This is a genomic window from Myroides profundi (assembly GCF_000833025.1).
GTDB classification, from domain to species: Bacteria; Bacteroidota; Bacteroidia; order Flavobacteriales; family Flavobacteriaceae; genus Flavobacterium; species Flavobacterium profundi_A.
This window is the reverse complement of sequence record NZ_CP010817.1, coordinates 1,672,469-2,133,841: the sequence shown is the minus strand read 5'-3', so window position 1 is coordinate 2,133,841 and position 461,373 is coordinate 1,672,469. Positions and strand designations below refer to the sequence as shown.

Genomic DNA, 461,373 nt, shown 5'->3' with positions numbered 1-461,373 from the left:
CTTTAAGTTTTATAGGGGCTAATTTGACTATTGATAAAGCATCATTGACAGTGACCGCTAATCCTCAGTCTAAGATATATGGAGCAGTTGATCCTAAACTAGATTATGCGGTATTTGGATTAATAGAAGGAGATTTATTATCAGGTAGCTTATCTCGTGTTGCAGGAGAGGATGTAGGAGTTTATGCTATTACTCAGGGAACGTTAATAGCTAATAGTAATTACTCTTGAAGTTTTATAGGGGCTAATTTGACTATTGATAAAGCATCATTGACAGTGACCGCTAATCCTCAGTCTAAGATATATGGAGCAGTTGATCCTAAACTAGATTATGCAGTATCAGGATTAATAAATAATGATAAAGAGACTACTGTATTATCAGGTAGCTTATCTCGTGCATTAGGAGAAGATGTTGGTACTTATGCTATTACTCAAGGTGATTTAAAAGCGACTGGTAATTACTCTTTAAGTTTTATAGGGGCTGATTTGGTTATTACTCCAGCACTATTAACTGTAAGTCCTACTACTCAGTCTAAAGTATATGGAGCAGCTGATCCTGCGCTTGATTACAAAGTATCAGGCCTAGTGAATAACGATAAAGAGACTGCTGTATTATCAGGTAGCTTATCTCGTGCATTAGGAGAAGATGTAGGAAGCTATGCTATTACTCAGGGTGATTTAAAAGCGAATGGTAATTACTCTTTAAGTTTTATAGGGGCTGATTTGGTTATTACTCCAGCACTATTAACTGTAAGTGCTACTACTCAGTCTAAAGTATATGGAGCAGTTGAACCTAAGCTTGATTATACAGTATCAGGATTAGTAAATAACGATAAAGAGACTGATGTATTATCAGGTAGCTTATCTCGTGCATTAGGAGAAGATGTAGGAAGTTATGCTATTACTCAGGGTGATTTAAAAGCGAATGGTAATTACTCTTTAAGTTTTATAGGGGCTAATTTGACTATAACTCCTGCCGTATTAACTGTAAGTACTAATCCTCAGTCTAAGGTATATGGAGCAGTTGAACCTAAGCTTGATTATGCAGTATCAGGATTAGTAAATAACGATAAAGAGACTGCTGTATTATCAGGTAGCTTATCTCGTAAGGTAGGAGAAGATGTTGGTACTTATGCTATAACCCAAGGAATGTTAATAGCTAATAGTAATTACGTTTTAAGTTTTATAGGGGCTGATTTGACTATTACTCCTGCTGTCTTAACAGTAACAGCTACCCTTCAGTCTAAAGTATATGGAGCAGTTGATTCTAAGCTTGATTACACAATATCAGGATTAGTAAATAATGATAAAGAGACTGCTGTCTTATCGGGTAGTTTATCTCGCGCAGTAGGAGAAGATGTTGGAAGTTATGCTATTACTCAGGGTGATTTAAAAGCGAATGGTAACTATACATTAGTCTTTAAAGGAGCTAATTTGACAATTGGAAAAGCCCCATTAACAGTAACAGCCAATGCTCAGTCTAAAGTATATGGAGCAGTTGATCCTAAGCTTGATTATACAGTATCAGGATTAGTAAATAACGATAAAGAGACTGATGTATTATCAGGTAGTTTATTTCGTAAGGTAGGAGAAGATGTTGGTACTTATGCTATAACCCAAGGAACGTTAATAGCTAATAGTAATTACGTTTTAAGTTTTACAGGAGCTGATTTGAATATTACTCCAGCTGTATTAATTGTAAGTGCTACTGCTCAGTCTAAGGTATATGGAGTAGTTGATCCGAAGTTAGGTTATACTGTATCTGGATTAATAGAAGGAGATTTATTATCAGGTAGCTTATCTCGTGCAGTAGGAGAAGATGTTGGTACTTATGCTATCAATCAAGGAGATTTAAAAGCGAATGGTAATTACGCCTTAAGTTTTGCAGGGGCTAATTTGACTATTGATAAAGCATCATTGACAGTGACCGTTAATCCTCAGTCTAAGATATATGGAGCAGTTGATCCTAGTCTAAACTATACGGTATCAGGATTAGTAAATAACGATAAAGAGACTGCTGTATTATCAGGTAGCTTATCTCGTGTTGCAGGAGAAGATGTTGGTACTTATTCTATAACTCAAGGAGATTTAAAAGCGAGTGGTAATTATACATTAGACTTTAAAGGAGCTAGCTTAGAAGTTACTCCTGCTGTATTAATTGTAACAGTCAATACTAAATCTAAAGTATATGGAGATGCTGATCCTAGTCTAAACTATACGGTATCAGGATTAGTAAATAACGATAAAGAGACTGATGTATTATCAGGTAGTTTATCTCGTGAGGTAGGAGAGAACGTTGATAATTATGCTATAACTCAAGGAACGTTAATAGCTAATAGTAATTACTCTTTAAGTTTTATAGGGGCTAATTTGACAATTGGAAAAGCCCCATTAACAGTAACAGCCAATGCTCAGTCTAAAGTATATGGAGCAGTTGATCCTAAGCTTGATTATACAGTATTAGGATTAGTAAATAACGATAAAGAGACTGATGTATTATCAGGTAGTTTATTTCGTAAGGTAGGAGAAGATGTTGGAAGTTATGCTATTACTCAAAGTGATTTAAAAGCGAATGGTAACTATACATTAGTCTTTAAAGGAGCTAATTTGACAATTGGAAAAGCCCCATTAACAGTAACAGCTAATCCTCAGTCTAAGGTATATGGAGCAGTTAATCCTAAGTTTGATTATACAGTATCAGGATTACAGTTTATAGATAAAGAGACTGCTGTATTATCTGGTAGTTTATCTCGTGCAGTAGGAGAGGATGTGGGAAGTTATGCTATAACTCAAGGTGATTTAAAAGCGAATGGTAATTATATACTTGACTTTAAAGGAGCTAGCTTAGAAATTACTCCTGCTGTATTAACAGTAACAGCTAATCCTCAGTCTAAAGTATATGGAGCAGCTGATCCTGCGCTTGATTATACAGTATCAGGATTACAGTTTATAGATAAAGAGACTGCTGTATTATCAGATAGTTTATCTCGTGCAGTAGGAGAGGATGTTGGTACTTATGCTATAACTCAAGGTGATTTAAAAGCGAGTGGTAATTATACATTAGACTTTAAAGGAGCTAGTTTAGAAATTACTCCTGCTGTATTAACTGTAACAGTCAATACTAAATCTAAAGTATATGGAGCAGCTGATCCTAAGCTTGATTACACAATATCAGGATTAGTAAATAACGATAAAGAGATTGATGTCTTATCAGGTAGTTTATCTCGTGCATTAGGAGAAGGTGTAGGAAGTTATGTTATTACTCAGGGTGATTTAAAAGCGAATGGTAATTATACAGTTGATTTTATAAGAGCTAATTTGACTATTGAAAAAGCACCTATCATAGGAATGGTATTAAAAGGAGGTACTTATGTTTATGACACTAAAGAGAAATCAGTTTTACTTAGTAGTACGCTACCTATTGGGACGAAAGTAACCTATAAGAATAATAAGCAAACAGAGGCAGGTGAATACGAAGTAACTGCTTTAATAGAAGGTGATAATTATATACCATTACTTCTAAAAACAAAACTAATTATCAATAAGGCTCCCCAACATATAGAGTTTAATGCTTTATCACCTGTGTTATATGATAATTTATTACAGCTTCAATTGATAGCAAACAGTAGTGTAGACTTGCCAATAAATTATACCTATATGAATGTTGGAACTACTGTAGCAGCGACAGTGACTTCCACTGGTTTAGTCAAAGTATTGCATCCAGGTAGCGTTATTATAACTGCTCATCAAGATGGGAATAATAATTATGAACCTGCTCAGAGTGTGAGCCAAATCTTAGTAATTAAAAGTGATAAAGCTGAGATAAATAGTTTGATTATTAATGGTAGAGATATAGGTGAATTATCTTCTAATAAATTATTTATGCTTCGTTGTGACGAGATAGATAAACAAGTAGAAGTAGAGTTGGTTACTAGTGAGGGAGCTTCAGTGAATATCGGAAATCATTTCTTTATTGATACCCCTAAAGCAGGTATTTATAACAGAGAGATAGTTGTAAAGTCTCATAGTGGAACAATAACGAATAGATACATTTTATCTATAGAAAGACCTTTTAATTTTGAGGATATAGTTATACAGAAATTCGATAATACTTTATTAGTAAACAACAATCCATTGACTAATGGAGGGTATCGTTTTGTGGGGTATAAATGGTTTAAAAATGGCAAGTTGATAGGTAATGAACAAGTGTACTCAGTAGGAAATCATAGAGATGATTTATTAGATATAGATGCTTTATACAGTCTAGAGTTGACTACTGATAAGGGAGAGATAATACACAGCTGTCCAGCTATGATAAAATACACACATACTAATAGTATTAAACTCTATCCAAACCCTGTAGTGAAAAATGGGGTAATGGAAATAGCACTAGATTATCCAGAGTCAAGTTTGAAAAATATTACAGGTTCAGTATATAGTTTGACAGGACAGTTTTTATTCAAAGTATCACTTGAAAATAAGATTTCAGAAGTGATATTACCAAATACTTTGGTAGAAGGTGTTTATCTTATGATTATTAAGATAGAAGGACAGAATAAAGTATTCAGATTTATGGTTAAACCTTAATTAAAAGTAAAGTGAAAAGAAAATATATATATGGATTTATGCTTGTTGTACTAAGTTGTACAACAAGCTTTGCACAAGAGGTAGACTTTTCTATAGGAGGATACTTTACAAATAGTTTAAAAACAGACAACGATTATGATACAAATACATCATTAGGGTATCAAATAGGAGTAGGGTATCGCTATTATTTAAATTCACAGTGGAGCTTGGGAGCAGAAATAAACTATAAGTATAGTAAACTTGATTTTATACAGCGAAACGTTAAAGAGAATTGGTCTGTTATAGATATAGAAAATCATGATTATGAATTTAGATACAATAGTAAATATAGAAAAGAAAGCGTGTCTTTTAATACCTTTCAAATCCCATTAACCATACAATATGAAACTAAAGGGATAGTGAAGTGGTATATACGTTCTGGAGTAAGTATAGGTATTATAACAGGGGATAGTAAGAGTAAAATAACAATGAATGATTTGCATACATCAGGGTATTATAAAGATTGGGATGCAGAACTTCACGGACCACATTATATGGGGTTTGGAGCATTTGGGAATCAGACTCGAAAGAGAAATTTAGACCTTTCTACAAGGTATTCGTGGCTGTTAGAAACAGGAGTGAAGCAAGAACTAGGAAATAAACAAAACTTATATGTAGGTGTCTTTCTAGATTTAGGATTAACTAATTTAGTTAAAGATAATAAGAGAATAGATACACCAATTAGCCATGTAAGCAATTATGATAATCCACTAGAATATCACAGTATATGGACACAAGAAAAGTATAAAGACACAAATTTAAAAGACTATTATATCGGTATTAAGTTAAGATATTCGTTTAGTCTATAATATAAGAGGTTTATAAAAAAATCTCTTATCTCATTTCACCTTATCCTCACAATTTAAAATATGAATAAACCAATTACCCCAGAAACACTAAAAGAAATTGCTTTTAATGTTACATTAGAACAATACAATGATATTATTGAGAAATTGCACCATAGCGCTAGTAAAGGTCAGAAATCATTGTTGATAGATAATCTTTCTGATACTGTTCAGAGTCGATTAATAGAAGAAGGTTATAGAATAAAGCCCTATGTTAAATATCAATACGATTATCTTCTGCGTAAAAAGAGAAAAAAATACTACGTAATTAGTTTTTAGATACTACTAAATATTAAAGGTTAGCTTGTAAGAGCTAACCTTTGATATTTAATTAAACGATATTAAAAAACCGAAGTAAAATAGGATTTATTCTTCTGATTTTTGTTGTTTTGCTTTTTGACGTAGAACATATAAGTAAAGGCTTTCGACTTTATCTCTTGCCCAAGGAGTTTTTCTTAAGAATTTTAAAGAAGAGTTAATGCTAGGATCATGAGTGAAGCATCTGATGTTAATCTGATTGCCTAACTCCTCGAATCCGTTATAGTATTCTACTAATTCTTCTAGAATATCGACTAATTTCTTTCCGTGTAATGGGTCTTTTGATACTTGCATATATCGTGTATTTTAAACAAAGATAATTGATTCTATATTGATGTTATTAAGGAAGTTATTATGTGCTTATTTATCAATAAACTCTTCTCCCCATTTTAAGAATGCTCGTAGAATAGGTTCTAGCATTTGCCCCTTATGTGTTAAGGTATAATTTACAGTAGGAGGAACAGTAGGGAGAGCATCTCTAGTGATGATATTTGTCTGTTGTAATTTTTTTAGTTCCTTGACTAACATTCGTGTATTAATATTGGGAATTTCTCTTTCTAATTCACTAAATCGTTTAGTCCCATCAAAGAGTGTAAATATGATAGGAATAGACCATTTTCCCCCAACTATTTCTAAAACATCGTGTAGGGTACATTTGTGTTCAACTTTTTCTATTTTATTTTTTGTCATAAGTGATTGGCTATGAGTAATACAGTAATTTATGGTATTACTATACAAAAGTGTTACTACTTGCAAAAGTAAAGTATTGCACTTAGGTTTACAATTAAATTTTAAATCAAAAACATGAGATTCCGATCTATTTGTAAGATGTTGCTTATCTTAAGTAGTTTGTTTTACAGTGTTTCAATTGTTGCTCAACAACAAGATGAAGAGGTTAATAAAGATAGTATAGTAGTTAATCCGCCTGTTAATGTAGAGACATTAATAGGAAGTAGAGGAGTCACCTTTAATATGCTCCTTAACAAGAGGTTTCAAAGTTTACCTAAAGTAGGTTTCTTTAGTGTCGTAAATTATGTAGGAGAGTGGGGAGAGCCAGATGTAAAGGATAGAATGATTCAAGGACAGCTAACCTATACCGTAATTAAAGGATTAGATGTAACTGCTGGGTTTCACTATGATCCAGAGTTTGGAGTTAAACCAGCTGCTGGTTTATTATATACTTGGGTTAAAAAGGATTGGGTTGTTGTTCTTAATGGAAGAGTAGATATTATGTCAAAGCCTGCTTATGAAGGAATGGCTTTAGTAGAATATACTCCTAAGCTTAATGATACTTTTAAACTTTATACAAGAGCACAGGGATTATATGGATATGCAACAGAGTGGAAAGGACATTCTCGAAGTTATATCCAAGGGCGAGTAGGATTGAGCTATAAAGAGTTTAGTTTTGGAGTTGCTGCTAATATAGATTTCTATGGTCCTTTAAAAGTGAATGAAAATAGTTTTGGAGGATTTGTAACAATGTTATTATTCTAACTTTTCCTGGTTAAAGTAAGATGTCTTCGTGATATCAGTTATTAGTCTTCTAGAAAATCCCAATTGTAATAATTGGGATTTTTGCTTTATTTATTATCCAATTTAAAAGAGTGTAAGTCATTAATTCGGTGATTATTTCTATTTGTTCACATTTTGTAGCTTGTTTAATGTTGTATTAAACAAGAAAATCAAAGAGTATTATCAATAATCACGATTAATATTTATAATTATTACAACTTTGTTGTTTTAATTTATAAACGCTGATATTTAGTTTGTTAGGTCTTATATTGAAAGTTTTCATTCAAATCAAAGAGAGATATTATTCAGCTATTATTTAAAAAATTATAAAAAAATGTTTGCACATTAAAATATAATCCTTTCATTTGTACAAGAATAAAAAATCAAAAAATGAGAATAAATAATTTAAATATGGTAATGTGTATGTGTAAATGCTTTTCAAAAGAGGAGTAGTCTATTCGTACGTTGTATTTAAATAAAATCAATATATAGAAGCTCCTTATTTAACGATAAGGGGCTTTTTTTATGCATTTATACTATGTTATCAAAACGATGTAAGTATGCCTTAAAAGCAATGGTGTGTCTAGCAAGAGTATATCAAAATGGGCACCTAACTATAGCTACTATAGCAGAAAAAGAAAATATACCGAAGAAGTTTCTAGAGCAAATATTGCTAGAGCTTAAGAGAGTAAAGTTAGTTAATAGTAAAAAAGGACTAGCAGGAGGGTATTATTTAATTAAAGACCCTAAGGAGGTATCAGTAGCTGATTTGTATAGAATATTTGATGGGCCTATTGCATTAACACCATGTGTATCTATAAACTACTATGAACCATGTGATGACTGTGAAGATGAAGTAAGTTGTTATCTGAGAAAACAGTTTATGGAGATTAGAGATAAGACAAGAAAGAGCATGTCAGAAGCTACGCTTCAACGCTTTATAGACGGAGATTAAAAAAATTTACACCTAAATACTACTAAAACGATAGAGATTATAGTTTATTAAAAAAAAGAATAATATGAGTTTAAAAAATCAATATAAAAAACTGCTTGAGAGTGGGTTAGAAGCCTTGTCCTTTAAAGAGCAGATGAAGTATTTAAAAGAACATTTTGAATCAATAACGTTTTCAACAAGTTTCAGTTATGAAGATCAAGTTATTACCCACCTTTTAAAAGATGAAGGAAAGGTTTCTTTTTTTACACTAGACACAGGGAGGCTATTCGACCAGACTTACGATACATGGAGTCTCACTTTAGCAAAGTATAAAATTAATATCACAGCTTATTTTCCAGAGAGTAGTCTTATAGCAGAGTTTGTCAATAAGAATGGGCCGGATAGTTTCTACAAATCTGTAGAGTTGAGAAAGGAGTGTTGTACTATTCGAAAGGTCTTGCCTTTGAAGAAAGCTTTAAAGAATCAACAAATATGGATTACAGGTTTAAGAGCAGAACATTCTCCAAATAGACAAAGCTTGACTCCTTTTGAATGGGATGAACACAACCAAATTATCAAGTTTCATCCTCTGCTATCTTGGTCTACAGAGGAAGTAACAGCTTTTATCGAGCAAAATCAGATTCCCTATAATCCACTACATAAGCAAGGTTATATCAGTATTGGATGTAGCCCATGTACAAGAGCGATAAGAGAAGGAGAAGATTTTAGGGCAGGTAGATGGTGGTGGGAAGATGCATCAAAAAAAGAATGTGGATTACACTTAAAACAATAGAATAAATAGTATTAACAGATATGATAGAAAACAATTATTTAGAAACTTTAGAACAAGAGGCAATTTATATTTTGAGAGAAACAGCTGCTCAATTTGAGAAACCAGCCTTGTTGTTCTCTGGAGGAAAAGACTCTATTGTCTTGGTTCACCTGGCATTAAAAGCATTTAGACCTGGTAAATTTCCTTTTCCATTAGTTCATATTGATACAGGGCATAATTTTCCTGAGGCTATTGCATTTAGGGATAAGTTAGTCGATCAAATAGGAGAAAAACTAATAGTAGGAAGTGTAGAAGATAGTATTCAAAAGTACAAATTAAAGGAAACACAAGGTCGTTTCCCTTCTAGAAATTCACTACAAGCTTATACTTTATTAGATACCATTCAAGAACATGAGTTTGATGCATGTATAGGTGGGGCGAGGAGAGATGAAGAAAAAGCAAGGGCAAAGGAAAGAATATTCTCTCTAAGAGATGATTTTGGTCAATGGGATCCTAAGCTTCAAAGACCAGAGCTTTGGGATATTGTCAATGGGAATATGCAAGCAGGACATAATACTAGAGTATTTCCTATTAGTAATTGGACAGAGTTGGATATTTGGAATTACATTAAAGCAAATGATATTGAATTACCTGAATTGTACTTTGCTCATGAACGTGAATGTATTGAGTACAATGATAAATTAATAGCTCTTTCTAGTTTTACTCCAGCTGTTGAAGGGGAGAAAGTTGTTAAATCATCTGTGCGTTATCGCACTGTAGGAGATATGACTTGTACAGCAGCAATAGCTTCTAATGCTATAACAGTAGACGATATTATTGAGGATATAAAAAACTCAAGAATAAGCGAGAGAGGACAGACTAGATTAGATGATTTATTATCTGAATCAGCTATGGAAGACAGAAAGAAGAAAGGATATTTTTAATTGTAGTAAATAAAGTAAAATGGAAACATTAAAATTTATAACAGCAGGGAATGTAGATGACGGTAAAAGTACTTTAATCGGTAGATTACTGTATGATTCTAATAGTATCTCAACAGATCATTTAGGCGTTTTAGCAAGTAAATCAGATATAGGAGAAGAAACGATTGACCTAGCTTTAATTACTGATGGATTAAGAGCAGAACGTGAACAAGGTATTACAATTGATGTAGCATATAAATACTTTTCTACAGTTAATAGAAAGTTTATTATAGCAGATTCTCCTGGACATCAGCAGTATACTAAAAATATGATTACTGCGGCATCTGTATCCGATTTGATTATTCTATTAATTGATATCAGAAAAGGAATTACAGAACAGACCAAACGTCATGCCTCAATCGCTTCTCTGATGGGAATTAAAAAAGTCGTTGTAGCAATAAATAAGATAGACTTAGTAGATTATAATGAAGGTATTTATGAAGAGATTAAGTCAGACTTTGAAACATTAAGAAGTCAATTAGCCTTTACAGAAGTTGTTTATATCCCTATTAGTGCTCTGCAAGGAGATAATATTGTAAAGTCTTCATCACTAACTCCTTGGTATACGGGTAAAACCTTGTTAGAGGTCTTAGAGACCATTCATATAGAAAATCAATTGAGAAATGAAGCTCGTTTTCAAGTTCAATTTATTATTAGACCTCAGACGAAAGAGTATTTAGATTATAGAGGGTATGCTGGCTTAGTGTTAAGTGGTCAATATAAAGTAGGAGATAAGGTAAGAATACTTCCAAGCAATATTTCTACAACTATTACAAAGTTAGAGAAGAACCTTAGAGAAGTATCTAATGTTATAGCAGGTGATAATGTTGTAATGCATTTTGATGCAGATCTGGATATTAGTAGAGGAGATACAATTTATTTAGAAGAACAAAAAGCACCTTTGGCAACGAATAAGCTTACTTCTTGGATAAGTTGGTTAGATACAGAAGATCTGCAATTAGGTAAAACGTATATTTTACAACATCGTTTTCACAGTGTTCGAGTTAAAATCAAATCGATAGATAGAAAGTGGGATATAAACACTCTTGAGTTTAACACAGGTGAGGAGGTGAGCTTAAACGATATCGCACAAGTTAGCCTACAAACCAATCAAGCATTAAACTATGATCCTTTTGTAGAAAATTCTAAAACAGGGAATGCTATTCTAGTAGACGAGACCTCTTATAATACTGTAGGGGCTTTAATGTTCTTGTAAACTACTTTTTACAAGTATGAGGGACTACATATATAACAAGACAATAAAGAATAGAGTACCTAATAAAGAGCTATTTGAAACTTGGTTAGATCGATTCTATAATTGGTTGTTTACCAATTATAACTATGAATCGTTTGCTTGTTTTTTAGCTGAAGAACAGACTTTGTGTCTTGAACTGGAAGTGGTATTACAAAGAGTTATTACTAAAGATAAAGCAGGTCTTAAAGCACATTTGTTTTTTAATCAAGTAGAAACGTTGTATAAATTATTAGAGTCTGATTTAGAGGGGTATATGAGTTATGATAAGTCTGTTCAGTCTAAATCAGAAATAATAGCTTTTAACTCAGGTTTTTTAGCGATGTATATCTATAGGGTCTCACAGGTATTTATTGATCTAGGGATAACTGTTTTGCCTCAGATAGCTAATCGATATGGATACCGTCTTACAGGAATAGATATTAGTCCATTTGCAAAAATAGGTAAGCAATTAATACTTATCAATGGTTTAGGAGTTGTGATAGGGAGTACAGTAGTTATAGGAAATAATGTAAGAATACACCAAGGAGTAATCTTAGGAGAGCATAGACAGATATTAGATTTGTGTTTAAAGGAATCTATTGTGATTGAAGATAATGTTGTAATACGAGAAAGAGTCTCTATTACAGGAAATGCCATAACGATTGGTAAAGGATCAAGGATAGGACCAAATCTTCATATACCAAGCTCTATTGAAGCTAATTCCAATGTAGAACTAGATAATCAATATCGTATAAGAATAAATGAAACAATAATAAAGTAATCAAATTAAAAACCAAAGAGAATATAAAATGAAAGTAGAAAGTATTTTAGGAACAATTGGAAATACTCCAATTATAGGATTAAATAGATTCTTTCCAGGATCAAAACAAACTTGGATAAAGCTTGAAAAAACAAATCCAGGAGGAAGTATTAAAGATCGTATTGCCTTGGCGATGATAGAGGACGCTGAGAAGCAAGGTTTGTTAAAACCAGGAGGTGTCATTATAGAGCCAACATCAGGAAATACGGGAATAGGACTTGCTCTGGTAGGGGCTGTTAAGGGATATGATGTTATTTTAGTTATGCCCGAGTCAATGAGTGTAGAGCGAAGAAAATTAATGGAAATATATGGAGCTAAATTTGAATTAACTCCACGAGAAAAAGGAATGAAAGGAGCTATTGAAAAAGCAGCAGAATTAGTTCAAGAAATTCCTAATGCATGGTCTCCAAGACAATTTAATAACCCTGTGAACGTAGATATTCACAGTAGAACAACTGCATTAGAAATTATTCAAGATTTTCCTGAAGGATTAGATTATTTAGTGACAGGAGTCGGAACAGGAGGGCATATTACTGGGGTATCTAAAGTATTAAAAGAGAAATATCCCAATCTGAAAGTAATTGCTGTAGAACCTGATACTTCTGCTGTATTAAGTGGAGAACCTTCTGGACCACATACGATACAGGGGATTGGGGCAGGATTTATTCCAGAAATATTAGATTTTAATTTAATAGATAAGGTTGTAAAGATTTCAAAAGAAGAAGCATTTGCAGTAGTAAAAGAAGTTGCTAAAAAAGAAGGTTTACTTGTAGGAATCTCTACAGGAGCATCATTGGCAGCTATTACAAAATTATTGCCATCTATAGAAGATGGTGCTAAGATATTGACATTTAACTATGATAATGGAGAACGCTACTTATCAGTAGAGGGGCTATTTTAATTCTTGATTGTGATGAATAGTGGAAAAGTTATACTAGCAGGTGCTGGTCCAGGAGATCCTGAATTAATAAGTCTGAAGGCACTTCGGTATTTAAAAACGGCAGATATAATTCTTATAGATCGATTAGTCTCTCCTGAGCTTATCGAATTGTATGTCAATAAGACAACAAAGGTTATTTACGTAGGTAAACAGTGTTCTAAAGGGATACATACACCACAGCAAGAGATTAATGAGTTAATGGTTTCGTATGCTAAATTAGGAATGACTGTACTTAGACTAAAGGGAGGAGACGTCTCTATATTTTCTAATATTCTTGATGAGTTGCGGGTATTAAAAGAAAATGGAATAAAATATGAGATTATCCCAGGCATTTCTGCAGCATTAGGTGCAGCAGCTTATAGTGCTATTCCTTTGACTAGTAGAGGATATAGTCGTGCAGTTCGTTTCTTGACTTTATTTGATACGTTTAGTATTGAACAAGATACTTGGAGAGATTGGGCAAAGACAGAGGATACATTAGTATTCTATATGAGTGGGCAAAAGCTGAAGTATTTAGTACAAGCCTTGCTATCACAAGGGATAGCGTCAGAGAAAGGAATTGCTATTATTCAACAGGCAAGTACTATCTATCAAAAGACAACAGTGTATTCTTTTAAAGATATTATGGAAAAAGAGCTGATTGCCTTTGAGTATGTACCAACTTTATTTATTGTGGGTAAAGTAGTTGAATTACATGAGCAATTTGCTTGGAAAGAAGAAATAAAAGAAGGAGAATACTATTCTTATTTTGATAATCATATAAAAGAGTTTCAATATGCAATTTGATCAAAAAATAACAAGTTTACAGAAGCAGGTTGAAAACTATTCGCGAGAAGAACTAATCTGGTTTAATGGTTACCTCTCGGGTTTGTTAGCCCAAAATGAGATACAGCCAAGTAATCCAATTGCTGTTAATCAAAGTTCAAAAGTATCAGTGAAGCCTCTTATTCTTTATGGAAGTGAAACAGGAAATAGTAAGAAAGTAGCACTAGAACTTCTAAAGCTTTGCAAACAGAATAAGTTACAAGCTAAGAGTTTAGACTTAGCTACATATAAAGTTGAAGATTTGAGTAAAGAAGATTTTATCATTCTTATTTGTAGTACACAAGGTGAAGGAGAACCACCTCTTTCTGCGCAGAAATTCTTTGATTCTTTATCTAAAGTAAAACTTGAATTGAGTGACGTAAGGTATTGTTTATTAGCGTTAGGAGATTCTTCTTACCCTCTTTTCTGTAAAGCAGGAGAAGATCTAGATAAATTATTACTTCAACAAGGAGCGCAATCTATTTTACCTCTAAAAAAGTTAGATGTAGATTATAAAGAATATACTGCTACGTGGTTTAAAACAGTCTTAGATACTATAGATAAATCTAGAGGGAGTATTGTAGAAGAAGGAAATCATAAAGACATTAATGCACAGATTACAGTAGAAAAACCTAATGTAAAAAAGGAGTATCAAGGGGTAGTTAGTCACAATGTATTATTGAACGATAGAGAGTCTAATAAACAAACCTATCACCTAGAAATTCGCAGTGATATAACTATAGACTATCAGCCAGGAGATGCCATAGGGGTTTACCCTCCCAATAAGCTAGGTACAATGATAAGTATAGCTAAGTTATTGGGTGAAGAGAGTAGATATGAAGAGTTAGAGGGATTGAGCATTACAGGGCTTACAAAAGGCGTACTAAATAAATTATCATCTTATTTAGGAGTAGATATTATTGAAGATAAGATTGACTTATTGGATCTTTTAGAAACCTATAGTAATAGAAAACCAATAGAACTAGATGGGATAAAAGCGATTCTACAGCCGATTGCGCCAAGGCTTTATTCTATTTCGTCTTCTAATTTAGCTCATGAGGATGAAGTACATTTAACTGTTGCCTTAGATCAGTTCTTGGTAGGAGAAGAAAAGAAACAAGGATTGTGTTCTTCTTATTTTTCTGAATTAGAGGTTGGGCAGGAACTCTCATTCTATATTCATAGGAATAGTGAGTTTTATTTACCTGATTCTGATAAGGATATTATTATGATAGGACCAGGAACTGGTATTGCACCATTCAGAGGTTTTATTGAACATAGAGATACAAGTGGAGCGGAAGGACGCAATTGGTTATTCTTTGGCGAACAGCACTTTGTATGTGATTTTTATTATCAGACAGAAATACAACAATGGTTAGAAAGTGGTGTTTTAACAAACCTAGATACTGCTTTCTCTAGAGATCAAAAGCATAAAATATATGTTCAGGATAGGCTAAGAGAAAGAGCTAGTGAAGTGTGGAACTGGATAGAATCAGGAGCTATAATTTATGTTTGTGGGCAGAAGTCTCCTATGAGTGAAGATGTTGAACGTGTACTTGTTGAAATCATTATGGAGCAACAAAACACTTCTTTTAAAGCGGCTGAAGAGTATTTAGAAGAAATGTTTTTAAGTGGACAATATAGAAAAGATGTGTATTAAAAAAAGACGAAATGAATCAAGATAAACTATCTCCTATAGAAGGAATAAAAGAAAAAAGCGACGGCTTACGAGGTACGTTAGCACAGAGCTTAAAAGATAATTATACAGGGAATGTAAGGCCTGATGATGAAGCTTTAATTAAGTTTCATGGAATGTATGTCCAAGACGATAGAGATAGACGACAAGAGAGAGCAGAAAAGAAATTAGATAAGTTGTATTCTTTCATGATTAGACTTCGTATACCTGGAGGAGTGATCTCTGCGAAGCAATGGCTGGCTATACATGAAATATCAGAACTATATGGTACAGGTGTATTAAAGATAACAACTAGACAAACTATACAGTTACATGGATTATTAAAGTACCAATTAAGTGATACAATACAAGGTTTTCTTCTTGCTAAACTAGATGCTATTGCTGCATGTGGTGATGTCAATAGAAATGTAATCTGTAGTTCTCATCCACAAGTTTCACCTGTTTTTGAGCAAATTCATAACTATGCAGATAAGATATCTAAAATGCTTTTACCTAAGACACAGTCTTATTATGAAGTATGGATAGATAACGAAAAAATTTATGATCGATCTATTGAAGCTGATCCTTTATATCAGGACAAGTACCTTCCAAGGAAATTTAAAATAGCCATTGCAATTCCACCAACGAATGATGTAGATGTATTTGCTAATGATATTGGGCTTATTGCTATCGTAGAAGAAGATAAACTGATCGGATTTAACATTGCTATAGGAGGTGGATTATCTACAACACATGGCAATGAGCAAACCTATTCAAGACTTGCTACTGTTATAGGCTTTTCCGACAATGAAGAAGATACGATGAAGTTGATTTATGAAGTATTGACTATACAACGAGATTATGGAAATCGTTCAGACAGAAAGCTTGCTCGTCTAAAATATACTCTTGACAGATTAGGAGTAGAGAACTTTGTCAAGGAACTAGAACATAGAGCAGGAGTACAGCTTCAACCAGCTAGAGCGTATGAATTTACAGAGCGAAATGATAGATATGGATGGCAGCAAGCTCATGATGGTAAATGGTATTACACCTTATTTGTTGAAAATGGTGTAGTACAAACTTATCAAAAGGAGTTCTTGTACAATTTATCTAAACTAGCTGTATCTGATTTTAAATTTACTTGTAATCAGAATTTAATACTTGGAGAAATCGAAGAAGAAGACAAATGGTTAGTAGAGAAGCTATTGGTGGAACACGCAATAGAATTGAGAAATTCAAAACTAAGAGAGAGTTCTATGTCATGTGTGGCATTGCCAACTTGTCCATTAGCTTTAGCTGAGGCACAGCGTTATTTACCTGAGTTAATCTCTAAAGTAGAACCATTACTAGCTAAACATAATCTAGGTGAAGAAGAGATTAGCATTCGAATGACAGGATGTCCCAATGGTTGTGGTCGTTCATATTTAGCAGAGATAGGCTTTGTAGGTACTGGTCCACAAGAGTATAATCTTATGCTAGGAGGAGACCGATATGGAACTCGATTAAATCAACTATACAAGAAAAAGATAAAAGAAGAAGAGATCTTATCGCATTTAGATAATTTATTCGGCCAATACAAAGAAGAAGCTTTAGCTAAAGAAACTTTTGGAGACTTTACGTATAGAAAATTCTTTGCTTAAAAAATAAACTAAAACTACCACCACAAAACAATTATTCAATGAAAGTCTGTTGCATTTTTATTACTTCTTTCCTGTTCTAAGGAACTATAAGAGCTACTTTATCTCAGAGTAGTTTAATCACTATTAAACATTGTAAAACAAATTGTAGATCAATCTGCCAGATTGGTCCTGAGGGACTTATATCTCTTTTTTTATTCTTTAAGTATATGATTTTATAGTTAAAGGGTTGTAATATAATAGATTATGAAAAACACATTATTCCCAATATTTCTAAAAACGACTCATTCCAATTTTTTAATTGTAGGAGGAGGTAATGTTGGTTTAGAGAAAACAAAAACATTGCTAAAACAAAATGAACTAACTCATATTACGGTTGTTTCTATTGATTTTAAACCTGAATTCTTTGAATTACAAAACACTCATGATAATCTGATATTGAAGCATAGAAGCTTTCTAATAGAAGATTTGTATCAAATGGACTTAGTAGTAATAGCGACAAATAATACTGTCTTAAATCAAGAAATAAAAGCTTTAGCGAATAGTAAGGGATTATTAGTCAATGCGGCTGATCAACCAGACTTATGTGATTTTTATCTTGGATCTATCGTAACCAAAGGACAACTAAAGATAGCCATATCTACTAATGGTCAATCACCGGTATTGGCTCGTAGAATGAGAGAGTATTTAGAAGAAGAAGTACCTGATAATGTAAGCGATAGTATAGAACATTTAAATCAGTATAGAGCACGTCACAAAGGAAATCTAAGAGAAAAGCTCAATAGTTTAAATCGAGTAACATCTGTTATGACCAATCGTAATTATGAGAGAAAACAACTTTTTTCTAAAATCTTTAGACTCACTACTCTTGTGTTAGTTTTTGTATTGGGATATGCTTTATCTAATGTTATTACCTTTCATGATATTCAAGCTGGCTTAGCGAGTATGCCTTCAGAGTTTTACTATGTTTTCATTATTGGATTTTTAGCACAGATGGTTGATGGGGCATTAGGATTGGGATATGGAATGACTTCAGCCTCAGCTATGATGGCTATGGGGCTAAGTCTTCCCACTATATCAGGGAGCATTCATACTGCAGAGATGTTTTCTAGTGCAGTATCTGGATACACACACTACAAGTTTAAAAATGTAAATAAGAAACTACTGCTCTGGCTGAGTATTCCTGGAGTAGTAGGGGCTATTTTAGGGTCGTTGTTTGTGATCTATATTGGTAGTGAGTATGAGTATATCGCTTATCCATTTGTAGCATTATACTTAATGATTATTGCTATTAGGTTAATTAGTTTAGCACTAAGAAACTCAGTAATCAGAAAGAAAGTGAAATATGTTGGTTTTCTAGGTTTTTCAGGAGGTTTCTTTGATGCTTTTGGAGGAGGAGGCTGGGGGCCTATAGTTACTTCTACGCTTCTAACTAAAGGAAGACCTACTAGATATGTCGTAGGGACAGTATCCTTAGCGGAGTTCTTTGTAACTTTTGCTGCCTCTATGGTTTTCTTTTCGAAGTTGGGATTTGGTTATTGGTATATCTTCTTAGGCTTAGCTTTAGGAGGGGTATTTGCAGCTCCTTTAGCAGCAAGGTTAGCTGGTAGAATGCCTAAACGCATCTCTTATATCTGTGTAGGATTATTGGTTTTTGTAGCTAGTTTAAGAATAGTCATTAAGTTTATATAGGATGAGTAAGAAAGAAAAATAGACTTGTCGGTTTTATACAATTTTACTTGTAACTCCTAGTCTAGTTTTGCACTAGAATATTAAATAATAAAACTATGCAAGACATTCAAAAAGTAGTTAGAATTACTCCAACAACGTTATCAAGACCAGTAGGGAATTATTCACATATCACTATTGTGCCTAAGAATGCGACTATTTATACTTTCTCTGGACAGATAGGTACTGACAGTAATGGTGTGATACCAATCGACTTTAATCAACAAGTAGACAATACGTTTAGCAATATTGCTGCCTTATTAGAAAGCCAAAACCTAACAGAGGTTGATATTATCAAAGTTAATATTTGGTCAACTAAAGAGATTGATTGGGATTATTTTGATAGCGTATGGAGGGAGTTCTTTAAAAGTGGAAATCCTTCTATGACTGTAGCTTATATCTCAGCTTTAGGACTTCCTGAGATTGATTTGGAGATCGAGATTTGGGCGGCTAAAGTGTAATCTATTAGAAAAAAAAGATAAAGTACTTCGAATAATCCATCTCTTTCTTTTGAATGTCCATTTTTCATTTGACCATAAAAGGAGTCCTTTACAAAAAATAAAATTTATGAGTCAATTAGATGCAAAGCAATTCCCTATAGTAAAAGTAATTATTCAATCTGTCAATGAAGGACATGATCAAGATCAGTATTTTAATGACTATGAAGCATTACTAAAAACAGGTAAAAAATTTGTTATGATTAATGAGGTGAGTGCACCTGATGTAAAGGACACTAAGAGTAACAAGGATCACATGAAGAAGATGAACCTGTGGATGAAAAAGAATAGAGAGGAACTACGCAATAATGTATTAGCCATGATACAGGTGGAACCTAATGAAGAAAAACGCCAAGTAGCAATAGACTTTAAAGAGATTTTCTTTAAGTATTGGGGGCATGAACTTTTTGTAGTTTCTACTGCAGAAGAGGCATTAGTATTAGCAAATGAAAAATTACTAATAGTAAATAAGTAACAATTAGATTTAATATCTAATAAGTCACTTGAGGTTGTTTTTATAGTCCATAAAAAATCCTACAGACAATAGCGTTTGTAGGATTTTTTGGTTTATAAAAGTGATAATAACCTTTAAAAAAGTTACTTAAAACTAGTTTCAAAAGTACTTTTAAAAACTTGAATTTCTTTCTTCGTAGTTACAGAAATAAGCTTGTATAAGTCCTCAGGTATAAACTTATTTTTCTCTATAATATCTTTGATAATGTACTCTTCATTCGTTTCTATATCGACTACTTTGTCTTTAACTTTCATGTGTTCTCTTTTAGTTTGAAAGCAAAATTAAGAAGAAAAGAAGAGTATTGCTCTTCTTTTTTTAGCTAATTAGACAATAAAAATCACCTCTAAAAGCAAGAAAACGACTATAAATTACTCTTGATAGACATATTGAGTCATCTTTTTTGACTACTCTTAAATCTCAATTTTATAGTATAATTATTGAGACAAACAGTCTTTTTAAGTTGTTATAGAACAGTCAGATACTCTTAAAATAAACTTAATTATTTGTAACGCTTTCTATTGTTTCAAATTCGCAAATTCTGAATAGTTAATTATATCTAGTCTAAATAAAGTAATATAAACCTTTGTTTATTTTGAAAAGTAACTAAATTTGCGATTCAATTTAGAATAGTTCTTAATAGTTACGTATGTCATTTTCAATAAAACAAACTATCACAATCTTAGTGATTAGTTTATTTTGTGCCAATCATCTTTTTGCACAAAATCCTGTTTATACAGGTAAGGTCCTAAACTTAGAGACAAGAAAAGGAATCGATACTGCGATTATCACAGTAATAACATCAGGTGAAGTTTATTTTACAAACTCGAAAGGAGAATTTAAAATCGAGGAATTAAACGATTCAACGGTATTAATTAGTCAAGAGGGATATGAAAGCTTAGAAGTAAGTCTTAAAAAGGGAAATCAGATTATCTATCTCCTTCCAACTTATAAGCAATTAGATGAAGTAATCATTCGCAAGTCTACTAATATCAATGATATAGATGTCCGAAATCTAACTGGATCTGTTGTGACAATTGATATGAACAAGTTATCAGAGCGTTCTGAACTTGATATGGCTAAGTTATTACAAGGGCAAGTACCTGGATTAACAGTGAATTACAGTGGTGAACTAGGGAAAAAGCCTGAAATCAGATTGAGAGGTAATTCATCTTTTAGCTATAAAGGCAGTGCTAATGAACCTCTTTTTGTGATGGATGGTATTGTTATTTCTACAGAAAACTTCTTGACTTTAAATCCTAGTGATTTCTCGTCTATCAAGGTTTTAAAAGATGCTCCAGCTACAGCATTATATGGGATTAAAGCAGCTAATGGTGTAATAGAATTGACTTCTAAAAGAGGGTTTGATGGAAAGCCTGTATTTAGTTACGCTATGAAGCAGGGGATTACCCTTAGAGGGGCAAGACCAGTAGAGATGATGGATACGAATGAGAAGTTAGCTTTTGAAGAGAGAATAGGGGCTAATGGAAGGCCAGGATATGACTATTCTGAACGAAATATTAGAAGATTATATCTTAATAATCCTGCTCTTCTAGAACAGAAGCTAATCGAAGGTCAAATGAAACTAGACTCTTTGAGACAGTATAATACCGACTGGTTTAAAGAATTAATAAAACCTAACCACTTTCAATCTCACAACCTTAGTGTACGTGGAGGAACGGCTAAGAATACTTATTTCTACTCTCTTAATTATAGTAAGCAAGGGGGGAGAATACCAGGTAATGATATCAACCATTTGACAGCTAGAGCTAATCTAGATTATACTATCACACCTACATTTCAACTATCACTTAACAACAGTTTTGGAGTATCCACATCTAATACAGAGAATGGAATGGATAATGACCCTACATCTTTAGCTTTTAATTTAAACCCTTATGAAACTAAAGATACGAAAAAATTAACAAGTTATTCAGGTAGATCTTATAGTGATTTGATTAACCAATTTAAACAAAAAAAGACAAGTAAGCGTTTTAGTTCTTCTCTTGTGATGTATTGGGATGTATTACCTGACTTTCAATTGTCTGGAGTTATTGGTGCAGATTATAGCCTAGAAGAAACTTATGATCGAATCTATAGTACAGCCTATAGCCAACAAACTAAGAACGAAAATGAGAAAGGATATATCAAAGAAACTGACTCTAAAAACTTTGATTACTCAGCCAATATCCGTGCTAATTATCAGAAACAATTTGGAGATCACGATTTGTTTGTAGGTATTAATGCAGATTATTATTTGACAGATATAAAGTCTTTATCAGGATCGGGACATGGTATTGATGATGATTTAAGCAGTTTATCAGGGATTAATACAGCTTTGACCAATAGCTATAAACCAGAGGTATTTGGGAATAAACATAGAACAAGTCAATTAGGATTCGGTGCAGCTCTTGGCTATACCTATCAAGGTACTTATGATGCCTATGCTAGTTTTAAACGAGATGGAGCTTCTCTATTACCAAGTAATAAAAGATGGAATAATGCATGGGCAATAGGGGCAGGGTGGACTCCTAGTCAATATGATTTTTTTAAAGCACAAGATATATTGACAAGCCTAAAACTTAAAGGATCTATAGGATATACAGCAAGTCTAGCAGGTATCGCTCCACGAGATGTGACGACTACTTATATGCTTTCTAATACGTTTAATGGAGATTATAGAGTACTAGAGTTAGGTGGACTACCTAATAAGAACCTACAGCCTCAACAAACTTATACCACCAATGTTTCAGTTGATTTCGGTTTTGTAAATCGATTTAATTTATTAGTAAACGTATACAACAATTTGACTAAAGAGGCTATACTAGCCTTGCCAATTGCTACAAGTAACGGATTCTCTACCTATACTAAGAATATAGGAGAACTTGAAAATAAAGGAGTAGAGTTTATACTGTCAGGGGATATACTTACTATTGATGAATTTAGATGGAATACCTCAGCATCGATATCTTATAATGCTAATAAGGTGCGTAAACTATATGGTACAGATCGTATTTATACTAGTGAAGAAGCTATAATTCCAGAATATGAAGTTGGCAAACCTTTAGGCGTTTTATATGGTCTAGTGAGTAATGGGATTCACTCTATAACAGGACTACCTGAGTATATAGATCAAGATGGCAATGTTATAGATACAACTAATGATCTTAGTGCTAATCATGTGAGTAGACTAGGATATACAATAGCCCCATATAATGGATTCTTTAATAATTATATCTCCTATAAGAATTGGTCTTTATCCGTGAATATAAATTATCAGTTAGGAGGGAAGGCTAAATACTCAGATTCTTTTGTAAGGGATGAAGGAAGTTCTGATAAGAATGCTTTAAAAGGACAATTAGATAATATGTGGTTTGAAATTGGAGATGAGAATAAAACTTATCCGATACAAGCTGGTCCTAGCTATATACATAATTATCTAGCCCAAGCTACTTCTAAGACGATCTATAAAACAGATTATATCAAGCTAAACTATGTACAGTTAAGTTATAATTTCACTAAGAATCCTTTTATCAATAGATATTTTAAATCACTTCAACTTAATGTTCAAGCAGATAATATCTATACCTATAGATTTGAAAAAGACCGAGGATCTTTAAATGACTTTATACAACCTATTGTTACTTTTTCATTAAACGCAACATTTTAATTATGAAAAGATTATTCGTATTTATATTATCTATTACTGCATTTACAGCATGTAGTCTAGAGGAAAAAAATCAAGAAGAGATATCAGGGGATGGAGTAATCAATAGTATATCTAAAGCCTATAATGTTCTTTCACAGGCTTATTTAAGTTTACCCGTGTCTGGTGAAGAGTTTACGATACTTTCTAACGATCTACAGCCTTCTTACTTAATTAACATGAAGCCTGATACGAAGTTACTTTACAGTTGGCAAGCGCAAGAGATAAGGAATAATTCAGGACATGTGTGGACATCTTATTACAAGGCTTTAGTACACATTAATGCATTATTAGCTACCGAACAGTATATAGCTAACAAAACAGAAGAGTGGGATTATATCAAAGGAAATGCTATGGTACTAAAAGCCTACATCTATTTCGATTTATTACAACTCTATAGCAAGCGATATGATCCATCAGCATTGGGAATTATAGCAAAAGATAATCTAGTAGTAGAGAATAATAAGCGATTGACACAACAGGAATCTATCACTGTAATTAAAAGTTTACTGGATCAAGGAATTGATCTGATGAAAAAACACACGCAACAGTATAATTATTTGATGACTAATGCTGCAGCAAAGAATCTAGAAGCACAAGTTTTTCTGTTTACAAAAGAGTTTGAGCTAGCAGAGAAAACAGCAAGAGCATTGACTGAAGAGTTTCCAGAATTACCTAATACAGAAACTAGTTATGGAAGTATGTGGAATACTGATTTTAGTCAAAATAAAACGAATGTATTCTGGATACGCACAAATCAAAAAAATCCAAATAATTACTTAAGCTATGATTTTACTAAAGGGGATTATTTATATATCAATCATTTAGTGGCTTTTACTAAAGGAGATATACGTGCTAATAAATCTCAATATGCTTATGAAATGTTAGCCTTAAATAATGAAGGTAAAATGGAGAATAGGAGCCTTTTAGGAAAGTATAAAACAGAGTATAAAGACTTTAGTCAAAGGAATATCGTCTTATCTCGTAATACGGAATCTTATTTCATTTTAATAGAGAGTTTAATAGAACAAGGTAAGTTAAGTGAAGCTACTCAATATTTAAACACATTTTTGACTGCTGTTAATTGCCCTCTTATAGAACAAGGACAGTCTAGAAGTTCTTTATACCTGATTATGCAGAGCGAGAAGCAAAAAGAGTTTATTGGAGAAAAGATCAATCTATTTGATTTAAAAAGATGGAATGTAGAGAGTATAAGATACCTCCCTGACTCTAATAATCGACTATCTACTGTAGCAAATACAGATTATAGATGGACTTGGCCTATACCAGATAGCGAACTAAGATATAATCCCAATGCTGTTCAGAATGAAAGATGGGAAACTATTAAATAATTAATTCTAAAACAAATGAAAAATAACTTTTTTAAAAAAATGATTGTAAGTGCAAGTGTACTTCTTGCCTCAATGTCTATTATATCTTGTTCTAGTGACGACAATTCTAAAAGTCAATTTACAGGAGAGAATAAGATCGTTTTAATGCCTGTGAGTACTTTGAGTTTACAAGATAATTCTACGGATAAGATTGATGTAAATGTACTATTAGTTAGTTCTATGAAAGAGAAGGTAGAACTAGAATTCAAGTTAACTAGTAATGTCGTGAATGGGCAGGTAATTGCCGAAATAGACAATCCTAAAATAGTACTAGAGCCTGGACAAAAAAAGGCTGTACTGACCATTAGTAGTAAAACGAGAAGAGCACTTAAAAACAATGCTTATATACAACTGGAAATAGCTAAAAACGATAGCCAGATCAAGCTAGAGAAATCACTTGAAATAGTAATAACACCGATAGCAGGGCTTCTTGATTTAACACCAGCACAGAAAGAATTAATAGAAGGATATAAGAAGCACGGCCTTGATCTATATACTATGATAGGAGAGCTAGAGGTGACAGGGTTAATTGATTTTAAAGGAAATGAGTATTTGACTCCTATCAATTCTCCTGCAAAAATACCTGTAAACGGTAAGACTTTTATTACTTTAAGTGAGAAGGCTACTGCTGACAGACCTATTCTTAAAATGGTAAGTAATGCTATGGGAATAGAGTCATACTGTTACTACCTATTTAGAGAGCTTACTGTTAACGATAAAGAATTCTGGACACAACAGCCAGCTCCTATGGCTATCATGGAACTAATCAATTTGAGTTCTTCTTCTGATGAGAGTTTTTCGATGTCTTTAGATGATATCGAGATAGACTTAAAAACTAAAGAAGTTAAAGTTATTGGGAAAGGAAAAGATACCTATGATAATCCAATCACTATTATTCCTTTTCAATATGAATATACAGCTTGGGATAGACTTCAAAAACTATTAAAAGAAGCTAATCCTATAGCGATAGAAAACTTTGAACAAGGTGGTTCTGTAAATCCTGTTCAATATATAAACTCAGGATCTATTCTAGAAAAAGACGATATGTATCAAAATAATACTTGGTATAAAACAGAAACTAAATTAACGGATGACAAGTTGGCATTTCAGTTTATCATAGACCATTATCAGGCATCTGGATTTATTAAAGTTAACGTAGAATACAAATTAATTAAATAATAACTATAACACTAAAATTAAATGAAGACAATGACACACTACTCTCGTGAAGTCGCTACTATTTTACTAACTTCTACTGTCGTATTAGCTTCTTGCTCTAGCGATGACAATTCAGTAAAAGAATTAGAAACACTACAAATAGTAGATCAAAATGGAAATGCTTTTGCAGACGGAAAGATAGAACTAACAGAAGGCGAGGTAGTTCCTTTTAGAATTATTGATAGTAAAGGAGCTCTTGTACAGGCAGCTAAACTTCAGGTAGTAGAAGGAAAAGATATTGTAACTGTAGATAGTGATAATACGATAACTGGAGTAAAAGAAGGGAATGCAGTATTAGCGGCTATAGCAGATAGTAACTATAAAATATCTACTAACTTATCTATCACTGTAAAGGCAAAAACGGAGATAGAATTATCAGAGAATTTTGCTAAAGCAATTACTGCTGTTTTAGGAGAGAAAGCACCTAAAGCCGTAAGTGGAAATATATTTAAAAAATCTGATTTAGAAAAAATCGAGATTTTATATATGAACCACGATGAGACTGGTTATAACGGAACTAAGTATGCACTTAAAAATGAAGATTTAAGTACGTTAAAATACTTTACTTCTTTAAGAGTATTAGAAATAAACTACCACACCCTAGCAGAGGATGTAGTACTAGAAGTACCAGCTAGTTTAGAAGACTTATCTATGGGTAGATATAATAATCAAAGTATTAAAACTATTTCTATCAAAGGGGCTAAAGAATTGAGAATGCTAGATTTCTTTAATAATAATGACCTTAAGTCTATTGATTTAAATGGAAGTTTAGTAGGTACATTAAATGTAAATCGTTGTTATGCTATCAAAGAGAATTTATTTGATATCGTTAGTAAGACACAACCAAAAGAACTATATGCTAATGTATTAGGAATGGAAGGTGACTTAACAATGAGTGCTAGCCGTTTAGAGTTATTAGAAATTCAAGATCACAAGTTTAAAAATGTAAATCTAAATGCTCCTAAACTGGTGCGAATTAATTTAAATTCTGAAGATGTTGTTGTTCAGGATATTAATTTATCAGGTAGTAAGAGCTTAAATAGAATGTCTGTTGATTATTTAGATATTCAAGGTAAACTAAGTCTTGCTGATAATTCATTAACAGGTTTTCAAGCGAATAACATAAAAGGATTAAAGGAATTAGATCTTACTAAACAGACTAACTTAGAGACTATCTTAGTGATACCAGCCTCATCACTTAAAGGAAAGTTAACATTAGACTTAAGATTCTGTTCTAAACTATTGACGATTACAGATATTTCAGGATGTAATGTGAAGTTAATAGAGCACGAAGGGAAGAAAGTATTAGATTATAGCCGTTTAGATAGTCTAGATGATGATTATGGAAAAATTGTATTATCTGATGTATATAACTATGGTGATATCGAAGAGCTTTGGGTTAATAAAAAATACGAAGGTCAATTAAATAAATACTATGCGATAGGAAGTAATAAAATAACAGTAAAATATATTACACCTGCCAAATAATTTACTTTTAAACCCAGATTATGCAATAGACATATAAACGAAAAGTAATTATACAAAATAGGTCTGAATTAGTGATAAAAGCATACTATAGTATGGTTTTAGAGCTAATGAAAGAACTACGAAGTAGAATTGCTTTGTAGTATTTGGCTAATGTGTAATGTGGGTTAAATATTCAATAAAGGAATAAGGGTTAGCTTGTTAGTTAAACAAGTTAGCCCTTATTTGTTTTTCCTATAATTAATACTACTCTGACTGTATCTAGTTGCGATTAGGTTCTTATTCTTTCTACATTAAGTCTGTAGTGACTCCGTTAAATATGCTATTTTAACGGAGTCACTACGGACTCATAACGGACTCACTACGGACTCACTGCTACCAAAAGTTGTCTCGTCTTATTATAACTGTATAGCTTTTAATAGACTATAAACTTTTAGTCATACAGTGCTGTGGGCCTTTAATGCCTTGATATGTTCTTCCAGAATCATCATAACCCGTTTTTAAGTATAGATTATAAGCGAGTGTATTCTCATAGCTAACCCCAAAGACTATTTTATTTACAGTAGGGTAATATTCTCTTACCAAGTCAGGTAATAGAAGCATAGTCGCTTTAGCTATTCCTTTGCCTTGTTGATTAGGCATGATAGATAACGCACGGAGTAGTATAGAATCTTTATTCTCTGTATATATCAAACGATCATCAGAAAGATCTAATGAGAATAGGCCTACTGGGGTGTCATGAGATAAGATACAATATTGGGTACGCATTGTATTCTCCATAATTTCAGGATTAGTTAGCATATTCTTTGGTACAAGAGCAAACGTAGCTTGTTGTTCATCTAATTCATAAGAAGTTAGTTCATCAAAGTATTTAGGGTCATAAGGTTGTATCGTTATCATATTCTTGTCAATTTAAGCCAAGCAATTTAGAATAATATTTCTGTTTTTTTCTATTGTTAGTTGTAGTATATTAAAAAGAGAAAATTAAAGGTGTAAAATATAGTATCTTTGATGTAATAATAAGATTTAGTTATGCACTATCGAGAGATCCTGCCAATATTGCCCTTACGAGATTATGTCCGTTATTTTTGGGTATTAGAGAACTCAAATGATAAGGCAGAAAAACAAACTTTTAAGATACTTCCTGATGGTATACCTACCTTAATCTATCAAGATAGGCCTAACTTATTTTTAGATCAATATCATCGAGTAGCTCCACAACTCTATGTCTATGGACAGTTTAGTCAGTTTACAGATCAGAGTGTAGAGGGGAGTTTCAGGATAATCGGAGCATATCTAGAACCTACAGCTTTAAAGGCGTTATTTAAATATGATGCTATTGAGTTTAGTAATAAGAATATAGCCTTAGAAGACATTGTCCCTAATACGCTTTTAGAACAACTAGTACACGCGGATACTATTGAGGAGAAGATAGGTTTATTATCTTCTTTTCTATTGGAGCAGATTCAGTTTAATAGGTTTGAGAATAAAAAGGTAGATTATATCTCTCTATTATTACAAAAGGGGAGATCATTAAAAGAAATACAAGATGAAATAAATACTTCTGAGAGAACATTAGAACGACTTGTAAAACAACATATAGGGATGTCTCCTAAGTTGTTTTCAAGAATTATGCGATTTCAGTCTAGCCTTGATTTGTTAAGAGAGAGTAGGTTTAAGAACTTAACGACACTTTCTTATCAGAGTGATTATTATGATCAATCTCATTATATAAGGGAGTTTAAAGAGTTTACAGGGGTTAGCCCAAAGGAATTTATAAAATCCTCTGATGAACAGTTGATTAACTTCCCTCTATTTAAATCAGAAGAATAAATGCATTAAAAAGACTTGCATTCGTCTTAGCATTAGATATGGAGGGGTATCTTATAATAATCCATTAAATTCTGTTTAATATCCATTTTATAATTGGTTAAAAATACAGTACTTTACTTTTACATAATTCCAATTATTAAAACTACTTAGAGATATAAGTTGAAGTAATTTATAGTGAATATTCACAGTGTCATTTATAAGAATGACGCCTTATATCTAACCTATAAAGATATATCTATCTTACTTCTAAGGTTAATTTTTGTTTTTCAAAAAAGACTTTTTATATTACCTTTAGGGGAGTTCACTTGGAATAATTTACTTAAAAGAAAACATGATGAATAAAATAAAACTTAATGATGGAAATCTAATTCCGTCAATCGGATTTGGAACTTACAAAGCAACTAAAGCAGAAGGGATTTTAGCAGTAAAAAATGCTTTAAGTAAAGGGTATCGCTTACTAGATACAGCTGCTATATATCAGAATGAAGAAGAAGTAGGGCAAGGTATAAAAGAGAGTGGTGTTCCTAGAGAAGATATCTTTGTGACTACAAAAGTATGGAGAGAAAATATGGGATATGAAGAGACTAAAAAGGCACTCGATATTTCGTTAGAGAAACTAGGTCTTGATTATATCGATCTTTATTTAATTCACTGGCCAGCTAATTATAAAAACTTCGGTGATAATTGGAAAAAAGTGAATGCAGATACTTGGCGTGCTATGGAAGAATTACAAGCTGCAGGTAAAATAAAATCAATAGGAGTAAGTAACTTTTGGGAAGAGCACTTAGAGGCTTTATTAGAAACGGCTAAAGTTATCCCTGCTATTAATCAGTTAGAATTTCATCCAGGGTATTGGCAGCCAGAATTAAAAGCATATTGTGAAAAGAAAAATATTGTCATAGAAGCCTGGTCACCATTAGCTAGAGGTAAAGTGTTTGACAATGAGGTGTTAATCAGTATTGCAAAGAAACATAATAAGTCAATCTCTCAGGTATGTTTAAGATGGTGTTTACAACATAATACAATAGCAATACCGAAGTCTAACACTCTAGAAAGAATTATTGATAATATGAACATTTTTGATTTTGAACTAAGTGATCAAGATATGGATCAAATCAATAATTTACCTAAAATGGGATTCAGTGGTGAAGTGCCTAATGAATGGCCTGACTATGTAGTTTAATATCAAAACGAATCAAGTATTTTAAACAAAGCCTACACTACATAAAGGTTTTCTATTATTGTCATCAAGTAAAATCCAAAGTATGATTGAGTATTTCTACTTCATAGCTTTTTCATTAGTTCTAAAGCTACATTACTCTTAGTTAAAAATATTACAGTATACAATATATTTTCTGTATTTTAGGGGATTATAATCTAATCTATATGAAATTAGAATTAGTTAAGAAAATAACTATTGGGCATCCTATTTTAACAGCAAAGACAGTGGATGATTGTACAGCTATCTTTTTATCTTATAATGAAGAGAGTATGTACTATCAAATGATTTATATATCTTCTGAAGAATTTAAGATTATTGAATTAGATTATAGAGAGAAGTATTACAGTGTAAAGCAACACCCTGTTCTTTTCTCTATTGATAATCAATTTGGATTTATTAAAAATCAAAAAGAATTATTCCTGTATTCATTTGAAAATAAGCAATTTGAAACGATAGGGATTCATGATTCGGATGTATTGCCTCAATGTTTTAAGTTACAATGGAGAGTACCTATAAGTGATTGTTCTTTATTACCTATTTGTTTTGATAATGATGGGATTGGAATGGATACTAGATATATCGCTTTTCTTCAATTTAATATTAATAATAAATGGGCTAAGTGGGAGAGCTGCACCACTTTGCAAACGAAGAATTTAAAACATCATAATGAAAATACTTATCCACCTAAATTAGATACAGCTATGTTAAAAGACAATGCATTATATACTTTTACATCAGGTGCTAAAGTTACTTCTATCAATAAGTGGGGAATGGATTATTATGCTTGTTGCAAAGGAAATATTAATGGTCGTATAGAAGAGTTATTATTAGACAGTGGTAACTTAGAGGGGAAAGATGGTAAGAAAAGAGGTGTTAATGGATTATTTAGTAGTTCTCAAAGATATTTAATGCTTACTCCCGTTTTTCAAAGTGATGAATGGAAAGGTAAACAAAAGATATTCTCTTTAGAGTCAAATGTGTTAGAAGATATTACATTTCCTAGAGGTTTTGGCAAATATCCTCAGATAATAGAACATTTAGAAGATTGTTTTTGGGTGTATCTAAGGGATAGTAAAGAAATTGCTATTTGTAAAGAGGTTTGATTAAGTAATAGGTTATTTAGTTAAGTTTTATAGAAATAAAAAGCAGGTTCTACCTAGTCTTGGTCGGAAGATTAATCTTCCGACTTTTTTTGTTTAAAAAGTAAGGTAATCTCTACATTTGATTACAGAAAGTAAAGTATATGAATACATTTAAAGATCATAAAATAAGTGTTAGTCAGATTTTACAAACATGCTAATAACTTAGGCTATAAAACTGCTAAGAGAAGATTTAATATGGAACTTAAAAACTTGATTATTGCTCTTATTGTAGCTTTAACTGGGGAAGATCCTAACAAAGTATCTATTATATAAAAAAGAGTGGTCAGAATTTCTTCCGACCACTCCTAGGCCTAAGCCTCTTTTTTTAAATATATGTTTTAACTGTATTTAGCAATTCAGTTTTGTAGTTATAAATTTCCTCTAAAGAATTTATAAGCATTTTTTCACCACTATCTTTACCATTATGAAATAACTCTATATATTTATTAGAAGAATTAAAATGAAGTCTACATAAAGGCTTTCTATTATTATCGTCAAGTAATATTCCAAAATAAGATTGAGTATCTCTATAAGCAATTCTATCTGCTGGTAATACTTCTCTTAAAATAGCTTTCACTATTTGGAAGCCATCAAGTTCTTCTTCTGTAGTAACTATTTTATCTACCTCTGTATTTTGATCTATTGGGGTAACTTGTTCTATTTCTTTAGAAGGTAATGTTTCACTTATATTTAATGCATTTTTCAAGCGTAAATTGATAGAATCATTAATTGAATTAGATAATGCTTTTTTTGTATATTCTTTAAAAGATACAAGTCTAGAAGCAGTAATAGGTCTATCAAAGAATCGACTTACTAGAAGTTTTATAAGTTCATCAGATGGAGATTGTATTTCTTTTTCAAATTCTTTTCTAATAGCTTCTATATATTTAAGAGCTTCAGCAGAATCTAAAATACTCTCTAAATTAAAACTCTTTTTAGTAAAATTATTAAGTATACTAATATTTGTTTCTTTCAGATTATTTAAGTCAAGTGTAAAGAATGGTTTTTCATCCATTATATTTGGCTTTTCTAAGTCTGTATAAAAGTTATAAGTAAGACCATTAGTTAATACACCAAATTTAGCTTTAGAGACATGATAATACCTATGTAGTTGTGAATTATGCGCATCTGCATTAATGTTCCAATGTTTACATTCAATTATTAGTATAGGGTCGTTATCTTTCATAATAACATAATCTACTTTTTCTCCTTTTTTTGTTCCTATATCGCATGTGAATTCTGGAATTACTTCAGTAGGATTAAAAACGTCATATCCAAGTATTTGAATAAAAGGCATAATAAAAGCATTTTTAGTTGCTTCTTCTGTTTGAATTTGATCTTTTAAAACATCTACTCTTTTGTGGAGTTGTTCTAATTTTAGTTTTAATTCAGTTTCCATAATTAAATTTGATTGAGTGTTATATGTGTTTTTAATTTATTAATAGTTTTACCTTTATAGTAAGCCAATTAATAAAATACCAAAATAGTACGATTTGAGATGTTTGTTTTACGGTTTTCCGTAAAAGAATTGATTATATTATACTATTTGTAATTATGACTTTTTTCACGATAGTTTATTATTTCTGCATTGATACAATTTATTTTTGTATTATAGTAGTATTAAAAGCAGTTAATATATATCACGATGAACTATAAATTAATTATTCCAATATCGTTTTTGTTTATTTCTTCTTCAGGAATGGCATATGATGTATATAAAGATAGAAATGGAGAATACTGTAATACTCAACAGCTATCACAAGAAAAGGGAGTAGATAAATCTTTTAAAGAACTATGTCTGATCATAGATCAATATGCTGAGAGTACTCTTCAGAAAGGTAATGTCAACTCATTAGCGATTGCTATTTATAGAGATGGAGAAGTTTATCAGCAGTATTATGGAGAATTAGATAAAGAGTCCAAACAACGACCTAGTGACAGTACACTGTATGAAATTGCTTCTATCTCTAAAGTTTTTGCAGGCTCTTTAGTAGCTAAAGCTGTCTTAGAGCAAAAGATTACACTAAATGATGATATTAGAATTTATTTAAAAGGAGATTATCCAAATTTGCAGTTTGAAGGAACTCCTATTACCATTCAGAATTTAGTAACACATACTTTGGGACTTCAAGATAGAGCTCCTAAAGAGTTAGATAAAATATATAAGAAGACGAGAGAGGGATATTATGAAAATAGACCGTTTAGTTATACGATGTCTGATCTATTAGAAGAATTAAAAACAGTCAAATTAGATAAGAAACCTGGTACATTCTACGACTATAACTCAGTAGGTCCAGAATTAGTTACTTATATTTTAGAGCAGGTATATCACAAGCCTTATAAAGAGCTATTACAGGAGTTACTAGATGAGCTTAACTTGAAGCAGACTTCTTTAAATGAGTATGATAGGTATAAGAAACAATTAGCCATAAGTTATAACGAAAATGGGGAAGTAGCTCCTTTACTAAGAAATCCTCTATTAGGTGGATCGTATGGCATGATAAGTAGTTTACCTGACTTAACTAAGTTTATGAAGTTTCAGTTAGAAAGCAATCAACCTTTTATAAAGGAAGCCTCTCGATTATTATTTAAAGAAGAAGAAGACGGCGATGATAAAGGGTATTTCTGGGATGTGGGATACGGTCTGAAGGAAGGTGCGTATTATGGAAAGACAGGAACGTCAATAGGGGTACAAAGTGGTATTCTTGTTTGTCCAGATTCACGTTATGGAATGATAATAGTGATGAATAATACTTCGGATGCTGCGCAAGATGATTGGTTAGAATTATATAATAAAATAGAAACAGCATTAATTACTTATCCTAAGATAAACCTAGTGTCCCTGCTAGAAAAAGAGTTTAAAAATAACTTTACTGTAGCTTTAGAGAAGTACAGAACGTTAGAAGCAGATAAAGAACATTATCTCTCAGGGTCATTCTATTTAAATAATTTGGGATATAACTTTCTGAATAGAAAAGAGATTGATAAGGCAATAAAAGTATTTGAATTAGCGATTCAGTATGATACTAATAACGCTAATTTATACGATAGCTTAGGAGAAGCTTACTTTCTCATGAAGGATTATAAAATGTCTTTATTAAGTTATAAGAAATCACTAGAGCTAGATTATACTAATGAAAATGCTAAAACTGTTATTAGAGAGATTGAAAGTATGATTAAGTAAAGTGATTGTATTGCTCTTAGTCATAAATGAGATATCAAAAGTTGGTACCAAAAATAGGGTAGTACCAAAGCAACTAAAATCCCCTTCCCAAAAGCTTTTATAAGTGGGAAGGGAAGTTTTATTACTTTACTTTTTTCTCTATATCCTCTAAATAATCATAAATTTTCTTAAAGTCCGTTTGATAATTATTTTCTATTTTAAGTACCTTTTTTTCTTTAAGCTTATTGTTTTCAAATGTGAATTCTGTAGTTATTATATAATCATTTAGTTTTTCAGAATAGTATAATATTTCTTTATTTTCAGAAACACCAGTATTTAAAGGATTTCCATATTTTTCAATTAGCTGTTGTTTACTAACACCTAATGTCATGAAATCTGAAAATTTACTTTCATTTCTATTTTTATTTGGAGTACTTAAACTTGAACATGATGCCATTAAAAAAGGGACAATCAAATAATATAATTTCATTGGATTCATTGTTTTTCGTATAATATTCTATCAATATTAATGCTTGATTCTGTAACTTAATTCAAGTTAAATTTTTAAATTTAAAAAACAGCATTAAACATCTTCAACTATCTTAATATATTACTTTTTATAGCTTTCCAACTTTTAGCTGAGCCTTGTTAAGGAGTAAGATAATCTATACTATTATTTGGTCTAGTAGTATTGTTAGTATTTATTATTTTATATGGTACTATATTTTGGAGTATAATGGAAATACATTACACTTAAAATATTAATGTAAAATGGAATTTTACAGACAAATTATATTTAAATAAAAAGAGGATGCTAAGGCATCCTCCTATATTATTCTTTACCATCTACAAAGTCTTGTAGGTAATTGAATCTATCTGTTAGTTTACCACCTTTAGTAATAGTAGCTCTTTCTAGTATTTTATCTTTATCTCCATTAAAGAAGGCAGGTAATACTTGTTCTACAAATACTTCACCAAATCCTTCACTAGCATCTTTTGGTAATTCACAAGGCAAATTATCAATAGCCATCACTGTTATTGCAGCAGGATGGTCAAATTCTACTTCTGTACCTTTTCCTGGATGATATCCATAGAATGGCTCAGCTATAGTAGATGCTTTTAATGTAGAGGCTATAGGGCCATGATCTACATCGCATGAGATATCACCAATTACTTTAATTTGATTAAAAGGAGAATTTAGCATTTCTTTTGTCAAGATAACAGGAGCTCCTTTTTTAAAGAAGTGCCCAGTCATCAGGATATCTGCTACACGAGTAAATCTCTCGAAGTCACTAGTGTATAGTTCAGGATGGTCATAAAAATCTTGTTTGTTTCCTTCAGTCCCATCTATTCTTTTGTAATAGTCTTCAACACCTATCTGTGTGTATACAGGTCTATCATATTTTTGGGTTAAGAAGTGTTCTTTAGAAACCTTTTTCATTTTCATTCCGTCTAGTATTTCTATAATACCATGTGCTACCTTTCCAGTTCCAGTTACGACTATCTTAATAGGAGGGAAGTACTGTTTTTTTAATCGATAGATTAAATCTTCTTTGTGAAGTAAGGTTTCAGCCTTGGCTAATTCGAATAATTCATATTTTAACCCAAAGCCTCTTAGCGTATTGTATGCACCTACTATACCTGCATATCTACCAAAGCCAATAATTCTAGTGTTTTTTCCGTCTACAAATGTCTCGTGATCCATTAATGTAATGTTCTTGTCTAAACAAGCTTGTAAGAGCTTGCGATTATGTTCTTGTTTTTTTATTGTGTGCGAAAAAAAGACATAAGTTTTATTTGGTATAAGGTAATCAACAGGAATTTCTTTTACCCCAAGGAGAAGATCACAGTCTGTCATATCACTTGATAGTTCTAATCCTTCAGAAGCATAGTTTTCATCTTTAAAAATTCTAATGTCTGAATGTTCTATCTTAATAGACAGCTCGTTATATTTGTCTAAAGCTTTTTTTACCTGCTTAGGACAAAGCACAACTCTCCTATCAGGAGGCGATTTACGCTCCTTAATAATTCCTAATTTCATAATTTGTTTGTTTGTTTTTTGGTTGGTTTTTCAAATATAGAATTATTTCGGACTCACACAACTATTTTGAGTCATAATTTTAGAATTATATACAGTTTTTAATAAGTATTCACGAATAAAATACAGTATGTGAATATTCTAAGAGGAAGAAATAGTATTTGTTTGATTTTTTAAAAATAAATTGTACTTTTGCATTTCATTGCTAACTAAGGCAATCATTGGGGTCGATCGGTATTGACAGCGAGTGGAATTAGTTAGTAAGCACGTCGAGCGTTGTTAGATTGCTCGTAAATATCATCTAACGAACTTTTTAAACGGCGAAAATAACTACGCTTTAGCTGCTTAATCTGAATTATAGTAAGATTGCCTTTAGTTTCCACCAGGTGGAAGAGCTGAATTCTCCTAAAGAGCCTTGGTTTATGGCGCTTTGTTAAGGGGAACCGTAAAGTAAACCTAGAGATGTCTATTGTTTCGCTAGCATTTCGAAATCTTAGAAACTAAGCTTTTGGTGGCTGTTTTTTGCCAAGCCAACGGTCGAAAATCTAATAAAAAACTAAGCGTGTAGAAAGCTTCCTGATTGCTTGTTTGGACCCGAGTTCGATTCTCGGCGACTCCACAGAAAAAAAGCCTAACTATTTACTTTTAAATAGTTAGGCTTTTTTGTATTCAATATATACTAAAAACTATTTTCTGAATCATAATGATGAAATGTTTAAACTAGCACCTAAAGACTATGCAATCCTATGTTATAAGATGTGAAATTAGATTGAGCTTATTTTTTTTACAGAATTAGTATAATTAAAGTTCAGTAAAAAGTATGTATGATTTTATATTCTAGTAAAGTATGTATCATTATTATGAATTATAATTTTTATAACTATCATACTTGATACATCATCTTTTTTTAGTTATGGATTATTTTTAGTTAATAGATGTTGTATATAGTCATTTTTAGTAGATTCTACAATGTTTCAATTTATTAGGATCATCTGATTGTGTAGTTACAAGTAGATGGAGATATGTTAAAAAATAAAATTAACATTATTTACACTTTTACAGTTTTTTCCTAATTTCAATGTGGTTTTATTTTAGGGATTTATTCTATTAAATATATAATGTTTTTTTTAATCTATTTTTTTTAAGATATTTATGAAGAAAAATATGTGTATATAAAATATTTAATTCATTAAATGCGATTATTCTTAATGTTTTTTGTGTAAAATTCACATACTTTGTAGTGCTATTAAAAAGAGATTTTATGAAAAACGAACTTGTATTTTTTAAGACTAGATTTAGTTTGATTTTTATAAATTTAGTTTATTCACTAGCTGCTTTATCTATTGGTTTATTTAAGCTTATAAGACAAGACAGCAAGTTTAGTTTCTTACCTTTTATTTCTCTATTCATTATACTAAATGTCTATGCTAAGAAAAATAACAATGTGTTTGGACATGAAGTTAAAATGCTCTTATTATTAAATGCACTTGTTTGTTGTACTTTTTTTTTAAACTTCCAACCATGGTTAGAATTTACTGTTTTTATATTTTATACAGTAATCTTTAGTTTATTTATTTGGATTAATAAGACTAAGATTCTTAATCTTTTTATTGGTTTTAGAGAGTTATTAAATGTTGTTTCCTTCTTGTTTATTCTTAAAGTAATTTTTTTAGTTTCTGAAGTCTTTATACTTAAATATCATATTGAAGGCTTAGAAATATTTGCTACTAAATCATCAATTTTAATTGAGATTATAGCTTGTACAGTATTTATTATTAGCATTTTAATCTATTTTATTTCGTATAAAAAAGAAAATAATTCAACAAGAGTATTTTAATGTAGGTTATCTATTAAAAAATAAGATTAGTTACAATAATTTATTATATGTTTTATTTTGTATTCCTTGTTATAGCTGTTGTTTATATTGTTTTGATAAAGAGAATTAAACTCTTTGTCCAATATGAAAAAAGATTAGTAGAAGTTAGCATTTTATTGTCTATTAACTTCTTGGTTGGACTACTTTACAATTATCTTTCTACAGCTGAATTCTTTTGTATATCCATTTTATTAAATTTATTTAATGGACCTATTTTTTTCTATGTACTATTTGATCGATCAAAGTACTTGTTTTATTTACAATACATTGTCAGCTTATTATCATTTATCTATATTATTGGTTATTCCTATTATATAAGTGAAGAGATAGAACAGATAAAGATATTTAATTATTACAGTGCTATTGTTAGTGTTATTCTTGGAATTGTATATGTTTTAGTATATTACTATCTTCTTGTACAGACTTCTGTACGTATCAGAAATGAGAGTATTATAGTTGTTTTTCTCATAGTTTTCTTTTTTGAATCTATTATGATGTTACCAGATTTTAAAGAAAGAGGTTTTGATATTAATCCTTTGTTTATTTATCTAGGTAGTACTTTAATTCTTATTATATCTAGTTGTATATATTTAATAGGTAAACTATTAAACGTAAAAGTAATGAATACCAATAAACTACTAAGTTTACAGCCTACTACTATTGACTTAAAAATTAGTGTGATGGAAGTAGAATATGAATGTGTTGATATTGATGAGGAAAAAGAGGGAATTCTAGAAACTGTGGACGAGGAAGATGTGACTGAGGAGAATAAAGAAGATGATTTTCAAAATATAAGTTTAATGTTAAATGAAAAATTGATTGAGAATCGTTTGTTTTTAGATCCTAATTTAAGTTTACATAGGTTATCTAAGGTTACTAATATCTCTAAGACTAGACTATCTTCTTTCTTTAAAAGTAGTGAGGCCTCTAATTTTAATCAGTATATCAATCGTATTAGAATTGAATATGCTGTTATTACTTTACATGATTATAATCATGAGGAATTGAGTATAGAGAAATGGGCTTTGCTATCAGGTTTTAACTCAAGAGTAACATTTTATAGGTCTTTTGTAAATGTTTATGGTTTTCCTCCTTCAGAGTTATTGAAGAAATAAATTACAATTTAGAATAGTTTGAAGTTTAATCTTTATTTTTTTGATAAAATAGTACTTGAGTTTTGTTTCAAATTCTAATAAAATTGTTTCAAAATGAAATATCATTAAATAATAATTATTTTATATCGATTTGATAATACCTATTATGCCCTTTTTTACCTAGGTATTTTGTGTTGCCGATTTTGTTTTGATTATATATCTTAATATACTCTAAGCCCTATTTTATCTGATTTCAACTTATTAATTTTATAATATTAATAAAAGTAACATAAAAAATTGGTGTGTTAAATATGCGATACAACTCTTTGTTAGTCACGTATTGCGATTATTATATACCGTATTTAACGTTGAGTAACAGTAGTTTTGACTATGTTTTTTTAAAAATGATATTTAATAAAATATCTATAATCAATATTAAAATATATGAAAAAGAGATTACTCCCTGTTGCACTTTTATTAGGAACTTTTGCTACTAATGCCCAAGTAGGAATTGGTACAGCAACTCCTAATAAATCTGCAGAATTATTAATTGAATCAAAAGACCGTGGTTTATTAATTCCTAATGTTGCATTAGAAAGCACAAAGGATAAGGTTACAATTAGAAACGGCAACGTGCAAAGTTTATTAGTCTATGCGACAAAAAAACAAGGTGATATTACTCCTGGTTATTACTATTGGGATATTGATAAATGGTCACGCTTAACAGCTGATAAAGATATTCCACAAATTGTAGTAAACAATTTTGAAGAAATTGTAAATATGGATGGTGATAAGGTTAAAAATATCATCAAAAATATTGTAAAAAACACTGAAGGGAATGTTATCTATGAAGGAGATAAGTTTTATACCTATGTAAAAGATGGAGATAAAATTATCAAACAAGAAATCAAAGAGAAATTAACTACAATAGTACATGACGAAAAGACTGGAGATTATATTTATTATAATGAAAATTCAGTAGATCGCAATGGAAATATTATTGGAGAAGGAGTTCGTATTAAAATAAAAGAAACAGTTATTAATAAGTTTGGTGATATTATTAATAATAAAACTGTTCAAGAACATATCACAAATTATTTAGATGGAACGTATGTAGGAGGAAATGTTTATTATGATGGTGATAAACTTACATATGTAACTAAAGAAGGAGAAAGGAAAGAAGTTTCTATTAAAGAAGTAATTACTGCAAATGAGAGTAAAACTGCGATTATTACTGTAGCTAATAAGCAATATTATGTTTCAGAAGAATACTTGATTGCTAATAATGATATAATTCCTTCTAATGTTGATCCTTTAAATTTATCTAAAGGAATTTATGCTATTGATGTTGTTGGGGGCGTAATTAATAATTTTGAAGAGATAGTTACTAAAGGACCTATTACAGTAGATGGTCGTACCTTTAATACAATCAATGATTATATCAAGTATATCACAGAGAGTAAAGGAGGGTTTACTAAGATTGTTTATGATCAAACAACAGGCGATGTTATTTTCCAAGAGTGGAATGAAGTAACTCAGAAGTTTGAGAATGTTGATAATTCAAAGTTCAGCACTATTGTTAAGGGGAATGAAACCATCACTACTTTAGTGGACAATCAAGATGGAACTTACACTTACACAAGTGAAGACGGAACCACTACACTTGTAGATATTCCATCAAGTGTTGTAAATCAATTTGAAACAATTGTAAAACAACCAGTAGAAGTAGATGGCCGTACCTTTAATACAATCAATGATTATATCAAGTATGTCACAGAGAGTAAAGGAGGGTTTACAAAGATTGTTTACGATCAAACAACAGGTGATGTTATTTTCCAAGAGTGGAATGAAGTAACTCAGAAGTTTGAGAATGTTGATAATTCAAAGTTCAGTACTATTGTTAAGGGTAATGAGACTATAACTTTATTAGTTCCAAATACCAATGGAACCTTTACTTATTATAACGAGAGTCAAATCGGTGCTGATGGTCATCCAAAATTAGGAGAGACAGGAGTAACAATTGATCCAAAAGAAGTATCTGTATCTTTAAATACAACTACAAATAAATATGAGTTTAAAAACTCACAAGGAGATGTCATAGGAGAGATTGACACCAATGCTAAGGCTATTGCTTTTGATAATAGCACTAACGGTTTTACATCAACAAATGTACAAGAGGCATTAGAAGAGTTGAAAACTAAGTTAGATGGGACAAGTGATACATTAGTAAATAATAACGACGGAACATATACGCATACTACAGTAGCAGGAGATATTGTTATCATTGATGCCAATACAACAAAAGTAGAAGTATTAGACGGAGTGTATACTTTTAAAAATGCTAAAGGAGATACAATCACTTCTATTGATACCAATGCAAAAGCAATTGCCTTTGACGATAGTAAATCTAATTTAGGAGCAGATAATGTACAAGATGCAATTGATAATCTATTAAGTAAAGTAGGATCAGGTGCAGGAGTTACTCTGGTTGATAATAATGATGGAACTATTACCTTAAAATCAGATGACAATACAGTATTAGGAACAGTTTCTAAAGGAAGCTTGACCAATAATAACGATGGTACTTATACTTATGACAATGGCGATGGCACACCAGTAACGTTTGATACCAAAGCAAAAGCTATTGCCTTTGATAACAGCACTAATGGTTTTATATCAACAAATGTACAAGAAGCATTAGAAGAGTTAAAAACTAAGTTAGACGGGACAAGTGATACATTAGTAAATAATAACGACGGTACCTATACCCATACTACAGTAGCAGGAGATGTTGTTATCATTGATGCTAATACAACAAAAGTAGAAGTATTAGACGGAGTGTATACTTTTAAAAATGCTAAAGGAGATACAATCACTTCTATTGACACCAATGCTAAGGCTATTGCCTTTGATGATAGTAAATCTAAGTTAGGAGCAGATAATGTACAAGATGCAATTGATAATCTATTAAGTAAAGTAGGATCAGGTGCAGGTGTAACATTAGTTGATAATAATGATGGAACTATTACCTTAAAATCAGATGACAATACAGTATTAGGAACAGTTTCTAAAGGAAGCTTAACCAATAATAACGATGGTACTTATACTTATGACAATGGCGATGGCACACCAGTAACGTTTGACACCAATGCTAAGGCTATTGCTTTTGATAATAGCACTAACGGTTTTACATCAACAAATGTACAAGAAGCATTAGAAGAGTTAAAAACTAAGTTAGATGGGACAAGTGATACATTAGTAAATAATAACGACGGTACCTATACCCATACTACAGTAGCAGGAGATGTTGTTATCATTGATGCTAATACAACAAAAGTAGAAGTATTAGACGGAGTGTATACTTTTAAAAATGCTAAAGGAGATACAATCACTTCTATTGACACCAATGCTAAGGCTATTGCCTTTGATGATAGTAAATCTAAGTTAGGAGCAGATAATGTACAAGATGCAATTGATAATCTATTAAGTAAAGTAGGATCAGGTGCAGGTGTAACATTAGTTGATAATAATGATGGAACTATTACCTTAAAATCAGATGACAATACAGTATTAGGAACAGTTTCTAAAGGAAGCTTAACCAATAATAACGATGGTACTTATACTTATGACAATGGCGATGGCACACCAGTAACGTTTGATACTAATGCAAAAGCAATTGCCTTTGATAACAGCACTAATGGCTTTACATCAACAAATGTACAAGAGGCATTAGAAGAGTTAAAAACTAAGTTAGACGGTACAAGTGATACATTAGTAAACAATAACGACGGAACCTATACGCATACTACAGTAGCTGGAGAGGTTGTTATCATTGATGCTAATACAACAAAAGTAGAAGTATTAGACGGAGTGTATACTTTTAAAAATGGCAAAGGAGATACAATCACTTCTATTGATACCAATGCAAAAGCTATTGCCTTTGACGATAGTAAATCTAATTTAGGAGCAGATAATGTACAAGATGCAATTGATAATCTATTAAGTAAAGTAGGATCAGGTGCAGGAGTTACTCTGGTTGATAATAATGATGGAACTATTACTTTAAAATCGGATGACAATACAGTATTAGGAACAGTTTCTAAAGGAAGCTTAACCAATAATAACGATGGTACTTATACTTATGACAATGGCGATGGCACGCAGATAATGTACAAGATGCAATTGATAATCTATTAAGTAAAGTAGGATCAGGTGCAGGTGTAACATTAGTTGATAATAATGATGGAACTATTACCTTAAAATCAGATGACAATACAGTATTAGGAACAGTTTCTAAAGGAAGCTTAACCAATAATAACGATGGTACTTATACTTATGACAATGGCGATGGCACGCAGATAATGTACAAGATGCAATTGATAATCTATTAAGTAAAGTAGGATCAGGTGCAGGTGTAACATTAGTTGATAATAATGATGGAACTATTACCTTAAAATCAGATGACAATACAGTATTAGGAACAGTTTCTAAAGGAAGCTTAACCAATAATAACGATGGTACTTATACTTATGACAATGGCGATGGCACGCAGATAATGTACAAGATGCAATTGATAATCTATTAAGTAAAGTAGGATCAGGTGCAGGTGTAACATTAGTTGATAATAATGATGGAACTATTACCTTAAAATCAGATGACAATACAGTATTAGGAACAGTTTCTAAAGGAAGCTTAACCAATAATAACGATGGTACTTATACTTATGACAATGGCGATGGCACGCAGATAATGTACAAGATGCAATTGATAATCTATTAAGTAAAGTAGGATCAGGTGCAGGTGTAACATTAGTTGATAATAATGATGGAACTATTACCTTAAAATCAGATGACAATACAGTATTAGGAACAGTTTCTAAAGGAAGCTTAACCAATAATAACGATGGTACTTATACTTATGACAATGGCGATGGATACTTTTAAAAATGCTAAAGGAGATACAATCACTTCTATTGATACCAATGCAAAAGCTATTGCCTTTGACGATAGTAAATCTAATTTAGGAGCAGATAATGTACAAGATGCAATTGATATAACGATGGTACTTATACTTATGACAATGGCGATGTATACTTTTAAAAATGCTAAAGGAGATACAATCACTTCTATTGATACCAATGCTAAGGCTATTGCCTTTGACAACGGCACTAATGGTTTTACATCAACAAATGTACAAGAGGCATTAGAAGAGTTAAAAACTAAGTTAGACGGTACAAGTGATACATTAGTAAACAATAACGATGGAACATATACGCATACTACAGTAGCTGGAGAGGTTGTTATCATTGATGCCAATACAACAAAAGTAGAAGTATTAGACGGAGTGTATACTTTTAAAAATGCTAAAGGAGATACAATCACTTCTATTGATACCAATGCTAAGGCTATTGCTTTTGACAACAGCACTAATGGTTTTACATCAACAAATGTACAAGAGGCATTAGAAGAGTTAAAAACTACAGTAGATAATACAAAAGGTGATTTATCGTTAGCAGGAGGACTTGAGTTTATAACAGGAGTAAATGGAAGTGATAAGTTATTAGCTGATGCTGGTATCCAAATTGCAGATAAAGGAATTACCACTGATAAAATTAAACCAGGAACTGATGGACAAATTTTAGTAACAGAAGGAACAGGAGATACAGCTACAACTAAGTGGATTAATAAAAAAGCTGCTACATCTAATACCCTTGTGACTAGGGAAACAGCTATAGTAAGTTCTGTTAATGGAGTAGAGGCAGAGTTAATTTTAGAAGGTGATGCTGTACTAAAAGAAGGTAAAACAGTAGTACAAGCTATCCAAGGTACGCCAGTTAGTAATACTCAACCTTCTAATGCACAAACCTTAATTTATGACCAAACAACAAAAGCTTGGATTCCTGGCACACCAGATGTAACAGTTGATAAGGTAGTTGATGCTAAAACATTAACAACAGATGGTGTAATTGTTATAGGTACTGATAGTAATGCAATAGCAACAACAGCTACTAAATCATTATTAACAGATGTTAAACTAAATATTGCTAATAATAAAATTACAACAGATCATATCCAAAATGGAACGATAAAACCAGAAGACATAGCTAATGCAGGTAATAATCAAGTATTGGTTACAGATAATACAGGAGTTCCTACTTGGAAAAACCAGACTGATGTAGGTGAGATAGTTACAGCTAATAATGGACTTACTAAAGCAGATACTAATATCCAATTAGGAGGTTTACTAACTAAAAAAACAGCAATTAATACTACTACTGATAATACGCTTGCTTTAACGGGGCTTAACAAGAAAAAAACACAAGCAGTTAATGAAAGTGAGGGGATTACTCAGCATTTATTAGCAGTAGATAAAAATGGAGAGATTATAAAAGCTTTAAAAGCAGCGATGCCTAAGTTCTTCTATATGCCTTCAGTAATGGTTCCTACAGCAGAGAGTCAAGCCCAACAAGAAGGCGTTACATATAATAATGCAACTCGTACAGGTACAATAGATATGTATGCTATTTATAAGAAACAATTTGGAAGCCCTGTAATGAGTAGTGCTGGAGCATCAGCTCTACCAGTTTTACCTGCATCAGAGCTAGGTTTTCATGTGACTTATGCAACAGAAGGAGTATTTACTATTGTAAGTATTAATGCAGTAGGGTTAATGACATATAAAGTAAGTGATACAGCTAATGTAAATATGGGGAGCTTTATAAACATTGTATTCTCTGTTAATGAAGATAATTAATTATGAAAAATAATATTTTATATATAATAATAGCTTTTGTCTTGTGCTTTGGAATCAAAGCACAAGCACAAAGTGCTATTTTAGAATACAATCAGAAACTTATTAAATTAACTGATTCACAAGCTAATGATCTTAATTACCTAGCTAATGGTGCACCAACCTCAATGTTTATAGCATTTGATAAGCAAGCTAAAATTCACCAAGGAAACTCTAAAGAGATAGTTGAAATGTCTATTGAAGACACTAGCGACTTTATTGGTTTGAGCAATGTTTATGAAGATAAATTAAAAGAGATTATTTTAATAAATATTAAATGGGATGGAAAGCAGCAAATCGTTGTTCCTAAAGATTTAATTATTCAATTAAAAAGTCTTAAATACATCTACATTAGATCATATCGAGAATTAGATAAAGAGTTAATTCAAACAGAGTTTATTGATTTATTACAAAAGTTAAACGAAAAACAAGATGTTGAAATTCTGTATTCAACAATGGATCAACCAAGTTAATAGAAAAGCTATGAAAAAATATTCAAAAAAAATAAGTGCTTATCTATCAACTCTCTTATTATTAATTTTTTTAATACTAGGAAGTAACTCGGGTTTTGCACAAGTTATAAAAGATTTTAAACCACGTGAATCAGCAAAAGCCCCCAAACCATATACTAATGTAAAGAATTATAATCTGCAAGGAGATTTTACCATGATTGGTAATACTAACCTTACTTTAAAAAATTATGCAAATAGTGGAAAGCAAGGGGGAAATAATAATGAGATGATCTATGTAGACATTGACAATGATCGAAATACGATAAATTCATCTTCTGCAGAACTAATTCTACCAGGTGGTGAATGTACTGAAATTGTATATGCAGGCTTATATTGGACGGGACGTGCTCATGATATAGATGTTAGGAATACAAATAGTCCATTGACTTTCGACGGATTGGATAAACGTAAAGTTAAGTTAAAAGCTAAAAACCAATCATATATACAAATAACAGCAAAAGATACTGATATATATTATCCCTCTACATCAGAAGGAGCTATGTATGCGGCTTATGCTGATGTAACTGATTATGTTCGTGAACATGGGGCTTCAAATTATTTTGTGGCTGACATTGCCTTAAAAGAAGGGAAAGGAGGAGGAACTGGATTCTATGGAGGATGGGGAATGGTTGTTATTTATAAAAACACTTCGATGAAGTGGAGAGATATTACTGTTTTTGATGGTTATGGTTATATGGTTAAAAGAACAGGTGCAGCTATTTTACCAGTGAGTGGTTTTAGAGCTACCCAAAATGGAGATGTAAATGTAAAAATTGGAATGATGGCGGGTGAAGGAGATGAGGATATCTCTGGGGACTATTTTAAGATTCAAAAAAGAAATTCTAATAGCTATCAAGACTTAAGCCATGGAGGTAACTCTACTAATAACTTTTTTAATTCTTCAATTCATACAGGAGGAAACCCAAGAAATCCAAACTTAATCAATAATACAGGAATGGATATTTCTATGTTTGAGTTAAATAATACTAGTAATCAAATCATAGGAAATAATCAGTCATCAACTTCATTTTCATATGGATCAAATCAAGATACATACATCATATTTAATATAGTGTTTGCTGTAGATGCTTATGTTCCTGATGTAGTAGGAGAGAATAAAGCAACTAATTATGGAGGTGTAAAACCATTAAATAATGGAACAATCACTCCTGGGCAAGAGTTTGAATTTGAGCTAGATGTTTATAACAAAGGAACAGAAGCAGTTAATAATTCTAAAATTGAAATACCTGTACCTTTTAATCTACATTTCTTAGATGCGGAGATCGTGCCAGGTCTAGATGCATCAGGAAGTGTTACTTGGGCACCACCTACTGGAGGTACAAATGATCCAAGTGTTACAGCTGGAGGTAAAATTGTTTGGGATATTGGAAATTTACCTTTAGATACAACAAAAGAAAAGCTATTAGCTCAATTAAAATATAGATTTAGAGTATCTGATAATTGTGTATTGTTATCTACCAATGTGTGTGGATTAGAGGTAAAGATTAATGGTAAAATATCAGGAGAAGGGGCTACGTCAAAATCAAAGGTAAACTCAGACTTAGTGAGAGATTATGGAAACGGAATGTGTGCTGGTCCTGTTTATGATGATTTTATTTCTACGATAAGTGTTACAACAGACTTCTTGCAAAACTGTAACCCTCCTGTAGAAGATGGAATTATGCAATTTAAGGCTTTTTGTTCTGTACCAACAACAGGATTTGATAGAAGTGAAATTATAAATATGTATCCTCCTGGAGCTAAATTTTATAGTAAAGTACCAACAACTTATACATCTAATGATGGTTTAGTAACTGGAGATTTTTCAGTTAACAGTGATGGCAGTAGAAAAATGTATTATGTGATGATGCCAGGTATGGAGGATGGTTGTTATGCTAGGTTAGAAATCAGTATTGAAAAAGTAACTACTTCACCTATTGCTAAGAATACAGAGTTATGCTTTGGAGAGCCTTTAGTATTAGAAAATGAGTTGTCTGCTATAGGAAAAGATAAAGATTATGAATTGGTTTATTTTGATAGTAATCAAATTGAATTATCAGATGTTCCTAGCCCAACTGCTGTAGGTACTTATAAATATTTTGTTGCAGAGGGAAAAGATGAATGTATAGGTCCTAAAAAAGAATTTACTATTGTGATTAATGCCTTACCAGAAGTAAGCAAGGATATTGACAATATTGTGATTTGTGAAAACTTTGACTCTGCTAAAGTATCTATAACTACAAATGTTTCAAATTATAAATGGGAATACACTACAACTGGAACAACAAATTGGAAAGTATTAGATAATACTACTTTTTCAAATAGAATTATTCTTGAGGGAAAAACAATTAAAGTTAGTCATGCTAGTAAAGAATTAAATGGTTTACGCATTCGATTAAATGTAACTAACAATCAATGTTCAGACACATCAAATGAGTTTGAGATTAAAGTAAATGATTGTTCTGCTGTTACTAATCCGATGTTGTTAAATCAAGCAGTAGCTAATTAATTATAAAATAAAAACTATGAAGTCAAGAAAATTGTATAAATCAGTTGCCTTATTAGGTTTAGCATTGCCAGCTACGGTAGTAGCACAGCAAGCTAAGAAAGACCAAGTAATGGTAAACCAAGGAAAGATTTCGATAGCCGAAGGAGGAGTCATGTCTACTATCTATGATTTTGACAATACAAAAGAAGGGTATGTAAAGAATGATGGAACGGTTTATTACTACAGCAACTTTAACAATGACAATATTTACGATCACAGCACTAACGCCAAAGGTTCTAAAGCTGTGTTCACTCCTTTTGAAGAAGCGAAAGGAACTCAACATATCACAGGAAGCCAACCTTCTAATTTCTTTAATGTAGTTCTAGACAATCCAACTAAAGACATGGCTTTTGACTTAAAGAATGAGGCTAACGTAAGAGGTAGTGTAGACTTTAAAGATGGTATCATTAAGGTAGACTCATTAGTAGGGATGCTAACCTTCCACCAAGGAGCGAAAGCACTTAAGCCTACAGATAAGAGTCATGCTGAAGGCTATGTAGAGAAGATAGGTAATGAGGAATTCCAATATCCTAAAGGAGATAAAGGACTATACCGTTATGCTAGAATCACTGCTCCAGATCATGTAAAAGATGCGTATGAAGGAAAGTATAACTTAGATGATAAGAACTTCTTTAGAGCGCGTAGTGCAAAGTCAGGAGTGATTAACTTACTAGATGAGCGCGAGTACTGGACAGTAGATAAAGGAAGTGATAATAGTAAAGGAGACATCATGCTGACACTGAGTTGGGATGAGCGTACTACACCTAAAGAATTATTGGTTAATCCAGAGAAAGAATTACACATTGTAAGATGGGATGCTAAGCAACAGCTTTGGGTAGACGAAGGAGGTGTGGTAGATCTAGAGAAAAAAGAGATCACTACACCTACTAGTGTGAAGGGGTACGGATTCTTTACATTAGCTACTGTGAATACAGATTTAATCTTAGACGGAGATATCGTTATTTATAACCTTGTTTCTCCTGATGGAGACGGTAAGAATGATTACTTCATCATAGATAATATCAACAGATTCCCTAATAACACAGTAGAGATTTACAACCGTTGGGGAGTGAAGGTATTCGACACGAAGAGTTATGACAGTGCAGGTAATGTGTTTAGAGGATACTCTGATGGACGTGTTACTATAAATAAAGGTGAGAAATTACCTACAGGTACTTATTTCTACATCGTGAGTTATGAGTATAAAGACGTTAGTGGCTCTCGTATGATTAAGAAATCGGGTTATCTACATTTAGAAAGTAATAAGTAAGAAGAGTTATGAGTATTCAGAAAAATATAAAGAAAATTGGAATCAGTCTATTGTTAATAGGCTGCTTCCAAACTATGCAAGCTCAGCAAGATCCGCAGTATACCCAGTATATGTATAATACTAATATGATCAACCCTGCTTATGCAGGTAGTAGAGGAACACTGAACGTGTTTGGGATGTATAGAACACAATGGGTAGGGCTAGATGGAGCACCTAAGACAGCGAATGTATCTGTGTCTACACCTCTTGGAGAAAGTGGATTAGGACTAGGAGTGAACTTTACCAATGATCGCATTGGGGCAATGGATGAGAATAATATCTCTGTAGATTTAGCTTATGCTATTGACTTAAATGCTGATTATAAATTAGCTTTTGGTTTGAAGGGAACAGCTAATTTATTAAATGTAGATTATACAAAGCTTAATATCCACAATCCTACTGATCCTGTAAGCCAAGAGAATCTAAACAACAAGTTTAATCCAAATATTGGAGCAGGGGTTTATTTATACTCTGACAAAGCTTATGTAGGGTTATCAGTTCCGAACTTCTTAACTACGGATCGCTATGATGATAATGATATCACGACGATGCGTCAGAAGATGCACTTCTACTTAATGGGAGGATATGTATTCGATGTGAGTGAGAACTTATTAATTAAGCCAGCCGCTTTAGTTAAGGCAGTAAGTGGAGCACCATTACAAGTTGATTTAACAGCTAACTTTTTGATGTATGACAAGTTTACTTTAGGAGGAGCTTATCGATGGGATGCTTCAGTGAGCGCCTTGGCAGGATTTCAGGTCAATGAAAATCTATTTGTAGGATATTCTTATGACTTTGAGACTACTGCGCTTCAACGTTATAACTCAGGATCACACGAAATCTTCTTAAGATTCGAATTATTTAACCGTCGTAGTACAATTAATGCACCGCGATTTTTCTAAGGAAAACTAGCTATAAAGAAAGAGAAACTATGAAAAAAAAGCTACTGAAAATAAGCTTATTGACAATGTTGCTTTTCGTAGGTATTAGTACTTATGGACAGAAAGTAGCAGAAAAGAAAGCAAATAAAGAATATCAAACTCAGGCTTATGTAGATGCAATCAAAATCTACGAGCGCATTGCAAACAAGGGGTATACTAACGCAGATATGCTAAAGAAGCTAGCGGATGCATATTATTTTAATGGAAAGTTACCTGAGGCTAATAAGTGGTATGAAACACTATTCGATGGAGAGTATGAGGATAAAGGAAAAGAACCAATTCCATCAGAATATTACTATCGTTATGCACAGACGCTTAAATCTGTTGAGAGTTATGACAAGTCTAAGCAAAAGATGGAAGAGTTTTCCAGATTGGAAGCTAATGATTCTCGAGCACAATTGTTTCAAGAGAATAAAGACTATTTACAAAAGATAGAGGATAAGAAGGATGTATATGATCTTAAAGCTTTGAGTATTAATACAGAATTCTCGGATTATGGAGCTACTATATTAGGCAATGAATTAATTTTTACATCAGCTCGTAATCAAGAAGTAGATAAGGCTATCCATGAGTGGACTAATGAGAGTTTTACAGCCTTGTACAGTAGTACGATTAACGTTGATGGGACTTTCTCAGAACCTAAGCAGTTCGCTAAAGAGATAAGCTCTAGAGTAAATGATGCAACAGCTGTTTTTACAAAGGATGGTAATACGATGTACTTTACTAGAAATAACTCTAGTGAAAAGGGAAAGAGAAGAAACAATAAGGACAAATCATCTTTATTAAAAATATATAAAGCCACTAAAGGCGAGGATGGCTTGTGGGGACAAGTATTGGAGCTTCCGTTTAACTCGGATTATTTCAATACAGCCCATCCTAGTTTGACACCGGATGGTAAGTGGCTTTATTTTTCTTCAGACAGAAAAGGAACATTGGGACAATCAGATATCTTTAGAGTAGCTATTTATCCTACGGGTGAATATGGCAATGTAGAGAATATCGGTGCTAAAGTAAATACAGCAGGTAGAGAAACCTTTCCATTTATATCAGAGGACTACTTCTTGTTTTTTGCATCAGATGGTCATCCTGGATTAGGAGGATTGGATATGTTTGTAGCTAAGATTAATGTAGATGGAAGCATTGGTCAGGTTGCTAATATGGGAACGCCAATTAACAGCCCATTTGACGATTTTGGTTTGTATATGGACAGCAAATCTCACAAGGGCTTTGTAAGTTCAAATAGACCAGGGGCTAGTGGAGGAGATGATATCTATTTCTTTAAAGAAAAACCTTGTAAGCAAGCTTTAGAAGGGATAGTGTATGACAAGGTGACTAAAGAACCATTAGTTAATGCTAGAGTGATTCTATCAGATGCTCTTTATCAGCAGACGGATACGATAATCACAGATGCAAAAGGATATTATCTGTCTAATTTATTAGATTGTGGAGGGAAATATCGTATTAAAGCTGAGAAAGAAGAGTATAATACAGTGGAAGTTGTATTTATCGTAGAACGTCAGCAAGGAGTAAAACGAGTAGATATCGGACTAGAGAAGACTTTAGAACCTGTGACAGTAAACGACGACTTATTTAAGAAACTTAAGCTAAATCCTATTTACTTCGACTTTGACAAATCTAATATTCGCCCAGATGCAGCAGCAGAACTAATCAAAGTAGTAGAGGTATTAAAAGAATACCCAACGATGAAGATAGATGTTCGCTCACATACTGACAGTAGAGGAAATGATGACTACAATCTTAAGTTATCAGATCGCAGAGCGAAGTCTACAGTAGAGTGGATGGTGAATCAAGGCATTGAGAGAAGTAGAATTACAGGAGAAGGATATGGGGAGACACAGCTACAGAATAAATGTAGTAATGGAGTACCATGCAGCGTAGAGGAACATCAGTTAAATAGACGTAGCGAGTTTATAATTATCGAACTCTAGACTTTTTAAAATATTAATTTTTGAATACGTAGTTTAATAAAACAACAAATCAATTTTTTTTTCGACCGATCCCCACTGTTGGATCTAAAACAACAGTATTAGCCTAAAAGCTCCCTTCACAGGGAGCTTTTTATTTAAAATAGATTATTAAAATCTATAAGCTGAATTTGCTGGTCAAAATAAAAGACCTAAGCAGTTTAATAAAGTCTTAGGATATTAGTTATAGCTTTTAGACTTAGTTAAATGCAATTGAAGAAACTCATTTTTTACTTTATGAGTTACAATATCAAACTTTGTACTTAAGTTATTTTGCATTCCTAAAATGTCACTACCTCCAATAAACAAGGGATTGATATTAAAATAAAGATCAGTCACGAGTTCTTTATCGATAAAAGCGTTGAAGATACCAGTTCCACCACCAATAGCTAATTCTGTAATTCCTTTTGTAGCCATATAGGTTATCGCATCTTCAGGACTATTAACAAAGGTGTAACCTTCTATAGGGTGATGTGTATTATTAGAGAGTACAATTATTTCTATTCCTTTGAAGAGATCTTTAACCTCTTGAGGAGAATTTTGAAAGTTTTCAAAGGTGTTGAAGCCTATTACTAAATTTCCTATTTGATGTGCTAAATCAAGATAGAAAGTTAAGGCTTCTTTAGGTAGTTGATACGTTGGGTTATCTGATACTAATACCTTACCATTGATTGAAATGTTTGCGATTAAGGATACTTTCATTTTATTGTTTTTTTAGAATTTCAACAAATCTATGAAGCGCTTATTTTATATTTGCTATGACTTACCTCAAGGATAGTAACTAATACAATGGCAATAACAAACAACAATAGAGTATCCAAAGAAACAATTTTAGCATTAAGAGATGCTATTGAATTACTTAGTGGCAAGTGGAAATTTTGTATTCTTAATAATCTACGTACTAATGGAGTAATGAGATTTAAAGATTTGCAAGAACACGCGAAGGGAATTTCTCCAAAGGTATTGTCTAAAGAGCTGCAGGAGTTGGAGGATAATTTATTAATTACTAGAACAGTTAATTCCACTAAACCAATTACGGTGTCTTATAGTCTTACTGAACACGCTATAGAGAGTTATCCCGTTTTAGAATCTTTAATAGAGTTTGGCCAAAAACATAGAGATAAAATTAAAGATAAATAGAGGTAAGAACTCTTATCTGTGGCTTAATTAAAAGTGAGGTTCTTTACTACTTCATCCCTAATGAAAAAGATATTAGATCAATAGATATTTTAGTATATTTATAGTTCATTCATTCGAAAAGCAAGTAATTGAGTGTATGTTGTTGATATATGTATTTAAGATGGAATTATACACGGAAATTTAAAAGGGAATATTAAGTTATAAAATGACTTTCTAAGAATAGGATGACTCCCCATTATTTTTTTGGAGTGACAATATAATTACAGGGTAATGTAAAACATAGAGGAGTAGTATATAATTTATGGAAAGCTAATTGTACTCACAGTAATAGATAATATGGAAAAAATATTTAAGAAATTAGGAGGTTTAGAAGATATTGATGACGGTAGGAATACTACTTTTTCGAACAAAGATGTTATGAAATTAGAAAACTTATTAGAATCTAAACTCCCTGTAGAATACATACAGTATTTAGAATTCTATGGTATTAAGATGTTCTCAGAAATGGTATTATTTAAACCGCTTAATACTACTTTACCAGAGTATATTGATAAGGATAAAGAAACGAACTATGACAAGGTTTTTTATGGTTCGTATATTAGAGTTTTTTATGGTTTGTATAATGATGATGTGTATGATATTTTTTATAATTTAAAAACATATAATGGTAGAATTCCTCCAAGATGTTTGCCAATAGCTTATGAGGCTTCAGGAGGTCTAATCATATTAGATTTGAATCAGGATAATTATGGTAAATTTTTTTTTTGGGATCATGAGAATGAATGGGATTATGAATACTATGAGGAAGAAACAGGAAAGGAATTTACTGTAGAAATGACCTATCAAAATATGTATTTAATAGGTAATAACTTTATTGATTTTCTACAGAGAATGGAAATAGTAGAAGAGTAACTTTTTTAGATCAAGTAATTCAGGTGTTAAAGACCTTCTTGAAGAGTATGAAAATATCGATAAAGATTATTTAATATTCATTAATGAAATAGGAGTTGGAAATATTGATAATAGATTAGATATTAAAGAATACTTATTTAATTTTCAAGACATAGGCTTAGAAGATATATATAGTATTCTAGACTATATAATGTTTTTTGCAGATAATTTTTCAGGGGATTTTATTGGTTTTGATCTTACTAATAATCAAGTAACTGAGTTTTGGCATGATTCTCAAGAAGTATATCATACAGGTAAAAGCTTTTGTGAGTATATTAAGTATATGATTCTAGTTTAATTTTATAAGTTATATTTATTTGTAGGCTACTTCATTTAATACTGAATTTTATAAATTAGAGTTCTTTCATTTTTTATAAAGTTGATCAAGTATTAAACTCGTCTATAACCAGAATAGAAAATAGTATTATACAATAAATATTAATATCACTCTTGCTGTTAAAATCAAATGTAAAAGATGATTTAAAAACTTTTAAATCATTATTAAAATCCCCAATAAATTCATTATTTACAATAAAATCTCCTTCAAATTTCCATGCCCTCATTTTTTTATTTATTGAGATAATATCATTTTTTACTTTCAAATATAATTTCTTCTTTAGTTTAAATAAATAAATTTGTTGATTCAATTTCTGTGCTACTATCAAATATCTTTTGTTAAATCCAAAGAAATGCTTGATTTCTAGTTCTAATAATTTTACACCATTGATATCTTCTATATAGAAGATATCCTTAAGTAAGTATCTATAAGAGATACATCTATATAACAATTCATTACCAAAGTAAATATCTGTATCTCCGTTGAGAGTTGTTGCCTTATAATTCATCTTTTTATTCTTTTTATTTCAATCTTTAAAGATCTATTCTAAATATAGTTTTTAAACAACTAGTTTGTATCTAAAACATGATAATTAGATTCTAGAGGAACCCCTACTTTATTGCCTATTGACTCCTGCTAAAGATACCTTATTAGTAAATTGAGACATTTTAGTCATCTTCACACTCAATTATACGACTTACATCCAATTTATATTCTAAATTACCATCAATAAAACTTCATATATAAATGAATATCAGTTAAAGCTAAATATAGAAGAAGAAAAATTACCAACAATATTCTATTATTGTTTTTTGAATGGTTATTTATACTCAGAAAGTGATTATGGTGTAACATATATTCAAAAGATCGAGGATTATCTGTAAGAATCAAACATCTTTTTTATTTCACATTTTTATAAATAGATATATTCCCTTTTTAAAATTAAAAGGAGATCTAAAATTATGACTTGTTTTTAATTCTGTTTTAAGTTTTTCTTTAAAATATTACTAACCAATAAATAATGGATTTATCTTTTGTATTAATCCCTATTCCTTTTGAATACCCATTTTTCCATTTGTCTGGCATTTGCCTATTAGGTGATAAATCATATCCTGGGATATTTCCTGCTTTTGCTTCTAAAACATAAAAGTTAAAATTATCGGGAAGAAGTAGTTCTTGTGTTTTTTTTGTTTTTTCGGGATTAGAAATGTTCTTGGTATATTTAAAAAAAATAGGAATAGGAAGTGAATTTTGATCACATGTGTCGTTTAGATTTATTGTATCTGGTATAATGATTTTTTCAGGATACAAGTACGTCTCATCTGTGTCAAATTTATTAATTATTAATAAACAATCTGAATTTGAATTATAAATAGAAAATCCTCTTTGAATAAGAGAACTTTCTATTTTGTATAAACTATCTATATTCATCTTATATTCGTATAGCAGCAGACCTATGAAACCTCTTTCTACATTATTAGGGTTTAATAATGTATAGGAAGAACTAATTATAGAATCAGGAAAATGATTTATAAGATTATTATCAAATTGATTGAGGTATTTAGTCTTGTATTCTTTATTTATAATATTAATATTTGAAGTTGGTCTCCAACATTGTGTAAACAAGCTTAGTATTAATAAATAAAATAGATGTTTTATTTTCATTTTTGATTGTTTTTAAGAACTGTAAATATTTCAAGTAATGTTTTACTAGAAGCTACTATTCGTCTTTTTCTATTGGATTTTATAAAATTTAGCTCTGTCTTTTTTTGTGATTTTTACGCTGAAGGGCCAGAATTAAATTCATCAATTACTAGTATGGATAGTAAAATTAAAAAATAAACATTAAGTTCTTCCTCATTTTGAAAGCTAAAAGTAAAAGAAGATTCAAACATGGTCAAATGATTATTAAATTGCCCATATTTTTACTCATTTAAAATAAAATCTCCTTGAAATTTTATGAGGTGTCTTTTTTGATAAAGAGATAGATTATCATTGTTTAATTTCAGTACTAAATCACCTTTAATCTTTTTCAACTCTACAAATTGATTAAGGCTTTGTTTCTTAATAGAATATTTTTTAAAAAAGCCAAAAAAGCTCCTAACAGAAATCTCTAATAACTTTGTGTTATTAACATCTTCAATATAAAATTTGTAATAACAAAAATATTTTGATGTTATAGCTTTAAGTATTAATTGCTCATTACAGTAAAAAAATGTATTACCATTTCTAGTTATAGCTTTGTACATTATATTTTTTAATTTTTCTTGTAAAACCTGCCTTGACAGAGAATTCTATCCCTATTAAAGTTTTTGCTCTAATAACTAGATTTAAAAATTATTATTATTTCTAGCTGATTGTTCACCTAGCAAGTAAAGCATTATAATTCTTATATCTAAATTACCTATGTTAGTGGTAAAGATATCACCTTTTATGCTAATAGATATTCACTAATAAATACCATTTTCTTTATACTTATCGATTGCTATGAATCCAACAGTATTGATAAGATAAAGAGGGATGTTTTTCAATTGTAAAATATTCTAGTTCTGTTTTTGAAGTAGTTTGAGCAAATGCCTCAATAGGTCTAATCATATTAGATTTGAATCAGAATAATTATGGTAAAATATTTTTTGGGATCATGAGAATGAATGGGATTATGAATACTATGAGGAAGAACCAGGAAAGGAATTTACTGTAGAAATGGCATATCAAATATGTATTTAATAGGTAATAACTTTATTGACTTTCTACAGAGAATGGAAATTGTAGAAGAGTAACTTTCTTAGATTAAACAAATAAAAACTAAATTAAAATAGATTTTTATCTGCTTAATTTTTTTAAAATATTAAACTAGAAAAAGCCAATAATAGTCTTCTATCATTGGCTTTTAAAGTAATAAGCGATTTTCTTTTTTTAATTAAATCTTAATTCTGCTGTATATAGAATAATAACTTCTGTTAGATTATAGTCCTCATCGTAAATAGGGGAATAAAAATACACGTATACAGAATCTTTAAATTTCGTTAGGGGAATTGTCTCATAGCTAGACAAATTATTAAGTACTTTTATTGTTCTATTTCCAACCCAGTGTTCTGCATTTCCTTTTGGATTTTTATCAAATCGATGGTCTTTAGTATTTGTGTAATACCAATAGGTCGGTACTTCATCCGAAATAATTAGTTCTTTATTAGGGTTAAAGACTTCATCTGCGATAGCAGTACTGTTAAACCATTCTACTTCTAAATCAGCTTCACCTATAGCAGAGCGATAGATATCGTTATCAAAGGTAGCTCCTAATAGAAAACCATCTACGTTATTTGAAGTAACTTCGAATACAAATTCATTGCTTTTAAGTGTGACAACTCCATCCTGCATAGGAACGATATTACCATTTTGTTTCACTTCTACTTGAACAGTTCCTTCTTGTGCCCAGCTGCTTATTTGTATTGTTATGAATAGTAATAAGCTAAGACCGATTTTTTTCATCTTTAATTTCTGTTTTATGATCGTTTGTGAAGCAAAGGTAAGCTATATATACTGTACGAATATTCGCTGTAAATGGGGATATTTATGAAATGAGAATAGTATGATCTTTGAAATAATATAAAGAGTATAATAAAGATGTATATAGGTACAACAACTCCTGGACGTAAAGAAAGATTCATTATAGTAGAAAAAGGGGATTCTGCTCAATCTCTCTTAATCTTTAGTCAAGAAGAACGAATAACTAATTTAATTATATCAGGACAGGAAAGTGGCTTAGAAATATTATTAGATGAATCCTTTGCTCCTTTGTTTAAAAAGATACATATTCTTCATTTAAAAGATATAAGTATTGATAAGAATTGGTTATATCAGTTTGTAAACTTAAAGCGCTTAGAGATTAAAGGTTGTCAGTATAAAGGGAAAGAACCATTAGATTGGTTGAAATTTATAGCATTGGAAGAATTATTTACTCCCTATTCTAGACTATTTGAGAATTTGTTTATACATCCTATTCTAAGAACAGTCTTTATAGAAAACTTTGATAAGGAAGGTTTTGTTTTTCCCTTAAACGCTGTAATAGAATCTTTATCAATAGAAAAAAGTAAAGAGTGTACATGGAGTAGTTTAGCTAACTTAAGTGCCTTAAAAGCACTTTATTTAGTGAACATACCTACGTTGATAGATCTTAATTGGTTAAGTACACTTACACAGTTAGAAGATATAGAGTTGAGCGCTTGTAAAAAGATAAATAATGTGATAACGTCTATTGCAGAGGTAAGTACGTTAAAGACTGTTTATTTAGCAGCTATGGGAGATATTGAATCATTAAAACCATTTGAGAAGCTTCAAAATTTAAAAGAGTTAACCATCGAAGATGGAGGAAGGCTTATCGATAAGAAAAGTAGTACCATCCTTAATAGACTAAATAATCTTGACTATAGTATAGAGATGAAAAATTATGTAGATAGTAGTGAAGAGTAGAACTACATACTAATAATAAATTAAAGGAGGGATGTACATAACATCCCCCCTTTAATTTATGGTATAATCTTTTTTCTTAATGAACTTAGCATTGAAGAATCCTCTAGTTCTTCTTGTTTTTTTAATGCAGCTATACTTGCAGTAATTTTGAATATCTTTTCTGAAAGTGAGGATAACCACATCAGTTGCTCAATAACTAATACAGATTCTTCCATCAGACTCTGTATTTGCTTGTCATCAGAGTAAGTCTTTTTTAATTCATACTCACGGATGCCTTTTAGGTATGACATACTTAGGTTAAAGTTCTCACTGCGTTCTATGATCGTTATTTCATTGTTATTATGGTCTTCTAATAGAGCGATAGTTTGCTTTAAATTGCCTATTGTGTAATCCATAACTACATTAAATGCTTCAGAAGCTTTGGTAGTTGTATGGGACTGTACATATATTCCTATAGAGGCAGCTGTCGAAAGGAAGGTGTGATTTAACACAGCTAATTCGTAGAGTTCTGTTCTATATTTCTGTTTAGATTTAGGCTCTTGGATCATACGTTGAAAAGAAGCCATAAGGTTACCTATCTCAATAAAAGCATATTTTCTAGCTAACTTATAAGGCAGAGTTACTTCTCCTTTTTCGTTGTAGTAAAGCGTAATTTCCTTTACATATTCTTTATTCGCTTCTATAGACTTTTTAAGATGTGTGTTTAGATTTAAGAACTCCCATGAAGGCCATAAAAGATAATTCGCTCCAAAGGCTAATAATGCTCCTATAATTGTATCAATAATTCTGTAGATCATTACATCCATAAAATCAGGTGTAAGTAATCCGTATATCAACACTACATACATCGTGATAAAAGTTACTCCAACTTTATAATCTGTATGAGAGAACCAATAGCCTATAATCATGGTCAGTACTGTAATATATGAAATAACTGTAGCACTAGGAATAATATATAACAATCCTATAGCTACTAAACCTCCAATAACAGTACCGATAACGCGCTCAAAAGATCGCTGCTTAGTCAATCCAAATCCAGGACGCATAATAACAACGATAGTTAGTAATATCCAATACCCGTTTAATACACCTGATATTTTACTAACGATAAGCCCAGCTAATATGGTTAAGGTAAGTCTTAGAGCATGTCTAAATATGGTAGAGGTAAAGTTTAAGTTCTCTTTTAGAGTTTCTAATCGATAATGTACGGGGGTTAAAAACTTCTCTAGATCTTTAAAACGTTCTTCTACATCTGCACTAAATGCTTTTTCTGTAAGTGATTTTTCTAAATCATGAATTTTGTTTACCTGATTCTCAGCATAGTGAATAACGTTTGAGAACATGACTACAGCTTCTACCATATTGGTAGATTCTCCATTCTTAACAAAATCGTTAAGCATTGCTTGAATCTCAGCTAACTCTTTAGATAGGTCATATTTAGATTTGTATTTACTTCCCAGGTTTATAGAGTAAGCAATATCGTCAATTGTCTCGGCAAAGTGATAAGCTAACTTCTGATAACGTTCTATGATGTCAGGTCTTTTGCTAAATAAATCATGTAATTTACTGTGTTCAAAGGAAGTAGATACTGCTACTTCAAGTATTTCTACTAGAGTAGAGAAAGCTACTAATAATCTACGGTTGTTCGAAGAGTTACCCGTATTAGCTTTATTTCTAACTAAATATTCTCTTAGATTCTCATGAACCTCATTTAGACTTACTTGTATATTTAATTGTTCTTCTGTGATCTTTTCTACATTCGCATTCTTATCCCACAGTTGCCCTCTGTGTTTTAGATAATCTGCTGTAAGCTCCATACACTCGGATGTCTGTAATACGGCATATCGCTTTGGTCTAAGTAGATTAAAAGTAACAGATACCAATAAGTAAAGTAATCCTCCTAATAGAAGCATTAAACAGTGCATAAATAAGGCATGCCCTTCATAACTATGTGCTAACCCTAAACTAGCCGCTAATAGTCCTGTAAATGAAAGCATATTTGCACGATGACCATATACAGATATCATGCTTAAAGAGAAGAATATAAAGACAAATATCGGATAGAAATACCAGTTGCCATCAGTGATGGATAGAGTAAAGGTGACTGCAGGCACTGTAAAGGCACCAACTAATAGTCCTATTATTTTGTCTTTTTTATTACTAGGAATATCAACAGGAGCAGTCAACATGGCACCAATAGCTGCGGCAAAAGCCCAATCAAAAGCCTCATAAGGCATTAGTAGTAAAAAAGGTACAACAGCTGATATAGTGATTTTTAACGAATCTGCAAGATGCGTATTATCTGTGAATTTTCTAGCTTTTCCTAGCATAGGTTACTTAATCTTTGGCTTTAATTAGAGAATAGTACTTTTTATCAAGCAATATAATACAAATAAGACATCAAAAATAATTTGTAGTATTATTTATTCATTTATTTTTGAGTATTTTTGCACCTTTAGAATAAAATAAGAAGACATGATATTATCAATAGTTGGATACGGTGATGCTGTTCTACGTAAAGTAGGAGAGGATATTACTAAAGACTATCCAAACTTACAAGAGCTAATAGCTAATATGTACGACACAATGTACGGAGCACATGGAGTAGGATTGGCAGCACCTCAGGTAGGATTACCTATTAGATTATTCGTTGTAGATACAGCTCCTTTTGCAGAAATGGACGGGAATACAGAAGAAGAAATAGCTTTTTTAACTACTTTTAAAAGAACATTTATAAATGCTAAGATTTTAAAAGAAGAAGGAGAAGAGTGGTCTTTTAATGAAGGATGTTTGAGTATTCCAGACGTTCACGAACCAGTTAAAAGAAAATCTAAGATACAAATAGAATATTTTGACGAAAACTTCGTTAAACATGTAGAAGAATTTGATGGTCTTGCTGCACGTGTTATCCAACATGAGTACGATCACATTGAAGGTGTGCTGTTTACAGATAAAATATCTATCTTAAAAAAGAAGTTAATTTCTAAAAAGTTAAATAATATCCTTGAAGGAAAAATATTTACAGATTATAAAATGAAATTAACTAAGAAAAAAGGTAGATAAATAACTTGATTATTAATAACAATTTAAGATATTTGCGACTCTTAAAGTAAAATTTAGACAAAAATGAGTTTAGAAAAAGTTTTAGCTATTTCGGGAAAACCAGGTTTATATGAGTTACTAGTACAAACTCGTACAGGATTTATCGCTGAATCATTGGCTGATGGGAAAAAAAGTACAGTAGGATTAAGAAACAACGTTAGTTTACTATCAGAAATTTCTATCTATACTTACAATGAAGAAGTAAAGTTATTTGAAGTTTTCAGAAACATTGCTACAAAAGAAAACAATGGTGAAGCTATTTCTCATAAAGAAGATAATCCTACATTAGTAGCATACTTCAGAGAAGTATTACCAGAATTTGATGAAGAAAGAGTATACGTTTCTGATATCAAGAAAGTATTAAACTGGTACAATATCCTTCAAAGAAGAGGATTAATTGCTGAAGCTTTTACTCAAGCTGCTGCAGAAACTGAAGCAAAATAATTTAATATAAATTATATGTATCAAGCCCGCTTTGTAATAAGCGGGCTTTTTTTTATTTTTAGCTAAAAAGGTAGAGTTATGCATACAAGAGAAGAACAATTGCAAGCTGTAGATCGCTTATTGACAATATTAGATGAATTGAGAGTAAAATGCCCTTGGGATAAAAAACAAACTTTCGAGAGTTTAAAAAACCTTACAGTAGAAGAGGTTTATGAGTTAGTAGATGCTATTACTGAAGAAGATACTAATGAAATGAAGAAAGAGTTAGGCGACTTATTGATGCATATTATCTTTTATGCAAAGATAGGTAGTGAACAATCGTTGTTTGATATTAAAGATATAGCAGATAGTATTTCTGAGAAATTAATCTTTAGACACCCACATATTTATGGGGACACAAAGGCAGAATCAGAGAAAGAAGTACTCGCTAATTGGGAAAAGCTAAAATTAAAAGAAGGCAATAGAACAGTGTTATCAGGTGTACCTAAGGCATTACCTGCATTAATAAAAGCGTATAGAATCCAACAAAAAGCAAGTGGAGTAGGATTTGATTGGGATGATGCTAGTGATGTTTGGAACAAAGTAGAGGAGGAGATAGAAGAATTTAAAGTAGAAGTAAAGGCAGACAATCAAGACTTAATGGAGGAGGAGTTTGGAGATATCTTATTTACACTAATTAACTATGCTCGTCATAAAGGAATCGATCCAGAAAAAGCTTTAGCTAGGTCTAATAGTAAATTTATTTCTCGTTTTAATATTGTTGAGGAATTAGTTAATCAGGAAAAAGGAGGATTTGAAGATGTAACTCTTCAAGAATTAGATCAATATTGGAATAAAGCCAAAGAATAACTCTTATATAATATTCAATTTATACAAATCATACAGCAATTCAAATATTATATAAGAGTTACTGTATGAATTGAAACAATTAACATTGTAAGGCATAAGCTTTGGGCTCTTCATGGTGACAATAAAACGAAACGCCATGAAAAAATTAATTACTTTATCCTTATTGTGTTTTTATAGTATTTCATTTGCGCAAAATGATTCGATTACTAAAGACATTATTATTGCTAGAAGTATGTTCACTGAGCGTGAACTGTTAGCAGATTTAAAATATCAACATATTCTTCGTCAAGAAAGAATAACCAAGTTGATAAACGAGAAGCAAATAGCATATAGTTATTTTTCTAAAGAGGGAGACTATAATGAATTGGTAGATGTTTATCCTGATCAGACACCTATATATTATCAAACTTTTAATGCGAGAGCAGGGCAGTTAGCTAATATAGCTAGTGTCCAAAAAGGGGGAAAACACAATCTTAACCTTACAGGTAAGAATGTGATTATTGGGGTCTTTGATGCAACGCCTGTTTTTAAAAAGCACGATGAGTTTAGAGATAGACATTATAAGATTTATATACAGTCAGATGTTGTACCTGATGATGCGCCATTAAAAGAAAGACGTATATTTCAGCTAGCTCAGGAGCATTCTACGCATGTTACAGGAACTATTTTTTCTAAAGGAATAGAATCTGAAGCTAAAGGATTGGCTCCTAATGTTAGTCTTTACTCTTATAATTGGCGAAGTGATGATGTAAATATGGTAGAACTAGCTAAATATGGAGCTCTTACGAGCAATCACTCTTATGGTACAGTAGCAGTAGGGATTAGTGGTCAGTTGGTTGTAGATCCTCGTTTAATCGGTGTCTATGATTGGAAGGCAGAAGGCTTTGATCGTGTTACTTCTTTTTATAAAAGCTATCTTCCTGTTATTGCTGCAGGAAATAATCATCTCTATGCATCTGTTTTAAATCCCAATGGATCAGAATACAATAATCTAATAGGGATAGCTATGGCTAAAAATGCTTTATTAGTAGGTTCTTTAGAACAATTAGGAGATGATAATGTACTAAATAATGTAAATATAGCTGCTAGTAGTAGTTATGGACCAACTAAAGATTTTAGAATAAAACCTGATTTGGTAGCAAAAGGAGAAGGTCTATACTCTACTATAAATGATTATTCTAAAACAGATAATCATATTATAAGAACCAATAGATACAATTATTTATCAGGAACCTCTATGGCCTCACCAGTGGTCACTTCATTAGTTGCACTACTGCAGGAATGGAGTAAAGAGACTTTTAAAGCCCCTCTAAAATCTGCCTCTATAAAAGCAATTCTTATCCATACAGCTTACTCCTTAACCAATGTGTATGATAAGAAAACAGGTAAAACAAAATATTTAGGCGAAGGCCCAAATCCTATTTATGGATGGGGAGCAGTGGATATAGATAAGGCTATAACCTTATTAGAAAACACTACTAAGCAAAAGAGCTTTTTTATAGAACATAAATTAGAGACAAAAAAGGGGAAGAAATATATTATTAATAATGATTATACTGATAATGAAATCGAAGCTACGCTAGTATGGACAGATGAGGCGTTCCCTTTTGATTATAGTCATCTGTCTAGTGCTAGTTATAAATCTGTATTAGTTAATGATTTAGATTTGAGAATTAAGACAGCAGAGAAAGAATACTACCCTTGGGCATTAAAGAAAGATATGAGTAACCCTGTGGCTGTAGAAAAAGATAATGATGTGGATAATGTAGAGCGTATCACTAGAAAGAAACTTCCTAAAGGAGAAAGTACTGTCATGATTAGTAATAAGAATTACCTTATGCCAAGAGGGGTTCAAGAGTATTCTTTAATTATATCTTCTAAAAATCCGATATCTATCAACGAGGTTAAATCAGACACTTATGAAACTCTGAATCGTCAAGAAATAGTAAATCAAAATATAGAGAGTATTGATATTGTTGTATGGCCTAATCCTGTAGAGAAGAACCTTTATCTCAATTATGATTCTGAGAAGATAACGCTTTATGATGCTTATGTCTATGATCTAAATGGTAGATTAATCAAATCTTTTCTTAAACTCAAGGAGTCATCAATATCTTTTGATTTTATTAATAGAGGAACATATATACTTAAGCTTATTACTAATACTGGTATAGTTACTAAATATATAGTAAAAAAATAAGTAGCACTAATCCCTATGCAATGATTCGCATAGGGATTAGTGCTACTTAGTAAGATATCTAATGATATATTATTACTTATTAATTGACTCTTTAGGATCCGATTTCTCTTTTGTATTTGCTTCTTCATGTTCACGTAGCAAATTAAGGAACAGGTCTTGTTGAGCTTTCATATCCTCTTGTATACCTTTCATTAATTGCATAAAATCTTGCGCAAAGAATTCTTCGTATTCTTTATCTAACTCATCGGAATATAACGCTCTACCAGCATGAGGGTCTTTGGCAATATTTAATACTGAATTTGAACGATTGCCTAACTCTAAATAACGTTCACCTGATTCGTTTTGATGTATTTTAACTGTGAAATCCGCTATTCCATTAGAGTTATATTCTGACTTTTGTTGAGAAGATCCTCTTCCATCTTTAAAGCTTGTTTTAAGAGAAATAAGTTCTCCTTTAGCATTCCTCTTTATATTTGAGAAAGTAAGGTTCGCTATCTTTTCATTATTAACTTCTTTTTTAATCTCATCTAATTCACTATCTTTAGTATTCTTGCTGATATGGTATTCTATTGTAGTACTCTTAATATTCAAACCCTCTTTATCTTGTGCGTTTATTGTACTACTTGAAAAGAATAACACAGCGGCTAAAACTAGAACTGTAAAAGTTTTAGGTAAAAGAATTAACTTTTTAAATACATTCATAATAATAGATTTTAGGTAATAATATTTTTTAAGTTTAAAGACGAATTTAAGTCTTTAAATTTTAAACTTTTTTTAAAATTAGTATTATGAGTGTTAAAAAACAAAAAAAGATATGACTAAAGACTTAATAAAAGAAGAAGTATTAATAGAAGGAACTGTCCGTCCTTTTCTTTCAGACAGTAGCTATCCTAGATTAGGTAGTTCATTACCACTGGTAATTTTCTGTCACGGATATAAGGGGTTTAAAGATTGGGGGGCATGGAATAAAGCCATGGATTATATTGCAGAGACAGGATGTTATGTGGTTAAATTTAATTTCTCATTAAATGGTACAACCATAGATAAGCCTTCTGAATTTGATGATCTAGAAGCTTTTGGGGACAATACTTACTCTCAAGAACAACGCGATCTGACAAGTGTGATAGAATATTATAAAACAAAGCCGGAAGTAGATAAAGAGAATATTTATCTAATAGGACATAGTAGAGGAGGAGGAACTGTTATTCTGCAAGGTTATTATAATCCAGATGTAAAAGGGGTTATTACCTGGGCAGGAGTATCAGATTACAGAAAGAGATTTCCTAAAGGAGATCGATTTGAAGAATGGAAAGCAAAAGGAGTCTTTTATAGTGAAAACGGTAGAACAAAACAGCAAATGCCACACTACTTTACTTTTTGGGAAGATTATGAACAAAATGAAACAGTCTTAAACGTACAGAAAGCTGCTCAAAATTTAAAGAAACCTACTTTAATAGTACAGGGGACTAATGATCCTGCAGTACCGTTAAAAGAAGCTCAATTACTACATCAATGGATATCTAATTCTCTTTTGGATGTAGTAGACGAGGCAGATCATGTATTTGGTTCTAGACACCCTTATACAGAAGAAACATTGCCTAATCATTTAGAGCATGTCGCTAAAGTTACAAGTCAATTTATTCAACGAAATAGTTATTGATCTTAAATAAAAAAGGGAGAGGTAAAATGATATCATTTTACCTCTCCCTTTTTATTATATGACTATATCTTTTAGTCTAGATTACTTTTACCACAGTGATAACATCTTCTTGCTTCTAAAATTAATTGGAATTGAACTCCAAAAAGGATAGACGCTAATACTAGGTGAGCTGCTTGAGTTCCGAATGGGAAATGAACGTAATACATCATAATACCAGTGAATATCTCTAGAATTAATAGTACCATTACCCATTTCATCTTATCGAAACCTAAATTAGATCTTCTGTTAATATAAAACAGATACATATTCAAAAACATTACTATGAAAGAGAAACTACGGTGGATATAGAATTCTACAGTAGGATTATTTAACCATAAATATTCATTCCCTATACCTGCTTGTACCTGTTCGTCAATAAATTCACGTACCTGTGTTCCTAAAACTACTTGTACAAGCGTGAAAATAAGAGAAACTACCAATAAACTTCTAAATGTACCGTTGTACTTTTTAATTTCAGTTTCTTTTTTAGCACTTTTAATGATTCCGATAATAATAGCAACAATAACTAAAGCCATTACCATGTGTACTGTAATCTTGATAGGGTTTAGTACTGAGTATACTACAGTAGCACCTAACCAAGCTTGGAATCCCATTAAGAATACAACTAACCAAGACGCTAATACTAAACCTTTGCGGTCTCTCCAGAAAGAAAATGAAGCTATAGCCATTGCTAGACAAGCTAATCCTGCTAATGCACCACAAAGTCTATTTACATATTCGGTCCAAGTGTGTTTAGCATTAAACTCAGCATAATCATGACGAGTATATTTATCCCAATGACTTTCATTATAGGTATCTGTGGTTGTAAAAGTTTCTTTTGCTCTCCACAGACTTTGATCATGTATGATCATTTGTCCTTTTTCGTATTCTCTATTCGGTTCCCACGTGATAGTTTGTTCTTCTGTAGGAGGGATGTAATATCCAAAACACTTTGGCCAATCCGGACATCCCATTCCTGAGCCTGTCATTCTTACTGCTGCACCTGCAAAGATTACTAGATAAACTAGTACAAGAGATACTTTAGCTAATGGCAAAAAATAGTTTCTCATTATTTTTATTATTTATTTACAATTTCAAGTCCCATTTTAGACGCTTTAGCTTTCATGAATTCAAAAGCCGCATCGTATTCATTAGGAATAACACCTTCTAAAATAGCCTCTTTGATAGCTTCTTTAATCATACCGATTTCTCGACATGGTTTAAGGTCATAAATCGCCATAATCTCTTCTCCAGTAATAGGAGGTTGAAAGTTACGTACGTGATCGCGTTCTTCCACTTCAACTATTTTATCTCTAACTATTTTAAAGTTGTTGTGATATTTCTTAAACTTAGAAGGGTTTTTAGTAGTAATATCAGCTTCACATAGAATCATTAAATCTTCTACATTTTCCCCTGCATCGAATACTAATCTTCTTACAGCTGAGTCAGTTACTTCTTTTTGAGCAAGAACAATAGGTCTTGAACTCATGATGACCATTTTCTGTACGAATTTCATCTTCTGGTTTAATGGCATATGTAATCTCATAAAGATCTTTTTTACCATTTTACCACCAAGGAATTCATGTCCATGGAATGTCCATCCCTGTTTTTTAGAAAAGCGCTTAGTAGGAGCTTTTCCAATATCGTGAAGTAAGGCAGACCATCTAAGCCATAAGTCATCTGTATTAGGGCAGATATTATCTACTACTTCTAGAGAGTGATAAAAGTTATTTTTATGTGTATGTCCTTCTATTTCTTCTACTTGGTTAAGAGCAGTAAGCTCAGGTAAAATTAAATCAAGTAAACCTGTTTTATAAAGTAATAAGAATCCTTTAGAAGGCTTTTTAGACATTAATATCTTATTTAGCTCATCTACGATACGCTCTCCAGAGATAATCTCTAATCTCTTGTGATTAGCAGTGATAGAATCAAGAGAATTTTGTTCTATCATAAAATCTAGTTGAGTTGCAAAGCGAATGGCTCTCATCATACGCAATGGATCATCAGAATACGTAATATCTGGATCTAGAGGAGTGCGAATAATTTTATTAGCTAAATCAGCAACCCCATTAAAAGGGTCTACTAACTCTCCATAAGTTTCTTTCTTAAGAGATATTGCTAAGGCATTGATAGTAAAGTCACGTCTATTCTGGTCGTCTTCTAATGTACCATCTTCTACAACAGGCTTTCTACTGTCGAAGTGATATGACTCTTTTCTTGCTCCAACAAACTCAATATCAATGTCATCATAACGCAACATTGCCGTCCCGTAGTTTTTAAAAACTTGTACTTTAGGTTTGTTAGGAAGTAATTCAGATACTTTTAAAGCTAATTCGATACCACTACCTACAGCAACGATATCAATATCTTTTTTAGAATCTCTTTTTAATAAAAAATCTCTTACAAATCCACCAATTACATAGCTATCTACATTTAAACTTTCTGCTGCTTTAGAGATATAGTCAAATATAGGATGTGTAATGGCTTCTTTATATATTGGGGTTTCAGTCATAATATATTCAATAGGAGATACTATTTTCTAATGATAGTAACTAGGCTATTATCTTTTAATTTAATAATTGTAGAAGGTTTTGCAGGCTTTGTATCCTTTTGACGTAGGTTAACTACATAATCAACTCCCTCGATAATCTCTTTACTAATTTCGCTAAAGTTAGCAGGAGAAGGTTCTCCACTAATATTAGCTGAAGTAGAAACCAAAGGTGATTTCATTTTTTCAATTAATCTAAAGCAAAAAGGTTCTTCTACAATACGAACTCCTAAAGAGTTATCAGCTGATACTACTTCTTTAGCTACATACTTAGGGTTGTCTAAGATTAAAGTAGTAGGTTTCTCACTGCAGTCTAAGATATCCCACGTCACAGCTGGTGGAGAATTGAATACTCTGTGGAATATTCTCTCATTTACTAAGACAATCATACTTTTTGATTCTGCACGTTTCTTAAGTGCATATATTTTTTTGATAGCTTCAGGGTTATTTGCATCACATCCTATTCCCCATACAGTATCAGTAGGGTATAATATAATTCCGCCATTTTTGATGACTTCGTATGCATTGAAAACTTCTTGTTGGATATCTTCCATTATTTTGTTGTAAATAGTATCGTTATAATCAAGGAGGTAAAATTACTAAAAAAATAGGATAGAACTAACTGATAGAAGTCATTAAAAATGCTGACTAAGCCAAATTCAAAACAATTATAATATTTTTAAGAAATCAAGAGTTATTTTCTTTTAATTTTAATCCCACTAGATGAACCTCATATGATAAATAATAGGGATTAGAGCTATTATTTCAATAGTTTTAGTTATTAATCTATAATTTTGGAGGAGTATATTTAAACAGCGATTTTTTAAACTCAATTCTTCTAGTTAAACTATCGCTTGACCTATGTTTTTAAACTTCTAACAAACAATGAGCAAAAAGAATATGAAAGACTTTAATAAAGAAGAGTTATTAGCCATGTATGCTAAGGTGTGTAAGAATACACTGATGGAAACATTAGAAATAGAATATATAGATGCAGGACCTGACTTCTTAGTAGCAAAAATGCCTGTTAATCCAAGGGTACACCAACCTATGGGACTCTTACATGGAGGGGCCTCTGTAGCTTTAGCAGAAAGTTTAGGTAGCGGAGCTTCTTTAATGTTAATCGATCCTAGTAAGCAAGAGATAAGAGGGATTGAGATTTCTGCTAATCACGTTAAGAGTAAGCGTTCTGGCTATGTAATCGGAACAGCTAGATTATTACACAGAGGACGCACACTGCACTTATGGGAAATAAGAATAACAGATGAGAATGATGTATTGGTATCTATCTGTAAGATTACAAATATCGTTATCGATAAATAATTAAAGTGATTTTGTTATTTTGGTCTTTTGTGATGAGGATGATGTAAATTTAAGAGTGTAATTCGTGGAGCAAAAACAAAGTAACAAAAGCACAGAAAAACAAATCAACATAAAAGATGTATTTATTTAAATGCTTAGCAAAGCAGTACGCTGATCAAAAGCCTTTTGCTGTCTATCGCAAACCAAATTCTAAAACAATAGTAGGGTTATTTCAAAAAACGTATGCTCTTCATAAGGTAGAAACATTTGAAGAACAAGGTTTTGTATTTGCACCTTTTGCTGAAGGAACACGATTTTATATTCCATTAGCAGAGTCTGCTATTATAAAAGAAGCACAACAAGATATTGCTTTTGACCTTCCTGAAGTTGTACTTAATTATGATGATCAGAAAGCTAAAGAGGACTTTGAAGATCTTGTAAAGCGTTGTGTAAATGCTATTAAAGATAAACAATTCGGAAAAGTAGTTCCATCTCGAAAGGAAAATGTTCCTTATCAAGTAGAGGATTTAGGGCAGTTATTCAATAAATTGTGTAATATTTATCCAACTGCATTTTGTTCTTTAGTATATCATCCGGAAATAGGATTGTGGATGGGAGCAACGCCAGAAACACTACTATCTATAAAGGACAATACTTTAAAAACAATGGCTCTAGCAGGTACACAAGTAAATCATGGGCAAGAAGTAGTAGAGTGGGGGATGAAGGAACAGGAAGAACAATTGTTTGTAACTGATTTTATTACAGAAACTTTAAAGCCCTTCGTACAAAATATTTCAACTTCGGAACCTTACTCTAAACGTGCGGCTAAAGTGATGCATATTTGTACAGATATTACAGCTACATTAAATGATGATAGTCTTAAACCAATAGTTGAAGCACTTCATCCTACTCCTGCTGTTTGTGGGATGCCCAAGGATGTTGCACGAGACTTTTTGGTTAGAGAAGAAGGATATTATAGAGCGTATTATGCTGGTTATTTAGGAGAATTAAATTGCAATGTAGAACAAGAAAATACTGATGAAACGAATCTATTTGTAAATTTGCGTTGTATGAATATAGAAGAGGATAGTGTTAATCTATATATTGGTTGTGGAGTAACTATAGATAGTGATCCATCAAGTGAATTTATAGAAACAGTAAATAAGTCTTCTACCATGAAGCAAGTATTTATATAAGAATTTCAAATTATAGAATAATAAAAGACAACAAATGAAATTAGATATATTAGCGTTTGGAGCTCATCCAGACGATGTAGAATTAGGATGTGGTGCAACTATAGCAAAAGAAGTTTCTCTAGGGAAAAAAGTAGGAATTATTGATCTTACTCAAGGAGAATTAGGAACTAGAGGTTCTGCAGAGATTAGAAAAGTAGAAGCTACTAATGCTGCTGCTATATTAGGGGTGTCTGCAAGAGAGAATTTAAAGTTTAGAGATGGATTCTTTATCAATGATGAAAAGCATCAATTAGAGATCATTAAAATGATTCGTAAGTATCGTCCAGAGATAGTATTGTGTAATGCTATTGACGATAGACATATCGATCATGGAAAAGGGAGTAAACTAGTATCTGATGCTTGTTTCCTTTCAGGATTGAGAAAGATTGAAACTAGCTTAGACGGAGAAGAACAAGAGGCATGGAGACCTAAGGTTGTGTATCATTATATTCAATGGAAAAACATAGAGCCAGACTTTGTTGTAGATGTAACTGGCTTCATGGATCAGAAAGTTGATTCTGTAATGGCATATAGCACGCAATTCTTTGATCAAAATTCTAAAGAACCGAGTACTCCAATCACGTCAAAAAACTTCTTAGATAGCATAACTTATCGTGCGCAGGACCTAGGAAGACTAATAAATAAAGATTTTGCTGAAGGTTTTACAGTTGAAAGGTATTTAGCAGTCAATACTTTAGAAGATTTGATATAAATTTAGTGTAAAAAATAAGCGAAAAAGCTTGCGAAGTATAGAATAATCGCTAAATTTGCACTCGTTAAACAGAAACATGGTAGCTATAGCTCAGCTGGTTAGAGCGTCGGATTGTGGTTCCGAAGGTCGTGGGTTCGAAACCCATTAGTTACCCTAGTATTTTAATACAGTTTAACATGGTAGCTATAGCTCAGCTGGTTAGAGCGCCGGATTGTGGTTCCGGAGGTCGTGGGTTCGAACCCCATTAGTTACCCTAAGTACTTATACATCATTAAATGGTGACTATAGCTCAGTTGGTTAGAGCGCCGGATTGTGGTTCCGGAGGTCGTGGGTTCGAACCCCATTAGTCACCCTAAGTACTTTACATCATTAAATGGTAGCTATAGCTCAGCTGGTTAGAGCGTCGGATTGTGGTTCCGAAGGTCGTGGGTTCGAAACCCATTAGTTACCCTAGTATTTTAATACAGTTTAACATGGTAGCTATAGCTCAGCTGGTTAGAGCGTCGGATTGTGGTTCCGAAGGTCGTGGGTTCGAAACCCATTAGTTACCCTAACAAAAAAGGCATTCAAGTAATTGAATGCCTTTTTTAGTTTATACTTAAAGCTATTTATACAGTTATAGGATTTGTTTAGAACTTTTTAAAAGAAAAGGTTGAATCCTTCTAATTTTAGTATTTTTGTTCTACAACAGAATTAGATAAATCTAGATATGAAAGCATTATTAGTAGTAGACTTACAATATGATTTTTTGCCAGGAGGTAGTTTAGCAGTAAAGGATGGTGATAAAATTATTCCGATTATTAATACAATTCAAGAGCAATTTGATTTAATTATAGCAACTCAAGACTGGCATCCAAGTAACCATAAGAGCTTTGCTAGCCAACATCTAGCCAACGATTTATTTGATTTAATCAATCTAAACGGAATACCACAGGTACTTTGGCCAGATCACTGTGTACAAGGAACGAAAGGAGCCGAGTTTACTGCTGAATGGGATACTACTAAAGTAGCTGCTATTTTTAGAAAAGGAATGAATGTAGAAGTCGATTCATACAGTGGCTTTTATGACAATGATCACCAATATAGCACAGGTCTTTTAGGCTTCTTAAAAGATAAGCAAGTAACAGAGTTATACGTATGTGGATTAGCTGCTGAATTTTGCGTTTATTTTAGCGCCAAAGATGCACAAGAAGCAGGTATCAAAACATTCTTTCTGAATTTTGCTACTAAACCTATTACTGAAGACGGTTTGTCTCAAGCAATAAAAGAAATGGAATCCTTGGGAATTACTATCCTAAATAATCAACTAGCGCTTAATTAAAACAATGAAAAAATACAGTAGATTCAATTTTTTTAAACACACTTATTGCGAATGGCAAGAAATACCAATGTCATTTATTGAAGGGAGAAAACCTGACTATAAAAGCAAGACAGGCAGTATGTATTATTACGATGAGAAAGGTGTGGCAAGATATGCAAATCACTGGGGTAGAGCAGCTAACTGTCGTTGGAAGATTACATCAGACGAATATAAGAATAGTGTATACACACTTGCTTATGCCACTTGGGATAGCTTCTTTCCTAACAATGAACAAGAACCTTTGTATGCTATAATTCTAGATCTAGAAAAAAAATATGTGACTTTTAAGCATAAAGGTTGTCTTAATGATACAAACCATGTGTTGAGAAGTGCTTCTGAGACTGCGAAAAGAATTACTAAAGTCAAAGAAATACTAGAAACAGATGGATGGTATAAGTATCTAGACTTTATTGAAATTGAAGAAGCTAGAACGTTCTTAATAAATGGTTTAATGAGTTCAAATATAGAATTCCTTAAACTAAAACAAGAATTATTGAAAAAACAGTAATAAATACGTTTAAATTTATTAATTTAGCTTTTATTAAAACAAATACTAATTAGTCTAGTAAAAGGATTACAAATTAAACAGTAAAAATTATGAAAAAGATTACTTTATTGGCAGCATTATTAGTAGCTGGAATTACAACTGCTAACGCTCAAATCAACGTGGAAACTCCAAAATTATCTGAAAAAGTAGGTACTACACCTATTAAAAAAGGAAACTGGATGGTAGGAGCTACTATAGGTAATATTGGATATAACTTTGAGGCAGAAAGCTTTAGTTTTGAAGTAAAACCAACAGCTGCATACTTTATTTCTGATGGTTTCGCAGTAGGAGCTGAAATTGGTGGTGGTCTTCAGACTGTAAAAGATGGTAAAAACATTTGGAGTTATGTAGTTATGCCTTATGGACGTTACTACTTCCCAGAAGGAGCTAGTGCTACAGGTAGATTCTTTGGACAAGGTGGTGTCGGAATTAAAGGCGCATCTCAAGATGGAGATACTAAAAACTCATTTGCATTTGATATTAAAGGAGGTTACTCTCACTTCGTATCTCGTAATGTTGCTTTAGAATTAACTGCAGGATATAGCTATAGTAAAGCTAACTTTACTGGAGGAGAGAAATTCTCTGGTTTAGGAGTTGGATTAGGATTCCAAATTTTCTTAGGAAAAAACTAATCATTTAAGGTGATTAAAATGAATAAAGAAAGCCTGAGCATTGCTCAGGCTTTTTTGTATCTATTATTTCCATCGTTTATGAGACCATAACCATAATGATGGATCTTTTCGAATACTTGTTTCTAATTCTTCAGTAAAGTGAGTAGAGATAAAACCTTCTTTTGTTTCTCTAGCTTCTTGACAAATGGTACTTATAGATAGTTGCCATTTTTTATTGCCAAAAGGTGATATTTCACCATAGATTACATAGGCATTAAGCTTTCTGGCTATTTGTTCTGCACCAGTGTACACATGAGTTTTTTGATTTAGAAATTGGACTTCTATGCCTTTATTCTTTCCAGGAAACTGATCTGAAATAAAGACAGTCATATTTATTGTATCTTTCTCTTTAAGTAATATACGCAAAGCATTTTGTGATGGAATAAGACGAATGCCATTCTTTTCTCTTCTATTTTTTATTCTATGATTCCAGTATTTGCTTTTAAGAGGTTTATAGAGCGCTTGGATTGGTATATCAGTAGATAGAGGTAATTGTCTTATCAATTCCCAATTCCCATAATGACCAAGGAGTAATATTATATTTCTATTTTCTTTTTTGATTTCTTCTAAATCCTCTTTAGTTCCTTGTGTTAGATATAGTAATTGTCTTTTAGAAAATAGCGTTTCAACTAGTACACGACTGAGATTTCTATAAAAGTATTTATGATAATATGCAATCTCTTGATAAGAAGCACAGGGAAAAGCTCTAGCTATATTCTGAAGTGAAACACTGAATCTATAATGGAATACTTTACTTAAGAGAAATCCAATAGAATTATAAATGTATTGCATAACTGTTTTTTAGAAGAGCAAATATAATTGCTCTCTTTTATGCCATTAAAAGTCTTTGACCATCGGTGATACTGATGTGATTAATGGTTATTATTCCATAGTACTACTTTAAGTATAGAAGTAGTAAAGGTTAATTCTGATTGCTATATAAAGAAATTTAAATCCAAAGACTATCATATAAGTATACTATTTTATTGTTGTTGCCTAATGTAATTCACTTCGTGAAGTATCTATTAAAACACTTGGTTTATCAGGAAAAATCAAAGAATTCCAATACAATCATATTTATTTTCCTGATTACATGGCAAAACTACGATCGAAAAGAACAAGTTTTTAGAATAGTTTCCACTTCCTTCCAAAAACTTCCATTCTTTTCCAAAAACTTCTCTTTATTTCCAAAAAGTTCCACTTTTTTCCTATATTTAATTTTTAATTAGCTGATTTTCAGTAACAAAATATATTAGCGCTATGCGTTTATTCGGAACCTCTTCGGAATAATTCAGTGTTTGTTCGGAAGGAAGGCCAGTTTTCCGAAGAACTCTAAAAGACTCTCTAATCAACGCCCGAAGAAAACCTTGTTTAATGTTTAGTTTGAGTAGTGCTAATCAGTTTCTTCTGTACAAAAATTAAAAGATAAAACAAGCCTCTTTGTTTTGACAGCCTTTTTAGGTTTAGTATGAAATAAAAAAGTATTAGCGGACAAGAACGTAACTTATAAATATTGGAATTATCTACCTCGTCATAGAGAAGGTAAAAGTTATAATGATACTTTTATAACAATGACTGATACTGACTTTTTTCCATCAAAAGATGATGCTAAGTATGGTGATTTTCCAGGAGGTCTTTTAAGTATTAATATTAATAAACCTGAGCCAGGACTATATACAGTAGTAAGGCCTAGAACTTTTGTTTTAGCCAATGGTAAATTTCCTATTGGTCATGATAGATTAGCTACCATAGCAATTAGAATAGGAGCTAATAAGAAAAACTACCAAGATGCTAAATATGAGTACATCGGTGATGATTATCTTGTTGACGCTGTAGAAGTAACCCAAGATGAAAAAGGAGTGTTACATTATACAATTAAAAAAGCTATTCCAGTTTCATTTATAGGAGGTGAGCACGGTGAAGGAAATATCGCTGCTCCAAAAGTAGTGACTATCACAGTTGATAATGGGCATTATAAAAAATAAATAGTTTAGTTATACAAAAGGATATTAGATAATATCCTTTTGTGTTTTATATAAATATTTCTTAGCAAATCAGATATTTTAATATATTCGTTTCTAAACACCTATAACTATAAATATGAAACGAAAACTAATCGCGTTCTCACTTTTTTTACTTACCCAAAGTATCTTTAGTCAGAATGAACAGAGTATGTTAGAACAAGCGAATGTTTATTTTGATGAATTTAAAAATGCTGCAGAACAACACAAATCTCTATGGGACATTGACTTGTATGGACCTATCTTATTAATAGATTCTGAGACAAGAGCTATTTATGCTAATGAGGGGGATAAAGAAAATAAATTAAAGCCTCAAGAAGGGGTATATATTGGTACATTACCTAAAAATATTAATATAGCCAATACAGCTATTGAATGGAAAGGCAAGCGATGGGCGATGATTATGCTTCCACTATCTGATAATGTACAAAATAGAATTAACCTATTGGGGCATGAGTCTTTTCATCGTGTTCAACCAACATTAGGTTTTAAGTTAAATAACACAGATAATAACCATTTAGATCAAAAAGAGGGGAGAGTATATCTTCGTTTAGAATTAGAGGCTTTAAAACAAGCTATTCAAGCTCATTCTCTAAAAGAAAGAAACAAACACCTTACAGCAGCTCTGTCTTTTAGAAAATATAGACAGAGTCTTTACAATGAGTCGTATACAACAGAAAATAATCTAGAATTAAACGAGGGAATTGCGGAGTTTACAGGGTTAATGGTAAGTAATCGTACAAAAAAAGAAACAGCTGACCATGTTTCAAAAGAGATAGATGATTTCTTTAAGAATGCGACTTATATAAGGTCATTCGCCTATCACACTATTCCTGTCTATGGCTACCTGCTTTCACAAGAAGATAAAGAGTGGAATAAGAATATTAATACAACTACTAATCTTACTGATTACTTTATCAAGGCTTGGAATATCCAAATTCCCAACAATTTAGAAAGCACTGTTAATCAATTAAAAAGTAAATATAATGGAGCTTTCATTATAGAACAAGAAGTAGAAAGAGATGTTAATATTAAAAAGATAATAGCAACATATAAAGCTCAATTCGTCGAAAACCCACATTTTGAAATCAAATTTGAAAAGATGAATGTTTCTTTTAATCCCTCAAATCTTGTAGCATTAGAAGATAAGGGGACGGTGTATCCAACGATGAGAATAAGTGATGTATGGGGCGTTTTAACTGTAGAACAAGGAGCTCTGATGAGTCCTAATTGGGATAGACTATCTATAACTAACCCTACTAAGGTAGAGGTAAATAAAGTATTCGGAGATGGCTGGGTATTAGAATTAACCGAAAACTATAAAGTAGAACAGAATAAAGAGAATTTAAACTATCGATTAGTAAAAGAATAGTATGTAAAAAGCTCCTAAGGGAGCTTTTATTATTTTATCTTCTCTATAAATTGATTGACCATCTCTTCATCAGTAGCCCATGACGTAATCAGTCTAATAGCAGCATATTCTTGATCTATTGCTTTCCAAATATAGAAGTCATAATCTTTATTCAGCTCTTCTATCAGTGCTAAAGGAAGAATAGGAAATAACTGATTCGTAGTAGAATCTCCTAAGAAATGATATCCTTTTGCTTTAAATGCTTCTGTTAGTTTTGTAGCCATTCTATTGGCATGACTGGCTAAGTCAAAATAGAGATTATCTGTAAACAAAGTTTCAAATTGTAATCCTAATAATCTTCCCTTGGCTAGTAAAGCACCTTTCTGCTTTAAATTATAATCAAAATAAGTAGCTAATTCAGTATTATTAAACACAATAGCCTCACCTAATAATCCACCATTTTTAGTTGCTCCTATATAGAATACATCAGTTAAATCAGCAATATCTTTTAAGGTAAGGTCGTTATTATCAGCTGTCAATGCGTGTCCTAATCTAGCTCCATCTATAAAAAGGTATAACCCTAACTGCTTACAAGTAGAAGAGATGGCTGTTAGTTCTTCCTTAGTATAGATAGTCCCCAGCTCTGTAGAGTTAGAAATATACACCATTTTAGGCTCTACTACATGAGGTCTTAATCCATATTCACCTGCCATACGTTCTATATCTTGAGCGGTTAGTTTACCATTAGTAGTCGCTACAGGGATTACTTTATGCCCTGTCGCTTCTATGGCTCCTGTCTCATTTGCAAAGATATGCCCTGTCTGAGGCGCAATAACTGCCTGATGTGTACGTAGGATAGAAGAAATAACTAATAAGTTAGCTTGAGTTCCTCCAGATACGAAGTAGATCTGTGCTTGAGGATTCTCTATTTTAGCTTGGATTAGTTCTTTTGCTCTTAGCGTATATTCATCATCACCATATCCAGCTTGTTGGATTAGATTAGTTTCTATTATTCTATTTAGTATATTAGGATGCATGCCTTCTGCATAATCATTTTTAAAACTGTACATAGTCACTTAGTATTAATTGCTACACAAAAATACAGTAGAAATAAATATAAAAATAGAATGTTCTAAACCTAATAGAATATACTTAACCTCTGTGTTGATTTTTAAACACAGCAGGAGTCACACCATATTTTAATTTAAAGATGCGTATAAAATGACTCTCATCAGAGAAGCCACATTGATAAGCGACTTCAGCTTGACTAATAGGGTGGTATAACAATAAATCAATTGCTTTTTTTAGTTTTTGCTCTCTTAAATATTCCCCAAAACTCATTTTAAAATAAATAGGAAACTTCCTCGATAAATAAACAGGGTGTAATTCTAATTCAGTAGCGAGGTAATTTAAACTTAGTACCTCCCATCGCTCTTCATTGACTAGTTCTATCAATTTATTTACCCATAGCGGTTTATGAGTATCTAAATCCTGAGCTTGAAGACGTGTAATCTGCCCAAAAGTCTGTAATAATAAACCATCTATAGCAAGATTAGTAGCCTGATCAGCTAATTGAGATTCTATATGTATTTTATGAAATAGCGTTTGAAGACTAGGATCTTTTAAGAGTAAGTCTCCTTCTATAAGACTAGGAGACAAATCGTATTTTAAAAACCAAGCTGAAGGTAATTCTACATGTAAGAAATCAAACTCTTTCTGGATATCTTTATTGTAATGAGGTTCTTGACTATGGTGGTATAATAAGGTGTTGGGTTGTAACTCTAAAGTTCCCTTTTTAGTTACCTCATTTAAGTAGCCATTTATATTGTATAAGAAATAAGCATGCTTGTGATAATGCCATGGAATATGATCAGTAGGAGAGGCATTTGCCTTGCTTAGAATAACATCTTTCACAACAAGTTGTTGTTTCTTTTCTCCAAAGTGTTCTCCTTCTTTTAAATAGTCCATATATCTTTGCTTAAGGTCTTAAACAAAGATAATAATACTTCTTAAACCTAGATTATATCCTAGGCATATAAATGAAAAGTAATTAAGTATCACTAATCATGACATTCCATCATCAATAGATTCCCTTTTAGATAATCTATTGTCACTAGTCCATCTTCAGCTACTGTATTGCTACTTCCTGTGCGCTCACCTAGTAGGAGAGATTCATTATTTAGAGGGTAGAGGAGATTCGTTGTTGTAATATTAGTCACTTCACCTACAGGGATAAGAGAGATAATTGTATCCTTTTCGTACCACTTTTTGAAGTGATTAGGTAGAGGGTAGATACGTGAGTAGTCATCATACATCGTTATCTTCAGTCTATCTTTATATTTACAGATATTCGTAATATTGGTGATAGTGTGATCTGCACGTTTACCAGTAGCCCAGATTACATTGGCAGCAGGTATACCACGTTTTATAAGGTAGTCAAATGCCTTTTCTAAGTCAGTTGAGTTCTGATCAGCGATATGTACAATCTCTATAGGATACTGCTTTTCTCTATAAGCATCTGCATCGAAGTCCCTATCAAAATCACCAAGTAGTACATCCACTTTCACACCTAAATCTATAACCCTCTCGATAGCTGAGTCAAGTACAACAACTAGGGGAGACCATTCAAGTAATTGTCCCATAAGTTCTTGACTACAGGCAGCACCATTAGCAATGATTAAAGCAGGTTCTTGGTCATCTCTGACAATGTGATGTGAAGACATATTAGTGAGTTTTGATAAGGCAAATTAAGGTATAATGTAGGATATAGACTCAATTTATTTTAAAAAAATTTCATTTGAAATAGAATAACTTTATATTTGACCCAATTACTAAAAGAACAAACAATGACAAATTTATCACAAGAACAATGGTGGGAAAAAGCGCAAGCTGATTCTAATGCTATTATACTAGACGTACGTACAGAAGAAGAAGTAGAAGAGAAGGCTATCCCAGGTTCTATCAATATAGATATCTATAAAGGACAAGGTTTTTTAGATGAAATAGCTAATCTAGACAAAACTAAAGCTTACTATATCTATTGTAAATCAGGTGGAAGAAGTAGCCAAGCATGTCATGTAATGGAGTCTTTAGGTTTTGAAGAGACGCATAACCTTTTAGGAGGGATTACAGAATGGGAAGGTCCTATTAAATAAAGTATATTAAAGCCAATTCTTTAGAATTGGCTTTTTTGTATCTATATGTATCCATTTTACTTTATTTCTAATTCTTTGATAGACGAATATACTTGCACTATGCTAGGGGTATTCTTGCACATTCCTTCGAGAAAGAGGTGCTCTGGGCAAGGAAACTGCAAGAAAACTGCAAGTAATCCCCTAGAATCAGCAAGCGAGAAGCTATATCTATCATGTTTACTATAGCTATAAAAGGATACTGTAACCTAAATTTTAATGATATCATAAGTATTATACAATATCATTATTAGAATAGCTTTGTATATTTGTATGCGCATAGTGTACATAATGTACAGGCTATGATATATTCAAATCTTATTATGAAAAAAATCTTTTTTATCGTTAATCCAATTTCTGGAAAAGGAAAGCACAATATTACCGCAGATTATATTAAAAAATTCTTTGATGAAAAAGCATTTGATATACATGTACTATATTCTACTTATAAAAGACATGCTATCGAATTAACACAGCAGGCACTATCAGCAGGTGCAGATATTATCGTAGCTTGTGGAGGGGATGGGACCATTCATGAAGTAGCGACACAAGTAGTGGGCAAGGATGTTATATTCGGAGTAGTACCTGTAGGATCAGGTAATGGATTAGCTTCTAATCTATCTATTCCTAAAGATATAGAGCAGGCGATAATACGTGTACGCGATGGAAAAGTAATGAATATGGATGTTGGTAGTATTAATGGAGAATATTTCTTTAGTAATATGGGATTCGGTATAGATGCTACTATTATAGATAACTATGAGAAATCAGGTAAGCGCAAATTAGGTGCTTATATCAAAGCGGCATTAAACTCTGCTCAACAGTATAAAGCTAAGCGAATGCTAGTTACTTATAAAGGGCAAACCAAAGAAGTAAACCCGTTGCTATTATTTATCTCTAACTCTAATGAGATGGGATATAATATGTCTCTAACTCCGAAAGCAAGTCTGACAGATGGACTATTAGATTATCTAATGGTGCCAAAAATTAATTTATTGAAACAATTAACTTTTGGACTCTATGTGATCTTAAAGAAAACAGAGAAATTCAGAAAGACAGATTATGTTCAGTCAGATCATATTACAGTAGAGATCATAGGACAAGAAAGAAATGGTTTTCAGATGGATGGAGAATATTATGAGTATGATACTAATCAGTTTGAGATCCGAGTTATTAAAGGAGGACTAAGAGTATTGTGCTAGTAGTGATTATTATTGATAAAATTAAGAAACTTTAAAGTTCTCTTTTTAGACTAAATTATATAAAAAGTGTAACTTTGTAAGATATATAAAAACAACAAATAAGATAATATATTATGAATTCATTTGACGTAGTTGTAATTGGTTCAGGACCTGGAGGATATGTAGCAGCAATTCGTTGTGCTCAATTAGGATTTAAAACTGCTATAGTAGAGAAATACTCTAACTTAGGAGGAACTTGTCTTAATGTAGGGTGTATTCCTTCTAAGGCATTGTTAGCATCATCTCATCACATGGAAGAGATTGCTCATTTTGCTGATCACGGAATAGAAATCACTGGAGAAGTAAAGTTCGATTTATCAAAAATGATCGAAAGAAAACAAGCAGTAGTTGATCAAACATCTTCAGGTGTTAAATATCTAATGGACAAGAACAAGATTACTGTTTTTGAAGGAGTTGGATCATTTGAGAACGCAACTACTATCAATGTAACTAAAGCAGACGGAAGTGTAGAAACATTCGAAGCTAAACATAGTATTATTGCTACAGGATCTAAACCATCTACTTTACCATTCATTACTTTAGATAAAGAAAGAGTAATTACTTCAACAGAAGCTTTAAAACTTCCTGAGGTACCTAAACACTTAATCGTAATCGGTGGTGGTGTTATCGGTCTTGAATTAGGTCAAGTATACATGAGATTAGGATCTAAAGTATCTGTAGTAGAGTATGCTGATAGAGTATTACCTACAATGGATAGCGCTGTATCTAAAGAATTAACTAAAGTGCTTAAAAAAGCAGGTATGAAGTTCTATACTTCTCACAAAGTACAAGGAGTAGTGCGTGAAGGAGATGTAGTAACAGTAACTGCAGAAGATAAAAAAGGAGAATTAGTGACTCTAGAAGGAGATTACACTTTAGTAGCTGTAGGTCGTCGTCCATATACTGATGGATTAAACGCTGACAAAGCTGGAGTTAAATTAACAGATAGAGGACAAGTAGAGGTAAATGATCATTTACAAACTTCTGCTTCTAATATCTACGCTATCGGTGACGTAGTACGTGGTGCTATGTTAGCTCATAAAGCTGAAGAAGAAGGAGTAATGGTAGCTGAGTTCTTAGCAGGACAAAGACCTCATATTGACTATAACTTAATTCCTGGTGTAGTTTACACTTGGCCAGAAGTTGCAGCTGTTGGAAAAACAGAAGAGCAATTAAAAGCTGAAGGAATTGATTACAAAGCTGGTAGCTTCCCATTCAAAGCTTTAGGACGTGCAAGAGCAAGTGCTGAAACAGATGGATTAGTTAAAATCTTAGCTGATAAAAATACTGACGAAGTATTAGGAATACACATGGTAGGAGCTCGTGCTGCAGACTTAATCGCTGAAGCAGTAGTAGCTATGGAGTACAGAGCATCTGCAGAGGATATCTCTAGAATGTCTCACGCTCACCCTACTTTCGCAGAAGCTATTAAAGAAGCTGCGTTAGCTGCAACTGATAACAGAGCATTACACGTATAATCTAATTATACTGAAATACATAGAAAAGCCTAGATATATTCTAGGCTTTTTTTATTTCTCATTATAAATGAAAAAATTGGATTGTAGTTTATTTACATTTTTTATAGTAAGTGATGGTATATTTGAATTTAAAAAAAGCCTTATTAGCTACTTCTGTTATCTATTGCTGTTCCTCTAATGTTCTATTTTTAGATTTTAAAACATTCTTTTGTGTCTTAAAAGTTTTTGCTAATAACATAAAATCCATATAACACTTCTAGCTTGTACACAAGCATCAACAATTACTACTTTGTCTATTATGTTTAATTGACATAAAAAAATATAACAAAATATTATTTTATTGTACTATGTTTGATTTAACAAAAAATGAAAAAATGAAAAAATGAAAAAAAACATTTACCTATTAATTCTAATACTTCTAGGAAGTATACAAGGATTTAGTCAAGACATGACTAAAATGTCTGATGAAGAAATAATTAAAAAAAGTAAAGAAATTGCTTTTAATTATATTAACACAGATTCTTTTTTCAATAATAGTAGAGTTGACAATGATATGATTGTTAAGACTAAAGTTTTTTTAATAAAAAAAGAGGATGAGATCTTAAAAGGAAACTCCAATTATAAGGAGGGAGATAAACTCATTTATATTGCTTACTATAGAATAGATATTACGCAGATTCCTCAAGCAGTTATATATATTAGATTAAAAGACTCAAAATTAGTCAGTAAAATGAGAGGTACTGATGGTATGGGATTAGATTTATAAAGAAAATAAAGTCCTATATAATTATAAAAAACTTAGGGAATTGCATAGCTCATAGTTTTTTTTATTTTATCTAAAGTAGACTAAATATTCAATATAATAACTCTCACTTAGAAGTAAAAAATCCATTTTTTATAAATAATATCAGTTCCTTCTGCGTGTTTAAACTTTCGGATCTTATCTCCAGATTTAACGTATTCTACTTTACTTCCAATTGCAACAACATCGTAATCATCTTCTTGATTATAATTAGTTGGTAGTAAAAGTTCCGAAATTAATTTAGCTTCTGTATTACTAATATTTCAAATCAAAGTGGAGGTGTTCAAAAGTAGCCCTAACATGGTATATGATTATGTTGGGAATAAACCTTTTAGCAACATTGATCAATCAACAATTAGAAAAGGTCATAACTTAGATGCACCTTCTAAAATATATGTATATTACACAATAAATTAAAATGAAAAAATGAAAAAACACATTTATCTATTAATTCTAATACTTCTAGGAAGTATACAAGGATTTAGTCAAGATATGACTAAAATGACTGATGAAGAAATAATTAAAAAAAGCAAAGAAATTGTTTTTAATTATATTAATACAGATTCTTTTTTCACTAATAATAGAGTTGACAATAATACACCTGTATATATTGATTTTTTCAATGTTACAAAAGAATACCTATCTCTCCATCCACTTCAACAATGTAGTGAAGGAGATAGGATGATTGCTGTTAAGTACTATAGATATGTTAAAGAATCCCCTCGAGCAGTTATATTTATTACGTTAAAAAATTCAAAAGTAGTGAGTAAAATGAGAGGTACTGATGGTATGGGATTAGATATAACAGAAAAATAAGTCATATATAATTATAAAAATAACCTATGAGAATTTTATGGCTCACAGGTTTTATTCTGAACGTATCTTGACTTTTTAGTATTCTAAAATTTCTTTAATTCTATGACAATAAAAGCAATGAAGCTCTACGATATCTAACTAGAAAATGTGGTATCAAATTTAGTGATTAAAGAACTAACGCTATCTAACCAAACATTCGTTCTTTCAATAGCATAACTTTCTTTCTATAGTTGTTCATCCAAGTAGCTTTCTTCATTACCTTGGCCATTTCGTTTATTAGGACAGATGTTAGCTATTATTTCTTTATCACTCAATATTTTTCTAAGTTTTTGTGAATCAAATCCTGCATCAACATTAATAAATAATCCAACAGTTGGGATTTTGTTTGTTTAGCGTTATAAAATTTTATACTCTTTTTTATTCTACAAAAGTCAAGACGACCTCATAATACTAACATTATATTGGCTTTTAGATTTATTTTTTATTAGTAGATTTGTTACTATAAATACTTGAAATAAATGATCAAATTCAATAAAGAAACTAAAAAGCTTGAAATAACAGATAATCAAAAAGGACGTTTAACATCTTCTAGGATTATGTCTTCTGCTATCCTAATCTTAGGAGTGGCTAGGCTATATACTGCTAATTGGCAACAGCCTAAAGAGATGGACTATGTGTTTTGTATTATTGTAGCTACCTTCTTATATATTACAGTAAAGAACTTCTTAATGCAGACTGCTGTTGACTCTATCGATAAATATGATATTAAGTATGTGAAAATGCCCAAAGCATTAGGTACTAAAGCTGTGATAAAACTGAATAATAGAAAGACTAGAGATGTGTTTGGACTTAAAACTCCTGATGCTAAGAATGCATTCAGAAAGGTCTTAAACGATGCTAAAATAAAAGTGATTAATTAATGGCTGTTGTTAAAAAGCATTACTGTGATTTCTGTAATGAGCTACCTTTAGATTCTGATAATCCTAATAAGTACTATCACGATTATGAATATGGATTCGAATTAACGGATGACAATGCGTTGTTCGAACGATTTGTTTTAGAAATAAACCAAGCAGGACTGAGCTGGAATACTATTCTTCAAAAAAGAAAAAACTTCCAAAAAGCTTATGTAGGGTTTGATATAGACAAGGTCGCTAATTTTACGCAGGCTGATATTGATCGATTATTACAAGACAGCGGGATTATTCGCAATAAACTAAAGGTTAATGCTGCGATATATAACGCTAATCAAATCATCGTGTTACAAAAAGAATTTGGAAGCTTTAAAAGTTGGCTAGACCTACATAAAGAGTATACACTAGAAGAATGGGTAAAGTTGTTTAAAAAACACTTTAAGTTCGTAGGAGGAGAGATCGTAAATGAGTTTTTAATGAGTACAGCTTATTTACCTGGGTCACATCGAGTAGACTGTCCTATCCATAAAAATACAAGATTTTATTTAGACAAGTAAAATAGATAAACAATCACTGGAATGCAGTAGTTTAAAATTTAACTCTCAAAGTAAGTTACTTTGGGGGTTTTTTGGTTAATATTGCATGATCATTTCATTATAAAATAGCCAAATGGAGAATCAATTGGGGTTAAGAACAGTTACTGTTACTAGGTATATTATGCCACTGCGAGAAGGAGGTTCACTTCCTGCACTTGCGGATGCTGATGACGACTTTAAATATGTATTAAAATTTAGAGGAGCTGGTCATGGTATCAAAGCATTAATTGCTGAATTATTAGGTGGTTTAATCGCTAAGAAATTAGGATTGAATGTGCCTGAATTAGTCTTTGCTGAGCTAGATGAGGCTTTTGGTAGAACAGAAGCAGATGAAGAAATACAAGACCTATTACAGTTTAGTAAAGGTTTAAATCTAGGTCTTCACTTCTTATCTGGAGCTTTAACGTATGACCCTTCTGCTTTAGAAATAGAAAGTAAATTAGCTTCTCAAATCGTGTGGCTAGATGCTTTTATCACCAATGTAGATCGTACTTTTAGAAATACGAATATGCTAATCTGGCATAAAGAGTTATGGTTAATAGATCATGGCGCTTCTTTTTATTTCCATCATTCTTTTACAAATTGGGAAAAAAGTGCGTTGACTCCTTTCTCATTTATAAAGGATCACGTATTACTACCTGTGGCAAAAGAGCTAGATATAGTGGATAAAGAGTTTAAAGCATTACTTCAAGAAGAAGACCTTAAATATATTACAAATCAGATACCTACTGATTGGTTAGAATGGGAGGAAAGCGACTTGACTCCTGAAGAGATAAGAAGTATTTATTTCTCTTTTTTAAAGAACAGATTAGCGAATTCTGATCTATTTGTTAACGAAGCAAAAAAACATCAAGATGCAGGTATATGAGTATGCAATAATAAGATACACTCCTAAAGTAGAACGAGAAGAGTTTATCAATATTGGGGTATTAGTATTCTGTAAGGCTAAGCGTACGTTAGTATCTTCATTTTACTTAGATAAGCGCAAGATAGATTGTTTTGAGAGCGAGTTAGACTTTGATACTTTAAAAGACCATGTAGATGCTTTTGAGCGCATCGCAAAGGGACAGTGCAAAATATCACCTATAGGAGCTTTAGATGCAGCAGAACGCTTTAGATGGCTAACCGCCGTAAAGAGCTCTTGTATACAATCTTCTCGTCCACATCCTGGTATGTCAGAGGATATAGAAGAAGTATTAACCACGCTTTTTAAAGAATTAGTATTATAAGATGCCACTGTACTACCTTAAAGATAAAATAATAAAGCAAACTACGTTCATCCTTAAAAGATTGCCTTTTTGGGTTAGTTTCATAGCGCTGTTTTTAATGATATACGATTTAGGTTTTAATACACTTAACGATTATCATTACCACTTAAATGTTTTTTACAATATTTGTTTGAGTATCGGGATGCTTGCTATCGTTAGACGTTATTTTAATAAAGATAACCACGAGACTTTAGGAGTGAAGATATTTGACTGTTTTAGTATTGTATTGTTTTTAATCTTGATTATAGCCAGATGGCAGCCTGAGCATACTATAAGGTTCTTTGACAGCAATGCTGTTATTTCGTTTGGTCTATTCCTAATGTTAGTAAGGGAGTTTTCTGTCTTACAGTTAAACTTAAAACAGACTAGAATGAACCCTGCTCAGTTATTTGTTGTCAGTTTTCTATTAATCATTTTTATAGGAGCATTCATGCTTTCTTTCCCTAAAGCGACGAATACACCAGGTAGTATGCGTTATATAGATGCTCTATTTACAGCTACGAGCGCTGTGTGTGTAACGGGTTTATCTACAGTAGATATCGGTGCGCAGTTCACTATATTTGGAAAGACTGTGATGATCTTCTTAATGGAATGTGGGGGACTTGGGATCATGACCTTAGCTAGCTACTTTAGTTTTTTCTTTAGAGGAAAAGCCTCTTATGGAAATCAATTAGTACTTAAGGATATGTCTTATATCGATAAACTAGGAGACGTATTCGCTACGCTAAAACGAATCATTATTATATCTGGTATTATACAGTTTATAGGGATGATCGCGATATTTATCAGTATACGTCATCAGCATTTTGAATCTTTGTTTGACAGAGTGTTTTTCTCTATTTTTCATGCTGTATCAGCCTTCTGTAATGCTGGATTCTCTACTTTACCTGAGAACCTATACACTTTTGAATACCGCTTTAATTATCCATTGCATTTAATTATAGCAGGGTTATTCATTATGGGAGGATTAGGGTTCCCGATTGTATTCAATGTATATAAGTATGTAAAGCACTTGATTATCAATAAGCTTCTTCCTTTTAGCATGAAGGAAGCGAAGATTCATATTCCTCGTGTTATTAATCTAAGTACTCGAATTATCTTAATCACTACAGCTGTATTAATCGTAGGAGGTACTGCAGTAGTCTATATCTCAGAATATAATAATACGCTAGCAGAACACAGTGGTTTCGGAAAGTTAGTCACAGCATTCTTTACAGCTACTTCACCACGTACTGCAGGTTTTGCGACAGTAGATAATAATCTATTTACTACTTCTACATTCTTAGTCGTGATTCTCTTAATGTGGATCGGGGCATCACCAGTATCAACAGGAGGAGGTATTAAAACAAGTACTTTTGCTATCGCTGTCTTAAATATCTGGGCCTTAATGAAAGGTAGATCTAGAATAGAAGTATACAGAAGAGAGGTGGATCAACTGTCTGTACAACGTGCTTTTGCGATTATATTCTTATCTTTATTTGTGATAGGAATAGCTATTTTTGCGCTCTCGTTTTTTGAGCCCAAGACAGATTTATTAAGATTAGCATATGAGGCATTCTCTGCTTATAGTACATCAGGATTAAGTACAGGGATTACAGCTCAGCTGACAGATCCTAGTAAAGTAACTCTGATTATGCTTATGTTTATTGGACGAGTGAGTATGCTTACCATTCTAATAGCAATAAGCAAAAAAGAAAAATTAACGAATTATAGATATCCAACAGAAGAGATTCTGATTAACTAGTATAGGACATGAAATATATTATTATTGGTTTAGGAAATTTTGGTGCGTCATTAGCACAAAAACTTACAGAACAAGGAAACGAAGTAATAGGTGTAGACAAAAGTATGGCTAGGGTAGATGCTTATAAGGATATGATATCCCATACTATCTGTCTAGACTCTACTGATCAATATATGATGTCTGGACTACCTCTAGCGAATACAGATATCGTTATCGTAGCAATAGGTGAAGATCAAGGAGCTAATATTATGACTACTGCTGTTCTAAAAAATCTAAATGTAAAAAGGCTTATCAGTAGAGCTATTAGTCCTGTACATGAGAATGTCTTACAAGCCATAGGAGTAGATGAAATCGTACACCCTGAAGAAGAAACAGCAGAGAGATGGGCTAAGAAATTATGTATAAAAGGTGTAGTAGACTCTTATGAGATTAATGGACGATACAGTATCGTAGAAATCACAGTGTCTGACCGTTTTGCAGGTAGAACATTAGGAGAGATCGGTTTTAGAACTAATTATAACTTAGTTGTTCTTACAACACTGAAGATAAAAGAAGAAAAGAGCTTTATCGGGATGCATAAGAAAATACACGAAGTACAAGGTATTGCCTCTTATGAAACAGTATTGAATAAAGGTGATATCATGGTTATCTATGGTGATAACAGAGATATTAAAAAAATATTAGCAGAATAATCTAAAATCATAAAGAAATGGGAGAGCAAGTTTTAAACGATCTGTTTTGGTTAAAAGATAGAGCAGAGGAGATGCCTGTACTATTTGTGGGGCATGGCTCTCCTATGAACGCTATAGAGGACAATGAGTTCTCTCAATATTGGAAGAACTTAGGAAGACAATTACCTAAGCCAGAAGCGATCTTAGTAGTCTCTGCCCATTGGCTAACAAAAGGAACTTTAGTTACTGCTAATTCTACATTAGAAACAATTCACGATTTTAGAGGTTTTCCAAAAGCGTTATTTGATGTTGAATACAATGTAAAAGGTAATCCTATTCTAGCGAATGAGATCACTCTTCTAAACGAACATCAAGATATACACGAAGATTTAACTTGGGGATTAGATCACGGGGCATGGTCTATACTGTGTCATTTATTTCCTGAAGCGAATATTCCTGTATTGCAATTAAGCATAGATTATTACAAAAGCCCTGAATATCACCTAGAAATAGGAAAACAATTAAAAGCCCTTAGAAAAAAAGGAGTATTGATCATAGGAAGTGGTAATATCGTACACAATCTATCTGCTCTAGACTGGCATAATATGAATAAAGACAATTATGCATTTGATTGGGCGATAGAGAGTAATGAATTAGTAAAGCAGGCAATACTCAATAGGTCTTTTACAGACCTATTAGATTATAAAAATAAAGGTGTAAGTATGCAATATGCAGTACCTACACCTGATCATTATTATCCGTTATTATATATTCTAGGATTGACAAATAGTAGTGATAACATCCACATCTTTAATGATAAATATGTAGGTGGATCTTTAAGTATGACTTCTTACTTGTTTGGGTAATTTTAGTATAAGTACATTTCCATTTCTACCTGTTCTAGATAAGGTTCTCCACCTATAGATTTAAAGAAAGAATGGATACCGAAGTTTTGTCCATCTATATTTGTAATATAGAAGTTTCTATCATTACCTATTAATTCTTTAATAAGATAAGAAGCTATTCCCTTACGTCTATATCCCTCTTTTACCCATACCTGAAGCACCTTATTAATGCGTTGGTCATAGATTAAGTATCCTACAGTAGTAGTGCCATTAATAGTTGCTTTGCGCATAATTAGGGTAGTCTCGAAGTTGTGTACACAGAATTCGTTATTCTCCCATGTAGGAATAATATCTTTCTCTGCAAAATAGATAAGATACTCATAATAGGGTAAATTATTGATTTGCAAACCTTCTATTTCTTCAAACTTAGAGCTCTTAACATTAGTGATTCCCTTAATAGAATTAACTACTCTCCATTTTTTAAAACCAATCTTGCGATATGACTTACAAGCGGTCTCATTAGAACTGATTACTTCTAAGTTGATTTTACGCATATTAAAGCTCTTAAATAAAGGAATAGCATAATCATACATCTTAGTAGTAAGATTATTACCTCTAAAAGAAGGCAATACTCCTGTACCAGCATTATATAGATAGTCATTATTCTTACCGTGAAGAATAAATCCTACTAATTCTTTATTACAAAAAGCCCCTACAGAAATTGTTAAATCAATACCCTCTGCTTTAATTTTGTCTTTTAATTGCTCCAATGTTAATTTCATCGGAACAGTATAATCTGAAAAAGACTTGTTAAAAACAGATAAAAGCTCCTCTAAGTTTATATTCTTTAAAAAACGATATTGAAAACTATAAGTCATACACTTCCTTAATCAATTTATTTATAATTTTTGACGTTGAATCTCTTTTGGCATAATGGGCATTAGTTCCGCACCAAAGAGAATTAAAATTATGAATTTTTTTTTGTTTAGCAAAACTTCTTAATTTTTGTGTTAAAATATTTTGAATAGGATACAAAGGTATGTTTTTATTATCATAATCTATCATTTTCACAAAATTATTAAGAATACCTCTAGCAAATTTACCAGAAAAAGATTTCGTTAAAACAGTTTCTACAGCTTCTCCTTTGTGTAAAAGGTCTTTTTGGTAGTCCATAGCTGTACTTTCGTCAGCTGTAATAAATAGAGAGCCATAACATACCATAGCAGCTCCCTTATCTAAATAATCTCTACCCATTACCCCATCGTATAAACCACCTGCTACAAATAAAGGCTTCTGTACGATAGGTAATACGCTATTAAACAATTCTTCTAATGGGAGGTTATCTTCTAAAGAGTCTTTCAGAAAAGTGCCTCTATGACCTCCTGCTTCGATCCCCTGAAGAATAATAGCATCGATGCCTTTGTCGTCTAAATAAATAGCTTCTTCTACTGTAGTAGCTGTACCTATTAAATATATATCTAGGTCGTGTAGTTCTTTTATCTCTTGATCTGTAAAACAGCCAAAAGTAAAAGCAAGATAGGGAAGGCCTAGTTCTTTTACTACTTCTAGATTACCCTGATATGTCTCTTGATCAAAGTCGGTAATTGTAGTATGAGAATATCCTATTTCCTTGCCTATCTCACTTAATGTATGTTGCATATCATCAATCTCTCTTTGATCAATATCAACTATAGGATTAAGGAACATATTAACGATAAAAGGCTTGTCTGTTAAAGACTGCGTCTTTCTGATTAACTCTCTGCTTAAGCCAGGAGGGAAGCCACCTAATGGAAGTGTACCTATACAACCTGAGTTACTTACTGCTGCTACCATCTCTGGTGTAGCTACTCCTAACATAGGAGCTTGGCAAATAGCATAATCTGTACCGAAAATAATGTTCGCTTTTTTCATAATCTATATTTTTAGAGTTCCATATCTCCTACGGGATAATCTCCAAAATGATGAGATAAATGAATAGTCTTATAAGTCAATGTAGAATACTTATTAGAGAACAAGATGATACATACATTATCTTTAGCTAGTCTTATATATGAAGAAGTATTTCCTCTCCACCAGCCATTGTGATACGTATACATATCGCCATTGTCCATCTCTAATAATCTTATTCCTAACCCATAATTTCTATTTCCTTTTTTCTCAAAGCTATATCCTTTAAACATTTCTTGTTTAAGATCAGCACTTAGGAAATTATCAGAATATAAAGCAGTATCAAACTTCAGAAAATCTCTAGGAGTGGTATAGATGTTTTTATCTCCATAAGTTCCATCCATATAGTCCCATCTCATTAGTTTCTTCCCACCAGAGAAAGATTGTGTTACCTCATTCTTCTTGGTTAAATCATCGAAAACAAAACTGTGGTTCATCTCTAACGGATCAAAGATTAACTCTCTTACAGCTTCTCTAAATGTCTTCTGAGTGATTCTCTCTACAATAGACGCTAATAATACATAGTTAGTATTACTATACGTAAATTTAGTATTAGGAGTGAAGTCTAGTGATACTCTTTTTTTATTAATGACTTTTATTACATCTTCATTTGTAACAGTGGTTTTATTATCCCAGATATTCTTATAATATCCATAATACCCCAAACCACTTCTGTGACTTAATAAGGTTCTTACCGTTATCTCAGGATAAGGAAATCCTTCTATAATCTCAGATACGCTCTGGTTAAGGTCTAATCTACCACTGTCTACTAATCTTAGAATAGTAACGGCTGTGATAACCTTACCAACAGAAGCAACATGCATAGAGGTCTCGCTTCCTATAGAGTCGTTTCCGCTTCTATCTGATACTCCAGAATAGTTCTCATAAATAATCTGACCATTCTTAGCCACTAAGAAACTACCTGTATATCCGTTTTTATTAATATTATCGTTATAAAAATTCTCTATAATATGAGCCTTCTCTAAAATATAATCTGTAGTAACTTCTGGAAACTCCACCTTATAAGGGTTATCCACACGTACATTATGTTCTTTTATGATAGGAATATTTGTAGCTAATTCTTTATTCTCTTGGCAAGCATATAATGATAATGCTGCTATTAATGTTACTGCAAAATATCTTTTATTAATCATTCGTTCTTCTAAGTAAAAGACCAGTTAGAGTGATTTTATAACTGGCCTTATTTTAATATCTTATAACTACTGTATTCTCAATTGTTCTTTCGTTTTTTTAAGTAATCCATCTTTGTGTAAAAGCACTGAAATAGACTTTAACTTCATGTATGGAATACTCATGTAAATATAACCATCATTTCCTACACGATCACTATTTGGTCCCCATGAATTTTTAACTTTATAGTAAATATTTCCTTTTTGATCTTTTACTTTTCCTACGATATGCATTAGGTGATCATCTTGGGTATTAAAGTTATAAAACTCTTGTAATCTGTAATCAGCAGTAATGTCTTTCTCTTTAATAATCTCTGTTAAACCTTTTTCTGTATCAGCATTGTCATTTGGAATAAAAGCAATTCCATATTTACCAGAGAACGTTTTTTCTGAAACATCACAATCTAAAGAGAGCGTATAGCCATTATCCAAAGCATAATCAATATTAGCAATATACTCTTCTAGTGGAAGATTATACATACTACCATTAGAGAAATTATCTGGAATATTAAGAATAAACGAAGAATAATTCTTTTTATTTTGGAAAGAAGAAATTGTTACATAATCATCAGGATTAAGGGTAGTCATTTTCAAGAAACTCTCAGGAGTATATTTTTTGCCTTGATAAGTAAACTCTTTAATATTACTTCCCATATACATATCTAGTACGTGTTCAGTTAGTTCTTTCCAATTACTAGAAATAGGAGCGTCACTCTTAGCAAAAGCATCTATTAGACTCTTTAATACTTTAAACAACTCTTTATGATCATAGGCTTCTTGTCCTACTAGTCCAGAATATGCTTCTACAGGAACTAATCCATAATCTCTCATACTGTTAATCACATCGTGAGCTAAACCACCTTCACCGAATTGAGTCTTTCCTTGTCTAAGAATATAGTTTTCTATTTTTTTAGGGTATGTATTTCTGACATTATACATCTCAGAAAGGTCAATATGCTTGTTGGTTTTTCTAATTATTTCAGATTCTAAGAATGAAGAAGTACTAAAGCTCCAGCAAGTTCCTGTTTTTCCTTGACTGATAACAGGTGTACCTTGAATATCTACAATGTTTTGAAAATCATACTTTTGAGCGTATGCGCCTAGTCCAAGAAATAGGACAGATAGGGATAATAGTGTTTTTTTCATGGATTATAATGTTTTGGAATGGCAATATAATGCAAAAAATAGGTTATTTTTACCCTAAATTAAAAAACATTATGAGTAAGATTCAATGGGAAACAGCTATCGAGTTTGAGGATATTACATACAAAAAGTGTGATGGAGTAGCTCGTATTGCTTTTAATAGACCAGAGGTTCGCAATGCTTTTAGACCAAAAACAACTAGTGAACTATATCGTGCATTCTATGATGCACAAGAAGATACATCTATCGGAGTAGTATTATTATCTGCAGAAGGGCCATCACCTAAAGATGGAGTTTATTCATTCTGTAGTGGAGGAGATCAAAAGGCTAGAGGACATCAAGGATATGTAGGAGATGATGGTATGCATCGTCTAAATATCTTAGAAGTACAACGTCTTATCAGATTTATGCCTAAGGTAGTAATCGCTGTAGTTCCAGGATGGGCTGTAGGAGGAGGGCATAGCTTACACGTAGTATGTGATATGACTCTAGCGAGTAAAGAACACGCTATCTTTAAACAAACTGATGCTGATGTAACAAGTTTTGATGGTGGATATGGTTCTGCATATTTAGCTAAAATGGTGGGTCAGAAAAAAGCAAGAGAGATCTTCTTCTTAGGTAGAAACTATTCTGCTCAAGAAGCTTTCGAAATGGGAATGGTAAATGCTGTTATTCCTCATACAGAATTAGAAGATACCGCTTATGAATGGGCACAAGAGGTATTAGCTAAATCACCTACTTCTATCAAGATGCTTAAGTTCGCGATGAACTTAACAGACGATGGAATGGTAGGTCAACAGGTATTCGCAGGTGAGGCAACTCGTCTGGCTTATATGACTGATGAAGCTATAGAAGGAAGAAATGCATTCTTAGAAAAGAGAAAGCCTAACTTCCCTAAAAAATGGATTCCATAGTAGTTTATATTTAATAAACTCTAGAGATATAGAAGCCATCCAAAAATTGGATGGCTTTTTTATATAAGCTAAGGAGGGAAGTATACTAAAATTTAATTATAGGTGAAGTCTAGATGGAATATTTTGGCATTATTTTCCTAAAAAGTCCAAAAACTTCCACTTTTTTACAAAAAAAGGCAATTTAAAAGATGTAACTCATTGGTTTTTAGTAATGTAATATATTTCAATATCCTCTTTGTTCGGAAGGTATTCGGTAAAGTTCAGTGTTTCTTCGGAACAGAGGCCCTTTTTCCGAAGAACATCCAAAGAGTGCCCAATGACTCTCCGAAGAAACTTTATTTAGATAGTTATTAAATCAGTGTCTATTAGTATCTAACTGAATTGTAATAAAGCTAATTTTTTTTTCAAAATAACCTTATTCTTAATTTAAAAAAGAAGTGTTTATTAGCTAATTCTACTCCCTTATCTGGTTCAAATCCTCTATATTGGTAATCTTATAGATTAGATTTTAAGCTTCTTATTTACTTAAATTATTACTTTACATAATATGTAATATATGCTGATAATAAACAAGTTATAATAATTAATAAGTGATTATAACTTATTATTATAGGATGAAATATAGGGATTTAAAAGAGAATAAACAGAGTAGAATACTACTCTAAAAAGTTTTTAAATAACTTCTGACTTTATACCCTTAATTCTTGAATAACTTTTTAACTTTACTACAAACCAGGAGACAGTAGAAAATGGCAAAATTAATATTAAGAAGAAAAAAGGCATTTGTAGAACGATTTAGAAATTATACTATTTTCTTAGATGGAGAGAAAATAGGGTCTATAGCTAATGGAACAGAAATGACTTTTGATATTTCAGAAGGTAAACATATTCTTAGTACTAAAATAGATTGGAACACCTCTAATGCTATTATTTTTGAAATAGCAGAAGATCAAACTTTGACTTTCTCTGTAAAAGGAGCGAATCCACTTTATGCTTTATATTATACCTTCGCCAAACCACATAAATATCTTAAGCTAAAACTTATTGGCTAAGCGATAGTATAAATATTAGTAGATAGACTCGTACAAACGTTATCGTATCTCATAAATTCTATTTAATTTTGGCTTCTAATACCTTTCTAAATGCAATAAGCTTTTAGTATTACTTAAATATATAGATGATAAAAATTAAAGCATGGGTAGGTGCTGCAAGATTGCGTACTTTACCTCTTTCTGTTTCTGGAATAATCGTTGGTAGTGCATGTGCATATCCTTATTTTTCTACAAATACTTCTTTTCTAAGTATCTTTTCCTTTGCAATATTGACAACTTTATTACTTCAGATTCTTTCAAATTTTGCAAATGATTATGGAGATGGAGTAAAAGGAACAGATAATGAAACTCGTATAGGCCCACAGAGAGCTTTACAGAGTGGTTTAATCACTCCTAAGGAAATGAAGCAAGGAGTAATCATTACTTCATTGTTATCGCTTATTTCTGCTTTAGTTCTAATTTATATTTCCTTTGGTAAGGATAATTTTTTCACTTCTATCTTTTTCTTTGTTTTAGGAGTAGCTTGTGTTGCAGCAGCTATTAAATATACGGTAGGATCAGGAGCATACGGCTATAAAGGATTAGGAGATTTATTTGTATTTATCTTCTTTGGTTTAGTGAGTGTGTTGGGATCTTTCTATCTATACGGTCAAGTATTTGATTATTGGGTAATCTTACCTGCTATAGCTGTAGGAAATCTAAGTATAGCTGTATTAAATATTAATAATATGCGAGATTTAGAATCTGACAAATTAGTTGGTAAAAACACATTAGCTGTAAAGTTAGGTAGACAGGGCGCTAAACAGTATCATTATTTTATTGTTCTATTTGCTTTAATAGCTTTCATCGTTTATGGAATACATGCTAATTTCTCAATAGTAAAATATTTCTTTATAATCGCTTATATTCCTTTATTAAAACACTTGAGTTTTGTAAAGAAAAACAGAGAACCTAGAGAATTAGATTCACAAATGAAAATAGTTGCATTAAGTACTTTTTTACTTTCTGTATTATTTTCAATAGCTTTAGTACTTTAAAAATTAGAATTATGGATATTACATATTATGGACATGCCTGCTTAGGTATTAAGATCGAAGACATTAATATTATAGTGGATCCTTTTATATCAGGAAACCCACTACCTGCTGCTAAAGGAATAGATGTAGATGCTATAAAAGTAGACTATATTCTTATCACTCATGCTCATGGAGATCACATAGCTGATGTAGAACGTATAGCTAAGAATAATCCAGAGGCAGTTATAGTATCTAATGCAGAAATAGCAGGACATTATGAAGCAAAAGGTTTTCAGGCTCACCCTATGAACCACGGAGGATCATGGATGTTTGACTTTGGAAAATTAAAATATACTCCAGCTATCCACTCTAGTTCTTTTCCTGATGGAAGTTATGGAGGACAACCTGGTGGGTTCGTAATAGAAAGTAAAAATAAGAATATCTATATAGCTGGTGATACATCCCTTACTATGGATATGAAGTTAATACCTATGTTTACTAATCTAGACTTAGCTATTTTGCCAATAGGAAGTAACTTCACTATGGATATAGATGAGGCTGTTGTAGCTTCAGACTTTGTTAAATGTGATAAAGTCTTAGGATACCACTTTGATACATTTGGATATATAGAGATAGATCATGAAGAAGCTAAACGTAAGTTCTTTGAGAAAGGAAAAGATCTTATGCTTCTAAATATTGGAGAAAGCTTAACTTTATAGTTATGACTGCTAGATATAAAAAATATAATTTAATATTCAAAAGACCTTCTGGTACCTCTAGAGGAATTCTTACAGAGAAAGAGACTTGGTATATTGTATTAGAAGAAAATAATAAGATAGGAATAGGAGAGTGCGGTATACTGCGCTCTCTTAGTTTTGATGATAGACCTGATTATGAAGAAAAACTACAGTGGACAGTAGAGAATATTCATTTAGGTCAAGAAAAACTTTGGGAAGAACTAAGAGATTGGCCGTCTATACAGTTTGGTCTAGAACAAGCTTTTCTTTCTTTAGAAAGTGAGAATCCCTTTATCTTATTTCCTTCTAACTTTACTGACAATAAGGATGCTATAGCCATTAATGGTTTAGTATGGATGGGAGAGGAGGCCTTCATGAAAGAACAGATAGATGAAAAGCTAAAAGAAGGCTTTAATTGTGTTAAGTTAAAGATTGGCGCTATTGATTTCGATAAAGAGCTTGGTTTACTTAAATACATAAGAAAACATTTTTCTGCAGAACAAATAGAACTTAGAGTAGATGCTAATGGAGGCTTTCATCCTGAAGAGGCTATGTTTAAACTAGAGCTCTTAAGTTTATTAAATTTACATAGTATAGAACAACCTATAAAACAACATCAAGAAGCTAAAATGGAGGAATTATGTAAAATAACTCCACTTCCTATAGCTTTAGATGAAGAATTAATAGGTGTTACTAGCTATACTGATAAGGCAGCTCTTTTAGATAACATTATGCCTCAATACATTATCTTAAAGCCAAGTCTAATAGGAGGATTTAAAGGTAGTCTTGAATGGATAAAATTAGCTAAAGAAAGAAATATTGGTTGGTGGATAACTTCTGCATTAGAAAGTAATATTGGCCTTAATGCTATAGCGCAATGGACTTATACACTTAAGTCTAATATGCCACAAGGATTAGGAACAGGAGCACTTTATACCAATAATATAAACGCTCCATTAGTAGTTAAGAATGGGGCATTATGGTATGATGATCAACTTCAATGGGATGATTCAATCTTAGATAATTAAGAAATAAAAAAATAGCAACAAATGTATTTGTTGCTATTTTTTTTGTTCATTTTTACGCTATTAAAAGCAATTATGATTTTCTATATTCATCAGGTGATACTCCTACATATTTTTTAAAAAATCTTGAGAAATAGGAGTTGTCCTTAAAGCTTAATTTATAAGCTATTTCACCTGCTGATAGATTAGTATTGACTAGTAGTCTTTTACTTTCTAATAAAATACGACTTCTTATAATTTCGCCTGCAGACTGTCCCTTAATCTTTTGACATATAGCATTTAAGTAATTTGGCGTTACATATAATAGTTTAGCATATTCTTTTGGAAACCTTAATTCATAGAAGTTTTTCTCAACTAAGTGTTCAAATTGTTTGATAAGATTAGTTGGCTGTAACTGTGTATATGAAAAATTGTATTCTTCGTTTACTTGCTTTTTGATAAGAAGTAATAATTCTAGTATATATATACGAATCAGATTAAGATCTGTAGTTTCTTTTATTTGAAATTCAAAAGTTATTTTGTCAAATATATTAACTATCGTAGAATACTGTTTAAATATATTAAGCTTAGTATATTCTGAATTATACTCAAAAAAAGGGAGTAACTGAATGAAGTCTTTATTTAAAAGAAAAGAAGAGAAAAAATCAGCAGTAAAGTTTATTATAAAACCTTGTGTGGTTTCATTAAAATCCCATCTATGAACTTGACCTGGAGCTAAAAAGAAAATATCTCCTTTAGTTACTGAATAGATACGATTATCTATATGATGAATCCCTGTACCATTAATTATAAGTAATATTTGATAAAAAGAATGTTGATGTGCAACTGAAACAACATTATTACGCATTTGAATAATTCTATGCAAATCAAAAATGACGCAATCCTTTAAAACATTATTTTGATCCAATAAGTCACAACTGTTATATCGAGGTATCTTTTTCATATTAATTATAAAACTTAAAATATTAAATATACTATAATATTTTGTACAAAATTAGTAAATTTTATTAATATAAGAACTAGTTAATTCAGTTAGTGATTAGTTATATCTATATTAGATACTGTATATTTATAATACATATTATGTAAAATAGATTATTTTATTGTTAAATCTACTTCCTATTCTAAGTTATTATAAAGTATATTTGTATCAATTATAAAGTATATTTGTATCAATTATAAATTAAATCTAATGCTCTATCTTATACTTAGTATTTTAAGTAGTATTTCTGTTGGAGTTCTGTTTAAGCTTTTAAAAAAAGAAAAAACTAATATATTTCAGATTATTATCTTAAACTATATTACTACAGTACTTTTATCATTCTTAATTTTTAAACCTTCAGCTGTATCTATTACAGACTTTCCTTTATTTCTAATTATTGGTTTAGGTCTTTTATTACCTACTATATTTTTAGTTCAATATCTAAGTATTAAAAATACAGGAATTATAAAAACTGATATTGCCCAAAGAATGTCTTTGTTTATTCCAATATTAGCATCTGTGTTTATTTTTAAAGAAAATATTTCTAATTTAAAATATACTGCTTTATTGATAGGTTTTGTCTCTATAGGTTTAATCTTAAACAAAAACGATAGTAATGAAATGAAGAGTAAAAACAATTATTTATACTTACTTTTTGTTTTTATTGGTTTTGGAGTAATTGACGTATGTTTTAAGCAAGTAGCGTTACATAGTTCAATCCCCTACACTTCTACTCTATTTTACATATTTACTTGTTCTTTAATACTTTCTTTAATTTCTTATAGCACTTACTTAATTATTAAAAGGATTAATTTTAGAGTAAATAAAAGAACTTTACTATTTGGAGGTTTAGTAGGTTTGCTAAACTTTATGAATATATACTTCTACTTAAATGCACATAAAGCTTTTTCGGATAATCCGACTGTAGTCTTTGCAGGAATGAATTATGGAGTTATTCTTTTAGGTACGCTTATAGGATATTTTGCTTTTAAAGAAAAACTATCTAAGCTAAATATTATTGGTTTATCATTAGCTGTTGTGTCAATAGCATTACTCATCTATAGTCAGCTTAATTAAAAAAGGAGGAAAACAGTTTATGTTTTCCTCCTTTTTTAGTTTTATAACCACTCCATTAATGATATCCCTACTCCTATATTTGTTTGTTTCCAATTATAATCAATCATACTTTCACCATATCCATGATTTACAACAAGGAAAGCTTTTAAGTTATTCTTTATAGGATATGTCCAAGTAAACTCTGCATATCCTCTATGACTTTTATTAAATCTTAAATTATTTCTAAGTAATAAAGTAAATAACTGCCCCTTTTTAGTTTGATATCCTATAATTGTCTCCCCTCTACCAACATAATCTTCTATCCTTGGGTTATCGTCTGCCTTAGCTTCTTCTTGAAGTCTAAACCATGGTCTAACTAAGAAAGTCCAATTGTGATATTCCATTCCTAAATGCATCGTTATTCTATTCCAACTTCTAGAATATGGCAAACTCTTTCCATTAGATTGATGGTTGAAGCCAATTCCTGCCATCGTAAATTTAAAATCATTAATAGAATAATCTAAAGGATAATTAAAGATCACTTCTGGCTCATAATTTAATTCTCTAAATGGTCTAGATTCTGATTCATTATACGCTTGCCAATTAGCAGTTTGCGTAAAGGCTAACCAAATATCTCCTTTTCCCCATAGCAATCCTGTTGCAACCTTTGTTTTAAAACTAATCTGAAATCTAATTTCAGTTCTATTATAATCAATAGGTTCAGTAGCACTGTTAGCATCATGTAGACTAGTAGGCATCTCATTAGGTCTACTAGACCAGCGTGCAGGAAGTAAGTATATTGGTTTATATGGAGTGATAGCAAAGGTTTTTCCTTTGCTATCTGGATTAAGATCCCATCTATCTTTTAAACTTTTAATGCCACGATTACTATCAAATAGCTTATCATCTAACTCTTGTGCAAACAAAGAACTAGTTAATAGCAATGCAGTTAATAAGTATCTATATTTCATCTAATTAATTTAAAACAATAGAGTTTGCTGACCGTCATCGTCTATTTCAATATTAGGAGCTTCTCCTAATATAATTTCTTCTTCCTCCTCCTCTTCTTCCTCTTCTTCTACATAAGGTAAAGATTCTAAGATATTAACTTGTTTTATCTTATCTATAGACACTTGATTACCTAAAGCTTTTATTCCTTTAACAGAGATAAACTGCTCTACATCAATAGTTAAATTTTCTTTTTGAACTCCTTTTATCTTTGGGAACACAATTTCAAACAAAGGTCTAAAATCAGTAGATATAATTTCTAATCTTGAATTAGGATGTTCTGTAATAAACACTTCTTCTCTATTTTCGTTTTCAATAATAAAGCGTTTTAAATAGTAACGAGCTTTCTCTCCATCGAAGTACAATGCAGAAATAGGCTTATTCGCTTTCCATTTTTCAAGAACGATCATATCTTCCTCAAAGTGAGTTGTTAATTCAGGAATAATAGTCTTAACCTTACCACTTTGACTTACAATCAATAAACGATCTTCTGGTTTAAACTCTCCTAATAACTCTCCTCTACCATCTACATTTAGTCGTTTAACAGTTTCATCAAACCATATTTTGCGAGGACGTAATGTAGAAATACCTTTCTCTTTTAATTCTATCTTTTTGATTGCGTATTTAGTAACTACATTACCTTTAGCAACTCTACCTTTTATCAGTAACTCAGCAAAGTCTAAATCAAACTTCAGTTTCTTAACATTACTCAACTGTCTCAATAAGATAGTTACTACTTCTGCCTCACCATTTGGATTTGCTGAGAAGTATAAGATTTGTGATCCTGGTTTATCCTGAGTTAGAGGATATATCTTGTCACGAGTTACTCCTGTAACATTAAAACGTTTAATATATGAAGAACCTGATTTACCATCTCTATATATCAAATTATAGATAGTACGCTTATCATTCTTATCCCATACAGCAATATGAATAATATCCTTTCCGACGAATTTCTTTTCGTCTACTCGAGATACCATCATAGAACCATCGCGTAAGAAGACGATAACGTCATCTATATCAGAACAGTCACATACATACTCATCTTTTCTAAGTCCTGTACCAAAGAAACCTTCTTCTCTATTGACATAAAGTTTAGTATTTCTTAGAACTACCTTAGTTGCCTCAATGGTATCAAAGCTTCTTAATTCCGTAAGACGCTCTTTACCTTTACCATATTTCTCTTTAAGAGTAGTAAAGTATTTTATAGCGAAATCTATTAAGTGTTCTAAATTGTATTTTACAGCTTCTATTTCACCTTCAAGAGCTTCGATATTTTGATTTGCTTTATCAATATCAAAACGAGAAATACGCTTAATACGTATCTCTGTTAACCTAATGATATCTTCTTGAGTGATAGCACGCTTAAGGTTAACAACAAAAGGCTTTAATCCTTCATCAATAGCTGTTAATACTCCTTCCCAAGTTTCTTCTTCTTCTATCGCACGGTAAATACGATTCTCTATAAAGATTCTTTCAAGAGAAAGGAAGTGCCACTTCTCTTCTAATTCATTAAGCTCTATTTCTAATTCTCTTCTCAATAGCTCTACTGTCTGATGAGTAGAATTCTTAAGCATCTCTGATACTCCTGTAAATAGAGGCTTATTATTTTGGATAACACAACCTAATGGTGCTATAGATGTCTCACATGCTGTAAAAGCATATAATGCATCTATTGTTTTATCTGGAGAAGTTCCTGCAGGTAAGTGAATTAATATTTCAACTTGAGCCGCAGTATTATCTTCTATTTTCTTAATCTTAATTTTACCCTTCTCATTTGCTTTTAATATACTATCTATTAAGCTGGTAGTAGTAGTAGAGAAAGGAATCTCTGTGATAATTAAAGTATTTTTATCTAGCGGTGCAATTTTAGCACGTACACGAACACGCCCTCCACGAGCCCCATCATTATAATTAGACACATCTGCTATCCCTTCTGTTGGGAAGTCTGGGTAAATAGTAAAAGGTTTTCCTTTTAAGATTTTAATAGATGCATCAATTAACTCATTAAAGTTATGTGGAAGTATCTTGGTAGATAGACCTACTGCAATACCTTCACCTCCTTGAGCCAATAATAAAGGGAATTTAACAGGTAGATTGATAGGTTCATTCTTTCTACCATCATAAGATGCCTGCCAGTTTGTTATTTTAGGAGAATATAATACCTCTAAAGCAAATTTACTTAGACGAGCCTCGATATAACGAGAAGCTGCCGCACCATCCCCAGTTAGGATATTACCCCAGTTCCCCTGCATATCAATAAGAAGATCCTTCTGTCCTATTTGAACCAAGGCATCACCAATACTCGCGTCTCCATGAGGGTGATACTGCATAGTATGCCCTACAATATTAGCCACCTTGTTATAACGACCATCATCCAACTCTTTCATAGAGTGCATAATACGTCTCTGAACAGGTTTAAAACCATCCTCTATAGCAGGTACAGCACGCTCTAAGATAACATAAGAAGCATAGTCAAGGAACCAATCCTTGTACATACCTGTCACCTTAGTAATAGTCTCCGTTACTTCTTCTTGAACATCAGAAAAATCTTCTATTGGATGCTCATTATTTATATTGTTTAACTCTTGATCTAAATTCTCTTCTTGGCTCATAATATTATTCTACAACATCAAGTTCTACTTTAAGATTATCTATGATAAATTCTTGTCTATCTGGAGTATTCTTACCCATATAGAACTCTAACATTTTATCGATAGACATTGACTTATCTAACATTACAGGATCTAATCGTATATCTTCCCCTATAAAATACTGGAATTCATCAGGAGAAATCTCTCCTAACCCTTTGAATCGAGTGATCTCTGGTTTAGGTTTTAATTTCTCAATAGCGTTTATGCGTTCTTCTTCACTATAACAGTAAATAGTTTCTTTCTTATTTCTCACCCTAAATAAAGGTGTCTGTAAGATGTATAAATGCCCTTCTTTAATTAATTCTGGGAAGAACTGTAAAAAGAATGTAATTAATAACAATCGAATATGCATACCATCCACATCGGCATCAGTAGCAATAACGATATTGTTATATCTTAAGTTCTCAAAGTCATCTTCTATATCTAATGCTGCCTGTAGTAAGTTAAACTCTTCATTTTCATATACGATTTTCTTCGTCATTCCATAAGAGTTCAGAGGCTTTCCTCTTAAACTAAATACAGCCTGTGTATTAACATTTCTTGATTTGGTAATAGAACCAGAAGCAGAGTCTCCCTCTGTAATAAACAAAGTACTGTCTAAATACAACGGATTCTTTATATCTGTTAAGTGAACTCTACAATCTCTTAGTTTTCTATTGTGTAAACTAGCTTTTTTAGCACGCTCTTTAGCTATCTTTCTAATTCCAGATAACTCTTTGCGTTCTTTTTCTGCTTGTAATATCTTCTTTAATAGCGCATCAGCGATATCAGGATTCTTGTGTAAATAGTTATCTAACTGTGTCTTCACAAAATCATTGACAAAAGTACGTACCGTAGGCAGATCTGGTCCCATATCAGTAGATCCTAATTTTGTCTTAGTTTGAGATTCAAATACAGGCTCTTCTACTTTTACAGCTACAGCTGCTACGATAGACTTTCTAATATCTGAAGCATCGAAGTTTTTATTATAGAACTCTTTAAGTGTTCTTACTAAAGCTTCTCTAAATGCAGCTAAGTGAGTTCCTCCTTGAGTAGTGTTCTGCCCGTTTACAAAAGAGTAATATTCCTCAGAATATTGACTTTTACTATGCGTTAATGCTACCTCGATATCATCACCTGATAAGTGAATGATCGGATACACTTGATCTTCTTCTGTAATATTCTCTAAAAGAAGATCCTTAAGCCCATTTTCAGAAAAGAACTTTTCTCCATTAAACATTACTGTCAATCCTTTATTAAGATAACAGTAATTCTTTAGCATACGCTCTATATACTCCTTACGGTATTTATAGTTTTTGAAGATTGCCTCATCAGCTACGAAAGAAACTTTAGTTCCTTTACGTCTAGTAGTTTCTACTAATTCTTCTTCTGTTACTAAATCTCCAGCAGAGAATTCAGCTCCTTTTAGTTGTCCATCACGTACAGACTCTACGCGGAAGTAGTTAGATAAAGCATTTACAGCTTTAGTACCCACCCCGTTTAGACCTACTGATTTCTTGAATGCCTTAGAATCGTATTTACCCCCAGTGTTCATTTTAGACACTACGTCTACTACTTTACCTAAGGGAATACCACGTCCGTAATCACGTACAGTGACAAGCTTATCTTTGAGTGTAACCTCAATAGTCTTACCTGTCCCCATCACGAATTCATCTATACTGTTGTCTATAACCTCTTTAATTAGAATGTAGATACCATCATCAGGAGAAGAACCATCTCCTAATTTTCCGATATACATACCAGGACGCATACGAATATGTTCCTTCCAGTCTAACGAACGAATATTATCTTCGGTATATTGATTTTGATCTTGCATAAAAACGTAGGAATTTGCGCTAATTTACTACTAATTAGCTTAAAATAAAAATTGTGAAATAACAGTTTTTTAGGATTTAATCCTCTGATGACTTTTTGATAACATTCTTCTCTATCTCAATGGAATAAGGCCCTGGTACTATTTTTCTGCCATATAAGATAGCATAATTTTTTGTAAACTCAGCACCAAAATAGAGGATCATCGCCGAATAGTATACCCATATCAACATAACTGTCACAGAACCAGCTGCTCCATAAAGTGATGATGAAGCCGTATTACCTAAATACCAACCTATTCCGAACTTCCCTATCATAAATAATACAGCTGTAAAACCTGCTCCTATAAAGGCATCTTTCCATCTCAACTTACCATTAGGTAAAGTCATGAAGATTAGAACAAATAGAATAGTTATGATTAAAAAGACCACCGCATTGTTAAGTAATTTTACTAAACTAAGTGTTTCTTCTCCAAAGAAATTCCCTAAATAACTATATAAAAGGCTCACAATTGAATTAATCATTAGACTCACTAATAAGACAAATCCTACTGAACCTATCATAGCGAAAGAAAGCAGCCTGTTTTTAACCAATCTAGCAATACTTTTATCAGGTTTAGCTGCTAGGCCCCAAATATAGTTTATAGAGCTCTGTATCTCTGCAAAAACCCCTGAAGCACTAAATAGTAAAATACCTACCCCAATAATAGTAGTGATATAGCCACTTTTTCTATTTAACTGGACATTGCTCATGGCGTTTTGTATCTCAGTAGTTGTATTTGGCCCTACCATATCTTTTAGTTGATCGTAGAAGAAATTAGCTACTTCTTGTTCCTCAAAAATAAATCCACTTGCAGATATAATTAATAACATTAAGGGAGGTAAAGCAAAAATGGTATAATAGGACAATGCTGCGCTAAACTTCATTGCATTGTCATCTAAGAAATCAAACACAGATTGCTTAAATAATAAGATTATTTTTTTAAAACCACTATTCTGCATAGTCAGACTATAATTAAAAGAATTAAGATACTAATATTTTTAAACTTAAAGATTATTTAACCCCTAAACCATTGATTTTAAAGTCAAATATAATAATAAGACAAATTGCCTAATCACTACTACAAAATTCTATAAAATTTTAACAATTCCTAATTTACTTTTACTAAAAATATTAGCAAAAAAAAAGAGAAGCTAATTAGCTTCTCTTTTGTCTTTTCTATTTGATAGATTACACGTTAAAACGGAAGTGCATTACATCTCCATCTTTTACGATATATTCTTTCCCTTCTACTCTTAGCTTTCCAGCTTCTTTTACTTTAGCTTCAGAACCAAAAGTTACATAATCATCATATCCTATTACTTCTGCACGGATAAATCCTTTTTCGAAGTCACTGTGAATTACTCCAGCTGCTTTAGGAGCAGTATCTCCAACTTTAATAGTCCAAGCTCTTACTTCTTTTACTCCAGCTGTGAAGTACGTTTGTAAGTTTAATAATTTATAAGCTGAACGAATTAATTTAGACACACCTGGCTCGTCTAATCCTAAGTCTTCTAAGAACATTTGTCTTTCTTCGAAAGTCTCTAGTTCCATAATGTCAGCCTCAGTTCCTACAGCTAATACGATTACTTCTGCGTTTTCGTCTTTTACTAGCTCTTTTACTTTAACTACATAATCATTTCCTGATACAGCAGCTCCCTCATCTACGTTACATACGTATAATACAGGTTTTGTAGTGATTAATTGGAAGTCTTCTAATAACTCTTCCTCATCTGCATTTTTAGGCTCTACTACACGAGCAGATTTACCCTCTAATAGCGTTACTCTAATTCTTTCTAATAAATCAGCTTCTACTTGAGCTTCTTTATTTCCAGTCTTAGCAGCTTTTTTTACTTTCTCTAATCTCTTTTCTACAGTTTCAAGATCTTTTAACTGTAATTCGATATCGATAGTTTCTTTATCTCTGATAGGATTTACATTCCCATCTACGTGAATGATATTATCATTGTCAAAACAACGTAAAACGTGAATAATAGCATTACACTCTCTAATATTTCCTAAGAATTGGTTTCCTAAACCTTCTCCTTTACTTGCTCCTTTTACTAACCCAGCAATATCTACAATCTCAACAGTAGCAGGTAATACACGCTCTGGTACTACTAACTCTTCTAATTTAGACAATCTTGGATCTGGTACATTCACAACCCCAATATTCGGTTCTATTGTACAAAATGGGAAGTTAGCACTCTGCGCCTTTGCATTAGATAAACAATTGAATAATGTTGATTTACCTACATTTGGCAATCCTACTATACCTGCTTTCATATTTTAAAATATATTGTGAATTTTTAATCGTTTGCAAATATATTGAAAATTATAGAAGTTCATAGTCTTTAAGGAAGTTTACATAAAATTAAAAGCCAAATACAGTATATCTAGAATAATAAAAGTTATAAGAATAGAAAGCTTTAGATAATCATAAACAAAAACACCTTTTAGATCATCTATTTTTTATGTTTATTAAGCTAGATTGAAAAGTCGATATGCTACAATAAAAAAGCCACTCGCTAGGAGTGGCTTTTCTATATTTAGATTATTTTGTTAATCTTCATCGTCAGCAATTTCTAAGTCTTTTAGTGCATCTAATGAATCTTCTGGAGCTTCTACGAAATCCTCTTCATCCTCATCGAAGTTTTCAATTCTATCTGCTAACTTAGTACTTACTTTTACCAGGTATATAGTATCCTCAGTTCTAACTTCCACTGCTTCTACAGTTTCGTTCTTTACGTTTTTAAAACGTATAATGTCTGCATCATCATACCCGTCAGGAAATTTTTCAACCAATAATGTCAAAATTTCGTTCGTTAACTTTGCGTAATCAACAATTACTCTTTTCATTCTTTGTTCTTGCTTTATTTCAGTTTCAAATGTAATAGCTAAATTGTAAACTACAAATAAAATATCACATTTATTTACTGTGAAAAATTAAAAATTAATTACCAAGAATATATGCAAAAATTAATGGAGCAACAATCGTAGCATCTGACTCAACAATGAACTTAGGTGTGTCGATATCTAATTTACCCCATGTAATTTTTTCGTTAGGAACTGCTCCTGAATATGATCCGTAAGATGTAGTAGAATCAGAGATTTGGCAGAAGTATGACCAGAAAGGTACATCTTCCCACTCTAAGTCTTGGTACATCATTGGAACCACACAGATAGGGAAATCTCCAGAGATACCTCCTCCGATTTGGAAGAATCCTACTCCGTGTCCTCCTGAGTTAGCTCTATACCACTCTGTTAAGTAGATCATGTACTCGATACCTGTTTTTACAGTGTGTACATTTAATTTTCCTTTGATTACGTTTGAAGTAAAGATATTACCACAAGTTGAATCTTCCCATCCTGGACATACGATTGGAATATTCTTCTCTGCTGCAGCAACAATCCAAGAATCTTTAGGATCGATTTCGTAGTATTGCTCTAATACACCTGAGTTAACGATTTGGTATAAGAATTCGTGTGGGAAATAACGTTTTCCTTCAGCTTCAGCTGCATGCCATACGTCTTCTAAGTGTTTTTGTAAACGACGGAATGCTTCCTCTTCTGGAATACAAGTGTCAGTTACACGGTTATAGTGGTTATCTAATAACTCTCTCTCTTGCTCTGGAGTCAAATCTCTATAATTTGGTACTCTTTTGTAGTGAGAGTGAGCAACCAAGTTCATCACGTCCTCTTCTAAGTTAGCTCCTGTACAAGAAATGATTTGTACTTTATCTTGACGAATCATCTCTGCTAAAGAAATTCCTAACTCAGCAGTACTCATCGCACCACCCATAGAAATTAACATTTTTCCTCCAGCGTCTAAGTGTGCTTCATATCCTTTTGCAGCATCCACTAACGCAGCAGCGTTAAAGTGTCTATAGTTATGCTCAATAAACTGACTAATTGGTCCTTTACTCATTTTATTTTTACTTTTTATATTAATAATTTCTTTTAATTCTTATTTGTTATATCCTAAGATATCTAATACTTGCTCTGCAGTCTGTTGTTCAGAGAATAACTCTGTAGCAATAATTCCATTCTCATCCTTATCTATTAAGATATGTTTTGGTTGTGGAATTAAGCAGTGGTGAATACCTCCAAATCCTCCGATCTGATCTTGATAAGCACCTGTATTAAAGAACCCAATATACAAAGGTTTTTCTTTATTAAACTTAGGCAAATAGATTGCGTTTAAGTTTTGCTCTGAGTTATAGTAATCATCACTATCACAAGTCAATCCTCCTAACAATATACGCTCATAAGTATCATTCCATCTATTGATAGGCAACATGATAAAACGTTTATTGATAGCCCATGAGTCTGGTAAAGTAGTAATGAATGATGAATCGATCATATTCCATTTCTCTCTATCATTTTGTTGCTTTTGGTATAAGATTTCATAGATAGCTCCTCCACTCTCACCTACAGTATAGGAACCAAATTCTGTAAAGATATTAGGCACATCCACTTCAGCTTCCTCACATACTATCTTGATTTGATTGATGATTTCGTCTACCATATATTGGTAATCAAATTCAAAAGCTAATGAATCTTTAATAGGAAATCCTCCTCCGATATTTAAACTATCTAATGTAGGACATTCTTTCTTTAAAGTGATATAAACTTTCAAACATTTTACTAATTCATTCCAGTAATACGCAGTATCTCTAATACCTGTATTGATGAAGAAGTGAAGCATCTTAAGCTCTACATTAGGATTCTCAGCGATTTGCTTTCTGTAGAAAGGCAAGATACTCTTGTATCCTATTCCTAAACGTGAAGTATAGAATTCAAACTTTGGAGATTCTTCAGAAGCTATACGAATACCGATTTTAAACTTCTTGTTGATTTGTTCTTGTAATAGATCAAGCTCCTCATAGTTATCAATAATAGGAATAGTATTCTCGTGTTTATTATTGATTAGATTTGCGATATTATCAATGTATTGCGCACGTTTAAATCCGTTACATAATACGAATGTATCTTTGTTGATCTTACCAGTCTCTAATAAATTCTCTACAATGTTTACGTCAAAAGCAGAAGATGTCTCTACATGGATATCATTCTTGAATGCCTCATTCAGTACATAAGAGAAGTGAGAACTTTTAGTACAGTAGCAGTAGTAATAGTTTGCTTTGTACTTATTCTTTTCCATAGCTTTTCTAAAGATAGTCTTTACATTGCTAATGTTCTCAGAGATTTTAGGTAAGTAAGTGAATTTTAATGGTGTTCCGTATTTTTCAACTAACCCCATTAAATCAATATTGTGAAATTGAAGATTATCTTTGTTTAATTTGAATTCTTCTTGAGGAAAATAAAAAGTTTGGTTGATTAAGTCAACATATTTTGTGTTCATGTCTTTTTCTTTTAATAATGGTTAAAAAAATTCTTTCTCAATTAACTTGATTGTATTGCAACTAAATTAGTCAATTATTATCGGACTAGATAGTTATGTCTTCATAAAAACAATCAAGATTTAACTATATTGATTTTCAAACTCGAATATTGGCAAATACTATTGGCAACTTATCTCTGAATCTAAACGAATTAAGAGCCTCCTTAGAATACTTGATAATGCCATATACATAATTAGCCTTTTGTCTGATGACAAAACGCCTTACTTTGTGCCTTGCAGACACACAGAATCTAATATATAAAACATCTATTTTCACGACCGCAAATGTAACAAAATATTGGAATGAAAAAGGAAAAACTAATTGTTTTTGAACCTTAATTCAAATAAGCCTCTAACCCCTTTACTACTAACTCTTTGCTTACTTCTATATCATAGATAGCAGAGCCTATTTTATCTAATAATACACAACGTATATTACCACCGTAGTTCTTTTTATCAAACTTCAACCACTCTAACGAGTTTTCGATGTCTTCATTTGATAGTTCTACAACGCCATATATAGTATGTATTGTTTCTTTTATATCTAAATATTCTTCCTGAGTTAAATATCCTAATTCTTTGGAAATATAAGCCTCCGCGACCATACCTAATGCAACAGCTTCTCCATGTAGCAAAGTTTCTTTAGACTCATTCATTAGATAGTAACTCTCTACAGCATGACCTACCGTATGTCCAAAGTTTAAAATCTTGCGAACACCATGTTCTTTTGGATCCTGTGTTACCACAGTATTCTTAATGGTTACTGAATGATGAATAAGCGTTTCTAAATCATTAAAATCAACATTCGCGATATCCTTAAGATACGCATAATATTTGGCGTCAAATATCAAGCCGTGTTTTAACATTTCTGCATATCCAGCCTTAATTTGTCTAGCCTCTAAAGTTTCTAAGTAATTTACATCGATGATTAGCATCTTAGGCATAGCGAATGCACCTATACAGTTCTTGATACCATTTAAATCAACTCCTGTCTTTCCTCCCACAGAAGCATCTACCATGGCTAATAATGAAGTAGGAATATTGATAAAGTCTATTCCACGCATAAATATAGAAGCGATAAAACCTCCCATATCTGTAATCACCCCACCTCCTACAGTGATAATGATACTCTTGCGATCTCCTCCTTGTTCTAACATAGTCTGAATCACACCAGCACAAGTGTCTAATACTTTATTCTCCTCACCTGCTTCTACCTCTATGATTTCGAAAGGTACATCTGTAGGCAAGTTACTTAAGAAATAAGGCAAACAGTGTTCATAACAATTAGAATCCGTCAAGATAAAAAGCTTACTATAGCCATTGTTATTTAAATATGAACCTAAATGTTCGTATGCTTCTTGTCCGAATAAAATATCGTAATGCTCTGTTGTTATGTTTTCCATTTTATATTATTTATGCTATACAAAATAAAGTATAAATATTTGAAATATGCGTGCTAATATGTTTTTTTAACGATTTAATAGTAGAGCAAGAAAATGCTTGTGTTTTAAAGCTATTCTAAATACCAAATATTTTAAATCACTTAAAATGTATAGTATTTATTTCTAGATATTAATAAGGATAGAGGCAAATGATAAATTAGCTTTTTTACAGCCAAATTTGTAATTTTGTCTGTATATTTAATAATATAAATTTGATTTTTTACTATAAAAATAGTTGAGTTAAAATTAAAGATCCGTTAGTGACTTTTCTTCTTAAAAGAATTCACATAAATAACTAATAGTACAATTTTTAAAACATTAAGCCATGATAACTAATGATGTATATATCGTAGAGCCTTCTACACCTGAAGAAGCTAAAGCTCTTAAGGCTTTTGCTAAGGCTTTAAAAATAAAAATTACAAAACAAAATACTGAGGACACAGATTCAAAAGAAGATATTAAAACAAATTTAAAACAAGCTGTAACAGAACTTAATTTAATAAAAGAGGGAAAACTTAAAGGGATCTCTGCAAAAGATTTATTGGATGAGTTATAATATTATTGCAACTCCTAAGTTTCTAAAAGAAGCTAAAAAGCTTGGAAAGAAATACCATTCATTGAAAGAAGATCTTTCTCTTTTAATTGAAGAATTACAACAAAATCCCATGCTCGGAACTGCATTAGCTAATAATTGTTATAAAGTACGCATAGCTATAAAATCTAAAGGTAAAGGTAAAAGTGGCGGAGCTAGAGTTATTACACATCTTGTAATCGAAAATGATACTATCTATTTGCTTTCTATTTATGACAAAAGTGAATACGACTCAATAAGTGATAGTGAGATTAAAGAGTTGCTTAAACTAATAAAATAACAAGCCCCCCTTTCTTAAAGAGACGTTTCTATAATATCTTTTACATTTTCAATAAACTCTTTAGTATAAACACCTAAAGGATCTAAGTCTGGATCTAGTATTGCGATCTCCAATCCCACACATCTCTTATCTTTAACTAAAGGTGTAAGTATTTCTTTTAACTCCTTATAATTCAATCCATCTTCTTGCCTACAGTCTACCGCAGGCATTATCTTATCATTTAGTACATCCACATCTAAATGAATAAAGTACCCCTCTAAATCATACTCTTCGACGCGCATCAAAAAATCTGATACAACTCTCTTTATACCATAATTTCTTAATTTAGACAAAGGATAATAAACAACTTTAGAGTCTTTTATAGGCCTCTCATATTCTTCATCATACTCTCTATTCCCTACACAAAACACGTATTCTTCTTCAATATAAGGCTTGTTGTTTTGAATATTAGTAAGACGTTCATGACCAGCACCACATACTATAGCCAAATCCATACCTGCTGCCCCATGTACCCCCAATTGTCCTGGTAATACATAATCTGTATGCCCATCTAGAAAGAACAGCCCATAACGCCCTTTTCTCTTTAAGGCAAGCGCACTACCGATAAGAATACTACAATCTCCACCTAATACAATCAAAAAAGAATTTTATTTAACTCCTCTTCAACAATATTCGCTTGCTTTATAGCATACTCTATGATTTCATCAGCATTTCTAACCTGTGTATTTTCATCAAGGTTCATCGAATACGCTGGTGCTTCTATACGATATATTTTATCTGGATTTATAATACTATATAATCCGTATTTCTCTAGCCAAGTAGGCAAAAACCTAACACCTGGTTCTTTAGCATAAGTACTCTTTGCAAGCCCTAAATTAGTAGGACATTCTATTATTACCTTTCTCTTCACTTTTAATCAAAATTATTTTAAGGATAAACTATAAATATAATACTAATTCTACCTCCTACACCCTCTTTTGTCCTATCTATTTTTTTACTACCTTTGCCTACAGTAAAGGCTTTGACTCAATGGCTATTATTGAGAATATTCTTCTTTTCAAAGTCTGGTACATCTCACCAAAAAGAAAGCACAAATCACAGCTTTCAAAATCTCAATTTTAAAATTTTAACAAGTTTTTTAACGCTGTAAATTCACTACAAACCGAGTATTCATGCGGTATACGTTGTGGTTTGTTCGGAAGGTGTTCGGAAAACACCCCCTTTTTCCGAACACTTTGCAAAGAACTTCCGAACAACGCTAAAGCAACCTTCCTCAAAGCCATGATACCACTGGCTTTATCGCGTGCTGTAAAATCACTAAAAACGCCTATGTGTTAATATTTTTAACAGCTGTGATTTGTCCTGTTTTTAGAATTTACAGCAGTTGTATTTTTCTCATTGTGAGATAATTACAAACAATATAACTGATTACTTATACCTACTTCCTTCTAAGTATTCTAGCTCTTATCTCGCCCTTCTTCCCTTGAGCTTTACATAAATTTAATATGAGATAATCTCCTAACATGATATTTATCACTTAATTACTCAGAATATTTGAAGAATTTCCCTCCCTTATAAAATATAACAAACAAACCAAAATGAAATTAAAACCAATACATTCATTTCACATTCCCGTGATGGGATTGGCCTATACGATTGATAGTCCAGTGAGAGTGGCTCAGTATGGTTTCTCCTCTACTATCTCTGTGATGGATGATGAATTAATAGAACGCATGAACAAGTTCTATTGTGAGAAATTCGAATTGCCTTATCAAGAGATAACGAAGAAGATAGAGGACTTTAGAGCCAAGCGTATTACAGCTTATCTAAATACATTAGATACCATCGTAAAAGGGAAATTCGAAAACCTAAAAGCATCTTTCTTAGAAAGTAAAAAAGAGGTTGAGGATTATATCGATATGTTACCATCTGTATCAGAGATTAGAAAGAATCTACAGCAACACTTAGATGACAAGCTATCTATAGACCATCTGAAGGGACTTCTAGAGCACTATCTTACCCCTGGAGATATAGATGTCAATATCATGACTAAGGTAGATAGAGAGAACTTTACTAAAAAAGAAGCCTTACCGGTAGAGTATAATGATGCACATGCTGCCCTAAGAGGCTTTGTGAACAGTACTTTAAACTCATCCGTAGTCTTATCTGCGGGTATGAATCCAAGATTGTTTAGCTATTTTGAGGAGTTTGACGCTTTTTATCCAACTGCTGATTGTACTTTACAGAAAAAGATCATCTTAAAAGTAAGTGATTTTAGATCTGCCTTGATACAAGGGAATTTCCTAGCTAAAAAAGGATTATGGGTATCTGAGTATCGCATAGAGTCAGGACTTAACTGTGGTGGGCATGCCTTCGCTACAGATGGTTATCTAATGGGGGTAATATTAGAAGAGTTTAAAGCTAGAAAAGCAGAGTTAATAAGTTCTACCCATGACTTACTAGTGAAAGCTCTAGAACAAAAGAATAGATTTGTTCCTTCTACTCCTCTTGATTTAAAGGTTACAGCTCAGGGCGGCGTAGGTACAGCCGCAGAACATCAGTTCCTGTTAGAGCATTACGAGGTAGACTCTGTAGGCTGGGGCTCACCATTCTTATTAGTGCCAGAAGCTACTTCTGTAGATCAGTCCACTAGAGAATTATTAGCTAAGGCAAAAGAAGAGGATCTATACTTGAGTAATATCTCTCCTTTAGGAGTGCCATTTAATAGTATTAAAGGAACTTCTAACGACTTCTTTAAGTCAGAGAGAATCAATAAGAACAAAGCAGGTAGCTCTTGTCCTAGAAAGTACCTAGCCTTGAATAAGAATTACTCAAATGAAGGTCTGTGTACTGCTTCTAGAAAGTACCAAACTATTGAAATAGAAAAGCTAGAGCAAGAGAAAAATAGTATCAGCCAAGAAGAATACAATAAGAAGTATCAACAGATAACAGAGAAAGCATGTCTATGTATAGGATTAGCCAATGCGTCTTATATGGAGCTTAACTTGCCTATCAAAGGAGAAGCACAAGGGGTAGCGATCTGTCCTGGGCCTAATATTGCTTACTTCACGAAGGAAGTGTCTCTTAAGAAAATGGTCAATCATATCTATGGACGAGATAATGTAATCGATACGAAGGAACGTCCTCATTTCTTTATTAAAGAATTAAGAATGTACTTAGATCATTATAGACAAGAAAAGTTAGCTTTAGAATTAGAACAATCAGCTCCAAAACTGAAAAAGCTAATGAAGACAAAAGAGAACTTACTAGAAGGAATCTCTTACTATAAAAATCTCTTTAAGGAAGACAATACTTACTTTATACAAGAACGAGAAAGTATACTTAAAGATTTACTTCAAGTAGAAACAGAGCTCTTAAACTAAATAAGAAAAATCCAGCTGTCAACAGACAAGCTGGATTTTCTTTTTGCCTTTATTTATACTTGTAAAAATTATTACTACTCAGAAATCAAAAAAGCACTCAATCAAAAAATGATTAAGTGCTTCAGAATAGACAAACGAAATGTATCTTTTGCGTCAATTTTGTCTAAGGTCTTTATAACCTGTGGGGACTTTTGGACACTTACTCTTTTCGTCAATACATAAAGGAGTAAGTGCATAAGGATAGTTTTTTAGTAATAAAGACAATTCAAAAATAGTATCTTTTACTAGAAATTTAACTATCCTTTTTAATAGTTATAGAGCTAAAGTACTACTATTTCTTAAATATATCCGTATAAAAAAACGACCCTAACCACAAAACAACATATTGGTTATCAGTAAAATAAACTACACCCCTAGTTAAAGCTATACTTTTTTAACATTTACCTACACAGATTTAAGAAAGTACTGCACTGATATTTTAGTTAATTTTACATCTTGATCAGCAGAGAGGTTCTCTAAAAAATAGGTCTAATTAAACATTTATTACCACTCTATATTAACAATTAAAATAGAGCATTATAAACCTTATATGATTTCATTACCATTATTTAATCAATTTCCTTTTTTTGCAACAGATACACCTAAATATATTATTATCGGGCTATACTATGGGATATCATTTCTCTCTCTAGTTATACTTCTTGCACTTTATATTATTTTTAAGTACAAAAAACTAAGCTTTAGTTTTTTCTTACAATTAAGTATATTCTCTAGTTTCTTAGTCAAGGATATTATTTACTTCTATATGCCTGATCATCATGCTACTATCGGTTATTTATTAGCCTGGAATATCGGTACATCACTAGTGCTCTTAATACTTCTGCCCTACCCTTTTTTAAGATTTAAACACAAACAACAATTCTATAAAACGGGGATTGTCGTACTCTTTGCTTTGGTAGCGATAGAGTTATTATCTAATTTATTTATCGTGCCGAGTCATGGCAATAGTTTTATTCACCCTATTACTACTATATTGACCATCCTAGCATTGTACTTATTCTTCATTCTGAACCATACGTATAATTATAAAAACTATATCTCTTTCGTAATTATTTGTATTACAGCCAGTACCATTATTCTAGCCCCTTCTATTAATGATACACTTTATGAGTTATTCATCGTATGGCCTACACTGCGCTTAATGGGTATTCCTATTCTTATTTGTTCTAGTTGTATAACACTATTAGAAGTAAAGAAAATACACGAGCGAAATTCTATTTATAAAAGGTATTTATATCAATATATGTATATGGTAAAAGACTACCATAAACAACTAGAATATGAAAAGAGCCAAAATGCTGATAAAACAAATAAAGTAGAACAAGAAAAAACAATAATACAAGATCAGCCTTTATATCAACTAAAGAATAAGTACAACCTTACTGATCGAGAGTTGGAAGTGCTAAGTCTACTGTGGGAAGGCGCTACGAATAAAGAGATAGCTGATGAGTTATTTATCTCTATTAATACCTGTAAATATCATATCAGTAAAATTTATTTTAAACTAAATATTAATTCTAGAGCACAGATTTATGCTTTTAAGGATAAACTAGAATAACGGTTCTACTCTTATGTATTCAACTATTTTTTAGTTCTAAAAAGGTCTTTTCTTCTTATCAGAGGATTCTTTATAAAGTCAATGATATTTTCTGAGAATTTTAATGATAAAATTAGTTCATACTACTATATACAAGTAAAAAATGCTAGTTGTCTCTACAATTTTATAACTTTTAGAAGAAACTAAAATAAGATGTATCAAAGAATTTAAGAGATTAATTCTTGTTTGGTAAGGATTAAAAGTATTTAACACTTTATAATCACTAAGCCATTAAAAAATATCACATATTTTAAATAAGAAGATAAATACCAAAAACTATTAAATTATTACTAAAAGAGTAATTATATTTGCCTAACGAATTTACTTTTTATAATGAAAAATTTATTTAATAATACTGAAGTAGCTTTTGCTCTTAAAAATAATAAAGAATTAAAAAGAGCACATTTTTTATTCAAAATGATCAGCAAACCAACTTTAGTAAAACTTGGTTCTTCCCTTGCAAATTTTGCAATTAAAACTCATTTGCCTGTTACTGGTTTAATCCGTTCAACTGTATTCGATCACTTCTGTGGTGGTATTAGTGAAGATGACTGCTTAACTGTAGTAGATAATATGTACGCTAAAGGTGGTGTGGCATCAGTTTTAGATTATTCTGTAGAAGGTAAAGAAACTGAAAAGCAATTCGACGCTGCTCTAAACATGACGATTAAGACAATCGAGTATGCTAAACAACGTCCAGACTCTATTCCTTTTGCTGTATTTAAACCTACTGGATTTGGTAGATTTGATATGTTTGTGAAAAAAGGAGAGAAAGTAGCTTTCACTGCTGAAGAAGAAAAAGAATGGGAACGTATCGTTTACCGTTTTAACATGGCTTGTAAGTATGCTTATGATCATGGTGTACTTTTATTAATCGATGCTGAACACAGCTGGATGCAAGATGCTGCTGATGATATCGCATTAGACATGATGAGAAAGTATAACAAAGAGAAAGCATTAATCTATAATACTGCTCAGATGTATCGTTGGGATAGATTACAGTATTTAAAAGATCTACACGCTATCGCTAAAGCTGAAGGATTCCATGTAGGGATGAAAGTAGTACGTGGTGCTTATATGGAGGTAGAACGCGAAAGAGCTACTGAGAGAGGATATAAATCTCCTATCTGTGTAGACAAAGCTGCTACTGATGTAAACTATGATGCTGGGGTAACGTATATGTTAGAGAACATAGACTCTATGGCTATCTTCGCTGGTACTCATAACGAGAAGAGTTCTTACCTAATCATGGATTTAATGGAGAAACACAATATCTCTCATACAGATCGTAGATTATACTTCGGACAGCTGTACGGAATGAGTGATAATATTAGCTTTAACTTAGCGAAAGAGAAGTTTAATGTAGCTAAATACTTACCATTCGGACCTGTACGTGATGTAATTCCTTACTTAATCAGACGTGCAGAAGAAAATACTTCTGTTGCTGGTCAAACAAATAGAGAGTTAGATCTTATCGAAACTGAACTAAAAAGAAGAAAACTGTAATTAATTACGGATTTAGAATTATAGTTACCCGTCTAAGGTAATTCATCATAAAAAAACGGAAGCTGATAAGGCTTCCGTTTTTTTTATACTCTTATTAGGCTAGAACTTATAGCCTACTCCTACCATAAATGCAAAGTTTTTATTACTAGCAGGAACATCCTTAAAGACATCGATTACTCCAAAACTAGTTCTCATATCAATAAACAGATCATTTCCAAAATCATAACCTAGACCTGCATTAAGCCCTAAGTCAAACTTATTTACAGCACTTCCTATATCTCCTGTCTTTCCATTCATTTCGGCTTCTGTTTTAACTGCAAAGTTAAATTGTGGTCCGACTTGAATATTGAAACCTTTGGTTACAAAAACCTTAGCCATTACTGGCACAGCGATATAGTTTAATTTTACTTTCCCATCATAAGAGGCAGTAGATATCCAAGGAATATCAAGACTCTCTAACTTACCTCCCATTGTAGTGTATAAAAGCTCTCCTTGCAATGCAAATCGCTTAGAAAATTTAGCTTCTACCACACCTCCAATATGAAAACCTGATTTACCAACGATGTCATCTATATTGGTAACCATAGTTTGATTAAATCCAGCTTTAACCCCAAAGCTTACTTTGGTCTTTCCTTCTTCATGATGCTGAGCTACCGCAGCTGTAGATATAGCCATAAAAGCTAATGTAGTAAGTAGTAATTTTTTCATATTTAATAATTTTAGTGTTTGTATATTTTCTTTAAAAATCACCTAGTACTAATAAGTTTGTTTCCATGTCTGTATCTTTAGGAACTAGTAGTGATACATTGTATTGGTTTTGAACATATTTTAAATGGTCAATATTTAAATAATTGCCAATTAATTCAGTGCATTCTTTTGCACTTCTCTTTCCGCAGAGTATACCAAAGAATTGAACCTCTGTTTCTACTTCAAGGGATAATTGTTCATCAAAATCTTCATCTGCATAAATGTCAATAGTAGCAGACATTTTCACTATTATTTTGCTATCAACTTTTCTAAAGTTAACTTTTGCATTATACACCCCTGTATGTTCATAAACATAAAAAAGAGCTCTAGGCTTCCCCTCCTCTTCTTGATAATCTTCCCATTCTATATCATATCCTGCAATATCTTGCCATTGATTCAGTTCATTAGGATTGATAAATAATAATAGCTCTGAATTAAAATACAGGCCCCTTCTATTTAATCTACCCTTAGTGTCTTCAGCCTTTATTTGTAATCCAAAGACTAACTGTTTTATTGAACTATCCATAAAAGCATCTAAATAAGCATACTTTACCTCAAACTCTTGGTTTTTTATTTTAAACATATCAAAACAAACTAAGTTAATTACATTTTTTACTTAAAAGATGGAAGATACTGCTACGCGAAGTCTCCCGACTTCGTGTTATTAGACAATATTACCTTATATACAGTCCTGCACAAGGCTCTGTCACCGCTGCGCGAAGTCTCCCGACTTCGTGTTATTAGATAATATTACTTTGTATACAGTCCTTCACAAGGTTCTGTGTCTACATTATCTATCCATTAAGAAGGGATTCTTCCTTTAGAATCGCCCACACAAGAGAATAGTGCTATAGACAAAAATTCTTAATTAAATCTTCCAATCAATTGATTTGATTCCTTTAGACTCCAAGTAAGCATTGGTTTGAGAAAAAGGTTTACTACCATAAAAACCTCTATAAACAGATAAAGGAGATGGATGTACTGTTTCTATTACAAAATGTTTAGAACGATCGATATTCTTTCCTTTCTTTTGAGCATAGCTCCCCCATAGAATAAATACAATATTCTCTCTATGTTTGCTTAGTTGTTCTATTACAGCATCTGTGAATTTCTCCCAACCTAACTTCTGATGTGAGCCAGCTTTCTTCTCCTCTACAGTTAATGTGGCATTTAATAGAAATACTCCTTGTTCTGCCCACTTCGTCAAATCACCATTTATATTTCTAATTCCTAAATCATCTTCTAGCTCTTTATAAATATTCTGTAAACTAGGTGGTAACTTTACACCTTTACTTACACTAAAAGAAAGACCATTGGCCTGAAAGGCACCGTGATAAGGATCTTGTCCTATGATAACCACTTTAACATCCTCGAAGTCTACTAATTCGAATGCTGTATAAACCTCTTCTTTAGGAGGATACACCATAGTAGTTTCATATAAACAATCAATATTCTCTATTAGTGTTTTAAAATAAGGAGAAGTCATTTCTGCTGCTAAATGCTTATTCCAACCTTTTGCTTTTAGTTTCATTCTTTTTTTCTTCAAATATAAGCTTTCAACTAAAATATTAAACTAGTTTTACAGTGAAAAACTAAAAGAAAAGAGTAGTTAATTACTATTATTTAACTACTCTTTTCGCTTAGTATCTCTCATTGATTATATCTCAGATATTCCTTTCATTTGTGGTAAAAAAGCACCTCTAATACAGAAGAGTTCTTTTACATCATCTATTTTTACTTGTATATTCTCAAATGTAGGATTATCGCTAATCAATAACAGTGTATTATCATCTACCATTCTCTTGAATCGATAGATTACAATCCCTTTTCCTTTAAGCACAAATAGATAGACATGCCATAACTGTAACTCTTCTATCTGAATACGCTTAGTAATCACATAAGAAGTCATTTTAATAGTAGGATACATATTATCTACTGATACCTGAAAAGCTGTATCTACCTCTTCTACTGTTGGAAAAACATAGCTCGGTGCTGTTGCCAAAGTCTTCTCTGGATCTAAGAAATACTCGAAGTGATGATCTATAGAAATCATTTTCACCTTTCTCTTGTGATAACTACTGTTATAAACAGCTGTAGAATCTGAGAAGAATAATTCATTTAGATCTATTTTGTGTTCTTTACACAAAGCTATTAATCCTTCATATTGTAAACTATCTCTCTTTTTCCACGAAGAAATAGTATTGGGTTTAACATCAAGAATATCTGCTAGCTGTAAATCTGTCTTTATTCCTAGCATTCTCTTTAGTTTCTTAATTACTCCTGTTGCATTTTGCATAGCTTTTAATTTTTAGTGTTTGTTTTAATTCTATTTACTTTTTGTCTTTTTTCTTATGAGTAAGGCACTTTGCAAGGCTTAAATGATAATATTCAAATATTTTAGCGAGTGGCCTTTTGTACAGTTCTTCTAGTATAGTAGTCTAAAGTGCCACATTATGAATTCAATCTAAAACCACGTTATAAAGCCCATATGAGGCTATTATTGATTTTTAAACAAATCATTAAACCTTTATTCTATCATTACTCATATAGTACAAAATACAAAATATAAATACTAATAAATCATAATATTCAAACAATACACCTTATTAGATGTGTAATAATTCGCAATAATATATCTATAAATGTGTTTTACAATTATTTTGCCAATTATTTTTCTTTTTTAAGAAATTACATTTGGTCAACTATTTACAATAAAGCACTGATTACAAAGTAGATTGACATATTTCAACATCACAATACGCAGTGTGGCATTGAAGTAAATCTGATTAATTGTATATTTTTTTGGTTAAAAGTCGTTTTTGGCTTCTTTTTTGTAATACTCGTTTTGTAAAGAATTTAGGTTTGATGAAAAAAGAGTATCTGTTAAACTTTTTAGTTAAATAGAATAAGCATTCTAAGTAGAAAAAATAGAGGATTAAAATAACCTAACATCAATAAAGAGATTGAATATTGCGATTCTTAAAAAGAATTATCACTGTGGTTCTAATCATTTTCTAATGTTGTTTTAATCTCTCTCTAATGCAACTCAAAGTTCTCTATAAGTCCTAAGTAATAATTTTGACCTTAAAATAAAAGACAATGTTTAAAAACACTTTATTAACCATTCTATCGGCTTTTGTACTAAGTACTTATGCACAAGATAACTCAGTTAAAGCACTGAAATTATCTAAAGAAGAAGCAGAAGCGCTCTTCTTAGAGCAGAACTTAGAGCTTATCGCAAAGAACTTAGAAATATCTCAAGCAGAAGCACAATTATTACAAGCAAAGTTATGGCCTAACCCTACTTTTGAAGTTTCAGAGATTAACTTCTGGAAGACTACAGATATAGAAGAACAGCCTAAACTTATTGGCAATTGGGGTGAAGCACAACAATACGCTTTTAGAGTAGAGCAATTGATTCAAACTGGAGGTAAACGCAGAAAGACCATCGACCTACAGAAATTAACAATAGAAGAAAAACAACAGGAGTTCGAAAGTATTATACGTGAGCTTAAGTTAGAACTAAGAGGTAATCTGTCTGACTTACAAATACTTCAAGAACAACAAAAGATATACGAAAAACAAATAGAAAGTACTAAATCCCTAATTAGTGCATACAAGAACCAATTAGATCAAGGGAATATTAGTCAAGCACAATACATTCGCTTAAAAGCAGCAGAGCTTCAGTTTAAAAAAGAATTGGTCAACATCAATAAAGAACTTGAAGAAGCTGTAAAAGACTTTAAAAACTTTATCAATATTGGGAGTAACACCCTGGTCGTTATTACTGATAAACTAGTAGCTCCTGAGAAAGAGATATCTGAACTAGAATTAGAAAATTGGATTATCACTGCTCAGGAACAACGCCCAGATGCATTAAAAAGCAGAACATTAGAAAAGCAATCTGAAAAGCGATTAGAAATAGAGAAAGCACAGCGAGTTCCTGATATTACACTAGGAGTTGATTATGATAGAGGTGGTAATATTATGCGTGATTTTGTTGGTTTTGGAATCTCTTTTGACTTACCCATCTTTGATAGAAATAAAGGAGGAATTAAAGAGGCTAAAATAGATATAGAGTTAGCCAAACTCGACACACAAAGTAAGCTAAACGAGATTGCTAATGATATAGTTGAAGCCTTTAGAAATTATTATCACGCTGAACAACTCTATAAAGATATAGATAGCGAATATGAGCAACAATTAGATCAACTACTAGACGCATATTTAAAGAACTTTCAAAAGAGAAATGTGAGTTTAATCGAATATTTAGACTTTGTAGAAGCTTATATAGAGAATAAAACAATTCTATTAGAAACTAAGAAAGATCTAAATGATCATTTTGAAAAACTACAATACGCAGTAGGACAAGATTTATAAAAACTAAACTAATTGACAATGACAAAATATTCTATACTTACATTAGCCTTACTAAACATGGTTCTGATGAGCTGTAATAAGGGAGAACAAAATAATGAAGAGATAACTAAAGAACAAGAGTGCCTATCTGAAGCGATGAAAAGCACGCTCAATATGGAGAAAGTCACACTGAGACCTATAGAGCGAAGTCTAACACTTAATGGTTATATCGATTATAACCAAGATAAAACAGTTCCTTACAATAGTCTAGTAGATGGATTAGTTACTAATACTTATTTCTCTCTAGGAGATTATGTTACGAAAGGGCAATTATTAGCTGAAATAAAAAGTACTGATACGAATGAAATATACAGTGAATTAAAAGCTAGTGAAGCAGAATTAAAAGTAGCTAAGCGCGAGTTAGAATCAGTAGAATCAATGTATAAAGATGGTATTGCTTCTCAAAAAGAGTTAATCGAAGCTCAAGAGGATGTCAGAACACTGAATAGTAAAGTAGTTGCTGTGAGAAGTAGTCTAGCGATATTCAATAGTCGTGGTGAATCTGGAGTAGTAAATGTAGTAGCTCCTCAGTCGGGTTATATCGTTACTAAAAGCGTTAGTACTGGAATGACTGTAAATGCTGGTGATGAACCTTTGTTTACGATAGCTGATTTATCTGATGTATGGATCATGGCTAATGTATATGCTGCAAATATGCGCAATGTACAGCCAAATCAAGAAGTAAAAGTATCTACCCTAGCTTATCCTGATGAATATTTTGCTGGAAAAGTAACTAAAGTATCTCAAGTATTTGATGCTGAAGAGAGAGTCCTAAAAGCTCGTATTTCAATGGAGAATAAAGAGATGAAACTAAAGCCTGGAATGTCTGCTGATATCATTATTCAGTTAGAAACAAACGAAGGTAAATCTCTTGCTATCCCTAATACTGCTATCATATTTGATAACAACCAAAACTATGTAGTAGTTTATAAAAATGATTGTGAACAAGAAGTTAGAAAGATCACTCCTGTCTCTAAAAACAATATTTATACCTATGTAGCAGATGGTGTAAAAGAGAATGAAATGGTCGTAACTACTAATGAATTACTTATTTATGAGCAATTAACTAATAAATTGTAATTCGTAAAAGCCTTTATTTATGCAAAAATTCGTAAAAAATATAGTATCCTTTTCACTTAAAAATACATTCATCGTCATCTTCGGTGTATTGTTATTATTGTTTGGAGGGATTTATAGTTATATACACACACCTATTGAAGCCTTTCCTGATGTGACGAATACCCGTGCACGTATTATCACACAGTGGCCTGGTCGTAGTGCAGAAGAAGTAGAAAAATTTATTACCCTTCCTATTTCAAAGGAGGTTAACACCATTCCTAATAAAGCAGAGGTAAGATCTATCTCTTTATTTGGACTATCTGTTGTAACAGTATTGTTTAATGATGAAGTAGATGACTTCTTCGCTCAACAATATGCTTCTAACAGAATGGGGAATGTAAATCTGCCTGAAGGAGCTGATTTTGAAATAGAACCACCTTCTGGAGCAACAGGAGAAATCTTTAGGTACATCATTAAGAGTGACCTTCCTATCAAAGAAGTTACTGCTATTCAAGATTGGGTAATAGAACGAGAATTATTATCTGTACCTGGAGTGGCTGATGTAGTAAGCTTTGGAGGTGAAGAAAAAATATTTGAAATACAGATTAACCCTACTGAATTAATTAATTACGACTTATCTCCTTTAGATGTATATGAAGCTGTAGAAAAAAGTAATATTAATGTAGGTGGAGATGTTATCCAACGTGGTGATCAAGCTTATGTAGTAAGAGGTGTAGGATTACTAGACAATGTTGAAGATATCGAGAACATCCTTATCGAGGTAAAAGGAAGTACACCAATTCTAGTAAAACACGTAGCTAATGTCGTGGTATCAGCCAAACCACGCTTAGGACAAGTTGCTTTTCAAGACGATGATGATGTCGTACAAGGAATCGTAGTAATGCTTAGAGGTGAAAACCCTAGTGCAGTTATCGAAGGGCTAAAAGATAAAATAGCAGACTTAAACGAGCGTATTTTACCTAAAAATGTTCAAATAGAAACAGTCGTAGATAGAACTAACCTTGTAAATACAACAGTACACACCGTATCTAAGAACTTAGTAGAAGGAGTTATTTTAGTATCCATTATTGTATTTATTTTCTTGTATAATTGGCGTACTACATTTATCGTTGCTTCTGTTATTCCACTGGCTTTCTTATTTGCTATCATCATGCTGAAGATACAAGGGTTACCTGCCAACCTAATTTCAATGGGAGCATTAGACTTTGGGTTGTTGTTAGAAGGAACTTTAGTTATTGTCGAACATGTCTTTGTAGGTCTAGAGAAACGAGCTGAACAGGTAGGAATGGCGAGATTCAATAGAATGTCTAAATTAGGTACTATTAAGAAAAGTGCAAGTAGTGTAGCCAGCTATATTTTCTTTGCATTATTAATTCTAATCGTCGCTTTAATGCCTATCTTCTCTTTCCAAAAAGTAGAAGGTAAGATGTTCTCTCCCCTAGCCTTTACATTAGGTTATGCTCTATTAGGATCGCTAATATTGAGTTTGACTTATGTACCTGCTATGTGTAAAATCTTATTAACTAAAGATATCAAAGAACGTGAGAATGTTATTTCTCGTTTCTTTAAGAACAATATCTATAAGATGTTTAATTGGAGTTTTACCCATAAGAAGTTAACTCTTTCGATGTTTATAGGTTTACTTGTTATCTGTGGAGTTAGATTCCATTATTATGGTTCAGAATTCTTGCCTAAGTTAAACGAGGGGGCTTTATATATTAGAGCTACATTACCTAGTAGTATTAACTTAGATGAATCTGTAAGATTAGCTAAAGAAATGAAAGCTAAGATTAGAGAGTTTGATGAAGTTAAATTTGTATTGACACAGACAGGTCGTCCTAATGATGGTACTGACCCTACAGGATTCTTTAATATCGAATTTCACACTGAACTAAAACCAGAAAGTGAATGGACGCGTAAGATAACAAAAGACAAACTTCTAGAAGAGATTCGTCTGAAATTAGAGAACTACCCTGGTGTTAATTTTGGATTCAGTCAACCAATACAAGATAACGTAGAAGAATATGTAGCTGGTGTTAAGAGTTCTCTTGTAATCAAGATATTCGGAGATGATTTATTCGAATTAGAGAAATATGCTAACCAAGTAGCCAAAAGCATCAAAGATGTCGAAGGGGTTACAGACTTAAATGTATTTAAAAATATTGGTCAGCCTGAACTCAGAATTAAGCTTCACGATCATAAAATGGCTAAGTATGCTGTAACAACAGCAGATGCTCAGGCTGTAATCGCTATGACTATCGGTGGACAAGCAGCTACTACCCTGTATGAGAATGAGAGAATGTTTGACGTTGTCCTTCGTTTCAACAAAGAATATAGAGATTCAGATGATAAAATTGGTGATATCTTAATTCCTTCACTTGATGGTAAACAAGTGCCATTAAAAGAGATTGCTACGATAGATTATCACACTGGCCCTGCCTTTATTTATAGAGAAGGTGGTAGTAGATATATTGGTATAGGATTTAGTATTGAAGGAAGAGACTTAGGAAGTACTATTGCTGAAGCAAGAGCTAAAGTAGATAAAGAAGTAAAATTGCCTGCTATCAATAAAATGGAATGGGCAGGAGAATTTGAAAGTAAAGAGCGTGCTGCAAATCAATTAATGCTTGTTGTACCTGTTTCTTTGATTCTAATTCTTGTATTACTTTACTTCAACTTTGGTAATGTAAAAGATACTGCTATTGCAGCCTTAACTATTCCTTTTGCTTTTATCGGTGGTTTTGTATCACTTTGGGCAACTGGCACGATATTTGGAATATCAGCAGGGATAGGATTTATTATTCTTTTTGGAGTAGCTACTATTGATGGTATTGTACTTATTGGAGTTATGAGAGAAAACTTACAACATCGCATGCCATTAAAAGAAGCAATAAAAGAAGGAGTAAAAAGCCGAATAAGACCGGTAGTAATGATTGCATTGATGGGGTCTATGGGATTACTTCCTGCAGCTTTATCAAATGGAATGGGATCAGAAATACAGAAACCATTAGCTATTATGATTGTAGGAGGACTAATCATCTGTATGATTTTATCCTTTACTATCTTACCACAAGTATTCTATTGGGCTTATAGAAATAAGAAGTAGATTTTTTCATATATTTTTTTTTGGAGGGACACTTTGTCAAAAGATAAAGTGTCCCTTTTTTATTTCTTTATTTTTCTCTTTTAAACTGTAAAGGAGTTAGCGCAGTGTGTTTCACAAAATATTTAGTAAAATGACTCGCATCTGTAAAACCAAACTCTAAGGCTATTGCTGATAAATTATGATCACTGTGCTTAATTCTTTTCTTGATCATTTCTATTTTTAAGCCATTTGTATACTGTGTCAAACTCATTCCCATATTAGTTGAAAAATAGTTTCTAAATCCTGATTCTGATAGTCCAAAATAATCACTCAACCTTTTGAGTACTAACTTCTCTGGAGCATGAATATTAGCATGAATATAATTCTGTATTCTCTCTATTTTAGAAGTATCATACTGATCTATTATATGCGTATTATCAGCCGTATATTTATCCATTAATAACAATACACTTCTTAGTAGATTAGTATGTAATTCTGACACTTGTTTATTATTAACCTCCCACTCTATAATCATTAAATCAATAATTGATATAATCTTATTAATCAGCTCTATTTCAATACCATTCCCTTTACTAACCTCCCATCTTCTACCTAAGTTAATCAGTAGGTTATCCCAATAATCTGTTATACTAGCATTGACTCCATCTTTAACTGCGCTAGGCAAAAACTTGATGACTCTAAACCTTGTTTTTTCTTCTATATAAAAATGATGACTATCTTCTGGTGAGAGAAAGAATATCGTATTTCCTTGATAAGTAGATTGCTCTTTATTTAAATCGTGTATACCACTCCCCTCACTGATCAGCATTAATTCATAATGATTGTGATTATGGTAAGTAAATGGCCACTCTTCTGTGCGAAAATGCCTTAAAAACAAAGGTTCGAACTGTACTAACTTCATCTTACAAACATAGCGAAATATACTATTAATATAACATAATATACAAAAGTGTATTTGATAACTCTACTACATTTGCCTGCTTAACGAACTAAACAATATGTCAATCAAAAACAAAGAAAAATATGCCATCCCTATTATGGCATTTACTGCAGGAACTATTGTAGCCAATGTCTACTATAGCCAACCCATTTTAAAAAACATTGCTGAAACACTAGGAGAGCCTGAAGCTGCAGTAGGCAAAGTATCTATGCTAGCTCAAATAGGTTATGGTATAGGTATGTTTTTCCTACTTCCTTTAGGAGATAAAATTAATAGAAAGCGATTAATCATTGCGATATCTATTGTACAGATATTTGTATTAATGTGTATTGCTAATACCACTCATTTAAACTTCTTATTGATCTTGAGCTTTTTAGCTGGTGTATGCTCTACTCCTGCCCAAATTATTTTACCCATGGCAGCTCTATTAAACAAAGAGAATAGAGGGAAAAGCGTAGGGATTGTTTTTAGTGGAATATTATGTGGTATTCTTGGTTCACGTCTAGTTAGTGGATGGTTAACAGATTTATGGGGATGGCAGAGTGTCTTTACCTTTTCAGGGATCATGATCTTTATTAGTATTATACTGATGTGGCAATTTCTACCTAATGCGCCTATTAAGTTTAAGGGTAGTTATATACAGTTATTGCAATCTACATTTCGCTTAGTCAAAGAACACAAAACACTACGTCAAGCTGCTTTGTTAGGTTCCTTGACCTTTGGGATATTCTGCTCTTTCTGGACTACACTTACTTTTCACTTAAGTGGAGCTCCCTTTAATTATACACCATCTATGATAGGTATGTTTGCGATAGTCGCTATCGGAGGAGCCTTAGTAGCTCCTTATTTTGGCAAATTAGCAGATAAAGGACAAGTCTTTCAAAACTTATTCCTAACGATTTCATTAATAATTATTAGCCTTGTAGGAATGCTTATTTTCCCGAATTCTATTCTAATTTTAATTATTGCTATATTCTTATTAGACATTGGAGTTCAGGCAACGCAAATTACTAATTTCACTCGTATCTACGCTCTTAGTGAAGAAGCTCATAGTAGATTAAACACAGTCTATATGACTGCTTATTTCATAGGAGCTGGTATAGGAACTTTCTTTGGTCTGATTAGCTGGAGTATCAATGGATGGCTAGGATCCTTGACCCAAATGTTGTTGTGGAGTTTCTTAGCATTAGGTATAGTCTTTCTATCTAAGAAAGGAAAATTATAGTCCCCACTTTATTAGTTTAACCTATAGCACTCTAGAGTTAAAAGATGTAACTTTTAATTCTAGAGTGCTATTTTAATATAATGACTACTCCTAGTATATTTATAGATTGTAGAATCAAAAAAATAGTTTATATTGAACTCACTATTAACTAACTAAACGATTATACAATGGGGATTTTTGATATTTTTAAAAGAAAACCACCTGCTGTTGAACCAACAGATACTTGTGATTACACTCAAATATGTAGTCATAAGGAAGCAGAAAGACATTTTAATAAAGGTCATTTAGATAAGCTACATCTTATTGGTTTAGCTTTTGGTGGAGATGACTCCCCTTTTAATATTTTATATGTTTCACCAGAAGCTGCTCTTCAAAAAAGAGAAATAGATAATTATATTGTTGACTTACTTCAACAAGGTTCTAAAGTGCAATACAAGGCCTTTCCTGAGTATAAAGGCAATAGTTTTATCCCTTCTAAGGTTATTATAGAAGTAGACGACGATCAGACATTTACGAAAGAAATTGAAATATGGTAAATAAAGATATGGAGAATCATAAGATATACAGTACCTCTTTTGCTAGTGTATATCCTCATTATATTGCTAAAGCAGAGAAAAAAGGCAGAACAAAAGAAGAGGTAGATACTATTATAGAGTGGCTTACAGGATATGATCAATGCTCTTTAGTTCAAATAATAGATACTAAAGTAGACTTTGAGACCTTCTTTGCTAAAGCTCCTCTGATTAATCCTAATATCAATCAAATAAAAGGAGTTATCTGTGGATATCGTGTAGAGGATATTGAACACCCACTTATGCAAAAAATACGTTATCTAGATAAACTCATTGATGAGCTAGCTAAAGGAAAAGCAATGGATAAAATACTAAGAAAATAAATAACTACGAAAGTTTGAGGTTATACAGCTTTAGAAAATGAAGACAGACATATTATCTAAAAGATTAGAACAAGTATTATAAATAAAAGCCTCTAAAGTTAGAGGCTTTTATTTATAATACTATTTTCCCTTTTATAATCCTTAATTTATTACTATTCTTTAATCTTTTAATACTTCGTATCACTGTTTCTATTCTTAAACCAGTCATATCTGCTATTTCTTTTCTAGTCAAATCAACAATGTACAAATCTTGTTTAATTAAAGGATGTTGCCAATTTGCCTTGCCATAATTTAATAAAGTTAGTACTCTTTTTTCTGCATCTTGAGCAGATATTTTAGGTGCCATTACTCCTTGAAAATATAACTTCCTAGATAAGTTAGAACTAATTAATAAAGAGAAATCATGGTTCTCTTTAATAAGAGACAAAAAGATTTCCTGCTTTAATTTTAATATTTCTGTTGGTTCAACAGCAATAGCATTACAAATATAAGTAGTCTTTAGAAAGATTGTTGTTTCTCCAAAGTTTTGCCCTTGAGAATAGAAACTATAGATAAATTCTTTTCTTTCATCTTCATCATCATATGTATTTAATTTTATTTCCCCTTTTACTATATAGTAAAAATAGTCAGGAGCCATTCCTTGTTCAAAAATTATATCGTCCTTCTCATAGAAAACTGTCTGTGCGCCATATTTTTTCAATAATTTTATATTCATCATAAGGATAAAATATTAATTCTATACTAAAGATATCACATTATATGCCAATATGAGAACTTAAACTGTTAATAATTAAACTAAAAAACACAATAGCCAATAATATATGATGAATATCACCTATATAATTCAATTCTATGTTAAAAAGCACTCTTATTAACTAGAATAAAACGATCTAAATTCTGTTATTAATTAAAAATTGTATCTTTTCTTTAGCTTTTTCCCATTCGTCGTCTAATATACTATAGTAAGCAGCACTCCTAGTTGTTCCATCATTCTGTATTTTATCCTTTCTTAGAATACCTTCAAAGACTCCTCCTATCTTCTCTATGGCTTTTCTAGAGCGAATATTAGTGTCTTTTGTTTTCAGTTGTACACGATTTGTTTTTAGTACTTCAAAGCAATAAGTCAAGAGTAGTAATTTACATTCCAGATTCACTACACTCCCCCAGTATTCTTGTGTTATCCAAGTCCATCCAATTTCTAATTTCTTGTCTGCTTCATATATTTCAAAGAATCGTGTAGAACCTATAATCTTCTGTGTTCTTTTATCAATAATAACGAATGGATATTGTATTCCTTTTTCTCTTGCAGCTAAAGCATTTTGATAGTTATCATAAAAAGTATCTCTATCAGAACAATCTGTAGGCACTAATCTCCAAAGCTCTTTATCCGCACTAGCCTGATATAGCTCTTCTAAATGCTCTTTCTCTAAAGGGATAAGATTTACTGTTGTCCCTTCTAATACTGTTGGATATGGAATCCAGTGTGTGTTGTTATTTTTAGCCATAATTATTTATATAACTCCTTTATTTAAGAGCATAATTAGTAAGGAGTAAATGTATAAAAAACGAGTATTCTCTTTGGGTTTATCAATATTAGAAGACACCAAGCAACATAATCAATACACCAGCTTACTGTTTTATAGAATGAAACTACAAAAAACGATGCCTTAATATCGTTTAAATCATTTAGAGAGGCAATGGACTTAAATACTTACTTTTGTACTCTTATTAAAACCTAATCATGAATTGTACGCTGTGTTATACACCTTTAAGCACTAAGGTAGATGAAGAGTATTATATCTGCCATACGTGTAATGCATACCTAAAGGATGAGATGCTTTACTTTGATCAAGACAAAGAAAAAAGCCACTATGAATGTCATAATAATGATGTGAATGATATCGGTTATCAACATTTTACAGCTCCTGTAACGAATACTGTATTAGCACATTGTACACCAGATATGCTAGGTCTAGATTATGGATGTGGAAAAGGCCCTGTAATTACAAAACAACTAGTAGAACAAGGTTATACTGTCGATCTTTATGATCCTTTCTTTCATCCAGACCTTACTTATCTAGATAAAGTATATGATTATATCTTTAGCTGTGAAGTATTTGAGCATTTTTATACCCCTTATAAAGAAATTGATAAACTAACGAAGATTTTAAAACAAGGAGGCTTGCTCATCATTAAAACACATTTGTTTACAGAACAAGCTAATTTTAAAAATTGGTATTATAGAAAAGATCAAACCCATGTTTTTATTTATACCTTCAAAACTATTGAATATATAGCAAAACAGTTTGATTATCAAATCGAGACGCTTACAGAGAAGTTAGTTGTCTTGCGAAAAAAATAAGAGGCTATGTATTAGATACTAGCCTCTTTTATTAATTTATCACAATGCTCTTTCCAGTTGTCCTCTCCTATCCAAATTCCCTTTATATCAGAATACCTATTAATATCGTTTAGAACGTTTAAATCATCGTCTAAATGCCAAATAAGACCACTACCTCCTATAGTGTAGCTCTTATCTGCTCTATTGGTAAATATAATATGCTTAAGCGCGATACCTATTTTATCTGCTAGTAAGAATAATTCTTCATTACTCTTCCCACCATTCATAGTACAAAGCAATTCATTATACCTCCCTGTTACGATAAAGACATCTATTCCTTTATGAATTAACTCTTCTGCATATTGGGCGACTTCCTTTTCTGTCAATGTTCCATCAAAATCAAATGATACTCTCATTCTATTGTTTTTTTGTGATGTTGTGGAATTGTGATCTCATGCGATGTTCTGTTCTTTTTGTATTTAGGTTTATAAAATAACTATACCCATATCCCTTTTTTCCCTTTATAAAAGCGAATAGTTCCAGGACCTATAAAGGCTATAGCTAAAGCTGCTAATAGATATAATAAGTTCAGTTCAGCATTTAACCCTCCAGTACTAGGATCTAACCCAAAGCTTCCCATTCCCTTTACTAGAAATAGAGACATAAACATCGTAAACGCAACAATAGAAGCTGAAATACGTGTAGCAAACCCTACAAGTAAAAATATAGGTGCCACTATCTCTCCAATAGGAACTCCTATCCATAGCAGCTCTGGTAGATTATGTGCTTTCAATTGGTTTATAATAAAATCATGTCCATGTATTAATTTATGGATCCCGTGGAAGATCATTAGTCCTCCAACACCTAATCTCAATAGGAATTTTCCAAAATCTGCATTCATACTTTTATTGTTTTTTTTGTGATTTTGTGATTTTGTTATTTCGTGATTCTGTTATTTCGGTATTTCGGCATTTTGCAATACAAAATGCCGAAATAATACCTTACATTAATTAATCTTTCCTAAGACTCTACAAAGTCTCTTGACTTTGTGGTATATTATATATTAACTTGTCTTAGTAGGTCTTACTTCTATTTTACTAGGAAGTACACGAGGATTCATCGCTAAGATGTCTACTACCAACTGCCCCATATCTTCTGGTTGTATTTTCCAATGATCTGCATCAGACGGCTGGTGGTTATTAAAATTAGAAGTCACAGAACCAGGTAAGATTGTTGTCACCTTTACATCTGCATTTCTAAGATCTAACATGGCTGCTTGAGTAAAACCTACTACACCAAACTTACTAGCATTATAACCACTTCCATTAGCGAAGAAGTTGATCCCTGCTAAGCTCGCAATACTGATATAGTATCCCTTATTCTGTTTTAATTGCTTTACAGATGCTTTTAATGTGTGAAATACCCCTGTTAGATTCGTATCTATCATCGTATTCCAATCCTCTAGACTCATATCTTCTATAGATGAGAAGATACCTACTCCCGCATTGGCAATTACAATATCTAATTTTCCGAATTTCTGAACGATATGTTCCACAGCCTTTTCTTCATCTTCGTACTTTCTCACATCAGACTGAATCGCTAATACATTATCTGTATGGCCTAACTCACTGATGGCTTCATTTACTGTATCTATATTTCTACCAGATATTGCTACTTTATATCCTTGTTCTAAAAGGGCTTGAGCTATTCCTTTTCCTATACCTTTAGTACCTCCTGTGATGTACACTACTTTTTGCATATACTATTCTTTATGGGTTATTTTAACCCAGATTCCGCATTAGCTATATACTACAAAGCAATTCTACTTCCTATCTCTTTCATTAGTTCTAAAACTATAGTATGCTTTACTCACTAATTCAGAGCTATTTTGTATAATTACTTTTCGTCTATATGTCTATCTCGGAATCTGGTTTTTAAAAAAATAAAGATATAAAATAAAGAACAATTCTATCTTGTCATAAAGACTGATACATTGTTTTTTTTTATACTCTAATTTGGCTAGTGACATATTTGGATTTAAATTAGCCAACGATAAAAACAACTATAGTAATTATGAAGAACAAATCAGTATTATTCTTTTTGCTAGCTGGAAACATCATGTTTGCACAACGCAACTTTGATATGACAGAGGCTACACTAGGACAAGGTAGACAGTTTGCTACAGAAAGAATCCTTCAACCATCTTGGAAGAATGACAATACCCTGAGTTTTGTAACTAAAAATAGAGATAGTCTTTTAATAAAGAGTCAAGCTAACAAATGGGAATCTCAAACAGCTCTTACTGCTAAACAATTAGAAGAAATAATCAATAATACAGTTAAAGGGATTACATTTAACCTTAGAATTATCCCGACTAACTTAACTTGGTTAAATGACAATGAAATAGAGTTTTATACAAACGACTCAGCTAATAAATTAAAGTATTACTTTAAGGTTAATCTCGCTGATAAAAAGGTAGTGAATTCATTTAAATTTGATCTTAATGGTAGCCAACAAATCATCTCCCGAAATGGAGATCATATCGCTTGGTTACAAGATAATAATATTGTGGTAACTACTAATAAAGGTGGTGATATTAAAGTGACTAATGATCCTGCTCTAGATATCATTAACGGAAGTAGTGATACTCACCGTAATGAGTTTGGTATTAATAAAGGAATGTGGTGGAGTCCAAAACAAGACCAACTTTTATACTATAGAAAAGATCAAAGTATGGTGACTTCATACCCTATCATTCAATGGAGTGAGCGTGTAGCTGAAGTAAAAAACATCAAATATCCTATGGCTGGTATGGCTAATGAACAAGTATCATTAGTAATCTATGACGTATATACTGGTAAAAAGGTAACTCTACAAACAGGTGACGCTGACCAATTCTTAACCATGGTTACTTGGGATCCGTCTGGAAACTATGTTTATGTAGGAGTTCTTAATAGAGAACAAAATCACTTAAAAGTAAATCAATACAACGCTGCTACAGGTGCCTTTGAAAAAACGTTATTCGAAGAGAAATCTAAAACGTATACAGAGCCTTCTAATAGCCTAGTATTTGTACCTGGTGCGCCGGATCAATTCTTATACTTCTCTGAAGCAGATGGGTATAGACAATTATTCTTATATGATACAAATGGCAAGTTAATCAAGAAATTAGGGCATGAAAATGTGATAGTAAATGAATTCTTAGGTTTCGATGAAGACGCTAAAAATCTTTACTATATAGGAGTTACAAATCAAGGATTAGATAGACAGTTATTCAAAACAAACCTTAAAAAAGGTAAAACAGAACAGATTACTACGTTATCAGGAACGCATAGTGTTGTATTAAATAAGAGTAAGTCATTGTTCTTAGATCAGTTTAACAACTTAGAGACTCCTAATAAGGTTACTATTGTCAATGCTGATTCTAAAAAAGAGCAACAAGTATTAGAGTCTAAAAATCCTTTTGATGGTGTTGTGACAATGCCTAAGACAGAGATTAAGACAATTACAGCTGCAGATGGAAAAACTCCTTTAAATGCACGTATCATCTACCCTACTAACTTTGATGCGAACAAACAATACCCAGTGATGGTATACGTATATGGAGGTCCTCATGCACAGTTAGTAACGAACACATGGTTAGGTGGAGCGAACCTATTCTTTAACTATATGGCACAGCATGGATACATCGTATTTACAGTAGATAGTAGAGGTAGTTTTAATAGAGGACGTGACTTCGAACAAGTAATCCACAGACAATTAGGTCAAGCTGAGATGGCAGATCAAATGAAAGGGGTAGATTATTTAAAATCACTTCCTTATGTAAACCAAGATAAAATAGGTGTATATGGATGGAGTTTTGGAGGGTTTATGACTACAACTTTATCTGTTAACCACCCAGAAGTATTTAAAGTAGGTGTAGCAGGCGGCCCTGTAATGGATTGGAAAATGTACGAAATCATGTATGGAGAACGCTATATGGATATGCCTAGCGAAAATCCTGATGGATACGAAAAAACAAGCTTACTTAACAAAGCAGATAAAATAAACAACAAGCTTTTAATTATTCATGGAGCTCAAGACCCTGTAGTGGTTCAGCAGCATTCTATGGAGTTTATAGAAGCTGCTATTAAAGCAAAAAAACAAGTAGATTACTTCTTATACCCTTCTCATGAACACAATGTTATGGGAGTAGATAGAGTTCACTTAAATGACAAGATAGCACAGTATTTCTTCGATTACCTAGAGAAACCAAATACAAAATAGTATTATCATAAACAGTAAAGCCGAGACATAGTTCTCGGCTTTACTGTTTATGATAATAACTCTAGCTCTTTAATAATATTAGCTCTAGCTTGCACCTCAAGCTTATTATAGAAGTATTCTGTCTTAAATATTTTATCCATCAAAATAATATGTTTTAAAACCTTCAATCTACCAGGATTATAAACATCATCAGGATAAATAGAGTACTCCTTTCTTACCTCTTTAAAATAGGCTATATATAGGTCAAAAGACTGTCCTAGTATAGATAAGTCTGCATCCAAGAAATAGTTTGTATCCCTATCTTCTGTCAATACATGTGACTTTGTTGCAATAATTTGCTTTGTAACTATTTCACATATTTCTTCTTTTATCCCTACTCTACTCATTTGCTTTAATGCTATATTAGCACTTCGTTCTTCATTATCTCCTTTTAAAGCATCATATACTATATCGTGATAAAAAAGAGTAAATAACACAGCGTCCCAATTATTAATCTGGTCTTTAACTTCTATTAATTGTTCTAAAATATTCTCTAAATGTATTAGTGTATGATAGCATCTTTCTATACTTGAGTAACTACTCTCTACTTCTTCCCATAATTCTTGGATAAGTATTTGGTTAGAAGAATATTTACTCAATAGAGATAGATAAGTCTGTTTTAAAGTTGTTGACATAGATAAATCTTAATTATAACGTAAATAACTTAGTAGCTAATAGAGGTAGATCTGCTGTATCAGTATTACATAGAATAATCATGACCTTATTAAAGTTCTTATCAATAATCATTTCTGTGTTAAAACCATCAATACTTCCTCCCCTTCTGTAAAACCCTTTGGCTTCATTAAAGAAGAAACCATAAGTAGGTTTACCTAGAAGCCAATCGATATTATCATTCGTTTGAGCAGTGAGTAAATACTTTGATGTAGATGCTTGATTAATGAGTTTATTATCTCTTAATGCAATAACAAACTTATACAAATCATCTATAGTAGAATACATACCTCCTGCACCATAGTAGTTGGAGATAAATCTCCTATCATTGTACAAAGGCATTTCTTTCTTCCCTTCTCCAAATGAGTAATTATGATAACCATAAGCAAGGTCTGATATCACTTCTTCTTCTTTTACAAATCCAGAATTTACTAAACTTAAGGGTTTTAAAATCAAATCTTCTATAGCTACTGAAAAAGGTTTCTTTGTACTGTTTTCGATAACTTTAGACAAGAGTACATAATCTACATTATTATAATTAAATTCGCTCCTATCCTTATCTGCTATTTTTACAAAGTTACTTATATATTCATCTAACGTATAAGGATTTACTACTGCTTTTATTGGTTCATTTTTCAAACCTGATTGGTGAAGAAGCAATTCTTTAATTAAGATATCCTGACAGCCCACAGGAAGTTCTTGTATATACTTTCCTACTTTATCTTCTAAATGAATTAATCCTTTTTCCTGTAATTGTAATATACATACAGTAGTAAACAACTTCGTCATTGAAGCTATAGGAAAGCGTGTATCATTATTTATTTTTACCTGAAACTGAAAATTCGCGTAGCCTTTATTTATCTTAATAGAATCATTTTTATCAATATAGAGTATAGAACCATTAAAATGCCCTGCTTCATACTCTCTATGAACGGACTCAGCAATCTTATCCTGACCAAAGGTCATCGTAGAAAAAATGGAGAAAAAAGAAAGAATTGTTAATCTCATAACTAAAAATTAAAACATTTTATTTCTGTGAATCCCTCCTTTTATACTTAACTTAAGAATAACAGAGTAATAAATAACTCCCAAAAATAGCGATATGAATACAGTATAATTCATTGCTTTGTACAACAATACAATATACTTTATTTATTCAAAGTATCCCACTCTTGGTAATAAATTTATATTTACTCCATGCTCCGCTTGCTGATTCTAGGAGTTTGCTAGGGGTTTTCTTCGAGTTTTCTAGCCTAGAAGGCCGTTTTGTCGAAGAAAGGTGCAAGCATACCTCTAGCAATCCCCAAGCATATCCTATCAATACATATAAAAGAACCACAAACGATTCAATTATAAATAGGTATTGAAACCCACATTCCGCATTAGCCAAATACTGCAAAGCAATTCTACTTCATATCTCTTTCATTAGCTCTAAAACCATACTATAGTATGCTTTTATCACTAATTCAGAGTTATTTTGTATAATTACTTTTCGTTTATATGTCTATCGCGGAATGTGGGTTAAAATAATAAGTTCAACAGCATAAATTTAGCTAAACAAAAAAAGCTCAACTACTGAGCGGAATTGTATTAACCATACATCGATTAGAATATATATTTCACTATTTCTGTATCAGGTTATACTCTATTGCCATTTTAATAGCAGTACTCAGATTAGAAGTTTGGAACTTCTCGATTAAGTTTTTGCGGTGACTCTCTACTGTATGATGGCTGATAAACAGTTTCTCTGCTATCTGGTTTGTGGTTAGACCTGAAGCTGCCTCTATTAAGATCTCTTTCTCACGACGAGTCAATTTTGGGATTTGCTTTAAGCCTACTTCCTCTTTTTTGTCCAAGACTATTTTAGACTGTGAACAAAGGTATTTTTCTCCTGCAAATACAGTCTTGATTCCTGAGATAATCTCTTCTACTGAAGCATTCTTTTGAATATACCCCTTCGCTCCTTCCGCTAAGCTACTATTGATAACAGCATATTCATTGTGTACACTCAACATGATAATCTCTAACTGTGGAAATTTCTGTCTAAGTGGTTTAATTAATTCTAAGGTATTGATATCTGCTAAATTGATATCTAATAGTATAATATCCGTGTCTATAGTTAAGAGCCCTTGCATCATGCTTTCTTTATCCGAAAAACAAGCAACTACTTCTATTTCTGATTGATACCCTAATATATTTTTTAATCCTTCTAATAACAAAGGATGATCGTCTGTAATGGCAACTTTTATCATAATTACTTTTTAGGAAATTTAAATTCCACACTTGTTCCTATATTTTCTTCAGAGTGTACAGCTAGTGTCCCTTTCATAAACTGTATACGCGATTGTATATTGTGAAAGCCTGCTGACTTCTTTAAGTCTAATTTATTAATATCAAAACCTCTTCCATCATCTTCTACTGTGACAATAATCTCGTGTTCTTCTTCTACCAACTGAATAATAATCTGAGAGGCAGCAGCGTGCTTTATAGCGTTGTTTACTAACTCCTGTATAATGCGATAGACTAACAATTGTTGATCTTGCGATAGAGAATTCGTATAGCTCAAAAATTCGATATGAATATCTAAAGTATCATTAGACATACGAATTCCAAACTCGTCTAAAGCTTCTTTTAAACCATAATTAACCAATAAATCAGGCATTAAATTATGTGCTACCTTACGAAGTTCTGTGACTGCCGCATCTATCTGATTAATGGATTTATCTAATCCCTGCTTAGCCTGACCTTCTACTTTATCATTTAACTGTGTAAGATGTAATTTGGTACCTGATAACAGACCACCTAAACCATCGTGTAAATCACGAGCCAAACGCCCTCTCTCCTGTTCTTGTCCTTCTAACAGAGCTGTTAAAGTAGATATTTTTGAGTTTTGTTTTTCTTGTTCTATGGCTAAGTTATGTAGCGTATCTCTCTGTTTCATTGTCTTTAAACGTTGTCTATAGGCATATAACAATAGGAACACGACTAAGATAAAAAATATCATAGAAGCAACGTAGAAGGTATTGAGTTTATCCTTATAAGCCACAATACTCTTATAAGTCAATAAGTCCTTATTCTTCTGTTCTGTTTCTAACTGTGATAGACGTAATTGCTGTGCATTCTTCTGTGCTTCAAGCTCGGAGAACTTTAATCTGCTACGTTGATTCTCTTCTGTCAATTTTAGATTGCTCAACAGTTGTTCTCTTTGCTGAGCTAAAGCGCTCATTAGTTGAATCTTTTGTGTGTTTTGATCCGATTGAAACTGAAGTTTGATCAGCTTCTGTTGTTGTCTTTCTTTATCAAACTCAGCTTCTAATTTCTTTACAATTTGTAGTTTATCTTGGTTATAAAGCTTTTTGAATAGAGCTAAATACTCTTGTTGATAGTAAAAAGCTTCTTTATAATTCCCTTGTTCTACATAAATCTCTACTAAGGATTCGTAAATATTCAATTCTATATTGTGATCAACAATACTTGACTTTTGGATAGCCTGTTGTGCTTCTAATAAGTATAATATAGCCGCATCACTATCACCATTAGCCAAATGGATAGTAGAAATAATACCATACGAGGAAGCTATATGATCTGCTTGGTCTATTTTCAGAGCGATCTGATTAGCTTTTTTAGCGTATTCTAAAGCTTTCGCACGGTAACTATCTGGGAAAGAATATAGGTATAAACTCGCTAAATTATTATTGGCAAAAGATAAATCGGATAAGTTATACATCACGTCCTTATTCTGATTAAAGATGTCTATCGATTGCAAAAAATATCGCTCCGCTAAATCTCTATAATTAATATCTGAAGAATGACTCTCATATAGACGATTATACAGATTCCCCATTTGCATAAAGGTTGTAAACTTTACTTGAGGATCTGACTGTGATAACGCATATTTAAGTGCTGTTTTAGTATATTTCTCGTGTAACTCTTTCTCTCCTAACTGTCCATAAATAACACCTAACTCACTATTAGCAAATGCTTTTCTCTTATTCAATGTTGGCGAACTACTAGCAGCTTCATAAAGCTTAATAGCTGATATAATACTGTGTACAGCCTTATCCTGCTTGCCATCTCTACTGTATAACCATCCCTCACAATAAGCAACATAGCCCTTAGTCTCGGTATCGTTTAGCTTTAGGCTATACTGTTTGGCTAATTCAAGGCTTTTTACTGCACCCGAATTATTCTCTCTAATACGTCTATTTACAGCTTCTATACAATATAATATACTTACACTATTATAATCTCCTTTTTTTAAGGCTGTATTGAGATTCTGGGTGAATACCTGCTCAGCTTTATCATATTGTTTATTCGCATAAAGAGCAGAAATATAAGACACTACCACAGTATTCTGAACTGTACCAGTACTTGCTTCTGCTTTATACTTTTGTTCCCAACTTTCTAAAGATTGAGCAAGCATGGGCTCTATGGCAGTAGCCAATAACACAAGTGTCAAAAGAGAAACTCTCTTCATGCTCAACTTTAAATGCGATAAGGTATATAAAGATTTCTTCAAAAAATACAAGATATTAGGTATTACGCTCAATACAAATATATTTATTCTGTTTCTTATTGAAATAAATATCTATAAAAGGCTCATATTGTAGCCCTATTTGATATTTAAACTCTAAGTTTTCATCCCATTGCATCGGAGTATCTTCTTCGGGCCAAATCATAGCCCAACCTCCTGCATATCCATATATTCCCTCATTATGATACATCGGATGGCTCTGCATCCATAAGTCTATATAATCATCATTATAGATAGATTGTAAATCAGATAGATCATCACTATCACAGTCATTATCTTTAACCCACTGTTGAACTTCAACATCACCAAAATGCATCAAATGCTCGAAGTTTGGGTATACTTGTTGAGTTTTAGTTGTTAGAGCTGTGTATTTCTTTAAATCTATTGATTGGATATCAATGGGTTCAAACGAAAATATTTCATCCTTCTCTATTAAAGCCATCCATTGATTTAGGTATTTGATTATAAAGCTGATACTTTCTTCTTCATTGACATAAGCGACTTGCTCATCACCTGCTATTGCTTTTACAAAAAGGTATGATTCTCTAATCAAAGTCTGCGCTTTCTCTTTTAATTGTTCTAAGTACATTTATTATTAATTTAGCACTACATCTGATTGCCTTAGTTTCCCTATTAGGTATATTCTAAGCAAATCACGGCTTTATTTATAGTTTGGTCATAGAATAAGAATAACATATCGGCGGCACTCTGTTGAAAGTCATATCCTTCTATCGTAGCGATATGAGGCAATACTTCTCCATTGTGATAAGGTTTTTCTATTATGTTTTCTCCACCGTATTTACAATCTTCTAAAGGGAGTCCTTCTATATTTAGCTCTTCGAATATACCATGTATCTTCTGTTCTAAACGCTCCATCAAATAGTCTGAATGTTGCCCTTTATCCATATCTTCTACTGTAAGTTGGCGCAACCTTTCTAAACTACGGATACCTTCTACGTGTAAGCCTGGGCGGTCATAGTCCTTATCACATAACTTACCATACTTTTGATAATATGCCTTTCGGAGTTGATACACGGTCTCATTCTTGTTGTACTCTATCTCTAATCCTGAATAGTCTTTAGTATAATCTTCTTCTGTTATTACAGTATCTACTGAAAAGTAGTTCCAATCAGCATCAAACTTATATTTCCCATCTATGATATCAAAACCAAACATATCTGCTTTAGTAAACGTAGTGTGATAATCTGTTGTATCTTCTCCTACACAACCGTCATAAATCTCCTTGACAGACACGATGTGTAACCAGGTATCATTATTAGGATCAATCAACTTTAAGTTAAAAGAACAGATAGGCAAGAAAAACTTCTTATGGTTCTCAATATCATCATAGAATACATCTTCGTATTCAGGGAATAGCTTTATTAAGGCGTTCATTTATATACTCTTTTATTTACTCATTATTCTATTTGCGCCAAGTTTTCATCCAATCCAAGTATTCCTGTTGATAAGGATTGTTATTTAAAGTAATGATCATCTCCTCTAATGCTTGACGATCATACTCATAATCTGTTACAGAGAACATCAGAAAGATGTCTTTTCCAACTATCTGCTTAAAGAAGTCTTCTTGTTTTAATTTGACCAAAACAGCAATACAAGTCTGATACAACGTCTGTTGAAATACTTCAAACTCTTCATCACCTATTTCTTCATATTCTTCTTCTTTAAACTCTCCATCTTCTGTCCAGAAGTCTCCTTCAAGAGCATTGTAAAGTGTATTACAGATAGCAGAGAAGTCTTCATCTGCTCCATCCCCTTCATAGCACCACTCAGCAGGTTCATACTTATAGTACACATAATCTTGCTTCGGTTTAGTCTCTAAGTACACTTGTGTATTCGTAGAAGGACAAACCGTCATGGCTCCTTCATCACTATATAGTGCAAAACTGTAAATATCTTCACTCCCATGAGCTGCTACCATTTCTTGAAAAGCTTTACGGGTAGCTGCTTCTATCTCAACTGCTAATGCATTAAAATCTATATTCATTTATTGTTATTTTTAAGCTTATATTTTAGCAAAGAAGTCAAACTTTTTCTCTGCTATTAACTTAGGTTCTTTATTTGGATGTTCTTCATATACTTCTACATGGACTACTTTCACATGAGTAGGTATCCTATACTCTTTTTCCTGACTGTAGTTATACCCTGCTATAGAAGCTCCTTCTTTACCAGCTATATGCTTAATATTTACATAGTACTTAAGCGTTATACTATTGCCAAACTGCTCTCCTTGTTCAAAGCGTATCTTAGAAACTTTGCGAATCTGTAACCCTCTAGAACTAATATTCCCTTGTATATTAAATCTCAATAAATTGCCCTCTTTAGATACTAAAGATACAGCAGGTACGAATCTCTCTGTAACCTCCTGATAAGTGGTATAAGTATGTTGTTTACCTGTTTCAGGCACTTCTCTTGTCTCTTGTTTAGGTGCGGTATATATCGTTGAGACTTGCAATGTTTGAGCCTTAGTCTGACAACCAAATACGCTAAATATAGATGCTAAAATCATAAGATATTTCATTACTGCATTTTTAAACATATTCACTGGTTAAAAGTAATACTTCTTACCCTATAATAATCTCACTGATAATAGTGGTTTTCTTATTATACTACTATGTGCATGAAGTAACAAGACCTCTCTATTCGTGATAAAGAGGTCTTATATATACCTTAAATAGCGGTCAATCTGTTTTATAAACTACTCATTTTCTTCATAATAATAAGAGTAATCTATTCCTTTCATAAACATTTCTCTACTGTGTATTTCTTCTGTCAAAGCTTCTTTTAATAAACCTTTCAACATTTGACAATCTCTTACACTTTGTATCATCGCTAAATGATAGTCGTTCTTAGCTATTTTACTCCAATCTACACATCTTTTTAATTCTTTTTTTAGAATAAGGTCTAGCCATATCCTTGTACTTCTTCCATTCCCTTCCATAAATGGATGTGCAATGTTCATTTCAACATACTTGCTAACTATCTCATCAAATGTGTCTGAAGACATAGCTTCTATCTGTTGAAGAGTATTAGGAAGAAATGAAGCCATAGCAAACTGAAACCCTCCTTTAGAAATATTCTTCTGTCTTATCTGTCCTGCAAAATCATACAATCCTCCAAAGAGATAACCGTGTATCTGTTGTAACCCTTTTACAGTACCTATTTCTATATTATCTATAAAAGAACTTTCAAATAAAGCATAAGCTTTAGTCTTACTCTTCCCATCAATAGTTTCATCACTATACGTAAACCACTCTATAAAACGATTAGCTTTAGTACCTGGAAAAGTTTTACCTAAATCAATTATACCTTGATAATCAAGCACATCAGTTTTATATTTTTTACCATCCGCAGCTATTAATTTCAGTTGGGTAGTAACACTAACCAACTGACTATTCTCTTTCTTTAGTTTAGCTTTAAGATACTTCCAATAGTTACGCGTTTTAGTATAATCATCTTGATCAGTTAGCACCGCAATTATATCCAGAACTGAAAACCACCACTTATTGTTATCTTCGTTCCATATCGCACGTACTTCACGATCATCAAAAAAACGTATTGAAACTTTATCCATAAAACTTCCTTATTACTTTTAATTAAATCTGTATCACAAATTTAAGCATTAATTCTATCTCTTCATTCTTCTAAATACGCTCTACCCGTATAAATATCTATATAATAACTTACTATTTTATCTTCAAGTTTTACTTGAACTAAACCGTATGAATAGATGTATTTATAAGCCTTCGCACCTATATTCTCCTTCTTTATCTGATTGTAAAGTGTATAATTCTCATCCTTCTCTTTCTGCAAGGCATAGATACCTTTAGCAATATCTAAAACAAGTATAGAAGTGTACTCAGGCTCTATACTCCATAGTTGAGCTTTTTTATCCCAAACCCCATACTTACTATCACTTTCTTTACCTTCTATATTGACAAGATATAGTTCATCACTACCAGTATAGTACTTTACTGAAGCGACCTTCTGATGAGGTATAACCATTTCTTTAGCAGGCCATACAAGCCTACCGATTTGATCTGACACCTTAAAACTATCCAAATCAAGCTGTTCTAGTATTTGCCCATTTATATCTAAATACAGCCAATCATAAGCCCAAATATCGTCATCATAATTAAAAACACCTATTAAAAAATAAGGAGAATTGTGAATAGAATACACAAGGGAGGCATTCTTTATAAAGGTTACTTGTTCTGTTGTAGCCTTTGTAATTTCTTTTGGAAAGGCTTTATCATATTGCGGATACGAGTAGACACTTCCAGTATTTCTATCTTTTAATAACTTAGGAACAATTGGTTCAAAGCGTTCTTGCATCAATTTATCAAGTATAAACTCTTCATTACCACGCTTTATAGTAAGTGTATTAACACCTTCTAAGCCCTGATGTATTGCTTTCTTCTGCTGTACATCATAAATAGAAAAAGAGCCATTAGAACCTTTTATAAAGCGCTTATCAGCTAAGGTTGTGATGATATCAGACTCCTTTTTCTTTAGATATTGATTCTTAATTGCATAAAGTGTCTCATTCCAATAAATATGCTCACCATCTACTGCTTCAGGATTTAGAGTGTAACTATCTTCTAAATAAGGGACTTCTTTTTGCAGTAAGACCTGTTTGGTTTCAATCACCCCAATCTCTATACTATGATAGGTTTGTTCTTTTTTAATAGCTCCACCTAAGATATTCCACTCCCAATTCCAGATAGGCATCTTTCTCTCGTATTCCCTCTGTTTCTTATAGAATGTCAGTCCATTCACCACTTCTATCTCTATTTCACTCTCTCCTACTTCAAGCACTTCTTTTCCAGTGGTATCTATAACAACAGAAGCTCCCTTATTATTTATAACCATCGCATAACCTGTCGAAGTATAAGCAGATGCGCTTTTATACTTTATTCCGTTAAAAGGCTTTAAATTATCCTTATTTACATAGATAAAGTCATTCTGTTTAGTTAAAAACGGAATAAGTTGAGTAGGTTCTACTTGAGGCATATTTAAAGAGGATTTGTCTTTTCTCAATTGAGCATAAGTTATGATAGATATCAATATCAAAAGGGTACTTAATACAGCTACTTTCATACTTTTCATTTTTGTATTGGATAAGTAACAATATTAAAGAGATAAGCAAAAGAAGTCAATCCCTATTAGTGGGGATGTTTTTAATATTTATTAGCTCTATTTTTTTTAAAACAAAAACACCTTTTTTATTAAACTAAGATACATATAGTCAGTAGATATAGTAAAAAAAGCTTAATAAAAATGTAAATATTTAAACTAATTTTAAGCTTTAAACTACTGCATATAACTAAACAAAAATAGTCTTTTTGATAAATTAATGTATTTTTGCAAATATTATTAGCAAATATATCATGGAGAAAGCAGTAAAACCTGAAGAACCTCTTTTCTATATAGGACTATTAATAGTCTTAATTTATTTCATCTATTTATACTTTTTAGATACTAAACAAAAAAGAAATAGTACTAAGAAAATAGAATCTTTAGAAAATAAAATACTCAAAGCAAAACAGAATTACTTAAGCAATAATCAATTACTAAAAGATGAATTGACTAAATACTATTCTGTTGATTGGGTTGAAAGTGCATTCAACGGACATATTTATAAAGATATGCCTTTAGTACTACTTAAAGTTGCTTTAGGAACACCGAATGATATCGTTTTTAATGGATCACAAGGGCAAGTTTGGAAATATGATTTAAAACAAGGATATAAGTTACTTATCAATATATGGGATGAGCAGATCACTACTTGGCAACAAATAAATTAAAAGCAAATGAATAAAAAAGAATCATATACTATATTAGGCCTTGAAGAAAATGCTTCTCTTGATGAAATTAAGCTAGCTTATAGAAAATTAGCAAAACAATACCATCCTGATAGAACTGGTGGTGATGAGTTTTTTACTAATATGTTCAGAAAAATTAATCAAGCATATGAAAATCTTCTCTCTGCTAATGATTTCGATAACAACTATACAACACACTCTACTAAAGAAAACAATAAACATAAAAGAGTAATTGTCAATCCAAATGTTGAGAAATGGATTGAGAAACGTCATCAACTATTTGATTTTATAGGCTACTCAAAAGAGCAATTAGACTATTTAAAAAATAGAAAAACAAAAAGAGCTTTATCATTAAGTAATATCTTAAAACTAGCAGGAATTGCCTTACTAATTGCCATTGTCTTCAACCCTTACGGAATAGAAAAAGTAACAGCTAAACCGAAAGATATATTAACTACAAAATGGAAAACAACTTCTAAAACTAGCTTATATCCTTCTCCTGATAGTCAAACACATCCTATAAGTGAATTAGCAGAAGGACAACCTTTAGATAGTATAGGCGCTACTAAGTATTTCTTTAAGGTTCAGGTTCTGAATGGAGATAATATACAAACTGGCTATGTCTTAAAACGCAAAATAAGTAAATAAAAAGACTATGAATGCAAATTATTACAATCTTTTAGATAAAAAAGAAAGTCTAAAAAAGGATAATAGAGATATGTTAATCGCTGGAATAATTGGTGTTCTATTAGCATATTTTATGATAACAAGACCATCCTACCCTTCAAAAGACTCTTTTACATGGAGCAATCTATTATCACTTTATGCTATGGCTTTTTATATTGGCTTTTCTTTTGTAGCTGGTTGGAAAGTACTACATAATTTTACTGGTAAATTCTTTTTATTTTTACCTCTTATAGGCTGGGTTATTTATTTATTTTTAAAAATAGCCTTATCCTTAATTATTGGTTCTTATTTATATGGTATATTTCGTTTTTTCAATAACTTATATCAAACTTATCTAATTGATAAACAAATATCGGATTATTAAAATATTATTCATACTTAAAACACCATAAGTCATGGTAAGCTTAAAGGATATTGGAACATTTAAAACAGTTCCGCCTATTGTCAATGCAATTATAACAGGAGATATTCCCTTCTTAGATCAGTATTATACTGAAGGTTGGGATATTGAGAAGAAGATTTCATTAAGCAAATATATTGATGAGTCTCCTTTAGATTTAGCTTTGATCATGGAGAACTTTGATACTGTCAAATGGCTTATTAGTAAAGGAGTGAACTTAAATGTAAAAGGTAGTCCTAGTTTTTTAAATGCTGTACGTTATTGCAAGGCGGATATTATTAATTATCTCTTAACTCATGGTGCTAAAATAAACGAAATAAATCACCTTAAATCCGAAGCTTTTGAACAAGCGCTATATGGCAAATCTTATGATAACTTACCTATTATCCACAATTTAGGACATACCGTAGAGAAGTACGGTGGTCTAGCATTTCGTCAAGCAGTTAGCGATCGCAACTATAAAGTATTAGACTTCTTTATTTCTCACAACGTTGACATCAATTATAATAAAGCCGATATGGTGTATCCTTTTAAGCCTACTCCACTATGTGTAGCTGCAAGATATGTAGACTTACAGATGTGTAAATATCTTGTCAAACACGGTGCAGATGTAACGCTCGCTGAAAAAGATGGTATGCGTCCATACAGTATTGCTTTAGAGAAAGGAGATTGTGAAATGGCGGAGTACTTTAAGTCTATAGAACCTACAGATTTTCATAATCTAAGCAATAAACTCCCTGAACTTAAACCTTTTAAATTACCTAAAGTACTTTTGGAGTTCTTACAAGGAGATAATTTACGCATTGACTTACCTGATTCAGACTTTGAGTATATTGAGTTCTTTACCTTACTAGAGACAGTTCCGTTCAAGTTTGGAAGGCAGAAACTACTTCGCCTTTCTAAACAAACTGGTGATTATAGTCATATAAATATCGTTTGGAATCCAAAGACTAAGAAAATAGCTTGTTATGATATAGAACACCAAGAGCTTATAGATATATGTACTTTCGAAGAGTTTATTACAAGTCCAGTAGCTCAGTTAGATAAGTGTTTTTGTTAGGAAAAGGAAATATTCTTCTTATTTTAGCCTCATAGTTTTCTTCTTATTTCATCTATGCTTAAAGTGATTTCTTTTAGCAGTTCTTCATTAGTAAATACTTCTGATCCTCCAGTAATATAGATATTAATAAGCTTCTCGACTTGTCCTTTTCGCCATTCTATCTCTCCTTTTATGTCTTTATCTTTGACTGCTCTACTTATTTCTTTATGGTATAAAAGAGAGCCATTAACCACTCTTTGTTTAGTACGTAAGTACCCCTCTACCCTGTCTTCATCTATGGCCAATAAAGGAGACTTCACCTTCTGTACATAAAACTCTCTTTCTTCTTTATTATCTAATTGCTCATTGATAAAAGCCCCTAATTGACTTAGGTTCTCTATCCATACCCATTTATTAAAATTATGAGCAAAGACAACCTCTTTTATTTGATCACATACACTTAATGACATTTTCAAATCATTTGGTACAATATATAACCAATAGGCCAAATCAGATAAGTTAGATAGAGACACTGTAGAGTTAAAATTAACTCCTTTTCTTGCTCTATTAATACATGTTTTTATCTGCCTGATGTTACCATAGGCTTCGTACATTTGATCTAAATCCATAAGTTTTCTGTTTTACACCATTAAATAACAATATTAAAGAGATTAATAAGAATACACAATCCCTATTAGTAGGGATGTTTATAATATTTTTTTTATGACTCAATAAAGACTATCTTTAATGCAATTAAAAAAACAAAACATACCAAATATGAAAAAACTTTTTTCAATAATAGTATTACTAAACTCTACAACATTTTTTGCTCAAACTGCCGATTATGGTAAAATACGAAAGGGAAAAGAAACATTTACTGAATATATTTCTAAAAATGGTGACCTTATTAAAGTTGGTGATACACTGATTATAGGAAGATCTCTTGATGCGGATGGTTTTAGGTTTATAAATCAAAATGGAGAAAAAATGTATGTAGGTTATGAAGGTAAAAAATATATTCCTACTAAAATACAATCACATGGAAAAGAAAAGACGGGTATTTCTATTTGGTTAAGATCTAAAAGTTTTGGACAATATTCTATTGATATAGACTATGAAAATGCATTAAGTACAGGAGAAATCATAAACCCTAAAGGGCGACTAACAAAAGAACAAGCTATAAATAAACTTAAAGAAAAGAAAGAGTTGCTGGACTTACAAATCATTACTCAAGAAGAATACGATAGAATCAAAGAAGAAATGGTTAAATATATTAATTAAATAACTTAAACATAAGTTATTCTATTACGTAGTTGAGAGACAGTTCCGTTTAAATTTGGAAGGCAGAAACTACTTCGGCTTTCTAAACAAACTGGTGATTATACTGATGTAAATATCGTTTGGAATCCAAAGACTAAGAAAATAGCTTATTATGATATGGAACACCAAGAGCTTACAGACATATGTACTTTCGAAGAGTTTATTACAAGTCCAGTGGCTCAGTTAGATAAGTATTTTAATTGACATAATTAGCACCCTTATACCAATCAAAAAAAGCCACCTTACGGTAGCCTTTTTCTTTGTTTGTAGTTTGTAATATGTGTATAAGAATTTTCTTCTTATTTATTTCCTTTAGCGTAGTCAGCTAAGAACTGAGCTAATCCATTATCAGTTAATGGGTGTTTTAAAAGACCTGTGATAGCACTTAAAGGTCCTGTCATTACATCCGCACCTAACTTAGCACAGTTTACGATGTGCATAGTATGGCGTACAGACGCAGCTAAGATTTGTGTTTCAAATCCGTAGTTATCATAGATAAGACGAATATCTTCGATTAATATTAGACCATCAGTAGAGATATCATCTAATCTTCCAATGAATGGAGACACATAAGTAGCACCTGCTTTAGCCGCTAATAAAGCTTGCCCTGCAGAGAATACTAATGTTACATTAGTTTTGATTCCTTTAGAAGAAAAGTACTTACATGCTTTTACTCCTTCTTTAGTCATTGGTAATTTTACTACGATCTGAGGATTAAGTGCAGCTAGTTGCTCACCTTCTTTAATCATCCCTTCGTAATCTACAGAAATAACCTCTGCACTTACATCACCTTCTACTATCTCACAGATAGCTTTGTAATGATTTAAAATGTTTTCAGCTCCTGTGATTCCTTCTTTAGCCATTAAAGAAGGGTTAGTGGTAACACCATCTAATACCCCCAGTGCCTCAGCTTCTCTAATTTGATCCAAATTAGCTGTGTCAATAAAAAACTTCATAATCTATATTATTATATTATGTTATGTTGTAACCCAAAAGTACGATATATATTCATCACTAGAGCGATTCTTAGAGAGTTTTTCTAACAATACTTATACCTCTAATCCCTATTCACTGAGTCCCAAATAGTAATGATTTTCCCTTTATTAGCCTTTAATCTTGTAGTGATTCATCAGCATCTTCTCATACACCTTCCCAGGTAATATTTTTTTGAGGATTAATGAGAATTTCTGCAAAGGCTCCCCTACTTTATACCTCACTTTTGGCTTAGATGTATTGATCACTTTGTGAATAGCTTTAGCCATCTCTATTGGATCTCCACCACTGTCTACATGCTCATCCATCATATCTAATGACATTTGGTAAACTTCTTTATAAGCCGAATTGTCTAATACAGGAGCATGATAGCGCCCTGCCGCAATATTAGTTGCAAAATCACCTGGTGCTACATTAGTCACTTCTACATTAAATGGCTTTAACTCCATTCGCATAGCTTCTGTAATTAACTCTAAAGCTCCTTTAGAAGAAGAATAGATCCCTCTAAATGGCAATCCCATATATCCTGCTATCGAAGTAACATTAATGATTAAACCTTCTTTTCTAGCGCGCATATGAGGCAATACAGCTTTCATGACTTCAATCGGTCCGAATACATTCGTTTGGAAGTTATTTAAGATTTGATCAGCAGGGATTTCTTCTATTGGTCCCGTGATTCCTACACCAGCATTATTGATTAATACATCTATTTTTCCTTCTATCGCAATGACTTCTTCTATAGCAGATTGAATACTAGCCGTATCGCGTACATCTAAGCGTACTAAAGGAATTTTTGAATCTACTACTCTCTCAGGATTTCTACTTGTTCCATATACTTTACACCCATGTTGGGTCAAATATTCTCCTACACTCCTACCTATACCAGAAGATCCTCCTGTAATAAAAACGATTTTACTCATTGTATTTCTTGATTTAGAACAAAGATAAAAATATTCAATGAAGAATGCTTACTGTCGCTTTGTTGTTTTCTTTTTCTATTCCCCAAAGAACCACCACACCTCCCGTCAACTGTAAACCATCAACTGTAAACCATCAACTGTAAACCATCAACTGTAAACCATCAACTGTAAACCATCAACTGTAAACCATCAACTGTAAACCAAGCAAAACATGCTAATTCTTCTTATCTTTACCCCAAACACTTTAAGACTCACTCATGAATAAAATTATATTAGCTGCTAGCCTATTAGCACTTAGTATCTCAATGACTAGCTGTAAAACAACTAGTTCTATTTCAAACAACCAAACAGTTTCTTCTACTTATTGGCAAGAAATATCTGCTGACTCTATGGCTGTAAACCTAAAAGTATTAGCCTCAGAAGATTTTGAAGGAAGAAGAACAGGAGAACCTGGACAAAAAAAAGCAACTGAATTTATTACCAACTTTTATAAGAAGAGAAATATAGCGTATCCTAAACAAGCAGATGGTTACCTACAGCCTGTTCCTAGTGCTTTTATGAGAAATAGCATGATGAGATTAAAGGATAGCGAGAATATTATGGCTTTTATAGAAGGAAGTGAAAAACCTGAAGAAGTACTAGTCATCTCAGCTCACTTTGACCATATGGGAATATTACTTGACAAAATCTACTATGGTGCTGATGACAATGGCTCAGGTACAGTAGCTGTAATGGAGTTAGCTCGTGTATTTAAAGACCTTGAAAGCAAAGGAATAAAACCTAAAAGATCTATTCTATTCTTACATGTAACAGGAGAAGAATTTGGACTATTTGGGTCTGAGTACTATGTTCAAAACCCTATTATACCATTAGAAAATATCGTAGCTAATATTAATATCGATATGATCGGGCGAACAAGTAATAAATATAAAAAAGATGGGGACTATATTTATGTAGTAGGCGCTGATAGGTTGAGTAAAGAATTACATCAAATGTCTGAGCAATCAAATGCAAACTCAGTCAATATCGATCTTGATTATACTTATAATGATGTCAATCATCCTGAACAAATTTACTATCGTTCTGACCATTACAGTTTCGCAAAGCACAATATCCCTGCTATGTTCTACTTTAACGGAACACATGCTGACTATCATCAACCGACGGATACCTATGACAAAATAGAGTTTGAATTAATGAAAAAACGCACACAATTAGCTTTTGCCACAGCGTGGACTATTCTAAATGCAGAGCACAAACCTCGTTTAGACTAAATATAATGCTAAACCTCTTTTAGATATGAAAATGATTTGGATCAAAACTATAGATATAAGTTTATTTCTATTGTGCACCATTAATCTGATTCTATGGATCATGCGTAGCTTATACGTTATCGGAACGAATACTTCTGAGACCTTTCAATGGATCTATGAAGAAGCATATACCCCGATGCTATATGCCTTATTTATCCTACCTGTCTTAGTAGTAGCGACCATGATTAATAGAAAGTTCTCAATACAATCCTTTACCTTTTTATCCTTAAAATGTTTAGTGATTAACTTCTTTTTGATCTTTGTGTTAAGGTAACTAATTATATATAACAACGCCTATTCCTCGATGAATAGGCATTGTTGTATATTTATACTTCTACTTCCATAAAAAATGATCGTTTATTCTTAATTTATTTCATTTGTATAATATACTATGTCCCCCCCTCAACCCTACAAGAGGAAACCCGTAAAGGATGCGGTAGGGGCGAATTGCAATTCGCCCACACAACGAATGCCCGCATAGTGAATTGTTTGTCCCAAACATTATACGGCATATTGTTTGTCCATTATAAACAGGCGAATTGCAATTCGCCCCTACCTGTGAAATTTATCATCGTGCCATCGTTCAGGGTTGGTGATGATATAATTCGATATATACTGATAACTTCTCTCGTCTCTTATAATATGCTCATAGTAATTTCTCTGCCAGATGGTACGGGCGGTTGGGGGCGTTGGGGCGAATTGCAATTCGCCCACACAAAACGAATTGCAATTCGTCCCTGCTTTTATTCTTTTTATTGTGGCTATTTTATAACCTCTGACGATAGCCCCGATCGTTTGAGACGGAGATTTAAATCCTTTATTATCACCTGTCTTTGTTTTATTCTTCACAATCTCGATTATCGCATGCATATGATTAGGCATAATGATAAACTCATGCAAAATCACATTATCTCTCACATTTGCTGTATTCAGCCATTCATCCCTTGCGATCTCACCTATCTCATTCAATGTTAATACCCCATCTTTGATAGATCCGAAGATATTCTCCCTATCCTGTACACATAGCGTGATAAAGTATAATCCCTCAGATGCATAATCATACCCTTTTAAGCGTATAGATTCTCGTTGTTGATAGTTCATCTTATAGTTATTCATAGCCAGATAGTTATTTTACCTACATCACCTAATACATTGATTTTAAATATACCACTTTTCTTACTACCCTCAAAAACAAGAAAAAGCCCATCTTCACAGACGGGCTTTTCTATTAAACACTTCGAATACCTCAAAGTCAAGAGACTTCATCGAACTAAGAATAAGAGTCTGATCTTAGTATTTAATTACTTAGGATAAGTATTCATTATATATTTTGGCATATTCAACAAATCTTTCTAGTTTCTCTTGGTTAACCAATTCATCTAAGATATCTAGGGCTAACCGAATAGGATCTTTCTCAATACAGAATAGGTTACTATCGCATTCTATTCCTGCATAATTAGAATCTCTTTTCATACCTATCGCCCAATTCTTTAAGAATAAATCTAATGGTATTTCGACTATTTCATGATTAGCCCACCCTTCTTGTCTACATGCATTTGCATAAGCATTCGCTGACCAAAAGCATAATAGTAAAGCCTCTTCCCCCTCTTCGTCTTCAAAATCATTAGAATATAAGAAAGCAAAACCACGAGGTTCTTTTAAAGCATAGATTATTTCGGTCTCACAGATTCTCTTTATAAATCTCTTATACTTTACTTCTAATGTAGCAGTGTCTTTTAACATGTTTTATTTTTTATAATATCTTAACTCTAAAAAGTCATGAACTCTTCTTCTAGTATAGAATAAATATTAAATAACTTCAAATAAAGAAGCTTTAAGATACCTCTCTTGATTAATACCTCTTGATTTCTCCGTCTATTACTCCATTCTTATAATTTGCCTCACCTTTTAATCTTCCATTCTCATAATATCCTTTCATCATTCCGTCTAAGACACCATCCTTATAACTTGTTTCGCCTTGTAATTGTCCGTTTTTATAATACTCTTTACTCACCCCATCTAGTTCCCCATTCTTATAACTCGCCTCTACTTTTACTTGACCATGCTCATAGTATCCTTTGGTAATACCGTGTTCTACCCCATTCTTATACGTCATTTCTATCTCTAGTTGCCCATCTTCATAATACTTCTTAGTCATTCCTTCTAGTTCGCCATGCTTATACGTCATCTCAATTGCAGCTTGTCCATCCTCAAAATAGCTTTTCTTACTTCCCTCTAACTTTCCAGCCTTATACGTTTTCTCTAGCTCTAGCTTTCCATTCTTATAATATTCTTTAAAACTGCCATCTAATACCCCATTCTTATAGTTTGCCTCCGCTTTTACTTGTCCATCTTCATAATAACGTTTTGTTATTCCATCTAACTTTCCTTTCGTATAGTTTTCTTCTAAATCTACTTTTCCATTGGCATAATAACTCTTTGCACTTCCTGTAAATACCTCTTTTGAATTCACTTCATACATCAGGCCATTACGCTCTTGAAGATCATTGATATGAACTTCTTTTTTAGCACAGTTTATGAATAAAACTGAAACAAATAAAATACATAAAACTCTTTTCATACTTACTTTCTTAAAAATCACATCGGAGAATCTATTGTTCTCAATAACAAAAATAGCCTTATTATTATAAATAAATCACAAATTGTCTCAATCTATTTATAACCTCCCTAAACTAAAAAAAGCCCACGAATTAACGTGAGCTTTTATATTTAAAAAAGAGATATACTATTTCTCGAATTCTTTTAATGTTTTAGTAATGATGTTTACACAGTCTAATAACTGCTCTTCGTTCATTACTAATGGTGGAGCGAAACGGATGATGTTACCATGCGTTGGTTTTGCTAATAACCCGTTGTCTCTTAATTTAAGACAGATGTTCCAAGCTGTATCACTTTCTTCAGTATCGTTAATGATAATAGCATTTAATAAACCTTTACCACGTACTAAAGTACAGATATTACTAGTAGCAATATACTTGTTAAGCTCTGCTCTGAATAATTGTCCAAGTTTCTCAGCGTTATCTGCTAATTTCTCGTCTAATACTACATCTAGAGCAGCCATAGCTACAGCAGCAGCTGTAGGGTTACCTCCAAAAGTAGAACCGTGTTGACCAGGTTTGATTACATTCATAATCTCATCATTTGCTAACACAGCAGAGATAGGGTATGCTCCTCCTGATAATGCTTTACCTAATACGATGATATCAGCTTTGATATTTTCGTGGTCGATAGCTAACATTTTACCTGTACGAGCGATACCTGTTTGTACTTCATCTGCAATGAATAAAGCATTGTGCTCTTCACATAACGCTTTAGCAGCAGTTAAATAACCTGCGTCTGGTACATAAACTCCAGCCTCACCTTGAATAGGCTCAACTAAGAAACCAGCAATCATTCCTTTATTAGCTTCCATAGCAGCTTTTAAAGCCTCTACATCATTATAAGCTACACGGATAAATCCGTCTGTGTAAGGTCCGTAGTTTTTACGAGCATCAGGATCGTTAGAGAAAGAAATAATCGTAGTCGTTCTTCCGTGGAAGTTGTTCTCACATACGATGATTTTCGCTTGATTCTCAGCAATACCTTTTACTTCATAAGCCCATTTTCTACATAGCTTTAAAGCAGTCTCTACAGCTTCTGCCCCAGAGTTCATCGGAAGAACTTTATCAAAACCAAAAAGCTTCGTAATTTTCTCTTCGTATAACCCTAATTTATCATTGTAGAATGCTCTAGAAGTCAATGCTAGTGTACCCGCTTGATCAGCGATCGCTTTAACGATAGCTGGGTGGCAGTGTCCTTGGTTTACAGCAGAATATGCTGATAAAAAATCATAATATTTCTTACCTTCTACGTCCCATACATATACTCCTTCTCCTTTAGATAATACTACTGGTAGTGGGTGGTAATTATGTGCTCCGTATTTATTTTCTAGCTCAATAGCATGAGCTGAAGTCATTTTGTTCGACATTATAATTGTTTTTGTATTGTTTTTGTTCTCGCAATTTAAATCTTTTTTAGTGAAATCTAAAATTAATATTTGTTAGAATTAAGTCAAAAACAAGCTTTACTTTTGACTTAATTTAAATTTATCACGTCTACTATTCCCAATTCCTTAATAAAACTCTCATCATGGCTAACAACTACTAAGGTTCCATTAAACTCACTTAAAGCTTTAGTTAAACTCTCAATACTAATAATATCTAAGTTATTCGTAGGTTCATCTAATAGTAACACATCTATCTCTGAAGCTAAAATGGTCAGATAACACAACACTAGCTTCAGTTTTTCTCCTCCACTAAATGTACTTATCTTATTCGTCCATAAGGCTACTCCTATTCCATACTGAAATAATAGATTGCGAAGATCCGCCAGAGAGTGTTTCCCTTTATTAGCCAGTTCTAACTGATCTATCGGCGTTAAGCTATGATCTAGTAAAGAGTAAAATTGATCCAAATAGACCACCTTAGCATCTGCACGGTATAATTCTCCTGTAGTAGGTAGATAAATTCCTTGTAACAGTTTAAACAACGTAGACTTACCAGAACCATTCTTTCCTTTGAGCAAAATTCTATCTCCGCTCATAATTTTAAAGTCAACATTCGTCTTAAATATTGGGGCAAATGCAGGAGAATAACAATAGTTCATTTCTTTAGCTTCCCATAACAACTTCCCTTTATGCAAAGTAGATTGGGGAAAACGAATAGCAAACAGTTTATCTCGTTCTAATTGAGTTCTTAATTCTAATAATTCAGATTGTATACCCTCTTTCTTTTGCTGATGAACATCCTGTAGCTTAGCTACACTATTCTCTGTTTTATTGCGCATCGCATTAATAACAATCTTTGGAAGACCTGCTTTTTTCTCTGCTTTTTTGTTCTGAGCCTTATCTTTACTTATTTGCTCTGTACGTTTAATATCCGCTTTTTTAGCATCTTTCATTTCTTTAGACAGATGATCTACTTTACTCTGGATACCTTGTAGACGCAGTTCTTTTTGTTCTTTGTATAGGCTGTAATTCCCTCCATACTTAAATACACCATTAGGTGTTAGCTCAAAAGTAATAGGCATTAACTCAAGTAATACCCTATCATGACTGACAATAACGATAGTACCTTTAAACTCTTGTATATACTTATAGAATAATTCCTTGGTTTCTAAATCTAAGTGGTTAGTAGGTTCATCTAATAACAGTGTATCTGCCTGACTTAGCATCATCTTCGCAAAGAGAACCTTGGTCTGTTGCCCTCCACTCAGACAATCCATTGTCGTATCTGGTGAGATTGTCTCTAATTCCCAATACGCTAATACTTTAGCAATCTGCTCTTCTATATCCCATTGATCATTAAGTACTTCGTAGTCCCTTTCTTCTACAGAACCCGCTAGTATAGCACGGAGCGCCCTAACCTTATCAGCTACACCTACTGCTTCATAAATAGTGTGAGATTCAACTAATTGTTTATTTTGGGGCAAGTAGAATACTGTCCCATTAATATGAATGGCAGGTTCCGCTAACTCTAATTCTCTAGCGATTAGTTTAAGTAATGTTGTTTTGCCAGTACCATTTTGACCGATGATACTAACCTTCTCTCCAGCATTAATAGATAAACTAATATTCGTAAATAAAGGTGTCTTATCTGCGTGATAATAAGATAAATTTGATATAACTATGCTCATAGTCTTTTAAAATTTAACCCAGAATAAGTAATAGACCAATAAACGAAAAGTAAGTATACAAAATAGGTCTGAATTAGCGATACAATCATAATGTCGTATGGTTTTAGAACTAATGAAAGAGCTATGAAGTAGAACTGCTTTATAGTATTTGGCTGAGGCTGATTCTTGGTTTACTGATGTGAATAATCCATACGTGGCCCGTACACCACTCCTCACGGTCAAAAAATATGTATTTACACGATACTAAGTATTATGACAACACAAGACTGTTGTCAATTTATAAAGATGATAACCACTCGTTGGACTGAAGTTTGTCCTTTTATCTATTGGTTATATATAACCAATCTTTACTTAGCTGTGTACATTTAGACTATTATTCGTTAATACTGATGCAAATGTATATCTACTTTTAGTTTTAAACAATTATTTGAACGATATTTTTATTAAAAACAGCTCTTTGATTAAAAAGACTTTATACAAGATTATACACTGATATTGTTTTAACCCAGATTAAAGCTTGCACTTTCTAGGGGATTCCTTGCAGTTTTCTAGGACTTTGCTTGCCTAGAAGGTGGTTTTCTCGAAGAAAGGTGCAAGAACCCCTCAAGCAATCCTCTAGAAAGTCAGAACAAAACTATCTTTTATTTAATCAAAATCAGATTAAAAGACTTTTTTATTCTATGTTTACAGTCCTATAATCAAAAAAATATGAGTACTAAAGAATTAACAAATAGATATGGATCACTAGCCTCATGGGTATATCATATCGATAAACTTATTGGAAGATCCTTTGGAGATGTTGAATACTATAGTGAAAGATTAAAAAACACAGAAGGAGTAATCCTAGAGCCTGCATGTGGTAATGGGAGAATACTAATCCCTCTATTAGAAAAAGGGTTAAAAATAGAAGGATTTGACGCTTCTGCAGAAATGCTTTCTTACTGTGAGCAAGAATGTAAACAAAGAAGTCTCGATGGTGCCTTTAGACAAGAAATGTTTAATACCTTCACCTCTACTACCCCTTATGAAGCAATTATAATCCCTGCAGGGTCATTTCAGCTTATTACGGATACTGATGAGGCTATTGAGGTATTAAAACACTTTAAATCAGCTCTAAAAGAAGGTGGCCGATTAATAATAGACTTGTCTCCATTATCTTCGCTATCAGAAGCTCCTATGCTAGCTAGACAGTGGAATGTAGATAATGGAATGCTTACACTGACAGAATCTAGAGTAGAAACATCTTATCTTAAGCAGACTACTATATCTCAATTAAGATATGAGCATTGGGATAATGAGAAAGGGTTAGTTAACTCTGAGATAGATCTGTTCTCTCTACGCTTCTGGGGAGTAAAAGAATTTGAACTAGCCTTAACAGCTGTTGGTTTTACAGAGATTACCATCAGTAGTAATTATAATTATTTAGAAGAAATTTCAGAAGAAACACATACGCTAACTTTCGAAGCAAAATAATAAACAAACAGGGAGTTTATCTTTAGGATAAACTCCCTGTTTGTTATAAATGCCATAGGCAAATAATTCTTAATTTTAAATTCCTAATTAATTAGCTTGCGGTCTTGATCATACATCCCTACCAAAACGCTATTTCCTTCTTCATCTACGCGTAGTCCGCCATATTTAGCTTGTTCATACTTCTCTGCATCCCCCTCTTGAAAGAAGAAACTCTCTGCCCCGATATTAAATCTCCATCCTTCATAGTTAAAGTATTTGATGTAAACTTGATTAGCTTTCTTCTCTCCCATTTCATTGACCATCTTCACCAGACTCCCTACATTATCCTTATCTAAAGACAGTAAGACATATCCACGCTTATTCAATTTGCTCTTTTCTACAGCCTCCTCAATATCATCCACAGCTCTAGCTGATAATTCTTCTTCTGTAGTTGTAAGAATCTCATTCTCAACAACAGGCGTTATTGAATCTAGGATACTTTGATCAAAAGTACTTGTTCTAGTTGATATCGCATAGTTAAGACTCATATAATCTCCTTGCATTAAGGATCTAGGATCTACAGGAGCTAATTCTAACAATACGAATTGTCCTTCTTTTATTGTTTTTTCCTTTTGTAATACTGCTTTTACAAAGAATATCCCAATAAGTACAAATACAACTATAATAATTATGTTCTTCTTATTTTTCATTTGTCTGTCCCTCTCCTTTTTGAATTAAATAATAAACACCTAAGAATAACACTCCTATTGTCATCATAGATAGTGATTTCTCTAATAAAGAGATGCCTAAGTCATAATAAAACATGCCCATTGCCCAAATTAGAGTTGCAATACTTAAAGCAAAACCTACTTTATATTGTCTCATAAAACTCCAAAGCATATATAAGAATGTGATACCAAAGACAACATAATTTAAAGTGATTAAAACATTAAATAATATCACAATTAGATAAATCGCTACCTTAACAGTGGAATTAGTAATCTTCATCTTCTGTATGATTAAATAGACGGTCGCTATAATCAAAGCCAAGACTGTTATCACAAAAACAAATCTCATACTGCTAAACAATTCGATACTGTGATAACTAAAAGCTTGATTTCGCAACAAACTAGCTGTAGTTATGGTATAAAGAAAACAAGCTGTAAATATTGGAAGATACTTCTTACTGATCCATGTTATTGTTGTCCTTACCTTTTGTTCTTGCCAAAAAAGATAAGTCGTTAAAACTACGACTAGGGCTAAATAAATATAATAGAATGGTGTTATATCAAATTTATATAAAACATACTGTAAGGCAATTAGCGTCCCCACAGAACTAATGAAAGATACAATCTGATTATTGAATAAAAATAAAGTGAGTAATGAAAAGAACAATCCTACTAACTCCATTTGATTAAACATATCTCCGAAACCATAAGTCATAAAAGCGTATCCTATAATATAGAATGACACAACTAAACTGTCTGTTATAGCACTATCTTTACTTCTATTCAATGCATAGGCTCCTCCTAAAAACAACAATCCCATAATGATAAAGGCTGTGTTGTTATTAAAAAAGTCAGACGCTACCATAGCGATAAAACCAATAAACAAGGCTAGACCTAATAAACTTCCCATCACTGAGATCACTCTTATGATAATAGATTTTAGTGCTACCTTATCTTTTGCTATTGATAATGCTTGTTGATCTATTTCTACCCCTTCTTGTAGCAAAGTAGAAACTAAATTCTTAAATACACTATTACTCATGGCTCCACACTTTTTTCTGGTTCATAATCAACTTCACTATCGCAAAAGTTCCTCCTACACTATATATAGCATATAGTAGTAAAGCTCCGTCATTAAAATCAGCTATTCTAATTAGAATGCTAAATACAATAGAAAATATTGCAATTAAAAAATAGCTAAATATCAATAAATCCTTTGTCTTTAGACATCTCATAAAACTACCTATAAGCCATACAGATCCTGCTGCTAAGAGTAAATACAATCCTTTTAAATCAGCTCTTGAATAACGATCGTAGTTGACAAAGATAAAAGTGATAATGCCCATAGTAGAAATAGCCGAACAAACAAAAGTCATAATCCCTGTATAATAGCTCTCTATACGATATGTATACACCTTCCCTAGAATAAGTGGTACGATATATAATACTACATTCAATAGTAAAAGAAATAATCCACTATAGAACAATAGATCATCACTCGTTACTTGTAAGAAATAAAGAATCAAAGTTGTGTTAGCTAGTACAGCATAAAATAACCACTGAGGAGAGAATCTGCTCAATACAGTCCATGGAGTTACTGCTAATACCCACATAAAGAATAGATCATAAGCATTAGCTCCTGTCTGATACACTTGACCATAAACAGCAAATAACACCCCCACTAATATACTCGCGCTTAACAAACTAACTTGTCTTACCACAGTATTCAATTTAGGGTACACAGCTCCTATAACACTGACAGTTAAAAGAGTGAATACAAGTAAAAACTTGATGTTCTTATGTAGGTCTGCCCAATTGTATGCAAAGAAAAATACTATACCTGATAGTAAGAAACCTGCTCCTAAGACAAGTGTCAAATACTTGACAAACTTCTGCCAATCTGTGATATTGGCATAACTCTTCTGCTCCAACAATTCTCCTAACTGAGAATCTGAGAGTGAGCTATGCTCTTTTAGAAGATATAAATCTCCCTTATCAATCTTTTCTTTCATGCTTCTTTTTTATTTCCTCAAACGTAGTGAAAAATATCGTAATATGAGATTTTATTGAAAAATCACATATAATTTAATTACACTTAGTTTAATATAGTAGTTTTGTTATTATTTTTGTATTTTTATAATCAAATCACACAATGAAATCATTTATCCTAACAGTAGCCTCTTTGATATCAACTATTAGTTTTGGTCAACATCAAGAGTTAAACAATCAGATCAACAAAGTAATTAATACAAAAAATGCTACTGTGGGTGTAGCGATCATTTATGATGCAAAGGATACATTAACTGTGAACAATAATCATAAATACCCTACGATGAGTGTTTATAAATTCTTTCAAGCCCTAAATATTCTTGATTATATGGATAAACACAATATATCACTAGATACTGAGATATTCATTAAAAAAGAAGATTTACAAGAAGGTACATATAGTCCTTTAAGGGATAAAAGACCAATGGGAGATTTTAATATATCTCTTGGAGAATTAATACAGTACGCTGCTTCACACAGTGATAATAATGTATCTAACTTATTCTTTAAAAGTTTAATAGGTCCAAAAATGACTGATTTATATTTTAGAACTTTGGGTATTAAAGAATTTGAAATTGTATCAAGTGAAGAAGAGATGAGTTTAGATTTTAATAATCAGTACCAAAATTGGATTACTCCACTTGAAGCTACCAGGATATTAGAAATGTTCCGCAAAGAAGAACTATTGTCACCTAAGTATAATAACTTCTTAAGACAAGCAATGATAGATACTAAATCTGGACAAGACAAAGTAAAGGCTCTATTACCAAAAAACACATTGGTTGTTCATAAAACAGGTATGTCATTTAGAAATAAAGAAGGACTAAGAGCTGCTGATAATGATCTTGCTATTGTCTACTTGCCTAATGGTAAACAGTTTTCAATTGCTGTATTAGTCATGGACTCAAAAGAAAGTGATCAAACTAATGCCGCAATTATAGCAGAAATAGCAAAGCTGACTTATGACTATTTTAGTAAAAGGTAATTGATATAAACAAAAAACGCAATCAATATGATTGCGTTTTTTTATATCTTGTTTTATACTGTCTCTAGAATCTGAGCGGCATGGTCTTTAGTCTTTACTTTACTAATCACATCAGATATAACTCCCTCTTCATTAATCACAAACGTCATTCTATGAATACCGTCATACGTACGTCCCATGAATTTCTTAGGCCCCCATACACCGAAAGCATTTAATACTTCTTTCTCTTCATCGGCCAGTAATGGAAATGGTAAGTTATTCTTCTCAATAAATTTCTGTTGTTTAGTAGCTGAGTCAGCACTAACTCCAAGTAATTCAAATCCCTTTGCTTTTAACTCTGCGTAATTATCACGCAAGTTACAAGCTTCCCAAGTACATCCTGGAGTACTTGCCTTTGGGTAGAAGAATACTACTAGTTTTTTTCCTTTATAATCACTTAACTGATGTACTTTTCCTGATTGGTCTAATGCTTTAAACGCTGGAGCCTTTTGCCCTACTTCTAATGTCTTCATCTTCTTCCTAATTTAATTGATTACGTAAAAATAGGAGAATTTATAAGAACTATCAAGGCATATCTATAAACTCTTTCTATCGTGTGATTATTCTTTTAGAATGATTTTACCAAATTGATTAATAATCTTGTCTTCTACGATCATCTTCTGAATCACATGTTGGATCACTAAGTCCATCTGACTTCCTAATTTACTAAAGTCAAAAACCTTCCCTATTGCTTTGGTTAAGTCATCATGAGGAACACTAAAATTAGCCATTAATAACTCTATAACTGCTAGCTCTATCTCCTCTGGACAGATGTCTTCTATATTTCTCTTTTCTACAGAATTATCTCTATAATGAGTCAACCCTACTTTATATAAATTTGAATTCCAATAGAACTCTTGGTAAGAATTCACACTAGTACAGTTAGGTATAGTATTAACTAATTCTGTCAGATAAACTTGGAGTTTCGTACTAGTTCTAGAAATATTCCAAATACTCATCACTTTTTTAAATAGATAACTTTGACTAATAGGCCCTTCTACTTCAATGATATCATACATTTGATTCTGTATCAAATTCTTATTAGCTTGAGTATAGATATCCTCTCCATCTTCAGAAACCACTTTAGTAACTACAGCTGCCTGATAAGGCTTTTGCTTAGATTCAATATTTTTATCACTAACTTCTATTAAGTGTTTATGAATAAAATCACTTGGATTAATTCCTTTTTCTTCTCTCTTGACGTTATTATAAATGTCTTCTACCCTCTTCTTTAGATCTTCTAGAATCTGTTCTTTATTTTTAAACCAATCTAATGTCCATATACGATAAATCTCCCATCCTAAGCCTTTTAATACGTTAGGAATTAACAGTTCGCGATCATTAGTAGTCTTTACATTATAGTAATTCACTCCGTCGATTAAAATCCCTAATACATATTCATTCGGATTATTCTTATCTACAACACCTATGTCTAAGCGATAACTTGACGTTCCGATATTCGTTTTAACATCAAACCCATTTTCGTTTAAATATTGTGCTATAGATTCTATTAGTCTATCATTCTTTCTAACATCTTCATTGTCCACTATATTCACATATCCCTTCTCTGCAAAATCTAAGAAACCTTTTAAGCCCTTAACCCCTTCAGAATTAGTACGCCTTAAGTCAATCTGATCACCTTTTATAGAAGAGAATATTTTCATTTCATACCTCGCTCTTGTTACAGCTACATTAAGGCGTCTCCATCCTCCATCTCTATTTAAAGGACCGAAATTCATAGATACTTTACCTTCTTCATCAGGCCCATAACCTATAGAGAATAGTATGATATCTCGTTCATCTCCTTGTACATTCTCTAGATTCTTAATAAACAACTGTTCTGAAGCACCTAGCATCTTCTCCTCTACCATTGGATTACTAACTAGCATCTTAGCTAACATATCCTCTATTAAGGTCTGTTGAGTCTGACTGAATGTAACTACTCCTAGTGTTTTAGGATTGGCCTGCTCATAGTGTAATTCTATGTATTGAATGATCGCTTCAGCTTCTTTCTTATTCGTTCTAGATTTTCCTTTTTCATACACTCCATTGGCAATATACTCAAACGTAACTTTCTTATCCAAGTCGTCTCTAGATGGGAAAGTCAGTAATTTGTTATCATAGAAATTAGCATTACTGAATGATATCAAACTCTCGTGCTTACTTCTATAATGTCTCAACAAATACTTAGATGGTAATGATAGTGCTAAACAATCATCTAGGATACTCTCTAGGTCTTCTAACTCTAAGTTATCCTCATCTATCTTATTAGCACTAAAGAAGCTGGTAGGTGGCATCTGCTTAGGGTCTCCTACGATAATAGCCTGCTTAGCTCTAGCTAAGGCACTAATAGCCTCTGCTGTAGGCAACTGAGAAGCTTCGTCAAAAATAACTAAATCAAAATGCTCTGTACTAACATTAAAATACTGTGCTACCGAAATAGGACTCATCAACATGCAGGGCTTTAGGCGGGGCAACAGATTAGGCATCTGATCAAACAGCTTCCTAAGGCTCATCCCTCTCCCTCTACTGCGAATAGCGCGTTTAAGCATTCCCAATTCAGAACTTTGTATAAACTCTGTTGAAGATCTAGGTATACGTGTACTCAACTTTAGAATCAATTGGCTCTTATTTAGTTCAGTATACTCGTTATGAATATCTTGATATTGCTTAATTAAAGTTTCATAAACCTTCGCATCAAAGCCACTAAGCGCAAATGAACCACTAACTACTTTGACAAACAGATTAATATGTAATATCCTTTCTAAATCACCATCAAGGTTATTCTTGTTTATTCTCCCTCCTTCAATAAGGTCAATAAACCAAATTAGCCCAAGCTTTATTCCTTCCTCTTTATATACATTGTAATTAATCCAATCTCCAAGTTTGTCCAAGTTAGCTAAAATACCTTCTATTTCATCACTAGACGGTACTAGTGTAGAGAATGCTTGTACACTGTGATATTTTACTATAAACGTCTTTAAGAAAGTTGTAATCTCAGCAATTCCTCTTCTTGTATTTTGATTTCTATAAAATCCTAATAACCATCTATCTATTCCAGACAAACCATGCTGTTGAGCGAGTTTAGAAATACCACTTAAGTTCTCTATCTCTGTATAAATAGCGTCAATATCTAAACGGTCATTTGTATAATAAACAGAGTTCAGTCTATTAATATCCTTATAATTGGCGTTTTCACATTGCTGCTTAACTGTTTTAAAGTCTTCTACTAATCCGAATAGCTGATCAACTTCTACTTCAGACTTTACTTTCGTTTTTGCATATCCATTAAGGAAGGATTTGACTTTTCTTTGTTTAAACCATTTCGGTAAGAACCAAAGATGCTTAGCTTTATTCCATTCTTGCTCATAAATAGACAAATCAACATCCAATATCTTTTTATTGAAATGCTGACTAACACTATCTTCTATGCGATCCTTTTTCTGTTGTAATTCAATCCACTTATGTAATAGAGAAAACTGATTAGCATCAAAATATAAATCTATTAATTCATAAGATAAATTACTTTTAGCTAATAACTCAAATAGGATCTGTAAACCATTAACATCTATTTTGTTATCTGATAACAGCTTAAAGTTATACTCTGCACTGAGCTGTTCATATTCTCTAGCGACATACTTATAATCCGATAGAACCTCCTTAACAGTAGTGTGAATATCGTACTTATGCTCTGTGATATTTAAAGAACGAAGAGGATGCTCAATAGGATTATCTATACGCTGACACAATGAAGCTATCTGAATAACCCAATCTTTCCACTTCAAATAAGTAGAATGAGATATTTCATTTATGTCTATATCTACCAGTAAATCATTGTCTAAAGTCACCTGATTTAACTCTAGATAAGCAATACTATCATAGAGTGTCCATCCAATATTAAAACGTTGATGTAGTTGAGTTACATATTTTCTAATCTCTGCTTTACGTTCATCTATTCGATTAGAGGCCTCCTTATAATCATAATTACTTTGATAATTCGGAACGTCTAATGTAGCTTCAAATTGAGCTAATACATCAGATTTACGTGTTTTATTGGAATGTAATTCTAGACAGAATGGTCCTAACCCTATCTTTTCTAATCGATGATGTACTACATCTAGTGCTGCCTTCTTAGCAGCTACAAATAATACTTTCTTCCCGTTTGCTAATGCATCTGCGATAATATTAGTAATTGTCTGAGACTTACCCGTTCCTGGAGGACCGTGTAACACAAAACTATTATTCGCATGAGCATTTCTCACTGCTTCTAACTGAGAATTATCAGTCGAAATAGGCAATGTCAATTCTGTCGCAGAAAGCTGTTCTAATTCTTCGTCATTACTACTCAGACTACCAAAAGGTTCTGTAAGAGCACCTGTAAGCAAACTCTTTACAATAGTACTCTTTTGTAATTCATCTGCATACTTCGAAATGTCTTGCCATAGAATCAGTTTATTAAATGAGAAAGTTCCTAAAATCACCTGATCCAATACATCCCATCCTTTCAGATCTAATATCGTCTTTCTAACTAAAGCCAACACCTTTGGTACATCTACGCCTGCGTCATCCATAGGTAGGTCTTCTAAAGCGGACATATCTAACTTAAACTCTTGTCTTAAGTATTCTAACAGAGTAATATTAATCATTGTCTCCTCATCCCTACCTCTTAGTACAAACTTTGAGTTAATCGATCTTCTATTTAATTCTACAGGAACTAATAGAATAGGTGCATATCTAACAGTATCATCTGATTTTGACTCATACCATTTTAGTAATCCTAATCCTAGATACAGCGTACTCTTTCCATTCTCTTCTTCAGCTAACTTCGCATTTCGATGTAAATGAACCAGTACATTATCTAGATCATATTCATTGTAATAACTATATAATCTATTATTTTTAAACTCTTCTTGTACTAACTCAAATAAGTGTTGAGATGGGTGTAATGGTGGAAAATACAGGTTGTATCTACTTAATATTTCTTGTTCTTTACTCCCTTGTATTGTATAAGTTTTACCTTCTGCTAATAAATCTTCTAATGAACTAACATTGACATCTATAAGCTGTAGTATACTCTTGGTAAATCTAGTATTCAATAGATTATTACGAAGAGATAGATCAAGTAGCTTTCTCTCCCAGATACGTTGTTTAGACAACTCTTGTCCCACACCTAATTCTAAGTCATTAAAAACACGTGTTTGTTCAAACGTCTTATCTATACTGTCTTTAATCTTACTTACTTCAAATTTAGCATCTATCTCAATCTCTCCATCTTTTTTACGATATATCGGTAATGGTAGTACATTATTAATACGAGATGTTTTAACATCAATAGACAGTAAGAAATCAGAACTTTGCAACAATTGCATCTCAGCAGATGCCATTGCTTCCTTCAGTGTATAGGTTCCTCCTTTACACATCATAGTAGATTCTATAACGATTAATTCACTAATATTAGCTGCAGTACGTTTCGTAATAGCTGTTTGGTCATAATTAACCATACTGTCAAACCTATCCTCCACTAACCACACTCCAACAAAAATATGTCCTCGTGTAAGCACTAAGATAGGATGTAAGTCTATAGCTTCTAGGCAAGCCGCAAACAGTAAGGTAATATCCATGCAATTACCAAACTTGGTATCGATAACTTGATCTAATAATCGAATACGCTGTCCCGTCTGTTCATAACTAGGGGGCAATGCACTATAGACTAAGTCCATACTCTGTATAGATCTATACATCGCAGACACCATCTGTAGTACACGCTCACGATTACCAGACTGATACCCTTCAAAAGAAGGTTTAAGATTGTTACTTTCTAGAATACGAATCGCATTCGTCTTAATAGGATATATCACATCGTGATTAGAGAGTATATATGAAGTCAATAATTGTGGAAAGACACTAGTTCCTCCAAAATAATCTATAGGCAATACTTCTATTGTAAACGAAGTTTCTGTGATTACGCCTTCCTCAGATAATAGAGTTATCTGAATAGTATCTATATCTTTCTCTACTACATTTCGTATAAAATGTAAATTGTACTTAAAGTCAAATTTAGTAATAGTATAAGCACTATTACTTTCTAATCTATCTATATTGGTTATATTATCTTCAAAAAAGCCTAGTTGTGAAGAAATAACCAATCTAACACCTTCGTAACTTTCTTGTTGATTATCAATCAAGATACGCTGTATGAAATGATATTTTTGAATACAAAAAGTATAATTAAAATAATCATACTTCTGTATTGAGAGTTTAATACTTTTATTTTGTTCCATAGCATCACAATTATGTTGTCCTAAATAAAGAATATCAATCTTATTTTTCACAACAACTGTCAATTTCGTTATCCGTAAGAATTTTCTAAAGTAATATATTTTTACATACTAATTAACAAAATAAACAAAATATACTTTAATCATGAAAAATACAATAAACACCATCTTTAAATAGTGGTAATACTATATATACCAACAAAAAGACGACTTAGCTAAGAAGCATAAGTCGTCTTTTTTTCAATTTATCACTATTTTTAGTTCGTAAATAATAATTCTCTGTACTTCGTTAATGTCCAAAGTTCGTTATCTACCATTAACTCTAATTTATCACTGTGGTAACGGATAATATCAAAATAAGGTTTCACAGTATCACAATATGCATGAGCTTGTTGTTCAACATCCTCGATTAGATTAGCTTTTTTACGCTCATTCGTCATCTCAGTTACTTTAGCATTAATTTGCTCTATATGATGAGATATCTTTTTAATCATTTGTAATTGTTCTGCTGCAATTGTTCCGAAATCTTCAGCACCGAATATCTCTTTAAGACCTTTCACATTATCAATTACTAAGTTTTGATATTTGATAGCTGTTGGTATTACATGATTTCTTGCAATATCTCCTAATACACGTCCTTCTATCTGAATACGTTTTACATATTCTTCTAGTTCGATCTCGTATCTAGCATGCATCTCTATACTAGTCATCACTCCCATCTCTTCAAAGATTGAAATCACTTTAGGGTCTTTCTTAATTCTTAAAGCAGAAGGAGTTGTCTTATTATTACTCAATCCTCTTTTTACAGCTTCTTTTTCCCACTCATCACCGTATCCATCCCCTTCAAAAAGGATTCTCTCACTATCTTTAATATACTCTCTTAATACATTGAAGATTGCTTCATCTCTTTTTAATCCGTCTTTTTCTACTAGTGCGTCCACTTCATTTTTAAAGTCTCTTAACTGTTTAGCTACTATCGTATTTAATACAGTCATAGGTCCAGCACAGTTAGCTGTAGATCCTACTGCTCTGAATTCCCATTTATTACCTGTAAAAGCAAATGGAGAAGTTCTATTTCTATCTGTATTATCTAATAATACATCTGGAATTTTTCCAACTACATTTAATTTAAGATCTGTTTTTTCTTCTGGTGACAACTTTCCATCTGTTACCTCTTTCAATTCATTAAGAACCTTAGTCAATTGCTGTCCAATAAATACAGACATAATTGCTGGTGGTGCTTCGTTCGCTCCAAGACGGTGATCATTACTTGCAGAAGCAATAGCTGATCTTAAAAGCTCTTCATTATCATTTACAGCTTTAATTGTATTGATAAAGAAGGTTAAGAACTGCAAGTTGCTCTTAGGTGTTTTACTAGGACTCAACAAGTTCACACCAGTATCAGTAGCTAATGACCAGTTATTGTGTTTACCTGAACCATTAACTCCTTTAAATGGTTTCTCATGGAATAATACTTTAAAGTGATGCTTCTCAGCTACCTTTTTCATTACATCCATTAATAAAGAGTTGTGATCCACTGCTAAATTAGCCTCTTCAAATATAGGTGCTAATTCAAATTGATTAGGTGCCACTTCATTATGTCTAGTCTTAACAGGAATACCTAATAGAATACAATGATTCTCTAAATCATGCATATAATTCAGTACTCTAGTTGGAATAGAACCAAAGTAGTGGTCATCTAATTGTTGTCCTTTAGCAGCTGTATGCCCTAATAATGTTCTTCCCGTAGTAAGAATATCAGGTCTAGAAGCAGCTAAAGCACTATCTACTAAAAAGTACTCTTGCTCCCACCCTAAAGTAGTCGTTACTTTCTTTACGTTCTTATCAAAGAATTTAGCTACTTCAGTTGCAGCATCATCTATTGCATTAAGTGCCTTTAATAAAGGAGTTTTATTATCTAAAGCCTCACCAGTATAAGAGATAAATACAGTAGGAATACATAATGTAGAACCAAAGATGAATGCAGGAGATGTAGGATCCCAAGCTGTATACCCTCTTGCTTCAAATGTATTTCTAATTCCTCCGTTAGGGAAACTTGATGCATCAGACTCTTGTTGTACTAATTGACTACCATTAAATTTTTCAACAGGATCACCATCAAAAGACGTTTCGAAGAAAGCATCATGCTTCTCTGCTGTCGTTCCTGTCAATGGCTGAAACCAGTGAGTATAATGACTTACTCCTTTAGATAGAGCCCATTCTTTCATTCCTAATGCAATGTACTCAGCTAATCGACGGTCTATTTTAATTCCTAGTTGTGCATTCTTAACAGCCTGATAAGCTTCTGGAGTTAAAAATTGTCGCATTGACTTGTCATTAAATACGTGATCACCAAAGATCAATGATTTTCTACCCAGTTCTTCTACCTTTACAGCTTCTCTAGATGCTGCTTTTTCAATTGCTCGAAAACGAAATGTTGACATAATTAATAGTTTTTGAAGGGACACCCCCTGTTTTGTGAGTACAAATTTAAATAAAAGTCTTCAAAAACAACACACCCCCCCTACATTTTTGTAATATTTTTTTTAAAACAGTATTTCAAGACACCAAGCCCCCTATATTTTACTTATAGAAATAAAAAAAAGGTAGAAACTTAGCGCCTCTACCTTTTAAATATTATTTTCTAGTACTTCTTAACTACTTTTACATCTTCTAAGTTATATTTGCGTACAACTTCTTCGTATGATAAAGTAGTTTTCTCACTTTCTTTACTATTATTAGACTTAGTACCTATTACAGGTGTACTTCCAGGAATGTATACTATTCTAAAAATCATATTCTTTATAAAGCCTTCATGTTTACCTCCATCTCCATTAAAAAATCCTAGAGGAGCATTAGCTCTTGCAACGATTTCTGTATCATATGGAGAATAATTATAACTATACTCCAGTTCTTTTTCTACTTTATCTACGTCTACAAAGTATCTAGTAGGTAATGGTGAAAAAAGAGGCTTACCATCATTACTAAATTTATCAGCTATAAAAACGAACACCAAGTCACCATCAACAAATCCATTTGGATGTTTAATAAGTTGCCCTTGAATAGTACTAGTCAAGTCTTTCGTAAAACTTAATTTAAATTCTTCTACATAAGGATACATAGTTGGCCCAGGAGGTCCTTGTGGTCCAGTAGACCCTTCACACCCAACTAATAGTGAAGTTGCTACAAAAGCAAATAGCATTGCAATTTTTTTCATAATCTAATCTTATTTATTACTTGCAAAATATGGATTTTTTACAACACCCAATAAACTTTATCAAATAATTATATTTATTTGTCATGTAATCTTTTACGAACTTCTTCTTGAATTCTCTCATATTGCTCTAGAAGCTCTTTATCTACATTACCTGCATATTTTTTAATTCTTCTCAAGAAGAAACCAAATAATAAGCTATACACTCCTAGAAGTATAAATGAAAACGCTGTCCAATATACTATCGTAAAAGCTCCAAATTCAAGATTCCACAACATACAGAAAGAAAACACCAAACCTAATAAAGCGAAGACAAACAAAGTAGTCCATGATTTTACTCCGTAATTTTTAAGATCAAAAGCTGTCCCCATTCCTCTTATAGACCTGAACATTAAACCAAAACCTACATAAATAGGAAGAACTACAGCTGATAACGTAGGCGTTCCAATCAAAATAACACCTAATACTACATCTATAATTCCTGAGAAAAGCAACCATCCCCAACCATCAAGTTGATCATGATTAGAAAAAGCAAATATAATCTCAGATATACCAGCAATTAAAAACATACAACTAAATATGATAGTTAATGAAGCGTATGCTGTAATAGGAGTACTAAACATATACATTCCTCCTATTATAAAAAGCATTCCAATGATTACAGGTATATACCAGTTCTTAATTCGATCTTTTACAGTTTTTACAAATGAATTAGCCATATCTCTTTTTTTAAAGTTTACATCTAATTTATGGATTTTTAACGGTATTCAAAAATTTAAAAGTGTAACTTTGATTTGAATCGTGTAATTATTTAACTAAATAACACTAGTAAAGTCCTTTTCTATGATAAAAAGAATTTATCTCCTCTTACTTTGTTCTACTTCTATCAGTTTTGCACAAAACTTAAAACCAATAGCCGATAAACAAGAAATATACAATAGTTTACAACTAGCTACTGATATCCATAAAGCTTTTCCTACAGATTCACTTTATAACCTTACTGGTTATAAGAACACGTATAGGTCTCCTGAAATGGGATTGACTAATATGTGGGCACTTTATCACAATCAAAAAACGAATACTGTAGAGCTTGTAATAAGAGGATCTGTAAACAAAGGAGCTAGTTGGTTGGCAAATTATTATGCTGCTATGATTCCTTCTTCAGGAGAAATCCAATTAGATAATACTAAAAAGGTTAGTTATAAACTATCTCAAGATCAACGAGCAACTGTTCATGCAGGATGGACTATAGCCTCTCTGTATTTAATGGAAGATATTAAACCTAAACTAGATAGTTTAATTCAAAAAAATCATAAAGAATTTATCATCTCTGGACATAGTCAAGGTGCTGCTATAGCTTATCTAATAACAGCTAACCTAATGAATCAGCAACTAGAAGGAAAATTACCTAAGGATTTACAGTTTAAGACTTATGCAATTGCTCCTCCTAAACCTGGAAATCTTTATTTTAGTTATCAATATGAGAAACTAGCGAATAATTGGAGTTACTCTATTATTAATACTCAAGATTGGGTTCCAGAACTTCCACCAACAACACAGACTTTTAGAGACTTTAACGAAATCAGTCCATTATCGGATCATGAGGTAAAAAAAGCACTAAAAAAAGTTACTTGGCCTAAGAGAATGGTTGCTACTAGTATTTTTAATGGTATAAAAAAGCCTACTGAAAAAAGTGTCAAAAAATATAATAAATACTTAGGTTCTTTTGTATTTAAATTAATTCAAAAACAACTACCAGAATTAGTAGAGCCAAAATATGTACAGAATAGTAACTATACTAGATGTAGTAACCCGGTTATATTAGATGGACTTAATGATAAAGAATATCAAATCAAATTTCACAAGCCAGAAAATATTATGTCACACCACTTACCTCCTGCCTATTTATATTTACTAGATAAAGAATAAAAAAAGAGACTCTTAATAGAGTCTCTTTTTGAAATAAAACAATCTTTCAATTGTTATAGTTATAGTTTGGTTAGGGTTCTAAATCAAGGCTTACTAGTATAAAGGTGAATCCTTCTACTTATTTTGTAAGCGCATCACAATATACATAAGATTTTTATTAGCACAAATACTCCCATCATTTAAATGGATTAATTTTTTATTCTGTTAATTTACAAAACTAAATACAACATAATAAATAAATTATTTAAAACATACTTATTTTTTAATATCTAGTTAAGTATAATTTATGATATCAGAACTAAATATTCTAAATAGATAGTCCCTCATAAAAGCGATATTTAAAAAAATATGATGAGTAGTCCGAAATATTGAAAATATAGCCAAGTATATTCTAATCAAAAAGGCCTATACATTATATGTATAGGCCTTCTTTATTTTCTTATTTTAGAATAAAATTATCCTAAAACTTCTTTTACTTTTTTCCCGATCTCAGCAGGAGAATCTACAACGTGGATTCCACATTCGCTCATGATACGTTTCTTAGCAGCAGCTGTATCATCAGCTCCTCCTACGATAGCACCAGCGTGTCCCATTGTTCTTCCTTTAGGAGCAGTTTCTCCAGCGATGAATCCGATAACTGGTTTTTTATTACCATTTTCTTTAATCCAACGAGCAGCATCAGCTTCTAATTGACCACCAATCTCACCAATCATAATGATTGCTTCAGTTTCTGGATCAGCCATTAATAATTGTACAGCCTCTTTAGTAGTTGTTCCAATGATTGGGTCACCACCAATTCCGATAGCTGTAGTAATTCCTAAACCTTGTTTTACAACTTGATCAGCAGCCTCATAAGTTAAAGTTCCTGATTTAGAAACGATTCCAACTGTACCTTTTTTGAAAACGAAACCTGGCATAATACCAACTTTAGCTTCACCTGGAGTAATAACTCCTGGACAGTTAGGTCCAACTAATCTACAGTCTCTACCTTTGATATAGTCGTAAGCTTTGATCATTTCCGCTACTGGAATACCTTCTGTAATACAGATAATAACTTTGATACCTGCATCAGCAGCTTCCATTATAGCGTCAGCAGCAAATGCTGGTGGTACGAAAATAATAGAAGTATCAGCACCTGCTTTTTCTACAGCTTCTGAAACTGTGTTGAATACTGGACGCTCTAAGTGAGTAGTTCCACCTTTTCCTGGAGTTACACCACCTACTACGTTTGTTCCGTACTCAATCATTTGTGAAGCGTGGAATGTACCTTCACTTCCAGTAAATCCCTGAACGATTATTTTTGAATCTTTATTTACTAAAACACTCATGATCTTGTTTTTATTTATTTAAACTTACTTACACAAAAATAAACAATTCTAATTACTATTAAAACTTTTTACCCCCTTATAAGTAAGATTAATTGATTAATTAATAACATTCTTTGTTTTCAATCTCAAGAAACCTGATTTATGTCAGACACTAATGTCAAATACTATAAATGCTTAGTTTTCTCTACTAATTCTGGTATTCTCTTAATGCTAGCTAATTGCTTTAATTTATCTCTTGATTCCTCTGCAGGATAACCGAAATAAACCTTACCTCCAGCTAACGATTTTGACACTCCAGATTGAGCTAAAACAACAGCTTTAGTTCCAATAGTGATACCACTTGTAGTACCTACTTGTCCCCATAGTGTTACTTCATCTTCTATTACCACACAACCAGCTATACCACATTGAGCCGCTATTAAAGAACGTACACCTACTACAGTATCATGTCCGATGTGAACTTGATTATCTATTTTAGCTCCCTCTTTAATAGTAGTATCTCCTGTCACACCTCTATCTATAGTACATGCAGCACCGATACCTACGTTATCTTCGATAACTACTCTACCACAAGACACTAATGGATCAAATCCTTCTGGTCTCTTTTTATAGTAGAACGCATCAGCACCTAGTATAGCTCCAGCATGAATAACCACATTATCCCCTATAGTAGTTCCATCATATAAAACTACGTTAGGATGAATAACACAATTTTTACCAATCACTACATTATGACCAATGAATACATTAGGTTGAATGATTGTTCCTTCCCCGATAATAGCATCTTTAGCTTGTACCTCAGTTGCTGGTTTAAATGGGTTAAAGAACTTAGATAATTTATTAAAATCTCTAAACGGATCATCAGATATCAATAAAGCCTTACCTTCTGGGCACTCTACATCTTTATTAATTAAAATGATCGTCGCATTAGAATTTAAAGCTTTATCATAATATTTTGGGTGATCCACAAAAACGATTTCACCTTCTTGAACAACGTGAATCTCGTTCATTCCATAAACTGGAAAACTAGAATCTCCAACAAATTTACATCCGATAATCTCTGCTATTGTTTGTAAATCTTGAGCTTTTGCAAAACGCATCTTACTTCGTTATAAAGTGATTACTCCTTAATACGCTCCATATAAGCGCTGTTTGATGTATCAATCTTGATTTTATCACCTTCGTTGATGAATAAAGGTACATTGACAATAGCACCAGTTTCAACAGTAGCAGGTTTTGTAGCATTTGTAGCTGTGTTTCCTTTTACTCCTGGCTCAGTATAAGTTACTTCTAGAATTACAGAAGCAGGCATATCTACTGCTAATGGTAATTCAGTATCTGAATTAATTTGAACCATTACAGTTTCTCCTTCTTTTAATAATTCTGGAGCATCTAATACGTCTTTTAAAAGCGTAATTTGCTCATAAGTCTCAACATTCATGAAGTGGAACTGATCTCCCTCTGGGTATAAATATTGGAATTTATGTGTTTCTACTCTTACAGTATCGATTTTGTGACCAGCAGAAAAAGTATTCTCTAATACTCTTCCATTAGTAACGCTTCTCATTTTAGTTCTAACAAATGCAGGCCCTTTTCCAGGTTTAACGTGTAAAAACTCAACAATTTTATAAATATCATTGTTGTATTGGATACATAAACCATTTCTAATATCAGCTGTTGTTGCCATTCTTTTAATTTATTTAGTATTACTAATATATTCCTGAATATCCTCTCATAATTCCTCTTGATGAATTACGGATAAACATTAAAACTTCATCTCTTTCTGGAGTTGCTTCCATATCTGCCTCTATAATTTCAAGTGCTTGACTTGTATTATAGTTCTTTTGATATAAAATACGATAGATTTCTTGAATCTCTCTAATTTTCTCTGGAGAATACCCTCTTCTTCTCAATCCTACTGAGTTAATACCAGCATAAGAAATAGGTTCACGTGCTGCCTTAATATAAGGAGGAACGTCTTTACGTACTAAAGTACCTCCAGTCACAAATGAATGTGATCCGATAGTACAGAATTGATGTACAGCAACTAATCCTGCTAATACAACATAATCTCCTATAGTAACGTGTCCAGCTAAAGTACTAGAGTTAGAAAAAATACAGTTATTCCCTACGATACAGTCATGAGCGATATGGCTGTATGCTTGGATAAGACAGTTTTCTCCAATTACTGTTTTATATCTATCTTTTGTTCCTCTATTGATTGTTACACATTCTCTAATAGTTGTATTATCACCTATCTCAACTGTTGTAACTTCTCCTTCGAATTTTAAATCTTGTGGTTCTGCTGAAATAACTGCTCCAGGAAAAATCTTACAATTCTTTCCGATGCGAGCTCCTTCCATGATAGTAACATTTGATCCTATCCATGTTCCTTCCCCTATTTCAACATTATTATGAATGGTTGTAAAAGGTTCTATAACAACATTTCTAGCTATTTTAGCTCCAGGATGTACATATGCTAAAGGCTGATTCATATTCTTAGTTATTTGTTATTTTTGAAATCTGAGCCATTAATTCAGCCTCAGCTACTAATTTTCCATTGGCATACGCATATCCTTGCATATGACATATCCCTCTTCTTATTGGTGTAATAAGCTCTAATTTAAACACTAAAGTATCACCAGGGTGTACTTTATTTTTAAACTTCACATTATCCATCTTCATAAAATAAGTAAGGTAGTTCTCTGGATCTGGTACAGTACTTAGGATAAGAATCCCTCCTGACTGAGCCATCGCTTCACAGATAAGAACTCCTGGCATAACTGGTGCACCAGGGAAATGTCCTACGAAGAATGGTTCATTCATCGTTACATTCTTAAGTCCTACTACATGCTTATCAGACATCTCCAAAATCTTATCAACTAATAAAAACGGAGGTCTGTGAGGTAATAAAGCCATAATTTTATTTACATCCATTAATGGTTCTGCATGTAAATCATAAGATGGAACTTGGTTACGCTTTTCATTGCGAATAATCTTAGACATTTTCTTAGCAAAATTAGTATTCACTGAATGTCCTGGTTTATTTGCAATAACTTTACCTCTAATTCTTGTTCCTATTAAAGCTAAATCTCCAATTACATCAAGTAATTTGTGACGTGCAGCTTCATTAGGATAGTGTAATGTTAAGTTATCTAAAACTCCATTTGGCTTAACAGCAATTTCTTCTTTGCCAAATGCTTTTTTAAGGTGTTCCATTGTTTCTGGAGATATATCCTTATCTACATAAACAATAGCATTATTTAAATCTCCTCCTTTAATCAATCCATTCGCAAGTAATGCTTCTAGCTCGTGTAAGAAACTAAAAGTACGTGCTTCAGAAATCTCTTCTTTAAAGTCAGACATTGATTTCAATGTAGCATTCTGTGTACCTAATACTTTAGTACCAAAATCAACCATTGCAGTCACTTGGTAACTATCAGAAGGCATAACGATTATTTCACTTCCCGTTTGTTCATCTACAAAAGAAATAACTTCTTTTACGATGTACTCTTCACGTTCAGCGTCTTGTTCTACGATACCTGCTTTTTCAACTGCTTCAACAAAGTATTTAGAAGACCCATCCATAATAGGAGGCTCAGATGCATTTAACTCAATGATAACATTATCTAAATCACATCCTACAAAAGCTGCCAAAACATGCTCTGTTGTTTGTATTTTAACTCCCTTTTTTTCAAGGTTTGTACCACGTTGTGTATTCACAACATAATTAGCATCCGCTTCTATAATTGGATGCCCTTCTAAATCCAAACGTACAAAAGTAAACCCATTATTAATAGGAGCTGGTTTTAAAGTCATTGTCACCAATTGACCTGTATGTAATCCAACACCACTAAGAGTTACCTCATTCTGGATGGTTTTTTGTTTAACCATAATTAAATTTCTTTAAGTATTTTGAAAAGGCTATTCGTTTATTTTCTTTTTAATTGATTCAATATCACTAGCTATCTTTGAGAAGTTCTTAAAGTAGCTATATGATTTCAAGAATTCATTATGTGGCAATGCAGGGCTACCTTGCACAGCTGCACCATTCTCTAGATTCTTAGTCACACCAGACTGAGCCTGAATACGCACATTATCACCTATTGTTAAATGTCCTACTATTCCTACTTGCCCTCCTATCATACAGTTTTTCCCAATCTTTGTAGAGCCTGCCACTCCTGTTTGAGAAGCGATCACAGTGTTCTCACCTATCTCTACATTATGTGCTATCTGTATTTGATTGTCTAGTTTTACTCCTTTGCGAATGATAGTAGATCCTAGTGTAGCTCTATCGATTGTCGAAGCAGCTCCTATCTCTACATTATCTTCAATAATAACATTACCTATCTGAGGAACTTTATTAAATGTCCCATCAGGATTAGGTGCAAAACCAAATCCATCAGAACCAATAATTACTCCTGCATGAAAAGTACAATTCGCTCCGATTACAGTCTCTGAATAGATACGAACTCCTGCAAATAATACTGTATTATCTCCAATGCGCACATTATCTCCTACAAATGTATTTGGATATATTTTTACGTTATTACCGATCTTTACATTCTTACCAATATAAGCAAAGCTTCCTAAATATAAATCATCACCATACTCTACTCCTTCTGAAATAACTGAAGGTTGCTCGATTCCCGATTTCATTAATTTCACTTGATTGTAATACTCTAATAATTTAGAGAATGCCTTATATGCATCATCTACTTTAATTAAAGTTGCTGTGATAGGATGCTCTGGTTCGAACGTTTTATTAACGATAACCACAGAGGCATTTGTTGTATATATATGGTGTACGTATTTAGGATTTGCTAAAAAAGAAATAGACCCTTCTGTCCCTTCCTCTATCTTAGCTAATGTACTTACTTCAATTGTAGGGTTTCCTACAATCTCTCCTTCTAATACTGACGCTATTTGTTCTGCTGCTATTTTCATCGAGGCAAAAATATAAAATATAATTGAAATTTAACTTTCAAAAACGTTTTTTGGATAACAAACAAAATACTTTGTCACCACTTTCGTCAATGATTTTAAGTTTAGTTCATCTGATACCGATAACACATCTTTTGTTGTCCCATCTTTTTTAAGTATCATAATTGGCTCTTTATCTTTACTATACGCTTGATTCTCCATTTTACCTTTAAACACAAAATATTTAGAGGCTTCATTAGAAATAGAATATTTCTTAGAGACTTTATCTGACATATTATTTAACTTTAACTTTGTTTCCTCTTTATCTGAGACGAATTCAATGCGTAATAGCTCCCTATTAATAATCATTTTACTCAATTCTGACAAAATAAAGTCATTGTGAAACTGCCATGACTTAAGTGCTCCTAGTATATCTGAATCGTCTAATAGTGCAAATTTCTCTAATCCGACTTGATCAAAATCTCCTTCTTCTATCTGATTCTTTAAAAAGAATTGCAACGATTCACTACACCATAACTCTACTCCTTTATGAGTTAATTCTTTTGCTCTTTTTAACACTCGTACTAGAATTAGCTCTGCACATACACTTGTCTTGTGTAGATACGCTTGCCAATACATTAAACGACGTGCGATCAAAAACATCTCTACAGAATAAATTCCTTTCTTTTCCACAACTAACTCATCATTCACTACATTCAACATCTGAATTAAGCGCTCTGAGTTAATATTCCCTTCCGCTACTCCACTGTAGAAACTATCTCTTTTTAGATAATCCATACGATCCATATCCAATTGACCTGAAATCAATTGCAACATAAACTTACGGTGGTATTCGCCTTTAAATATCTTGATTGCTAAATCTAACTTCCCTTCAAACTCTTTGTTTAAACGATTCATAAACAAGATTGAAATCTCTTCGTGGTGCACTCCTTCTACGATACTTTCTTCCATAGCGTGAGAGAAAGGTCCATGCCCTATATCATGAAGCAAAATAGCTACATATAAAGCATTTTCTTCATCCTCAGAAATCTCTACATTCTTAAAGCGCAAAACTTGTACCGCTTTTTGCATTAAATGCATACAACCTAAAGCATGATGAAAACGAGTGTGATGAGCACCAGGGTATACTAGATAAGATACTCCCATTTGAGAGATTCTTCTCAATCGTTGAAAATAAGGGTGTTCAATTAAGTCATATACCAAAGAATTTGGTATAGAAATGAATCCATAAATAGGATCATTTAGGATTTTAAGTTTATTAATGTTGGCCAATGAGAATCATTTTTATAAACGTATACAAATATAGCATATATATTAAAAAAACCGCACCCCTTTTAGAAAGAAAGATGCGGTTAATCCTAATATTTCTATAATTTTATAAGTCTTAAGCTTCTAAATCTATTTGAAATGAATTTAAGAATGCTATTGACTTTTCTATATCGTAATGTAAAATGCGATCAACATCTACAAAAGAAACCTCTTCTCTATAAATTTTCAAGAAAGATTCAATGAACTCACTTGATTTCGCAGGTCTTCTGAACTCTAATGCTTGAGCCGCATTCATCAATTCTATAGCTAGAATGCGCTCTAAATTATCTACTATACGAAGCGTCTTTGTAGCCCCATTAGCCCCCATACTTACGTGATCTTCTTGTCCATTACTTGACACGATACTGTCCACACTTGCTGGAGTTGCTAATTGTTTATTCTGACTTACAATACTCGCCGCCGTATACTGAGGAATCATAAACCCTGAGTTTAAACCTGGATTAGACACTAAGAATGCTGGTAAACCTCTAAGTCCTGAAATCAATTGATAAGTTCTACGCTCAGAAATACTTCCCAATTCAGCTAAAGCAATTCCTAAGAAATCTAACGCTAATGCTAAAGGCTGTCCGTGGAAATTACCTCCAGAAACGATAATATCGTCTTTATAAAACACATTTGGGTTATCTGTCACAGAGTTAATCTCTGTTTTAAACACGCGATTCACATAATCGATCGCATCTTTTGACGCTCCATGCACTTGAGGTATACATCTGAATGAATATGGATCTTGTACATGCTCTTTAGGACGACTAATCAACTCAGACCCCTCTAAAACTTCATTGAAGAATTGCGCTGTCTCTATCTGTCCTTTATGAGGTCTTACATAGTGAATTAACTCATTAAATGGTTCTATTCTACCATCAAACCCTTCTAATGAAATCGCTCCAATTACATCTGCCAAATAAGATAATTTCTTTGACTTTAAAAGAATATAGCATCCATAAGCACTCATAAACTGAGTTCCATTTAACAGTGCTAACCCTTCTTTTGATTTTAATTTTATAGGTTCCCATCCATGATTAGCTAGCACCTTATTAGCTGGTTGTCTAAACCCATCACAGAACACTTCCCCTTCTCCAATCAATGGCAATGTCAAGTGAGCTAATGGAGATAGATCTCCTGATGCTCCTAAAGAACCTTGATTATAAACTACAGGAAGAATATCATTATTAAAGAAATCAATCAATCTCTCTACTGTTTCTAATTGAACCCCAGAGTTACCATAACTAAGTGATTTTACTTTTAGCAACAACATAATCTTAACGATCTCTTCAGGAACAATCTCTCCTGTTCCACAAGCGTGAGACATCATTAAGTTTTCTTGCAATTGAGACAAATTATCATTGTCTATTTTAACGTTACACAATGAACCAAACCCTGTATTAATCCCATAGATAGGATCAGCTTGTTTAGCCATTTTATCGTCTAGATACATACGACAATTCACAATATTCGCTCTTGCTTCTTCAGATAGCTGTATTTTTTGACCTTGAGTTAAAATCTCATTTAACTTCTCGATTGTAAACACATCTGAAGTAATATAATGTACTAATTCCATATTTGTATATTGGTGGTATATAAAATTTTATCTTGTAAACACTAAATTATTACCCTTAGAATCAGTTTCACTCCACGCATACCCATCCACATTAAACTTCTTCAACCCCTCTATATCATTCACATTATTGTCTATGATATAGCGCACCATCATTCCTCTTGCTTTTTTAGCATAGAAGCTGATTGTTTTAAGTTTACCATCTCTTAATTCTTTAAAATCAGGTGTTACTATGGTGCCTTTTATCGCTTTTTTATCAATCGCACTAAAGTATTCATTACTCGCTAAGTTGATTAACAACTCACCTTGTTTCATTTCTTTATTTAGAGCTTCTGCTAGAATAGGCTTCCAAAACTCGTATAGGTTTGCATTTGCTCCTACAGCCATCTTAGTTCCCATTTCTAAACGATATGGTTCTATTTCGTCCAAAGGTTTTAACAAGCCATAAAGACCTGATAATATTCTCAATTTTTCTTGTAATACTTCTATCTTATCTGATGTTAAGCTATAAGCATCTAATCCTGCATAAACGTCTCCGTTAAAAGCAAAAACTGCTTGCTTAAAGTCTTTTTCCTTTCCTGCTTTTTTCACAAAAGCTCTCTCTTGATTTCTCTTCCAATTCAACTCAGCTAAATTGTTAGAAATCTTCATTAAAACTTCTAAATCCATCGGAGTTTTAGATTGCAATACTTCATTAATCACTTTTGATTCTTTGATGAATGAAGCCTTTGTAGCTTTCTCTACAGGCACTGCTGTTGTATAATCTAAACTCTTAGCAGGCGATATTAAAATTTTCATGATCTCTTTTTTTTAGCATCCCAAATATAGGATAACTATTTAGATTTTCATATTTGCTACCCTTGTGTTTTTAGGTTTTATCCTTGTTTTAACACTTTTTCTGACAGCTTTACCAACTACATAAATCTCAATATCCGGACTAACTAATCTCATTACTAAATAGATAATAAATAAAATGATTTAAATAAAAATTAAAACTATCACCTAAATCATATTATATTCACTAGCCATTATTGATAGCTCTAGTATACACTTCTAACCCCATCCAATACTTATCTCTATAAATCGTATAGTCAATATCAAATCGATCTGTAAATAAACCTATTGTCTTAAATACTTCCCGAGATGCGCTTTTATAATCTTTTGTCGCAAAGAATAAAGTGCGTTCTCCAGAACCTGTCTCTCTGGCCACACTATGCAAGATTCCTGATTCGAGAATTAGATCTTCTATCTCATCCATAGTCGTGACATCTTCCTTATTAGGCAGCCCATCCTCACGTCCATTATAAGCCATAGAAACCTTCACTACCCATGGGTAAGACATCTTCTGGTCCCAGTTTAAAAAACTAGTATTCACTACCACTATTAAGGGCTCATTATTAGTATTACTCTCTAAGATAGAATAAGTATCCTCTGAGCTATTTCGAATTACACTGTCATATTTCTCTACAAACTCTGCTTCTCTATAACTTAAATAATCACTTAACTTAGACACTGGAATCAACTCTCCTTCAATCCCTTCCTCTCCTTTCATCTCTAAATAATCTATCATAGTCATTGTCTTAATCTCACCTAGATAGTTGTCTAGAAATATATATAGAGCATTCCCTATTTCTTCTTCATTTTCAGGAGTACACTCCTTCACTATAAAACGCAAATGAATATAATCCGGGTAACCTTCATCATGAATTGGTATAAACGAAACAGTCTCTTCATCTAATAAAAAACCATTCATCTTTAACCCTATTCCTTTCACACTTGGTTTACAGCTAATAAAACTCCATCTTTCATGCTCTGGAGCTGCTTCAATAAAATCATCTACAAATGACAATGCTTTTAACCTACCATCAGGTGTGATAATTAGTTCACCTATTCCATCTTTTCCCATGCCTGTAAGCATATTAAAGTCTGGATTAATAGCCTTCAACTTAGGACTCACTATATCTATAAAATCTTCTACTACACGATCATGCTTCTCTATTGTCTTATAAAAACTAGCTTCATTAGCGATAAACCAATCCCAGAACAGCTGATATTGCGCATCTAACTCTACCTCTTTTGACTCTTTTATACTTTTCCCAAATATTTTATCAAAAAACCCCATAACTTTTCTTTTAAACTTGAGCACTAAAAGTACACTTTTTTCAATTATATACAAGAAACCCTAAGACCTTACTTCTATAACTAAAAAAGCTCACAATGTATTGTTCTACACTATGAGCTTTAAAACGAATTTAACTTTTATTACTGATCGCTTAATGCCTTCATAAATAATACTATATCAGCTATTTCTGCTTCTGTTAATTCTAAAGGATCTTCTGGTAGAGTTTGGCTTTCAACATCTAGCCCTAAACCTAAACCTCCTCCTTTATTATAGAAATCCATTACCTCCTCTAGAGTTTCATACACACCATTATGCATATAAGGTCCACTCTCCCCAACATTCCTAACTGTAGTGGTCTTAAAAGAGTGCTTTAATTGAGGGAGATCTGTATTAAATACATATCGTCCTAAATCACTATCTAGTACCGTTCCTTCTTTATTCGCTGGCACTCCTAACACCTCTTGTTCTGAGTCAGTAAAGAATGGAGGAACCGTTCCATTAAACAAAGGCATAAAGTGACAAGTAGCACATTGTCCTTTTCCTACAAAGAGATTAAAGCCATTCTTCTCACGACTACTTAGCGCCTGTTTATTTCCTTGCATATATTGATCAAAACGAGAATTGAATACTGAAAGTGAACGGATATAAGAAGCTAACACATTCTCTAATTGCCAAACTTCTACTTTCTTATCTGTTTTATAAATAGTTTGAAATTGCTTTCTATACTTTTCATCATTATTTAAATGAGCTACGATTTCTTTTAAATCACCATGCATCTCATCTTTATTTGTGATAACATCAGAAGACTGGCTCTCTAGTATCATACTTCGCATATCTAAAAACTGCCCGTGATAGTAAGCTGCATAGTTCAACGAAGGTGTGTTTCGAAGAAGTGGTTGACCGTTTAGATCTAAAGCAGTCTTCAATGGCTCACTAAATGCTTTGTCTGAATGATGACAATCTGCACAACTTCTAAAGTCATTTTTAGAAAGTTTCTTTTCAAAGAATAATTCCTTACCTAATGCAACCTTTGCAGGTGTAAGATAATATGTAGAATCGGGTGAAAAAGCATTTAAATTAATCAAATCCTTATCAAAAAGAGATCCCACACTTCCTTTCACTACTTGATGATCTCCATCATTAAAAGGAATTTTTAAATCTGCCTGAATATGTACAATCCCTTTAGCAATAGGATCTAAATATGAAACAATAAAATCCAAGTAGTCAAAACTATTTTTATCAGGATTCTTTTGACATATTGCTATTGCCTTATCTAGTAAGGGCATAATTTCTTTATATGAAGCTGTCTGCTTCCATTCTTTCGATAATTCTATCACTTGTTTTACACCAGATAAACTCGCAGTAGCTTCAACAAATAACAATCTACTTACTGGAGTATCGAATCCTGTAATACCTAATGCTGTAATATGAAAGACTTCCATCTTCAATGCTTCAAGTACTAAATCTTCAGGAATCGTAATTACTTCAAAGTTCTTACGCATACTTAATACAAAGTTCTTTACACGCTTTGTATCCAATAACATATCACTATAACTTTCATCATCGAACTCAGGATATAGATATTCTTCTATTACCTGAAACCCCTCCGCAGGAATAAAACTGTTCTCATCCAAATCTAACTGATCTAGAGCTGGTCCATTAATAGACTTGGTGGTATGTGGTAAAAAATAAGCTACTGCCCATTCTATTTTTTTATACGCTACTCTACTATCCACAAATGCTTTTCGAATAGCTGTACTATCTTTTTGTTGTTCTACTGATTCTACTAAACTATTCACCGCTACTTCTAGGCTATCTACTTGCGCAAGTAAGTAATGATTATAGGTAATATTCTCGTATGTCTTGGCTTTGTCAGAACAACTAAACAAACTAAATACCAAAACAATTAAACAGGTGTATTTTTTTATTTTCATAAACTCTAAAAGTATCCTCTAGTAGTATAATTAGATCATACTACTAGAGGCTATATAAGTACTTATTCTTATTCTATTTTTCTACATTTCTGATAATCACTACTTGACCACCTTCTTTATTCTTGTTTACACCAGCTTGATCAGCATTCACAAACTCGTTCTTTTGCCAAGTATGAGAGTGAATATTAACAGTGAAGGTATTAGGGATACCTACCAAATCAGAAATATCCTCCATAGCTCCAAATTCCCAAGAACCAAATTTCTGAAGGTTACCCGATTGATTATAATTCTTTTGCCACTCTGCATCTTCTCTGTTGTGCTTCATATTTAACCATGGTTTATAAGAACCATCAGCTATTTTATATTGCCAAATATAAGAGTCATGTTGCGCCCCAGGATAATAAGAGTCACCATCTTCTTGGATATACACATAATTCTCTGTCACACATAAGTTATCAGGGTTGATTAGATTCTTACCTGGATTACTATCACCTTCTGCTGCCACAGATAACTTACCAGTCATCATTCCGTTTTTATCCAATACTAACTTATATACTCTTCCCCACATTGTGAAGCCTTTCACAGGATTCCCTCCACTTGCTTGCCCTGTTGCAGTAAAGTAAAGCTCATTTCCTTTTCCTGCTCCTTTTCGGTAATCAATATCTTCTACACGAGAAAAACGGATTACTCCCAATTCCATATTCTTTTGGTTAATTTGTGCTCCTGTCAGATCTTTAGCTGCAGGAATCTCTACAAATTCTACATCGTATTCTTTCCCTTTTACCATATCCATCTCTGTATATCCACCAGATTTGCGCTTTAATGCATATAGTTTTCCTCCTTGTAGATCTCCTCTGTTACCTACGTACATTAGCAACTGTCCAGCACTCTGATGTTTAGAACTATATCCTTGATCTTCCCCTATGATGATAAATGTCTTTCCATTAGAGACATCAGCAGGAAGAGGTACTGCATTTTCCATACTTGCCTTTCCTAGAGCTGGTAATACCCTATCTCTACTTGACTTTAAGTCTGTAGATCCTAATGGATCTATACCATGTACCATACTCTCTTCTCCAGACTCTCCAGCCGTTAAGAATATTGGTCCGAAGCCGTGTATTTCTGGTTTGGCTAGAGTAGCAGAACACAGTCTAGTGATTCCACCTATACCATCTACTATATACTCCCCTTTTACAGGCTTAAATGTTTTATCTAAATAAACACGCGAAACAGATTGCATTATTTCATGATTAGTGATCATTAAGTATCCATCACCTTTAGGATCCTTCATAAAGCCTGCTCCATCTGGTTGTCCTCCAAATACAAACTCTGGTGAGTCACTTAATTTATCTTCACTAGAAATAAGAGAAAAAATCTCTAATTTTTCAAAACCTGGCATAGCATAAACAAAGGCAGGTGTTTTTGAATGATTCTTTAAAACAACTTTACTATTATTGTTTTCTTCTGAGCCATTACCTGAAGTACTATTGTCCTCATGGCATCCTACTACTGATGCTGTCATCATCAAGCTTAAAGCCCAAGTAGGTAATTTGTAGTTAATTTTCATTAGTTTATCTTTTTTGTTGAGACAAAGCTACTTTTAACATTTAACCACAATATTATGTACCAATTAACATAATGTTAATAATTATATAAATAATCAAACAACTTGCTATTCAATCTGAACATCCTCTTTTATTATCATCAATTAAACCACTATTTTAATCACAGATTATACAACAGACATATAAACGAAAAGTAATTATACAAAATAGGTTTTAGAGCTAGTGAAAGAACTATGAAGTAGAATTGCTTTGTAGTATTTGGCTAATGCTAATGTGGGTTAAACATAAGCGATAAAAAAAGCCCCCTTCAAAAAATTACTTTGAAGGGGGCTTTTCACTATTTATTATTTATGCTTTTATAGACAAAATGCACTATCTGCTCCACCGATATGCTCTACCTTATGATGATAAGTCATGAAGCCTAACGCATGCTCTCTATCCCATGAACAATCAAAAAGATATCCTATATGAGGCGGTTCTGTCCATGATTCTGGTATAATATAAATAGTCATCGGTGTAATCAATATTCCGAACTGATCCTTATCTGTTACATCAGGCATAAAAGCTTCCTTATCCTCTCCTTCATAACCATACTGCTCCTGCCACTTCTCGTATTTAGGAATTAATTCACTCAATAATTCTTCTAGAATAGCCTGTTCATTCTCTTGAATGTCCTTTACTATTCGATTCATTAATTCTTCTGCTTCCTTCTCATCTACCTCATCTTCTATATAATCTAGTAACACTTCACATCGGATAGCTTCTTCCATCTTAAAAAAGGCTTTCCACAGAGAGAGTTCTAACTCCATCTCTATTTCTACCTCATCCTCTTCTATAGGCTCTAGTAACTGTACAGGATTTTCTAAATGTTGATTAAAAAACTCATAGCAGAAAGGGGCTCTTGTAAAGATATACTCTGGCTCTACAGCATAACACAAATTCAAATAATGCAGAGCAGCTTCTTCATTACCACATTCTAAACAACACTCTCCTTTATAATAATTGCGGATATATTCAGGATTACGATCTCGGCTAACATGCTTATCACTCTCATCAAGCCAAAACATCATCTTCTCAAACTCGCCTAATCTAATATACTCATTAGTCATGCGTCCGATAATAATAGATGCATCATATAGACTATATTTACCATCATCAGCTAGGTTCCATTGTTCTTCTATAAATGCGATCAGGTCCTCTGCGGTATCTGTATTCGTTTTTAAGCTATACCTATCGAGATAACTATATATACGATCTATTACCAATTGTGCCTCTTCCATACTATTTTTATTTTTCAAGGCTAAAATTAGGGAATTTATATTTTATTGAGTCTATAAAACATGTTCTTGAAAGTACTTAATTATCCTTTATTGTAAATATTTGATTTATATAATTCCCCTCAATACTTAGGTTGCTATTAAAACACAAATAGAACTTTTTACCGTTCTCATAATGCACCTATACTTATTCTCAAAATGTTAGTTCTGAAGTTACAGAACCACACTCAATCCCAATGACAACAGGGGTTTAACAGCTAAAAAAAGCACTTTGTTCGGGCGTGGTTTGGAAGTTGTTCGGAAAAGTATTGCAAAAAGGGGGCCTTTTCCGAAGAAACACTGATGAATACCGCATAAACACTCGAAAAAAGGGACAAGGATTTTTTAGTAATTCTAAACTAATAGTGCTAAATGAGAGTTTTTTAGCTTTAAAAACATAGTACTTTTTAAAGCCAAACGAAGAAGTATTTTTGCTTTGATTTATATACTTACAAGTTAAAAAGTATTCAGACAAGGTTCTGATTTAAAGCAAAATACTCTACAAATATACAAAAAAACTTTAACTCCTTTTGAGATTACATATCAAATCCCCTCTAGCTAGTAAGGAGATGACTTATGGGTCTTATTTTATTCACCACAACCCAAAGAAAGATACGTGGCCCTTCTAAGGATAACCAATTTAGTGTACAGTAAGTCTAAAGTTTTAGCTAAATTAGCTCCCTTATAAACGAAACTCCCTACAACTAAAGGGACTGTACAGACTTTTAAAATAAAAATATGAATACTTCTAATCAGCCTATCAAAATAGGTATTGTAGGTTATGGTAACTTAGGAAAAGGTGTAGAACTTGCTATTCGTCAAAATACTGATTTAGAATTAGTAGCTGTCTTCACCAGAAGAGATCCTCAAAGCATCCCTACTGAAGCCAAAGCAATACACATCGATCAAATCACAGATTATAGAGATATCATCGATGTAATGATTATCTGTGGCGGGTCTTCTACTGATCTACCTGAGCAAGTGCCTTATATCGCACAGTGGTTTAATACAGTAGACAGTTTTGACACTCATGCTAAGATTCCTGAATTCTTTAATACGGTAAACAAAGCGGCTAAAGATCACAATAAGTTGAGTCTTATCTCTACAGGATGGGACCCAGGGCTATTCTCTATGCTTAGATTATTAGGAGAAAGTATCTTACCTCAAGGAGAAACATATACGTTCTGGGGGAAAGGATTAAGCCAAGGACACTCTGATGCGATTAGACGTATCTCTGGAGTTAAAGGTGGAGTACAATATACTATCCCGATAGAAAGTGCTTTAGATAGAGTTCGCCAAGGAGAAAACCCTGTATTAACTACAGCTGAGAAGCATGAGCGTATCTGTTATGTAGTAGCAGAAGATGGAGCTGATACTTCTATCATAGAGCACACAATCAAAACAATGCCTAACTACTTCGCTGAATATAATACAACTGTTCATTTTATCTCTGAGGAAGAACTTAAAGCAAATCACTCTGCTATGCCTCATGGTGGTAAAGTGTTTAGATCTGGTATCACAGGTACAGAGACTAAGCAAAATATAGAGTTTGGACTAACTCTTGAGAGCAACCCTGAGTTCACTGCTAGTGTATTAGTAGCTTTCTCACGTGCGGTATATAAATTAGCTCAAAAGGGAGAAACTGGTGCTGTGACTGTATATGATATTCCTTTAGGTGCATTATCTCCTAAGTCTGCAGAAGATCTGAGAAGAGAAATACTATAGTTTAATTAGGAATTGTTGCCTTTCAGGCATTTGGGGATAATTATGTGATAAGTCTTTGCAAAAAGAACACAACGAAGTATGTATGTATTGTGTGACACGCAATATTTTATACCCTGCATATTGGGAAACATCATTTGATGTTTTATGTGGATGTATGTGATACATCCCTACGATTGCGGATAATGATTGTGGCTACTGTGTGAATATGTATTGTGTGACACGCATAATAATGCGTCTCTACATTGATACTCTGTGTGTGCATATTGTCGCAGGGCGGGTAATTCCTAATTATAATAGGGTGTATAGTAATACGCTTGTACCGTTGAGGATGTGACTTGTGGCTACTGTGTGGAGACGCAAAATATTGACGTCTCTACATTGACATTCTATATAAGGTAGAGACGCAATATCTTGCGTGTCACCCAATATGTTATACCTGCATGTTGGAAAACATCGTTTGATGTTTTATGTGGATGTATGTGATACATCCCTACGATTGCGGATAATGATTGTGGTACGGTATGTACATATTGTCCGCAGGGCATCTTTTACCTACGGCATAGGGTACATATATCGCGTCCACAAACGTTGTGTATGTATTGTGTGAGACGCAAAATATTGACGTCTCTACATTAAACAATGGATTTCCTCATACTATGTCCTCCTAAGAAAGCTAGTAAAAACAGAGTATGTAAGGGATTTCATCTTGCGATGACTTTATAGTTACTATAGGGGATAAACACAACTTTAAAACACAGAAAATAGAGAAATTGTAAACCTATAATATAAATAGTTGGTATTCTAAAAGATAGAATTATCAACTATTTATATTTATCTATTTAATGATAACAAACCCTAAATCAATATCTCCCTCACGCCATATTAATTTAGAGTTATAGTACACCTCATATTTCAATGTACTATGACCTTTCTTCTTAAACTTCATTTCCAGTTTATCTAAATCACCATTTGGCAAAGATAAATACACAATATACCTATCAGGGGCAATATAAGAACCACCTTGTATTTCTATATAATATTCTGTTTTTCCTTCAATAGATACAGACCTGATTATTTCTGATCCTTTTCTATAAATAACAGCTGTGTTTTTACCATTTGCATCTGCTTCATATAATACTATTTTTTGATGAGAAAAGGATCCATCATACGTAGGGTCTAATAGATTATTTCCTTTAATATCCTTTAACATGATGCTATAATTAGTATCAACAACTGTTGGGCTAAATTTCTCATCACTACTACAAGCTATTATAAGTAATAGACTCATAAAAAGTATCATCTTTTTCATTCTAATATATTTAAAATCAATACAACAATTTTAAAACTTATAATTTGGATAAATATATAGTATTCAAACATTAAAAGACTATTTCTATAACTAGACAAAGTTTGTGGTTACGATATACAGATGTATGAAATAGTCCATAGTATTATGGATTTGACTTGTGGCTACTGTGTGGATATGTATTGTGTGACACGCAATATGTTATACCTACATGTTGGAAAACATCGTTTGATGTTTTATGTGGATGTATGTAATACATCCCTACGATTATGGATAATGATTGTGGTATGTATATATGTATGTACGTATGTATTGTGTGACACGCAAAATATTGCGTCTCTACATTGGCATTCTGTGTGTGCATATTGCCCGCAGGACAATAATTCCTAATTAAAAAAAGAGGCTCTCGCCTCTTTTTTTGTTACATTTTTATAATGATAAACTCACTTCTTCTGTTTAGCTGATGATCCGCTTCACTACATGGTACTCCGTTAGAGCATCTGTTCTGTAGTTGGCTTTCTCCATATCCTCTACCTGTCAGACGATTTGGTTCTATACCTTGAGAAATCATCCATTTAATAGTTGCTTTCACACGTCTATCTGATAAGGCTAAATTATAATTGTCATTACCTCTACTATCTGTATGTGAACGCACATCTATGATCATAGCTGGGTACTCTCTCATTACCTCAACAACTTTCATCAATTCTATCGATGCATCTCTACGGATAAATGATTGATCAAAGTCAAAATAGATTGGTTGTAGTTTTAGCTTCTTAAATAAATCATCGTTTACTCCTAGTGTTTCATACGATTTGTCTAAACCTATATTCACTTCTTTATCACCAGTCACAGCAGCAGCCTCAAATACCAATTCTACAGTACTATATTCTGGCGCTTCTACCTTAATGCGATACTTCTCACTACAATCTAATGTCTCAGAACTGTACTTACCTTGCTCATCTGTCTGAATGGTTTTAGACTTTTCATATAATCCATCTGATATCACAACAGTTGCATTAGGAATACCTTTCTTTGTTTTAATGTCATATACAGTACCTACTATATGCTGTAAGCATGCTTTCTGAATAAAAGAATAGATATCATCTCCTCCCAATCCTTCTGGTCGGTTTGAACTCACATATCCTGCATTTGTGTCTCTATTCATATAAATAGAAAAGTCATCAAATGGGCTATTAATAGGCGCACCTAAATTAGTCACTTCACCTATCATTCCATTCTTCTCTAACTTAGCTGAGAAAATATCTAATCCTCCTAAACCAGGATGTCCATCAGAAGCAAAGAATAAATAATTATCAGAAGAGATAAATGGGAATGTCTCACGTCCTGCTGTGTTTACTTTCTTCCCTATGTTCTCTACACCTCCATACACATCATTAGGATATAAAGCTACTCTAAAGATATCTGACTGCCCTTCGCTTCCATCTCTATCAGAAGAGAAATACAACCATTCGTTATCTGGTGTCAGTGCTGGGTGAGCAGTATTAAAGTTATCTGAGTTAATCGGTAATTCTTTTATATCTCCCCAAGTACCATTCGCTTGTTTAGTAGCACTAAATATCTTTAATAGAGAAGAGTTCTTCTTGTTGTTTTTACGCTTACCTTTTAGATTAGAATTATTACGAGTAAAGAACATCGTCTTTCCATCTTTGGTAAATACAGCAGTAGCATCATTAACCTTAGAACTCAACTCAGGAGCATAAACAACAGGCTCTCCTAACTTGCCATCTGCTAAGATCGTGCTACTGTACAGTGTAGTAAAACTCTCATTCGTCCACTCGTGTAATTTCTTACTTGATAATTCACTAGAAGGACGTGCAGAAGTAAAAATAAGTTGATCTCCTATCACTGCTGCTCCATAATCAGAATAAGGAGTATTAATAGAAGTATGAATCAATTCATAACGAGCTGCTCCACCTTCAATTCTTTTTAAATAGTCTTTATTCTCTATATATAATTTCGCTCTAGAGTCTCCCTTTTCTAATACAACGAATTGCTCCATTACTTTTTTAGAAGCCTCATATTGTTCAGCGGCTTTTAAGGTCTGTGCATAACGATAGTAATACTCTGAAGGGATCTTCACTGTATCCTTATCATCGTACTCTCCATTAAATAGCTCTGTATACCATTTATTAGCATCAAGTAACTTTCCATTAAAATAATATGAATCTGCTAATTTCATTAATATATCGCCGTTGATATATCCTTTTTTAGCCATGCGTTCATAGATTTTTATAGCATCTATATAAGCTAGTTTTTCATATTCTTTGTCCGCTTTCTTCTCAGCTACACGCTGAGCTTGTACATTAGTACCCAAAGCAAATAAAGCAATACTTAATAAACCTGTTTTTAGTAATTGTTTTCTCATACGTTAGATTGGAAATGTGGGGTTAATCACCTAATACAAAACTACATTAAGTATTGTCAAAAACACAATAAAACAGAGGCTACACCTATAATAATACCACTTAACAACCATTTTAAAACTATTTATACATTAAAAGCCATTTTAAAAACAACAAAAACAAACAAACCATACTTATTTAGTATATTTTAATAAAATATAAGTAACCATACACCCTATACTTTCTAATTTTGCCTTATCTCCTTGGACTAGGAAGCTTTAATTATTCTGGACTATTCCCTTGGCTAGACCACATTTTATCTTTGTCACAAATCAAACAACTGATATAATGCACATACATTTTGTAATACATGAAGAATACGAGGCTCCAGGCGCATTTCTGCTTTGGACAAAAAGACATAACTATAGTGTCAGCATGACTAAAACCTATGAAAATAACATTTTGCCAACCTCAGCAGAGCATATTGATTTACTTATTGTCTTAGGAGGCCCTCAAAATCCTATTACTACAACGGAGGAGTGTCCTTACTTCAATGCACAAAAAGAAAAGGAGTTAATACTAAAGTGTATTCTCGCTCATAAAGCAGTTGTCGGAGTCTGCCTAGGAGCGCAACTTATAGGAGAAGCTCTGTGTAACGCTTATAGTCACAGCCCAGAAAAAGAGTTTGGTGTATGGCCTATTCACCTTACAGATGAAGGAAAGACTCATCCAAAGTTTAAACATATAGAAAATGGACTTCCAGTAGGCCACTGGCACAATGATATGCCAGGACTTACACCAGATGCCATAGTACTCGCTACTAGCGAAGGATGTCCTAGACAAATAATAGAGTATTCTAATCTAGTATATGGATTGCAGTGTCATATGGAATTTACACCAGAAGTAATAGAGTTAATTCTTGCCAATGATCATGAAAGCTTAGTGAAATATGCTAATCATCCCTTTGTACAGTCTGCTCAACAACTAATGAAATATGACTATACTAGAATGAATCAAGCCTTATATACATTCTTAGATAAGTTAGTAGAAGAATATAAACAACAAGCTGAAGTCAAACCACTTCATCATCTATAAACAAGAAGCCTGTATTAATTAGAATACACTTCTAACTCATACAGGCTTCACATACATAAATAGAGTCAAAATATTCTATTATCCATCTATACTCATTTCGATACATTCTTTATTAGAAATTTCTATATCTATTATATGATCTACTATAATCTCGTCTCCTATCGTAATAGAGGCTGTAATATCACTTAGGTTGTGTAAGTAAATTGTAGCGCTATATAGATCTAATGTGTCATACCAATCATCATCTGCTTTTCCGTCTAAGAAAGGAAGGAAAGCGTTATTCTCACTATTATAGAATCCTATTAACTCTTCACGCAAGTCTGTAAGCCAATATAGATAATCTATCACCTTAGACTGTGCTCTGCTATCAAAAGGAATATGACTAATAATCAAAAACCGATCAAGTGGACAGTACTTATTAAAAATAACTACTCTCTTCTCTTTTATACTATATTGATTATTAGTTCCCCCTACAAGGGTGATATCTTCTGGGAACAGAAGGTCTATTGTCTTTCTTTCTCTTAACTTTCGAAGGTCTTTTACACCAAAAATATCCTTATGCGATTTCGCTTTTTCTGAGAACACAAAAAGCTTATCTTGGATTTTATGAGTCTTACTACTTTCTACTTCAAGTAACAATCTATATGCAGTCTCCCAATACTCTAACAAGGCATAAATATGACTTTGCAACAGTATATTCTCACTTGTTTGTTCCTCTGCTTGCAAAGCATACAGTAAATCAAATAAGTCAGACGCTAAATCTTTAATACTACAACTCTCTCTAAATTTTTTAGAAAGCTCACTATACCTTTTCTTATATAAATTTATACTCATTATTCATTTTATTAACCCTAATTATCCTCTACCTTTTATAGAATGTAGTAAGTTCTTATTCTACATTTATACAAGAGCATTTTATTGAGACACATCTTTACTAGTTTAGTCACTAAAAATCTCATAATGCCCTAATTACTTATTCAAAGATAATGAAAAGAATAATGGTTTATATTTGCAGCAACTTCTTTAATTTTTTATTTAAATAAACTAAGGAGGAAGATATATCTCACTATGAAAAGAACATCAAATCAAGGTTTTACTAAATATGAAAAAATCGTTATTTTCATACTAGCTATCACACAATTCACTGTTATTTTAGACTTTATGGTTATGGCTCCTCTAGGAGATCTCTTACTAAAGAGCTTATCTATGTCTACAAAAGATTTTGGAATAGCTGTATCAGCTTATGCTTTTAGCGCTGGAGCAGCAGGATTACTGACTGCAGGTTTTGCAGATAAGTTTGATAGAAAGAAACTTTTATTGTTCTTCTATATTGGTTTTATCATAGGGACCTTATTCTGTGGACTAGCAAATTCGTATGAGACTTTAGTTCTAGCTAGAATTTTCACAGGATTATTTGGAGGAGTGATAGGTTCTATCTCTATGGCTATTGTGACAGATATTTTTAGTCTACATCAGAGAGGTCGTGTAATGGGGTTTATACAAATGGGGTTCGGTGCAAGTCAAGTACTCGGTATTCCTATTGGGCTATATATTGCTAACAAGTGGTTTTGGGAAGCTCCTTTCTTCATGATTGTAGGACTATCTATCCTTATAGCTATTGCTATAGCGATGTATTTAAAACCTGTGAAAGATCACCTAACTCTGCAACCTCAAAAAAACGTTATTACACATCTGTGGAATACACTTAAGAATAAAGATTATAGAATAGGATTTATGTCTATCACCATGTTATCCGTAGGAGGATTTATGATGATGCCATTCGGGACTATCTTTGCAGTCAATAACCTAGGTGTTCACCCTGATCAATTACCTATCCTCTTTATGATATCAGGAGTTACTTCATTAACACTTATGCCATTTATAGGTAAATTAAGTGATAGAATGAGTAAATTTAAACTATTTGCTTTTGCCTCTATTTGGTTAATGGTTGTAAGTGTAGTGTACACAAACTTCTTTCAGATCCCTTTTTGGTTAGTGATTATGACTAACATTTTTATGATGATTGGGATTATGAGTCGTATGGTTCCTTCATCAGCTCTTAATAGTGCTGTCCCTGATACAGCGGACAGAGGGGCTTATATGAGTATCACATCTTCTCTACAGCAAATATCTGGAGGTATAGCCGCTGCTATCGCAGGGCTAATTGTCTACCAAGAGCATGATAACAGCCCACTTATCAATTACAATATTGTGGCTTATGTGCTTGTGCTTGTCTCTACTATAAGTATTATCTTAATGAGTAGAGTTAATAAGTTAGTACGCAAACGAACTTTATAAAACAAAACAAGGGAAGTAAGTTACTTCCCTTGTTTTGTTTTATATTTCCATACTACGAGTACGCTCTTCTTGTAATAAGCTTTCTTCTTCCTCTTCATCAGCATCTATTTCGGTAACCAATGTCCATATCTCAGGTGTTACTTTTAAATACTGTGATAGAAGATGCTCTCTTTCTATCCGTACCATTACTCTTCTCAAACTAGTCAAGAAGCCATTAGTAAAATCATCGAACTTATACTGATCTTCTAAATCCTGTACAATACTGTGATATGCATCTTCTATAGGCTCATAAAGACGAGCACCAAGATCTCTAAGCTCTAAAACATAATCTTCTACAACTTCATAAGTCCAATCTGGTGGGTAATACTTTCGTTCTCTATTCAGCACATCAGTGTCTAAACTCAATAATACATACCCATTATAAGCACTACAGTTAAAAGCAAAAGAACAAAAGATCTCTTCTTTTAAAGTAGACTGACCGATTAACTCAAGTGATTCTTTTACATAATTATATACAGACGATTCAAAGTTATACTGTTCTTCGAAAGTTTTCCAATTAGTTATTTCTATCATTCCAATTGTTTTATTTTAATATCTCCATTTACGAACTAGGTCTGCTCCTATCAGCTCATCAACTATTTGTTCTGTCCATTGATCTACTTTATCCTGCCCTACTTCTCCAAATAAATCTGCTTGCGCAAAAACCAAACACCCTTTTAAATAATCATCAAAATGACTAAACATCTTTGTCAAATAAGGTTGACTATCATGATCAAAATAATAGATCTCTTTAGTCTCTTTATGAAAACAGAACATATTCCCATTACCTAGATAATCACTAAAAGTAATTAAGTAAGGCAACACTGATAAGTCCTCCAGGGTGAAACTAGGTCCGTATTCTGGGTGAGGTTCCCATATTTTTATAATATAGTCTATTTCGTCAAAGCTGATTAACTGTTCGCCTATATCAGCTACCCCAAACACTTTATAAAACTCCTTTAAAGAATTTGGTAAACTGGTTTCTATTCTTGCTTCTAATAGTTGTATTTCCTCTTCTGATTTGGGGTCTACTAAATCATTTCCCCAATTATCAGCTAAGGACTCAATGATTAGTTTAGTCTTGTCTTTCCATAAAGGATCACCTATTTTAGTAAAAGGAATGATGATATCTTCCTTCTTATCTATACATAATGTTTTCATTTGGTCTAAAGAATACGGTTATCAAATAAAATAATACTCCCTCTTCATCTCTAAACTGTGTAATCCAGCGTCCCCATGTCTCTTGTCCTATCTCTAATTTATTACCAAAACTATCTGTATACTTCCATTTGTCAAAGATATCTTTCTTTAAACTAGCACTTTCTCTACCAGACTTATAGTTATAGTCTCCCATTAAATCTTTTCCAATAGAATACTTAATCCCTCTTTTCTTGTCTTCATAAATTTTATTCCCAAAAAGATCTGTACCGTATTCAATCTTATTTCCTTGGTTATCTTTTATCGTCACTTTTCCAAACATATCCACCTCATAAGTTGCTGTATAACGATTAGTATACTTATACTTCTTAACTAAGTCCATTAAGAACAACTGCTGTAACTCGTCATCCTCCAGAATTCCGCTGTATTCTAGGTTTAGATACTCTTTTGAAAATTCTATTTTATTTCTATTATTATCCGAAAAATCTAGACCACCAAAGAAAGCTTTCTCCAATTGGGCATCATATCTATTATGCGAATAAGTCCAATCTTCTCTATAATTTTTCTCTATTTTTTGAGCTTGTGCTTCTGTAGCCACAAATAACAAACCTGCTATAAACAAACTCCTAAACAATGTCTTTCCTTTCATACTTACCTTTTATTATTTAAACCCAGATTATACGTTAACCAAATACCACAAAGCAATTTTACTTCATCTCTCTCTCATTAGCTCTAAAACGATACTATAGTATGCTTTACTCACTAGTTCAGACCTATTTTGTAAATTACTTGATTTATATGTCTATCGCTTAATCTGAGTTAAAAAAAGGAAGTATAAAGCATCTATGCTCTATACTTCCTCTTATCTTATTCTTCTACGTCAGAACGTACATCACATATTTCTTCTACAAGCTCAGGATACATCTTATGTAGTGCTGTTCCTCCCTTTACCTCTCTATTCATCTTCACCTCTACATCATCATAGTTTACTACATCTGGAAAAGATTCATAAATAGCATCTCTAATCTCTTCAGACTCTTCGATACCTGTCATTTCTTCATTAGCTAGGTCTGCTACATACAACAACTCTTCTGCATCACACTCTCCAATGTCAAAACTATATTCTCCATTCACAAAGTTCTGAATATCACTTATGATTTCTTCTACGAAGTCTTTTCCTTTAAGTAATAACCAACATCTAAAATAGATAAATGCATCATCAGAAATCGTATCATCGAAATCTATAACACCTTCTTCTACATCAAAGTCATTATTCAAGACGATGTACAGCTCTGCTATTTCAGCAGTGTACAATCTATGTAATTGTTGTTGCATTACTTTTTCAAAAACGATTAAATGATCTTTGTCTGTTTTACTTAATATATCAATCATTTGATCGATGTGTTGATCTTGGTCATATTCTTCCCAATCAAAGTCTTTTACATCATTAGACTCATCTATAATCTTCCAAAAGAAGTTATCTTGTTCTTGTTGTGTTGCTTTTAGAATACTCATTTCTGTATATTTTTAAGGTTCTTGTTCTATTTATAAATTTAGATAATATTATCTATTGGATTTTGTTTTACTCAATATTTATTTGCCTTCCAGTTTTTATCAAATTTTCTTTTCTCAAAAAAGATATTTCCTATACTTAGTTTTATTTTATCCCTTATGAGATGTCTTCTATATATGGATGGTTCAAAATGATAATCATCATACGCTAGACAAAAAGCAATAAGTAATTCTTGATTAACATCATTATTGGCAATCATGAAATAATTATCAGCATAACTAATACTTATTCTTTCCTTATCCCACCAAGCGATTTGCTTCCTATTTTCAAAAATAGAGCACTTTAGTCCACGATGAGCATAAATATCATATACCTTATAATTATAATGACATTGATAGTGAGTTTTCCAATAAGAGAGCATTTCTAACCTCCCTGTATTCCCATGCTGATCTGTTAAGACATATTTTGCAGGCTTAAATAGACCTGTGCCTTCTCCTCTTCTAATATTAAAAACAGGAATATCACTAGTCGTTGAAAACAAATTAATATCTACAAAATCGCTATCTACATTCTGTTCTGCGTAAAATCTCTTCTCCTTATTGATAAACCCTTTGTACTTAATCAAATGGTAATCTACCAATTGGTCTACTTCTATAACCATTATTCATCTTTGTGTTTGACTCTATAAAACTAAAGATAAAAAGGCTCTCAACACTAGTGTCGAGAGCCTTTTTATCTTAAAATGCTTTATTTATTTTTATTGTTAGGTTTCCATTGCTTATCAAAACTTCTGTTTTGAAAGACTAAGTTACCTAAATCATAATTAAACACCCCTTTATCTTGAGATTTATAAGTATAATTATCATAAGCCAAACAACAAGCAATTAATACTTGTTCATTAATATCATCATCTGCTATAATTTGATAATTATCTCCATCAAACCAAGAAACTGCTTGTTTATCCCACCATGCTACTTGCTTTCCATTTATAAAAACAGAACACTTTCGCCCTCGATGTGCATAGATATCATATACTTTATGTTGGTAAGTACATTGATAATGAGTCTTCCAATAAGACTTCATCTCTAATATAGCTTCTTTTCCTTGACTATCTGTTAGTACATAGGTAGGGTACAATAGAAAGAATTTCTTTTTGACCTTAAAGGCTTGTTCATTGGTTGTTTCTGCAAACAAATTCACTTCTGCAAACAACTTAAAAAGCTTTTGCTTTCCATAATACTTCTTTTCTCCATCAATAAATATGTCATAGTGACTCCCAATAGAGATTTTGTGTTGATTAATATCGATAATCATTCAATAAACAATTTCTAATTCTATTGTAAAAGTAAAAAGAAAAGGCGCTCCAAATACTATTAAAAAGTCTTTTTCTATAATACAACCTCAGTTTGATTAAACAGAATCAAGTAACAGTATTATTTCAAAGCAATGTCAATATGTATAAATAATAAGCTCGTTTGGCTTGCACATTCTAGGGGTTTCCTAGGAGATTTCTAGGGCTTTTCTTGCCCAGAAGGCCTCTTTGTCGAAGAAAGGTGCAAGAACACCTCTAGCAATCTCCTAGCACGTCAGTACAATCCTATCTCTAGTATCGCTATAAATACTAAGAATAAAAAGATTCATTACCTCATTATTTATAAATAGAATCCTTGAGTATTTCACTCCTTATTTAATGGATAAAGAACTAATTATAGATCAAACACAGGTTTAAACCACTATTGCTCTTTCATTACTAAAGTTATTCCATTGCTGGCCTTGCCCGATTACTTCTAATACTTCGATCAATGTATAGACTTCTTCATATGAATTATACAAGGCTATAGGGGCAAGACGAATTACATTAGGCTCTCTATAATCAGGAATAATATTATGATGTTTTAATGCTAAACAAATTCTATAAGCTTCATCATGTACTAAAGCTACATGCCCTCCACGTTTATGATCTTCTGTTTCGTTATTATAGGTGTACCCGTATACCTTAAGGTGACTATCAATTAGGTACATCATATAAGCAGTTAAATTTAGAGATTTAGCTCGAATATGCTTCATCCCTGCCTTTTCATAAATATTTAATACCCCTTCTAATGGTGCCATCGAAAAGATATTAGGCGTACCTGTCTGAAATGCTGTTATATCCGCAGCTTGTTCAAACTCATGGTTTAACTGAAACTGCGTTTCGTCTTTATTTCCAAACCACCCCGCTAATCCTACAGTCTTATTAAAGTGTTTTTTGTTCACATAAATTCCTGCTGTAGAACCAGGGCCAGCTGATAGATACTTATAATTACACCAGATAGCAAAATCAGGTTGAATAACCTCAAAATCATGCGCTACTGCTCCAATAGAATGACATAGGTCGAAGCCGATATAAATACCGCGTTTATGCGCTTCTTTAGTCAGTCTCTCCATATCTAAAAGTTGAGCACTTCTATATAAGACTGACGGCAATAAGATAATAGCCACATCTGGAGTCATCGCTTCTATCACTGCGTCCTCATCAATAAACACTCCATCTGCACTTTCCACAACTTTTAGAACTTCCTCTACCTTCATGCCTTTTAGTGCTATCTGACTATCTACAGCATATCTATCTGTAGGGAAGTTTAGATCATCTACTAGTATTTTATAGCGTTCTTTAGTTGGTTTCCAAAACGTAGCGATCACTTGGTGTATATTAAGCGTTGTATTAGCTGTGATCATTACCTCATTCTCCTCTGCATTAATTAAACGCCCTACTCTATTACCTAGGTTTTTGCCATAATTAAAATAATGTCCGTTCTCTACATTCCAGATTAGAATACCTTCGTTCTTCCAGACCTCCATTACTTGAAGTAAAGCCTGTTCTGCATCTTTAGAAGCTAGTCCTAGAGAATTACCATCCATATAGATCTTATTATCTGCTAAAGGGAAGAATCTCTCTCTAAATTTATGTAATACATCTGCTTTATCAAGTGCTTTCGCTTGTTCTATACCTGGTTGAAAATCTTTATTTGCCATTGCTACGTTGTTTTTATTAACTGCAAATAACAACTATAAAAGAAAAAAAACTTTTGAATCCGTGTCTAATAGCGAAACAAGAAATCTCATTCTTGTCTATTTTTACAAAAAAAGAACAATCACTTGCTCTTTATATATTTTTAAGAATTGCTCTCTGCTTATTTAAGTAAGCTACTTTCTCCAATTCTCCCGATAAACTAATCAAGGTAGAAGTTCGTTTTATCATGCTAATACGATGTTCTTGTGCCTTATTAAAGGCTGGATCAAACGATAAAATACTATTGGGACTATTCAAGTGAACTATGGTTGCTTCTAATCCATCCGATTTTAAATAACTATGAGAAATATCTAAACCTAGATAAGATAGATAGAGCTCTATCTCTTTATCCTTATACTTGCCTGTACTTCCTATTAAACTTAGTAGATCTAATACTTCATTAAGCTCATGCTGTATTAGCGTTTTTTCTTCATTTGTCAACGTATTGATTCTATAAAAATAGGCTATATCATATACTAAAGTGTTTAAAATATCTGGAGCTAAGTATAAAGTAAGTTTAAAGCTCTCTAAAGCTTGCCAATACCTCTGTTGAATTTGCTTAATCGCTGAGGTAATCTCTATTTTATCAAACGCAGTAGGAATCAGAGCTCCTTGATTTAATTCTATCTTCATTAGACGAAGCTTCATCAAACTTTCAGAAGCTAAATATAGAAGCTCTGGGAGCTCTTTACATGCTATGTGAAGTGTATGCTTACTTTTTTGTTCAAACCCCTCCAAAACGTTTAATTCTGCTTCCATCATTCTGATATAAACTCGCTCTAAAGAATCTCCTTCAGAGACTCTAAGATTACAAGTAATCTTATCTCCACCTTCTCTAATGATTAAAGAAGTAAGATTAATATTCATGGCTTTAGCAATAGTAACTACTTCTGTCAAAGTAAACTCTACCTCTCCTCTGATTCTTCTATAACAAGCTTCCTTACCTAAATGAATCAGTTCAGAAATAAAATCAACTAACTTAATCCCCTGAGGAAGTTGCTCTGATATAATATGAATAAAATGTTTTTGATATAAGTTCATAACCATTCCTTTCTAAATACCCCATATTCTAGTCCACAATTTCTTTAGCAAGAGTAAACCGTCTTTACGTTCCTTTTTTACCTCTTCTACTTGTAATTCTCCTTTATCATCTAAATAGAATCTATAACTAAAAGCAAACTGTACTTCTTCACCTTCATTTTTCAGTAAACCAAAGCGCAAGTCATTAAAATAGATTTCATCCTTCTTTTCAGAGAAAGTATAATATCCTTCACTAATCTTTACCAATCTAACAATAAGTGGATGAGTCTCTAGAGACTTTATCAATGTGTGGTTTTTAGGAAACTCCTGGAAAGTAATAGGAGATTTGTCAAAGAAAGAATACTCCCCTATTAAGAAAGAGCTGTCTGTTTCTACTATTGCATTCCACAGTATCGTATTCATCACTGTAGGCTTTACAGACATTTCTGTATACTTAATTCCTTGACGGTCTAATGCATCCGTAAAGCTATAAAAAGCAAACGCTTTTAATGTCAATGTCACAAATAGATAGAATGAACTCACATAGAACCCCATTCTATTATAATACATCCTTTTATCCAGATTTGACTTTTCTCGCATCGAACGTATTAGGAAATAAGCAAAAGGTAAAGTATATAACGGATCTATCACAAAAATAGACTTGAACGCAAAAGAATAATCAAGAGGCCAAAACAGTCGTGTGCCCCATGTGGTAAACATATCTAAAAGAGCGTGAGTAAAGAACCCCCAGAAGAAAAGCCAAAACCCCTCCTCATAGGTTACTTTATTCTTCTTTTCTATATAATAAAGTAAATACCCAAATAATATGGCTCCGAAACAAGCAAATAGAATAGAGTGTGTGAATCCACGATGCAATTCTACAGCAGTTATAGGATCTGTAAAGAACATAGCTAAAATGTCTAAGTCAGGTATCGTGCCTGCTATCGCTCCATATAAAACTGCTCTATTGCCTATCTTACGTCCGATAATAGCATTCCCAACAGCTGCTCCTAGTACAATTTGAGTTAACGAGTCCATATTTTTTTGTGTTAAGTTACAAAGAAAATGAAAAGTGTTCTGAAAAGCTAACCTAAACAATGAAGAAATAAAGGAAATATCGGATTCTCTTAATATGATAAATACAAAAAAAAGAGGATATCATGATGATATCCTCTTTTCTATATTATAAACACACAGTTCTTATAATTCTTTAAAGATAGTGTGCATTAAACGTTTTTTATCATTGATACTTTCTTCTAAAGAAATCATTGATTCAGTTCTGTAAACTCCTTCAATGTCATCAATCATATAAATAACTTCTTTTGCGTGACGTGTATTTTTTGCTCTAATTTTACAGAAAACATTAAATTTACCTGTAGTAACGTGAGCTACTGTTACGAAAGGAATTTCATTAATACGCTCTAATACAAACTTAGTTTGTGAAGTATTATGTAAAAAGATTCCAATGTATGCAATAAAAGCATATCCTAATTTTTCGTAATCTAATGTTAAAGAAGATCCTTGGATAATACCTGCATCTTCCATTTTCTTAACACGAACGTGAACAGTACCTGCTGAGATTAATAGTTTTTTTGCTATATCAGTGAAAGGAACTCTCGTATTGTCAATCAACATATCTAAGATTTGGTGATCGATTTCATCTAAACGAAATTTACTCATAAATCAATTATTTATCTTATTATAATCTATAATTCTGTACAATAATACTAAATAAAATTTACATTTTTTGAAAAAAAAATAAACTTTATTATTTTTTTAATAAATAATTAACCTCTCGCCCACCTAACTCTACAACATCAGTTAATATTTTATCTATCGCATCTTCTGTATTTTTAATACTCTCTAAGAAAAACAAGTTTTCCTTGACACGATGATGGACAAATTTACTTTCTTTTTTAATAATATCAACAATAATGGGATAAAATTTAACATTATTACTTTCTAATTGCTCTAAATATTGAATTTTCACAATATAATCTTCTCCAGTTTCTTTTAATGTAACCCCCTCAATTGCAATATCATTAAAGTTTTTATGATTTTCTGGTATACTTATATATGATTCTATTGTATTATCTGTGTAATTTTTATTAATCAACGCGGAAACCGATATTAAAAGACTCCTAAAAACAATATTACTACTATATTCTCTATCATAATCCCCCTGATAATGTCCTGCTTCAAATAATATAGTAGGTATTCCTTGTGCTTGGCAATAATCACCAATACAATTTATATTAAAACCATCATCAAACCTTCCTACCTGTCCAGGAATAACCTTTTGAAGCTCTTCATTCATCGCTACGATTAATCTGATTGCTTCTAAACGATTATCATTAACTTCTCTCTCCTCATTATAAGAAGGTGCTAAAAAAGATATTGTAGCAGGCTTACCTGTCTCTCCTACACCAAATATAGTTCGTTGATCATGTAAGTTAAAAGCATAGTCTGGCTTATACTCTTCTAACAAGGTTCTAAGTAATCTACTTTCTGGTTGAGTAAGGTTAATAGAGTCTCTATTAAGGTCAACTTGATTTGCATTTACACGAGTATAATAATGTGCTCCATCAGGGTTTAAAATAGGAACTATATAAAAGGTAAACTTAGCATACCACTCTTTAATAAAACTCTCTTTTTCTTGATTAAGTAAATGAAGAAAATCCAGTACTGCTTTTGTTGTTGTAGATTCATTTCCGTGCATCTGAGACCACATAAAAATACGTGTAGTACCCACACCCCAAGTTACTGTTTTTATCGACCTCCCTTCTACTGATTTTCCTTTCTCCTCAACCTTGAACTTTTGGTTTAAGTCATTTAAAAAATCACTAATCATGTCAGCTGTCACATATCTACCTGACACACATTTATTCGTATAGTTTTCTACTAAAAAGTTATAGTCCATCCCTTGATTATTATATGATGTTACAAATGTAAATAACTTATCTTTTACATCTGTAAACAATTTAAAGAACATCCTTGTTTACAAAAGTAACATAATTAAAGCATGACGACTAACACTAACACTTTAGAAGTTTACAAAATTAAACATAGTAGATTAACTAACTAATATTCAATACTTAAATATGCTTTATATGAATATAAACTTCAATGTTGTTTACAATTATAATTATGTATACATTTGTAATATAATAAACGATATTACATTTGTAAACACTAAAACTATTTACTTCTATAAACAAAATACTATGGATAACTTTGTAAACAGACTTGAATTTATACTTCACAACTATGACTACTCTGCCTCTTCTTTTGCAGACAAAGTTGGTGTGCAAAGATCTAGTTTATCTCATCTTTTGTCAGGTAGAAACAAACCTAGTTTAGACTTTATTTTAAAAATAAATGACGCTTTTCCTGAGCTAAGTTTGGAATGGTTAATCAAAGGAACAGGTAATTATTTAGAGAAAGACAATACCACTACTATCACTAAAATAATCCAAACTCCTCCTTCTACTCCAATGACCACTCCTTACTCAACTGATCTTTTTTCTAGTGAAAAAGAGGAAGAAATCACCCCTTCTTTTTCAGAAAAAAAGGAGAGTAAAGTCTCTGAAAAAATGGATCAAATTCAAGAACCAAAACAAGAAAATAGCACTGAGAATATTCTCCCTCCTTTTCCCTTTGGAACAAATAAAGGAGACATAGAACAAGTGGTTATTTTTTATAAAGACGGAACATTTAGTCAGTTTAAACCACGCGAATTTTAATCCTTATCAAGTATTAAAAATTGCCTTTCTATGTGTCTAATATTTGATTTATCTTTGAAGTAAAGTTGAGCTAGAAAAAATGATAAAGAGAATCCTAAGTTACTTTACTCCTATTATAGAAAAGAAAATCCCCTCAAAAGTTAGTCAGCAATTAGAAGTGACCTGGATAGATGGTCATCTCGTAGTAGACACCAAGCATACTAACTACTCTTATGGAAATTTAGAAAAGGTATTAAAGAATGGCCTCAGTTTTATTGGTTTTGAAAAAATCAAGAATATGGACAAGGTGCTTATCCTTGGTCTAGGTGCAGGCGGAGTTTTAAAAACACTAAGAGATGAGGTGAAATACCTTAACGCTATTGATAGTGTTGAACTAGATGAAGCTATTTTATTTATTGGGAAAAAATACTTTGGTATCGAGCAATACAGTACAAACCATACTATTCACAATATAGATGCTTTTGAATTTGTCTTGCGTTCTAAAGAACAGTATGATTTAATCATCATAGATATCTTCCAAGATGCTAAAATGCCAGACTTCTTATTTGAACGATATTTTGTAGAGCAAATACAAAAAATATTGAATCCCAAAGGCTTTATCTTATTTAATACCATTGTATTGACAGAAGAAGATGAAAATCGAAATGAACAGTTTTATACTTTATTTCCTAAAGAAAACTATTCTATCCGTTCTTATCCTAAACAACAAAAATACAATGTACTCCTTACGATAAAGAAACTACAATAGTTACTATACTTTAATTAGATAAACTATGTTTTTCTAATATCACAAATAAGTATCTTTGTAATCCTGAGTTTATAAAACCGAAATAAAATGATTGAAATTAGAGAAGCTAAAACGAATCAAGAAATTAAAGAATTCGTTAAGTTCCCTTTTAAACTATATAAAGACAATAAGTACTGGGTTCCTTCTATGATCAAAGAAGAAATCAAAAGTTTTGATAGAAACAATGATATCTTCAAGACTGTAGATGTTCACTTTTACCTAGCTTATAAAAACAATGAAATCGTAGGACGAGTTGCTTGTTGCATCAACTGGACAGAAGTAAAAGATCTACACAAACCTAAAGTTCGCTTCGGATGGTTAGAAATGATTGATGATATAGAAGTGACCAAAGCTTTAATAGACACTGTGATCGCATTCGGAAAAAGTCAAAATATGGAATATATAGAAGGTCCTATGGGATTCTCTAATATGGATAAGGCAGGAATGCTAACTAAAGGATTTGACTATGTAGCCACTATGATAGGATTATACAACTTTGAGTATTATCCAAAACATATGCAGCAACTTGGTTTTACACCTGAGGCTGAATGGATTGAGTATAAACTCGATATTTCTAAATTCGACAAACCAAAAATAGACAAGATGTCTTCTCTTGTCAAGACGAGATATAAAGTCAAAGTATTAGAGTTTAAAACCATAAAAGAACTAATGCCTTATGTTGATGAGATGTTTGCTCTATTAAATAAGACTTATGCAGACTTACAAAGCTTTGTTCCTATAGAGCCGTTCCAAGTAGAGCATTATAAAAAGAAGTATTTACAGTTCATTCATCCAGACTATATCTCTTGTATTATGGATGAAAACAATAAAATGATTGCTTTTGCCATTACAATGCCTTCTTTTTCTAGAGCTTTTCAAAAGGCAAATGGAAAACTATTTCCTTTTGGTTTTTGGCATCTACTACAAGCGATTAAGAAAAACAGTCACGCAGAGTTCTATTTAATTGGTGTAGATCCAGAATATAGAAACAAAGGAGTTACTGCAGTAATTTTTGAAGAGATATACAAGTGTTTTACAAAGCACAATATCACATTCGTGGAAACTAATCCCCTATTGATTGAAAACAATAAGATTCAACAGTTGTGGAAACAATTAGATCCAGAGATTCACAAAGAACGCAAAACATATCGATTAGATATTCAATAAAAACATAAGACTAATAGAACCTACTATTAGTCTTTTTTTATTTATTAACTTTAAAATCGTCTGATAATCAGTATCATTTGTTTTATTATTTATCTCTCTTACTAGATCAGTACTAAATCCTTTATAACAAAGGGCTTACCCCTCTTTGTATAAAGAAAAACAAAGTATAGTTATAGCTAATAACAATTACTTTTTATCAATAAAATCTATTTAAACTTGTCAAAACATCAAACTTTTTGTATTTTTACAAAAATCAAATTTATTTAATCAAGCTTATTTAGCTATTTTATTAAAAGAGATATTCCATAGAAACACAATATTCGTTTCTATTTTTTCACTTTCAAATCAAAGGTTTTTACCTTTTCTTTTTTGTCTTCATCTTTTCTGTAAAGCCTAAATAAGCATATAAACATTTTTTTATGCTTTCAATTCATAAAATAGACAAACACACCTCTACAAACGAATCACAGATCAAAGAATATGTAGACTTTCTATACCTTCATTTAGAACAATATGGTGACGAAAAACAAGATATCGAAAAAGCAATTCACTACGCTCTTTCTTATGATAATAAACCAGGAGGGTTTGTATTAGTTGCCAAAAACCAAGATGATAAAATTGCTGGTATTACAGTCTTATTAGACACATTAATGGGAGGCTTCATTCCTGAGCATATTCTTGTCTATATCGCAATAGACTCAAGCGTACGTGGTCAAGGTTTAGGAGGCCAATTAATAGACAAACTAAAACAAGAAGCTCATGGATCTATCGCACTACATGTAGATAAAGACAATCCTGCTCAAAACTTATATGAAAGAAAAGGTTTTGAGAAAAAATACATAGAAATGAGATTAACAAAATAGGAAGATGGCTTATATAACATTAAATCAAAGTAAATTAAAACATAATTACAACAAACTAGATACCTTATTTCAGGAGAAAGAGATACATTGGGCTGTTGTAGGTAAATTACTTTGTGGTGATGAGACCTTCCTTAGAGAGGTTTTAGCATTAAACCCTCAACAAATATGTGACTCTAGAGTTTCTAATTTAAAAATGATCAAACAAATTGATCCCACAGTAGAAACCATTTATATAAAACCTGCTCCTAATGGCAGTATCGAAGAGATTATTGAATATGCTGATATCAGTTTTAATACAGAACTAGAGACGATAAAACTTCTTTCAGAAGAAGCTCAACGTCAAAACACTGTACATAAAATTGTTATTATGGTAGAACTTGGCGAACTGAGAGAAGGTGTTCTAAGAGAAGAACTAATCGATTTCTATAGCCAAGTCTTTAACCTACCTAATATTGATATTATTGGGCTAGGAACTAATCTTACTTGTATGTATGGTGTATTACCTAATAATGATAAGTTAATACAGCTAACGCTATTTAGAGACTTACTAGAGCTTAAATTTAAAAAACAAATCCCCTATTTATCGGGAGGTGCATCTGTAACTCTTCCTTTAATATTAAATGAAACTATCCCAACTGCTATTAATCACTTTAGAATTGGAGAGACCTTATTTATGGGAACCAATGCCTATGACAATGTAGCTTATCCTGATTTTGAACAGAATATCTTTATGCTTCATGCCGAAATCATTGAGTTATATGAAAAACCAATGATGCCTGAAGGAGAATTCGGTCTAAAAATGACAGGAGAGAAAGTAGAATTAGCACCAGAATGGGAAAATAGCGTTAATTATCGCGCAATTATAGATCTCGGATTATTAGATATAGAAGAAGATCACATCACACCTACTAATGCGAAACAACAATTCGTTGGATCTAGTTCTGATATGATGGTTATGGATCTAGGAGATAATCCTGATAACTTAAAAGTAGGTGACACTATCTCATTCTATATGAGCTATATGGGGATTCTTAGAATTATGAATTCTAATTATGTTGAAAAAAGAGTAATTGGTAAAGAGTAATTCCTTTATTCACAAATTAAAATCATGTTAAAAAAAATTGATTAAGAATTCTCTTAATTACATTTGTTTTCCTCAATCAAAACATCTTTACAATATGGTTTCAACAATTATCCCATTAGGCGGAGTAGCTCCTTCTGAATTAATAGTTGTTGTTGCAATAGCTTTATTACTTTTTGGTGGAAAGAAAATTCCAGAATTAATGAAGGGACTTGGAACAGGAATTAAAGAATTCAAACAAGCTACAAGAGAAACAAATACAACTAATGCTATTGCAAATGAGAATGCTCAAGAGCCAAAAAGCAATGTTGATTCGACAAACGAACCTATTAAATAAGGGGTTTTAAGCAAAAAAAAGGGATATATTACTATATCCCTTTTTTATTTTCTTCTTATTTTAAGAACTCCTTTTCTAAGTCTAATGGAGCGATATAGACATTGTCCTTATACACTCTCATATTACCTCCAGAAATTTCGTCTATTAAAATAATATCATTTGTAGCTTTATCTCTTCCAAATTCTAATTTGATATCATATAGCTCTAAGTTTTTAGTAGCTAATTCATCCTTTATAATTTGGCAAATCTCTTTAGTACGAGACTTTAAAATAGCATATTCTTCTTTTGATAAAATACCTAACATTTCTAATGCATCGTCAGAAATAGTTGGATCAGCTCTTTCATCATCTTTAATAGTTACTTCTACGAAGCTATCTAATGGTTGACCCTCTGTACAATAAGCGCCATATCTTCTAAAGAAACTTCCTACCGCTCTATAGCGACAGATTACTTCTAATCCTTTTCCAAAAGGTATAGCCTCTTTTACAACCATTGATACATCCTCTATATCAGCAGAAACATAATGTGTAGGTACATTTTTTTGTGCTAAAACTTCAAAGAAGTGTTTTGTCATTTTTAGTCCACTCTTCCCTGCTCCATCGATCGTTAATCCTACTGTATTAGCACCTGGATCGAATACACCATCTTCTCCTGTTACATCATCTTTAAACTTTAAAAGAACTTGATTGTTTGATAGACTATATACATCTTTAGTCTTTCCTTGATACTTTAATGTCATTGTGTGTTAGTGTTGTTATTAAAGCTCAAAAATAAGACAAATGTCCCAACTCTAACTATTTTTCAGAAACTTTATTTATAACAGCTATAATCAAAACTAAACAACATAAAAAAAGCTGAAAGTAATGAATACTTCCAGCTTCCTATATTTATACTTATCGTTTAAATAAGGTCAAAATCACATCTTCTATTTTCTGATCCTCCACTTCTATAACTACCTTCTTTAGGTGGTACGTTCTGGTATACAGTTTCAACTAATTTTAATAATCTTGAAGGAGAAATTCCTTTCATGATCATATAATTAATAACTCTATCAGCTCTTCTATCAGCTAACCATTCGTCATATCTAGCATTACCCCTAGTATCAAAATACACGTGCACTCTTACTCTAGCCTCTCCGTTATTATACATATAAGATACTATCTCATCTACAGATGCTTTATTATCAGCATTTAAATAAGAGCTATTAAAGTCGTAATAAAAAGAAGGCAACGTAGAACTATCATAGTTTTGATTAGAAGTTCTAGATGTATTATAATCCCCACTCGCAGTTGCATAGCTCTTATTTTGCGTCTCTTGTACACTCGTTAAACCAAAATTGGCTACTACACCATTATCCATTTGATTCAAAAGAACCTCTGCTTTACTATAATTCTTTGCTGCTGTAGATACTTTATGAATGTCTGCCATTCTCTTAGGCTCGAATACATAAGCCCCATCTGTAGAAGTGTACACTGTAGCAATTCTATCACCCTTATCATTAAAAAACGTTACTTCTCCTTCTGCTATCGGATTATTTGTTTTTTTATCAAATACTCTACCTTCTACTTTCTGAGCAGACATAGACATAAAACCAAATAAAGAAAATCCTAAAGTAATTAATTGTAATTTTTTCATATCATTTAAGTATAAACAAATAAACATTGTTATTGCTCTTAGACAAAACTACATATTATTTTACAATTTTTAACATTATAGCTCTTTTATTTAAAGCAACGAGTACTGTTTTTGAATTTTAAATAAAAATAAATCAGTATATCAAAAACAACAATATCTTTTATTCTAATTTAAACTAAAAAAATCAAACATTAAGCTATACTTGTCAGTTATTGTTAATTTACAAAGCCATTATTATTGATTTCACTTTCAAAAAAGAAACATTATTAGTAGTTATACTTCTAAATAATGAATTCAATAAAAAATCCCTTTATATAGATGAAAATAATATAAAAAAATCAGTTTTTGAGAATTATTTTAATCAATTATATAATTTTACACCTACACAATATATTTAATTAAGAATATAATGACAGCCGAAGAACTTAATAATATTGCAGAAAATGCTCTTAATGATCAATACAAGAAAATTATAAATCAACTGAAAGAATGTGCTATAAAAGGAAAAAACTCATGTCTCATAACTAATTTACCGATTTCTATCTCAAAAAAATTAAAACAAAAAGGATTTATTATCATTCCAGTCTATAAATACAAATACTTCCTCTTTAAAAAGAAAAAAATAAAGTATTATCTCATCCAATTCTAGGGAGTTTTATAGGTAATCAAAGCTTAACACCTTACTAACATTTTACTAATACATAATCTTAACAATTGGAATAGTGTTTGTCCGCTTATTATTAAACATATACACTTCTAAACAATGAGATTCCTACTTATCTTTTTGTTCTGCACCGTTTACAGTTTTGGACAGAAAAAAAAGACTACTATCACTGCCTATCAAAAGAAAACCCTACAAGAAAAGAATATTGTTCGAATTATAAGAGATTCCGTAGGCAATGAATCTTATCAGTTCCTAATCAAACCTAAAGCTCTTAAAGCTGAAATCGAAGAGTACTTTTCTCCTCATTTTTCTAAAATCACTTCTCCTATACTAACTATCTTGAAGCATAATAATCTATACTATTTTGTTTCTAAAAGAAAAGATTACACACTTGTTTCTCTTGCTCATCTAGTTTCCATACCTCGTGTAGAAGGTGAATATCTAATCTATGGAAGTAACCATTGTATTACACCTAATGACAAGACTATCTGTTACCCTTCTTCAGACGGAACCTCTTGTATAGAGAGACAACCGTCTTGTATAAAACTGATAACAAAGAAAAACTAATAAATACTATATTCTCTTTTTCATTGTACCTTTGATTGAACTTTTAAATCTAGTCTATGCCTTATCTAAAGATGAAGTGTAGACTAGGTTTAAATCTATTATTCTTTCATCTATTTTATTAATATGCTTAGACCTTGGCCGTTACAGATACAAATCAGTAATACAGAAAAAAAAGCTATTTATCTTCAGATAGCTGATGCTATCATAGAAGCTATAAAAACAGGGCAACTAAAAGAAGAAGAAGCTTTACCTGGTAGTAGAAAATTAGCAGAGATCTTAGGAGTAAACAGAAATACTGTTATAGAAGCCTATGATGTATTATTAAGTGAAGGTTGGATCAATTCTAAATCTCGCAGTGGTACTTTCGTCTCTAAACTTGCTGAGATAAATGCTACTCCTCTAAAAAAGAAACCTATAGTGAATGATAGCCATAAAGCGATTCATTATAATATCAGTGTTGATGATGGAAATCCGGACACAACTATTGCTCCTGTAGAAGAACTAGCTAGAGCTTATCGCCAAATATTTAAACGAAAAGGAAAGTGGCAGATGATGGGGTATTCATCTCCATTAGGGTTATTTGAGTTTAGAGAACATATTAGTAAGATGCTTAATCATTGGCGTGGAATGCAAGTAACTGCTGAGGAAATATGTATTTCTAGAGGAAGCCAAATGGCCATGTATCTTATCGCTCAAGTATTATTAAAGAAAGATGACTATATCATAGTGGAACACCCTGGGTATAGAAAGGCATGGCACACATTTGAGCATGCTGGAGCTAGATTACTGTATGCTGATGTAGATGAACAAGGTATAAATATAGATCAGGTAGAACGCCTTCTAAAAGAAAACAAAAAAATTAAAGCGATCTATATCACCCCACACCATCAATACCCAACTACAGCAACCCTTAGTTTACAAAGAAGGTATAAACTAATAGAGCTATCTAATCTCTATAATTTTACAATTATAGAAGATGATTACGATTATGAGTTTCACTATGGACATAGACCCATTATGCCAATAAGTAGTTTACCTAATAATCAAAACTATGTATATATAGGAACTTTGAGTAAAGTCGTAGCTCCTTCTCTTCGTATCGGTTATATAGCTACCAATAGTGATCTAATCCTAAAAATAGGAGAGCTAAGAAGTATCATCGATGTACAAGGTGACAATATAATGGAACAAGCTATCTTACAATTAATGGAGGATGGGACAATAAGAAAGCATTTAAAAAAAGCACATAGCTACTATAAAAACAAGAGAGATATAACTGCCAATTTACTAGATAAAAACCTTAACGAACAAGTAAATTATACAATCGCTGATGGAGGATTAGCAATCTGGTTAGTTCCTAAAAAAGAGACAGATTGGGATAAACTTAAAAAGAAACTAGACTTAGATAAAATTGCTTTTATGGGCCCCGAAAGGTTCTCCTATAGCGAGAAATTACAAGGGATTAGATTTAGTTTCGGATCGTTGTCAGAACGACAAATAGAAGAAGCTATCCTTTGCTTAAAAAGACATTTATAACAATAAAAAAATTCCTTTAGTAAAGACTTTACTAAAGGAATTTTTTTACTCTAATCATTGGTATTATTTACGCAAAGCTTTTTTAACTGCAGGAGCTATTTTAGTACCTAATAGTTCTATATTTTTCATCTGTGTTAAGTGATCAGGTGCTCCTAAGTCACTATGCATTAACCAACGTGTTAATCCAAACATCTCTTGATGATATAAAATTTTATCTACTACTTGATCTACATCTCCTATGAATAAAGCGCCGTCTCTACTTCTTCCTCCTTCATACTGCTCATAAGTGTAAGGTTGCCATCCACGTGATGCTCCTATCCTATCCATCTGCTCTTTATATACAGGGAAATAATCTTTAGCTAACGCATTTCCATCTACTCCTACTAATCCATGTGAGTGAGTAGCGATCTGCATCTTACTAATATCATGACCTGCATTGATATACTCTTGTTTATAATAATCGAAGAATGGTTTATATTGTTCTGGCATTCCACCAATAATAGCAAACACAAGTGGTAATCCTAATTTAGCCGCTCTTAATACAGACTCTGGTGTTCCACCTGCCGCAATCCATATATCCATTGGCTGTTCACTTCGTGGAAAGACCTGCTGTTCTTTTAGAGAAGCTCTGTGTTTTCCTGTCCATGTCAATGGTTCATCTATAGCATTGATATTCAACAACAAATTAAGTTTTTCTGTAAACAACTCATTGTAGTCATTAAGATCATATCCAAATAAAGGGAATGACTCTATAAAACTTCCACGTCCCACCGTAATCTCTGCTCTACCATTAGACATTGCGTCTATAGTAGAGAATGATTGATACACGCGCACAGGATCATTAGAACTTAATACTGTTACTGCACTTGTTAATTTTATATTCTTAGTTACAGTAGCTACTCCGGCTAATATGATATCTGGAGTAGAGACTGCGTAATCTTTACGGTGATGTTCTCCTATACCGAAAACATCCAGTCCTACTTCATCCATTAATTTAACCTCTTCTATAATCTCATTTATACGTTGTGTACTTGACTGATAACTATTGTTTTGTTTGTCGAATTTTAAATCCCCAAACATGCTAATTCCTATTTCCATCTTTCTCTTTTTTATGATAGTATAAAATTACTCCTATTAATATGAATTATACTTAATCTATATTAAGATATATCGCGTCACATATTGTCAATAATCACTCCCTACTAGATGAAAGCTTAATATTATTCAAAGAAAATGACGAAAAAGGTATTTTAAGTTAAAAAAACAGCTTGTTCAAACATAAAAGTATTACAGTTTTCTACATTTATTTAAAGAACTTAATCTCTTTTAATATAATTTGAAGTTGTAAGATATACAGATTAACAATCAAAAAGTTTTATTCGCAAAAAGGACACTTTTAGTAAGTTTTAGCGTCAAATTAGGAAATTATACAAGGCTTTTTTTATACTTTTGTCCTACAAGATTAATAATAAAGAGGAATAGAAGTATAAATTCTAGATTATTATGTTTCTCTTTTTAAGTAAATACAAATCTTTTGTCTCACATCATTAAAATACTATTATTCAGTATTTTAATATTTAACAAAGAGACTGAGTGCTAAAAAAGAACTATCATAGAACATAAAGTTCTATTTAAGTTATAATGTTGTTTCCTATTATGAAAGCTCTATTGTTGTTGATAGAGCTTTTTTTTATCGTATCCTATAGTAATTTTTAAACGTTACTAAAACAGCAAAATTACTTTGATTATCAATAATAATATATCCTTAAAGATCATTAAAAATTAGAAACCTAAGTGCATATTCTTCGGGAGTTTATTGGGCAGTCTTTGGGTGCTCTTCGGAAAACTGCCCCTCAGTCCGAACAAATACTGAACTCTTCCGAAGAGCTTCCGAATAAATGGGTGTGTTTAAAACACATAACCATTGATAATAAGACACTTATAGTTTAAAAAATGGAAATAAATAGACTTTTTTGGAAATATTGAGAAGTATTCGGAAAAGAATGGAAGAAAATGGAAAAAAGTGGAAGTAAACATTTTTTCTTCGAAATAAATAGCTATACAACTATTTTATTCTTCAACTGTTACACTATTGAAAGCTCTACCTAGAGTAGCTTAATATTTCTTTGCTATCCATCATAAAACAAAGATATTGTTTTATGCGTTCCCCGACTTTTAAAGTCAATCTAATATCACTAGAAGCTTATTAGAACCATTTTCTCCATTTAAAATAGGTAATCATTAAAACAACCAAACCTAACATTACCCATAAAGTATAGAAATATCCATTCTCTGTTTTTAATTCTGGCATATTCTCAAAGTTCATTCCATATACTCCAACGATAAACGTTAGCGGAATAAAGACTACAGAGACAATAGTCAATACCTTCATGATCTCATTCATTCGATTGCTCTGAGATGAGAAATAATAGTTGGTAGCACTATCTAATTTATTCAAATTATAATCGATTTGATCAAGCATTTCATAGCTTTTATACTGTAATCGATCAAAGAAAACAATACTACTTCTGCTAATCTGGCACTCTACATTCTTTTTATCATGTTGTGTTTTTAGATTGTATAACACTTCTCTTAGCGGTATAATAGCCCTCTTCACCTCTTGTAGTTGTTGAGTATATTCTTCTATACTTACCAGAATTTGCTTGTGATATTTAGTTCTAGCTTCTAATAGGATTTGTTCTACATTATCTTCTATCAAGTCTAAGGTTACGAAATAACTCTCCATGAGTGAATCTAGTAATCCATATAATAGATATCCTGAATCTTTTCTTCTTATTTGTCCTGTTTTGGTTCTAATACGCTCTCTGATCAAATTAAAGAACGCACCTCTTTTTTCTTGAAATGACAACAGTACATTCTCTTGAAGGATAAAGCTTATCTGTTCAATCCCTACTAAAATATCTTCATTAGAATACGGCAAAATAGCCTTAACACTAAAGAATAATGTATTATCTAACTCCTCCACTCTAGTTCTTCTAGAGAAATTTAGAATCTCTGCCATGATATAAGACTCTATATGAAAAAAGTTACCTACTTCTTTTAATAAATCTATATCATGCAGTCCATGTAAGTTAAACCATTTTATAGCATGAGGAGATGCTGCTATCAATATCTCTTCTATTTCCTTCAGACTTAAATCATTGTACTCCTCGAACGTATTCTCATCATAAATGAACAATTGCATAGAAATAGGTACTTCTGGGAAAGAACCTGCATATTCTAAAGAATTTGGTTGAAGTTTTCTAGCTTTCTTATATTTAACTCGTCTCACATTTTGTAAATTTGCTTAAAGATAAAAGTTTTTAGACTTTTATCTCATTTATAAGCCTAAAAAAACAACTCAAACAAATATGAAAACACTAATTAAGAATATAAAAGAAATACTACAAGTTAGAAATGAAGCTATAGAGAAAGTATCAGGAGCTGATATGGCAACTTTACCTAAGCTAGACAATGCATATCTACTTATTGAACACGACTTGATAGCAGATTATGGTACGATGGACACTTGTCCTAATGAGAATGAAATGGATCAAGTAATAGATGCTACTGGGAAAACGATCTTACCTACATGGGTAGATAGTCATACACACTTAGTCTATGCTGGTAATAGAGAATTAGAGTTCGTTGACCGCATCAATGGTCTTAGTTATGAAGAGATCTTCAACAGAGGTGGTGGTATCTTAAACTCTGCAAAGAAACTACAAGAAACTTCAGAAGAAGATTTATATGAACAATCGCGCAAACGTTTAGAAGAAGTAATTAGTCAAGGTACTGGAGCTGTTGAAATTAAATCTGGATATGGTCTTACTGTTGAAGCAGAGCTTAAAATGCTACGCGTGATTAAAAAACTAAAAGAAAACTACCCTATCGCGATTAAAGCAACTTTCTTAGGGGCTCACGCCTTCCCTACTGAATATAAAGATAACCACCAAGGTTATATTGATCTTATAGTCAATGAAATGATTCCTGCTATTGCTAAAGAAAACTTAGCAGAATATGTAGACGCTTTCTTAGAGACAGGTTATTTCTCTTGTGAAGAAACAGAGCGTATCATTAAAGCAGGACAAGAACACGGGCTTATTGCTAAAGTTCACGTTAACCAATTTACAGCTATTGGCGGAATCGAAACTTGTGTAAAAAATGGTGCGCTATCAGTAGATCACCTAGAAATAGTAACAGACGAAGATATCGAAATCCTAAAAGACAGTAAGACAATGCCTGTAGCCTTGCCTACATGTTCTTTCTTTATCTCTATTCCTTATACGCCTGCTAGAAAGATGTTAGAAGCAGGTCTACCACTAGCTTTAGCCTCTGATTCTAACCCTGGTACTACACCGTCTGGAAATATGAACTTTGTCGTAGCTACAGCATGTATCAAAATGAAAATGACTCCTGAAGAAGCAATTAATGCAGCTACAATAAATGGAGCTTATGCAATGGGACTACAACAAGAGTACGGTAGTATAACAAAAGGCAAAAAAGCTAGTTTAATTATCACAAAACCACTAAATTCATTTTATGAATTACCTTATGCTTTTGGTTCCAACCTTATAGACCAGGTAATTCTAAATGGACAAATACAAAAATAAAAGATACCCTAGTATCTATTGCATCACAACAACATAGCTATGAACAAACAAAAACTAGTGTTATTTAAGAAAACTGATTTGGTTGCCTTGACCAAATTCAGAAGTGGAGAAATCAAATTTGGAGAAAGAGTTCACACTTTAGAATCAGAAGAGAATTGGCATAGCGAATTAGCTGCTACAGACGCTAAATATGCTATTATTGGTATTCCTGAAGATATAGGTGTAAAAGCGAATCTAGGTCGTACAGGTACTTCTTCTGCTTGGCAAAATTTCTTAAACAGCCTTTTAAATATTCAACACAACAGATTCTGTAAAGGAAGCTGGACTACGTTAATTGGCCATTTAGATTTCAGTGAAGAGCAAAAAGAAGCAGAACAACTAGATCCTAATAATCGAGAAGATCGCAAAAGACTCTTCGAATTAGTGTCTCGTATAGATAAAGAAGTGTCACATACCATCGCTAAAATTGTAAAAGCAGGCAAGATACCTATTGTTATAGGTGGTGGACACAATAATGCTTACGGTAACATTAAAGGACTTGCCTTAGCAAAAGGCAAAGCGATTAATGTAATCAACTTTGATGCGCATACAGATTTTAGACCACTAGAAGGAAGACATAGTGGTAACGGGTTTTCTTATGCATTCGAAGAAGGTTTTTTAAAGAACTATTTTATCTTCGGTCTTCATGAGAACTATACTTCTAAGACTGTTTTTGGGGATATAAAACTTCATGCGGACCGCGTTAAGTATAATACTTATGAGCAAATACGCATTCGCAAAGAGAAATCTTTTGACACCGAATTGCTAACAGCTCAACGACATATCGAAAACAATACTTACGGTATCGAAATAGACTTAGATGCTGTGCCACTAGTAGCTAGTAGTGCTATCACTCCTACAGGCTTCTCTGCTGAGAGACTGAGACAGTTCATTCACTACTTTGCTAAATCTAAGAATGTAGGATATATTCACATTTGTGAAGGGGCTCCTTCTTTAGATTTCGAACAGAACAGCCATCTTGTAGGAAAGTTAATCACTTATTTAGTAACAGATTTTATCAAGTCAAATACAGAAAAACTTTAATCTTGAATATATTACTTGTCGAAGACGATTCTCGCATTAGCGATTTTATCGTCAAAGGTTTAAAAGAAAATGGTATGCAAGTACAACTTGCTGCTTCTGGAGAAGAGGCAAGAGATTTTATTCTTAATGCCGATTGGGATCTTATCTTGATGGATATTATGCTTCCAGGTATAGATGGTATTCAGTTGACCAAAATGATTCGTTTTAAAAAGAACTATACCCCTATACTGATATTAAGTGCTCTAAGCGAAACCACTGATAAGATATCTGCTCTAGACAGTGGCGCAGATGACTATCTAACGAAGCCATTTCACTTTAGCGAATTACTATCGAGAATTAATGCTTTGACAAGACGAACTAAATTTAACTACGAAAAGAAAGACCATATTTACATCTGTAGTGACCTAAAACTAGACCCTGAGAAACACCTAGTTACACAAGGAGGTAAAACAATAGACCTGTCTCCTAGAGAATACAAATTATTACTTTTCTTATTAGAAAATAAAGATCGCGTAGTCTCTAGGATGCAGATTCTAGAACGTGTATGGGGAATACAATTTGATACCAATACTAATGTAGTAGATGTCTATATATCTTACCTCAGAAGTAAAATAGATGAATCTAAAGTAAAAATGATACACACCATAAAAGGAACTGGCTATATGCTACAAGAATAATATGAATTTACGCACTCGTCTTACCACATACAGTACTATAGTATTCGGTATAGTATTTTTTATTGCATCACTTATTATATTCTTAGCTTACTTCTCTAAGACACAAGAGTCTGTGTTTAACAATCTGAAGAATACTACTCTCCTATCTGCAATATATTACTTAGAACAAGACGAGCTATCTCATACAGAGCATTCTGTTGTAAAAGAAGAGTTTAGAGCTACTATTCAGTCTAAAAATGTAGCTGTATATAACTTTAGTAATCAGTTATCCTATGGAGCTCTAGTTAATGATCCTGTACTGACAAACGCTATTTTAAGCAAAACGAGAACAGATAAATCACATCGATTTAAAGCAAATGACTTTTTCTATTACGGAATATATTACCCTGATAATCAAGGGGATTTTGTAGTCTATACGAGAGAGTCTACAGCTGACTTTATGAATCAGATGAAAAGCCTTATTCTTATCCTATGCATTGTACTTGTAGGAGGATTACTAGCCATTTATTTCTTAAGTAAATACATCTCTAATATTGCCTATAAGCCTCTTAAGAATATCGTTCAACAGGTAAATGAAGTAAACTACTCTAATCTAGAAAACGGGATAGAAGTACCAAAAACAAATGATGAATTAGAAGAATTAATCTCTACTTATAACAACCTATTAATAAGGCTATCTGAAACATTCTTGATTCAAAAGAACTTTATTAACTATGTTTCTCATGAGTTTAAGACTCCCCTTACAGCTATCAGTGGTAACCTAGAGGTTTTTGCTCAGAAAGAACGTTCTCCTGAAGAATATAATCAAGTAGTCAAAGAAGCTTTAAAAAATGTTTACAAAATAGAGAATATCTTAAGTAACCTTCTTTTATTATCAGGATTAAAAAACACAGAGAAAGATGCTAGTCTATTTAGAATAGACGAGATAATCTGGAATATATATGAAGCACTACAAGATAAGTTAACAGAGCTACAGACCACATTACAAATCAATATCAATGTAAATGACTTCACTAAACTAGAATATAAAGGTAATGAAACGCTAATCCATCTAGCCTTATACAATATTGTCGAAAATGCTGTAAAATACTCTAATAGCAAGCCTATTACGATAGATCTGTCTCTTCAAAATAACAGACTTAAGTTAAGTGTAGAAGATCAAGGAAAGGGTATATCTGAAGAAGAATTAGCTTTTATAAAACAAACATTCTATAGAGGAAAGAATGTAGGCGAAATTAAAGGTAGTGGTATAGGACTGTCCCTTGCTACTATTATCTTTGAGCAACATCGTATTCAATTTGATATTACTTCTCAGTTAGAACAAGGAACAGTTATTTCTTTAATTTTTTAAAGTCTATTTTCTTTTGAATCCAAACTGTTCAATATAAAAATCTAGAAGAGTAATTGCAGTCATCGCTTCCACAATAGGTACTGCACGTGGTAATACACACGCGTCATGTCTTCCTTTCCCTTGTACAGTCACCACTTCATGTGCGGTATTGATGGATTGTTGATCTTTCATTAAAGTAGCTGTTGGTTTAAAAGCAACTTTGAAATAGATATCCATTCCGTTACTTATACCTCCTACGATTCCTCCTGCATTATTTGTTGTTGTAGAGCCATCAGGAAGAATAGAATCATTATGTTGGCTACCTCTCATCTTTGTCCCTTCAAAACCACGACCAAACTCTACTCCTTTAACAGCATTGATCCCTAGCATAGCTTTAGCCAAATCAGCATCAAGTCGGTCAAACACAGGTTCTCCTAATCCTACAGGCACATTCTGTACCACGCATATAATAGTTCCTCCTATAGAATCCCCATCTTTTTTGACTTCCTTAATTAAAGTCTCCATCTCTACTGCTTTAATAGGATCAGCACAACGAACAGGATTGTTCTCTATCTCGTTAAAATCTAATTCACTGTATTTTTTCTCAACAGCAATATCTCCTACTGAAGATACATAAGCTGTTATTTTTATTTCTTTTAATACTTGCTTTGCTATTGCTCCCGCTACTACTCTACTGGCAGTCTCACGAGCAGAACTACGCCCACCTCCTCTGTGGTCACGATGTCCATATTTTTCATCATATACATAATCTGCATGGCTTGGACGATAAATATCTTTGATATGATCATAATCCTTTGATTTTGAATTTGTATTTTCAATTACAAAACCAATAGGAGTACCTGTTGTCTTCCCTTCAAATATTCCTGAAAGAAACTTTACTTCATCTGCTTCTTTTCGCTGTGTAACTATCTTAGATTGACCTGGTTTACGTCTGTCTAATTCCAACTGGATTTGTTCTAAATCTAACTCTATTCCTGCTGGACAACCGTCTATAATACCACCGATCGCTACTCCATGAGATTCACCGAAAGTAGTTACTCTAAATCTATTGCCATAAGTATTACCTGCCATATTAATGTATTTTATACAAGTTTACTACTTTTCTAAGTTTTGCACCTTGTTATTTTGGATATTTTTTGACAAATGCCATTCTATTCCTACCGCTAACGCTGATTCTATTTCTTTTATATTCTAACTCCCCCTCTCCATTTTATCATATATCAGTATATTTGTAAATCAAATTAATAATATGATTATAATAAAACCATTTACGAAAACTGATATTCCATTAATTATAGATTGGAATTTTACGGAAGAAGAACTACTTCAATTTGGAGGAACTGCATTTACTTACCCTCTAACAGAGGATCAAGTCGAACAATTCTTAAAAGTCGAAAATTCTTTATTCTTTAAAGCAATCGATAGTGATAATGAGACTACAATTGGAGTAGGTGAAATTATTTTAATGGAGAATAATGCTACTAAACTAGCTCGTATAGTAGTAGGTGATCGAAACAATAGAGGAAAAGGATATGGACAAAAGATGATGCAAGCCTTTGTAGATTATTGTCTAAATGACATTCAAAGTGATTCTGTTATCCTTAATGTATTTGATTGGAATATTGGAGCTATTAAATGTTATGAAAAAATAGGCTTTACCTTTGCTGATGTTCCTATGAGAAGTTTTGATCTACCGAACGGAGAACAATGGTTTAGTAAACAAATGAACTACATTAAAAAGTAACCACTTAGTATATCTTCTATACTCATTGCTACCTCTTAGCACTAAGATTGCTAATCCTGCTATCTTCTTAGCATAATATTTCCGTAGTGAATCCGTAATAATGTTTGTTTTAACGGACTCACTACGCACTCATAACGGACTTACAACAGACTCAAGTCAAATGAGAGATGTCTCGTCCAACTATAACGGCACATACACCATCCTATATTTAGGATTAACCACAACTCTACTAAGAGGTAACTCTACTCTTATTTTTACATCCATATACTACTAAAAGCAGTAGTCCTAAGAACAAAAGTTACCTTTTCTTTACTTTACCAATCGTTCATAGTCTAAAAAAAGCTTTATAATAAGAACTTAAATCCCTGTTTTTAGAAAGTTTTTTCATTTTTACAGAACTTTTTATAGACAAAGATAATGTAAAAAAACATCTTTCATTTCTCCCCATTTTTGTTTTCAATTTTAATACTAAATCCTTCTAAACACCACGGTTATACAGACTTTAGGCACTTGACCCACATTGATTATAATGCAACAGTATACCGAAATTATTTAGCTATTTACAATTTTAACACAGGAATAAATACTTAAATTAAAATATTCTTGTTTGTTTTTATAGAAAAATTATATAAATTGTCCTTAACAAAACCTAACTAATCAAACAACTTATTATGACACTTGAATTATTTGAAGAACTCTCAGATGTCCTGGGGGTATTCGTAGAGAAATTTACTAACCTCAACATTAAAACGAACAAGCATTCTCTAGCTTGGCAACGATTTCATTACAATTATTTTGATTCTATGACAACTACACTGTATAAGTCATTAGTTCACTTAAACTATGCGACTATACAACAAGAGAAAGATAATGTCCAATATGCAGAAGCCTTCTCATTAGTATTAGATAAAAATTTTAAACAAGTAAGAGATATTAATTTTGACAAGTTTGAACCTAAAGTTCAACAGCAGATTTTAAAAGTAGTACTAGGTGATCTTCCTTTTTTAACTAAAGGACTGAGCGAAGACACCTATCATTACATTAAGTTTAATTGTCTGAATAGAGAGAATAGACTATGTGGCTTAGGAGGAACTTTATTTAAAGATTCTAAGACAGGAGAATTTATACTAAACTTATTCTACTTAAACATTCGTAATGAACGTATTGATTCTTTATTAGAAGTAGATTTCTATATGAAAGACAAGGCTAAGTATGTAAAGCTTTATAGAGAATTAGCGTTAAGTAAAGTAACAACACCACAGGCTCTAAAAGATGCCCTAGATAAGAAGAGTATCTCTAGTGTAGATTTTAATAATGATTTCATCTATTTCTTTGGAGAGGAGTATCTTACCTTTTATGATAAGAGAAAGTACTTACAGAGTTTGGAACTTGTATTCTTTACGAAGAATTCATTTGAGGAGATTGCTGATGTATGTGGTTTTAAGTCTACTGAGTCATTAATCACAAAGTACAAAAAATTTGAAAGTAACGGATATAATCCTATTATTCGCTACTCAAACATATTACAAGCGTAATAAAAGTAAAAAAGGTTGATTCAAATGAATCAACCTTTTTTTATGTGCAACTTAAATTGCTTTTGTCTTTTCTTTTAACCAAGCAGCTTCTTCAGCTGATAATTTTGATTCTAAAGATTCATACACCCATTGATTATAGTTATTTAACCAATCAATATGTACTTGATCTAATAGTGACTTCTCTACTAAATCTGTTGCGATATAACAGATGGTGATTGTTTCGAAATCCATAAAATCACCGAATTGATTAGAAGCTAAATCCTTAGATACTACTAAGTTTTCGATACGAATACCGTGCTTACCTTCTCTGTATAATCCTGGTTCTATAGAACTGATCATTCCTGGCTCTATCGCAATATCTACTGCAGCACCATTAAAAGTATGAGGCCCCTCGTGTACGTTCAAGAAGAATCCTACTCCATGACCTGTACCATGTCCATAGTTACGCATAGTAGCCCAGATAGGACGACGTGTTATAGCATCGATTTGATATCCTCTAGTACCTTTAGTGAAGATAGCCATAGATCCTTCTATCGTTCCTTTTAAAACAATAGTGTAATCTTCTTTTTCTTCTTGAGTCAACTGTCCTAAAGATACTACACGTGTAATATCTGTAGTTCCTGTCTCGTATTGTCCACCAGAATCTACTAAAAGCAATCCTTTAGCCTCTAATTTATAGTTGCTATCCAGTTCTGCCTTATAGTGTGGTAAAGCTCCGTGATCTTTATATCCAGCAATAGTATCAAAACTAATATCTTTAAAACCTGGCTGTTCTGCACGTAATCCTCTTAAATGATCTGCAATACTCATCTCAGATAATTCGCCTGAAGCTACATTTTCTTCTATCCATTTAAAGAACTTCGTCAGTGCTACACCATCATTAATCATGGCATGTCTCTCATGGTTTAACTCCACTTCATTCTTCACTGCTTTTAGCATAGTAGACGGGTTCATATCCTCTAAGATAGTTACTCCCTCAGGAACAGAATCATAAGTAGCAAAACAAGTACGCTTAGGATCTAACAAGATAGTTTCGCTTGTTCCTAGTGATTTTAGGTAATTTCTTACTTCCTCATAAGGTTTGATTAAGATACCATACCCTTGTAATTCCTCAGCTGTACCTTTATCTAATTTCTTAGAATCAATGAATAAGATTGATTTATCTTGACTAATAAATACAAACCCTAGTGTAACAGGATTACATTTTACATCTGTACCTCTAATATTCAATACCCAAGCTAAATCATCTAAAGATGAAATTAGGTGACATGTCGCTCTTTTTTGTTTTAAAACTTTGCGTACAGCTGCTATCTTATCTGGAGTAGATTGCCCTGTAATAGAAATAGGTAATGTATAAGCTGGCTCTGTAGGTAAAGCTGGTCTATCATTCCATATTACATCTAATAAGTCTACATGACCATCTACCTTAATGTTTAAAGGACCTAATATAGTATTTACAGCATTCGCTACTGCTAATGAAGCTAAGTTACCATCAAAGGCAACTGTATTTCCTGCTTGTAATTTATCTCCTAACCATGACACATACTCTGGTGCATGTTGAACTTTTAATTTTACTAACTCAAAACCAGAACCTTTTAACTGTGCTGGTCCTTGTACAAAATAACGAGAGTCAGTCCATAATCCAGCAAAATCTTGTGTAATCACTAATGTTCCTGCTGAACCACTAAAACCAGATGTCCAAACTATACACTTATAATAATCTGGTAAATATTCACTGATATGTGGATCTGAAGAAGGGATAATGTATCCATCAATTCCTCTCTCCTTCATCAGTGAACGTATCTTCGATAATTTTTCTAAATATGTCATTATGATAATAAATTTTTCAAGCTAAAGGTACAAAATGACGAGTACTACAAAAAGATAAATCTGTTAAATTAGAATAGTTTTTACTTCTGTAGATACTAGCTTAATTTCTAATCCCTTAAATGTAAAAAAGCCAACATTTAGTTGGCTTCTTTTATTTTATTTCTGTTCGTCTAAAATGTGAGTTGGCTTAATCGTAGAATTTAATCGTAGAATTTGTTTACTCAATACATCTTCAAAAGAAAAATCTTTTAAATGAACGTCTCTTCTAAACAACTCTGGATTATTCACTAAAGCGATTATAAAGTCTGAGAACACCTTATTACTCATCACAGTTGGATCTAGTACAGCACGAGCACGTACAAGCTTCTTATCAGATCTTCTATAATAATCAAAAACATACTGATTAGGCTTTTTCCAATCGCGTTTACCAAAGTTTTCAAAGTAAACATCAGAGATAGATTCCTTATCATTAGTCCTTGCGGTAACTCTTTTCTTATCAAAGCCAACATTAATGATAGAGGCAATATTTAAATATATTTCTTCTCCTTCTACTGTAGGACAAGTCTGTTCATATACTAAGAGAACATTACCTACTCTCTGTAAAAAAACATAATGTAAGACCTCGTGTTCATCCTTTATTTTCCATAACATGCGCTCTTTTTTATTGTCTAATGAAGAAAATAAGGTAACAGGTGTAGATAAGCCATTTATCACTACTTCTTGCTGTTCTAAGCCTTTCTGCCATGTTGTTACCCATTGTCCATCTACATAGTATTGCTTTAAAGGTAATAGACTCCCTTCATGTAAATCATAGAACTGTCCACGTATGGAATCGTTCTTATCTAACTCACTAGATAATAACGTGTAGTAATGATAATCATGATCTGTAGTATAACGATATCTCGGAATAGCATCTTTATAATAGACAATATCAAGATCATTAGATACATTTTCTTCTACTAATAATCCGTTATATATCTCCCCTTCTTGATATATAGCGTTTACCTGTATTGTATCTTGTTTGTTCTCTACCTCTATATATGCCTTAGCTTGCTGATCATAAAGTGAAATAAACTTTAATCGATCCGTTAGCATAGTTAGTGTATTAGGATATGACGCTGCCTTCTCTACAACTTTCAAACTATCATTAACAGTAGAAGTCTCTACTAGATAACTAATATCCTTCAACTTAAGAGTATCTCTATGTATAGAATCTGTCACTGTAGTATGATCTTGCGCATATAGTACTCCTCCTATACTTAGTGCCAATATTACAATACCCTTTTTCATATTTTTCTTTTTAAATAACATAGTATACATAATCCTAAACTCCTTGTCTAAAACCATGAATATCAAATTTACAAATTTCAAATGACAAAAAAATAAAATTACGTTTCCAAAAACAATTAAATAGATAGTTATAAACCACTGTATAGATATAGACACCATTATATATCAACACCTTACAAATGGAAACAAGTAAATCACATCATTATAATGATAGTAAAAAAATTAGTACCCTGCTAATATTCAAATATTTACAAGGCATTTACTATACTTTTCGATACGTTTTAAAAAGTTTATCCCATAATAATGTGTAAAAACCATAATTACAGTTCGGATCTTGATGATGAATATTGTGAAACAAGGTAAGGCACAGTATATCTCGTGTCCAACATTCAAAGTAAGTATTCTTAAACACATCCTTATCTATATGACCTATAGTTCCCCAAATAAGATTAATAAGTAAATAAAATCCTATCGAAAAAGTGTCAAAGGGATATATACACAACAACAAGATAAACAATAGACCAAAACCAATAGCCTCTAGTGGATGTAATACAAATAAACTTATCGCATTAACACTGTTGTGCTCATGGTGTCTTAGATGCGCTAATGGATAAAAAATCGGGATATGAGCTAATCTGTGAAATACATACATCAGAAAGTCCATACCGATCACTAGTCCTAATGTTTGTAGAGCTATAACAGTGATAGAGCTACCTTCTAGAACATGAATATACCCATAATTATACAACCCTACTCCTAATACAAAAACGCCTGCATTACACAGTAAAACAACAAATGATAATATTAGATCCCTTCTAGTAATCTCTTGTTTTATTTCTTGGATATACTCTCCCTTCTTACATCTGTTTAAAGTCAAATACAATCCAATAGATACACCATAGAACAGTATATTCAATACTATACTAAAAAGGATTAGTTGTGTAATAGACATTCCGATCACTAGATCTAACATGGTTCTCTATTTATATTATTAATAATCAAACTTACAAAAAACATATAATAAAAAGGATGACTGCTTGAGTCATCCTTCTACATCTTATATCTATATTTATTTAGAGTATTCTTAATTACTGTTCTTCATTCTGAGCTTGTCTCTTTAGTAAATCTAAAGCAAATGTAAGTTCAGGGTCTTCTTCGTTTAAGATACTTCTATAAAAACCTTTTTCATCTACAGTATAGTCTGGTAGTACTCCTCTACACCCCTTCTCTGTACTGATAGAATTATTAAAGAACACTTCTGATCGAGGCAAATCTACCACCGTCTGCGTATTAGGCAGTTTATAATTAATAAACCAAGATGCAGTAGTGAAGTTACTACATGTACGTGTCTCTTGTCCTATGATAATTCCTCTTTTATTCTCTTTAAACAAAGAAGCAAAATACGCTGCTGCAGACACTGTGTTATTATCTATTAATAACATCGTATTCCCTTCAAAGAAATAACGATCACGAGGATAGTTCTCTACATAAGACTCATCTAATCGATTATTACCATAGTAGTACTCATCTCCTTCTACCTCGCTCTTGTCATATCGCTGGAACATAAAGTTATTCATATTCTTAATATCCATATCAGAATACTGTCTACCACTAGCATCTATAAGATTCTCACGTACATTGATATCTATTACCTTAGTTGCATATCTGTAATTGTTCTTAAACACTTTTTCTTGTGATATAAAAGAGTAAAACAAAGGAATATTACTAAGATATCCTCCTCCATTACCTCTGATATCAATAATTAAATTCTTCACTCCTTCTTCATTAATCTTCTCAAAGAAAGAACTTAACTTCTGGTAAGCGAACTCTTCTGAAAAAGCAAAAGTCTTAATTGTTAAGCAGTATGTATCGTCATTGACCTTCTGCCCATAGATTCCATAAGAATAACTAATGATGTCTACTGGCAATATAGCTTTCTGTACATTGTAATAATTTCGTGCATAGTTAACTGCCTTCAGTGTAGCTTCTTTACTCTCTACAGCATTTAGACTATCAAGATAAGTGATTTTATACTCTTGCTCAGGACTCATTAAAGACACATAGAACGAAAAGTCCTTTGCATCATCAGCTTCTATACTTCCATCCGTGGTTACATTAATACGCTTTAAGTAATCTCCTGATTTTACATCATTTACTTTGGTAATAATACTTCCTACAGGTATAGTAGGGTTGTGTTGATTCACAAACACCTTTCCATCATAGACAATTGTATTAATTGGAAAAAAAGAAGTTTCCTTTGTAAAATCCTCAAAAACGGTACTATCTGTACTCAATGAAGAGTGAGCATCATGAATTAAAGGAATCGGATTAGATAATAAGAAATTAGCATAAGAAGGATTCTCTTCTAGTTTTTTTCTTATTTCAGCAACTTTTGCATCCAAGTCCTTTTCACTAATAGTTCGAAATGGATTAGGGTGTTGCTTTTTTATAATATTAATAAGTATATCAAAATCATTTAAATAATCTTCTTTCGTCAACTCCGAATATTTCTTCTGTCCTAATACAAAAGAACTACTCAATAATAAGGCAATTAATAATAAACCTTTTTTTATCATTCCTGTTCTCAATTAAATTATCTAAAATAAAGAATTTATAGCATTTTAAAACATTATTCCAAAAGCAATTTATGCAAATCTCTTTATTTCCTAAGCATACAAAGATAAAGTTAAGCATATACCTACGCAACTTTTACTAGTATGTATATTATAACAGCTAATTCTCATTTTTATTATTTTATAAAAGTTAAAAAATCAATCTTTTTTAAAATAACCTACTTTGTGCTTTTAAATGGGAATCAAAAAAGAAAGGTGACCTCGCCAGGCCACCTTCCAATACAAACACTACTAATCTAAAAAGTTGAAACAACAACTTCTTACAACAAAACTATTTTGGGGTCCACAAGACACGATTCTCCACATGATTAAGACCGTATCTAGGATCAATAGCTTTTACTTTAATTAACTGAGGGCCTTCTTTTAACCCCTTTGGTATTGGCATACGCCATAAATGTTTACTCTTCCTTTTAGCATCTACTAAAGGAGAACTTTTCATATTTTTATATCGCCCTTGATTCTGTAGTTCTATTAGACGGGTATAATGAGGGTCTACGCCTTCATAGTACTCCATCTTTTGCCAACTTACACCATCGAAGCTTATTTCAACATTTGTATTTAGATCAGCCGCAAATACATTCGCATAGACATATCCATCGTTTAAGTGTTCTAAACTCTTATCCCACTCTTGTACTTCTGGAGTCCAAATCTGAATCTGTTTATCCTCAGCTCTACCAGATACTTTATAGGATAAATTATAATCTCCTTTTTTTGTTTCTAGTGTCCAGTATCCCTTCCAAGTACCATCATACATCATAGCAAAAGGAATACCTTCTATATCATGAGGCCCTTGCCACCACGCACCACAAACAGCTCCAGCTACTAATTGATGTACAGGTTTCTTATTCTCTCTTTCAAAGTACTGATGATACTGTGTATGCGTATGTCCTACAGCCACAAAGACTTCTTTATAGTCCTTAAACAAGTCTAGAAACTCCTGCTTATCTTCCATAAACTCAATAGGAATATGCATCATCACTTTTACTTTATCATACTTTAGAGTATATCGCGCCAGTACATTTTGTATAAAAGTTTTTTGTACCTCATCTATTGTTCCTATATATTCTTTGTCATTTACAGGGAGTATATTATTAAGTACTAAAATAAGCTCCTCTCCATATTCTAATGCATAATAAGAAGGGCCAAAAGCTTTCTTATAACTACTATCTCTATCATTAAGTGTTAGACCTGACCCAAAGTTTAAATCATGATTTCCAACCACATAATATATAGGGCTACCGATTACGCCTAATGCCTGTGATAAAGGTTCAAACACCTCTAATCGATCAAAAGCTAAATCTCCAAGAGGAAAGATTAAATCTGGAGGTGTGGTAGCTAATTCGCTTACCACGAGTTTTTCTACGTGATGAATATCATCCATTACATCCGACTGCAAATCTCCCAATAAAACAGCTTTTAGAGGTTTACCTTCCTCTTGCTTATACACAGGAAAATCATAACTCTTATGTTCTTCTCCAAAAGGAATATAAAACTCAACTTTATTAGACTTTGACAAAGGAGACTGATATCCTGAAGGCTTGATTAAAAAGATTTGACCTTGCCCTAAACTGTTGATCTTATATTCACCTTTAGCATTAGTCACAACTAAATCCTTACCATTACTGATCAAAACATCTTTTAACAGAGGTTCTCCTTTATCGTATTGCTTATTTTGATTGGTATCTTCAAATACTCTACCTTTTACTTGTGTCTGTTGTGCCCAAGCTCCACTCGTTATAATAAGACTTATACCTACTAATAAGCGCTTCATTAGTTATCAAGATTTAAGAGTTTTATAATCTTATGGTATACTTCATTATTCTCATAAGCTCCTCTAAACTCACCCGATTTAGGTCCATAAGCAAAAATAGGCACCATAGTTCCTGTATGATCATGAGAGATGAAATCCCCTTCAATAATGCCTTGTTTTACATCTCCTTGTGGAATTGCAAAACCGCCTGTCTCGTGATCTGCTGTTATAATAACTAAGGTTTGCCCGTCTTTATCTGCAAACTTTAAAGCTTCTGTTATCGCTTTATCGAAGTCAATTCCCTCTGTTACAATGCCTCCTGTATTATTAAAATGACCATAAGAATCTATTTTAGCTCCTTCTACCATTAAAAAGAAAGGTTGATCTCCTTTTGACAAAAAGTCTAAACTGTGTTTAGTAGACTGTGCTAAAACGTCTATTCTTCCTTCTATTACACCTTTTAATCCTCCTTCTCCTAAGAAATAACCAACACGAGCATCCTTACTAGTACTAAGCTGTTCTACTTGCTCTAGTAAAGTAAACTCTTGCTTTAAATTCACATTCTTAAAGGACTTCCTTCCTCCACCTACAAAGAGAGAAAGTTGGCTTTTTAATAAATCTTGAGCTATTAATGAACTATCATCTCTATCTTTTTGATGTGCGTAAAAAGCAGAAGGCGTAGCTCCTGTTAATTCATCCGTGGTAATTACTCCCGTTTTATAATTAAACGGCGCTAAGTACTCCGTCATATTCTTTAAAGGCATTCTGTCCATACCCATCCCAATAGAACGATTATAGGTTTTCTGACCTGTTGCTAAAGCAGTTCCTGCTGCTGCAGAGTCTGTTGTAAAATCATCCCCTGCTTGCGTTTTGATAAAGCCTACACTCTTCAACTGAAGTAAACTTAAGTCACCTCCATTTGCTAAAGCAGCAGAAGATATCTGTGTCAACCCATTTCCATCCCCTATTAAGAGAATAACATTCTTAATAGGTACATCCTTATCATCATTTGCAAATGTTGGCTTATAGACCTCAGATACTGTTGTATTATGATATACAGCACGATCTAAGTTTTTTAAGTATGTCTGTGCTAAGTAAGGATTATCAGTATTGATAACATCAATGCCCATATCATAAAACGCCTTAAATGCAGTTTTTCCATCTGGAGTTCCCCAAAAGCGAACTTGTTTACCTTGCTTGTGAACTAAGTCTATTACTTCTTGAAGTTTTTGTCTTTCTTCTTCTACCATGCGCCCCTTACCATTCCAAACAGAGTAATCTTTAAAATTAAGACTTACCATGGCTACTCGTTCCCATAGCATTGCATTTTTTAAAGGAGTTAAACTCTGGTGATCTAATTTTACATAGTAAGGATATTGTTCAAAAACTTTTGTATCTGGCTTATTCCCAGAAATAACAAAAGTAATTTCTTGTTCTTTAATTAATCTTTCATACTTCTTCAGTACTGGTAATAATAGCTCCATAGACTGATTTGCATTTGATTTTAAATCAATTAAAAAACTAAGTCCCTTTGCCTTACCAATACCTAATTGAATAGCTTTTTCTAATGATTCCAAATACAAGCTTTCTATCGTTCTATTCACTTGTACAGAACTTACTTCGTGTGCTACATATAACTTGCCTTGTTCTATGACTAAATCAATCTCTATGGACTCTGCTCCATTAGAATAAGCCGTCCAGAAAGGAGTAGATTGATGATAATCATTATGAGAGTGTATCTTATAATTTTTTGATTGAGCATTAGCCATTAAGACACTTGAAATAAAGGCTATAGATAAAAAAAGTCGTTTCATTGTGTTGCATAAAAAAGAGGGCTAGCCCCAAAAAGGTAGCCCTCAATTGGTTTTGAAATTAAATTACCATCCTACGTTTTGTTGTATTCCTGATGATTGTACAGCCCTATTCGGTATTGGCCATACATGCATATAACTTGCGTCAAAGTTTCTAGCTTTCCATACCTCTGATACCTTATAAGGAGAATCAGGGTTAGAACGATCTTCATGAATTCTTCCATAAAGAGGTTTTCCATAAGCCTCTTTTGCATCTCCCCATCTTACTAAGTCAAAATGTCTATTTGCAAATTCTCCAGCTAACTCTACTCTTCTCTCATGTTTTAAGTCTGTCATCGTCGCCCCATTCTTAGGTGCTAATCCAGCGCGCTTACGCACCTGATTTAATGCCTGATCACCATTCTGCCCTAACATGATTTGAGCTTCAGCCTTCATTAATAAAATCTCAGCATAGCGCATTAGAGGAACATTGTAGTTTGTTGTTGGTTTATCTCCATTCATATTGATAAACTTCCCTAAAGCATCTTCTGTACTATACTCATACATATATTTGTTAAACTGAAGTCCAGACATCGAGTTCTCTGAAGAATATCTTTTGGTTTGCCCAAAGTAGCTAAACTCATCTCCGAAGACCATTAGCGTTACTGCTCTACGTGCATCCCCTTTTTCGAACTCTTGATATAGTCCTTCTGTAGGTGTAAAATACCCCCATCCGTTATAAGCTCCCCATCCTTTGTTCTCTAACATACAGCCCGGAAGAATACTCCCTCCTTCTATTCCAGAGTTTACAGACCAGATATACTCACTCTTCCAGTTGTTTAAAGCACTGTGTAATTCTCTGTAATCTTTAGAAGGATTACCTGTATTGACAAGTGCTCTTCCTGATCCAGAATTTGTAACTGCATCTGCATACTTAATTACTTCATTAAACTTAGAAGAGTCATATTGTGCCCAATATAAATAAGTCTTTGCGATATAGGCTAAAGCAGCATCTTTATGTGCTCTACCATAATTATCAGCTGAATAAGAAGTAAAAAGAGGCAATAACTCTGATGCTTTTGTCAAATCCTGAACGATATGGTCATAGTTCTCAATCACGCTTTTTGGCCTTGTATAGCTACCTGCTGGCTGCGACATATTAGCCTCTGTAATAATAGGCACACCACCGTTATTTCCATTATCTCCATATGTATGCGCTAGCCAGAAATAAAAGAAACCACGCATAAAATAAGCCTCACCTAGTACTCTCTTTTTTAATGATTCACTGATTTTCATTCCAGGAACATTAACAATGATATCATTAGCTCTTCGGATTACTTTATAAGCATTTTGATAAATACCATTGATATAACCCTCATCCCCATTTAGGTTAAAGTTTTTAATATTGTCTGCTGTTGCATTAAGACGTCCTGTTACCATATCGTCAGAAGCATTAATATACCAAAAGAATCCTCTCCCAAACATTTCATCTTCCATCATCATCTGATACAAGCTATTAGCCGCCTCTGTAGCATCCTGCTCTGTTTTCCAGAAATTCTCATAAGATGTATTTCCTTTTGGATCTAACTCTGTAAAATCAGAACTACAAGCTCCTAGTGATAAGATTGCTGATAAACCTAATACTAAGCTATATTTAGATAAACTATATTTTTTCATAATTATAAGTGATTAAAAAGTAAATAAGAAACCTCCTGATATTGTTCTTGACACAGGATATCTTGCTACGTCCATTCCTACACCTCCTACTTCTGGATCTATACCATCATATCCAGTAATCGTAAATAAATTATCTCCAGACATGAATATTCTTAAACTAGATTTAGGGGATAGACTATTCATTACACTCTTAGGCATAGTGTATCCGATTGTTAAGTTCTTTAATCGTAAATAAGAAGCATCTTCTAAGTACCAACTAGAAGTCGTTCCATAGTTCTGATTATCATCTTTAGTAGATAATCTAGGAAGACTAGCATTCGGATTATCAGGAGTCCATGCTCCCATCACACGACTATCTAAATTATATCCTTGTAAAGAAGCATTGTAAGCTGTGAACTTATATCCGTTGAATACTTTCACATCACCTACTCCTTGGAAGAACATACTTAGATCAAAGTTTTTATATTCTAAGTTTAAACCAAAACTATAAGTAATCTTAGGTAAATAAGCGTTCATAAACTGCTTATCATTATTATCTATCTTACCATCTCCATTGCTGTCTTCGAACTTAAAGTCACCAGGTTTAGCATTAGGTTGTATTAATTTACCCTCATTAGAACGGTGCGCATCAATCTCTGATTGCGACTGGAAGATTCCCAAATAAGGAACTAAATAAGTAGAGTAAAGCGGTCTACCTACTACAGATCTATATGGAGAAAGCACCCCACGAACATTATCTCCATGGGCGATATAGTCTATTCCACTTTGGTTATATCCATTTAAGTTTACTAGTTCATTTTCTAAGAAACTTGCATTTCCAAAAATCTTATAGTTTAAGTCTCCTATATGATCATTATAACTCAATGACAATTCAATACCTTTATTCAGTACTTCACCACCATTTACATCTGCTGCCGCTGTACCATGATGAGCATCTTCTAATCCTGGAATAATCATCCCTTTAGTACGCTTACTAAAGTAATCAGCCACTACGTTTAAACGTCCGTTAAAGAAAGCAGCATCTAGCCCAATATCAAAAGATTCTGATGTTTCCCACTTTAAGTTAGGGTTAGACTGACGGTTTACATAAGTTCCTTTACCTGTAAGCATACCATCTTCTCCCATAATAATATCACTATTGCTAAGTGGTACATCAAAAGAATAATAGCCTACAGAATTAATATTCCCGATTTGTCCCCAAGAAGCTCTTAATTTTAATTCACTTATTGCATTTACATTAAAGAAGTTCTCTTGTGATATTCTCCACCCCACAGACGCAGAAGGGAATACTTCTGATTGGTTATTCTTAGCTAGACGTGAAGTAGTGTCCTTACGCAAACTTCCCGATACAAAATATCGATCATCGAAGTTATACATCACACGTCCTATCAAAGAAGTTAATGCATCTTCATACACCTCTGTAACTGGCTTTCTGATGATAGAGGCATTCCCCATATACTGGTTAAATGATTCTTCACTTCCAAAACCTTCTCCTTGAACAGAAATATAGTCGTAATTTGTTTTTTGTGCTGAATGGATAGCCGTTAAATTAACATCATGCTTACCAAATGTCTTGTGGTAAGTCAACTGGTTATCCCATATCCAATGGGTCTTTTCGTAGTTATTTTCTAATAGGTAATTATTTAAGTTTGTTCTTCCTAACTCTGGTGCCTTAGGCGTAAATTTCTTATACTTATTACTTGTGTAATCATAACTGTAAGAAGTTTTGAAGGATAATCCATCAACGATATCATAGTTTAAATACACATTGGCATTTAAGAAATTCGTTGGATTAGATGTTGTAGGTCTTAACAGTAATGCTACTGGATTATATACATCTCCATACGCTCCAGCAAACTGTGCTAAATCATGAGGTACTACTCCTCCAAATTTACCATCAGCATCGTATACAGGCGCTGCAGAAGGCATATATAAAGCACTGATGACACTTCCTGAATAAGAACTTGTAGTATTAGTGCCAATAGCATTCGTATTAGAGTAGTATACATTCTCTCCAATAGTAACTTTATCAGTCAGCTTAGTATCTGCCTTTAATCTAAAGTTATAACGTTCAGAAAATGTTCCTATTAAAGTTCCTTCTTTTTTATTATACCCAAGAGAAGCAAAATAATTCGTATGGTCAGAAGCTCCAGAAATACTAGCATCTACATTGTGCATAGCTGCAGTTCTAAAGATTTCATCCATCCAATTTGTTCTATTCACTTGTCCCCATGGATTAAGTAGAGCATCATGCGCAGACTGCCTAGGTACTCCTGCATTATCTGCAGCCATATTATATACAGAAGCTTGCCCTTGTGCATCTAATGGCGTTGGTAAGTTTGTAGCTTTTGAAAAACCTGTATACACATTTAAAGAAACACTAGGATCTCCCTTTACTCCTTTTTTAGTTGTAATTACAATTACTCCTGAAGCAGCCTGAGCTCCGTAGATTGCAGCTGCAGCTGCATCTTTTAAGATAGATACAGATTCAATATCATTTGGGCTAATTGCTGGTCCATAATAAGGGACACCATCTACTACAGTAAGTGGTGCTTCATTAGCTAATGAACCTGAACCACGGATAACCATCTTACTGCTCTCAGAAGGATCTCCTCCTTGCTGTGTTACAGTTACCCCAGCAACTTGTCCTTGTAAGAAATCACTTAAATTAGACACTGGTCTAGAGGCAACTTGCTTAATATTATCCACTGTTGCAATCGAAGTGGTAATATCTTTTTTCTTTGAAGCTCCATATCCAATTAAAACGACCTCATCTAAGATATTGCTGTCTTGTTCTAAAAGGATACTTACTAATTGAGCGCCTTGATAGTTGATCGTTTTTGTTTTGTACCCTAAATACTCCACAGAAAGAGTACCTGCTTCTTTGGCTAATTCTAGCGTAAAATTCCCATCGGCATCCGTAGTTACCCAAGTAGAATTGTCCTTATTCGCGATTACTGTAGCAAAAGAAACAGGTAGGCCATCACTTTTGCCTGCTACCTTTCCCTTTACTATCACTTGTGCATGTAAGAAAGTACTACCTCCTATACATAACAGCCATACTAAGAAATGTCTTTTCATAAGATTGATTACATTGATATTTCACTTTCGAAAGTACTTCTGCTTTGTATAATACAGGGGTAATTTTCTTTCAGTCAAGTGTAATAATCTTTCAGTAAAAGACTAATTCTATATCAGAGTAGTGTACTATTTGGACAATAACCTTTAGTTAACACTAGGATAATCTATTCTACACATTCTTCTAGTCATTTTTAAAGTGTGAAGGACTATGTTCAAAGCGCTTTTTAAAAGATTTACTGAAGTATTTTGGATCGTTAAAACCACATTCAAAACAGACTTCTGAAATTGTCAAGTCCCCTTTCTCGATCAATACTTTTGCTTTTTGTAAGCGCATTTCAATTAATATTTCTAAAGGAGATTGCTCTACAAACTCTTTAAACAAACGATAGCACTTCATCTTAGAAATACCTAGCTCTACTGTCAATTGATCTACACTGAACGAGGCATCACTAAATCTTGCATTCATCATTTCCATTCCTTTTCTAAACAAACGTTCATTAGGTGAAAGATTCACTATAACATCCTCTGTTAGATTCGCCTTCCAAAGGACTGTATTGCTTTCCTTGTTTTCCTTATCATAGCGAATACGCTTAAAAACCATATTATCTAAGGTCGTTTTACCAACTGGTAAGTGAATAAAATCACTAACTCCCAATTGACTCAATTGCTCTTGTACAAAATAATCTACTGTCTCTGCAATATAAAAGATAAGTAACCTTTGTTTCTGAGCCTGTTTTTTAATCTGTGCAAATAAAGATAAAGTGCGATCAGACATCTCAATATTATAAAGTACTAATGCGTCATACTTATAATGCTCTATATTCCCTACCACTCTACTCACACTGTGATTATAGACCAAATTAGTATCTTCTTGTCCAGCCAATAACTGTTTGACAATTGCCTTATCCTCTTCTTTAGCATACACTAGAATATTGTTTTTATCCTTTGGGAGCACTTGTAGCTCTTCTAAGAATTCATTCCAATTCCCTTTCTCAATCCCTTTATTCTCTTCTAATGGAACTAAAGGAATAGATATGCCAAGAGAGAACACTGACTGACTATTAATCATCAGTGTACCATTTAGATTTTGTAATAAAGTCTCAAAAGCTCTATAGTAAGGACTAAAATTTCTGTTGTCATTCCAAAACGCAAATAAAGTATGACTCACAGAGTCTAAATCAATATATAAAACATTGTTCTTCATATAGAAACGAACCGTTATTTGCTGATTATCTTCTAAATATTTATAACATTCGTATAGCAGATAACGCAAGCACAGTTTAAAACGCAATAAATCTACTTCTACCCACTGAGCATCTACTTCATTACACACTACTACCTCTACACCATACTTCTCTTTTATCGCTCCCCACTCCTCTTTTAGGTGCTCTATAAAAGAAGTCATCTCTACACTTACTAATTCTATAGTATCAAAATCCTTAACCTGCTCTATATAGTTCCACTCCCGAACCATATCATAAACTTTAATCAACTCCTCCTTTTGTGTCGTTTCTACATTAAGTTCTTCTAGTATCCCCAATGTATTGACAATAGGCTTCTTAATTCTAGACAACAAGAAGATTCTGAAATTCTCCATCTCTATATCGTCATTCTTTAATTTGCTATGTAGATTCAGTAATTCTCCTTTCTGTTGTTGTATCTCTTGATTTAGAATACTAAGCTGTTCATTTTTATTAGCGAGATGTCTCTTTTGTGCTTCCACTTCCTTTGTGCGATCTCTTACTTGTTTTTTAAGCTCGATCTCTCTCTTTCTCATCTTCCTTTGCTTGATACGTACACGCCATAAAACAATCATCCCTCCAGCGATGACAAATAAAATAACAAAATAAGGCTGTAGAAAGAAAGGCTTTTCGATTTCAAAAGCAATCATATATACTATACGCTTGTCTTTTTGTACTGTATCACGTATCTCTATCTGATAGCGTTTATGGTCTAAATCATCTAAATTAACTTCTTTTTGAGGAAGAACCCTCCAATCGTCAAAAAGACCTACTATTCTATATTCAAATTGATTAATCGGATATTGATTAAAACCTATAGGATAGAGTGTAAGACGCAATTTATTCTCATCTGGATCAAAAAAACTAACCTTCCCCTCTTCTGCTATACGTTCATTGAGTAAGACTCTAAATTCTGGAGCTTTTTGATCATTTCTCAGATGTCCTGGATCTATAATATTTAAGCCTTTATTTCCTCCATAAAGCAGAAAGCCTTTTTTACTCTGACTATATGCTCCTTCAGAAAATTCTAGTCCTTGCCAACCAATATAATTACTAAAGTTTAAGACGTTATAAGTATGTTTGTCTATTGAAGCTATTCCTTTAGTAGTACTAATCCAAACATCATCCTGAGAAGGAGTAAGACTATACACCAAATGACTAGGAAGACCATCTTCTTCTCTAATTTGCTTCTTAAGTTCATAGTCAGTATCAAATACTGATATTCCTCCTAAAGTAGCCACCCATAGATCACCTGTAAAAGCATCTGCATAAGTAGAGAATACACTATTGCCTAGCAATCCTTTTTCTTGATTAATGATATTAATCTCCCCAGATCGACAATCGTAGAATACCACCCCATGTTCTTCAGTAGCTAAAATCAATAAATTATCTTGAATAGAAATATGACGAATATGGTATTGCTTTAATTTATCTTGATTGACAAAAGGTTCAAACTTTTTAGTCAATGCATTATACTTACTCACACCTCCCCAGCTCCCCATCCATAGATAATGATTGATATCTTCTGCGAAAGCATACGTTCTATTACTGATAAAATGCTTGGTAATTCCCTCTTGAAAAAACTCTTGTTTGCCCTGTTCTATTTTTACTACTCCTGCATAAGTTCCTATCCAGATATTACCATGAGAGTCCGAGTATAAACTGCGTACTCTATTCCAATCCTTATTCTCTTTATATTCTTCGATAACAACTGGTACGAAAGGTTCATTTCGCTTCTTTTGATAGAACACTCCTTGTGTATAATACCCTATCCATCTACCTCCTAGCTTATCTACTGCAATAGCGCGAATGGTCTCATGTGGTAAATGAGGTTGTCTCTCTGAATGAGAAAACACATAATCAAGACTTGCTTTATTCGTCGGTAGAATAGAGACTCCACCATCTTTAGTCCCTACCCATATATTGTCAAACTTATCTATATGCAGTACCATCACCTCATTACTGAGTAAACTATAAGGATGCTGCGGATCTACTTTGTGGTTTTCGATAATCTTATATTCCCCCTCTATTGCTCTTAACAGAAAAACACCTTGACTTTTAGTACCGATCCATGTATTCCCGTTAGCCTCTGTTGCAATAGCATTGATAATAAACTCGGGAAATTGCTCTCGTATATTTTCTAGTAAACTAGCTTGTACATAATACTGAGGTGACTTCTTTCTTGCATCCTCCACTAAGTGATCTGCCATATCCCCACTATAACGAGCATCTACAGACACAAACTGACCTCCTCTAAAAGTGAACCACTTTTTTGATTCTAGCTGTACGAGAATATTGCCTTGTTCATCTAAACTCAATACACGAGGCTCACTAGAAAAACTATAATTCTGAAATACATCATCCTTTATCCACAAACTAATCTGTTTTCCATCAGATAAGATCCACAAACGATCTTCTTTATCTCTTAGTAATGCATAAATATCATTACCTCCAATAGAATTAGGATTCTTAGGGTCGTGTTTGTAGACCTTTACTTGTTTACCATCGAATAGGTTTAGCCCATCCCAAGTCCCTATCCAGACTGCCCCATCAGGGTGATTTGCTATACAATTAATAGAATTATTAGAAAGTCCTTCTTTTGTAGTGATTGTTTTAAAGTGGACATTTTGCCCCCAAGAGAGGCAAGAAAACAGAAAAAATATAAAAAACCAACGCATCGGCACTATTATAGCTTATAAAATGCGTAAAAATAAAGGTATTCAAATATTTAGTCCGTAAGCCCAAGTTAAATTATAGTTACCTATATGTTAGAAAAAATGTTTTAATACTATATAGATAACACATCTCTTGGCAATATCTCCTTACTGGGATTACCAAACAACTGTATCTTATTCATTCTTTTATAATTTCATTTCTTCTTATATCATCACATAGATTAAAAATCTCTTTCCATATATCACTTTCTCTTATACCTTTAATACTCCATAAGTCAGTCCCCACGATACTCAAATATAGGCATCTAACCTTCACTGCTTTTTCATACGTTTCTATTGATATTCTTTTATTAGTAAGTAACTTTATAAGCGTATCACAATAAAAAAATGTACGAACATTAATATCGAATACTTCAAAAATCAAATACTCTATTTCATCATCATTACGATCTAGAAGAAAAGTACCACAACAATTAAGAGTTTCTAAAAAATAGCTATACAATTGTTCTTCACTAATCTCTTTCATCTTATTTATTCATCTTAATCTTCCTTTTATCACAAATATTCCCCATATATCCTGTCTCATAAAAATAACATCTATTAAGTATTGCTTTCCTCAAGCATTATTTAAACCATAACTAATAAGCCTTTTAGCAATATCTAGATCGCTTACATTCTTATAGGTCTCTTGATTTGATTCTTCAATCATGTCAAGAAACACATAGAAATCAAATAAACTTGACAACACTATATTATTAACTTCAAACTCTAACACTCCTTCTGTCTGTTCTATTTCAAAAAAAGAGAGCTCATTATCTATTTGAAAAGGTGTTTCCATATATATTTCGATAACCTCTGAATCAACATTCAGTGAGTACTCCTTACAAAAGTCTTGATACGCCCCTCCTTTTCTGAAATATTTCACTAAGTCCACTAACTTCATTGTGTCATCTAATTATAACATCTACATTACTGCTATACAACTACAGTATCATTCTAGATAAAGCAGTGTTTTTTAATTTAAGGTAAATCATTTGCTATTATAAGGGTATTAATACATAAATAGCACTTCCTCACACTTTGAATAAAATTAATCAAAATAATAAAACCAAAATACAACAATTCAAATAGTTATATAAAACAATTCCCATTACTTAATTCTCTTAGACACACCATTTATTTTTCCCCTTTACCTCCTACACCCTCTTTTCTCCTATCTATTTTTTTACTACCTTTGCCTACAGTAAAGGCTTTGACTCAATGTCCATTATTGAGAATATTCTTCTATTCAAAGTCTGGTACATCTCACCAAAAAGAAAGCACAAATCACAGCTTTCAAAATCTCAATTTTAAAATTTTAACAAGTTTTTTAACAGCATTAATTCACTGCGAACCGAGTATTCATGCGGTATACGTTGTGGTTTGTTCGGAAGGTGTTCGGAAAACACCCCCTTTTTCCGAACACCTTGCAAAGAACTTCCGAACAACGCCCATACAACCTTCCCGAAACCCTTGATATCACTAGCTTTATCGCATGCTTAAAATTCCTAAAAAACCCTAAATGTTAATATTTTTAACAGCTGTGATTTGTCCTGTTTTTAGAATTTATAGCGGTTAAAATATTCTCATATTTAGAATTTTCATAAGCTTTAGTATTTCTATAATAGAGTAAAAAACAGTCAATAAACTTATAGTAGGGCTCTGATTACCAAATTCTTTTATTTCATTCCTAAGAAATGGAACTCAACTGTTAGTCCTTTATTCTAAGACAAAAAAAAGAGCCCGAAGGCTCTTTCTTATTTATTGTTTCAATACCCATGAGAAAATCAATGGGGCTACAATAGTAGCATCTGATTCGATTACATAACTCGGTGTATCTACGTCTAGTTTACCCCAAGTAATCTTCTCGTTTGGAATACATCCTGAGTAAGATCCAAAAGAAGTAGTAGAATCTGTAATCTGACAGTAATATCTCCATCTCAATACTGAATCATCCTCTAAATCCTGTGCCCACATAGGAGCTACACACATAGCGAAATCTCCAGCAATACCTCCTCCTATCTGGAAGAAACCAACTCCTTGATCTACAGCATTCTTTTTATACCAATCTGCTAACCACACCATATAGTCTATTCCACTGTTCACTGTTCTAGACTTCAATTCCCCCTTAATTACATAAGAAGCGAAGATATTCCCCATCGTAGAGTCTTCCCATCCTGGTACTACGATTGGTAAGTTTTTTTCTGCGGCAGCTAGCATCCATGAGTTTTTAGGATCTATCTCATAATGCTCTTCTAACACACCGCTTAATAGTAACTTATACATATACTCATGTGGAAAATAACTCTCACCTGCTGCCTCACTGTCTTTCCATATTTTCTCGATATGCCCTTGGATTCTTCTAAATGCTTCTTCTTCAGGGATACACGTATCCGTAACACGGTTATATTTATTTTCTAACAGCGCTAGCTCATCCTCAGGAGTTAAGTCTCTATAGTTAGGAATTCTTTTATAGTGAGAATGCGCTACTAAGTTCATAATATCCTCCTCTAAGTTAGCCCCTGTACATGAGATAATAGCTACTTTGTCCTGTCTAATCATCTCTGCTAATGAGATTCCTAGCTCAGCAGTACTCATCGCACCTGCAAGAGAAATAAGCATCTTCCCTCCTTCATCTAAAAACTTTTCATACCCTTGAGCAGCATCTACTACAGTTGCTGAGTTAAAGTGGCGATAATTATGCGCCATAAATTGAGAAATAGGTCCTCTATTTTCCATTTTACTTGTATTGATTAAATTATTATTTAATAATGATATAGCCTTATCACGCTATTTTTGGGATACAAAGATTAGGATATAGAAAAAGCTTTTTTTTATCATTTGATAAAAAATGTTTTACATTTTTAGCAGTTATAATACACACTCTAATCAGGTTAAATTTTTGTACTTCAATAAAAATAACTTTATTTGTAATAGAGGGATTCCTCTATCGAATAACAACCAAAACAAATATTATGACACAAGCAATCCAAGACCTATATCCTGAGAGCTTAGCGCACTGCTATGGCTGTGGAAAAAACAATCCTAATGGACATCAACTAAAAACATATCTTGACGGAGAAGAAACAATCGCTCGTTTTACTCCAGATACTAAATATACCGCTATACCAGGAAGCGTATATGGTGGATTAATCGCTTCTCTACTAGACTGTCATGGTACAGGATCAGCAGCAGCATTTCTGTGTAAGCACAATAATATCCCACTAGAAGGCATTATACCTGTAAGATGTGTAACAGCTTCTCTTAAAGTTGATTTTAAAGCCTCTACTCCTATGGGAGAAGAACTAGTACTAAAGGGTAAACTAAGAAGCATAGAGAGCAGAAAGGTATGGGTAGATCTAACCCTAGAGGCTAATGGAGTAATCTGTGCTACGGGTGAAATCTTAGCTATACAATTAAAAGAGTAATGCCTTATGGCACGGATTATAAAATCCGCGCCAACTGAATAAAACAAGGGTAATCAATATACTGATTACCCTTGCTTATAACTAACTATCATATAAGGCATGGTACAGTTATAAATCTACACCAACTTAATAAATCTTCATCAAAAGAGTGACAAAACCGTACTAACGTATATGTCTTTATTAAGTATCAAGCCATTGCTTTATCGCTCGTGTTCTCTCTCTACTCAGATCTACCTCTACATCACCCTGTAACACTACACTTACCTTACTGTTTAGATTATTCTGAATAGCAGTAATGCTCTCATAGCTTATTAGATATTGTCTAGATATTCTAAAGAATCGATTAGGATCTAATTCTGATTCTAGTTCTTCCATAGTGAATGGTAATACGTGAACAGATTTATCAAACATAACTGCTTTAGACAGACGAAATTCTGTATAGATATAGGCAATATCACTTGTCTGTATAACTTTATACCTATCGTTATTACTCAGTAAAAAACGTGTTCTATAACTCTGTTTCTTTCCGTGTATAACCTCGGTTAGATTGCTTAAGATTTCTTTATCTAAAACTTGTAATTGGTGAAGTTTCTTATACTTCGTTATGCTTTGTTCTAAGGCAGATTTTTTGATTGGTTTTAATAAATAATCTATACTGTTAACCTGAAATACTTGCAAGGCATACTGATCATAAGCTGTCGTAAAAACAATCGGTACGTTTACTTCTATGGCATCAAATATTTCGAAGCATACTCCATCTCCTAATCTTATATCCATAAAGATTAGGTCAATATCATCATGCTGCTCTAGCCATTCTATACAGTCCTCTACACCTTCTATAACCTGCACGACCTGAGTATCTTCTTTTATATCCTGAAGTAAGGTAGTCAGATGCTGTGCATTATACTGTTCGTCTTCTACTATCAATACTTTTATCATAGCTTATAACAATGGGATTTTAACTCTAAAAACGGATACAGTCTGTTCTATCAAGACCTCTCTGTCTTCGATCAGTAAGTATCTCTTCTTTATATTCGTCAGCCCTAACTTAGAAGAATGAGGAAGAGTGTTCAATAATTGGAGGTTATTCTCAATAATTAAATATTCTTCTTCCCCATAAATATTCACAAAGAGGGGACTTTTTTTGGTTGCTTTATTGTGTTTTATTGCATTTTCTAATAACAATTGTAAGGTCATAGGTGGAATCTTCATTCCTAACAGCTCTGGTCTAACATTAATCTCTACTTGTATACTTTCGCCAAAGCGAATCTTAATCAAGTATAAATAATCAATCAAGAACTGTATCTCTTTGGCTAGACTGACTAAGTCATGCTCTAGGTTTACCAATAGATAGCGTTGTACATCCGATAATCGCTCTAAGAACTCACTTGCTTTCTCTTTATCTTCTTGGATCAGACTTCTTAACACACTGTAATTATTAAACATAAAGTGTGGGTCTAGCTGAGCTTTTAAAGATGCTAGTTGGCTCTGTAATACTATTTCTTTCATCTGTGCATTTTCATAAACGGATTCTTTCCACATCGTTATTAGCTTTCTTCCATTGTGTACAACGATAACAAATACAGTCAAACATAAGCCTATAAAAAACATCTGTCTAGCGTCTAACCAATCTTCTCGTGCTGTATGATCTTGATCTATTAAATAGTAATCTGTCACAATAACTAAAAATAAGAAGACTACAACACAAATAATCACATGTAATACTCCAAACCGAATTACTTCTTTTATGGAATACGTCTTTATCGGCAATCGATCTGACAGATAGATCCCTAAGGTCGTTACAATCCAACTGATAGCAATAAACCAAATCACATCTGCCGTAAAGGTATATCCACTCTCAAAAGAAACTATCTGATACTGATCCGCAGTACTAATAATGTACAACGAAAAAATAAAAAACAACGCTACTAAGAGCGTTAAAGCTACTCTATACCTCCATTCTTTCTTACTTTGCTTTTGTGCTTTCATTACAGATTAAAATTATAGTATTCTTTCCTGATTTTTTCGATTATATTCCTAAAGTAACAAAAAACAAAGCTCGTTTTACATTTTTTATAACTGAACTTGTCTTCCTTAGTCTTAAGTTAAGAAATAGCACTCAATTACAATACCAAAATAGGATTTAACTAATTATTTTCATCATATAATAATACCCTGAAAAGCCAAGTTTATCACTTGTTCGTTCGTCTAATTCGTTGTATTTTACTTCTACAAAACCTATTTGCTCATATAGCTTTTTTGCGCGAGGATTTTCTTTGATTACATCTAAACTTACATATCTTGCATGATGTTCTAAAGCTAACTTTTCTACTTCTTCTAATAGCATTTTACCAACTCCTAGTCCTCTAAAATTCTCATCTACTGCGATAGCATCTACATACACTACATCCTTATCTCTCTTAGATGGAAAGTACATGATGAGCTGTAGCATCTTATAAAGTCCTCTTATCAGCCCATATACCTTAATCATAATACTCAGAGAAATATTCAAAGTACATTGACCATTGTGTTGATAAGCTGCTACACCTATTAATTCTCCTTCACTAGAACGTGCCACGATAATATGCTTAGCATCTAGAGATGCTAAAATAACTTGATGTATTTCTTCCTCTGTCCCTAGTATTCCTTTTAGTTTTTCATTAAAAGCCTGTTGCAAAACATGAGCAGCAGTACTACGGTATCCCCTGCCCAGATATCTATTTATTCTCATCTTCTCTAATTATTCTTACACAAAAGTACAGGAGTATTAAGCTCCCATAGGGTATAGATACATCAATTGACATTTTTTGCTCTTGAATAGCCTATTCACTTCTATTTAACCCAGATTATGCAATAGACATATAAACGAAAAGTAATTATACAAAATAGGTCTGAATTAGTGATAAAAGCATACTATAGTATGGTTTTAGAGCTAATGAAAGAACTATGAAGTAGAATTGCTTTGTAGTATTTGGCTAATGCGTAATCTGGGTTTAAGCTTAATTGCACTATAATCATCGTTTCGGTGGCTTTAGTATAGAAATGAGTTAGTTAATGTAAAAGTTCCAATAAGCCATAAAACATCCTAATATATTTGCCTCAGAAATAAATGCTAATACCATTTTAATTATGAAGCAACTATTATTAATTCTATTAGGGGTAATGACTTTACCTTCTTGGGCTCAATCTCAATTACAAGGGGTGATAAAAGACACACAAGCCAATCCTATCGGATGGGCAACTGTAGTCTTACAAGCAAAGGACAATCCAAAAGAAGAATACTTTATCAAAAGTGAAGAAGATGGAACTTTTGTTTTTGCAGATATTAAGTCAAAAGGAAGTTTTAAACTAACTGCTAGCTTTATAGGGTATAAAGATGTATCCTCTACTATCACTATAAGTGATCATAATACGCCAATCAATCTAATCATAGAAAGTGACGAAAACATCTTAGATGAGGTAATGATCACCAGCCATAGAAAAGCTCTAAAAGTAACTCCTGGCAAAGCTACATTAAATATAGAGCAGAGTAACTTAGCACAAACACAGTCTGCCTATGATGTGCTAAAGACACTCCCTGGAGTTACTATTAGTCAAAACGGAGAATTAAAAATAAAAGGTAAATCAGGTGTCACAGTATTGATGGACGGACAGCCTACTCAGCTGTCTGCAGAACAATTAAAAACCATACTTAAAGGGACTCCTGGCTCTACTTTAGAGTCTATTGAAATTATGAATATACCTCCTGCTAATATAGATGCTTCTGGTACAGGTGGGGTAATTAATATTATCTCTAAGAAAAAGCTAGTTCAAGGCTTTTATGGAACAGTTAATTCAACTGTAGGTGTTAGTAATAAAGTAAGCACAGATCACTCTTTAAACTTAGGGTATGGCAATGATAACTGGAACTATAACTTTTTGTACTCATTTAGCTATTCGCCTGATAGATTAAGAGAGAGATATGATAAAAAAGATCTGGCTTCATTAGATCATACATGGTCAAATCAATCTCAATTCTCGGTTCTAAATAGTAAGTCTCACTTAGTCAAACTAGATATAGACAGAACATTTCAGAATGGTCATGTACTAAGCTTAAAGACTTCTATGGACTATAATGATACACCTAGTACAGTACATACCAACACAGAATTAGGAAATAATAATGATCTCTTTCACAGTGTACAAAAGAATGAGAGCAAGAGTAAATTGACTAATTTTAAAGCTGATGTAGTCTATAAAATGAAAATAGAAGAAAAAGAAAGTTGGACTATCTCCATCGGTACAATGTATGTCAAATCAGATATCAATGATGTAATCTATGGTAATAATGGACAACTATTACTGCCAAACGCCTTACTAACCAAACAACAGAATAAATATCCTACAAATAGAAAAGAGTTCAACTTTAAATCTGATTACCAGAAACAACTTTGGGATGAAGAAAATACAACTGCAAAAGTAGAGTTCGGCGTAAAGAGTAATTATTCTATTCTTAAAACAGATGAACGTTTATACACATTCATCTCCAATGGAAACAATATTAATGCTTTGCACAAAAGTCAATTTGAGTATAAAACAGGCGTACATGCTTTCTATGGTGCAGTAGATATGACATTCGATAAATGGGCTATAACAGCAGGTTTAAGAGGAGAATACACACATATCAATGGAGATACCTTAGCTCATAAAAAGTTAGTAAAACAAGATTACTTCTCGCTATTTCCTACTGTACAACTAACGTATACAGCTAGTGATTACTATTCTGTAATGGCTTCTTACTCTAGAAGAATAGAAAGGCCTGAATTCGATAAATTAAATCCTGCAGTGCGCTATTTAAATAATACAACAACATCTATGGGGAACCCTAATCTACAGCCTGAGTATTCTAATAATATAGAACTAGATCAGCAGTTCTTAGGTTTCATAGATTTATCTATCGGATATAGTCGCATTACAGACCCTATGCTATACAGTTATTTTAACGAAGGAATAAACAAATCTTATTTTACTAGTATTAATGGTAAAAGTAGAAGTGAATGGTACGCTTCATTATCTGCTCCTATACCAGGTATTAATTGGTGGGAAAACTACCATGGGGTTTACTTTTTTAATACTCGATTTGACAATAACTTAATCAATGAGAATAAAAATAGTGTTGGGGTATTTACCTATAACAACTTTAAGTTGCCTTATAATATGAATATCGAGCTTACTGCTTGGTACCAAAACGGAGGAATAGAATCTAACTTTAGATATCGTTCATTAGGGGAAGTGAATTTAGGAGTCAGTAAGAAATTCTTAAATGAGAAATTTACAGCTACACTTGCAGTAAGTGATCTGTTCAAAACAGGAGGTATTAGAACAACAATTTTAGAACATCCTGATCAACTGACCAACTTCACTGTAAAGAATGATATGAGAGTATTCAAACTAGGAATAACTTATAATTTCGGTGGAAAGAACAATAAAGGAGATGCTCCACAAGAGGAAACAACGATAAACAAAGGACATCCTCCTGTCAAGATTATTAAATAGACCATCAAATAATTATGTTTCAATAGGTCAATGAGGTATGTATTATTTTCAACTTCTTCACTATTCTTATATAGTACATGTCGTAGTTGACCTCGGAGAGGCTGTCTTATTAGGCAGCCTCTTATCGTTTTATGAATTCTCTATTACTAAATAAATAGAAGTACTAGTGTTATTCCTACGGCTCCGTTTTCTTGAGCGAAAAATGGTAAACTCCTTAGTATAATAAATAGCAGAAATAGCCTTTGATTGTTTTGTTTTATAAAAATGACTTTTGAAAATATTTTGAAAATTTGACTGTGAAAGTTTATGGATGTAGATGGCTTTTATATAAAGACTCTTAATACTTATAACTATCTAGATTTCTTATTTTATCTTAGCTCAACACATCAATAATAAGTCTGGCTAAGTATTTACCTAAATAAATACACATACAATGAAAAAAAAGATTGCTATTATAGGAGGTACTGGTCAAATAGGATATGCTATCACTAACTTTTTTGTACAACGCAATTGGGAAGTATATCTTCTATGTAGAAACAAGAATTCTTTTGATTCATTCCTATCTTTATTAGAAACAGCTTCACTTGCTTTCATTTCTAATATAAAACCGATATATAGAACTAGAGAAAATACGCATACACTAGAAAATATAGCAAGTATTCAACCCGATATACTAGTTGATCTACTTGCCTTTACTGCAAAAGATGCTAAACAAATACTCTCTATTGAGAAGCACATCGGTCAGTATATTGTTCTTTCTTCTTCAAGTGTATATAAAGATAGAACTGATAGAACTTTAGACGAAGCTAGTGTTACTGGATTTCCTTATTTTTCTTTGCCTATAAAAGAAAACACTCCTACAGTACAAGCTGGTGATACCACCTACTCAACCCATAAAATAGCGATGGAAGAATACTTTTTAAAATACAGTAATAAACCCGTTACAATTTTAAGACCTTGTGCCATATATGGTATTTGTTCTCATCATCCCAGAGAGTGGTGGTTTGTCAAAAGACTACTAGACAAAAGACCTTATATACCCCTAAAGTTTAACGGAGAGAGTACTTTTCATATCTCTTCAACACAAAATATAGCTAAGGTAATATGGGCTTGCATAGGGAGTAAAGATTACAAAATAGTAAACGTAGCTGATAAATCTATTCTAACTGTAAAAGAAATAGGAGAATTCATTACAAATCAGTTAGATTATAAAACGGAGTTTGTTGCTTACAACTCTATTGATTCTAAGAATGCCTTTATAGGTTTTAGTCCTTGGTCAGTGGCGGCTCCTTTTACCTTAGACACAAGCTATATTGAGCAGCTATTAAGTAATGTAGGATTAGAACTAGGCAGTTATCAAGAAGACAGCAAAGCTTATATAAAATGGCTCTCTAGCTTTAGTTCTGAGAATTGGGAAATACACTTCCCTCAATTAGCCGCTTATTCTTTTAATCAGTTTGATTATGAGAAAGAGGACTTATTATTACAAAACTTTATGAATCAAAAAAAATGAATAACCAATCTTTACCTCTTCAAGTTACCCAAACCACAGAATTTCTTATCGATACTTTAGAGAAAACTCTTCAAGGTATTTACCTTTATGGATCTTATGTAATGGGAGGATTAAAACATAAAAGTGATATTGATCTTTTTGTTATCGTTAATCAAACGTTATCTCTGGAAATAAAGAAAGCACTCATAGAACAATTACTTGTACTATCAGGAGAAATTGACAATAACCAAGGCAAAAGGTATTTGGAAGTAACCATTGTAAACCAATCAGAATTAAGTAAGTTAGCATTTCCCTTACACAGAGAGTTTCAGTATGGTGAGTGGCTAAGAGAAGAATATAGCAATGGATACATTCCTGAGACTGTAAAGGATGAAGACCTTACTATCTTACTTAGAAAAGTGAGACTTAATAGCTTAACTCTATATGGAAAAGAAGCTACTGAAGTAATACCTATTATCTCAGATACCGTATTTAATAAGGCTATTTTAGCATCTCTTCCTAACTTAATAAGAGAAATAGAAGATGATGAGATAAATGTTATTCTTACCCTTTGTAGAATGTATTACTCTATTCAAACTGGGGAAGTAATCTCAAAAGACAAAGCAGTAGATTATATACTGCCTATTACTCCTGATAAGTTTAAACCTATACTTGTTCAGGCTAAAGCTGTTTATTTAGGAGAAAGCAATGTTTCTAAAGATACAGATGTAGATGTACTGCATCAGTTTACCACTTTTATAGCTACACTAATAAAAACAAAAAAATGAAATCAAATCCTAAAACACTTGGTATATTAGCTGGAATGGGACCTCGTTCTACAACACCTTTTTTAGAACAAGTCCTTGATGAATGTCAAAGACAATATAATGCTACGTTAGATGAGGAGTTTCCTAAGATTATTATCTATTCCTTACCTACTCCATTTTATTTAGATAAAGAAATAGACCATGATTTAATGCAGAAAACAATTATCGAAGGATTAAAAAAATTAGAAGATAATGGAGTTCACAGTATTGCTATGCCTTGTAATTCAGCTCATATTTATATAGATCATCTACAACAAGCTATAAAAACAAAGCTTTTTAATATTATTGAGCAAACAGTTAATCAATTACCTACAAATAAAACAAACGTAACCTTATTTGCAACTAAAACAACTTTTGATTCTAATCTCTACCAAAAAGAGATACTTGCAAAAGGACATACTTTTGTCTTTGAATCTCATTGGCAAACTCTTTTAAATGAAGTGATATCAGGAATTAAAAAAGATAAAAGCAATCCTCAAAACTTAATCCTTTGGGAAGAATTACTTCATAAGGTTAAAGATAAAACTAATTGTATTGTTATTGCTTGTACAGATCTAAACGTTGTGATGCAGCGTAGCGCTGTTGATACTTATTTTGTCGATTCTTCCTTAGCACTAGCTAAAGCAGTTGTTCAAGATTATTTAGACAACTAATTCACATTGAATATGTAATGTAGCTAATAACGTTATATAACTATAGTTTTATATTATTTCAAAAGAAATGAGCATACAAACCAACTCTAAAGAGGTTCTATATTCTCATTTCTTTTTATTGCTATCTCTGTTATTTTATCTCCGTGAGTATCTCCCCAAACTTCCATAGCGTCAATAACCATAAGTAGTGTCTTGCCAAACTCTGTTAGCTTGTATTCTACATGTAGTGGATACCCCTCAAAGATTTCTTTTGAGATAATTTCATAATCCAAAAGCTCGCTTAATTGTTGGTTAATTACCCTTAATGTTGCTGTTGGTATTGCTTTGTGAATATGAGCTGGTCTATTGGTTCCATTATTAATACAATTAATAATACAAGGTTTCCATTTTCCTCCAATAACTTTCATAGTAATTGAAACTCCATAATCGAGTAATTGTGGTATTTTATTATTGTACATAAATCAGTTTTGTAATCTTAATAATAGTTCAAATATATTGAATGATTTTTAAATACTTTATAGGGATAATTTTATCTATATGATTCTTTTAGCCTATATTCCATATCTTTTTTCTTGTTTTTACCTTTGCTATATAGATAAATTAAAAAGGTAAATAACTTACGATATGATAGAGAAAAACAAAGATAAGGTACTGATTATAGGCGCAACTGGACAAGTGGGATCAAGGATTATTAATACCTTACTTGCAAACAAAGCCAATGTGAATATAGTTGCTGCTATACGCTCAGAACAACAGAAAGAAAGTTTTGAGTCAAGACAAATAGATACGGTATTTATAGATCTAGATGATCCTTCTACACACCTAAATGCTCTAGAAGGAATCGATACGTTATTTCTTCTAACAGGGTATACAGTCAATATGCTAAAACAAAGTAAAACAATCTTAGACAATGCTAAAAAAGCAGGGGTTAGAAATGTAGTTCATCTAGGGGCTTGTGGACGCGATGATACTGCTGTTGGACATTGGGCTTGGCATCAAATGGTAGAACGCTATATCGAGTGGCATGGATTTACTTTTACGCATTTGCGCCCAGAAGCTTTTATGCAAAACATTCTAAGTTATGGTGGAAAGAGCACGGCTGAAAAAGGCATTTTAAACGCTTATCTAGCTGATGCTAGACAAAGCTGGGTCGATGTAGATGATATTGCTTTAGTAGCCGCTAAAGTCATTGAATCGCCTGCTAAACACGCAGGGCAAACCTATAGACTTGGATATGATGCTAAAAACTATGCGGAGATAGCTGAGCTTATCACTAATATTGTTGGTAAACCCTATGAGTATATCGCCTTACCACCTGTGGATTTTCTTCAAGATATGATTAATGCTGGCGCAGAGATGAGCTATATGACCTGCGTATATGAGCATTGGAAATTATATGCTGACGGACTAATACCAGGAGCTGATGATGTCTTTGATAATTTCTATGCCATAACTGGTAAACAGCCCACAAAATGGCCTGAGTTTATTGCAAAACACAAAGAGCAATTAAGTTACTAAGTATAGTTACTCTTAGCTATTATACTAACGCCACTGGTTACTTATATAAAAGACCTACTTTTGTAAGTAGCCTCTTAAAATTATGATATAACAAATGGAAACTAACAGTCAAATACATATCGAGATATCAAATACTCCTATGCTGGACAAGTTATGCTTCTAATTTTATTCGCATACCAGACAAAAAGATAACAATCGTTGTATTGACAAATAACACAAAAATTAGCGCTATTGAAATTAGCCATCAATTGGCTAGTATTGTTTTACAATAAGCAAAAGCATAGAAACAAGACAGCTTGCTTTGTTTGTCATTCTTGATGATGTAAACAAAACAAACTGTCTCTTATTTTCAGATTCAGTGAGCCTAAAACATGGCTATATTTTTTAGGATTACATTAAATTTTATCTTTCTTCCTTCTTTATTTTTATCGTTAGTTTGCATAGTATTTTATCTTGATTGGTATCAAAATAAGAAAAACTTATATCGCTAAGCATTTAATGACACTAAGTGGTCGTATTTAGAATTACATAGCAAACCATAATTTCAACCTACTTTGTCACAGATATCCAATCAACAAAATTACATAAGTCAATCAATTCTTCTTGTTTTAGTTGAACTACAGTGTTAGCACTACCCCCAGCAGGATAGAGCTCTTGATGTTTTTTTAAAGATTCATCAAAATAGATTTTAGTTGATGCCTTTACCTTAAAAGGACAGACTCCTCCTACTCGATGGCCTACTAACTCTTCTACATCTTCATATTTAAGCATCTTAGCTTTAATACCAAAAGTGTCTTTAAAAGATTTATTATCTATTTTACTATTTCCTGAAGCGACGACAAGAATAGCAGTTCCCTCTTCTGGGGCATAAAGTGTTATACTCTTTGCTATTTGGTCGCTATCACAACCAATCGCAATTGCAGCTTCACCTACAGTAGCTGTACTCTCCTTAAATTCAATAAAACGATCTTCAAAACCCTTGCTTTTTAGATAGTCTCTCACTTTTAAATGGTTCATAATAATTAATATTGGTTTTTAAAAATAGGAATTATAATACAATTGACAAGATTAATTAGTAAAGACTTCTTTTCTATGAAAGCCAAAAAATGCCGCTTATTGCCATATCAATTAGTATTTTTAATGAACTACCCTGAGGCAGAGTCTCGAGAAAATCTTTTGGTTATAATTTGTAATATCTTAAAAAGATATTACAAAACTAAAACTATACAAAGTATAGCATATTAGTCTAATGCGAGATGAAAATAGCTCAAAACACAAATGACAAGAAGTAGTAAACTGTATCGTAATATAATCTAATTAATCAAAGATATTTTATAGATGAGTTATACTAAGACTGATTTATCTTAGGTATAATTTAACTAAGTCGATTATCCTTGAATTATAAAATAAGTTGCTACTATCAAAAACAACACTTCGATCTTCCCTTACCAATTATTCAACAAAAACAACAATTCATTCTCGTTATTTACTCTATATTTATGCATCCTTTATAAATCAACTCATAGTTCATATGTATCCAATAGAACATATCATTCGTATCGATAAAAAAAGTAAAATGCCTATCTATAGACAAATTGCTATATCAATTATCAATGCAATAAAAAATGGATATCTTAAAGCAGGAGATCAACTCCCAGGAAGTAGAGATTTAGCAAATTCTTTAAACCTTCACAGAAAAACTATAATTGCAGCTTACGAAGAACTGTATACACAAGACTGGATTTCTATGTCACCTCGAAAAAGAGCAACTATATCAGAGTCCATTCCTAATCTCAAAGCATCAAAGTGGGAGGAATTCTCTAGTATACAATCCTATGATATTGACTTTAATTTACCTTTTAATCAATACCATGATGTAGATCACTCTGTAGAAGAAAACACAGTTATTCCAGATATTATTATCGATGATGGTTTTCCAGATATTAGACTTTCTCCTATAAGTGCATTACTAAAGACCTATCGCTCTTATGTTACAAGAACCTATTCAATTAAAAATGCTAATCTTGAAAACCCACAGGGAACCCTCGCCCTAAGAGAACAACTTGTCAATTACCTATCCGAAACAAGAGGGCTTATTTTCTCTAAAGAGAATATTCTTATTACTCATGGAGCACAAATGAGTATTTATCTATCAGCACAATTATTACTCAATAAAAAGGCAAAAATTGTTGTAGCTAAACCTAATTACCCAAAAGCTAGTCAAACATTCAACAATACTGGAGCGAAAGTGTTAGAAATAGGAATAGATGAAAAAGGATTAAAAACAGATGAACTAGAATCACTTTGTAAAACAACAACAATAACAGCTGTTTATGTTATTTCTCATCATCACTACCCTACTACTGTCACTTTAAGTGTTGACAGACGTATTCATCTCTTAGAACTTTCTAAGCAATATCACTTCGCTATCATAGAAGATGATTATGACTTTGATTATCACTATACAACTCCTCCATACCTTCCATTAGCTAGTGGCGGGCATAATGGTAATATTATTTACATCGGTTCATTTTCTAAGATATTAGGACCATCCATTCGTATAGGTTTTATGGTCGCTCCCAAAAACTTCATTCAACAATGTGTTGAACTAAGAAAAACAATTGATGTAGGAAATGATGCGTATATGCAAAACTCTTTAGCTAACTTGATTAAAGAAGGAGAGTTTACAAGGTATTTTAAAAAAGCTAAAAAGTTTTATCAGGAAAGACTAGAGTTATTAGATCAACTATTAAAAAAGGAACTGAACAAGTATATTTCTTACACTTTGCCTACAGGAGGGATGGCAGTATGGATAAAAGTAGATAAACAATTTCCAATATCAGCAATACAAAACCTATCCAAATTAAGGATTAAACATATCAGTAAAGAAGAGAATGCTTTTAGATTTGGATTTGCTTCTTTAAATGAGAAAGAAATTCTTCAAGCTATTCATATTCTGAAAGATTATTTTATCAAACATCAATAAATGCAACACCTCGTGAGAAGTTACACACGAGGTATTCCATTTATAGCATGGTTTAAGTAACTTTAATTTAAATATAGAGACTACTTTTTCTACTCACAACACACGATCTCTAGAATTAGTGATTCTATATTGATAAACAATTACTGCTATTATATCTAAGATTATCTAGAAAACATAGGATAATCTTTCATCATATTTTGAATTTCTTGCTTTATCTGTTTATGTTTCGTTGCATTATCTTTATATATTAATACTTCATCAATAAAGTGCACTATTTTTTTCATATCTGCTTCTTTTAGCCCTCTGGTAGTTACTGCAGCAGCTCCTACCCTAATACCAGAAGTAATGAAGTTCGATTTATCATCATAAGGAACCATATTCTTATTCACTGTAATCCCAGCATGTTCTAAAATGCTTTCAGCCTCCTTACCAGATATATCTTTATTTCTTAAATCAATTAGTACTAAATGGTTATCTGTTCCTCCAGAGACAATATTATATCCACGCAACAAAAAAGCATCTGCTATTACTTTCATGTTTTTTTGAACTTGATTAGCATATACCTTAAAATCATCTGTCAATACTTCATTAAAAGCCACTGCTTTGGCTGCAATAGTATGCATTAGTGGACCACCTTGATTACCAGGAAATACTGATGCATCTAGAAGACTAGACATCATTCTTAGCTCTCCTTTTAAGTTTTTATATCCGAAGGGATTTTCAAAATCTTTCCCCATTAAAATAACTCCTCCTCGTGGACCTCGCAATGTTTTATGTGTTGTTGTTGTAACAATGTGGCAATGTGGTATAGGATTACTTAATAATCCTTTGGCTATTAATCCTGCAGGATGTGCCATATCTGCTAGTAATATTGCTCCTACCTTATCCGCTATCTCCCTAAAACGACTATAATTAATATCTCTAGAATATGCACTTCCACCAGCTATAATCATTTTAGGCTTCTCTTTGATAGCTATCTCTTCTATTTTATCATAATTAAGCACTCCTGTTTCTTGATCTACTCCATAGAATGAAGGAACATATAATCTGCCTGAAAAATTCACAGAAGAACCATGAGTCAAGTGCCCTCCATGCGTTAGGTCAAATCCTAATATTTTATCTCCAGGTTTTAAGCAAACTGAAAAAACAGCGACATTAGCTTGTGATCCAGAATGTGGTTGAACATTAGCATATTCTGCACCATAAATCTCTTTTAAAGATGCAATAGCCATATTCTCTACAAAGTCAACATATTCACACCCTCCATAATATCGTTTATCAGGATATCCTTCTGCATACTTATTAGTTAATATAGATCCATTGGCTCTTAAAACATCCTCGCTAACAAAGTTCTCTGAAGCAATTAATTCTAAGCCCTCCCTTTGTCTTCTTTCTTCTCTTTTGATTAATTCAAATAAAATGTTGTTGTTGTTGTTGTTGTGCATAGTTGTATAAATTAGTTTAGCTATGATTACTAGTTTATAATCTAGGTTAAAAAAACTATAAACTAGTGTCTTATTATATTAAAAAAGCAAAAGTAACAGTTAGTAGCCTAGTAAATTGGAGACAGATTTTTTATTCTTAGGCATCCAGATTGGTCCTTTTAACAATTAAAGAGTTTAATATTTTTTATTCCTAAAAACAGTGCCATTACTTAGTTATGTTTTTTTATCTCAAATCATTTTAAGTACATTTAACCTTATTAAACTACATAGACATGAAACAGTTTTTATATAAAAAAATAGGGATAATATTCTTATTACTATTTCAATTATCTTTAATTGAAGTATTTGCACAAACACCTTCAAAAACAGAACTAGAATATTTTACAATTGAAAATACCCCTCTTTATATTATCAATACTAATGATATTGATTTAGCTATACGCTATAAAAAAGGGCAAGGTACACCTATTGTATTTATACACGGTTCATGGGATGATCATAATTCTTGGTTACCAGTCGCAGAAGAGCTAATTAAAACTACTACTAATCCCATCATTTTATATGATAGAAGAGGACATAGTGCTTCTTCTCCAGATAAAGAACAAGGTACAATATCAATGGATGTCCAAGATACCGTCTCCCTACTCGATGCTTTACAGATTAAGAAAGCTCATTTTATAGGACATTCTTATGGAGCAAATATCACAATTGAACTAGCCAATAATCACGCTGATAGAGTTGAGAGTATTGTTTTATATGAACCTCCTATTTTTGGGATGCTTAAAGGACAAACTGAATACAAACAAATTCTATCAGAGGTACAGAATGAAATGCAAAAAAGTAAAACTTTACTTGAACAAGGACACATTGAACAGGGAACCTTTAATTTTATTGAAAAAGTAGCCTTTGGAAAAGGTAGTTGGTATTCTGTTTTTGATCAAAGAGCCAGAAATACAATGACAGCTAGTTACACTACTTGGCTTGATCAAGCTAATGATCCTGAAAGATTAAATATAAAACCAGAAAACCTTAATCAATTTAGTGGTAAAATAACACTTATTACAGGGTCAGATTCTATCTTAGTATATACAGCTGTTGCAAAAACAATAAAACAGAAAGTTAATTCAATAGAATTACAGACTATTCAAGGTGCAGGTCATGGAGGACTTATTTCTCATCCCAAACAAACTGCTCATTTGATTACTACACACTTAAATCAATTGTAATAATATAATCAGTGTTCTCTAGCTTAAAGCTGTTTTTAAAACTCTTTATAAAGTTTAATTTGCTACATTTGGAGTATGACATTTTATAAGAGTTAACTATATCAAGTAATCCAGATGAAGAGATTATGGAAATTAGAAATTAGATTAGAGAATACTTCCAATAAGGCTTTGTATTTACAAATAGCTGACGCCATCATTGATGACATCAAGAAAGGAAGGCTAAAAAAAGGAGATTTACTACCTAGTACACGTACACTCTCTACTCTACTAAATGTCAATAGAAACACCGTAGTACGCGCACTGACTATCTTAATTACCGAACAATGGCTGGTATCAGTAGAAAGAAAAGGAATTTTTGTAGCACATACTATTTCGCAAGATAGTCCTGTAAAAACAATAGAGCCTTTATTAGAAAGACAAGAAACGGACCTATTACTGAACAATAATATTGTCTTTGATAATGGCTATCCTGATAGTAAAATAGTTCCAATAGCAGAACTGGCACGCGCTTATAGACAAATCTTTAATAGAAGTGCTAAATGGCAAATGATGGGATATGGAAATGAACTAGGCGATTCTAAATTCATTACTCATATTGCTAATATGCTCAATCATCAAAGAGGGATGAATGTAGCCGAAAAAAATATTTGTATTACACGTGGAGGGCAGATGGCTATCTTTATGATTGCCCATTCCCTATTAACTAAAGGAGACTATATACTAGTAGAAAACCCTGGGTATAATTCTGCGTGGGAAGCTTTTAAACATGCTGGGGCTAATCTTATTCCTATTCATGTAGATGACCAAGGAATAGTGACTAGTGAGATTATAGAACAGCTAAAAACGAATAAAAGAATTAAAGCAATTTACCTAACCCCTCATCATCAATTTCCAACAACAGTCACCCTTAGTCTTAAAAGAAGATTAGAGATAATCGAACTTTCTAACCAATACGGGTTTACTGTCATTGAAGATGACTATGATAATGAATTTCATTATAATACAAGACCTATTTTACCCCTTTGTAGCCATATTAACCTAGAAAATTATATATACATAGGAACTTTAAGTAAGGTAGTCGCTCCTTCTCTTAGAATAGGTTACTTAGTGACTAGTAAAACCTCTTTAATAAAGAAAGTAAGTAAACTAAGAAAGATAATTGATATTCAAGGTGATAGAATAATGGAGCTAGCTATACTAGAGCTAATCAAAGAAGGAATTATTAAAAAACATATCAAAAAAGCAACAATTCATTACAAAGAGAAAAGAGATTACACCTATAGCTTATTAAAGCATTATTTAGACCAATCCACCCATTTCACCTTGCCAGAAGGAGGTCTTGCTTTTTGGATTAAACTCAATAGGACTATAGATTTTAAGAGTTTCTGTGCTTTATTAATCAGTAAAGGCGTTGATATAGTAAACCCTAATGAGTATTACCTAGACCACTCTAGTAACGGATTAAGAATTAGCTTTGGTAGATTAGCTAAAGAAGATTTAGAAAAAGGAATAAAAATCATTGCAGAATGTTTAACCCAGATTAAGCATTAACCAAATACTGCAAAGCAATTCTACTTCATATCTCTTTCATTTCTTCTAAAACCATACTACATGCCTTGCTACAGCTGGCTCTTCGTATAAGATAGTCCACAGGACTATTTTATACTCAGCCCTTTCTTAAATTCAGAGCTATTTTGTATAATTACTTTTCGTTTATATGTCTATCGCTTAATCTGGGTTTAAATCAAGAGCTACATTCCTAACTCTATTGCATATTTCTAATTCAGCATTTTTATTCCTTCTTTTCATATTACCTCTACCTATGAGAGGTGATCCAGTTCCTAATGACGCTTATTGTGGCTTACACTTTATAAATAACGCACAAGATAATACATCCCCCAAGCAAAAATCACAATAATAGTTGTCCATACCCAAAAGGGAATACTCTGAGGAGTTTCACTACCTACAACTAAAAAAGTCTTTTGATCACCTTTTCCATAAGTATTAATGCGTATAGACAATAAACCATCTACCACAGCCTTTTCCTTTATTCCTTCTATATCTATAGCCGGGCCATTCTTTACTGTAAACGGAATAATTCTAATACCCTCTTTTCCCGTCTGATCTTTACTTACAATTTTTAAGGTATGATCCCCATCCACTAATTTATGCGTATTGAGCTCGAAATTTACAGGTGTTTCGAGCTCTGCAATAGGTTGATGTTCATCATCAATAAAAATGAATACTCTACTTCTTTGCTCCATCTAATAGGTCGTTTAATACAGTTCTTTTAATGTGTTCTTTAGATTCTTCTCCTGGTTTTACTAACCATTTAATAGAGAAGATTAACGTAGCTAAAACCAGAATAGCAATCACCACTATAATAGTATAATCCCATTTACTATCAGGTCCTACACCATGTACAACTCCTTTTAGTAATTTAGGTTGATTGCGTTCACAAACAGGACAAGCATAGATTACATTGGCAAGTAATAGCCCTATTATAGTAAGAATCCTTTTACAATTTACTTTCATTATTTATCCTTTATTTGGTTGATATAATCCATGATCTGTTTTACTTCTTCTACTGTTACCAAGGGAGCTTTATTTCCCCAATTATTGCGCTCGTAGTTAACTATTGCAGTAACTTCTTCCTCTGTCCAATTCGCATTAGTACCTACTGCAGGCATTACCCCATACTCCTCTCTAGCATCATATCCATTCATTATAATATCTACAAATAGTTGGAGGTTGTCTCCAGTAACAATCGCACTGTTTTTTAAAGGAGGAAACGCACCAGAGAGTCCTTCTCCATTAGCCTGATGACAGGCTGCACAATTATTCATATAAAGGTTTTTACCATCCAAAGCCGTTTTAGTCTGTCCTGTAGTTACTCCTTGTGTTACATCTTGTTCTTTAGGATATAAAAACTCAGGAGTCATAATCGTTCCAGGTAATGGAGTCTGCTTTAAAGCTTGCAGATATGCAACCAAATCTAAAGCGTCTTGAGTAGCCACAATCTTTAATTTCTTATCCTTTAAGAATGTCTCAGGCACACTGACTACAACATCCTCTTTATCAGGATGCTCTTTAGATGTAAACAGAAAAGAATACGAAGGCATAATGGATTCTTTAACGACAATACGAGGATTATAAAGATGAACTAAATGCCAGTCTAAACTAGGTTGACGTGTACCTATATCTATAAGATCAGGACCTGTTCTTTCTGTTCCCATCAGCGTAGCAGTATTAGTCCAAAAATCAACTCTTTTATTACCCGCATAATCTGCAGATATAGAAGGTCTACTCCCCCATTTTCTATCCATTTCTACATTTCTAACTTGCTGACTGTGACAAGCTACACATCCATTAGCTATAAATATATCTTTTCCTCTTTTCTCTGATTGTGTTAGAGGGATCGCATCAGGTAAAGGATGTATTTTAGACTGATTATCTAGGGCTGGCAGAATAGCTACAAATAATGTTAGAATCAAAAATAAAATAGTTGCTATTACATAAAGTTTTTTATGGTTGCTAAATATATCCATATCTACTAATTATTAAATATTTTGTCATTATCTACGCTATCATCAGCTAGTTTCTCAAAGGTTAAGTCTACCCTATCTAAAGAAACAGATTCGTCTTTTTGAATCATCTTATAAAAATTATAGACAAAGAATAGATGAGATAACCACATTAGACTTCCTCCAATAGCTCTCCATAGCCAATAAGGCATCATAAACTTAACACTCTCTATAAAGGCAGAGTCTTCCATCCACATTAAGCCTCTTAATGTTCCCCCATACATTAAAGGGATAGAATAAAACAACAATCCTATTAAGGCTAACCAAAAATGAGCTCCGATTGTAATCTGTGGGGCTTCTTTACCCGTTATTTGTGGTACTAATGCATATATAGAACCCCATAAAAGAAAAGTGATAATTCCATACATCGTCAGATGAGAGTGAGCCACTGTAAAGTCTGTAAAGTGCCAAAGCAGATTTGTAAATCGAAAGGATTCTGCTGTACCTTGCAAAGAACCTGTAAAGTAAAACACAATCCCTATTACAAAAAACGGAATGGTGTAACTATCCTTGATTTTATACCAAACTCCTTTAAAGGTTAAGAAAAAATTAGTTGTACCCGCTACTACAGGAATAACCATTCCAACACTAGCTACAATAGCAACAGTCTGTAACCACCATGGTATAGCACTAAAAACAAAGTGATGGGTTCCAATTAATGTATAAAACAATATCTGGCTCCAAAAAGCTAATATTCCTAAACTGTATGAATATATTGGTTTATTAAGTTGTTGTGGCAGAAAGTAATATACTATTCCTAGAGTAAAAAGCATAAACCACATCCCTACTGCTTGATGCATATAATACCCCTGCACGATTGTCTCTCCTAAACCATCTTGCCAAAAAGGTAAATATCCAACAACAGCTACTATAGTAATAAAGATAACGGCAGCAACGATATACCAATTAGAAATATAAATATCCTTATCCGTTCTATTGGCTATAGTCTTTAAATAGCATCTAAGCGTAAAGTACAACCCTAAAGCAAACAATAACATAATAGGCCATATATACTCTCTATATTCTCCTCCTCCATTGTTTACACCAGCCATTAAACTAATAGACCCGATAAAAACGGAAGCATTAATTAAAACAAGTGAATACCATCCCCATTTTATATTGACCAAGTTTGTATTACTAACTCTAGGTACGATATAATACCCCAATCCAATCATCCCTAAAGAAGCCCATCCCCAGAATACAGCATTAGTATGCACAGGTCTTAGTCTTCCAAAGCTAAGCCAACTACTATGATCTATATCTGGTGCTATAAATTTAATCCCTAAATACTCCCCAATAGTGGTACCTACAATTAACCAAAAGCTAGCTGTTCCTAAAAACCATAAAATAAGTTTAGCCAACCCCGGATCTATATCTACCTTGACAGAGTTTCTTTTCTTATTAGCAACTACGGGGGCTAGTTCAGTCTTTGACAACGAAATCAACCCCTTTTGATCTTGAATTAAACTTTCTCCTGAGAGTTCTTTATTGGACAATGAAAACCCTAGGGCAATCTCTCGTTTTTTTAAAGAGTCAGACTCCTCTTCAGACAGATGTTCTAAATACTCTTTAAATTGTTTTGTATGCTGATCCTCTAGCTTATTTTTTTGCACACGAATAATATTGGAAATTTTAATAAGCATAATTACTACGCCCAATAGAATAGGAATTGCGATTAGAATCAAAATAATGATAATCCCTGGCTCTGTTAAAAGAGATGGTTCTGTTGTTTTGATATTACTCTGTGCAAAAAGACTTGATGCAGAAATAAAGAAAATAAACCCAATCAGGTATTTTAACTTTGTACTTTTTAATAAAACACGGATTTGACGTTTTGTAAGGCTTGTGATAGATATCTTTACTAAATTTGAATCTAATTCTTTGTTTAAATTGTACAACTTATCAAGATAAGATGCCTTTAAATATAATGATCTAAAAAAAGCACTCAGTAGCACTATTAGAATCAAAACGATAACAATAAAGATATCTTGGTTATTAACCCTAAATTTTAAAGGCTCCATATTGTTAGCCCAAATCGCTGTTGGATGCATAAAAAGTAGAAAACTTATAAAAATAGACCACGGAGCAAAAGACAGTATTTTCATTATGAGTATTATTAAGTAAGTAAACCATACACCTTGTTTATAGATAATCGTGTTGGCAAACCATGTGTTTAGTATTTATTATCTAAAGCCAAAGGTATTGTGCTCCCTCATGAAAGAGATGGTACAGATTAGAGATAATAACATAGACCAAGTAAAGAGGTTGTGGATAAAAACAATTACTCTATAGGTGTTTTAAACGAAATGATTCTTTATGCGTATTTTAAAAAGGATAAGGTACAGCTGCACATAAAAAAAAAGCCCGATAACGAGTGTTATCGGGCTTTTCAGCGGAGAAAGAGGATTAGCCTCTTTATACCATATGTTTTATAAATAAGGATGTTCACTTTTTGGATTGTGGTGAGTACCTTATTCGGAAAGTTTTATGCTATGATTAGAATCGTTTGATTCAAAATTAAATATACTGTTTAATAATTGATTTTGAAGAAAAGAGAATTATCTAATTTATCTCTTAGTCATACAATTTAATTACAATTATTTTCCTCTTCAAGTAATGTAAAATATAGAGTAACAAAAAGTTCTGATAGAAAATTAGTACTAACACAATTCATATTAACACTCCCTAGCCTCATTATTTGTTATTGAACCCATTCTCGTTTCAAAAGGTACTTTTAATTTAGATTCTCGTTTTTTACATCTGTAGGATTTGTTGCTTTTTTATTAACTGAACGCTTCTTAGGTATTTCTTTTTGTTTGTTTGTTTTTGTAGGCTTTTTTTTAAGTAAAGTAGGACTCTTCTTAATTATTTCTCCTATTAATTCTTGAATTGGACGTTTAGGCACTTCTAAAACAGCATAATCTTCTTCAAAAATTTCTCTAAAAACCTCTTTAAACCTTTCTTCTTTTCTTAATTTATAAAATAATGGCCAAATTTTATAATGATCTTTATTAACTTCTCCATTTTTACCGATTTTTTTCATAAGCAAATAGGCCTCATCATTTTTTTTCATTAAAATTAAATGAGCGAGTTTAAAATCATCACTACTAGCACTCCAATCTTTACTATCAATTATTTCTCTTGCAATATCTGTTTTATCTTGCAAGTATTTTGAAAGTGCTTTATTAACTGTATAGTAATTTTTTGCTGAATCATTATAAAATTTTATTTGTTTACAAGCAAAATCTAAAAGTATATCTGCAAGATTAAACTGTCTATTTGTTATTAAATTATAACAAATCTCATTAAGTTTTTCATCAGCAAATTGAATGTCCTCTTTAATTAATTTTCTCCATATCGTATGAGTAAGCTTTGTTGATAACTCATAAAGGCATTCATAAGCGTTTTTAAAATATTCACTAGAAATGGTTAATCTTTTATTTAACTCTATTTCTGATATATTACACTTATTCTCCTTACATACTTTTAAATATTGGTTAGAAACTATACCATCGCAATGAACAAATAAATTTCTTCTTTCTGTAATCTCAATAAAAGTTTGCCATATAGGTAAATCTTTACGAAGTACAATTGATAATTTATTTTCTAAATAATCAAAATGTTCGCTATGGCTTTTACGAAGAATAGTTTCTACCTCTTTTTCAACTACATATTCTCTTGCTTTTTCGATAGATTCAAATTCATTTAGTTGGGAAAATGAAAGTTCTCTTTCGGATTTATTGATGTACTCTGGTCTTATTTTGAATAATGTTTTAAATAGTTGATTTAAAAAAGCATCGTACTGAGATATTAATGCAACAAATAGACTTTCAGGTATGATTTTCATTGCTAAATTAGAAATTTCAGAATTCTTAGCGAGTTGGTCAAAAATCCGAGCTTGTTCAAATTCTAAGGAAATTGATTTATTTCCATTTTCATCTTCTATTTCTTCAGAATTTTTTTCAATAAAATCTTTAAGCTTTGTATTGGCTTTTTTATTGTGAGGTTCTAAGAGTAAAAGAGACATTGGTAATGTATCTTTAATTGAATCTAAATGTCTTAAAAGTCTATGTAAATTTTTATCAAGTTCTATACCTAATTCTTTACCTTCCACAGTTACTAATATTTATTTTCTACTGATATATTTTTTAAAGTAATATTTATTTCCCTGTAATATCATTTTTTATTAAAACATAATGCCGATTTCTCAAAACTTTAACCATATGAATATTTCATACAAGAGGTTTTAATTAAAGTACAATTAACTAATAAATTTATTACACAGTAAGCAAAAACATCAAAGAATATTTTTTATTTCAAACATATTATAATTCTCACTAATCCCATTACGGAAATCCGTAAACCCCTCAATATTTTGAGTTAACATTCTATTTAAGCAAAAAACTACAGACTTCAGAGTAGTTTTCTAACTCTCTGCAAGAACAAGTAATTTTGATGGTACGAATGCAACTTCGAATGCCTAAAAACCGTACATTTTTATCGCTATAAAGCATCGGTTTAATCTATTGATGATCAAACGTTATTAGCAGTGGTCGCATAATTATCGCATAGTGATCACATACTGGTCACATAATTTTGCGTCTTTTTAATGCGAACAGTATGCTATCAAGCTACTATCCTTGTTCCATCTTTGCATTTCACTATATTGACAGGCTGATTTTTGTCTGTCTTTATCACTCTCTCTTATGTTTGTGAAGATAATTGCCGATACTTTGGTAAATATCATTAGAAAATAGACTGAATGAGGTGCTGTAGAAGTTTGGAGTTGTAAATGGCTTTTATGTAATAAACGAACTGACAAGAACTTCAGCTAGTAACAAGACTTTTACAAAGTAGCGAGGTTTCGTCTAAATTCAAAGCTTGTACTTCGTTTACCGTAAAACACTAATAGAATTGGATTTTTTTTATAATTTAGTAAGTAGAAATTGACTTTTCCCTAACATAACACTTAAATGAAATTCTATTATTTACTTCCCTTACTTATTTTATTAACTTCTTGTTCAAGTACAAAAGCTTTGAATGGAAAATATCGTTCCCATAAAGCTGAATTAGGTTTTTTCATAACGGAATTAAATTTTAAAAATGAAAACGATTTTATGTTCAAATTTTATGGTGATTTAGAACATACTGAATTGACTGGAACTTATAAAATAGTAGATAAAAATGTGTATTTAAAGTTTAATAAAGAAAAGGGGCAAATAGAATCGGAAAGCGACAGTTTAACAACCGTTGAAATTTTAACTGGTAATTATCATAACTATGACCTAAAAAATGAATCAAATATTGATTATCATTTAAAATATAAAATTAGAGAAAATAAATTGTTTTCATACAGAATTGATAATGGTAAACTTGTTACAAAATCAAAGTACTATACAAATACAAAGAAGTTTTTATTATTCGGTTCAAAATGGAAATCGAAAAAAAGTTATCTCAAAAAAATAAATTAAAATCTGCATATAACATCGTATTGATAAAATGAGGAGTTTTGGCTGAATTGAACATTCACTCAATTCAAGACCGCACTTTTCCAAGCCGAGCCTTGTTAGTAGTAAGCTCATCTTAACATTGTGAAATAAACAACTGAAATAAAATGTATAAGTATCATTTTCGCCCGGAATATGGATCAGAGAAACTTTTGATTGAAATCTTTAATGGTTTAGAAAAAAAAGAATTCCTTTCTGATTTCCTTGATGCAATTAAAATATTAAAGCCAAAAGTTGTAGACTTTGAGGACTTATGGATTAATGATGAAATTTTAATAAATGTAAATTCCGAAATGGGAGAATTCATTCTTTCAAAAGATACATGGGGTTTTGTTTTCCTAACGTCTGAAAATAACCAAGAATGTCTTTTTCAAATAAATTCAATTTTAGAAATCGCAGAAAATTTTGAAAAAGTAGAAATCGATTTTGAAGACTATAAATTAAAATAGGGACTGCTGCTAGTATCGTATTGATGAAATACACAGTTTAAAACTTTCAGAATAAAGTGAACACCCCTATTTATAATAGTTGTAATAAGCTTGTTGTATCTAAAGCTATTTCAATGGTGTGCTGCGTACAGCTTAGAAAGTGCTCTTCTAGTTTTTCTATACCTACGAGAAATAATAATATACTAAAAACCACTTCTGTATGGAGTATTATTCATTTCTTTTAAAAGAGAAGAAAAGCAGTAATAAAGATAATAAACTAACTACTAAACTAAGCATTTTCAGATTCCCTATATTATCTATTGTAAAGAAAGCAGGTGAATAAAATGATGTAATATTAAACACCATGTGCCATAAAACACATAAACTTATGTTTTGAGTTTTATTATATATCCAGAATAAAAATATACTTGAGATAAATGGTATAATTAAAGGTATTTCACCAAAAATATGTGTTAAACTAAACACAAGAGAAATGAGAACAATAGAAACAATCTTATCAAGTTTCTCTGTCAAAAATCTAAACCAATATTTTCTATACAAAAGTTCTTCAATAACGGGGCTTAGTACAAATAAACCAAACAAACTAAATGCAGAATATTCATAACGTTGTTGCATGACAAAATTAAATTCATCTCCTCTAGCATAAATAGCATTACCTAAAAAAGCCAAAGAGATTGCCGTTACTATAAGTAAAGAACAATTCAATAAAGAGCACCTTATTTTTAAAAAGTTATTATAATCCTTATACTTAAATATAAATAGAGTAAGAATACTAATTGTAAAAACATCTATAACTTTTAAAACAAAACCTGCCCCATAAATAGCTATAACAAAAAACAAAATAGTATAGATTATCAATAATAGTATACGGCTATACTTAGTTTCAAATTTCATATTCATCTTTCAAGGTATTTATAATGATATTTTATAAGTCCTACTACCACTTCTGCAGAATAACTATACTCAGCTATAATCTGTCAAGGTAAAGCTTTTTCAGCACCATAAAAGAATGGAATTTTATTAATAGAATTCATCATTCCATTGATTACAACTCCAACACTTATACCAATTAAAACAGAAATAACCTCTCCATTTGGACCTGCATAAAGTAACGGATTATTTAATACATATCCATATCTATGTGTTAGTATTGTCTTGCACAAAGTTATCAGGTGACCTACTTTTTGCCTAGTCCCCAACTTTTGTCACTGATCCCTTTTGTCACTGATCCCCTATTTATGGAAGGTGCACTTTCGGTGCACAAGGGCATAAAAAAAGCCCGATAACGAGTGTTATCGGGCTTTTCAGCGGAGAAAGAGGGCTTGTCTCTTTTACTCTGTATGCTTTATAAATAGGGATGTTCGCTTTTTTAAATTGTTGTGCGCACCTTATTCGGAAAGTTTTAAACTATGATTGGAATCTATCTGATTCAATACCAAATATAGCAATTTTATCTTTTAATATAACTGATTAATTATATAAGTTCAATCTCTATCTTCAATTTAAGATTAACATTTTTGCCCTAAAATTAATTTTTACTATTCTTGACTTCGTGTGAGTTCTTTTCCTGAAAAAGTACCATATGCCTTACCTGAAACTTCTCCTGTTTTATAATAATCAGCTAACATTTTAAGAATAGTATCAATATCACTTTCATTTTCAATAGTTAATTTTCCATCTTTAACATTAAGTGCTACATTGTATTTTTTACAAACAGTTTTCATTTTTCGAATCGTTTTATCATCAAGACTTCTGTAATTACCAATTTTAGCTATTTTAATTAATTTTTTATGAATAGATGGGGTCGATTCTATTTTGTCCTCAATAATTTCTAGACCATGTATTTTGCCAGTCTTTCTTAACTCTTCAACAACACTTTTAGATTCTTTTTTATATTCTTCTTGTAATCCAACAATGTTTTCAAAATTTATTTTCTTTATTACATAAAAGGTTTCTTCATAGTATATACAATCTATTTGTTTATCAAGGTTTACTGTTTCTCCTTTTATTAATTCAAGCTTTTGATTTTTAGTATCAAAATAAGTTCTGATTGTTTTAAGTATATTTTTTCCTTCTTTTTCATCTACAGCGACTTTTCCAGAAAGAATTTTCCGAAAAGTATAAATCCAATCTTTACTTTCTAAATCATTAAAACCTACACAATATGCCCATAATTCATCATCATTTGATAAAATCGATTCTATACTTTGCATTTTAGGTGGATTTTTTTTTAGTTGATTAAATACTACGTCTGAAAATGAAAAAACTTTATTATGCATTGAATACGTAAACAAATGTTGGGTATCATCACTTATAACATCATAGTCTAACATTTCGAAATCCTTTTTAATTATTTTCCTTAGTTCTTCATTAGTTAGAGAGAATAAGTAGTTTCTTATCTCAGAATCAATATCAACTTGATATACTTTGTATACATATTTATCTATTACTTTCGCATTTTTCTTTATGTTATCTTTTAAAATTCTTGATATAAAATATAATCTTAAATCTGTAGATTCAGTTGAAGCAATCTTTTCAGAAATTTCTTTAATTGTCATATTGGATTAATTAGTTTTTTTGTGCATAAAATAGTTTGTGTCCTATTGAATAGATTGTAATTATTGAATCCTCTTCAAGTTGTTTGTCTTTGATTATTATCAATCCATTTCTTTTTTTTCCATTTTGTTCTTCATATTCAATTTCAAAAATTGAATATTTAAAGCTTAATATTGGATTAATTAATAGTAAGTTAGAATTTACATAAATCCTATAGATTATTAGCATAAGAAAAAAGAATGCAAATATTTCATACCAACTACTAAAACTTTGAAATATAAAAGGAATAATATATGTGGCTATATATCCTATTGATTCATTATTTCTGTTTTTTAGATCTACTAAAGTAACATTTTCTCCATTGTTTATGTTTTTCTCAAAATTTAAAAACAAAAGTTTACATCCTATGAGACTAAGAATAGAAATAATTATAAGAAAAGTAGAAAATAAAAATTTAGTAGCAAAAAACCATAAACTTTCTATGTTAATGCCACCCCAATTAAGGAAATCTATATTCTCTGAGAATTGTTTGAATAATATTAAAATAAATAATGGTATATACGATGTTATAAATAACACAAATTCTGCAACACCATATAATTTTGTACTACTATTCATCCTTTATGTAAATTTTAATTTGTGAAATATAATGAAACACTACTAATATATTGAACAATCTCTTATTCTTTAAATTACAAAATAATTGAGATAAAAGTATTTTTTTAACTATTTTTATTTACTCTTATGCCATCAAAAAAATATATTAAAATATATTTGTCAAAATCCATTAAAGTATCTATACTTGATATTACTTCTAATCCAATACTATTTAAATCATCTATTACTTTATGTATTGTTAATTCTGGTGCTATAAAACTGTAAAGCCCTGATTTTTGTATTTTTTTTGAAATCATTCTTGGTAATCCAAATTCTTCAAGTTGGTAAACAGTCTTAGGCAAAAATGCATGGGAACTCCAATTTATGAATCTTGAAATATCATAATTTTTGTCTTTCAAAATTTCTTTTTGAAGAATATTGATGTCACTTACTAAAGATGCAAGTTTAAATGTTACTTTTCTTTCTAGTTTAAAAAAATCATCTATACCAATTTCAAATTTATCTAATTCAATTAATAGTTCAGGAATGGATTTAAACCAATTATTACGTAAAATTTTTACGAATTCTACAAAAGTTCTGTGTTTAGTATCCCAACCAGAAGGTACTATGTTTATTATTTTATATAAGAATCTATCCCAATATTTTGGGTAAGGATTATTTAAAAAACCTAACCCATTCCAATCATCAGGATTACTAATCATGTCGATTGCTATTTTTTTTATTAGTTCGCTGTCACTAGTTTGGAATATATTTTCAGATTGTAATTTTTTAAAAGTTTCTAAACCTAGAACATTAACCATTTCTTCCTTATACATAATAATTTTAGCAATCTGTTCTTTAGTTAATTCATTCTCGTATTTTACTTCATCTAGATCTCCTAAAATTTCTTCTGGAAATGGAATTCCTAATTGTGTTTCGGTTTCCATTGGTGGTTGTTCTAGTATATATATTTTTCCGATAAAATGCCTAAACATTCTACCTCCTCTACCCATAATATTTTTATAAGTAAAATCATTAATTTTTACTTGTCCATTTTTATTAGACCAAATGACAACATTCTCTGCTGATGTATTTACTCCTTCAATAATGGAAGACGTTGATAGTAAGTTGTCAATTCCTTCAGATTCTTCAAAAACTTTTACTTGAATTTGACTCAAAGATCTATGTAATCGGCCATTATGTATACCAATACCACGTTTTACTAAGTTAGTTAAGTTCCAATTGTAATTATAGTTTTTACTCAGCCAATCTGAAAAATCAGATAATAGCTTTGTTTCTTTTGTCTGAAAATTGGCTAATAATAAGTTGGATAATTTATCAATGTTAACGTACGTCCCTGCATATATCAAAGTTTTTTTATTTATATTACTAATTATATCTAATAAATAAGCACTTTTTAACTCTTCATCTCCTCTAATACTTTCATATAGTTTTTGTTGTTCTAAAAATACAGTATTGAAATCAAGTGGATAAAATTCCATATCTTGAGTAAATGGATTTTCCTCTAATGAACTTATGTTTGGGGCTAAAAAATATTTTTGTTTTGCAACTTTACCTAACTTTAGAATCGCTTTTACTAATGTTGGAGATCTTTCTTTATCAAAGTTTGAACTAGCTTTGTAAAATTCATCAATAATTAGAATATCTAAGTTTTCTATTTTATTCACATAGTTTATAGCTCTTTCTTGTGGAAAAATAAAAATGTTTCTTTCTCCCAATTCCACCTCAGTAGTAGTAATTATTTTATATTTATTCGCAAATTTCTTATAAAGCCTTCTTCTTGTTTCATCAGTGAGAGCAATTGTTGGAACAATTATAACTACATTTTGTGGTTTTTTAATAGAAATATATGCATCTATAACAAAGCTTTTTCCAAAACTTGTGGGAGCACTAACAGCAAGATTCTTACCATTAATTAGGTTTTTCAATAATGCTGATTGTTCTCTATGAAGCGTGAGTTCTTCGTATTCTCCGACATCAGCCTTAAAAACCTCATAAATGTATTTATCTTGCCAACTTGCAGTTTCTAAATCTATATAAGGATATAGCCCTGATTCCCTAATAAGATGATTTACTAATTCTGAGTATTTTATATTTTCTTTTTCATGAAAATCTAATAATTTAATTAATTCATTTCTAGCCTCATTTTCTTGATTTGCTATTAATAGGTCATTTATTTGATGACAAGTAGAAAAAATATCCATGGTAAGTTATTGTTTTTTATAATGTACAACGTTCTCAACAAAAGATTGGATTATTGTATCTTTAGAAGGGACTGGAAGTAAAATCGTGTGAAAGTGTATTGAATTATATTTATGAACTTTTTCTTTAAGCTTTTTTAATTGCTTAGAAAAATAGGATTTGACTCTATTAAGATGGTAATCGCTAATCTCTTTTTTACATTCATCTGAAAGTTCATTAAATTTTATTGTAATTGGACATTCATAGAGGAGAAGAATTGGAACGTGTAACTTTGGTTTCAAATCATCTATTGTTGCTTCTTTAGCTAAAAGCTTCATAATTCCATTATAAACATCTGACTCTTTTTCAAATAATTCATCTAAGTCGGATAAATTTGTAATTATACTATTTTCTTTTTTCAGTTTTTCTAATTCAAGAGAGTTTTCTATAGAAGTTATTATTGAACTTAATCTATCATCTTCAATGCTATTGTAAAATTTGGCTTCGCCTAACCATAAAGAAAAATCATTTCCGTTTTCGATTACTATATGAACGCTATCTGAGCCTTTTGCATTATCTTGAGCATTTTGTTTGTAAAATATTTTAGGAACTACAGGTAACGCCTTGTAATAGTGTTTCATTATACCATATAGAATTATTTCTGCTAATTCACTTCCCTGACCAGTTTGGTCTTTAGTTAAATCTGTTAATCTTAATTTTTTAGCAGATTCTACTAAAATTGACTGATTTTTATTAATCAATGATTCACGTTCTCTATAAGAAAGAGCAGTTTCAGCAATATTATCCCAAATGAAATTTTGAAACTTAGTATATCTCCAATTTCCATTTTCAAAATCATTAGTAAGGCTTAAAATTTTTTCGGTTTTACAAAGGTCTAATTCTTCTTTAGGATCATATTTGTATAAAAAATCATCAATAAGTATATCAAATTCTAGCATATCTTGAATTATAGTTTATAAATGGTTTATAATGTAGCTTAATATTATTTTTCACGAATAAAATACAGTATAGTATCATAAAATAAAACCATATTTATATCCGTATTTAGGATGACGAGCCGTAGCATTATGATAGCTATGGTATATAAAACCATAACTTTCTAATTTTCTTCAACTCACCATCTAGCTAAACAGATTTTTAATTATATGTTGACTGAAATGTTCTCAATTTCTGTCTAAAACTATCTTTCCAAGCTGAATAATTTCTAATGTCTTGTTCGATTTCTGTTTTATTTGGTAATTGAGTGATAGTTGTAATTCCTCCATCGTGTTCAGTTACTGAATATTTACTGAATAGATTTAAAAGAAAATCAACATCAGCTTGTTCCGTAACAATGTAACTTGACAGATTTCCTTTTTTCAAATTAATATTTTTATTGAAACGTTCATATGTTTTGTTGGATAAAATTTCTTCGACAGAACGTTCTAATAACATTCTAAATCTTTTTCTTGCAGAATCAAGTTTTATTTCTCGACCGTGTCCATCAGTTATTAAAAGAGTATCATGTTCAGCTAAAATCCTTCTAATAGAATCAACTCTTTCTTGAACATTCTTAGCTAAAAATGGAATTTCGTCAGTAACGACACCGGTTATTCCGTTGTATTTGTCAATTCCTATTACTGTACAGTCTGTTGTTGTAACTGTTTTATGTGTGTCTATAAGTAAACGTAAGAATGATAGGTCATGAGTAAATACAACTATTTGTCGGTTTTGTGATAGTTGAACAATTTTAGTTGCAATTAAATCTCGATAATCCATATCCAAAGAAGTAACAGGATCGTCAAAAATTATTGTGTTTAAACGATTGTCAATTGTGCATTCAGCTAAAAAATTTGATAGCGCAATTATCTTTTGTTCGCCCTCACTTAAAATGGAATTTATTGGCTCCTCAATTCCATTCAAACCACATCTTTGATATGTATTTCCTTGACTAGTTCTTGTGCGAGAAATCAAAACTTTTCTCGCTAAATCTTGATTAAAAAAATTAAGGTGTGAAACAAATTCTTGGTGTTGTAACCTTACTGCTTGGTTTTCCATTAATTCACCAATTTTACGAGAGATTGCAGTAGTAGTAAGTTGAGATTGACACTGACTTATCCTAGATTTGTATTTGTATTCGTCAAAGTATTGAAGAATCGTTATTTTACTATTAAACAAAAGTTCTTTTGCCAATAGTTCATTAAGTTCGGAAACTAAGGCATTTCTATTTTGTAGAAGTTGATTATTTTGTTCAATTTCTGAATCAATTCTTGGGATTAAACTTGTTATACTTGAAGTTAAAGTTTGTAAACTTATACTTAATTCACCACCGTTCTGCAAAAATGCTGTAATTGAATTTTTGGATGTGTCGATTGAATTAGAAAATTGATTATAGTTATCTCTAAAATTTGGATTTAATTGTTCTAACTCCGCAAAATTTTCAATAGGTGGAACAATTAATGAATTGTATGAGTTTAGCTTATGCTTTATTGTTGAGTCAATTGAACTTAACTGTGTAGAAATATCATTTAATATAAATTGATTGAAAGTATTCAATCTTAGTTGTGCTGTTTCATCTAGTTCTTGTTGACACAACACGCATTTCTCTAATGAAACTAAAGACGGAAAATTTTGACCATCGGAAAGATTTGAACTATGTGCATAATTCTTTGCGGATTCCCATAAAGTTCGCCAAGCATTTGTTCCAAATCCTTCCAAAGTATTAATGCTTTGTAACTCTGCTGTTGCAATTTGATATGCTTGATTTACACCTTCTAAGGTATTTCTGTTTGCTCTAAGTTCGTTTATGCATACTTCATTAAATAGTATTTCGATATCTAAGAATTGCTGTATGTAAGCATTAATTCGTGTTTTTTGATTTATTAAATTTGTTATATTTTGTTGAGGATTTTGAGATGTTGTTAAATTTATAAGCTCTTGTTTTCTATTAATATCTGCTTGTGAGAATTGCAAATAAGAATCGATAATAGAACGTTCTCTACTTTCGATCGTTGCGAACCATTGGGCAATTGTTGTCTGAATTAAACTCTGAGGTATTGTGATTTTTTGTGTGTTACATGTTGTTAATAATGAACTAAATATTAGATTAACATTAGTTAGTGTTGGAATTAGCTTTTCTAAAACATCAATTCCAACTGGTTTATATTGCGTAGGATTTTCATTATTTATGTAAATATTTGCACAATCATTATCAAAAACATAGATTGAATTTAGAATTGGAGTACTTGGATTATTTTCAATCCAAGTAAAATTTTGGTGCGAACCATTATTTTCAATGACAAAATCAACTTTTTGTTGATTTGTTGAAGGGTTAAAAACGTTCTTTTTTAATATAACACTAGGGTTTCTACTCCAACAAAGTTTTCTTAAAATACGTGAGTAACTAGATTTCCCAGAACCATTTTTCCCATAAACAACATTTAAACCAATGTTAGAAAAATGTAGACCTCCTTGACTATGTAAGGCACTAATATTTATTGGATTGGATAAATTAATTAATTTTGGAAAACTTCCATTTACAGTAGAGGAGGGTGTTGGAAAATGAGTGATGTCAAGTGGAATTGCATTTAAAGTAATTGAATTATCTCCACATTCTTTTTTTACTAAATCTGCTATTTCATTGAAATCTGTTTGGGTTAAGTGAGTTGAAGTTATTATTCTCCTTAATGCGTCTTTTATAAAATTTGGTCTAGTTGAAGACCAATCTAAAATTTCTTGATATACAGTCATTTCTAAAGTGGAGTATTATTCGTATTATTGGTTAATGCTTTTCTCGCTAACGTTTTTACGGAGGTTATTCTTCTGGTTTTATTATTTCTTCATCTTCAATACTTTCAAACTTCATTTGCATAGTTACTTCTTCATTTTTTACTTTCTCTTTCGAAGAAAAGTCTAAAAGCTTATATTTAGGTGCCCCAAATTCATTTTTAAAATCAAAAGGAGTAGGAATTGATATAAATGTAAGTTCTCCTTTATCTTTACTCGATATTGGCAAATATATTTGAAAAGTATAATTACCATATGCTAGTAAAAAAATCATGTAAGGAACATTATCAATATGATTGTCTTTTCTTTTATATACAGTACATGTAGTAAAATCATGTGGAAGTGGTCCTGGTGTAAAAGAATAAAAGCATTTTAAATTAGCAATTTCAAATCTACTTTTATCATGCTCTTCTTCATTTATCCATTCTATAGTATTTTCAAAATTAATTAATTCAGACTCATCTATAATAGTCAAGGCCATTTTCGTGAGGCATTTATATATAGCAATAGGAATATAGGTAGCTCTAATTGCTTTTAAAGTAATTGTTTTATTTTCTTCATCTATTTCAAAAATTTCTCTTTCTCCATCATGTGCTTCAACTTTTAAACCTTCTGCTTTTAAATCAATTCTTGATTTTTCACCACCTTTTTTAACAGAAGGGACACCTTTTTTTCCTCTAACTTGGGAAATTGTATGAAATGGATTCATATAATCGCCCATATGAGTTTCAATGGTTCTTGCAAATTTACTATTACATGAATCACATTCATAATAACTCAAGAGGTTATGATTATTTACAAATTCAGGAATAGCATGAGCAATGTTGTTAAATCCGACTTCCGGTTCTTTTTTCTTACAAAATCTACATTTTTTATCATTCTCTTTTCCTAAGAATATTTTTTCTTTTGTATTTAAATGAAATGTTTTATGTGGCACATAGTTATTTTCTAGCTTTTGCATTCTTTCATTTATTGATATTATATTTTTTGTCATAGAAGTAAGTTTTATAAGTTAAACTTAATTATCGTTAAGATTGTTATTTCATAAAATTTCATACCTATAGATAGAATTGTTTTTTTGTAAATCAAACACATATTAAACTATCATAGATAATGAAAAAATTAAACAACATGAATTTTTCAAACATATTAAAATTTTCTTAATCTCTATTACGGAAATCCGTAAACCACTCAATATTTTGAGTCTATCTACTATTTTAAACAAAACTAACGACTTTGGAGTAGTTTTCCAGTCCTCTGCAAGAGCAAGTAGTTTTGAAAGCTCGATTCTAATTTCGAGTGCCTCAAAACATAACTTGCTGTTACTTTTACAGTAACTTTTACTAATATAATTTAAAAGCAATTTTCAGAACGCACACTTCTTAAATATCAGATATATCTTCTAAAAGTATAATGTGAATATATTTGTATATATATGAATACATATATATACATATTACGTTGTAATTCAATAAGTAACTTAGTACTTGAATAAATATGTATATAAAATACATTTAACTGTAAAATTATGAAAGTACTTTTACAGTTTAACAACTTAAAATAACAAGAGTCTATCTCATGGGAACAATTTCTTTTTTTAATACCTAAGAAACATCTTTTGAATTATCACCTCCTACTTCTTCATAACCATTTAATCCATTCTCAGAAACTTCCCGAGCTTGAATAGGTTGCTGAACAATTATTGTAGTATCTTTTTTAGTATTCATTTCGATAAAGTCTATCATTTTTTCAATTTCTACTTGCGGGTTTCTCTTAAATGCAGAATAGAGTACACGATATACTTTCCAGCCAACACGTTCTAAAAATTCTTGTCTTTCTATATCATAGATTACATCTTCAGGAAGTGAATGAAATGGATCCCCATCACATTCAATTGCAATCATTTTACCGTTGTGGTAAACAACTAAATCTATTTTGAAATTTATATAAACCTCCTTTTTCAGCTTATGATTATAAAAAAGTTCAGCTTCTTTTACATTATATTGAGGTTGAATATAACTGTATCCCTTTTCAATAAGAAATTTTGTTATATCATATTCGAACCAACTATCAAATGGTTCAGGAACATTATGTCTAAATCTTTCAATATTATAATTATCAATTTGTAAAGGTTGCATAAGTTTTACTTCATCATTGAAAAAAGCAAGAATTTTATTTCGGAAATCATTTGGTTGCAAATGGTCAAATTTGACAGAATGAAACAAAATCATCTGTTCTTTTGCTCTACTTAAAGCAACATTAATTTTCTTAAATTCATCTTGACTACTTATTATTGCTCTTGGTTTTGCATTTTGATTTTCTTTTAATTTTATAAAATCCAATGCGACACCTAATGAAACTATCATAACATCTCTTTCATCTCCTTGAAATTTAGGAGAATCCTCAATAATTAGTTTATGTTTATCTATTTTTTCCTTTCCAAATTCATATGCTAGATCCTCTTTTATATCTTTAAGCTTCTCAGTATGGTTTACAGTTCCTAAACTAACTACACCTATTGATTTATTAATATACAATTCATCATTCAAAATTTTTTGAAGAAACCGCTTTATTTCTTGAACCTCTTTGTGAACTATTTTATCTTCAGCAAAAGCATCTTTAACAAAAAAAGTTTCTTTTGGATTTAGTCTGTTTGAATTAATTTGTTTTAAAGGTCTTAGTGAATTATCATAGAATTCTCTTTTTGAAAATTCTATGATTTCAGGAACACATCTAAAATGTTCTTTAAGTGATAAATTAGAAGTCCCCGCAACCATTTTCGAAAGCATAAACAAACTATTATCACTTTTTATATGAAGTGCATTAGTACCTAAAAATTTCAGATATTTGTTTTTTATAGCCTCAAAATCGTTGCCATCTGCACCTGTTAAACTACTTGGAGATGTTTGTTTGTCATCTCCAACTATTATCATATTTTCAGCATAATAGCTTAAAATAAGACTATTGAAATCTAACTGACTCGCTTCATCTACAATAATACAATCAAAGATTTCAGGTTCACTTCCGACTGAATTTAAAACATCGTTAAATTTCATCACCCAACATGATAAACGTTTACTTATATCAATGCTATTTTTACGAGTTAATATTTGATATTGTGTTTGATTTCGAATTTTTCTAGTGCTTTGAGAAAGATTGTATTTATACACTTCTAAAAGATTTATGAATGCATCAATTTCATCTTTCTCAAACTTATTCTTAAAATTTGATTTGGCTAAATCAAATAAAATATCGCATTTGGCTTGAAATATTTTTTTATTGATAAAAAACAATTCTTCCTTACATTTTTGTAAATCAATAAATTCATTTTGTTTTATAAACTTATTTGCAGAAGCATATTCAAAGTTCTCACTTAAAATATAATGATTAGGAACATTATTAAGAGACGCAAAAGTATTCGGAAGTAAGTTAATTAGAGACTTTTTTAGATTATTAAAAGTCTGTTCAATTTCAATTTGTCTACCTACTTCAAGAAATTTGCTTTTTAAGTGTTCAAATTTTTGAACATTATCAATTTTATTCACAGGTAAAAATTCTGAAAAAATTGCTTTCATCGTAGATTGATCTATAATACTGTCAAGATCTTGAAGCATTTGTTTTTGGTCAGTCAAGTTATTACTTAGATTTTGTAGTTTTTCAAAATCCTCTTTTAATAAAATTGCTTTCCTGGATAATTCATCAATATTAAATAAATTAATCTGACTATATTCTGCGAAATTTATGAAATCAGAATCAAACTGGATTTGAGAAACAACATTTTTGTTGTTTTCTACTTTCTTTAGAACATCATTTAAAACCTTATATTTTTCAAATAAATTAGAATTATCATCAAAAGAAAATGAATAACCACTTTCTTTCAATGCATTGAAATTATTATTGATGACAAGAAGGTTTTCAATTAGAGATTTTAATTGAAATATTTCAATTTTATTATTACATTTTTTACCATTAATAGTAAATTGCTCCAAATATGAAACTCGTTTAAAATTTGAATTTGCAAGTCTTGTTAAAAAACCTGCTTTACCATTTTCAGCAAAAGACAAATAGGTTTCTATGTCTAAAAGATATTGTGTTCCATTGTGTATAAGATCACTGAAACCTTTATTTGTTGTCAGATTCTCTTTTGAAACATAAAAATTGATTTGTTTTTGAAGCTGATCTAATTCTTTAATATTTTTTAGAACAATATCAGATGTTGAAAATTTACTCGTAATATCTGTTATTTTTTCTAACTGTATTTTTAAAACCTTATCTTTAGAATATTCCGTTAATCCTAAATGAATTAATTGCTGATTGTAATTTTCTTGAATTGAAAGAAAATGTTTAAAATCAAAATGCTCCAATTTGTCTAAAACTATTGAAATATCAATATCTAAAGAATTACTATATCGAATTTCAATATCAGATAATTCTTTATACTTCAATATATCTTGTCTAATTATTTCAAAATTAGATAATTCTTCATGTGTGAGTTCATCTTGAATCCAACTCCATTCTTTCGAATCTTTAGATTCAAATTTTTCAACTATTTGATAGGCTCTTAAATTGTTAAAAGAATCATTGATTTTAATTTGTGTATATTCTTTTTCAAGAGTTTGGATAATTTCAGATTTAAGTTTTATATATTCTCCTTTTAAACTGTCTAATTCATCTATTTTAGAATCAATATTTAGGTAAAAATTATCTGTAAGAATTTTTGAAATCTTTCCAATGCTTTTTTCTAAAGAAAACCTATTTTGATTGGTTTCTAATTGAATTTTTGTGAAAATTAAATCATCAAAAGTTTCTGGTATCTTATCTAATAATGATTCTAAAGCCTTGTCTGTTTGAGCTGTAACAAGAACTCTTTTACCTTGAGCTAACAAAGAGCAAAGAATATTTACAATTGTATGTGACTTTCCTGTTCCTGGAGGACCTGTTACAACTGTTAATCTATTCTTTAAATAATTTTCATAAATCTGTTTTTGCTCTTTGTTAAATGGAAGAGGAAAAAAAACAGAAAAGTCGTCCTCTCCATTTAAGTTTTTGGCCTTATATTTATATGTTTCAAAAAGTTCATCTTTAAAATAGTTTGGTTTAGTATATGAATTATTTCCTAATGAATCAGGATTTCTTACTAATAAATTGAATAACCTCGCTTCAATTTCATTTTCTCCATTATACTTAATGATTGAGTCGGTTAATTTTTCAAAAAAACGTGGTTTTCTTTGTTTGATATTTATAGCTGGAGAAAATGAAATTCTAAAATGACCTTCTCTAAAATTGTCGTTTTCTGGTCTATATACAGAATTTTCAAACTCGGAATTACTAGAAATTTTTTGAATAGATTTTGAGATTAACTCTTTAAAATCATTTTCATAAATATATTCATAGCCTAATTCCATAATTTGTTCTTCAAACTTATCTACAATATTTGATAATATTTCTTTCTCTATAGGAGTGTTATTTAGAAAGAAAAAATCTACATAAGGATTTTCTAATGTTGAAAATACGATTTTCACCACATTGTTTGAATCAATATCTAAAAATAGTGGAAAATGAAATAAGTGTTGATTGGTTTTCGATAAGTTTCCATTAGTGTTAAGTTTTGAATATTGAACGAATCCAACACTTAAAACAATTTCTAAATTTGAATCATTTTTGATGTCATTATATGCCCTATATAGCTTTGAATAAACCTCTTTATTACTCTTGAACTTTTTTAATTTTTCTATTTCAGTTTTACCTTCTATTGAACTTTGAAAGTTCTGAAGTTCTTGTTCATCTCCATTTATGCTTTCAAACTTATTCTTGACTTCATCAAACTCAATAATTCCAATAAATTTTTTTGGAATATTTATGTTGGGTTTTAAAGGTTTTTCTAATGAGAAAATTAAAGGCTGTTTTTTAAATTTAAATGTAAAAATGTCTGTTAATATAGATTCACAAATACCCGCATTAATGAAATCGTCAATTTCATTGTTCCAAATGAAGTTACTCGAAACAGTGGAATTTAACACGTCTTTCACGCCTCTTTCAAGTAGTTTTTTATATTCTTTTAGAAAGGTTATATATTGATTAATTGCATTCATTTAGTTTCAATAGTAAAAACGTTTCTTCAAATTTACAATTTTTTCCGAGGTGTTGGGATAAGATTATGTATAACGTCTCTGTACTTTTCAAAGTGATGAAAAATTGAAGCTAAAAATTTTGAGTTTCCCTCAAGCCTATTGAAAGTTACCTGTATTTGTAAATTTAACACAAAGGATTCATTTTTTCAATTATACTAAATTTTATTTTTAGTTAAAAAAATAATTTATTAAATATATTTTAACACACATAGATTAGTAAATAAAAGTAATACCCTTAACAAAAGATAAGTTTACAATACATGTCATCTTCCTCAATAAGATTACGTAAGAATTATCGAGATGTGTCTTTGTCCTTACAAATTGGAAATTTTCCAGTATCAAAGACTACTCGTTTTTCTCCCGAAGGTCGCAAAATTGGTAAAAGAAAGGAATATTACTTAGTCGAACCTTAAAAAGTCGTTTTAAGGTTCGACTAAGTAAATACGTTAAAAAAAAGTGGTCAGAATAGTTTCTGACCACTAATAATAAAAACCCCTAATTTTAATGTGGATCAGGGAATTTAGGCTCTGTCGGAATTGACACTCTTTCAGCCTCTCCATTACTAATGATATCTCCTATCTGACATGTCCTATCAGATGATTGATCACATACATAACCAAGCTTCTGAGCACGAGCTTGTTGGTTTAAAACAAAACCGCCTGTAATTGCTAGAAGTGCAACAATAATTTTGATTTTTTTCATAATGTTTAAAATTTAATTGGTTAATAATATTTAGATACTTAGGATATCTCCGAATGAATATATTTTAACATTTTTCTTCTCATTTGAATACACTTTTTGAATATATGAATTATTAATAATCTTATTTTTTATCTGTATAATTTTACTGTTATTATATTGGCCACTTTCTATAGAATAATAATCTAATAAAAATCCATAATCGTATTGATTATAATAATTTGAAAAAACTATAAGTTCTTCTTTATTCTGATCTAAATGAACGCCTTTAGTAAAAGATTTAGAACCTTGAGATAATATAAAAGTATTATTTCTTGTATATATATTAGGAGTAACTTTCTTATCAGTTAAAATAAAAGTCTTTTTATAAGTTAAATCTCTATTAAATAAAATAATTTCTGGTATGTTATAATATGTGTAACTGAAATACCCACCTGTATGTTGGGTAAAATAGCCATCATAAAGAAGAATGTTTTCTTTCCTATAAATAGTGTCAGATTGACTTATTTGAATAGTATCTAATTCTTTATTGTCTTTTAATTTAAATACACCTATGTGGAACTTATCTTTCTTTTTAACTGTCGAGAAAATAAAAAATTCTTTTTCATTTATTGGAAAAGCATTATAAACAGAATCACATATTTTTTCTTTTTTCAAAGTTTCTCTATTTATTTTAATAAACATACTACTATTATTAATATAGTATAAAAAATCACTATTAAAACTAGATATTGTTAGTACACTATCAATATCTATTATGTTCGAGTTAATTAACTTCGATGAATTAGTACTATATTCATTAATAGATACAGATTTATTATTTACTTGATAGGCTAGAAATTTTGATTCATTATAGGAAAAAGATAACCTAGGCATTGTATAAATGTTTTCATTAACATCTAATAAAACAGTCTCTGTATAAATAGTTTTTCTATTTATTAATGTATCATCATCAGAATCACTTTGCTTTTTATTATTATAAATAATAAAGAGAAAACCAGATCCTATTATTAATAATATTAATATAATTAAACTTTTATTTTTCATTAGTAGATAATTTTAAATAAACAAGAAGGGATAAAATACATATAGAAATATTAAATACAAGATGTTTAGTATATCCTAAATAATTTAAAAAACCACCACATCCACATGATGTATATTTATTAAAATAGCTTAGTATTATAATGTAAATAGAGAAGCATAAAAAAATTAAAAACAAACATAAAAAACCTATTTTTTCTTTAAGCACTAATGCTATTACTGTGATTATTTCAATTCCAATAACAAAATAAGATAATGGAATTATAAACCAACTAAAAAATAGTTGAGTATTCTCAATACTTAATATAAAAGAATTATAATTGGTTATTTTTTCGATAACAGACATTGACAAAAAAAAGATAAAAAATAACAACAGTAAGTTTTTTATATACTTCATAATATTTAATATTTAGCCTTAATTGGTAAGTCTCTTTTCATTCTTAATTTTTTATTTCCTAGAGTATAGCTTAAACTAACATATATTGAAGAATAGTTCTTTATCTCTTTAGATTTAAATCTTGTATCAACTATATTTATATTATCAAAACTATCAGAGTAAAAAGCATTATATTGTTCTTTAGCCTTAATAAATGGATTATTAATTACTAAAGAAGTTTTTAGATTCTTATTAATAAATTCTTTTTCAATCGTTAAGCTTACAAATGGATAGTTTACTTTATTTGATTCCAAAGCACTAAACATGTTATAATTATTATATGAAGAAGAGAATTTAAAACTTAAGCCTTTGTCTAAATTGTATTTAGCATAAAAGTCATAACCAACTAAATTCTTACTAGACTTATAATCTAAAATTTGAGCTTGAGATTTATTGAAGGTTAAGAGTGATTGGATTATAAAACGATCATTGATTTCAAAAAAACCACCTATATCAAAAGCATAACTTAAATTTTTTCCTAAGTTTAAATTTGTTTTAAATAGCATATCTTCATCTGATTTAAACAAGTAACTAACTGGTGCATTGTGATGAATTTTATATTTTCCCCTAATAAAGACATCTACTCCATTTTTGATTGAATAATTAAACTCGATTGATAAATTATCTATATTACTTTTTTTAATATTATAATTATCAATATTTGTATTTAAGTTACTATCTATACTATTTTGTTTGTTTAAGTCATATGCAGAAATTAATTGATAGGAATTATAATAATTTAGATAAGCTGAAAAGGAATTTTTGTTAAATGCTAACGTTGAACTATTTAATAAGACATTTTTATTATTATTAATAAGATTATATGAAAGATCTGTATTAAAACTAACATTCTTAATTAAGCTTAATGTAGTATTAAAAGCAAATTTATGACGCTCATTATTAACATTATTACCTTCTACATTTTTAAGTTCCGAGTAATAATATGAATAATATATATCATAGCGCATGGGAAGCTTAAAGAATTGCCTTTTTCTCTTTTTAAGAATAACATCAAAGTTAAGAGCATTGTCATATAGAATATTTCCCCAACTTTTCTCTTGGTAATCCCCTTTATTTTTATATTCATTATAAGTGTATAAAAATGATATATCAAAAGAAGTACTGTCGTTTACTATATTGTTATATGAAAGTAATGCGCCAGTATTTAGGTAATTAATATCTTGCTTGTAGTTCTCTTCTAATTCATTTTGGATAGTATTATACTTACTGTCGTTTTTATTTTTAGGAGTATATAAAAAGAATGAAGAACTAATAGAGTTTTTATCATTAATCTTAATACTAATCTCTGGTTGTAGAGTTAAACCATACGACTTAGTTTTATCTATGCTATTATTTATTTTCTTACTTGCTGAATATGTTGTACTATGACTATCAAAAACAGATTTTCCTAGTCTAATAGGTAATGATACTGTTACCTTATTTTTTTTAAAAAAAGAGTTAGCATTAAAAACATAGTTTCCCTTATTTAAATTGTATCCAACGTTTAAATCCTCCCTAAAGTAGTCCAATACATTATCTTTCATTACAATATTAACTACTGGCTCTCCTATAACACCGTAAGCTGAATGTCCATAAGGTATTACCTCGATAGACTCAATATTTTTAGGATCAATATTTTCAATTTTACCGATAGTTTTTTTTCCATTAATAATTATAGTAACTCCTTTTCCCTTATAGTTGATTTTTTCTCCTTTAATAAAAAACATTGGGATGTTTTCTATAACATTAAATACTGTGGGATTTTCTCCTAAGTATTTTTCATTAATTTTATAATTAATACTACTAGCATCATTTTTTGTAGGAGAAACATATATAAGTAATTCTGACAAAATTTGATTGTCATTTTCTAGGATTACAGTTCTATTCTCATTTAATTCTAGCCAACTATATTGCTTAGTGATATAATTTTCTTTAAATAAAATGTAGCTAGATTTTTCTTCACCTCTAATAACAACTTCTCCTTTATAATCTGTCTTTAGTTCTTTTTCACTAGTAATTTCTATAAAAAGAACTTCTTCTATTGGATTATATAAAGAATCAAAAACTGTCACAACCATCTCATTAGTTTGAGAAAGCGCTTTTGTAAAACAAAAAAATAAAATTAGTAAGTAAGTTTTATCTCTCATAATCATTCATTCTTAACAAATATTAATCAGTTTTTAAAATATAAAATTATTCTATTCTTTAATTTCTATTTCAAACCTTATTTTTGTTAATTTTATTATAATATTTACTTTTCAAATATAGCAAAGATTAATTGATTTAAATTATTGTAAACAAATAATTGCTTTTTATTTAGTTAATTTAAAATAAACTGAAATTTTTATAGATTATTTATAATTATAGGAATTGTTTTCATAATTGTATTATGCTTATTTTGTGAAAAAAATTAATATCGACTTTTATGTTTGTTTTAGATAAGTTACTTAGTGTCAGATGTAGATATTGTATAAATGTTTAATAGTTATAAAATATAATATATTGAAAAGTACGCTTATTAAATACTAACCATATGTAAAAAAGTCCTAAAAAAACAGTTTGTCTCTACCACTCCACAGATTAATAGGTAGTCTATGTTGATTTGAATGTTCTTAAACTCTACAACTAATGTAATTCCTAAGTATGGTACATAGATAGTTCCACATACCTGTATAGACCGATGAGCCTGTGCCTTCTAAGGTATCCACCATCCATCTACTTTTATAAAGCTCACTAATTGTATTAGCAGTCCAGGTAAATTGATTTGTGATAAGCTCTATAACTTGCTCATTTTCTTGATCCCATACAGCTACTAGTCTTAGTTTATTAGGATATAGTTGTTTTGAGTTACCATTAGTTAAAGTAATTATCTCATCTTTTAAAATATTTTGATGTCTATTCTCAGGTAGTTCCAGCTCTTTAATTTTTTCAAATTTCAAGTTGTCTTTATGTCTTATGACAAAGAATACTTGTTTGCTGTCCCAGACATTTAAAAGGCTAAAATCATTATAAAAACGATCAGCAACTATAACACTACCTTTAAGTAAAGGAATGTCATAAGCGCCTTTATTATCAGCTGTTTTACCATTAGTAATATTAATATAATCTGGTAGATTTCCATCAAAATCAAGCAATGTATGCATTTTTACTGCCCCTCTAACGTTGTCAATAAATTCAATAGAATTGACAAGAGGATACTTATGAGCAATTAAATCTACTTTTATACCTCAATACAAGCAAGAACAGTATTAGTATTGTTTGCTATTCTTGTAATCTCAGCATCATAATTGTTTTGTAAGTAATCTGCTAAAGAATTAGGAGCAAAATCTGTGGTTGAAAACAAGTCTATATCTACAGAGAGTCTATGACCAATTTTTAATGCAAGTGCAGTATCACCAACTAAGATTAACTCTTTTAGTTTATCATCTTTCATAAGCCTTTGAAGTAATTCCAAAAGCTCATTAATAACGGTTTGTTTATATAACATAATTAAAAAATTTTCAGAAAAGTATTCCTGAAAACCTCCTATATTATGTATTGGCTTAATGAGGTTCTATTTGTCTTTATAAGTCACAAAAAAAAGCCTAACCATAGGTTAAGCTTGTGTAGTATATTTTTAGATTTTAATCTATTTACTTTGAATCAACTTCTCTAAACGAATCATCATTTCGTCTTTCTCTTTAAGCATACGCTCGTACAAGGCAATCTTTTCTTCATGAAGTTGAATAATTTTATCTACTGGATTGATATTATTATTGACAACTACACCAACACAAGCATTATCATTGAATGTACTTGAAATAATATTAATTGCTTGTTGTTCATCAAAATTCTCAATTGCTTCAACAGGTATCTTAAGTACTTTAGATATTTGCTGTAGTAATGAATTATCAATGACTTCTTTCTGTTCAAGTAAAGATATCTTCTTTTGATTCCAATCATCTCCTAAATCAAAAGCAAGAACTTCTTGTTTGATTCCAAGCATTTCTCTAAAACGCTTTACATTTCTTCCTTGATGTATTTTATGTTCCATAATTAGTAGCTGGGTTAAGAAGGCTCAAAGATAAAGCCAATGATTTAAAAAGATTCAATTGTAAAGTTATAAAATAATCGGTAAGATATCCCAATATGAGAATATTATAGTTTTTTAATAGGAAAATCATAGCCAAATAGACTCTAAAACTGCCAAAAATCAAGTTACATCTGTTTTGATCTTAGTTTAGATGTTCAACCTTAAAGATAACTATCATGGAAAATCAAATCACAAAAGACGATTTAAGACTGTTTGCTCAAACAATCATTGGAGAGCTAAAAGAATTATTAGCTAAACAAAGCAAAGAGTGTTCGCTTGAATGGGTAAAGGCTAAAGTAGCAAGGCAATTATTAAGTATCTCACCAGCTTCACTACAAACACTGCGTATCAGTGGTAAATTGCAGTGTCGCAAAATACTTGGCTCGTATTATTACAACAGAAAAGATATTATGAACCTTTTTAATGAGTAGAAGTTAACTTCTACTCATTAAAAAGGTTGAAAATTAACTCCCTCAAATTCCTTACTACAAATACCACAGTTGAATTATTAGAAATTGTAGAGAATCCAAGGGAGTTTTTATTATCCATTTAACTGATTAATAAAGGTAGTTAGCTGAGCTAATTTATCAGGATTTAGATTTTTTAAACTCTCGAGTAGGTCTGTGTAACTATCGGTATGTTTGTTTGCTTTAACTTCAAGCTTACCTTTTAATTTCTGCATTTCAGTTTTGATAGACTCTTCTTCTGTTAGAGCGTATTCCTCAGTCTGCTTAACAGAGTGATGCCCCAACATTTCTTTTACTACGTGAATAGGTACACCGTTACCAAGAGTTACAGTACTTCCAAAAGTCCTTCTTGCTTTATGCGTATTTAATTCGCTTATTTCACACAGTGAAGCAATCTCTTTTAAATACTCATTCATCTTTTGATTAGAGCGAACTGGAAGTACAATATCTTTACCAATACAAGCAGGATGATCTTTATGTTTTTCCATTATTTCAATAGCTTTGGGAAGCAGAGGAATTGTAATATTTGCGTCTGTTTTTTGTCTGTTGATTCTAATCCATAAATTACCTTCTTCATCTTTTGTAATATCACTTTTCTTTAACTGAAATACATCGATGTAGGCAAGACCAGTATAACACTGAAAAACAAACACATCTCTTACAGTAGCTAATCTCTCATTGGTAAAATCTTTGTTTTCTAAAATTGATAGCTCTTCTTTGCTTAATGGTTTTTTATTGAGTTTAGTCTTTTTAGGTTTGTATTGTACAAAAGGATTTGAAGCAATAATTCCCTTAGCAACTGCCCGTAAAACAATCTTCTTGAAGTTTGAGATGTACTTTATAGCTGTGTTATTAGAACACGCTCTAACGGTCTTTAAATAGTGTTCATAGCCAATTACAAACTCATAATTGAGTTCTCTAAACTCTATATCCTCTTTACCATATACATAACGGATATACTCAGCTACGTGTGATCTTGCTGTTACGTATCTTTCATGTGTTCCAATTGCGTACTCTTTAGGGACAAGTTTAAAAACTTCATCATTGTGCTTTTGGAATTCTTCTAAAACTTTGACTTTACTAGCTCCTTTGCCTTGAATATAATCCATAAGTACAGTAGCAGTAATAGGTTCTTCATTGCTTAAGAGCTCTAATTTGTACTTGGTAATCTTTGATACAATTGTATCTAATAGGTAGTTTAGCGTTTTAGCATCTTCTTTAGCGCCATTAGCACGACCTGCTTTTTGATTCCATCTTTTGATATCCCATTTGTGACTAAGAGAAGTCTCTTTGCGAATACCATCTACTGTGATTCTAAGGTAAACACCTCTAAAATCACTTTTCTCTCTAGTTGGTTTGAGAAAGAAATTAATTGACAACTGTTTTTCTAACATAATTCAACTGTTTTTAAATATTAATAAATGTCGAATTAAAACGTTCCAAAATCACAGTTTAAAACTCTCTGGCGCCATTTGGCGTAAGGGTTCACTAAATTTGAAGGTGCGCATCACTTACCTGTTTTTTTGTGCACCGAATCCCGAGTCTTTTTAGGTGCACTTTTGAACAGAATGCGATACCCCTAAAAAAGAAAAAACCTATAACTCATTGTGAATCATAGGTTTTGTGCTTTTTTGATAACTTTTAAATAAGTCGTCTTTTATAAATCAGCGGAGAAAGAGGGATTCGAACCCCCGGACCTGTTACAGTCAACGGTTTTCAAGACCGCCGCATTCGACCACTCTGCCATTTCTCCAGTGGTCTGCATTACTTCCGTATTGCGAGTGCAAATGTAGCACAAATATCCAAACCTCCAAACTTTCGAGATAAAATAATTGAAAGTTTTTTCAGTGAGGCTCCTACTTCATAGCATAGCTGTAGAATAAAAAACTAAGTATCAGTCTTATACTCCCCTAACCGATTCGCTGTCTTCTAAAATCAAAAAAACTCCTATTAAGGAGTTTTAGTATTATTTATCTTCAAAAAGCTTAACGACTAATTTATAACTTAAAGAATCTAGTCCATTAAGAGCTCCTTCAGAAGAGCTATTAGAAAGAACGATTAGACCTTTCTTTCTCACTGGGTCAAAAGCCACATAGTTAGAATATCCAGCATCTATACCTCTTGTAAAGTAAAGAGGCTCTCCAGAACCAAAAGGATAGCCTATCTTCCACCCTAAACTAACCCAGTAATTAGGACTTACAATAAGAGTAGGCTTCTGTGTCAGCTGTAGTACCTTATCTTCACTATTAAACTGCGCTTGAATAAACTTCGTCAAATCAGCTGCTGTCGAGATCCCTCCACTAGAAGGTAATAGCGCACCTACTTTGATAGGATATACTTCCTTAAGGTTTACATTAATTCCTTTTACAACTTCGCGTTTCTTCTTAGGCATATACACTGTCGAGTGATTCATACCATACCTAGCGAATACTTTCTCTTCAACTAATTTATCAAAAGGTTTATTATACACCTTACTCAAGGTATTACCTAGTATAGCATATCCAAGAAAAGAAAAGCTCTGTCTCTTCTCTGCACTTATCGTATCTGTTTCTAAATTATGTTGTAAATAATCTTCTAGTTGAGCACTAGTAAGATTAGTCAAATAATCATCCTCTACCTTTCGATCATTAGACTTTATCTCAGGCAGCATAGGCACTAAGGAAGAATGATTAGCTAAAGCGATAAAGGGAAGTTTAATATTCTTATTAAAACTAAAGTCATAATACTTATTTACATCAGTAGTCATATCTATACCTTGCTCTAGTACAGCATCAGCTAATACAGTAGAAGTAAATATCGTCATTAGATTAGCCATAGAAAACTTACTATTTGTATTGTTCTCTATTTTCACCCCATCTCCTACTTTCTTAAAACCGTGGTATTCTACCTTATCATTATCGATAATAGCGATGGCATACTGTCCTTTATCAGGAAGATTAGTCGTTTCATTTGCGATAATTTCTTCTATACTAAACTTCTTGAATGAATCATCCACAGGCTTAGGCATGTCTAATAATCTAAATCCAACTACCTCCCCTGTATCATTCATCGCTAGATTAAGTAATGCAACCTCATTATTCTCAAACTCCGTTTTAAACAATGCTAACTGATTATTATCTAAACCATAGAACTCCATATTCTTAATATTACCAAGTTTTTCTTTCATCTCTACAAAGAATAACTTAGCCTTAGCACTAGGCAGCTCTTCTTTTAAAGATGGTGCGAAGTGACTGTAAATATCATCGTAATCATTGGTATTGTAATCCTTTACAAAAGTATCTATTAAAGGTTTAAACTCTTTCTCTTGAGCGAAAGAACCAAAACTCATCAATAAACACATCGCTATGGAAATACTTAATCTCTTCATTTCTTAATTTTATTTTGCAAGGATAAATATATCAGTTATTATCCGATAATTTTCTCCCTTTAACAAGAATAAAAGAAAATAAGAATTTTCCATCTTCTTTTAAGTTAAGTACATCAACCTCTATATAGAGTATCAAACCACTGTTAGCCTAACACCATACCATGTCTCTCCTTCCTATTCTTAAATAAAGAAACTCTATTATGATTACGAGAGTCTCTTTATTTTTTTAAGTATATTCGCCCTAAATAAAAAACAGAAAGACTATGACTAAGAGTGAAAAAGTAAAATTCGCTATGGAAACATTGGACGCTCTTTATCCAGAAGTTCCTATTCCATTAGACCATAAAGACCCTTATACCCTTCTTATCGCTGTACTTCTATCTGCACAGTGTACAGATGAACGCGTAAATAAGATTACCCCACTACTATTTGCTAAGGCTGATAATCCGTATGATATGGTCAAAATGACAGTAGAAGAAATACAAGATATCATCAGACCTTGTGGGTTATCTCCTATGAAATCTAAAGGTATTTATGGGTTATCACATATCTTAATTGATAAATATAACGGAGAAGTCCCTCAAGATATGGCTGCATTAGAAGAACTACCTGCCGTAGGTCATAAGACAGCTAGTGTTGTTATGTCTCAAGCATTTGGAGTACCTGCTTTCCCAGTAGATACCCATATTCATAGATTAATGTATCGTTGGAATTTCTCTAATGGAAAAAGTGTAGAACAGACTGAAAGAGATGCTAAACGCTTATTCCCAGAGAACAAATGGAACCTACTACACTTACAACTCGTATGGTATGGTAGACAGTACTCTCCTGCACGTGGTTGGAATCTAGAAATAGATATTATAACAAGTGTGATAGGTAGAAAGACTGTAATCAATGAATACTATAAGAAGAAAGAAAAGAAATAATACTGCTAATCCTAGCACATCAGTGTAAGATAGTATCGAGAAGTAATCTAAGATCATCACAAAGCAAAAAAAGAGGTTAAGTAAAATTACTTAACCTCTTTTTTTTAATTCTCTTTCGAGTAAAGCGATAGATTATTGATTAACCCGTTTAGCCTAACTAGGCTCAATCCTTTAGAGTAACTCAAAAGGAATTTAATGGTCTCTTCTTTGGGTAAACTAAATGAACTAGTTTTCGTTGTGTAATTTTTCTTCATATGTGGCGCGTTTTGTTGTTTATACAATACTAACGACAAAACACTTCACATATTATATCTCTGTCAAAATAATATTTTTTTCGTCAATTAATTTTCTTAAATTAAGCAATGCATATCGCATTCTCCCTAGAGCAGTATTAATGCTTACATCCGTTAATTCAGCTATCTCCTTGAAACTCAAATCTTGATACATACGCATCGTGATCACTTGACGTTGATCTTCTGGTAGTTCTTTTAACAATAAATGTAGATCTGACTCTATCTGCTGTTGGATAATATCTCCTTCTATTGTATTAGAATCATCTTTTAGAAAAGAGAAGATAGGCAATTCCTCAGAATCATACTGAAACTGTACACGCTTCTCTCTTCGGTAGTGATCCATTACTAAATTATGAGCAATACGGATAACCCAAGGTAGAAACTTACCTTCTTCATTATATCTACCCGATTTAAGAGTATTAATTACTTTTATGAATGTATCTTGGAAAATGTCATTTGCTAACTCAGCATCTGATACTTTAGAAAAGATAAAACCATAGATCTTAGACTGGTGTCTTTTGATCAAAACCTCTAACGCCTCTTCACCACCTGCAATATATAATGTTACAAGGGCTGCATCAGGCATATTTATATATACCATACCTAATTTCTTTTTTAAAACTGTAAATAGATTTTTATAAAGTAATTTTGTATTATAGGCTTTGATTTTTATCGTTTAACGGGACAAATATATAAAATTATATTTGTTAAAATAAATAAAAAATAAAAGTTTTTTTTAGAACCTCAATCAACAAACGTTATCATATCTCATCATTTAGCCGGAAAACAATAAAATTCACATATCTTAAATTTATCTAAATGAAATAATCACAATATTAGGCATGAATAGATGTAAAAAACACAATTATATCTAACGACATAACCTGTATATTTTTGGAGAACTAACTTCCTTTTGCTCATTAATACTATTTCATTCTTATTCCTATCTGATTGTAATCTAGCTTCTGTCTTGTTTCCTAGAGATGCCCTAGAAGCGACTTTTTGGGAACAACTCGAAAATAAAATAGAGTAACCACAGAACTAAAACAGATGTAACATCAGGCCATCACTGACTTTATCTCTAAACAACATACTCTCTTTTACTCCTATTTGTTCCATTTTTTAACTTTCTACTACATCCATTATTTCATTCTTTCTATATTTCGACATCGAATCGTTCTTCTATCCCACTCTGTATACCAGATGGCAATGCGAAATATTATAGCAGATTCAGCTTTTTGCACAAGATTATACCTTGTAGAGTTTTAGAGGAATTAAAGAAAGCATTATCTTTGTTTATTAAACCTTTATAGGCTACATGAAAAAAATAGATTTCTCCAATATAGATCCCAAAAAAAATATTATCATCAAGGGCGCTCAGCTACACAATCTAAAAGATTTAGACGTTGTCATCCCTCGTAATAATCTTGTTGTTATAACAGGATTATCTGGTTCTGGTAAGTCCAGTTTAGCTTTTGACACCCTATATGCAGAAGGACAAAGACGATATGTAGAGAGCTTATCTTCTTATGCTAGACAATTCTTAGGACGTATTAACAAACCTAAAGTAGAATACATAAAAGGGATTGCTCCTGCGATTGCGATTGAACAAAAAGTAAATACTAGCAATGCTCGTTCTACAGTAGGTACCTCTACTGAGATATATGACTATATCAAATTACTTTACGCACGTATCGGAAAGACATTTTCTCCTATCTCAGGAGAAGAAGTTAAGAAAGATACTGTAAGTGATGTATTAGACTATGTTAAGAGCTTGGCTATTGGAGCCAAATTATTATTGCTTGCTCCTATTGATTTAGGAGAAGACAGAGAGCTTTATGAGCATCTTAATGTACTACTTCAGCAGGGATATGCTAGAATATTAGTGCATGGAGAGACTTTGCGTTTAGACCAATACATTAGTGATAATACAGAAGACATCATTAACCAAGTAGATGCTAATCAGGTTTATCTAGTTGTAGACCGTATCGTAGTAAGTGATGATGAGGATTTCTTTAACCGTCTAGGAGACTCTGTAGAAACAGCTTTCTTTGAAGGAAAAGGATATTGTTATATCGAAGATCTTAAAGATAAGAAGCGCAAAGAGTTCAGTAATAACTTTGCCCTAGATGGAGAAGTATTCCTTGAGCCTAATGTTCACTTATTTAGCTTTAATAATCCTTATGGAGCTTGTCCATCTTGTGACGGATATGGTAATATCATTGGTATTGATGAGGAATTAGTTATTCCTAATACAGGACTTTCTATATATGAGAATGCTGTCTTCCCTTGGAGAGGAGAATCAATGGGCTGGTATAGAGATCAATTGGTTAACAATGCTTATAAATTTGACTTCCCAATTCACAAACCTTATTTTGAGCTAACAGAAGAACAAAAAGCATTAGTATGGGAAGGAAACTCATTATTCACAGGATTAAATGATTTCTTTAGAGAATTAGAAGAAAAAAACTATAAAATTCAGAACCGCGTTCTTTTATCTCGTTATAGAGGAAAAACAAAATGTCCTACTTGTAAAGGAAAGAGACTGCGTAAAGAAGCGAGTTATGTAAAAGTAGGTAATAAAACAGTAAGCGAGCTGGTAGACCTACCGATCAAACATTTGATTACCTTCTTTAAAGATTTAAAACTGAATGAATACGAAGCAAAAGTAGCACAACGTTTATTAATCGAAATCAACAACAGACTTGGCTTTCTAAGTAATGTAGGGCTTGACTACCTAACATTAAATAGAAATTCTGCTACACTGTCTGGAGGAGAATCTCAGCGTATTAACTTAGCCACTTCATTAGGAAGTAGTTTAGTAGGGTCTATGTATATCTTAGACGAACCTAGTATAGGATTACACCCTAAGGATACAGAGAAGTTAATCGATGTATTGAATAACCTTAAACAACTAGGGAATACAGTTATCGTGGTAGAACACGATGAAGATATCATGAAATCAGCTGATCAGATTATAGACATCGGTCCTGAAGCTGGTAGCTATGGAGGGCAACTAGTAGCTCAAGGTGATTATGACACTATTTTAAAAGCAAACTCTCTAACAGGGAAATACCTTAGTGGAGCCCTTGAAATTGCTGTTCCTAAAAAACGTAGAGGGTACAAGCACTTTATCGAAATAGTAGGCGCTAGAGAAAACAACCTAAAAAATATAGACGTTACATTTCCACTAGACTGTCTAACAGTAATCACAGGAGTATCTGGTAGTGGTAAAAGTACATTAGTCAAAAAGATATTATTCCCTGCACTACAGAAAAAGCTAACAGGACTTAGTGATAAACCTGGTCAGTTTACAGAGATGAAAGGAGAATTTGGTGGTATTAAATCAATAGAATATGTAGATCAGAATCCGATCGGAAGAAGTTCTAGATCTAACCCTGTAACCTATATTAAAGCCTATGATGATATTAGAGATTTATACTCTAAACAACAATTGTCAAAGCTAAGAGGCTACCAACCTAAGCACTTCTCATTTAATGTAGATGGTGGTAGATGTGAGACTTGTAAAGGAGAAGGAACTGTTACAGTAGAAATGCAGTTTATGGCAGACGTTCACCTAGAATGTGAAACTTGTCATGGTAAACGCTTTAAAAAAGAAATACTGGAAGTCAATTTTGAAGGTAAAAATATCGATGATTTACTGACCATGACGATAGACGATGCCTTAATGTTCTTCCAACAACATAAACAAACTAAAATTGCACAAAAACTACAACCTCTACACGATGTAGGACTTGGTTATGTACAGTTAGGACAGTCTTCTTCTACCCTATCAGGAGGAGAAGCACAGCGAATCAAGCTTGCTTCTTTCTTATTAGCTGGTACAACAAGAGATAAGGTATTATTTGTTTTTGATGAACCAACGACAGGATTACACTTCCACGATATTCAAAAGCTATTAAAGTCATTTGAAGCTTTAATTGAAAAAGGGCATTCTATTATTGTAATTGAGCACAACCTTGATTTAATCAAATGTGCTGATTATATTATAGATATTGGACCTGAAGGAGGAGAAAATGGAGGGCAATTAGTTGCTTTTGGTACACCAGAGGAAATTGTAAAAAACAAAGCCTCACTAACAGGAAAGTACCTAAAAGAAAAACTTAAGTAATCCATTAGATAATTACGAATTACGACTATATACCTCATAACTAAAAGGCTGTATCATTATTTGATACAGCCTTTTTTAATTGTTTCAGATCAGATCAATTAAAAGGTTTTGCATATAATTATATATAAGCTCTTTTTTTAGAGCGATATAAATTATCAATTAAACTCGGGTTCTTTATAAATTTTGTGTATTTCCTCTTTCGTTAACAAAGTGCAATAAAAAAGGCAAGCTTGAGTTTCAAGATTGCCTTTATAGTTATATTACTATGTGTTTTTTAATTCTTAATTAATTTGGCTAGTTTCTCAGTCAATCTCTTTCTACTGAAATACTGCAATCCCATAGCGAATACTTTTAATTGATTCTGTTGATACTGCTCAAAGTATTCTAATAGAATATCTCTCACCCTATCTTTCTCAGAATACAACACCACTTTCCCTGTATTCGTTTCCTTTATGATATCGAAGAAATCAGAATCCTCAGGCCCTATTCCTAATATTGGACGTTCTGATGCCATATATTCAAATAACTTACCAGGAATAATCGCCTTAGTGTCCTCTGAATCTATTTCAACTAACAGCAGTACTTGTGAAGCACGCATCTGTCTCAATGCTTCAACATTATCTACATAACCATGATTAACAACGCAGTCCTCTAGTTTAAACTCTTTAATGGTATCTAGAATCTGATTACTTACCTTCCCAACTAATTTTAGCTGAAACGCTTCTTTAAATGCCTTATTCTCTTTTCTTAACTCTGAGATAGCTTTCCATAAAACCCTAGGATTTCTATCAGATAAAAACGAACCAATATGTGCTAAAGTAAATTTCTCATCTAGAGGTACTTTTCCAAGATTCGTAATATCATAACCATTCGTAATCACAGTTATAGGCTTATCCGTTTTAGCTTGGAACTCTTCTTTAGTTGTTTTACTAGTGACAATAATCTGATCTGCTTTATTTAAAACCTCTTTCTCCAACTCCAAATGCTTAGTTGCACTAGACTGATTTAGCTTTAACTCTTTATGATAACCAATAGTTGTCCACGGATCTCTAAAGTCAGCTATCCATTGGATGTTTAACTGCTCTTTAAGAGCCATTCCTATCAAATGCATACTATGAGGAGGACCTGTTGTAATAACAGTCTCTATATCCTTATTTTCCTTTAAGTACTTAGATAAATAAGCTACTGAAGGTTTCACCCAACTTACTCTAGCATCAGGAATAAAGAAATTCCCTCTAACCCAAAGCAACAACTTATCTGTAAACGATTGTTTCTTTTTATCTGGAATAATACCTGCACTTAAAGTATCTGTATTCTTACCACTTACTAATTTAGCCTTGCTATAAGGCTCACTAATAGGCTGCCTAAGAATCGTTATTTCAGGGCTTACCTCCTGATCATTACTAAAATCTAGCAATGGATAACTCGGATTCTCTGGTATATACACTATAGGCTCTATATCAAAGCTAGGCAAGTATTTGACAAACTTTAACCAACGTTGTACCCCTGGTCCTCCTGCTGGAGGCCAATAATAACTTATGATTAAAACTTTTTTCTTTGGCATACTCATACTACATTTTGTTTTTTTGTGAAATCGTTTTTCTGTGAAACCGTGAAGGTGTAAAGTCGTTTAGTCTACTTTATCAGTTGTCGCGGATTTATAATCCGTGACACAAAACGTTAGCGCTCGCTACACAAAGTCTCTCGACTTTGAGTTCCCTTAATAATCGCGGATATACAATTCGTGATAATCTAGTTTTTGATTGATTTTTCCTCTCTCCTTTTCACTAATAGATATGCTCCTCCTACTGTAATTAAGAAAATAAGAATACTCGATCCTAGAGCTATTCTACCACCTGTTTTGATTACTTGTGGTTCAAAAGTAAACTCAATAGTGTGTTTCCCCTTTGATAACTCTATTCCTCTTAATACATAATCAACCGCAAAAATGGGTACTTCTACATTATCTACTTTAGCAATCCAACCTTGTGGATAATAAATCTCAGAGAATACTGCTACACCATCAGCGCTGTTATTTGACTCATAAACTATCTTATTAGGAGCGTAACTTTTTAACTCAATACGAGCTAAAGAATCCACAGCATACGTATCTTTTAGTTGAACATCTTTGAATATCGTTGTATTCAATACAGCCTGTTCTTTTGTTTTCAACTTATCCAATGCTTTCATTTCACCATTTGCATCTTGCACCTTTTGAACACTAGATACAAACCACGCATTTCCATTCGCATTATCATTTAATAGTGGAACATCACGTCCCTCTTCATCTTTCTGAATAATATACTTCACATTCATCATATTCAACACTTCCATATTAGAATGTTGATTCAATTGATAATCTGCTAGCTCTTGCATTCTACGAGGTTTCGCTGCATGATATCCACCTAAAGAATGGTGAAAGAATGAACTTCTCGCACTATTAAAGCCTCCATTTAACTCATATACTCTAAAATGCTCTGTATCATTTAATATCACTTTATCAGCAGGTGTTGCTTGGAAAGGTTGAGACATTTGAGATGCTAGTACAAAGTTTGAGTCATTAACATATTTACGATCTACTAACACTAAGTCACCTACCATCAGTACACCAATAATAATTACTGCAATAACTGGTTTTATCTTTTCTTTAGTTGACAAGAACAAAGCTCCTGCAGCTAAAGCAATTAGTATAAAACTTCTGATAAGATCAGCGGTATACATTGCTTTTCTATCTTCTATTAAAGCACTGATAAATCCTGGTCCTATCTCACCATAAGCTCCTCTGTAATAACCGTCATTCAAGCCTGTAAAACTTAAAGATCCTTTTACTAAAAACAGCAATACTAAGATAGATCCAGCTACAATACCTGATTTCTTTAGAACAGATAATTGCTCTTGTTTTTCCAACTTACTATAAGCATATAATCCAATAATAGCTAAGGCAGGTACACATAATTCAAGTATTACTTGAATAGAAGACACTGCTCTAAACTTATTATACAATGGGAAATAATTAATAAAGAAATCTGTTAGAATAGAGAAGTTCTTCCCCCATGATAACAATAAAGAAAAGACTGCTCCTATTATGAATACATACTTGATATTTCTCTTCTCAGCAAAGATACCGATCAAGAACAAAAAGAATACAACAGCACCAATGTAAGCAGGCGCAGCGACAATAGGTTGATCTCCCCAATAGGTAGGTGAACTACTTGCCATTTCTTTTGCTTGTTGATCACTAGCTCCAACTGACTTAAACAATTTATATACATTAGAATCCGTATCTAAATGCTCATTATTCGCTCCTCCAGTCAGACGAGGTGCTATCAAGTTTAAACTTTCAAAAACACCATAGCTATACTCTGTGATATAATCATAGCTCATCGCATTAGAAGATTCTTTTACAGAACCATCAGGTTGGTACGTTAGTTCACTATTACTACGAGTACTAAACTTAGTATATTCTGAAGTAGCCATCAGGTTAGTAGCATTCGCTCCTATACTTAGAATAGCGACTCCTACTAATACAGCTATTGATGTACCTATCGCTTTATAATCTTTTTCTCTTATATATTTGACCATATAAAACACTCCTACTACGATAAGCAATAATAGCAAGTAGTAGGTCATCTGGAAGTGGTTTGCACTAATTTCTAAAGCTGCTGCAAATAAAGTTAGTAATCCCCCTTTTATATAATGCTTTCTAAACACTAAAAGAACTCCTGCTAATACCATTGGCATATAAGCGATAGCATGAGCTTTAGCATTATGCCCTACTCCTAAAATAATAATCAGATAAGTAGAGAAACCAAAGGCTAGCGCTCCTATGAATGATCTCAAAGGCTTCATTCCTAAAGAAGCCAATAGAATATAGAATCCAATAAAATAGATAAATAAATAATCAGCAGGTCTAGGCAGAAAACGAATTAAACTATCTAAATCTTTTACATAGTTGTGTGGAAACTTAGCTCCTAATTGATAGGTAGGCATCCCTCCAAAAGCGCTGTTTGTCCAATAAGGCTCTTCTTTAACTTGTTCTCTAAAGTCAATTTGCTCTTTTGCCATTCCAGTATACTGTACAATATCGGATTGGTAAATTACCTTATTAGATAAAACAGGAGAGAAATAAAGTAGTGCTACTACTATAAAACCTAAAACCACTAATAGATGTGGATAAATTCTTTTAAACGTATTCGTTGTTTCTGATGACATTTATACTACTATTTAAGTATGCTAAAATAAGTAAATTTCAGATGGCTTTAAAGAGAAGCCTACAGATTTATTATATATACAAAAAAGCCCTCAAGAAGCATTGCTCTTGAGGGCCTTAGATTGTATTCTTTAATTACTTCGAATCAACTTCTTCGAAATCCACATACTCTCCAACAACTTTTGTTGAACGTGGTACCTTATTATGCTGAGTTGCAGTATCAGTATACGTTTCTGTTTCTTGATTGTTGTTATATGGATTGTACTGTTGTTGTCTTTGTTGAAAATTCTGTTCTGCTTTTTTTGCAGCCTTGTATATTAATACAGGAAACAAATAACGCATTGCTATTTTGAATGCATAGTATATCAGAACAATAATAATAAGTGTTTTAATAAATCCCATAATTTCCTTCTTTTTACCAAAAATAGTAATTATAAGCGCATAATAGCAATGATGGTTCTTAAATTATTGATAAATATATTTAAGTATACCCTCACATTCTATCTTATCATTCTTTATACCTCTAGTTAGTTCTAAACCAATTAACCTCTTAATCCATTCATCACCAATTACTAGAAAGAAAGACTACTTATTATTACCTTCTTGCCATTTAGCATATCCTCCATCTAGCTCATACACTGTTTTAAAACCTTGTTCTAAAAGAATATTTCTAGCTTTCTCACTTCTCTTTCCTGATTTACAGAAAATATAAACAGGTTCATCTTTTGACAATTCTTTTGTCTTATCAATAAAACTATCTTCTAATACATTGATGTTCTTTGCATATTCTATTGTCCCCTCGCTGAACTCCTTATCTGTTCTAACATCAACTAACTGAACTTCTGTGTTCTCAATAGCTTTTTTAAAGTTTTCATTGTTTAATAAATGTGCTGCTTTTTCTTGACTATAACCACTAACCGTTACTAGTATAGTGACAATAAACGAAAGCCAAAAAGCGTTATATTTCTTCATAATATAGAATAGTTTATAGTTTAACAAAAATGACAAATATCATAGTATGCGATTTAACATTACTATACATTTGTTACAAATATAAAATAAATATGTCAGTTTCTCTTATACAAAAGTATAATGTACCTGGTCCTAGATACACTAGCTATCCCACTGTTCCTTACTGGGATGAGACCTCTTTTTCTGCAGATAAATGGATTGATTCTTTAAAGAGATCATTCGTTGAATCTAATCAAAAAGAAGGTATTAGTATCTATATCCATTTACCATTTTGCGAAAGCTTATGTACGTTTTGTGGCTGCCACAAGAGAATTACAAAAAGACATGAAGTAGAAAGTCCATATATAGATGCTCTTCTTAAGGAATGGGATTTGTATTGTGCTTTATTTGATGAGAAACCCATTATCAAAGAAATCCATTTAGGTGGAGGGACTCCTACTTTCTTTTCGCCAAAACACTTAACTAAACTAATAGAAGGCATTAAGGCTAAAGCTATTATCGCTGATGAATATGAGTTCAGCTTTGAAGGACACCCTAATAATACAACTAAAGAACACTTATCTACCCTATACAAACTAGGCTTTAGAAGAGTGAGCTTCGGTGTACAAGATTACAACCCTGAAGTACAAAAAGCAATCCATAGAGAACAGAGTTTTCACAATGTAGCTAAAGTAACTTTATGGGCAAAAGAACTGGGGTACACTTCTATTTCTCATGATATCATATATGGACTACCTTTCCAAAAGTTAGAACATGTAATCGATACTATCGAAAAGACGAAATCTCTTTCCCCAGATCGTTTAGCGTTTTATAGCTATGCTCATGTGCCATGGATAAAAGGAAATGGTCAACGTGGCTTTAATGATGAAGATGTGCCAAAAGATGCTGAAAAACGTCAATTATACGAAAAAGGAAAAGAGCTTCTTCTTAAGAATGATTATATAGAAATAGGTATGGATCACTTTTCTTTAAAGACAGATTCACTATACAGATCTATGAATACTGGTCATATCCACAGAAATTTTATGGGATATACTTCTTCAAAGACACAAGTGATGATAGGCTTAGGTGTTTCTTCTATCAGTGATAGTTGGTATGCTTTTGCTCAAAACGAAAAAGATATTGATACGTACTACAACCTTTTAGATCAAAATATTATTCCTGTAACCAAAGGACATATTTTAAACGAAGAAGATTTGATTATTAGAAAACATATCTTAAATTTAATGTGTGCTTTATCAACTGATTTATCAATTGATATTGACAAAGTTGATTTCAAACCTGTGTTAGAAGAATTAAAAGAATTAGAAAAAGACCAGCTTCTTGAAATCAAAGAATATAAAATTAAGATTACTAAAAAAGGTCGCGCGTTTGTAAGAAACATTTGTATGGCTCTTGATTTAAGGCTACAAAAAAACAAACCACAGAGACAATTGTTCTCGATGACTATCTAATAAAAAATAAGTATAATGAATAAGAATGTTGAGAAGATAATTACTTTCCTTGTGTTACTAGGATTAGTTTCTGGAATATATAATCTAGATATGGATAACCTATGGTCTATCCAACACAATTGGTTATCTTATATTGGTTTTATTATTTTTATAGCTTACCTAATTTACTCTGTAAAAAAAAGCAGCTAAAATACAGGATCAAAAAAGCCTGTAATCTATACTTGAATTGTCATTTGTTTATTGTTTACTCTCAGGTAAACGATAGTATAAAAAAAGTCCTTAATCTCACGATTAAGGACTTTTTATTATATAGCTATTGATTACTCAACTTTATTATTCATAATCACTTCTATCACCTCTGGATTAATAAGTGTTGATACATCACCGAACTCTTTCGTTTCTCCATTAGAAATAGAGCGAAGTATTCTTCTCATAATTTTACCAGATCTAGTCTTAGGAAGACTATCCACAAACTGAATCTTATCCAACTTAGCGATTGGCCCAATATGACTTGATATATACTGGTTAATCTCGCGTTTAAGATTTTCTCTATCACGAGTCTCTCCTTCTACTTTTAATGTAATAAATCCATATAAAGCATTTCCTTTGATATCGTGTTTATATCCTACTACAGCACTTTCTGCTACAGCTGGATGCTCGTTAATAGCATCTTCTATAGGTGCTGTTCCTAGATTATGTCCAGAAACAATAACAACATCATCTGCACGTCCTGTAATTCTATAGTATCCTACTTCATCTCTTAAAGCTCCATCTCCTGTAAAGTATTTACCTGGAAACTGACCAAAGTAAGTCTCTTTATAACGTTCATGATCTCCCCAAATAGTACGAGCCATAGAAGGCCAAGGGAATTTAATACACAATGAACCGTCTACCTGATTATCCTCTATCTCATTTCTCTTCTCATCCATTAATACTGCTTGTATACCCGGTAATGGTAAAGTCGCATAAGTAGGCTTAGTAGGTGTAATAAAAGGCAGTGGAGAAACTAAGATACTTCCTGTCTCTGTCTGCCACCAAGTATCCACTATAGGACATCTTTTCTTTCCTACATGGTCATTATACCAGTGCCAAGCTTCCTCATTAATAGGCTCTCCTACTGAACCAATAACTCTTAAGCTAGATAAGTCATGTGAATTTACATAACTATAATCTTCTGTCATCAACGAACGAATAGCTGTAGGAGCTGTATAGAATTGGGTTACTTTATACTTATCAATGATATCCCAGAATCTACTAGGTGTTGGATAAGATGGCACTCCTTCAAACATCACTGTAGTCGCACCATTTAACAATGGCCCGTAAATAATATAAGAATGTCCTGTAATCCAACCACAGTCAGCAGTACACCAGAAGATATCCTCTTCTTTATAGTCAAAAATATTTTTAAAAGAATAAGCCGTTTGCACCATATACCCTGCTGTAGTATGCACCATTCCTTTTGGAGCACCTGTAGAACCAGAAGTATAAAGAATAAATAAAGGATCTTCTGCATCCATTACTTGAGCCACATGATTATTAGATGCTTCTTCTAATAGAGGAGCTAACCACATATCTCTTCCCTCTTTAAAAGCGACTTCAGCACCTGTTCTCTTCACAACAAGTACTTTCTCCACTCCAGGGCAAGATTCTAATGCTTCATCAATAATTGGTTTTAAAGGAATAGTCTTATTCCCTCTAAAGCTACCATCAGAAGTAATAACAAATTTACATTCAGAATCATTGATACGCTTTGTCACAGCAGATGAAGAAAAACCAGCGAATATAACACTGTGTATCGCTCCTAATCTAGCACATGCCAACATACTAACCGCTAATTCAGGAATCATAGGAAGATAGATACATACTCGATCTCCTTTTTTAACCCCTTGTTCTTTCAGAACATTAGCCATCTTACACACTCTATTATATAAGTCATTATAAGTAATAGTTTCTGCTTGTTCTTCAGGATTATTAGGCTCAAATATAATTGCCGCTTTCTCTCCACGTTTTGCAAGATGACGATCAATACAGTTCTTTACGATATTCAATTTAGCATTTACAAACCACTGAAATTTAGATTCCTCCATATCAAACTCGAATACCTTATCCCACACCTGATACCAAACGAAGTTTTCTTCTGCTATCTTTCCCCAGAACTTACGAGGTTCTCTAACGGATTTTTTATAGTGTTTAAAGTATTGTTCTAGATTCTCTATTTTATAATAACTCATATTTAGTTGTGATTTTTTTACGTTACATTTTTTTTAGCTCTTAAATATATGATTTTACTAATAAATAGCAAAAAGTCATACGATATTTTTATAATATAAAAACACCGTATGACTTCCGTTATTTAAAATAATCTTTATAGCTGAGCTACTTCTTTCTTTGCTTGATCAAACTCAGCAATGATATTTTTAACAATATCACCTACTGGTTCTATTTTATGAATTAGTCCAGATATTTGTCCCACCTCTAGTTCTCCTTCTACCAAATCTCCTTCAAACATTCCTTTTTTAGCACGAGCTCTACCCAAATATTCTTTTAATTCTTCTACTGAAGGATTCTTAACATACAAGGCTTGAAGCCCTGCATAAAACTCATTCTTAATTAAGCGCACAGGAGCAAGTTCTTTCAACGTAAGAACAGTATCTCCTTCTTGTACATCTAACAGAAGATTCTTAAAATTATCATGTGCAGAACTCTCCTCTGAGGCTATAAATCGAGTTCCCATTTGCACTCCATCTGCTCCTAGTACCATCGCTGCTAACATTCCTCTACCTGTAGCGATACCTCCTGCAGCGATTAATGGTATAGAAATCTTCTCACGAACCATAGGAATTAAAGTAAGTGTAGTAGTCTCTTCTCGGCCATTATGCCCTCCAGCTTCAAAACCTTCTGCAACTACAGCATCAACACCAGCCTCCTGTGCTTTTAAAGCAAATTTAGAAGAGCTTACCACATGCACTACAGTAATACCGTGTTCTTTTAAAAAAGAAGTCCATGTCTTAGGGTTTCCTGCAGAAGTAAAGACTATTTTTACTCCTTCTTCTACAATAATGTTCATGATTTCCTCAATATTCGGATATAACATTGGAACATTAACCCCAAACGGTTTATCAGTTGCTTTCTTACACTTTTGAATATGTTCTCTTAGTACTTCAGGATACATTGACCCAGCTCCTATAAGCCCTAAACCACCAGCATTACTAACGGCACTAGCTAACTTATAACCACTGTTCCAAATCATCCCTCCTTGCACTATAGGGTACTGGATTTTAAAAAGATCTACTAACTTATTTTTCATTGTATTTTGGTTGTTTATAGTTTCGAAATAACACCCGAACCAATTAGTTCGTCTTCGATATGCCAAGATACAAATTGTCCTTCAGTGATAGCAGATTGCGGTTCTTCAAAACGAACATACATACCTTCTTTCATCTTGTGTAAAGTAGCTTTTTGCAAAGGTTGGCGATATCTTATACGTGCTAATATAGACATTGTTTCTCCTTCTTGCAATGCTAAATCTTCTCTAATCCAATGAATTTCTGATTCTTTTACAAATAATGCTTTGTGGAATAATCCTGGGTGATTACTTCCTTGTCCTGTGTAAATGATATTTTCCTTTACATCTGTACCTATAATAAACAGTGGCTCAGCAGTACCTCCTACATTCAACCCTTTGCGTTGACCAATAGTAAAGAAGTGCGCTCCGAAATGCTCACCTACCTTTTTACCCATTTCTGGTTTGTACACAATTGATTTCGCTTCACTGTACAAAGCATCCTCTAATGTAGAGAATGTCTCTTCTTCTTTCGTATAGATAGACGAATCTTTTGGTATTTCATAGATAAACCCATCTTTTCTTTTTAACTGTTGTTGCAAGAATTCAGGCAATCTTACCTTACCAATGAAACACAATCCTTGAGAGTCTTTTTTATCAGCTGTGATTAAGTTCATCTTAGCGGCTATCTCACGCACTTGTGGCTTAAGCAACTCTCCCACAGGAAATAACGCCTTTGCTAATTGCTCTTGAGATAACTGGCATAAAAAGTAAGACTGATCTTTATTAGGATCTACACCAGCCAATAGTTTATATACCGTCTCTTGTGTACCGTCTTCTTTTGTGATTACTTCTTCATCTTTACGACAATAATGACCTGTAGCTACATAATCTGCACCTAAAGTCATTGCAATTTTCATAAATACGTCAAACTTGATCTCACGATTACACAATACGTCTGGATTAGGGGTACGACCATTCTCATACTCCTTAAACATATAATCTACAATCTTCTCTTTATATTGTTCGCTTAAGTCTACTGTTTGGAATGGTATTCCAAGTTTCTCAGCGACCATTAAAGCATCGTTGCTATCTTCTAGCCATGGACATTCATTAGAAATTGTCACAGAATCATCGTGCCAGTTTTTCATGAAGAGTCCAATAACTTCATACCCTTGTTCTTTCAGTAAATAAGCTGCAACACTTGAGTCTACACCTCCCGAAAGACCTACTACTACTCTTTTCTTCATAATAAAAAATATTGCGGCAAATTTACGAGAAATGCCGCAATACAAAAAGTTTTTGAATTTATCTTATCTTTTAATTATGATTCTCTCATAGAGAAAAACTATTAAACTTACTTTATTTGTCTACCCAGTAACTCGGACTGTGCTTTTGCCTTATTAATACCTTCCACTAATTTTTGTAATACTTCTTCTTCGTTGAAGTACTTAATCGCTTGTTCAGTAGTACCTCCCTTAGACGAAACTTTTGCTATCCAATCTTGTGTAGAAAGAGAATTGGCTTCATACAGCCCTAGAGCACCTGATATAGTTTGCTTCACTAACAATTCTGCTTGTGACGGTTCAAAACCATAAGATATCGCCGCTTGTATCATAGCTTCCATAAAATAAAACACATAAGCAGGTCCACTACCTGATACAGCAGTAGCTGCATCTATTTTATTCTCTTCAGACACATATACAGACTTACCTGTAGTATTAATTAAGTTCTGAATAATGAACAACTCTTTTCGATCTAGTTCTTCTGAAGCAGTAAAAACAGTCATACCTCTACCAATCTGAGTTGGTAAGTTAGGCATAGAACGCACTACCTTATCTACTCCTAGATCTTGCTGTAACCTACTAATAGAAATACCAGCCATCACAGAAACTATTATTTGTTCTTTATTTACATATCTCTTTAAATCAGCAACTAATATAGCGAAGTCTTGGGGTTTCACTGCCACGATAACAATGTCACAAGTTCCGATATCACCATCCATTTGATAACGATAAGACAATCCATGAATATTACGATTATCTTCTAGAGTTTTCTGCGAACGTGTATATATCAATACATCACTAGGGTTAATAAACCTAGAGTTAATAAACCCATTGGCAAACGTACTCCCCATATTCCCCATTCCTATAATTGCTATTCTCATAAAAAAAAACACCTCTGAATTTGATCAGAGGTGTTAAATATAAAAGAATTATTTATTTTTCTTCTTTCTTTCTTCTTGTAATTTTTGTTGCTCTTGCGCTTGTTGCATCATTTCTTGCATTTTACGTTGGAACTTACCTTTTGGACGCTCTTTCGTTTTATTGTCTTCAATGATTGCTTTAATTTTTTCTTCTTTTACAATGTGGTTTTTAATAACATACATAATACCAATTGTAATTAAGTTAGAAATAAAGTAGTACAAACTCAATCCTGACGCGTAGTTATTAAAGAAGAACAACATCATTAATGGAGAGATATAAATCATCACCTTCATGATCTTACTCATATCTGGCATCCCTTCTTGAGCTGGCGCAGCCATTTGTTGATCTCCTGTAGTCATCTTCATATATACAAAGATTGCAACAGAAGCTAAGATTGGGAATAAACTCACGTGGTTACCATAGAATGGAATACGGAATGGTAATTCTAAAATCTGGTCATAAGACGATAAGTCATCTGCCCATAAGAATGATTTTTGTCTCAAATCAAATGCTGACGGGAAGAATTGGAACAATGAATAGAAGATAGGAATTTGTAACAACGCTGGAATACATCCTGCCATTGGGTTAACTCCTGCTTTAGAGTACAAGTTCATTGTCTCTTGTTGCTTTTTCATTGGATCGTTTTTATATTTCTCATTCAACTCGTTCACTTCTGGACGAATTGCTTTCATTTTTGCTTGAGAAACATAAGACTTATAAGTCAATGGAGAAATTAATAATCTCACAAGTACAGTTAATGCAATAATAGCAATACCATAAGGTAAGAAAGAACTCAATACTCCAAATACTGGAATAAATAAGAAACGGTTTAACCATCCAAAGATTCCCCATCCTAGAGGAACAATCTTATCTAATCCTTGATCATAAGATTTTAATAATTTATAATCTGCTGGTCCGAAGAACCACTTCATATCATAGTTTAACTCTCCACCAGTGTAAGCCAAAGGCATTCTAGCATTGAATTGTTTTGTAAACACTGTATCAACTGCCTCATCATGAACCAAGTTAGCTGATTTTAAACTAGCTGTATCAAAAGCTTTATCTGTAATTAAAACAGAAGCAAAGAAATGTTGTTTAAATGCAACAAAACTTACATTTTTAGCTTCAGTACTGTCATCTTTACTAGTATTACTTAGACTGTTATCTTTTCCTCCTTCATACTCATAGTATACACGAGTATATTGGTTCTCATAAGTAATACTCTTCTCATTACTATATGTTTTTAAGCTCCAGTCTAATGCTGGTGTCTCTGCTGTATTAATAACTCTACTTAATCCTTGTGTACGAATAGTAAAGTCTAACATATAGTCATCTGGCTTCAATACATATCTATACTCTAAAAACTCAGTAGCTGATACTTTTAAACGCATAGATAACACTTGATTCTCTCCTTCTTTTGTCAATTCAGGTTCAAAGAACAAGTCTCTTGTATTAAACTTTTTGTTATCCTTTGTATATAACTCTAAATTAAACTCAGCGTTATTATCTTTAATTAACTCTACTAATTCTTTAGAGTTTTTATTAAAACGAGCATTGTTATTGATTACAACATTTGATAAACTACCTCCTTTATTTTCAACAACTAAAGTCAGTAATTCATTCTTAAGTTCTGTTTTACCTCCTTGAGCAGATGGTAATGTTGCACTATAAGCAAATGGGCCTAAAGCAGCTTGTAAAGCAGTATTCTGAACAGAATCTGTTTCTACATGATTACTTATAGCACTTGAAATTTTCTCAGATTCAGCTTCTTTAACTATCTCTTTTTTAGCTACCTCATTATCTTGAGCGATAGCTTCTTTCTCTTTGTTGATATTATTCAACATCATCCAAATTAGCAATCCGGCTATAATAACAAAGCCGACAATACTGTTACGATCTAATTTTTTTCCTTCCATTACTTAATTTGTAGTTTATCAAATTTTTCGCTGTAATAATACTCGCTTATTACCTTTAGAACTTATTTTGTTCTATTATCAATTGCTGCCTTAACCAAGCTTACAAAAAGTGGGTGTGGTTTTGCCACTGTACTTTTGTATTCTGGGTGGAACTGTACCGCTACGAAGAATGGATGAGTATCTAACTCTACCACTTCCACTAGTCCTGTATCAGGATTCCATCCAGAAGCTATTAAACCAGCTTTTTCGAAATCTTCTAAATATTGATTATTAAATTCATATCTATGACGGTGACGCTCATTGATTAGACTTTCTCCGTAAATTTCAAAAGCTTTAGATCCTTCTTTTAATTTACAATCCCATCCACCTAGACGCATTGTACCTCCTTTATCTGTAATATTCTTTTGATCTTCCATAAAAGTAATTACAGGATATTGAGTACTCTCATTCACCTCAGTAGTATTAGCAGAAGCATATCCTAATACGTTTCTTGCGTATTCGATTACAGCCATCTGCATACCTAAACAAATACCTAAGAATGGTATATTGTTCTCTCTTACATATTTTACAGTTTCTATTTTTCCTTCTATACCACGAGAACCAAAACCAGGAGCTACTAACACAGCATCTAAGTTCTTTAATTTCTCTGCTACATTATTAGCATTGATATTATCAGATTGAATAGAAATAATATTCACCTTAATTTGATTCTCAGCACCACCATGTACTAAAGCCTCTAAAATAGATTTATAAGAGTCTTGTAACTCTACATATTTACCTACTAGACCTACATTTACTACATGTAATGGATTTTTAAGTTTATGGATAAACTCATTCCATTTCACTAAATCAGGCGTAGTTCTCTCTGGTAAATCTAATTTCTTAAGAGCTACTCTATCTAACCCTTCTTGTAACATTAAGTTAGGTACTTCATAGATAGTATCCGCATCAATAGACTGAACTACTGCTTCTGGCTTAACATTACAGAACTGTGCTAACTTCTGACGTATTTCTGTACTTAAGTTATGCTCTGTACGACACACTAAAATATCTGCTTTAATTCCGCTCTCCATTAAAGTTTTCACAGAGTGTTGAGTTGGCTTAGTTTTAAGCTCTCCTGCTGCTGCTAAATAAGGTACTAAAGTCAAGTGAACAACAATAGCATTATTATCCCCTAACTCCCATAATAACTGACGAACAGACTCAATATAAGGCAAAGATTCAATATCCCCTACTGTACCACCTATCTCAGTAATCACGATATCATAGTCACCTGATTTTCCTAAAAGTTGCATACGCTCCTTAATCTCATTCGTGATATGAGGTACTACTTGAACTGTTTTTCCTAAAAACTCTCCTCTTCTCTCCTTTTCTATTACAGAAAGATAAACGCGTCCTGTTGTAACATTATTCGCTTGAGAAGTAGGTACATTTAAGAATCTTTCATAGTGTCCTAAATCTAAATCTGTTTCTGCACCATCATTTGTAACGAAACACTCTCCGTGCTCATAAGGGTTAAGTGTCCCTGGATCCACATTAATATAGGGATCAAATTTTTGGATAGTTGTAGAATATCCACGCGCTTGTAATAGCTTAGCCAAAGAAGCTGCTATAATTCCTTTTCCTAATGAGGATGTAACTCCACCCGTTACGAAAATATACTTAGTTTGTTTCATTTAGTGTGTGTATTAGTTGTGTAGTTAACAATAAAACTTGGCAAAAATACAACATTCCGAGCTATTCTTCTAATTTTAGATTAGCTAAAAAAGCTTCTAAGACTAACTTATCCTTTTTTAACCTTTTATAAAACATACTAGAAAATATTATTTTGAACATTGTAAAAAAACACTCTATTGTATCACATTAGTATATACTTTTGTATATTAATCCATTATAATAATGGTCCATAAAAATATTTTACAAAACATAAGAAGTATTAAAAAATGTGTCTTAGTACTTTAAACCAAATCGCATTACAAGAATTTTAACATTTATAGAGATATAAATCACGTTTTCAAGAGCTAGAATTAATACATTACACCTGTTTTTACCATAAAACAAATCTATTCAATCCAATAAAAGTAATTAAATGACCATAGAGCAAATCATTGATCTTATCTATCCTTTATCTAAAGCTGCTAAAGGCAAGCTTATTTCTGTCTTTACAGAAATCACGTTCCCTAAGAACTACTTATTGTCTGAGTACGAAAAACACGAGAACTATTTCTACTTTATTAAAAGTGGTTTAGTACGTGCCTATGCTATTCAAGAGGACAGAGAACTTACTTTTTGGTTTGGTAAAGACGGAGATCCTGCTCTATCTATGTACAACTATATACTCAATAGACCTAGTTATGAGACAATAGACCTTATAGAAGACAGCACATTTTATTTTACTAAGATAAGTCAATTAGAACAACTGTACTTAACAGATATTGAAATCGCTAATTGGGGAAGAAAATTTGCTGAAATAGAACTTCTAAAAACAGAAGAACGTGCTATCAGTAGACAAATCAAATCTGCAAAAGAAAGATATATTGACCTTCTAGAGAAAGATCCATACCTTCTAAATAGAGTTCCTCTTAAGTATATTGCTTCATTTTTAGGCGTAACTCAGGTAAGTTTGAGTAGAATTCGCAGTGAATTCCTCAAAAAATAGCCTTATTTTATCAATCTAATAATATTCGAAGCAATGCCTTTTTCAAAGAATAATATTTGCTCACCTCACTTTTGATATAAATTATATTCTGATTATTACATTTTATTTAGCTTAAAATAATATTCAACAAACAACATTTCGCTTATTTTATTATCTTTAATTCAAATTAATAAGCAATTTCATTAGAATTTACCTAATGTGTTTTATACTTTTGTAACAAATAGTAACAATGGAAAATCAGAATAAAAATCAAGAAGTAGTCCGTGGTTTAAAGGCTAGACACCTTTCCATGATTGCAATTGGAGGATGTATTGGAACAGGTTTATTTATGGCAAGTGGAGAAGCCATACATCAGGCAGGTCCAGGTGGTGCTTTATTAGCATACGCCATGATCGGTCTTATGGTGTATTTCTTAATGACCTCATTAGGAGAAATGGCAACCTACCTACCTGTATCAGGTTCATTCAGTACGTATGCCGCTAGATTTGTTGATCCATCATTAGGTTTTGCATTGGGTTGGAACTATTGGTTTAACTGGGTTATTACTGTAGCCGTAGATGTCTCTATCGCAGCAGTAGTTATTTCGTATTGGCAACCATTAGGATTCTTACCTACTTGGGGTTGGAGTCTACTCTTCTTCTTCGTTATCTTTGGTTTAAATATGTTATCCGTTAAAGCTTATGGAGAATCAGAATATTGGTTTGCTATTATTAAGGTAGTGACTGTTGTTTTATTCCTTGGAATTGGATTATTAACTATTTTCGGAATACTAGGAGGAGAATACATCGGATTCAAAAACTTCACATTAGGAGACGCCCCTATTTTAGGAGGAGGATTCTCAGGCAAATTCTTAAGTGTATTAGGCGTATTCCTAATTGCAGGTTTCTCATTTCAAGGAACAGAATTAATCGGTATTACTGCAGGTGAATCAGAGAATCCTGAAAAGAATATACCTAAAGCAATCAAACAAGTATTCTGGAGAATCTTAGTATTCTATATATTAGCCATATTCGTAATTGGATTAATCATCCCTTATACTAGTCCTTCTCTATTAGGAGCAGATATTTCTGAGATTGCAAAATCACCTTTCACATTAGTATTCGAAAAAGCACATCTAGCCTTTGCAGCAGCTGTGATGAATGCTGTTATTCTTACTTCTATTCTATCAGCAGGTAATTCTGGCCTTTATGCCTCTACTCGTATGCTATATGCGATGGGGAAAGATGGAATGGCACACAAGGCCTTTGGTGGAACGAACAAACACGGTGTACCGATGATCGCCCTAATTGCTACTGGAGTTGTAGTACTATTAATATTCGCAGTACAATCTACACATCCTAATGCTGTAGACTTTATTCTAGCTGCATCAGGACTGACAGGTTTTATAGCTTGGTTAGGAATAGCGATTAGTCATTATAGATTTAGAAGAGCATTCCACGCTCAAAACAAAAGCCTAGACCAACTAGTCTATAAAGCAAAATGGTTCCCTTTTGGTCCATTATTTGCCTTATTCTTATGTATATTAGTAATCATAGGACAAGACTCTAAACTAATTATGGAGGGAATATTTGACTGGAGAGGAATGCTAATCACTTATATGGGGATTCCATTTTTCTTAGCCTTCTACTTATACCATAAGCTAAAATTCAAAACAAAGCTTATTCCTCTTAAAGAAGTGGATTTAGATAGATAATATATATACTGAAAACAGGAAACATAAAAGCGTGAGTTAAAAATAACTCACGCTTTTTTTGTTACTGATAATAACTCTTACTTAGCTGACGTTACTAAATAAATCAACCAACACTATGACTATTAAATTTCTAAAAATATACATTGCAGTACCTTTAGTACTTTTATGTATGACCACACCTTCTTTCTGTCAAATAGAGAAAGATATACATCAACTTAATAAAATAAACGAAGAGCTACTAACAGAACAGGTTAAAGAGATAATTTATAAAAATGTAGAAGGTAATAAGACCATTTTCTTAGGAGAAGCCGATCATAAATACGGAGCCGATTTAAAAGCTAAATTTGAAATAGTTAAATATCTAGTACAAGAGTTAGGTTATAAAGACATTGTCTTTGAATCAGATTTTTTTGCGCTATCTTTTTTTCACAATGGAAACTCTCTCTATAAAATGTGGAGGTACTCTGATCAAATATGGGATATGGCACAATTCTTTAAAGATAATAATGTTACTTTATATGGTATGGATAATAAGTTCAATGCTAAAGATTCATATACCCATTTCATCCCCTATTTACAAGAATCTATTTCTCCTTTCAATATATCACTAGAGGAGAGATTTATCAACTTATCAAAGGAAACAATTCTTAATAATGGCCTAACTAATGGTAAGAAACTAAGTCAAAACGATATAGAATACTTAAATCACTATGTCCATTCGTTACTTGATAATACTAAAATTCAATCTGATAAAAAGTGTAAATAAATTTTAGAAAACTATCTAAGTGCTGCCAATATGTATTATAATCACACTCATGATAAGAAATATAGCCTAAATAGCGACAGGGACATACAAATGGCAAATAATCTCGACTTCTTGGTAAAATATTATCCTGAAAAGAAGTTTATTGTTTGGCTTGCTAATGCACATATGTCAAAAATAAATGAAAATGCTTTAAGGTGTGGAAATGAATTTATAAAGAAAAACCCAAATACAACTTATCATATTGCAGTATCCTCTTATTCTTCATTTTATAAGAATGAAAAGTCTATCCAAAAGATACATAGCGATAAAGAGCATCTAATCTCAATACTTCCTTCTACTGAGACAAATTATTTCTTAGACATTGTTAGCTTGTTTAAAAACACCCCTAGCTACACAACTAAGAATTATAAAAAAGATATGACTTTAACACCTTTTCAAATGTCTTGGGACTCAAAAAAACAAGGAATCTTTCAAAATTTTGATGCTATGATTTTCATCAGTGAAGCAGAGAAAGTAAGCTATACGAAATACGACCAACTAATCTTAGAAAAACAGCAATCAAAATAAAAAAGCGTGAGTTAAAAATAACTCACGCTTTTTTTTAGCAATTATAAAGTAATGCATTAACTCTTAATTTTAATACTTATTATTCCGAAGCTTGTAGCAAAAGTTCCATTGATAAAATCTTTCCCAGGAACCTTTTTGTATTCAAAACTCTCTATCCTATCTACAGCTATACCTTTAAAATCAGAAGATTTTTTTAATTCATTATTCCCTTCAGAATTTACTAATACAACAGCATATTCACCTTTCTCTACTAATGGTAAAGCACCTTGATTAAAGAACTTTGTAGAACTTAAATAAACACTTTCGATATACTCCTGTAAATCTATTGCATCCTCTTTATTTAACATTGTCGCATCTTCCACGTCTAATTTTACAGACACTCTTTCTTTTAATCCTTTTTCTTGTGCATATACATTACTTGCCAAACACAAAACTAAAAATACCCCGATTTTTCTCATACCTTCTTAATTTATACTATAACCTAGATTAAATATCTATCTTTATTTCACTTAACTATATGGTTACTGACTTTTAAATGCCAATGGTAATTCATGATTACCCCTCTATTCCCACGTATTTCTCTCCAGAGTGCACTACTAGATAGTTACACATCTTCTTATACATTGGGGTCTCCACTCCCTGTGCAATACCTTGCTTCACCATATAACCTCCCATTATCCCAAGTTCATTATGCTCTTTAAAAGCAGCAAAGTCACTATGCATAGACGTTGTTGACTTATACGGAATTGCTTTTAAGCGCTCTATAATAACCTCAACTACATCCTCGCCAAGAGCAACTCCTTTCTTCTTACTGATAGCAGAAGCCTCTGTGATTAATTGTCTCATTTCTTCTGGATGATGCTCCATCACACCACCAAAACTACTATCATAATAAGCAGTAGCCATAGCAGAAGAAGAGACTAAAATATACTTCTCCCATACCTCCTTAGAGATAGAAGAAGTCGCCTCTGCATGTACACCCGCAGTTTTTAGAATTGTTTCCAAATCTTTCATTTCCTGAGATACTTGACCATCTAGACCAAAAAGAATGCGTTGTCTACCACTCGGATTATCAATTACCCCCGCTTCTTTTAGACGAGAAACCATATACGTACACCCTTGCCATACTCTAGAGGTTCCAAACACTTCTCTCAGCTGCTCATAAGCCTCTACTCCATTTAATAATGGGATGATAACTGTATGTTCACCTACTACTGATTTCATATCCTCTATTGTCTGAGACAAGTCATATCCTTTTGTAGCAAGGATAATATAATCTGTATGCTCGATATCACCCCACTGAGAAGTAGCGATACTAGGATGCCCCACCACTTCACTATCTTTAGACAAAACAGTTAATCCCTTTTCCTTTATTGTTTCAAGATGTTTACCCCTAGCTATAAAGCATATTTCTATCTCTTTACTATCTTGATATTGATGAGCTAATAATCCTCCATAAAATCCTCCTACACCACCAAGCCCTACTATTGTTATTCTCTTTTTATCTTTCATTACTATATATTTTTGTTTTGTGGTTATACTTTTCTGTGAAACAAAAAAGATAGAACACCAAAATAGTAAAAAGCCAGAATACCTAAAAACAAAAAGACTTAAACTTTAAACAATAATTGTAATGAACTTGAAACCTAGCTATTCAAAAGACATATATTGATGCGGATTTAAGGTTGTAATCCGTAATTATAAAAAAAGCCTAACTAGAAATCTAATTAGGCTTTTACTATTTTAATTAGCGAACTAATTTTTTATATTTCAAACGAGTTGGAGCTACATCCCCTAAACGTTTCTTACGATTCTCTTCATAATCAGAGAATGATCCTTCAAAGAAATAAACTTGAGAATCACCTTCAAAAGCTAAGATATGCGTACAGATACGATCTAAAAACCAACGGTCATGGGAAATAACCACTGCACATCCAGCAAAATTCTCAAGACCTTCCTCTAATGCACGTAGTGTATTTACGTCCAAGTCATTCGTAGGCTCATCCAGTAGCAATACGTTACCTTCTTCTCTTAATGTCATTGCTAGGTGAAGACGGTTACGTTCCCCTCCAGAAAGCGTTGATACCTTTTTATTTTGTTCAGAACCACCGAAATTAAATCTACTCAAATAAGCACGAGAATTCACTTGACGACCACCCATCATGATCAACTCTTGACCATCACAGAAGTTCTCCCAAATTGATTTCTCTGGGTCTATATTAGAGTGTGCTTGATCCACATAAGCAATCTTAACCGTATCTCCAATAGCAAATGTACCTGCATCAGGTTGTTGTTCTCCCATAATCATACGGAAGATAGTAGACTTACCAGCACCATTAGGCCCGATAATTCCAACAATACCTGCTTGTGGCAAAGTGAAGTTTAAATCATCATATAACAATTTATCTCCGAAAGCCTTCGCTACACCTTTTGCTTCAATCACATTCGTTCCAAGACGTGGTCCATTAGGGATATAAATCTCTAATTTCTCTTCTAGAACTTTTTGATCCTCGTTTAATAACTTATCGTAGTTCTGTAACCTTGCTTTTTGTTTCGTTTGACGACCTTTAGCACCTTGACGCACCCAGTCTAACTCACGCTCTAAGTTCTTACGACGTTTAGAAGCAACCTTCTCCTCTTGAGCTAATCTTGTAGACTTTTGATCTAACCAAGAAGAATAGTTCCCTTTCCATGGAATACCTTCTCCTCTGTCTAACTCTAGAATCCATCCTGCTACGTTATCTAAGAAATAACGGTCGTGCGTTACAGCAATTACTGTTCCTGAATACTGTTGTAAGTGTTGCTCTAACCAGTGTACAGACTCCGCGTCTAAGTGGTTAGTAGGCTCATCTAATAATAATACATCTGGGTTTTGTAATAACAAACGACATAAAGCAACTCTACGACGCTCTCCTCCAGAAAGAATATTAATAGGAGTATCAGGCTCTGGAGTACGCAAAGCATCCATAGCGATAGCTAGTTTTGTATCTAGCTCCCATCCTCCTACAGCATCTATTTTATCTTGTAGCTCAGCTTGTCTATCCATCAGTTTCTGCATTTTATCTGCATCTTCATACACTTCTGGCAAACCAAACATATCATTTATCTGATTGAATTCATCTAAGATTGCTACCGTTTCAGCAGCTCCTTCTCTAACGATTTCGATAACAGTCTTTGTTTCATCTAATTGTGGTTCTTGTTCTAAATACCCAACAGTGTATCCTGGTGCAAACACCACATCACCTTGATAGTTTTTATCAACCCCAGCAATAATCTTTAATAAAGAAGATTTACCTGAACCATTTAGACCTAAAATACCAATTTTAGCCCCGTAGAAAAAGCTTAAATAAATATCTTTTAATACAGTCTTATTTGTCGATGAGTAAGTTTTACTCACTTTTGACATCGAAAAAATTACCTTTTTATCGTCTGACATAAAGTAAAATATATTGAATTTATTGATTACTAAGCTATAAGCGTTCTATAGCATATTAGCCAAAAATAGTATTAATTAAGGAGATTAGGAAATGTGTTCTACATTTTTTTGATTTTGTCTTGATAGACTATTTCACCTTATATAATTATTGACTCTATCTGAATTTCTATTTACCCTACAAGACCTTTTTAACCTAAGGAACCTTATAGAATAATATTTTTATTAAACCTCTTATCTCTAAAAAATTCATCATTTCACATCGATTAAACCTAAACCACATACAAAAACACAATGTTTAGAAAATATTAACAATAAAAACACATATCCAAGCCTATAATTATTTGTTTTCTATACTTTTAAATACTATCTTAGAGACAACTTTAAAAAACTCACATATATGACAGAAAATTTACTTTTTGCAAAAAGTGAAACTTGTGAAAACAATCACGAAAATCACTATTACGACCCATCAATAGATGCTTACGTTTGCTCAACATGCAACGCAATTTCACCAGCAAATTCTATTTATGATTTCGAAGAGAAAGCAGACGATGAATACGAATTACATATTGGAATCTAAGGTCGACAGAATCTTGTAATTAACTCTAATGTGAGAGACTTAATTACAAGATTTTTTTTATTCCCTTACTTTGGAGAGGTGTCCGAAGGGCAAGATACTTTATCCTTACTTTAAAATGATTGTTATACTTAAAGCTATATAGCCTACTTCTTCCTTCTTAAGATATGGTAAACTTTATAGTCCTTAGTCACTACTTTCTTACTCCAGTCCACTATCTGTTTTCCTTCCTCTAATACCCTCATCATTTTAACCACTAAATAGTCATAAACGGTAGTAAATAGAATAACTACTACACCAATGTATAAGGTGCGCAAATGAAGATACTCAAAGCAAAATGCTGCAGTAATACCTCCTACCCCAAACGAAAAGACAATAGCTACCTTAAGTCCTATATGAGAAAGCAAAAGATTGCGAAGGTTGGCTCTCGTTAGATTAAACAATAACCTCGCAGTTTCAATACCTAAATCGGTGACTATCCCAGTAATATGCGTAGTTCTCACTACCGCCTTAGAAATAAAAGTAACAAGAGAATTCTGTAGTCCCATCGCAAATAGCAGTACATAGGCTATCTTCATTGGATATTGAAACAATATATCTCCTTCGAGATAAGCCACTCCTCCTAATAAGATAGCCTCTAGTATCAAAGGCACTGTAAAATACACCTTGTTCCAAATCAACTTCTGCAACTGTAAGATCACGTGAGAAGTAAAAGATCCTAAGAAAAACGAAACCAATAACAACACTGATTTCAAAATAGCTTGTTTGTTAAAGGTAAGTACCTCCTGAGCAAAATTAGATAAATACCCAGTCACATTGGTTGTCATCAGCTTTAAAGCTAAAAAACCACTTACATTCACCACGCCTCCTACAAATGATAACAACACTGCTAAACGCAGATTCTGCATAAAACTTCTCTCCTTACCTCTGTGTGATAACATAAACTTATAAATTACTCCTCCTCAAACTATAATATAACAAATTTAAAGAGAATTACAAATATATGGGGTGCGGTAGAAGTATTTGTTGAGTTGTCGCGGATTTCCGAATCCGTGACTGTAAACAGCTACGCAATAGTCTCCTGACTTTTTGTTTTTATAGTTGTTGAAGATTTTTGAGTCTCTACACAACTATGCAATAGTCTCCCGACTTTGCGTTTTATAGTTGTCGCAGATTTCCGAATCCGTAATTGTAAATCGGTATTTAACACCTTAAAGAAGATAGATAATTAAAAGTGCATGATAATAAGTTTCCTACTTTATTCATCATTATCCTTCTTCTTATTTAACATCTTAGTTTGTTGTTTCTCGATTTTCTTTACACTCTCTACAGTAGGCAAATCTTCTGGCATCATACCTCCTAATTCTTCAATTGTCTTTCGCACCTTAGCGCCAACTTCATAATGTGTTTCATTCGCTTTTGCTTTACCTTGAATATTCTCTCTGCGCAGTTTATCCTCAGTCTGTGTTGCACGGAACAAATTAGCCGCTAACTCCGTACTGCCCATATGATCTAATATCTGTTGGCTCTTACTTAATCCTTTTTTTTGGTGAATCCCCTTAGCATCTAAACCTCCGTATAAACCTTTATATCCGTGGTTTTGAAAAATAGCATAATCTATTGGCTTAATCACTCTCGCATCTTTTGCTGCAGCAGCAAGTTGAGTATTGTGTTTAGCTAACTCATTTCTTAGAAACAAGCGTCGTTCATCCTCAGTAGACAAATTAGCATATTCATCCATCTGGCGTATTTCTTGTATACGCGTCTGAACTGCAAAATACGTCTGTCCTTGTGCAACAATTTCTTTAGAAGGATCTGCATTTTGAACCACAAGATAACAAGCATAACGTGACATTTTCACACTATCTACCTCACGATGAGCTGTTTTACCAATTGCTATCATATCGAGGATATCCTCGAAATGATCAGTAATATCTTGTCCACTATTTTCACAAGCTATCTTATGGGGAAGCCTACACCTACATCCCAATTATTTTTCCTAAATTAAAAAGATAGGATACTTCATTGATAGATATTTTGTTTTTTTAGACTATTCATCTTTTTTAGTTTTATTAACTTTTCCTTTTCTAATATCGATTAGTTTTGCTATCTCTTCTATTAAAGAATTTGAGTCACGTTTTTCATTAATTGTATTTCTAAAGCCTACTTTATCATCTGAAAGAGCAGATTGATAAAGAGTCTTAACTTTTTCATGGTTATTTTTAATAAGTTTTATAAATTCATCATCATTTAAAAACTCATTCTTTAATATTAACCTAAAAATATCTGATTGCCCTATTAGCAAATCATATTTTATTAAAAGTGGAATAATCTTTTTTGCTATTTCTAAATTTAAACTTACTTGTGAATTTAAAAAGCAAGCTCTAATATCTTTTAAAGTATTAGAAACAGACAATACGTCATTATTAGATTCATAAACATTAAGGACCTTCCACCATTTCTCATCTAAGGTTTCCGCTCTTAACTTCTCTAAAAACAACTTTCCAAATACATTTAAAGATGTTTTTGTAAGTGAAGAATTATCTAAGAATACAAAATATTTAAAAAGACAATCTTTATCCTCATTTTTAAATATTATATTATATGCTTCTTCTGAATACTCCTTAAAATCATTATTAAAGGCAAACCTAATTACTTTTGAAATGTTCAAATCCTGATACTTAAAACAATCCTCTATCAAAACATCTTCCAAATTATTTAAATTAAAGTTATCTTGATCTATACTCCATTTACTTAACTCCACTAATAATTCATTATTTTCTACACCCAAGCCACTTTTTATTTCAGAATACTTCTCCATAAGTTTTATAATATTTACTCTTTTGTCCAATTTTCCGTTAGAAAACATTGTCTTTATTATTTGCTTAAATAGTAAACTATTCTTATAGTAATTTGATAGTAACAATAACTCATCATAGTCAATATAATTTAAGATTGTATTCCCAATTTCTTTTGCTCTTTTTTCATCTTCTGTATTTAGCACATTCGTGAAATATCCCTTATAAGAAGAATTATATTCACTTCCTCTTACTATTCGAATAGCGATTAAGTCAGTTATAATAGGTAATTCTGACACTGAATTATTAGTATATAATGTGTAAATTTGACTATCTGAAAATAAAGCATTTAACTTTGTTTTTTTAAACCTTATCTCTTTTAACTTAACTAATAACTTATCAACATTATCAATATTATTATTTTTAGCATTGCTCTCTACATTAGCTTTTAAATTCCCTCTATATTTCTTAAAATCATACTCTTTAGACAGATATTTTGTGTTTTTAAATTTCAGAATAATATCTATGGTTTGCTCAGATAAATATTTATCTAATAAAATCTCACTTGTATATATTTTAAATTTAACATATTCTTTCCCTACATAGTCAAGCAATTTCATATATATACTTGCAGAAACTTCTCCTCCCACTATTCCATTCTTAACTCTACCAACATCAATTAACATTTCTAAATCGTTAATTAAGTCAAGATATTCATAAATAGTATCCTCATTAACTAATTTAAAAGAACTTTTCAAAATAGCATCTAAATATCGATTATCATTATTACTTTTTAACAAAGCTTTTTGCCAATCATCAATTTCCAATTTATCCATTACAATAAAGGAAGCAAATACTTTATTATAAAGCATTTCCCATGCCTGTTCTCTGAATTGTTTAGAGACCTTAGATTCTTCACGCATCGCATCTAATGTAAGAATCGGATTTTCAAAAACTTCAATTTCAGATATTACTGAAATAAACTGTGAATCAATAAAATCAGCCTTACATATAGAATTAAATCGTTCTATATCTTTTTTAATCATAGAATCTTTTAGCTCCTGCCTATAAATTAACTCTAAAGCACTTTCAACTTCAATATGATAAACTATCGCAGTCAATTGCTTAGCATACTCAGCATCATTACTATAGAAAGAGGTTAATCCACCAAGTATTTCTTTTAATTCTGTAACAGCTTGTAAAGGATTGTCAAGTATTTCATCTTTTCTTAATACGAAAATTGCAATATATCTTTCTCTAAAATTGTTATCTAAAAGTTTAATTGTTATTATTTCATTAATAAATGATATAATCTCTCTTGGTGTTATTCTTCGATTTAAAAACTCATATACTTGAATTACTAATCTAAGTTCTTCCTCTTCATAACTATCAAAGGCTTCTGCCCATCGTTCTTGAAAAAACTTTTTCCAATCAGACATTATCGGTAATGTTATCCTAAAAACAATATCAAATGTTTTATTTACATAATCATCTCCGAATTTAACTACTTTATTCCCCCCTTTATTATTCAACTCATCAAAAGCATATTGTACATGACTCCTATCAAAAGGAATAATCACTTTAATCCTAGAATATGGTTCTTCAGCAAAGAAGATATGAATAGAAGACCATACATTCAAAATATGTTTTTTCGGAAGTCTATCAAAGTTATCAAAAACAATAACTACATTAGTTTTTAGATCATTATCAATGTCCTTCATCCAAGCACGAAACTCTTTTACTGTAGGTTCTTTTTCGCTTACTATTTCAACTTTTGTTTCGTCTACTTTATTATTTGTATAAACTTTAAACAATTGTTGAGTAGCTAAAAGACTAACAGTTTTAAGTTTATTCCATTTATTTAAACGCTTATACATTTCTTCTTCCTTTAATAACAATTTATTTCTCTCTGTATAGCAGTAATAAATAAATAAATAAACAGAAAAGAATAATAATTGGTAAAAGAACAATTATCATTTTCCATAAAATTGGTAAATCTTTTGCAAAGGTATTTACTGTAGGTACATATATTATTAATAATAAAGAAATAATAAAACCAATACTAAGATGTGGAATATTAGTCGTAGTAGTATTTTTTTGTTTACTTATAAGCTTTAATAATTTATCATCCCAATTATACTGATCATTCACTAATTGCTTTTGTATAATAAAATCAGTTATCTCAGCTAATATTGAGTGCCTTTGATCATCTTCTTGGTGTCCCCATACATCATACACAAAAAACTTATGTGTTTTTTCAAGTTTTTTTTCTAGCAACCTAACTAAATTACTCTTACCAGCCCCCCATTCTCCATCAATCCCTATAATTTTAAAGTCTGAGTTACATATTATTTTATCACTTATTACAGTCGCTATCTTCTCTTGAGACCTATTTTCAAATAGGTCTTCTCCTAAAGGTTGATTTGTTAAAAAATTAAATCCATAATTTTTTTCTTCTTCTTTGTTTTCATTATTTTTTACTTCCATAATATATAACTCGTTAGTAATAGTTAACTCTTATTCATATAACATCCAAATATTATTATCTCCAACACTTTCCTACAAACATAACTACTTCATTACTAACTTTAATATGGAAAACCGTAAACATTGCGAATTATTGAGTAAACAACAGTATCTCATAAATATCTACACACCAATAGGATGAGATCCCTCCTTTGTCGGGATGACATAGAGGACGTGAGTGAGAATGGAATGAAATCCCTCCTATCGTCAGGATGATATATATTGTGGATTCAGTGGACGGCTTTAAACACAGAACACAACATATGAAACACGTGTGGCAAGTTTAAACATCACCCCCTTGAATAAGGGCTTTCTATCCATTGGGATCTAACTGTGTGTTAGACGGAAGTATTCCGTCTCTACTGATGTGATGAACAAATATACATGACGCATAGCATCTATTCATTCTAATATCAGTGCTATTGACTCTTCACATAACAATCTAAGTAAACCCTGTATAACATCGAAGGTTGACTATCTAAACTCACTGCTAATTTATTAATCTTAATTGGGGTATTTATTCGTTGTTGTAGCATCGGCACTTTATCTTTAATTACAAAGACATCTTTTACAACTCTTATAATATGTCCTTTTTGGGAACAACAATTCATCTGAAGCTACCCATTTTGATAGCCATATTCACCACTACCACACCTTCACACTACATACAAGAAGAATACCCAGAGTACAAAAGGAGCATCCTTCGACAAAAGCCTTATTTAGCCCACTAAAGTCCTAGCATTGTCCTACAACTGTCCAAGGATCCAAGAAGAAGCCCTGAGTTTACTGGGGTTAAGAGCTATATAGCGTTGAGTACAACAACATCTCAATTTAAAACAAATGACTAATTATCAATTAGTTAAATGAAAACAGGTTTAAAAAAAAGTATACACTTTTTTGCTTTTCAAGTCTTATTTCACTGAAATGAGAAGAAAATGCGGTAAAAAGAGGGGGCTTTTAAGGGAGAAATAAGATTTTTTGATGATAAATAGATGCATTTTTGAAAAAAAGAATGTGTTTTTTTTCAAAAAAGTTGATCAATTTTTTAATTGAAGTTGAATGGATATATTGGACGGTTATACGTCATTAAATATAGATGGGCTATATAGGTAGTCGGAAGAATTCGGGTAGGTATTTGGGATAGTGATATATCATGAATTAAAAATGCGATAACGCAAACGTAGCGATTGCGTGATATGCGTAACTAAAGCCCGAAGGGCTAAGATTCGTAATTGTTAATTTGAAATTCGTAATTGTTTAAAGGGATACAGCCCTACGATTACGGATATATATCACGGATTAAAAATACGCAATAACGCGAACCTAGCGATTGCATGATATGTGCACCGATAGGACATATATACATATCTCATGGCGAAGCCAAACATTCTTAATTTTTAATTCCTAATTCTTAATTGTTTAAAAAAGAAGAGGAGAGCAATGCTCTCCTCTTCTTTTTTAAACTTATACTCTTCCTTTTAAAGCGTTAAAAACCCATGCTATTGCAAAGAAACCGATTCCTACAGCTGTGAATCCCCACCCTGCGATTTCGGAATATTTAAATGCTCCTAGACAGATTAATAAGATACCCATCATAATCATAATCAACGTAGCATATCCTAGAATCTTATTCTTGTTTAAATTGTTCGGCATTATTTATTTATTTTAATTAAATATTTTGATTAACATCTCCTTAAGCAGTTCTCCTTGTGGCATCGCCTGAGCTCCTACTCCCTTACTTTTAAGGTCTACATCCTTTAGATGTGCAATGATACTACTGACTTGCTTCATCTTATAGATTCTAAAACCCATTTCGTAGTCTTTTATTGCGTATTGACTCACTTTTAATTGTTTCATCACGTTAGATGGTGACTTATCTTTCAATCCATGGTACAACAAAAGCTTAGAAAAATAAGAATAAACAAGCCCCATTGTCAATACGATTGGGTTATTCTTTGGGTTCTGTGCAAAGTAATTTGCAATTTTATACGCTTTGAGCTGATTGCGGTCTACAATAGCTTTAATCAATTCAAAATTATTAAAATCTTTACTTATTCCGATGTTCTTTTCTACTACTTCTGCTGTGATTTGTACTCCTTTTGGTACAATTAAAGCCAGTTTATCTATCTCATTCGCTATTTTAGACAAATCTGTTCCTAAGAACTCTACTAGCATTGCAGAAGCTTTAGGATCTATACTATACCCTTTTGCAGTTAGTAATTTCTTAAGCCAAGCTTCTATCTGATACTCTTTTAACTTCTTACTTTCAAATATGATACCAGACTTCTCTATCGCCTTGTAAATCTTCTTTCTTTTGTCTAATGTTTTGTACTTATAGCAGAATACTAATACGGTAGAAGGTTGTACTTGTGCAGCATAAGATTCTAATTGGTCTATAGAACGTGCTAACTCTTGAGCTTCTTTAACAATGACAACTTGCTTTTCTGCCATTAAAGGGAATCGCTTTGCATTAGAAACAATGTCTTGAACAGTGACATCTCGCCCATATAATACCATTTGATTAAACCCCTTCTCTTCTTCTGTCAATAGATTATCTTCAATATACTCAGAGATTTTATCAATATAATACGGTTCTTCCCCCATCAAAAAATATATAGGAGCAGCATTCCCTGCCTTTATATTCTTTATTATGTCCTTTACTTGATCCAAAATATTAGTTTTAAATATTGCTCAATACCAGTAGAAAAAAAATATCTTTGCTTTATGCAAAGACTGAATTTCCCACCGTTTGATTTTCGTTTCAAAAATAGTGAAAATAAGCTATCTATTTTTGATGTTATCCGTAAAAAGTTTATTCAGCTTACTCCTGAGGAATGGGTAAGACAGCATGTGGTACATGATTTGATCTATACTAAAGGTTATCCTCTTTCCCTCATCAGTGTAGAGAAAGTAGTGAGAATTAATGGAATGACGAAACGATATGATGTGGTGATTTTTAGACCTAATGGTGAAATCTTTATGCTCATAGAGTGTAAAGCACCTGAGATAAAAATTACCCAAACAACATTTGATCAGATTGCTCGTTATAATTTTCAATTAAGATCAACCTATCTGTATGTCACCAATGGGCTAAATCATTACTACTGTCAAATGGATTACGAAAATAGTAAATATGTGTTCTTAAGAGAATTGCCAAATTATAATGAGGAATTAGGAAGGAAGAATTAGTTAACAGTGAATGGTTGACAGTTGACAGTGAACGGTTGACAGCATTGCCCTACGGGCATAATGTACTTAGATGATGTGATACACTATATATTGATAACATATGCTAAACGACATCACGATTTCACCGATTAGCTGACAGTAAACGGTTTACAGTCTTACAAAACTATAATAGCTCAAAGTCGGGAGACTTTGCGCAGCGAGAGTCGGATACTAAACGACATCACAAAAAAACGATTTCACAAAAAAGAAAAACAAAATGAATAAAAAGTTTGCCGTAGCTATTTTAAATTGGAATGGAGAACAGCTGTTAAGACAGTTTCTTCCTTCTGTACTGAAGTATTCGGACAAAGCTAATATATACGTTATCGATAATGCTTCTACTGATCAGTCTATAGCTGTTCTAGAACAAGAATTTCCTTCTGTTCATATTATTCAGAATAAGCAAAACTATGGTTTTGCTCAAGGATATAATGAAGGGTTAAAAGATATTCAAGAACCTTACTTAGTACTGTTGAATTCAGATATCGAAGTAACCGAAAATTGGTTAGACTCGGTAGAAGAAATATTTGACAAACAACCTCGAGTAGCTATTGTACAGCCTAAAATTCTTGACTATAAACGCAAAACGCACTTTGAGTATGCAGGTGCTGCAGGTGGTTTTATAGATTCGTACGGATTCCCATTCTGTAGAGGGCGTATCTTCGATACCATAGAAGAAGATAAAGGACAATACAATGATATTATAGATATCTTCTGGGCTTCAGGTGCTTGCTTTTTTATCCGTAATGAAGTTTACCAAAAACTAGGTGGACTCGATGAAGACTACTTTGCTCATCAAGAAGAAATAGACTTATGCTGGCGAGCACATCATCTGGGATATAAGATTAAGTACACAGGGTATTCTACTGTGTATCACGTTGGTGGAGCAACTTTAAAGTATCAGAGTCCAAAGAAGACTTATCTTAACTTTAGGAACTCTCTACTTACTTTGTATAAAAATCTACCTTCTAAAGGCAAGTTCTCTACTATCTTTTTAAGATTGTGCTTAGACGGCATCGCAGGGGTAAGATATATGCTAATGTTGCAACCCAAACATTGCTTTGCAATTGTTCGTTCTCACTTTGCATTTTACAAACGCATTCCTATCTTCAAAAAAAAGGTATCAAAATCTCCTGTAAAAGAGTATTATCGAACTAAATCAATTGTTAAATTATATTATATTCAAAAACGTAAGACTTATATTAGAATATTCTAATTAAAATAGTTTAGGCTTTTCTTTCTATATTGCCATCTATTTGCTATATTTGACAAAACAATTCAATCATTTTTTAATTATGAAAAAAGTAGTTTTAGGATTATCTGTTTTAGCCTTGACATTAGGTTCTTGTGGTACAAAACAGAAAATTGCAGACTTAGAAGCTAAAAACAAAGAAGTACAAGATTTATTAAATACATGTACTATAAAACTAAACTCTGCTTTAGCTGAGAGAAATGCTTTCTCTAACGAGATCGAGCATTTGAAAAAGAACAACTCTGACTTATTAAGCAATATGGGTAACATGACTATGTTAACTTCTAAAGGTGCTGAAAACTTAGAGAAAACTTTGGAGAGCATGAAAGAGAAAGATCTTAAGATCACTCGTCTTCAAGATGCAATCACGAAGAAAGACTCTGTTACTTTAGCTTTAGTAAGAAGTGTGAAGAAAGAAGTTGGTTTCGATGATCCAGATATCCAAGTTAACGTAGAAAAAGGTGTAGTATACATCTCTATCGCTGACAAATTATTATTCAAAACAGCTGGTTATGAAGTAAGTTCTGAGGCTAAACGTGTATTAGCTAAAGTAGCTGCTATCGCTAAGAGCAAACCAGACTTCGAAGTAATGGTAGAAGGACACACAGATAACGTATCTATCAAAAACGCAATGATGAGAGACAACTGGGATCTAAGTGTTAAACGTGCGGTATCTATCGTTCAAGTTTTACAAAATGACTTCCAATTAAACCCTGGTCAATTAGTTGCTTCAGGACGTGGAGAGTATGTACCATTAGTAGAAAACGATACTCCTGAAAACAGAGCTAGAAACAGAAGAACTAGAATCGTTTTACTTCCTAAGATTGATCAATTCTACGATATGATCGAGAAAGAAATGAAAAGTATGACTAAATAATTTTAGTTATTAAAATAAAGAAAAGGGCTGTCTTTTAAATAAGATAGCCCTTTTTTAATTATAAATTTTCAATTAGGAATTAGAAATTAATTACGAATTTCAAATGACGAATGACGATTTTAATGCGCGTCACATCATGGATTTCTAACAATTCTTAATTTAATTTAAAAAAGCTACCTAGCGTTACCACTAGATAGCTTTATCCCAAAATAAACATTAGCCAAATACTACAAAGCCATTCTACTTCATAGCTCTTTCATTAGCTCTAAAGCCATACTATTGTATGCTTGTATCACTAATTCAGACCTATTTTGTATCATTATTTCTCGTTTATATGTCTATTGCATATTTTGAGTTTAATTATTCATACTTAGCTATTTGCAAACAATTCCTTGTTTCTAATTAGAGCGAAGGTGCCTGTCATCTAAGTACGTTATGGCTGAAAGCCAACAATTTTTAATTTTTTAGATAGTCTCTCAATACATATTGTAGAATACCATCGTTTTTATAATACTCTATTTCAATTAAAGAATCAAAACGAGCTTTAGCTTGGAAAGAAAGAGTTTCTCCATTCTCTTTTACAGCCTTTACCTCTAGTATTTTGTGTGGTACTAAATCTTGTTCGATTCCTGTGATAGTGAATGTCTCTTTTCCAGTTAAACCTAATGATTCAGCTGTTTGGCCTTCTAAGAATTGTAATGGAGCTATCCCCATACCAATTAAGTTACTTCTATGGATACGCTCAAAGCTTTCTGCTATAACAGCTTTTACTCCTAATAAATAAGTTCCTTTTGCTGCCCAGTCACGAGAAGATCCACTTCCGTATTCTTTACCAGCCAAGATTATTAAAGGAGTCTTGTCTTCTTGATACTTCATCGCTGTATCAAATACAGAAAGAGATTCATTCGTAGGTAAATAAGTACTATATCCTCCTTCGCGTTGTGCTACTTTATTCTTAATACGCACATTGGCAAAAGTACCTCTCATCATCACTTCATGGTTACCACGTCTAGATCCGTATGAGTTAAAATCTTTTGGTTCTACTCCTTGTGACAGTAAATATTTACCTGCTGCTGAACTCTCATTAAACGCTCCTGCCGGCGAAATATGGTCTGTAGTCACTGAATCTCCTAAATACAACAATACCCTAGCATTGTGTACATCTGCAATTGGCTTAGGTTGAGCTGGTAAGTTTTCGAAGAATGGCGCTTGTCTGATATAAGTAGAGGGTTGATCCCATTCAAACTTCTGGCCTGTTGGCGCTTGTAAGTTCTTCCAGTCTTGCTCACCTTCAAAGATCACACTGTATACTTGTTCAAAATCTTCTTGTTTCAATGATTCGTTAATTACTGCTCTAATCTCTTCATGTGTTGGCCATATATCTTTTAGATACACTGGTTGTCCATTAGGATCATAGTCTAAAGGATCATTAATTAAATCAATATCTACTCTACCTACAAGTGCATAAGCAACAACTAACATCGGAGACATCAAGAAGTTCATTTTTACTTGTGGGTGTACCCTAGCCTCGAAGTTTCTATTCCCTGACAATACAGATGCTACAACTAAATCACCTTTAGTCACTGCCTCTGCTACAGGTAATGGAAGAGGTCCACTGTTACCAATACATGAAGTACATCCGTACCCTACTGTATGGAATCGAAGTGCCTCTAGGTCTTCTAATAAGCCTGAGCGCTGTAGATACTGAGTCACAACCTTAGACCCTGGAGCTAAACTTGTCTTAACCCATGACTTCGTTCTCAGACCTTTCTCAATAGCTTTACGAGCTACTAGTCCTGCTCCAATCATCACTTCTGGATTAGATGTATTCGTACAACTCGTGATAGCAGCGATAACGATACTTCCGTCTCCTATTACATACTCTTTGTTCTTCTGTTTAATACGAACTGTACGCAGACTATCTTTTACAACTTCTGTAGTAGGATTAGCAACTTTATTCTCTTCGTAAGCAAACTCAGTCCCAGAACCTCCTTCTGATAGCCAAGCGTGCTCTCTACGCTCTTTAGTATCTGTATAGGTACGATTATACTCTTGCTCTAATAAAGTAGAGAATGATGTAGCTAAATCTTTTACTAATATTTTGTCTTGTGGACGTTTAGGTCCAGATACTGTAGGCTCTAATGTATTTAGATCTAACTCGATCACTGTAGTATACTCAATGCTCTCCTTCCCTGTTCTCCATAGCATATTGTTTTTACAATAATCTTCTACTAAGTTTATCTGCTCTTCGCTTCTATTCGTAGCACGCATATAATCTAAGGTACGGTTATCAATAGGGAAATAAGTAACTGTACATCCGAACTCTGGTGACATATTAGATATAGTCGCTCTATCAGTCACAGATAGATTATCTAAGCCATCGCCAAATACTTCTACGAATTTACCTACTACTCCTACTTGACGCAATATCTTCGTAATAGATAATACCATATCAGTAGCAGTAGCCCCTTGTGGTATTTTACCCGTTAGTTTTAATCCGATTACCTCTGGGCAAGTAAAATAAATTGGTTGTCCTAGCATAGCCGCCTCAGCTTCAATACCTCCTACTCCCCATGCAATAACTCCAATACCATTCACCATAGGTGTATGTGAATCTGTACCTACTAAAGTATCTGGGAAAGCCCATCCATCTCTTTCGATAACACCTTTAGCTAAATACTCTAAATTTACCTGGTGACAAATACCCATTCCTGGAGGAACTACTGTGAAGTTATTTAGCTCCTGCTGAGCCCATTTTAACAACTCATAGCGTTCAGAATTACGCTCATATTCTTTTTCTACATTTCCCTTATAAGAGTAATCTGTTCCATAATAATCTACCTGAACAGAGTGGTCAATAACCAAATCTACAGGAATTGCTGGGTTAATCTTATTCCCGTCTTTTCCCTGTCTGATGAACTCATCTCTCAAAGACGCAATATCTACAACAGCTGGTACACCTGTAAAGTCTTGCATTAAAACACGTGCTGGCTTAAAGGGAATATCTTTGTCAGTACCCTTTGGATCCCAGTTAACTAGAGTGTCTAAATGCTCGTCTGTTATCACATAACCATCGTGATTACGCAAAACATTCTCCAATAAAATTCTTATCGAAAACGGCAATCTTTCGATATTGTTACCCTTGTCCTGTAACTCTTTTAGTGATGCAATTTTATACTTTGTCATAATTGTTAGTTTATAAAGGTTAAGTTACTGAAAACAAACTAGATTAGCTATTAAATATTTATTAAAAAACCGCTAACATTATAATATACCCAACTTATAAACAAGATAATAAGCCATCTTAAAGAATTATTATATTGGCAAATTGACTCTTATTTTTTTAGAGAATATAGATATTTTCAATACCGAATTTTCTCTAATACAACCACCTCATTCAAAGACAAATATCAATATCTTAATGCCTATTACTATCTCACCAGATAATTCAGCCATAACTCCATATATTTCATTACTTTTAAAAACAAACAAAAAACAACCTTGCTCTTAAAAAATAGATTTTAATTCAATATTTAACACATTTTACTTTTCTTTTATATGACACAATTATTATAAACTATTTTTATTGTAGATATCATATATTATCTTTTTAATTTTATTTTTCAGATAATTTATTCGCAAATTATTGTACATTTAATAACACCAACAACTTGTATAATGAAAACAATTGACAAAAATTTTGTAGACTTTGATATAATAGGAGATATTCATGGACATAGTAATGATTTAAAGAGATTATTAGCTGCTTTAGGCTATTCTAATAAGAGAGGATATTACCAACATCCTGAACGAAAAGTACTATTCGTAGGAGATTATATCGATAGAGGAATTAATATAATAGAAGTTCTAGATATCGTAAAAAAGATGGTTGATAATGGGGAGGCTATTGCCTTAATGGGAAATCATGAGTACAATGCTATCTGTTATAACACCTTATCTATAGAAGGAAATTACCTTAGAGAACACACTCCTAAGAACTTTAATCAACATGCTGTGACAATGGCTGCTTTTATGCAAGTGCCTAATATGTATAAAATGTATATAGAATGGTTTAAATCACTTCCTTTATTTTATGAGAATGATTCGTTTAGAGCTGTTCATGCATGTTGGGATGATCGACATATCAATTATTTAAGAAACCGATTAGTCAATGACTGTATTACGAATGATCTGTTAGAAGAAGCGAATACAGAAGGAACAGAATTATATAATGCTGTAGAAACAACATTAAAAGGAAAAGAAGCGAAGATGCCTGAAGGTATAAGCTTCATCGATAAAGATCGTATACTACGCACTGAGTTTAGAACTAAATGGTGGGAAGATCCTAAAGAAATGACCTATAACTCTATCAGTGTACATCCTATACAAGAGCTACCTCATACTCCTTTTGAGTTTGAGAGTGATAACTTTTATCAGATCGTAGAGAAACCTGTGTTCTTTGGTCACTATTGGATGAAACACAAGGTAGGTACTAGACCCAGTATCATTAAAGATAATGTATGCTGTGTCGATTTTAGCGTTGCTAAGGGGGACGGAATACTTGTATGCTACAGATATAGTGGAGAAGACAAGTTGGACTCTAAGCAACTCGTCTTTGTAAAATAACGTCAAACTTTCTCTCTCCAAATCTATGATTAACTATTTAAAACTTTTTCTTAAAAGAAAAAACACCAAAGAAATAGACAATACGTCATTAGATTTTTTGACTTTACAAAATTGTGATAACGCCGTTTTTATACTTGATAATCATTTAATAAGCAAAAATAAAATATCTTATTACAACTGTAACCAAAACATCGATGACATACAAGTTTTGTATTTTACTTGTATTAACAATAAACCTTTGCTGTTTATAGCAGGGAAGCACAATAGTCATATCCCTACTTCATCTGTAAACTTTCTTTCTACTTTTCTACACTTAGCCGAAAAGTTAGGGTTTAATCCTGTATTACTAACCTTATTCGAAGAAACCTTTAGTTGTGAAAGAAATATGTTTATATGGGCTAGAAAAAATCCTAGTAACTGTAAAGTATTAGAACAAGGAACCTATGCAGATACAATCCTAGAAGGTTATGAATTGCAGAATCAAGCAAAAACTTTTATATCATGGGAAACTCCTTATGAAGAAGTAATTGCATTAGAAGAAGTATTAATGACTAAACCATCTAATGAAGATGATTTAGTTAAATACAGCTTTAAGGTTCCTGTGAGACTTGGAAACCTTGTTCTCAACGATTTTAATTTTTATGATTGTCATAGAAAGAATATTCCTGTGAGCAATTATTTCTCTTATTGTGAGTATAAACAAATTGGTAATAAACCGTATGCTTTTTTAAAACATGCTTTACTAGAGAATCAAAGCCTTACTAGTGCTTCTATCGATACAGAAGAGGATAAGAGTGTTATCTTTAGTACAAAAATAAAAACAGATCACTTAGAGTTTTATTTCTCTAACGCCTATCCTGTAGACTTAGATGCGGCTAATAATAAAGTATTTTTCTTAATTACTAATTTAAAAGAATACTTGAATACTGTAATCTATCCAGAGTATATACTTAAATTATCTATAGCCAACTGTACAACACTATCAGATAATATAACTCTAGATATAAAAACCTATAAAGAAACAGCACATATCTATAGAGTACCAACATTTATACAAGAGATCTCTCAGAATAAACCTTTTATTTGGATAGATGATAATAACGACGAAATAGGCTTCTCTGATGATCGCTATGCTCATATAATACCACTAGCAGAGGTAAAATATATCTGTATAGAAACTACTGAGAATAGCGATGGAACTATAGAGTCTAAACTAAGCATCCGTCCACAAGGAAGTAATATGGAAATTATAAATATATTTACTTCAAAAAGCGTAGATTTGAGCAAATTTGAAGAACAAATCAGAAGAGATATTCCTGTACCTATACAGTGTCCTCTAGATGATTATTTATAAAATAATATTATGTGGAAGTACTACGCTCTACTCTCAGCTATATTTGCTGCAATGACAGCCATATTATCGAAGGTAGGAGTAAAAGGAATTAATGGTAACCTAGCTACAGCTATACGCACTAGTGTAGTCTTAGTCTTAGCTTGGGGAATAGTGATTGCAAATAGCGATTTTAAAGGTATGAAAGAATTGAGTAAGTCTAATCTTATCTTCTTAATTGCTTCTGGAGTTGCGACAGGGCTATCGTGGATATTTTATTTCAAAGCTCTAGAATCAGGTCCTGTATCTAAAGTAGCTCCGATAGATAAGTTGAGTATTGTATTTGTGATGATTATCTCTTTTATCTTCTTAAAAGAGCCTATGGATCTAAAAACTATAATTGGTGGATGTCTTATTGTAGGAGGTACACTAGTCCTAATCTTATAAAAACTTTCTTTGAGTTCTCGATTAACTCAAAGAAAGTTCTTCTATAGCTTCAATACCTGTTCGTTTACACACAATTCTAAATCGTTTATACTCTACGATATTTTCATACTTTATTTGTGCTATGAAGTTAAGATAGTAGATCTTATCTGCTAATATTCTTTCTGGCTCCCCTATTAAATCATTTTGATCTAGAGTATACACAGTCACATAAGGATTATTCATTCTTTGAGTAAGTCGAGTTAGATTAAAATGAATAATATCATTAATCCCGTCAAAGGCATACGTACTCTCTTTAATAACCTTCTTATTGTCTAGATGTACTTTCTTTCTGTACAACATGATCTTCTCATTGTGAATCTTATTCTCTATTTCTAATAAGGCTGAACGATCGCGCAAATTAAGCACTTCTTCAGGCACCTTTTCTTCTACTATAAAATCTACAGATTCCTTTATCCATCCTATCTTTTGATCTTTTACACTAATATTCGTTTTATTATCGAAATACTTCCCTCCTAACTTCCCTATAAAGTAATAACGCATTAGTTCCTTAATCCTATCTTTCAACATATAACTTATAACTAATGCTACAAACAAAGGCATTGTAAAGTTGCCATATTTTTGTTGAAAAGAGAAAGCAATAACAGTAGCAAAAATCATAGACAACCCCGCTGCTAAACTATAATATATCTGCTGGGCAATCACACCATCTTCGTCTTTTCGTTTATTCGAAATTAAAGCTAAATCAGACTCTATATACTTATCTAACATAGTGTGCCTATATACTACTTTCTGATTATTCTCTCTATCCCCTTTCTTAATATCTAGATAGTTGTGTATTTTCATATACTCTTTTTCTCTAGTTATTAATCCTATTAAATGTTGGCGTACTTTCTCTGATAGATTATATTGATCACCTTCTAACAGTTCTAAGAAACCAAAAACCTGATGCACTATCGCATAAGACAAATACTCATCTGCAAAATCATAGTAATTTCTTGTTTCACTCCCTTCTTCTACATCAATCAACAACTCTCTAAGCCCTCTAAACTGAATAGAAATGTTCTCCACTGCTGAGGCAAATTCTAAACATCTTACCTCTAAATCTTTCGTTAAAATACACTTCTTGATCTCAACAAGATGATTGCGAATAGCACTTCTAAAAATAGCCATGAACATCTTTAGCTGAAACTCATACTCCATTAATAACTCAGATGAATCCTCTTCTGCTTGTAACACATCATTTAAAGCTGAACGCAAATTATTTAATGGTACAGCTCCGTTATCAACAATTTCTTTTAGAAGGTAAATAGGTGTTATAAATCTGACCTTAGACTTAACATCTGAATAAAACTGATCTTTAGTATATGTAGAAGCATTAATATCTAAACTATTAGGAATAAAAAACCAAGTATTAATATCAAACTCTGCTGTTTGACCAATTTGCTTTGTCTTAAACCCTATTTTAACCTCTACTGAATAAGCATCATGAATGCTTGTTTCTATATCTATCATACCTTAACCCTAGAATATATACGTGAAGATATTAAATAATTCTGAGGTTAAACATATAACTTCTTCTAAAACTCACTAGCTCTTTACATTGCTTTATGAAATAAAAAAACTGCTCTCCCTGGACGGAGAGCAGTACCACAAATTAATATAAAACACACAATATCTCTACAATTGAATTAACAACATAGATGGTGCACTGTTTAGCCATGCTTTTCGTTCTTCTACTAGTGTTTTCCAACTTTCTAAACTGATCAACATCAGATTAAAATCCTTTATAAACTCATTATTGACTTCCTTAACACTAACAATTCTAATATGGTTAGGCTTAAACTGTTCGATCAACCTAATCTGTTCTTTAAACTCAGGGTAACTTTCTAACTGACCTGTTGCATCTAACACAGTAATCTGTGCTTCACTATTGCGAATCCATTTCTGTGCATAACTTAGTAGCTTCAAGTCCTGCTTAGAGAATACAGGCAAGAAAATTTGCTCCACCTTATCAAAGTCTTTATTGATAAAAATTCCCACAGGTACTTTAGAACGATTAAGAATCTGTTGTGTTCTAGCATTAAACCATGAGTTCTCAAAGAATTTCTCTTTTCCTGTCACCTTGTTCAACAATACATCTGGATTGATAATACGAGTGGTAAAACCTAAGATATTTCCTAATAGAGACCCTCTATAAATAGAATATCCTACTTCAATAAGTAATAAATCACTGATTTGCTCGTTGATTACATTGACTACATCGCTTTCGATATCATTGGATACCTTATAATAGGTTTGTACTTCTTGATCTAAGGCTGTCGCTTCTTCTTGCACTGCTTCAAATATTTCATTCTCATACTCCGTAGAAGTAAAGGCATTTACTTCTATACTATCTACTAAGTGCATCGCTGTAATCCCAGTATCTGCATTGTTTTTGCCAACAAAGCTACTAGCCAATCTCATCAGTGGAGCTAAACTAGTTTTGTCTTCAAAAAATAGAGATACTTGGTATTTTCCTAGATTAGGAGTAACAGTTTTTACTTCATCATCTCCTAATGGTCCGAATATCTTTGCAATCAAATCTAATACAGGCCCCGTCATAAAGGTCGTTGCTAAAGCCATAATCACCATCATAGCAAACACTTCTCCTGTCAATACTCCTAGATCAAAACCAATATTCAATACAATCAGTTCCATTAATCCTCTAGTATTCATCAGTGCTCCTATCGTTAAACTATCTTTCCAAGATATACCGACTATCTTGGCCGTTAAGGCACTACCGACAAACTTCCCTATCGTTGCTACCAAGATAATGACTCCAGTCACCTTCCATAGATAAGGTTCATTTAAAAGACCTATTTCTGTACGTAACCCTGTATAAACAAAGAATAGAGGTAAGAATAAAACTACTGCTACATCTTCTACCTTCTCAATAAAGATGTTTCTAATCTTCATATTATCAGGCATCACTGCACCTGTCATAAAAGCTCCAAATAAAGCATGGATACCTATTACTTCTGTACAGTAAGAAGAAATAATTAATGTCAATAAAAATATAGCTACAGTTCCTTTAGAGAACATATTACTCGTTGGTTGGTATTTAGCAATACGTGCTAAGAATGGCTTTACTAACTTTAGCATCACAATTACATAAATAATAGCTAAAGCCATAATATAAAGCGAACTAGCAAAACTTCCTGCTTGTACAATCGCTATTACAGCTGCTAATAGACACCAAGCTGTAATATCATCTGCCGCCGCACAGGTAATAACGATAGTTCCTAAACGTGTCTTTTGTAATCCTCTCTCCTGTACAATACGCGCCAATACTGGAAAGGCAGTGATACTCATAGATATACCTAAAAACAATCCGAAGGACAGAAACTCTACTCCTTCTGGTGCGAAGGAAGTGAAAATATAATAAGCAAGAGTCATTCCCAAGGCGAAGGGAATAATAATACTAGCGTGACTAATCAGAACAGCATCATGTGCCTTATTCTTTAGCACCTTTAGGTCTAGCTCCATTCCGATGACAAACATGAAGAGAATTAACCCTATCTGACTTAAGAAACTTAAATTGCCTAATGAATGTACGGGAAATAAAGCTTCTGAGAATTCTGGAAAATAAGCTCCTACAAAAGAAGGACCTAAGGCAATACCTGCTATGATTTCTCCAATTACAGAAGGTTGACCTATCTTCTTACAAATCCATCCGAATACTCTAGCAACTAAAACAATCGTTACAATCTGGGCTAATAATAAAGCTAATGGAAAGTTTAAGTTGTCTTGTATCGTATCTAAGAAATTCTCAAAAACACTCTTGTCTGACACTACTTTAACAACATTAGACTCTAATTTAACCCCTTTAGAAACCACCCAATACATTAAGGCTGAACATCCGCCAATAATAAAGAAATATAAAAGCGAATTTTTAAACTTTGACATACTACTTACTTTTTACACCACAAACATCTCTATAATAATACTTGTAAATAGCAAGAATGAATCCAAAGACTACCAAGTTGTAATGAAAGTGTATTTTTCTGTAATGAGTTTTATATCTTTTCTAAAAAATCAGTCTTATAGGTCATCCCAAGTGTTAGTTCTAGAGGCTTTCCATCAATTCCCTTTAGTGTAGTAGTTATCTCATCATGACTAAAAAAACGCACTATTCTTAGAGCGATCAACTCTCCCTTATTAATACGACAGAACTTAGAACTAGGCAAAACTGAAACGAATTTATCTAAAGACATATTCTTCGCTACGACCACTTGATTGTTCTCTAAATAAACATCTTTATCCCTACTATCCATTTCATTAGTTTTGATATAAAGAATATCTGAGAAATAAAGCAGTGCTTTTCCTTTGTTCGAATTTATCGTAATAAAGGTAACTTCATCCACTGGCTTATACTGTCGCATTGCTTTTAATACGGCTTTGTGAAGTCTTTCCTTCTTAATTGGTTTAGCGATATAGTCAATAGCTTCTATCTCAAAAGCTTCTAGCGCATACTCTTTATATGCTGTCACGAAGATAACACCTTTATTAGGCAGAAGTTGTGCAACACTAAGACCGTCTAATCCAGGCATATTAATATCCAAGATAACAACATCAAAGTCTTGATGTGGCGCTTCCTCTAAAAAGACTGCAGGATCATTATAAGCCTTTACGATTTCTATTTCCTCTATTTGCTCACATAACATTTTTAGGTATTTTAGTCCTAAAAGTTCATCATCGAGCAATATGCATTTTAGTTTTGAAGTCATGTAGGTTAATTTTTAAGTGCGTAGAGTAAATATGATCATCTTCGTTTTTTTCTAACTTATAAGCGGTCCCATATATTAATTCAAGTCGCTTATTCAAAGCAGTAAGTCCATATCCCCCTTTTTCCTTGTGTAAGGTTTTCATACGAGACTTTTTATTAGAAACCAGTAGATCAAAATGTCCATTCTTCAATTTAAACAAAATAGAAATAAAGGCATCTGTACTAGCCAAGTCTGCATGCTTAAATGCATTCTCAATCAATTCTACACATATAAGAGGCGCTATTAATTCTTCTGTATAAAATACCTCTCCTTCTCCTATATTGGACCTTATATCAAGTCTAAAAAGAGGATTCAACTTAATCTTATTGATATCGATAAGGCGCAAAGCAAATTCGTGTTCTTCTTTAAGAGAAACCATTTTTCGTTGGCTATCATATAAAATATAATCTAATACTCCAGCCATCTTATCTAGAGCATAATAAGTCTGATAAGCATGAGATTGAATAGAGTTCAGAATATTTTTAAACAGATGCGGGTCTAATCTAGACTCAAGATTTTCTAACTGTAAATATCGCATCTTAGAATCAAAGAGATACTTTTCTTTTTCTAACTCTAATCGCTTCTTATTATTCTGTATAATTAAGTATACTAAGCAAACAATCGCTACTATCAATAAAATAATTACTATAACTAGAAAAGCTTTCATCTATTCCGATTTTTAAACAAAACTAAAGAAATAAATCGACTTCATAATATCATAATTTACAGACGTAATTAAGCATATTAACTACATATACAACAGAATAAACAATTTTTTAATATTTAGGGAACACTAAACTATCATACTGACTAAAAGTTACAATATATAATTAGTACATAAAACTAAGCTTTTATTTAAAAAACACAAAAAACACACATATCAGACTATTATTAATCAATTTAAACACATTCCATTATTGAATTCTAAAAACAAACGAAAATAATAAAAATAAACTATTATTTTAACAATAATAATTATCTTAGCTAATGTAATAAATCAAATAAAAACACCATAAATATGATAGTATTCAAATCTGATTTACAAAATCACTTGTCAAATCTAAATGCTAAAAAGGAAAGTAAAAACACCACTAATTACGTACTTTCTTATTTAACACAAAACACCATTACGCCAATTGGTTTTTATGGCATGTTGGAGAATAACCAAATAGAAAATATCTTAAGTATCAAAAAGACTTTAATCAACTTATTCGTAGATGTTAAACTAGAAATACTAGATGCTATAGGATATCTAACAGAAGACCATCTACAGGATTTAAACAAACTAAAAATCCTATTCCAAATCAACGAACAAGAGCTTCTAAGCTATAAAACGTATGAAATTCAAGATATCATAACACAACAAATATCTTCTCTAGAAAACAAATCTAAAAACAACGGATTAGATATCATGATGAATCTAAATAGTTTAAAGAGGTTATTAGGGATACCTACTCCAGAGTTAAATATGAATTTAGATAGTAATCTATGTACTAACTCAATGACAGAAGTAGTAATCTAACAGTAATAGCCAAACTCACAAACAACAACAAAAACAACAAATACTTTTTACTGTATTCAGATTATTTAATATACTATTCAAAGTATATTAAATGATAATGTTTCTATTGAAACATTCACTTAATCTTGGTATAGTCTTAGCGGTCTTCTAGACAAACATCTATTATTATGAAACCGCCTATTTTTATCATTCAGATAATCACTTTATCTGTTTCCATCTACTTTAATAGTCTAGCAATAGATTACTTGATTCAATATATACATACTGACCTAGATCATATCTTTGGTATAGCACTTGGTATCACTGCGATTTCTTCTATTATTACATTACTGACATTCACTTACCTCATTTGGGGTATAGTACAGCATATCACTAAACGAATAACCTAGTACTCTATCAAGAATTTTAAGGCTTATCGTATCGATATTTACCCAAATACACCTTTAGATATCCTTGACTAGTAGAAACAAAAAAACCTCCCTTCTAATTGAAGAGAGGCTTATATATTATATAGTTTATTTCTTAACTATTAAGCATTACAGGCATTACTAACATCGTAACTGTTTCACCATCTTCTAACCCATCTACAGGTGTTAAGATACCAGCTCTATTAGGTAATGACATCTCCAATAAAATATCATCAGACTGTAAGTTGTTTAACATCTCTAATAAGAATCTAGAGTTAAACCCGATTTGCATATCATCTCCTTGATAATCACAAGTAAGACGCTCATCTGCTTTATTAGAATAGTCAATATCTTCAGCAGATATGTTTAATTCTGTACCAGCAACTTTTAATCTTATTTGATGTGTTGTTTTATTAGCATAAATAGAAACACGTCTTACAGAACTCAAAAACTGCGTTCTATTGATTAAAAGCTTATTTGGGTTCTCTTTAGGAATAACTGCCTCATAATTTGGATATTTCCCATCAATCAAGCGACAAGTTAAAGTATAATTCTCAAATGAGAATTGTGCATTAGATTCATTAAACTCTATAACTACATCTGCTCCTAAAGCCATCAAGATACTCTTAAGAATATTAAGTGGCTTCTTAGGCATAATAAAGCTAGCTTCATTTGAAGAAACGATATCTGTACGAGAATATTTTACTAATTTATGTGCATCTGTTGCCACAAAGATTAATCCTGAAGGAGAGAATTGGAAGAATACTCCTGACATCACAGGACGTAAGTCATCATTCCCAGCAGCAAATATAGTTTTGCTAATAGCTGTTGCTAGAACTCCTGCAGGAACTTCTGTTTTAGAAGGATCCTCTAATGACTCTGCTTTAGGAAACTCATCTCCTTGTGCATATGCTAAAACGTATTTTCCTACGTCTGAACTAATTTCAATTGTATTGTTTTCCTTAACTGAAAAAGTCAATGGCTGCTCAGGAAATGTCTTTAATGTCTCCAACAATAACTTTGCAGGAACAGCTATACTTCCTTGACTTGTAGATTCAATTTCTAAAGTAGCAGACATTGTAGTTTCTAAATCTGAAGCAGATACCTTTAATACATTATTATCTAACTCAAATAAGAAGTTATCTAAGATATGTAAGGTATTACTACTGTTTATTACACTACCTAGAACTTGTAATTGCTTTAACAAGTAGGAACTCGATACTATAAACTTCATACTATAATTGTTTTATATGTAAAAATACTTTTACAGTTACAAATATATCCGATTATTACCAATAATAAAAGGATTATTACGTTACTTTTTATTGAATTTGCGTTTTCTTATAAGAATAAATATAGTTCCGAAAACCACAACTAGAACTATAGGTATCACTAATACTTTCATTTGAATAGAAGTATATTCTCGTTCTACACTAACTTTATCTAGCATCGGAATCTTAACCTCTTTGGTTCTCAAATTAATAAGCCCCGTATCATCTAAAAGATAATTTACTGAATTAACTAATAACTCCTTGTTACCATAAAGCATATTAGTCCACTTATCATACCCCAGCTCTAGAGGCATTCCTTTATCGTCTAATTGATTTTTAATAATATCTCCATCAGAAATCACAATCATTTGAGTCTGTCTACTCTCAGAAATCGGCTTATCTAGCCCAAAAGGAAAGACTCTATTCTTAAAAACAGAAGGAAATTCTCCTTCTAAAAGAACTCCTAGAATGTAATTCCCTTTTCCTTCATAAAACTCAGGTGTGACCTCCTCTTTTAAAACGTTGAAGTTTATTTCTCCTGGTACTCCCACTAGACTAGAGTATTTAGATGATTTAGCCAAAACCGTTTTTTTAACTCCATTTTTTAGAGTATCTATTGGAGAAGCAAAGTCATACTTCACTCCTTCTATATTTTTTACAATAGGATGATCTATATCAGGATAAACAAATGGTGCAAATTTCCATAAGAAATCGGTATACACTGTTTCACTCCCTTGTCTGCCTGATGCCAGTTTTATTTTTGTACTAATCTCATCTTTTACTAATACTGGATTAATACGTATACCATACTTAAAAAGTAGTTCTCCTAAACTTTGATCTTTATTATACGCCAACATCGTTCCATTAGATCGCAAACTATCAAAATCTGCCTGAACTTGATCTAACAACCACATCGTTTTACCACCATTCATTACAAACTGATCCAACACCCCCACTTGCTCTTCAGAAAAAGCTTTAGTTGGCTTAGCAATGATTGCTAAATCAAAATCTTTCAACTGTTCTAAAGTCTTCTGTGGCTCGTTAGAGACAGATTCTAATGTGAATGGTGCTAAGTGATAAGTCTCACGCAAAGTCATCAGAAAGTCTGCTATATAAGCATCATCTAACTCTCCATTTCCTTTAAGAATAGCTATTTTCTTACTCTTCTCTGTTGTTACTTTACTGATAGCCTCAGCTAGCGCATATTCTAAATGTTGTACAGACGAAATCACTTTTTCTTCTGTATTCGCCCCCATCATATTCTTCAGCAATTGTACCCTAGCAACTTTCTCCCCTTGACTCACTAATGCCCAAGGAAAAACCAATTGTTGACTTTGAGCCCCTTTATCTGTAACTGTAATGGTTACAGGCTTTAATCCATATTCATATAATTGCTCTAAGGTTTCAGCCTTATTAGCTCCTTCTTCATTTGGATCAATAAATCTAAATTTGATATTTTCATTTCTAGATTGTATTTCCTCTAGCAATTGTTTTGTCTCGTTCTGTAATCTTCTAAACTCTAATGGAAAGTTCCCTTTTAAAAATACATCTACGATTAACAGTTCTTGAACATTATCTACTATCCCAACTGTACTTTTAGACAAAGTATATCTCTTGTCTTGCGTAAAGTCAAAACGTGTATAAGTTAAAGCACCGATAACATTAATGATAACTAAAACAACTAATAATCGAACTAGCAGCTTTACATCTCTTTTTTGAAACTTTTTCATTATTTGCGTAGTGTTTTAATTTTAAAGACAGTTAACCCTAGACACAAAACAGTCATAGATCCGAAATAAATCAAATCTCTAGTGTCTAACACCCCTTTCGAAATACTCCTAAAGTGATATAGAATCCCTATTTTTTCAAACCACTCCCCAAATAGCCCTGCTAACATATCGATTCCCAATGAAAAGAACAAGCACAAAACAACACCTACTATAAAGGCAACGATCTGGCTCTCTGTCAATGAAGAAGCTAATACCCCCATCGAAACATAACAGCTCACTAAAAATAACAATCCTATAAATGAACCTATTATACTACTATAATCAATTACCTGTCCTTCTAATACAATATTATTCAGTACAAAAACGTAAACTACAGTAGGCACAATAGCCATAAATATCAGTGCGAACACTCCTAGATACTTCCCTAGTACGATCTGCCACACAGACAAAGGCTTAGTCAACAGCAACTCTATCGTTCCATTTTTAATCTCTTCTGAAAAGCTCTTCATACTAACAGCGGGAATCAAAAATATCAATACCCAAGGGGCTAAATAAAAGAATGGAGATAAATCTGCAAAACCACTTTGTAACACATTATATTCTCCATCTATAAACCATAGTAGAGCTCCATTTATCACTAAAAATAGGACGATAACAAGATAACCTGTCAATGAGCTAAAGAAAGCTCTAATTTCTCTAAGACTAATTGCCTTCATAAAAATATCTATTTAAGAGTAACGACTTTATCCACACTCCATGCCTCTGCTTTCTCTTTGAATAAAGTCTTTGTGTAAGGCCATATCTCCCCGAAAAGTTCTGATTTTTTATATGCTTCTAGATTACTTTCATCTTCCCAATAACTATAAGTAAAGAAAATATTAGATTGATCCTTATCACGATATACTTCTAAGAATTGACAACCAGGATAATGTCTTACCTTATCCTTAATCGTATCAAAATGCTCTAAAAAATCATGTACCTTATTTTCAAGCAAGGTTAGCTTTACAATTCTTATAAACATACTTTTTATTTTAATATTGTGTTTCAGAATCAAATTCAATGACAATAGTATCATTTAATTGAAGATTCATTAATTTTCGCGGAGTTCCTCCTGGTGTATCAGGTTTAGAATAGAACAATGCAATCGTCAATAAGTCTATATCATTAAATATAGCAACTAGTTCGCCTGCCCTTTCTTTTAAGGTAGCTCTATCATTAAGCTTGAAGTCTGCAAAATAGTCATTTATTCGATTGATTCTATAATTCTTAACTCTAATAGCGAATTCTCTCCCCTCTGAGACTACTTCGTAGTCACTTCTATGGATATTAGTCACAAGGTTACCATAAGAATCCTCATAGATTACCTTACCTGTTATTTTATTTCTATTTAAAACGACATTTGTAGCCAGTCTACTAGGACTATAGATAGATTCTAACATCACTCCTATTTCTTCTAATTGACGACCTTCATTTAGTTGATATGCACAATAGACAAATATATCGTTTGATTTCATCATACCATCATGATTAATCTCTATTGCTTTATCGAAATCCTCTTCTCCTAATATAATACTAACTATTCCATTATCTGCTGTAATAAAATAATGTCCATCAAATTCTACACAAATTGCCTTTGTATAGTCCGTCACAGAAGCATCAACTGCTATAATGTGAATAGTACCTTTGGGAAATTGGTTATATGCTGCCCCGATAACGAATCCAGCGTCCTCGGTATTATATTTACTTATTTCGTGTGAGATATCAACTAAAGTACAGCCAATGATATTCGAATAGATCTTCCCTTTCAAAGCTCCTACATAGTGGTCCCGATATCCAAAATCTGTTGTTAGTGTAATTATTCTCTGCATTATTATTTTTCAATATATTTTTAAGAAAAATGATTTTTTTATAGTAGATTTGAATATACAAAATTAGATTATTTTTTTTAATTAACTCTACAGGTATTGAACGAAAGGATAATAGAATTAACAGATTTTAGCCCTAAAGATTTTTGGGGTCCACAAGACACTCATTTAGATATACTTAAAAAATTATATCCAAAGATTAAAATTGTGACTAGAGGATCAGTCCTAAAGATTTATGGAGATCCAGAGATTTTAGATGAATTTGAGAAGAGTTTTGACCGACTAGTCAAATATTTTATCAGATATAATCGCATCGATGAAAACATTATCGAAAGGTTAGTCTTAGATAGCGCTCCTCCTTCTCTTCCTACAGATGACATTCTTGTACATGGCGTATCTGGTAAACTCATCAAAGCAATCACCCCTAATCAACAAAAACTAGTTAAGTTCGTTGAAAAGAACGACATGGTTTTTGCCATAGGGCCTGCTGGTACTGGTAAGACATATACAGGAGTAGCATTAGCTGTAAGAGCTCTAAAAAACAAAGAGGTAAAAAGAATCATCCTAACTAGACCTGCTGTGGAAGCTGGAGAAAATCTTGGTTTTCTTCCTGGAGACATGAAAGAAAAACTAGATCCATATATGCAACCATTATATGATGCTCTAAGAGATATGCTTCCTCCACAGACATTAGATGACTACATCCTTAAAGGGGTTATCCAGATCGCTCCATTAGCATTTATGCGTGGGCGTACATTAGACAACGCCTTTGTTATCCTAGATGAAGCACAGAATACGACTCATTCTCAAATGAAGATGTTTCTGACACGTATGGGGAAAAATGCCAAGTTTATAATCACAGGAGACCCTGGCCAGATAGACTTACCTAGAAAGGTATCTTCTGGATTAAAAGAAGCTCTTTATATCCTAAGAGATGTAGACGGAATAGGAATGCTATATTTAGATGATAAAGATATCGTACGACACAGATTAGTAAAGAAAATCGTAGATGCTTATAAGACTATTGAAGAAAGACCTGATAAGATGTCTATAGAAGAACTAAAAAAAATGGAAGGTTAATTAGTTAACCTTCCATTTTTTATTATTTATTTCAATACAATTATTCTACATATTGTATGTATCTCTTAAGAACATAAGCTTTTGCTTTCCTTCTTCATATAGATACAAGTAATCATCTTTAAGCTCAAAGCGATCACAACTATCTAATACTGCTAGTAGCTCCTTCTCTTTCTGATACATCTCAGTCACATATTCTGGAGAAAGTACTACTTTAAAGAAGATTGAATCCCCTTCACATCTAACATCTCCATAAATCATGTGATTCCCACCACTTCCAGAGAAACTACGTGTATTAATATCAATACAAATCATAGGAATCTGATTAATACCTAATTCTTCTACTCTCTTATCTTCATAAGACTGAAAAATCCAGTTACCAGATAATTTATCTGTATATAAATAGTGTCCAAAACAAGCAAAATCAATTACATCATCTTCCACACCATCGTGTTTCTTAATTAAACGCACTGCTACAGAGTGATCAAACCTACCATCTGCAAAGTCCTTTGCAGTCTCATCTTCATAAATCACGATCTCTATCTCCTCATGCTTCGTATAAGACTTATATATTCTAGATTCTCCATCCACTAATGGTTCTACAAATGGAAAAATTATCTTCTGATTAGGTTTTGTACTTGAATAAACAATTCCTTTTTTCCCAATTGATACAACCTGTGGTAAATCTTGAGCTACTGCTTTAAAAAAAGTACCATCTAAATCATTCTTGCTCAATAGGTCAATTTGTTTATTACTAGCTTCTTTAAAGCTTTTTTCTTTAGATTGATCTACCCCACAAGAAGGAAACAACGAAACAGTTAACGCCAATATCATATTTTCAATTTTACAGTATGCAAAGATAAATCCTACTATCTTCTAAAAAGAATTATTCACTCTCTTTTAGTATTAATTTAACTCTGAATGACTACATTCTTTAAACTTTCATCTTATTTGTCCTTGCAAAGATACAACAACAATAATTAAACTGCATTTCTATTTGACACCTATTGTCATAATTATAACAAAACATTAATAAATACATGCAGATTAAATCATTTGTTTTGTACTAATCACGCAATTTCTACACACATTTCATTTTAGGATTACTCTTTTTTAACAATATCACCGAACTTACCATTCACAATATTCGCTAAATCACCAGGACTAATACCAATGCTCAGTCCTTTACGTCCACCACTCACATAGATAGTCTCTAAATCTTTTACTTCTATATCTATAAATGTAGGGTATAGCTTCTTCATCCCTATAGGAGAACATCCTCCTCTAATATATCCTGTTATTCCTAACAAATCCTTTACAGCTAACATTTCTATCTTTTTCTCTCCACAGATATTAGCTGCCTTTTTTAAATCTAACTCACTATTAATAGAAACCACAAAAACATATATCGCATTCCCCTTACCATGAGCCACCAAAGTCTTTAACGACTCTAGTTCAGATATTCCTAACTTTTCACAGACAGATTTACCATCTATTAGTTCGTCAGAAATATCATACTCATACATATCATAACTTGTCTTCTTACTATCTAATATACGTAAAGCATTAGTCTTTGCTACCTTTTTACTCATTCTGCTATCTTAATTTTATCAGGAGCAAAATTACTACTTTTTACAACAAAGTCGTTTTATACCCTGTTTGTCTTAGACAAAACATAAAATCGTCTTGATTATTGCATACGCAATATATATTCATATTCGATCCTACTACTTTCTTAAAAATTGGCTTAAAGCTCTTCGGTAATGTATTATAAAACTCATCAGCGTTAGACACCTTATATTTAGGATCAATGTCCACCGCTACTAATACAACAAATTCATTCGATTTTAATTCAATAGGTAATTTCATAGTTTTTTTATTTTAATGGTTATTACGGCAATTTATAAAAAAATTCATTAATTTTTTACATTCATTAAAAAAATCACAATCCTATAAACATACTATTCTTTCGAAATTCTCAACATACACAATCACATATTCAGAATAATTCACACCCAAAAAAAACATAAATTGTAGTTATCAACACTATTTTGTGGAAAAATAATATACATTTGTGTCAAATAACTCAAGTAAGCATATATAACAACTTAGAAAATGCAAAACATTCCTAGTGTTGACTTACGTGATTTCCTATCGGATGACCCGGTACGTAAACAAAAGTTTGTAAATGAAATCGGCCAAGCCTACGAAGAAATTGGATTCGTAGCATTAAAAGGACACTTTTTAGATGATCAATTAGTTGATAATCTATATAAAGAAGTTCGTAATTTCTTTAATCTTCCATTAGAGACTAAAAATTCTTATGAAGTACCAGGTATTGGTGGTCAGAGAGGATATGTTTCTTTTGGTAAAGAGCATGCTAAAGGAAGAACAGAAGGTGATCTAAAAGAGTTCTGGCATTTTGGACAGTACGTTGAAAATGATCCTGCTTTAGAAGCATCTTATCCTGCTAACGTAGAAGTAAAAGAGTTACCTCAATTTAACGCTGTTGGAAAAGAAACTTACCAAATGTTAGAAAAAACAGGTGTATACGTATTGCGTGCGCTTGCTTTATTCTTAGGTTTAGATGAGTTCTACTTTGACAAATTCGTTAAAAACGGAAACAGTATCTTACGTCCTATCCACTACCCTCCTATCCAGAACGAACCTAAAAATGCTGTGAGAGCAGCTGCACATGGTGACATTAACTTAATCACTCTGTTAATGGGAGCTCAAGGTAAAGGACTACAAGTACAAAACCACGATGGACAGTGGATCGATGCTATCGCAGCTGATGATGAATTAGTAATCAATGTTGGTGACATGTTATCTCGTCACTCTAACAACAGATTAAAATCAACTATCCACCAAGTTGTTAACCCTCCTCGTGAATTATGGGGAACTTCTAGATACTCAATTCCATTCTTTATGCACCCAGTGAGCACAATGCCACTAAACTGTTTAGAGAATTGTATCGATGAGAACAACCCTAAATTATATGAAGATATCACTTCAGGAGAGTTCTTACACCAAAGACTAGTTGAATTAGGCTTAATTAAATAATTAATTCTAATAAAAACATATTCTTAAAAGAGGGAGCCCATTACTCCCTCTTTTTTATTTCATGCGATATACTTCGTAAAAGGTCATTTTTTTTACCCCATTTATATTGATTGATTTTAACATATTTCGTATCTTTACTTATATACATAGCATTCTAATCATTCTCCTGTAGAAAGACTAGAATACGCTTTTAGATTAATCATTTTTATAAGCACCATATTACATAACTAAATGAGTAAAAAGTTAAATAGCTTAGATGCCTTAGGAGGCTTTGTTTTTTCTACTAATAAGGATTTTGAATTCGAACAAGAAGAATCCACAGAAACTCTCGCCCCTAATCTTCAAAGATTAGAAGCACATATAGACAAAAAAAATAGAGGTGGTAAAGTAGCTACCCTTATCAAAGGTTTTGAAGGAAATGAAGACGACCTTAAAGATTTAGCTAAAAAACTAAAAACACTATGTGGTGTTGGCGGAAGTACAAAAGATGGCGAAATAATTATACAAGGTAATTTTCGCGATAAAATAATGGATTATTTAATAAAAGAAGGCTACAAAGTAAAACGTGTAGGCGGCTAATTAAAAATTTAATATTATGAAGATTAAATCATCTGAATTAATTCTAAACCCTGATGGTAGTGTATACCATCTAAACTTAAGACCTGAACATGTTGCTAAAGACATCATATTCGTAGGTGACCAAAACCGTGTAGACAGAATCACTAAGCACTTCGATGCTATTGAATTCTCAACACAAAAAAGAGAGTTTAAAACAACTACAGGTACGTATAAAGGAAAACGTCTAACTGTAATCTCTACAGGTATCGGACCTGACAATATTGATATTGCTGTTAATGAAATCGACGCTCTATTTAATATTGATTTAGAAACTAGAGAAATTAAAAAAGATCTTACTTCTGTAAATATTGTAAGAATAGGTACATCTGGTTCTTTACAAGCAGATATTCCTGTGAATAGCTTTGTACTATCTCAGTATGGATTAGGACTTGATAACTTAATGCGTTCTTACCTTATTGACGGAGTTACAGATGTTGCTTTAGAAGATGCTTTTATTGAACATACAAATTGGGATCTTAAAAAAGGACGCCCATACTTCATTAAAAACAGTGCAGAGTTAGAAGCTAAATTAGAAAGCGACTTAACATTCAAAGGAATTACAGGTACAGCAGGTGGATTCTACGGTCCACAAGGACGTGTACTTCGTCTACAAATCCAAGATCCAGAACTAAACCACAAAATCGATAACTTTAAATTCGGTGAATACCGTATTACAAACTTCGAGATGGAAACTTCTGCTATCTATGGTTTATGTAACTTATTAGGACACCATGCAGTATCTCTTAATACAATTATTGCAAATAGGGCTAACGGAACATTCTCTGAAGATCCTTATGCAGCTGTTGACAAACTAATTGTATATACATTAGACAAACTTAGCGCAATATAATAAGATTACTTTTTCTAAAAAGCTACCTCTATGAGGTAGCTTTTTTTATATCTACTCCCCACTATTCACTACCTCTTATACTACTAAAGTAGCACACTAAAAGCGATCATATTGCAGTTGATTTAACTTTAAGTATAATACCCCTGTGTTATGACACCGTTATTTTACCCAAAATAACGGACTCACTACGGACTCATATCGGACTCAGTACGGACTCATTCAAAACAAAATGCGTCACGATCTGCAATCGCCGTACAACTATTCCTCTCTTTATTATATTTACTATTTATTATACTTGTTCCTTCTTCTAGAAAAACAAATCTCAATACTTCAAAAAAACTCTTCTAAAGAACTTCTCCTAATTCAAAATACAAAATCAATAAATCACAAAAACTAAAGAAGTATTACTACTAAAAAATCTACTTTAACTATCGTTTTCGACATTAATTCAATAAATCAAACTATAAAAAGCCTTATTACCAAGTTTAGCACTTATAAAATAATATCAAAAAATTAACAAAAACAACCTCACCTAACAGTATCGTTTTTATATCTTAATTTTTTAAACATTATCGTATTTTTTTAATAAATAACTTATATAAATCAATATAATTAATATATACGTTTATTTTATTTGACTCTTACAAATAAATGCACTTAATTTAAGGTGCTTAAAATTTTTATTTGAAATGACGAAAGAAGACTCGAAACTAGAGAGGATAAAATACGCACCGTATAGAGAGCGTATTGTGTCAGCAGAAGATGCTGCTCTCTTAATACATGACCAAGCTGTAGTAGGAGCTAGTGGCTTCACTAAAGCTGGAGATAGTAAATCTGTATTACCTGCATTTGCATTACGCGCAGCAAAAGAAAATGTTGCAATTACCTTAATAACTGGTGCCTCATTAGGACAAACTACTGACGCTGATTTAGCAACCAACAATGCCTTAATCCGAAGAATGCCTTTCCAAGCAGATTCAGTATTAAGAAAGTCTATAAACAGCGGACAAGTAAAATATATCGATCAACACTTAAGTGAAACGATCGAACAACTTCAAGAGAAACATATTCCTCAAGTAGATATCGCTATCATTGAGGCTACTTATATTAACGAAGAAGGATTTATCATTCCTACCACATCTATTGGTAACTCTGCTTACTTCGCTAGTGTAGCTAGAAAAATCATTATTGAAGTAAATACAGCTATTCCTTTAGAAATAGAAGGTGTACATGATAATAGTGTGCCTATCAAACAACCACGTAGAGAGATCATCCCTATTCACACAGTAAAAGATAGAATAGGAGAAAACTTTATTCGTCTAAACCCAGATGACGTTATTGCAGTTGTTTACTCTAGTATAGAAGACACTCCAGCTCAATTACCAGAACCAGATGTTAAAACCTCTGCGATCTCTGGTCACTTACTTAAATTCTTCGAAGAAGAAGTAAGAAAAGGTAAACTAACTCACTCTCTTTTACCATTACAAGCAGGAATCGGAAAAGTAGCTAACGCTGTATTAACAGGTTTTATCGATGGTCCATTCCACGACTTAACAATGTATTCTGAAGTATTACAAGACAGTACTTTTGATTTAATTGACTCTGGAAAAATGACTTTTGCATCAGGATCTTCTATTACTGTAACTGAAGAGTGCTATGGAAAAATCATTAATAACTTTGGACAATATAAAGATAAACTAGTACTACGTCCACAGAACATTAGTAATGCTCCTGAAGTTATTCGTAGATTAGGTATTATCGCTATTAATACTGCTATCGAATTTGACATCTACGGTAACGTTAACTCTACTCATATCGGAGGTAGTAAAATGATGAATGGTATCGGTGGATCTGGAGACTTCGCTAGAAATGCTTATTTAAGTATTTTCGTTACACAAGCAGCGTCTAAAGAAAACAATATTTCTCACGTACTTCCTATGGTATCTCACGTAGACCATACTGAGCATGATGTAGACATTCTAGTTACAGACCAAGGTCTAGCAGACTTAAGAGGTCTATCACCTAGAGAGCGCGCAGAAGTTATCATCGAGAACTGTGTACATCCAGAATACAAAGCAGAATTAAGAGATTACTTTGAAAGAGCAAAAGAAAGAGGAGGACACACTCCACATGTCTTAGAAGAAGCTTTCAAATTCCATATTCGCTTCCAAGAAAAAGTCTCAATGAAACCTTAATAATAAATAAAAACTCTACTCTCTTTTTAGTAGAGTTTTTTTTTGTTTTACTCTTAAAATATTATCTAAAAAATGCCCTATTTTACTATCTTAGCATAAAAATGTAGTACGATTTAAAATGGCAAATGTAAATATTATCGGAGTGCCTGAGCACTTCAACCTCCCTTGGCAATTATGTATAGAAAATGGTGAGTTCGAAGAACTTGGTATTAATTTAAAATGGACAGATGTACCAGAAGGCACTGGAAAAATGTGCCAAATGCTAAGAGATAAAGAAACTGATTTAGCTGTTATACTTACAGAAGGAATTATCAAAGACATATCTGAAGGTAATCCAGCAACTATCATACAAGAGTATGTAGCATCTCCTCTACAATGGGGAATACATGTAGCACACAACTCTCCTTATCAACGTATAGAAGAACTACAAGGTAAACGTATCGCCATCAGCAGATATGGTTCTGGATCACATCTAATGGCTATTGTTCATGCTCAAAAGATGAACTGGGACACGGCTTCTCTTGATTTTGTTGTTGTCAATACATTAGACAATGCAGTAGAAGCTTTAACTAAAGGTGAAGCAGATTATTTTATGTGGGAACACTTTATGACTAAACCAATAGTAGATCAAGGAATCTTTAGAAGATTAGGTGACTGCCCTACTCCTTGGCCTTCATTTGTAATAGTTGCAAATAATGAGTTCTTAAATAAAAATAAAGGGCTTATAAACAATTTACTAGATTGTATTAATGCGACTACAGAAGAGTTCAAAATGATCCCTTCTATTGACCGTACGTTATCTAGTAAGTATAATATCAATATAGACGATATTAAAGAATGGTTAGGTATGACTAAATGGTCTCAAAGACAATTGTCAGAAAAACACTTTAATAAAACACAAGAACAATTAGTGGATTTAAATATAATCACTAATACTATTAAATACAGCGAAACCGTTTTATAATATAGTTTTGATCTTAGAGTAAGATGAGTAATAATACAGAATTACCAGATAAAGTTTCTGAAAAAAGTTGGCTTAAGTACTTAAGAGTCCCAAAACCTTGGGACAATATCATTATACTTATACTTAATGTACTGATCACCATCCCTATCTTTATTATTATTCATCAAAATATAGATGACCCGAACTGGCCATATCAACTAGATCGTATCATTCTATTTCTGTCTATAATAGGTATACTACAGTTCTTACTTCAAAAGATGAAATTAGTATTAAATATGCTGATTATCATTTATTTGATTGTTCTTATTGTCAATTCTTTCTTTGGAGGTTATGGTTATAATGCTGTCTTTGAGGACTATAAAGTTATGATTTATGCGATGGCAGAAGATCCTAAACCACAAGATCTTATCATTTCTAAGCTACTGCCCTTTCCTAATAAGAGTAAAATAATCCCTGCAATAGAATATGATAAACCTATCGTAAGGAATTATGCTTTAGCAACTACCCGTAAACACTTTAGCAATATTCCAAATACTCAACATTATAGACAGATAGTACAATCTTTAGCTATTTTTAAAGAAGTACGAACTAAATGGAATTATGTAAATGACCCTAAGGGAAGAGAATATATCGCCACAGCATCAGAATCATTGCAGCATTTCTCAGGAGACTGCGATGACTATTCTGTATTAATGGCAGGACTACTCAGAGCTATAGGCGCAACCCCAAGACTGATACACACTAAAGAACATATGTATCCTGAACTATTAATCCCTAATAAAGGAGATCTAGAACAGGTAATCTACCTTATTAAAGAAGTTCTTTTTAAAGAAGAAAGTAAAGGTAAAGAGATACATTATCACATAGATGAACGCGGTCAAATATGGTTAAACATGGATTACACCGCTAGATACCCTGGTGGACCGTTTATGTCAGAAGAAATATTAGGACAACTCACTTTTAATTAAATAAATATATGGAATTAGTTAATACAACTCCCCTCATAGCAGGTTCAATATATGGCGCATTAGCTATTATATTTGGAGCCTTCGGAGCACACGCTCTAAAAAAACATATGACTGCCGAGCGCTTAGAGAGCTTTGAAGTCGGCGTAAAATATCAAATGTATCATGCTATCCTACTACTAGTATTAGGATTAATGCCAGCACATATCCACATAACTAGAGCAGTTAATATCATCATCATAGGTGTATTCTTGTTCTCTTTTAGTATTTATGGATTGACTTTAAGCGCTACATTTAAGAAAAAAATCAAGATACTTGGCCCAATAACTCCTCTAGGAGGTGTGTGCTTAGTAATTGGCTGGATAATGCTGCTAATTCAATTTATAAAACTTTTATAGACTTTTTTAAGCTAATTTTAGGTTAATGTAGTTTTTTAAGTATATTTGTTTACATAGTGTAATTATAACTTGTATTTCTAATACTAAAACACAAAATCGATGAAAAAAATTTTAACTGTACTTGGAGCTGTAGCTGTATTAGCTTCATGTAACAAAGAAGCTACTGGTTATACAATCAATGGTGAAACTAAAGGGCTAACAAATGGTACTAAAGTATATATTGAGAAAATTGATATAGCAACAGGAACTACAGTAGCTATTGACTCTACTGAAATTAAAGACAATGCATTTACCTTCAAAGGAGCTGCTGAGAGTCTAGACCAAAACTTCTTTTCATTTGGTAAAGAACCAGGAAAGTTACCTTTCGTTTTAGAAAATGGTAAAATCGTTGTTCAATACGATAATGAAAAAGCAGAAAACAGTAGCGTAACAGGTACTAAAAACAATGATGAGTATACTGCATTCTCTAAAAAGGTAGATGAATTAGAAAAAGCATTATTCCAATATCAAGGTGATAACCAAGAGGCTTTTAAGCAAGCTAATGAAGCTCAAGATCAAGCTAAAAAAGATGCTATTATCAATGGTTATATGGCATTAGCAGAAAAGTATGATGAGTATGTAGAAGATTATATTGATACTAATACTAACTCATTCACTACTTTAGTTTATTTATCAAAAACAGTTGGTACAGGACAGTATATCAAAGAAGAATTAGTTGAAAAATTCAATAAATTCGATGAGACTTTAAAGAACACTACTGTAGCAAAAGCTTTTAAAACAGCATTAGACGCTATTCCTGATGCTAAAGTAAAAATTGGAGACAAAGCTCCTGATTTCAGTGCTCCATCTCCAGAAGGAAAAGAAATTTCTTTAAAAGAAAGCTTAGGTAAACTAACTATTATTGATTTCTGGGCATCATGGTGTGGTCCTTGTAGAACAGAGAATCCTAATGTAGTAGCTCTATATGAAGAATACCACCCTAAAGGATTAAACATCATTGGTGTTTCTTTAGATAAGGATAAAGCAAAATGGATCGAAGCAATTGCTAAAGATAAATTAACTTGGAATCAAATCTCTAACTTAAAGTTCTGGGAAGAGCCTATCGCTCAAACTTATGAAGTACGTGCTATTCCAGCAACTTATCTTCTTGATGAAAATGGTGTTGTAATCGCTAAAAACTTAAGAGGTAAAAAGCTTAGAGCTAAAGTTCAAGAAATCTTAAACAAATAAATATCTACTTAAGATATAGAATATAAAAGGGTTATAGAAGTTTCTATAGCCCTTTTTTAATACTCTAATATCACCGTTATAATCAGTAATATTTTATTATATTTAATCCTTTCAAATTATATTAAAAACACATCCAATGAGAACACTACCTTTAGTAATTATAGCCTTTCTATTAATGAGTTTCACTATAAAAGATAAAGGTTTTCTAATAAAGGGAACAACAAAAAATATTCCTGAGGGAGAAATGATTTATTTAAAAGTTCTAGATCCTGAGACTAATAATTTTAATGCTATAGATTCTGTTCGTTTAACGAATAATACTTTTGAATTTAAAGGGAATACTACCTACCCTACTTATGCATTATTAGAACTATCTGAAAACGTTACTGAATTAGTAGTTTTAGAAAATGGAGTTATTAATTTTCAATATGATTTTAATGATGATCTAAGTACCTCTGCTATTGGTACAAAAAACAATAATGAATTAAATGCTTTTCACAATAATATAAAAAGAGTACAGAAAGAAGCTAATGCATATAGAGATACGAATCAAGATATCTTAACACAAGCTATAAAAGATAATGACAGAGAGGTACTAGAAAGACTATCAAAAGAATTTAAAGTCTATGTAAAAGACATTAATGACATTATCACAAATCAACTAACTCAACATAGCAATTCATTCACATCATCTGTTATTTTATTTCAACGAATAGACAATAAAAATATAGATACTAATGAGGCTAGATTATATTATAACCAATTAGCAGATAATATAAAACAATCTAATATAGGTATAGCTATTAAAAACCTATTAGACAATTCTGCTACTAATACCACAGTAAAAGTAGGAGACAAAGCATTAGACTTCTCAGGTAAAGATCCTAATGGAGACGAGATTTCACTATTCGCTAATCTTGGCACAGTAACCATTGTTCACTTCTGGGCTCCATGGTGTCCTGCATGTCACGAAACACTACCTACAATAAAGTCCATTTACGAAAAGTATCACGATAAAGGGTTGAATATCTTTAGTATTGCCTTAGATGACAATAAAGAAGAATGGATAGATAGTATACGAAAAGAAGGACTTAATTGGCTTCACATCTATAATCTTTATGAAATTCAACTACAATATGGAGTTAAAAATATTCCAACAGTATTTGTTTTAGACAAGAATGGAACTGTAATAGATATTAACCACTTAGAAGTAGACTTTGACCAATTACTTACTAAATATTTAGGAAAATAATATCTGCGCTCATGTTCTACTAATTATCCTAAACTGATTACTCTATAACTAAAAATATATTTTTTAAAAATATTGTAACAAATCATAACATTAGACTACTTATAGACATGAACAAACATTTGGAACAAGAATTCGTTGCTCTTTTGGATAAGAATCAAAACCTTATCCACAAAGTCTGTCGACTATATACAGTCGATGAAGCAGCTCATAAAGACTTGTTCCAAGAAATTTCTATTCAACTATGGCATGCTTACCCTAAGTTTAGAGGAGACTCTAAGTTCTCTACATGGGCTTATAGAGTAGCTCTAAACACTGCTATATCTCTATATAGAAAGAAAAATAGAGAAGTAAGCACAATACCCTACGATAGTACATTTTGCAAATTCGAATATTCTGAATACAATTATCAGGAAGAAGAACAGCTAAAACTAATGTATAAAGCACTTCAACAATTAAATGATATTGAGAAGGCTTTAGTTTTTATGTATTTAGAAGACAAAAACTATGAAGAAATAGCAGAGACATTAGGTATTAGTGAAGTCAATGCTAGGGTAAAAATGAATAGAATAAAAAGTAAACTTAAAAAGATATTAAATCCCTAGAGGCAATAGAATATGAAGGAGTTAGATTTATTAAAAAAACACTGGAATAGCGACCAAAAATTTCCTAAGATCTCTACACAAGAGATACAAAAGATGATACATAAGAAGTCATCTTCTATCGTCATGTGGATATTTATCATCAGTATAGTTGAATTTATTGTACTAAACGGTTTTAGTTATTTATTCGGATCAGACTTAAGCGGAAATGATATTGGTCCTTTTTATACTTTTATGATTAATAACCTAGATTGGTTATCATTAGGAATATCAGTAATATTCATTACTATCTTCTACTTAAACTATAAAAAAATATCTGTGGCTGATTCCACTAAACTATTAATGGAGTCTATTCTGAAAACAAAAAAAACAGTTAACTATTATATTTACACAAACCTAATTATCTTCTTTATAGCTTTCATTATTATATTGATTGATATTCTGACACATGATGATAAACTAACCTTACCTACGGCTTTAATTAGCGCCGTGATTGTGATTATTATATGTGGTATATTCTTAGGATTACTGTGGTTATACTACCGTCTAATCTATGGTTTATTAATCAAACGATTAATGAAAAACTATACAGAGCTAGAGAAAATAGATTATGAATAAAAACATTTTCCATTATTTTGCATAACTTAGACAAAATATTGGTTTTAAAGAATGACGATAACACAATTAATATATGTATTAGCAGTAGCAGAACATAAAAACTTCACACTTGCTGCAGAAAAAACTTTTGTTACACAGCCTACATTAAGTATGCAAATCCAAAAGTTAGAGGAAGAACTCGAGGTACAAATATTTGACCGAAGCACAAAACCTATTCAACCTACGGCTATCGGTCAAGTTATTATTCAACAGGCAAAGAAAATTGTCAATGAATCAGATCGAATTAAAGATCTTATTGATTTAGAAAAAGGATTTATTGGAGGAGAGTTTAAACTAGGAATGATACCTACTATAGCTCCTACTCTACTTCCTATGTTTCTAAAGACTTTTCTAAATAAGTACAATAAGGTTAATCTAATAATAGAAGAATATACAACTGAAGAAATTATTCAGAAACTTCGCAATGGATATCTGGATGCAGCTATAGTTGCCACCCCATTAGAAGAGTCTGACATAAAAGAAAGAGTCTTGTTCTATGAACCATTTGTAGGATATGTTCCTGCAAATTTCAGACAAGAAATGGGAGCTGAACTTCATCAAGGAGACCTAGATCTAAGAAAGTTACTTTTACTACAAGATGGACATTGTTTCAGAGATGGTATAATCAATATCTGTAACAGCAAAACTACTGCAGAAAGCAAAAACTTTAAATTACAAAGCGGAAGTTTTGAAACTTTAATAAATCTATCTAAAGAGGGCCTAGGTTACACACTATTACCATACCTACATACACTTTCTTTAAATCAAGATGACAAGAATAACTTAATACAGTTTGCTGATCCAAAGCCTGCTAGAGAGATTAGTTTAATATACACAGACAACGAATTAAAGCTTCAAATTATTAATGCTTTATATGAGGTTATTTTAAGTATTATAAGAGGAGCAATAGCATTTCAAGACGTTAAAATTATTAGTCCGAAAAAGAATCAATAATTTTAACTTATATAAAATAAAAAAGGGAAGCAAGTGCTTCCCTTTTTTGTGGCTTAATTAATTATTTTCTTCTTTTTCTTTCACTACAAGTCTAAATCCTTCTCCGTGAATGTTTAAGATTTCTACTGTTTCATCTAATTTAAGATACTTTCTTAATTTAGCGATGTATACGTCCATACTACGAGATGTGAAATAGTTGTCATCTCTCCAAATCTTAGTTAATGCAACTTCACGAGGCATTAAATCATTTTCATAAATTGCTAACATTTTCAACAATTCATTCTCTTTTGGAGATAATTTAATTGGCTCATCATTTTCAAAAGTTAAGAATCTCAACTTAGAATTTAAATGGAACTTACCAATTTGGAATTCAAATTTTGTATTATCTGTTTTAACTTCAGACGATTTTCTATGAATAATCGCTTTAATTTTCATTAATAATACTTCTGAATCGAATGGCTTATTTAAGTAGTCATCTGCTCCTACTTTATAACCTTTTAATACGTCCTCTTTCATTGACTTAGCTGTAAGGAAAATGATAGGCACCTCTTTATTTTTATCACGGATCTCCTTGGCTAGAGTAAATCCATCTTTATAAGGCATCATAACATCAAGGATACATAAATCGAAAGTATCTCTTTTGAATTTTTCGAATCCTTCCATTCCATTCTTAGCTAAAGTAACTTCGAAGTCGTTAATGGCTAAATAATCTTTTAAGATTGCACCGAAGTTCGGATCATCTTCTACTAATAAAATCTTTTTGTTGTTTGTTGTTTCCATGTTATATTTAATTTATTAATGGCATTTTTATAATAAAGGTACTTCCTTTGCCTTTTTCACTCTCAACATAAACTTGAGAATTATGTACTTCTACTATCTGTTGTACATAGGCTAGGCCTAATCCATGTCCTTTTACATTGTGTAAATCTCCTGTGTGTTCTCTGTAAAACTTGTCAAAAATTCTTTTTTGCGCTTGCTTACTCATTCCTACACCGTGATCTTGGATCTTGATAAGAATAAAATCCTTTACATTCTCCGTATACACATCTATAATAGGGACTTCCTTAGAATATTTAATAGCATTATCTAAAATATTTACTATTACACTAGTAAAGTGAAAATCGTTTCCTAATACATCACTTCTACGAGCATCTAAGTGTAGATTTATATCTCCTCCTCTATCTTGTATAATTAGTCCTACATGATCTACTGCATTTTCAATTACCTCATGGACATCCATGGCTTCTTTATCTACATTAAACTCACGTCTTTCTAATTTAGAGATTTGCAACACATTTTCTACTTGTGCATGCATTCTCTTATTTTCGTCTCTAATCATTTTTAAATAACGATCGACTTTTTCAGGATCATTTATAACCTTTGGATTTTTTATAGCATCTAGAGCTAAATTAATAGTAGCTATAGGTGTTTTAAATTCATGGGTCATATTATTGATAAAATCCGTCTTAATTTCTGATATCTGTTTTTGTTTAATAAGTTGGTTAATCGCATTCAAATAAGCTGCTATAATCACCATAGTAAACAGAATAGACAGTAACGTTATTCCTATTAACGAAGAGAATAAATACTTACTCTTTTCAGGGAATGTAACATATAATTGATACTTACTTCTATTTTCATTATCAGTAAAGATAGGCACTCCATAAGTAGAGCCTTCTTCGTAAATAAAATCCTCAGACTTAATCTTAGTTGACAAACCTTTGTTATAAATCCCAAACTCAAACTTAGCATTAACACCATATTGTTTAAGTTCTTTTTCTAACAATTCTCTCAACTTAGCTTTAGATATCCTTTCATCTATACTTCTTAGAGCAACTATATCTTTAAAATAGATATCGAACTGTGCTTTATCTAAGACATCTAGATTACCTGATTGCTCTATAACCTCGTCTGGATAATTCTGTTTAAGATTACTTCTATCTAAATCATCTCCTTTATAAATCTCAGTTTTTCGTTTAGAAACGAAATTTTTGACTTTCAAACTATCTGCTTTCTTATCAAAGAACGAACTCTTTATATTATAATCCTCTAGGACTAAGATATTAGAGTATACTATTTGCTCATTAGTAGTAGGATTTCGTTCTACTATGTAATATTGTTTCAACTCACTTTGTTTAGGTGGCGTACCTATACTATCTTTAAGCTGATTATACATTCTATAGAACTCCGTAGCTTCATTCTGTTGTAATCCACTACCTACATTTCCTAATACTTGCTGTACGTGATACTTAAACTGCTCTTCATTATTTCTATAAGAGCTAACAATCCAATACATTTGAACAATGATTATTCCTATAAGAGAAAAACTCATTATCCCTACTAAAAGTCGAAATTTGACCTTACTCATTATTTTTTCAAAATTAACATTAAAAAAAATACTCTACACGGCGATTAACATAAAATTAACGATGGTAATTGTTTAAATTTTGATTATTATATCATTAATTATCATTTTCACCTCTTTTTTTACCAAATCTTTATTAATATTAGTAATAACATAATTACTAAGGGGTATTTTGTCAAAATCTTTCATTTGGTTATTTATAATGCTTTTGACATTATCAGAAGACACCCCATCCCTCTCCATCACTCGCTTTACACGCACTTCTTCGGGGGCAGTTACTAAAATAACTAAATCACATTCTTTATGCAAATTATTCTCAAACAGCACAGCACTTTCCTTAATAACGAATGGAAAAGCGTCATTTTCTTCTTTCCATTGCTCAAAATCCTTCCGAACTTCAGGATGCACAATACTGTTTAATTTATTTAAAAGTTCCTTATCATGGAACACGATTTCTCTTATTTTCTTTCGATCTAGTACATCTCCAGTCTTCACGTTTTCTTTAAAGATACCTTGCACAGCTTCTACCACATCAGCACGATCCATAATCTGCTTTGCTCTATCATCTGCAATATAAATAGGTATCCCCTCTTCTTCAAACATCTTAGCCACAGTTGTCTTTCCGCTACCTATACCACCTGTTAACCCAACTATTAATGCCATATTATTCTTTATTATTTAAAAAACATCTCTGGTAAACCATGCTCTGCTTTTTGCTTTTTTATAAACAAAATATAATTAGCTTTTAAGAAGCCCTTACCATAACCGTAAAATTGTATAAAAATTGCGACAATTGATAATAAACTTATCTTAAAACTTTTCTCTTTTATAAAACAACTAATAAAAACTAATATAAAATAAATTATATAACATAAAATAAAACCAAATGTATAATATGTCATTAATAAACTTAACAATAAGCCTGCCATAAATAAACTAGGAAACCAATATGTTATTTTGGCAGTTTCTGGATAACGCTGATTTAATATCGGACGTGCCTTTCCAAACTTATTGACCTGAATATAAAACTTCTGCCAATCTATTCTTCTTTTGTGATACACATAAGCCTTGCTGAATAACTGAGTATCGAATCCTAAATTCCAAAGTCTGATTGTTAAATCAGGATCTTCCCCTGGATGTACTTTACCATAACCTCCACTTGCTAAAAAAGCCCTTTTTGAAATACCCATATTAAAACTTCTCGGCTGAAACTTACCAATGCGCTCACTAGCACCTCTAATACCTCCAGTAGTCAAAACTGAAGTCATAGAGAAGTTTATTGCCTTTTGTACATCACTAAAGCTATCAAGAGCCGCATCTGGTCCTCCAAAACAGTCTACATATTCTTCTCTAAGATACTGATCTACTATAGTCAGGTAATTAGGAGGAATAATACAGTCTGAATCCAATACGATAAAGTACTCCCCCTTTGCTCGTTCCATTCCATAATTACGTGAAGACCCTGGCCCTGAATTAGCTTTATAGTAATAAGACACATCTAGGCTATCTTCATATTTACTAACTACTTCACGTGAATCCTCTTTAGATCCATCCTCTATAATAACAACTTCAAATGCGTCCTTATAAGTTTGCTTTGTCAAACTATCTAATAATTCATCGACCTCTTCTGGTCGATTGTAAACAGGAATAATAAACGAAAAATACATTTATATTTTTTTATAATACAATCACAAAAATATCGTTAACTATTGTAATACGGAAATTCATTCCTATATTTATCAGTACTATTTTAATATAAAATCTCTTTTTATATAAATTACAATAAATATAAAACAACCTAAAACAACTACAATGAACAAAATTCACATATTATGGGTCGATGATGAAGTGGAATTATTAAAACCTCACATCTTATTTTTAGAAAAAAAAGACTATATCGTAACCACTTGTACTAATGGACAAGATGCTATAGATTTATTTAAAGAGAACCAATATGACATCGTATTCTTAGACGAAAATATGCCAGGACTTTCTGGTCTTGAAACTTTAAATGAAATCAAGACTATTAAAAACAATACTCCGATTATCATGATTACCAAAAGTGAAGAAGAGTATATCATGGAAGAAGCTATTGGTGCCAAAATATCGGATTACTTAATCAAACCTGTTAATCCTAATCAAATTTTACTTTCTCTTAAGAAGAACCTTGATGACTCTCGTCTAATCTCTGAAAAGTCTTCGCTTAGCTACCAGAAGGAATTTAGAAATATTTCTATGGATTTAATGCAAGCTAGAGATTATGAAGACTGGATCTCTATCTATAGAAAATTACTTTATTGGGAACAGAAGTTAGAAAACATCGAAGATCAAAACCTTTTCAATATACTAGACTCTCAGAAAACGGAGGCAAATAGTTTATTTGGGAAATTTGTTGAAAAAAATTACGAAAGCTGGATTAATGATCCTGAAGATAGTCCTGTTTTTTCTCATCAAATCTTTAGAAAATGGGTTGCTCCAGAATTAAAGAAAGAGGATTCAAAATTACTTTTTATTGTTATTGACAACTTAAGATATGATCAATGGAGAGCATTCGAGGCAATAGTTACTAACCATTATAAAGTAGAAAGTGAGAACAGTTTCTTCTCTATTTTACCAACAGCAACACAGTATGCTAGAAATGCTATATTCTCTGGGCTGACACCATTAGAGATGTCTGAACAACTACCACAATATTGGAAGAATGATACGGATGAAGGAGGTAAAAATTTATTTGAAAATGAATTCTTACAACATCAATTACAAAGACTTCGACTAAACATCAAGAATGAATACCACAAAATCACAAATCTAAAAGAAGGTAGAAAACTAGCTGATAATTTCAAAGCTCTTAAAGATAACAAGCTAATTACAATAGTATATAACTTTGTAGATATGTTATCACATGCTAAAACTGAGATGGAAGTAATTAAAGAACTAGCTTCAAATGATAAAGCATACCGCTCACTTACTGTAAGTTGGTTTAGAAACTCTCCTTTATTTGAAATTATTCAACAAGCTCAGACACTAGGATATAAACTAATAATAACAACTGATCACGGTACAATCAATTGTAAAAACCCATCGAAGGTAATCGGTGATAAAAACACAAGTTTAAACCTAAGATATAAAACAGGTAAAAGCTTGACATTCGAAGCTAAAGATGTCTATCATGTTAAAGATCCAAAAAAAGTACAATTACCGAACATAAATGTAAGTAGTTCCTTTATTTTTGCAAAAAATGATTTCTTCTTAGCATATCAAAATAATTTCAATTATTATGCAGCTTACTTTAGAAACACTTACCAACACGGGGGTATTTCTTTAGAAGAGATGATCGTTCCATTTATAGTATTAAATCCAAAAGTGTAAAAATGACTGAGATAGTTTTTTCCTTAAATCAAATCCAAGAGGCAGCTAAGGAAATATTAAATAAGTTAAAACATCGCATCGTATTATTTGATGCACAAATGGGGGCAGGAAAAACCACACTTATTAAAGAAATAAGCAAGCAGTTAGGTGTAGAAGATATGACTAGTAGTCCTACTTTTTCTATTGTGAATGAATATCATTCTACCTTATCTAAAGACAGAGTATATCACTTTGACCTTTATAGGTTAAATAGTGAAGAAGAAGCTTATGATATGGGAATGGATGAATATTTAGACTCTAACCATTGGTGTTTTATCGAATGGCCTGAAAAGACACCTCACATTATCCCTGAGGAACACGCTACTATAGAAATCTCTATTTTAGAAAATGGAGATAGAAAAGTGATTTTGAATAACAATTAATAACAAATACAACATGGCAACCTTAACTCCTTTTTCAATGAAAGACTTAATTCCTCAAGAAGAATGTCTGATGGTAGAACGCAAAAGAAGTGAACTTTTTATTGGCGTTCCTAAAGAAAACACCTTAATTGAGAAGAGGATTTGCATCACACCAGAAGCCGTACAGACGTTAAGTACATATGGTCATCGTGTCTTGATTGAAAAAGGAGCTGGAGAAGCCGCTAGTTATTCTGATCTAGATTATAGTAAAGCAGGAGCCGAACTTACTAGTGACACTAAGAAAATATTTGGTTGCCTTGTAATTGTTAAAGTCGCCCCGCCTACTCTAGAAGAAGTAAAACTAATGGCACCATACACAGTTGTATGGTCTACTATCCAATTAAAAACGCTAACTAGACAATATTTCGAAACGATATCTAAGAAAAAAATATCTGCTATTGGTTTTGATTTTATTCATGACGAGAACGGCACCTACCCTGCTGTTAGTGCATTAAGTGAAATCGCAGGAACTGCGTCTATCCTAATTGCATCAGAACTAATGACCACAACCAATAATGGTAAAGGATTATTATTTGGGAATATTGCCGGAGTTGTTCCTACAGAAGTAGTCATATTAGGGGCTGGTCTAGTAGCCGAAAACGCGGCCAGAACCGCTTTAGGTATGGGAGCTAACGTAAAAGTCTTTGACAACTCTATTCAAAAGTTGCGCAGACTTCAAAATAATTTATCACAGCGTATCTCTACTTCTACCATCCAAGAGAAAATATTACACAAAGCACTTATGAGATGTGATGTCGCCATTGGTGCTATTCGTGGTAAAAATCGCGCTCCTATTGTAGTGAGTGAATCGATGGTAGATAATATGAAAAAAGGCGCCGTAATTATAGATGTGTCCATTGATACAGGTGGTTGTTTTGAAACATCAGAACTAACTACTCACGACCATCCTACACGTATTAGAAGTGGTGTAATACATTATGGAGTGCCAAATATCACTTCGAGATACAGCAGAACAGCTTCTATGGCTCTTAGTAATATTATTACCCCACTATTACTAGAATATACTGATTCTGGTGACTTAGAAGGCACTGTTAATTGTGATAGTGTTATTAAATCTGGAATATATAGTTATAAAGGGTTAGTGACTAATCGCAACGTAGCAGAATGGTTTAACCTTGATTATAAAGACATTCACCTTTTTACCTTTTAAAATTATTATAAATCTTTAGTTTTACGGTATTGAATTGCTACTTTTGTGTAAATTTTTTAAGAAATGAAGTTTACACAGCGTTTAGCATACTACTTATTTGGATTACTTATAGGAGGAATGTTCTTATTTTATTTCTTCGGTGAGAAGAAAACAGAATTTTGTTATTTACCTAATTGTAGAGTTTTAAAAGATTTGAGAAGTAAACCCGTTACTTATTCAAAGGCTGTAGAAGCTAAGTTTAAAGAAGGTTGGGTGTCTAATGATGACATACGTAAATCCCTTCAATATGGAGATGTGAATTTTTCAGAAAGCAATATTGATTTTGAAAAAGGTAAGCTTTATGTTATTGTAGGTAGAAATGAACAAAATGAAAACATATTAATCAAAGTCATAAACTATACAGATAAGATCGTACTTTATGATATTGAAAAAATGTAAAAATATTTTACAATAGGCATTGCATAATTTAAAAACATCTTTATCTTTGCAATCCTGTTTAGGGCGATTAGCTCAGTTGGTTCAGAGCACCTCGTTTACACCGAGGGGGTCGGGGGTTCGAATCCCTCATCGCCCACTTTACAAGCTTCATTTTTAGTGAGGCTTTTTTTATACTATCTCCTATTCTTGGTATTGTATTCCAAGATACATCCTTCTAAAAAGAATCTCTACACAATTTCTATTGGTAAACATTATTATCAATTCTTAAAGTTTTTTCAAAATACACGACTATACTACCTATAAAAGGTTGATTTAGGATGACACTTGAATTCGATTAATAATTAGTGTACTTAAAACAATATAATAAGTAAAACAAAAAAGAAAGTAAACCACTGAACAACGCAATATTAAAATAATCATTTCTAAAATAAGTATGTAGAAAATCTATTTGTTCACAGCGTCAATTAATAAACTAAAAGTCGTTTTATTCTGACTTGCTAGGGGATTGCTTGAGGGTTTCTTGTACCTTTCTTCGACAAATACACCTTCTAGGCAAGAAAACCCCAAGGAATCTCCAAGGAATCCCCTAGAAAGTGCAAGCTAAGCGTTCTCTCTTATTCATAAATAGTGAAAGCAAAACTCGTACATTCATTTAAAGATTTTAACTCCTGTTACTACTTTAATACACTTGCACATATTGATACCATTCTAATACAATGCCATTATACAATAGTTTTCAGAGTCTTTTATTCGAACTGTAGTTAAAACTTAATTATTTTGAGTATTTCATTTCAAAAAAAAAATTTTTTGTACCTTTGAATTAAATAAAAAGCATTTATCATGAAAAAGATTTTATTATTAGCTGCTGTTGTAGGTTTATCATTTACCTCTTGCAAAAAAGATGGAGAATCAGGAACTACAGTTCCTGCAGTAGAACCAACAGAACAAACTGCAACTCCTACTGAGTCTACCGAAGCAACACCTAAAGAAGAACTAGGAAACGTAACTTATACGATCGCTTCTAAACTAGTAGACTGTACAGGTGTAGCACCGATGAAATGTATGCAGTACAAAGAAGAAGGTTCTGACGAATGGTTAAATATGTATGGAGGAATCGAAGGATTTAACTATGAAGAAGGATATGAATATGTAATCGAGATAAAACGTGAGAAAGTGGAAAATCCACCTGCTGACGCTTCTTCTATCAAATACATTTTAGTAAAAGAAATTTCTAAAACTAAGAAATAATATCTAGCGAGCTTAGGCTCGCTTTTTTATTCTTTTAACCTAAGTACAATCTTAGCCTCCGCTAAAATCTATAGCAATTCTCCTTAAATATTTACTCTTAATTGTCCGAAGGGCATCTAATTCGTATCTTAGCCGTGTATTTATTTGAATAATATGTCTAAGAATCTACTTGATACACCTATAGAATACCTTAAAGGAGTTGGCCCACAGCGCGCTGACTTATTTAAACGCGAACTAGGTATATTCACCTATAGAGATTTACTACACCTATACCCAAACAGATATATCGACAGAACACAATATTATAAAATAAATGAACTTTATAATAACAATAGTGAAGTTCAGATAGTCGGTAAAATTATCCATATCAAAACTGTAGAACAAAAACGAGGAAAGCGCCTTGTCGCAACCTTTACAGACGGTACTGGACAAATAGAGTTAGTTTGGTTTCAAGGATACAAATGGATACAAGAGAATTTAAAACTAAATACTCCTTATGTGGCATTCGGAAAGCTTAATAGCTTTAACAATACCTTCTCTATGCCACACCCTGAATTAGATCTGTTAGAAGAACATCAGAAGAACATCGCTAATGCGATGCAAGCTGTCTATCCTTCTACTGAAAAATTCGGAGCGAGAATATCCAATAAGTCTATCATCAAGATGATGATGCAACTTGTCAAAGAGACACATCCTCTCTTTATGGATACCTTATCTGATGAATTCAAGAGAAAACTCAGTTTGATTTCAATGCAAGAAGCCTTAATTAATATCCACTTTCCTAAGAATATGGATATGTTGAATAAGGCTCAATTTAGACTAAAGTTCGAAGAACTATTCTATGTTCAGTTACAGTTATTAATTAAAAATATAGCACGAAAAGACAAGATTAAAGGATACCCTTTTGAGAAAGTTGGTGATTACTTTAATACTTTTTATAGCGAACACCTACCCTTCCCTCTTACTGGAGCTCAAAAACGAGTTTTAAAAGAAATCAGGAACGATGTAGGTGCTCCAGCGCAAATGAATCGCCTCTTACAAGGTGATGTGGGGTCTGGAAAAACAATAGTTGCTTTTATGAGTTGTCTTCTAGCATTAGACAATGGGTTTCAAGCTTGTATCGTAGCTCCTACAGAAATTCTAGCTACCCAACATTATGTTGGGATTAAAGAACTAGGAGAACCTTTAGGATTAAAGATAAAATTACTTACAGGTTCTACCAAAACGGCTGAGAGACGTGTATTACACGAAGAATTAGCTTCTGGAGAGCTACATATACTTATCGGTACACACGCCTTGTTTGAAGATAAAGTTATCTTTAAAAATCTAGGTTTAGCTATTATTGATGAACAACACCGATTCGGAGTAGAACAACGTTCTAAACTATGGCATAAAAACGAATTGCCACCTCATGTGTTAGTCATGACTGCTACACCTATACCTCGTACATTAGCTATGAGTCTATATGGAGACTTAGATATCTCTGTTATTGACGAACTTCCACCAGGACGTAAACCAATACAAACTAATCACTACTTCGAAGGTAAGCGCTTAGCTGTATGGCATTTCTTAAAAACAGAAATCGCAAAAGGAAGACAAGTCTATATCGTATATCCATTAATAGATGAAAGCGAAACATTAGACTATAAAAACCTAATGGAAGGATATGAAGCCATATCACGAGATTTCCCTTTGCCAGAATACAGTGTCAGTATTGTACATGGCCAGATGACTCCTGCAGAAAAAGATAGAGAGATGGACAGATTCATTAAAGGAGAGACGAATATTATGGTAGCTACTACTGTGATTGAAGTTGGTGTTAATGTACCTAATGCATCCGTGATGATTATCGAAAGTGCAGAGCGCTTTGGATTATCACAATTGCATCAATTAAGAGGACGCGTAGGTCGTGGAGCAGAACAGAGTTATTGTATCCTAATGACAGGAGATAAACTGAGTAATGACTCTAAGATCAGAATGGAAACGATGTGTCGTACTAATGATGGTTTCGAGATTTCAGAAGTTGATCTAAAACTGAGAGGACCAGGTGATATTATGGGAACTCAACAGAGTGGTACCCTTCCTTTAAAGATAGCTGATATTGTTAAAGATCAAGAGATTATGCTCTATGCGAGACATCATGCTGTACAGCTGTTAAAAGAAGACCCTACACTAGAAGAACCCGAAAACCAAAGAATCAAAAATAAATTAAACATTCTAAATAGTAAAACCACTATCTGGAACTATATAAGCTAAAACACACAACACTTATGAAATTAGTTTTCGCATCAAACAACAAAAACAAGATTAAAGAGATCAAAAATCAATTACCTGATACAATTGAAATCTTAAGCCTAGAAGATATTGGATGTAATATCGACATTCCTGAGACAGCAGATACTATAGAAGGTAATGCTAAACTAAAAGCTGATTTTGTCAAAAGACATTATGGGTATGACTGTTTTGCTGATGATTCAGGATTAGAGGTAGATGCTTTAAACGGTGCACCAGGAGTATACTCAGCTCGTTATGCAGGAGAACAAAAAAATGACAATGACAATATAGACAAATTGCTTGAGGTACTTCAAAAAGAAGAGAACAGAAAAGCCAACTTTAAAACAGTAATTTGCCTAAATCTACATACAGAGACATACTATTTCACTGGCATTATAGATGGACAACTATTAAAAGAGAGACAAGGTACAGAAGGATTTGGTTATGACCCAATCTTCGTAGCAGATGGAATGGACAAATCTTTTGCTGAAATTGATATCAATGCTAAGAACGCTATTAGCCATAGAGGAAGAGCTGTACGCCAATTAGTCGACTTTTTATTAAAACGATAATACTATAAAAAACAAAAAACGCTGTCTTTCGATAGCGTTTTTTTGTTTTTATTATTTGGGGTAATACTCCCTACTTTTTAAATATTACACAAAGTGGTACTCTTTTAACTCATCTGCTAACTTATGCAATCCATCCTGTATCTGCTTTGCTTTTTTATCTGACAATTCAACAGGTTCAACTGATAATCTCCTTAATAGACTCGGATTAATACCTAAGTAGGTAGCTAACTTTGTTTTATTAAACAACTCATAACTATCAAAAAAGGTGTTTAAATCCAAATAGTAAACTACTTCAGCCAAACTAAGCTCTAAAGCCCTCTCATTATTACCCAATTCTTTTAGATAATCAATTTCCATAGACAATACTTCTTTAAAATTAGCTTTAACTTCATCAAAAGTATCACCAACAGTCACTGCTCCTTGCAATTCCTCAGAATATGCACTATAACCAGTTTTACTACGCTCTAAAATCACTTTAATTCTCATCACTTTCCATTTACATTCAACAATTTTACTTTAATCCAGCCTGTTTTAAAATTGACTGTTCTGTACCCTTTTTCAATTCTGCTGAAGGGTGCCTGGGAAGTATTACTCTTCCACTCTTTATAGGATGTACATATAAAGAATGATTACTCCCCTCTCTCAATAAATACCAACCATCCTTAACTAGGATTTTCAGCATTTCACTTACCTTCATAATAAAGTAGTTTAGTTGTGTTACAACAAAGATAAGTAACATTTTTGTTACAACACACTAATAAGTAACTAAAATGTTACTTACTGATATAAAAAACATCTTATGAACTGTTTGTTTCTCTCTATTAAAGTTCTATTACGACATCTAATCTTATATTTCGGCATACTTTTCGCTATGTCTGAATGACTTATTAAGAATAAAGTGAATTAAATACTATAAAACTAGAATAAGTCCACTCTTGCTATTTGTTAAATAAAAGAAAGATATATAAAGTGTATAAAAAGTACTTATTATGACACAACATTCATGATATAGACACTTTTAAGCAAAATAAAAATTATAAAAAGGAAGATACATCATTACATTATCTTTAAAAAAAACGCTCAAAACAGGCGTTTAAATTATTTTCGAATAATAAACCTGCAATAACTACAATTATAATTTGAATAGTAGTATATTTGCGGCTATTTTAATATTTATATGAACAATTTCGAACAATTAGGATTAAATGAATCTCTTTTATCTGCGATCAAGGATATGGGATTTGAAAATCCATCAGAGATCCAGCAAAAGGCGATTCCATTACTATTAGAGAAAGATACCGACATTGTTGCGTTAGCCCAAACGGGGACTGGGAAAACCGCAGCTTTTGGTTTTCCTTTGATTCAGAAGATAGACGTTTCTAATAAGAATACACAAGGTCTTATCTTATCGCCGACTAGAGAGTTATGTTTGCAAATCGCAAACGAAATCAAACAGTACTCGAAGTATGTAAAAGGACTTCATTCAGTAGCTGTTTATGGAGGGGCTAGCATTACAGAACAGGCAAAAGACGTAAAACGTGGAGCACAAATTATCGTCGCTACTCCTGGTAGAATGCAAGACATGATTAACCGTGGTATGGTTAACATTAAAAACATTAATTACTGTATCCTAGATGAAGCAGATGAAATGCTTAACATGGGATTCTATGAGGATATCACGTCTATTTTAGCGGATACTCCAAAAGAAAAAAACACATGGTTATTCTCTGCTACTATGCCGCAAGAGGTTGCGCGCATCGCAAGAGAGTTTATGAAAACTCCAGAAGAAATTACTGTAGGTCATAAAAACCAAGGTAATACTAATGTAAGTCATGAATTTTATTTAGTATCTGCTAGAGACCGCTACCCAGCGCTTAAACGTTTAGCAGATGCAAATCCAGATATTTTCTCTGTAGTGTTCTGTAGAACAAAGAGAGATACGCAATCTATTGCTGAAAAACTTATCGAGGATGGATACAACGCTGCTGCATTACACGGAGACTTATCTCAAGCTCAACGTGACGCAGTAATGAAATCATTCCGTGGTAAACAGATACAAATGCTTGTAGCTACTGACGTTGCTGCTCGTGGTATCGACGTAGATGACATTACTCACGTAGTAAACTACCAATTACCTGACGAAATCGAAACGTATACTCACCGTAGTGGACGTACTGGACGTGCTGGTAAATCAGGTACTTCTATGGTTATCGTAACGAAAAGTGAATTAAGAAAAATTCAACAAATCGAAAGAATCATCAAAACTAAATTTGAAGAGAAACCAGTTCCATCTGGAATTGAGATTTGTGAAATTCAATTGTTCCACTTAGCGAATAGAATTAAAGAAGTAGAAGTTAACACAGAGATTGAGGCTTATTTACCTGCAATTACTGAGTTATTAAAAGACTTCGACAAAGAAGAAATCATTAAAAAAGTAGTTTCTGTTGAATTTAATAGATTCTTAGAATACTACCAAAAAGCTTCTAACAGCTTATCTAGTGTATCTGCTGGAAGAAACAATTCTAAAGAAGTTCCTACAGACGGAGCAGTACGTTTCTTCGTTAACTTAGGTGCTAAGGATAACTTAGACTGGATGACGTTAAAAGATTTCTTACGTGATACTTTAGAGTTAGGTCGTGATGACTTATTCAAAGTTGATGTAAAAGATGGTTTCTCATTCTTCAACACTGAAGCTGAACACGCTGAAAAAGTAATGGAAACATTAAACGGTCTTGAATATCAAGGACGCCGTGTGAATGTTGAAATTTCTAACAATGATGGTGGTAGAAACGGTGGACGCCGTGACCATAACAACCGTAAAGGTGGATTCAGAGGTGGAGAAAGAAGATCTGAAGGTGGATTTAGAGGTGGTGAAAGAAGATCATCTAATAGATCATCTGAAGGAGGATTCAGAGGTGGAGAGAGAAGATCGGATAGATCATCATCTGAAGGACGTGGAGAAAGAAGATCAGACAGATCATCAGAAAGAGCTCCTCGTAACGAACGCGGATCTAGAAGAAGTAGCGAAGGAGATTCATCTAGAAGAACTAGAAGAAACTAATTTGTTAATTTTTTTAAAATAGCATACAAAACTGTAAAATATCTTTTACTTTTAAGCAATCTTAAAAAGTATGAGAAATTTTACAGTTTTTTTATTTATAATACTTTCTGTTTTAACTGTAGCGGCTCAAGATCGCACTAGTGTTAAAGGAACTATTCTAAATGACAAATCATTTTTACCAGTAGATGATGTGAATGTCATCAATATTAGCCAAGTCAAAGGTACAATCAGTAAGAGAGATGGTTCTTTCACAGTAGAAGCCAATCTTAATGATTCTATACACCTATCCTACCCTGGTTATATCCCTATTAAACTTAAAGTAACCAACGATTGGTTAAACAACGAGAATCTAAAGATTTACTTTACAGAAAACACAATAGAACTAGACGAAATTCTTATTAAGAAATTTGACTTAACTGGGTACTTAGAAGTGGATACCAAACTAATTGAATTAAACGAAAAAATGCAGTTTGACTTCTATAGACAAAATAAAACTCCTTATTATGGTACAGCTATGGGTACTTTCTTTAGCCCTGTTGATGCTGTGTACAACCTATTTAAAGGAAAAGATAAAAAACTTAAGAAAATCGAAGCTATTAAAGAAGATCAGAATATGATTGCTTTAATGCAGACCAGATATGACAGAGAGATTGTTTGTGGCTTATTAGAAATCACAAGAGAGGATATCGTAAAATCTCTTCAAAACTGTAATTACACAGACAAGTTTATCTATACCGCTACAGACTTCCAGATTTATCAAGCATTAAATGATTGCTATGATAATTCTAAGCTATTAGCTTCAAAAAAGAAAAATACATCCAATTAAGGGATGTATTTTTTTTGCTCTTTTTTCACGAATTGTAAATATGATAAAATAGAAATAAAACCTATTTTTGTACAAATAACAACACATCACTAATTAAAAACTACTTCACAGAAAATGAATATCATTTTAAAAGCTGCAAAAGTAATCGATCCTACTAGCCCATTTCACAACCAGACAGTTGACATTCAAGTCGAAAATGGCCTTATTACTAAAATCGCTAATCAAATAGAAAATGACCAATTCGAACAAATCAAGTATGATAACCTACACGTTTCTCAAGGTTGGTTTGACAGTTCTGTTTGTTTAGGAGAGCCAGGATTCGAAGAAAGAGAGAATATCGCTCACGGTTTAGAAGTAGCTGCTAAAAGTGGATTCACACAAATCGCAGTCGAACCTAACACCCATCCTATCACTGATTCACAAAGTATAGTAAGTTTTATTAAACAAAAAGCTCTTGGACAGACCACAGAGGTATTTCCTATTGGAGCACTTACTGTAAAATCAGAAGGAACAGACCTAGCAGAGTTATTTGACATGAAAAATGCAGGAGCTATTGCTTTTGGTGATTACAAAAAGCCTATTCAAAATGCCAATGTATTAAAAATTGCTCTGCAATATGTACAAGACTTCGACGGGCTAATTATCGCCTTTTCGCAAGACAATAGCATCAAAGGTAAAGGAGTAGCTAATGAAGGCGTAGAAAGCACTAAATTAGGCTTAAAAGGAATCCCTACTCTAGCAGAAGAATTACAAATAGCACGTAATCTATTTTTATTAGAATATACTGGAGGAAAAGTACACTTCCCAACAATATCAACTGCAAGATCAGTAGAGTTAATCAAAGAAGCAAAACAAAAAGGACTAAATGTTACTTGTAGTACTGCTGTTCATTTATTAACGATGACAGATGAGAAACTAGCAGACTTCGACACTCGTTTTAAAGTATATCCTCCCCTAAGAGATGAAGCTACTAGACAAGCTTTGATCAATGGAGTACTAGACGGAACTATCGACTGTATCACTTCAGAGCATAACCCGCTAGACATTGAACACAAAAAACTAGAATTCAACAGTGCTTCTAATGGAACTATTGGTTTAGAGTCAGCATTTGCTGCGCTTAATACAGTACTACCTTTAGAAGTTATAGTAGATAAATTGACTAGTGCTAGAACTATCTTTAAAATAGACACACCATCTATCAAAGAAGGTAATAAAGTAAATATCACTTTATTTAATCCTTCAAAAGAATACAGTTTCACAAAAGAAAACATCTTGTCAAAATCTAAAAACTCTGCTTTCTTAAACCATCCAATGAATGGTGAAGTATACGGAGTAGTAAACGGAGACAAAAAGACTCTAAAATAAATTAATCAATATACATAATGCTGAAGACTTTTAACGAAAAGGAGATCAAAACAGGTAAGACCATGGCCATCGTGTCACATATAACTATTATAGGTTGTCTTATTGCTATTTTTATGAACCTAGAACCTAAGAATAGATTTGCTGGTTTTTATATCAAACAATCTTTTGGAATTTGGTTATTCTTTTATGCACTTGCTTATACAGCAGGTCGTTTTGATTCTTGGATGATTTCAGGGCCTTTTTACTTCTGTTTCTTCCTACTTTGGGTTTATAGTTTTGCAGGAGCAATAAACAGTGAAATTAAGCCATTACCAAAAATTGGCGTATATTTCCAAAAATGGTTTGACAAATTATCAGCTTAATTATGGATACATCACTTTCAATTTCATACTTAATTCAAGAGCCTAAAGTAATAAAGGACAAAAATCCAGTAATTATCTTATTACATGGGTATGGTAGCAATGAAGAAGACTTATTCTCTTTCGCTCCTGAATTACCAGATGACTACTATGTTATATCTGCACGTGCACCATATACAGTACCTCCTTACGGATATGCTTGGTACGCTATTACCTTTGATGCAGATGCTAACAAATTCTCAGATGACAACCAAGCGATTGAATCAAGAGATTTAATTGTTCGTTTTATTGACGAACTTGTAGCAAAATACCCTATAGATGCTAACAATGTTAACTTAGTCGGGTTTAGCCAAGGAGCTATACTTAGCTATGCTATCGCTTTATCTTATCCTGAAAAGGTAAATAAAGTAGTTGCCTTAAGTGGTTACTTCAATGAAAATATCATTGCAAAAAACTATAAAGAAAACAACTTAAGCAAACTGAGATTATTTGCATCTCACGGAACAGTTGATCAGGTTATACCTATTGATTGGGCAAGAAGAACACCTACAATTCTTACAAGTTTAGCTGTCAAGCATACTTATAAAGAATACCCTGTAGGACATGGAGTACATCCACTAAACTTCAGAGATTTCAAAGAATTCCTTTTAGAAGAGTAATAAAAAAAGTAAGGCTAGTGTTATACACTAGCCTTACTTTTTTATACATAACTTAATTATGTTTTATTCTTCATGAACATCTTCCTCTATCGGTTGATCAGAGTTAATGATTTTTAATTCTATAGTCTTTGCCGCTGTAAAGGCAGTCTCTCCTCTGTGTTTTAAAACCATCCCTTCATTAGATAATTCCCAACCATCGTTTATATAAGCACTCTTATCTTTAGTAAGATCTAAAACAATCCCTTTTTTATGATTTGGCAAAAATATTTCTGCTTTCTTTTTATCCTTAGCATAAGTAACAAAACAGCTAACACTATTATCCTCTAAAGCATTATCCTCTGTTGTATCCTCTTCTAACCCTATTGGATTAAGTCTAAACCCTATCTCGAATATACGAATACAGTTATTCTCTAACTCACTCCAACGATATCCAGCTGAATAAGCACACCCCAATACTTCATCATCTTCATCTAGCGTTACGATCTCAGTACTTCCGTCTGTTACGACCATTCCTTTTGCATTATCATCTTTATTATCTTTCAAGATGAAATCACAGGACGTCATAGTAAGTAACAATATAACAAACAAACTTATTGACTTTTTCATACTACTCTATTTTTATATTAGACGACACTACTTCGTAGCGTACATAACAGTATCTATGGTCTTAAACTCCGTAGGTTTACCCTCTGTGTAAAAATACTTAATTAAAACTTCTCCATGAACAGCTCCTGCATAAAAATCAGCAATTATCCATCTATGATTTAGAACTTTAACTTTATTAATTACACATTTCTCTCCATTAATCACTCCATAAGGAACTAATGGATTACCATTATCTTGATGGTTTAAGGCCAATACCTCTTCTTTTATAGAAGTTAGAGATTGATCTATTGTTTTGTAATTAAAATACTCTTGTGCATCTTCATTGTACTCGATAGAAAAATAATTTGCCTCATTAAAATCCTTAGTAACTTCTTTTAATGAATCTCGAACAATATCAATGCGTTTATGAGCTATTTCTATCTTCTTCCCCTCCATCTTATACATATTCTTATTATTGGCATATAGAAGAACAAGAATTACAAGTGAAAAAAGGAATAGGTAAAAGAAAGCTTTATGTTTCATAATGTGATAATAAATTATATAGTGATTTTTAAATTGTCGTACGCCAAATATACATCTTTTGGAAGTATATTTTCTACATCTTTATGAAAACCTAAGTCTTGTGCTATATGAGTTAAATAAGCTTTCTCTGGTTTTATTTTATCAATAAAAGCAAGCGACTCCTCTAAACTAAAATGAGTAGGGTGATCCTTAATACGCAAAGCATTTACAATTAAAACCTTACACCCTTTTATCTTTTCGACCTCTTCATCTGTGATGTACTTAGCATCTGTGATATAGACTAAATCTCCCAATCTATACCCCAATATAGGCAAAGGCCCATGCATTACATCAATAGGAATAATAGTCTTCTCCCCTATCGTAATGGTATCTTGTGAAGTAATGCTATGCTCTTCTACACTAGGAGCCCCAGGATATCTATCTTCTTTGGTAAAAATATAATCATATCTTCTCTCTAAGGCTTTTATTACTCTTTCTTGAGCATAGATTGGCAACGAGCCATGCAAGATGGTTAATGGTCTTATTTCGTCTAATCCTGCGATGTGATCAGCATGTTCGTGAGTAAAGAATATTGCATCTAATTTACTACACCCAGCAGTCAACATTTGTTGTCTAAAGTCAGGTCCACAGTCAATCAAAATAGTGTGTTCATCCCACTTAACCAATACAGATGTTCTCAACCTTTTATCCCTTGAATCTATACTGTGAGCTACTGGATGATCTATACCTATTATCGGAATACCCTGTGAAGTACCCGTACCTAAAAAATATACTTCCAAAATGACATAAATTTTCCACAAAAGTACGGTTTATCTTTTTTTGTTGTACGATATTTGTTAGGTTTGTTTAAAATAGCTAATTCATGAAAAACTTTGCTGAAGATTTAGTACTAAATGGGGATAGAGTAATAGAACATCACCCTGCCATTTCAGATAAAGCACTAAAAATCAACCTTAACAACGACATTTACGGAACATTTGCAGAAATCGGTGCAGGACAAGAGACAGTCCGTCACTTCTTTAGAGCTGGTGGTTCTTCTAGAACAGTAGCCAAAGCGATGTCTGCTTATGATAAAGTATTTAGTGACGCTATCTATTCTGTTGAAGAAGATGGACGTTATGTTACAGAAAGTCGCCTAATCAAAATGCTTGATTATGAGACAAGAAAGATTGAAGAAAGATTAATACGCGAAGAGAATCCTAACAAGACTTTCTTTAGTTATGCCAATACAGTAGCAACAATTGACTACGCTAAGAAAAACAAAGGACATGGATGGGTAGGTATTATGTTTCAGACAGCTTCTAACCAAGCGTATAACAAGATAGTACTACACATACAGTTCAAAGAAACAGATTCTAAACTACAACAAGAGACATTAGGTATCTTAGGTGTGAATCTAATTTATGGTGCATTCTACCAACACCATGACGCTAAAAAACTAATTCACAGTCTTTATGATCACTTAGATAAAGATCAAATCGAAATCGATAGTATTAACTTCTCTGGTCCTATCTTTGAGACAGTAGACAATCGATTAATGAGCTTACAGTTAGTTAAAAATGGAATGACTGACGCTGTAATGTTCAGCCCTAGTGGACGTAGTGAACTAGCAGCTAACATTTTATACAAACAAAACATACTAGCACTTAGAGGTAGCTTTAGACCTGTTACTATCGTTAATATGGATATGTATCAGAAGTCTTTAGATAAATTCATGACACAAAACAACTTAGCTAAAGAAAACACTAAAGTTGTTTTTGAAATTACCTTGTCTAACCTTTTAGCAGAAGGTTCATTAGACGAAATAGACTTCTTAGATAGAGCAGACTTATTATGTTCTCTTGGACAAACTGTAATGATCTCTAATTTCCAAGAATATTATAAACTTACAGAATACTTCTCTAAATATACTGATCAGAAGATTGCATTAGCAATGGGAGTTAGTAGCTTATTAAATATTTTTGAAGAGAAATACTACACTCATCTAACAGGAGGTATATTAGAAGGTTTAGGAAAGCTATTTAGAAACACAATGAAGATCTACCTATACCCTATGATAGGTAACGAAGAACAAATAGTAGACTCTACTAATCTAAAAGTAGACTTACATATTAAAGAGTTGTATAAATTCTTCAAAAAGAACAACCAAATCATCGATATTGAAGATTATGAAAAAGATCATTTATCTATCTTCTCAAGAGATGTACTGAAGTTGCTACAACAAAATCAAAATGGATGGGAAGAAAAATTACCAGAAGGTATTTCTAAAATCATCCAAGAAAAAGAATTATTCGGATATAAAAGAAAATAAATATAAAAAAGCCATTACACTTGTAATGGCTTTTTCATTCCTATTTATTCTCACAAATCAAATAATTGTTAACTATAGGAAATACCCTTAATAGCGATAACGCTCTAGGTCAGAAAACCAATTATGACGCTGGTTTTCTTTTGTAATCAATTATAAAAACTATTTGATACTGTCGTGATAAGTTTTGAGAATTTCTTCTCTGAAATTAGGGTGAGCAATCTCCACCATTGCATCTACACGTTGTTTCAACGTCTTGCCATACAAGTCTGCTACTCCATATTCTGTAACGATATACTGTGCATGGGCACGAGTAGTCACCACTCCCGCTCCTTGTTTTAAGAAAGGTACGATACGATTATGCCCTTTATTACTAGTAGATGACAAGGCTATAATTGCCTTTCCACCTTTACTCAAAGAAGCTCCTCTCACAAAATCCATCTGTCCTCCTACTCCAGAATACATATGTACCCCTAGAGAATCAGCACAAATCTGCCCTGTCACATCTACTTCTAATGCGGAGTTAATCGCTACTACTTTTGGGTTCTGACGAATAATAGCCGTATCGTTTACATAATTAGACTCCTTCATTACGATAAACGGGTTGTTATCCACAAATTTATATAAACGTTCTGATCCAATTAAGAAAGTTGCTAGAGCCCTTCCTTTAGCTATTGTTTTCTTAGAACAGTCAATTACACCACTCTCTATTAAATCAATTACACCATCAGAAAACATCTCTGTGTGCAATCCTAAATTCTTGTGATTAGTAAGTCTAGACAATACTGCATTAGGAATAGAACCTATCCCCATCTGTAATGTACTCTCGTCTTCTATCAGAGCAGCCACATGATCTCCTATTAGCGCTTCTGTATCTGTAATAACGGCTTGTTTCTGTGCATAGATAGCAGTATGATGTTCTACCGCCATATCTATCTTAGATATGTGCAATACACTATCTCCGAAAGTACGTGGCATATATTTATTTACTTGAGCGATTACTACTTTTGCACACTCCATAGCGGCAACAGTAGCTTCTACTGATGTACCTAATGAACAAAAACCGTGTTCATCTGGTGGTGATACCTGTATAAGAACTACATCTACTTTTAAAGCTCCTTTGCGAAACAGATTAGGTACTTCGCTAAGAAAAACAGGAGTATAAGAACCATTACCAGCGGCAATAGTATGACGAACGTTCTTACCAATAAAGAAAGAGTTCACATGAAAGCTCTCTGACAAAGCAGGATCAGCATAAGGAGCTGCCCCTTCTGTATGAATATGACAAAACTCTACATTACGCAGTTCTTCCGCTCTATCACTAATTGCTTTGGTTAATATATTAGGAGTTGCAGCAGCGGCATGTACATAAATTCGGTCTCCTGATTTTACGACTTTAGCGGCTTCTGAAGCTGATACATATTTCATATTAAAAAATGCTTGAAAATAATTAAACATCTAAGGTGTTTCTTCTATTTAGAAAACATTTCCAAAATACGTATTTTTAAATCAGAAATCAACTGATTTATATCAGTTAACACTTGTATTCACTGATTTTTAGGACATATATAAAAATATATTACTAAGTGACAAATAAAAACAAAGAGGAATGAATATCGTCGTATCTTTTTTAGCAAATACACTATTTTTCACTTTTTTAAATACCCCTACATAATTAAAATCTCCTATCGCTCTCAATCCAAATAGAATTCCCATAACCAAATAAACCCATTTATAAGCTGATACATCACCTAGACTAATTCCTGCAAACACAGCTAAGCCACTCGCCACTACTAAAGTACCTATAGGTGAAGGATTTAATTTTCTCTCACCATCTTTTGTAGGAAGTACTCCTACTACACCCCATGTTCCACCCAGTGCCCAATAAATATGTACGGCTGATAGAAATGAGAAAATAAGGGTATTCACTATCTTAATCATTACTTCTAAACTCATTGTCATCTATTAAATATTATGACCACAAAGTTCATCCTTCCTTTTCTCTAAAACATTCACTTAAGTTAATATCCTTTTTCGTTTAATCTTTTTCGTATTCGAGACAGAGACTGAGGTTTCACCCCTATATAGCTTGCAATATACTTTTGTGGAATACATTTAAACACCTCAGGAGTACTCTCTATCAACTGTAAATAACGTTGTTCTGGGTTTAAGAACAAGAGAAAGTCTATTCTTTTCTTTGCTTCTAAGAAAATCAACTCTGCCATTCTTCTACCTAGTAATTGTGCCTCTATAGATGTTTCATAATACGCAAAGAGATCTGACTTACGGATTAGCTCTACTTCTGTCTCCTCTGTAGCTACAATGGTTAATTGGGATGGTGCATTAGTCAGCACACCTTCATAGTTAGTAAATATATGATTAGACAGATAAAATGCAAAAGATACATCATCACCTTCTGCATCTATATAATACATCCTCAAGCATCCTTTACGAACAATCCCTACATAATCACAAATTTCCCCCAATTGAAGAATTTCTTCCCCTTTTGTTAGCGTTCTATAAATTATACTATCCTGTAAATCCTCTAATAATCTATCGACAAAATGGTTACTTTGCATTTTCTTCTACGTGTATTAATGACTTATCAAATGTAAAATATCCTTCTATAAATCAAAACAAGAATATACCCTGTTTTAATCTGTTAAAAACGGCTATATTATTCTATTCCCAAAAATGATAAACAGCTTTACTCTTCAAGTCCTTTATCTACCACCTTACTTCTAATGAATACTTCATAAATGAATAGTGCTTTCGTAGCAACTCCGTTAATTCGCCTCAAATAACGGACTCACTACGGACTCATAACGGACACAGTACGGACTCAGTGCAAAGCAGTTTATATCAAATTACAATTCTAACTGCTCTATAATAGCCTACAGAATTATAATTTATTTTAGCACCTATTACTACACCATTCGTATAAAATTGTGTCTGTAATGAATTAAAAATCTTTAATTCACTCAAATAATGTTATTTTTGTACATATTCTCATTTTAATAAAATGACATCAATAAACAAAAAAACATTACAAGATTTAGAATTCAACACGGTATTAGAAACAGTATCAGCCCTTTGTACTACAGAGGCTGGTAAAGAAGCTGCTATGGAGATATGCCCGCTTAAAACAGAAGCAGGAACGATGAGAGCATTAAAGCAGACTTCAGAATACGTTTCTTCATTTACCAATAATAACATTATCCCGAATCACTACTTTGACAGTATAGACTACGAATTAAAGTTTTTAGGAATTGAAAATAGTTTCTTAGAAGTAAGTAGCTTTAAAAAGATACAAACCCTAACAGACACCACAATTACCCTAATCTCTTATTTAAAAAAATTCGAGGAGTACTATCCTAATTTATACCATGAGGCAGAACAAACGCCTTTAGAAAAATCTATTCTTAAAGAAATAGATAATGTCCTGGATAAATATGGTGAGATCAAAGACAATGCTTCGTTAGATTTATTGAATATCCGCAAAAACATCAATATAGTTCGTGGTAAAATAAACCAAAGTTTCGGCGCAGCACTTACACAATACAACAGTTCTGGGTATCTAGACGATATCAGAGAAACGGTGGTAGAAAACAGACGTGTACTAGCAGTAATTGCTATGCATAGACGTAAAGTAAAAGGAAGTGTATTAGGAACGTCTAAAACGGGAAGTATTGTCTATATCGAACCTGAAGCTACTTTGAGATTCTCTAGAGAGTTAAACAACCTAGAGTATGAAGAACGCGAAGAAATCGTACGTATTCTAAAAAACCTAACAGATGCTATTCGCCCTTTTAGAGATCTACTTTTAGAGTATCAGAGTTTCTTAACCTATATCGACGTTACTGCTGGAAAAGCAAAATATGCCAATAAAATTAACGGTCTACTACCTGAGATTAGCAAAGAAAGAGAAATGTACTTTAGAGAGGCTTATCACCCTATTTTATTGTTAAACAATAGAGCGAAGAATAAACCTACCTATCCACAAACAATTAATCTAGAGCAAAACAGTAGAATAATCGTTATCTCTGGACCAAATGCTGGTGGTAAGAGTATCACGCTAAAAACAGTGGGGCTATTACAACTGATGTTACAGTCTGGATTACTTATTCCGGTACACGAAAGAAGTAAAACATTCTTATTCGATAGAATACTAACAGATATTGGAGATAATCAGTCTATAGAGAATCACCTAAGTACTTATAGTTATAGACTTAAGAATATGAACTACTTCTTAAAGAAATGTAACGATAATACGCTATTCTTAATAGATGAGTTTGGTACAGGATCTGATCCAGAACTAGGAGGTGCATTAGCAGAAGTGTTCTTAGAGGAGTTCTATGATAGAGAGGCTTATGGTATTATTACAACTCACTATACGAATCTAAAAATACTAGCAGATGAGTTACCGAATGCAACGAATGCCAATATGCTATTTGATGAGAAATCATTAGAACCAATGTATAAACTAAACGTTGGACAAGCAGGTAGTTCGTTTACCTTCGAAGTTGCACAGAAAAATGGTATTCCGTTTAGCCTAATTAATAGAGCCAAGAAAAAAGTAGAAGGAGATAAAGTTAGATTTGACAAGACTATCGCTAATCTACAGAAAGAAAGACATAAACTAGAACGTACTTCTCAGAACTTAAAAGAGGAAGAGACTAAGGCAAGGGATGAGAGTAAGAAAATGGAGACCATCAATGCTAAAATTCAAGAGAAACTAGAGCGTTATCAGGAATTATTTGATTCTAATCAACGTTTAGTAGCTCTAGGTCAACGCTTAGATGATTTGTCTGAAAAATACTTTAATAATAAAAGTAAGAAAACTCTTTTTGGAGAAGTTCTAAAAGTAGTAGAGATTGAAAATTCTAAACGTAAGAAGGTTACCATAAAAGAGAAGAAAGAAAAAGAAGCTCAACAAAAAGAGCTAATTAAGGAAGTGGAGCAAAAAGTAGAAGTGATTCGCAAAGAGAAGAAAGAAGAAAAGGCGAAAAAGCAACTACAAGATGCACAGAAGAAAACCAACTTCCCTCTTAAAGTGGGAGATCGCGTTCGTATGATAGATGGTCGTTCAGTGGGAACAATCGATGTAATCGAAAAAAATAAAGCAACAGTTAATTATGGTATCTTTACATCTAAAGTAAGCCTTGATCAACTAGAAATGGTAGAACGCAAAAAATAATGTTAGATATACCTCGCAATAAAAAAATTATCTTATTTGACGGTGTTTGCAATTTATGCGACAGCACCGTCAATAAGGTTATTAAAGCAGATCAACAAGATCAGTTTAGATTCGTAGCCTTAGATTCAGAAAAAGGGAAAGAGATTCTAAACTATATCGGTATTGATCGTACTAAGATAGACAGCATCGTTCTATATGAACCAGGTGTAGCCTATTTTATCAAATCAAAAGCTGCCTTTGAGATTGCTTCTGCTCTAGGAGGAAAGTACTCCCTAATCGGCATATTCTCATTCTTACCAACAGGTATCACAGATGCTTTATATGAATATATCGCTAAAAATAGATACAAATGGTATGGAAAAAAAGAAAGCTGTATGATACCAAGTGAGGATATTAAACAGAAATTTCTATAATTTCTTCACTTAACGCTAATTTGTGATTTTTTCATCACAAATAATTTTACTTAAACTTTGGCAATGCGTATATTTGCGTACTTATAAAAAAATATTCTCGAATGCATATTTCATACAATTGGTTAAAACAATTCATTAAATTAGACATAACACCAGAAGAAACTTCAGAAATCTTAACAGACTTAGGTCTTGAGGTAGAAGGAATCACTACATATGAGAGTCTTAAAGGTGGTCTAAGAGGAGTTGTTGTTGGACACGTATTATCTTGTACAAAACATCCAAATGCAGACAAATTAAACGTAACAAAAGTTGATTTAGGAACAGGTGAGCCAGTACAAATCGTATGTGGTGCGCCGAACGTTGCTGCAGGGCAAAAAGTACCGGTTGCTACTATTGGTACAGAATTGTTCGATGCAGAAGGAAATGCATTCCAAATCAAAAAAGGCAAGATTCGTGGAGAAGAAAGCTTTGGTATGATTTGTTCTGAAGTAGAACTTGGTTTAGGTACAGATGGAAGCGGTATTTTAGTTTTAGAAGATAAATGGGAGCCTGGAACACCAGCTGCTACTTTATTTAATATCGCTACAGACGAAGTTTTTGAAATCGGTCTTACTCCTAACCGCTCTGATGCTATGAGCCACTGGGGAGTAGCACGTGACTTAAGAGCTGGTCTACTGCAAAATTCTAAAGAAGAAACTCAACACAAAGAATTAATCACTCCTTCTGTTAGCAAATTTAAAGTTGAAAGAAGAACACTTAAGATTGATGTTAGTGTTGAAGACTATAAAAAAGCACCTCGTTACTGTGGTGTGACAATCTCTGGTATAGAAGTAAAACCTTCTCCAGACTGGTTACAAAATAGATTGAAAGCAATCGGTATTACTCCTAAAAACAATATCGTAGACGTTACCAATTACGTTTTACATGATTTAGGACAACCATTACATGCTTTTGATGCTGCTAAAATAAAAGGTGGTAAAGTAATCGTAAAAACTGTTGCTGCAGGTACTAAGTTCGTAACTCTAGACGGAGTAGAAAGAACTCTTCACGAAGATGACTTAATGATCTGTGATGAGAATGGACCAATGTGTATGGCAGGTGTATTCGGAGGTAGCAAATCTGCTGTTTCTGAAAGCACATCAAATATTTTCTTAGAAAGTGCTTACTTTAATCCAGTAACGGTAAGAAAAGCAGCAAAAAGACATGGTCTTAATACAGATTCATCTTTCCGTTTTGAGAGAGGTGTTGACCCTGCTATTACTGAATATGCTCTTAAACATGCCGCTTTATTAATCCAACAAGTAGCTGGTGGAGAAATCACTTCTGATATTATCGACTTATACCCTAAGAAAGTAGAAGAACATTCTGTATTCTTAAACTTCAATAATATCAATAGATTATTAGGAGAAGAAATTTCTAAAGAAACAATCAAGAAAATCTTAGTATCATTAGATATTAAAGTTCACAGTATGTCTGATGTAGGTATAGGTATTACTGTTCCTGCTTATCGTGCTGATGTAACTAGAGAGATCGACGTTATAGAAGAAATCTTGAGAGTATATGGATTTAACAACATTACTTTCTCTTCTAAATTAAATGCAACTATTGCTAATAGTTCTAGAACGGAAGATCATAGAGTAACAAATATTGTGGCTCAGCAGTTGGTAGCACAAGGGTTTAATGAGATTATGAATAACTCATTAACAACTCCTGATTACACAGAGTTAAGCGAAAATATTAAATCTAATTACCAAGTAGATATCCTTAACCCACTAAGTCATGACTTATCAGTAATGAGACAGTCACTATTATTCGGTGGATTAGAGTCTATCTCTTACAACGTAAATAGAAAACGTGTTGATTTAAAATTCTTCGAGTTTGGTAAAACATACCACAAGATGCTTAACAACTTTGAAGAGTACAAACGTTTTTCAGTATTTGCTACAGGTAATATCACTAAAGCAAGCTGGAACTCTGAGCAAAAACCAATTAGCTTCTTTGACTTCAAAGGATACATCAATGGTATTATCACTCGTTTAGGCTTAAATAAGATAAGTACTCAACCTGTAGAATCAGATTTATTCTCAGAAGGTATTGCTTACTATATAGGAAAAGAATTAATCGTAGAGTTCGGTATTCTGAAGAAATCAGTAACAAAACACTTTGATATCAAACAAGAGGTTTGTTACGCTGAATTTAACTGGGATAATGTATTAAAAGTTGTTTCTGCTAAAATCAAAATTGCTGAAATCAATAAATTCCCTTCAGTTAAACGTGATTATGCTTTATTAATCAACGAAGCAGTAACTTTCGAAGAGATCTATAACCTAGTAAAACAAGTAGATAAAGCAGTCATCAAAGACGTAACTCTATTTGACGTTTACCAAGGAGAGAAAATCGAAGATGGTAAGAAATCATACGCTATCTCTATTATCATGGAAGATGTTACAAAAACACTTACTGATAGTCAAGTAGACAAAATCATGGGTAAAGTAAAATACCAATTAGAAAATGTTTTACAAGCTCAATTGAGATAATACTAATCGTTTATAGTATATATTTAAAAACGCCCTGCTAGGATCTTTAGCAGGGCGTTTTTTTGTGCATCCTAGATTCTGCATATTTTGCAACATGTACCCACATCATATTTCCACAATCTACATAAGGTAGAGACGGAATATCTCCCGTGTCACATAATATATGTCGTATTACTCCATTGTAAGTAATATAGCACTAGGTCAAACTACAACCTACATAAGGTAGAGACGGAATATCTTCCGTATCACATAATATATGTCATATCACTCCATTGTAAGCAATACAGTAGTAGGTCAAAATACAATCTACATAAGGTAGAGTCGGAATATATCCCGTGTCACATAATATATGTCGTATCACTCCATTGTAAGTAATATAACACTAGGTCAAACTACAACCTACATAAGGTAGAGACGGAATATCTTCCGTGTCACATAATATATGTCGTATCACTCCATTGTAAGTAATATAACACTAGGTCAAACTACAACCTACATAAGGTAGAGACGGAATATCTTCCGTATCACATAATATATGTCATATCACTCCATTGTAAGCACTACAGTAGTAGGACAAAATACAATCTATATAAGGTAGAGACAGAATATCTCCCGTGTCACATAATATATGTCGAATTACTCCATTGTAAGTAATATAGCACTAGGTCAAACTACAACCTACATAAGGTAGAGACGGAATATCTTCCGTATCACATAATATATGTCATATCACTCCATTGTAAGCAATATAACACTAGGTCAAACTACAACCTACATAAGGTAGAGACGGAATATCTTCCGTATCACATAATATATGTCATATCACTCCATTGTAAGCAATACAGTAGTAGGTCAAAATACAATCTACATAAGGTAGAGACGGAATATCTTCCGTGTCACATAATATATGTCGTATCACTCCATTGTAAGTAATATAACACTAGGTCAAACTACAACCTACATAAGGTAGAGACGGAATATCTTCCGTATCACATAATATATGTCATATCACTCCATTGTAAGCAATACAGTAGTAGGTCAAAATACAATCTACATAAGGTAGAGACAGAATATCTTCCGTTTCACATAATACATCTTTTTAGATGTGTTCTTAACTTGTGTGACACGCAAAGTACTGCGTCTGTACTAGTCACCGAAAACCAAAAAAAAGCCTGTGAACACTCAGTCCACAGGCTTTATATAAATAAGCGAGAAATTAATCTTACATATTACGTCTGTACTGCCCTCCTACTTCAAACAATGCTGAAGTAATCTGACCTAACGAACAGACTTTAGAAGCATCCATTAGCGCTTCGAATATATTGCCATTTTGAATAGCTACCTCTTGAATACGCTCTAATTCTTCTTTTACTAAAGCTTCATTAGCCTTATTCAAATTCTCTTTTGTCTTGATTTGGAATAGTTTCTCCTCTTCTGTTGCACGAATAACTTCAGCAGGAACTACTGTTGGAGATCCTTTAGAACTCAAGAAAGTATTCACTCCAATAATAGGGAACGTACCATTGTGTTTTAATGTTTCATAATACAATGACTCTTCTTGAATCTTAGAACGTTGGTACATGGTCTCCATTGCTCCTAACACCCCTCCTCTTTCTGTAATTCTATCAAATTCTGCTAAGACAGCAGCCTCTACTAAATCCGTTAATTCTTCAATAATAAATGACCCTTGTATTGGATTCTCATTTTTAGCCAATCCTAGCTCTTTATTTATGATTAACTGTATTGCCATAGCTCTACGCACAGATTCTTCCGTAGGAGTCGTAATAGCCTCGTCATACGCGTTAGTGTGAAGTGAATTACAGTTATCATAGATAGCATACAACGCTTGAAGTGTAGTACGGATATCATTAAAGTCAATCTCTTGTGCGTGTAATGAACGCCCTGAAGTCTGAATATGATATTTAAGCATCTGTGCACGTTCATTAGCACCATACTTATTCTTCAATGCTTTTGCCCAAATACGACGCGCTACACGACCAATTACTGCGTACTCAGGATCGATACCATTCGAAAAGAAGAACGATAAGTTTGGTCCGAAGTCATTAATATCCATTCCTCTACTTAAGTAGTACTCTACATAAGTAAATCCATTCGCTAATGTAAATGCCAACTGTGTAATAGGGTTAGCTCCAGCTTCTGCAATGTGGTATCCTGAGATAGACACAGAATAGAAGTTACGCACATTCTTCTCAATGAAGTACTCTTGTACATCTCCCATTAAACGAAGTGCAAACTCCGTAGAGAAGATACACGTATTCTGAGCTTGATCTTCTTTTAAAATATCAGCTTGTACTGTACCACGAACTTGTGATAAAGTATTCTTTTTAATCTCAGCGTACACCTCTTTTGGCAACACTTGATCTCCTGTTACTCCTAAAAGCATCAATCCTAGACCGTCGTTCCCCTCTGGTAATTCACCATTATAACGAGGTCTCTCTACACCTTTTGCTTTATAAATAGCTTCAATCTTTGCTTCAACTTCAGCCACTAAGTCATTGTCTTTGATATAGATTTCACACTGTTGATCAATAGCAGCATTCATAAAGAATCCTAATAACATTGGCGCTGGCCCGTTAATAGTCATCGATACTGATGTCAAAGCATGTGCAAGGTTAAACCCTGAATACAACTTTTTCGCATCATCTAAACAACAGATAGAAACCCCTGCATTACCAATCTTACCATAAATATCAGGGCGATGTCCTGGATCATTACCATAAAGCGTTACTGAGTCAAATGCAGTAGATAGACGCTTAGCAGGCATACCTAATGACACATAGTGAAAACGTCTATTAGTACGCTCTGGTCCTCCTTCTCCCGCAAACATACGTGTAGGATCTTCTCCTTCACGCTTAAACGGATAAAGTCCTGAGGTAAACGGAAATTCTCCTGGTACATTCTCTTGTAATGACCAGCGTAAGATATCTCCCCAAGCTTCATACTTAGGCAGTGCAATCTTAGGAATCTGTAAATGTGATAAACTCTCTGAATGCGTCGCAATCTTGATTTCCTTATCACGTACTTTGAATGAGTACACAGGGTTTTTATACTTGTTCACCTTCTGATCCCATGTCAGAATCACTTCCCAGTTATAAGGATCTAAGTTCATCTTCACCTTGTCAAATTCCTTTAATAGAAGGTTGATGAACAATTGTGTATCAGCATCTTTAGAAGTTATTGTTTCTTCTACGATTCCTGACTTATCTATTTCTGGCAATTTACCAGCTACTGTTTCTATTGTTTTGAAAATACCGTATAGCTTCTGAGCTACCTCTTTTTGAGTTAATACCGTCTCATCATATTTACGGTTGTTCTCCGCTATCTCAGATAAGTAACGTGTACGGTTAGGAGGTATTACAAATACCTTCTCACTCATCTCCTTAGTGATTTCGAAACTAGACGTTAAGTCTGCTCCCGTTTTCTCTACCACTTTATCCATAATTGCTTTATATAAAGCATTGGTACCTGGATCGTTAAACTGAGAAGCAATTGTACCAAATACAGGCATTTCGTCTGGGTTTACATCCCATAAGTTATGGTTGCGTTGGTATTGTTTCTTTACATCTCTAATTGCATCTAATGCTCCACGCTTATCAAATTTATTGATTGCAACGATATCGGCGAAGTCAAGCATATCAATTTTCTCTAACTGAGTAGCCGCTCCAAACTCTGGAGTCATAATGTATAAAGAGGCATCTGAGTGGTCTAAAATCTCTGTATCTGACTGACCAATCCCCGAAGTTTCAAGAATAATTAAGTCATAATTGGCAACCTGAAGTACTTGAAGTGTTTCTTCAACATAACGAGATAACGCTAAGTTAGACTGACGAGTAGCCAGAGAACGCATAAATACACGAGGATTATTAATCGAGTTCATACGAATACGGTCTCCTAATAAAGCTCCTCCTGTCTTACGCTTAGAAGGGTCAACAGATACTAGTGCAACTGTTTTTTCAGGGAAGTCAATCAAGAAACGACGAACTAACTCATCTACCATAGATGACTTACCTGCTCCACCCGTTCCTGTAATACCTAATATAGGTGTATTCTTATGTTTCTTTTCGTCGTATTGGAATACTTTAAAGAAATCTTCTTCTCTATTTTCAGCTAACGAAATTAAACGAGCTATCGTAGTAACATCTTTATCTGCTAGAGATTGATAAACATCTTTTCCTTCTGGTAATTGTAAGTCCATTGTAGGGTAGTCAGCCTTCCCTACCATATCGTTAATCATCCCTTGTAATCCCATCGCACGTCCATCATCTGGAGAATATAAGCGTGTGATACCATAATCCATTAACTCTTTTATCTCACTAGGAAGAATTACTCCTCCTCCTCCTCCAACGATTCGGATATGTCCTGCTCCTTTTTCTTGTAGCAGGTCGTACATATATTTAAAATACTCGTTATGACCTCCTTGATATGAAGTCATTGCAATCGCATTAGCATCTTCTTGGATAGCTGTATTCACTACCTCTTCAACGCTCTTATCATGTCCTAAGTGAATAACCTCACATCCTGTTGATTGGATAATACGACGCATAATATTAATCGCCGCATCATGGCCATCAAATAAAGCCGCCGCAGTAACTATACGCACCTTGTTAGTAGGCGTATAGGGTGTATTTTGTTGCATAATTTTTTAGTTTTTGTAGAATGCCAATATAATAAATATTCGCTAATTTCACTACTCCCCTCAAAAGATTTGAGTTACTTATCCTTAAATCAACAACACATAATTCTCCCCTATACCCCGTTATACAATGATACAGAGCTAATCTAATTCATATCGCATCCATACATTAGGTTCGATATATTCGCCTTTATCCATTGCTAAATCTATCTGAATAGGATTAAGCAATACAGGTAAGATGTATTGACCAGAGCTTCTGAACTTCATATTAGTCCACTCTTCCCACTCGGCGATACTTCCTTCAACAACCATAGAACGCTGACAAATCTTCACGATATGAGCTCCTCCTTTTATATGTGTACGTATCCATGCATCATAAGGCAAACCTTCTTCATTCTCCCATTGGATATAATCATCCATTGAAATCAAAGGGAAGTTTGTCTTTAAATTAGGTCTAATGGGTAGTATAAAAGCATTCATCTCTGTAGACAAAGCAATGCTTTTCATATATTGAATTAGTTGATGACTAATGCCTTTACCTTGATAATTCTTATTGAGTCCAATCTGTAATGCGCAAAGTGTATTTGGGGTTAATCCTTTCTCATGATCTTTAACAGCTTTTTTTAAAGCCCAATCCCATCCTCCTTCAGGTAAGTCAGCTAACTCTTCTGCGGTAAGATGAAGTGGAATACAATTTCCATTACCTACAACTACATTTCCCTCTAAAAGATAAAACTGATAATCAGCGAACAGCTCATATATGCTATCCCAATATGTTAGATTCACGTTATCAGCTAATACATAAGCAGGCCAAACATTAAACTGATCTACTTGATGATTGTAGTCTATACTCTGCTCTTCTGTCAAAGCTTTAGCTGTGGAAAAAATATAGGAAGTAATCTGTGTCATAATTCATTATTTAATTGACTGCAAGTAACAAATTTACTCTTTATGATTCTTTCATTTAAACGTAAACTGACATAAAATACTGCTCAAACGCCTACCTAGAAACAGAACAACTTCTAGTAAACATAGATATCAATGATTTTAAAAAGTATTTATATTACCATAATAGTATAATGATTACATTTCTATCGCATAGTGGTTGCATAAAAAACCATCAAAAATATGCGAGCAGTATGCCATCACTATGCGATAACTATGCGACCACTGCCTATTTTTTCACAATTATCTTTTCAATAATTTCTTTGTTTTTTTAAGTTAAAGATATTTATTACACCTAATTTACTTATCAAAACAAGCAAACTCACATAATATCTACATAATTTTTGAATTAACTATAAATACTCTCTTAAGATTATAATGGAACGTATTAGTATAGATTTATAGCCTTTAAAATAAATATTCGCTTTTTTATTGCACATATCATTATTTTACTAACTTTGTATTTCAAAGTACTTTTACTATGACAAATAAAGCTATTGAAGATTTAAATCAAATCAAGTCTATAATGGAGCGCTCTACTAAGTTTTTAAGCCTTAGTGGTTGGAGTGGTATATGGGTAGGTCTATGCGGACTTCTTGCGGCAAGTGTTTTATACTATTGGCAGACAAGTTCTACGTACTCTTATGAAAATCTAACACTAGAAGATCCGTACCAAACTGCTTATACTGCAGAAATGCTACTAGTGCTAGCTATCGCTACCTTTGTCATTGCTGTGGTAGGTGGGTTTTACTTTACAATACGCAAAACACGCAAACAAGGTAAATCATTTTTAAATCAAGTTACTAAGCGATTATTAGTACGCTTCTCTATTCCATTAATAATAGCAGGAATTCTATGCTTAATATTGTATAAGTATCATTTACTACAACTTGCTTTACCTACTACATTATTATTCTATGGGTTAGCATTATTTAGTGTGCAAGAAGACACTGTGAAAGAAGTAAAAACAATCGCTGCACTAGAAATAGTCCTAGGTTTACTAGCGTTCTATTTCTTAGATTACACACTTTTACTATGGGCAATAGGGTTCGGTTTAGTACATTTGCTTTACGGAATTATTTTATGGAATAAGTACGATAAATAAATTATAACAGATATATGAAATTCGATTTAGAAAAATTAAACAAAGTCTTTGACAATCGTATCCGTGTCGGTATTATGAGTGGATTAATGGTCAATGATTCTCTATCGTTTAAAGATCTAAAAGAATATCTGGACCTAACAGATGGAAACCTTGCCTCTCATTTAAAGAATCTAGAAGAAAATGATTATATAACTGTTACAAAAGGATTTGTTGGTAGAAAAACAAATACTACTTATACTGTAACTGAAGAAGGTAAGTTTGCCTTTAAACAACACCTAGCCTATTTAGAAAATTTAATTAAAAAGCTTAAATAATTTTTTTACCCATTAACTTTGAAAAACAAAGTACTTTTAACTTTAAGAATATGAAAAAAGAAAATTACAAACCAATGATCAAAGGAGTTATAATCAGTGTATTATCTCTTATGTTACTTATCACACTACCTTTTATCAGTAGTCTAATCTCTGAACGTGAAAATTTTCAGAGTGAAGTAACAACTGAAGTAACCTCTAAATGGGGACAAAAACAAACCATATATGGGCCTTTTGTCCTAGTAGAATACTATACTAATCATCTTACTGAAGATGGAAAAGTAATGAAACAATTAAATAGTTATTTACAAACTCCAATCAAACAAGACTTTACAGGTGATATAAAAACACAAATTAAGAAAAGAAGCTTATATGAAGTAGCACTTTATAACACTAACTTAAATGTAAAAGCTAGCTTCCCTACTCTAGATGAATTAGCGTCTAAGTTAAATCTAGCAGATAAGGAAGCATTTACAAATGCAAAGATTGTCTTCTCTGTATCAGACAGTAAAGGTTTCACTCAAGAGATTCTTATCAATAAAAATCCACAACAATACTTTGAGCAGGATAGATCTTTAAGAATCAATTCTCGTATTGCTTTTTTAAGTTACGATATCAATAAAGAGGATATAGATCTGAGTAATATTAATTTCCCTATTCAGTTAAAGGGGTCTACAGAAATTAACTTTCTAGCTACTGCTAAACAGACTAATGTCAATGTCTCTTCTGACTATAAGGATATCAAATATATTGGAAATTATCTACCTGATAACGATGAAAAACAAAGCGTAAACGAGCAGTCAAAATGGACAATTTTTCAATCTATACCTGTCAGTTCAGATCTAAATACAATCCCTCAATTGACAGATTATAGTTTTGGAATGAAATTTATACAAATCAATGACTTTTATAGTAAGGTAAACCGAGCTACTAAATATGCTTTACTATTTATAGGTTTAACCTTCGCTACATTCTTTTTTATGGAGAATATAAAAAACCTAAGTATCAACATCTTACACTACACGCTAGTAGGATTAGCTCTATGTATCAACTTCGTCTTACTCTTATCTTTTGCAGAATACACAGGCTTTAGTATAGCGTATATTATTTCAGCATCGGCAACTATAATTTTGATTACATCATTTATCTATGGGCTGAGTAAAAACAAACGTATTGCAGCAACTATCTTTGGATTATTATTTGCTTTATACACGTTTTTATTTTTCTTATTGCAACTCAAAGAAGCTGCTCTTATAGTTGGTAGTATTGGTCTATTCACCATCATCGCCATACTGATGTATTTTTCTAAAAGAATAACCTTCTCTACAGAAGAAGAATAAATGAAAAAAGGACGCTTTTTAGCGTCCTTTTTTCATTTATATTACGATTCTATTCTAACCTTCTGCTGATTCTTTTAAATCAATAACAAATGATATACTTGTTCCCTTGCCCTCTGCACTTAAAATATTAATCTTACTCTCCATAAACTCAACTCTTCCCTTAATATTATTAAACCCTATTCCTTTTTTTACAATATTAACATCAAACCCAACTCCATTATCAATAATCGACACTTTAAAACTTGTATCAGTATAATTCTCAAAAACCACATCACACCTAGTAGCTTGAGCATGTTTATGAACATTTTGCAAACATTCTTGTACTATCCTATAAATATGTACCTTATAGTTGTTGTTTAAATATTTAAAGTTGATTCCTTGATCCAAACTTAAACTAAACACAATTGATTCGTTTCTGTTTTGAATTGAAACTAAGTCTTCTAACAATTTAGAAAACTCATTTACCTTGAAATCCTCATCATTAGCTAAAGCATGGGATACCCCTCTGATATACTGTTCCACTTGTTTCACTTCATTTATTAAAGAATCTCTATGCTCATCAACAGACTCTTTATTCACTTGCATTAATAAAAATCTAGTGACAAATAGTCTATTTAAAACCCCATCGTGTAATTCTTTAGCTATTTCCTTACGTTCTAAATTACGTGCTTCTGCTAGCTCACTGTTTACATTAATAATGGAATCATAATATTTTTCAGTATCTTTTTGGAACAATTTTACTAAAGATACTTCCTTTGCTTTTTGTCTAAATAGAATGATAAAAAAGATAGTTATAGCTAATACTAATAAAGCACTAGCTACCATCGTAATCATACTTTTTTGATTCTGTAATTGCGCATTTGCTCGTTCTAACGAATCTGCTTCAAAACTAAGTCTTGCAAAAGTATTCTTGATCACATTATTCTCATCAAGTATCAGTTTATTCAACTCCTCGTATCTCACAAAATTGGCATTATATTGCTCTTTTTTGTACTTTAATAGAACAGTAAGTGTTTCTTTTTCTAATCCTAGATTATTGTTTTGATGAGCATATTCTAATACTTCGTTTACAAGTTGATTTCCTTGTTCTTCTTTTTTAATCAGATAAAAATACTCTGCTAAAAGAATTTTATACGAATTATAATCCTGGAGGTTCTTATTCTTCAATTGTATATCAATTGCTTTAACAAGATTCTTTTCTACATCATCATACTCCTTACTCTTAATATCAGCTTGAGTTAAGTTATATAACAAATGTGCTAACATCATCTCATCATATATGGTACTTTCATTGATATATTCATCAATTACATGATGGATTAAATCTTGGGCTTTTTTATACTCGCTTTGCTTTATATAAACCTCTGCTATATTATAGTAAATCGTAATTTTGTTCAAACGAACTGCATCAGGTAAAAAAAACTGAGTAATTTCAGGATTCTCTAGCAGTTCTAAAGACAAGTTCAATTGTTTTAAAGCCTCAGGTAAGTGTTCTAAACCTACTAAAGCATTAGCCATGATAACAGATTCAGAATACTTAATACGAGCATCTTTATGCTCTTTATTAATACTCATCGCTTTAAGAATCTGAGACTGTCCTTCCGAAAAAATTTTATTATTTAAAAGTACGATTGCTTTATGAGAATAAACCTCTTGTAAGTTTATAGAATCGTGAATAGATTTAAATAAGAATTCAGCCTTAGTATAGTTATAATAAGTACTATCAATCTGAAAATTTTGAGCATACCTTTTTCCTCGTAAAAAAAACGCATGAGCTTCATTCTTCTTATCCTCTTCTTTTCTAGATCTCTGAAAGAGCTCTTCTATATACCTCTTATCTGCATTCGTTAATAGTATATATTTTCTTAGCACATCTCTGCTCTGCTCAGTATTTCTTAGATTTAGTATAACACTACCTAAAGAGTCTGCAGCTGCTTTATCTTTATCAGTAGGATTGAATCTATTATAACTTTTGATAAATGTATTTATATCCTTTAAAACAGACTCGTCATTATACGTTTGAGTCTGTTTACAATTCGTCATTGAAAAACAAAGAAACAGGATAGCACAGTACAAGACGTTTACTTTAGACACAAGCAACAAAATATATTAAAAAATCAAACAAATATATATAACAATTAATAGCTAATTAACTAAAAATAAAAACTATCTAATTCTCTAGTAATTATCAAATACATAATAAAATATTCAAAAAAAGTACGACGTATCTCTTAAGTTCTATAACTTTCTAGAAAAAAATTATAAAGAACACTTTTGTACCTTTCTGTTTCTTACTAATAATAAATAGTTTTCCTTCTATAATTCCAATTCTTCTCTTAACATTTGACAAGCCATTACCTTTTTTTACTAATCGACTTTCAAACCCCTCTCCGTTATCAATAATTGATATCTCAAAACTTACTGGTGTTTTTGATTTAATATAAACTACACACTTACTTGCATTTGAATGCAAAACTACATTTAATAATACCTCTTGTATAGATCGATAAATATTAATCCGTTTTCTATGATCAAGAGCTTCTAAATCTAATTTTGAATCTATCTCAATACTAAAATCTATATCCGACCGCCTATTCTGCACTATAATCAGTTCAATTATCAATTGCTTAAAATCTTGTACCTTAGCACTATCTTCATTAACAAGACTATGAGATACATTTCGTATATAACTCTCTACTTCTAAAATTTCATTTACCAAAATATCTTTATGAATCTTAATCTCCTCTTTCTGCAATTGCGCTAAAGTAAAACGAGTCGCAAATAGTCTATTAATAACCTTATCATTTAATTCTTTCGCAATAACGGTACGTTCTCCATCCTTCGCTAAAGTTAAATACTTTTGAACATTAATAACTGAATTATAATAATGCTCAGTATCCCTTTGAAACATCTTAATCAATCCTACTTTTCTGATTTTTAGATGATACAGATAAAGAAAAAAGCCAATACTTATAATAACTAACAAGCTAATAGAAATTATGCTTAATAACTTATTTCTTTCTAATAAAGCTTTATTCAATTCACTTAAAGAGTCTGCTTCTTGTTTTATTTTCATAAAACTATTCTTAACCAAACCTTCTTCACCTTTATACATCTTACTAATCCTAAGGTGTTCAAGAAAAAAGATATCAGACCTTTCTAAATCATAAGATATTAAGAGTTCTAGAGCTTTTAACTGACTCTCAAAATCCCCAACATTACGTACCTCTCCTAACACGCGCTCTATTAAGGGGAGAGCTAATTTACTTTGTTGAGTTAAAAAATAATATTCTGCTAGTACTAATTCAGCTCTATGAACAATTACTCTATTCTTATTCTTTCTACCAATATCAACACTATGGTCTATTAAAGCAGTTACTCCTTTATAATCATTTGTTTTTAACTTTACAAAAGCGAGGCTAATTGCTAAATATGCATAATACCTTTCACTAGTGATATCTGTAAAATTTATATACTCACCTATACCTTCTAACAATAGATTTTTAGCTTCAAGATACCTTTTTTGTTTTATGTACACCTTAGCTACATTATCTACTAAATATGTTTTACTTAGGTTAATATATGCTTCAGACTCCTCTAATATAGTAGTCTTATCTAGAAGTAGATTAAATGCTTGTTCATAAAAGTGTAATGCATCATCATACATTCCTAATCCGCTAAATACATCACCTATTGTAAAATATTGTTGATACCTACTTTTACTAGATGTTGCTTTAGTATTATAACTAATAGATTGTAAAATCAGCTTTTCTGCATCAGAATAGACTCCATTCTTATTCAAAACATGTGCTTTTATATAATAAATATAACTTATGTTTAAAGAGTCAGTTTTTTCTAAATACAGTTTTTCTGCTTTATTAAAGTAATAATAAGCACTATCAAATAATTGAGTACTCAAGTAATGTTGTCCTGTTAATAAATAAGCTTGTGCTATATTTATACTATCATTATCTTCTACAGCATAATCGTATAATTGATCACAATACTGTTTATTAGCCTTAGTCGTAGCTATATATTCTCTTATTAATTCTCTATTGCTAGATGAATTAGGCAGTAATAGAATAAGTTTTCCTATAGAATCTGCTTTTTTTAACATTAACGAATCTACAGCATTTGGATTATATACATTTAGATAATCTTTTATAGTCTTATGTAATAGATCATTCTTCTTTACACCATCACAGTTAGTCATAAAAAACACTAATATCCAACAAGAAAAAATCAGATAAAGAGATTTAGACATATTATGTAAAAAAATGTATATCAAATATTTATAATTAAAAAGTCATTATCTAACCAAGAGAAAAGCGTATGTAAATATAATAGTTAAATTCATCACAACACACACTATTTACATTTCTATACGAGATCTTTTCTCAATATATGGATTATAAATAGTCGTTATATAAAAAAGCCTCCTATTTAGGAGGCTTCTCATTAGTTATTATGTGGATATATTTTTAAAGTCTTACTAGTATTTTCTCTAGTTGTAGCTACCAATTCTGGATGTTCATTTAATTTCAATCCAAAAGTAGGAATCATTTCTTTAAACTTACTTTGCCATTCTGCAGATTTAAACTCTTCTTTAAAACATTGAGATAAAAGCTTTAACATAATTGGCGTTGCAGTTGATGCTCCAGGAGAAGCACCTAATAATGCAGCTATAGATCCGTCTGCAGCACTTACGACTTCCGTTCCAAACTGTAAGATACCTTTTCCATCTTTATCTTTTTTGATAACCTGAACACGTTGTCCTGCTTTTTCAAGTTTCCAATCTTCTTCTTTAGCATCTGGATAATATTCTCTCAATGCTGCATAACGAGATTTTGAAGACTGTAATACTTGCTCGATTAGATACTTAGTCAAATCCATATTACGAAGACCAGCACCTAACATTGGTCCAATATTATTAAGTTCTAATGACTTAATTAAGTCCCAGTATGATCCTTTCTTTAAGAATTTTGTTGAGAAACCAGCATAAGGACCGAAAAGTAATGAATGCTTACCATCAATAAATCTGGTATCTAAGTGAGGTACAGACATTGGTGGTGCACCTACAGATGCTTTTCCATATACCTTAGCCATGTGTTTCTTAACTACTTCAGGATTACGGCATACCAACCATTCTCCTCCAACAGGGAAACCTCCATAACCTTTACTTTCAGTTATATCAGCTTTTTGTAATAAAAGGATTGCTCCTCCTCCTGCTCCTACAAATACAAACTTAGATTTGATTACTTTCTTTTGTCCTTTACTATCAGTTGCAGACACTGTCCAATCAGAACCAGTTTTTTTAATATCTGTTACATCACAGTTAAAAGTCATATTAACTCCATCCTCATTCTTTAGATAGTCAAATAATTGACGAGTAAGATCTCCGAAGTTAACATCCGTTCCAAGATTCATATGTGTAGCAGCACATACTTCACTTTCCTTTCTGTTCTCCATAATCAATGGAGCCCATTCTTTTATTTTCTCTTTATTATCAGAGAATTCCATTCCTTGAAATAATGGATATTTTTGAAGTTCATTATAACGTTTTCTAAGATAGTTCACGTTATCTTCTCCCCATACAAAGCTCATATGAGGTACAGTATGGATAAAATTACTTGGATTTTTAAGGACTCCCTTATTTACCAAATAAGACCAAAATTGACGAGAAACTTCGAATTGCTCTACAATATTGATTGCCTTAGAAGCATCTATTGTACCGTCTGCTTTTTCAGGCGTATAATTTAATTCACAAAACGCAGAGTGTCCAGTTCCGGCATTATTCATTGCATCAGAACTTTCGGCAGCCGCACTGTCGAGACGCTCAATAACCTCAATTTTTAAGTTTGGTTTCAGCTCTTTCAGTAGGACCCCAAGAGTAGCACTCATAATACCTGCCCCTACCAAAACAACATCAGCCTCTGATTTTTGTATACTTGACATTATATCGGATTTATTTAATATGCAAAATTACTCTTTATTTAAGAGAAATAACCAACAACTTTTCTTAAATAAAGTAAAAAATGACTAACTTATTTTCTCATATAATCTTGAAGAATAATAGTTGCTGCTATTTCATCTATCAGCGCTTTATTCTGTCTTTGTTTTTTCTTGAGTCCACTATCAATCATTGTTTGAAAAGCCATCTTAGACGTAAATCTCTCGTCAATTCTCTCCACAATCATAGTTGGGAATAACGATTTAAACTTCTCAATAAAGCTATTTAACAAAGGGACTACTTCAGAAGGCTCATTATTTAATCGTTTTGGTTCTCCAATAATAACCTTCTCTACTTTCTCTTTAGAAAAATAATCTTTTAGAAATGGCAATAATTGCTCTGTATCAACTGTCGTTAATCCTGAAGCTATAATTTGTAATTCATCACTTACAGCTATACCTGTACGTTTTTTACCGAAATCGATAGAAAGCAATCTTGCCATTTTATATTGTATGTTTTTTTTAGTACTTAAATGTTCCGTATTCAGAAGTGATTGTCAATTGCTTCTCTTCTGATGCTTCTACTCTTCCTACTATCTGAGCTTTTACATTAAAAGATTCCGAGATAGCAATAATATCAGCTGCTACTTCTGGTCTTACATATAATTCCATACGATGCCCTGAGTTAAACACTTGGTACATCTCTCTCCAATCTGTATTAGATTGCTCTTGAATTAGCTTAAATAACGGTGGAACAGGGAACATATTATCTTTTATGATATGTAATTTATCCACGAAGTGAAGAATCTTAGTTTGTGCTCCTCCACTACAGTGAATCATTCCATGAATATCATCTGATTTATATTTATTCAATATTGATTTAATAATCGGAGCGTAGGTACGAGTAGGTGATAACACTAGCTTACCTGCATCAATAGGAGAACCTTCTACAGCATCAGTAAGATGTACTTTTCCTGAATAGACTAACTCTTCTGGTACCGATGAATCATAACTCTCTGGATATTTTGCAGCTAAAGAATGGTCAAAAACATCATGTCTAGCTGATGTTAATCCATTACTTCCCATACCTCCATTATACCCTTTTTCATAAGTAGCTTGTCCAAATGATTCTAAACCTACGATAACATCCCCTGCTTGGATATTAGCATTATCAATAACATCACTTCTCTTCATACGAGCAGTCACAGTAGAATCAACAATAATCGTACGAACTAAATCCCCTACATCAGCGGTCTCTCCTCCTGTAGAGTGAATAGTCACTCCAAAAGATTTTAGTTCATTAATTAATTCTTCTGTTCCATTAATAATAGCAGAAATAACTTCTCCTGGAACTAGATTTTTATTACGCCCTATAGTGCTAGAAAGCATAATATTATCTGTCGCTCCTACACATAATAAATCATCAATATTCATGATTAATGCATCTTGAGCAATTCCTTTCCATACAGAAATATCTCCTGTTTCTTTCCAGTACATATAAGCCAAAGAAGACTTTGTCCCCGCTCCATCAGCATGCATAATTAAACAGTAATCTTCATCTCCTGTTAAATGATCTGGTATAATCTTACAAAATGCCTTTGGGAATAATCCCTTATCAATGTTCTTAATTGCATTGTGAACGTCTTCTTTCTCAGCAGAAACCCCGCGTAGTGCGTATCTATTATTCGAACTCATAAATGTTGTGTTGTTTCTGCAAATTTAGCGCTAATGTTAATGTAAAGCAATCTTATTTTTGGTGAAGTTTTCTCTTTTTTTAGTTAAGATTACTACTTCTCAATTCTAAAAACAAAAAATCCACTCTCTAGGAGTGGATTTAATTTATATTTAAACTACAATCTGATTAGATTGTTTTCAATACTTCGATTAAAATATCAATATCTTCTTTTGTGTTTTCATGACCAAAAGAAAGTCTTAAGCTAGGCTTCTTCAAATCCTCTGCACATAAAAACTGAGATAATACATGTGAAGGCTTTTGACTTCCTGATTGACATGCACTTCCACGAGATACTGCAATTCCTTTCATATCTAATTGGAACAACATCATTGCTGCTTTCTCTTCTGATAACGGCAATAATACATTCAAGATATTATAGAACCCTACATTATTTCCATTAAAACATACTTCTGGGAATACTTCTACTAGTCTCTCTTTACAGTATTCTTTAATACTAGTAATATGCGCTCTTTCTTCATCTAGTAATTCATAAGCCATTTCTAGTGCTTTCGCCATACCTACCACTTGGTGTACACCTTCAGTACCAGCTCTTAGCCCTTTTTCTTGCTCTCCACCAAACATCACAGGTTTTAGCACGTTTTTCTTACGGATAAAAGCAAAACCAATTCCTTTTGGTCCATGAAATTTATGAGCACTAGCCACAATAAAATCTATTGGTGTTTCTGCTAGATCTATTTTAGTTTTACCGATAGACTGTACAGTATCACAATGAAATAAAGCATGATTCGCTTCACATAATGTAGCTACTCGCTTCAAGTCTAATTCTGTACCCACCTCATTATTAACATGCATTAAACTCACTAATGTAAGCTTAGATTCATCTTTTAATAATTCTTCTAATTGCTTATAATCAATTTCACTAGTAGGTTGAATATCTAAAAACACTATTTCTATACCAAATTCTGCACCTAGTTGCTTCACAGTATTTAAGACAGCATGATGCTCTAATTTAGAAGTAATTATTCTCTTAACTCCTAAGTCACGTACTGCAGAGCGTAGAATCCAGTTATTACCTTCTGTTCCACAAGAAGTAAAGATAATCTCAGAAGAAGTAGCATTAAATTGTTTTGCTATTACTTTTCTTGCATTTTCTACTAACGACTTTGCATGTCTTCCGATAGCATATGTTGAAGAAGGATTACCATAATCATTTCTAAGTACATTAACCATTTCTTCGATTACTTCTGGACGTACAGATGTTGTCGCAGCATTATCAAGATAAACGTGTTTCATTTTATTTGTGTTGGTAAAATTATTGTTATACTCTTTGAATAGAGTTGTTTTGTCATGTCTTTAATTGTCACGTATTCGCAAATGTAATAAAACTCGTATTATTAGCGCAAATCAAATTACAACTTTTCAAGACTTTTACGAAATTAACGAATTCTTTCTTCGTTATTCTCATATTGATCTTCTGTAATAATATCACTATACAAACAAGTATAAATTCACACTCCTTATCTTATTTACTTTATCTCATTTATATACATTTAATCCAAGATGTATAAATTGTAAAGTCTTTTTTCAGATAAAAACTAATCAATATTATCAATATCTATTTGTTGTTTTGATAATACTCGTTTCGCTACTAAACCAAAGGCTAATAAATAAGCAAAACATAGTAAACTCACTATATAAGATTGGTGAATACCTAATATATCTGCTACCTTTCCTTGAATCGGAGGAATAATACCTCCTCCCAATATCATCATGATTAAAAGAGAAGATCCCTGAGCTGTATACTTACCTAATCCTATAATAGCAATATTAAAAATAGCTGGCCATAATACACTACAAGCTAAACCGCCTGCTAAGAAAGCATAAATAGCAACCATACCTGTACTAAACAATCCAACTAACATTGCCAACAATCCAAAAAGACTGAACAACATTAAGGTTCTAGCTGATTTATTCTTTGCCCAATATGTTAATACGATTTGTAAAACCACACATATTGAATAATAGTATAAAGGAGTGATATTATTACCTGCCAAATAATTAGCCCCAAGAACAGCGAAATAAGCTAAAAATGGTACAATGATCATCGCTAATAGTTGTTTCCCTTTAGTAAGGTTAAATACACTTACAGCACCTGCCCATCTTCCAATCATTAAACTTCCCCAATACATCGATATATAAGGAGTGATTTGAGACGATTGCAGATTACCGAACTCTTCTAACTTAAGCAGCTCACCTAGATTACTACCTATACTTACCTCTACTCCTACATAAGCAAAAATACCAAACATCCCAAGTAACAACTGTGGATATTGCATTGCACCCCATCCTTGTTTATTCTTTCTACTACTTCTAAAAGCAAACCCAATACTTCCACCTATTACTATTAAAGCAGCCGAAAGTAACATAATCCGTTTGTTATCTAAGCCTTCTTTAATCTCTACAATTTGAGTATCTAAAAACGCTATTGCTTTCTCTTTCTCTCCTTCCTGAGATACATCTACCTTCTTGTTTTCTAAAATCTCTTTTTCTTTAACCAATAGCTCTATAGGCTCATTAGCTGACTGACTATATGTACTAAATACTGGTACATAAATCATCATTAATAATACTGTCATTGTAACTAAAGTTCCTATCGCTTTCTTAGCTGGTTCCATAGGTTCAATACGCACACCATCAGGTATCTTTTTTGAGAATCGAAATAACATAGCTGCAATAACAAAAAGAGCTCCTACACCTGTATATAGAAGAGTCATACTAGACAGACTCAGGTGTTGTATTTGATCATCTGTAAGCGCCACTGTACTTCCAAATAAAGCAAACGCCATTAGCAATGGTCCTATAGTCCCTCCTAATGAATTAACTGCCCCTCCTAAACTTACTCTACTCGTTCCTGTCTTAGGGTCTCCAACAGAGATCACCAAAGGATTAGCAGCGATCTGTTGTAACGAGAAACCTAGAGCTACCACAAAAAGTCCTACTAATAACGCTGTATAAACATTAACATTGACAGCCCAGATCATTAATCCTGCTCCTACTGCCGAAAATAATAAACCAAATACTATAGATTTTTTATAACCATAACTCGTTACAAGATCCTTTCCTTTAACTGTGCTTAAAATAAACAATATCAAAGCACCTGAATAATACGCTGTATAAAAAGCAAAATCAATTAATTGAGATTGAAATTGATCCAGATGAAAATACGCTTTACAAAATGGAATAAAAATACTATTACCTGCTCCAAAAAATCCCCAAAAGAAGAAGACCGTTACTAATGTATACAGTGCTGGATAATTAGTTTTTATTGTCGAGTTACTCATATAAGTATGATGATTTATTACGATTAATTTAACACATCCAAATATAGACAAATACTATATTCCCCTAAAAAAGACATTCATTTTTTTTATTCTATCTTTAATGAGCATTATAAAACACTAAAACTCCCCCTTTAATTATCAAAAATATAATGTCTATAAATATAAAACATATAAATAAACATAATATACCAATGCAAACCGTTTTATAGAAAGAAAAAAACTATTTTTGCTGTAGATAATAATATATTCACTACAGATGAAAAAGTTTTTTACCCTTGCAGGTATATCTTTCATATTTTTACTTACCTCATGTGATGATGGTAATTTAGTATATAAAGACATTGACTTTAGTAAAGTAACTGCTGTACAAAGATGTACTACACCAGGAGCAGATAAAATCTTTTATAAGTTACAAAAAGATGAAGCACTTATACTAGTGATAGATGCTGATAATATTATGAGAGACGAGACTATCTCTAGAGCTAGAGTAGATATTAATGGAACTGATACTAGTCTAGACTATAGAAAATACACTGATAAAGTAGAAGGCAAATCTATCTGTAACCTTCCTCCGCCTGCCACACCTTCTGTTATCCAGAGTATAGCAGCATCACCTGGAGGAACTGTAATCATCGATAGAACTGTACAAGTTACTAATAACACTACAGCAGCAAATAACAGCGTGAACCTTATTTATCAATATACGTTTTCACTTTTAAATGTTAATTTTAATCAAGGGGATACAAATATTAAATATGACAATATGCCTTTTGGTTCTACCACTTATGCTAATAGGACTTTAGCTTTTAAATTTGATAATAATAACGGGAATGGATTAGACAACTTTAATTGTAATAACTCACTGTATAATCTAAAAGATAAAGAGGCTTTAATCTTAAATATTACAGAAGGAGACCTACCTACAGAACCTACGACTGAGAGTATTATAGAACTAAACGAAAAAAGAGTAGTAAGTCTAAAACAATATAGTCGTACAGGAATCAACCTAAATCAGGTATGTGAGTACCAAGGGGACATACCAGGATCAAATACCAATAACCCAAATAAATTAGAAGAATATTGGATCGCTTCTAAAGGGCAAATTGTTATCAAGTCAAGATGGACTGAACCTGCAGATGGTTCTGAGCCAAAGTTATTACACGAGATCTCATTAAGAAATCTAACATTCGTAAAGTCTAGTAACTCAGATAGAACGTTTGTAAAACCGGCACTAACTTTTGGTACAATTACAACAGAGAAAAAGTAATTTTTTAAAGCAATAATTAGATATAAAAGCCACTGTTAAAGCAGTGGCTTTTTTTATTATTATCAATAATATGTATTGTTTTTTATAAATCTTACAAAAGTAAAAGATTACTAATCTTACAAAAAATGGTACTAAACATCTATATAGAATTAACAAAAACTACAGCTATATAAAACCTCAAGAACTACAAAAACAGTGAAAACATAGCTTCTCAAAAAAGACTGTACATGAATCTCTGTTTTTATATCTCATCTATTATATGGCACTTTTTAACTTTTTTTGCCTTCAAAATTCAAAAATTGCTACAACAATAAAATTCAAAAATTTTAAATATCTTCCATTTTATTCAAAATAACACAACTATTACACAATTTAGCATACTGATATTGAGGCTTAGAAGTGTTTATATTCAAATTTTATTAGAATTTTAAAACAATTTTAGATAATACTAAACATTTTATATATTGCACTTGTAAACAAAACCCAAAAGGTCTTAAATAAAACAATAGTTCTTTATTCTTTCTATAATTTTTAAAAGTATCTAAAGATTAATATACTATTGTACTTTTCACTTTTTTAGTTTTGATATTTTCTACAATGAAGATTTTACAAGAAAGGGCTAAATAAATTATACTAACAAGTGTCACTCTGAAGATACCAGAATAAAAAATATAGATGAGAAATAAATTCACATTTACTGTTGCTTTAATTGCAATTAGCTTAGCGAGCTTTGCACAAGAAAGAACAAATACAATAGATAATCAATTCAATACTTTATTAAACGAATCAACGAATTGGCAAAAATCTAAAATTGTTGAAGTAGAAAAGATACACCAATTACAGAAGAATGTAAATGATTCTCTTACTAAGTTACACCTTACTATCGCTAACAATAAAGATGCCTCGTTAGAACATAAAGAGTCTGTAGAAAGCTTAGCTTCACAGCTAAAAATAACAAGAGATTCTCTTTCTACTTCATTGTCTTCTACTAAGAATATTGAAGTTTTAGGAATGTCTTCAGAGAAATCAACTTTCTTAACTATAATATGGTCGATTATAGGTATATTAATTATTGTATTAGGAGTAATATACTATCGCTTTAAAAGAAGCTTTTCTGAAATTAGAGAAGTCAATAGAAAATTAACTGAAACTGAAGAAGAGCTAGAAGAACTAAGAAAATCTTCACTAGAACGCGAACAAAGAATACGTCGTCAACTTCAAGATGAAATCAACAAAAACAAACCTGTTGAGAAAAAAGAATAAATATAAAAGGGAATCTAAACAATAGATTCCCTTTTATATTTAAATAATACTAGGGACTAATTCTTTAATCCTAGTCCTTTTATAACTTGCTTTATGATCGATGATTTCTTTTGCTTTTTAACCTTAGTGATTTCCTCATTCATATTAATTACTTTGCTTTCATCACACGAATATTCTTCACCCCCTAAATCTTCAAATTCAAAAGAAGGTATAGAAGTAACGACTTCCTGTTTCTCTTGTACAGTTATCTCATTAACCCCGAAACGCATACATCTCTCTTGAGGTTCTATATCCCATAAATATTCACCTAAGATATCCTCTATTAGATGATAGATGAGCTCTACTTTACTCTCCTCTACATCCTCATATTCGAATTGTTCCCCTCTACTTTCTACTACATCTCCTTCTACTTCTATCACTTTTCTAGTCAAGAAGCCATTCTCTGTATAATAAAGGCTAAATAACATTGTTTCTTCATCTATAACAAAAGACATCACTTTCTGTTGAGTTGCCTTATATGCTAAAGAAGCTATAGCTATAGATGACATAATTAGAGTCGCATCGTCTAAAAAGTAGATATCTAATACATCTGACTCTTTATCATTAGCTGAAGCCTTTTTAAACACGACCTCATCTTCAAACACTAATTTCTTGTTTAGTATTACTTCTAATCCCTCTAAATCAGATTCGTAATTTTTATCTATTACTAGCCCTCCTATCTGTAATCCCATATATTATTTTCACTGTCTATTTACAGTGTGAAAGATACACTTTTCTCATCTAATTACAGCTGTCCATTTGTGAAACACCTGTTAATTATACTGGGTTTCTGGTTCACTTGTCTCCTTCCTAAAACAGCCCAATTATTTAAAACCATATTATACCCTAACTATACCTAGTGACTAGATACTCTATTATAGGTAATCCAAACATATTTAGCTCTTGATTGAAAAAGGTCATTATCATATTCATTAACCTCTCTCTCCAATACTAGCTTATCATCCGTTAAAACTAGAATATCATATTCTTGATAATCATTAGAGTCTACTTCTCTACCAATACCTAAATATAATTTATCTTCTCTCATACACCATTGGAACGGAGATTGTTCACTACAGACTACCTCTAGTTCTCCTTCCTCTTTATAGAAGTCAGTCTGAATCATAATCTCTTGTCTATAGAATACTAATATTTGAGGAGGGTAATTAATGTCCTCTTCAGTCGCACTGTATATATGATGGCCATATCCATCATAATAATTCTTACTCTCTAACTCCCATTTACCAAGTATTAGCGCTTTATTTTTACCATGATGAGTAACCTGAATATCATCACTAGAACAAGAAATAATGGTAAAAAATAGCATAAATAACATTGATAAAAAAAGTAATTTTTGTTGCATAATCCTTTGTTTTGTAATTTTTTGACAAAGTTACAAGGACAAAAACAACAAAAAACAAGACAAAAGTCCCTACTATAAATAGGTCACATAATTAACAGTCGATTATAACAATTAATTAAGACTGACATCAAGCCAAAATCTAGAAAGCTAAACTATGAGAATTTATTAAGGATACCACACCTAAAATATAACATAGATTTACGCAAAAAACTAAAGAAAATCCTAAATAATAATAAAATAAAAATACTCTATACTGTTTTTAATATAAGAAAACAAAGCATTTATTTACTTCATAAATTTTACAAAAATAACATATTTAAAATATCTATTTTTCACACATTAACATTGATAAACAAATCACTTATAAAGATAAAACACTATTTTAAAAGCTGCTATATTCTTTAGTTATAGTGAGTATTTCCTCTATTTATTCTTCTTACACCACTTAAAAACAAAAAAACAGTTATCTCCACCCTCGTTTTGATAACTGTTCTTCAAAGTTATATTACTTATTATTTACAGAATCTTTTTACTACTTACATTGTAATAATTACGGTAAGGGTCTAATGTTTATGAGTAGTAAAAGACTAGTTCACTTTTTTATAGGTAATTTTAATACTGCTTACGTTAGAAGTATAACGATTACCATCATTTGCATCTATTTTGCGTTCAATAATTAACTCATTCTGATTTAATACTTGAACATCATAGATCTGCTCAGCATTTTGTTCTAATGTTTTACTAATACCTAAGTACAATCTAGTACCACTTAGCATCCATTGTCTAGGAGATCTTTTATTGTAATAATTACCTTGACCATCTTTCTTATTTACATAGTCAGTTTGAATAGAGATTCCTCCTTTGTAATAATCTACTGTTTGAGCTGGGATATTAAGACTGCTTGCTGAAATCTCTTTTACTATCTTACCATCTATATCCAATTCTACTTTTTCTACAAATTCCCATTTACCAAACATTTTAGAATTATTCTGCCCAGCCTCTGTGACTTGTACATCATCACTAGAAGAACAGGCTGTAAGACTTACAACAGACATCACTAAAAATAGGATACTAAATAGAGTTTGTTTTTCCATACTAATTGTCGCTATATTTATATTTTTGACAAATATATACTCACATATATGTATTATCCAAAACAAAACATCAGAATAAATTCACAATCAGTGAACAACTGTACATTATAACTAATATTTAACAATCTCATTTTCTTATATTTGTTAAATAATCACTTTATGTGATTTTACTACTAAATAAACATAGTTTAATAGTGAACTAATAAAATTGATAAACACATAATAAACTATTCGTAAAAAAGGGATCGTACAAAAAAAGACTCTAGTATATACTAAAGTCTTTTATAATCGAATAGCAAAGAACATCTTTACCATTTTCGCTTCATTCCTTTCTTCCAATCATAAGGTATAAGCGATCCTAAAGTTACATAGTGATCATCTTCTACTTCTACAACTGCATTTTCATTATCTTGCGCTAATTGAGTCATAAACTCTCTACATCTTCCACACGGAGGTACAGCCTCTCCCTTCTCAGTTACAGCTACTACACGTTTTATTCTATTTTCTCCATGCTTTAGCATATCTGCTATTGCTCCATGCTCTGCACAGAATCCCATAGAACAAGCAGTATCAATGCTAATCCCTGTATATATATTACCGTCTATAGTCTCAATAGCTGCCGCCACACTACCATACGCAACAAAGTCATTTAATTCAACTGACTTTGCATACTTATGAGCAATTTGCTTTAATTCCTTTGCTTCCATTTATTTTTTTTATTAGGCATATCCATACCATATTATTTCCTCACTATGTTCACTATACCTATTAAATTCCCAATCGCCAAATACTTCTGCTATTCCCAGCCCTGCATCAGTTACTAATTGTCCTATCTCATTAAAGCTAGGAAAAGCAATCATAGATTGTGAACTAAAACTCTCTTGTGTATTATCAATACTATAATAAGTTGTATAAGTCAATGCTTTTGCATCTCCTTCATAAGTATTCCACGCTGTGATTTGCCCATGCAGAGGATGTTTAAATTGACGTATAGACTCCTCTTTTGTCCAGGTTAACCAATCTTTTACTAACGGATTTCTACTATCAAAGATATACCTACCTCCTTTATTTAAGTGCTCTTTAACTGTTTCTAGGACAGCTAAACGATCTTCTTTCGTCAAGAAAACCTGAAATACATGACCTGATAAAATAATCAAATCAAACTTCTGCTCTAAGCAAATAGTTCTTGCATCTCCTTGAACCCATTTTACTTCTGAACTTCTTTTCTTTGCCTTATCTAGCATCGCTTGAGCATACTCTACCCCTACGACATCTTTTCCTCTTTCTGATAAAACAGTAGCTAATCGCCCTGTTCCACATCCTAGATCTAAAACTGTTTTAGCTTTATCTGCTAGTTGTATATACTTTTCTTCATTGTCCCATAAGTTGTCATAATCGTAAAATTGAACCAGATCTACATTTTGGTATAATTGATCTTCCATAATTATAGTTTAATTGTTAGTAAGTCTCTATTTAAGAAAGGAACTAACTTATTAATTATATCTGTTGTATGCAATTTCAAATAATGAGTGGTAGTTCCATCACTACAGCCATAAAAAGGTTGATCCAAAACATCTTGATCAAATACTAATTGAATATTGCTAGTTGATTCTCTTAATAATCCAAATATAGATGCTGCTCCTACCTTGGTCTCCATCTTTTCGTATAGCATCTCTGCTGGTGCAAACGAAACCCTAGAGATGCCTAAAGCCTCACTAAATACTTTACTATTAAAAGGCTTATCTCCTAATGTAATAAATAGATAAAACATCGTTTTCTGTCTATTGCACAAAAAAAGTGTTTTGACCATATTCATATCTAACCTCTCGTTAATCAACAAACAATCTTCCATTGTAATTGCCTCCTCTGTTTCAACTCTTTGCCAAGTCATAGAAAGCTTTGACAACACATCATAAGTTTGTTCTTGTAATCCAGAAAGATATATTGACGGTCGTTCTAATGATACTTCACTAACATAAAACATATTTTATCTATCTATTACAGCGCTCTCTAGAATAGAGAAACGTTTATTAATACTATCTATCTCAGCCATACAACCATAAGGTAAAGTAAAACTTGGACATGTATGACCAAAGTCCATCTGTGTTATCACTGGTAGTGTACTTAAGCCTTCTTCATCAAGTATCTTAAGTAGTATTTGTTCATATTCCTCAGCATACATATTGTCATAAGGCCTTCCTACTATAATTCCATTTACCACATCTAAAATTCCCATTGCTGCATACCCTCTTAACCAACGCTCTATATAAAGAGGAGCTGTCTTTTCTTCAGAAGTTTCTAAAAACAATATACTTCCCTTCCACACATCTAATTCTGGCCAAAGCTCCGTTCCTTTTATTATTTCTAATACTTCCATGCATCCACCAATTAAAGTCCCCTGTACGCTTTTATCTCCTCTCACATAGCGCCACCCTTCACATGGAATCAAGTTGCGTTTAGTGTTTTGTAAGCTCACATCAAACCAATCTAAATACTCTGTAGTCCAACCTTCTGTATTTGGATATACTATATTTACTGGCTCTACATCGAACAGTGTTCGCTTGATATCTTGTATCTGATAATCGTGCATTGTACCATTCTCCGCAAATCCCACTAATAACGAAGTACCATAGAAAGAACTCAATCCTGCTTTTAGGCACATAAAATGTGTTACTGTACTATCTGAAAACCCTAGAAATATCTTTGGATTATTTCTTATCACGTCATAATCTATATACTTTAATAATCGAATACTCTCATCTCCCCCTATATTGGTAATAATAGCTTTTACTTCTGGGTCCATAAATGCATCCATTAAATCCTGAGCTCTTGCCTCTGGGTGATTATAAATCCATGCTGCTGATTCTAAAGCATGAGGTGTCTCTATGACTCTAAGTCCAAATATGTTTTCTAATCGAGCTTTTCCTACTTGATAACGATGTGGTAACTCACCTGCCCCACCCCATGACAAAGAAATTGTAGCTACTGTATCTCCTACTTTTAATTTCTTTGGTTTTATTAATCTTGTCCTCATATACTTATAATCTCCTTACCTATAGTTTCATGATCATCTCATGTTGAGTAATATAGTGCTCTAAGCCTATTCTCTTTAAAAACGAGATGAGATCCACTCCTTTATCATCCACATTAGTAATCAGAATAGGGGTTTCCAAAATATTGACCACATCATTCACTAGAAGTTTTGCTATTCCTTTATTTCGATGAGTCTTGTCCACTGCTAATTGAAATATTTTCCCATTACTTTTGTGATAGATTACATACCCCACAATATTACCTCTCATTTTAGCCACTTTAAATCGAATGTCTTCCTTAGCTTTTTCTAATACAGCGATTGAATTTTGCCAACTTGGTTGAATATCCCAAAATGGAAGAACCGTCTTCCAACATACTTGCTCTACATCTTCTATTACAATATTAGCTGTTTTATAATGCATCTCACGTGGTTGCCCTTTAAAGCACAATAAATCTCTACTTATATTATATCCTTGAGCCCTATAAGCGCGAATAGCTTTATCGTTTCCTTTAATGACCTCAAGGGATAGATTTACACTACTCCCTGCTTCTTTCCAAATAGGAATAGCATAACTGTACATCTGAGCGACTAACCGCTGGCCTCTATAAGCTGGTCTCACTCCTGTACCTGCATTATAGTAATAGGTTTGCTCATCTACTCTTTTCACTCCTGTTAGCATAAAAGCAACTAACTTACCCTTATCAAACGCCCCAATAGAATAGTCTAAATCAACCAATTCACTATTAAGTTTAAATGCCAAGCTATCTTCTATTAAGTGAAAGGGAAGTATATAATCTGAAAATGAATCATTAAATACTTCTGTGAGCTCGCGTACACTTACTTCTCTAAGGCTTCTAATTTTCATATCTTCTTGTTACTTTAGTTTACTGTATTCTTTGTATAATAAGCTATAGACAACAGAGTCTTCTATCTGTCCTCCTTTTACATAATGACTTCTCAATTGTCCTTCTCTAGTAAATCCAAACTTCTTCACTGTATTTAAGGAAGCCATATTATCTGGGCTAATAAAGGCCTCTACTCGTCTTAATTGCATAATTTCAAATCCATAATTCAATACTGTGTTTAAGACTTCACTCATCACACCTTTTCCTTTTGAGTAATCACTATATAGTCCATATCCTATCTCAGCTCTATCATGTTCTAAATACCAAGTGTGATACCCACAATATCCTAATATATCCTCTGTTTCTTTATCAATGATTAAAAACATCAAATATGATTTATTATAAGTTCGGAAGCCATAGGCTGCTTTTGTTTTTTCTTGTTCTACTTCCTCTTCAGGGATACCTATATAATGCAAAAGTTCTTCTGCAGTAGCTAATCTTAAAAAGTTTTGATAAGCCTCTGCTTCTAGTATTCGCAATTTAAAACGGGAAGTTTCAATATGGTCAAATATAAATTCTCTCATTCTGTGTCATTCTAAGTGAACTAAATATAATATTGAATATATTTAGGTTTCTGCAAATTAAAAAAAAGTCAGCATATAAGATAAATAAACAAGTGTGAATCAACATTTTTATAGACTGAAAAGACAAAAGAAGAGCTATCCTTGACTTTCATTCTGACTTAGTTTACCATCTTTCTCTACTATCTCTATTATGATAGTGTAATGACTCCGTTATTTTCTATAAAATAACGGAGTGAGTACGGACTCATAACGGACTCACTACGGACTCAACGCAACTAAGACTTGTCTCGTCCTACTATAACTGTACAGCTATAGTTAATAATCCTACTTAATACTGTACAGATTTTTATTAATCCTTTTATTACTGTACAGGTTGTTGTTTTTGTTTATTAGTCTTGTAATAATTCTTCCATCTCTTAGTTAGAATACCTGTCTTTAAATGAGCTTGATTTGGAGTTAACCTATCACAACTATCATGAGGTCTAATTTGGTTATAAGCTTCTATACTATTCTTAATTTTATCAATCGTTTTTTGATAACCTAAACTTGAATAGTTTAAATCAAATTCACCTTTAATTATACCATTTACACGCTCAGCTATTGCATTATCTCTTGGTTCACCACCTTGTGTTGTACTAATAGATATGTTGTTTTCTATCAGTATTTTAGTATAAACACTACTGCAGTATTGACATCCTCGATCTGAATGATGAATAAGTTTCTCTGTATAAATCCTGTTCTTTAATGCCATTTTCAAGGCTTGTAAGCATCCATTAGTAGTTAAATCTAAGCTAAAACTATAGCCCATTATTTTATGAGAATAAGCATCTGTGATTAAACTTAAATAGCCCCAAGTATTATTTAACCTGATATAGGTGATGTCACTTACCCAAAATTGTTCTGGTCTAGTAACTTTTACTCCATTATACAAGTCTAAATACTGTCCTCTCCAAGCTCTGGAGTCTGTTGTATATGCTTTGCGCTTTCGTTGCCTAACCAACATTTTATGACTGTCTAATAAATCAAACAGATAATCTCTTCCTACGCTTATATTGTGCGAACCTAAGCGTTCTTGTAACATATGTTGAAGTTTTCGAGTACCTACTCTTGGTAGAGTAGCTCTAATATTTAAAACTTCTTGAAGAATAATCTCATCTTTAATAGATTGACTTGCGTATCTGTCTATTGACTGATAATAAGCACTTCGAGTTTTACCAAACAGTTGACATATTTTTTTTATTCCCTTATTAGGGTATAAGAGTTTTACTTCTTCAACTGCTTGGAACCAGACTTTTTTCTGATATCAATATCCAAACTTTTCTCTGCTACATCTATCAATGTATTTAAAGCTACTATCTTAAATTGTGCCTCTGATAAAGCCTTTTTTAAAGCTTTAATTTCTAAAGATTCTGTATTGGATGTTTTTTCTTCCATAAGTGACGGAATATCAATTTCATTACAAATATCTATGTTTTTATTATAATTAACTAACAACCAGTTATTTATTGTACTTATTCTTTCTACACCATACATTATACAGGCTTCTTGTGCTGTCATATGGTGTTCCGTAATACTATGAACTACTTGACGTTTAAGGCTTTCTGAATAAACTTTATTCTTACGTGTAGCATGATACTCGGGACTTGCATATTTCTTAACCCAACGATTTAGCGTAGATTTATTTAGGCTATACTCGCGAATTACCGAATTTTGACTTGCTCCATTCTCTATTTCTTGAACTATTTGTTCTATGAATTTTAAATGATAACGCTCTTTGTTTTTTGGTTCTCTTCCCATCTTTTAATGTTTTAAAAACTGTACAGTTTTTTTAGGACGGGTCAACTCATCCCACACTACTATAAGTGTACACTTATCATAAATAGTCTACCTTACTTAACTAGATTACATAAATTAGTAAATATTTGAATATATAAATAATTATCAAATAAAAATAAATACCTTTGTAGAAGAGTACACAATTAATTATCAACAACTTAACCCATACGCTATGATAAACTATCACGTCATAATACCAAATGATAAAAAAGCAGTATTTCAAGAGTTTCTTGAGATAATTGGTGCTGATTATAGTGAACAGATTAATGACCTTAACCTAACTCTAGAACAACAAGGCATCTTAGAACAAAGGCTTGCAGAACCTAGTGAGAGTTATATTTCTCTTGATAAGGCACTTAATGAACTATACAAAAAATATGACTTATAATATAGTTATACTTCCAAGTGCTATACATGACTTAGATGCTATATTTGAGTATTATATTTTGATATCTAAACGTATTCTAAATTCCTTTAAAAAAGAATTTGATAAAACATTGAAGGTATTAAAAAGCAATCCTTTCTTTCAGATAAGATACAATGACATACGAGTTATTTCTATTAAGAAATTTCCGTATGTCATTTTTTTTAGAGTCGATCCTTATAAGCAAATGATACATATAGTAGCTGTTTTTAATACTTCTCAGAACAGTGATAAGTATCCTGTATAAAAAAAGGGTATCACGAATGACACCCCTTTCTCCTCTAATCAATAATAATCTTAACAGATCAATTCAACCTTCCCACTTACTACATCATAATAAGCTCCTACTACACCTATTTTTTCTTCAGCAATCAATTTAGTCAACGAAGGACTCACTTCTTGCAACTGTGCGACTATCGTTCTTACATTCTCCATCGTCACTAACTCTACTAATTCTGATGCTGACAAATCTTCATTACTGTGTTTTTGGCGAACTTTATCTACTACTGGGTGGATGCGTTCTAATATAGTGTCTAGTTTACCTAAAGTTGTGTGATTACATGCACCTGTCACAGCACCACATCTACTGTGTCCTAATACCATGATTAATTTACTACCAACTACATTACAGGCATACTCCATACTTCCGATTACTTCATCTGTCAATACATTACCTGCTATTCTTAAACTAAAGATATCTCCTATCCCCTGATCTAATACATGCTCTAGTGGGGCACGACTATCCATACAGCTCAAAATAACGGCATGGGGATGTTGACCATCCTTAGTCTCTTGTAGTTGGTGTAAGAAGTTTCGGTTAAACTTCAAGTTATTTACAAAGCGGTTATTTCCTTCTAATAATAATTCTAAGCTTTGTGCTGGTGTTGTATTTGCTAATATTTCTTTTGTAAATGAATTCATAATTAAATAGTTTTTCTATGTGATAAAATAATGTTTTGTTGGTCTCCTGATACTTTCACTTCTTTGTGAAAACCTGTTGTTGTAATCAGTATGTTTTTTTCTTTTGCCTTTTCATTTATAAACGTCTCTATAAGCTCTAAGACATCTACATGGATATACCCCATACGCTTTGCGTCTATAGCCAAGTGACAATTATCTGGTAATTGATAAAGTCTGTTTTTAATCGCTGTCTTGTTCAAGAACGATACCTCTTCTGCTAAAGTCAAGGTATATATTACTTGCTCTTGTTTTATCTGACGATGCATAGAGAATGCTTTTCTTACATTTCCGATTAGTAAGAATAATACACTCACTCCCATACCTACAAGGACGCCAACAAGTAAATCTGTTACTACTACCATAATAAATGTGATGATAAAAGGAATAAACTGTGTGTATCCTTTATGCCAAAAGTGCATAAGAATAGCTGGACGAGCTAGGTTATACCCCACTAAGATTAATACTGCCGCTAAAGATGCTAAAGGGATCATATTTAATACTAAAGGCAAGGAGATAACTGCTATTAATAAGAAAATACCATGAATGACTGCAGATGCTTTATACAATCCTCCTGCATTCACATTAGCAGAAGAACGTACTACTACGGAAGTCATCGGAAGTCCTCCTATCATAGAGCTTAGAATGTTCCCTATCCCTTGTACTTTTAACTCTCTATTAGTATCTGTATGTCTCTTCAATGGATCTAAGCGATCTGTCGCCTCAATACACAATAAGGTTTCAATAGAAGCCACAATAGCAATAGTCCCTCCAATCATCCATACAGCAGGATTAGCAAATCCTGTCCAATCTGGAAAAACAAATATGGAACTGATATCTGATAAACTATCAAACATAGGGATTGACACTAATCTCGATGGTTCGATAGCTAAAGAACTACCTGTAGCAATCCAAAACTGGTTAATCAAAATACCGACTACCACTACAATTAAAGCTGCTGGTAAAAAAGAAACTTTCTTAGTCCACTTCATCTTATTCCACAGTAATAATATGGCTAATGAAATAGCAGTAATAATCACCGTACCCAACTGGACAGATGCAAAAGAGGTGATATCACCTAAAGCATCTACTCCAAAAACCAATGGCAATTGTTTAATTAAAATCACTAACCCAATACCTGCTAACATCCCCTCTATTACACTTGATGGAAAATAGTTGGCAATAGTACCTGATCTTAACAATCCTAATATCACTTGTAAAACTCCTGCAATAATACCTGCTGTAAGTAATAATTCGAATGATCCTAGCTCCGTTATAGCTCCTAATATAATAGCCGCTAAACCTGCTGCTGGACCACTTACACTAATATTTGAATTACTCAGTAATCCAACTATTACTCCTCCTACCACACCTGAAATAATACCTGCAATAGGGGGTGCACCAGAAGCTAACGCAATTCCTAAACACAGTGGAAGTGCGACTAAAAAGACCACAAGGCCTGGAGCAACACTCTTCTTAAGTGCTGCCATACTCATATTTTTTGTCATTGTTATTTTACGTTTAGTTTTTTCTTTTTTAGCCACAGATAAAGGCAATAGAATGTCTGTTGATTCATTGTTATCCAAAAAATCAAGAAGGTAAATATTGACTTATTCAATACTTAAAAGCTAAAAAAGAAATGATTAACGAACTAAAGGCTTCTTAATTGCTGACAATTAACCATTTTGCAAAAGAAGACTTTCGTTACAACAAAAGACATCATAGGTAACTAAAGGAAACATAACACATACTCTACAGAACACAAACCAAGAAACAGTATTAGCTAAATACTACAAAAAGATTCTAAGCCATAACTCTTTCTATAACGCTATCATTATACTATCGTATGATTATAGTACTAATTCCGATTTGCATTGCGTAATTACTGTTCATTGATCTATCAATTGCTAGTTTTAGAATGAACTATAATCATCCATCTCTATTAAAATAGATAGGCAAATAACCTATAAAATGTCTTTTGCTAAATCCTCTACTAGTGTTTACTAATAGAAGTCATATTAAACTAAACGTTCAGGAGGGGGTAATAAGATATCGAACTCTTGTGATTCATACACAAGTTTCAAATGAGAGAAGTTTAATTCCAATCCTTCCCCTACATCTACTAAATTAAGATGATTAGAAGCAGATAAATCCCACAAATGTCCTTTGTGCTCTTCTTCTGCATTAGTGATTGGCTTTTTATTTTCTTCAGAAATGGTCACAGAAGGTATCTCTAATTCAATGCCAGCTAGCACCGCAATAGTCGGCGTAGCGATAAAGTTTACAAAGAATAATAATACAATTAGTGATACATATTTCATATCACAAAAATATTTTTTTTCTGAAATATGACAATATTAGACTTGTTAATTTTACTATAAAAAGTAGTTTTTCTACTAAACAACATCACATTTAAACAAGGTTTTAATGTAAAAACCACACTTAATGTAGCTTACTTCCTTCTATATTTTCTTTTACTTTTCTTCCTATTCATCTGATAGGCAAACACTAACCCCACTAAAGCTCCTACTAAATGTCCTTGCCAAGAAACACCCTCTGCGACATAACTAGGTAGTACTCCATAAACTAGTCCTCCATATAGTATCCCAATGATAATAGATACTAAGATTAAAACTAGCTTGCGAATAAATATTCCACTAAAGAATAGAAAGAAAAAGAGCATATAAATCAATCCACTTGCTCCTATATGACAACTCATCATACTTGTCTGGAAGTAACCAAAATCAGGCAAGAGCCACAAGACTAAGCCTGAGGTAATCCATCCCATAATAAGTACCGTATACGCTTGCTTTTTATAAAACAGAAACAGTACTACACTAAGTATAAATAAGGGTAAAGTATTACTAATAATATGGTCTAATCCACCATGAAATAGAGGACTTAGAAAAATTCCTTTAATGCCTTCTATACGCCAAGGAATTACTCCATAACAATCTTGAAATATACCTAATTGTTGTAAACCGAATATAAACCACATCACTCCTACCAACAATAATGGTAGATAGAAATCTTCTTTCTTTAATCTAAGCTCCTCGTTTCTCACTGTACTCTATTTTATGTTAAAAATACGATTATAATCAATAAATCATCCATAATCAAATAACTTTTATAAAATTTTACACAACTAAACAATACTCAAAACAGACAATATTAACAGATACTAAAAAAAATGGCTACTCCATTACAGAGTAGCCACTTCCTAATTATAATAGATGAGCTTTGATTTTATAATTGTACTTTACTCACAGTATCACCATTCGTATCTACTGCAGCTTCTTGCCCTTCAACTTTAGGCATTCTCTTTGTTTTATTTGTAACATAAGCTACTCCTGTATTTTTGTTTACTGCTACAGTATTAGGATGACTTCCTGTCTCTAATTCTGTAACTACTTCATAGGTTTTACCATCAACAATAACAGTTTTACCGCTTTCTCTATTTGCTAAAACAATTTTATCTTGTTTTGGCAAATAGTTTACTCCTAAAGATCCTCCTTTAAACTTTACTACTTTTAGTAACTCCCCACTGTCAGCATTTAATACTGTTAACCCTGTAGAAGAATTTGTCACAAACAATCTTCTTCCTGATTCATCAATAGAAACATTAATTGGACTTTCTCCACCTGAAGCAAACTTCTTAATCACTTTTTTAGTTGTTGGATCAATAATAGCTACTTCATTCGTTCCCATATTAGCAGCGTATAACTTCTTCGTTTTAGTATCAAAAGTAAGTCCTGCTGTAAAAATACCTGTATTGTCTATATATCCTTTTAATACATCTTTATCTCCATCAATGATCCACACTTTACCATCTTGTTGTGTGTCTGATGCATAAATAGTATTTGTCTTCTCATCAATAGCAATTTCTCTATTGTGACCGCTCTCATTCGTTCCTGGAATTACTTTAGTAGCTCCTGTTTTTAAGTCGATTACAGTCACTGCATTAGTAGTTGTATTCGTTCCATAAATCTTTTGAGTCTTTTCATTTACTGCAATACCAAATACAGGATTCCCATTCACACTGTACTCTTTTTCAACAGATAAGTCATTGCCATTTAATTTATAAACAACTCCTTCTTTAGTTTTAAAATCGATTACAGAAGCAACATATACTCCATTGTCCACACTATTGTAAGCAACTTCATATAGTCCTTTTCCTACTTGTTTATTTTGATCTATTGATTGTGCTGTAGCAGTTGTTCCCATTGCTGCTAATACTGTAGCACTCAAAAACGTTAATGATTTAATGTATTTCATATTGTTATTATTAAAAATTAATACTTTCTACTTTAGATAAGTTTTCTATCATCCAATTAAAAGCTTGTTGCCAATACCAAGCACCATGCTTTCCTTTTGGATTAATATTCAACTCATAATTCAGGTTTAATACCTTGTTATTTGTTTCTAAAAAACGAAGAATATCTTCATCCATTCTAACTACATTCCCATCTCCTTTCTTGCGATTCTCACGTCCTCCTCCATAAATAAAATAGGTTTGTTGTCTTATTTTATCTATTTGACTAGTAGATAAGACATTGACATAAGTATCAAGGTTGTGATCATCTTGCCATATAGAAGGAGAGAACACCCCAATCTTTCCAAATATATCTGGATAAGTCAACCCTGCATATAAAGAAATCAATCCTCCTAAAGAACCTCCAGCGATACCTGTATGATGAACATCTGATTGGGTTCTATAAGTCGAGTCTATATACGGCTTTAGTGTTTTAACTATAAAAGAGATATAAGCTTGTCCTTCCACGACAGGATTCTTCTGTGTAGGAAAAAAAGAATATTCTTTCTCTCTTAGATTCTTATGATAATCATGATCTATCCCTACGATAATATATTGATCTCCATATTTGGCTATAGTCTCATCAACTTCCCATTCTACTGGGCCTAATCTACCCTCTGAAGTAGCCTCGTCAAACAAATCTTGCCCATCGTGCATATACCACACGGGATAAGATTCTTGATTATGATCATAATCTTTAGGTAAATAAATTCTAATATCTCTTACTCTATTTAACTCAGGGATATAGAAATTCTTCAGTATCACTAGATGATCCGGTGCTGTAGACGCTTCAAACTGATCTCTCCATGCAGAAATAGTATTCTTTAATACCATATCTTCATTAACTTCTACATCGTGTAAATTAATCAATCTACCTCTCTTAGATGACTCTAAACTCTGCCAAGTACCTCGTGTGAATTTATATTCTAAAACTCCTGATGGAATGTCTTCAACTTCTACTAAATATTGATTAGATGTCCCTGAGATATTACGCATTAGATAACGCTCATCCTTAGGATTCCATTGATTAAAATTACCTGTTAAATAAATAGGCTCTTCTGTGTGAGCAAAGTCTTCTACTGTGACTTCTACTCTAACTTTAAAACTGTTCTGTGCTTGCAAATTCATAACTACCATTAAAACAATAAACACATACTTTTTCATTAATTACTTTTTATAACTTGTTTACTTTAAACAATCCTTGAGGCTTTCCTCCTTTTTGAATCTCAATAGAAGGCGTTGCTTTTAGCATATCTTCTGATAATTCATAGTACCCCAATTTTGTATCATTTACCACGCGAATAAATTTCTTATTGTCTATTTTAGATACTCCTAATGAAGCAGCTGGTGTTTCGACTAATGTTACTCCCTCTATCTGAATAGGTGTTACTGCCTTACTCTTAATATCAATAACAACGTACTTCCAAATAGGAGTCAAATTAATTGTTTGTGGATTTGCTAATGGTACATCATTTACTAACGTTACGATTTTTCCTTTCTCTACATAGATTGTTGAGAATTTACCTGGTGTTACGCTGCTAAACATCGTATTGAAATCTAATTCCCATGATTGATCTACTTCATTTGCCCCATTCTTAATACGTGCTATTTTAGATTGATCTCCTAAACCTCCTGTTTTAATACCTTGACACACGAAATACAAATCTTTATTCTCGTCAAAATAATACAACGGGTTCTCATCAACGAAAGCAATATTACCTGTATTCTTTACCTGAGTATCTCCTATCCATTTTCCATTGGTCAAATCAATAACAGCAAGGTGTACATCAGTTGATACACCATCAAACATACCTCCCTGTGCCCCTTGGTTCTTTCCAAAAGTGATATCAGCATATAGTTTATTACCATTAATAGCTAATAAATGTTGACCTATTGCTTTAAAGTTTACACCTTGTAGATTTAACTTTTTCTCTAACGCATTGATCTGTTCTGCATAATCACCTAACATTCCTTTTTTTGCCATTCCTATAGGATCAAAAATCTGTATTTGTGTAGGTTGAGCTCCTTCAAAATAATACCCTGTTGTATGATCATTCGTTAATGTAAAGTTTCCTGAACCTGCTATTTTTGGTTCTACAGCAATACTTTTAGTTGTATAAAAGCCTTTATCATCAAAAATGAATTGACCTAATGCACGAGAATTATTGTCATCAAACATTCTATACACTCTATTACCATATTGACGATAACCTCCCATTCCTCCTGTAGTTGTTGTATTACCTGTAGCATTATCTATTGCTCCTTTTGGTAAAGAAGAATAGGCTTTTAAGAAACCGTTTTTAATAGGCCCTTTTCCTTCTGATAAAGTCATCAAAAAATACTGACTCTGTTTTACTTCTGGGTCTACTGGTGTTACAAGATTATTGTCATCTGAAGAAGAGCATGATGCTAGTGTTAATGCAAAAGCAAATGACATTGATAATAATGGTTTTATAAGTCTCATGTTAATTAAGTTTATAGTTAAGTTTCAAGTAGATACTTCTACCTGCTTTTTGTATTTTAAAATAATCGTATAAATCTTGATTTAATAAATTGCGTACCTCAACTCCGATAGATACTCCTTTATCACTTAGCTCATATAAAGTACCTAGAGTAAGAGAAGTCTGATCTGGAACAATGTTTTTCACATCTCCTTTACTCTTTCCAAACAATCCTAAGAATCCATTTGGTTCCATTGACTTATCAATAGGTTGGATGTAAAACTCACGAACGAAATTAAGATTAGCATAAGCTGTTAATCGATCTTGCTTCTTGAAAACATCAGTAAACTTGGCTTCTGCTCCAACGTTGGCAAAAAAGAATGGAATATTTGGTACTCTATTACCTTTTAACCATTTATCTGCGGCTTGTTTAAACTCTCCATAACGGATACTTTGCCAAGTAAAGTTTCCATAAAACTTATAGTTCTTTTTTACTTTCAGACTTAAATCTCCTTCAAAACCATATCCATTAGCCTTTTCTTTATTGACAAAAACAGAGAGAGGTGGATTACCTGACACAAGTACAATGATATCTTTTGTGTGTCTGTAAAAACTATTAAAACTATATTGGAAGTTACCCACCTCCTTCTCTATTCCTAAATTTAAATTGATACTCTGTTCTGGCTTTAAATTAAAGTTCGATGCTACAAAAATATAGTCACCAAATAACTCTGTATATCCTGGTAATCTTCTTGCATCTTCTACAGAAAAGCGAAGATTTGTTTGTTCTGTTAACCTATATTTAGCTCCTATAGCCCAACCAAATGCATTATCTGATACCTCATGAATATCTCTAGCTGATAGATCTACATTACTAGCGGTGTTAAGCCCTCTACTTGAATAATTATACAACTTCACAATTGCATTTGTCTCCAATTTCTTATCCCACCACTGACTCGTCAATCCTATAGCTAACACATTCTTTTTATAGCGAGTAGGTAATTCTATCACTGTTTGATTCAAATCCTGAATAACTCTTCCATACGGATCCTTTCCTTCTCTCTTAGTATAATTATAAGTATTGTTTAACCAAACTTGTTGTGAAGGATTAATCGAATAACCTATCAATGTTCTTGAAGTAAAGAAAGTCATATCTATATCAGCATTCATAGGCATATCGCCCTCTCCTCTATAACCACGTGGAGTGAACTCTCCTAACCAATTATATCTTCCTTTTAAAGTATCAATAGCTTGTGACTTCACTACATTATAAGATAGAAATTGATCTATAGATAATTTATCATTGAATACGGCTTTCTTATACCTTAATGTTGGAATAACACTGTGTTGTTTATCTTCAATTCCTCCATAAGGTACAACCATTGAAGTAGGACTATTTTGAAGTTGTTTATCGATGTTGTAATAGCTTATACCTAGTTCAATTTTATCTGCCCAAGAAAGATTATGAGCTCCTAAATAAGCATTAGCAAAGAAGTGCTTATATCGATTGTGAAACAACTTTACCTTAGAATGTGTTTGAGCTAGTTCAAGATCCGGAGTATTAATTTTATAATCATTATCAGAGTAATTATAAAACACCTCTCCTCCTGCATATAGATTGTCATTTAAGTTATAATGCCCTCTTACAGCAGAGCGAATTGTATTAAATGATCCGTATTCTACAGAAGCTCTTAATTGATTACTTTGTATAGAAGAAGAAACTAAATTAACTGCTCCTCCTAAAGCATCACTTGCTAAGTGCACAGGGATAATGCCTTTATATACCTCCACTTTATCCAATACATCTAATGGCACATTAGAAATATTATACCCTTGTCCTAAATAATTTAAAGGAATACCATCCTTAAAAAAACGTATTGCATTACCTTGAAAACCATTCAGATTAATATTAGCCTCTGAACCTAAGCCTCCTCCTTGTCGAATACGTACTCCAGTAGTCTTATTCATCAAATCATTTAAAGAGGTAGGGCGAAGAATCTCACTTTTAGTATCAATAGTAACTGCCTTAATAATATTGCGATTACTATTTTGTTGTTCATCTTTAGTTTGAACAATAATACCTGATAAGATGGTGTGGTCTTCTTCTAAAACAAATGAATTGCGTATCAAATCCACAGTATCGAATGTCTGATTCACACTTTGATAGCGTTCAGCAAATACTTGAATTACATAAGACGACGCAGGTTTTAGGTCAAACTGAACCTTACCCTCCGCATCTGTTATCAGTTGTTGATCGTTTACTATTACGACAGCATTCTTTACCAACTGATTACTGTTATTGGTAATAACGATGTTCTTCTTTATTTGCCCCAAAGCTAATGAGGTACTGGCAAGAGCCATCAATAAGGTTACTTTACTAAGCCTATTCACTTGTTATTTATAATTATTTTAAATAATGACAAATGTAGACTTATTTATCTCACTAACAAGAATAATTCTAAATAACTAATTAAAATAAGCTTAAACTAAATATAAAAAACACACAATAAAGAATAATTAAAAATAAAAACTATGGAATTAGAAATTATATAATTCAAAACATCCTTTGATATACTAAATAAAAAATAGAATAGTTAAAGTTATAATACTCACTTTAGGTTGCATAAAAAAACCTTCTAATCTTATTATGATCAGAAGGTTTTTTGTAATTTATTCCTCTTTACTCCATTTGACAAACCACTTGGCTATCCTACCAAAATTGGTTATCATTAAGAATCCTAACACTAAATTAGCAAAAGCTCTAAAAGCCCCATATTTCTCATAGGTAGGCATATTCTCATTTCTGATTGCTACAGTAAATCGCTGTATAATCCACGATATTGCATATGGAAGATTATTCACAATGAGTATTCCTCCAATAATAAATATCCCCACCTTAACAATATCAACAGCAGTCACGCTACCTACGGCAATATTATCAGTCTCATAACCTTTACTCAAACGGAAAAGACTAACTATCTTATCTCCATATAACATTAACAGAGTAAATACTACCAACAAAAAGATATGTTGAGCTATATCTGACAGCAAATCACCAAAGGTATTTTCCTTTACAGTAATCAAATAGTACAAACTACTTAATAGAGACAAAAAATAGGTAAGGAAAAAGTAAAACCCTAATAACTTCACTAACGCTGTAAACAAATCTCTTTTACTCATAGACACTCATATTAAAGATTGATAGTATCTAATATACAACTAATTAACGTATCTTTTTTTAGTTTACTCACAAGTATACAACGCTCTTTCCATATCGTGATAGAACAACACTGTCCAATGCTCTGCCTCAGCCTGTACCTTCCATTCTGTACGCCACTTCATCGCTAACTTGCCATCATAGTCACTCTTAAAAGCCATATTAAATTCTAAATAACTATGCTTTGGTAGATTATCTGCACCATAAAATATGATTTGCTCTTCATCTTTAATCCAAAATACCTGCATATATGGCGTATGCCCTCCTACCACCTGATAAGTAATCTGATCATCAATACTTCCCTGATCATCATTCATCCATATGATATTAGGCAGAGCTAATGCCTCTTCTAGTATATCATAATCAAATGAAATATCATCCATAGACAACTCTGCAAAAGCAACTTCTCTACGTTGAATGTATATTTGAGCATTAGGATAGCGTCCTATATATCCTTCTTCTGTTTCTTCAACCAAACCGTTGATATGATCTTTGTGCAAGTGTGACATCAACACTCTATCTATATCCAAAGGAGTTAATCCTTCTTTGGCCAATAATTCGTCTATTTTGTAAACACCATTTTCTTGATATCCTAAACCTACATCCAATAATGTTTTATGATTATCTGTTATGATCAAAAAAGGTTGTACTGCTAATTGTATTTCTGTGGTCAATACCTTATCTCCTATAGGTAAAAAGTTCTTTACCTCATCTTCATAAAAATCACCTTCTTTTAAGGGTACTACTTTAATCATTGTTTTGTGAGTTTTGAATTACAAAGATAAATAGAAATAAAGAAAAAGGATTGTTCTAATCACAATCAGAACAATCCTTCCTATTATTTTAAAAGTTCTTCTTTCAACTCCTCATAAGAAGTGAGAACAGTACTTTTCTTTTCTCCTTTCATAATCTCTTCCAATCTATCAGGTATAGGAATCTCTATTTCTAATAATTGCTCTATACACTCTGGAAACTTAACAGGATGTGCTGTTCCTAAAAATACACCTGTAAAGTTTTGATGCTCTTTAGCGTATTCTTTGATTCCTAGATAACCAACCGCTCCATGAGGATCCAGTAGATACCCATTCTTAGCATATTGTTCTTTTATTAGGGCTAATGTAACCTTATCTGTAAAAGAATAGGCTGACAGATCTTTACTCAACTCCTTCGCATCTTTAGCAAACAATTCTAATATACGCACGAAGTTGCTCGGATCACTTACATCCATCGCATTAGAGATTGTCTCTACTGTTTGTTTTGGCGTATAGGCTTTAGAAGAAAAGAATCTTGGTATTGTATCATTTGCATTAGTAGCTGCAATAAAATGAGCAATAGGCAATCCCATCTTTTGAGCTAGCATCCCTGCACATATATTACCAAAGTTTCCACTAGGTACAGATACAACCAATGGTTTGTTTAAATGTTGTAATTCTTTATACATCAAGAAATAATAAAACATCTGAGGTAACCAACGAGCTACGTTAATTGAATTCGCTGATGTCAAACGACAAGATTTCAACTCTTCATCTAAAAATGCTCTCTTCACCATCGCCTGACAATCATCAAAGCTTCCTTCTACTTCTATTGCTCTAATATTCTTACCTAACGCAGTTAATTGCTTCTCCTGGATGCTACTCACTTTCCCTTTTGGATATAAGATAACAACCTCAATCCCCTCTACATCATAGAATCCGTGAGCTACAGCACCTCCTGTATCTCCTGAAGTAGCTACTAGAATAGTAATTTTCTCTTTCTCTCCTTTGACAAAGCTTCTCAAACATCTAGACATAAATCCTGCTCCTACATCTTTAAAGGCTAAAGTAGGTCCATGAAATAACTCTAATGTATAAACATCTTGATCAATCGATACTACAGGAAAATCAAATGCTAACGTTTCTCTTACAATCGTTCTTAGCTCTTCTTCTGTTATCTCTTTTCCTACAAAAGGAGCGATAACCTGGTATGCAATCTCTTCCTTACTCATCGCTTGAATACCTTCAAAAAACGAAAGAGCTAACTGAGGTATTTCTTGTGGAAAATACAATCCTTTATCCTCGGCAATACCTTGTATTGCAGCTTCTTTAAATGAGGCTACTCGCTGAGGGTTATTTAAACTATAATACTTCATTACAATACTTTTATACCTTGTGAATTAATAGGCGATACATGAATATCAAACTCATACCCTGCATCCTTTACTACTTGACGCATTGCTTCTGCTACGCGCTCTGCATTCTCCTTGCCTTTGCTCAATGCAAACACAGAAGGCCCTGCTCCTGATATTCCTCCTCCTAATGCTCCATGCTCACAAGCTGCTTGTTTTAACTCTGCATAGTTAGGGATCAATAGTGAACGTTTAGGCTCTACAAATTCATCGTGTAATGAATTACCAATCAAATCGTAATCTGAAGTATAAAGCCCACAAATCAATCCACCTAGATTACCACATTGTTTAATCGCTTGTTTTAAAGTAACTGTTTGCTTTAAAACCGAACGAGCATCCTTTGTTTTCAATTCTATCTGAGGGTGAATAACAGTAGCGTATAGCTCTTTTGGAGAATCTATATGAACTATATTAAGCGGTTCATAACTATGAATAAATGCAAACCCTCCTAATAACGCTGGAGCTACATTATCCGCATGAGGTGCCCCACTCGCTAAAGCTTCTCCTTGCATTGCATAATAAATCAATTCTTTATTAGATAATGGATAGCCACATAACGCATTGACACCATAAACAGCACCTGCCGAACTTGCAGCACTACTCCCTATACCACTACCTGCCTTGATATTCTTGTGAATCACAATCTCAAAACCAAAATCAGGTTGTAGTTTTTCTATTAAAGCTAAAGCGGCAACACCTGCCACATTCTTCTCTACTTCGAGTGGTAGATCAGCTCCAATAATTTCTTTGATACGTACACCTTTTTCTACTGTCCTAGTGATAATCATTTCATCACCTACATTGTCTAAACACACCCCTAAAACATCAAAACCACATGATAGGTTTGCTATTGTAGCTGGGCAAAATATCTTTATTTCTTTCATTTTATAACAATTTACTTCCTATTCTTATTACATCTGCAAATATTCCTGATGCTGTCACTTCTGCTCCTGCACCCGCTCCTTTTATTAATAACGGTTGTTCTTGATAGCGATTTGTATAGAACATTACGATATTATCTTTCCCTTCTAAGTGATAGAATGGGTGATTAGACATTATCTCTTGCAGACCTACACTAGCCTTACCGTCTTTAAGCGTTGCCACTACTTTTAGACAAGCTCCTTTAGCTTTTGCTCCTTCATATAGCGTCTTAAAGTGAGCTTCTTCCTTAGCTAAAGCTGTGATAAACGCATCTGCATCCTCTGCCTCCATACAAGACATTGGTAAGAAACTATCCACCTCTACCTCTTCTTCTTCTACCCAATAATTGCACTCTCTCATCAGAATCATCAGTTTTCTCTTCACATCTACACCACTCAGATCTATCAATGGATGAGGCTCTGTATACCCTTCTTTCTTAGCTAGAGCTACTATCTCTGCAAAAGGTTTATCTCCATTATATTGATTAAAAATAAAGTTCAAACTACCACTTAATACTGCTTGTATCTCTTTTACTTGATCTCCTGAGGCAACAAGGTTCTTAATTGTATCAATAATAGGCAGACCTGCACCTACGTTTGTTTCGTATAAGAAAGGAGCATTGTACTTCTTAGATAGGCCTTTTAACTCTTTATAATATTCCATTGTAGAAGAACAAGCTATCTTATTACAAGTCACTACAGCAATACTATTCTTTAAATATGAAGCATAAGTCATAGCTACATCAGCAGTAGCTGTATTGTCTACGAAAATACTATTGCGCAAATTTAGTTCTTTGATCTTATCTAAGAACCCTTTTTGAGTCATAGGTACTCCACAATTAGACAAATCTTTTACCTCAGCCAAATCAAATCCTTCTACATTAAAACACATCAATTTAGAATTAGCTATCCCTACCACTCTAACATTTACTTTCAAATGCTCTCTTAAATAATTGTGTTGTTGCACGATTTGCTCTAGGAACTTCCCTCCTACATTTCCTATTCCCATAACAAATAAGTTCAACTGAACCACCACCTCTTCAAAGAAGGCTTCATGTAGTACATTCAATGCTTTCTTAACATCCTTTTCTAGAATAACAGCAGAAATATTACGCTCTGATGCACCCTGAGCGATAGCACAGATATTAATATTGTTACGGCCTAACGCACTAAACATTTTACCACTGACTCCTTGATGCCCTTTGATATAATCTCCTACAGCTGCGATAATAGACATCCCTAATTCTACGCGAACTGGTTTTACTTTTTTGTTTTGTATTTCAAACTCAAAAGCACTATTAATCACTTGTTCTGCTCTTTCTGCGTCTGGAGCAATAATTGCGAAACAGATAGAGTGCTCTGAAGAAGCTTGAGTAATAAATATCACATTGATATCCTCTAAAGACAATACTTCAAACAGTCGTTTAGAAATACCTGCTACACCTACCATCCCAGGGCCTTCTAATGTCAGCAATGCTAGATTGTCAATATTTGTAATTCCTCTTACAGGATTAGGGTCTGTACTTCCTACAGCACTGACTAAACTTCCCTCTGCTTCTGGCTCAAAAGTATTTTTGACAATCAATGAGATTCCTTTAGGTAAAATAGGCGCCAAAGCAGATGGATACAATACTTTCGCTCCAAAGTGAGAAAGCTCCATCGCTTCTTGGAAGTTGATGTGTTTTACTATTTTTGCTTGTTTTACCACTCTTGGGTTAGCTGTATATATACCACTTACATCAGTCCAGATCTCTAGTTCTTTTAAATTAAGAGCAGCTGCGATAATAGCCGCAGTATAGTCAGATCCTCCACGTCCTAATGTTGTCACTTCATTTGCTTCTGACTCTGCTATAAATCCTGGTACGATAGTTACTGCACATTTATGTTTCTCAAAGTAATCAACGATCAACTGATCAGTTACTTCAAAGTTTACAGCAGCTTTACCAAACTTGTCATTTGTCTTGATAAAATCTCCACTATATCCATGACGGCAATCTTGTCCCTGTGCCTTCATAACCTCAGCGATAACATAAGAAGAAAGGCGTTCACCATAAGACATAATCAAATCCTTAATGCGAGGAGATAACTCTCTTAATAAGAAACATCCTTGTAACAATACTTCCAATTCATTCAGTTCTCTAATCACACTGCTCAATATCCCAGCCTGATCATTCACAGGTATTAATGCTCTGACAACTTCTAAATGACGATGACTAATATCTTTAAATTGATCTATATATTCTTCATTATGTGCTGCCGCTTGTACTGCCGCCAGCTGTAGTAGA

Annotated in this window: 395 protein-coding genes, 7 tRNA genes, 1 other RNA gene and 1 pseudogene (1 of these 404 running past the window's edge); 180 read left to right on the top strand and 224 right to left on the bottom strand. The window is 32.3% G+C overall.

Annotated elements, in window-relative coordinates:
• The first annotated feature begins 23 nt into the window (after nt 1–23).
• Genes MPR_RS18145 through MPR_RS09355 form a run of 4 tightly spaced genes read left to right on the top strand, consistent with a single transcriptional unit; the run spans nt 24 to nt 5,749 of the window.
• Nucleotides 24–230, top strand: a complete 207-nt coding sequence (locus tag MPR_RS18145; RefSeq protein ID WP_052472694.1) for an MBG domain-containing protein — start codon at nt 24–26, stop codon at nt 228–230.
• An 18-nt stretch (nt 231–248) separates the two neighbouring features.
• Nucleotides 249–4,586, top strand: a complete 4,338-nt coding sequence (locus MPR_RS09365) for an MBG domain-containing protein (protein ID WP_052472692.1) — start codon at nt 249–251, stop codon at nt 4,584–4,586.
• A 38-nt stretch (nt 4,587–4,624) separates the two neighbouring features.
• On the top strand, nt 4,625–5,434 hold the full coding sequence (locus MPR_RS09360) for a porin family protein (RefSeq protein WP_041895330.1): 810 nt from the start codon (nt 4,625–4,627) through the stop codon (nt 5,432–5,434).
• A gap of 60 nt (nt 5,435–5,494) precedes the next feature.
• A complete protein-coding gene (locus MPR_RS09355) occupies nt 5,495–5,749 on the top strand; it encodes a hypothetical protein (RefSeq protein WP_041891924.1) in 255 nt (84 codons plus the stop codon).
• A gap of 87 nt (nt 5,750–5,836) precedes the next feature.
• Here MPR_RS09355 and MPR_RS09350 read toward each other — a convergent pair whose 3' ends face one another.
• Nucleotides 5,837–6,082 carry a VF530 family protein gene (locus tag MPR_RS09350; RefSeq protein WP_006260391.1) on the bottom strand — a complete coding sequence of 82 codons (246 nt, stop codon included), beginning with the start codon at nt 6,080–6,082 and terminating at the stop codon, nt 5,837–5,839.
• A gap of 66 nt (nt 6,083–6,148) precedes the next feature.
• Nucleotides 6,149–6,478 carry a winged helix-turn-helix transcriptional regulator gene (locus MPR_RS09345; protein WP_006260390.1) on the bottom strand — a complete coding sequence of 110 codons (330 nt, stop codon included), beginning with the start codon at nt 6,476–6,478 and terminating at the stop codon, nt 6,149–6,151.
• A gap of 114 nt (nt 6,479–6,592) precedes the next feature.
• Here MPR_RS09345 and MPR_RS09340 point away from each other — a divergent pair, with 114 nt between their 5' ends.
• From MPR_RS09340 to MPR_RS09280, 13 genes are all read left to right on the top strand, one after another.
• Nucleotides 6,593–7,282, top strand: coding sequence for a hypothetical protein (locus MPR_RS09340; RefSeq protein ID WP_041891920.1), 690 nt, complete (start codon nt 6,593–6,595; stop codon nt 7,280–7,282).
• A gap of 556 nt (nt 7,283–7,838) precedes the next feature.
• Entirely contained in the window at nt 7,839–8,255 is a 417-nt protein-coding gene (locus tag MPR_RS09335) for an RrF2 family transcriptional regulator (protein ID WP_073144814.1), read from the top strand.
• Between the two features lie 64 nt (nt 8,256–8,319).
• Entirely contained in the window at nt 8,320–9,027 is a 708-nt protein-coding gene (locus MPR_RS09330) for a phosphoadenylyl-sulfate reductase (RefSeq protein WP_041891918.1), read from the top strand.
• A 20-nt stretch (nt 9,028–9,047) separates the two neighbouring features.
• Nucleotides 9,048–9,950, top strand: coding sequence for a sulfate adenylyltransferase subunit CysD (cysD, locus tag MPR_RS09325; protein ID WP_041891916.1), 903 nt, complete (start codon nt 9,048–9,050; stop codon nt 9,948–9,950).
• Between the two features lie 19 nt (nt 9,951–9,969).
• The gene (locus MPR_RS09320; RefSeq protein ID WP_041891915.1) at nt 9,970–11,205 is read left to right on the top strand and encodes a sulfate adenylyltransferase subunit 1; all 1,236 of its coding nucleotides are present in this window, start codon (nt 9,970–9,972) and stop codon (nt 11,203–11,205) included.
• A 16-nt stretch (nt 11,206–11,221) separates the two neighbouring features.
• Nucleotides 11,222–12,004, top strand: coding sequence for a serine O-acetyltransferase (locus MPR_RS09315; RefSeq protein WP_041891912.1), 783 nt, complete (start codon nt 11,222–11,224; stop codon nt 12,002–12,004).
• Nucleotides 12,005–12,032: 28 nt separating this feature from the next.
• Complete coding sequence (gene cysK / locus MPR_RS09310; RefSeq protein ID WP_025126043.1) at nt 12,033–12,944, top strand: cysteine synthase A; 912 nt, start codon at nt 12,033–12,035, stop codon at nt 12,942–12,944.
• Between the two features lie 12 nt (nt 12,945–12,956).
• The gene (gene cobA, locus MPR_RS09305; RefSeq protein WP_041891908.1) at nt 12,957–13,769 is read left to right on the top strand and encodes a uroporphyrinogen-III C-methyltransferase; all 813 of its coding nucleotides are present in this window, start codon (nt 12,957–12,959) and stop codon (nt 13,767–13,769) included.
• A complete protein-coding gene (locus tag MPR_RS09300) occupies nt 13,759–15,447 on the top strand; it encodes a diflavin oxidoreductase (protein ID WP_041891905.1) in 1,689 nt (562 codons plus the stop codon). The genes cobA and MPR_RS09300 overlap by 11 nt, the downstream gene beginning before the upstream one ends.
• 11 nt (nt 15,448–15,458) lie before the next feature.
• Complete coding sequence (locus MPR_RS09295; RefSeq protein WP_041891902.1) at nt 15,459–17,102, top strand: NADPH-dependent assimilatory sulfite reductase hemoprotein subunit; 1,644 nt, start codon at nt 15,459–15,461, stop codon at nt 17,100–17,102.
• A 243-nt stretch (nt 17,103–17,345) separates the two neighbouring features.
• On the top strand, nt 17,346–18,791 hold the full coding sequence (locus tag MPR_RS09290) for a TSUP family transporter (protein ID WP_041891898.1): 1,446 nt from the start codon (nt 17,346–17,348) through the stop codon (nt 18,789–18,791).
• 95 nt (nt 18,792–18,886) lie between these two features.
• A complete protein-coding gene (locus MPR_RS09285; protein WP_041891897.1) occupies nt 18,887–19,288 on the top strand; it encodes a RidA family protein in 402 nt (133 codons plus the stop codon).
• Between the two features lie 106 nt (nt 19,289–19,394).
• Entirely contained in the window at nt 19,395–19,799 is a 405-nt protein-coding gene (locus MPR_RS09280) for a hypothetical protein (protein ID WP_041891895.1), read from the top strand.
• A 122-nt stretch (nt 19,800–19,921) separates the two neighbouring features.
• On the opposite strand, the gene MPR_RS18730 is transcribed toward MPR_RS09280, so the two are convergent.
• Complete coding sequence (locus MPR_RS18730) at nt 19,922–20,092, bottom strand: hypothetical protein (protein WP_006260376.1); 171 nt, start codon at nt 20,090–20,092, stop codon at nt 19,922–19,924.
• A gap of 392 nt (nt 20,093–20,484) precedes the next feature.
• On the opposite strand from MPR_RS18730, the gene MPR_RS09275 reads away from it, so the two are divergent.
• The 4 genes from MPR_RS09275 to MPR_RS09260 are packed head-to-tail and all read left to right on the top strand — an operon-like array spanning nt 20,485 to nt 27,638.
• Nucleotides 20,485–23,505, top strand: coding sequence for a SusC/RagA family TonB-linked outer membrane protein (locus tag MPR_RS09275; RefSeq protein WP_041891892.1), 3,021 nt, complete (start codon nt 20,485–20,487; stop codon nt 23,503–23,505).
• Between the two features lie 2 nt (nt 23,506–23,507).
• Nucleotides 23,508–24,893, top strand: a complete 1,386-nt coding sequence (locus MPR_RS09270; protein WP_041891888.1) for a RagB/SusD family nutrient uptake outer membrane protein — start codon at nt 23,508–23,510, stop codon at nt 24,891–24,893.
• A gap of 15 nt (nt 24,894–24,908) precedes the next feature.
• Nucleotides 24,909–26,111, top strand: a complete 1,203-nt coding sequence (locus MPR_RS09265; protein ID WP_041891887.1) for a DUF4929/DUF8472 family protein — start codon at nt 24,909–24,911, stop codon at nt 26,109–26,111.
• A gap of 21 nt (nt 26,112–26,132) precedes the next feature.
• A complete protein-coding gene (locus MPR_RS09260; RefSeq protein ID WP_041891884.1) occupies nt 26,133–27,638 on the top strand; it encodes a hypothetical protein in 1,506 nt (501 codons plus the stop codon).
• A gap of 420 nt (nt 27,639–28,058) precedes the next feature.
• On the opposite strand, the gene MPR_RS09255 is transcribed toward MPR_RS09260, so the two are convergent.
• The gene (locus MPR_RS09255; RefSeq protein WP_041891881.1) at nt 28,059–28,535 is read right to left on the bottom strand and encodes a GNAT family N-acetyltransferase; all 477 of its coding nucleotides are present in this window, start codon (nt 28,533–28,535) and stop codon (nt 28,059–28,061) included.
• 132 nt (nt 28,536–28,667) lie between these two features.
• Between MPR_RS09255 and MPR_RS09250 the strand changes: the two genes are divergently transcribed.
• From MPR_RS09250 to MPR_RS09240, 3 genes are all read left to right on the top strand, one after another.
• Entirely contained in the window at nt 28,668–29,468 is an 801-nt protein-coding gene (locus MPR_RS09250; protein WP_041891879.1) for a helix-turn-helix domain-containing protein, read from the top strand.
• Nucleotides 29,469–29,802: 334 nt separating this feature from the next.
• Nucleotides 29,803–30,651 (top strand): aldo/keto reductase, encoded by an 849-nt coding sequence (locus MPR_RS09245; RefSeq protein WP_041891875.1) that lies wholly within the window; start codon nt 29,803–29,805, stop codon nt 30,649–30,651.
• Nucleotides 30,652–30,854: 203 nt separating this feature from the next.
• Nucleotides 30,855–31,793: a hypothetical protein gene (locus MPR_RS09240; protein WP_041891873.1), complete on the top strand. Its 939-nt coding sequence runs from the start codon at nt 30,855–30,857 to the stop codon at nt 31,791–31,793.
• A 364-nt stretch (nt 31,794–32,157) separates the two neighbouring features.
• On the opposite strand, the gene MPR_RS09235 is transcribed toward MPR_RS09240, so the two are convergent.
• Nucleotides 32,158–33,231, bottom strand: a complete 1,074-nt coding sequence (locus MPR_RS09235) for a type I restriction endonuclease (protein WP_041891870.1) — start codon at nt 33,229–33,231, stop codon at nt 32,158–32,160.
• Nucleotides 33,232–33,477: 246 nt separating this feature from the next.
• Here MPR_RS09235 and MPR_RS09230 point away from each other — a divergent pair, with 246 nt between their 5' ends.
• Nucleotides 33,478–35,016 carry a serine hydrolase domain-containing protein gene (locus MPR_RS09230; RefSeq protein ID WP_041891867.1) on the top strand — a complete coding sequence of 513 codons (1,539 nt, stop codon included), beginning with the start codon at nt 33,478–33,480 and terminating at the stop codon, nt 35,014–35,016.
• 121 nt (nt 35,017–35,137) lie between these two features.
• On the opposite strand, the gene MPR_RS09225 is transcribed toward MPR_RS09230, so the two are convergent.
• Both MPR_RS09225 and MPR_RS09220 read right to left on the bottom strand, forming a co-directional pair.
• Nucleotides 35,138–35,485 (bottom strand): hypothetical protein, encoded by a 348-nt coding sequence (locus MPR_RS09225; protein WP_144405025.1) that lies wholly within the window; start codon nt 35,483–35,485, stop codon nt 35,138–35,140.
• Nucleotides 35,486–35,827: 342 nt separating this feature from the next.
• On the bottom strand, nt 35,828–37,036 hold the full coding sequence (locus MPR_RS09220) for an NAD(P)-dependent oxidoreductase (RefSeq protein WP_041891861.1): 1,209 nt from the start codon (nt 37,034–37,036) through the stop codon (nt 35,828–35,830).
• A gap of 220 nt (nt 37,037–37,256) precedes the next feature.
• Between MPR_RS09220 and ssrA the strand changes: the two genes are divergently transcribed.
• From ssrA to MPR_RS09175, 10 genes are all read left to right on the top strand, one after another.
• Nucleotides 37,257–37,655, top strand: a transfer-messenger RNA (tmRNA) gene (ssrA, locus tag MPR_RS18305).
• A 639-nt stretch (nt 37,656–38,294) separates the two neighbouring features.
• Nucleotides 38,295–38,870: a hypothetical protein gene (locus tag MPR_RS09215; protein WP_041891859.1), complete on the top strand. Its 576-nt coding sequence runs from the start codon at nt 38,295–38,297 to the stop codon at nt 38,868–38,870.
• 530 nt (nt 38,871–39,400) lie between these two features.
• A complete protein-coding gene (locus MPR_RS18895; protein WP_235280421.1) occupies nt 39,401–40,024 on the top strand; it encodes a helix-turn-helix domain-containing protein in 624 nt (207 codons plus the stop codon).
• A 423-nt stretch (nt 40,025–40,447) separates the two neighbouring features.
• Nucleotides 40,448–44,200, top strand: coding sequence for a beta strand repeat-containing protein (locus MPR_RS18890; RefSeq protein WP_052472688.1), 3,753 nt, complete (start codon nt 40,448–40,450; stop codon nt 44,198–44,200).
• 705 nt (nt 44,201–44,905) lie between these two features.
• The gene (locus tag MPR_RS09200; protein WP_235280420.1) at nt 44,906–46,756 is read left to right on the top strand and encodes a hypothetical protein; all 1,851 of its coding nucleotides are present in this window, start codon (nt 44,906–44,908) and stop codon (nt 46,754–46,756) included.
• A gap of 2 nt (nt 46,757–46,758) precedes the next feature.
• Nucleotides 46,759–47,265: a hypothetical protein gene (locus tag MPR_RS09195; RefSeq protein WP_041891853.1), complete on the top strand. Its 507-nt coding sequence runs from the start codon at nt 46,759–46,761 to the stop codon at nt 47,263–47,265.
• A 10-nt stretch (nt 47,266–47,275) separates the two neighbouring features.
• Nucleotides 47,276–49,813, top strand: a complete 2,538-nt coding sequence (locus tag MPR_RS09190) for a hypothetical protein (protein ID WP_235280419.1) — start codon at nt 47,276–47,278, stop codon at nt 49,811–49,813.
• Nucleotides 49,814–49,829: 16 nt separating this feature from the next.
• Nucleotides 49,830–51,122, top strand: coding sequence for a T9SS type B sorting domain-containing protein (locus MPR_RS09185; RefSeq protein ID WP_041891847.1), 1,293 nt, complete (start codon nt 49,830–49,832; stop codon nt 51,120–51,122).
• 8 nt (nt 51,123–51,130) lie between these two features.
• Nucleotides 51,131–52,063, top strand: a complete 933-nt coding sequence (locus MPR_RS09180; protein WP_041891845.1) for a PorP/SprF family type IX secretion system membrane protein — start codon at nt 51,131–51,133, stop codon at nt 52,061–52,063.
• Between the two features lie 29 nt (nt 52,064–52,092).
• Entirely contained in the window at nt 52,093–54,051 is a 1,959-nt protein-coding gene (locus MPR_RS09175) for an OmpA family protein (RefSeq protein WP_041891842.1), read from the top strand.
• Nucleotides 54,052–54,267: 216 nt separating this feature from the next.
• On the opposite strand, the gene MPR_RS09170 is transcribed toward MPR_RS09175, so the two are convergent.
• Nucleotides 54,268–54,789 carry a dihydrofolate reductase family protein gene (locus MPR_RS09170; RefSeq protein ID WP_041891839.1) on the bottom strand — a complete coding sequence of 174 codons (522 nt, stop codon included), beginning with the start codon at nt 54,787–54,789 and terminating at the stop codon, nt 54,268–54,270.
• Between the two features lie 87 nt (nt 54,790–54,876).
• Between MPR_RS09170 and MPR_RS09165 the strand changes: the two genes are divergently transcribed.
• Together MPR_RS09165 and MPR_RS18135 are read left to right on the top strand one after the other, a co-directional pair.
• On the top strand, nt 54,877–55,227 hold the full coding sequence (locus MPR_RS09165; protein ID WP_041891836.1) for a winged helix-turn-helix transcriptional regulator: 351 nt from the start codon (nt 54,877–54,879) through the stop codon (nt 55,225–55,227).
• A 336-nt stretch (nt 55,228–55,563) separates the two neighbouring features.
• On the top strand, nt 55,564–56,139 hold the full coding sequence (locus tag MPR_RS18135; protein WP_052472685.1) for an SMI1/KNR4 family protein: 576 nt from the start codon (nt 55,564–55,566) through the stop codon (nt 56,137–56,139).
• Nucleotides 56,140–56,561: 422 nt separating this feature from the next.
• On the opposite strand, the gene MPR_RS09155 is transcribed toward MPR_RS18135, so the two are convergent.
• The 3 genes from MPR_RS09155 to MPR_RS09140 all read right to left on the bottom strand — a co-directional run bounded on the left by MPR_RS09155 (nt 56,562) and on the right by MPR_RS09140 (nt 60,004).
• Complete coding sequence (locus MPR_RS09155; RefSeq protein ID WP_041891834.1) at nt 56,562–57,023, bottom strand: hypothetical protein; 462 nt, start codon at nt 57,021–57,023, stop codon at nt 56,562–56,564.
• A gap of 488 nt (nt 57,024–57,511) precedes the next feature.
• Nucleotides 57,512–58,180, bottom strand: coding sequence for a hypothetical protein (locus MPR_RS09150; protein WP_041891832.1), 669 nt, complete (start codon nt 58,178–58,180; stop codon nt 57,512–57,514).
• Nucleotides 58,181–59,431: 1,251 nt separating this feature from the next.
• Entirely contained in the window at nt 59,432–60,004 is a 573-nt protein-coding gene (locus tag MPR_RS09140) for a hypothetical protein (protein WP_041891828.1), read from the bottom strand.
• A 135-nt stretch (nt 60,005–60,139) separates the two neighbouring features.
• Here MPR_RS09140 and MPR_RS09135 point away from each other — a divergent pair, with 135 nt between their 5' ends.
• The gene (locus tag MPR_RS09135) at nt 60,140–60,985 is read left to right on the top strand and encodes a hypothetical protein (protein ID WP_041891826.1); all 846 of its coding nucleotides are present in this window, start codon (nt 60,140–60,142) and stop codon (nt 60,983–60,985) included.
• Nucleotides 60,986–61,041: 56 nt separating this feature from the next.
• On the opposite strand, the gene MPR_RS09130 is transcribed toward MPR_RS09135, so the two are convergent.
• Nucleotides 61,042–63,315 (bottom strand): FUSC family protein, encoded by a 2,274-nt coding sequence (locus tag MPR_RS09130; RefSeq protein WP_041891823.1) that lies wholly within the window; start codon nt 63,313–63,315, stop codon nt 61,042–61,044.
• A gap of 145 nt (nt 63,316–63,460) precedes the next feature.
• Between MPR_RS09130 and def the strand changes: the two genes are divergently transcribed.
• From def to MPR_RS09110, 4 genes are all read left to right on the top strand, one after another.
• Nucleotides 63,461–64,048, top strand: a complete 588-nt coding sequence (def, locus tag MPR_RS09125) for a peptide deformylase (RefSeq protein WP_006258863.1) — start codon at nt 63,461–63,463, stop codon at nt 64,046–64,048.
• A 63-nt stretch (nt 64,049–64,111) separates the two neighbouring features.
• Nucleotides 64,112–64,531 carry a DUF5606 family protein gene (locus MPR_RS09120; protein WP_041891819.1) on the top strand — a complete coding sequence of 140 codons (420 nt, stop codon included), beginning with the start codon at nt 64,112–64,114 and terminating at the stop codon, nt 64,529–64,531.
• A 78-nt stretch (nt 64,532–64,609) separates the two neighbouring features.
• Nucleotides 64,610–65,380, top strand: coding sequence for a nucleoside triphosphate pyrophosphohydrolase (gene mazG / locus MPR_RS09115; RefSeq protein ID WP_041891816.1), 771 nt, complete (start codon nt 64,610–64,612; stop codon nt 65,378–65,380).
• A gap of 136 nt (nt 65,381–65,516) precedes the next feature.
• Nucleotides 65,517–67,580: a S8 family serine peptidase gene (locus MPR_RS09110; protein ID WP_041891815.1), complete on the top strand. Its 2,064-nt coding sequence runs from the start codon at nt 65,517–65,519 to the stop codon at nt 67,578–67,580.
• Between the two features lie 72 nt (nt 67,581–67,652).
• Here the strand turns inward: MPR_RS09110 and MPR_RS09105 are convergent, their stop codons facing one another.
• Complete coding sequence (locus MPR_RS09105) at nt 67,653–68,282, bottom strand: hypothetical protein (protein ID WP_041891812.1); 630 nt, start codon at nt 68,280–68,282, stop codon at nt 67,653–67,655.
• Nucleotides 68,283–68,394: 112 nt separating this feature from the next.
• Between MPR_RS09105 and MPR_RS09100 the strand changes: the two genes are divergently transcribed.
• A complete protein-coding gene (locus tag MPR_RS09100; protein ID WP_041891808.1) occupies nt 68,395–69,240 on the top strand; it encodes an alpha/beta hydrolase family protein in 846 nt (281 codons plus the stop codon).
• A 71-nt stretch (nt 69,241–69,311) separates the two neighbouring features.
• Here MPR_RS09100 and MPR_RS09095 read toward each other — a convergent pair whose 3' ends face one another.
• The 3 genes from MPR_RS09095 to MPR_RS09085 are packed head-to-tail and all read right to left on the bottom strand — an operon-like array spanning nt 69,312 to nt 72,381.
• A complete protein-coding gene (locus MPR_RS09095) occupies nt 69,312–70,349 on the bottom strand; it encodes a COX15/CtaA family protein (protein ID WP_041891805.1) in 1,038 nt (345 codons plus the stop codon).
• Between the two features lie 8 nt (nt 70,350–70,357).
• A complete protein-coding gene (locus MPR_RS09090) occupies nt 70,358–71,791 on the bottom strand; it encodes a CCA tRNA nucleotidyltransferase (protein ID WP_041891803.1) in 1,434 nt (477 codons plus the stop codon).
• 20 nt (nt 71,792–71,811) lie between these two features.
• Nucleotides 71,812–72,381: an L-threonylcarbamoyladenylate synthase gene (locus MPR_RS09085; RefSeq protein ID WP_041891800.1), complete on the bottom strand. Its 570-nt coding sequence runs from the start codon at nt 72,379–72,381 to the stop codon at nt 71,812–71,814.
• A 346-nt stretch (nt 72,382–72,727) separates the two neighbouring features.
• Between MPR_RS09085 and MPR_RS09080 the strand changes: the two genes are divergently transcribed.
• The 11 genes from MPR_RS09080 to MPR_RS09030 all read left to right on the top strand — a co-directional run bounded on the left by MPR_RS09080 (nt 72,728) and on the right by MPR_RS09030 (nt 77,615).
• The gene (locus MPR_RS09080) at nt 72,728–73,150 is read left to right on the top strand and encodes a PaaI family thioesterase (protein WP_139177107.1); all 423 of its coding nucleotides are present in this window, start codon (nt 72,728–72,730) and stop codon (nt 73,148–73,150) included.
• A gap of 116 nt (nt 73,151–73,266) precedes the next feature.
• A complete protein-coding gene (locus MPR_RS09075) occupies nt 73,267–74,325 on the top strand; it encodes a chorismate-binding protein (protein ID WP_041891793.1) in 1,059 nt (352 codons plus the stop codon).
• A 34-nt stretch (nt 74,326–74,359) separates the two neighbouring features.
• Nucleotides 74,360–75,076, top strand: coding sequence for a bacillithiol biosynthesis deacetylase BshB1 (gene bshB1 / locus MPR_RS09070; RefSeq protein WP_041891790.1), 717 nt, complete (start codon nt 74,360–74,362; stop codon nt 75,074–75,076).
• A 79-nt stretch (nt 75,077–75,155) separates the two neighbouring features.
• A tRNA-His gene (locus MPR_RS09065) sits at nt 75,156–75,229 on the top strand.
• Between the two features lie 26 nt (nt 75,230–75,255).
• A tRNA-His gene (locus MPR_RS09060) sits at nt 75,256–75,329 on the top strand.
• Nucleotides 75,330–75,354: 25 nt separating this feature from the next.
• Nucleotides 75,355–75,428: transfer RNA gene (locus tag MPR_RS09055), tRNA-His, on the top strand.
• Nucleotides 75,429–75,452: 24 nt separating this feature from the next.
• Nucleotides 75,453–75,526: transfer RNA gene (locus MPR_RS09050), tRNA-His, on the top strand.
• 26 nt (nt 75,527–75,552) lie between these two features.
• Nucleotides 75,553–75,626, top strand: a tRNA-His gene (locus MPR_RS09045).
• A 159-nt stretch (nt 75,627–75,785) separates the two neighbouring features.
• The gene (gene pncA / locus MPR_RS09040; RefSeq protein ID WP_041891788.1) at nt 75,786–76,397 is read left to right on the top strand and encodes a bifunctional nicotinamidase/pyrazinamidase; all 612 of its coding nucleotides are present in this window, start codon (nt 75,786–75,788) and stop codon (nt 76,395–76,397) included.
• A 4-nt stretch (nt 76,398–76,401) separates the two neighbouring features.
• Nucleotides 76,402–76,944 (top strand): hypothetical protein, encoded by a 543-nt coding sequence (locus tag MPR_RS09035; protein WP_041891786.1) that lies wholly within the window; start codon nt 76,402–76,404, stop codon nt 76,942–76,944.
• An 89-nt stretch (nt 76,945–77,033) separates the two neighbouring features.
• Entirely contained in the window at nt 77,034–77,615 is a 582-nt protein-coding gene (locus tag MPR_RS09030) for a hypothetical protein (protein ID WP_041891783.1), read from the top strand.
• Between the two features lie 63 nt (nt 77,616–77,678).
• Here the strand turns inward: MPR_RS09030 and MPR_RS09025 are convergent, their stop codons facing one another.
• Complete coding sequence (locus MPR_RS09025) at nt 77,679–78,446, bottom strand: lysophospholipid acyltransferase family protein (RefSeq protein WP_041891781.1); 768 nt, start codon at nt 78,444–78,446, stop codon at nt 77,679–77,681.
• Between the two features lie 779 nt (nt 78,447–79,225).
• Between MPR_RS09025 and MPR_RS09020 the strand changes: the two genes are divergently transcribed.
• Nucleotides 79,226–79,639 carry a hypothetical protein gene (locus MPR_RS09020; RefSeq protein ID WP_235280418.1) on the top strand — a complete coding sequence of 138 codons (414 nt, stop codon included), beginning with the start codon at nt 79,226–79,228 and terminating at the stop codon, nt 79,637–79,639.
• A gap of 115 nt (nt 79,640–79,754) precedes the next feature.
• Nucleotides 79,755–81,047 carry a hypothetical protein gene (locus tag MPR_RS09015; RefSeq protein WP_041891779.1) on the top strand — a complete coding sequence of 431 codons (1,293 nt, stop codon included), beginning with the start codon at nt 79,755–79,757 and terminating at the stop codon, nt 81,045–81,047.
• Nucleotides 81,048–81,076: 29 nt separating this feature from the next.
• Here MPR_RS09015 and MPR_RS09010 read toward each other — a convergent pair whose 3' ends face one another.
• The 3 genes from MPR_RS09010 to MPR_RS09000 form a co-directional block, all read right to left on the bottom strand.
• Nucleotides 81,077–82,096: a threonine aldolase family protein gene (locus MPR_RS09010; protein ID WP_041891777.1), complete on the bottom strand. Its 1,020-nt coding sequence runs from the start codon at nt 82,094–82,096 to the stop codon at nt 81,077–81,079.
• Between the two features lie 82 nt (nt 82,097–82,178).
• The gene (locus tag MPR_RS09005) at nt 82,179–82,994 is read right to left on the bottom strand and encodes a helix-turn-helix domain-containing protein (protein ID WP_041891774.1); all 816 of its coding nucleotides are present in this window, start codon (nt 82,992–82,994) and stop codon (nt 82,179–82,181) included.
• Nucleotides 82,995–83,086: 92 nt separating this feature from the next.
• Nucleotides 83,087–83,749, bottom strand: coding sequence for a thiamine diphosphokinase (locus tag MPR_RS09000; RefSeq protein WP_041891771.1), 663 nt, complete (start codon nt 83,747–83,749; stop codon nt 83,087–83,089).
• A gap of 123 nt (nt 83,750–83,872) precedes the next feature.
• Here MPR_RS09000 and MPR_RS08995 point away from each other — a divergent pair, with 123 nt between their 5' ends.
• From MPR_RS08995 to ygiD, 12 genes are all read left to right on the top strand, one after another.
• On the top strand, nt 83,873–84,181 hold the full coding sequence (locus MPR_RS08995) for a rhodanese-like domain-containing protein (protein WP_006261228.1): 309 nt from the start codon (nt 83,873–83,875) through the stop codon (nt 84,179–84,181).
• Between the two features lie 359 nt (nt 84,182–84,540).
• A complete protein-coding gene (locus MPR_RS08990; protein ID WP_041895320.1) occupies nt 84,541–85,419 on the top strand; it encodes a diacylglycerol/lipid kinase family protein in 879 nt (292 codons plus the stop codon).
• A 113-nt stretch (nt 85,420–85,532) separates the two neighbouring features.
• Nucleotides 85,533–86,936, top strand: coding sequence for a dihydrolipoyl dehydrogenase (gene lpdA / locus MPR_RS08985; RefSeq protein ID WP_041891768.1), 1,404 nt, complete (start codon nt 85,533–85,535; stop codon nt 86,934–86,936).
• Nucleotides 86,937–87,318: 382 nt separating this feature from the next.
• Nucleotides 87,319–87,702 (top strand): hypothetical protein, encoded by a 384-nt coding sequence (locus MPR_RS08980; protein WP_041891765.1) that lies wholly within the window; start codon nt 87,319–87,321, stop codon nt 87,700–87,702.
• A 462-nt stretch (nt 87,703–88,164) separates the two neighbouring features.
• Nucleotides 88,165–88,554: a hypothetical protein gene (locus tag MPR_RS08975; protein ID WP_041891762.1), complete on the top strand. Its 390-nt coding sequence runs from the start codon at nt 88,165–88,167 to the stop codon at nt 88,552–88,554.
• Between the two features lie 518 nt (nt 88,555–89,072).
• Nucleotides 89,073–89,474: a hypothetical protein gene (locus MPR_RS08970; RefSeq protein WP_041891759.1), complete on the top strand. Its 402-nt coding sequence runs from the start codon at nt 89,073–89,075 to the stop codon at nt 89,472–89,474.
• Nucleotides 89,474–90,025 carry a DNA-3-methyladenine glycosylase I gene (locus MPR_RS08965; RefSeq protein ID WP_041891756.1) on the top strand — a complete coding sequence of 184 codons (552 nt, stop codon included), beginning with the start codon at nt 89,474–89,476 and terminating at the stop codon, nt 90,023–90,025. The genes MPR_RS08970 and MPR_RS08965 overlap by 1 nt, the downstream gene beginning before the upstream one ends.
• Nucleotides 90,026–90,137: 112 nt before the next feature.
• The gene (locus MPR_RS08960) at nt 90,138–90,932 is read left to right on the top strand and encodes a HipA family kinase (RefSeq protein ID WP_006261232.1); all 795 of its coding nucleotides are present in this window, start codon (nt 90,138–90,140) and stop codon (nt 90,930–90,932) included.
• Nucleotides 90,919–91,293 (top strand): DUF3037 domain-containing protein, encoded by a 375-nt coding sequence (locus MPR_RS08955; RefSeq protein WP_041891753.1) that lies wholly within the window; start codon nt 90,919–90,921, stop codon nt 91,291–91,293. The genes MPR_RS08960 and MPR_RS08955 overlap by 14 nt, the downstream gene beginning before the upstream one ends.
• A 1-nt stretch (nt 91,294) precedes the next feature.
• Nucleotides 91,295–93,076: a TrkH family potassium uptake protein gene (locus MPR_RS08950; RefSeq protein ID WP_006261233.1), complete on the top strand. Its 1,782-nt coding sequence runs from the start codon at nt 91,295–91,297 to the stop codon at nt 93,074–93,076.
• A gap of 8 nt (nt 93,077–93,084) precedes the next feature.
• On the top strand, nt 93,085–93,768 hold the full coding sequence (locus MPR_RS08945; protein WP_006261234.1) for a potassium channel family protein: 684 nt from the start codon (nt 93,085–93,087) through the stop codon (nt 93,766–93,768).
• 17 nt (nt 93,769–93,785) lie between these two features.
• The gene (gene ygiD, locus MPR_RS08940; protein ID WP_041891751.1) at nt 93,786–94,613 is read left to right on the top strand and encodes a 4,5-DOPA-extradiol-dioxygenase; all 828 of its coding nucleotides are present in this window, start codon (nt 93,786–93,788) and stop codon (nt 94,611–94,613) included.
• A gap of 2 nt (nt 94,614–94,615) precedes the next feature.
• Here ygiD and MPR_RS08935 read toward each other — a convergent pair whose 3' ends face one another.
• The 4 genes from MPR_RS08935 to MPR_RS08920 form a co-directional block, all read right to left on the bottom strand.
• Complete coding sequence (locus MPR_RS08935; RefSeq protein ID WP_235280417.1) at nt 94,616–95,374, bottom strand: GNAT family N-acetyltransferase; 759 nt, start codon at nt 95,372–95,374, stop codon at nt 94,616–94,618.
• 85 nt (nt 95,375–95,459) lie between these two features.
• Nucleotides 95,460–96,503 carry an NAD(P)H-dependent flavin oxidoreductase gene (locus MPR_RS08930; RefSeq protein ID WP_041891745.1) on the bottom strand — a complete coding sequence of 348 codons (1,044 nt, stop codon included), beginning with the start codon at nt 96,501–96,503 and terminating at the stop codon, nt 95,460–95,462.
• An 11-nt stretch (nt 96,504–96,514) separates the two neighbouring features.
• Entirely contained in the window at nt 96,515–97,660 is a 1,146-nt protein-coding gene (locus MPR_RS08925) for a serine hydrolase (RefSeq protein WP_052472773.1), read from the bottom strand.
• Between the two features lie 99 nt (nt 97,661–97,759).
• On the bottom strand, nt 97,760–98,875 hold the full coding sequence (locus MPR_RS08920) for a C1 family peptidase (protein ID WP_041891742.1): 1,116 nt from the start codon (nt 98,873–98,875) through the stop codon (nt 97,760–97,762).
• A gap of 71 nt (nt 98,876–98,946) precedes the next feature.
• Between MPR_RS08920 and MPR_RS08915 the strand changes: the two genes are divergently transcribed.
• The 5 genes from MPR_RS08915 (at nt 98,947) to MPR_RS08895 (ending at nt 103,619) form a co-directional block, all read left to right on the top strand.
• Nucleotides 98,947–99,786, top strand: coding sequence for a 1,4-dihydroxy-2-naphthoyl-CoA synthase (locus tag MPR_RS08915; protein ID WP_041895317.1), 840 nt, complete (start codon nt 98,947–98,949; stop codon nt 99,784–99,786).
• Nucleotides 99,787–100,535: 749 nt separating this feature from the next.
• The gene (locus tag MPR_RS08910; RefSeq protein WP_006258824.1) at nt 100,536–100,838 is read left to right on the top strand and encodes a hypothetical protein; all 303 of its coding nucleotides are present in this window, start codon (nt 100,536–100,538) and stop codon (nt 100,836–100,838) included.
• A 125-nt stretch (nt 100,839–100,963) separates the two neighbouring features.
• Entirely contained in the window at nt 100,964–101,875 is a 912-nt protein-coding gene (gene menA / locus MPR_RS08905) for a 1,4-dihydroxy-2-naphthoate octaprenyltransferase (protein WP_041891739.1), read from the top strand.
• An 11-nt stretch (nt 101,876–101,886) separates the two neighbouring features.
• Nucleotides 101,887–102,573, top strand: coding sequence for a metal-dependent hydrolase (locus MPR_RS08900; RefSeq protein WP_041891736.1), 687 nt, complete (start codon nt 101,887–101,889; stop codon nt 102,571–102,573).
• Between the two features lie 2 nt (nt 102,574–102,575).
• Nucleotides 102,576–103,619 (top strand): o-succinylbenzoate synthase, encoded by a 1,044-nt coding sequence (locus MPR_RS08895; RefSeq protein ID WP_041891732.1) that lies wholly within the window; start codon nt 102,576–102,578, stop codon nt 103,617–103,619.
• 70 nt (nt 103,620–103,689) lie between these two features.
• On the opposite strand, the gene MPR_RS08890 is transcribed toward MPR_RS08895, so the two are convergent.
• Nucleotides 103,690–104,559, bottom strand: coding sequence for a helix-turn-helix domain-containing protein (locus MPR_RS08890; RefSeq protein ID WP_041891728.1), 870 nt, complete (start codon nt 104,557–104,559; stop codon nt 103,690–103,692).
• 249 nt (nt 104,560–104,808) lie between these two features.
• Between MPR_RS08890 and MPR_RS08885 the strand changes: the two genes are divergently transcribed.
• A complete protein-coding gene (locus tag MPR_RS08885; protein ID WP_041891725.1) occupies nt 104,809–105,675 on the top strand; it encodes a hypothetical protein in 867 nt (288 codons plus the stop codon).
• 41 nt (nt 105,676–105,716) lie between these two features.
• On the opposite strand, the gene MPR_RS08880 is transcribed toward MPR_RS08885, so the two are convergent.
• The 9 genes and pseudogenes from MPR_RS08880 to aroB form a co-directional block, all read right to left on the bottom strand.
• The gene (locus MPR_RS08880) at nt 105,717–106,625 is read right to left on the bottom strand and encodes a phospholipase A (protein ID WP_041891722.1); all 909 of its coding nucleotides are present in this window, start codon (nt 106,623–106,625) and stop codon (nt 105,717–105,719) included.
• A 9-nt stretch (nt 106,626–106,634) separates the two neighbouring features.
• Complete coding sequence (locus MPR_RS08875) at nt 106,635–109,277, bottom strand: DNA gyrase/topoisomerase IV subunit A (protein WP_041891719.1); 2,643 nt, start codon at nt 109,275–109,277, stop codon at nt 106,635–106,637.
• A 4-nt stretch (nt 109,278–109,281) separates the two neighbouring features.
• Nucleotides 109,282–111,132 (bottom strand): DNA topoisomerase IV subunit B, encoded by a 1,851-nt coding sequence (locus MPR_RS08870; protein WP_006265332.1) that lies wholly within the window; start codon nt 111,130–111,132, stop codon nt 109,282–109,284.
• Between the two features lie 76 nt (nt 111,133–111,208).
• Nucleotides 111,209–112,129, bottom strand: a complete 921-nt coding sequence (locus MPR_RS08865) for a YihY/virulence factor BrkB family protein (RefSeq protein WP_041891716.1) — start codon at nt 112,127–112,129, stop codon at nt 111,209–111,211.
• A gap of 229 nt (nt 112,130–112,358) precedes the next feature.
• Nucleotides 112,359–113,453: a redox-regulated ATPase YchF gene (gene ychF / locus MPR_RS08860; RefSeq protein WP_041891712.1), complete on the bottom strand. Its 1,095-nt coding sequence runs from the start codon at nt 113,451–113,453 to the stop codon at nt 112,359–112,361.
• 279 nt (nt 113,454–113,732) lie between these two features.
• A pseudogene (locus MPR_RS08855) lies at nt 113,733–114,026 on the bottom strand (hypothetical protein); the annotation flags it as partial.
• Nucleotides 114,027–114,120: 94 nt separating this feature from the next.
• Nucleotides 114,121–115,095 (bottom strand): deoxyhypusine synthase family protein, encoded by a 975-nt coding sequence (locus MPR_RS08850; RefSeq protein ID WP_006258808.1) that lies wholly within the window; start codon nt 115,093–115,095, stop codon nt 114,121–114,123.
• Between the two features lie 39 nt (nt 115,096–115,134).
• The gene (locus MPR_RS08845) at nt 115,135–116,532 is read right to left on the bottom strand and encodes a type III PLP-dependent enzyme domain-containing protein (RefSeq protein ID WP_006261249.1); all 1,398 of its coding nucleotides are present in this window, start codon (nt 116,530–116,532) and stop codon (nt 115,135–115,137) included.
• A gap of 374 nt (nt 116,533–116,906) precedes the next feature.
• On the bottom strand, nt 116,907–117,974 hold the full coding sequence (aroB, locus tag MPR_RS08840; RefSeq protein ID WP_041891707.1) for a 3-dehydroquinate synthase: 1,068 nt from the start codon (nt 117,972–117,974) through the stop codon (nt 116,907–116,909).
• A gap of 364 nt (nt 117,975–118,338) precedes the next feature.
• Here aroB and MPR_RS08835 point away from each other — a divergent pair, with 364 nt between their 5' ends.
• Both MPR_RS08835 and MPR_RS08830 read left to right on the top strand, forming a co-directional pair.
• Entirely contained in the window at nt 118,339–118,569 is a 231-nt protein-coding gene (locus MPR_RS08835) for a hypothetical protein (protein WP_006258805.1), read from the top strand.
• Nucleotides 118,559–118,885: a type II toxin-antitoxin system RelE family toxin gene (locus tag MPR_RS08830; protein ID WP_041891704.1), complete on the top strand. Its 327-nt coding sequence runs from the start codon at nt 118,559–118,561 to the stop codon at nt 118,883–118,885. The genes MPR_RS08835 and MPR_RS08830 overlap by 11 nt, the downstream gene beginning before the upstream one ends.
• Before the next feature lie 14 nt (nt 118,886–118,899).
• Here MPR_RS08830 and MPR_RS18290 read toward each other — a convergent pair whose 3' ends face one another.
• Together MPR_RS18290 and MPR_RS08820 are read right to left on the bottom strand one after the other, a co-directional pair.
• Nucleotides 118,900–119,523 carry an arginase family protein gene (locus tag MPR_RS18290; protein ID WP_235280658.1) on the bottom strand — a complete coding sequence of 208 codons (624 nt, stop codon included), beginning with the start codon at nt 119,521–119,523 and terminating at the stop codon, nt 118,900–118,902.
• The gene (locus tag MPR_RS08820) at nt 119,520–119,795 is read right to left on the bottom strand and encodes a hypothetical protein (protein ID WP_041891701.1); all 276 of its coding nucleotides are present in this window, start codon (nt 119,793–119,795) and stop codon (nt 119,520–119,522) included. Before MPR_RS08820 ends, MPR_RS18290 begins: the two co-directional genes overlap by 4 nt.
• Before the next feature lie 688 nt (nt 119,796–120,483).
• On the opposite strand from MPR_RS08820, the gene MPR_RS08815 reads away from it, so the two are divergent.
• The 3 genes from MPR_RS08815 (at nt 120,484) to MPR_RS08805 (ending at nt 125,431) form a co-directional block, all read left to right on the top strand.
• Nucleotides 120,484–122,268: a hypothetical protein gene (locus tag MPR_RS08815; RefSeq protein WP_041891698.1), complete on the top strand. Its 1,785-nt coding sequence runs from the start codon at nt 120,484–120,486 to the stop codon at nt 122,266–122,268.
• 589 nt (nt 122,269–122,857) lie between these two features.
• Nucleotides 122,858–123,886: a LuxR C-terminal-related transcriptional regulator gene (locus tag MPR_RS08810; RefSeq protein WP_041891695.1), complete on the top strand. Its 1,029-nt coding sequence runs from the start codon at nt 122,858–122,860 to the stop codon at nt 123,884–123,886.
• A gap of 372 nt (nt 123,887–124,258) precedes the next feature.
• Nucleotides 124,259–125,431, top strand: a complete 1,173-nt coding sequence (locus MPR_RS08805) for a proline dehydrogenase family protein (RefSeq protein ID WP_041891692.1) — start codon at nt 124,259–124,261, stop codon at nt 125,429–125,431.
• Nucleotides 125,432–125,530: 99 nt separating this feature from the next.
• Here MPR_RS08805 and MPR_RS08800 read toward each other — a convergent pair whose 3' ends face one another.
• The 4 genes from MPR_RS08800 to MPR_RS08785 form a co-directional block, all read right to left on the bottom strand.
• Nucleotides 125,531–126,139, bottom strand: a complete 609-nt coding sequence (locus tag MPR_RS08800; protein WP_041895312.1) for a porin family protein — start codon at nt 126,137–126,139, stop codon at nt 125,531–125,533.
• A gap of 31 nt (nt 126,140–126,170) precedes the next feature.
• The gene (locus MPR_RS08795; RefSeq protein WP_041891689.1) at nt 126,171–126,761 is read right to left on the bottom strand and encodes a hypothetical protein; all 591 of its coding nucleotides are present in this window, start codon (nt 126,759–126,761) and stop codon (nt 126,171–126,173) included.
• A 285-nt stretch (nt 126,762–127,046) separates the two neighbouring features.
• Nucleotides 127,047–127,709 carry a uracil-DNA glycosylase gene (gene ung / locus MPR_RS08790; protein ID WP_041891687.1) on the bottom strand — a complete coding sequence of 221 codons (663 nt, stop codon included), beginning with the start codon at nt 127,707–127,709 and terminating at the stop codon, nt 127,047–127,049.
• A gap of 126 nt (nt 127,710–127,835) precedes the next feature.
• Entirely contained in the window at nt 127,836–128,474 is a 639-nt protein-coding gene (locus MPR_RS08785; RefSeq protein ID WP_041891683.1) for a LexA family transcriptional regulator, read from the bottom strand.
• A gap of 803 nt (nt 128,475–129,277) precedes the next feature.
• Here MPR_RS08785 and MPR_RS08780 point away from each other — a divergent pair.
• From MPR_RS08780 to MPR_RS08770, 3 genes are read left to right on the top strand one after another with little or no spacing between them, the layout of a single operon-like run.
• The gene (locus tag MPR_RS08780) at nt 129,278–130,558 is read left to right on the top strand and encodes a TolC family protein (protein WP_041891680.1); all 1,281 of its coding nucleotides are present in this window, start codon (nt 129,278–129,280) and stop codon (nt 130,556–130,558) included.
• 18 nt (nt 130,559–130,576) lie between these two features.
• The gene (locus MPR_RS08775; protein ID WP_041891677.1) at nt 130,577–131,677 is read left to right on the top strand and encodes an efflux RND transporter periplasmic adaptor subunit; all 1,101 of its coding nucleotides are present in this window, start codon (nt 130,577–130,579) and stop codon (nt 131,675–131,677) included.
• 19 nt (nt 131,678–131,696) lie between these two features.
• The gene (locus MPR_RS08770; protein ID WP_041891674.1) at nt 131,697–134,783 is read left to right on the top strand and encodes an efflux RND transporter permease subunit; all 3,087 of its coding nucleotides are present in this window, start codon (nt 131,697–131,699) and stop codon (nt 134,781–134,783) included.
• A gap of 67 nt (nt 134,784–134,850) precedes the next feature.
• On the opposite strand, the gene MPR_RS08765 is transcribed toward MPR_RS08770, so the two are convergent.
• Complete coding sequence (locus tag MPR_RS08765; protein ID WP_041891672.1) at nt 134,851–135,684, bottom strand: AraC family transcriptional regulator; 834 nt, start codon at nt 135,682–135,684, stop codon at nt 134,851–134,853.
• Between the two features lie 97 nt (nt 135,685–135,781).
• Here MPR_RS08765 and MPR_RS08760 point away from each other — a divergent pair, with 97 nt between their 5' ends.
• The 3 genes from MPR_RS08760 to MPR_RS08750 all read left to right on the top strand — a co-directional run bounded on the left by MPR_RS08760 (nt 135,782) and on the right by MPR_RS08750 (nt 137,843).
• Complete coding sequence (locus MPR_RS08760; protein WP_041891670.1) at nt 135,782–136,948, top strand: MFS transporter; 1,167 nt, start codon at nt 135,782–135,784, stop codon at nt 136,946–136,948.
• A 167-nt stretch (nt 136,949–137,115) separates the two neighbouring features.
• Complete coding sequence (locus MPR_RS08755) at nt 137,116–137,484, top strand: DNA/RNA non-specific endonuclease (RefSeq protein ID WP_041891667.1); 369 nt, start codon at nt 137,116–137,118, stop codon at nt 137,482–137,484.
• The gene (locus tag MPR_RS08750) at nt 137,478–137,843 is read left to right on the top strand and encodes a DUF2200 domain-containing protein (RefSeq protein WP_041891664.1); all 366 of its coding nucleotides are present in this window, start codon (nt 137,478–137,480) and stop codon (nt 137,841–137,843) included. Before MPR_RS08755 ends, MPR_RS08750 begins: the two co-directional genes overlap by 7 nt.
• Before the next feature lie 112 nt (nt 137,844–137,955).
• On the opposite strand, the gene MPR_RS08745 is transcribed toward MPR_RS08750, so the two are convergent.
• Nucleotides 137,956–138,561 carry a Crp/Fnr family transcriptional regulator gene (locus MPR_RS08745; RefSeq protein WP_041891660.1) on the bottom strand — a complete coding sequence of 202 codons (606 nt, stop codon included), beginning with the start codon at nt 138,559–138,561 and terminating at the stop codon, nt 137,956–137,958.
• Nucleotides 138,562–138,733: 172 nt separating this feature from the next.
• The gene (locus MPR_RS08740; RefSeq protein ID WP_041891658.1) at nt 138,734–139,348 is read right to left on the bottom strand and encodes a GNAT family N-acetyltransferase; all 615 of its coding nucleotides are present in this window, start codon (nt 139,346–139,348) and stop codon (nt 138,734–138,736) included.
• A gap of 236 nt (nt 139,349–139,584) precedes the next feature.
• Between MPR_RS08740 and MPR_RS08735 the strand changes: the two genes are divergently transcribed.
• Complete coding sequence (locus MPR_RS08735; protein WP_041891655.1) at nt 139,585–140,205, top strand: class I SAM-dependent methyltransferase; 621 nt, start codon at nt 139,585–139,587, stop codon at nt 140,203–140,205.
• A gap of 11 nt (nt 140,206–140,216) precedes the next feature.
• On the opposite strand, the gene MPR_RS08730 is transcribed toward MPR_RS08735, so the two are convergent.
• From MPR_RS08730 to MPR_RS08720, 3 genes are all read right to left on the bottom strand, one after another.
• Nucleotides 140,217–140,600: a hypothetical protein gene (locus MPR_RS08730; protein WP_041891652.1), complete on the bottom strand. Its 384-nt coding sequence runs from the start codon at nt 140,598–140,600 to the stop codon at nt 140,217–140,219.
• An 80-nt stretch (nt 140,601–140,680) separates the two neighbouring features.
• Nucleotides 140,681–141,085 (bottom strand): DoxX family protein, encoded by a 405-nt coding sequence (locus MPR_RS08725; RefSeq protein ID WP_041891649.1) that lies wholly within the window; start codon nt 141,083–141,085, stop codon nt 140,681–140,683.
• A 162-nt stretch (nt 141,086–141,247) separates the two neighbouring features.
• On the bottom strand, nt 141,248–141,943 hold the full coding sequence (locus MPR_RS08720; protein WP_041891646.1) for an SDR family oxidoreductase: 696 nt from the start codon (nt 141,941–141,943) through the stop codon (nt 141,248–141,250).
• 314 nt (nt 141,944–142,257) lie between these two features.
• Between MPR_RS08720 and MPR_RS08715 the strand changes: the two genes are divergently transcribed.
• Nucleotides 142,258–144,450, top strand: a complete 2,193-nt coding sequence (locus tag MPR_RS08715) for a S9 family peptidase (RefSeq protein WP_041891643.1) — start codon at nt 142,258–142,260, stop codon at nt 144,448–144,450.
• 47 nt (nt 144,451–144,497) lie between these two features.
• Here the strand turns inward: MPR_RS08715 and MPR_RS08710 are convergent, their stop codons facing one another.
• The 10 genes from MPR_RS08710 to MPR_RS08660 all read right to left on the bottom strand — a co-directional run bounded on the left by MPR_RS08710 (nt 144,498) and on the right by MPR_RS08660 (nt 154,813).
• The gene (locus MPR_RS08710) at nt 144,498–145,124 is read right to left on the bottom strand and encodes an HD domain-containing protein (RefSeq protein ID WP_041891640.1); all 627 of its coding nucleotides are present in this window, start codon (nt 145,122–145,124) and stop codon (nt 144,498–144,500) included.
• Between the two features lie 13 nt (nt 145,125–145,137).
• A complete protein-coding gene (locus tag MPR_RS08705; RefSeq protein WP_082027824.1) occupies nt 145,138–146,169 on the bottom strand; it encodes a serine hydrolase domain-containing protein in 1,032 nt (343 codons plus the stop codon).
• Between the two features lie 614 nt (nt 146,170–146,783).
• Nucleotides 146,784–147,413, bottom strand: coding sequence for a response regulator transcription factor (locus MPR_RS08695; protein ID WP_041891633.1), 630 nt, complete (start codon nt 147,411–147,413; stop codon nt 146,784–146,786).
• A gap of 2 nt (nt 147,414–147,415) precedes the next feature.
• Nucleotides 147,416–149,710 (bottom strand): ATP-binding protein, encoded by a 2,295-nt coding sequence (locus MPR_RS08690; RefSeq protein WP_041891630.1) that lies wholly within the window; start codon nt 149,708–149,710, stop codon nt 147,416–147,418.
• On the bottom strand, nt 149,694–150,284 hold the full coding sequence (locus MPR_RS08685; protein ID WP_041891627.1) for a hypothetical protein: 591 nt from the start codon (nt 150,282–150,284) through the stop codon (nt 149,694–149,696). Before MPR_RS08685 ends, MPR_RS08690 begins: the two co-directional genes overlap by 17 nt.
• Before the next feature lie 44 nt (nt 150,285–150,328).
• A complete protein-coding gene (locus MPR_RS08680; protein WP_041891624.1) occupies nt 150,329–151,090 on the bottom strand; it encodes a hypothetical protein in 762 nt (253 codons plus the stop codon).
• 28 nt (nt 151,091–151,118) lie between these two features.
• The gene (locus MPR_RS08675) at nt 151,119–151,700 is read right to left on the bottom strand and encodes a DUF4303 domain-containing protein (RefSeq protein WP_041891621.1); all 582 of its coding nucleotides are present in this window, start codon (nt 151,698–151,700) and stop codon (nt 151,119–151,121) included.
• An 18-nt stretch (nt 151,701–151,718) separates the two neighbouring features.
• On the bottom strand, nt 151,719–152,234 hold the full coding sequence (locus MPR_RS08670; protein ID WP_175469356.1) for a hypothetical protein: 516 nt from the start codon (nt 152,232–152,234) through the stop codon (nt 151,719–151,721).
• A 177-nt stretch (nt 152,235–152,411) separates the two neighbouring features.
• On the bottom strand, nt 152,412–153,287 hold the full coding sequence (gene fic / locus MPR_RS19040) for a protein adenylyltransferase Fic (protein WP_041891606.1): 876 nt from the start codon (nt 153,285–153,287) through the stop codon (nt 152,412–152,414).
• Nucleotides 153,288–153,349: 62 nt separating this feature from the next.
• A complete protein-coding gene (locus tag MPR_RS08660) occupies nt 153,350–154,813 on the bottom strand; it encodes a hypothetical protein (RefSeq protein WP_041895309.1) in 1,464 nt (487 codons plus the stop codon).
• Nucleotides 154,814–155,103: 290 nt separating this feature from the next.
• On the opposite strand from MPR_RS08660, the gene MPR_RS08655 reads away from it, so the two are divergent.
• Genes MPR_RS08655 through MPR_RS08640 form a run of 4 tightly spaced genes read left to right on the top strand, consistent with a single transcriptional unit; the run spans nt 155,104 to nt 157,685 of the window.
• On the top strand, nt 155,104–155,520 hold the full coding sequence (locus MPR_RS08655) for a hypothetical protein (RefSeq protein WP_041891602.1): 417 nt from the start codon (nt 155,104–155,106) through the stop codon (nt 155,518–155,520).
• Between the two features lie 6 nt (nt 155,521–155,526).
• Entirely contained in the window at nt 155,527–156,186 is a 660-nt protein-coding gene (locus tag MPR_RS08650) for a J domain-containing protein (RefSeq protein WP_041891600.1), read from the top strand.
• Nucleotides 156,187–156,193: 7 nt separating this feature from the next.
• On the top strand, nt 156,194–156,589 hold the full coding sequence (locus tag MPR_RS08645; protein WP_041891598.1) for a hypothetical protein: 396 nt from the start codon (nt 156,194–156,196) through the stop codon (nt 156,587–156,589).
• 31 nt (nt 156,590–156,620) lie between these two features.
• Nucleotides 156,621–157,685: an ankyrin repeat domain-containing protein gene (locus MPR_RS08640; protein WP_041891596.1), complete on the top strand. Its 1,065-nt coding sequence runs from the start codon at nt 156,621–156,623 to the stop codon at nt 157,683–157,685.
• A 29-nt stretch (nt 157,686–157,714) separates the two neighbouring features.
• On the opposite strand, the gene MPR_RS08635 is transcribed toward MPR_RS08640, so the two are convergent.
• A complete protein-coding gene (locus MPR_RS08635) occupies nt 157,715–158,293 on the bottom strand; it encodes a DUF6707 family protein (protein ID WP_041891593.1) in 579 nt (192 codons plus the stop codon).
• A gap of 148 nt (nt 158,294–158,441) precedes the next feature.
• Here MPR_RS08635 and MPR_RS08630 point away from each other — a divergent pair, with 148 nt between their 5' ends.
• Nucleotides 158,442–158,945: a hypothetical protein gene (locus MPR_RS08630; RefSeq protein ID WP_139177105.1), complete on the top strand. Its 504-nt coding sequence runs from the start codon at nt 158,442–158,444 to the stop codon at nt 158,943–158,945.
• 338 nt (nt 158,946–159,283) lie between these two features.
• Here the strand turns inward: MPR_RS08630 and fsa are convergent, their stop codons facing one another.
• The gene (gene fsa / locus MPR_RS08625) at nt 159,284–159,940 is read right to left on the bottom strand and encodes a fructose-6-phosphate aldolase (protein WP_006261176.1); all 657 of its coding nucleotides are present in this window, start codon (nt 159,938–159,940) and stop codon (nt 159,284–159,286) included.
• Nucleotides 159,941–160,087: 147 nt separating this feature from the next.
• The gene (locus tag MPR_RS08620; protein ID WP_041891584.1) at nt 160,088–160,897 is read right to left on the bottom strand and encodes an SDR family oxidoreductase; all 810 of its coding nucleotides are present in this window, start codon (nt 160,895–160,897) and stop codon (nt 160,088–160,090) included.
• Between the two features lie 257 nt (nt 160,898–161,154).
• Here MPR_RS08620 and MPR_RS08615 point away from each other — a divergent pair, with 257 nt between their 5' ends.
• The gene (locus MPR_RS08615) at nt 161,155–162,171 is read left to right on the top strand and encodes a M28 family metallopeptidase (RefSeq protein WP_041891581.1); all 1,017 of its coding nucleotides are present in this window, start codon (nt 161,155–161,157) and stop codon (nt 162,169–162,171) included.
• Between the two features lie 25 nt (nt 162,172–162,196).
• On the top strand, nt 162,197–162,484 hold the full coding sequence (locus MPR_RS18285) for a hypothetical protein (protein ID WP_074761193.1): 288 nt from the start codon (nt 162,197–162,199) through the stop codon (nt 162,482–162,484).
• A gap of 278 nt (nt 162,485–162,762) precedes the next feature.
• Here the strand turns inward: MPR_RS18285 and MPR_RS08610 are convergent, their stop codons facing one another.
• The 5 genes from MPR_RS08610 to MPR_RS08590 form a co-directional block, all read right to left on the bottom strand.
• A complete protein-coding gene (locus MPR_RS08610; protein ID WP_041891577.1) occupies nt 162,763–163,326 on the bottom strand; it encodes a transposase in 564 nt (187 codons plus the stop codon).
• A gap of 189 nt (nt 163,327–163,515) precedes the next feature.
• Nucleotides 163,516–163,953 (bottom strand): DUF2750 domain-containing protein, encoded by a 438-nt coding sequence (locus tag MPR_RS08605; RefSeq protein ID WP_041891573.1) that lies wholly within the window; start codon nt 163,951–163,953, stop codon nt 163,516–163,518.
• Between the two features lie 109 nt (nt 163,954–164,062).
• On the bottom strand, nt 164,063–164,791 hold the full coding sequence (locus MPR_RS08600; protein ID WP_235280654.1) for a toxin-antitoxin system YwqK family antitoxin: 729 nt from the start codon (nt 164,789–164,791) through the stop codon (nt 164,063–164,065).
• Between the two features lie 165 nt (nt 164,792–164,956).
• Nucleotides 164,957–166,198, bottom strand: coding sequence for an ornithine--oxo-acid transaminase (gene rocD / locus MPR_RS08595; protein WP_041891567.1), 1,242 nt, complete (start codon nt 166,196–166,198; stop codon nt 164,957–164,959).
• Nucleotides 166,199–166,305: 107 nt separating this feature from the next.
• Nucleotides 166,306–167,904, bottom strand: a complete 1,599-nt coding sequence (locus MPR_RS08590; protein ID WP_041891564.1) for an ABC-F family ATP-binding cassette domain-containing protein — start codon at nt 167,902–167,904, stop codon at nt 166,306–166,308.
• 708 nt (nt 167,905–168,612) lie between these two features.
• On the opposite strand from MPR_RS08590, the gene MPR_RS08585 reads away from it, so the two are divergent.
• Nucleotides 168,613–169,377, top strand: coding sequence for a class I SAM-dependent methyltransferase (locus MPR_RS08585; RefSeq protein ID WP_041891562.1), 765 nt, complete (start codon nt 168,613–168,615; stop codon nt 169,375–169,377).
• Between the two features lie 83 nt (nt 169,378–169,460).
• On the opposite strand, the gene MPR_RS08580 is transcribed toward MPR_RS08585, so the two are convergent.
• From MPR_RS08580 to MPR_RS08570, 3 genes are read right to left on the bottom strand one after another with little or no spacing between them, the layout of a single operon-like run.
• On the bottom strand, nt 169,461–170,066 hold the full coding sequence (locus MPR_RS08580) for a GDYXXLXY domain-containing protein (RefSeq protein ID WP_041891561.1): 606 nt from the start codon (nt 170,064–170,066) through the stop codon (nt 169,461–169,463).
• Nucleotides 170,056–171,126: a DUF4401 domain-containing protein gene (locus tag MPR_RS08575; protein ID WP_041891559.1), complete on the bottom strand. Its 1,071-nt coding sequence runs from the start codon at nt 171,124–171,126 to the stop codon at nt 170,056–170,058. The genes MPR_RS08580 and MPR_RS08575 overlap by 11 nt, the downstream gene beginning before the upstream one ends.
• The gene (locus MPR_RS08570; RefSeq protein ID WP_041891556.1) at nt 171,119–172,096 is read right to left on the bottom strand and encodes a DUF2157 domain-containing protein; all 978 of its coding nucleotides are present in this window, start codon (nt 172,094–172,096) and stop codon (nt 171,119–171,121) included. Before MPR_RS08570 ends, MPR_RS08575 begins: the two co-directional genes overlap by 8 nt.
• A gap of 140 nt (nt 172,097–172,236) precedes the next feature.
• On the opposite strand from MPR_RS08570, the gene bla reads away from it, so the two are divergent.
• On the top strand, nt 172,237–173,118 hold the full coding sequence (gene bla / locus MPR_RS08565; RefSeq protein ID WP_041891553.1) for a class A beta-lactamase, subclass A2: 882 nt from the start codon (nt 172,237–172,239) through the stop codon (nt 173,116–173,118).
• A 53-nt stretch (nt 173,119–173,171) separates the two neighbouring features.
• Here bla and bcp read toward each other — a convergent pair whose 3' ends face one another.
• From bcp to MPR_RS08540, 5 genes are all read right to left on the bottom strand, one after another.
• Entirely contained in the window at nt 173,172–173,630 is a 459-nt protein-coding gene (gene bcp / locus MPR_RS08560) for a thioredoxin-dependent thiol peroxidase (protein WP_041891550.1), read from the bottom strand.
• Between the two features lie 87 nt (nt 173,631–173,717).
• Nucleotides 173,718–179,489, bottom strand: coding sequence for an anti-phage protein ProA (gene proA, locus MPR_RS08555; protein WP_235280652.1), 5,772 nt, complete (start codon nt 179,487–179,489; stop codon nt 173,718–173,720).
• A 203-nt stretch (nt 179,490–179,692) separates the two neighbouring features.
• Nucleotides 179,693–181,879: a glutamine synthetase III family protein gene (locus MPR_RS08550; RefSeq protein ID WP_041891546.1), complete on the bottom strand. Its 2,187-nt coding sequence runs from the start codon at nt 181,877–181,879 to the stop codon at nt 179,693–179,695.
• A 200-nt stretch (nt 181,880–182,079) separates the two neighbouring features.
• Complete coding sequence (locus MPR_RS08545) at nt 182,080–182,652, bottom strand: hypothetical protein (RefSeq protein WP_041891543.1); 573 nt, start codon at nt 182,650–182,652, stop codon at nt 182,080–182,082.
• 74 nt (nt 182,653–182,726) lie between these two features.
• Nucleotides 182,727–183,368 carry an HdeD family acid-resistance protein gene (locus MPR_RS08540; RefSeq protein ID WP_235280649.1) on the bottom strand — a complete coding sequence of 214 codons (642 nt, stop codon included), beginning with the start codon at nt 183,366–183,368 and terminating at the stop codon, nt 182,727–182,729.
• A 124-nt stretch (nt 183,369–183,492) separates the two neighbouring features.
• Here MPR_RS08540 and MPR_RS08535 point away from each other — a divergent pair, with 124 nt between their 5' ends.
• Entirely contained in the window at nt 183,493–184,578 is a 1,086-nt protein-coding gene (locus MPR_RS08535) for a lipase family protein (protein ID WP_041891536.1), read from the top strand.
• Between the two features lie 455 nt (nt 184,579–185,033).
• On the opposite strand, the gene sucD is transcribed toward MPR_RS08535, so the two are convergent.
• The 13 genes from sucD to MPR_RS08470 form a co-directional block, all read right to left on the bottom strand.
• On the bottom strand, nt 185,034–185,906 hold the full coding sequence (sucD, locus tag MPR_RS08530) for a succinate--CoA ligase subunit alpha (protein ID WP_025124332.1): 873 nt from the start codon (nt 185,904–185,906) through the stop codon (nt 185,034–185,036).
• A gap of 164 nt (nt 185,907–186,070) precedes the next feature.
• Nucleotides 186,071–187,006, bottom strand: coding sequence for a UDP-3-O-(3-hydroxymyristoyl)glucosamine N-acyltransferase (locus MPR_RS08525; RefSeq protein WP_041891533.1), 936 nt, complete (start codon nt 187,004–187,006; stop codon nt 186,071–186,073).
• A 20-nt stretch (nt 187,007–187,026) separates the two neighbouring features.
• Nucleotides 187,027–187,593, bottom strand: a complete 567-nt coding sequence (efp, locus tag MPR_RS08520) for an elongation factor P (protein WP_041891530.1) — start codon at nt 187,591–187,593, stop codon at nt 187,027–187,029.
• A gap of 22 nt (nt 187,594–187,615) precedes the next feature.
• Complete coding sequence (lpxA, locus tag MPR_RS08515) at nt 187,616–188,401, bottom strand: acyl-ACP--UDP-N-acetylglucosamine O-acyltransferase (protein ID WP_041891526.1); 786 nt, start codon at nt 188,399–188,401, stop codon at nt 187,616–187,618.
• A gap of 4 nt (nt 188,402–188,405) precedes the next feature.
• A complete protein-coding gene (locus MPR_RS08510; protein ID WP_025124334.1) occupies nt 188,406–189,800 on the bottom strand; it encodes a bifunctional UDP-3-O-[3-hydroxymyristoyl] N-acetylglucosamine deacetylase/3-hydroxyacyl-ACP dehydratase in 1,395 nt (464 codons plus the stop codon).
• A gap of 30 nt (nt 189,801–189,830) precedes the next feature.
• Nucleotides 189,831–190,853 (bottom strand): UDP-3-O-(3-hydroxymyristoyl)glucosamine N-acyltransferase, encoded by a 1,023-nt coding sequence (gene lpxD / locus MPR_RS08505; RefSeq protein ID WP_041891521.1) that lies wholly within the window; start codon nt 190,851–190,853, stop codon nt 189,831–189,833.
• Between the two features lie 30 nt (nt 190,854–190,883).
• On the bottom strand, nt 190,884–192,122 hold the full coding sequence (locus tag MPR_RS08500) for an HD domain-containing protein (protein WP_041891518.1): 1,239 nt from the start codon (nt 192,120–192,122) through the stop codon (nt 190,884–190,886).
• Between the two features lie 112 nt (nt 192,123–192,234).
• Nucleotides 192,235–193,737: a histidine ammonia-lyase gene (gene hutH, locus MPR_RS08495; RefSeq protein WP_041891514.1), complete on the bottom strand. Its 1,503-nt coding sequence runs from the start codon at nt 193,735–193,737 to the stop codon at nt 192,235–192,237.
• A gap of 27 nt (nt 193,738–193,764) precedes the next feature.
• Entirely contained in the window at nt 193,765–194,532 is a 768-nt protein-coding gene (gene yaaA, locus MPR_RS08490; RefSeq protein WP_041891510.1) for a peroxide stress protein YaaA, read from the bottom strand.
• Nucleotides 194,533–194,755: 223 nt separating this feature from the next.
• The gene (locus tag MPR_RS08485) at nt 194,756–195,856 is read right to left on the bottom strand and encodes a DUF695 domain-containing protein (RefSeq protein ID WP_041891507.1); all 1,101 of its coding nucleotides are present in this window, start codon (nt 195,854–195,856) and stop codon (nt 194,756–194,758) included.
• A gap of 140 nt (nt 195,857–195,996) precedes the next feature.
• Entirely contained in the window at nt 195,997–197,790 is a 1,794-nt protein-coding gene (locus MPR_RS08480; protein ID WP_041891503.1) for a cytochrome-c peroxidase, read from the bottom strand.
• 73 nt (nt 197,791–197,863) lie between these two features.
• On the bottom strand, nt 197,864–199,357 hold the full coding sequence (locus MPR_RS08475; protein WP_041891498.1) for a hypothetical protein: 1,494 nt from the start codon (nt 199,355–199,357) through the stop codon (nt 197,864–197,866).
• A gap of 354 nt (nt 199,358–199,711) precedes the next feature.
• Nucleotides 199,712–200,635, bottom strand: coding sequence for a DUF6985 domain-containing protein (locus MPR_RS08470; protein ID WP_041891495.1), 924 nt, complete (start codon nt 200,633–200,635; stop codon nt 199,712–199,714).
• Between the two features lie 774 nt (nt 200,636–201,409).
• On the opposite strand from MPR_RS08470, the gene MPR_RS08465 reads away from it, so the two are divergent.
• A complete protein-coding gene (locus MPR_RS08465) occupies nt 201,410–202,396 on the top strand; it encodes a diaminopimelate dehydrogenase (RefSeq protein WP_041891494.1) in 987 nt (328 codons plus the stop codon).
• A gap of 835 nt (nt 202,397–203,231) precedes the next feature.
• Here the strand turns inward: MPR_RS08465 and MPR_RS08460 are convergent.
• Together MPR_RS08460 and MPR_RS08455 are read right to left on the bottom strand one after the other, a co-directional pair.
• Entirely contained in the window at nt 203,232–203,705 is a 474-nt protein-coding gene (locus tag MPR_RS08460) for a hypothetical protein (protein WP_041891492.1), read from the bottom strand.
• Nucleotides 203,706–204,123: 418 nt separating this feature from the next.
• Complete coding sequence (locus MPR_RS08455; RefSeq protein ID WP_041891489.1) at nt 204,124–206,091, bottom strand: OmpA family protein; 1,968 nt, start codon at nt 206,089–206,091, stop codon at nt 204,124–204,126.
• Nucleotides 206,092–206,416: 325 nt separating this feature from the next.
• Here MPR_RS08455 and MPR_RS08450 point away from each other — a divergent pair, with 325 nt between their 5' ends.
• On the top strand, nt 206,417–207,163 hold the full coding sequence (locus MPR_RS08450) for a glutamine amidotransferase-related protein (protein WP_041891486.1): 747 nt from the start codon (nt 206,417–206,419) through the stop codon (nt 207,161–207,163).
• Nucleotides 207,164–207,241: 78 nt separating this feature from the next.
• On the opposite strand, the gene MPR_RS08445 is transcribed toward MPR_RS08450, so the two are convergent.
• On the bottom strand, nt 207,242–207,997 hold the full coding sequence (locus tag MPR_RS08445) for a hypothetical protein (RefSeq protein ID WP_041891482.1): 756 nt from the start codon (nt 207,995–207,997) through the stop codon (nt 207,242–207,244).
• A gap of 234 nt (nt 207,998–208,231) precedes the next feature.
• Here MPR_RS08445 and MPR_RS08440 point away from each other — a divergent pair, with 234 nt between their 5' ends.
• The gene (locus MPR_RS08440) at nt 208,232–209,461 is read left to right on the top strand and encodes an MFS transporter (RefSeq protein ID WP_041891478.1); all 1,230 of its coding nucleotides are present in this window, start codon (nt 208,232–208,234) and stop codon (nt 209,459–209,461) included.
• 39 nt (nt 209,462–209,500) lie between these two features.
• On the opposite strand, the gene MPR_RS08435 is transcribed toward MPR_RS08440, so the two are convergent.
• From MPR_RS08435 to MPR_RS08385, 11 genes are all read right to left on the bottom strand, one after another.
• A complete protein-coding gene (locus MPR_RS08435) occupies nt 209,501–210,034 on the bottom strand; it encodes a hypothetical protein (protein ID WP_041891476.1) in 534 nt (177 codons plus the stop codon).
• A 15-nt stretch (nt 210,035–210,049) separates the two neighbouring features.
• On the bottom strand, nt 210,050–210,661 hold the full coding sequence (locus MPR_RS08430) for an SMI1/KNR4 family protein (protein WP_041891473.1): 612 nt from the start codon (nt 210,659–210,661) through the stop codon (nt 210,050–210,052).
• Nucleotides 210,639–211,307 (bottom strand): hypothetical protein, encoded by a 669-nt coding sequence (locus tag MPR_RS08425; protein WP_041891470.1) that lies wholly within the window; start codon nt 211,305–211,307, stop codon nt 210,639–210,641. Before MPR_RS08425 ends, MPR_RS08430 begins: the two co-directional genes overlap by 23 nt.
• Before the next feature lie 218 nt (nt 211,308–211,525).
• The gene (locus MPR_RS08420; protein ID WP_041891467.1) at nt 211,526–212,173 is read right to left on the bottom strand and encodes a DUF4240 domain-containing protein; all 648 of its coding nucleotides are present in this window, start codon (nt 212,171–212,173) and stop codon (nt 211,526–211,528) included.
• A gap of 71 nt (nt 212,174–212,244) precedes the next feature.
• Nucleotides 212,245–212,832 carry a hypothetical protein gene (locus tag MPR_RS08415; protein WP_041891465.1) on the bottom strand — a complete coding sequence of 196 codons (588 nt, stop codon included), beginning with the start codon at nt 212,830–212,832 and terminating at the stop codon, nt 212,245–212,247.
• An 86-nt stretch (nt 212,833–212,918) separates the two neighbouring features.
• Entirely contained in the window at nt 212,919–213,485 is a 567-nt protein-coding gene (locus tag MPR_RS08410) for an LURP-one-related family protein (RefSeq protein ID WP_041891460.1), read from the bottom strand.
• A gap of 411 nt (nt 213,486–213,896) precedes the next feature.
• A complete protein-coding gene (gene kynU, locus MPR_RS08405) occupies nt 213,897–215,186 on the bottom strand; it encodes a kynureninase (protein ID WP_041891456.1) in 1,290 nt (429 codons plus the stop codon).
• 130 nt (nt 215,187–215,316) lie between these two features.
• On the bottom strand, nt 215,317–216,264 hold the full coding sequence (locus MPR_RS08400; protein WP_041895303.1) for a hypothetical protein: 948 nt from the start codon (nt 216,262–216,264) through the stop codon (nt 215,317–215,319).
• A gap of 12 nt (nt 216,265–216,276) precedes the next feature.
• Nucleotides 216,277–217,281, bottom strand: coding sequence for a metal-dependent hydrolase (locus tag MPR_RS08395; protein WP_041891453.1), 1,005 nt, complete (start codon nt 217,279–217,281; stop codon nt 216,277–216,279).
• 162 nt (nt 217,282–217,443) lie between these two features.
• Nucleotides 217,444–217,923, bottom strand: a complete 480-nt coding sequence (locus MPR_RS08390) for an Lrp/AsnC family transcriptional regulator (protein ID WP_006258948.1) — start codon at nt 217,921–217,923, stop codon at nt 217,444–217,446.
• Nucleotides 217,924–218,011: 88 nt separating this feature from the next.
• Nucleotides 218,012–219,235 carry a M14 family metallopeptidase gene (locus MPR_RS08385; protein ID WP_235280647.1) on the bottom strand — a complete coding sequence of 408 codons (1,224 nt, stop codon included), beginning with the start codon at nt 219,233–219,235 and terminating at the stop codon, nt 218,012–218,014.
• 232 nt (nt 219,236–219,467) lie between these two features.
• On the opposite strand from MPR_RS08385, the gene MPR_RS08380 reads away from it, so the two are divergent.
• From MPR_RS08380 to MPR_RS08355, 6 genes are all read left to right on the top strand, one after another.
• Complete coding sequence (locus MPR_RS08380) at nt 219,468–219,986, top strand: helix-turn-helix domain-containing protein (RefSeq protein WP_041891450.1); 519 nt, start codon at nt 219,468–219,470, stop codon at nt 219,984–219,986.
• A 79-nt stretch (nt 219,987–220,065) separates the two neighbouring features.
• A complete protein-coding gene (locus MPR_RS08375; protein ID WP_041891447.1) occupies nt 220,066–220,734 on the top strand; it encodes a spermidine synthase in 669 nt (222 codons plus the stop codon).
• An 87-nt stretch (nt 220,735–220,821) separates the two neighbouring features.
• Nucleotides 220,822–221,940 carry a GNAT family N-acetyltransferase gene (locus MPR_RS08370; protein ID WP_041891444.1) on the top strand — a complete coding sequence of 373 codons (1,119 nt, stop codon included), beginning with the start codon at nt 220,822–220,824 and terminating at the stop codon, nt 221,938–221,940.
• A gap of 419 nt (nt 221,941–222,359) precedes the next feature.
• Nucleotides 222,360–222,803, top strand: coding sequence for a GNAT family N-acetyltransferase (locus MPR_RS08365; protein ID WP_041891442.1), 444 nt, complete (start codon nt 222,360–222,362; stop codon nt 222,801–222,803).
• A gap of 4 nt (nt 222,804–222,807) precedes the next feature.
• The gene (locus MPR_RS08360; RefSeq protein WP_041891440.1) at nt 222,808–223,887 is read left to right on the top strand and encodes an alanine racemase; all 1,080 of its coding nucleotides are present in this window, start codon (nt 222,808–222,810) and stop codon (nt 223,885–223,887) included.
• A gap of 94 nt (nt 223,888–223,981) precedes the next feature.
• The gene (locus MPR_RS08355; RefSeq protein ID WP_041891437.1) at nt 223,982–224,221 is read left to right on the top strand and encodes a Sec-independent protein translocase subunit TatA/TatB; all 240 of its coding nucleotides are present in this window, start codon (nt 223,982–223,984) and stop codon (nt 224,219–224,221) included.
• A gap of 55 nt (nt 224,222–224,276) precedes the next feature.
• On the opposite strand, the gene MPR_RS08350 is transcribed toward MPR_RS08355, so the two are convergent.
• Both MPR_RS08350 and MPR_RS08345 read right to left on the bottom strand, forming a co-directional pair.
• On the bottom strand, nt 224,277–224,960 hold the full coding sequence (locus MPR_RS08350; RefSeq protein ID WP_006258958.1) for a phosphoribosylaminoimidazolesuccinocarboxamide synthase: 684 nt from the start codon (nt 224,958–224,960) through the stop codon (nt 224,277–224,279).
• Between the two features lie 161 nt (nt 224,961–225,121).
• Nucleotides 225,122–225,856, bottom strand: a complete 735-nt coding sequence (locus MPR_RS08345; protein ID WP_041895298.1) for an OmpA family protein — start codon at nt 225,854–225,856, stop codon at nt 225,122–225,124.
• A gap of 763 nt (nt 225,857–226,619) precedes the next feature.
• Between MPR_RS08345 and MPR_RS08335 the strand changes: the two genes are divergently transcribed.
• Together MPR_RS08335 and pdxR (MPR_RS08330) are read left to right on the top strand one after the other, a co-directional pair.
• Nucleotides 226,620–227,087 carry a hypothetical protein gene (locus MPR_RS08335; protein WP_041891431.1) on the top strand — a complete coding sequence of 156 codons (468 nt, stop codon included), beginning with the start codon at nt 226,620–226,622 and terminating at the stop codon, nt 227,085–227,087.
• Between the two features lie 123 nt (nt 227,088–227,210).
• Nucleotides 227,211–228,623 (top strand): MocR-like pyridoxine biosynthesis transcription factor PdxR, encoded by a 1,413-nt coding sequence (gene pdxR / locus MPR_RS08330; RefSeq protein ID WP_041891428.1) that lies wholly within the window; start codon nt 227,211–227,213, stop codon nt 228,621–228,623.
• Between the two features lie 63 nt (nt 228,624–228,686).
• Here the strand turns inward: pdxR (MPR_RS08330) and MPR_RS08325 are convergent, their stop codons facing one another.
• Together MPR_RS08325 and corA are read right to left on the bottom strand one after the other, a co-directional pair.
• Entirely contained in the window at nt 228,687–229,721 is a 1,035-nt protein-coding gene (locus MPR_RS08325; protein WP_041891425.1) for an LLM class flavin-dependent oxidoreductase, read from the bottom strand.
• A gap of 1,108 nt (nt 229,722–230,829) precedes the next feature.
• The gene (gene corA, locus MPR_RS08320) at nt 230,830–231,915 is read right to left on the bottom strand and encodes a magnesium/cobalt transporter CorA (protein WP_041891422.1); all 1,086 of its coding nucleotides are present in this window, start codon (nt 231,913–231,915) and stop codon (nt 230,830–230,832) included.
• Between the two features lie 79 nt (nt 231,916–231,994).
• Between corA and hutI the strand changes: the two genes are divergently transcribed.
• The 4 genes from hutI to MPR_RS08300 are packed head-to-tail and all read left to right on the top strand — an operon-like array spanning nt 231,995 to nt 236,347.
• On the top strand, nt 231,995–233,236 hold the full coding sequence (hutI, locus tag MPR_RS08315) for an imidazolonepropionase (RefSeq protein WP_041891419.1): 1,242 nt from the start codon (nt 231,995–231,997) through the stop codon (nt 233,234–233,236).
• 39 nt (nt 233,237–233,275) lie between these two features.
• Entirely contained in the window at nt 233,276–234,319 is a 1,044-nt protein-coding gene (locus tag MPR_RS08310) for a formimidoylglutamase (protein WP_041891415.1), read from the top strand.
• 2 nt (nt 234,320–234,321) lie between these two features.
• Nucleotides 234,322–234,996: a response regulator transcription factor gene (locus MPR_RS08305; RefSeq protein WP_041891413.1), complete on the top strand. Its 675-nt coding sequence runs from the start codon at nt 234,322–234,324 to the stop codon at nt 234,994–234,996.
• Between the two features lies 1 nt (nt 234,997).
• Nucleotides 234,998–236,347 carry a HAMP domain-containing sensor histidine kinase gene (locus tag MPR_RS08300; RefSeq protein ID WP_041891410.1) on the top strand — a complete coding sequence of 450 codons (1,350 nt, stop codon included), beginning with the start codon at nt 234,998–235,000 and terminating at the stop codon, nt 236,345–236,347.
• Between the two features lie 3 nt (nt 236,348–236,350).
• On the opposite strand, the gene aroC is transcribed toward MPR_RS08300, so the two are convergent.
• Complete coding sequence (gene aroC, locus MPR_RS08295; protein WP_006258970.1) at nt 236,351–237,418, bottom strand: chorismate synthase; 1,068 nt, start codon at nt 237,416–237,418, stop codon at nt 236,351–236,353.
• A gap of 178 nt (nt 237,419–237,596) precedes the next feature.
• On the opposite strand from aroC, the gene MPR_RS08290 reads away from it, so the two are divergent.
• Together MPR_RS08290 and MPR_RS08285 are read left to right on the top strand one after the other, a co-directional pair.
• Complete coding sequence (locus MPR_RS08290) at nt 237,597–238,091, top strand: GNAT family N-acetyltransferase (RefSeq protein ID WP_041891407.1); 495 nt, start codon at nt 237,597–237,599, stop codon at nt 238,089–238,091.
• A 671-nt stretch (nt 238,092–238,762) separates the two neighbouring features.
• Nucleotides 238,763–239,626 (top strand): hypothetical protein, encoded by an 864-nt coding sequence (locus MPR_RS08285; RefSeq protein ID WP_041891404.1) that lies wholly within the window; start codon nt 238,763–238,765, stop codon nt 239,624–239,626.
• A 51-nt stretch (nt 239,627–239,677) separates the two neighbouring features.
• Here MPR_RS08285 and MPR_RS08280 read toward each other — a convergent pair whose 3' ends face one another.
• The 12 genes from MPR_RS08280 to MPR_RS08225 form a co-directional block, all read right to left on the bottom strand.
• Complete coding sequence (locus tag MPR_RS08280) at nt 239,678–241,456, bottom strand: aminopeptidase P family protein (protein ID WP_041891400.1); 1,779 nt, start codon at nt 241,454–241,456, stop codon at nt 239,678–239,680.
• Between the two features lie 156 nt (nt 241,457–241,612).
• Nucleotides 241,613–242,746 (bottom strand): hypothetical protein, encoded by a 1,134-nt coding sequence (locus MPR_RS08275; protein ID WP_235280646.1) that lies wholly within the window; start codon nt 242,744–242,746, stop codon nt 241,613–241,615.
• Nucleotides 242,747–243,008: 262 nt separating this feature from the next.
• Entirely contained in the window at nt 243,009–243,719 is a 711-nt protein-coding gene (locus MPR_RS08270) for a sterol desaturase family protein (protein ID WP_041891394.1), read from the bottom strand.
• Between the two features lie 115 nt (nt 243,720–243,834).
• A complete protein-coding gene (locus MPR_RS08265) occupies nt 243,835–245,322 on the bottom strand; it encodes a S41 family peptidase (RefSeq protein WP_041891390.1) in 1,488 nt (495 codons plus the stop codon).
• 328 nt (nt 245,323–245,650) lie between these two features.
• Nucleotides 245,651–247,150 (bottom strand): calcineurin-like phosphoesterase C-terminal domain-containing protein, encoded by a 1,500-nt coding sequence (locus MPR_RS08260; RefSeq protein ID WP_041891388.1) that lies wholly within the window; start codon nt 247,148–247,150, stop codon nt 245,651–245,653.
• A complete protein-coding gene (locus MPR_RS08255; RefSeq protein ID WP_235280645.1) occupies nt 247,150–248,943 on the bottom strand; it encodes an alkaline phosphatase in 1,794 nt (597 codons plus the stop codon). The genes MPR_RS08260 and MPR_RS08255 overlap by 1 nt, the downstream gene beginning before the upstream one ends.
• A gap of 63 nt (nt 248,944–249,006) precedes the next feature.
• Nucleotides 249,007–250,596 (bottom strand): RagB/SusD family nutrient uptake outer membrane protein, encoded by a 1,590-nt coding sequence (locus tag MPR_RS08250; RefSeq protein WP_041891379.1) that lies wholly within the window; start codon nt 250,594–250,596, stop codon nt 249,007–249,009.
• A gap of 12 nt (nt 250,597–250,608) precedes the next feature.
• Nucleotides 250,609–253,677 carry a SusC/RagA family TonB-linked outer membrane protein gene (locus tag MPR_RS08245; RefSeq protein ID WP_006258981.1) on the bottom strand — a complete coding sequence of 1,023 codons (3,069 nt, stop codon included), beginning with the start codon at nt 253,675–253,677 and terminating at the stop codon, nt 250,609–250,611.
• A gap of 181 nt (nt 253,678–253,858) precedes the next feature.
• On the bottom strand, nt 253,859–257,596 hold the full coding sequence (locus MPR_RS08240) for an AraC family transcriptional regulator (protein WP_041891374.1): 3,738 nt from the start codon (nt 257,594–257,596) through the stop codon (nt 253,859–253,861).
• 175 nt (nt 257,597–257,771) lie between these two features.
• A complete protein-coding gene (locus MPR_RS08235) occupies nt 257,772–258,119 on the bottom strand; it encodes a hypothetical protein (RefSeq protein WP_041891368.1) in 348 nt (115 codons plus the stop codon).
• Nucleotides 258,120–258,209: 90 nt separating this feature from the next.
• Nucleotides 258,210–258,536 carry a hypothetical protein gene (locus MPR_RS08230; RefSeq protein ID WP_041891366.1) on the bottom strand — a complete coding sequence of 109 codons (327 nt, stop codon included), beginning with the start codon at nt 258,534–258,536 and terminating at the stop codon, nt 258,210–258,212.
• Between the two features lie 857 nt (nt 258,537–259,393).
• Nucleotides 259,394–260,371: a deoxyhypusine synthase family protein gene (locus tag MPR_RS08225; protein ID WP_006258986.1), complete on the bottom strand. Its 978-nt coding sequence runs from the start codon at nt 260,369–260,371 to the stop codon at nt 259,394–259,396.
• A 236-nt stretch (nt 260,372–260,607) separates the two neighbouring features.
• Between MPR_RS08225 and MPR_RS08220 the strand changes: the two genes are divergently transcribed.
• Complete coding sequence (locus MPR_RS08220) at nt 260,608–261,060, top strand: PaaI family thioesterase (RefSeq protein ID WP_041891364.1); 453 nt, start codon at nt 260,608–260,610, stop codon at nt 261,058–261,060.
• Nucleotides 261,061–261,240: 180 nt separating this feature from the next.
• On the opposite strand, the gene MPR_RS08215 is transcribed toward MPR_RS08220, so the two are convergent.
• From MPR_RS08215 to MPR_RS08205, 3 genes are all read right to left on the bottom strand, one after another.
• Complete coding sequence (locus MPR_RS08215; protein WP_041891361.1) at nt 261,241–261,999, bottom strand: LytR/AlgR family response regulator transcription factor; 759 nt, start codon at nt 261,997–261,999, stop codon at nt 261,241–261,243.
• Between the two features lie 3 nt (nt 262,000–262,002).
• Complete coding sequence (locus MPR_RS08210; RefSeq protein ID WP_041891355.1) at nt 262,003–263,049, bottom strand: sensor histidine kinase; 1,047 nt, start codon at nt 263,047–263,049, stop codon at nt 262,003–262,005.
• 154 nt (nt 263,050–263,203) lie between these two features.
• On the bottom strand, nt 263,204–263,791 hold the full coding sequence (locus tag MPR_RS08205) for a GNAT family N-acetyltransferase (protein WP_235280642.1): 588 nt from the start codon (nt 263,789–263,791) through the stop codon (nt 263,204–263,206).
• 398 nt (nt 263,792–264,189) lie between these two features.
• Between MPR_RS08205 and MPR_RS08200 the strand changes: the two genes are divergently transcribed.
• The 4 genes from MPR_RS08200 (at nt 264,190) to MPR_RS08185 (ending at nt 269,567) form a co-directional block, all read left to right on the top strand.
• Nucleotides 264,190–266,595: a TonB-dependent receptor gene (locus MPR_RS08200; RefSeq protein WP_041891352.1), complete on the top strand. Its 2,406-nt coding sequence runs from the start codon at nt 264,190–264,192 to the stop codon at nt 266,593–266,595.
• A 433-nt stretch (nt 266,596–267,028) separates the two neighbouring features.
• Nucleotides 267,029–268,108 carry an NAD-dependent epimerase/dehydratase family protein gene (locus MPR_RS08195; RefSeq protein ID WP_052472681.1) on the top strand — a complete coding sequence of 360 codons (1,080 nt, stop codon included), beginning with the start codon at nt 267,029–267,031 and terminating at the stop codon, nt 268,106–268,108.
• On the top strand, nt 268,105–268,875 hold the full coding sequence (locus MPR_RS08190) for an aminoglycoside nucleotidyltransferase ANT9 (RefSeq protein ID WP_041891348.1): 771 nt from the start codon (nt 268,105–268,107) through the stop codon (nt 268,873–268,875). The genes MPR_RS08195 and MPR_RS08190 overlap by 4 nt, the downstream gene beginning before the upstream one ends.
• A complete protein-coding gene (locus MPR_RS08185) occupies nt 268,872–269,567 on the top strand; it encodes an aspartate/glutamate racemase family protein (RefSeq protein ID WP_041891345.1) in 696 nt (231 codons plus the stop codon). Before MPR_RS08190 ends, MPR_RS08185 begins: the two co-directional genes overlap by 4 nt.
• An 86-nt stretch (nt 269,568–269,653) precedes the next feature.
• Here the strand turns inward: MPR_RS08185 and MPR_RS08180 are convergent, their stop codons facing one another.
• Nucleotides 269,654–269,974, bottom strand: a complete 321-nt coding sequence (locus tag MPR_RS08180; RefSeq protein WP_235280639.1) for a winged helix-turn-helix transcriptional regulator — start codon at nt 269,972–269,974, stop codon at nt 269,654–269,656.
• Nucleotides 269,975–270,191: 217 nt separating this feature from the next.
• On the opposite strand from MPR_RS08180, the gene MPR_RS08175 reads away from it, so the two are divergent.
• Nucleotides 270,192–271,085: an NmrA family NAD(P)-binding protein gene (locus MPR_RS08175; protein ID WP_041891338.1), complete on the top strand. Its 894-nt coding sequence runs from the start codon at nt 270,192–270,194 to the stop codon at nt 271,083–271,085.
• A gap of 549 nt (nt 271,086–271,634) precedes the next feature.
• On the opposite strand, the gene MPR_RS08170 is transcribed toward MPR_RS08175, so the two are convergent.
• Nucleotides 271,635–272,102 (bottom strand): YbaK/EbsC family protein, encoded by a 468-nt coding sequence (locus MPR_RS08170; protein ID WP_041891335.1) that lies wholly within the window; start codon nt 272,100–272,102, stop codon nt 271,635–271,637.
• A gap of 514 nt (nt 272,103–272,616) precedes the next feature.
• Here MPR_RS08170 and MPR_RS08165 point away from each other — a divergent pair.
• Entirely contained in the window at nt 272,617–274,071 is a 1,455-nt protein-coding gene (locus MPR_RS08165; RefSeq protein WP_200890580.1) for an aminotransferase-like domain-containing protein, read from the top strand.
• A gap of 161 nt (nt 274,072–274,232) precedes the next feature.
• On the opposite strand, the gene glyA is transcribed toward MPR_RS08165, so the two are convergent.
• A complete protein-coding gene (glyA, locus tag MPR_RS08160; protein ID WP_041891331.1) occupies nt 274,233–275,516 on the bottom strand; it encodes a serine hydroxymethyltransferase in 1,284 nt (427 codons plus the stop codon).
• Between the two features lie 272 nt (nt 275,517–275,788).
• Between glyA and MPR_RS08155 the strand changes: the two genes are divergently transcribed.
• A complete protein-coding gene (locus MPR_RS08155) occupies nt 275,789–276,742 on the top strand; it encodes an alpha/beta fold hydrolase (RefSeq protein ID WP_041891329.1) in 954 nt (317 codons plus the stop codon).
• A 114-nt stretch (nt 276,743–276,856) separates the two neighbouring features.
• Nucleotides 276,857–278,293 (top strand): MocR-like pyridoxine biosynthesis transcription factor PdxR, encoded by a 1,437-nt coding sequence (pdxR, locus tag MPR_RS08150; RefSeq protein ID WP_041891327.1) that lies wholly within the window; start codon nt 276,857–276,859, stop codon nt 278,291–278,293.
• A gap of 317 nt (nt 278,294–278,610) precedes the next feature.
• On the opposite strand, the gene MPR_RS08145 is transcribed toward pdxR (MPR_RS08150), so the two are convergent.
• From MPR_RS08145 to MPR_RS08125, 5 genes are all read right to left on the bottom strand, one after another.
• On the bottom strand, nt 278,611–279,006 hold the full coding sequence (locus MPR_RS08145) for a hypothetical protein (protein ID WP_041891323.1): 396 nt from the start codon (nt 279,004–279,006) through the stop codon (nt 278,611–278,613).
• Nucleotides 278,990–279,277 (bottom strand): hypothetical protein, encoded by a 288-nt coding sequence (locus tag MPR_RS08140; RefSeq protein ID WP_041891320.1) that lies wholly within the window; start codon nt 279,275–279,277, stop codon nt 278,990–278,992. Before MPR_RS08140 ends, MPR_RS08145 begins: the two co-directional genes overlap by 17 nt.
• Nucleotides 279,277–280,290: a cbb3-type cytochrome c oxidase subunit II gene (locus MPR_RS08135; protein WP_041891316.1), complete on the bottom strand. Its 1,014-nt coding sequence runs from the start codon at nt 280,288–280,290 to the stop codon at nt 279,277–279,279. Before MPR_RS08135 ends, MPR_RS08140 begins: the two co-directional genes overlap by 1 nt.
• A 5-nt stretch (nt 280,291–280,295) precedes the next feature.
• The gene (locus MPR_RS08130) at nt 280,296–282,431 is read right to left on the bottom strand and encodes a cbb3-type cytochrome c oxidase subunit I (RefSeq protein WP_041891313.1); all 2,136 of its coding nucleotides are present in this window, start codon (nt 282,429–282,431) and stop codon (nt 280,296–280,298) included.
• Nucleotides 282,432–283,060: 629 nt separating this feature from the next.
• Nucleotides 283,061–284,440: a hypothetical protein gene (locus MPR_RS08125; RefSeq protein ID WP_041891310.1), complete on the bottom strand. Its 1,380-nt coding sequence runs from the start codon at nt 284,438–284,440 to the stop codon at nt 283,061–283,063.
• Nucleotides 284,441–285,299: 859 nt separating this feature from the next.
• Between MPR_RS08125 and MPR_RS08120 the strand changes: the two genes are divergently transcribed.
• Both MPR_RS08120 and MPR_RS08115 read left to right on the top strand, forming a co-directional pair.
• Nucleotides 285,300–285,797: a hypothetical protein gene (locus MPR_RS08120; protein WP_041891307.1), complete on the top strand. Its 498-nt coding sequence runs from the start codon at nt 285,300–285,302 to the stop codon at nt 285,795–285,797.
• A gap of 143 nt (nt 285,798–285,940) precedes the next feature.
• Nucleotides 285,941–286,282 carry a hypothetical protein gene (locus tag MPR_RS08115; protein WP_006263686.1) on the top strand — a complete coding sequence of 114 codons (342 nt, stop codon included), beginning with the start codon at nt 285,941–285,943 and terminating at the stop codon, nt 286,280–286,282.
• 207 nt (nt 286,283–286,489) lie between these two features.
• Here MPR_RS08115 and MPR_RS08110 read toward each other — a convergent pair whose 3' ends face one another.
• The 16 genes from MPR_RS08110 to MPR_RS08040 form a co-directional block, all read right to left on the bottom strand.
• On the bottom strand, nt 286,490–287,182 hold the full coding sequence (locus tag MPR_RS08110) for a CPBP family intramembrane glutamic endopeptidase (protein ID WP_041891302.1): 693 nt from the start codon (nt 287,180–287,182) through the stop codon (nt 286,490–286,492).
• A 77-nt stretch (nt 287,183–287,259) separates the two neighbouring features.
• The gene (locus tag MPR_RS18510; RefSeq protein WP_139177103.1) at nt 287,260–287,445 is read right to left on the bottom strand and encodes a hypothetical protein; all 186 of its coding nucleotides are present in this window, start codon (nt 287,443–287,445) and stop codon (nt 287,260–287,262) included.
• A 375-nt stretch (nt 287,446–287,820) separates the two neighbouring features.
• On the bottom strand, nt 287,821–288,840 hold the full coding sequence (locus tag MPR_RS08105; protein WP_041891299.1) for a Kiwa anti-phage protein KwaB-like domain-containing protein: 1,020 nt from the start codon (nt 288,838–288,840) through the stop codon (nt 287,821–287,823).
• 10 nt (nt 288,841–288,850) lie between these two features.
• Nucleotides 288,851–289,456, bottom strand: coding sequence for a KwaA family protein (locus MPR_RS08100; RefSeq protein ID WP_041891296.1), 606 nt, complete (start codon nt 289,454–289,456; stop codon nt 288,851–288,853).
• A gap of 104 nt (nt 289,457–289,560) precedes the next feature.
• Nucleotides 289,561–291,660: a DEAD/DEAH box helicase gene (locus tag MPR_RS08095; protein WP_041891293.1), complete on the bottom strand. Its 2,100-nt coding sequence runs from the start codon at nt 291,658–291,660 to the stop codon at nt 289,561–289,563.
• Between the two features lie 6 nt (nt 291,661–291,666).
• Nucleotides 291,667–292,596 (bottom strand): HamA C-terminal domain-containing protein, encoded by a 930-nt coding sequence (locus tag MPR_RS08090; RefSeq protein ID WP_041891290.1) that lies wholly within the window; start codon nt 292,594–292,596, stop codon nt 291,667–291,669.
• Nucleotides 292,597–292,795: 199 nt separating this feature from the next.
• Nucleotides 292,796–295,387 (bottom strand): AAA family ATPase, encoded by a 2,592-nt coding sequence (locus tag MPR_RS08085; protein WP_041891287.1) that lies wholly within the window; start codon nt 295,385–295,387, stop codon nt 292,796–292,798.
• Nucleotides 295,388–295,451: 64 nt separating this feature from the next.
• On the bottom strand, nt 295,452–296,417 hold the full coding sequence (locus MPR_RS08080; RefSeq protein WP_041891284.1) for an HNH endonuclease: 966 nt from the start codon (nt 296,415–296,417) through the stop codon (nt 295,452–295,454).
• 610 nt (nt 296,418–297,027) lie between these two features.
• Entirely contained in the window at nt 297,028–301,515 is a 4,488-nt protein-coding gene (locus tag MPR_RS08075; RefSeq protein ID WP_041891282.1) for an AAA family ATPase, read from the bottom strand.
• A gap of 540 nt (nt 301,516–302,055) precedes the next feature.
• Complete coding sequence (locus MPR_RS08070) at nt 302,056–302,256, bottom strand: hypothetical protein (RefSeq protein ID WP_041891280.1); 201 nt, start codon at nt 302,254–302,256, stop codon at nt 302,056–302,058.
• Between the two features lie 30 nt (nt 302,257–302,286).
• Nucleotides 302,287–303,300, bottom strand: coding sequence for a hypothetical protein (locus MPR_RS08065; RefSeq protein WP_041891276.1), 1,014 nt, complete (start codon nt 303,298–303,300; stop codon nt 302,287–302,289).
• Nucleotides 303,290–303,694 (bottom strand): MauE/DoxX family redox-associated membrane protein, encoded by a 405-nt coding sequence (locus MPR_RS19035; RefSeq protein WP_286417600.1) that lies wholly within the window; start codon nt 303,692–303,694, stop codon nt 303,290–303,292. The genes MPR_RS08065 and MPR_RS19035 overlap by 11 nt, the downstream gene beginning before the upstream one ends.
• A gap of 5 nt (nt 303,695–303,699) precedes the next feature.
• On the bottom strand, nt 303,700–305,880 hold the full coding sequence (locus MPR_RS08055) for an outer membrane beta-barrel protein (RefSeq protein ID WP_041891268.1): 2,181 nt from the start codon (nt 305,878–305,880) through the stop codon (nt 303,700–303,702).
• Nucleotides 305,881–306,345: 465 nt separating this feature from the next.
• Nucleotides 306,346–306,903, bottom strand: coding sequence for an IS4 family transposase (locus tag MPR_RS08050; RefSeq protein WP_432416613.1), 558 nt, complete (start codon nt 306,901–306,903; stop codon nt 306,346–306,348).
• Nucleotides 306,904–306,953: 50 nt separating this feature from the next.
• Nucleotides 306,954–307,220 (bottom strand): nucleotidyl transferase AbiEii/AbiGii toxin family protein, encoded by a 267-nt coding sequence (locus tag MPR_RS18690; protein ID WP_235280637.1) that lies wholly within the window; start codon nt 307,218–307,220, stop codon nt 306,954–306,956.
• 141 nt (nt 307,221–307,361) lie between these two features.
• On the bottom strand, nt 307,362–307,766 hold the full coding sequence (locus MPR_RS08040; protein WP_041891265.1) for a helix-turn-helix domain-containing protein: 405 nt from the start codon (nt 307,764–307,766) through the stop codon (nt 307,362–307,364).
• Between the two features lie 215 nt (nt 307,767–307,981).
• Here MPR_RS08040 and MPR_RS08035 point away from each other — a divergent pair, with 215 nt between their 5' ends.
• Nucleotides 307,982–308,236: a MerR family transcriptional regulator gene (locus tag MPR_RS08035; RefSeq protein WP_041891262.1), complete on the top strand. Its 255-nt coding sequence runs from the start codon at nt 307,982–307,984 to the stop codon at nt 308,234–308,236.
• 110 nt (nt 308,237–308,346) lie between these two features.
• On the opposite strand, the gene MPR_RS08030 is transcribed toward MPR_RS08035, so the two are convergent.
• The 3 genes from MPR_RS08030 to MPR_RS08020 form a co-directional block, all read right to left on the bottom strand.
• Nucleotides 308,347–309,666 (bottom strand): site-specific integrase, encoded by a 1,320-nt coding sequence (locus MPR_RS08030; protein WP_041891259.1) that lies wholly within the window; start codon nt 309,664–309,666, stop codon nt 308,347–308,349.
• A 274-nt stretch (nt 309,667–309,940) separates the two neighbouring features.
• Nucleotides 309,941–310,025: transfer RNA gene (locus MPR_RS08025), tRNA-Ser, on the bottom strand.
• Between the two features lie 213 nt (nt 310,026–310,238).
• Nucleotides 310,239–311,639, bottom strand: a complete 1,401-nt coding sequence (locus tag MPR_RS08020) for a serine hydrolase (RefSeq protein WP_041891256.1) — start codon at nt 311,637–311,639, stop codon at nt 310,239–310,241.
• Between the two features lie 263 nt (nt 311,640–311,902).
• On the opposite strand from MPR_RS08020, the gene MPR_RS08015 reads away from it, so the two are divergent.
• On the top strand, nt 311,903–312,565 hold the full coding sequence (locus MPR_RS08015; protein ID WP_041891254.1) for an endonuclease III domain-containing protein: 663 nt from the start codon (nt 311,903–311,905) through the stop codon (nt 312,563–312,565).
• A 306-nt stretch (nt 312,566–312,871) separates the two neighbouring features.
• On the opposite strand, the gene MPR_RS08010 is transcribed toward MPR_RS08015, so the two are convergent.
• A complete protein-coding gene (locus MPR_RS08010) occupies nt 312,872–313,459 on the bottom strand; it encodes a sigma-70 family RNA polymerase sigma factor (protein ID WP_041891253.1) in 588 nt (195 codons plus the stop codon).
• Between the two features lie 717 nt (nt 313,460–314,176).
• Between MPR_RS08010 and uvrA the strand changes: the two genes are divergently transcribed.
• Nucleotides 314,177–316,990, top strand: a complete 2,814-nt coding sequence (gene uvrA / locus MPR_RS08005) for an excinuclease ABC subunit UvrA (protein ID WP_041891251.1) — start codon at nt 314,177–314,179, stop codon at nt 316,988–316,990.
• Nucleotides 316,991–317,264: 274 nt separating this feature from the next.
• Here uvrA and MPR_RS08000 read toward each other — a convergent pair whose 3' ends face one another.
• The 4 genes from MPR_RS08000 to MPR_RS07985 all read right to left on the bottom strand — a co-directional run bounded on the left by MPR_RS08000 (nt 317,265) and on the right by MPR_RS07985 (nt 322,172).
• Nucleotides 317,265–318,560 (bottom strand): glycosyltransferase family 4 protein, encoded by a 1,296-nt coding sequence (locus MPR_RS08000; RefSeq protein ID WP_041891248.1) that lies wholly within the window; start codon nt 318,558–318,560, stop codon nt 317,265–317,267.
• Nucleotides 318,561–318,742: 182 nt separating this feature from the next.
• Nucleotides 318,743–321,202 (bottom strand): YfhO family protein, encoded by a 2,460-nt coding sequence (locus MPR_RS07995; RefSeq protein WP_041891245.1) that lies wholly within the window; start codon nt 321,200–321,202, stop codon nt 318,743–318,745.
• Nucleotides 321,203–321,335: 133 nt separating this feature from the next.
• Nucleotides 321,336–321,602 (bottom strand): DUF4834 family protein, encoded by a 267-nt coding sequence (locus tag MPR_RS07990; RefSeq protein ID WP_041891242.1) that lies wholly within the window; start codon nt 321,600–321,602, stop codon nt 321,336–321,338.
• A 183-nt stretch (nt 321,603–321,785) separates the two neighbouring features.
• The gene (locus tag MPR_RS07985) at nt 321,786–322,172 is read right to left on the bottom strand and encodes a rhodanese-like domain-containing protein (protein ID WP_041891234.1); all 387 of its coding nucleotides are present in this window, start codon (nt 322,170–322,172) and stop codon (nt 321,786–321,788) included.
• A gap of 92 nt (nt 322,173–322,264) precedes the next feature.
• On the opposite strand from MPR_RS07985, the gene hemN reads away from it, so the two are divergent.
• Both hemN and MPR_RS07975 read left to right on the top strand, forming a co-directional pair.
• On the top strand, nt 322,265–323,626 hold the full coding sequence (gene hemN / locus MPR_RS07980) for an oxygen-independent coproporphyrinogen III oxidase (RefSeq protein ID WP_041891232.1): 1,362 nt from the start codon (nt 322,265–322,267) through the stop codon (nt 323,624–323,626).
• A gap of 15 nt (nt 323,627–323,641) precedes the next feature.
• Nucleotides 323,642–323,815, top strand: coding sequence for a hypothetical protein (locus tag MPR_RS07975; protein WP_235280636.1), 174 nt, complete (start codon nt 323,642–323,644; stop codon nt 323,813–323,815).
• A gap of 131 nt (nt 323,816–323,946) precedes the next feature.
• On the opposite strand, the gene acs is transcribed toward MPR_RS07975, so the two are convergent.
• From acs to pyrG, 6 genes are all read right to left on the bottom strand, one after another.
• Nucleotides 323,947–325,857: an acetate--CoA ligase gene (gene acs, locus MPR_RS07970; protein ID WP_006260063.1), complete on the bottom strand. Its 1,911-nt coding sequence runs from the start codon at nt 325,855–325,857 to the stop codon at nt 323,947–323,949.
• 134 nt (nt 325,858–325,991) lie between these two features.
• Nucleotides 325,992–326,933: an NAD(P)H-dependent flavin oxidoreductase gene (locus MPR_RS07965; protein WP_041891227.1), complete on the bottom strand. Its 942-nt coding sequence runs from the start codon at nt 326,931–326,933 to the stop codon at nt 325,992–325,994.
• A gap of 14 nt (nt 326,934–326,947) precedes the next feature.
• Nucleotides 326,948–328,159, bottom strand: coding sequence for a tRNA 2-thiouridine(34) synthase MnmA (gene mnmA / locus MPR_RS07960; RefSeq protein ID WP_041891224.1), 1,212 nt, complete (start codon nt 328,157–328,159; stop codon nt 326,948–326,950).
• Between the two features lie 107 nt (nt 328,160–328,266).
• Nucleotides 328,267–329,076 (bottom strand): pyrroline-5-carboxylate reductase, encoded by an 810-nt coding sequence (proC, locus tag MPR_RS07955; RefSeq protein ID WP_041891220.1) that lies wholly within the window; start codon nt 329,074–329,076, stop codon nt 328,267–328,269.
• Nucleotides 329,077–329,124: 48 nt separating this feature from the next.
• On the bottom strand, nt 329,125–331,032 hold the full coding sequence (gene yidC / locus MPR_RS07950) for a membrane protein insertase YidC (RefSeq protein ID WP_041891216.1): 1,908 nt from the start codon (nt 331,030–331,032) through the stop codon (nt 329,125–329,127).
• 62 nt (nt 331,033–331,094) lie between these two features.
• Nucleotides 331,095–332,708, bottom strand: coding sequence for a CTP synthase (gene pyrG / locus MPR_RS07945; protein WP_041891213.1), 1,614 nt, complete (start codon nt 332,706–332,708; stop codon nt 331,095–331,097).
• Between the two features lie 413 nt (nt 332,709–333,121).
• Between pyrG and MPR_RS07940 the strand changes: the two genes are divergently transcribed.
• From MPR_RS07940 to MPR_RS07925, 4 genes are all read left to right on the top strand, one after another.
• Complete coding sequence (locus tag MPR_RS07940) at nt 333,122–333,691, top strand: Crp/Fnr family transcriptional regulator (protein ID WP_041891210.1); 570 nt, start codon at nt 333,122–333,124, stop codon at nt 333,689–333,691.
• Between the two features lie 229 nt (nt 333,692–333,920).
• Nucleotides 333,921–335,384 carry an amino acid permease gene (locus tag MPR_RS07935; RefSeq protein WP_052472677.1) on the top strand — a complete coding sequence of 488 codons (1,464 nt, stop codon included), beginning with the start codon at nt 333,921–333,923 and terminating at the stop codon, nt 335,382–335,384.
• A gap of 115 nt (nt 335,385–335,499) precedes the next feature.
• Nucleotides 335,500–336,150, top strand: a complete 651-nt coding sequence (locus MPR_RS07930) for a TraB/GumN family protein (protein WP_041891205.1) — start codon at nt 335,500–335,502, stop codon at nt 336,148–336,150.
• A gap of 30 nt (nt 336,151–336,180) precedes the next feature.
• The gene (locus MPR_RS07925) at nt 336,181–336,717 is read left to right on the top strand and encodes an erythromycin esterase family protein (RefSeq protein WP_139177099.1); all 537 of its coding nucleotides are present in this window, start codon (nt 336,181–336,183) and stop codon (nt 336,715–336,717) included.
• 56 nt (nt 336,718–336,773) lie between these two features.
• On the opposite strand, the gene MPR_RS07920 is transcribed toward MPR_RS07925, so the two are convergent.
• The 3 genes from MPR_RS07920 to ettA form a co-directional block, all read right to left on the bottom strand.
• Entirely contained in the window at nt 336,774–337,175 is a 402-nt protein-coding gene (locus MPR_RS07920; RefSeq protein WP_041891198.1) for a hypothetical protein, read from the bottom strand.
• A 97-nt stretch (nt 337,176–337,272) separates the two neighbouring features.
• Complete coding sequence (locus MPR_RS07915) at nt 337,273–338,229, bottom strand: ketopantoate reductase family protein (RefSeq protein WP_041891194.1); 957 nt, start codon at nt 338,227–338,229, stop codon at nt 337,273–337,275.
• A 235-nt stretch (nt 338,230–338,464) separates the two neighbouring features.
• Nucleotides 338,465–340,153: an energy-dependent translational throttle protein EttA gene (ettA, locus tag MPR_RS07910; RefSeq protein ID WP_041891189.1), complete on the bottom strand. Its 1,689-nt coding sequence runs from the start codon at nt 340,151–340,153 to the stop codon at nt 338,465–338,467.
• Nucleotides 340,154–340,550: 397 nt separating this feature from the next.
• On the opposite strand from ettA, the gene MPR_RS18280 reads away from it, so the two are divergent.
• Entirely contained in the window at nt 340,551–340,733 is a 183-nt protein-coding gene (locus MPR_RS18280; protein WP_006261104.1) for a hypothetical protein, read from the top strand.
• A 143-nt stretch (nt 340,734–340,876) separates the two neighbouring features.
• On the opposite strand, the gene MPR_RS07905 is transcribed toward MPR_RS18280, so the two are convergent.
• From MPR_RS07905 to holA, 6 genes are all read right to left on the bottom strand, one after another.
• Nucleotides 340,877–341,671: a YoaK family protein gene (locus MPR_RS07905; protein WP_041891186.1), complete on the bottom strand. Its 795-nt coding sequence runs from the start codon at nt 341,669–341,671 to the stop codon at nt 340,877–340,879.
• Nucleotides 341,672–341,988: 317 nt separating this feature from the next.
• Nucleotides 341,989–342,720 (bottom strand): DNA damage-inducible protein D, encoded by a 732-nt coding sequence (dinD, locus tag MPR_RS07900; RefSeq protein ID WP_302848093.1) that lies wholly within the window; start codon nt 342,718–342,720, stop codon nt 341,989–341,991.
• Nucleotides 342,721–342,780: 60 nt separating this feature from the next.
• Nucleotides 342,781–345,405 carry a P-loop NTPase fold protein gene (locus tag MPR_RS07895; protein ID WP_139177097.1) on the bottom strand — a complete coding sequence of 875 codons (2,625 nt, stop codon included), beginning with the start codon at nt 345,403–345,405 and terminating at the stop codon, nt 342,781–342,783.
• A gap of 22 nt (nt 345,406–345,427) precedes the next feature.
• Entirely contained in the window at nt 345,428–346,015 is a 588-nt protein-coding gene (locus tag MPR_RS07890; protein WP_041891179.1) for a P-loop NTPase fold protein, read from the bottom strand.
• 1,503 nt (nt 346,016–347,518) lie between these two features.
• Nucleotides 347,519–347,707 carry a CAL67264 family membrane protein gene (locus MPR_RS07885; RefSeq protein ID WP_006259008.1) on the bottom strand — a complete coding sequence of 63 codons (189 nt, stop codon included), beginning with the start codon at nt 347,705–347,707 and terminating at the stop codon, nt 347,519–347,521.
• Between the two features lie 12 nt (nt 347,708–347,719).
• Nucleotides 347,720–348,724, bottom strand: coding sequence for a DNA polymerase III subunit delta (gene holA, locus MPR_RS07880; RefSeq protein WP_041891175.1), 1,005 nt, complete (start codon nt 348,722–348,724; stop codon nt 347,720–347,722).
• 54 nt (nt 348,725–348,778) lie between these two features.
• On the opposite strand from holA, the gene MPR_RS07875 reads away from it, so the two are divergent.
• From MPR_RS07875 to MPR_RS07865, 3 genes are all read left to right on the top strand, one after another.
• Nucleotides 348,779–349,243, top strand: a complete 465-nt coding sequence (locus MPR_RS07875; RefSeq protein WP_006261082.1) for a type I restriction enzyme HsdR N-terminal domain-containing protein — start codon at nt 348,779–348,781, stop codon at nt 349,241–349,243.
• A gap of 256 nt (nt 349,244–349,499) precedes the next feature.
• Nucleotides 349,500–350,498 (top strand): glycosyltransferase family 2 protein, encoded by a 999-nt coding sequence (locus MPR_RS07870; RefSeq protein ID WP_041891170.1) that lies wholly within the window; start codon nt 349,500–349,502, stop codon nt 350,496–350,498.
• Nucleotides 350,499–350,577: 79 nt separating this feature from the next.
• Nucleotides 350,578–351,411 carry an OmpA/MotB family protein gene (locus tag MPR_RS07865; RefSeq protein WP_041891166.1) on the top strand — a complete coding sequence of 278 codons (834 nt, stop codon included), beginning with the start codon at nt 350,578–350,580 and terminating at the stop codon, nt 351,409–351,411.
• Between the two features lie 456 nt (nt 351,412–351,867).
• On the opposite strand, the gene acnA is transcribed toward MPR_RS07865, so the two are convergent.
• Nucleotides 351,868–354,597, bottom strand: coding sequence for an aconitate hydratase AcnA (gene acnA, locus MPR_RS07860; protein WP_041891163.1), 2,730 nt, complete (start codon nt 354,595–354,597; stop codon nt 351,868–351,870).
• Between the two features lie 492 nt (nt 354,598–355,089).
• Here acnA and MPR_RS07855 point away from each other — a divergent pair, with 492 nt between their 5' ends.
• From MPR_RS07855 to MPR_RS07845, 3 genes are all read left to right on the top strand, one after another.
• On the top strand, nt 355,090–356,037 hold the full coding sequence (locus MPR_RS07855) for a metallophosphoesterase (RefSeq protein WP_041891160.1): 948 nt from the start codon (nt 355,090–355,092) through the stop codon (nt 356,035–356,037).
• 238 nt (nt 356,038–356,275) lie between these two features.
• Nucleotides 356,276–357,391, top strand: a complete 1,116-nt coding sequence (locus MPR_RS07850; protein WP_235280635.1) for a hypothetical protein — start codon at nt 356,276–356,278, stop codon at nt 357,389–357,391.
• A 9-nt stretch (nt 357,392–357,400) separates the two neighbouring features.
• The gene (locus MPR_RS07845) at nt 357,401–357,814 is read left to right on the top strand and encodes an EamA family transporter (RefSeq protein WP_041891154.1); all 414 of its coding nucleotides are present in this window, start codon (nt 357,401–357,403) and stop codon (nt 357,812–357,814) included.
• 21 nt (nt 357,815–357,835) lie between these two features.
• Here MPR_RS07845 and MPR_RS07840 read toward each other — a convergent pair whose 3' ends face one another.
• The 4 genes from MPR_RS07840 to MPR_RS07825 all read right to left on the bottom strand — a co-directional run bounded on the left by MPR_RS07840 (nt 357,836) and on the right by MPR_RS07825 (nt 363,286).
• Nucleotides 357,836–359,326: a hypothetical protein gene (locus tag MPR_RS07840; RefSeq protein WP_041891151.1), complete on the bottom strand. Its 1,491-nt coding sequence runs from the start codon at nt 359,324–359,326 to the stop codon at nt 357,836–357,838.
• 165 nt (nt 359,327–359,491) lie between these two features.
• Complete coding sequence (locus tag MPR_RS07835; protein ID WP_041891147.1) at nt 359,492–361,759, bottom strand: cation:proton antiporter; 2,268 nt, start codon at nt 361,757–361,759, stop codon at nt 359,492–359,494.
• Between the two features lie 110 nt (nt 361,760–361,869).
• A complete protein-coding gene (locus tag MPR_RS07830) occupies nt 361,870–362,580 on the bottom strand; it encodes a LytR/AlgR family response regulator transcription factor (RefSeq protein ID WP_041891143.1) in 711 nt (236 codons plus the stop codon).
• Nucleotides 362,546–363,286, bottom strand: coding sequence for a sensor histidine kinase (locus MPR_RS07825; protein WP_041891140.1), 741 nt, complete (start codon nt 363,284–363,286; stop codon nt 362,546–362,548). The genes MPR_RS07830 and MPR_RS07825 overlap by 35 nt, the downstream gene beginning before the upstream one ends.
• A 351-nt stretch (nt 363,287–363,637) precedes the next feature.
• Between MPR_RS07825 and MPR_RS07820 the strand changes: the two genes are divergently transcribed.
• Both MPR_RS07820 and MPR_RS18275 read left to right on the top strand, forming a co-directional pair.
• Entirely contained in the window at nt 363,638–364,141 is a 504-nt protein-coding gene (locus MPR_RS07820) for a hypothetical protein (protein ID WP_041891136.1), read from the top strand.
• Between the two features lie 167 nt (nt 364,142–364,308).
• Nucleotides 364,309–364,530 (top strand): hypothetical protein, encoded by a 222-nt coding sequence (locus MPR_RS18275; protein WP_074761191.1) that lies wholly within the window; start codon nt 364,309–364,311, stop codon nt 364,528–364,530.
• Between the two features lie 133 nt (nt 364,531–364,663).
• Here the strand turns inward: MPR_RS18275 and dnaN are convergent, their stop codons facing one another.
• From dnaN to MPR_RS07795, 5 genes are all read right to left on the bottom strand, one after another.
• Nucleotides 364,664–365,782: a DNA polymerase III subunit beta gene (dnaN, locus tag MPR_RS07815; RefSeq protein WP_041891132.1), complete on the bottom strand. Its 1,119-nt coding sequence runs from the start codon at nt 365,780–365,782 to the stop codon at nt 364,664–364,666.
• Between the two features lie 81 nt (nt 365,783–365,863).
• Nucleotides 365,864–367,549, bottom strand: coding sequence for a gliding motility-associated ABC transporter substrate-binding protein GldG (gene gldG, locus MPR_RS07810; RefSeq protein WP_041891128.1), 1,686 nt, complete (start codon nt 367,547–367,549; stop codon nt 365,864–365,866).
• Nucleotides 367,549–368,265, bottom strand: coding sequence for an ABC transporter permease subunit (locus tag MPR_RS07805; protein ID WP_041891123.1), 717 nt, complete (start codon nt 368,263–368,265; stop codon nt 367,549–367,551). The genes gldG and MPR_RS07805 overlap by 1 nt, the downstream gene beginning before the upstream one ends.
• A gap of 8 nt (nt 368,266–368,273) precedes the next feature.
• Nucleotides 368,274–368,570 (bottom strand): putative quinol monooxygenase, encoded by a 297-nt coding sequence (locus MPR_RS07800; protein WP_006259028.1) that lies wholly within the window; start codon nt 368,568–368,570, stop codon nt 368,274–368,276.
• A gap of 10 nt (nt 368,571–368,580) precedes the next feature.
• Nucleotides 368,581–369,417: an SAM hydrolase/SAM-dependent halogenase family protein gene (locus tag MPR_RS07795; RefSeq protein WP_041891118.1), complete on the bottom strand. Its 837-nt coding sequence runs from the start codon at nt 369,415–369,417 to the stop codon at nt 368,581–368,583.
• A 96-nt stretch (nt 369,418–369,513) separates the two neighbouring features.
• On the opposite strand from MPR_RS07795, the gene MPR_RS07790 reads away from it, so the two are divergent.
• On the top strand, nt 369,514–370,494 hold the full coding sequence (locus MPR_RS07790) for a PhoH family protein (protein WP_041891115.1): 981 nt from the start codon (nt 369,514–369,516) through the stop codon (nt 370,492–370,494).
• 45 nt (nt 370,495–370,539) lie between these two features.
• On the opposite strand, the gene MPR_RS07785 is transcribed toward MPR_RS07790, so the two are convergent.
• From MPR_RS07785 to MPR_RS07775, 3 genes are all read right to left on the bottom strand, one after another.
• Entirely contained in the window at nt 370,540–371,325 is a 786-nt protein-coding gene (locus MPR_RS07785) for a hypothetical protein (protein WP_006259031.1), read from the bottom strand.
• A gap of 269 nt (nt 371,326–371,594) precedes the next feature.
• The gene (gene ybaK / locus MPR_RS07780) at nt 371,595–372,083 is read right to left on the bottom strand and encodes a Cys-tRNA(Pro) deacylase (protein WP_041891111.1); all 489 of its coding nucleotides are present in this window, start codon (nt 372,081–372,083) and stop codon (nt 371,595–371,597) included.
• Nucleotides 372,084–372,123: 40 nt separating this feature from the next.
• Nucleotides 372,124–372,360 carry a hypothetical protein gene (locus tag MPR_RS07775; protein ID WP_006259033.1) on the bottom strand — a complete coding sequence of 79 codons (237 nt, stop codon included), beginning with the start codon at nt 372,358–372,360 and terminating at the stop codon, nt 372,124–372,126.
• Nucleotides 372,361–372,606: 246 nt separating this feature from the next.
• Between MPR_RS07775 and MPR_RS07770 the strand changes: the two genes are divergently transcribed.
• The 12 genes from MPR_RS07770 to MPR_RS07715 all read left to right on the top strand — a co-directional run bounded on the left by MPR_RS07770 (nt 372,607) and on the right by MPR_RS07715 (nt 384,236).
• A complete protein-coding gene (locus MPR_RS07770; protein WP_006261068.1) occupies nt 372,607–373,554 on the top strand; it encodes an isopenicillin N synthase family dioxygenase in 948 nt (315 codons plus the stop codon).
• 231 nt (nt 373,555–373,785) lie between these two features.
• Nucleotides 373,786–374,133 carry a translation initiation factor gene (locus MPR_RS07765; protein ID WP_006259036.1) on the top strand — a complete coding sequence of 116 codons (348 nt, stop codon included), beginning with the start codon at nt 373,786–373,788 and terminating at the stop codon, nt 374,131–374,133.
• Nucleotides 374,134–374,149: 16 nt separating this feature from the next.
• The gene (locus MPR_RS07760) at nt 374,150–375,022 is read left to right on the top strand and encodes a nucleoside phosphorylase (protein ID WP_016649505.1); all 873 of its coding nucleotides are present in this window, start codon (nt 374,150–374,152) and stop codon (nt 375,020–375,022) included.
• A 689-nt stretch (nt 375,023–375,711) separates the two neighbouring features.
• Nucleotides 375,712–377,217 (top strand): succinyl-CoA:acetate CoA-transferase ScpC, encoded by a 1,506-nt coding sequence (scpC, locus tag MPR_RS07755; RefSeq protein ID WP_041891106.1) that lies wholly within the window; start codon nt 375,712–375,714, stop codon nt 377,215–377,217.
• A gap of 118 nt (nt 377,218–377,335) precedes the next feature.
• Complete coding sequence (locus MPR_RS07750; RefSeq protein ID WP_041891103.1) at nt 377,336–378,181, top strand: substrate-binding domain-containing protein; 846 nt, start codon at nt 377,336–377,338, stop codon at nt 378,179–378,181.
• 23 nt (nt 378,182–378,204) lie between these two features.
• Complete coding sequence (locus tag MPR_RS07745) at nt 378,205–379,149, top strand: transglutaminase domain-containing protein (RefSeq protein ID WP_041891100.1); 945 nt, start codon at nt 378,205–378,207, stop codon at nt 379,147–379,149.
• A gap of 8 nt (nt 379,150–379,157) precedes the next feature.
• A complete protein-coding gene (locus MPR_RS07740; RefSeq protein WP_041891097.1) occupies nt 379,158–379,544 on the top strand; it encodes a DUF423 domain-containing protein in 387 nt (128 codons plus the stop codon).
• A 99-nt stretch (nt 379,545–379,643) separates the two neighbouring features.
• The gene (locus tag MPR_RS07735; RefSeq protein ID WP_041891093.1) at nt 379,644–380,774 is read left to right on the top strand and encodes a redoxin domain-containing protein; all 1,131 of its coding nucleotides are present in this window, start codon (nt 379,644–379,646) and stop codon (nt 380,772–380,774) included.
• A 136-nt stretch (nt 380,775–380,910) separates the two neighbouring features.
• Nucleotides 380,911–382,026, top strand: coding sequence for a TlpA disulfide reductase family protein (locus MPR_RS07730; RefSeq protein WP_041891089.1), 1,116 nt, complete (start codon nt 380,911–380,913; stop codon nt 382,024–382,026).
• Nucleotides 382,027–382,133: 107 nt separating this feature from the next.
• Entirely contained in the window at nt 382,134–382,628 is a 495-nt protein-coding gene (locus MPR_RS07725; RefSeq protein WP_041891086.1) for an RNA polymerase sigma factor, read from the top strand.
• A 12-nt stretch (nt 382,629–382,640) separates the two neighbouring features.
• A complete protein-coding gene (locus MPR_RS07720; protein ID WP_041891082.1) occupies nt 382,641–383,243 on the top strand; it encodes a DUF8845 family protein in 603 nt (200 codons plus the stop codon).
• Nucleotides 383,244–383,294: 51 nt separating this feature from the next.
• Nucleotides 383,295–384,236, top strand: coding sequence for a LysR family transcriptional regulator (locus MPR_RS07715; RefSeq protein WP_041891080.1), 942 nt, complete (start codon nt 383,295–383,297; stop codon nt 384,234–384,236).
• A 57-nt stretch (nt 384,237–384,293) separates the two neighbouring features.
• On the opposite strand, the gene MPR_RS07710 is transcribed toward MPR_RS07715, so the two are convergent.
• The 4 genes from MPR_RS07710 to MPR_RS07695 all read right to left on the bottom strand — a co-directional run bounded on the left by MPR_RS07710 (nt 384,294) and on the right by MPR_RS07695 (nt 388,268).
• A complete protein-coding gene (locus tag MPR_RS07710; RefSeq protein WP_006259047.1) occupies nt 384,294–385,016 on the bottom strand; it encodes a response regulator transcription factor in 723 nt (240 codons plus the stop codon).
• Nucleotides 385,017–385,023: 7 nt separating this feature from the next.
• Nucleotides 385,024–386,532, bottom strand: coding sequence for a sensor histidine kinase (locus tag MPR_RS07705; protein WP_082027823.1), 1,509 nt, complete (start codon nt 386,530–386,532; stop codon nt 385,024–385,026).
• 144 nt (nt 386,533–386,676) lie between these two features.
• On the bottom strand, nt 386,677–387,264 hold the full coding sequence (gene coaE, locus MPR_RS07700; protein ID WP_041891075.1) for a dephospho-CoA kinase: 588 nt from the start codon (nt 387,262–387,264) through the stop codon (nt 386,677–386,679).
• An 11-nt stretch (nt 387,265–387,275) separates the two neighbouring features.
• Nucleotides 387,276–388,268 carry a glycosyltransferase family 2 protein gene (locus MPR_RS07695; RefSeq protein ID WP_041891071.1) on the bottom strand — a complete coding sequence of 331 codons (993 nt, stop codon included), beginning with the start codon at nt 388,266–388,268 and terminating at the stop codon, nt 387,276–387,278.
• A gap of 145 nt (nt 388,269–388,413) precedes the next feature.
• Here MPR_RS07695 and porX point away from each other — a divergent pair, with 145 nt between their 5' ends.
• From porX to MPR_RS07655, 8 genes are all read left to right on the top strand, one after another.
• Entirely contained in the window at nt 388,414–389,970 is a 1,557-nt protein-coding gene (gene porX, locus MPR_RS07690; protein ID WP_041891068.1) for a T9SS response regulator signal transducer PorX, read from the top strand.
• 2 nt (nt 389,971–389,972) lie between these two features.
• The gene (gene tsaE, locus MPR_RS07685; protein WP_041891065.1) at nt 389,973–390,392 is read left to right on the top strand and encodes a tRNA (adenosine(37)-N6)-threonylcarbamoyltransferase complex ATPase subunit type 1 TsaE; all 420 of its coding nucleotides are present in this window, start codon (nt 389,973–389,975) and stop codon (nt 390,390–390,392) included.
• A 13-nt stretch (nt 390,393–390,405) separates the two neighbouring features.
• Nucleotides 390,406–391,602 carry an alanine dehydrogenase gene (locus tag MPR_RS07680; protein WP_041891063.1) on the top strand — a complete coding sequence of 399 codons (1,197 nt, stop codon included), beginning with the start codon at nt 390,406–390,408 and terminating at the stop codon, nt 391,600–391,602.
• A gap of 63 nt (nt 391,603–391,665) precedes the next feature.
• The gene (locus MPR_RS07675; protein WP_041891060.1) at nt 391,666–392,040 is read left to right on the top strand and encodes a DUF4258 domain-containing protein; all 375 of its coding nucleotides are present in this window, start codon (nt 391,666–391,668) and stop codon (nt 392,038–392,040) included.
• A gap of 61 nt (nt 392,041–392,101) precedes the next feature.
• Nucleotides 392,102–392,176 (top strand) — tRNA-Val (locus tag MPR_RS07670).
• 704 nt (nt 392,177–392,880) lie between these two features.
• A complete protein-coding gene (locus MPR_RS07665) occupies nt 392,881–393,288 on the top strand; it encodes a DUF4377 domain-containing protein (RefSeq protein ID WP_041891058.1) in 408 nt (135 codons plus the stop codon).
• Between the two features lie 153 nt (nt 393,289–393,441).
• Nucleotides 393,442–395,544 (top strand): ATP-dependent DNA helicase RecG, encoded by a 2,103-nt coding sequence (gene recG, locus MPR_RS07660; RefSeq protein ID WP_041891055.1) that lies wholly within the window; start codon nt 393,442–393,444, stop codon nt 395,542–395,544.
• A gap of 14 nt (nt 395,545–395,558) precedes the next feature.
• On the top strand, nt 395,559–396,134 hold the full coding sequence (locus MPR_RS07655) for a non-canonical purine NTP diphosphatase (protein WP_041891052.1): 576 nt from the start codon (nt 395,559–395,561) through the stop codon (nt 396,132–396,134).
• Nucleotides 396,135–396,218: 84 nt separating this feature from the next.
• On the opposite strand, the gene MPR_RS07650 is transcribed toward MPR_RS07655, so the two are convergent.
• The gene (locus MPR_RS07650; RefSeq protein WP_016649511.1) at nt 396,219–396,620 is read right to left on the bottom strand and encodes a type II toxin-antitoxin system HicB family antitoxin; all 402 of its coding nucleotides are present in this window, start codon (nt 396,618–396,620) and stop codon (nt 396,219–396,221) included.
• A gap of 25 nt (nt 396,621–396,645) precedes the next feature.
• Complete coding sequence (locus MPR_RS07645; RefSeq protein ID WP_041891048.1) at nt 396,646–396,831, bottom strand: type II toxin-antitoxin system HicA family toxin; 186 nt, start codon at nt 396,829–396,831, stop codon at nt 396,646–396,648.
• A gap of 480 nt (nt 396,832–397,311) precedes the next feature.
• Here MPR_RS07645 and MPR_RS07640 point away from each other — a divergent pair, with 480 nt between their 5' ends.
• The 5 genes from MPR_RS07640 to MPR_RS07620 all read left to right on the top strand — a co-directional run bounded on the left by MPR_RS07640 (nt 397,312) and on the right by MPR_RS07620 (nt 402,404).
• Complete coding sequence (locus tag MPR_RS07640) at nt 397,312–399,195, top strand: DEAD/DEAH box helicase (RefSeq protein WP_006259059.1); 1,884 nt, start codon at nt 397,312–397,314, stop codon at nt 399,193–399,195.
• Nucleotides 399,196–399,265: 70 nt separating this feature from the next.
• A complete protein-coding gene (locus MPR_RS07635) occupies nt 399,266–400,021 on the top strand; it encodes a carboxypeptidase-like regulatory domain-containing protein (protein WP_041891046.1) in 756 nt (251 codons plus the stop codon).
• A gap of 114 nt (nt 400,022–400,135) precedes the next feature.
• Complete coding sequence (locus tag MPR_RS07630; RefSeq protein WP_041891044.1) at nt 400,136–401,386, top strand: dihydroorotase; 1,251 nt, start codon at nt 400,136–400,138, stop codon at nt 401,384–401,386.
• 17 nt (nt 401,387–401,403) lie between these two features.
• Nucleotides 401,404–401,748 carry a hypothetical protein gene (locus MPR_RS07625; RefSeq protein WP_006265177.1) on the top strand — a complete coding sequence of 115 codons (345 nt, stop codon included), beginning with the start codon at nt 401,404–401,406 and terminating at the stop codon, nt 401,746–401,748.
• A gap of 2 nt (nt 401,749–401,750) precedes the next feature.
• Nucleotides 401,751–402,404, top strand: a complete 654-nt coding sequence (locus MPR_RS07620; RefSeq protein WP_006259064.1) for an alpha/beta hydrolase — start codon at nt 401,751–401,753, stop codon at nt 402,402–402,404.
• A 63-nt stretch (nt 402,405–402,467) separates the two neighbouring features.
• Here the strand turns inward: MPR_RS07620 and MPR_RS07615 are convergent, their stop codons facing one another.
• The 3 genes from MPR_RS07615 to MPR_RS07605 are packed head-to-tail and all read right to left on the bottom strand — an operon-like array spanning nt 402,468 to nt 404,332.
• Entirely contained in the window at nt 402,468–403,010 is a 543-nt protein-coding gene (locus MPR_RS07615) for a hypothetical protein (RefSeq protein WP_041891037.1), read from the bottom strand.
• Between the two features lie 27 nt (nt 403,011–403,037).
• Nucleotides 403,038–403,532: a hypothetical protein gene (locus tag MPR_RS07610; protein ID WP_006261055.1), complete on the bottom strand. Its 495-nt coding sequence runs from the start codon at nt 403,530–403,532 to the stop codon at nt 403,038–403,040.
• 14 nt (nt 403,533–403,546) lie between these two features.
• Nucleotides 403,547–404,332, bottom strand: a complete 786-nt coding sequence (locus tag MPR_RS07605; protein WP_082027822.1) for an MBL fold metallo-hydrolase — start codon at nt 404,330–404,332, stop codon at nt 403,547–403,549.
• Nucleotides 404,333–404,394: 62 nt separating this feature from the next.
• Here MPR_RS07605 and MPR_RS07600 point away from each other — a divergent pair, with 62 nt between their 5' ends.
• Nucleotides 404,395–405,843 (top strand): hypothetical protein, encoded by a 1,449-nt coding sequence (locus MPR_RS07600; RefSeq protein WP_041891030.1) that lies wholly within the window; start codon nt 404,395–404,397, stop codon nt 405,841–405,843.
• 159 nt (nt 405,844–406,002) lie between these two features.
• Here the strand turns inward: MPR_RS07600 and MPR_RS07595 are convergent, their stop codons facing one another.
• The 3 genes from MPR_RS07595 to MPR_RS07585 form a co-directional block, all read right to left on the bottom strand.
• Nucleotides 406,003–407,268 (bottom strand): acetyl-CoA hydrolase/transferase family protein, encoded by a 1,266-nt coding sequence (locus MPR_RS07595; protein WP_041895279.1) that lies wholly within the window; start codon nt 407,266–407,268, stop codon nt 406,003–406,005.
• Nucleotides 407,269–407,397: 129 nt separating this feature from the next.
• Nucleotides 407,398–407,796, bottom strand: coding sequence for a DUF3995 domain-containing protein (locus tag MPR_RS07590; RefSeq protein ID WP_036497081.1), 399 nt, complete (start codon nt 407,794–407,796; stop codon nt 407,398–407,400).
• A 65-nt stretch (nt 407,797–407,861) separates the two neighbouring features.
• Entirely contained in the window at nt 407,862–408,419 is a 558-nt protein-coding gene (locus MPR_RS07585; protein WP_041891026.1) for a Crp/Fnr family transcriptional regulator, read from the bottom strand.
• 443 nt (nt 408,420–408,862) lie between these two features.
• Between MPR_RS07585 and MPR_RS07580 the strand changes: the two genes are divergently transcribed.
• From MPR_RS07580 to pheT, 3 genes are all read left to right on the top strand, one after another.
• The gene (locus tag MPR_RS07580) at nt 408,863–411,037 is read left to right on the top strand and encodes an endonuclease MutS2 (protein ID WP_025124189.1); all 2,175 of its coding nucleotides are present in this window, start codon (nt 408,863–408,865) and stop codon (nt 411,035–411,037) included.
• A complete protein-coding gene (locus MPR_RS07575; RefSeq protein ID WP_041891022.1) occupies nt 411,037–411,450 on the top strand; it encodes a thiol-disulfide oxidoreductase DCC family protein in 414 nt (137 codons plus the stop codon). The genes MPR_RS07580 and MPR_RS07575 overlap by 1 nt, the downstream gene beginning before the upstream one ends.
• A gap of 101 nt (nt 411,451–411,551) precedes the next feature.
• Entirely contained in the window at nt 411,552–413,987 is a 2,436-nt protein-coding gene (pheT, locus tag MPR_RS07570; RefSeq protein ID WP_041891019.1) for a phenylalanine--tRNA ligase subunit beta, read from the top strand.
• 1,222 nt (nt 413,988–415,209) lie between these two features.
• Here pheT and MPR_RS07565 read toward each other — a convergent pair.
• Both MPR_RS07565 and MPR_RS07560 read right to left on the bottom strand, forming a co-directional pair.
• On the bottom strand, nt 415,210–418,644 hold the full coding sequence (locus tag MPR_RS07565; RefSeq protein ID WP_041891016.1) for a methylmalonyl-CoA mutase family protein: 3,435 nt from the start codon (nt 418,642–418,644) through the stop codon (nt 415,210–415,212).
• 138 nt (nt 418,645–418,782) lie between these two features.
• Nucleotides 418,783–419,550, bottom strand: a complete 768-nt coding sequence (locus MPR_RS07560; RefSeq protein ID WP_041891013.1) for a hypothetical protein — start codon at nt 419,548–419,550, stop codon at nt 418,783–418,785.
• Between the two features lie 517 nt (nt 419,551–420,067).
• On the opposite strand from MPR_RS07560, the gene MPR_RS07555 reads away from it, so the two are divergent.
• The 3 genes from MPR_RS07555 to creD are packed head-to-tail and all read left to right on the top strand — an operon-like array spanning nt 420,068 to nt 422,342.
• Nucleotides 420,068–420,691, top strand: coding sequence for a hypothetical protein (locus tag MPR_RS07555; RefSeq protein WP_041891012.1), 624 nt, complete (start codon nt 420,068–420,070; stop codon nt 420,689–420,691).
• 14 nt (nt 420,692–420,705) lie between these two features.
• The gene (locus tag MPR_RS07550; protein ID WP_041891009.1) at nt 420,706–421,005 is read left to right on the top strand and encodes a winged helix-turn-helix domain-containing protein; all 300 of its coding nucleotides are present in this window, start codon (nt 420,706–420,708) and stop codon (nt 421,003–421,005) included.
• Between the two features lie 50 nt (nt 421,006–421,055).
• Nucleotides 421,056–422,342 (top strand): cell envelope integrity protein CreD, encoded by a 1,287-nt coding sequence (creD, locus tag MPR_RS07545; RefSeq protein ID WP_041891007.1) that lies wholly within the window; start codon nt 421,056–421,058, stop codon nt 422,340–422,342.
• 54 nt (nt 422,343–422,396) lie between these two features.
• On the opposite strand, the gene MPR_RS07540 is transcribed toward creD, so the two are convergent.
• The 7 genes from MPR_RS07540 to MPR_RS07510 form a co-directional block, all read right to left on the bottom strand.
• Nucleotides 422,397–424,385 carry a sensor histidine kinase gene (locus tag MPR_RS07540; protein ID WP_235280634.1) on the bottom strand — a complete coding sequence of 663 codons (1,989 nt, stop codon included), beginning with the start codon at nt 424,383–424,385 and terminating at the stop codon, nt 422,397–422,399.
• Nucleotides 424,386–424,590: 205 nt separating this feature from the next.
• Complete coding sequence (locus MPR_RS07535) at nt 424,591–426,555, bottom strand: tetratricopeptide repeat-containing sensor histidine kinase (protein ID WP_235280629.1); 1,965 nt, start codon at nt 426,553–426,555, stop codon at nt 424,591–424,593.
• Between the two features lie 245 nt (nt 426,556–426,800).
• A complete protein-coding gene (locus MPR_RS07530; RefSeq protein ID WP_041890996.1) occupies nt 426,801–428,297 on the bottom strand; it encodes a malate:quinone oxidoreductase in 1,497 nt (498 codons plus the stop codon).
• 89 nt (nt 428,298–428,386) lie between these two features.
• Nucleotides 428,387–428,794, bottom strand: coding sequence for a Holliday junction resolvase RuvX (gene ruvX / locus MPR_RS07525; RefSeq protein WP_041890994.1), 408 nt, complete (start codon nt 428,792–428,794; stop codon nt 428,387–428,389).
• Nucleotides 428,795–428,813: 19 nt separating this feature from the next.
• Entirely contained in the window at nt 428,814–429,986 is a 1,173-nt protein-coding gene (locus tag MPR_RS07520; RefSeq protein ID WP_041890991.1) for an AIR synthase related protein, read from the bottom strand.
• A 166-nt stretch (nt 429,987–430,152) separates the two neighbouring features.
• The gene (locus MPR_RS07515; protein WP_041890988.1) at nt 430,153–431,280 is read right to left on the bottom strand and encodes a cysteine desulfurase family protein; all 1,128 of its coding nucleotides are present in this window, start codon (nt 431,278–431,280) and stop codon (nt 430,153–430,155) included.
• A 302-nt stretch (nt 431,281–431,582) separates the two neighbouring features.
• Nucleotides 431,583–433,328 (bottom strand): MFS transporter, encoded by a 1,746-nt coding sequence (locus MPR_RS07510; RefSeq protein WP_041890985.1) that lies wholly within the window; start codon nt 433,326–433,328, stop codon nt 431,583–431,585.
• Between the two features lie 256 nt (nt 433,329–433,584).
• On the opposite strand from MPR_RS07510, the gene MPR_RS07505 reads away from it, so the two are divergent.
• Nucleotides 433,585–434,595: a hypothetical protein gene (locus MPR_RS07505; RefSeq protein ID WP_041890982.1), complete on the top strand. Its 1,011-nt coding sequence runs from the start codon at nt 433,585–433,587 to the stop codon at nt 434,593–434,595.
• Nucleotides 434,596–435,270: 675 nt separating this feature from the next.
• Entirely contained in the window at nt 435,271–435,858 is a 588-nt protein-coding gene (locus MPR_RS07500; RefSeq protein WP_041890979.1) for a hypothetical protein, read from the top strand.
• Nucleotides 435,859–435,914: 56 nt separating this feature from the next.
• Here the strand turns inward: MPR_RS07500 and MPR_RS07495 are convergent, their stop codons facing one another.
• From MPR_RS07495 to MPR_RS18125, 11 genes are all read right to left on the bottom strand, one after another.
• Nucleotides 435,915–436,589, bottom strand: coding sequence for a hypothetical protein (locus MPR_RS07495; RefSeq protein ID WP_041890976.1), 675 nt, complete (start codon nt 436,587–436,589; stop codon nt 435,915–435,917).
• A 164-nt stretch (nt 436,590–436,753) separates the two neighbouring features.
• A complete protein-coding gene (locus MPR_RS07490; RefSeq protein WP_041890973.1) occupies nt 436,754–437,260 on the bottom strand; it encodes a hypothetical protein in 507 nt (168 codons plus the stop codon).
• Nucleotides 437,261–437,847: 587 nt separating this feature from the next.
• The gene (locus MPR_RS07485; RefSeq protein WP_041890971.1) at nt 437,848–438,354 is read right to left on the bottom strand and encodes a hypothetical protein; all 507 of its coding nucleotides are present in this window, start codon (nt 438,352–438,354) and stop codon (nt 437,848–437,850) included.
• A gap of 308 nt (nt 438,355–438,662) precedes the next feature.
• Entirely contained in the window at nt 438,663–439,061 is a 399-nt protein-coding gene (locus MPR_RS07480) for a cytidine deaminase family protein (protein WP_041890968.1), read from the bottom strand.
• A 12-nt stretch (nt 439,062–439,073) separates the two neighbouring features.
• The gene (locus MPR_RS07475; RefSeq protein ID WP_041890965.1) at nt 439,074–439,796 is read right to left on the bottom strand and encodes a class I SAM-dependent methyltransferase; all 723 of its coding nucleotides are present in this window, start codon (nt 439,794–439,796) and stop codon (nt 439,074–439,076) included.
• A 2-nt stretch (nt 439,797–439,798) separates the two neighbouring features.
• On the bottom strand, nt 439,799–440,338 hold the full coding sequence (locus MPR_RS07470; RefSeq protein ID WP_041890962.1) for a prolyl-tRNA synthetase associated domain-containing protein: 540 nt from the start codon (nt 440,336–440,338) through the stop codon (nt 439,799–439,801).
• A 3-nt stretch (nt 440,339–440,341) separates the two neighbouring features.
• A complete protein-coding gene (locus MPR_RS07465; protein ID WP_041890959.1) occupies nt 440,342–441,388 on the bottom strand; it encodes a S66 family peptidase in 1,047 nt (348 codons plus the stop codon).
• Between the two features lie 19 nt (nt 441,389–441,407).
• Nucleotides 441,408–442,253 carry a GNAT family N-acetyltransferase gene (locus tag MPR_RS07460; protein ID WP_041890956.1) on the bottom strand — a complete coding sequence of 282 codons (846 nt, stop codon included), beginning with the start codon at nt 442,251–442,253 and terminating at the stop codon, nt 441,408–441,410.
• Between the two features lie 9 nt (nt 442,254–442,262).
• A complete protein-coding gene (locus MPR_RS07455) occupies nt 442,263–442,817 on the bottom strand; it encodes a GNAT family N-acetyltransferase (RefSeq protein ID WP_041890953.1) in 555 nt (184 codons plus the stop codon).
• A gap of 361 nt (nt 442,818–443,178) precedes the next feature.
• A complete protein-coding gene (locus MPR_RS07450; RefSeq protein ID WP_432416612.1) occupies nt 443,179–444,048 on the bottom strand; it encodes an IS3 family transposase in 870 nt (289 codons plus the stop codon).
• A 32-nt stretch (nt 444,049–444,080) separates the two neighbouring features.
• Nucleotides 444,081–444,614: a transposase gene (locus MPR_RS18125; RefSeq protein ID WP_052472673.1), complete on the bottom strand. Its 534-nt coding sequence runs from the start codon at nt 444,612–444,614 to the stop codon at nt 444,081–444,083.
• A 211-nt stretch (nt 444,615–444,825) separates the two neighbouring features.
• Between MPR_RS18125 and MPR_RS07440 the strand changes: the two genes are divergently transcribed.
• On the top strand, nt 444,826–445,041 hold the full coding sequence (locus MPR_RS07440) for a hypothetical protein (RefSeq protein ID WP_006259102.1): 216 nt from the start codon (nt 444,826–444,828) through the stop codon (nt 445,039–445,041).
• Nucleotides 445,031–445,324 carry a type II toxin-antitoxin system RelE/ParE family toxin gene (locus MPR_RS07435; RefSeq protein ID WP_235280627.1) on the top strand — a complete coding sequence of 98 codons (294 nt, stop codon included), beginning with the start codon at nt 445,031–445,033 and terminating at the stop codon, nt 445,322–445,324. Before MPR_RS07440 ends, MPR_RS07435 begins: the two co-directional genes overlap by 11 nt.
• Before the next feature lie 50 nt (nt 445,325–445,374).
• On the opposite strand, the gene MPR_RS07430 is transcribed toward MPR_RS07435, so the two are convergent.
• From MPR_RS07430 to thrA, 13 genes are all read right to left on the bottom strand, one after another.
• Nucleotides 445,375–445,998 carry a carbonic anhydrase gene (locus MPR_RS07430; RefSeq protein WP_006259105.1) on the bottom strand — a complete coding sequence of 208 codons (624 nt, stop codon included), beginning with the start codon at nt 445,996–445,998 and terminating at the stop codon, nt 445,375–445,377.
• A gap of 2 nt (nt 445,999–446,000) precedes the next feature.
• Nucleotides 446,001–447,542: a SulP family inorganic anion transporter gene (locus tag MPR_RS07425; RefSeq protein ID WP_041895274.1), complete on the bottom strand. Its 1,542-nt coding sequence runs from the start codon at nt 447,540–447,542 to the stop codon at nt 446,001–446,003.
• 510 nt (nt 447,543–448,052) lie between these two features.
• On the bottom strand, nt 448,053–448,355 hold the full coding sequence (locus MPR_RS07420; protein ID WP_041890949.1) for a hypothetical protein: 303 nt from the start codon (nt 448,353–448,355) through the stop codon (nt 448,053–448,055).
• Nucleotides 448,356–448,486: 131 nt separating this feature from the next.
• Complete coding sequence (locus MPR_RS07415) at nt 448,487–449,098, bottom strand: rhomboid family intramembrane serine protease (protein ID WP_041890946.1); 612 nt, start codon at nt 449,096–449,098, stop codon at nt 448,487–448,489.
• Nucleotides 449,099–449,280: 182 nt separating this feature from the next.
• Nucleotides 449,281–450,309, bottom strand: a complete 1,029-nt coding sequence (locus MPR_RS07410; RefSeq protein ID WP_006259109.1) for a YncE family protein — start codon at nt 450,307–450,309, stop codon at nt 449,281–449,283.
• A gap of 10 nt (nt 450,310–450,319) precedes the next feature.
• A complete protein-coding gene (locus MPR_RS07405) occupies nt 450,320–451,510 on the bottom strand; it encodes an alpha/beta hydrolase (RefSeq protein ID WP_041890942.1) in 1,191 nt (396 codons plus the stop codon).
• A gap of 10 nt (nt 451,511–451,520) precedes the next feature.
• On the bottom strand, nt 451,521–452,810 hold the full coding sequence (locus tag MPR_RS07400; protein ID WP_041890939.1) for a DUF4374 domain-containing protein: 1,290 nt from the start codon (nt 452,808–452,810) through the stop codon (nt 451,521–451,523).
• A 1-nt stretch (nt 452,811) separates the two neighbouring features.
• The gene (locus MPR_RS07395) at nt 452,812–455,148 is read right to left on the bottom strand and encodes a TonB-dependent receptor domain-containing protein (RefSeq protein ID WP_041890935.1); all 2,337 of its coding nucleotides are present in this window, start codon (nt 455,146–455,148) and stop codon (nt 452,812–452,814) included.
• Nucleotides 455,149–455,457: 309 nt separating this feature from the next.
• Nucleotides 455,458–455,967 (bottom strand): hypothetical protein, encoded by a 510-nt coding sequence (locus MPR_RS07390; protein ID WP_041890931.1) that lies wholly within the window; start codon nt 455,965–455,967, stop codon nt 455,458–455,460.
• Between the two features lie 63 nt (nt 455,968–456,030).
• Nucleotides 456,031–456,759 carry an MBL fold metallo-hydrolase gene (locus tag MPR_RS07385; protein WP_041890928.1) on the bottom strand — a complete coding sequence of 243 codons (729 nt, stop codon included), beginning with the start codon at nt 456,757–456,759 and terminating at the stop codon, nt 456,031–456,033.
• Between the two features lie 83 nt (nt 456,760–456,842).
• Nucleotides 456,843–458,132 (bottom strand): threonine synthase, encoded by a 1,290-nt coding sequence (gene thrC / locus MPR_RS07380; protein ID WP_041890923.1) that lies wholly within the window; start codon nt 458,130–458,132, stop codon nt 456,843–456,845.
• The gene (locus MPR_RS07375) at nt 458,132–459,052 is read right to left on the bottom strand and encodes a homoserine kinase (protein ID WP_041890920.1); all 921 of its coding nucleotides are present in this window, start codon (nt 459,050–459,052) and stop codon (nt 458,132–458,134) included. The genes thrC and MPR_RS07375 overlap by 1 nt, the downstream gene beginning before the upstream one ends.
• 1 nt (nt 459,053) lies before the next feature.
• On the bottom strand, nt 459,054–461,373 hold the 3' portion of the coding sequence (thrA, locus tag MPR_RS07370; RefSeq protein ID WP_041890917.1) for a bifunctional aspartate kinase/homoserine dehydrogenase I. The gene runs 128 nt beyond the window's last position; 2,320 of the gene's 2,448 nt are visible here — the last part of the coding sequence; the start codon falls outside the window, past its right edge; the stop codon is at nt 459,054–459,056.

What these genes read in the sequence shown, in the direction of transcription:
- MPR_RS09360 (WP_041895330.1), top strand. Translation starts at nt 4,625, where the DNA reads ATGCTTGTTGTACTAAGTTGTACAACAAGCTTTGCACAAGAGGTAGAC.
- MPR_RS09355 (WP_041891924.1), top strand. Translation starts at nt 5,495, where the DNA reads ATGAATAAACCAATTACCCCAGAAACACTAAAAGAAATTGCTTTTAAT.
- MPR_RS09350 (WP_006260391.1), bottom strand. Translation starts at nt 6,082, where the DNA reads ATGCAAGTATCAAAAGACCCATTACACGGAAAGAAATTAGTCGATATT.
- MPR_RS09345 (WP_006260390.1), bottom strand. Translation starts at nt 6,478, where the DNA reads ATGACAAAAAATAAAATAGAAAAAGTTGAACACAAATGTACCCTACAC.
- MPR_RS09340 (WP_041891920.1), top strand. Translation starts at nt 6,593, where the DNA reads ATGAGATTCCGATCTATTTGTAAGATGTTGCTTATCTTAAGTAGTTTG.
- MPR_RS09335 (WP_073144814.1), top strand. Translation starts at nt 7,839, where the DNA reads ATGTTATCAAAACGATGTAAGTATGCCTTAAAAGCAATGGTGTGTCTA.
- MPR_RS09330 (WP_041891918.1), top strand. Translation starts at nt 8,320, where the DNA reads ATGAGTTTAAAAAATCAATATAAAAAACTGCTTGAGAGTGGGTTAGAA.
- cysD (WP_041891916.1), top strand. Translation starts at nt 9,048, where the DNA reads ATGATAGAAAACAATTATTTAGAAACTTTAGAACAAGAGGCAATTTAT.
- MPR_RS09320 (WP_041891915.1), top strand. Translation starts at nt 9,970, where the DNA reads ATGGAAACATTAAAATTTATAACAGCAGGGAATGTAGATGACGGTAAA.
- MPR_RS09315 (WP_041891912.1), top strand. Translation starts at nt 11,222, where the DNA reads ATGAGGGACTACATATATAACAAGACAATAAAGAATAGAGTACCTAAT.
- cysK (WP_025126043.1), top strand. Translation starts at nt 12,033, where the DNA reads ATGAAAGTAGAAAGTATTTTAGGAACAATTGGAAATACTCCAATTATA.
- cobA (WP_041891908.1), top strand. Translation starts at nt 12,957, where the DNA reads ATGAATAGTGGAAAAGTTATACTAGCAGGTGCTGGTCCAGGAGATCCT.
- MPR_RS09300 (WP_041891905.1), top strand. Translation starts at nt 13,759, where the DNA reads ATGCAATTTGATCAAAAAATAACAAGTTTACAGAAGCAGGTTGAAAAC.
- MPR_RS09295 (WP_041891902.1), top strand. Translation starts at nt 15,459, where the DNA reads ATGAATCAAGATAAACTATCTCCTATAGAAGGAATAAAAGAAAAAAGC.
- MPR_RS09290 (WP_041891898.1), top strand. Translation starts at nt 17,346, where the DNA reads ATGAAAAACACATTATTCCCAATATTTCTAAAAACGACTCATTCCAAT.
- MPR_RS09285 (WP_041891897.1), top strand. Translation starts at nt 18,887, where the DNA reads ATGCAAGACATTCAAAAAGTAGTTAGAATTACTCCAACAACGTTATCA.
- MPR_RS09280 (WP_041891895.1), top strand. Translation starts at nt 19,395, where the DNA reads ATGAGTCAATTAGATGCAAAGCAATTCCCTATAGTAAAAGTAATTATT.
- MPR_RS18730 (WP_006260376.1), bottom strand. Translation starts at nt 20,092, where the DNA reads ATGAAAGTTAAAGACAAAGTAGTCGATATAGAAACGAATGAAGAGTAC.
- MPR_RS09275 (WP_041891892.1), top strand. Translation starts at nt 20,485, where the DNA reads ATGTCATTTTCAATAAAACAAACTATCACAATCTTAGTGATTAGTTTA.
- MPR_RS09270 (WP_041891888.1), top strand. Translation starts at nt 23,508, where the DNA reads ATGAAAAGATTATTCGTATTTATATTATCTATTACTGCATTTACAGCA.
- MPR_RS09265 (WP_041891887.1), top strand. Translation starts at nt 24,909, where the DNA reads ATGAAAAATAACTTTTTTAAAAAAATGATTGTAAGTGCAAGTGTACTT.
- MPR_RS09260 (WP_041891884.1), top strand. Translation starts at nt 26,133, where the DNA reads ATGAAGACAATGACACACTACTCTCGTGAAGTCGCTACTATTTTACTA.
- MPR_RS09255 (WP_041891881.1), bottom strand. Translation starts at nt 28,535, where the DNA reads ATGATAACGATACAACCTTATGACCCTAAATACTTTGATGAACTAACT.
- MPR_RS09250 (WP_041891879.1), top strand. Translation starts at nt 28,668, where the DNA reads ATGCACTATCGAGAGATCCTGCCAATATTGCCCTTACGAGATTATGTC.
- MPR_RS09245 (WP_041891875.1), top strand. Translation starts at nt 29,803, where the DNA reads ATGAATAAAATAAAACTTAATGATGGAAATCTAATTCCGTCAATCGGA.
- MPR_RS09240 (WP_041891873.1), top strand. Translation starts at nt 30,855, where the DNA reads ATGAAATTAGAATTAGTTAAGAAAATAACTATTGGGCATCCTATTTTA.
- MPR_RS09235 (WP_041891870.1), bottom strand. Translation starts at nt 33,231, where the DNA reads ATGGAAACTGAATTAAAACTAAAATTAGAACAACTCCACAAAAGAGTA.
- MPR_RS09230 (WP_041891867.1), top strand. Translation starts at nt 33,478, where the DNA reads ATGAACTATAAATTAATTATTCCAATATCGTTTTTGTTTATTTCTTCT.
- MPR_RS09225 (WP_144405025.1), bottom strand. Translation starts at nt 35,485, where the DNA reads ATGAAATTATATTATTTGATTGTCCCTTTTTTAATGGCATCATGTTCA.
- MPR_RS09220 (WP_041891861.1), bottom strand. Translation starts at nt 37,036, where the DNA reads ATGAAATTAGGAATTATTAAGGAGCGTAAATCGCCTCCTGATAGGAGA.
- MPR_RS09215 (WP_041891859.1), top strand. Translation starts at nt 38,295, where the DNA reads ATGAAAAACGAACTTGTATTTTTTAAGACTAGATTTAGTTTGATTTTT.
- MPR_RS18895 (WP_235280421.1), top strand. Translation starts at nt 39,401, where the DNA reads ATGATGTTACCAGATTTTAAAGAAAGAGGTTTTGATATTAATCCTTTG.
- MPR_RS18890 (WP_052472688.1), top strand. Translation starts at nt 40,448, where the DNA reads ATGAAAAAGAGATTACTCCCTGTTGCACTTTTATTAGGAACTTTTGCT.
- MPR_RS09200 (WP_235280420.1), top strand. Translation starts at nt 44,906, where the DNA reads ATGGTACTTATACTTATGACAATGGCGATGGATACTTTTAAAAATGCT.
- MPR_RS09195 (WP_041891853.1), top strand. Translation starts at nt 46,759, where the DNA reads ATGAAAAATAATATTTTATATATAATAATAGCTTTTGTCTTGTGCTTT.
- MPR_RS09190 (WP_235280419.1), top strand. Translation starts at nt 47,276, where the DNA reads ATGAAAAAATATTCAAAAAAAATAAGTGCTTATCTATCAACTCTCTTA.
- MPR_RS09185 (WP_041891847.1), top strand. Translation starts at nt 49,830, where the DNA reads ATGAAGTCAAGAAAATTGTATAAATCAGTTGCCTTATTAGGTTTAGCA.
- MPR_RS09180 (WP_041891845.1), top strand. Translation starts at nt 51,131, where the DNA reads ATGAGTATTCAGAAAAATATAAAGAAAATTGGAATCAGTCTATTGTTA.
- MPR_RS09175 (WP_041891842.1), top strand. Translation starts at nt 52,093, where the DNA reads ATGAAAAAAAAGCTACTGAAAATAAGCTTATTGACAATGTTGCTTTTC.
- MPR_RS09170 (WP_041891839.1), bottom strand. Translation starts at nt 54,789, where the DNA reads ATGAAAGTATCCTTAATCGCAAACATTTCAATCAATGGTAAGGTATTA.
- MPR_RS09165 (WP_041891836.1), top strand. Translation starts at nt 54,877, where the DNA reads ATGGCAATAACAAACAACAATAGAGTATCCAAAGAAACAATTTTAGCA.
- MPR_RS18135 (WP_052472685.1), top strand. Translation starts at nt 55,564, where the DNA reads ATGGAAAAAATATTTAAGAAATTAGGAGGTTTAGAAGATATTGATGAC.
- MPR_RS09155 (WP_041891834.1), bottom strand. Translation starts at nt 57,023, where the DNA reads ATGAATTATAAGGCAACAACTCTCAACGGAGATACAGATATTTACTTT.
- MPR_RS09150 (WP_041891832.1), bottom strand. Translation starts at nt 58,180, where the DNA reads ATGAAAATAAAACATCTATTTTATTTATTAATACTAAGCTTGTTTACA.
- MPR_RS09140 (WP_041891828.1), bottom strand. Translation starts at nt 60,004, where the DNA reads ATGAAAAAAATCGGTCTTAGCTTATTACTATTCATAACAATACAAATA.
- MPR_RS09135 (WP_041891826.1), top strand. Translation starts at nt 60,140, where the DNA reads ATGTATATAGGTACAACAACTCCTGGACGTAAAGAAAGATTCATTATA.
- MPR_RS09130 (WP_041891823.1), bottom strand. Translation starts at nt 63,315, where the DNA reads ATGCTAGGAAAAGCTAGAAAATTCACAGATAATACGCATCTTGCAGAT.
- def (WP_006258863.1), top strand. Translation starts at nt 63,461, where the DNA reads ATGATATTATCAATAGTTGGATACGGTGATGCTGTTCTACGTAAAGTA.
- MPR_RS09120 (WP_041891819.1), top strand. Translation starts at nt 64,112, where the DNA reads ATGAGTTTAGAAAAAGTTTTAGCTATTTCGGGAAAACCAGGTTTATAT.
- mazG (WP_041891816.1), top strand. Translation starts at nt 64,610, where the DNA reads ATGCATACAAGAGAAGAACAATTGCAAGCTGTAGATCGCTTATTGACA.
- MPR_RS09110 (WP_041891815.1), top strand. Translation starts at nt 65,517, where the DNA reads ATGAAAAAATTAATTACTTTATCCTTATTGTGTTTTTATAGTATTTCA.
- MPR_RS09105 (WP_041891812.1), bottom strand. Translation starts at nt 68,282, where the DNA reads ATGAATGTATTTAAAAAGTTAATTCTTTTACCTAAAACTTTTACAGTT.
- MPR_RS09100 (WP_041891808.1), top strand. Translation starts at nt 68,395, where the DNA reads ATGACTAAAGACTTAATAAAAGAAGAAGTATTAATAGAAGGAACTGTC.
- MPR_RS09095 (WP_041891805.1), bottom strand. Translation starts at nt 70,349, where the DNA reads ATGAGAAACTATTTTTTGCCATTAGCTAAAGTATCTCTTGTACTAGTT.
- MPR_RS09090 (WP_041891803.1), bottom strand. Translation starts at nt 71,791, where the DNA reads ATGACTGAAACCCCAATATATAAAGAAGCCATTACACATCCTATATTT.
- MPR_RS09085 (WP_041891800.1), bottom strand. Translation starts at nt 72,381, where the DNA reads ATGGAAGATATCCAACAAGAAGTTTTCAATGCATACGAAGTCATCAAA.
- MPR_RS09080 (WP_139177107.1), top strand. Translation starts at nt 72,728, where the DNA reads ATGAAAGACTTTAATAAAGAAGAGTTATTAGCCATGTATGCTAAGGTG.
- MPR_RS09075 (WP_041891793.1), top strand. Translation starts at nt 73,267, where the DNA reads ATGTATTTATTTAAATGCTTAGCAAAGCAGTACGCTGATCAAAAGCCT.
- bshB1 (WP_041891790.1), top strand. Translation starts at nt 74,360, where the DNA reads ATGAAATTAGATATATTAGCGTTTGGAGCTCATCCAGACGATGTAGAA.
- pncA (WP_041891788.1), top strand. Translation starts at nt 75,786, where the DNA reads ATGAAAGCATTATTAGTAGTAGACTTACAATATGATTTTTTGCCAGGA.
- MPR_RS09035 (WP_041891786.1), top strand. Translation starts at nt 76,402, where the DNA reads ATGAAAAAATACAGTAGATTCAATTTTTTTAAACACACTTATTGCGAA.
- MPR_RS09030 (WP_041891783.1), top strand. Translation starts at nt 77,034, where the DNA reads ATGAAAAAGATTACTTTATTGGCAGCATTATTAGTAGCTGGAATTACA.
- MPR_RS09025 (WP_041891781.1), bottom strand. Translation starts at nt 78,446, where the DNA reads ATGCAATACATTTATAATTCTATTGGATTTCTCTTAAGTAAAGTATTC.
- MPR_RS09020 (WP_235280418.1), top strand. Translation starts at nt 79,226, where the DNA reads ATGACTGATACTGACTTTTTTCCATCAAAAGATGATGCTAAGTATGGT.
- MPR_RS09015 (WP_041891779.1), top strand. Translation starts at nt 79,755, where the DNA reads ATGAAACGAAAACTAATCGCGTTCTCACTTTTTTTACTTACCCAAAGT.
- MPR_RS09010 (WP_041891777.1), bottom strand. Translation starts at nt 82,096, where the DNA reads ATGTACAGTTTTAAAAATGATTATGCAGAAGGCATGCATCCTAATATA.
- MPR_RS09005 (WP_041891774.1), bottom strand. Translation starts at nt 82,994, where the DNA reads ATGGACTATTTAAAAGAAGGAGAACACTTTGGAGAAAAGAAACAACAA.
- MPR_RS09000 (WP_041891771.1), bottom strand. Translation starts at nt 83,749, where the DNA reads ATGTCTTCACATCACATTGTCAGAGATGACCAAGAACCTGCTTTAATC.
- MPR_RS08995 (WP_006261228.1), top strand. Translation starts at nt 83,873, where the DNA reads ATGACAAATTTATCACAAGAACAATGGTGGGAAAAAGCGCAAGCTGAT.
- MPR_RS08990 (WP_041895320.1), top strand. Translation starts at nt 84,541, where the DNA reads ATGAAAAAAATCTTTTTTATCGTTAATCCAATTTCTGGAAAAGGAAAG.
- lpdA (WP_041891768.1), top strand. Translation starts at nt 85,533, where the DNA reads ATGAATTCATTTGACGTAGTTGTAATTGGTTCAGGACCTGGAGGATAT.
- MPR_RS08980 (WP_041891765.1), top strand. Translation starts at nt 87,319, where the DNA reads ATGAAAAAAAACATTTACCTATTAATTCTAATACTTCTAGGAAGTATA.
- MPR_RS08975 (WP_041891762.1), top strand. Translation starts at nt 88,165, where the DNA reads ATGAAAAAACACATTTATCTATTAATTCTAATACTTCTAGGAAGTATA.
- MPR_RS08970 (WP_041891759.1), top strand. Translation starts at nt 89,073, where the DNA reads ATGATCAAATTCAATAAAGAAACTAAAAAGCTTGAAATAACAGATAAT.
- MPR_RS08965 (WP_041891756.1), top strand. Translation starts at nt 89,474, where the DNA reads ATGGCTGTTGTTAAAAAGCATTACTGTGATTTCTGTAATGAGCTACCT.
- MPR_RS08960 (WP_006261232.1), top strand. Translation starts at nt 90,138, where the DNA reads ATGGAGAATCAATTGGGGTTAAGAACAGTTACTGTTACTAGGTATATT.
- MPR_RS08955 (WP_041891753.1), top strand. Translation starts at nt 90,919, where the DNA reads ATGCAGGTATATGAGTATGCAATAATAAGATACACTCCTAAAGTAGAA.
- MPR_RS08950 (WP_006261233.1), top strand. Translation starts at nt 91,295, where the DNA reads ATGCCACTGTACTACCTTAAAGATAAAATAATAAAGCAAACTACGTTC.
- MPR_RS08945 (WP_006261234.1), top strand. Translation starts at nt 93,085, where the DNA reads ATGAAATATATTATTATTGGTTTAGGAAATTTTGGTGCGTCATTAGCA.
- ygiD (WP_041891751.1), top strand. Translation starts at nt 93,786, where the DNA reads ATGGGAGAGCAAGTTTTAAACGATCTGTTTTGGTTAAAAGATAGAGCA.
- MPR_RS08935 (WP_235280417.1), bottom strand. Translation starts at nt 95,374, where the DNA reads ATGAAATTAACATTGGAGCAATTAAAAGACAAAATTAAAGCAGAGGGT.
- MPR_RS08930 (WP_041891745.1), bottom strand. Translation starts at nt 96,503, where the DNA reads ATGAAAAAAGCGAACATTATTTTCGGTACAGATTATGCTATTTGCCAA.
- MPR_RS08920 (WP_041891742.1), bottom strand. Translation starts at nt 98,875, where the DNA reads ATGAAAAAAACACTATTATCCCTATCTGTCCTATTTCTTGGACTAGGC.
- MPR_RS08915 (WP_041895317.1), top strand. Translation starts at nt 98,947, where the DNA reads ATGAGTAAGATTCAATGGGAAACAGCTATCGAGTTTGAGGATATTACA.
- MPR_RS08910 (WP_006258824.1), top strand. Translation starts at nt 100,536, where the DNA reads ATGGCAAAATTAATATTAAGAAGAAAAAAGGCATTTGTAGAACGATTT.
- menA (WP_041891739.1), top strand. Translation starts at nt 100,964, where the DNA reads ATGATAAAAATTAAAGCATGGGTAGGTGCTGCAAGATTGCGTACTTTA.
- MPR_RS08900 (WP_041891736.1), top strand. Translation starts at nt 101,887, where the DNA reads ATGGATATTACATATTATGGACATGCCTGCTTAGGTATTAAGATCGAA.
- MPR_RS08895 (WP_041891732.1), top strand. Translation starts at nt 102,576, where the DNA reads ATGACTGCTAGATATAAAAAATATAATTTAATATTCAAAAGACCTTCT.
- MPR_RS08890 (WP_041891728.1), bottom strand. Translation starts at nt 104,559, where the DNA reads ATGAAAAAGATACCTCGATATAACAGTTGTGACTTATTGGATCAAAAT.
- MPR_RS08885 (WP_041891725.1), top strand. Translation starts at nt 104,809, where the DNA reads ATGCTCTATCTTATACTTAGTATTTTAAGTAGTATTTCTGTTGGAGTT.
- MPR_RS08880 (WP_041891722.1), bottom strand. Translation starts at nt 106,625, where the DNA reads ATGAAATATAGATACTTATTAACTGCATTGCTATTAACTAGTTCTTTG.
- MPR_RS08875 (WP_041891719.1), bottom strand. Translation starts at nt 109,277, where the DNA reads ATGAGCCAAGAAGAGAATTTAGATCAAGAGTTAAACAATATAAATAAT.
- MPR_RS08870 (WP_006265332.1), bottom strand. Translation starts at nt 111,132, where the DNA reads ATGCAAGATCAAAATCAATATACCGAAGATAATATTCGTTCGTTAGAC.
- MPR_RS08865 (WP_041891716.1), bottom strand. Translation starts at nt 112,129, where the DNA reads ATGCAGAATAGTGGTTTTAAAAAAATAATCTTATTATTTAAGCAATCT.
- ychF (WP_041891712.1), bottom strand. Translation starts at nt 113,453, where the DNA reads ATGAAAGCAGGTATAGTAGGATTGCCAAATGTAGGTAAATCAACATTA.
- MPR_RS08850 (WP_006258808.1), bottom strand. Translation starts at nt 115,095, where the DNA reads ATGAGTAAAGGACCAATTAGTCAGTTTATTGAGCATAACTATAGACAC.
- MPR_RS08845 (WP_006261249.1), bottom strand. Translation starts at nt 116,532, where the DNA reads ATGAACACAAAATATGTTGACTTAATCAACCAAACTTTTTATTTTCCT.
- aroB (WP_041891707.1), bottom strand. Translation starts at nt 117,974, where the DNA reads ATGGAAAACATAACAACAGAGCATTACGATATTTTATTCGGACAAGAA.
- MPR_RS08835 (WP_006258805.1), top strand. Translation starts at nt 118,339, where the DNA reads ATGATAACTAATGATGTATATATCGTAGAGCCTTCTACACCTGAAGAA.
- MPR_RS08830 (WP_041891704.1), top strand. Translation starts at nt 118,559, where the DNA reads ATGAGTTATAATATTATTGCAACTCCTAAGTTTCTAAAAGAAGCTAAA.
- MPR_RS08815 (WP_041891698.1), top strand. Translation starts at nt 120,484, where the DNA reads ATGAAATTAAAACCAATACATTCATTTCACATTCCCGTGATGGGATTG.
- MPR_RS08810 (WP_041891695.1), top strand. Translation starts at nt 122,858, where the DNA reads ATGATTTCATTACCATTATTTAATCAATTTCCTTTTTTTGCAACAGAT.
- MPR_RS08805 (WP_041891692.1), top strand. Translation starts at nt 124,259, where the DNA reads ATGAAAAATTTATTTAATAATACTGAAGTAGCTTTTGCTCTTAAAAAT.
- MPR_RS08800 (WP_041895312.1), bottom strand. Translation starts at nt 126,139, where the DNA reads ATGAAAAAATTACTACTTACTACATTAGCTTTTATGGCTATATCTACA.
- MPR_RS08795 (WP_041891689.1), bottom strand. Translation starts at nt 126,761, where the DNA reads ATGTTTAAAATAAAAAACCAAGAGTTTGAGGTAAAGTATGCTTATTTA.
- ung (WP_041891687.1), bottom strand. Translation starts at nt 127,709, where the DNA reads ATGAAACTAAAAGCAAAAGGTTGGAATAAGCATTTAGCAGCAGAAATG.
- MPR_RS08785 (WP_041891683.1), bottom strand. Translation starts at nt 128,474, where the DNA reads ATGCAAAATGCAACAGGAGTAATTAAGAAACTAAAGAGAATGCTAGGA.
- MPR_RS08780 (WP_041891680.1), top strand. Translation starts at nt 129,278, where the DNA reads ATGTTTAAAAACACTTTATTAACCATTCTATCGGCTTTTGTACTAAGT.
- MPR_RS08775 (WP_041891677.1), top strand. Translation starts at nt 130,577, where the DNA reads ATGACAAAATATTCTATACTTACATTAGCCTTACTAAACATGGTTCTG.
- MPR_RS08770 (WP_041891674.1), top strand. Translation starts at nt 131,697, where the DNA reads ATGCAAAAATTCGTAAAAAATATAGTATCCTTTTCACTTAAAAATACA.
- MPR_RS08765 (WP_041891672.1), bottom strand. Translation starts at nt 135,684, where the DNA reads ATGAAGTTAGTACAGTTCGAACCTTTGTTTTTAAGGCATTTTCGCACA.
- MPR_RS08760 (WP_041891670.1), top strand. Translation starts at nt 135,782, where the DNA reads ATGTCAATCAAAAACAAAGAAAAATATGCCATCCCTATTATGGCATTT.
- MPR_RS08755 (WP_041891667.1), top strand. Translation starts at nt 137,116, where the DNA reads ATGGGGATTTTTGATATTTTTAAAAGAAAACCACCTGCTGTTGAACCA.
- MPR_RS08750 (WP_041891664.1), top strand. Translation starts at nt 137,478, where the DNA reads ATGGTAAATAAAGATATGGAGAATCATAAGATATACAGTACCTCTTTT.
- MPR_RS08745 (WP_041891660.1), bottom strand. Translation starts at nt 138,561, where the DNA reads ATGATGAATATAAAATTATTGAAAAAATATGGCGCACAGACAGTTTTC.
- MPR_RS08740 (WP_041891658.1), bottom strand. Translation starts at nt 139,348, where the DNA reads ATGGCTAAAAATAACAACACACACTGGATTCCATATCCAACAGTATTA.
- MPR_RS08735 (WP_041891655.1), top strand. Translation starts at nt 139,585, where the DNA reads ATGAATTGTACGCTGTGTTATACACCTTTAAGCACTAAGGTAGATGAA.
- MPR_RS08730 (WP_041891652.1), bottom strand. Translation starts at nt 140,600, where the DNA reads ATGAGAGTATCATTTGATTTTGATGGAACATTGACAGAAAAGGAAGTC.
- MPR_RS08725 (WP_041891649.1), bottom strand. Translation starts at nt 141,085, where the DNA reads ATGAATGCAGATTTTGGAAAATTCCTATTGAGATTAGGTGTTGGAGGA.
- MPR_RS08720 (WP_041891646.1), bottom strand. Translation starts at nt 141,943, where the DNA reads ATGCAAAAAGTAGTGTACATCACAGGAGGTACTAAAGGTATAGGAAAA.
- MPR_RS08715 (WP_041891643.1), top strand. Translation starts at nt 142,258, where the DNA reads ATGAAGAACAAATCAGTATTATTCTTTTTGCTAGCTGGAAACATCATG.
- MPR_RS08710 (WP_041891640.1), bottom strand. Translation starts at nt 145,124, where the DNA reads ATGTCAACAACTTTAAAACAGACTTATCTATCTCTATTGAGTAAATAT.
- MPR_RS08705 (WP_082027824.1), bottom strand. Translation starts at nt 146,169, where the DNA reads ATGAGATTAACAATTCTTTCTTTTTTCTCCATTTTTTCTACGATGACC.
- MPR_RS08695 (WP_041891633.1), bottom strand. Translation starts at nt 147,413, where the DNA reads ATGATAAAAGTTGCCATTACAGACGATCATCCTTTGTTATTAGAAGGA.
- MPR_RS08685 (WP_041891627.1), bottom strand. Translation starts at nt 150,284, where the DNA reads ATGTACTTAGAACAATTAAAAGAGAAAGCGCAGACTTTGATTAGAGAA.
- MPR_RS08680 (WP_041891624.1), bottom strand. Translation starts at nt 151,090, where the DNA reads ATGAACGCCTTAATAAAGCTATTCCCTGAATACGAAGATGTATTCTAT.
- MPR_RS08675 (WP_041891621.1), bottom strand. Translation starts at nt 151,700, where the DNA reads ATGAATATAGATTTTAATGCATTAGCAGTTGAGATAGAAGCAGCTACC.
- MPR_RS08670 (WP_175469356.1), bottom strand. Translation starts at nt 152,234, where the DNA reads ATGAAATATCTTATGATTTTAGCATCTATATTTAGCGTATTTGGTTGT.
- fic (WP_041891606.1), bottom strand. Translation starts at nt 153,287, where the DNA reads ATGGATAAAGTTTCAATACGTTTTTTTGATGATCGTGAAGTACGTGCG.
- MPR_RS08660 (WP_041895309.1), bottom strand. Translation starts at nt 154,813, where the DNA reads ATGAAAGTAGCTGTATTAAGTACCCTTTTGATATTGATATCTATCATA.
- MPR_RS08655 (WP_041891602.1), top strand. Translation starts at nt 155,104, where the DNA reads ATGGAGAAAGCAGTAAAACCTGAAGAACCTCTTTTCTATATAGGACTA.
- MPR_RS08650 (WP_041891600.1), top strand. Translation starts at nt 155,527, where the DNA reads ATGAATAAAAAAGAATCATATACTATATTAGGCCTTGAAGAAAATGCT.
- MPR_RS08645 (WP_041891598.1), top strand. Translation starts at nt 156,194, where the DNA reads ATGAATGCAAATTATTACAATCTTTTAGATAAAAAAGAAAGTCTAAAA.
- MPR_RS08640 (WP_041891596.1), top strand. Translation starts at nt 156,621, where the DNA reads ATGGTAAGCTTAAAGGATATTGGAACATTTAAAACAGTTCCGCCTATT.
- MPR_RS08635 (WP_041891593.1), bottom strand. Translation starts at nt 158,293, where the DNA reads ATGGATTTAGATCAAATGTACGAAGCCTATGGTAACATCAGGCAGATA.
- MPR_RS08630 (WP_139177105.1), top strand. Translation starts at nt 158,442, where the DNA reads ATGAAAAAACTTTTTTCAATAATAGTATTACTAAACTCTACAACATTT.
- fsa (WP_006261176.1), bottom strand. Translation starts at nt 159,940, where the DNA reads ATGAAGTTTTTTATTGACACAGCTAATTTGGATCAAATTAGAGAAGCT.
- MPR_RS08620 (WP_041891584.1), bottom strand. Translation starts at nt 160,897, where the DNA reads ATGAGTAAAATCGTTTTTATTACAGGAGGATCTTCTGGTATAGGTAGG.
- MPR_RS08615 (WP_041891581.1), top strand. Translation starts at nt 161,155, where the DNA reads ATGAATAAAATTATATTAGCTGCTAGCCTATTAGCACTTAGTATCTCA.
- MPR_RS18285 (WP_074761193.1), top strand. Translation starts at nt 162,197, where the DNA reads ATGAAAATGATTTGGATCAAAACTATAGATATAAGTTTATTTCTATTG.
- MPR_RS08610 (WP_041891577.1), bottom strand. Translation starts at nt 163,326, where the DNA reads ATGAATAACTATAAGATGAACTATCAACAACGAGAATCTATACGCTTA.
- MPR_RS08605 (WP_041891573.1), bottom strand. Translation starts at nt 163,953, where the DNA reads ATGTTAAAAGACACTGCTACATTAGAAGTAAAGTATAAGAGATTTATA.
- MPR_RS08600 (WP_235280654.1), bottom strand. Translation starts at nt 164,791, where the DNA reads ATGAAAAGAGTTTTATGTATTTTATTTGTTTCAGTTTTATTCATAAAC.
- rocD (WP_041891567.1), bottom strand. Translation starts at nt 166,198, where the DNA reads ATGTCGAACAAAATGACTTCAGCTCATGCTATTGAGCTAGAAAATAAA.
- MPR_RS08590 (WP_041891564.1), bottom strand. Translation starts at nt 167,904, where the DNA reads ATGAGCATAGTTATATCAAATTTATCTTATTATCACGCAGATAAGACA.
- MPR_RS08585 (WP_041891562.1), top strand. Translation starts at nt 168,613, where the DNA reads ATGAGTACTAAAGAATTAACAAATAGATATGGATCACTAGCCTCATGG.
- MPR_RS08580 (WP_041891561.1), bottom strand. Translation starts at nt 170,066, where the DNA reads ATGAAAAATAAGAAGAACATAATTATTATAGTTGTATTTGTACTTATT.
- MPR_RS08575 (WP_041891559.1), bottom strand. Translation starts at nt 171,126, where the DNA reads ATGAGTAATAGTGTATTTAAGAATTTAGTTTCTACTTTGCTACAAGAA.
- MPR_RS08570 (WP_041891556.1), bottom strand. Translation starts at nt 172,096, where the DNA reads ATGAAAGAAAAGATTGATAAGGGAGATTTATATCTTCTAAAAGAGCAT.
- bla (WP_041891553.1), top strand. Translation starts at nt 172,237, where the DNA reads ATGAAATCATTTATCCTAACAGTAGCCTCTTTGATATCAACTATTAGT.
- bcp (WP_041891550.1), bottom strand. Translation starts at nt 173,630, where the DNA reads ATGAAGACATTAGAAGTAGGGCAAAAGGCTCCAGCGTTTAAAGCATTA.
- MPR_RS08550 (WP_041891546.1), bottom strand. Translation starts at nt 181,879, where the DNA reads ATGTCAACATTTCGTTTTCGAGCAATTGAAAAAGCAGCATCTAGAGAA.
- MPR_RS08545 (WP_041891543.1), bottom strand. Translation starts at nt 182,652, where the DNA reads ATGAAAAAAATTGCAATGCTATTTGCTTTTGTAGCAACTTCACTATTA.
- MPR_RS08540 (WP_235280649.1), bottom strand. Translation starts at nt 183,368, where the DNA reads ATGGCTAATTCATTTGTAAAAACTGTAAAAGATCGAATTAAGAACTGG.
- MPR_RS08535 (WP_041891536.1), top strand. Translation starts at nt 183,493, where the DNA reads ATGATAAAAAGAATTTATCTCCTCTTACTTTGTTCTACTTCTATCAGT.
- sucD (WP_025124332.1), bottom strand. Translation starts at nt 185,906, where the DNA reads ATGAGTGTTTTAGTAAATAAAGATTCAAAAATAATCGTTCAGGGATTT.
- MPR_RS08525 (WP_041891533.1), bottom strand. Translation starts at nt 187,006, where the DNA reads ATGCGTTTTGCAAAAGCTCAAGATTTACAAACAATAGCAGAGATTATC.
- efp (WP_041891530.1), bottom strand. Translation starts at nt 187,593, where the DNA reads ATGGCAACAACAGCTGATATTAGAAATGGTTTATGTATCCAATACAAC.
- lpxA (WP_041891526.1), bottom strand. Translation starts at nt 188,401, where the DNA reads ATGAATCAGCCTTTAGCATATGTACATCCTGGAGCTAAAATAGCTAGA.
- MPR_RS08510 (WP_025124334.1), bottom strand. Translation starts at nt 189,800, where the DNA reads ATGGTTAAACAAAAAACCATCCAGAATGAGGTAACTCTTAGTGGTGTT.
- lpxD (WP_041891521.1), bottom strand. Translation starts at nt 190,853, where the DNA reads ATGAAAATAGCAGCAGAACAAATAGCGTCAGTATTAGAAGGAGAGATT.
- hutH (WP_041891514.1), bottom strand. Translation starts at nt 193,737, where the DNA reads ATGGAATTAGTACATTATATTACTTCAGATGTGTTTACAATCGAGAAG.
- yaaA (WP_041891510.1), bottom strand. Translation starts at nt 194,532, where the DNA reads ATGAAAATTTTAATATCGCCTGCTAAGAGTTTAGATTATACAACAGCA.
- MPR_RS08485 (WP_041891507.1), bottom strand. Translation starts at nt 195,856, where the DNA reads ATGGGGTTTTTTGATAAAATATTTGGGAAAAGTATAAAAGAGTCAAAA.
- MPR_RS08480 (WP_041891503.1), bottom strand. Translation starts at nt 197,790, where the DNA reads ATGAAAATAAAAAAATACACCTGTTTAATTGTTTTGGTATTTAGTTTG.
- MPR_RS08475 (WP_041891498.1), bottom strand. Translation starts at nt 199,357, where the DNA reads ATGAAAATTAACTACAAATTACCTACTTGGGCTTTAAGCTTGATGATG.
- MPR_RS08470 (WP_041891495.1), bottom strand. Translation starts at nt 200,635, where the DNA reads ATGGAAGAGGCACAATTGGTAATAGATCGTATATATAGTTATCTCGAT.
- MPR_RS08465 (WP_041891494.1), top strand. Translation starts at nt 201,410, where the DNA reads ATGAATACTTCTAATCAGCCTATCAAAATAGGTATTGTAGGTTATGGT.
- MPR_RS08460 (WP_041891492.1), bottom strand. Translation starts at nt 203,705, where the DNA reads ATGAAAAAGATGATACTTTTTATGAGTCTATTACTTATAATAGCTTGT.
- MPR_RS08455 (WP_041891489.1), bottom strand. Translation starts at nt 206,091, where the DNA reads ATGAGAAAACAATTACTAAAAACAGGTTTATTAAGTATTGCTTTATTT.
- MPR_RS08450 (WP_041891486.1), top strand. Translation starts at nt 206,417, where the DNA reads ATGCACATACATTTTGTAATACATGAAGAATACGAGGCTCCAGGCGCA.
- MPR_RS08445 (WP_041891482.1), bottom strand. Translation starts at nt 207,997, where the DNA reads ATGAGTATAAATTTATATAAGAAAAGGTATAGTGAGCTTTCTAAAAAA.
- MPR_RS08440 (WP_041891478.1), top strand. Translation starts at nt 208,232, where the DNA reads ATGAAAAGAACATCAAATCAAGGTTTTACTAAATATGAAAAAATCGTT.
- MPR_RS08435 (WP_041891476.1), bottom strand. Translation starts at nt 210,034, where the DNA reads ATGATAGAAATAACTAATTGGAAAACTTTCGAAGAACAGTATAACTTT.
- MPR_RS08430 (WP_041891473.1), bottom strand. Translation starts at nt 210,661, where the DNA reads ATGAAAACATTATGTATAGATAAGAAGGAAGATATCATCATTCCTTTT.
- MPR_RS08425 (WP_041891470.1), bottom strand. Translation starts at nt 211,307, where the DNA reads ATGAAAGGAAAGACATTGTTTAGGAGTTTGTTTATAGCAGGTTTGTTA.
- MPR_RS08420 (WP_041891467.1), bottom strand. Translation starts at nt 212,173, where the DNA reads ATGAGTATTCTAAAAGCAACACAACAAGAACAAGATAACTTCTTTTGG.
- MPR_RS08415 (WP_041891465.1), bottom strand. Translation starts at nt 212,832, where the DNA reads ATGGTTATAGAAGTAGACCAATTGGTAGATTACCATTTGATTAAGTAC.
- MPR_RS08410 (WP_041891460.1), bottom strand. Translation starts at nt 213,485, where the DNA reads ATGATTATCGATATTAATCAACACAAAATCTCTATTGGGAGTCACTAT.
- kynU (WP_041891456.1), bottom strand. Translation starts at nt 215,186, where the DNA reads ATGGCAAATAAAGATTTTCAACCAGGTATAGAACAAGCGAAAGCACTT.
- MPR_RS08400 (WP_041895303.1), bottom strand. Translation starts at nt 216,264, where the DNA reads ATGAACTTATATCAAAAACATTTTATTCATATTATATCAGAGCAACTT.
- MPR_RS08395 (WP_041891453.1), bottom strand. Translation starts at nt 217,281, where the DNA reads ATGGACTCGTTAACTCAAATTGTACTAGGAGCAGCTGTTGGGAATGCT.
- MPR_RS08390 (WP_006258948.1), bottom strand. Translation starts at nt 217,923, where the DNA reads ATGAGTAAATTTCGTTTAGATGAAATCGATCACCAAATCTTAGATATG.
- MPR_RS08385 (WP_235280647.1), bottom strand. Translation starts at nt 219,235, where the DNA reads ATGTTCTTTAAATTGTTTACAGATGTAAAAGATAAGTTATTTACATTT.
- MPR_RS08380 (WP_041891450.1), top strand. Translation starts at nt 219,468, where the DNA reads ATGGATAACTTTGTAAACAGACTTGAATTTATACTTCACAACTATGAC.
- MPR_RS08375 (WP_041891447.1), top strand. Translation starts at nt 220,066, where the DNA reads ATGATAAAGAGAATCCTAAGTTACTTTACTCCTATTATAGAAAAGAAA.
- MPR_RS08370 (WP_041891444.1), top strand. Translation starts at nt 220,822, where the DNA reads ATGATTGAAATTAGAGAAGCTAAAACGAATCAAGAAATTAAAGAATTC.
- MPR_RS08365 (WP_041891442.1), top strand. Translation starts at nt 222,360, where the DNA reads ATGCTTTCAATTCATAAAATAGACAAACACACCTCTACAAACGAATCA.
- MPR_RS08360 (WP_041891440.1), top strand. Translation starts at nt 222,808, where the DNA reads ATGGCTTATATAACATTAAATCAAAGTAAATTAAAACATAATTACAAC.
- MPR_RS08355 (WP_041891437.1), top strand. Translation starts at nt 223,982, where the DNA reads ATGGTTTCAACAATTATCCCATTAGGCGGAGTAGCTCCTTCTGAATTA.
- MPR_RS08350 (WP_006258958.1), bottom strand. Translation starts at nt 224,960, where the DNA reads ATGACATTAAAGTATCAAGGAAAGACTAAAGATGTATATAGTCTATCA.
- MPR_RS08345 (WP_041895298.1), bottom strand. Translation starts at nt 225,856, where the DNA reads ATGAAAAAATTACAATTAATTACTTTAGGATTTTCTTTATTTGGTTTT.
- MPR_RS08335 (WP_041891431.1), top strand. Translation starts at nt 226,620, where the DNA reads ATGAGATTCCTACTTATCTTTTTGTTCTGCACCGTTTACAGTTTTGGA.
- pdxR (WP_041891428.1), top strand. Translation starts at nt 227,211, where the DNA reads ATGCTTAGACCTTGGCCGTTACAGATACAAATCAGTAATACAGAAAAA.
- MPR_RS08325 (WP_041891425.1), bottom strand. Translation starts at nt 229,721, where the DNA reads ATGGAAATAGGAATTAGCATGTTTGGGGATTTAAAATTCGACAAACAA.
- hutI (WP_041891419.1), top strand. Translation starts at nt 231,995, where the DNA reads ATGAAAACACTAATTAAGAATATAAAAGAAATACTACAAGTTAGAAAT.
- MPR_RS08310 (WP_041891415.1), top strand. Translation starts at nt 233,276, where the DNA reads ATGAACAAACAAAAACTAGTGTTATTTAAGAAAACTGATTTGGTTGCC.
- MPR_RS08300 (WP_041891410.1), top strand. Translation starts at nt 234,998, where the DNA reads ATGAATTTACGCACTCGTCTTACCACATACAGTACTATAGTATTCGGT.
- aroC (WP_006258970.1), bottom strand. Translation starts at nt 237,418, where the DNA reads ATGGCAGGTAATACTTATGGCAATAGATTTAGAGTAACTACTTTCGGT.
- MPR_RS08290 (WP_041891407.1), top strand. Translation starts at nt 237,597, where the DNA reads ATGATTATAATAAAACCATTTACGAAAACTGATATTCCATTAATTATA.
- MPR_RS08285 (WP_041891404.1), top strand. Translation starts at nt 238,763, where the DNA reads ATGACACTTGAATTATTTGAAGAACTCTCAGATGTCCTGGGGGTATTC.
- MPR_RS08280 (WP_041891400.1), bottom strand. Translation starts at nt 241,456, where the DNA reads ATGACATATTTAGAAAAATTATCGAAGATACGTTCACTGATGAAGGAG.
- MPR_RS08275 (WP_235280646.1), bottom strand. Translation starts at nt 242,746, where the DNA reads ATGAAAAAGGGTATTGTAATATTGGCACTAAGTATAGGAGGAGTACTA.
- MPR_RS08270 (WP_041891394.1), bottom strand. Translation starts at nt 243,719, where the DNA reads ATGTTAGATCTAGTGATCGGAATGTCTATTACACAACTAATCCTTTTT.
- MPR_RS08265 (WP_041891390.1), bottom strand. Translation starts at nt 245,322, where the DNA reads ATGATAAAAAAAGGTTTATTATTAATTGCCTTATTATTGAGTAGTTCT.
- MPR_RS08260 (WP_041891388.1), bottom strand. Translation starts at nt 247,150, where the DNA reads ATGAAGCGCTTATTAGTAGGTATAAGTCTTATTATAACGAGTGGAGCT.
- MPR_RS08255 (WP_235280645.1), bottom strand. Translation starts at nt 248,943, where the DNA reads ATGAAACGACTTTTTTTATCTATAGCCTTTATTTCAAGTGTCTTAATG.
- MPR_RS08250 (WP_041891379.1), bottom strand. Translation starts at nt 250,596, where the DNA reads ATGAAAAAATATAGTTTATCTAAATATAGCTTAGTATTAGGTTTATCA.
- MPR_RS08245 (WP_006258981.1), bottom strand. Translation starts at nt 253,677, where the DNA reads ATGAAAAGACATTTCTTAGTATGGCTGTTATGTATAGGAGGTAGTACT.
- MPR_RS08240 (WP_041891374.1), bottom strand. Translation starts at nt 257,596, where the DNA reads ATGCGTTGGTTTTTTATATTTTTTCTGTTTTCTTGCCTCTCTTGGGGG.
- MPR_RS08235 (WP_041891368.1), bottom strand. Translation starts at nt 258,119, where the DNA reads ATGAAAGAGATTAGTGAAGAACAATTGTATAGCTATTTTTTAGAAACT.
- MPR_RS08230 (WP_041891366.1), bottom strand. Translation starts at nt 258,536, where the DNA reads ATGAAGTTAGTGGACTTAGTGAAATATTTCAGAAAAGGAGGGGCGTAT.
- MPR_RS08225 (WP_006258986.1), bottom strand. Translation starts at nt 260,371, where the DNA reads ATGGAAAATAGAGGACCTATTTCTCAATTTATGGCGCATAATTATCGC.
- MPR_RS08220 (WP_041891364.1), top strand. Translation starts at nt 260,608, where the DNA reads ATGACACAAGCAATCCAAGACCTATATCCTGAGAGCTTAGCGCACTGC.
- MPR_RS08215 (WP_041891361.1), bottom strand. Translation starts at nt 261,999, where the DNA reads ATGATAAAAGTATTGATAGTAGAAGACGAACAGTATAATGCACAGCAT.
- MPR_RS08210 (WP_041891355.1), bottom strand. Translation starts at nt 263,049, where the DNA reads ATGAAAGCACAAAAGCAAAGTAAGAAAGAATGGAGGTATAGAGTAGCT.
- MPR_RS08205 (WP_235280642.1), bottom strand. Translation starts at nt 263,791, where the DNA reads ATGAGAATAAATAGATATCTGGGCAGGGGATACCGTAGTACTGCTGCT.
- MPR_RS08200 (WP_041891352.1), top strand. Translation starts at nt 264,190, where the DNA reads ATGAAGCAACTATTATTAATTCTATTAGGGGTAATGACTTTACCTTCT.
- MPR_RS08195 (WP_052472681.1), top strand. Translation starts at nt 267,029, where the DNA reads ATGAAAAAAAAGATTGCTATTATAGGAGGTACTGGTCAAATAGGATAT.
- MPR_RS08190 (WP_041891348.1), top strand. Translation starts at nt 268,105, where the DNA reads ATGAATAACCAATCTTTACCTCTTCAAGTTACCCAAACCACAGAATTT.
- MPR_RS08185 (WP_041891345.1), top strand. Translation starts at nt 268,872, where the DNA reads ATGAAATCAAATCCTAAAACACTTGGTATATTAGCTGGAATGGGACCT.
- MPR_RS08180 (WP_235280639.1), bottom strand. Translation starts at nt 269,974, where the DNA reads ATGAAAGTTATTGGAGGAAAATGGAAACCTTGTATTATTAATTGTATT.
- MPR_RS08175 (WP_041891338.1), top strand. Translation starts at nt 270,192, where the DNA reads ATGATAGAGAAAAACAAAGATAAGGTACTGATTATAGGCGCAACTGGA.
- MPR_RS08170 (WP_041891335.1), bottom strand. Translation starts at nt 272,102, where the DNA reads ATGAACCATTTAAAAGTGAGAGACTATCTAAAAAGCAAGGGTTTTGAA.
- MPR_RS08165 (WP_200890580.1), top strand. Translation starts at nt 272,617, where the DNA reads ATGTATCCAATAGAACATATCATTCGTATCGATAAAAAAAGTAAAATG.
- glyA (WP_041891331.1), bottom strand. Translation starts at nt 275,516, where the DNA reads ATGCACAACAACAACAACAACAACATTTTATTTGAATTAATCAAAAGA.
- MPR_RS08155 (WP_041891329.1), top strand. Translation starts at nt 275,789, where the DNA reads ATGAAACAGTTTTTATATAAAAAAATAGGGATAATATTCTTATTACTA.
- pdxR (WP_041891327.1), top strand. Translation starts at nt 276,857, where the DNA reads ATGAAGAGATTATGGAAATTAGAAATTAGATTAGAGAATACTTCCAAT.
- MPR_RS08145 (WP_041891323.1), bottom strand. Translation starts at nt 279,006, where the DNA reads ATGGAGCAAAGAAGTAGAGTATTCATTTTTATTGATGATGAACATCAA.
- MPR_RS08140 (WP_041891320.1), bottom strand. Translation starts at nt 279,277, where the DNA reads ATGAAAGTAAATTGTAAAAGGATTCTTACTATAATAGGGCTATTACTT.
- MPR_RS08135 (WP_041891316.1), bottom strand. Translation starts at nt 280,290, where the DNA reads ATGGATATATTTAGCAACCATAAAAAACTTTATGTAATAGCAACTATT.
- MPR_RS08130 (WP_041891313.1), bottom strand. Translation starts at nt 282,431, where the DNA reads ATGAAAATACTGTCTTTTGCTCCGTGGTCTATTTTTATAAGTTTTCTA.
- MPR_RS08120 (WP_041891307.1), top strand. Translation starts at nt 285,300, where the DNA reads ATGAAATTCTATTATTTACTTCCCTTACTTATTTTATTAACTTCTTGT.
- MPR_RS08115 (WP_006263686.1), top strand. Translation starts at nt 285,941, where the DNA reads ATGTATAAGTATCATTTTCGCCCGGAATATGGATCAGAGAAACTTTTG.
- MPR_RS08110 (WP_041891302.1), bottom strand. Translation starts at nt 287,182, where the DNA reads ATGAATATGAAATTTGAAACTAAGTATAGCCGTATACTATTATTGATA.
- MPR_RS08105 (WP_041891299.1), bottom strand. Translation starts at nt 288,840, where the DNA reads ATGACAATTAAAGAAATTTCTGAAAAGATTGCTTCAACTGAATCTACA.
- MPR_RS08100 (WP_041891296.1), bottom strand. Translation starts at nt 289,456, where the DNA reads ATGAATAGTAGTACAAAATTATATGGTGTTGCAGAATTTGTGTTATTT.
- MPR_RS08095 (WP_041891293.1), bottom strand. Translation starts at nt 291,660, where the DNA reads ATGGATATTTTTTCTACTTGTCATCAAATAAATGACCTATTAATAGCA.
- MPR_RS08090 (WP_041891290.1), bottom strand. Translation starts at nt 292,596, where the DNA reads ATGCTAGAATTTGATATACTTATTGATGATTTTTTATACAAATATGAT.
- MPR_RS08085 (WP_041891287.1), bottom strand. Translation starts at nt 295,387, where the DNA reads ATGACTGTATATCAAGAAATTTTAGATTGGTCTTCAACTAGACCAAAT.
- MPR_RS08080 (WP_041891284.1), bottom strand. Translation starts at nt 296,417, where the DNA reads ATGACAAAAAATATAATATCAATAAATGAAAGAATGCAAAAGCTAGAA.
- MPR_RS08075 (WP_041891282.1), bottom strand. Translation starts at nt 301,515, where the DNA reads ATGAATGCAATTAATCAATATATAACCTTTCTAAAAGAATATAAAAAA.
- MPR_RS08070 (WP_041891280.1), bottom strand. Translation starts at nt 302,256, where the DNA reads ATGAAAAAAATCAAAATTATTGTTGCACTTCTAGCAATTACAGGCGGT.
- MPR_RS08065 (WP_041891276.1), bottom strand. Translation starts at nt 303,300, where the DNA reads ATGAAAAATAAAAGTTTAATTATATTAATATTATTAATAATAGGATCT.
- MPR_RS19035 (WP_286417600.1), bottom strand. Translation starts at nt 303,694, where the DNA reads ATGAAGTATATAAAAAACTTACTGTTGTTATTTTTTATCTTTTTTTTG.
- MPR_RS08055 (WP_041891268.1), bottom strand. Translation starts at nt 305,880, where the DNA reads ATGAGAGATAAAACTTACTTACTAATTTTATTTTTTTGTTTTACAAAA.
- MPR_RS18690 (WP_235280637.1), bottom strand. Translation starts at nt 307,220, where the DNA reads ATGTTATATAAACAAACCGTTATTAATGAGCTTTTGGAATTACTTCAA.
- MPR_RS08040 (WP_041891265.1), bottom strand. Translation starts at nt 307,766, where the DNA reads ATGGAACATAAAATACATCAAGGAAGAAATGTAAAGCGTTTTAGAGAA.
- MPR_RS08035 (WP_041891262.1), top strand. Translation starts at nt 307,982, where the DNA reads ATGGAAAATCAAATCACAAAAGACGATTTAAGACTGTTTGCTCAAACA.
- MPR_RS08030 (WP_041891259.1), bottom strand. Translation starts at nt 309,666, where the DNA reads ATGTTAGAAAAACAGTTGTCAATTAATTTCTTTCTCAAACCAACTAGA.
- MPR_RS08020 (WP_041891256.1), bottom strand. Translation starts at nt 311,639, where the DNA reads ATGAAGAGATTAAGTATTTCCATAGCGATGTGTTTATTGATGAGTTTT.
- MPR_RS08015 (WP_041891254.1), top strand. Translation starts at nt 311,903, where the DNA reads ATGACTAAGAGTGAAAAAGTAAAATTCGCTATGGAAACATTGGACGCT.
- MPR_RS08010 (WP_041891253.1), bottom strand. Translation starts at nt 313,459, where the DNA reads ATGGTATATATAAATATGCCTGATGCAGCCCTTGTAACATTATATATT.
- uvrA (WP_041891251.1), top strand. Translation starts at nt 314,177, where the DNA reads ATGAAAAAAATAGATTTCTCCAATATAGATCCCAAAAAAAATATTATC.
- MPR_RS08000 (WP_041891248.1), bottom strand. Translation starts at nt 318,560, where the DNA reads ATGAGTATGCCAAAGAAAAAAGTTTTAATCATAAGTTATTATTGGCCT.
- MPR_RS07995 (WP_041891245.1), bottom strand. Translation starts at nt 321,202, where the DNA reads ATGTCATCAGAAACAACGAATACGTTTAAAAGAATTTATCCACATCTA.
- MPR_RS07990 (WP_041891242.1), bottom strand. Translation starts at nt 321,602, where the DNA reads ATGGGATTTATTAAAACACTTATTATTATTGTTCTGATATACTATGCA.
- MPR_RS07985 (WP_041891234.1), bottom strand. Translation starts at nt 322,172, where the DNA reads ATGAAGAAATATAACGCTTTTTGGCTTTCGTTTATTGTCACTATACTA.
- hemN (WP_041891232.1), top strand. Translation starts at nt 322,265, where the DNA reads ATGTCAGTTTCTCTTATACAAAAGTATAATGTACCTGGTCCTAGATAC.
- MPR_RS07975 (WP_235280636.1), top strand. Translation starts at nt 323,642, where the DNA reads ATGAATAAGAATGTTGAGAAGATAATTACTTTCCTTGTGTTACTAGGA.
- acs (WP_006260063.1), bottom strand. Translation starts at nt 325,857, where the DNA reads ATGAGTTATTATAAAATAGAGAATCTAGAACAATACTTTAAACACTAT.
- MPR_RS07965 (WP_041891227.1), bottom strand. Translation starts at nt 326,933, where the DNA reads ATGAAAAATAAGTTAGTAGATCTTTTTAAAATCCAGTACCCTATAGTG.
- mnmA (WP_041891224.1), bottom strand. Translation starts at nt 328,159, where the DNA reads ATGAAGAAAAGAGTAGTAGTAGGTCTTTCGGGAGGTGTAGACTCAAGT.
- proC (WP_041891220.1), bottom strand. Translation starts at nt 329,076, where the DNA reads ATGAGAATAGCAATTATAGGAATGGGGAATATGGGGAGTACGTTTGCC.
- yidC (WP_041891216.1), bottom strand. Translation starts at nt 331,032, where the DNA reads ATGGAAGGAAAAAAATTAGATCGTAACAGTATTGTCGGCTTTGTTATT.
- pyrG (WP_041891213.1), bottom strand. Translation starts at nt 332,708, where the DNA reads ATGAAACAAACTAAGTATATTTTCGTAACGGGTGGAGTTACATCCTCA.
- MPR_RS07940 (WP_041891210.1), top strand. Translation starts at nt 333,122, where the DNA reads ATGACCATAGAGCAAATCATTGATCTTATCTATCCTTTATCTAAAGCT.
- MPR_RS07935 (WP_052472677.1), top strand. Translation starts at nt 333,921, where the DNA reads ATGGAAAATCAGAATAAAAATCAAGAAGTAGTCCGTGGTTTAAAGGCT.
- MPR_RS07930 (WP_041891205.1), top strand. Translation starts at nt 335,500, where the DNA reads ATGACTATTAAATTTCTAAAAATATACATTGCAGTACCTTTAGTACTT.
- MPR_RS07925 (WP_139177099.1), top strand. Translation starts at nt 336,181, where the DNA reads ATGTATTATAATCACACTCATGATAAGAAATATAGCCTAAATAGCGAC.
- MPR_RS07920 (WP_041891198.1), bottom strand. Translation starts at nt 337,175, where the DNA reads ATGAGAAAAATCGGGGTATTTTTAGTTTTGTGTTTGGCAAGTAATGTA.
- MPR_RS07915 (WP_041891194.1), bottom strand. Translation starts at nt 338,229, where the DNA reads ATGAAAGATAAAAAGAGAATAACAATAGTAGGGCTTGGTGGTGTAGGA.
- ettA (WP_041891189.1), bottom strand. Translation starts at nt 340,153, where the DNA reads ATGTCAGACGATAAAAAGGTAATTTTTTCGATGTCAAAAGTGAGTAAA.
- MPR_RS18280 (WP_006261104.1), top strand. Translation starts at nt 340,551, where the DNA reads ATGACAGAAAATTTACTTTTTGCAAAAAGTGAAACTTGTGAAAACAAT.
- MPR_RS07905 (WP_041891186.1), bottom strand. Translation starts at nt 341,671, where the DNA reads ATGTTATCACACAGAGGTAAGGAGAGAAGTTTTATGCAGAATCTGCGT.
- MPR_RS07895 (WP_139177097.1), bottom strand. Translation starts at nt 345,405, where the DNA reads ATGTATAAGCGTTTAAATAAATGGAATAAACTTAAAACTGTTAGTCTT.
- MPR_RS07890 (WP_041891179.1), bottom strand. Translation starts at nt 346,015, where the DNA reads ATGGAAGTAAAAAATAATGAAAACAAAGAAGAAGAAAAAAATTATGGA.
- MPR_RS07885 (WP_006259008.1), bottom strand. Translation starts at nt 347,707, where the DNA reads ATGCCGAACAATTTAAACAAGAATAAGATTCTAGGATATGCTACGTTG.
- MPR_RS07875 (WP_006261082.1), top strand. Translation starts at nt 348,779, where the DNA reads ATGCAAAGACTGAATTTCCCACCGTTTGATTTTCGTTTCAAAAATAGT.
- MPR_RS07870 (WP_041891170.1), top strand. Translation starts at nt 349,500, where the DNA reads ATGAATAAAAAGTTTGCCGTAGCTATTTTAAATTGGAATGGAGAACAG.
- MPR_RS07865 (WP_041891166.1), top strand. Translation starts at nt 350,578, where the DNA reads ATGAAAAAAGTAGTTTTAGGATTATCTGTTTTAGCCTTGACATTAGGT.
- acnA (WP_041891163.1), bottom strand. Translation starts at nt 354,597, where the DNA reads ATGACAAAGTATAAAATTGCATCACTAAAAGAGTTACAGGACAAGGGT.
- MPR_RS07855 (WP_041891160.1), top strand. Translation starts at nt 355,090, where the DNA reads ATGAAAACAATTGACAAAAATTTTGTAGACTTTGATATAATAGGAGAT.
- MPR_RS07845 (WP_041891154.1), top strand. Translation starts at nt 357,401, where the DNA reads ATGTGGAAGTACTACGCTCTACTCTCAGCTATATTTGCTGCAATGACA.
- MPR_RS07840 (WP_041891151.1), bottom strand. Translation starts at nt 359,326, where the DNA reads ATGATAGATATAGAAACAAGCATTCATGATGCTTATTCAGTAGAGGTT.
- MPR_RS07835 (WP_041891147.1), bottom strand. Translation starts at nt 361,759, where the DNA reads ATGTCAAAGTTTAAAAATTCGCTTTTATATTTCTTTATTATTGGCGGA.
- MPR_RS07830 (WP_041891143.1), bottom strand. Translation starts at nt 362,580, where the DNA reads ATGACTTCAAAACTAAAATGCATATTGCTCGATGATGAACTTTTAGGA.
- MPR_RS07825 (WP_041891140.1), bottom strand. Translation starts at nt 363,286, where the DNA reads ATGAAAGCTTTTCTAGTTATAGTAATTATTTTATTGATAGTAGCGATT.
- MPR_RS07820 (WP_041891136.1), top strand. Translation starts at nt 363,638, where the DNA reads ATGATAGTATTCAAATCTGATTTACAAAATCACTTGTCAAATCTAAAT.
- MPR_RS18275 (WP_074761191.1), top strand. Translation starts at nt 364,309, where the DNA reads ATGAAACCGCCTATTTTTATCATTCAGATAATCACTTTATCTGTTTCC.
- dnaN (WP_041891132.1), bottom strand. Translation starts at nt 365,782, where the DNA reads ATGAAGTTTATAGTATCGAGTTCCTACTTGTTAAAGCAATTACAAGTT.
- gldG (WP_041891128.1), bottom strand. Translation starts at nt 367,549, where the DNA reads ATGAAAAAGTTTCAAAAAAGAGATGTAAAGCTGCTAGTTCGATTATTA.
- MPR_RS07805 (WP_041891123.1), bottom strand. Translation starts at nt 368,265, where the DNA reads ATGAAGGCAATTAGTCTTAGAGAAATTAGAGCTTTCTTTAGCTCATTG.
- MPR_RS07800 (WP_006259028.1), bottom strand. Translation starts at nt 368,570, where the DNA reads ATGTTTATAAGAATTGTAAAGCTAACCTTGCTTGAAAATAAGGTACAT.
- MPR_RS07795 (WP_041891118.1), bottom strand. Translation starts at nt 369,417, where the DNA reads ATGCAGAGAATAATTACACTAACAACAGATTTTGGATATCGGGACCAC.
- MPR_RS07785 (WP_006259031.1), bottom strand. Translation starts at nt 371,325, where the DNA reads ATGATATTGGCGTTAACTGTTTCGTTGTTTCCTTCTTGTGGGGTAGAT.
- ybaK (WP_041891111.1), bottom strand. Translation starts at nt 372,083, where the DNA reads ATGAGTAAAAAGGTAGCAAAGACTAATGCTTTACGTATATTAGATAGT.
- MPR_RS07775 (WP_006259033.1), bottom strand. Translation starts at nt 372,360, where the DNA reads ATGAAATTACCTATTGAATTAAAATCGAATGAATTTGTTGTATTAGTA.
- MPR_RS07770 (WP_006261068.1), top strand. Translation starts at nt 372,607, where the DNA reads ATGCAAAACATTCCTAGTGTTGACTTACGTGATTTCCTATCGGATGAC.
- MPR_RS07765 (WP_006259036.1), top strand. Translation starts at nt 373,786, where the DNA reads ATGAGTAAAAAGTTAAATAGCTTAGATGCCTTAGGAGGCTTTGTTTTT.
- MPR_RS07760 (WP_016649505.1), top strand. Translation starts at nt 374,150, where the DNA reads ATGAAGATTAAATCATCTGAATTAATTCTAAACCCTGATGGTAGTGTA.
- scpC (WP_041891106.1), top strand. Translation starts at nt 375,712, where the DNA reads ATGACGAAAGAAGACTCGAAACTAGAGAGGATAAAATACGCACCGTAT.
- MPR_RS07750 (WP_041891103.1), top strand. Translation starts at nt 377,336, where the DNA reads ATGGCAAATGTAAATATTATCGGAGTGCCTGAGCACTTCAACCTCCCT.
- MPR_RS07745 (WP_041891100.1), top strand. Translation starts at nt 378,205, where the DNA reads ATGAGTAATAATACAGAATTACCAGATAAAGTTTCTGAAAAAAGTTGG.
- MPR_RS07740 (WP_041891097.1), top strand. Translation starts at nt 379,158, where the DNA reads ATGGAATTAGTTAATACAACTCCCCTCATAGCAGGTTCAATATATGGC.
- MPR_RS07735 (WP_041891093.1), top strand. Translation starts at nt 379,644, where the DNA reads ATGAAAAAAATTTTAACTGTACTTGGAGCTGTAGCTGTATTAGCTTCA.
- MPR_RS07730 (WP_041891089.1), top strand. Translation starts at nt 380,911, where the DNA reads ATGAGAACACTACCTTTAGTAATTATAGCCTTTCTATTAATGAGTTTC.
- MPR_RS07725 (WP_041891086.1), top strand. Translation starts at nt 382,134, where the DNA reads ATGAACAAACATTTGGAACAAGAATTCGTTGCTCTTTTGGATAAGAAT.
- MPR_RS07720 (WP_041891082.1), top strand. Translation starts at nt 382,641, where the DNA reads ATGAAGGAGTTAGATTTATTAAAAAAACACTGGAATAGCGACCAAAAA.
- MPR_RS07715 (WP_041891080.1), top strand. Translation starts at nt 383,295, where the DNA reads ATGACGATAACACAATTAATATATGTATTAGCAGTAGCAGAACATAAA.
- MPR_RS07710 (WP_006259047.1), bottom strand. Translation starts at nt 385,016, where the DNA reads ATGGAAACAACAAACAACAAAAAGATTTTATTAGTAGAAGATGATCCG.
- MPR_RS07705 (WP_082027823.1), bottom strand. Translation starts at nt 386,532, where the DNA reads ATGTATTGGATTGTTAGCTCTTATAGAAATAATGAAGAGCAGTTTAAG.
- coaE (WP_041891075.1), bottom strand. Translation starts at nt 387,264, where the DNA reads ATGGCATTAATAGTTGGGTTAACAGGTGGTATAGGTAGCGGAAAGACA.
- MPR_RS07695 (WP_041891071.1), bottom strand. Translation starts at nt 388,268, where the DNA reads ATGTATTTTTCGTTTATTATTCCTGTTTACAATCGACCAGAAGAGGTC.
- porX (WP_041891068.1), top strand. Translation starts at nt 388,414, where the DNA reads ATGAACAAAATTCACATATTATGGGTCGATGATGAAGTGGAATTATTA.
- tsaE (WP_041891065.1), top strand. Translation starts at nt 389,973, where the DNA reads ATGACTGAGATAGTTTTTTCCTTAAATCAAATCCAAGAGGCAGCTAAG.
- MPR_RS07680 (WP_041891063.1), top strand. Translation starts at nt 390,406, where the DNA reads ATGGCAACCTTAACTCCTTTTTCAATGAAAGACTTAATTCCTCAAGAA.
- MPR_RS07675 (WP_041891060.1), top strand. Translation starts at nt 391,666, where the DNA reads ATGAAGTTTACACAGCGTTTAGCATACTACTTATTTGGATTACTTATA.
- MPR_RS07665 (WP_041891058.1), top strand. Translation starts at nt 392,881, where the DNA reads ATGAAAAAGATTTTATTATTAGCTGCTGTTGTAGGTTTATCATTTACC.
- recG (WP_041891055.1), top strand. Translation starts at nt 393,442, where the DNA reads ATGTCTAAGAATCTACTTGATACACCTATAGAATACCTTAAAGGAGTT.
- MPR_RS07655 (WP_041891052.1), top strand. Translation starts at nt 395,559, where the DNA reads ATGAAATTAGTTTTCGCATCAAACAACAAAAACAAGATTAAAGAGATC.
- MPR_RS07650 (WP_016649511.1), bottom strand. Translation starts at nt 396,620, where the DNA reads ATGAGAATTAAAGTGATTTTAGAGCGTAGTAAAACTGGTTATAGTGCA.
- MPR_RS07645 (WP_041891048.1), bottom strand. Translation starts at nt 396,831, where the DNA reads ATGAAGGTAAGTGAAATGCTGAAAATCCTAGTTAAGGATGGTTGGTAT.
- MPR_RS07640 (WP_006259059.1), top strand. Translation starts at nt 397,312, where the DNA reads ATGAACAATTTCGAACAATTAGGATTAAATGAATCTCTTTTATCTGCG.
- MPR_RS07635 (WP_041891046.1), top strand. Translation starts at nt 399,266, where the DNA reads ATGAGAAATTTTACAGTTTTTTTATTTATAATACTTTCTGTTTTAACT.
- MPR_RS07630 (WP_041891044.1), top strand. Translation starts at nt 400,136, where the DNA reads ATGAATATCATTTTAAAAGCTGCAAAAGTAATCGATCCTACTAGCCCA.
- MPR_RS07625 (WP_006265177.1), top strand. Translation starts at nt 401,404, where the DNA reads ATGCTGAAGACTTTTAACGAAAAGGAGATCAAAACAGGTAAGACCATG.
- MPR_RS07620 (WP_006259064.1), top strand. Translation starts at nt 401,751, where the DNA reads ATGGATACATCACTTTCAATTTCATACTTAATTCAAGAGCCTAAAGTA.
- MPR_RS07615 (WP_041891037.1), bottom strand. Translation starts at nt 403,010, where the DNA reads ATGAAAAAGTCAATAAGTTTGTTTGTTATATTGTTACTTACTATGACG.
- MPR_RS07610 (WP_006261055.1), bottom strand. Translation starts at nt 403,532, where the DNA reads ATGAAACATAAAGCTTTCTTTTACCTATTCCTTTTTTCACTTGTAATT.
- MPR_RS07600 (WP_041891030.1), top strand. Translation starts at nt 404,395, where the DNA reads ATGAAAAACTTTGCTGAAGATTTAGTACTAAATGGGGATAGAGTAATA.
- MPR_RS07595 (WP_041895279.1), bottom strand. Translation starts at nt 407,268, where the DNA reads ATGAAATATGTATCAGCTTCAGAAGCCGCTAAAGTCGTAAAATCAGGA.
- MPR_RS07590 (WP_036497081.1), bottom strand. Translation starts at nt 407,796, where the DNA reads ATGAGTTTAGAAGTAATGATTAAGATAGTGAATACCCTTATTTTCTCA.
- MPR_RS07585 (WP_041891026.1), bottom strand. Translation starts at nt 408,419, where the DNA reads ATGCAAAGTAACCATTTTGTCGATAGATTATTAGAGGATTTACAGGAT.
- MPR_RS07580 (WP_025124189.1), top strand. Translation starts at nt 408,863, where the DNA reads ATGACATCAATAAACAAAAAAACATTACAAGATTTAGAATTCAACACG.
- MPR_RS07575 (WP_041891022.1), top strand. Translation starts at nt 411,037, where the DNA reads ATGTTAGATATACCTCGCAATAAAAAAATTATCTTATTTGACGGTGTT.
- pheT (WP_041891019.1), top strand. Translation starts at nt 411,552, where the DNA reads ATGCATATTTCATACAATTGGTTAAAACAATTCATTAAATTAGACATA.
- MPR_RS07565 (WP_041891016.1), bottom strand. Translation starts at nt 418,644, where the DNA reads ATGCAACAAAATACACCCTATACGCCTACTAACAAGGTGCGTATAGTT.
- MPR_RS07560 (WP_041891013.1), bottom strand. Translation starts at nt 419,550, where the DNA reads ATGACACAGATTACTTCCTATATTTTTTCCACAGCTAAAGCTTTGACA.
- MPR_RS07555 (WP_041891012.1), top strand. Translation starts at nt 420,068, where the DNA reads ATGACAAATAAAGCTATTGAAGATTTAAATCAAATCAAGTCTATAATG.
- MPR_RS07550 (WP_041891009.1), top strand. Translation starts at nt 420,706, where the DNA reads ATGAAATTCGATTTAGAAAAATTAAACAAAGTCTTTGACAATCGTATC.
- creD (WP_041891007.1), top strand. Translation starts at nt 421,056, where the DNA reads ATGAAAAAAGAAAATTACAAACCAATGATCAAAGGAGTTATAATCAGT.
- MPR_RS07540 (WP_235280634.1), bottom strand. Translation starts at nt 424,385, where the DNA reads ATGACGAATTGTAAACAGACTCAAACGTATAATGACGAGTCTGTTTTA.
- MPR_RS07535 (WP_235280629.1), bottom strand. Translation starts at nt 426,555, where the DNA reads ATGACTAACTGTGATGGTGTAAAGAAGAATGATCTATTACATAAGACT.
- MPR_RS07530 (WP_041890996.1), bottom strand. Translation starts at nt 428,297, where the DNA reads ATGTCAAGTATACAAAAATCAGAGGCTGATGTTGTTTTGGTAGGGGCA.
- ruvX (WP_041890994.1), bottom strand. Translation starts at nt 428,794, where the DNA reads ATGGCAAGATTGCTTTCTATCGATTTCGGTAAAAAACGTACAGGTATA.
- MPR_RS07520 (WP_041890991.1), bottom strand. Translation starts at nt 429,986, where the DNA reads ATGAGTTCGAATAATAGATACGCACTACGCGGGGTTTCTGCTGAGAAA.
- MPR_RS07515 (WP_041890988.1), bottom strand. Translation starts at nt 431,280, where the DNA reads ATGAAACACGTTTATCTTGATAATGCTGCGACAACATCTGTACGTCCA.
- MPR_RS07510 (WP_041890985.1), bottom strand. Translation starts at nt 433,328, where the DNA reads ATGAGTAACTCGACAATAAAAACTAATTATCCAGCACTGTATACATTA.
- MPR_RS07505 (WP_041890982.1), top strand. Translation starts at nt 433,585, where the DNA reads ATGAAAAAGTTTTTTACCCTTGCAGGTATATCTTTCATATTTTTACTT.
- MPR_RS07500 (WP_041890979.1), top strand. Translation starts at nt 435,271, where the DNA reads ATGAGAAATAAATTCACATTTACTGTTGCTTTAATTGCAATTAGCTTA.
- MPR_RS07495 (WP_041890976.1), bottom strand. Translation starts at nt 436,589, where the DNA reads ATGGGATTACAGATAGGAGGGCTAGTAATAGATAAAAATTACGAATCT.
- MPR_RS07490 (WP_041890973.1), bottom strand. Translation starts at nt 437,260, where the DNA reads ATGCAACAAAAATTACTTTTTTTATCAATGTTATTTATGCTATTTTTT.
- MPR_RS07485 (WP_041890971.1), bottom strand. Translation starts at nt 438,354, where the DNA reads ATGGAAAAACAAACTCTATTTAGTATCCTATTTTTAGTGATGTCTGTT.
- MPR_RS07480 (WP_041890968.1), bottom strand. Translation starts at nt 439,061, where the DNA reads ATGGAAGCAAAGGAATTAAAGCAAATTGCTCATAAGTATGCAAAGTCA.
- MPR_RS07475 (WP_041890965.1), bottom strand. Translation starts at nt 439,796, where the DNA reads ATGGAAGATCAATTATACCAAAATGTAGATCTGGTTCAATTTTACGAT.
- MPR_RS07470 (WP_041890962.1), bottom strand. Translation starts at nt 440,338, where the DNA reads ATGTTTTATGTTAGTGAAGTATCATTAGAACGACCGTCAATATATCTT.
- MPR_RS07465 (WP_041890959.1), bottom strand. Translation starts at nt 441,388, where the DNA reads ATGAGGACAAGATTAATAAAACCAAAGAAATTAAAAGTAGGAGATACA.
- MPR_RS07460 (WP_041890956.1), bottom strand. Translation starts at nt 442,253, where the DNA reads ATGAAAATTAGAAGCCTTAGAGAAGTAAGTGTACGCGAGCTCACAGAA.
- MPR_RS07455 (WP_041890953.1), bottom strand. Translation starts at nt 442,817, where the DNA reads ATGAGAGAATTTATATTTGACCATATTGAAACTTCCCGTTTTAAATTG.
- MPR_RS18125 (WP_052472673.1), bottom strand. Translation starts at nt 444,614, where the DNA reads ATGGGAAGAGAACCAAAAAACAAAGAGCGTTATCATTTAAAATTCATA.
- MPR_RS07440 (WP_006259102.1), top strand. Translation starts at nt 444,826, where the DNA reads ATGATAAACTATCACGTCATAATACCAAATGATAAAAAAGCAGTATTT.
- MPR_RS07435 (WP_235280627.1), top strand. Translation starts at nt 445,031, where the DNA reads ATGACTTATAATATAGTTATACTTCCAAGTGCTATACATGACTTAGAT.
- MPR_RS07430 (WP_006259105.1), bottom strand. Translation starts at nt 445,998, where the DNA reads ATGAATTCATTTACAAAAGAAATATTAGCAAATACAACACCAGCACAA.
- MPR_RS07425 (WP_041895274.1), bottom strand. Translation starts at nt 447,542, where the DNA reads ATGACAAAAAATATGAGTATGGCAGCACTTAAGAAGAGTGTTGCTCCA.
- MPR_RS07420 (WP_041890949.1), bottom strand. Translation starts at nt 448,355, where the DNA reads ATGAAATATGTATCACTAATTGTATTATTATTCTTTGTAAACTTTATC.
- MPR_RS07410 (WP_006259109.1), bottom strand. Translation starts at nt 450,309, where the DNA reads ATGAAATACATTAAATCATTAACGTTTTTGAGTGCTACAGTATTAGCA.
- MPR_RS07405 (WP_041890942.1), bottom strand. Translation starts at nt 451,510, where the DNA reads ATGAAAAAGTATGTGTTTATTGTTTTAATGGTAGTTATGAATTTGCAA.
- MPR_RS07400 (WP_041890939.1), bottom strand. Translation starts at nt 452,810, where the DNA reads ATGAGACTTATAAAACCATTATTATCAATGTCATTTGCTTTTGCATTA.
- MPR_RS07395 (WP_041890935.1), bottom strand. Translation starts at nt 455,148, where the DNA reads ATGGCTCTTGCCAGTACCTCATTAGCTTTGGGGCAAATAAAGAAGAAC.
- MPR_RS07390 (WP_041890931.1), bottom strand. Translation starts at nt 455,967, where the DNA reads ATGAGTAAAAGAGATTTGTTTACAGCGTTAGTGAAGTTATTAGGGTTT.
- MPR_RS07385 (WP_041890928.1), bottom strand. Translation starts at nt 456,759, where the DNA reads ATGATTAAAGTAGTACCCTTAAAAGAAGGTGATTTTTATGAAGATGAG.
- thrC (WP_041890923.1), bottom strand. Translation starts at nt 458,132, where the DNA reads ATGAAGTATTATAGTTTAAATAACCCTCAGCGAGTAGCCTCATTTAAA.
- MPR_RS07375 (WP_041890920.1), bottom strand. Translation starts at nt 459,052, where the DNA reads ATGAAAGAAATAAAGATATTTTGCCCAGCTACAATAGCAAACCTATCA.